We start from the raw sequence: 345084 nt of genomic DNA, 5'->3' as shown, positions 1-345084 counted from the left end.
TTCTTCATACACTCGGCATCGCTGCATCAGGCTTGCGCTCATTGTGCAATATTTCCCCCACTGCTGCCTCCCCGTAGGAGTTTGGGCTGTGTCTCAGTCACAGTGTGGCTGATCATCCTCTCAGACCAGCTAGAGATCATCGCCTAGATGAGCCCTTACCCCACCTACTAGCTAATCTTTATGGGTTCATCCGAAGGTGTGAAGCCGATAAGGTCCCCCACTTTGCTTCTTAGAGATTATGCGGTATTAACCTCCGTTTCCAGTGGTTATCCCCCGCCTTCGGCCAGATCCCCATACTTTACTCACCCGTCCGCCGCTCGCCGACAAAGAAGCAAACGCTTTTTCCTGTTGCCGCTCGACTTGCATGTGTTAGGCCTGCCGCCAGCGTTCAATCTGAGCCATGATCAAACTCTTCAATTAAAAACTTCATGCTCAAAGAATGTTTTACTGACCATAACGCCCTTTTGTTCAACTCGCTTTGCCGATGTTTGATTACCTTCGCTGCTGCCGACCAAAATAACGTTACTACATATTAGTTCATATATGAATTAACTGTTTTGTCACTCTTCAAGACTTTAAAATCAAATAATTTTTTGATGATGTCTTGCGAGTGCCCACACAGATTGTCTGATTAATTGTTAAAGAACGTACAAACTGGGCCGCGAGGTGGCGTATATTACGCTTTTCACCTTAATTTTCCTTTACGCTTTTATTTATTCATCAATTGATGAGTAAATTGCGTTAACGGGAGGGCATTATAGATTGATTTTAGCTTTGTACAAGTACTTTTTTGAAAAAAATAAATTTGCTTTATTTATGAACAATACCGTTACTTTTTTATTGCCGATTTTTTATTTCTTATTAGGTAAATCTGCCAGGCTATTTATAATCCAATCAACAGACTTCTTATCATCTTCAGTGATAAATTTTCCTGTAGTTACCAATACATTAGTGCCAATATGCGCTTCTTTACCGGCTTGCATATCAGAAAGCTTGTCGCCCACCATATAAGAGATCTTCATATTAATATTAAGTTGTTTTTGCGCTGCCAATAGCATACCGGCTTTCGGCTTACGGCAATCGCATATTTGTTTATATTTTTGTTCAATTGCATCAGGATGATGAGGACAATAATAAATACCATCAAGCTCAACGCCACGATCAATAAGAGACCAATCCATCCATTCAGTCAGTTCAAGAAATTGTGCTTCTGTGAAGGATCCTCTTGCAATACCTGATTGATTAGTAACAAGAATCAATGCATAGCCCATTTTTTTTTGATTCAAGCATTGCTTCAATTGCGCCTTCGATAAACTGAAAATTATCTATTTCATAAACATAACCATGATCGAGGTTAATAGTACCATCACGATCGAGGAAAATTGCCGGAATACTTTGACTCACCACATTACTCCATTAAATTTAACTTTCTTCATTATATGAAAAGCAGCTAAATAAGAACAAGAGTCGTATTTATATTTTTGTTGACTTAGACGTCTAAACACCTTAACATCCGTGTTAAATATAGTCGAATTTTCTTACCACTCTATTTCCATTATTTAGTAGATCACAATAATGATAAGACTTTCTAACATTAATAAAAATTTTCACCAAGGAGCACATGCAATTCACGCATTAACCAATATTAATCTGCATGTTCCTCAAGGCCAAATTTATGGAGTTATCGGTGCTTCCGGTGCCGGAAAAAGTACGCTAATTCGTTGCGTCAATATGCTTGAACGCCCAACGAAAGGTGAAGTATTTATTGATGGGCAAGCGTTGACAGATCTTTCTGAAAAAGAATTAATCTTAATGCGTCGTACTATCGGCATGATTTTCCAACATTTCAATCTACTTTCATCACGCAATGTTTTCGATAATATTGCCTTGCCTCTAGAACTAGATAACACGCCAAAAGCCGAAATCCATCAACGTGTAACAGAGTTATTAAAGCTAGTCGGTTTAGCAAATAAAAAAGATGCCTATCCAGCCAGTCTATCAGGAGGACAGAAGCAACGCGTTGCTATAGCTCGCGCTTTAGCCAATTCGCCTAAAATATTATTATGTGATGAAGCGACAAGTGCATTAGATCCAGCAACAACCCGTTCTATTCTTGAGCTATTAAAAGATATTAATCGACGTCTAGGTTTAACCATATTACTTATTACTCACGAAATGGATGTTGTAAAACGTATATGCGATCAAGTCGCGATTATCAGTGAAGGGCGTTTAATAGAACAAGATAGCGTTAGTGCGGTATTTTCTCATCCTAAGACACCAATTGCGCAAAATTTTATTAAATCAACATTCGTATTAGATATTCCTGAAGATTATCAAACACGTTTGCAGATGGTGCCAGCACCAGATTTATCGCCATTATTGAAATTGGAATTTACCGGTAAGTCAGTCGATGCACCATTAATTTCAATGGTTGTTAGAAAATTTAATACTGATATCAATATATTGAGCTCACAAATTGATTACGCCGGTGGTGTTAAATTTGGTTTTATGCTTGCTGAATTTCATGGTCTTGAAGAAGGTATTGAAAAATCAATTACTTTTTTAGAAGAGCACCATGTAAAAGTGGAGATCTTAGGTTATGTCTGAAAAAATGATCATTCTGCTACTAAATGGTACGTTAGATACACTTATCATGACTTTTGTATCGGGATTTTTGGGGTTTTTATTAGGGCTTCCTATTGGCATATTGCTTTATGTGACCCGCCCCGGGCAAGTTATGGAAAATCTTACCCTTTATCGAATAGTGTCTGCATTGGTTAATGTGTTTCGTTCTATTCCATTTATTATTTTATTGGTTTGGATTATTCCATTAACTAAATTAATTGTCGGCACATCTATCGGTATTCAGGCCGCGATTGTTCCGTTAACTATTGGTGCAGCACCTTTCATTGCCCGTATCGTTGAAAATACTCTATTAGAGATCCCCAATGGATTAATTGAAGCTGCACGCTCAATGGGCGCAACGCCACTACAAATCATTGGTAAAATTCTGTTGCCTGAATCTTTACCCGGTTTAGTCAACGCAGCGACCATTACTTTAATTATGTTAGTAGGTTACTCTGCAATGGGCGGTGCAGTGGGTTCTGGTGGACTGGGTCAGATTGCTATGCAATACGGCTATTATACCTATAACCCTACTGTTATGAATACGGTTCTTGCTTTACTGATTATTTTAGTTTTTATTATTCAATTTGTTGGTAATCACGTAATGAAAAAACACGTAAATAAAATTATTGTTTAAAAGCACTAAGATTTAGTCTTATAGAGGTAATTATGTCTATCAAAATAAAAATCAGCCCCGCTGTTGCAGCGCTATTAAGCATATTAGTTTTTAGTGGCTGTGGTGAAAAAACAGAAAAACCTAATCACATTAAAGTGGGTGTCATTATGGGGAAAGAGTTAGCAGTGGCTGAAGTCGCACAAAAAGTTGCCAAAGAAAAATATCAGCTAGATGTTGAATTAGTTACCTTTAATGATTTTGTACTGCCAAATGAATCACTGGACAAGAGCGATATTGATCTTAATGTATTTCAACATAAACCTTATTTAGAGCAACAAATTAAAGATCACAATTATAAATTAGTCGCTGTTGGAAACACCTTTATTTATCCTATTGCGGCTTATTCTAAAAAAATTAAATCTATTGAACAACTACCTGATGGCGACCAAATCGCGATCCCGAATGATCCTACCAATTTAGGACGTTCACTATTGTTGCTACAAAAACAAGGGCTAATCAAAGTAAATGCCAGTGCCGGTTTACAACCCACTATATTGGATATCACCGAAAATCCAAAAAAGCTGAACTTTATTGAACTTGAAGCACCACAATTACCCCGTAGTTTAGATGACCCGAAAATTGCACTAGCGATTATTAATTCAACTTGGGCTAGTAGCGCCGAACCTAAATTAACGCCCGCAAAAGATGGATTGTTCGTAGAGGACAAAAATTCACCTTATGTAAATCTCATTGTGAGTCGTGAAGATAATAAAGATAATGAAAATGTGAAAAAGTTTGTTAAAGCCTATCAATCCGAAGAAGTAGCTGAAACAGCCAATAAAATTTTTGGCGGTGGTGCTATCCCTGGCTGGTAATCGCTTTCTCAAAAAAAAATGACATTATAATAAAACCAGCGGATTAGGATTATATTCGCTGGTTTTATTATAAATTTTATACAGTCAATTGTTTCTATTATTATGGCTAAAACTGATTTGCAGTTCTATTTGATTTCTTTAATAAGGAATTTATATGCGCCTATTACTCTGTTGTTCTTACACCCTGTATCTCAGGCTGTAATGTACTTTCTTCAGCTGAATATAATAAACCAGATAACTCGCTAAAAAATCCCAAAAATGTTATCAAAAAAATCACCACAAAAGCGATCTGTGGTAAAAATTATTGATAAAACAGAAGCGTTGCTGGGTAAACCATTTAAAGATCTAGATATTGTTTCCGGTATTTCATGCCAACCTAATCGACAAGCTCCAGGTGTAAGTATTCCAATAGCGCGAAAAAAAACATGCTGAAAAAGGCCTCTTCTCTTGGTGCCAATGCCGTACTATTGTACCGTTGTGAAATAATTAGCACACCCGATTGTTATCAAACTGCTATTTGTGAAGGCTCTATGCTAAATATTATTAATGAATAATTTTCAATTTAACGTGATCGGGGTGATAAAGTCACCTTATAAAGAAAAATTTGCCATCCCGAGACAACCATGCTTAATTGATGATGGACAGGGTTATTTGTGCCTATTTCTGCCTTATAATCATCCTGATGTTGTTCGTGGATTAGAACAATTTAGCCATATTTGGCTTATTTTCATTTTTCATCAAACCATGAATGAAAGTTGGCGTCCATTAGTAAGGCCTCCCCGGTTAGGTGGTAATACCAAAATGGGTGTTTTCGCCACTCGTTCTCCATTTCGTCCTAACCCAATAGGTATGTCATTAATAGAATTCAAAAATTTAATTATCTGTGATAACGAAGTAAGTTTAGCTTTAGGTAGTATGGATTTAGTTGATGGCACCCCTGTTATTGATATAAAACCCTATCTGCCATTTCCGGAGTCTTTACCAAAAGCGGTGGCTGGATTTGCCCAAGCTGCACCGGCCAGTGAAATGAAAGTGGTTTTTTCAGCTACTGCCCAAAAACAGCTGATTGAGCAACAAACCCGCTATCCTTTTCTTGAGCGTTTTATTCGTCAAGTTTTAGCGCAAGATCCATGTCCAGCTTATAAAAAAACGAAGCTGACGAAAAAATTTACGCTGTCCATTTGCTTGATTTAATGTTAAATGGCAGGTTTCAGCAAATATCACTGCCGTTCTCGCTATAGATAGGCTAAAAAATTAAGTTATCTCTTTAGACATTAGCAACTCGCTGGTAGACTAAGGGATAATTTTGTTTTAATGGTTGTTAATACCAACTGGAAGTAATTCGTTGTTTATGGAAGCTAATAATGCGTACAAGCCAATATCTTCTCTCTACTTTAAAAGAGACTCCCGCCGACGCAGAAGTTGTCAGTCATAAGCTGATGCTTCGCGCAGGTATGATCCGTAAACTTGCTTCAGGACTATATGACTGGCTACCAACCGGTGTTCGTGTGCTGCGCAAAGTTGAGAACATTATTCGTGAAGAAATGAATCGTGCGGGTGCAATTGAGATTTCCATGCCGATAGTTCAGCCAGCAGATTTATGGCAAGAAAGTGGGCGTTGGGAGCAATATGGCCCAGAGTTACTTCGTTTTGTTGATCGTGGCGAACGACCTTTTGTGTTGGGTCCGACTCATGAAGAGGTAATTACCGATCTTATTCGTAATGAAGTGACTTCTTATAAGCAGCTGCCGTTAAACCTTTACCAAATCCAAACAAAATTTCGTGATGAAGTAAGGCCACGTTTTGGTGTGATGCGCTCCCGTGAGTTTATTATGAAAGACGCTTATTCTTTTCATACCGATCAAAACTCGCTGCAACAAACTTACGATGCAATGTACAAGGCATATAGTACAATCTTTACCCGTATTGGCTTCAATTTTAGGGCAGTGCAAGCAGATACTGGCTCTATTGGTGGCAATGCTTCGCATGAATTTCAGGTATTAGCTGATAGTGGTGAAGATAATATTGTTTTTTCTACTGCTTCAGATTATGCCGCTAATATTGAGCTGGCAGAGGCAATTTGTCTTACAGAAGAGCGTGCTGCTCCAGCTGAAGATATGCGTCTCATCGATACCCCTGACGCCAAAACTATTGCCGAGCTAATTAATCAACATAATTTACCTATTGAAAAAACAGTTAAAACCCTAATTGTCAATGCAGCAAAAGAGAGTGATCATCAGCTTGTTGCCTTATTGATCCGTGGTGATCATGAATTAAATGAGATCAAAGCAGAAAAACATCGTCTAGTTGCAAGTCCACTGAAATTCGCGACAGAAGAAGAAATACGTGCAATCCTGCATGCAGGTCCTGGTTCATTAGGCCCGGTTAATTTGCCAATACCAGCGATTATCGACCGCAGCGTTGCCGTGATGAGTGATTTTAGTGCCGGCGCCAATATTGATCATAAACACTATTTTGGTATCAATTGGCAACGGGATCTACCTTTACCCGACGTTTATGATCTACGCAATGTAGTCGAAGGCGATCCTAGTCCAGATGGTAAAGGAACTGTTCAAATTAAACGTGGAATTGAAGTTGGCCACATTTTTCAACTAGGAACCAAATATTCTGAAGCAATGAAGGCCAGCGTTCAAAATGAAGATGGCCATAATCAAACGGTAACGATGGGATGTTATGGTATCGGTTTCACGCGGATTGTAGCAGCAGCAATTGAACAGAGCCATGATGATAAAGGAATTATTTGGTCTGATGCGATCGCACCTTTCCAAGTTGCTATTTTACCAATGAATATGCATAAATCCTATCGCGTTAAAGAAGTTGCTGAAAAACTATACTGTGACTTGCAAGCCAATGGTATTGATGTCATTATTGATGATCGCAAAGAACGGCCTGGTGTAATGTTTGCTGATATGGAGCTTATTGGAATACCTCATACCATCGTGATCGGTGATCGTGATTTAAATGACAACAAGTTTGAATATAAACAACGGCGAGATAATGAGAAAGAATTTATTGATCTTGCTGAGATAGTTGATTTTCTAAAAACAAAACTTAACTAATCAGCCTTATTGATGCAAAATTCCCTGCCAAAAATAGCTGTGCATTTGATATATCTGATAATTAGTGAGAGTGACAAGTACGCAATTTATCAAATTTAGCCTCGCCGGTCCGGATCAAGGTTGCATCAAACAATCTATCTTCCATTGATGGGCGGATGGTGTAATAACCTCAACTTCGACATAAACAGGCTTACCCGCTTCAATACCGGTTGCCAGATATCCCTTTTCTAAATCGATATTACTCACACTGTAAGTACGTCCACTTTTACACTCTTTAAATAATGCCGCGTCAGCGATATAACTATATTCCCCGCTCTTTTTATTTGGCTTTACTTGCTCTAAGGTATAATTTAAATTACTTTCTATTCGATTTCCTTCCTGATCGAGATATTCTATTTTTTACCATCAATGCTAGGTTGAAAATAGGTTTTTTGCTCATCAGAATCAATCAAAAAGAATTTAGTACCTTTTTTAGTCCAATTTCCTGTAGTAAAAAAAGTATTTTTTTGTTCTTCCTTACCCAAATAGGTTAATTGCTCAATAAATTTACCATTCGGATTGAAAAGAACTGTTGTTTCAATACCTGAACAATCTGTACAAGGGAGTACGCCAGTATAAATTTTATCCATTGTTTGGCTATGTGATTGTGGCAATTTATGCTGGCAACCAGCAAGGATCATCGCACTCATTGTGAGCAATATATTCAATACTTTTCGCTTCATTATCCGCTCCAAAATCCATTCGATAAAATAGATCTATTACAATAACATTTGGTTATTTTCGCCAAATCATTTTACTTAGTTACACAATATTTAAAACCATTTATTGATTTTCATTAAGTACAATAAATATTAGCAAGCGTCATGCTAATTTTTCTCTCTTCGGTTGAAAAAAAAGTATGGTACTATTATGCGCTTTAAGCGGTAAATGCTTATAATTACAAATGGCTGCAAATAACCGCCACTTAACAATAGTGGTGAGGGATTATGTCTAAAGATACTGAATACAAACCAATTAACTGTGATGACTATGATTATTTAGAACTCGCTTGTCAGCATAGTCTTCAGTTAACCATAAAACTGGATAATGGAGAGATTATTGAAGGCAAAGCAATTGATTTGCTGTTAAAAAAAACAGGTTGAATATCTGGTTGTTGATGTTGCTAGTGAAAAAAAAAACAACTGCGATTAGATCATATTGTTAGTTTTAGTCATCCAGAAATTGGCGACATCGTTATTGATCATTCTGGTTAATGAAAGAAACTTTGATTATACTTGCACAATAATACCCCTTACTTGAAAAGTAAGGTTTTTTTATTCGTTATCCATTTTACTTTCAATTCAGACTGACCTTGAATAAATTGCCCTGATTGAGTAATAAATACACCAACGGCCGCAATAAGTTCATCATTATAATAAATTAAAGGCGTTCTCTCCCTTAACCAAGGCGCTACACCTAACTCCTGCCAAAGCTTTTTACTTCGTCTGGCGTGCTGACGACGACCAATAATTTTAATATTTCCTTTTAATCCAAATCGAATAGTAACCTGCTCATTTGGTAATGGCGCACGAAATCCGGTTCCCTTATCTGTGACTATTAGCGTACCTAAGTTATCAGGCAATTTAACCGCGGCAGGCAGCTGCCACGCTAAACAAATTTTAGTGAGATTGTTAAATTGTGGCAGCAACCAAAGCTGTTGTTTAAAACGCCGAATAACATTGTTGTTAGCTAATATAAATTGCGGCTCTGCATCTAGGCGCGCGCAGATGACGTCTTGCCAAATTTGTTTTAATTGAACACGAGAAGGCATCAAAATTCGATGTAAACTCAACCAACGACGTAATATTGCGTTACGTTTCATTTCAGAATAACTTGCTAAAGTATCAAGCTGCAAGGCTCCTTCTGCCGTTACTAGCTGAGATAAATAATCTTGTAGTAATTCATTGAGTAAAGCTTCTTGTTCTGCACACAAACTGGCGCTTCTGGCCACTACTTGTGAAAAATGCGGCCAACGCCGGTTAAAATGCGGCATTATAGTTAAACGTAAAAAATTACGGTCATAACGCTGATCTTGATTACTATCATCTTCTATCCAAGAAAGTGCTTTTTTTTCAGCATAAACAAACAATTGCTGACGGCTGAATGATAATAGGGGTCTAATTAAATAGCTATCAGCAAACGGAATAGAAATTGGCATCGCAGATAAACCTGCTGGCCCACTGCCCCGTTTTAATGCTAATAAAAAAGTTTCTGCTTGATCATCCAAATGTTGGGCAGTAACAATAATTTCCTCAGGTAATAGTATTTCACGAAACGCTTTATATCTTGCATCTCGCGCCGCTGCTTCTATCCCTTTTTTAGTTGGGTCGATATAAACATGCTGTGAAGAAAACTCTACTTGCCAGTCGAAACAAACTTTCTGGCAATAGATAGCCCAATCATCAGCTTTATCATTAAGTCCATGATGAATATAAACCGCACGGATATTAAGGTTTGACACTGTGGTTTGACGTAATGACACTAAGGCATGTAATAAAACTGTTGAATCTAGTCCACCACTGAAGCCTACCAATATTCGGCGTGTTGAGCCGATGGTTTTTATAATTTGGTTCAGTAATGCAGCCTCATCAATATTCATAATTATTCTAACTACCTCTGTCGTAATTATTTATTGCTCTATTTTCTACTTATTATATTACTAGTATTGATATAATTTATTGTATTAAGTAAAATTTATTTAAAAGACAAATTGAGGAATAAATTTTTTAATCATGATATCTGATGATGATCAACGATGAAAAAATTTTAAACATTAAAAAATGAAAATAACTATTAATGGTTATTTCCATTTTTATACCTTAGCTAGCGTAAAATTAGCAATAACCACATTCCATTAAACGTTGATAACGACGGTTTCTCAACTCTTCAGGACTAAATACATCGATATCACTCAAATCATTTAAAATACGCTGTTTAAGATTATACGCAATTTGTTCATAATTACGATGTGCGCCACCCAACGGCTCTTCAACAATATTATCAATCAGATTAAGTGATTTTAAACGTGAAGCAGTGATCCCCATCGCTTCTACAGCTAATGGGGCTTTATCTGCACTTTTCCAAAGAATAGAAGCACAACCCTCGGGTGAAATGACAGAATAAGTACTGTACTGCAGCATATTGACTTTATCACCAACGCCAATCGCTAATGCCCCTCCAGAGCCGCCCTCACCAATTACCGTACAGATAATAGGAACAGAGAGCCTGGACATTTCACGTAAATTACGGGCAATCGCTTCGGATTGACCGCGCTCTTCCGCTCCAATACCTGGATAAGCTCCTGGTGTATCGATAAAGGTAATAATCGGTAACTTAAAACGCTCAGCAATTTCCATTAATCGTAAAGCCTTGCGGTATCCTTCCGGTGCTGGCATGCCAAAATTACGCCGAATTTTTTCTTTTGTTTCACGTCCTTTCTGATGACCAATAATCATTACTGGACGCCCATCCAATCGAGCCAATCCACCAATAATGGCTTTATCATCAGCATAAGCACGATCACCCGCTAGCTCTTGGAAATGCGTGAATATACGTCCAGTATAATCCAGAGTGTAAGGTCGCATCGGGTGACGAGCAAGTTGTGCTATTTGCCAAGCACCTAAGTCAGAAAAAATTTTGCGTGTTAACTCTAAACTCTTTTCGCAAAGTCTAGCGACCTCTTCATCTAGGTCAATATCTAGCTTGGTATCCTGACGATTTACTGCCGTTAACGAGTTTATTTTTGCTTCCAACTCCGCAATCGGCTGTTCAAAATCCAGAAAATTAAGACTCATAATATTCCTATTTAGTCAAATTCTAATTCTACCTGCTGATTACCTAGCAGAGTTCGCAACTCAGTCAAAAGATTATCGGTCGGAGTAACCCGCCAAGTGACGCCTAATTTTAATTTAGCGCGAGCGTCTTTCTTCTGATAATAAAGATGAACAGGTATTGTTCCTGAACGATAAGGTTCCAATGTGCTACGAAGACGGTTTAATAATTGGTCATCAATTTGTCTATCTGTCAATGAAATAGCAATACCTCTGGCATATTTCTCACGAGCTTCACTAAGATCCATCAGTTCACGAACAGACATTTTATTACCACCATTGAAATCATCAAAGCTGACCTGACCTGTGGCAATTAATATTTTATTTTTTTCAAGTAGATGCTGATACTTTTCTAACGCATCTGAAAATAACATTATATCCAAGCGTCCAGAGCGATCATCCAAAGTACATATACCTATTCTGTTGCCACGTTTAGTGGTTACTACTTTAGCGGTCAGCGCTAAACCAACCACTGTTGACATCTGTCCCCCCCGAGGCGTTGGATTCACATCCTTTAATCTTAATCCACTAGTATAATGTTCAATTTCAGACAAATAAGCGGTAATAGGATGTCCCGTTAAATAGAGACCCAATGTTTCGCGTTCACCTTCTAATATAAGCTGTTCAGACCATTTAGCTACACTAGCATAAGATTGTTCAACCTGCTCAGGCGCTTCAGTTAATACACCAAACATATCAGTTTGTCCAATTATTTCAGCTTTAGCGTGTTGATCTGCCGCTTTTAAGGCATCTTCTAATGAAGACATTAATGCAGCACGGTGCGGACCTAAATGATCAAAAGCCCCGGACATAATCAATTTTTCCATCACGCGACGATTAAGCTTTTTAGTATCAACCCGTGCACAAAGATCAAAAATTTCTTTAAAATAACCGCCTTTTTGACGAGATTCAATAATAGCTTCGATTGGACCTTCACCAACACCTTTTATTGCGCCAATTCCATAAACAATTTCACCGCTATCATTGACATGAAAATGATATAATCCACTGTTGATATCCGGTGGTAGTACTTTCAACCCCATACGCCAGCATTCATCAACTAAACCAACCACTTTCTCGGTATTATCCATATCCGCTGTCATCACTGCTGCCATAAATTCAGCTGGATAATGTGTTTTTAACCAAAGGGTCTGGTATGAAACTAAAGCATAAGCAGCAGAATGTGATTTATTAAATCCGTAACCGGCAAATTTTTCTACCAGGTCAAAGATTTTCATACCTAACTCACCGTCAATACCATTTTTAACCGCTCCTGCCTCAAAAACTGAGCGCTGTTGTGCCATTTCTTCAGGCTTTTTCTTACCCATCGCCCGACGGAGCATATCTGCTCCCCCTAGCGTATAACCAGCAAGCACCTGAGCAATCTGCATAACTTGTTCTTGATAAAGAATGATACCGTAGGTAGGCTCTAAAACCGGTTGTAATGATTCATGCTGCCATTCAACATCAGGATAAGAGATGGCTTCTCGTCCATGCTTACGATCAATAAAATTATCCACCATCCCTGATTGTAATGGGCCGGGACGAAAAAGTGCAACCAGAGCAATCATATCTTCAAAGCAATCAGGGCGTAATCGCTTAATCAAGTCTTTCATACCCTGAGATTCTAATTGAAATACCGCTGTCGTTGTGGCCCGTTGCAATAGCTCAAAACATTTTTGATCATCGAGAGGGATGGTCGCGATATCGATGGGCGCTAAATTTTGTTTTGCCTGGCATTGATTAATCATATCTAACGCCCAACTAATAATTGTCAAAGTCCTTAGACCAAGAAAATCAAATTTTACCATCCCGGCGTATTCAACATCATTTTTATCAAATTGGGTAAGCGGATTTTGCCCTTCAGGATCACAATAAAGGGGGGCAAAATCTGTTATTTTGGTCGGCGCAATGACTACTCCACCCGCATGTTTACCTGCATTACGTGTCACACCTTCAAGTTTGCGCGCCATGTCTATTAATGGTTTAACTTCTTCATCAGCATCATAAATTTCTTGCAATTGTGGTTCTACAACGAATGCTTTTTCAAGCGTCATACCAGGATCTAGCGGAACTAATTTGGCGATACGATCAACAAATCCATACGGATACCCCAGTACCCGACCAACATCTCGAATAACCGCTTTTGCTGCCATCTGTACCAAAAGTAATAATTTGTGAGACAGCTTCACGACCATACATTTGCGCAACATGTTCAATGACCTGATCACGTTTTTCCATACAAAAATCAACATCAAAGTCAGGCATGGAAACACGCTCAGGATTAAGAAAACGCTCAAATAGCAGATCAAATTGAAGCGGATCCAAGTCCGTAATTTTTAATGCGTAAGCGACTAATGAGCCTGCGCCTGATCCTCGTCCCGGGCCAACTGGAATGGCGTTATCTTTTGACCATTGAATAAACTCCATTACGATCAGAAAATAACCAGGAAATCCCATCTGATTAATCACTCGTAACTCGATATTTAAACGTTGATCATATTCAACCCGTCGCTCAGCTCTCTCTTTCTCGTCGGGATAAAGAAATTGTAAACGCTCTTCCAGCCCTGCTTTTGCACATTTGATCAGGAAATCTTCCGTTGCCATATCGCCGGTCGGGAATTGCGGCAAAAAATATTCGCCTAAACGCATCATTACATTACAGCGCTTAGCAATTTCGACACTATTTTCCAATGCTTCAGGAATGTCGGCAAATAACTCAACCATTTCCTGTTCACTGCGTAGATATTGCTGAGGACTATAATTTTTTGGTCTTTTCGGATCAGCGAGTGTAAAACTATCATGGATCGCAACCCGTATTTCATGGGCAGCAAAATCATCGCTATTAATAAAGCGTACATTATTCGTGGCAACGACTGGCACACCTTTTTGTGCGGCCAATTTAACAGCGGCATGTAAATAACTCTCTTCATCAAGCCGTCCAGTTCTGACAATTTCTAAATAATAGTTATCTGGGAAATGGGTTTGATAAAAATCCAAACATTGTTCAACCAGTTGCTGATTTCCGCGCAACAGAAATTTACCTACATCTCCTACGCAGCCACCAGAGAGTAATAATAGTCCCTCTTTATGGGTTACTAGCCAGTCTCGTTTGATAGTTGGTCCGATCACGCCATAGCCTTTTTGATAGGCTGCGGAAATAAGCAGGGTTAGATTATGGTAACCTTTATTATCCTTGGCCAGGATAGTTAAATGGGCAACTTCATCGCCGAGTAATTCACTCTCTAGATAAAAATCTGCACCAATAATGGGCTTAACTCTGGCAGAATGTGCCGCACCATAAAATTTTATTAAACCATAAAGATTGGTAAAATCGGTTATTGCCAATGCAGGCATACCTAATTCTGCCACTCGATTAACGAGTGGATTAATTTTTGCTAATCCATCAATAATGGAATAGTCACTATGTACGCGTAAGTGTATGAAACGTGGTTCGGCCATTTTCTTAGCTATACTCTTTGCAACTCAGTACTCGGCGAACAGGAGCAAAACTTTTACGATGAAACTGTGTCGCACCATGCTGAGCTAGTTTTTCTAAATGAAATGCCGTTGGGTAGCCTTTATGTTGAGCAAAACCATATTCTGGATAAAGGATATCTAACTCGCGCATTTCGCTATCTCGGGTCACTTTCGCTAATATTGACGCGGCACTAATTTCCTGCACCAAACTATCACCTTTAATAATCGCCTTAGAAGGTACAGCAAAGCCTGGGCTCTTATTGCCATCGGCCAAAACAAAATCAGGCATAGTGGTAAGTGCCGCCACAGCCCTACGCATGGCTAAAAAAGTTGCCTGCAAAATGTTGATTTTATCAATCTCTTCAGGTTCTGTACGCCCAATGCTCCAACACAATGCTTTGTTTTGAATTTCAATATAAAGTGCATTACGCCGCTTTTCGGTTAATTTTTTTGAATCAGCCAATCCTATTATTGGCTGTTTGGGATCTAAAATTACGGCGGCTGTTACTACTGCTCCAACTAAAGGTCCTCGACCAACCTCATCAACACCCGCAATAAATTTTGCTTTAGGATAAATAAAATTATTCATTTTATACTTAGCTCCAAGACAGCCTCTGCCGCTTGTTGATCAGCGTGACAACGGATACTTTTATGTAGTTGCAAGAAGGTTTGTTTTAGCTGCTCAACCTTTTTTTCGTCGATTAGTAAAGACTTAAGTGAACCAGCTAATTGTTCAGGTTGACAATCTTGCTGAATATATTCTTTAACCAATTCTTTGCCCTCCAATAAATTAGGCAATGAAATAAAAGGGATTTTAACCAAACGTTTAGCTAGCCAATAAGTCACTAATTTCATTCGATATCCAACTACCATCGGACATTTTGCTAACATACATTCTAATGAAGCTGTTCCCGAAGCTAATAAAGTTACATCGGCTGCGATCATAGCTATCCGCGCTTGGCCATCTAAAATTTTCAGTGGTAAGGTTGGCGAAATCTCACGATAAATCGCTTCAAACTGCTGCCGGCGCTGTTGATTGACGATAAGAACTAAGATTTGCAAATGAGGAAAATCTTTTACCAAAATTTGGGCGGTGTGCAAAAAGTCTGCACTTAATATTTCAACTTCAGCCCGACGGCTACCCGGCAAAATGGCCAAACACTTAGCATCTTGGGTTATATTTAGTTGTGCTCTGGCAGCCTGTTTATCAGGCCGTAGCGGTATGATATCAGCCATCGTATGGCCAATAAAACGGCAGGGAATGTTGTAGCGGTCATAAAACCTTTTTTCAAAGGGTAACAAAGCAAGCACCAGGTCGGTCGCCTCCCCTATCTTGAAAACACGATCTTGTCTCCACGCCCAAACAGAAGGACTGACATAATGAATGGTTTTGACCCCTGTTTGCTTTAATTTTCGCTCAAGGGTAATATTAAAGTCAGGCGCATCTATGCCAACAAATACATCAGGCCGCAATTTAGCGAAACGTTTAGTTAGGTCAGCTCGAATTTTTAATAATCGCGCTAATCGCTCCAAAACTTCAACAATCCCCATTACAGCAAGTTCTTCCATTTCATACCAGGCTTCACAGCCCTCAGCTTGCATTAATGGACCTGCGACACCGACAAAATGCGCATTAGGGACTTGCTGTTTTAGCGCGCGAATAAGACTAGCACCAAGTATGTCGCCTGAGGTTTCTCCTGCAACGAGACCAATAGTCAAAGGTCGTTGTTGAATTGCAACTTGATGACTATTCACCAAAGATTTCTCCTATTCATGTTGCTTGTTAACGAATAATCCCGCGGTTAGATTGCGCTGAATTCTCTAAAAAATCACTCAGTATTTTTACCTGTTGATTCTTTTCACCTAGAACGACCAATTCTTGTCTGGCTTCATCTAGCGTTTTACCACATCGGTAAAGGATTTTATACGCATTCCTAATCGCATGTAGTGATTCTTTATCAAAGCCACGACGTTTTAAACCCTCAATATTCACACCATAAGGAGTCGCATGATTACCTTGCGCAATGACATAAGGCGGAACATCTTGGACAACACCAGAGCAGCCACCAACCATAACATGAGCACCAATTTGGCAAAATTGATGCACCGCACTCATACCACCAATGATGGCATAATCATCTAGTTTAACATGTCCACCAAGCGTACCGTTATTAGCAATTATACAATAATTGCCTAACAAACAATCATGGGCGATATGGGTATTTACCATCAATAGATTATCATGACCTATTTTGGTTAAACCTCCGCCTTGTAGGGTTCCACGGTGAATGGTACAACTCTCCCTAATGCGATTGCGATCACCAATCTCAACTCGAGTTGGCTCTCCTTGGTATTTTAGATCCTGATTAATTTCACCTATCGTGACAAACTGAAATATCTGATTATTACAACCAATTTTAGTACTGCAATTGACGACCACATGAGATTTCAGTGTGGTATCTGCACCAATTTCAACCTGAGAACTAATATAGCAAAACGGGCCTATGCGGACATTCGCACCGATAATCGCGCCCTCTTCAATAATAGAAGAGGGATGAATAATCACTGTTTTATTAATCATATCAGCCCTCATTTTTACGCTTCTTGGCTGCGAGCACACATCATTGTCGCTTCACAAACAACTTTTTCACCCACTTTTGCAATACCTTTAAAACGCGTCAAACCACGCTTAGTTTTAACAAACATTACCTCAAAAATCATCTGATCACCAGGTTGCACCGGATGTTTAAATCTTGCTTCGTCAATGCCAGCAAAATAATAAAGTTCGCCAGGCTCTAATTTTCCTACACTTTTGAAGGCTAAAATACCAGCCGCCTGAGCCATTGCCTCAAGAATTAATACCCCCGGAAATATTGATTTACCCGGGAAATGACCTTGAAAGAAAGGTTCATTAAAAGAAACATTTTTTACTGCTCGTAAAAATTTACCTTCTTCGAAATCCAATACACGATCAACTAACAAAAAAGGATAGCGATGGGGTAACAAACCTAAAATTTCTTCTATATCCAGAGTATGTTTATCACTCATAGAAAAGACTCTTCTTATTTAAATTTAAAAAATTATATATTAATAATGCGGCCTGCTTTAACCCTCAATAAGGTAATCTGCAGGCCGCAATTAACAAATCTACACAGCGGTATTAGTTATCTTTACTAAATGCCTTACGTTCTAGTGCCTTCATGCGCTTTGCCATTTCATTAATATTCATTACTAAAGCGGCTGTTTTTCGCCAAACCTTATTTGGCTGTAATGGGATGCCAGAAGAGTATATTCCCGGCTCACTAATTGGACGCATTACCATTCCCATTCCGGTTATAGTAACTTTATCACAAATTTCCATATGTCCATTAATCACGCTAGCACCACCAATCATACAATACTGCCCTATTTTCAGGCTACCGGCCATAATAACACCACCGGCAATAGCACTATGATCACCGATAATCACATTGTGAGCAATCTGACATTGGTTATCAATGATAACCCCATTACCAATTATTGTATTCTCCAGTGCACCGCGATCAATGGTGGTACAAGCGCCAATTTCGACATTATTTCGAATAATAACTGTACCTAATTGAGGTATTTTTATCCATTGGCCTTTCTCATTTGCATACCCAAAACCATCTGAACCAATAACTGTTCCAGATTGGATAAGGCACTGTTCACCTATCTCGACATTATGATAGATAGAAACATTTGCCCATAAACGCGTAGACTGACCGATCTTGACATTTTTACCAATAAAGCAACCTGCGCCAATAATAACCTGATTACCTAATGTCGCCCCTGACTCAATAACGGCATTAGCGCCAATGGCAACATGTTCGCCGAGCTTAACATCTTCCGCAATAACCGCTGAAGGATGGATATTTTGTGCAGGTTTTGGCGTGGTATCCAAAATTTGAGCTAATCGAGCATAGGCAAGATAAGGATCTTTAACCACTAATGCGGCTATTTTACTCTCGGGTAGATCCTCCTGCTTTAATACCACAGCAGCAGCTTTGCATTTTGCCAATTGCGTTAGGTAACGGCTATCCGATAAAAAAGTAATTTGCTCTTTCTTCGCTAAATGCATAGGCGCAATGGCGGTGATGGTAATATTACCATCACCATGTAGCTGCGCGTCCAATTGTTGGGCTAAATCAGCTAATCGAATAGAAACCATCTGTTATTTAACCTTCTTAATAACCAGAACGGTAATATTTTTCAGGCTAGAACTGTTTTCCGGATATAGAACCGCATTTACGTCAACAACCGCGTCGTAACGCTCTTTTTCTGCAACCGCTTTAGTTGCCGTCTTTATTGTTTGCAATATTTTATTACGCTCTTCTTGCTGACGACGTTGGTTATCTTGTTCAAATTGCTGTGCTTTTTGAAGAAAATCTTTCCGCTTAGCCTCAAACGCTTGAAGATCTTTTTCATTAGGCTTAGCGGCGCTTTTTTGCAATTTTTCTGCCCGAGCCTGTAAATCTTTTTCAATATTTTGCAACTCATTAGCGCGTTCTTTGAACTCTTTTTCAAGTTGCTTAGTTACCGCTTTACTGGTTGCTATGTTCTGAAAAACTTCACCGACGTTAATAACGGCAACTTTCTCTGCATAAGTACTGGCGGCAGATACAGATAAAATCAAACCTAAACCTGCTGCACACAACAATTTTTTCACACTAAACTCCTTATCTATTATAATCTGACCACAAGCGAATCGATGAATTGAATTGACGTTTTACCACGTCCTACCAATATTAAACTGAAACTCTTCAGATTTGTCACCTTCATAATCTTTTATTGGCTTGGCATAAGAGAAGACCAGCGGACCAAGTGGTGACATCCATTGTAATGCAATCCCTGTCGAAACTCGAATATTGGATGCCTTACCATAGTCAGGCATTCCTGCTCTCCAGTCTGCGCGGGTGTTACTCCAATTTGAATCCCAAACAGTACCCGCATCAATAAAGAAAGAAGTTCTGATCGAATTAGCATATTTTTCATCAATAAAAGGGGTTGGCGTAATTAACTCTAATGACGCTGTTGCCATTGCATTGCCGCCAACAGCATCCGTTGAGGGACTACCGGATTTTGGACTTACTACACCATTTTTTTCTTCAAGATAAATTGCTTTAGGCCCGATATTATTAGAACGAAAACCACGTACCGTACCGGCACCACCAGTATGAAAGTTTTCATAAAATGGTAATTCTTTACCACCAAAACCATTACCATAACCTAACTGTGCCCGGCCTAATAATACCCATTTGTTATCCTCATCAATGGGATAATATTGCGATGTATCAAACCGAATCTTATAGTATTGATTATTAGAACCTAGAATGGTGATTTTACTATTTAATAAAGTTTTATTGCCTGCTGTCGGGAAGAAACCACGATCCAGGTTATTATAAGTCCAGCCTAAATTAAGGGTAAAATCATTAGCATTATAGCGTGCTTTATCATCAATATTGGGATTTTGGCCCATACTTTGTAAATAACGCCACATTCCGACTTGAGCTTTCATATCAGACAGGGAATTATGAACAAAACCTGCCCCAATTCGAAACGCATTATTTTCATTAAAAGGGAAACTCAAGGTACTATCAACACCATAAGTTTTATTATTATAGCGTGAAAGATCGGCATCCTTGGCACTAAAATTATTATAGAATAATCGCCCACCCAAGCTGACACCATTAACGGTAAAGTAAGGATCGGTTAATGATAATTCCGCATAAGTCGAATAATCATTCTTGCTTGCACTAATACCAACAGCATTACCAGTACCAAGCCAGTTTTCTTGTTGAACACCGACTTGGAAACTGATACCACTTTCAGTACCAAAACCAATGCCGAAGTTCATCAAGCCAGTATTACGTTCTTTAACTTTATAGACCACATCAACTTGATCAGATGTACCAGGTACACGTTGTGTTTCAACGTCAACGGTTTCGAAAAAACCGGTCCGATTTAATCGTTCTTTGCCCAGATTAACCAAATCATTGCCTAACCAAGCGCCTTCCATCTGACGCATCTCACGACGTAAAACAGAATCTTTACTAACATCATTACCGACAAAACGAATTTGGCGAACATAGAAACGGCTACCTGCATCAACATTCACATGCAGTTTAACAGTTTTATCTTTATCATTGATTTCTGGTTGGGTAACAACACGGGGATAAGCATAACCATAACGACCCAGGCGATCCTTAATTTTGTTCTCCATGTTAGTAACTTCAGTACCATTATAAAGCGAAAAAGGTTTGATGGTGATTAATTGTTTGATTTCATCATAATGGTCAGCAGTTTCACCATTTAATTCAACGCCTGATATGGTATATTTATTGCCTTCTGTCACATTGATAGTGACATAAATACCTTTCTTATCAGGTGTCAGACTGACATTAGTTGAGTCGATATTAAATTTGGCATAACCTCGGTCGAGATAAAAACTGCGTAGAGTTTCTAAATCACCTTCCAGTTTTTGTTTCTGATATTTTTGATCAGCAATAAAATTCCACCAGGGCACATCATCACGTAATTGAAAACGATTTACCAATTCACCCGTGGTAAATGCTTTATTACCGACGATGTTAATCTGTTGGATCTTAGCTGAAACGCCTTCAGAAAAGATTAATTTCAAGTCAACACGATTACGCGGTAGCGGTGTGATTACTGCTTTAACTGTCGCATTATACTTACCAACATTGTAATAAAAATCTTCCAAACCCTTTTCGATATTCGCCAGTTTTGTGCGATCAAGAGCTTCACCAACGCGAATATTGAAAGCCTCAAGATTTTGCTTTAATAAATCGTCTTTAATCGACTTATTACCAGAGAATGTAATGCTTGCAATAGTTGGCCGCTCTTTTACTTGAACTATAAGCGTATTTCCATCACGCAAAACTCTAACATCTTCGAAATTACCCGTTGAAAATAGCGCTCGAATAATACGACCTATATCGTCATTATTAATCGTATCTCCTATCCGAACAGGCATATTCAATAGTGCTGCACCAACGGCGGCGCGTTGAAGACCTTCAAAATGAATATCTTGAACTACAAACCCATCTGAACTGTATGCAGTGGCGCTGCCAAATAGTAACGATGCTATGAGCAACTTTTTCATCGCCATTATTGTTATGAGTATTCCTAACTAGTCTCTCTCTTAAAGACGAGAGAAATCATTGAAAAGTGCAAGCCCCATTAATAATATCAATGCAATAGCACCAACACGATAGCTGAAGTCTTGTACACGCTCAGACACTGGCTTCCCTTTAATCTTTTCGATTAGCAAGAAAAGTAAGTGCCCACCATCTAATACAGGCAAAGGAAACAGGTTAATGATCCCTAAATTGACACTAATTAATGCAATAAACATCAGATAATACACTAACCCAGACTCAGCGGAAATGCCGGCTCCTTTTGCAATAGAAACAGGCCCACTAAGATTATTGAGTTTAATATCACCAGTGACCAATTTACCTATCATGCTAACTGTCAACTTCATCAATTGCCAAGTTTTATCCGTTGCCTGGTACAACGCATAAAACGGACCATATTGCTGAATGATTTTATACTCATCTGCAAGTGGTATTACTGATAATTCAAGCCCGGCAAATCCAATTTGCCACCCTTTAGCTATCGTTTTTACTTCTGGTGTTAACGTTAATTGCAATTGCTGCTGTTCACCTTGTCTTTCGATCGTCAATAACAATGGAATATTAGGACTTTGCCGAACAAAATAGGTGAATGGATGCCAAACATCTATTATCTGATCACCCACTTTTACAATTCTGTCTCCTACTTGTAAACCTGATAATGCCGCCGCTGAACCAGGTTGAATATTACGCACAATGGGATCTTGCCTGGCACTAACTGGCATAATTCCCAAAGATAAAACCGGATCCTGAGTTTCTGGATCAAAATGCCATTCCCGCAAATCAATCACTTTTTTTATTGGCGTTGAATATCCAATAGGTAAAACCTTCATGCTTAATTCTTTATCACCAATTTTACTAATTAAGGCGAGACGAACTGCGTTCCAGTCAGGGGTTTCGATGCCATCTATTGATTTAAGTTCCATACCTGGTGAAATATTTGCTTGCTCAGCAATCGAGTTTGACTGAATATCTTCAATGACTGGGCGCACGGAAGGGATACCAATAATGAAAACTAACCAATAAACAAATATTGCCAATAAAAAATTGGCTATTGGCCCCGCACTAATCACTGCAGCACGTTGTCTTACTATTTTATTATTAAAAGCAAAGTGGCGACGCTCTGGTGCTACAGCGGCTACTCGCTCATCTAGCATTTTAACATAGCCACCTAACGGGATCAGGGCGATAACAAATTCTGTACCATGACGATCGACTTTACGCCACAAGGCTTTACCAAACCCAATGGAGAAACGCTCAACATAAATACCACAGCGCCTAGCCACCCAGAAATGGCCAAATTCATGTACGATAATTAGCACACCTAATGCAATAATAAATGCCGCTAAACTCCAAACAAATCCCATGATATACCTTAAAAACTAAAAAAATAACAATGTCAATCCTGCAAAAACAGGTATAGCCACGGTCAAACTATCGATTCTATCTAATACGCCACCATGTCCTGGAATTAAATGACTACTATTTTTGATGCCAGCCTGACGTTTAAACATACTTTCCGTTAAATCACCAAAAACAGAAATAATTACAACAATAACAGAACAAAATAGTAAATTATTGGATATTAATAAAACAGGAACAAATAAACTAAATAGCCAGGCTATAATACCTGCTGTCAGCATTCCACCGAGCATGCCTTCCAAGGTTTTACCAGGAGAAACCTTCGCGGCCAATTTATGTTTACCAAATAAATGTCCAAAAAAATAAGCGCCGCTATCTGCACTCCAAACTAATAGCATGACATAAAACACCCACCAAGCACCGATAAAATTGCCAATATGATAATCGGCGCTTTTTAACACCAACATGCCACAGTAAAAAGGTAAAATGGTTAAAACACCAAAAAAAATTTTTAATATTACTGACTGAGACCAGAATCGAGCAGAAGTAGGAAAAGTGACAACCAATATTATCGCAACTAACCACCAAACTAACCCAGCCGATAAAATATAAATAATCAAAGGCTCCATTGTTAATTGACTGAGATCCTGAAATGACAATTGTAAACCCAATAAACAAATACCAAATAAAACAGCAGATATAATTCGTTTAATCTGCACTGTCCAGCCAATAAATTGGCTCCATTCCCAAGCAGCTAACGAGCAAATAACAATGATAACATAACCAAACAAGTTAGGAGGTAAGAAAAAAAGTGCCGCGATAACTAATGGAATAAGTATGATAGCTGTAATGATACGAGCATTTAAGTTTAGCAAAAGAGTCCCCTATTCTTCATTGATATCATCAGGCTCAGTGTTACCAAAACGTCGTTCACGCTGATTAAAAGCCACAATTGCACTTTTGAAAGCTTCCTCATCAAAATCCGGCCAGAGCACATCGGTAAAATAAAATTCAGCATAAGCAATCTGCCATAAAAGAAAATTACTGATTCGATATTCTCTCCCAGTTCTAATAACTAAATCAACGGTTGGTTGATCATGCAGACTAATAAATTCATTTACCGTTTCTTCGTTAATATTTTCTGGTAATAATGAACCCGCCTTAATTTTTTCTGCAATAAGTCCCATTGCATGGGCAATATCCCAACGACCACCATAATTAGCGGCAATATTGAGTTGTAATCCGGTATTATTTGCGGTTAAGTCAACCGCGTGTTTGATACGATTTTGTAATTTAGTTTTAAATCGGCTGATATCGCCAATAATCGTTAATTTAACATTATGAATATTTAAATTTTTAACTTCATCATCCAGAAACCAAGTAAAAAGTTCCATCAGAGCACTAACCTCAGTTTCTGGTCGATTCCAATTTTCACTACTAAACGCATAGAGAGTTAAAGACTGAATCTCATTTTCAACAGCAAATTTAACCGCTTTTTGTACCGCTTCTGTTCCTGCTCGATGCCCTTTAATTCTTAACTTTCCATGTTGCTTCGCCCAGCGTCCATTACCATCCATAATAATAGCAACATGCCTCGGAATTCGTTGCTGTGAGCTATCATTATCATACATAAGTTTCATGCCAAAAAAGTTCCTTTACTATAAGCTAACATAACTATTGCGCTTAATTATTTTGGATAATAAAAATAAAATTACTTAAGATGAATCAAAAAATTTCCATATTTACTAATAAGTTAATAGTTAGCTCTTTATTCATTTTTGATATCCTTAACCCATTATAATTTTATAAAAGTTTAATCTGAGATAAATATAGAAACATTTGAGCAGCTAAAATTTTTTATTAATAGTATATTGCTAATGTTTCAATATAATTAATTGCCATTTGACGCGCTTCGCTATCAATCGCTAACACTGCATCAATGCTATCAGGTTCGGCCAAACTTAACCTTTCTACTGTATCCAAATTAACTTGCGCAATATCAGTAAATCGAAGCTTTCCAGCCAAAAATGCAGCAACAGAAACTTCATTCGCAGCATTTAAAATTGTGGTTGATGCTTGCCCATGATGACAAGCATCAATCGCTAATTTCAAACAGGGGTAACGTTGGTAATCTGGAGCAATAAAAGTTAATGAAGATAATTGTTTAAAATCAAGTGCCGCTGCACCTGAAGGGATACGATCTGGATAAGCCATACTATAAGAAATCGGTGTTCTCATATCAGGCGTACCTAATTGAGCGATTACACTTCCATCCTGATAGCATACCATGGAATGAATAACAGATTGTGGATGAATGATAACTTCAATTTGTTCGGCTGAAGCATTAAAAAAATACCGCGCTTCAATATACTCAAGCCCTTTATTCATCATCGTTGCCGAATCAACCGAGATCTTACGCCCCATAGACCAATTAGGGTGATTGGAAGCCTCATTAGGCGTTATGTTCTTAAGAGAAGCGAGCGGAATTTCACGAAAAGGGCCACCCGAGCCAGTTAATACTATGCGCGTTATTCCGTGTTGTTCAAGATTAACAAAACCTAAATTACTCTGAATTTTAGTCGGTAAACTTTGAAATATCGCATTATGCTCACTATCAATAGGCAGCACCTGCGCATCATATTTTTTAATTGCGTCGAAAAACAGTTGCCCACTAGTAATTAATGACTCTTTATTGGCTAATAGAATACGCTTACCTTGACGAATCGCAGCTAATGTTGGCATTAATCCAGCAATTCCGATAATTGCGGACATCACTTGATCAACATTATCAAGCGCCGCTAGTTCACAAACTCCCTTTTGGCCTGCTAAAACTTCAGTTTTACATCCGTGTTTATTTAGTATGCTTCTTAGATTATTGGCTGATTTTTCGTCTGACATAGCAGCATATTGTGGCTGGAATTCTAAGCATTGCTGAACCATAGTAGCCACATTTTTATGTGAAACTAATGCGATAATTTCAAATTTCGCTGGATTTTTTTTGACTACTGATAGTGTCGTTTTACCAATTGAACCCGTCGAGCCTAAAATTGTCAGACGTATCATTGTGATATATATGCTCTACTATTTAATTAAAAAGAATTATTCTTAACTCAGCTATATAGCATAACATAAAATGGAGCAATAAATTTAAAGATATAATAAAGCCATACTTGCTTTTATATAGCTTATGGCTTTATTATAAAAATGTTTAAAATTCCATCAATTCTTTTTCTTTTTGTTCCAGAGCTTCATCAACTTTTTTGATAAAATTATCGGTCAACTTCTGGATTTCATCTTGTGCTCGACGTTCATCATCCTCACCAATTTCTTTATCTTTTAGTAATGCCTTGATTTTATCATTCGCATCACGTCGTGCATTACGAACAGATACACGCCCTTGCTCAGCATCATTACGGACAACTTTAATCAAATCCTTACGTCGTTCTTCCGTCAACGGTGGTAAAGGCACCCTTATTATGGTTCCTGCTGAAGAAGGATTAAGACCCAGATCTGATGCTATAATGGCCTTTTCCACTGCTCGTGCTAACGTACGATCAAAAACAGTAATGGCGAGTGTACGTGAATCCTCAGCGGTAATATTCGCTAACTGACGTAACGGCGTTGCAGCACCATAATATTCAACCATGATACCATCCAATAAACTTGGCGATGCACGGCCGGTACGAACTTTATTGATTTGACTTTTCAATGCTTCGACGCCTTTTTCCATACGCTCTTGAGCATTTTTTTTGATTTCATTAATCACATTTAAACCCTTAGCAACTGGTTATAAATATTTAGGCTATAACCGATAACCCAATTCAATTATTTTAACGATGCTGATAATATCATACCGCCAAAAATCATCCGTGTCTCTCAGGAGATTAATCACACGAGATTAACGTGCCTTCATTTTCACCCATCACAATTCGACGTAACGCACCGGGTTTATTTATGTTAAAAACGCGAATAGGTAAATTATGATCACGAGCCAGCGTAAATGCCGCCAAATCCATCACTTTTAATTCGCGTTCTAATACGTCCTGATACGTTAATTTATTATAAAAAACCACATCTGAACGCTTCGATGGATCAGCAGAATAGACGCCATCAACTTTGGTTGCTTTTAAAACAACATCCGCCTCAATTTCTATCCCTCGTAAACAAGCCGCTGAATCTGTGGTAAAGAAAGGATTTCCCGTTCCGGCCGAGAAAATAACAACTTTGCCATTACGAAGCAAACTAATCGCCTCAGCCCAACTATAATTGTCACACACACCATTTAATGGTATTGCAGACATGAGCCTGGCATTAATATATGCACGATGTAAAGCATCACGCATGGCTAATCCATTCATTACTGTCGCTAGCATTCCCATATGATCACCAACTACACGATTCATCCCAGCATCGGCCAGCCCGGCACGACTGAAAAATATTTGACCCACCAATAACGATACCAACTTGTATCGCTAACTCTACCAGTTCCTTAATTTCTTGTGCCATACGATCTAAAACGCTCGCATCAATACCAAAACCTCCTGAACCTTGTAGAGCTTCGCCACTAAGCTTAAGCAAGATACGTTGATATACTGGTTTTTCATTAGTTTCCATGGTGTTTCATCCTGAGCAGATAAATTATTGAAGGTTTAAAATTCTTAGTTCAAAGTCTGAATGTAAAATACTTGATTAATTACTTTTCTTCATTATTTTAGAAAAAGATAATTTAATCTAAATACTAACCCTAATCTGTTGAATTAAGCATATGCTGAATTAAATAATTTAGTGGCATATTTTACACATAAATTATCATTGATAATGTATTATCAGATAGATAAAAAATAAATTATCGATATTAGATAAAACAGAACCGCCTACTGGCGGCTCTATTTAACAATTGGTATCATTATTTACTCATTGCCGCAACTTCAGCAGCAAAATCAGTTTCTACTTTTTCGATACCTTCACCAACTTCAAAACGGATAAAGTTAGTCACCGTTGCATTTTTCTCTTTTAATAACGTACCAACTGTTTTACTTGGATCCATAACAAATTGTTGGCCAATTAAAGAGATCTCACCGGTAAATTTATTCATGCGGCCAGTTACTATTTTTTCCGCAATTTCACAAGGTTTACCCGATTGCATTGCTATATCTAATTGAATTTGGTGCTCATGAGCGACAACATCGGCTGGTACATCTGCCGGGGTAACATATTCGGGTTTGCTCGCCGCAATATGCATAGCAATATGTTTAATAAGCTCATCATCCGCACCGTTTGCAGACACAAGAACGCCAATACGAGCACCATGTAAATAATAGCCGATTTTTTCACCTTCTAGGATCTCGACTCGGCGAATATTAATATTTTCACCAATTTTAGCAACGATTGCTGTACGTTGTTCTTCAAATTTTGCCTTTAATTCTTCAATATTTGACAATTTATTTGCCACAACGAATTTCAGTACTTCATTACCAAATGCAACAAAACTAGCATCCTTAGCCACAAAATCCGTTTCACAATTCAACTCAAGCAATGCACCAAATTTACCATCGGCAGAAATTTCCGCCATTACTACACCTTCGGCAGCCACTCGACCGGCTTTCTTAGCCGCTTTTGCTTGACCTGATTTACGCATATTATCAATAGCTAATTCAATATTTTCATCAGCTTCAACCAATGCTTTTTTACATTCCATCATACCTGCACCAGTACGTTCGCGCAGTTCTTTTACCAAAGCAGCGGTAATTCCAGACATGTGATTTATTCCTCAATCTATCTGATGGGAAATCATCCCATGCAGACAATTCTCATTCTGATAAGTAAAAAATAGCCAATTAGGCCCCTATAACCAATATATTGTAATACCTGGTCCATAAGTACTCTTCTATACTAACGAAGCGCTGGCCTTATTATTCAATCTCTATCAAGTTTTCTTCTGGTTTAATCGCCTGATCTTGAGAACGACCTTCATGGACAGCTTTCGCAACAGCATCCAGATACAGTTTAACTGCGCGGATCGCATCATCATTACCAGGGATGATATAGTCAACACCATCTGGATCAGAGTTAGTATCAACAACCGCAAATACAGGGATACCTAAGTTGTTTGCTTCTTTTATAGCAATATGCTCATGTTCCGCATCAACAACAAATAAAGCGTCAGGCAAACCGCTCATCTCTTTAATGCCACCCAAACTATTTTCTAACTTGTTAAGTTCACGGGTACGTATCAACGCTTCTTTTTTGGTCAACTTATCAAAAGTACCATCCTGAGATTGTGCTTCTAAATCTTTCAGGCGCTTAATAGACTGACGAACGGTTTTCCAGTTAGTCAGCATACCACCTAACCAACGGTGGTTAACAAAATACTGATCACAACTATTAGCCGCTTCTTTTATTGATTCGCTTGCTGCGCGTTTAGTGCCAACAAACAGAATTTTGCCTTTTCGTGAAGCAATTTTAGTCAATTCAGCTAATGCTTTATTGAACATTGGAACAGTTTTTTCCAAATTAATGATATGCACTTTGTTGCGCGCACCAAAGATGTAAGTTTTCATCTTTGGATTCCAGTAACGAGTTTGGTGACCAAAGTGAACGCCCGCCTGAAGCATATCGCGCATGGAAACAGTTGCCATTTAAACCTCTATCAATTTAGTAAATTGGGGTTATGCCTCCACAGATCCCATTCCCCGACTCATTAGCTGTAGATTTTCCTACATAAGAGCACCCCGGAAAATGTGCCGATCTGTGTGTATTATAACACAGTTAAGTTTATGTTAGAGCTAACTCTATGTTTTTCTACTATTAAAATACACAGAATGCCGGCGCGCTTTATATCATAAAATAACCAAAAACACCAGATATAGTTATATTTTTCTACGCTTAAGTCATTTAGCTGAACTAAAAAAATAACACTGACAATTAGTATTGCTTACTTCAGAAATGAATAATATTCATTTCTGAATAAAATTTACTTTAACAATATTTTATTGCGTGTTATTGCTAACATTATAATTTTTATGTTTTTTTACAGTTCACTAGTGATAATTCAATTTAAAATAACCAAACATTTACTTTTTGGCTATTTTCATATTTTAAAAAAAATTGATATGTTAAGTCGTTAGTTGGCATAACTGCGCTTCGCGCTGCTAACATAACCGTCAACATACAGTATTTATATTTAATCAACATAATTGGCTGATAAGTGCATTTTTACTCATTCAAATCAGCATAAATAGGCAGAATTCATGGCTATCTCAATTAAAACGGAAGAAGATATTCAGAAAATGCGTATTGCCGGACATTTGGCGGCAGAAGTGTTAGAAATTATTGAACCTTACATAAAACCCGGCATTTCCACAGGTGAACTTGATCGCATCTGTCACTCACATATCGTCGAAAAACAGAAAGCTATCCCAGCCTGTTTAAATTATCATAGCTTTCCTAAATCTATCTGTACATCCGTTAATGATGTTATTTGTCATGGTATTCCGAGTAATGAAAAAATATTAAAAAAAGGTGATATCATTAATATCGATGTCACCGTTATTAAAAATGGCTTCCATGGCGACACTTCCAAAATGTTTATTGTAGGCAAACCAACCATTCAAGGCGAACGGTTGTGTAAGGTAACACAGGAAAGCCTTTATCTTGCTTTAAAAATGGTCAAACCTGGTATTCGTTTACGGACGATAGGTCAGGCAATTCAGCAATTTGTTCAACAGCATCATTTTTCTGTCGTGCGCGAATATTGTGGCCATGGTATTGGTCGAGTTTTTCATGAAGAACCTCAAGTATTACATTACGATGCTGATGACGGTGGTGTGATACTGCAAAAAGGCATGACCTTTACTATCGAACCAATGGTAAATACCGGCGATCATCGTATTAGAACAATGAAAGATGGCTGGACAGTAAAAACAAAAGATCGAGGTTGGTCGGCACAATATGAACATACTTTAGCTGTCACCAACGATGGATGTGAAATTTTTACCTTACGGAAAGAAGAAGAACCATTTATTTCGGCTATATTAGTGAATAGATACTTTTCAGATTGGCCTCCATAATTTTGGAGGCTTTTACCTTAATGCTATTGTTTTACTGCTTTTTATTGTCTATTCATACCATTTACTAGTGATCGCATAATCAGATCTCCTCCAGCAATTTCGCGGTTATAATACCATGATGAAAAGTAATCAGCCTGTCCCTCTCATCCTTGCGCTTGATAAATTATCTCAAGAGGATTTTACTTTACCTTTACTAAAACAACAGGTAGAGCGCTTGCAAAAATGGTTAGAACAATCTTTCAAAGAGGGAGTTACCGCCGCTGAACTTATTGCCGTCCGTAGCAATTATCTTGATAAGTTGCTCTAGCGTCTTTAGCAAATTAATCGTTTCGAACTAATTCCCCAATTATCATTAATTGCCGTGGGTGGTTATGGCCGACAAGAATTACATCCACTTTCAGATGTAGATTTATTAATTTTAAGTCAATATCCTTTAGCTACCGCTATCACCACTAAGATTGGTCAATTTATTACTCTACTATGGGACTTAGGTTTTCAAGTTGGCAATAGTGTGCACACATTAGAAGAGTGTTTACAGGCAGGACAAACAGATCTATCTACCGCAACCAATCTATTTGAATCAAGGTTAATTTGTGGTGATTAAGTTCTGTTTCTATCATTACAGTAAGCGATATATAGCGATAACTTTTGGCCGTCTGATAAATTTTTTGCTGCCAAACGTAGTGAACAACAGTTGCGCCACCAACGTTATCATAGTACTAGTTACAACCTTGAGCCAGATATCAAAAGTAGTCCCGGCGGTTTACGCAATATTCACATACTGTTATGGGTCGCACGCCGACATTTTAGTATAACCACCATTGAGCAGACAGTTCATTTCGACTTTCTAAGCCAAACAGAATATCGAGGAATTAAAAACATATTTAAATTTTTTGCTTCGTATTCGATTTGCGCTGTATTTAATGATAAAATGTTATAATAATCGCCTACTATTTGAACATCAATTAAATGTTGCCCGCTTACTTGGTTATCAAGGTAAAGACAATCAGCCCGTTGAGCAAATGATGACAGACTATTATCGTGTCACACGACGTGTACGAGAACTAAATAGCATGCTACTACAACTGTTTGATGAAGCCATCCTTAGCGAAAAAAAACCTAGCCGCGCCACATAAACTTGATAATCAATTTCAACTTAGAGGAGATCTCATCGATCTGATTGATAGCACTCTTTTCGATCGTCAACCCGCAGCCATATTGCAGCTATTTTATCAAATGGCCGAACAGGAAAATATTCTAGGGATATACTCAGCTACACTGCGTCAATTGCGTTTTGCTTGCCAAAAACTGACTAAACCTCTGTGTGAAATTCCAATTGCTCGTGAAATTTTTATTATTACTTTGCGCCACCCCAGAGCGGTAAAAGGTGCCATTGAGCCCATGCACTTACACGATGTACTTAGTGCTTATACGCCAGTTTGGCAAAATATTGTTGGCCAAATGCAATTTGATCTTTTTCATACTTACACCGTCGATGAATATACTATTGGCATATTACAAAAACTTGATCAATTTGCTGATCAAAATAATAGTCACCAACATCCTTTGTGCGTTACCATTTATACCAAGCTTGCTCAACCTGAAATTTTACGGCTGGCAGCTATGTTCCATGATATCGCTAAAGGTAGAAAGGGTGATCACTCTGAACTGGGTGCGAAAGATGCAAAGCAATTTGCCCTAGCACACAGCCTATCTGAACATGATTCATCCTTAATTGCCTGGCTTGTGCGTCAACATCTTTTGATGTCAGTGACCGCCCAACGGCGTGATATTCAAGATCCGATTGTTATTAAACAATTTGCCAGTGAAGTGAAATCAATAAACCGGCTGGATTATCTTTTTTGTCTGACTGTTGCAGATATATGTGCAACCAATAATAACTTATGGAATAGCTGGAAACAGAGTCTATTAAAAGAGCTGTATCTATTAACTAAAAATCAATTAAATCAAGATACGCAAACAATACTCACTTTACGTCAACGGATCCAATCTAATCGGTTGCAAGCGTTAACCTAGCTAGGCGAGAAAAATATTGATCAAGGTGAGCTGAAAAAATTATGGTCACGCTGCTATGCTGATTATTTTTTACGCCATACTCCCCAGCAACTTGCCTGGCACGCTAGTGCTTTATTAAAACACAAATTAAATGAACCATTAATACTAATCAGTACAGTATCTGTGCATGGTGGTACTGAAATTTTTATCTAGTGTCCAGATCGACCATCTCTATTTGCTGCGGTTGCTGGAGAACTTGATAGACGAAATCTTAATATCCATAGCGCCCAAATATTTACTAACAAAGATAATATGACGATGGATACTTTTGTGGTATTAGATCCTAAAGGACAACCGTTAGCCCATGATCGCTATGAAAATATTCACCAAGCCTTACTAAAAGTTATTAAGACCCCAAATAGCAAAACCTTGAAAACACGTAACGCCCATTATAGATTTCGCCATTTTAATGTACCAATTAAAGTGCATTTTTTACCCAATTTTAATGGTAGGCGGACTTATATGGAGCTTGTAGCCCTCGATCAACCCGGATTATTGGCACAGATCGGTAATATATTTACTGAAATGGCCGTGCTCTTACACGGAGCTAGGATCACAACGATTGGAGAAAGAGTTGAGGATTTGTTTGTACTTACTGATCAAAATAACTAGGTACTCGATCAAAATAGACAACATCAACTGGCAGAAAAATTGACCCAAGCCCTGACTGCAATAGATAAAGAAAATAGTAAATATGTTAAATAATTACAACCCAGAGGATGAGTAATTTTATGGAGCAACTTAAACCCATTATTGAAAATGCTTTTGAACAGCGCGCAAAAATCACACCCGCGACGACCAATATTCAACTAAGTGATGCAATCAATCAGGTGATCACTCAACTTGACAAAGGCCAGTTAAGAGTCGCTGAAAAGATAGATGGACAATGGACAAACACATCAATGGCTTAAAAAAGCGGTGCTACTCTCTTTTCGTATCAATGATAATCGATTAATCGAAGGTGCAGAAAGCCGCTATTTTGACAAAGTAGCCATGAAATTTGCTGAGTATGATCATGCTCGTTTTCAACAAGAAGGATTTAGAGTTGTTCCACCAGCAACGGTACGAAAAGGTGCGTTTATCGCCCGAAATACCGTTTTAATGCCATCTTATGTTAATATGGGTGCCTATATTGACGAAGGATCGATGATAGATACCTGGGCAACAGTTGGCTCTTGTGCTCAAATTGGTAAAAATGTTCACTTATCCGGTGGTGTTGGCATTGGTGGTGTGTTAGAACCCTTACAAGCTAATCCAACTATTATCGAAGATAACTGTTTTATTGGTGCTCGCTCTGAAATTGTTGAAGGGGTCATTGTTGAAGAAGGCTCGGTTATCTCAATGGGCGTCTATATTGGCCAAAGCACCAAAATTTATGATAGAGAAAGCGGTGAAATTCTCTATGGCCGAATTCCAGCCGGCTCTGTCGTCGGCGCGGGTAATTTACTGGCCAAAAATGGCAACTACAGCCTATATTGCGCGGTTATTGTCAAAAAAGTCAATGACAAGACTAGAAAGAAAGTTGGCATTAATGAGTTACTAAGAAAAATAGACTAAAATTTATCATAGCGGATTATCAATTGAATATCCGCTTAGCCTTATTATTATGCTAATCTGTAACAATTGTTAGATAACCTTATTCCGTTAGATATTAATATGTATGATAACTTAAAAATCTTAGGGATCACTCAACCTGAAGATATCGATCACTACACCCTTCGCCAAGAAGCACATCATGACATTCTAAAGATTTATTTTCGCAAAGATAAAGATGAACACTATGCTAAAAGTGTAAAATTCAAATATCCGCTGCAACGAAAGCTGGTTAACCTAGATAATAATCTCAAAGAAATCAATGAAATTAATCTCCACCTACGGGATGTTAAACCAAATTTGTCAACACGACCAAACCAACCGTGATTTAAAAAATAAAATATTAAATGATTTGTGCCATTTATAATCTGTCGTAATAAGCAAAATTGAGGAAATTAAATCAGATTTAAAAAAACTCTCCTGAATAACTCACTGCTGCGTATTTATGCTAATGCTAACTGGCGTTAGGCCAAATTTGTATTTTAAGCAGATAAACTCGTATAACCGTTTAACATTATAATTCATACTATCGATAAATGTTGACGCTCGAGTTCAGGCACAATACCTAACCAACTAAACTGTGATAGCAAATGCATCCAAGCATCATCCCACTTTGCAATCAGCTGCAATTTATCGCCTGTCATTGGATGCTTAAAAGATAAATAACTCACATGTAACATCAACCGACTGCTGGCAAAATGGTGTGAAATACCGCGATTCTGACGCAGATCACCATGGGTAGTATCACCAATTATGGGGTAACGGATATATGCCATATGACGTCTTACTTAATTGATGCTTGCCGCCGGTTATTGGTCTTAGAGCTAGCAAAGAAAAACGTGAAGTAGGATAACGACCTATCTCGATCGGAGATTCAACCTTAGCCAACGGTGAATAATGACTAATGCTCGGTTGAGGTTGACTTATTTTGCTGGCGTATTTATAAGCAATCTTATCTTTTTCCTCCGTTAGTGCATAATTAATAATATCAGCTTGATTAACATAGCCTCGCACAATCGCATGATACTTTTTTTATTGTATGGTGTTCAAATTGCTGCGCTAAAAGACAAGCAATTTCACTCGAAAGCGCCATCAATAACGCCCCTGAAGTCGGTTTATCTAAACGATGAACAGAAAATACATGCTGACCAATTTGGTCACGCACTGTTTGCATAACAAAACGAGTTTCATGACGATCTAGCCAACTACGATGTACAAGCCATCCAGCAGGCTTATTTATTGCAATCAAATGTTGATCCTGATAAAGCACTTCAAGCATTTGTTGAGTTACCTTGTAAAAAAATTTCATCTAACACACGTAAATATTCAAATAATTGGCAATAGCGAGACTTTCTCGTTCTTCTTGATAGATTTCTTCAAAATAGGGAGTAATAGCGAATGCATTTGGTAAATCAATATGTTGTTCAATAAACTTATATAATTTTGGCAATAGTACCCCATTGCAACCATTCGTGTGCCGCCATAGTGTCTACAGCAAAAGGCAAATCACTAGCAAAAGCTTCCTCTGGCGGTGGTGTATTACTCCAAAGATTAAGGTTTTTCATTTCAACTTCAATGAGACGAAGTTTTTCAACAACGATAAGATTAATATTCATTTCCTACACTAGTATCATAAGTAAAAACAAATGAATCATAACATTATTAGTTATCAAACAAAAAAAAACAGCGCGTGATACTAATTTCATTACTCATTAGTAAATCTATATAAAATATCCAATCTATCTAAATTATAATCATTTAAATAGACTTACTAATTATCCAAAATATCAATGACTTATATGGTTATATTACTATCCGCGACTGCAGCTAAAAACAATTTTTTGCAAAGCCATGTAGCCATAAAAAAAAACCAGTCTATAAAATCGACTGGTTATATAATATGTAACGCTATTAAATAGAATATTTATGCATCCTGCATTATCAGCTTCCTGCTAAATGTATCTTCCTACTATTTACGAGGTAGTAATTTGTAAGCACTAATACTTATCATTCGTTATCCCTAACACTACCTTTCTTATTCCTCTATATTATTAAACATTTAATAATTTCAAATTTAAAAAATAAACTAACATTCACCATTTATTATTAGTAACAATGACTGAATTTACTCTGCACAATAAATGCCCGTTAAATCATTTCCACTTCTTGTTTCGATTTATGGCACATTTGATAAATGCTAACTTATCGGCGGGCATAAGAATGTCGGCTTTATCTGAGGAACACAAGAATAGAAAAAATAGTTTTTAATCATTTTTCCGATAATAACAGAATATTTTTTTATCCTACTGAAATAAAAAATATTTCATCTCGCTTCATCGTTTAAAAAGCAATAAACGCATATATAACTTACATAATTTGTAAGTTATATCTCACAAAAAAATAAGTAAATATCTTAATCACATTGCTTTTTAATTATAGGAGTAAGTTGTTGTAAAAATTCAATCAGACTACCCGCTAAGACGCTACGTGTTGTTTGACCTAATGTTTCTAATATAACTTGGCCAGTAATATTATCTACGGAAATAATTTCAAATTCCGAATCTAAACTTGCAATAAAGAGAGTTGGTGTCAGTCTACGTCTTTTTTGCGTAATTAAATGCCCAATTAAGTTCTCTTGTAAACGAGTAAAATCGGTCATATTCCATACTTGAATTAAATCAAGTTGTTGTTCTTGAAATTTTACTCGCATATCAGCGGCTAATTGTGTTGTATAAAATTGGTGAATATTAGGATAAAAATGGATGTCTAACGCTTTTTCAACAGATTCTAACTTTTCATTTGGCATCGGAAACGGTTTAGGTAACCAATAAACGACATCATCTTTGCTATATTCAATGCAAGGCGAAGGAATACTGTAAAAAGTATCACTCGCCGGTAAATCACCCGTCTGCTGTTGCCAATAAGCAATATAAGGCCGTGTGAGTTCCGTTAATACCTGAGAAATCGTTACTTCCATGGTCAATTATTCTTATTGGTGACTAATTATAGGAATAAATCATTCTAATATATAAAAGTATCATTAGGTATTATTATCTATCTGCGCAATTTGTTGTTAAGCTATACATTAAATAACAAACTTACTCTAATATATTAATTATGCTAGCAACTATCTTACTGATTTTCTATTTTAGGAAGGAACTCCATGCCACTTGATCAAGATAATGGTGAGCTAACACCTAACGCTCGGAAAAAAAAACCGAATATTAAGATAACTATGCACCTCATCTACTACAAGCAGTTCTCGTCGTCTAAATCGACAACCTTTCGGGTTATCATCAGACAGATTACCCTTTCATGGTGCAGATATTTGAACACTCCATGAGCTTTCGTGGCTAAACAGTCGAGGAGTTCCTCAAGTGGCTATCGGCCATGTTACCATTAATGCTAATAGCATAAATCTGATTCAATCTAAAAGTTTTAAACTCTATCTAAACAGTTTCAATCAAACCCAATTTATTAGCTGGCAAGAAGTTGAAAAACAACTAACCCAAGATTTGACTGCATGCGCTGCAGGAGAAGTGACAGTAAAATTACAGCCACTCACCATGTTCGCTAATCAAACTATTCATAATCTGTCTAGTAAATGTATTGATGAGCAAGAGATAGAAATTACTGATTATGAATTTAATCCTGATTATCTTAACAATGCAACCGCCAATATAAAGGTAGAGGAAATATTAGTTAGCCATCTGCTAAAATCTCATTGCTTAATTACTAATCAACCTGACTGGGGTTCAATACAAATTCATTATTGTGGCGCTAAAATTGATATAGAAAAACTACTCCGTTATTTAGTCTCTTTCAGACACTATAACGAATTTCATGAACAATGTATCGAGCGTATTTTCAATGATATTCTTCAGCTATGTCGACCCGATAAGTTAAGTGTTTATGCCCGTTATACACGTCGGGGCCGGGTTGGATATCAATCCTTGGCGTAGTAATGAGAATTTTCAGCCAACAATGATGCGATTAGCACGGCAGTAAGGAGTTTAAATTGATAACACATGTCAGCACGTTAGGCTCAATGGATCTATTATCTCAAATTGAAATTAGTATCCTTAAACGTACTGCCAGTAGCGATCTATATCAGCTATTTAGAAACTGCTCCTTAGCTGTACTTAACTCAGGTAGCAAGACATATAATAGTAAAGAATTAATCGCTAAATATCCCAATTTTGATATCAATGTTCTACAACGTGAACACGGTGTCAAACTGGAATTAATTAACCCGCCTGAAAAAGCTTTTGTAGATGGCAGAATTATCCGTTCACTACAAACAAACTTATTTTCTGTGTTAAGAGATATTCTTTTTGTTCATACCCAGATTATTTCAGTAGAAAAACTACTGGCATTAAGTCTGCATGATAGCATTAGTATCACTAATATTATTTTTACCATTCTGCGTAATGCCCGAACACTACATCTCAATGAAGATCCGAATACTATTGTTTGCTGGGGAGGCCATTTAATAAATGAAATTGAATATCTTTATGTCCGCAAGGTTGGAAACGAATTAGGATTACGTGAATTAAATATTTGCACTGGCTGTGGCCCTGGCGTAATGGAAGCGCCGATGAAAGGTGCCGCAGTAGGCCATGCACAACAGCGTTATAAAAATGGCCGCTTTTCTTGGTTTAACTGAACCTTCCATTATTGCTACTGAGCCACCTAACTCTCTGGTTAATGAGCTTGTTATCATGCATGATATTGAAAAACGCCTTGAGGCATTTGTTCGGGTTGCTCATGGTATCATTATCTTTCCTGGCGGTGCTGGTACTACAGAGGAACTACTTTATTTATTGTGCATTTTAATGTATCCTGCCAATAATCATCAGGCATTACCATTAATTTTAACTGGCCCAAAAGAGAGCCAAGCTTATTTTGACACCCTCGACGATTTCATTAAGCATGCCTCTGGCGAATAGGCCTGTAATTATTATTGATGATCCAAAAGCTGTAGCGCGTGAAATAAAAAAACAGATGCCACAAGTCAAAGAAAATCTCCTCAATACTGGTGATGTCTATAGCTTTAATTGGTCAATAAAAGTTAATTCAGAATTACAAAAACCCTTTACACCAACCCATGATAATATGGCAAAACTTAATCTATTTTGTAATCCAAAGCAGCCGGAAAAATTGGCCGCTAACTTACGACGAGCCTTTTCGACTATTGTTGCCGGTAATGTGAAAGAAGTGGGTATGAAAGAAATTGAAAAGCATGGCCCCTATAAACTTCATGGTGATACCAAAATTATGGCTCATATGGATACATTATTACGAGGGTTTGTTAGTCAACATAGAATAAAACTACCTAGCAAGACAGCTTATATACCCTGCTATGAAATTATTAAATAACTGACAAGACTATGCACATAAAATTATGATCCACTTACTTATTGTTGATGCTTTAAATCTAATCAGACGAATTAATGCTGTTCAAGGAACCCCTTGCGAACAAGCTTGCGTTTCAACTCTCCGCCAGCTAATTAACCATACTTCGCCCACCCACGCTGCGGCAATATTCGATAGTAAAGAACATCAGACAAATAACTGGCGGCAACAACTTTTACCTCAATACAAAGCTGGCAGACAAGCAATGCTAGATGATCTTTATCACGAAATGAAAAACCTTGAAATTGCATTTAAGGCGCAAGGATTAGCTTGTTGGCATGCCATTAAAAATGAAGCTGACGATCTGGCGGCAACGTTAGCAATTAAAGTGGCTACCGCTGGCTATCGTGTTACCATCATTTCAACAGATAAAGGCTATTGGCAGCTACTTTCATCATCGATCTATATTCGTGATTATTTTCAAAAACGTTGACTTGATTTATCCTTTGTTAATAAAGAGTTTGGGGTTAAACCTGAACAGCTACAGGATTATTGGGGACTAACTGGCATAAATAGTAGTAAAATCCCTGGCATAACCGGCATTGGCCCTAAAACCGCAGCAACTTTACTTCAGCAATATTCTACCTTAGAGGCCATTTTTGCTAATATCCATTCCTTACCCGAAAAATGGCGTAAACGGATTGAACCGGCGCAAAAAATAGCCTTTATTAGCCGACAGGTTGCCTCTCTCAAAACCGATCTACAGTTAAATGGAAATTTACAACAACTCAGATTTACTCCATAACACAATAAAAATAAAAACTTTATTGTTAATCACTGCTCTTCTAATCCCGCTCTGGTATAGAGGCTGACTAAACTCGTCTTACATGCACCGCGATCTCTTCGTGATCATGGTAGAGTTGCTTCGCTTAGATTTGAGCATTAATACCATTTTCGTTTAGTGTCTGTGATATTTTGTTCAAAATTGATGAAACCTCTTGATAACGTTTTTTCATCGGTAGCTTTAAAATGAAATATCGCTTCTCCCGGCACCAGCCTTTTAACAACCAATCTGTTATCAAAGCAGTAACTTTTGCCGGTTTTTCAACCATATCACACACCAACCAACTAATATTCTTAGTATGTGGTGTAAATTTAAAACCATCAGTTCGATAATGCCGTACTTGACCTGTTTGCTTAAACTTTCGGCCATTGATTTATTATCAACCGCATCGACCATCATACTGCGCTTCACTAATTGATAGGTCCATCCGCCTGGACAAGCGCCCAGATCAACAGCCTTCATACCAGATGCTAAACGCTCTTCCTACTCATCATAGGGAATAAATAGATGAAATGCTTCTTCCAGTTTTAATGTTGAACGACTTGGCGCATCCGCTGGCAGTTTTAACCGCCGGATCCCCATAAAGAAAGGTGAATTGTTATTTGTATAAGAATAGCCAACATAACAACAGCCGGCAGCAATAAAAAATACATGTATAACCGGACGTTGATGGTTTTCTTTCAACAACAATGTTTTTTGTTGACGAAGCGCATGGCGTAAAGGCACAGTAAATTTACGGGAAAATTTCAGTAGCTCTTTACTCTCATTGGTATCCGGCACTTCAACTCGTAACTCACCAACTCTTTCAAGAACACCTTACAATAACGCAATAATCGGCGATACGCGATCGTTCGGGGATAAATCTTTCAATAACTGGCTAACAACCACTAGTTGACGAGCAAATATTAATGTACCAAAGGGTATATCTTTAGCTAGACGGTCTGCATCAGTAGACTGATAGCATTCAAATAAAACATAACCGCTATTATCTTTTACTTTGGCATAGCCATAAACGCCGATCTGGGTAGCCTTATCAGTAATTTCTGCCGCACACTCTTTTTCAAATCCTGAACGACAATATAAAATAATATTATTATTCATTACGTATTGTTGGGTTCCTAAGCCGAGTTGCACCAATAACAATTAATATCCAGCCAATTAAAAAGCAAAAGCCGCCTACTGGTGCCAAATGGGCAAAATATTTTACTTGTAAAAATGCCATACAGTAAAAACTGCCACTGAACAATAAAATGCCTATACTGAAGAAAATTCCCCCCAATAAAACCATAAAATAACTTTACGTAATAAAATAGCGCCTAATATCATAAGAACTAAAGTATGCATTGATTGATAACGTAAACCAATACGAATCCATTCTATTTGATCATGGTTTAGTAGAGGTGATAATAAATGTGAACCTATTGCGCCAAATGCGACACAAAAAAATCCACTAATTCCTGAAAATATCAACATTAAACGAGCATTCACGTTAATATCCTTTTCTTTTTAAATTAGTTATTTTACTTACCATATAGTTTACAACTCACTGGTAATAAATCCCCATTTTTGTTGCTCGCTAGCTGCTTTTACAAGGATCCATTGACGAAATGCAGCAATCTTACCTAACTCAGCTTGTGACAAACTAAATAGCAAGCTTTTTTACTGACTAAAACATCATTAAACGGACATACCCAAACGACCTGTATCAAGTTCATTTTTTGTCATAACGTTATTAATCAAGGCGATTCCTTGACCATGAATTGCGGCTTGAATAACCATAGCACTATGACTGAAAATGGGTCCTTGTTCTACGTTCTACATTAATAATGTCTTGTAATGATAATTGACGTGCATAAGTTTGCCAATCACGTCGAGAAGAATCATGTAGCAATATATGATGAATTAAATCTTGCGGTTTTTTCAATGGGTAACGCCCCGCTAATCAGTCTGGCGCACAGACTGGTATTAAGTATTCCGCATACAAACGATCTGTTCTTAAACCTGGCCAATTACTATAACCATAAAAGATTGCCACATCAACACCATCAGCCATTTTAGCTCCATCGTGATCAACAGCTTGAATACGCACATCGATATCAGGATAAGCACGATTAAAACTCGATAGGCGCGGCACTAACCATTGAATAGCAAAACTTGGTAATAAGCTGATGGTTAATGCTCCCTTTGCGCTGAGAGCCTGTAGTTTCCGAGTAGCTTCACGTAACGAAGAAAAAATTTCTTTAATATCTAAATAATAACTTTACCCTTCTTCAGTCAATAATAATGAACGATTATGCCGACGAAATAATTTCAAACCCAATAAATTTTCCAAACTTTTTATTTGATGACTTATTTGCAGCCTGAGTAACAAAAAGCTCCTCTGCTGCTTTAGTAAAACTTAAATGGCGGGCTGCCGCATCAAATACCCTTAACGCATTAAGAGGAGGCATACATTTTGACATGATCGCATCTTACTCATCCTTATATACCCATCAGTTTTTATAATCTGAAGCATTATAAATTATCTATTGTAGAGAAACTAGTATATGTCTATAATAAAGCTCCTTCCTCGGCCTGAATGAACCCCTAAGCAGTTAATTTATTTAAAGTTATTGGCTTTATGGTTGTGATGTTGTGTTTACAAATTATCTGGTTTTTCCAGGTTGAGTAGTTAATTCTACTATTTTCACTCCTATACATTTACCTTGTCTGTCCATAGTTATTTTAACGCGACGCATTTATTGCGGCGTTTTTTTATATTCGCTAAATAAATATCTTTCTCATCGCCGAATATAATCGGATGATATACATATGATACTGATAGAATAGATATTATTAATCAAGACTAATACTACTTTTCTAATTTAAATAAATATAACAAACTTTATGAAAAATATTATTTATAACAAGATAAAATTTTAATAATTACACAATATAGATCTTAAATATTCTGATAGCTGTGATTTTCATGATAACAACATTTTCTATAACACAATTTCGCCAATATTTTCCTGCTACCCAACAACAAAACAAAACTATTTTTCTAGACAGCGCGGCAACGGTTAATTACTATCAACATATTAATACCTCCGTTGATCGAGGCCAACATTCTACAGCACGAACAACAACAGATATTTATGAACAAACTCGCAAGAAAGTTGTGGAACTTATCAATGCCAATCAAGCCGAGGAAGTTATTTGGACAAAAGGGAGTATTGAATCGATTAATTTTATTACACAAGGCTATTTTCGCGCTCACCTGCAACCTAATGACGAAATAATCGTTAGCGAAATTGAACATCATACCAATTTGATCCCATGGTTGATAGTGGCTGAACAAACTGGTGCTAAAGTCGTTAAATGGCCCTTAGATGAATTAAAACAACTGTCAATTAAACACCTAACAACATTTATTAACACAAAAACTCGGATCATTGCGATTAGCCCAATGTCGAATGTTACCGTTAAACAACCCAATATTCAGGCTATCACTTGGCTAGCTCATCAACATAATATTTTAGTCGCGGTTGATGGTGCACAAGGCATTATCCATCGTGGTATTGATGTACAAGCTTTATAGACATTGATTTTTATGTCTTTTCAGCTCATAAACTGTATGGGCCAACAATCTGTACCGATTTGAAGCAGGTACGCCAAATATTGCCGGAGTGTTAGCGTTCAATGCTGTTATAGACTAGATGAAAACCATTAATTGGCGGCAGCAAGCTGAAAATTACGCTATTGCCTTAACAGATTATACTGAAAATCAACTCGCTAAATTGCCCAAAACGAGCTTTGATTGCTAATAATTAAAAAAATTATTTCATACTTTTTCGCTAGCTATCATTTTACGCTGCAATTTTTTTAATACATGATAAACAGCAATAAAACCAAAACTAGCAGTTACCATTGTTGCCGCACCAAAACCAGCGGCGCAATCCATACGCATTATTCCTCCGACATTACTTTTAGCCTTACAAACGGTTCTATCACTTTGGGGGTAAACTAACTGTTCGGTTGAAAAAACACAGTCAATACCCCCAATTTACCTTTACTATTTTTAACTATTTTAAAATCACTTTTTAATCTTTCACGTAATTTTGCTGCTAAGGGATCATGGATCGTTTTTGCTAAATCTTTGACTTGGATCTGTGTCGGATCAATTTACCCACCAGCCCCTCCCGTTGTGACGATAGGTATTTTATGACGGCGACAATAAGCTAATAAAGCAGCTTTAGGCCGCATGCTATCAATAGCGTCAATCACATAATCAAATTGAATAGATATCAACTCAGCTAGATTGGTGACCGAGACAAAATCATCAATAATATTAACTTGATATTCAGGGTTAATTTGCAAAATACGTGATTTCATCACTTCAACTTTTGATTGACCAATAGTGTCGCTTAATGCATGCAATTGTCGATTAATATTTGCTTCATACACACATCATCCAGATCAATCAGAGTAATAGTGCTGATCCCAGTTCTTGCTAATGCTTCCGCTGCCCGTGAGCCTACGCCGCCAATACCAATAACACAAATGTGAGAATAAGCAAAAAGCATTAATGCTTTTTGACCATAGAGGCGACCAATACCTGCGAAGCGCCGCAACCAAACGTCTGAAAGGAGTAATTGCATGTCTAACCTTATAGCTAACAAAAATAGCATGTTCACCAATATTAAAAAAGAAACTAATTTATTAATTCAAATTCTGATTAATCTATTATGATAACAAAAACTGATTCGTTATCTATTCATCTGCATGGCATACCCAATCATGTGATAACGACTAGAGCGTATTATCTGTATCATACTTACCAACTGAATTGCATCTTATTCTGTATATTTAAATTAGCAATAAATTATACCCTACCCCATTTGATAAGATAATTTTCGATAAAATATTTTACTGATTTAAGCTAATCATTAAATAACTATTTTTATATGACCATTAAAAAAATAATGGATGTATGTTTGTTGATTACATATTTCGCTATCAATTTTTTGCTGACAAAGTATATCAATATGCATGATGGCTAATTTGCATAAAAGAACAAAAAACAATCATTAAGCCTCTTTTATGTACAAGATATAAAAAAATATCGCAATATTTAATAAAAAAACTTGCATCGGATCTGATCCTGAGTATAGTGAGCCGCTATCGGACGCGGGATGGAGCAGCTTGGTAGCTCGTCGGGCTTATAACCCGAAGGTTGTCGGTTCAAATCCGGCCCCCGCAACCACCTTTCATTTAATATCAAATTAGTTTCCCAACAAGATATTATCTATCTGATTAACTCGCTTAACGCAAAGCCAGTTTTCCGCCGTTGTCGAAATAAGCTTTAATACCCCGAAAAATAGATTCTGCCATCTGCTGTTGGAATTTTGCTGTCTTTAGTTTTCGCTCTTCTTCAATATTACTAATAAAAGCAGTTTCAACTAGAATAGACGGGATGTCTGGTGCCTTTAATACCGCAAAACCCGCTTGATCAACAATGTTCTTATGCAATTTGTTAACGTTACCCATCCGTTTAAGTACTTCTGTACCAAATTTCAAACTATCATTAATAGTCGCCGTCTGAACTAAATCAAACATGGTGTGATCAAGATATTTATCACCACTTTTACTGACACCACCAATCAAATCGGCCTCATTCTGTGTGTGAGCTAAATAACGGGCGGTATTACTGGTTGCTTCTTTGGTCGATAATGTAAATACTGAGGAACCTCTCGCGTTAGGATTAATAAAAGCATCAGCGTGAATAGAAACAAATAAATCAGCTTGCATTTTCCGCGCTTTTGCAACTCGCACTTTTAAAGGAATAAAAACATCTTCATTACGAGTCATATAAACTTTCATCTTAGGTTCACGATTAATTAATATTTTTAATCTACGTGCAATTTGCAACACGATATCTTTTTCCCGCGTTTTATATTCTCCTATAGCACCAGGATCTTCTCCACCATGACCAGGATCAATCATGATGATAATTGGCCTATCTCTCCCTGCTTTACCAACTAGCTTTTTCGCTTTAACTGGCAATGTATTATCCAATTTACCTTTGTTATAATCTTCTAATAACGCTAACAACGGATCATCATCAGTGTAAACACCTGAAGCAGGATAAAAGTCAACCACTAAACGATGTTTAAAACTAGCAACCGGCGCAATAGTAAACATTTGTGGTTCAACATCAGTTTTTACCTCAAAAACTAAGCGAACCGTTTTTTGATCAAATTGGCCTACTCTGACTAATTTTAAATATGGATCACGTGAACTGATTTGCTGGCTAATGCCCTGCAACACACTATTTAACTGCATATTTTCTAAATCGACAACAATACGATCAGGCCTAGATAACGCAAATTGACGATATTTTAAAACAATATTTGATTCTAACGTTACTCGGGTATAACTAGAGGCTGGCCAGATACGAATAGCCACTATACTTGAAGATGAAGCTAGCCCGAATGGACTAATACTTAACAGCATAGTAGCCACTGCACCTTGCAGAAGAAGTCGTCTTGAAAAACCGTGATTTGAATGATCCATCGAAAAATCTACTTAAAGCATCAAATAATTATAAACCGCTCAATATTATCAACAACAACAAAATAACTATAGAAAACTTTAACCAATCATTAATGAACTGTCATTAATAAATTGCCCTTTAAAAATAATTAGCTACTAATATATTCTGAAGCAATAATGATGATTTTTCATGCATTTCTTCTTGCTATTTTGTGTCAAAAATCATAAAAATACTTTCACTAAGAACAGTCATTTATATGAGGAACATATGAAAGGACGTCGTCCTGATTTAGTTAATGGATTTCACCACTCTGTTCCCTATATTAATATACGTCGCGATAAAACCTTTGTTATCACATTAAACGGTAGCGCTATCGCAGATAAAAATTTCACTCACATCATTAGCGATATCGGTTTATTACGCAGTCTGGGTATTCGACTAGTTATTGTTTATGGCATACGTCCACAGATAGATAAAAAACTCATAAACCAACAATATCCGATAATCTACCATAAAAATGTTCGCGTCACTGATGCAAGTACCCTAGAGTTAGCTAAACAAATATCGGGGACTTTACAACTAGATATTACTGCTCTGTTATCAATGCGTCTCAACAATACCCCATTGCAAAGTGCCAATATAAATATAAATGTCGTCAGTGGTAATTTTATTATTGCTCAACCTTTAGGGATTGACGATGGTGTTGATTATTGTCACAGTGGAGGGTATACGAAGAATCAATGAAGTATCCATCAACCATCATTTAAAAAACGGCTCTATTGTATTAATTAGCCCAATTGCTGTTTCGGTCACCGGAGAAAATTTTAATTTGTCGACAGAAACTATCGCAACACAATTGGCAATAAAATTTAAAGCAGAAAAATTAATTGGATTTTGCTCTTCACAAGGAATTAGTGATAAAAATGGTAATATATTATCGGAACTCTCGCCGAATGCAGCTGAAAAGTATATTGATGAATTGGGAAAACAGCCAAATAATCATTCTGACATACTGCATTTTTTATATAGCACAATTAAAGGCATGCCGACAAGGTGTTCGTCGTAGCCATTTGATAAGCTATCAAGAGAATGGTGCATTATTACAAGAACTTTTCTCTCATGAGGGTATCGGTAGTCAAATTATCATGAAAAATTGTGAACAAATTCATCAAGCTAATATCAATGATATAGCAGTAATATTAGAGTTAATTCAACCGTTGGAACAGCAAGGAATATTAATTTGCCGTCCAACGTGAACAATTAGAAATAGAAATTGACAAATTTACTATTATCGAGCGAGAAAATATGATCATTGCTTGCGTAGCACTTTATGACTATATAGAAGAAAAGTCTGGAGAAATGGCTTGCCTGGCTGTACATCCTGACTATCGTAATTTATCAAGAGGTGAAAAACTACTTAAACACATTACTCTCCAAGCCAAAAATTTAAATTTAGAAAAACTTTTTATATTAACAACCCGAAGTACTCACTGGTTTCTAGAAAGAGGATTTTTCCCAGTAAAAGTTGATATGTTGACAATAAAAAAACAAGCGCTTTATAATTATCAACGATGCTCAAAAATTTTAATACTTAATATTAATTAAATACTATAAAATTAATTAAAAATTTAATTAATAAACCCAATTACAATAAAAAATGCACGATTTAAATAAATAACGTTTTCTATCACTCTTAAGCAAAAAACAAAAAATATCGGCTCCTCTCTATTTAACTAAGAGAAGAGCCGAAAATAAAATAACGGTTAATTAATTATTTTTTATATTACTGCAAGTGGTGCGGATGCTTTTGATGTAAACCATCACGCACATTCCACATAGTTGAAAAATGCTTAACCATTGTACTGTCGGTCGCTCCTCCATTTTCAGCCACACTACCAATATTTATTAATGCCTGAGCATAGACGGTCGAGTCCAAAGGAGTACTAGGAGAACTGAGAGAAGGCCCTTTACAAACCTATCCCTCTATATTTAATTGCCTCTTTTTGGTCATCACTTTGATTTTCTATAGAAAAATTTTCTACCAGGAAAAGCTCCGCAAATGTTATTAGTCTTAATTTTTGCCTGATCTATTTGTACCACTATATCACTCGTTGAAAAATCATTAACAATCCCGACAGCTAATCCAGCTCGATAAAACCTGTCAGTTTGCTCCGTAGATTGAGATGTATTGGCAACATTTAGAAGATTTTCATTACCTCAAATAAATCATTTTCCTTTTCTTTTACCGCAAGTAGATCAATACTAAAATTTCCTATGGTTTTTAATTGAGAGCTAAGTTTATTCTCTGTATTCGTAGTTGTATCCATTTGTGCAGAAGCAACCTGTTGATTAACTATTTGAGATGAATAATTGCCAATCTGAGATGCTGAATTTAACATTTTATTTGTATCCTCCCATTGAATAAAAATAAATCGCAAAGACATTTTGCAGCATCTCAAATATCAATCATTTATACTTCTAAAAAACAATCAATAGCAGAATTAAAATAATTGATAGCAATAACTTACTAATTAAAGCAAAAACTAAATTTATATATCACAATACTTCAATCCAGTTTGCTACAATTAAATATTTATTATTTTTTACTTTTATCACTATTGATATTCACTATTAATAATATCAAACAAGATAACGAGTAAAATGGGTTCTACTTTCATTAAAGTAAGCGCTCAGTTAAACCACTGTGCCGTTCCGTTGTGGTCATTAACGCTTTAGCGAAAATATGACGTTCAGCATAAATCGTCACCTGAATTTTTGCTCTGGTAATTGCAGTATAAATAAGCTCTTTACTGATAATAGGGGTAAAAATCGGCGGTAAAACCAATGCGGCATGTTCAAATTCTGACCCTTGAGATTTATGTACTGTCATAACAAATGCAGTTTCATGTTGAGGCAAACGACTGGGTTGTATTCTTTTTATCACCCCATTAGGCAACTGAAAATAAGCTTTTAAATCTTGTTGACCATCCCGTAACATAACACCAATATCACCATTAAATAAGCCAAGAGGACGATCATTTTTGGTGATTATTATTGGGCGGCCTTCATAGTTTTTATTCCAGCTATAGGCAGGCCGTCGAATACTTCCTTGACGATGTAAAAGCTGTTCTAATTTATCATTTAAACCTGTAATCCCGTATGGTCCTTCTCTCAAAGCAGCTAATAAACGATAACGATTAAAAGTAGTCAGGATTTCTTCGGGATCTCGACCCGTTTTTATCATATCCAGATAGCAACGGTAACATTCAGCTGCATCAAAAAGCAATTTGCCATATTTCTCAGACGAAGCAATTGAATGAAAAGCAATATCCGCATTTTGCTGAACTAATAGTTGCTCAACCTTTCTAATATCACTTTGGTTAATTGCAGTAGCAAGTCGCCCAATCCCTGATTGCGCATCAAAACGATAACTTTTTCGTAACAAACAAATCCTATCTTTAACCTCTGGCCCATCATTCGATATAAAATCCGATAAATTACAAGCTGTGATTTTAGTCAGTTGTGCCGCTCTTTCACGACTGTATCCCGATTCTGAAAAACGACAAAGATCGCCAAGGACTGCGCCCGCTTCAACAGAAGCTAATTGATCTTTATCACCTAACAAAATGACACGCGCATGATCTGGTAGCGCTTCAATTAATCTGGCCATCATAGGCAGATCAACCATCGATGCTTCATCAATAATTAAAACGTCTAGCAAAAGTGGATTGTCTTTGTTATAACGTAATAATTGGCTATTCGGTTGAGCGCCTAATAATCGATGCACAGTCTGCGCTTGTTCTGGCATAACCGCATACTCATCAGTAGATAAATTCAGTTTTAATAATGCATTATTTAATGATTTGGTTAATCGAGCAGCCGCTTTTCCTGTCGGCGCGGCTAGCTGAATGATTAACTTTTCATCACTTAATTGGACTAAAGTAGCTAGTAAACGTGCCACTGTCGTGGTTTTTCCTGTACCCGGCCCACCAGAAATAACTGCGATCCGACTGGTTGCTGCCACTGCAACAGCTATTTTTTGCCAATCTTGCGTTTTCGAAGACGCAAAAAAACCAGTTAAAATAGTCGCTAATCGCTGTTCATCAATGGTTTCTAACAAATGGCGAGAAAAAAAATCAGCCACTAATCCTTCATCAGCCCACATCCGCTGAAAATAAAGTTTGTTATCTGATAATACTAATGGTTTTACTGCTGATTGCAGTGCATCACAAACTGCATTACATTGTTTAAGCTCAGTATAAATCCTGCTACTATCAGGTGCTCCTGCCATTTCCCAGAGCATAAAAGCCATTTCCGCCTGTCTACCTTCAAATAAATAGGCGGGTTCGAGCTTATCAATAAATAAACAAACATGACCTGCTCGAGTTTCAGCACTTAATATTGCAAATATTAATAAAAATAATGGGTTTTCATCATCAGCTAACCGAATAGCAAGTTGTATGTCTAAACAACTAAACAAATTAAGCTCAGCAGCTCTCTTTAGTAAAGTTATCATCATTGCTCACCTCGATTAGTTGCATTAAATAACTCATCCAGGCTATTAATAAACGCATAAGTCGGAATAGTATGATAAATACCATAACCAGGGTCTTTCGCATCAAATCCACGCAAAAAAAGGTAGATAATACCACCAAAATGTTTTTGATAATCATAATTAGGTAAACGATTCCGTAAATAACGATGCATAGCTAATGTATAAAGCTGATACTGTAAATCATATCTATGGTCAATCATGGCATTCTGTATGGCCTCCTGGCTATATGCCAGACCATTTTCCCCTAACCAATTTGATTTATAATCAAGCAGATAAAATTTGTCTTGCCAGCAAAAAACTAAATCAATATAACCTTTTAAAACGCCCGTTACTGGCTCAAAACTAAGCGGTGGGCAACGTTGAGATAAAACATCATATTGATGGGTTAGACTATCTAATGCGGATGGCAATAACAATTTTTCTATCGGTAAATGAAATTGCATTTCATTTAATTGATTTTCAGGCGTGATCTTTGACAAGCTGAGGCTATCGCTAAGTAAAGGGGTGTCAAAAATATTTATTAGCCACAATTTAAGCACCGGTGCCCAATCAGCGGAAAAACCGGCTTGCTCTAATTTTTCAGCTAACCAAGACTCTTGTGGATGTTGATTAAATGGTAATAATTCCAACAGAGAATGCAAAAAAGTTCCTGCTGTGGCCCCCTTAGGAAAGGTATGAACACTCCACTCTGCTATTTCACCTTGAACCGATGAGCTGTCACCTTGCGCATCAACGTCCATTTTAAGTGCCAAATCTTGTATAGCAATCTCAATACTTATATCACTAGTAGTAAATTTATTAGAATACATATCATGATAGGTTAATCCTGAATAGCTCGTAACCCGCCAGGTATTTTGGATCTGTCCTGTAAAATTTCGAGCTAATAAATTCACGGGGGTATTTTCTTTCTGGTACCAAGGCGATAAGTTAATATCACCAACGGGTGTGATGCTAATATTTTCACTCGCTAATGCGCATAGAGCATCACGCAATAAAGTCGCATTACCTGGCTGTCCATTTTGCAATAAGTAACCTAATGCGCTTTGATGCAAATCCGTATTATCACTTTCCCCACTAGGACGACCTTTTATTAAAGGTGCAATACCAACACTACAATGATATTTTGAGCGTGTTAGTGCAACATACAACAGCCGCAAATCTTCGGCTAAACGCTCTTCATTAGCCAGCCTGATGCTCTCTTCTTGTTGGGTCAGATCAAGGCAAGTTTGAAAATTATCACGATTATGAAACGTGGCCAATTTTTGCTGCGAGAATTGACAGGCAAAAGGTAACCAAACAATCGGGTATTCTAAACCTTTAGATTTATGGATCGTACTAATACTCACCAAGTGACTATCACTTTCTAAACGTATTTGCTGATTTTCTACTAACGGATCGGGGTGATCGATCTGCTGAGCTAACCAGCGAACTAGAGCATGCTCACTTTCAAGCTGTAATTCAGCTTCCTGCAACAATTCACTCAGATGCATCACATCCATCAAGCGCCTTTCACCATCTATATTATCCATCAGTAGGTTTTCAGCAATGCGATGATTAACCATAATAGCTCGTAATGCAGGCAAAATACCATGTCGCTGCCAAATCAATAAATAATTGGCAAACTCTTCAACTCGTATCTCCCACTGACTTTCATCTTGATTTAATTGCTCAATATCTTGTGCACTTAGCCCGATTAAACGAGTAGCTAATGCACAACGCAGCGTGCGCTCCTTTTCAGGTGAGAGCACGGCTTGTAATAACCATAATAGATCGCGCGCTTCATCAGTAGCAAAAACGCTTTCTTGATTAGAAAGAAAAACTGACGAAATATTAAATTTACTTAATGCTTCTCGTATCATTACTGCTTCGCGACGACTTCTGACTAACACCATAATATCCGCAGCTGTTACCGGCTGTTTTACATCATTTCGATACAGCCAGGTTGCTTCATTCTCGCCTCCTTTAAGCCAATCACAAATCTGACTAGCACACTGATAGGCCATGGTTTGTTGATAGTCCAAGGTTGAAACCACTTCTTTATCTAAATAACAAAAATTTAAAGCTGATAATTTTGCTGTTTTATGAATAAATGCTAAATGCTGATTTGAAGAGGCTGAATCAACTGTGTTAAAAGGTATTTGCTCAAATAAAAACGGTTTTGTTGCCCGACTGAATAATTGATTAATAGCCGCTACCATACTTGGTGAAGAGCGCCAATTAGTATCAAGAGTATAGTGTGATTCAATCTGATCTTTAGCTTTAAGATAAGTAAAAATATCCGCCCCACGGAAAGCATAAATAGCTTGTTTAGGATCGCCAATAAATAACAAACCACAATGATTATGCCTCTGATAAATACGTTGAAAAATGTGATATTGTTGCGGATCAGTATCTTGAAACTCATCAACCATAACAACCGGGTAACGATTACGGATCGTGTTAGCTAATCGCTCACCACCTTCTGCATGTAGTGCCTGATCTAAATGACTTAATAAATCATCAAATCCAATCTCTCCACGTCGTCTTTTCTCTTTAACAATTGTTTGACGAACGTCAATAATCGCTTTTGAAATAATAATATCGCGTAATGTAAGTGATTGTTGCATCAAATTATCAATAGCAAGAAAAACCTTATGTTTAGGTACTTGAACTGTCGGTGTTTTATCTATTAGTTCAGATTGGCAAAAACGAGCTAGTTCTTTAGGTGTTTTATAATCGACTGTTGCTGATTGAGCCCAACTAGTGACCGCTGCTATCCAACCCGGTAAATTACGGCGACTATAACTACGTTTATTAATAGCGGAATCAGTAATTAAATCAATGAAACTTGCTGAATTTAAAAGCCACAACGCTTTTACTTTTTTTATCGTGTCAATTAGGGTCTGATGACGCTGTTTTATTGATTGGGCTTCAATGGATTGGTTAATAAAAGTCGGAATATCGCCCTGTAAATAAGGCTTTATTTCGGCTAAAAGTGCCTCTGGGTCACTCCATTCATCAACAATAACTTTTGATATAGAATAATTCAGTGGATAGCAGTTGCAGCGCCAAAAATCAGCACAAGCCTGTTTTTGTATGGTATGTTCATCTTTTATTATTGATTGCTCAAATAGCATGCCTGACTCAAAAGCATTATGCACCAGCATGCGTTGACAGAATCCATGGATAGTATAAATTGCCGCCTCATCCATTTGACGTTCAGCAGCAAGTAACCATTGAGCAGCTACGTTTTTATCTGCGATAGAAGATAGTAAGATTCGGAAGATTGAATTTTCATCAAAACCAATACCATCTCTAATACAGGCCATTCTCATCTGATGAATATTGTGGCGAATACGTGATCGTAGCTCATCGGTTGCCGTTTCAGTAAAAGTGACGACTAAAATCTCTTCAACACTTAATGGGCGAGAAAATGCATTTTTTTGCCCAACACCCAATAACAATCGCAAATAGAGTAAAGCTATCGTATAGGTTTTTCCTGTTCCTGCTGAAGCTTCTATCAATCGCTGGCCATAGAGAGGCAAACAATAAGGATCCAGTTGATAAGCCTGTATTCGCCGATTACTCACTTAGCATCTACCTCAATTGGCAAAATCTTTTGTAATTCAGATGCAGTCGGATAAGTTATCCAATCTTTCAATTGAGCATAGCCTTCTTTATTAACCTCTTTGGCAATAATTTGTGAAACAAAAGCTAAACCTGTTTGTTGCAAAATGGCATTGTTATAAAAAGTTAATAGATCTTGCTGTGTAACCGTTTTCAATACTTTGATTAATTTTTTTCTGCTATCAAAAGCAAAATTATTCCTCGCAAAATCTGGTAAAAAACGATCTATCTCTTCATAAAAAGTTTGCGGAGGCTGTTCCATTTCCGTCAATAATGCCTTTTTGTATTGCTCAAATTCTTTTTTTGGCATTGCATTTAATTTTTTAAAAGCTAATTGATAAAAGTTTTGATAGCGTGTATTCAAATACGCTGGGGTTTTATTATTACTTTGCAATAAAAAACCTAATCCCCATTGCTCACCAAGGCTAGTAGTAAAGGCAAAAACAGCATAGCCTAATTGTTTTTGCGTCCTAAGTTGCTCAAAAAACCAAGGGTGTAAAATATTGGCCAAAATATTTGATAAGACAAATCCACTATAACGATCATATCCTGTCGAAATAAATATTTCTGCTAGCGCATTATCTGTACTATTTGCCTGATGTTGGAAATTCACTTTATGCTGTTTATCAACAACAATATCCCCTCTCCACCAATTCTTGCCTTTATTATTCAATAAATGGGCAATAGACTTAACAATGTCAATGCCTTGCTTTTGTATTAGATTGCCGAATACAATCGCCTGTAAAGCAGCATTGTCAATAGTCTCTTGACGGTACTGGAGGATGTCATTTGCTGTGATCGTTTTCAGGGCCTTTAAGCGCTGTTCTTGCTCAAAATAAGGTACTTTTTCTAAACACTGTTTTGGCTGCATTGCCAACTCAAAGGCTTTAAGATTATTGCTAACTTCAAGCTGTTCCCTATACCATGATTTTGCTTGTGCAACTTCGTCGGCAGAAATTGTGAAGGTAAGAAATTCCTTAACCATTTTTGTCGTCAATTCCGCTAGATGTTAAGTATAACCACTAGTTTTCAATTGCAGGCCTAAATTTGAAGACACAACCAGTTCCATTCCGGCGACAGAAGCTTGGTAACTTAATTGAGACAATTTCAAAGAGGCCAGGTATTCTAATAACGAGCTCCTAACTTGAGATTTTGCCTTTTTACTACTCAGCTCATTACGTAAATCTATCGCGATCCCACCTTTAGGTTCATCAGCAAAATATTGACTTGGCATATAGACTACCCGCACATTTCCTTGCTCATATACCAATTCTGGATGCTGATAATGGCGGGAGCTTTTAATTAAAGAAAAATCATCAGCAAGATAAGGGTTCAATTCAGGTAACGAAAAATGCATTGCTTCTTTTAACTCAGCCCATCGCCGATATTGTTGGCTGTTAATTTTATCAACTTGATAAGAAGCATTGAGAAAATAGGCTTTTTTATTATGTGGTTCATTCGGTGCGATAAACCAAATTCTGGCATTATAGGGAGTCAATTCTGCTAAACGGCTGCTTATTGCTTTAGAATCAAAACGATCAGCAATGTAATTAGCATCAAGCACATGCGCAATTGGGATATTCAACATTTGATTAGATAATTGCTGAATATAATTCATATCATGAACAATAGAATTATGTTGAAATGAAAGCTTTAGAACATTTGCGATCTCGTTAAAATAACCACTCTTAATACCTTGTTCTTTTAATAAATCAATATAGGAAAATATTGCTGCAATAATCTTATCTCTATTTCCCAATCCCTTATCCGTTAATAAAACGTTTATTGAAAAAATACCATTATTACGATCAACATCTGGTACAACATCAACATTAATCTCTTCAGCAAGACCATTCTTTAGTAACCAATCAGCAAGGGTATTTTGACTTCGATTTCCTATCAAATAGCCAATATATTCATCTGACTTACTGCGAAATTCTGTTAAATTATTTGCAATACTAAATTCAAGTTGTAAAACTTTTTTAGGTTGTGCTAGCACATAATGAATTATTATTCCTTTTTCTTTATCGGTTATAGCGGGTACCGTTATTTCAGGAACAAGAGCCTTTCGATTTGGAATGCGACCAAAAGTTTCAGCTGCAATTTTAGCTAATTGACTCAATGAGTCATTGCCATACAAAATACTTTTCATTAAATTAGCTGAGTAATAGCGATAATAAAAATTCTTGAGCTCAGTTTGTAAATAGCTACCAGGTTTATCGCTTAAGGTTTCTAAATTTCCACTAGAAAAACGTGAATTAGGATGAGCCGGATTAAGTGTTTCAGAAAGCACTTGCCATAATCGTATTTCATCACGAGCACTTGCCATTGTTAATTCTGCATTGACTTCATTACGTTCTCGATCGGCATTTTTAGGATCAAGTAATGGCTCTGCTAATGCACTTGCTAAGCGATCTGTGGCTGCTTTTAAAGCACCATTTTCAGCTTCTAAATAGTAAGCAGTAAGATTAGAAGCCGTACTAGCATTGTGATTGCCACCATGTTTTTGCAAAAATTCTGATATTTCACCTGACTCAGTATAGCGTTTAGATCCCATCAATACCATGTATTCAAGGTAATGCGCCAAACCAAGTTGTTGATCAGAACTTTCCATTGTGCCAACTGGTAAGGTAACCGCAGCTAATGATTTACTGGCCTTAGGATCAGATATTAGCAATACAATCATATCATTAGAAATTTTTATCGCCTGATACCCTCGAGTATCTTTTTCACTTTTGTTTATCCTATCAGGCAAAACTTGCCAATTCTGCTTAGCAAAGCTTACCGTACCAAATAGTAATAAGAGCACGACTATCATGTTTTTCATAACAACCTCTGTTACTTTAAGCATCTTATTACATCCTCTTTTTATTTTTTCTATAGATTGCCATTGGCAATAAATAAGTACGTGCCTTTTTTTGTATTGTTTCAAGTAAATTACTATTTATTTTACTGAAAGCACGACCAATATAGCTATCTTCCATTTCACCTGGCTGATTATAGGTACCTTGTAAGGAGTGGATAAGCTGCATTTTTGCTTTTTGCAAAACAACCTCAGACTCAAAATCAAATTGTTCACTTTTTTTGTTATAGCATGACATTAACCAATTCCAACCACTTTTATTAAAAAGTGGTAATGGCGAATTCATACCCTCTTGATAACCATTAATAAGCTGCTGTAAATATACTTTCGCCTTATATTTGTCCACTGACTCAAAACACCATTCACTATTATCTCTTCCCCAGTAGTAACTTTCACCAGATCTAACGGTTAAACAAAAAATTAAATGTTCTATCCATAGAGATAAACCATCATTAATGGTTAAATTTGCAGGACGATAACGAATAATACCGTTTTGCTGAATATTTCGTAATTGTCCAGCCAAACGAATATTCTCAAAGGGTTCGACGAATAGTTTATTAAAATATTCATGACAATTTATCTTTACTTTATCAGCTAATGGCTGCATATCTTGGATCTGTTTTTCCCAATAAATTTGACCAAAATGTTCTGCCGGTAATCCACCCGTTGCGCGCAAAGTCGTTAACAGCTCCTCCAGTGACTCTTCATAAATCATCGCCTTAAGTAAGCGTTCATTATATTTATACCGTTGTAAATTATTTACAATAAAAGGCTCATTCTCCGGTAATTGTACTTCTTCATTAAAAAAATTAACTTTTAACCTTTGTTGAAAAAAAGCCCGGATTGGGTGTCGATAAAAAGAGAGTAACTGCTCTAATAATATTTCATTGTCATGTTCTATCATTGGCGCTAACGGAGTACAGAATTCAGGCCGTGTATTACCTTGTTTTCTGGCTGCTGATAACCATTCACTCGCATAACTCTGATGAATGCTATTGGGCAAATAATTCTCTATCGCAAAAGGTACTCGCGTATGTTTGGTCACTAAATGTTCTTTTACTCTATCAGCACTAAGGTCAATATTTAAATGTTCATCACCCTCTAAACAAAAACTTTGGCTAATATAATCAAGTAATTCATTTACTAGCACCGAGGGATTATGTACTTGATTGTCACGTATAGCGTGCCCAATATAGCTAACATAAAATAGTTGAGAAGCGGAATTTAAAGCTTCCAAAAAAAGATAGCGATCATCATCCCGACGCTTTCTGTCACCGCGTTGTGGCTGTTCAGCCATTAAATCAAAACCCAGTGGTGGTATTGAGCGTGGATATATCCTGTCGTTCATACCTAATAAACACACAACCTTAAAAGGAATAGAACACATAGGCATTAGAGTACAAAAATTAATTGCCCCTGCAAGAAAACGTTGACTGATCTTTTCATCATCAAAACAGGTTGCTAATTCATCACGAATAAGCGATAGAGGAACTATTTCTTCATATTTTGCCACTATTCCAGCCCCAATCGTTTTTTGCCATTGCTGGAGCATAAATATGAATATCGCTTCAATTTGTTCATCAGTCTCAAAAAAAGCATCTAACAGGCATTGACATAATGGCAACCATTCTGACAACTTCCTTTCCTGATTAAGTTTACTTCTCCAACTAGCCAACGAATCAATAAATGCGGCAAGCTGCCCGGCTAATTTCGCGGATAATCCTGTACATTCATCATAAGGTAAAATTTTATTCCAAGTCCCTACATGACTATCCATCGCATAACCGAGCAACATTCTATTTAAACCAAAAGCCCAGGTATTTTGCCCTGTTGCTGGTAATTCCAGCATTGCAATGTTTTCATCATCAAGTCCCCAACGGATACCTGATTCGTTAATCCATTGTCGCAATAAAAGTAATTCATCATCGTAAATAGAAAATCGACGAGCCAGTGCGGGCACTTCTAATAAAGCTAATACTTGTTCTGTGGTGAAACGACTTTGTGGTAAATCAAGTAACGAAATAAAAGCTTGCAAAATAGGATATACCTGCCTGGCTTTTCTATCTGAAATAGAAAAAGGTAACCGACGTTCAGGTGACACATGACTAAACACCGCTTGGACATAAGGTGCGTAACTATCGATATCTGCCACCATTACAATTATATCTTTGGGTGTCAGATTTGGCTCGTCTTCAAAGAGACGCAATAAATAATCTTGCAATACTTCAGTTTCACGTTGTGGGCTATGGCATGAATGAAATGTCAATGATTTATCTTGTTTGCTTAATTGTCTTTTTGAAAGACTATTATTATAACTCGCTTCGGTTAAACCAAGTTGCGCATGATCTTCTAAATCTAAAATATCTCGCTGAACTTGGTGTAACAAACAATCACGTGGTAAATCTACAAAGGCAGCAACTTCATTAGATAGCTCCAACTGAGACAGAAAATAGAGGTTGTCACGGCCTAATTTACCCCAAGAAGCTAATAGCGGATTAGTCAGAAATTGTTCACCTTGTTGATTAAATAACGTATCAGGTGAACTTTCTCCCTTGAACCACCCAATTTCATGGTTATTTCGATAATTTTTTAACTTGCGTCTTTCAAGTTTTGCCAAAGAAGCATAGCTCTGAATATCCCCCCAATAATAACGACATGGGTTAGTAAACATTAAATGAATATCTATATGCTGGCCAAGGGCATTTAATGCCTGCAAATAAATCGGAGGTAATGCGGTGATACCACAGATAAATACACGTTTTGGCAACCTAATATGTGAAGGCAGATTAGCATGCAAACTTTGTATAAATTGTTGATAGAGATTTGCCCGATGCCATTTAGATTGATTAAACTTTTCCGTATACTCTGTCAACGCTAACCAAAGACGTTTTTGCCATTGCTGATTATCACTTAATCCCTCAGTTAGTTGTTTTTTACGCCAGCTTTCTAACCATTGGGGACGGTAAACTAAATATTGGTCAAATAGATCCGCAATCCGAGCTGATAACTGATACAACTTACGTTTACCCATATCCTCATTAAGATATTGTCTAAGAGGCTTGAATTCAGGTTCTTGTAGCAAGGAAGGTAAAATTGTCATTAATTTCCAAGTCATTGCCTTTTTGGTAAAAGCACTCTCTGATGGGATATCAGATAAAACCCGAGTAAACATGTCCCAAATAAAAATTGCCGGTAGGGGAAAAGAAATGTTAGCAGCAATTCCCAAGCTTTGCGCAAGCTCTATTTGTAGCCATTGCGACATACCTGAAGTTTGAACCAAAATAATTTCTTGCTCAAACGGCTGGGTCAAGGGATTATTTTTGATCAAACTAGAAATAAGCTCTTTGTGAATATTTAATTGATTAGAATGATAAATTTGTAACATAAGCTCTTCCTGACGAACAGTACCACCTTGATGCAGCAGTCAATTGGTTATAAGGCATCTTAAATATAACTAATATCTGTTTACAATTATCTGTAATGTTCACGTAACGATATGATAAATCAATATTTTAGGTATATCATTTGTTATATCGGTACTAATAGAGTCAATGCCTAGCATCGCTTTTCCACTTTCAAAAAAAGTGGGCATTATGCTAAATTGCTATGTTTTTTGCCATGCGAGAGAAAATCCAGTCATTAGATTATGAATATATTTTATTAATGCGATAGCTGAAACAGCAAATAAGGCTATAGCTACCATAACTTCGGTTATTGCCATTCCAGATTGCCTGTTCGGTTTAGAATGTTTCATTGACAAAATTCCGCTCTTTTGACTCGACAAAAATCCAACCATCCCTGTTTTAGAGGAACAAAACCAGATATGGTATTTTTATCTTTCTTAAGCCATTGATAAAGTGTAAATATAGCTTTACCCTCAAAATAAGCATGGCCGGCTAATAGATAATAATCATTTTTATATAACGCAAACAACTTTTAAAATTAGCGCCTAACGGTTGCTGACAAGACCATGTGGCATTTTTTCCTTAGTCATAACCCAAGGTTGATATTTTCCCCAAGCCAATGCAGACTCAGCTTGCTCAAAAAAAAAGCCAATAACTTCGTTCACTTTCCAACATATACAATATATTATTCTGATAATGATGTAACGCTTTTAACATTAATAAACTCATAAAAATAAGCATTATTATTGCCATTAATAAAATGCTTCCTTACTATTCAAACTTGTGAGGAAAAAACTAATTCATCTGTTTCATATCAATTGATTTCTTAAATAAATTTTTAGTTAGTATTCCCTTAATAGATCTAGATATGCTCGCGGAGATAGACTTAAAAATACAACTAAAAAACGTTTTTCATCCATGATCACCTCTTTTAAAGCAAATTGTGAAACTATTATCTGTTTGGGATCAAATAGATTTATCTATCCTTACCCTTCACAATCTACTCCGCGACGGTGTATTTCCAGCTTACCTCGATGCATACGATAAATAAAGAAATCAGAAAATACAGAAATACTCGGCCTCTCCTCATTTTTCACTAATTTTCAATGCCACTCCAATACAATCACCAAAACAATAACCTGAACGTCGAACATCTTTTTCCAACATTAATAAGAATTGTCTCGCCACAATATCAAGATGATAAACTTGATATAATCAATTGATTTGCTGCGTCAGTAATGGATATAGCGTTATGATATCGATCAAAATAATACTACTTATTATTAAGCTGATTAGGACTTCTATCAGAGAAAAACCTTGTTGCTTATAATTAAAAGAAATGTGTTTATTTAGCATTTAGCTATTCCCCACCAGCCTTTGATTACTACATAAACGCACTCGTCACAAACCCGAAATAATGATCGAGATCTCTGCTGATTGATTGCTAAAACGTAAAGTTGTCGGTAATGCCGTTCCTCTTTTACCTAGCAACAAGGTCGATATTCGGCTGTAGTTTTGCAACACTATTTCATCATGCCTATTAATCCACTTCATCTCTGTGCTTTGCTGGGTATCTTTTTTACCTTTAATTGCAACTATCAGCATCCAATTTGAAGTTTTATCCGTTTGAATTATCAATGGCCTCTCTTGATTCAAATAAGCCGCCTGCATTTGATGACGGGCAATAAAAGCGGCAACTTTATTGCGTAACAATAATTAAATGTATTTTTTGTTGATAATTTCGCCATCCCTTAATACTAACAATAGCAATCAAGGCTGCTATGGCAATCGCAATCAGAATTTCAAGCAGAGTAAACCCTTGTTAGGGTATATATTTTTGCCATATGTAGCACAATTAATGCAAACTATTGTTATGTATTTAGGATAAAAAAATAAATGCTCAAATAAGATAGAAGGGGAACAGATCTATTAAAAAATTTGTATTACAAAAATTAGGAAGCTAAGATAGAAACGCCTCCCAGATTTTAATGTTTTTAGTAGCTATTTATTAATTAAACCATAATATTAATTAAAAACCGCAAATAAGATGGTAGTGACCTTGTTCATGTTAATGATCAAAGCCACCCATAAAAAAAGTCATACCGTAAATGGATATTTAATTGCATCATGATATTGGTAACCAATGACTTCAAAATCATCACTAGTCACCCAGGTTTCGATATCTTTTAATGTTTTAATATTAGGATTAATACGCAGTTGCGGCAAAGAATAAGGAGTGCGCTTCAACTGGATATCACGCATAATCGAAAGTTGATTTTCATAAATGTGAGCATTCACTATCTTATGGTAAGCCTTACCTGGTTTATGACCCGTGATCTGAGCAACCAGTGCCAGTAAAACAAAACATTGAATTTGATTAAAGTTTAGTCCCAAAGGAACATCACAACTACGTTGATATGAAGTTAAATAAAGCGTATCAGCTAGCAGAGAAAAAGTGTGCGTATGCATACAAGGGCGTAAACAACCTAATTCAACCTCACCCGGATTGTAAAAAGTGATTATCTCGGCACGATCATCTATTCCTACCGAAAGGTTGCTAATGACTTTTTGCAGCTGATCTAAATAAGTACCATCAGGCCGGTGCCATGAACGCCCCTGAACACCATAAACCCGCCCCATGTCATCTTCACCTTTACGGTTCGGATTATTGAGCCACGCCTGATTTTCATTCACATTGGCATTCCATGTATTACAGCCAATATCACGAAATTGTGCAGCGTTAGAATAACCTCTTAGATAACCTAATAATTCAGCAATAGCCACTTTATAAAAACTTTTGCGAGTCGTAATTAAAGGAAACTGGTTATTTGCGACATCATATTCAAGATCAGCATTAATAACCGTTAAACACCTAACTCCTGTGCGTTTATTTTCTACCCGCTGACCTTTATCAATAATACGCTGACATAAAACCAGATATTGTTTCATTATTATTACTCGCTTAGAATTTATTATTTAATATTATAAATAAAAACCCTGTATTAAAATTTTCTGCTACTTACTCTTTTCTGCGTTTGCTAGTAATGGAATAGTTCGTACAATGGCTATCTTTCTTATAAGCCCAGATCATCATTAAAATACCAATAATGATCATAGGGACTGACAAAATTTGTCCCATACTTACACCACCAAATAGCCCCAACTGCGCATCCGGCTGCCGGAAAAATTCAACAAAAATACGGAAAGCCCCATAACCAATCAAAAACAATCCTGAAACACTGCCCATTGGGCGTGGTTTACGAATAAACAGATTCAAAATAATAAATAAAATGATCCCTTCAAAAAACATCTCATATAGTTGGGAAGGGTGTCGTGGTAATATACCATACTGCTCTAAAATCGGTAATAAAGAAGGGTCTTGACTAACAATCTGAATGTCTTCTGCCCGTGAACCTGGGAATAACATTACCCATGGTGTGTCTAAAGTTACGCGTCCCCAAAGTTCACCATTAATAAAATTACCAATCCGTCCCATACCTAATCCAAATGGGATTAATGGGGCAACAAAATCAGCAACTTGAAAAAAATGGCGATGGGTTCTGCGTGCGTACCACCACATGGCGCATATCACACCAATTAACCCACCATGAAAAGACATTCCTCCGGCCCAAACTTTAAATAGATACAAAGGATTGCTCACGAAGGCCGGTAAATTATAAAATAAAACATAGCCTAAACGTCCACCGATAAAGACACCTAAGAAACCAATATAGAGCAGATTTTCAACTTCGTTTTTGCTCCAGCCACTATTTGCTTTTCCGGCTCTCCGTTTTGCCAACCATAGAGCGAAAACAAATCCCACCCAATACATTAAACCATACCAATGAAGGGCTACTGGACCAATCGAGAATATAATAGGATCAATATTAGGAAACACAATATAACTATTATTCATCGTCTCCACTCTTTAGTTTTATAGAGCTTGATAGAATTGCATGACTGCATGCGGTTTAAAATCTAATAGTATTTTATTGAGATTAAATTCATCAACAAATCTATCTAATGCATACTTTGGCTAGTAAATTTTCCAAAAAATAAACAAGAGTAGCTTTCACTACTCTCACTTCGCTTTCAAAACGTCAAAAAGTTGGCTATTAAAATAAACATAAACCTACTTTCTTTCGCTAAATTTATTTAACCACGTTTACGCCTATAGGTATGGCTTTTATTTGATGTCATTGCACTATTTTGTAGTGACATAACCATCGGAGCAAATTCTTTCATAACGCGCCGATAAACATCGCGTTTAAAAGAAACAACCTGACGCACAGGATACCAATAACTCACCCAACGCCAACTATCAAATTCAGGCGTTTTACTTGTTTGCACATTAATATTATTTTCATTACAAACCAATTGTAACAAAAACCAACGTTGCTTTTGCCCTATACAAACTGGCTTTGTGTCCCAACGCACCAAACGTTTAGGTAATTTGTAACGTAACCAGTTCCGGGTAGATGCTAATATCTTAACATCATTACGATCCAACCCAACCTCTTCGAATAATTCCCGATACATTGCCTGTTCTGGCGATTCTTCAGGATTAATGCCCCCTTGAGGGAACTGCCATGAATGTTGCCCATAGCGGCGAGCCCATAATACCTGGCCCTGCCGATTACAAATTACAATTCCTACATTCGGGCGGTAGCCATTATTGTCAACCATCTGACTACCTCGTTAAAAATTTAAAAGATAGTTTATTGTTTCATACTACTCTATATGGTAAGCCTTTATCAAATATAGTATTTGCAATTATAAGATAACATCTTACAATAAGGCCATCTCAACAGGGTGCTAGCTATGATTAATATTGTTAATAGCTGGCTGAGAAAAACTCGTCGAACCTGATCCGATTAACATCGGCGTAGGAATTTGAGCCACTCTAATGATTTATTCATCAATAAATAGCTTCATTACTGTCCATTCCTCAGATCCTAGAGCATCACTTTTATTTAATTATATAGGAGAACTCAGTATTGAAGAATGTACTGCTAAAAATAGTTAGTATTGGTTTAATTTGTTGTTCAGCTTTCGCTCTCCAGGCAAAACCTATATTAACCGTTTACACTTATGATTCCTTTATCGAAGATTCGGGGCCTGGGACACAATAAAGCCTGCCTTCGAACAAATCTGTCACTGTGAACTGAAGCTAATTGGCCTAAGTGATGGAGTTGCGTTATTAAATCGCCTTAGAATGGAAGGAAAAAATAGCCCAGCTGATATTGTACTCGGACTTGATAATAACTTAATTAATCTAGAAAAAAAACAGACTTATTTTACTGAAAGTAAAATTGACATCAGTGAATTGAAATTACCCATAAAATGGGATAACAATATTTTTATCCCTTACGATTATGGTTATTTTGCTTTTATTTATGATAAAACGCGAATCACTGGAGTGCCTAAAAGCCTTGATGAACTTATTAATAGCCCCCAGCCATGGAAAATTATTTACCAAGACCCTCGTACCAATACACCAGGTTTAGGGCTATTACTTTGGATACAAAAAATTTATGGGCAAAACAGTGCTCAGGCTTGGCAAAAAATAGCAACAAAAACCGTAACCGTTACTAAAGGTTGGAGCGAATCATATGGATTGTTCTTAAAAGGTGAAAGCGATTTTGTCCTCAGTTATAGCTCTTCACCAGGTTTTCATCTGTTAAATGATAAAGAAATAATTATGCTGCAGCGCTATTTAGTAAGGGGCACTATCTGCAAATTGAAGTCGCGGCCCAATTAGCAACCAGCAAGCAGCCTAAACTAGCTCAACAATTCATGCAATCCATGCTATCACCAACGTTCCAAAAAACGTTGCCGACAACCAATTGGATGTATCCAGTCATTGATATACCCTTACCCAGCGTTTATTAACAAATACCTGTGCTAAAAAAATCATTACAATTTAATGCAGAAGATATTACTCAACATCGCAATCAATGGATCAATTTATGGCAAAATGCCGTCAACCACCAATAGGGAGTTTACTTTGGCCTTGCATAGTTGTGTCCGGCCTATTAATCACTATTGCAGTAGTTACTTTCAGCACTTTATGGTTACATGCCCCGCAAATAAGTTGGCGAGAATTTATTGATGACAGCTATTTATGGCACGTCATTGGCTTTACATTTTGGCAAGCATTACTATCGACCGTCTTATCCGTTATCCCTGCAATATTTCTCGCCAAAGCCCTTTTTCGACGCCATTTTCCAGGTCGGATACTGTTTTTACGCTTATGTTCGATGATACTGGTATTGCCAGTATTAGTGGCCATTTTTGGCTTATTAACCGTCTATGGTCGGGTACGATGGATTGCTCAATTTTGTCAATGGTTAGGTATTAATTACCAATTTACCCCTTATGGTCTAAAAGGCATTTTATTAACACATGTCTTTTTTAATTTACAATTAGCTATGCGGATGCTGTTGCTCGCGCTAGAGAATATTGCAGTTGAGCAACGCCAGCTCGCCGCACAACTCGGCATGAACCAATGGCAACATTTTCGGATTGTTGAATGGCCTTATCTTAGACGACAGATTTTACCAACATAGGCTCTGATTTTTATGTTGTGCTTCGCCAGTTTTGCTACCGTACTGACGCTTGGCAGGGGGCCTGCTGCAACCACCATTGAACTCGCTATCTATCAATCATTAAGTTATGATTTTGATCTTAATAAAGCTGCTTTGCTGGCTCTGATCCAACTTTTTTGCTGTTTAGGGCTGGTATTATTAAGTCAAAAATTAAATGTCGTCTTTTCCGTCGGTGCTAGTCGACAATTGCGGTGGACAAATCCAGCTGATAGTCGATGGCAGAAATGGTGGGATATATTACTGATTAGTATAACCCTATTTTTCTTAATTCCGCCTTTCTTAGCTATTATCGTTGATGGTTTATTACACGTGTTACAGTAGCCAGGCTTATGACAAGCAGGCATTAATTCGATTTTTATCGCTATTAGTGTTGGCGTAGTTTGTATTATTCTTACTATGATGTTGCTTTGGAGTAGTCGTGAATTACGTCTGCGCCGCTCAATACTACTCTATCGAACTTTCGAATTAAGTGGATTATTAATACTTGCAATGCCAGGCATAATTTTAGCAACCGGCTTCTTTTTATTGCTAAATAATACTATTAATATAACCTACTCGCCTTATAGTTTAATCATCTTGACAAATGCTTTAATGGCTATTCCTTATGCCTTAAAAATATTAGAAAATCAGATGTATGACTTAGCTGAACGCTATAATTTATTATGCCTTTCATTACAGATCGAAGGCATAAATCGATTAGCTCTAATTGAATTAAAAGCTTTGAAACGTACAAGAGGACAAGCCTTCGCTTTTGCCTGTATACTCTCAATTGGTGATTTTGGTATTATTGCACTGTTTGGTAATGAGAACTTTCGTACCCTACCTTATTATCTCTATCAACAATTAGGCTCTTACCGTAATAATGATGCGGCAGTTACCGCGTTGTTAACGCTATTACTTTGTTTCAGTTTATTCGAATATTTATCAGGAAAAGAGCATGATTAAATTAGATCAACTTGTCTATTGTTATGAAAATCTAGCAATGCAGTTTAACTTTCAAGTAAATAGAGCTGAAAGGGTGGCTATATTAGGCCCTAGTGGCGTAGGGAAAAGTACTCTACTGGATTTCAATATCCCAAACAGGGGAAATTTGGCTAAATAAACAAAATCATACTACTACACCAACCGCCAACCAGCCAGTTTCTATCCTTTTTCAGGAAAATAACCTCTTTTCTCATTTAACTGTTTGGCAAAATATTGCGTTAGGCATTTCACTAAATTTAAAATTAGAAAGAGCTCAACATCGCGCAGTAAAACAGATCATAGAACAAGTTTCTCTTAATAATTGTATCACTCGTTTACCTGCACAAATATCAGGTGGGCAACGCCAACGTACTGCGTTAGCGCGTTGTTTGATCCGCCAAAAACCGATTTCATTGTTAGATGAACCTTTTTCTGCTCTCGATCCAGCTTTATGTAATGAAATGTTAACATTACTTAAATAGGTGTGTGAGGAACGCCAATTAACCTTACTGATGGTTTCCCATAATTTGGAAGATGCTAGCCAAATAGCAAATCGGTCTATCGTAATTGCAGAAGGAAAAATTGCCTATGATGGGGTCACCAGATTGTTTAATTAATGGATTAACACCCGCAAGTAAACTACTGGGTATATCTCATTTTTGACATTATTTATAATAATTCACTCTTTGGCAGATAATTGGATGGTATTTTTCGACTTTTATAATACTATTCGTTGTATTAATACTAAGACTATTTTTTCTAATACAAATATATGTCGTCACAATTTCATTAAAAATGTATTTATTTGTTATTTTTATTTAAAAAACCTTAAACATTAAAAATATTAATCAATAAAAAATTTGTTTTTTCAATAAATTAAGAATATAAAATAAATATTCAAAAAAATATAAGCATATAAAAAAATCATTTTAAAATGTTAATAATTATTTATTTTTAATAATATGAAATAATTAATAATTAGGTAAATAAAACTAAGCATAATTTTTTCATCATTTTTTATCTTAATATTAATTATTTCATTTCGCTTTTAGCAAGAATAACATAGATATAAGCAGTTATAGCACTCTATAAATTTAACGAAAATTAAATAATTCATTATATAATATCGATAAAAAAATTATTAAAAAGATCATTTAAAATAGCACAGAATTTCATTAAATAAATGTATATATTAAACTAAAAATTTCATTACATATAATATCATTATCAAAAGCTAAGATTGTTGCTCACTAATTACAAAAATCACTAACTTAAATAATTATTTTAGTGATTACAAAAATAAAAATGACGAATATGTGAAAGCAACTAACCAAAAACAATAAAGCTAATTTTAATTTATTAAAAAAATCAAAAATCATTAAAGAGTTATATTAAATTACTCTACTAAATTTATTATTAACTATAACCATGTTTATTTTATACTTTCAAAAATTAATAATTGAAGATTAAAAATATTATAATAGTTTCATTAATCATATAAAAATTTTTATCATGCTGTTATATTATTACTTTTATTTTTATATAAATAAAAAACAATAACAAAATTTAATAATGAAAATTTTGAATTTGATTTTATATATAACTTAAAGCATTGTAGCTCATGTGTTATATAAAATATAGATGCGCATCTAATTAGCCAAATTTTAATATACCAAATACTAGATGAGGTTATATATGTCAAATAACAAAGAATGATTAGCCATTCGTTTTTTAAACAAAACTGGTGATGGTTTTCCTTACCGGGCGTTTATCAGCGTGCATAGAATCGACGAACCAGCATATATCGATTCAGACAAAGATTTTGTAACAGTTGGTGATATTCTTGATGGTGGTATGTAACATGTTCCTCATCTTATCATTTATGATAGATATAATATAGTTAAATTTAACACTGCTACTTACTTTGAATATAATGCTGTAGAAAATTAAATTGAAGTCAATTCAGATACCTTACCATTTGAATTAGAATTCGAAAGAGTTGATGGCTTCCGCTTTGATTTAATCTTAAAAAATGATGATTAATGTTATTTTTTTAGAAATCATAGAGCAACGTTAATTAACTACCAATCTTAATCTAATATTGATGTATTTTTAATACTAATATATATTAGATTCAGTTGGGTTTTAGAAATTAAGCAGATAATTTTAATTCATATGATAAAAATATTTATCCCCCAGTAAAAAATTTCAAATAACATAGTATTTTTATTTCTATGCTTTATTTTTATCAATATTAAATTAGCCATAACATCTATATAATTTTCTTTATATATTAGTTATATTATAAATTAATGAGCAAAAACAGTGGGATGCAGAATAATAAAAAATGGTGATTTGTTCTTTTTTTCATCTGCTTAATACCTTAATATTCTCCGTTAAAACACAAATAAATAATAATATCTTATAAAAAAGCATTTTTATAGGTGACTATTGGCACCGCATTTATTAAGATACAGTCCTTTCAAAAAGAGAGTAAGATATTGTTTTATAATTAATATAATTACTCTCTTCAAAATGAACAACCCATAATTTATACGGATAAACTGAGTTAAAATTTATGCCACTTATTCTTGGTCAACGCTGAATAAGCGATACAGAAAGTGAACTTGGATTAGGTACCGTGGTAGCTATTGATAGCCGCATGGTTACAGTACTTTTCCCCGCAAGTGGAGAAAATCGCCTTTATTCAATAAATAATGCACCAATTACACTTATTATGTTTAATGAAGGCGATCTTATCACCAGCCATGAAGGCTGGCAGTTGGGAGTTGACAATGTACAACAAGACTAGGGAGTATTTGTCTATACAGGAACTCGTATTGGTTCCGATGAAAAAAACGTCAGCCTGCGCGAAGTGTTTCTTTATAGCAAGTTAACTTTTAATAAACCACAAGATCGTTTTTTTGCCGGTCAACTTGATCGAATGGATCGTTTTGCATTACGCTATCGCGCCTTGTGTTTCCAATACCAACAATTTAGTCACCAAACCGGTTGGCTAAGAGGTGCGTGCCAATTTGATCCCTCACCAACTTTATATTGCTCAAGAAGTAGGTAAACGCCACCATCCACATGTTTTATTAGCGGACGAAGCTGGATTAGGTAAAACTATTGAAGCAGGAATGATCATTCATCAACAGCTACTTACTGGACGTATTGAACGAGTACTGATTATCGTACCTGAAAGTTTGCAACAGCAATGTTTAGTCGAAATGCTGCGTCGTTTTAATTTGCGTTTTCGCTGTTTGATGACAGCCGTCATACCGAATCATTACACGATAGTTAGAATCCTTTTGAAACAGAGCAGCTGTTCATCTGTTCTCTTAATTTCGTTCGCCGCAATAAAAAACGTTTTAATTATCTGCTAGAAGCCAGTTGGGATATGATGGTTGTTGATGAAGCCCATCACCTGGTATGGAGTGAAGAGTCGCCTAGCCGTGAATACCAAGCTATCGACACGCTCGCTCAGCAAATTCCTTCAGTGCTGTTATTAACCGCTACCCCTGAACAGCCGGGTCAAGAGAGCCATTTTGCTCACCTACGTTTACTGGATCCTAATCGCTTTCATAGCTATCAACACTTCATTGAAGAACAACAAAATTATAGCCCTGTTGCCGCAGCCGTTAGTTTGCTCCTTTCTGGTGAAAAATTAAATAATAAGCAGCAAAATTTACTAATAGAATTAATTAAGGAGCAGGATATTGAGCCTCTTCTTAAAGCCAGTAACAATGATAATGAAGAAAGTGAAAAAGCGCGTCGCGAATTGATTACCATGTTGATGGATCGTCATGGCACGAGCAGTTTACTATTTCGCAATACCCGCAATGGAGTTAAAGGCTTTCCTCGGCGTGAATTACACGCTATTAAATTACCTTTACCTCCACAGTACCAAACAGCAATTAAAGTTGCTGGCATCATGAATGCTAAGAAATCCCTTAATATCAGTGCGCGGGAGATGCTCTATCCTGTATCCTGTATCCTGTATCCTGTATCCTGTATCCTGTATCCTGTATCCTGTATCCTGTATCCTGTATCCTGTATCCTGTATCCTGTATCCTGTATCCTGTATCCTGTATCCTGTATCCTGTATCCTGTATCCTGTATCCTGTATCCTGTATCCTGTATCCTGTATCCTGTATCCTGTATCCTGTATCCTGTATCCTGTATCCTGTATCCTGTATCCTGTATCCTGTATCCTGTATCCTGAACAAATCTATCAGACATTTGAAGGTGAAAATGCAACTTGGTGGAATTTTAATCCCCGCGTTGAATGGCTGAAGAATTTCTTAACAACTCATCGACAAGAAAAAGTTTTAGTTATCTGCTCTCAAACAACTACTGCCTTACAATTGGAACAGTTGCTAAGAGAAAAAGAAACGATCAGAGCGGCCGTTTTTCATGAAAATTTATCATTACTCGAACGGGATCGGGCGGCTGCTTATTTTGCCTCCCAAGAACAAGGCGCTCAGGTATTACTATGCTCTGAAATTGGCTCTGAAGGACGTAATTTCCAATTCGCCAACCAGTTAGTTATGTTTGATTTACCTTTTAATCCTGATTTACTTGAGCAAAGAATTGGGCGTCTGGATCGTATCGGTCAAACTCGGGATATCCAAATTAGCGTACCTTACCTTGAAAATACTGCCCAAGCTATTTTGCTACGTTGGTATCATGAGGGGCTTGATGCCTTTGAGTATACTTGTCCAACTGGTAGTGCTATTTATGATCAATATTATCAGCAACTGGTTGAGTATTTGGCTAAACCCACCGTCCTTGATAACTTTGACGATTTTATTAAGTCTTGCCGAGCTAAACATAACCAACTCAAAATCCAATTAGAGCAATGGCGCGATCGCTTATTAGAAATGAATTCTAATGGTGGTCAAGTTGGTCAAGATTTAGCCAACCAAATTGCAGAACAAGATAATAGTATTGATTTGATTAACTTTTCATTAAATTTGTTCGATATCATTGGTATTAACCAAGAAGATCGCAGTGATAATCTGATCGTTCTTACGCCTGCGGAACATATATTGATACCTGATTTTCCTGTCTTACCGCAAGATGGTTGTACTATTTACCTTCGATCGCACTCAAGCACTTTCTAGAGAAGATACCGAATTTATTAGCTGGGAACACCCGATTATTCGTAATGGTATGGATTTGATCCTTTCTGGCGAAATTGGCGGTTGTGCTGTGTCTCTATTGAAAAATAAAACCTTACCAGTCGGTACACTACTTACTGAATTGATTTATGTTGTTGAGACACAAGCACCTAAAAATCTACAAGTCACTCCCTTTTTACCGCCACAACGCCAATTCGTATTCTAATGGATTTAAAAGGTAATGATCTGGCTAAGCAAGTAGAATTTGAAAGTTTTAATCGTCAGATAAATACTGTGAACCACCATACTGGTAGTAAACTGGTAAATGCCTTACAAAAAGAGGTACATAACATACTGCAACTTTCTAAAGCCATGATAGAAAAAGAAGCAAGTATATTGATTGCCTAAGCAAAAACACAAGCGGATAAAATATTATCGTTAGAGTATTCGCGATTAGGGGCATTAAAATCTGTCAATCCGAATATTCGTCCTGATGAATTAAGCGCTATTGAATATGAACGCCAACAATTATTGCTCAATATTGAGCAAGCTAATTGGCGATTAGATTTTATGCGCCTGGTGATTGTTACCCATCAGTAATTATTTATCGCCAAAAACAATAAAGTTTTTGGCCACGTTGGAGCAACTGATATGTTTTACAATCCGCCTATCGATCCCTGGCTACACGTTTTCTTTATCAAGATCAGCATATTATTGTGGTGAACAAACCTTGTGGTTTGTTATCAGTACCTGGTAAAGCTGCCAAACATAAAGACAGTATTATGACACGGGTTCAGGCGGATTTTCCAACAGCTGAATCCGTTCACCGCCTTGATATGGCAACCAGCGGAATTATGGTCGCGGCATTGAATAAAAGCGCAGAAAAAGAGTTAAAACGTCAATTCCATGAAAGAGAGCCACAAAAAATTTATCAGGCAAGGGTTTGGGGCCATATTACCAATAAAAAAGGACTTATTGATCTGCCTCTGATCTGCGATTGGCCTAATCGGCCTAAACAAAAAGTGTGCTTTACAACCGGTAAACAAGCACAAACTAAATACGAAGTGTTAGCTTATGAAGAACAAACAACACGAATTAAACTTATTCCGATTACAGGCGCTCACACCAGCTACGTGTTCATTTGCTGTCACTGGGTCATCCTATTTAGTGATCGATTTTATGCTCATCAAGCGGCGCTAACACTCTCTTCACGCCTACAATTACATGCAGAAGTGCTTTACATTACTCACCCAATTTATGGGTCACCTATCCACTTCACGTGTAAAGCCAATTTTTAACAGCTGGAAAACTTATTCAATTAAAGTTTAATATTATATACTATTTAAAATGACGCTCTTTTTTAATTAAATCATAAGCTAATTGAATGGATTGTGCTTTTTGTTTGGCAATTTCCATCATTTCTGGTGGTAATCCTTTAGCAACCAATTTATCTGGATGATGTTCAGCCATTAATTTACGATAAGCGCGTTTAATCTTGGTTTGTTCATCATCAGGTTGCACACCTAATACCTTACAAGCATCCGCTAATGTTGGTCCTTGAGCAGTATGTCGATAGCGATTGGAACCATAAGAATAATTACTACTATGCTCAAACCGTCGACCGCCATCCATCATATGTAAGAATTGTTCAAACTGATTATGTGAAATGCCTAACTCTTCAGCAATAATAAATAGTACTTTTCGCTCATTTGGATGTAAAGCGCCATCGGCAAAAGCAGCTTGTATTTGAATTTCCAGAAACATCTGGATAAGATCAAATCGACCGAAACAAGCTCGGCGTAATTTTTTCAGTGTTTGTCTTAGAGGAAAATTTTGTTCCTTACCTTCTCTAAATGCATTTTGTGCTGAAATTCTGGCATTACCATGCAACTGCATTCTGTCAATCAGGTTTGTTGCTAGCTGAATATCAACTTCAGTGACTCGGCCTTTTGCTTTCGTTAAATGGCCTAAAATCTGAAATGTGCTGACGAAAAAAAGTGCCTGACGGCTCTGCTTAGTGCCTATTTTCTCTAAATTTTGCTGTTCTGATGCTTTATCATATGCATGACCGATAATGAAACCGATGATTACACCCCAAATATGAGTGCCAGACATGATCCCCAACATAACACCAATCATTTTTCCCCAATACAACATAAACTTCTCAATTCCCCAATGCCCTGAGTATAATTTTGCATTATCATACTACTCATTCTACTCTGTGCCTAATAACCTGAATATATAGCTGATGGTTTTATACAGACAAGAGCCGTTAAGTACATTAATTGTTGAACTTTTGCCTACACGATAATATCGATGAAGGAACTACATACAGAATGATGAAAAAAAGTCACCCGACACTACTTGCTACCATGATTTGGATAGCTATTCATAGCCAACAGGCCCATGCTGATCTAACAGAACAATGCATGCTAGGGGTACCGGTATATACTAAACCCATCGTGAAAGGCAATCCCAATGATCTACCCATCCATATCACCGCAAAAGATGTGGCTGGTGAGTATCCTCATTTCATCGAGTATAAAGGTAATGTAAATATTCAACAAGGTAACCAGACTCTCACCTCCGATCAAGTTAAATTGACCCAAACAGAGACGACAAGTAAAAACCCATTGCGTACGGTAGTAGCAACAGGAAATGTACATTATGATGATCCACAAATCATCCTAAAAGGGCCAAAGGCATGGTCAAATCTTAGTAATAAAGATACCAATGTCGAAAAAGGTGACTATTTGATGGTGGGGCGTCAAGGTCGCGGCTACGCAAATAAAATGAAATTGCGCGGTGAAAATCGCTACACCATTTTAGAAAAAGGCATGTTTACTGCCTGCCTTCCAGGTAATGATAGCTGGAGCGTTGTTGGCTCAGAAGTTATTTTAGATCGCCAAGAACAAGTTGCCGAAATATGGAATGCACGTTTTCGCATTGCTAATTTACCTGTTTTTTATAGCCCTTATTTACAATTACCGATTGGCAATAAACGTCGATCCGGCTTTCTACTACCGAATGGTAGTTATTCTAAAGGTTCAGGTTTAGACTTTGCTCTACCCTTTTACTGGAATATTGCACCTAACTACGATGCAACTATTACACCACAATTTATGACCTTCCGTGGCGTAAAACTGAATAACGAGTTTCGTTATCTGACGATTGCTGGAACCGGTACCGTTGCCGTTGATTGGCTAAAACACGACCGCAGTTATATTAAAGATAAAAATAGTGGCAAATATCCCGCTCGTGATAGCGATGATCGCTGGCTTCTATATTGGGGTCATTCGGGTGTACTCAATCAAGTATGGCGTTTTAATATCGATTATACCAAAGTCAGTGATCCAAAATATTTCACCGATTTTACCTCTAAATATGGTAATAGTACTAACGGCTATGCTACTCAAAAATTCAGTGTCGGTTATGCACAACCTAACTGGAATGCAACCTTAACACATAAACAGTTTCAGGTTTTTGTCGATTCACCGGATAGTAAAGCTTACAAAGCTGAACCGCAATTAGACCTAAATTTTTATAAATATGATCTGGGGCCATTTGATCTGAAAACTTATGCCCAAGCAGCGCGTATTACCAGTGTTGGGGCCAATAATCCTAATGCCACTCGGTTACATATCGAGCCAGAATTGAACCTACCATTAGCAAATGATTGGGCCAGTATTAACAATACTTTAAGGGTAATGGCAACTTATTATGATCAGGATATCCCTGACAAACTGGCTAATGGCACGCTAAAAAAATATGTTACTCGCGTCTTACCGTCAGTAACTTCAGATGCGAAACTGGTTTTCGAACGTGACCTGCTAACAAATAGCAATTATGTACAAACGTTAGAACCTCGGGTGCAATATCTTTATGTACCTTATCGCGACCAAAGTGATATTAATAATTATGATTCCTCCTTGCTACGGGCTGACTATAACGGTTTATTCCGTAACCGCATTTATAGCGGCTTAGATCGTATCGCTTCAGCTAACCAATTAACGACCGGTATCACTACGCGTATTTATGATGAAGAATTAACCGAACGATTTAATTTTTCTGTCGGACAAATATACTATTTTGAGCGGCCGAGAACTGAAGATTCCGATTTACCGATTAAAGATAAAAGTAATACCGGTTCATTATTATGGGCCGGTGATACTTATTTACGCTTAACAGATAACTGGGGACTGCGTGGTGGGCTCCAGTATGATAGACGGCTGGGGGATATTACGATGGGAAATGTTGTTACCGAATATCGCCTGGACTCAGATCGTTTAATTCAGCTAAGTTACCGCTTTGTCGATCGCGATTATATTCAAGCAACAGTTAGAAGCGCAGCACCAGCCTTTCAAAAAGGAATTTCTCAAATGGGGGTGGTAGTGAGTTGGCCTTTAGGTGATCGCTGGGGCTTTGTTGGCTCATACTATCATGATCTAAAAGAAAACCAACCCGCCTATCGATTAATCGGTTTACAATATAGTACGTGCTGCTGGTCAATTAATGTGGACTATGAGCATAAAATCGTCGGCTGGCAACAACAAAACTTCAATAGTGACTATGATAATCGCTGGTCAATCAATGTGGAACTAAGAGGCCTAAATAATAATCATAATTTAGGAAGTCAGGAGATGCTCGCTAGTGGTATTTTACCTTATCAACGAGCCTTCTAATAAAAAATTGATATTTTCATCTATCAAATAGAAGAGACCTGAAATAGGATCAAACCTTAATATAATCGAACAAAATGAGAACTTTATGAATTATTGGAGAAAACTGATTATTGGCTTGTTGTTCACAGTCAGCACTACCACACTAGCTGCGCCACAACCATTGGATAAAGTGACTGCTATCGTTAATGATGGCGTTGTGCTACAAAGTGACGTAGATAATATGCTAGATATAGTAAGAATAAACGCCAGAAATGCAGAACAACAAATTCCCGATGAAAATGCATTACGTCACCAAATATTAGAACGCTTGATCATTGACAAAATTATTATGCAAATAGCCGAAAAAATGCAGATCCAGATCCCTGATCAAGCAATAGGTGCTACTATTGCCAATATTGCAGCCCAAAATAGATTAACGGTTGGCCAATTACAGCAACGATTGTCAATGGATGGTATCAATTTACAAAATTACCACAGCGATGTTCGTAGAGAAATGATGATCACAGAAGTACGTAATAATGAGGTTCGTCGACGGATAACCGTCCTGCCGCAAGAAGTAGACTCACTGGCTGCCCAACTTAATTCACAAGCTGGCCAAGATGCTAATGTTAAGTTAAGCCATATTTTGATCCCATTACCAGAAAATCCAACTAATGAACAAAGTCAGTCAGCAATGGCCACGGTAAATAAAATTATCGCCCAATTAAAGAAAGGCGCTGATTTTGGTAAGCTGGCCATTACTTACTCTGCCAATCCTAATGCTTTAAAAGGCGGGCAAATGGGCTGGAGTAAAGTTGAAGAATTGCCAACCGTTTTTGCTCAACGAATTCAGCATGCTAAAAAAGGCGATATCATTGGACCTATACGTTCTAGTGTCGGCTTTCATATCTTAAAAGTTAATGATATACAAAGTGGCAATATGCCGATTTCGGTTACTGAAGTGAAAGCTCGCCATATACTTATTAAACTTTCACCTATTATGAATAGCGAACAGGCATATGCAAAAATACAACAAATTGCACAGCAAATTAAAGCAGGTCAAATAACCTTTGCCGAAGCAGCTAAAAAATACTCACAAGATCCTGGCTCTGCATTACGTGGTGGTGAACTTGGCTGGAATATGCCCAATGTTTATGATCCAGCATTTCGTGATGATTTAATGCGTTTAAATAAAGGTGAAACAAGTCAACCAATCCAGTCCTCTTTTGGCTGGCATCTTATTCAGCTGGAAGATACTCGCCAAATTGATAAAACCGATGTAGCCCAGAAAGATCATGCCTATCGTCTATTATTCAATCGTAAATTTAACGAAGAAGCGCAAATTTGGATGCAAGAACTACGCGCATCTGCCTATGTAAAAATTCTTAATGATAGCGATGCACAGTAATCTTTATGGAAAAAAAAACTAATACTATCGTTCTCACCCCCGGTGAACCGGCCGGGGTAGGTCCTGATCTTTTGATCCAACTCGCTCAACAAAATTGGCCGGTTAGATTAGTTGCTTGTGCTGATCCAGACCTGCTAATAAGCCGAGCAGATCAACTTGGCTTAGAATTAGGATTAACTATCTATTCTCCAGGAGCTTCGAATAACAACCAAGCTACCAAAACATTAACCGTGTTACCAATAAAATTACCTGCGCCGATGAAAGCAGGACAACTTAATAAACGAAATAGCACTTATGTAATAGAAACACTTAGCCGCGCCTGCGATGGCTGTATGACTGGTGAATTTTCAGCATTAGTTACCGGCCCTGTTCATAAAGGAATTATCAATGATGCAGGTATTCCCTTTACCGGGCATACTGAATTTTTTGCTGACAGAAGTAAAACAAAAAAAGTCGTCATGATGTTAGCGACAGAAACATTGCGTGTTGCGCTAGCAACAACCCATTTACCTCTCAGACAGGTTCCCGATGCAATTACTTTTCAAAGCCTACAAGAAATTATTTATATTTTAAATGAAGAGTTAAAAGATAAATTTGGCATTAAAACACCCGCCATTTATATCTGTGGATTAAATCCTCATGCTGGCGAAGGCGGACATATGGGACATGAGGAAATCGATACTATCATCCCAGTTATTGAGAAATTGCGTCATGAAGGATTGGAGCTTTATGGCCCTTTCCCAGCGGATACCCTATTCCAACCCAAATATCTGAAACGAGCTGATGTGATTTTAACTATGTATCACGATCAAGGTCTGCCTGTGCTAAAATATCAAGGTTTTGGCCACACGGTAAACATTACTTTAGGCTTACCCTTTATTCGTACATCGGTTGACCATGGTACAGCGATCGCGCTAGCAGGAAGTGGGCAAGCAGATGTTAACAGTTTTATAACCGCCTTAAAATTAGCTATTAGCATGATACAAAATAACAATGAATAAACGAATCCATCAAGTGCACTTTGCCCGTAAGCGCTTTGGGCAAAATTTTTTAACTGACCCATTTGTTATTGACAATATGGTCACTGCTTTTAACCCAAAGCCTGATCAAGCTATTGTTGAAATTGGCCCGGGTCTAGGCGCCCTAACATTACCTATTAGTGCACTTATAGAGAATATGACGGTAATCGAGTTAGATCGTGATCTTGCCGCCCGTTTAGTGACAAACCCTGCGCTGAGTGCCAAACTAACAATTATACCAAACGATGCAATGACGATTGATTTTAGCACAATAGCGAAAGAAAAAGGTCAACCCCTTAGAGTGTTCGGTAATCTTCCTTACAATATTTCAACTCCGCTAATGTTCCATCTTTTTACATATACTAATGCTATTGCTGACATGAATTTTATGCTACAAAAAGAGATTGTAAATCGCTTAATCGCAGGACCAAATACTAAAGCATATGGTCGCCTTAGCGTTATGGCGCAATATTATTGTCAGATAATCCCTCTCTTAGCAGTACCGCCTTCGGCTTTTACACCTGCGCCAAAAGTGGATTCAGCTGTCGTGGGTTTAATTCCTCATCAACCAAACCCTTACCCTATTTGTGATGTCAAATTATTAAGTCGTATTACTGCACAGGCATTTAATCAACGACGTAAAACTACTCGTAATAGTTTAAGTGATTTATTTAGCGTGCAAGATTTTGAGCAATTAGGTATTGATCCAAATTGTCGCGCTGAAAATATTTCAGTAGAAAATTATTGCAAGTTAGCCAGCAAATTGGCTAAAACCACTCGCTAATAGTGATAAACTTTGGGGGCACTATGCTAAATGAACCTAACATCTGTATACAAGTTCAAAGTGTCTATATTGAAAATCAATCTTTACCGGAAGAAGCCAGATTTGTTTTTGCCTATACGGTTTCTATTCGCAATCTCGGCCGCACACCGGTACAGCTAATAAGTCGCTATTGGTTAATTACCAATAGTGATGGTAAACGTACCGAAGTACAAGGACAGGGCGTGGTAGGAGAGCAACCTATCATTCAACCAAGCGCCGAATTTCGTTATACTAGTGGTGCTATTATAGAAACGCCCATGGGAACCATGGAGGGTCATTATGTGATGTTAGATAATGATGGTAAAAATTTTTATGTTGATATCCCAGTCTTTCGTCTTGCTATCCCAACAGTTATAAACTAATTATGGCTACTTATCTTATAGGAGATATTCACGGTTGCTATCGTGAACTTAAAACACTTCTCAAACAAGTGAAATTTGAACCACAAAAGGATGTTTTATGGCTCACCGGTGATCTCGTCTCCCGTGGCCCAGATTCACTCAAAGTTTTACGTTACATTAAAACATTAGGCTCATCCGTCAGAATGGTTCTAGGTAATCATGATCTCCACCTTATCGGTGTATATGCCAATATTAGCCATAATAAACCCAAAGACAAACTGAAAAAATTACTGACAGCGCCTGATGCTGATGAATTAGTTAATTGGTTACGACGTCAACCATTATTACAAGTTGACAATAAGAAAAAAATCATCATGGCACATGCTGGGATCACAACACAATGGGATTTAGCAACAGCACAGATGTGTGCCAAAGAAGTAGAGGCTATTCTTAGTAGTGATAGCTATCCTTTATTTATCGACTCCATGTATGGTGATATACCGAACAACTGGTCACCTAATCTAACAGGGTTATCCCGTTTACGCTTTAGTACCAACGTTCTAACTCGTATGCGTTATTGCTTTCCTGACGGTCAGTTAAACATGACCTGGAAAAATAAACCTGAAAACACACCTCTTCCTTTAAAGCCTTGGTTTGATCTGCCGCGAAAAATATCACCAGAATATGCCATTATTTTTGGTCATTGGGCTTCCCTTGAAGGAAAAGGAACACCTGAAGGTATTTATGGGCTTGATACCGGTTGTTGCTGGGGAGGAAAACTAACTTTATTACGCTGGAAAGATAAAAAGTATTTTCACCAGCCTGCATTTACCAAAAGATAACCAACACTATGCGTATTCTGCTATGCAACAGATAATAGAATATAAGTAATAAATTAATTAATTTTGTTTAATATGACTAAAATAATAGCTATAAAAGCTATTTGAATAGACCCTTATTTATAAATATTTGACTTAAATTATTTAATCAATAATACAAATTTAATTTTTATTTATATATTTAACATCCCCTAATTCAAATTAATAATAAAAACCCGAAGTATTAGCCTTCGATTTTTTATTACCAGCAAGAATATCTCTTAGCTTTGTGAGCGACGTTCTAATATTTCAAAACAATAATTATGAGAATTTTTATCGTCTGCTTCATGGTATTCAGTAAATATAGAGTCCCACTCATTAGGCTCATAAACAGGAAAATAGGTATCACCAATCACTTCCGCATCTACATGCGTTAAATAAAGACAATTCGCCAGAGGTAAGAATAATTCATAAATTTTTCCCCCGCCTATAATCATTATTTCTTCTACTTCTTCTGCTGCAGATAGTGCCTCATCAACTGAGTTAACCCAAACAACGCCATTATCATCACTCGAATCAGTATGACTAAAAATAATATTCAAACGTTGAGGTAAAGGTCTACCTATAGATTCATAAGTTATACGTCCCATTATAACAGGCTTATTTAACGTATTACGCTTAAACCAGGCTAAATCACCGGATAACACCCATGGCATGTTATTTTCCAAACCAATCACCTGATGCGCAGCCATTGCTGATATTAAACTAATATTCATTAAGTCACCATATTGGCATAATAGAAAATTGGATTTTACATTTAATAAATCCAATCACTCTTCGATAAATCTACATTTTTATAAAAACAATCAAATTATTAATTACTATTATATAGATAATTTTAAATAATAAATAACGCCGAAATAACAAAACATAAAATAATACAATTACTTTTTTTATAATCAGCCACAAAAATATTCTATATTATAGAAATAAATTAAGCTGATGGATTGATCACCATCTGCACAACTGAGCCTTTATCAGCTTTCTCTAAATTTTGACTAAAATACAAAAAAGGAAAATGATCATAAGACGGTTGTAGCATATTAACTAATAATTCACTGTATCCATTTATCCATACTGTATCTTTCCAGCCATAATCTTCCGGCCCTGGTACAACGCCATTATGATTAATAACTTTGAAACGAACACCTTCAATATGAAATGCTTGCGGCTCATGCGCTTTTATCGTCCAGCGTTCCCATGCTCCCTGTTGAGTGATTAAGTCAATACGATTTACATCCCGCATCATACCATTAATGCCAAAAGGTTTGCTAAGGATCACTTCACGATTACGGATCGTCGATGTGATTTGGCTCGTGTCATTAACCAGAGTCTCTGGTAAATTATCTGTTACTAAGGATAATAATCGTGAAGAACAAATGGTTAAAACTTTGGTTGAATTTAATAAAGTTGACGGTTAGAAAAGTCCTTTAATACGATCCATAACCCCTGCTGCTCTTCCAGCCGTTATCGTCAATAACTCTATTTTGGACATATCAATCAACACTTCTCGACACTCGCCAGGCGCCATAGGTAATCTTTCGATACTTACTGGAGCAGGTAGCAGCCCTTGATCACTACCTATCAAATTAAAATGGCCGCTTATCACTGATTTCCAATATATAAACCCCTTGAATTTGATGCATTAAGCAGCCGTAAGCGTAGCCAGCCGTGAGCAACTTTAATATACGGCTCCTGCACACCATTAACTAATAAAGTATCACCTAAAAAACCTTCAGCTGTTGCTTTATAGTGCGTGCGCCAAAACTATCTAGTCGTTTATCTTGCATAATAATAGGAAAATCATCAACACCGTAATGATTAGGAATATTTAAATTCTTACTGGTTTTATCTGACACAATCCACATACCAACCAAGCCATCATGAATTTATCTTGCCATCTTGCCTGGTGTATTAGCATGATACCAACAGGTCGCAGCCGGTTGACGGATCGGCAGTACCGGCGACCAATCAATATTGGGTGACATTAATCTTGCCGCCCCACCAATTTGAGTTCCTGTAACTTGCAACCCACTGACTGTCATAGCTACTTCTTCAGAAAGTCGATTGCTATATACCAATTTCAAATCACTACCATTTTCTACTCGAATGGTTGGCCCCAAATAATAACCATTGTAACAAATAGTATTAGTGCGGTGGCTACCATTAAAAGACCAATAAGATTTTTTCAAAGTAAGAAACAGCGGTTGACCAAAATGAGATTCCAATAAAGGTGGAATTGGCAATAATGGATACCCTTCATTTTTCTCTGCTCTAACCGTAGCAGGAAGCATAAAAACACTAATAGCTATACTTAATAGCTTAAGAAATCGACGCCGACTTAGTGACATATCTTCTCCACAAAATCATTAATAAGCTAGCGCCATTTATTGTTCATCCAGGAAAGATCCTTCTCTTACTATCTGCTAGTAATTGTATTATCACAATTGTTTGATAACTATATTCCATTTAAACGATAGATTGATACAACGCCAAATATTAATATATTATTAAATATGACGATTTAGAATCTAATTTGCTTGAAAAATGAACTTAAACTTTATTTCATTTTTTGTTCTATTTCTGCCGCTTCTTTATTTAATTCTGTAATCTTAGCTTTGAATAAATCATAGCAATATTCTGCTAATTCACGCACGTTTTCCCGATTATACTTTTTTGTATCAACAGGAGGTAGCATTTCGACAATCACTACTCCATTATTCCAACGATTCAGTTTAATGCGCCTTTCTGTTTCAGATAAACAGACTGGTATTATCGGAACCCCAGCTGCAATTGCTGCATAAAATGCACCTGTTTTAAATGGCAGTAAACCTCGACCACGACTACGGGTTCCCTCAGGAAACATCCAAACAGAAATTTTCCTTTTTTTAATCTGCTTAACAACCTGTGAAATTGTATTGTGCGCTTTAGTTCGATTAGCCCTATCAATGAGAGTATTACCGGCCAACCAATATAGTTGACCGAAAAAAGGGATAAATACTAAGCTTTTTTTTCCAATAGTAACGGTATTTGGCTGTACTGCATTTGACATAGTTACCATATCATAGTTATTTTGATGATTACCGATATAAATACTGGGACCGTAATCTTTCGCTTCAGAAGGCACCCGATTAATAATGGTAATACCAAAAACATAAGATAATTTGCCAAACAGTCGGCCAAAGCGCATAACATGGTGTGGATTTCTTGGACTAAATAAGCAATAAAAACAACCTAACACGCAAACCAATATCGTAAATAGGATCACAATAATAATACGAACAATAGCTAACATATTTACCTCAACTAATAAGTAACTTCACACATCTATAAAAAAATCAAAAATTATCCATTACTAGGAGGAGTTACTTCTATACGCTCAATACTCTGTAATCCACGAGGTAATGAAGAACCTTTACGACCTCGTTCAGCACGATATTTTTGCAAATCTTCTGGATTTAATTTCAGTTTTCGTTTGCCAAAATAGAGGGTAATTGAAGACTGAGGCTGCAAAAACATTAACCAAACTAGCAAATCCTCTCTACTGGCTGATTGAGCCGCTGCAATATTAATAATTTTATTACCTTTACCTTTAGAGAGCTGCGGGAGATCACTAACAGGAAATATTAACATTCTCCCTGCGTTAGTAATTGCCAATAATAAATCTTGCTGTTCATTATTGACTTCTAATGGCGCCAGTACCTTTGCATTATTAGGTAAGGTAATTAATGCCTTACCTGCTTTATTTTTTGCCACTAAATCGCTAAAAGTACAAATAAAACCATAACCTGCATCCGATGCTAACAAATATTTTTGTTCTTCGGGAGCAGTCAATACATGTTCAATCGTTGCGCCAGGTGGTAATGCCAATTTACCAGTAAGTGGCTTTCCTTGTCCGCGGGCAGAAGGAAGATCAAGTGGATCAAGGGAATAACTACGTCCAGTACTATCAAGGAAAACAACCGGTTGATTCGTTTTGCCCCTTGCTGCGCTACGGAAACCATCTCCGGCTTTATAGTTAAGATTAGTCGGATCAATATCATGGCCTTTTGCGCTTCTCACCCATCCCATAACAGAAAGAACAATAGTAACCGGCTCAGAAGGCAAAATATCATGTTCATTCATGGCTTTTGCTTCAATACGCTCCTTAAGTGGTGAGCGACGATTATCACCATAAGTTTGGGCATCGGTTTCAATTTCTTTTTTGATCAAGGTGTTTAAACGACGCTCAGAGCCTAAAATAGCTTGCAGTTGATCACGCTCTTTAGCTAATTCATCTTGCTCACCACGTAATTTAAATTCCTCTAGTTTAGCCAAATGACGCAATTTCAATTCCAGAATAGATTCAGCCTGAGTTTCTGAAAGCGCAAAACGGGACACTAGTACTGCTTTAGGCTCATCTTCATTACGGATAATATGGATAACCTCATCTATATTAAGATAAGCTATTAATAAGCCGTCAAGGATATGTAAGCGTTTTAATACTTTTTCTAAACGATGATTTAAGCGATTACGTACGGTTTCTCGTCTAAATAATAACCATTCATTTAAAATTTCTACCAGTCCTTTAACTGCAGGACGATTATCCAGGCCAATCATATTCAAATTGACCCGATAACTTCTTTCTAGATCGGTCGTGGCAAATAAATGTGTCATCACTTGTTCTAAATCAATCCGATTACTTTTAGGTAAAATCACTAAACGTGTTGGATTTTCATGATCTGATTCATCACGTAGATCTTCTACCATCGGTAATTTTTTGGCACGCATTTGTAAAGCTATCTGCTCCAACACCTTAGCACCTGAAACTTGATGAGGTAATGCAGTAATAACGGCATTGCCATCATCCATTTCCCATACAGCACTTAACCGAATAGAACCACGGCCTGTTTGGTAAATTTTTTGAATATCTTCTTTTGATGAAATAATTTCTGCTTCTGTTGGATAATCAGGCGCGGGAATAAAACCCATCAACATTTTAAGATCAGCTTTTGGATTTTCCAGTAAAGCAACTAACGCGCTTGCTACCTCACGAGCATTATGTGGCGGTATATCGGTCGCCATACCAACGGCAATTCCTGTCGTGCCATTTAGCAGAATATTGGGTAATCTTGCCGCTAGTGTTTTGGGTTCGGTTAATGTTCCATCAAAATTAGGTGTCCAGGATACCGTTCCCAATCCTAATTCACTGAGTAGCGTTTCAGCATATTTTGACAATCTTGACTCAGTGTAACGCATAGCAGCAAACGATTTAGGATCATCAGGGGCTCCCCAGTTTCCCTGACCATCAACTAATGGATAACGATAGGAAAATGGTTGTGCCATCAATACCATGGCTTCATAACAAGCGCTATCACCATGCGGATGATATTTTCCTAATACATCACCGACTGTACGAGCTGATTTTTTATACTTAGCGGCATTACTCAAACCAAGTTCAGACATGGCATAAACAATTCGGCGCTGAACATGTTTTAACCCATCACCAAGAAATGGCAATGCTCTGTCCATGATGACGTACATGGAATAATTGAGATAGGCATTTTCGGTAAAGGTATAAAGTGGTTGCTGCTCTACACCATCGTGAGTTATCTCACTCATTCATTTGATTCCTTAATCTCTGGTTAACAGTGTCGATTACACTTCAATTTCTATCTCATCGCCTTTATCTTGTAACCAATTTCGACGATCTTCTGCCCGTTTTTTCGCCAATAACATATCCATCATCGCTAGTGTTTCTTGATAATTCTCATCATTAATAATGAGCTGCACTAAACGTCGTGTATTGGGATCAAGTGTGGTTTCGCGTAATTGAGTCGGATTCATTTCGCCTAACCCTTTAAAGCGCTGGACATTCGGTTTGCCGCGCTTATAACTTAGTTTGTCGAGGACCGCCGCTTTTTCACCTTCATCGAGTGCATAATAGACTTCTTTACCTAGATCAATACGGTATAAGGGTGGCATAGCGATATAAATATGGCCTGCTTTTACTAAAGCGGGAAAGTGGCGAACAAAAAGGGCGCAGAGTAAGGTTGCAATATGCAATCCATCTGAATCTGCATCGGCAAGCACACAAATCTTACCATAACGGAGTTGGCTAAGATCATTACTATCTGGATCAATACCAATAGCTACTGAAATATCATGGACTTCCTGTGAAGCTAAAACCTCATCGGAAGAGACTTCCCAAGTATTCAATATTTTCCCTCTTAGCGGCATAATCGCCTGATATTCACGATCACGAGCCTGCTTAGCCGAGCCGCCAGCTGAATCTCCTTCAACTAAAAATAGCTCAGTAAAATTAAGATCTTGAGAAGTACAATCGGCTAACTTGCCGGGTAACGCAGGCCCGCTGGTCAGTTTTTTGCGCACAACTTTTTTCGCTGCTCGCAGACGCCTTTGTGCACTTGAAATGGTGAGTTCCGCTAATTGCTCAGCTTCTTGAACATTTTGGTTTAACCACAAACTAAAAGCATCTTTTACTACCCCGGAAACAAACGCAGCACTCTGGCGAGAAGAAAGACGTTCTTTGGTTTGGTCGGCAAATTGTGGATCTTGCATTTTGACTGATAAGACATAAGCACAGCGTTCCCAAATATCATCACCTGTCAATTTCACACCACGCGGAAGTAAATTACGGTATTCACAAAACTCCCTCATCGCATCCAGTAAGCCCTGGCGTAACCCATTAACATGGGTACCCCCCTGTGCGGTTGGAATAAGGTTAACATAACTTTCGGTTAATAGTTCTCCACCTTCTGGTAACCAAAGCAGGGCCCAATCGACCATTTCTATTTGGCTGGCAAAACTACCAACAAACGCTTTCTCAGGTAAAGTAACTAAACCGTTCACTGCTTCCATTAGGTAATCGGTCAAACCATCGTTATAACGCCATGTCTGCTTAGTATTATTTATTTTATTCTTAAAGACGATTTCAACACCAGGGCATAGCACAGCCTTGGCTTTTAATACGTGCACTAAACGCGAAATGGAAAAGCGTGGGTTGTCAAAAAAATGGCTATCAGGCCAAAAACGGACACCGGTACCAGTCGTGCGTTTAGCACAACTACCAATTACCTCAAGTTCCTGAACTTTTTCACCATTTTCAAAAGCAATTCGGTATATTTGGCTATCACGACTAACAGTTACTTCAATACGTTTTGACAATGCATTGACCACTGAAATACCAACACCATGTAGCCCGCCAGAAAATTGATAATTTTTATTAGAAAATTTTCCCCCGGTATGTAACTGCCCCAAAATCAGCTCTACAGCCGGTACCTTCTTTTCTGGATGAATATCAACCGGCATACCTCGGCCATCATCAATCACTTCCAGTGACTGATCTTCATACAAGATTACATCGATACGTTTAGCATAACCGGCAAGGGCCTCATCCACGCTATTATCAATTACTTCCTGTGCCAGGTGATTTGGTCGAGAAGTATCGGTGTACATGCCTGGGCGACGACGTACAGGTTCTAAACCACTGAGGACCTCGATTGCCTCTGCATTATAACTAGATTGAGTCATATTATTTTCTGCGGTAATTGACGATTAATTAGGCAAATAAATGCTGAGATACTGATGATAATAACAGTCATTTAGCTATTTTGGATAATTTTTTACTTATTTTGTCTTTGCCAAAGCTAAAAAACGCATAATTTGTGGAAAATAGTAATCAAATCCAACAAAAGCATGGTTACCTCCTGGCGCTATTATTTGCTTACACTCCATAAGATAGGTAACAGCTTGCCGATAGTCCAATATTTCATCACCTGTTTGTTGCAGTAACCAAATCAAATCAGGCGCGGTTAATGATGCATCAATTTGTATTGCTTGTAGTTCATTTAAATGGTGGTATTGTAAAATGTAGCGTTCCTTTGTATAAGGATTGACTTGCTCACCTAAATACTGCTCAAACAAATCAAAAAGGACGTACCGCTGGATTGACAACCACAGCGGGTAAATTAAATTTCTGCGATAACCAAATAGCAAAATAACCGCCCAATGAAGAACCTAGCAACCCAATCTGCTCTCCCGCATGGGCTGCTACGAGATTCTGTAACAACTCAATCGTTTCTGCTGGATAACAAGGAAGCTGGGGTATCAACATATTAACTGCTGGATGTTGTCGCTCTAGCCAAGTTTTTAAGCTATTTGCCTTCTGCGATAAAGGGGAACTATTAAAACCATGTATATAAATTAATGTTGACATTAATAACCACCTGAATCGAAATCTGGGCGAAATTTATCACTATCCAATCTGAAAACTTGTGTATCCAACACATTTTCACCGTTATCATTGATAGAAAGATCAAGATAACGCCACCCCGGTGCCATTGTATCTAATGTAAAATTAGTACAATGAGGTTTAAATTGTATACAGGTTGATGGTGTTGCCATCATGCGAACCCCTTGCCAATATTCATCTATTTCTTGATGAATATGTCCACATAAAATCGCTTTAATTTGTTGATATTGATTTAAATAGTCAGCTAAAATATGAGAATTACGCAAGCTATATTGATCAAGCCAGGTACAACCCGATGGCAAAGGATGATGATGTAACATTAGTAAATGACTACGTTCCGTATATGCATCAAAACAGCATTTCATCCATAACAGCTGTTGCTTAGATAATTTTCCATGTACAGCACCTTGAAGTTGGCTGTCCAACATAAGGATTTGCCAATTATCATTAATTAGCACCTGCTTAGAGGGTAAAATTCCTGCTTTTGCTAAAGTAGCAACCATTGCCGGTTGATAATCGTGATTGCCCGGCAACCAAACACAAGGAACGGATAACCGTTTGATCCCTTCAGCAAAATGCTGATAAGCTGATGCTGATTGATCTTGAACCAAATCACCGGTAGCAACAACCAAGTCAACATTTTCATTGCGCGCTAAAATTGCATCAATTACTGCATGAAAACTACCAAAAGTATTGACGCCAAGTAAAGTATCATCAACATTAGCAAAAAGGTGAGTATCGGTAATTTGCAAGATCCTCACCAGGCTTTTTTGCTTTGTTGTTAATTTAAACAGACTATCCAAGCAATTTCCTTAGTTTCTACCTACTTTATACGTTATTTTAACATTAATACTTTATTAATATCTGTAGGCTGATACACACTTCTTTTTCATGTTATGACAAACCGTTATTTTAAGTTCTTCAACCAGTTATTTTTCAACCTAAGATGATTTAATTGTAACCATTGTATTGCGATTACGGTAGCCGCATTATCAATTACCCCTAACTCCATCCATTGATAAGCTTGTTCACGACTAACAACATGGACACGAATATCTTCATTTTCACTGCTTAATCCATGTACACTTCCGGGTTTGATAGCAGATGCATCAATTTCACCGATATGAACATAAATACGCTCAGTTGTACCACCCGGGCTGGTAAGATAACTTAGAGCATAGTAACAACGCTGAATGGTAATACCCGCTTCTTCTTTTGCTTCACGACGAACTAGCTGTTCTAAATTTTCATTTTGTTCTAACATGCCAGCAATAACTTCTAACAACCACGGTGTTTCACTCGTATCCATCGCCGGGATCCTTACTTGTTCAACTAACACTACCTTATCAAGACAGGGATCATAGGGTAAAATAACGCCGGCATTACCCCGTTCCAAAACTTCTCGCCGAATTTCCTTGCTCCAACCACCATTAAACAACTTATGTCGAAAACGGTATTCAACAAAACGAAAAAAACCATTATAAAGATCGAATTTAGCGGTAATTTCCACATCATTTTGGCTAAACTTGAAGGGTAAATTTTTTTTATCGCTCATAGAAACTCTCTGAATTTATATGCATTAACTGATAAAAAGTGAGACTTGTATAACGTTTTTTAAGGAAATTAGCTTATAAATAATGTAGCATTGGCCAGATTTAACATGATAGATGGCACAAACAGCTACCATGGAATAATGACATATTCTGCTAAAATTAGCGGTGTTCATGTTTTCTGAGATAACTAAAGCAAAAAATTGTATAATCAAGGAATCAGAATGAAAAAATTTATCTCTCTTTTTATCACCATTAGCCTAGTTGGACTAAGTGCCACTGGGCAAGCTGAAAATTTATTGCAAGTCTATCAGAAAGCAAAAGAAAGTAATCCGGATTTACGTAAATCACTAGCAGAACGTAATCAAGCATTTGAAAAAATTAATGAATCTCGTAGTCCTTTGCTACCACAATTAGGTTTAGGCGCAAATTTCACCTATAACAGCGGTTATCGTGATAATCATGACACGGAAAACAATCAACTTGGTGCCAATCTTAAACTCACCCAAACCATCTTTGATATCTCAAAATGGCAACAGTTAGACATGCAGGAAAAAACCGCCGGGATTGCAGATGTCACTTATCAAACTAACCAACAAAAATTAATTCTTGATACCGCCATAGCTTATTTTGACGTATTACGTGCTATTGACTTATTAGACTATATTGAAGCACAGAAAAAAGCCGTATATCGCCAGTTAGATCAAACAACCCAACGTTTCAATGTAGGATTAGTTGCGATTACCGATGTACAAAACGCTCGTGCTAATTATGACAGCGTATTAGCTCAAGAAGTATCGAGCCGTAATCAATTAGAAAATTCGCTGGAAAAGTTACGTCAAGTTAGCGGCATCTATTACAGTCAATTAGCGGCTTTAAATATTGCTCATTTCAGTACCCAGACACCCGCACGGGTAGAGAAGCTATTAAGAGATGCTGAAACGCGTAACTTGAGTTTACTCAGCGCCCGTTTATCACAAGATCTGGTGCGAGAAAATATTCGCTATGAACAATCAGGACATTTACCTACCCTTGGATTAGAAGCGTCAACCGGTGTTAGTAACACCCAGTATCATGGTAGTGGTAATCAACAAATATGTAATAGAAATGGTCCTAGCTATACTGGCCAAAATAGCGTCGGGCTGACGTTGAGTGTACCGTTATATACTGGTGGACGAACTAACTCATGCGTTGAGCAAGCACAGTATGGTTATATTAGTGCCAGTGAACAGCTTGAAAGTACTTATCGCAATGTTATTCAGATAGTACGCTCTTCCTATAATAATGTGATTTCTTCTATTAGTAGCATCAAAGCCTACCAACAATTGGTTGTTTCAGCTCAAAGCTCGCTAGACGCGATGGAAGCAGGCTATCAGGTCGGCACTCGGACTATCGTCGATGTATTGAACGCAACAACAGCACTTTTTCAGGCAAAACAGAATTTAGCCAATGCACGTTATGATTATCTGATTAATGATCTGAAAATTCAGTATGCCCGTGGGACTTTAAATGAAGGCGATCTGCTCCGTTTAAATAGTAGCTTAGGAAAAACATCATCCACCTCACCGGATGCTATTATCAATCCGATGAGTGTTCCGAGTGTTCCGCAAATACACTAAATAAATAACCCACTATTAATACCCATATATTGTGGGTATTTTTTATTGTAACGAAATTTAATTAGAAAAGTCGTATTTTTACCACTTAAAATAAATAATCAGGTTGATAGCCATCTTTCTACCCGCTTTATGCTTTAATTTCCAGCGTAATTACCCTATTCTAGTTTCACGATTTTTATTTCGACCTTTAGGATAGGTAAATGATGATGAAAATAAAGCGCACGAAAAATATTAATCAAGGTGCTTTTCGTAAAAGCTGGCGCGTCTACCGCTTAGCACCTGTTGCCTTAGCTATTAGTACGGTATTTATGTTGTCCGCTTGTGAGCAAAGCGACGAAACCGTCTCTTTATATACTAACGCAGAGGATTGTGCCCAAAAAAACCTGGCTCAAAGTGAACAATGTTCGCTGGCTTATAAAAATGCATTGTAGGAAGCCGGCTAAAACTGCACCTAAATATGCGACACGTGAAGATTGTGTGGCCGAATTTGGGGAAGAAAAATGTACTCAGGCTTCCACTCAAACTACAACTACAACCCAAACTGTATCTCAAGCTCAAGCTGGTTTAGCGACAGAAAATCAAGCTAGTAAACAAAGTGGTAGTTTCTGGATGCTATTAATGGTAAGTTACATGATGGGACGTCTAATGGGTGGTGGCACAGCTGCGCCAGCCCCTGCAGCGCAACCTCTCTTTAGCTCAAGCAATCCTTCAAGTCCCGCTAATGGAAAATTTGTTGATACTAGCGGTAAAAAACTATGAGCCGGCTGTAGCGGGAGGTAGAACTATGGCCGTACCTCCATCAGCTCTTGCTCCTAAACCGGCAACGACCACCACCATCACTCGGGGCGGTTTCGGTGAATCAGTCGCTAAACAACAGACTCGCATGCAGCGTCAAAGTGCCGCAACACCTTCTCAGCGTTCTATGGGAGGTTGATAGCGATGATAAGGATGCCAATCACTGAACGCCCTGATTGGAAAGAAAAGGCAGCTGAATTTGGTTTTCATTTTCACACTTTATACGGTGAACCTTACTGGTGTGAAAATGCCTATTACCAATTTACTATGCAACAAATCGAAGATCTTGAAGCAACCACCGCTGAATTACATCAAATGTACCTGCAAGTGGTTGAAAAAGTAGTTAGTAACGAGGAATTATTGATAAAATTTCAGATCCCTAAACATTGTTGGGAATTTGTTAATCACTCATGGAAAACTAACCAACCTTCACTTTATTCTCGATTGGATTTAGCTTATGACGGTAAAAGAACAGCAAAATTATTAGAAAATAATGCAGGATACACCAACATCTTTATATGAAACCGCATTTTTTCAGTGAATTTGGTTAGAAGATCAAATCAATGATGGCAATTTGCCAGCAAATGCTGATCAATTTAATAGCATACAAGAACAACTTATTGAACGCTTTGTGCTTTTGCGTGAATCATTTGGTTTTAACTGGTTACATTTTAGCTGCTGCCAAGGTAGTGACGAAGATCCCGGCACCACACAATACCTACAAGACTGTGCTCACGAAGCCAATATTTCCACCGAATTTCTCTATATTGATCAAATCGGTTTAGGTGAAAAAGAACAATTTACCGATCCTAATAACCAGGTTATTAGCAATCTGTTTAAATTATATCCTTGGGAATTTATGTTTGAGAGATTTTTTCTACTAAGTTAGCAGATGCCGGCGTAAGGTGGTTAGAACCTGCTTGGAAAAGCATTATTTCTAACAAGGCATTACTACTACCTATGCTATGGGAAATGTTTCCTAATCACCCCAATTTGTTACCTGCCTATTTTGCAGAAGCTAATTCGCCAAAACTGGACAAGCTATGTGATCAAACCTATTTTTTACGAGAAGGAGCAAATATTCGTATCATCGATAATGAACGTGAAATTGCCTCAGTAGACGGTCCATATGGCGAAGAAGGGTATGATTATTCAACAATTTTATCCGCTACCACAATTTGAAAATAACTATACATTAATCAGTAGTTGGCTGGTAAATGATCAACCGGCAGGAATTGGCATTCGAGAAGACAAACAATTAATTACCCAAGATCTATCCCGTTTTTACCTGCATATTATTCTAAATTAATCCATACAACATAAGAACAAAATAATGATAAGGCAATCATTATCTTGCTGTTTTTACTATTATGACTAATGAGTTGAAAAAATGACAAGTAAAATTCCATTGCCAGCTAATTAATTACAAAATATTTTTTGTCTGATTGGCATTGCCAGATGAACAATACAAATCTTGATTTAACTTGGGAAAAACATGGGGACTTGAGTATTTCCATACCTGCTGCCAATATTCTGCAATTAATTCTTCCACCGCCTTTTTACCTTCTACCACATAATTAAACTCAGAAAGATGACCTGGATAAAGATTGCCAGAGCCGACAACATATAGTTCATCGTCAATAATCATTAACTTGGCATGATTTGCCGGAGCAGCCGGCACCTTACGATAAATAAACCCACTGCCTTCAATCGTTGACATAAGAGAACTGCCAATTATACCTCGTGATGGCGGTTTTTTTGCCAGAGGTTACTGCTTAAGCATGGCGGTATATACCGCCAAATCGAGATTCGGCCCTTGATAAGTTTTTCCCTCCGTATTTTGTTGTTCTGATAGTCTATCAGTGAAAAAAAAAGGCGCTATCAATACTCGCTTCAATGCATCAGCACGATCGCCATTTTCATCACTCAATAATTCATAGGTATGAAGATCATGAGTGATGTAATATTTTAACAATTCAAAGGTTCGTTCAGCACCGGAGCCAAAAGAGTATTGATCACCCGCTGCCCCAGCGGCGGCATCCAAAGGAGACACAACAACATGGAGTTGTAATGATTTATTAGCAAGTAATGCTTCAATAAGCCACCGGAAACAGTATGATCAACCCATCTTTTTTCCATGCACTAATTAAATCTCGCTGCAAGATCCTAATCATATAGCGGGCATTTTTAATCAAACGTTCTTTCATGATTTCTGAGCCGTGATGATAATCGGTATTTATATTAGGCCCACAGTCCAGTATTTGCCAACAGATAATATCCTATCAGCTCGCTTATATTCTTCAATTTTACTATAGTCGTCTCCCTTTGCTCTACATTGATTATCAATATCTTCATGCAGCTGAAGCAGATATTTGCCCGGTTACCGACATCATTACTGCTGGATCTTATAGTGGATCTTCCGGTTTTCCTTGTAATTCACTGCTAATCTGCCATGACATACTTTTTACATCAAAATATTCTTTCTTTAGTAGATCACTATTGCATAACCACATTTCATTTAAATAACACTGAGCATCAAGCGCTGCCGCACCATGAACAATAACGGATACATCATGCACCGGAGGATAATTCCTGAATAAATCCATATTCACATTATGCCCCCCTACCAGAGATTCAACCCCATCAACAGCAATGATCTTGGTATGATTCCAGGTCATTCTAGTATAATTAATTGGCAGAAAATCTGGAAAAAGATTTTTTATAAAAGAATTGACCATTCCTTCATCAAGACGGAAAAAGCGACCTATCCAAATTTCAGGCATTAGTTCCCAATCTTGTGCTCGTGATTGAATAAGTTTTAATAGCTCATCTTTAAAAGCAATGTAATCAAAGGAACCTGTTTCTACCGCCGACAATCTATCTAAAAATACCGTTGGCGACTGACCAAAAGGAAAACGAAATTGAGTTGGTCTGGTTCGCCCTATTTTTTTTGACAACCCATTATCAATCGCCTGCAATATAATCTTACGCCAATCAGCATCAGGGCTGTTAAGTGAAGAAATATCACAGCGATAACGTGCTTTTTTGATTATCTCAATGATAGCTACCGCAAACTCTTGCGGGCGCTTAAAAGAATGGGGCATAATTTGTTCATCGAATAGGCTTCCCCAGGCGTGCGGAGTATCCATTAGGCGAACATAATTTGGACCACTAAGACGATGAAAATATTTTTTAAGTTTTTCCAATAAATTATCTATCTGACTCATGTTTAAAATTCCTTTTAAAATATGATAATCATGATAGAATAATTGAAATAATATAGAGCTGCGAATTGAAATAATCCGGTTTTACCGGCAAAGCAAATTTACGCATCATTCTTCAATCGCCATAGTTTTCCATTATGGCGATATATTTCAATATGGCAGGAATTTGAAAGAAAACTTTCCAGTATTGAACATACTGGTTTAAGCATAAAACTCAGATAGGGTAAAATTCAATCACCAGAAATAGCTTATTCAAACTGCTAACCTGCTTTTTTGGTAAATTGCTTACGATAAGTTACCAAATCCTCAATAGTTATTACCGGCATATCATATTGCTTGGCAAAGATAAGTACTTCTGGCATACGGGCCATGGTACCATCGTCATTTGTCAACTCACATAAAACGCCTGCTGGCTTAAAACCGGCTAAAGTCACCAAATCAATGGTAGCTTCGGTATGACCACGACGCTGCAATACCCCTCCTTCTTGGGCTCTCAACGGAAAAACATGTCCAGGCCGATTAAGATCGGTCGGTTTTGCATCATCGGCAATTGCTTTACGGATAGTCATTAAACGATCACTGGCTGAAACGCCGGTTGTTACACCTTCGGAAGCTTCGATGGTAATAGTAAATGCGGTTTGGAATTGACTAGAATTTTCTTCAACCATCATCGGTAATGTTAGCTGCTTACGGCGTTCTTCCGTTATACAAAGACAAACAATTCCACTGCCATGGCGGATAGTTAATGCCATCTGTTCAACAGTCATAGTTTCAGCAGCAAAAATAATATCACCCTCGTTTTCACGACCTTCGTCGTCAAGTACCATAACACCTTTACCTTGACGTAATGCCTCAAGAGCACGTTCTATACGTTCGATCGGATTGCCATACGCGGAAAGTGACGTCTGATTCATGGTAAAACCTCATCAATAAATACCAAATTACCAGAACCAGGGCTAACGTGAGAGTATAAAAAATTAAATCAGTATCTTAAAAATCTGCACACAATTTTGGCAGGCCTCAAAACTACAGATATCGTTATTCTCTCCCATCCGGACTATAACCGTCGGTTCCAAAATCTCACTGGATCTGCTGACTTCCATCACAAAATGCTATAATGGAACGCTAGCGGACTTTATTATTCAATTAACAGAATAAATATCACCGCCGGTGGAGAATTTCACTTCGCCCTGAGATAAACAGCTAAACTATATCGTGAATATAATTCTGTAGCAATCAACAATAACAAAATATATCATGGATATAGTATTTTCATTTATATAGTCAGCCAACTTAGTATTAAATGGTTATTCCGCTAATTTAGACCCATTATTATCAGCAAATTTATTAAAAATAATTTTGTCAAAGTAAGCTGATTATTTTAAGATCTGCTAATAAATAACCTATAGATTATAATTTGTGACCTAAAAGGATAGCGTAATGCTTGACGCGAAAAAAATTGAACAAGTTGTTCGCCAGATCAAAGATACCTTACCGCAAGGAGTACGCGACTTAGGCGAAAATCTTGATAAAAAGCTATGGGCAATATTACAGTCTCAGTTAGGAAAACTCGATTTAGTCTCACGTGAAGAGTTTGATATTCAAACACAAGTTTTACTACGAACCCGTGAAAAAATGGTACAAATGGAAAAACGCATCGAACAATTAGAAAAAAATGGCTAGCCAGCCAGCGAAAACAAGAATGAATAACAAAATGCCACGATACTAATATCGTGGCATCGCTATTTTTTTATCTCAAAATATTAATCACTTTTCATAATAGTATTAATAATATTTGTCGTAGACAGCCCCGCTTCAAAATTAAGCACTTTAACTGCACCACCTGCCGCCCAGACCTCTTGACTACCGGCAATATCTTCCGGCTTATAATCACCACCTTTGACTAATACATCGGGTAAAATTTCACTGATCAGGCGTTGAGGAGTATCCTCTTCAAAAGAGACCACCCAATCTACTGAGCCTAGCGCCCCTAACACGGTCATACGTTGAGCTAATGGATTAATAGGACGATCATCACCTTTTAGCCGTTTAGTTGAAGCATCACTATTCACAACAACAATTAATCGATCGCCTAACTTACGTGCATTGGCTAAATAGATAACATGCCCAGCATGTAGGATATCAAAGCAACCATTGGTCATCACAATCTTTTCGCCACGGCTGCGAGCAGCTGCAACCGCATGCTTTAGTTGCTGCTCGTTCATCACACCAAAACCATCATCAGTTCGGCCATAAATGGCATTCTCCAGCTCAATGGGTGATACCGTTGAAGTACCCAGTTTTCCAACCACGACTCCAGCAGCCGTATTAGCTAATACACAAGCTTGATGAAAATCGAGTCGAGCTGCCAACGCCGTTGCCAAAACACCAATGACCGTATCACCAGCTCCGGTAACATCATAAACTTCCTGCGCTTGGGTCGGTAAATGTAAAGGCGGTTTTTTACGCTGCAACAGTGTCATCCCGCGTTCTGAACGAGTGATAAGTAATCCCTTAAGATCAAGGGAATCAATTAACTTCATTCCTTTCTGCTCAATTTCGCTATTGTTTGCGCATTTACCAACAATAGCTTCAAATTCAGACATATTGGGAGTCAATAAAGTCGCTCCACGATAACGTTCAAAATCACTGCCTTTCGGATCAATAAGAACTGGCACTTGAGCAGCATTTGCTAATGCAATAATCTGCGAAATTTGTGCTAACGCACCCTTGCCATAATCAGACAATACCAGTGCCCCGACGCGTGGCAAAGCTTGCCAAATCCGATCTAACAGCGGATTTATATCGATATCACCGAATCCTTCTTCAAAATCAAGTCGAATAAGTTGTTGATTATGCGATAAAATTCTCAGCTTAGTAATCGTAGGATGCGTTGATAATGTAACAAAATCACAACATACGTTAGCTTGATTAAGTTTCTCGGTTAATACTTCAGCAGCATCATCAATACCAGTCAGACCTACCAAACGAACATTAGCGCCCAATGCAGCAATATTCATGGCAACGTTAGCACCACCACCAGGACGTTCTTCTTTCATTTCCACTTTAACGACCGGAACCGGCGCTTCTGGTGAAATTCGGTTAGTTAATCCATACCAATAACGATCTAACATAACATCACCGATCACCAAAATACTAGCCTGTTTAAAATCAGGGAGAGTGATTTTCATCCATACTCTAATTACAAATAAATTACCGCAATCAAGATTGCTACCAATAGTAACATAGCCCAACTCTATCAATCATACTAAAAGTATGACCAGTCAATGCTATTTCAACTTAACTAGCATAAAACCATTTTTGCCAACTAAGCAGAACTTTTTTACGTTGCTATTCAAACTAAGAGACTAACACTTTACTGGGTAACGCCTGTAATGACAAATGATGCAAGGTATCTCGCATTTTAGTATAAATTTGAATTAACTGTTCAGCTTCCTCGGTAGGCATTACAGCACATTCAGCTAACATGATAAAAATACGTACATTATCTGACCAACAGAGTAATTCTACAATATCTGTGCAGTAAAGTAATACCAGATATTGAGTAATAAATTCAATGTCAGTGATACCACCAGGATCGGTTTTTAAATCAAAATATGCCTGCTGCCGCTTAGCTTGATGCTGATACATTTTTTGTCACATTTCAACGATCTGTTGACGTAATATCGTTTCTTCTCTTGGTATGAGCAGTGCTTCGCGTCGAATTCGATTAAACTCTTGTTCTAATGACGGTTCAGCGAAAATCGTTCGTGCTCGGATCAAAGCTTGATGCTCCCAGGTCCATGCTTGCGTTTTCTGATAATCCTCGAATGATTGGAAAATACCTACCAACATGCCAAATTCGCCAGATGGACGCAAACGAGCATCTACCTGATAAAGAATACCCGAAGAAGTTCGCGTACTAAAAAGATGAAGAATTTGCTGAGCTAATCGTAAATAAAACTGGCGAGCTTCAATTATGTGTCGCCCATCGGTAACAACACCCAATGGGCAATCAAACAAAAAAACTAAATCTAAATTAGATCCATAACCCAATTCAAAGCCACCTAGCTTACCATAACGCTTAATTAACTTATTCCACGCCCGCTTTAACACTGTATCAATAATGGCTTCCGCTAAATAGGTTAAATGATCACTCACTTTAATAACAGTAAGAACACCAGAAATATCTTCTGCGGCAATGCGTAAAAGCTATGCTTATTTAAATTGCCGCAATGCTTCAAGTTGCTGTTCATCATCATCTTCATCAATATGCAATAAATATTGTCTCAATTCATCGCGATAAGTGGTAACAGGTAAAGACTGGTATAGTGAGAAGGGATCGATTAATTCATCCAGTAACAACGGATGACGAGCTAATTACTCAGCGATCATTGGTGAAGCCGCATAAAGACGGATCACATGGGTTAATACCTGTTCAGACTCTAAAATTAATTCTAAATAAGTTGTTCGGCTAACTATACTAAGTAGCAAAGGAATAATTCGTTGCAAAATACTATTAATATTATCTCTATGAGAGATTTTAGCTATCAATTTTGGTATCAATTGATCAAGAACATCGCGACCACGGGGACCGATAGTTCGCTTAGCTAAATCTTGGCGAAATAGCCATAACTATTTAATAATATTTTGCTTTTTTTCGTCATTAAATTCAGAAAATAGTGGGGGCAAATTCACTTTCATTAGCAATTTGTTGCCAAAAATAGACAAAATATGTTAACTCCGTATTATCGCTTTTCTCATTATCTTGGCCAATAATTTACTTAAATATAGCGTGGACACTTTGCATTCTGGCAATGAGTTGCTGATAAAACGCCAACCAATCGTCAAACCCCATCGCCCATGCCAGTCGCGCACGATATAAAGTTTGCTCAGGTAACGTCTGGCTTTGTTGATCATTAATCGATTGCAATATATTTTCTGTTCGACGTAAAAACAGATAATTATCTGTTAATTGTGTGACCTGCTCCGTTGTCAGCAATGAAAGCTCACCAATTGCAATCAATTTAGGTAACAAAGCCTGTAAGCGCAATTTAGGCTCACGACCACCTCGAATTAACTAAAAAACCTGGCCAATAAACTCGATTTCACGGATACCACCTGCACCCAATTTAATATTATTCTGCCAACCATGACCATGTACTTCACACGCTATCATGTTTTTCATATTACGCAACGATTGAATAACACTAAAATCGATATAACGTCGAAAAACAAAGAGGCGCAACATATTTTTTAACCCATCGGTATAAATTGAGGGATCATTATCTATCATGCGCATTTTGATCATGGCATAACGTTCCCAGTCGCGCCACTGTTCCTGATAATGATCTTCTAAAGCAGAAAAACTAATGGCCCACTATCACCAAACGGACATAGAGGCATATCAACGCGATAGACAAAACCATCTATCGTTTTTTGCGTTAATAGGCTAATTAATTTTTGGCCTAATCGAGTAAAAAACTGGCCATTTTCCATCTGACGACGACCCCCTTGGGTAACTCCATTTTCAGGAAAGGCAAAAATCAAATCAACATCAGATGAAAAATTTAACTCTCCGCTACCTAACTTACCCATAGCAAGGATCAACAATGGTTGTGGTTGCCCTAGGTTATCACAAGGTGTTCCCCAATTTTGACAACACTGGGCATACAACTAATCTCTCGCAGCGATGATTAACGTTTCGGCAAGCACACTCAGATGCTGCAATATTTATGGCGTACTATCCGCATGTAATATTTGTAGCCATACTATTCTAATCAGTATTTGATGGCGAAACTGCCTTAAGATCCGCTGCAACCCTTCCTCGGCAGTTATATTGGCGAGCTGTTCGATTAATCATTGATGATAATGTTGCCATTCGCCTATTTGCGGTGGCTGTTGTCGTATAATCGTCCACCAGGCAGGATGATTTTTGATCTGCAAGTAGGCAAAATCACTTAAGGCAAAAAATATTTTTTCCTGTGACGATATAGGTAAAAGTTCAGGCGCGTAACGCTGAAAATCATCTACCACCCTTTGCGCCTGGCTGAACCAAGATTGATGACAGCAATTTCATAAAATGCCTTTCATTAGGATAGTGTTAAAGCCGTAAGCCATTGGGTAAAAGCAAGTTTGCAGTGCAATCAATCCGCACTATAACAGAGTTGCTGAGGTTGAATATCCTCAGTAGCCAATAATGCCGTTATTTTTTTAATGGCAATGCTTGAATAAAATAAGGAATAGAATGAGAATAATGGACTAAAAATGCCTGTATCAATACCAGCAAATGACTCAAATTTTGCTTTGCTTGTGGCCGATTATCTAACCAACACTCTTCATAATGCTGCCAATACGCTAATAACTAGTTTAAGCCCTGTTCAATCGGCATAGTATGCCAGTTACAGTGTGGCAAAAAGTATATAGTATCAATATAGTCATAGTCGCTATGTTGAACTAACGAATAGCCTCGCTCAGCCTTACTTTTATTTGCTAAACGCAACCCTTCAATGTTAACAAACTCTAATAGCTCGATCAATGTGCCCTTTTTTAGTTCCAGTTCAATTTCCATAATTGGTTTTTTTCTGGCACCGGCATAAATGCTACCTTGATACAATACAATTTTAATTTCACTCCCCTGATAAGTAACAATCCATTTTTCACGAGAGAAATCAGTATAGAACAAGGTTGTTAACTGTGATTGTAAACGAGCAATATTGGTATTTTTTAACCATATTTCGCGAGAAAATGCCAAAAGATTCAGCTCAAGTTTATTAATTTCCACATTGTATTCAGGCCGTTGATGTAAACCGCCAATAACCTTACCGGCGGTTTTTATCGTCATTTCATAACGACCATCACAACCGCGGATCCTTAACCCCATATCCCAGCGACGTAATTGATGATCAACTGTTTCAAAATAAATATTTGACAGTTTATGTAAGGAGAAGTGTGTATAGCGAAAACATATTATTTTTTCACGGATCCGCTTAATAGCTTCCGGACGAACAGACAATTTTAATTCAATTTCTAGCTGACGCATATTTAGTCCAGATTTTCTGATATTTTCCCCCAAAAAGGATAAACGTTTCTATTTTTATTTATACTGTCTAGTCGCATACTTAATGTAGATTATTATTTTTTCTATTTACTCTGTTGCTGATTAAAAACGGACAGTTTCATGATTAACGATAGAAAGGAGCTTTAAGTTTAACATAAATAAGCCAGAAAACAGCTGCCAAAGCGTGATTCATTTTTCTTTACCAACAGTAAAAAACTTTTTCTAAAAACAAACAATTCTAATATTAATTAAGTCTACATTAATAACTAAACACCAGAAAAATAACTAACAAAGAATTTTATTCTATGGTTTTTACCTAAAAATAATAAAAAATGAAATATTATTAATAATGGCAAATCAATTAAAAGAATTATTATTTTACCTTTTTAGATTTACATCAATACATTTAACGCATTAGTATCAGCTAATAGCACTTTTTTCACAGTTTGAAGATAGTTGAATACAATGAGAAAATTTCCTTTATTTATCTTATCGTTGATAGGATTTAACCTGCCAATGACGACTCAAGCAGAAGAAACGCTTTATGTTTCTGATGAACTCCCTACCTTTATCCATCGAGGGCCTGGAACCGATTATCGCATTATTGGTAGCCTAAAAAGCGGTGATCAAGTTCAATTATTAAACACAGATGCTGAAACTGGCTACGCCCAAGTTCTTGATTATAAAGGACGAGTTGCTTGGTTACCCAAAAATCAACTAAGCAAAACACCCAGTGTAAAAGCACGTACTCCCTTACTTGAAAAGGAAAATCAAGAATTACGTGAAAAATTGACCAGCATTGATAGTAACTGGAATAATCAAACCAGTGAAATGCAAAGCAAAGTGGCTGCCAGTGATCAAACTATTGCTAATCTAACCACAGAAAACGAAAAACTGAAAAATGAATTAATTATTCGCTCAGGAAAAAAATTAGAGATTGCACAAATCAATCTTGATAATAATCGCCGTGAACTCATTTTACAGTGGTTTATGTATGGCGGTGGCGTTGCCGGTGCAGGTTTAATTTTTGGTTTATTATTACCTCATCTCATCCCACGACGTAAAAAACGTAATGAACGCTGGATGAATTAAAAAAATTACCATGCAGATTTATCTTGTTGGTGGCGCGGTAAGAGATCAGCTATTAGGGTTGCCTGTTTCTGATCGTGACTGGGTAGTGGTCGGAGCTTCCCCAGATGATTTAATCAAATTAGGTTTCCAGCAAGTCGGTAAGGATTTTCCCGTTTTTCTCCATCCAAAAACACGTGAAGAGTATGCTCTGGCTCGTACAGAACGCAAAACGGGTGTAGGCTATACCGGTTTTTCTTGCTATGCCGGACCTGATGTCACGATAGAAGAGGATCTGTTACGTCGAGATTTGACCATCAATGCGATTGCGCAAACTGAAGATGGCCAGCTGATTGATTGCTACCATGGTGAACGGGATATAAAAAATCGCCTATTACGCCACGTTTCCGCTGCTTTTGCCGAAGATCCTTTACGAATACTCAGAGTGGCACGTTTTGCTGCTCGGCTAGCTAACCAAAAATTTACTATTGCCAATGAAACACAATCGTTGATAAAAAAAATGGTTTTTAATCATGAGTTTAGTACAATTAGCGCAGAAAGAGTGTGGGGAGAAACAGAAAAAGCACTACAATCATTATCGCCAGAAATCTATTTTCGTGTCTTATATGATTGTGGCGCGCTAGCTATTCTTTTTCCTGAAATTAATCAATTATTTGGCACACCAGCAGCGACAAAATCACATCCTGAAATAGATACCGGAATACATACGCTTTTAACCTTAAAGATAGCGGCCTCTTTAACTGACAATGTCGAAACTCGCTTCGCTGCTCTCTGCCATGACTTTGGTAAAGCGCTGACCACATCTGAACAATGTCCCGCTCATGACGATTATCTTAGCAAAGGTATTTCACTAATTGAGTCTATGTGCAATCGACTACGTATTCCTAATAGAATGAAAGAGTTAGCTAAATTAGTGGCTCGTTTTCATCAACAAATCCACCAAATTCATCAGTTAACACCGGAAACTGTTATTAATCTATTTAATCAATTAGATAGTTGGCGCAAGCCGGAGCGTATCAATCAATTGGTCATCGCCTGTGAAGCAGATGCCCGCGGCCGGATAGGGCGAAAGCATATCACTTATCCACAAGCTAAATTTGTTATTGAAGCATTTAAGACTGTACAACAAGTATCAAGTAAAGATCTTATTGAGCAGGGTATAAAGGGGAGCGCGATCAGGGATGAGCTTAACCGAAAACGTATCCAGACATTCACTGAATGGTGCCAGCAACAAACAATTTTACCGATTTAAGCTAACCTAAACAGATTTTGTTCGCTCTATAATCACACCAACCTGTTTAGCCTGCGCCACCGCACCTAGTTTACAAACTTTAACGCGGACCCAACAACTATTGAACTGATTTAAAATAATATCAGCAATCTCCTGCGCCACCCGCTCTATCAATGCAAATTTTTGTGTTTCTATATGTTTAATTACCACTTGGCTAACCTGCGCATAATTTAAACAATTTTCCACTTGATCACTTTTGGCTGCCTGCTGATTATCCCATCCCATCTCAATATCGAGCAACAATTTCTGCTGGATCGTTTGTTCCCAATCATAAGCACCAATGGTTGTGAATACTGATAACTGTTCAATAAATATAATGTCCATTTAACCTTCTCTCATTTTTTTAATTACGATAAATAATCGCTTTCCAGATACTTCTCTATTATCATTGACAAAAATAGCCTAATGATCACACATTTTAGTAAAATTTGCGGCAATAATAGGAGATTAAAGACTATCATGCTGACAGATTTTGCTAAAAAAACCAAAAAGTTGAAAAATAATTCACCATAACTAAAAAATAAATTTAGCAAAGATATTCCTTAGTTTTACTAACAACTATACTGTATATTTTATTAATGATCTGATATCCCTATGATCTTTAAAACACGGTATACAAATAATACTTCGATAAAGTACATGTATTATTAATACGTTAAGTTAAAAAAGTCTTGATTATTTGGAGTAATGATATGAGTGCAATCGCACTTGGCATGATTATCTTCGCTTACCTCTGTGGTTCAATCTCCAGCGCCGTCTTGATCTGCCGATTGATAGGTCTTCCTGATCCCAGACGCCATGGTTCCGAGAATCCTGGAGCAACCAACGTGTTACGCATTGGTGGAAAAGCGGCTGCTTTAGCCGTGCTCATTTGCGACATCCTAAAAGGGATGATCCCAGTATGGCTAGCCTATTATTTAAATATTCCTCCTTTTTACCTTGGAATTATTGCCATTGCCGCCTGTTTGGGCCATATTTACCCCATTTTCTTTCGTTTTAAAGGTGGAAAAGGCGTTGCTACTGCTTTTGGCTCAATTGTTGCCATTGGCTGGGGGTTATCTAGCGTTGTCGCGGGTACCTGGCTACTGACTGTGCTACTCAGTGGATATTCATCATTAGGAGCTATTGTCACTGCTCTATTAGCGCCCTTCTATGTTTGGTGGTTTAAACCGGAATTCACCTTCCCGGTTGCGATGCTTTCATGTCTCACACTCTTTCGCCATCATGATAACATTCAGCGTCTGTGGAGAGGCCAAGAAAGCCGTATATGGCAAAAAATGAAGAAAAAAAGCGAAAAAACAAATAAAAAACTGATTCAAGCCACTAAAAAGCAAGAAAAAAATGATTAATTACTGATTACTGTGTTAGTTTTTAGACTTTAAGTCGATTTATGCACAGTTGTTGTTGCTAACGGTGATAAATCTGCTAGTGGCCAACGTGCTTTCACGGTAATATCCAGGCTATTACTCACGCCATTTTTTAAACGGATCATGCCGGCCAGCGCTATCATTGCGCCATTATCAGTACAAAATTCTGATCGAGCATAAAAAACCTGGCCACCAATTTTTGTTATCGATTCTGCCATTTTTAGCCGTAAGGTACGATTTGCACTTACACCACCTGCCATAACCAAACGCTTAGAACCCGTTTGTTCTAAAGCGCGTTTACATTTGATCACTAATGTATCCACAACAGCATCTTCAAATGCCCGAGCAATATCAGCAGCGGTTTGTTGATCCATACTATTATTACGAATGGTATTGGCAGCAAAAGTTTTTAAACCTGAGAAACTAAAATCCAATCCCGGGCGGTCTGTCATCGGACGAGGAAATACAAAACGACCAGCCTGTCCCTGCCCCGCCATCAATGAAAGTGCCGGCCCACCCGGATAATCCAAACCTAATAATTTTGCTGTCTTATCAAAAGCTTCACCCGCAGCATCATCAATTGATTCGCCTAATAACTGATATTGACCAATCGCTATTACATTAATTAACTGAGTATGTCCACCAGAGACCAATAATGCTACAAAAGGGAATTCAGGACTATTTTCTTCCAGCATTGGCGCCAGTAGATGCCCTTCCATGTGATGAATAGGAATAGCCGGCACTCGCCAAGCAAATGCTAATGAACGCCCGATTATTGCTCCCACCAATAAAGCACCGATCAAACCAGGACCGGCGGTATAAGCAACCGCATCAATATCACCAGCAGTTGAATCCGCTTGTTGTAGTGCCGCTTTAATTAAAGGAATTGTTTTACGAATATGATCGCGAGAAGCTAATTCAGGCACCACTCCGCCATAATCGGCATGCAATTTTACCTGGCTATATAATTGATTGGCTAATAAACCTAATTGATCATCATAAATCGCGATACCCGTTTCATCACAAGATGTTTCTATACCTAAAACACGCATATATTACTCACCACCTTCGCTAGTAGCGCAAGTTTATCACTATTTATGTAAAAAAGGTGCAACTTCTCAGCAAATAAATAACTGTCTATCTGGATTAAGTCAGTTATAATTAATATAAATAATTTGTAGGGCTTTTATTCATTATCATCTAGACTATGCCAACTATTTTGTTATTAAAAATAAATAATTGAGTGATTTTGTGCGTTTCGTTTTTATACAGCACTTTACAAAGCCCTATACATTGAAGTAAAATTCCGTACCATTTTAAAGACAGCTGGCTATGATATTGCTAGCAAAAATCGATTTTTTTGAGGTGAAAGGCACATGCCGGTGATTAAGGTACGTGAAAACGAGCCATTTGACGTAGCGCTACGTCGTTTTAAGCGTTCTTGCGAAAAAGCAGGAATATTAGCTGAAGTGCGCCGTCGTGAGTTCTATGAGAAACCAACGACTATACGTAAACGTGAAAAAGCATCAGCAGTAAAGCGCTATGCTAAAAAATTGGCTCGCGAGAACGCACGTCGTACTCATTTGTACTAATTGCTACGGTTCAACAATCGTAACAATTCGACAGCAGTGATTACAAAAAAACCGTGTTTTCTAACAGGAAGTACGGCTTGTTATCTTTCATCAATGAAGAGTTTATGGCTGGACGAATCCCGCGTACATTTATCAATGATTTATTGGCCAGAACCGATATTGTTGATCTTATTGATACTAAAGTGCCGCTAAAAAAGCAAGGCAAAAACCATCATGCGTGTTGTCCATTTCATAATGAAAAAACGCCCTCATTTATAGTTAATGGCGATAAACAATTTTATCACTGTTTTGGCTGTGGCGCTCATGGTAATGCCATTGATTTTTTGATGAATTATGACAAGCTTGATTTTGTCGAAACGATTGAAGAACTGGCTACCATGCATGAACTAGAAATTCATTATGAAACCGGCAATAGTTCAAACCAAATAGAGCGACATCAGCGACAAAATCTTTATCAATTAATGGATGAAATTAATCAATTTTATCAACATTTATTGAATAAATCAGACTTACAGAGTGCAAAACAATATTTAATACAGCGCGGCTTAAGTGATGAAATTATTTATCGCTTTTCTATCGGTTTTGCCCCAAGCGGATGGGACAACCTACTGAAGCATTTCGCTAAACGCGCTGATAGCCATAAACAGCTAGATGCCGCTGGTATGTTAGTTACCAATAATAATGGCCGCACTTACGATCGCTTTCGTGAACGTATAATGTTTCCAATCCGAGATCGTAGAGGACGTGTCGTGGCATTTGGTGGCCGCGTTTTAGATGACACATTACCAAAATATCTCAATTCACCAGAAACTGAGATTTTTCATAAAGGCCGTCAATTATATGGCTTATATGAAGCAACACAAAATAATCTGGCACTTTCTAAACTATTAGTTGTCGAAGGTTATATGGATGTTGTCGCTCTGGCGCAATTTTGTATTAATTATGCCGTAGCGTCATTAGGTACATCAACCACGGCAGAGCATATTCAGTTACTTTTTCGGACAACAGATACGGTTATTTGTTGTTATGATGGGGATAAAGCAGGCCGCGAAGCCGCATGGCGAACGCTTGAAACGGCACTTCCCTATTTGAGTGATGGCCGCCAACTACAATTTATGTTTTTACCTGATGGTGAGGATCCTGATTCACTAATACGTAAAGAAGGTAAAACAAATTTTGAACAACGGATGGATAAATCCCACTCTTTGTCTACATTTTTGTTTGATACATTGGTTGCACAAGTTGATTTAAGCAGTCATGAAGGTAAAGCAAAACTCAATCGTCTTGCTATCCCTTTAATTAAAAAAGTGCCTGGTGATACTTTACAGTTATATTTGGCACAAGAATTAGGTAATTTTATTGGTATTCCTGATACTTCTCGTATTTTTGCCATGATCGAAAAAGGATCGGCTGAAAAAACAAATTATCAGACACCAAAAATTAAACCGACAACAATGCGAATATTGATCGCATTATTGGTACAAAATCCAAATTTTGTCAGCCTAATTCCCACTCTTGATGGAATTAACCGCTCACAATTACCAGGATTAGCGCTGTTTTTAGAGTTAGTTGAACTTTGTCAATCTCATCCTGGCATAAATACTGGTCAATTATTGGAATGCTACCGTAATAATAAATTTGTTAAACAACTTGAAAAACTGGCAACTTGGAACGATATAGAGATAGAAGAGATAGCGGAAAAAATGTTCAAGGATGCATTAGAGCATTTATTTATTACCGCGCTTGATGAAAGGTTCGCATTTCTGATGGCAAAAGAGCGAACAGAAGGCTTAACCACTGAAGAACGTCAAGAAGTTCGTTTAATTACTATTGCAAGAATAAAACAGTAATCTTGAAAAAGTAAAAAAACATCCGGCTTAAGTGCCGTATAACGTAGGACAAGCGCCTGTAAGTTGCCATGATGTAAAGAGCATGGCAAATAAAATAATTAAATTCTCTTTAATTTTATTGTTGGCTGACTTGTTTTCGCCGACCAATACCAACCCAAGTTATGAAGTGTGGATACCGTCTTATGGAGCAAAACCCGCAGTCACAGCTGAAGCTAGTAGTTACCAAAGGTAAAGAGCAAGGCTACCTGACCTATGCTGAGGTCAACGACCATCTGCCGGAAGATATCGTCGATTCAGATCAGATCGAAGATATCATCCAAATGATTAATGATATGGGCATTCAAGTGATGGAAGAAGCGCCTGATGCCGACGATCTTATTCTGGCAGAAACTGCCACTGATACTGACGATGATGCTGTTGAAGCTGCTGCCCAGGTATTATCCAGTGTTGAAAGTGAAATAGGCCGCACAACAGATCCTGTGCGGATGTATATGCGTGAAATGGGCACCGTAGAACTACTGACCCGTGAAGGTGAAATTGATATCGCTAAACGCATCGAAGATGGCATTAATCAGGTTCAGTGTTCTGTTGCTGAATATCCTGAAGCTATCGCTTATCTATTAGACCAATACGAACGTGTTGAAAAAGGTGAAACCCGCCTATCTGATATTATTACCGGCTTCGTTGATCCAAACGCTGAAGAGGATTTAGCACCGACAGCAACACATATCGGTTCAGTATTACCGGAAGAAGCCTTAAATGATGATGAAGATAAAGACGAAGATGACGATAGTGACGACAGTGATGAAAACAATGTCGATCCAGAACTCGCTCGACAGAAATTTTCAGAACTTCGTGAGCAATATGAACGTACGTCCATTGAAATCCAAAAAAGTGGCCGTAACCATGCTAATTCAGCAGCAGAAATCGAGCAGTTGTCCGAGATTTTCAAACAGTTCCGTTTAGTACCAAAACAGTTTGATTATTTAGTGAACAATATGCGTGATATGATGGAACGTATTCGTTCTCAAGATCGTCTCATCATGAAACTCTGTATTGAACAATTCAAAATGCCGAAAAAAAACTTCATTACCCTATTCTCAGGTAATGAAACCAATGGTAATTGGTTAGCTGCGGCAAAAGCAATGAATAAACCCTGGTCTGAAAAATTAGTTGAAGTCGAAGAAGAGATACAACGCTCGTTGCAAAAACTACAACAAATTGAAGAAGAGACTGGTTTAACCATTGAACAGGTTAAAGATATTAACCGCCGTATGTCTATTGGTGAAGCAAAAGCGCGTCGAGCGAAAAAAGAGATGGTTGAAGCTAACTTACGGTTAGTTATCTCTATTGCTAAAAAATATACCAATCGTGGCCTTCAATTCCTTGATCTGATCCAGGAAGGTAACATTGGTCTAATGAAAGCGGTTGATAAATTTGAATACCGTCGTGGCTATAAGTTTTCGACTTATGCAACCTGGTGGATCCGACAGGCGATCACCCGTTCAATTGCTGATCAGGCGCGCACAATCCGTATTCCAGTGCACATGATCGAAACGATCAACAAGCTGAACCGCATTTCTCGCCAAATGTTACAGGAAATGGGTCGTGAACCCTCACCTGAAGAATTGGCAGAACGCATGTTAATGCCTGAGGATAAAATCCGTAAAGTACTAAAAATTGCCAAAGAGCCTATTTCGATGGAAACACCTATTGGCGATGATGAAGATTCACATCTTGGTGATTTCATTGAAGATACTACCCTAGAGTTACCGTTAGACTCTGCTACCTCGGAAAGTCTAAGATCAGCTACCCACGAAGTTCTAGCTGGCTTAACGACTCGTGAAGCAAAAGTTCTGCGCATGCGCTTTGGTATTGATATGAATACGGATCACACGCTAGAGGAAGTGGGTAAACAGTTTGATGTTACTCGCGAGCGGATCCGACAAATAGAAGCAAAAGCGTTACGTAAACTGCGCCATCCAAGTCGTTCAGAAGTGTTGCGTAGTTTCCTGGATGAATAACTCTTATTTATCTTTAGCGTAATAAAAAGCACCTCTAGATACTAGATAGGTGCTTTTTTATTGATAGTTATGTTAACTCAGCAGATCATTAGTAAAGTTTTTAGCCACTGTAATTAGATAACATGTTGAAAATACTAACAAAATGTTACCTAAACACCCTCGATTCAATTTCCAATCTGATATTTAGTTATCCATTAATATTAATTATTGCCAGTTGTAGGGCAGAAATGGTTGTTTTGATTGCACTGATGTCGTCGATAATTTTCGACACCACTAACTGCTGGCCTTTAGTGATAAATCCGTTGCATACAAAGACAAGCTAAAATCTGTGGCTTTAGAATAGCAAAAACCACTCATAGTAGAGTGGTATCAATTAGCTGCTATTATAGCTAAAATCTGGTGGCCCCTGCTGGATTTGAACCAGCGACCAAGCGATTATGAGTCGCCTGCTCTAACCACTGAGCCAAGGGGCCTAAGTGGGATGCATTATACGTGCTGTTTTAGTGCGGGTCTAGTCTTTATAAATCATATGCTTGTTTTATAAACAAATCAGTAAAATTAATGATTTTGCTGTGTGTAATTTATTTATTAACTATTTCAGTTTAAATTCATGGCAAATAACTGAATAAAAATAACTTATTGATAAATTTGCATTCAAAAGTTAACAGCCAAGTTATGGATGAAATATAAACTAACTCATTAGTAAATCTGCAAAAGTCAATTGATAGAGTTTAAGTATTGATAATAGGTTATGAACATAATTGATGTTGAACAACATCAAGAAAATAAATATGAATATTAAAAATCTTATACGTATTATCTTATAAGAAATAACGATCTGGATAAAATAAATAATCTAATTAATATAAATTATTGCATGACATTATTATGTTTAATTTAAAAAAATATTAGAAATAATTATATAGTATAAATTCGATATATCTAATTATATATCAATACTAATAACATATTAAGTAATATTACTATATATATCTATTGTTGTAATACCATTAATAAAAAATAAGCCAATTGCGTTTATTTTTAAATTTAATACTATTATGGAAATAGGAACTATGGCATATATAAATATGGATACCAATCGTTGTTCAATGTTTACTAATTACGCAATAAATATTAATCCGATAGAAGGAAAAGAATTAGCGACGTCACCGAAAGGCTTACTTGAACATATTATAAACTTTTTTACCCTGGGCGGAGTGGAAAGAAAATTATCTAAACAATACGATAATTTCATGCAAACAATAACCACCGCACTAGAAGAAAAAATTGCCAATTCAAATTGTTATCATATTCCTAAAGAACTCAAATTTAATTTTGATGGTTGCTCGGTAGCTATTAAACCGTCTGAATATCATTCAGACAAACTATCTGTTACCGTTGAAAGACAGACAGGAGAGAATTGTACTTCAGATATTGATGTAAAAGGATTTAAAAATACCACAATTTTAATGTTATTAAACAATAGGATTGATCCAAACATATTTATAAAAGAAGGAAAGATTCATTTATTAAATACCGATCTATCCGCCAGAATTTTAGAAGGAATTGATTTAAGCGAAGCATATTTTTCAAATGTAAATCTAAACGGAACAGATTTATCCGGCGCCAATCTGCAAAACACAAATATTATAAATGCAACATTTTATAATGCAAAATTAATTGAAACAAATTTAAACGACGCAAAAATTGAAAAAACGACATTCAAATATGCAAAATTAAATTCAGCATTGTTAGAAAGAGCCTCTATAGCCGGCGCTAATTTTGATCACGTAACACTTATTTGTGCTAACCTGACCGACACAAAAATTATTACCCTAAAATTAGCCAACGGAGAAATTAAAACCAATACCTTCAATCATGCAACATTAGACTCAGCATTGTTAGTAAAAACTACCATCGCAGGCACTCGCAACATTGATTAAGGCTGACTTGAGTAATGCAAAATTGGCCAGATTAAGACTACCCAACGGAGAAATTAAAGCCACTAAAGAATACATGTCTAGATTCAGCATTGTTAAATAACGCGACTTTAGATTCAATTGATTCACAATGTGCATCATTTTGTAAAGCCTATTTAAATCAAGCGTATATTTTTAATTCTAAATTTAACAATGCAAATTTCGCTCATGCTTCATTGAAAGAAGTAAACGGTAAAACACAGTACTTTTCAAAAAGCAATATTTACTGAAGCGAATTTAGGCCAATCAAACATAAGACTGTCTAATTTATCTGATACAAATATGCAGGATGCAAAATTAAATGACACCAATTTTCTCGGTTCAGCTTTTACATTAGCCAATATGAGCAGCGCTGATCTAACAAAGGCAAAAATGTTTTTTGTAAATATGACCGGAGCGACGCTAAATAACGCAAATCTATATCAAGCAGATTTAAACAATACGACTTTAAAAAAAAACAGGCTAAAAGAGGCCATTCTAATTGAAGCAAAGCTGAATAATACAGATCTTGTAGGCGCTGTTCTAGAAAAAGCAAACCTATCAGAAGCAGTACTTGACAATGCCGATTTAAGTTTTGCTAGTTTATATCAAGCTACCTTAAAAAGTGTTAGTTTAAAAAATACATGTTTAACTAGATCTATATTAAAAGAAACAAATATCGCTGACGCTAATTTAATGCAAGCAGATTTTACTCCGGGCATTTCATTACAATGAATAGTTGTTCCTAAAGAAAAATTAACAGAAGCAAAATGAGCGGCAACTATTTTTTTACAAAAAATAAATATTAACGAGCTAAAGATCGCTGAAGAAAATATAACAGCTACCTTATCACAAAAAACAGATGCCGTGGCAGGATATTTGGCAGCGGCTATCTTATTACATAAAAGAAATAACATTCATTTAAATAACATAACGCTCACTAATGCAAGTCTCATTAAAGCAAAATCAGCAGCCACTGCTTTATTACAAACAATAAGTTCTACTGATATAAATTCAGCAGCAAGCTTATTACAACAAACAAATATCACTAAAAGCAGCCTAGAAAATGCAATCTCATTACAAAAAACAAATCTCCCTGCTGCAATTTTAATAAACGCTAACTTAAAGAAGGCCAACCTTACTGATGCAAGTTTAACTAATGCTAACTGTCAAAAAGCTAAATTCAGTAAAGCAAATTTAGCAGGAACAAATTTTGCTGAAGCAAATCTACAGGATACAAAGTTTTCTAAAAATGATACCAAAAGAGAATTTCTGGCAGACATTAATATAGCTACCAAAAAGATTGAAAAGAAAGCAAAAAAAATAAAAAACAAGTTCAATAAACTACTCCATTGAAAACAGGTAAATCTTATGGTTATAATATACAATATATTCGCAATCATTAAATAAAATATTACTAACTTTTTTATGGTAACTCAAAGTTGGCAGGCAACCGGCTACGCCCTATTATTACGCTTAGCGCTTAGTGGTGCCTATCTATAAACTAAAAAGCCCACACCAAGTGGGCTAAATGATTAATAGAAAATTTAACTCATCATAGATGGGCATTGATGTTGGTAATTATTTTAACTAGAATTAATTCTCGCCATCCAGTTTCATCGCATAACATTAGCTAATTTTGCCAAATAATCTATAGATATTTCTCAGCCAAATTAAATCATTGCGGCGCGCCTTAAACTGGCTAAACAGCTTCACAAACGGATAAAAAAGTATCATTAATATGATGGTCACTAACCAGATCATAGCAACATGATCAAAACCAAAATACTCACCTTGATTTGTTCCCCAAATAGCCACTGCGATCAAATAGAGAAATTTCAATACATAAAAGATGCAAAATATAAAAAAACATCGGTACTGAACCATAGGTTACTAAGGGTTTTAACCATGGTAAATTTTGTTTTAACTCAAGTAACCGAAGCAGTAGTAAGCCAATACCCAGCGTCAACATAATGAATAATAAAGAAGGCGGGTATTTAGTAATATTCAAAAAACTCATCATGGTATCCAGCCAAGAGCCCGCTAATATCCATGGTTTATCACCATAGATATTAATTGTTCTTAAACAAATAAAACCAACTAACAGGCCAACACCCCAGCAATTTAGTTTCTTCAATCGCTGTTGCTGATTATAACTTTCTGTAAACCATGAATCAGCCAAATAACCAAATATAATTAAACCAATCCATGGTAGTATTGGATAAGATGTACGCGCTTTGATACTGTCAGTAATCTCAATCCATCCTCTATCATTCAGTATTGCCCAAGGAATATGCATAAAATGATCGGTTGGGAAATGCAATGTATCTAATAGATTATGACCCGCAATCAATAAAACAGTCAAGTACTACCAACAGCCATCTCGGTAACCAAAGTAAAATTGCTAAGGCAATCATCGAAAACCCAATCGCCCATATAACCTGCAGAAAAACTTTTGCCGGCGGTAATTGAAAAGTCCAAGCAAAATTGATCAACGTGAGTTCAAGGATGATAAGAAATAAGCAACGTTTAAATAAAAATTGACTAGTGGCTAACTGAGAATATGTTTTTTTACTTCCATATAAATAAGCCAATAAACCGGTCAAAAGAATAAAAACCGACGCACAAAGATGAGCAGTAAATCGACTAAAAAACGATCAGCCAGTGTTTCACCCGCTATCATTGGATCAGGGACCTGCATATGAAGGAAAAATGTTTCTCGCACATGATCTAATAACATTAAAAGCATGACAATACCTCTCTTAATGCATCGATCGATAATAATCGATTACTAACGTTGGACGGGCAAGTTATAGCGCAATTCATAGTAATCAAAACTCCCTGTATGGTCTAGTTAAAATAAAAAATGCTTCATTAGTGATAAATAGCAAAATGCTTATGTTGTAATATAACATTATGCTATCGAATTAATTAATAAAAAATAATAACTATGCATCCCTGCACCAATAACAATTAATAATGCTGCCGCATCATTGTTTTTTATTTAACTAAAAATAAACATTTTTATTACTTTTCATTAAAATATAAAAATAATTAGCTAATAACATTAAGAAAAAAATATTTACCAATTTATTACCTAATTCAACATTATATTTTACATGTATTTAATTAATTATTAAAATTAGCCAAAATTATCTTACTATTTAGTCTTGAATAAAAAATAACTAAATGGCCAGATTACTATCTGATATTACACAGAAAAATATTGCTATATGCCGATTAAATTAAAATAAATACAAATAATTATCAACATTATTTTAATTTTAATTTTAATTTTAATTTTAATTTTAATTTTAATTTTATTTTTAATTTTAATTTTAATTTTATTTTTATTTTTAATTTTAATTTTAATTTTAATTTTAATTTTAATTTTAATTTTAATTTTAATTTTAATTTTAATTTTAATTTTAATTTTAATTTTAATTTTAATTTTAATTTTAATTTTAATTTTAATTAACAAAGTTGCATGATATTTCCAAAAATTAAAATATATATCACTAAAATTTAATTATTTTAATCTACTATTAAGATCACATTTTTATATCAATTAACTTAATTTCATTTTTTATTTTGCCAACCTAGGCTTATATTTTTTCGTTTAGTAAATCAAAAAAATTTTATTCGTGAACAAACTTATAAAAACAAAAATCACCATTAGATAAATATATCTATTTTTATCTAAAGTTACATGCAAATTGAAACGATTCAGCTTGCATAAAATAAAACCTAAAATAGCTTTTGTGGTTTGACTGTATAAAAACTGCAGCGTTTGACTCATTTATGTGAATAGGAGAAAACATGTTTGATGTGCCTAAAAAAGATACTCATTTAGCACAAATTGCCGATCATAAACAACATGCCATCGCACAAGTTGCCCAAGCATTGATCAATGCTGGTTACGTTACGGCAGATTATCTAATCGGTATGCAAAAAAGGGAAAATCAAGCGTCAACTTATTTAGGCAATGGTATTGCGATTCTTCATGGTACCGTAGAAACGCGCCATAATGTATTACAGACAGGTGTACAAGTATTTCAGTTTCCACACAAGGCACACAGGGGATAGGCATAGATTGGAATAATGGCCACAAAGCTTATATTGTCATCGTCATCGCCGCTAAATCAGAGGAACATTTAACCTTATTACGGCAACTGACACATATTCTAAGTGATGAAAATATTGCCAAACGATTGGCAACCAAGACATCAATAGAAACAATATATAATATATTGCTTGCCCAAGAGTCGATTGAAGACTTCATTTTCAACGCTTCCCTGATCTATTTAGATGTTGATACCGACCATATCATGACACTGCAAGCGTTAAATATTAATCACTTACAGGATGCAAATGCCATTAATAATGATTTTATTGTTGATGTGATCACTAATCCACCGCTTTATTTAGGCCAAGGTATCTGGCTGAGTGATAGTAAAAAAGGTAATCTAAAAACAGCAATGGCCATTGCGCCGCGCGCTCTAAAGAGCCTTGATCTTATCAAGGTCCTCAACTTTGCCTACTTATCACGCTATCATGCAAAGATAATCTAACTAATAATACTTTAAATCACCTGGCCAATTTATTGATCGATAAAAAAATAGCGAAATTGTTACAGGCACCAGATGCCGTACAAGTATTTAGCTTGCTAACGACTGAAACAAACGAAGAAAAAGAGACATTATCCGTGGAGTTTACGTTAAACAATAAACATGGATTACATGCACGCCCGAGTTCGCAATTAGTTAATACAATAAAAAAATTTAATAGTAAAGTCACTATTACTAATTTGGATGGGAGCGGAATTCCCGCCAATAGCCATAATATAACGAGTGTCATAGGGTTAATTGAACGTCAAAATCATCGTATCCAATTTAAGATCAGTGGCCCTGACGCCCAAGCAACCTTATATGCTATTGAACAGATCATTAACGCTAATATGGATGAGGAAATTGCATGAAAAGTAAGGTTGCTACCATTACATTAAATCCCGCCTATGATTTAATCGGTATGTTAGACAATATTGAAAAAGGTGCCGTCAACTTAGTTAAAACCCATGGATTATATCCAGCAGGTAAAGGCATTAATGTTGCTAATACATTAAAAAATCTAAACATTAATGTCACTGTTGGTGGCTTTTTAGGGAAAGAAAATTTAACCGGTGTTTCCAACAGGATTTTAAGGACCGCGGGATCAATAAACCGTTTTCATGTCATCGAAGGTATAATTCGAATTAACGTCAAATTGACAGAAAAAAATATTGTAGTTAGTGATTTTAATTTTTCCGGTTTTGAAATTAACAAACAGGATTGGCAGCATTTTGCTCAAGACTTACTGAGCTGGTTTAAGCCAATTTGATATGGTATGTGTAAGTGGTAGTTTACCCAGAGGTATCGATTTAGATGATTTTACTGACTGGATGAAACAGCTACGCAATCAATGTATGTGCATCATATTTGATAGTAGCCGAGAAGCATTGATTGCTGGTTTAAAAGCCAGTCCTTGGTTGGTGAAACCAAATCGACATGAATTAGAAAGCTGGATTGGCCACCCATTACCTACCTATCAAGAAATTGCCAAAGCAGCACAGCAATTACGCGCTCAAGGCATTGCTCACGTTGTCATTTCCTTAGGCGAAGAAGGGGTGCAATGTGGGTCAACTCTTCCGGTGCCTGGTTAGCTACGCCACCAAAATGCCAGGTTGTTAGTACAGTTGGCGCAGGCGATGCCATGGTGGGCGGTTTAATTATAGCTTAATGATGCAACAAACCAGTGAGCATACATTGCGTTTAGCAACCGCTATCAGTGCCATATCAGTCAGCCAAGGCAATGTTAGGGCATGGATCGGCAACAACTGACAAAAATGATAAACCGTGTTGAGCTGATCCCATTTCAAATATAAGGAATATCCTGATGAAAACAATTGCTATTGTCCATTCACCCGAAATGCAACCAAGAACCTATCTTGCTAAGCAAATATTATGTCAACAGATACAACAACAATCCTTAAAATTAACGGATAATATTGTAGAAGCGGAACTAATTATTGTTATTGGTGAAAATATATCTGATGAACGCTAATTAACTGGTAAAAAAGTTTTTTTTACTGATGAAGCACAGACAATATGTAAGTCAGAAAAAATTCTCTTTATAGCCAAAAAAGAAGCGATTATTGTGGACAAAGTCAATTTTCGCAAATTAGCGTGTTTTAGCCGTGACTGCTTGTCCTACTGGAGTAGCTCATACTTTTATGGCAGCAGAAGCCTTAGAAATTGAAGCTAAAAAGCACAGCTGGCAAATCAAAGTAGAAACACGAGGTTCGGTAGGAACAGGCAATGAAATTAGCTCAGCAGAGATCAATGACGCTGATTTTTTTATTGCTGCTACAGATATTGAAGTTGATTTAACGAAATTTGCCGGTAAACGTATTTATCACACCTCAATAAGTGCCGTCTTAAAAAGAACAGCTCAAGAAATGGATAATGCATTAACTAAAGCGGAATATTATCAACCTCACAAAGTAAAAAATAGCTTAGACAAGTTAACTGAGAAAACAGCAACTCAAGGCGTCTATCGTCATCTACTTACTTGTGTTTCTTACATGTTACCCATGGTAGTAACCGGTGGGCTTTGTATCGCTCTCTCTTTTATGTTTGGTTTCGATGCAGCCGAACAACCAGGCACATTAGCTGCTGCACTAATGCAAATTGGTAAACACGCTGCTTTAGCCCTCATGGTCCCGATTTTATCTGGTTATATAGCTTACTCGATTGCCGATAGAACAGGCTTAACGCCTGGATTAGTTGGTGGCATGCTAGCGGTTAGCACCAATGCCGGTTTTCTTGGTGCTATTATTGCCGGTTTTTTGGCTGGCTATGTCGCCAAATTGCTCAATCAACACTTTCCATTACCTAAAAGTATGGCGTCTCTAAAACCAATCTTAATCGTACCATTGTTCGCCACATTAATAACTGGCTTAGTCATGATCTATATTATCGGTAATCCCGTTTCCTGGGTAATGACAGCTCTTACCAAATGGCTAACCAACATAGGTACAACTAATGCCGTGATCTTAGGTATTTATTTTAGGTGCGATGATGTGTACAGATATAGGAGGACCAGTTAATAAGGCTTCTTATGCATTTTGTGTCACGTTATTAAGTGCCCAAACTTATGGACCTATGGCAGCAGGTATGGTGCCCCCTTTAGCCATGGGCCTTGCAACATTATTTGCTCGTCACAAATTTTCATCTAATGAACGTGAAGGCGGCAAAGCAGCGTTCATATTAGGTCTATGCTTTATTTCTGAAGGCGCCATTCCCTTTACTGCTCGTGATCCGATGCGCGTATTACCAATCTGTATGCTTGGCGGAGCAATTACCGGTGCATTATCGATGTATTTTCATGTAACACTAATGGCGCCGCATGGTGGGCTGTTTGTTATATTGATCCCTGGGGCGTTACAACCAATTATTGCTTATCTGTTAGCAATTATCAGTGGGACTTTAATCAGCGTAATATTATATGCGTACTTAAAAAGATCCGAAGTCGACGCTTTATTGAATAAAAAAATACTTAACTAATTATTTTGTCATTAACAAAAAATATATTGTTCATCACAAAGATAATGATTAATCGATATTCAAACTAAACAGAGAATATTGTAATATCAATCTTACTTATCGGTTCAGGCTTTGTACTAATTTTAATGCAAAATGTCTTAAAATAAATAGATGTCTGACTGCTAACTAAATAGAGATCTCATTTATTTGATATTGATTGTCACTAGCAACCAATTTACTATTCAACTAGACACTCACTAAAATATGTACATGAGTTAAATCTTTATTTACTCATAAATCACTAAATTTAGTAAAAATAATTCTATTCTATCAGCAATTAAATGAAATTGATTTACGCTAATATAGATAGATTATATTATTTCCTTATTGCTGCCGAAAATAGCTAATTAAAGAGAAAAAACACAATGAAAACAGAAGAATTTATGACATATCTAAATGCATTTTGGTCAGAGTTTAATTTACATCCAATATGGTTATTTACAATTTTATTTAGCATCGCCATGAGCAAATCTACCGTTGTTTTATCTTCTTTTCTTCCGCCTGCATCCGTTATGTTATTGACGGGTATTACTGCCAGTCTGCCAAAACTGAATATTAGTTTAGTTTGGTTGGCCATTACTTTAGGCGCAACCTCAGGTTCAATAATTTCCTACTATTTGGGTAATCAAACAACTACTAGAAAATTATTTAGTCGATTTTTTAATCGCTATCAGTCAACTATTGATAATGCCCATAACAAATTGCAAAACCAAGGAATGACAGTGTTATTTACCTCACGTTTTATTGCAGTATTAAGGTACATGATCCCATTAGTCGCCGGCATGTTATTAATGAATAGGACTAAAGTATACAGTATCTGCTTATTATCAGCGGCAATATGGGCAGCTGTATTTATTTTAATTGTTAAAGGCGCATTTACTATTATCGCACCAGAAACATTTATGTAATATAAATGGAGTTATTTAAGATAGTAAAAAAAAAAAGTTAAGAATCTTTATAATATTTTAATTAAAAACCAACTAATTTTTATCCATTCATATTTCAAACAATCATATCTTTTACTTTATAATCAGATAAAAACAATATTTCCTTATTTTTCACGGTTAAAATTTAATTTTGTTAAATCTTAACTAAACAACTTTAAGAAAAAATTGTAATCAAGATAAGTAAATTTATAATCGCTGGCGTTCAATACTGTTGACGTGAAATACAATAAACGATCTCGTTATGGCGAGGGCTACCTAACAAACAAAAGTTACTGCCGTACTTGCATGGAGACAGGCTTGTATTGGTAAAACAGGTATGATCGAATCAAGGTCTTATAAAAGTAACTTTCCGCTTGGAATACGTTGTTAGCAACTAAAACCTGAACGTTTAGGATCCATTTCCCACGTTAGTTAGCCTCGGTGAGAGATATTAACACCTATAGGGGACTGTTATATAGCTTTACCTATCAACAAAATACTTTTAAACCTCGCTATCATGTAGACCAGGCAAACGCGACTGCGGCTTCATATATGACACAGAATTATATGACTCTACCAGAATATATTTCTGTCACTGAAGCAAAAAAAGTTTTTCTGAAAAAACTTGAGGAAAATAGTATTACTAACCAAATTTTCATTACCACTAATGATAAATTAATGGGTATTTTATCAGTGAAATCACTATTAAAATACCCTAACGAAAGTGATAGTATCAACCAACTCATGCAACCTAATTTTTTCTTTGTTGCTCCTAGCGATAAACGCACTGAATTAGCAAAATCGTTGTGTGACTGTGATTTTGATCTAGTACCAGTGTTAGATAAAGGATTATTAGTTGGTACACTTAGCAAACGAGAAATTGATCGCATATTGGAAGATGATGCAACCGAAGATGCTCAACTGTAAGGTGGTAGTTTACCGTTAGATAAACCCTATCTTCAAATTACTCCTTTTGCTCTATGGAAAAAACGTAGTGTTTAGTTACTTTTACTGTTTATTGCGGAAGCTTATACCAGTAAAGTCATCAAATCATTTGAAGATCAATTAGAGGCTGTAATTGCTTTAGCCTTCTTTATTCCACTATTGACGGGAACAGCGGTACTCAGATCACATCAACAATTGTACGTTCAATGGCAATTGGAAAGCTCTCAATCAGTCACATATGGCAAATGTTACGTAAAGAAATATCAACTGCGGTGCTAATCGCCATCACATTGGGTGCAGCAGGGATCCTGCGTGCTAGCTTTATGAATATCGGTTGGGATATTTGTATTGTTGTCAGTCTGTCACTAGTCTGTATTACTCTCTGGTCAGCAATTGTCTCCTCTGTTATTCCATTATTACTGAAAAGATGTGGCATTGATCCGGCGGTAGTTTCTGTACCATTTATCACAACACTTGTTGATGGTACTGGTCTGATTATTTACTTCGAAATTGCCAAGGTTGTCCTCAATATATAATAAACAACAGGCTCGGTTAGTTACCGAGCCTTTACTATTATTAAAATCTAAATATTTACCGATAAAAATTAGCGTGAAAATAACATCCAGTTATTCCCAGGTTTATTTTAATTATTGTTATAGTTTTTTAAGATATCACTATTCCATAATAATTTAATGACATCGAAGTAAATTCCCATCTATTTTTTCATTAATATGCTACTAATTAAAAACGTTTATATTGCAATGTTTTTACATTTTAATTTGCCAAATTGGTATCACTTTAATAAAATACCATTTAAAAATGAGCAAACCAGATAAAACCTAAATTAATGCTCAACAGAAAATAAAAAAGTTTGCTACTTCTCATCAACTCCGTTTGAATATCTATCTGAATTTTCCTGCATGCATGAAATAAAATTTTCAATTAAGAAAAATATTGATGAATAAAATTAACAGGCAAAATCTAAGGTTCTTTACTTTTGGCTAAGCATTGCTTACCATGATGGGTATTTTAGGAGTTGATACTTATTTACCTTCTATTCCAGACATCGCTGCAGAATTTAATAAAAGTCCGTCATCAACCCAACTTTCAATTATGGTTTACAAATTGGCAATCGGCTTAGGACAATTAATCTTTGGTCGGCTTTCCGATGCCATCAGTCGCCGCAAAATTATGTTAACTGGTGCAGCTATCTATGCAACCGCCGCCTTTATGTTAAGACAAACAGATAATCTACCTGCTTTTCTTGTTATTCGTGTCATTCAAGGATTAAGTATTTCGATCATGTTAGTCACTTCAGTCAGTGCGGTGCGTGATGTTTCGCGAGGTACAGTTGCCGCTCTGCTATATAGTATTATCATTACCATTGAAGGCTTTGTGCCTATTGCATCACAGTTAATTGGTCATTTTATCAATGATTTATAGGGGTGGCATAGTATATTTGGCTTAATTTTTATCTACGCCCTGATCACGATTGTCTATGTTTTTTTGCTTTTCCTGAAACATTAAAAGTAAAAAAACGGACAACTTTTTCCTGGCAAAAAACCTGCAATATATATCAACATATCGCCTGCCAACCTAAATTCTATTTACCCTGTTTATCGCTCGGTTTATCTTTTTCATTAATTTATTGTTATGTTACTGCCGCGCCTTTTATTTTTATGCTCAAATTTGGTGCCAGCGTCTCAATATTCAATGTCTACTCTGCTATTATTGGCCTCTTCTTATTTGCCGGCGCATTTTTATCAAGTAAATTACTACGAAAATTTAGCGCCACAAAAATTTTATCCATTTGTCTAAGATCACTGCAAATATTGATAATTCTATTTATTCCAATATTTATCTACCAAAATAATACCATCACTTTTTTTTCATTCTTTGCCATCATTATGTTTACTGGTGGGTTATTTGAATCTCTATATACCTATTTAACAATGAGTAGCCAAAAAAATAGTTTGGGAGTAACCTCAGCGTTAATGATTTCAGCTTCTTTAGTGATTCCTTCTATAATCGGTGGAATAGGTAGTTTCTTAATTGAAATGAATTTATATCTATGGATGGTTTATATTTTAATTGTAGTGGCTAGCATGGCGTTAATGCTAACTAAATAATAAGAAATTATAAATTTATAGCTCAGTTGAGTTCATCTTAACTGAGCAATTTGATTTTAAAATTCACCATGTGTTAGCTCGCTCAATAACAAGATAAAAAAATTTTGCAAATAACACATTAATGTCAGCTAATTGTATTAACGGATAAAAACCACCATCATTGATCAACGATTAACATTATTTTATTTGCCAGTTTGCTGCTATATAGATTCGATTATAATAAAAATTTTTTATGAAAGTATTTAGCCTTTATTTACTATATTTTTATATTTTAATTAAATAAAGAATCGTCATAATGCCATCCATAAACTCATTTCCTTCATCACCTCACTGGCTATTAACTACATCAGATCCTACTCAGCGCCAAAAAGCAGAGAACGAAAATATAGCAAAGGAAGAGCTTGCGACGAGTAGCAAAAAAACACTAACAAGTCTGCTACTACAAAACCAAGAAACAGCTCAAATTTCATTGTCAAATAGCGCTCCCAAGCATTATAATGGTATTACTGCTATTGTTAATTAATCGCTTTATCAAACCAAACCTATTCTATCCCTTAATGCTAAAGATTTTAATAAACTCGTCTATGATGAGTAGAGTCAACAATTACATTATCTATTAATTGAAGAAGGCTATCCACTCCACCAAAATAATAACGCGACGCAGGCAGCTTTGCTGGTAAACCCTGTCACTGATTATCTGACCCGCTATAAAGATGATAAAGAGAAGATAGCCACCCTTACCAGATTACTATTACAACCATTAGGTGAATATGGCGCTAATCAAGGTGAAATAATTTCTTCTGCCCACCAACAAGCCATCATTACTAATTGGTTACAATACGCCGTATTCGATATGTCATTTGAAACATGGATGTTAAAATAGGTCAGTGATATCAAATCACGGGAAAATTCCCTCTTCTATCATGCCGCCTGCAACGTCGGTTATTCAATCAACTAAATAATTATCACCCGCCTAACAAATTATCACCGGAAGCACGTATTTATTATCAACAGCAGATTATCAATCACATCATGCCAACATTTATGCTGCAAACTGACGACCAGCAGCAACAGAAAACACTGTCCAATATGATGATAAATCAACCGGAATGGGGTTATCTGCATGCTGGTATAACATTGCTAAATGAAAGTGGGGCTGAAATTAACAACATAAGTCTGGAAGATATCAGCAATAACGGTATATGCTGGTATCCGCGCTTTTGCAGGAACAACTTGTCCAGGCTGAATATAATCGATATTTCAAATTACCGGCCATGATCCATCACCAGCTAAGCAGCGAAAATAGCTTACTATCAACACCGTTGGCAATGACGTCCGTATATGACAGTTATTTTGATTATTTAAAACAATCTGGCCAAAATAATCCTTTTATCAAACTGATTACTTTGCTACAGAAATGGCAATCCCGGCTAGAGCTTGCCCGCCAACAATTAAAAGAGCATGATATTGATGAAGGTTGGTTAAATAACTATTTGTATAAAAATCTAGAGGTTAAATATACCAATCGGCGAGGTGACACGCCATTATTACCCAATATCGATAGTCTCTATTTAAAGATCAGAATCAACAAATTGCTCAGCTGACCGAACAGATAGAAAAAATCCTGCTAACTCAGTCCTTTAACTCACTTAGCAACGAAGAACAAATTTTTATTCAACAGTCTGACATTCAACTGATGGAGGTCAAATTTGATGCTACTGATAGTTTCAATAGTGTTCCGCTACCACCATCTGCAAGACAAAGAATAAGAAATTCAGATGAATTTGTGGCCCGCGTACCGGAATCGATTGATATGCTAAAGTGTACATTTAACGGCAAACAACGGATGTATGCATTAACCACTAAACAAGGTATCGGCAATTATAAATTACATCGTGTCGACAATAATAAAAATGCCATTCTTGAGCTGTTTTATCATGATGGTAAGCACGCAATGATGATTATAAATTAAAAACCTCTTCCATTTTGTCCTTAAAAACCGCCAATGATAAGCCAGACATGTTGATCGATAAGATTATTAAAAGCGACGGGGTAAGAAATTATCCGAAAAACTGCAACAGGCAGGTTATGAAGAAACAACCCGGCAAAAAGTGGACGCTTTTATTTTAAGTCTGATTCCATTTTATACCATGATCACCGAGGCGAAAAAGGGCAATACCGACCAGGCTGTTATGGCAGGCGCATTTGATCTGTTGGATTTTTTACCCTTTATTGGTAAAGGCGCGTAAGCTGGGGGGGGGTCAGTATAGCGATTGGAGAAGCCGCTGTTAATGGTGCACGAACCTCATTAAAACAGGCGACATTAAAACAAGTATTACGTGAAGGGGGCACACAGTTTTTTAAATTTGGTATTCCACAGTTAGCAAACCGTTTACCGTCTAAAACTTACTTGAACTTAGGCGTGAATTTTTTACGTGGCGCGGATCTGGGTTTTGAATTATTAACATCATAGGGAAGAAATGGTATTAATGCCTTAAAAAACGCTGCGCAGCAAGCCCATCAGAAAGTTCGCGGATGAACCCCATTAATCAAAGCACTGAAAAAAACGTAAAATTTGCCACATGAGCCGATTAAGCCGTTTAAAATAGAGGTGGCTTACCGTCCTGATTTGGAAAAAGAGGTTCAGGTAGTTAAGATCAGTAAACAGCGGGGTAAAGACATTTGGGTGCAGATCAATCTGGAAACAAATACCCTTTTTGGCTGCAAATATCTGCGCAATTCGACAGGTGAGCTGAAATCAGCACCAGTATCAATCCGCGAGCGGTTTTATCAACTAAAAACTCAAGGAATGGGCGGCAAACGGGCGAATGAAGCCGATAAAAATTGGCCACTGCAATCTGAAGTTTCCTCTTTTTACTAATCACAACAGCAAAAACTGCAAGCATTAAGCTCACAATTGGCAAAACGCCGGATTGGAAGCAAACTTAATTTATCAAGTGAAGACTTAAGTTACATGGATCTTACCCGAGTTTTTGGTGTCTATCATAACCTTGCTCACGCTAATTTACAAGGTACTAATCTAAGCAGATCTAACCTGAAAGACATTATCATCGTCGAAGCTAACCTAACAAAAGCGATAATGAACCAAACTCAGCTGGCTAATGCTAATCTACTCATGGCTAATCTAAATGAAGCACAATTAGTAGGAGCTAACTTAACTAAGGCTAATTTATGTAACACTAATCTAGTCAACTCTGCAATGAACGGAACTATACTGCAAGAAGCTTACTTAAATAATAGTGATTTGACTGCCGCCAATTTGACGCAAGCTAAGATAGCGAACGCTAACTTGACTAAGGCCAATTTGACCAAGGCTAATCTAACTGGCGTGATATTAGTTAATACTAACCTCAATGGTGTAAATTTCACTAGTGCCAATTTAACGCAAGCCAAATTGAATGGACTTACACTACATGATGCGATTTTTGATCAAGCTGACCTAATCAGGGCTAACCTAGCTAACAGCGATGTTAGCAATGCTGATCTGAGTAATACTATTCTAAAAGAGTTAACAATTAATAACACTAATTTTGTGGGTGCTTCTTTGCACGATAGTTTTATCCTTCAACTGCCCAGTGAGTGGGATGAGGATAACCTAGATGCACTACTGAGTCATTTCAACAACCAAAACAGTCTGCTAACTAGCCTTAATACGATTGATAACCGGTATAGTGAACTAAAAAACAAATTGGCTCTACAGCTCATTCATTCCCTTGACCAGCCTGACATAAATCTTAGCCATGTCACTTTACCACTATTAGATATTTTTGGTAAACCGCCATTTATTAGCAATGAAGAAATTAGCAATTTTATCAATAAACTGATGGATAATTACCTGGCAAACCCCTCAACACAATTAATTAATACGTTGGAAGCGCGTCCCGCTATCATTAATATTTTTCTCGATTATTTTAACCATCAACCAGAACTCATGGTTTCCCCCCAATTTAATAGTAGCTTTATTCAAACTATATTGGCGGCTAAAACAAGAGGAAATATTGATAGCAAAATCGCCACAATGGCTAACCAATTGTATGAACAATACCTACAACTTCCTGAAATAAAACAACAACTAGCATATCAACAAATTAAGGAAACATTTGGCAATTGTGATGGAAAGGCAGATTGGGCAAAGAGCAATGCGCAAAACTATCTGTTACTTTCACCGAAAAAGACAGGTAGAACATTAGTGGTTGTGGAAAATATTCTGACAAAAATGCTACATCCTGATCTGGAAACCAAGTGGAATCACATTTTTATTTTTCACGATGGCGAAAATTTAGGCCCGTAACAATTCAGTCTAGATGAATGCTTCAACCAAGATTTCCCGTTGTTTTCTAGTCATTTTACCTATAGTCAACATCAAGCAACATTTAATAAACTGATTGAGACACTAAAAGAGATTTTACTCGCGTGCTTGATTTTGAGCATGGCCATAGCTTGAAAGATAAAAAATTATAGTAAAATCATATATATATAATTTAACTAACAGTAGCAATCGAAATAAAGCTGAACATCTGCTGGCTTTATCAGCTGTTTTTACCCGTTATTTATCCAGTGCTGTGTTTAGTACCGAATTGGATTCTCCTATAATGCTAAGATATTATGCTTACGGCTTAATCGAAAAATCCCATAAACTTGATCCCACGCTGATTACGCAAGATACCTTTAATAATTGGAAGAATCGATTACTTGGCTGCGAAAATGCTTTTTCTTGCACTGCCATTTTATATGACCTAATGATTGATTATGCAATAGAGCACTTGTCATGATGTTTTGAAAAAAATTCAACCATCCGCTTGGCGATAAATGCTGCAAAAAACTTTATAATAGCCTAAAAAATGATTATTAACGGTAGCGAAAGACATTAAATATAATGAAAAATTTAAATTTTTTATACAATCCGTTAATAATCATCTATGGTTAGGATCATATTAATGAAAGATAGATGTTTAAATAATATTGTCATCTAATCTAATAGGAGGTTATATGAAAAAATGCCTATCGCTGATTGTGTCATACTTATTGATGATAATCGCTTTTCTGTTAATATCATCGATTTCATTTTACTGCATGTTTTTATTCGACTGGCATGACAAAGCCAGCCACCGGCTATTTATACCTTATTGGCGCGGTAATCATATCGTTAATCCTGCTGTATTTATCTGCTTGCCATCCCAGTTCGAGCAGTTAATAACTCGCCCCAAGCAACGTGTTGTTCATTACGCAATAAACCGACTCGTGTCTCTAACATCATCTTATCAGTCAAATTTTCGCCGGCAATAAGGGTATAAAGTGGTGCTAATGGCAAATCAATGGTGGCAATCTGAGCTAAATAGGGTATTTGGTTAAATGTAACCGTGGGTCGGATTTCTTTTACCCATAATTGATTAACATCGGTTAATGTCAAGATAGCCAATGGTTCATGCCACCATAATAATGCTTCGCCTTGCCGGATATCTACATCACCAGCTAACCAATAACCATACTTATGACGAATATTTTTACAATAAGCAATAAAACCAGGCTGCGCTAATACAAGGAAATAAATCTTCAGTAACAAGCGTTGGATCAGCACTACCACTATAGGTTTGCAGCGCCTGCTCCCAATTAGAGTGGTCACACCAAATACCTGCCGAATCATTGGACAACCACGACCACCACTGACCATCCCCTTCAACATAAGCAAGCTGAATACAACAATTACCTTTTGCCAAACCGGTAGTTAACCACTGGTAAAGCATTCGCTGTTCATTGTGCTCCATCTTCTATCTCCAAAGAGAGTAAAAAACCCCGTTTTGCTAATGTTGTTGTTAGTTTTTTCGCTACCCGCGCTAATGTAAGATGTTGAACAGAATTAGCCGGTTTTAACTGTAAATGTACCGTCCCCGGTTTTTGCCAATGAGCAATGATCACCATGCCCATCATCTGCCCATTCAGTAATCGATAAGTTAAACTATTACCATGACGTAATAAATAAACATTATTTAATGTTGCTGAGCTATTGCTATAGGGCCAGTGTATCTAACACCGAAGACCAACCAGACGTTGTCGCAGCGCTATTAGGCTGGTCAACCATCAAAAAACGGTCAAAACGTCGTTTTAGTTCAGGATCAGCCTCCTGCCGGCGTTGAATATTAGGCACCAGGCTAGTAGTGACAATATTACGCTGGATCGTATTAGTCATTCATAACCTCTTTCAGTTTTTCTTGGTTTTTAATCACTACCAGACGCTGTTTCGCCAGTTGCGCCTTTTGGCTCTCTAGTCCAATGATCGTCTCATGTAATTGATCGATACACTCTTTTAGTGCCCGCTCTGCAAGATAAACTTCGCGCATGGATTGTTTAAATAACGCTTGTTGGTCACGGGAAATCGTCTCATTTGGTAATGAAGTCGTTGCTAAATCATGCCAAAATTTCATCCGTTGTTGTTCCAACTCAGTAATGGTTGCCTGCAGCGCTTGCTGTTAACGCTGAACTCGTTGCCTTTGAGACTGCAAGCTTATTTCTCGCTGCTGTCGTAATTGCAATAATTTTTTAATAATAACTTGCTAAGAGTCAGAAAATTGATTTTTCATATACACTAAACCAGTTGGCTAAGATCTTCTGTCGTCTGATCGAATGAGACTATTTCATCGTAACCTTGCCGAAGAAATTGATTAATTAATTGGTTAATTTTTTAATTGCTTCATCGGTATCTTTATCTTGTCCTGATTGATATTCGCCAACACGAATTAATAGCTGAACATCTTGAAAAAGCGCTTGCAATTCTCTTAAACGACGCGCATGTAGGCGATGTGCTTGACTAACAATATTATCCATAACTCGGCTAACACTGGCGTTCACGTCAATAGCGGGAAAATGTCCTGCGGCAGCTAATTGGCGAAATAAAACAATATGTCCATCTAAAATAGAACGAACCTTATCAGCGACAGATTCATTCATATTTTCACCTTCCACCAATACGGTATAAATAGCACTAATACTACCAACCTTGGCCAAACCTGCCCGCTCTAGTAAAGCGGCCATATGAACAAACACACTAGGCGGAAAGCCATTGGCAACCGGTGGTTCTCCGGCGGCTAAACCAATTTCCCATGCCGCACGCGCAAAACGGGTCAATGAATCAACCATCAAAAAAAACCGTTTACCTTGATCACGAAAATATTCAGCAATGGTGGTTGCTGTCAAAGAGGCTTTCATTCGCTCTAATGGCGGGCGATCGGAGGTGGCAACAACTAATATGGTTTTTTTTCGAGCTGAAGCCGGTAAATGGTTATCGAGAAATTCCCGCGCTTCACGTCCACGTTCGCCAACCAAAGCCAATACGACCACATCGGCTTCACAACCTCGCGCTAACATACAAAGTAGCGTACTTTTGCCACCACCAGCGGCGGCAAAAGTACCGATCCTTTGACCAACACCCAACGTTAAAATACCATCTATCGCTTTGATGCCGGTCGGCAAAACTTCACTAATTAATTGACGTGTTAAGGGATCAGGAGCCGAGTTATGATTACTACGCCATTCACCCGCATTCGACATTTTTTCTAACGGCCGCCCTAAGCCATCCAAAATGCCACCTAATAAATGCTGTCCTACCCGCACTCGATGACCATGGCCCAAACGTTCAACACAAGCGCCGGCCACTAACCCGATGGTAGCAACGGTGATAACTAAGCTTCTTGCGCTTTGATGGTAATAACCTCTGCTGCTAGCTGATTATCAATCAGGCATAATTCACCTTGCTTAGCGCCTGGCAGTGTCACTTTAACCAAATTAGTGAATACTTCCTGTACCTTGCCAAAACATCGATATGGGAGAATATCCGTCGATGGCTGAAATAGCGGGGTAGCCATCGCTTGAGTGATCTTTGCTTTATCCAGTGAGCGCATCCAATTTCTCCCCGGTAATATCAACTTGGGCCAAGATTTTAATATTGGCATCTTCACCAATTTTTTGGAATGAAAGTAAGGCGGTGGTTGTCAATGCTGGCTCGATAATTTTGCGTAGATAACGATGTACATCCAGTGAAGTAAGTACAACACAAGCGACCTGAGTGGGTAATTTTTGTTTTATGGCAGCAATGATCTGCTCCTCTTGCGCAGGTTCAAGAGCACAATAAGATCCTCTCGCTGATTAGCGAATAGATGCTCGAATACTATTTTCAATTCCATCACCAACTAACAAAATTGGGATCCAGACCTCTTCGCTAGTAAAGTGCGGGCGAATATGACGGCGAAGTGAAACCCGAACATACTCGTTCAACTTACTGTATCTTTTTCTTTTGAACCCCATTCAACCAGCGTTTCGAAAATGGTTCTTAAATCACGAATAAAAATCTGTTCTTCAACTAAACGTTGTAAAATGTCAGTCACTTTACTAATGGGCAGTAAGCGTTGTAATTCCTTCACTAATTCGGCATAGCGCATCGCCATCACATCCATCAAATAGCGCGTTTCCTGTATACCTAAAAACGCTTTGCCAAAGTGATACATGACTTTTTCTAGTAAATAGGTGACAATTTCTACTCCCCGATAACCGGCCGTTGGTGGCAATGATCGATTATCATCCGCTAACCAATAGATTGTTTGATGATTAAAAATTAATTTCTCCTGGAGTAATTGAGGTAAATCTATTGGTTGAGTTAATAAAATTGCTGCTGGATCTAGCTCTGTTTTTAAGACCGGTTCTTGATATAGAAGTACTTGTAATGTGTTTGTCTCTTTTGTATCGACCTGCAACTGTATTTCAGGTAAAGGCAAGTCTAATTTTTCAAATAATTGCTACCGTAAATTTTGTATTTTGTCAGCCATCGTCTCGGTCATTCGCTGTTGGCCAATAATGACTAACAGTGGTATTGTGCCTGGTGTCATCTCTCGTGATCCCTGTTCCGTTCCGTTGTCGGCAGAGGAATAAACCTGACCTGATCCTTTTTTCACTTTGGCGTTACGTTTCATCCAATAAGAACAGCCAAATAGCATCAAGGCTAATGAACCAAATACAACCCAAGGAAAACCAGGGATGATAGGAAAAACCAATAAAATACCAGCAGTCAGTTGCAATGACATAGGTTGACTGATTATCTGTTGTACTAAATCACCAGCCAGATTATTCTGTTTCTCTCCGGGTACTCGAGTAACAATTAATCCTGCAGTAATTGAAATAAGCAATGACGGTATCTGCGCAATTAATCCATCTCCTATTGATAAAATAGCATAAGTATTCAATGCTTCCGTTGCCGACATATTATGTTGCAACACACCAATGCCAATCCCAATGCTACCACAGATATTGGCCAAAATGACAATTACGCTGGCAATGGCATCGCCTTTGACAAATTTCATCGCGTCATCCATAGCACCATAAAGCTAGCTTTCCTTTTGTACCAATGCTCTTTGGCGTTTGGCTTCAGTGGCATCAATAATACCTGTCCGCATGTCACCATCAATACTCATCTGCCTGCCAGGCATACCATCAAGAGAAAATCAGGCACTCAATTCGGCCACACGTTGAGAGCCTTTAGTAATAACAATGAACTGTACGATAGTGATAATGGCAAAAATAATGATACCAACCCCAAGATTACCGCCAACCACAAAATTACCAAAGGTATACACTATCTCACCGGCATTATGTTGTAATAAGATCAGACGGCTAGTACTGATAGTCAATGCTAAACGATACAATGTGGTAATCAGCAACATGGATGGAAAGGCAGAGAAGTCAAGCGGATCACGAATATAGATTGCTATCATAAATAAAATGATCGACAACCCTAAATTGATCACGATTAATACGTCAATTAAGGGAGTTGGCAGCGGCAAAATCATCATGAATACTGATAACATTAGCATGGTGCTAAAGATAATATCTTGACATCCTGCAATTTTAAATAATCAACGAATGATTGACATTATCAGGCGGCTCCTTTAGGTAACTGAGAAAGAAATTGACGCTGTCTTTGACACAAACGAAATAAAAGAAGACCATCACTTTCTTTTAGGCACCATGTGCTCACATAAGGTCGGTGGCGAATAATAAATACTCGCTGCGGGATCCCCAAAAACCGCTCTGGTTGATTAAGTTTTAATGCTGACAAGAGATCAAAATCACCCTCTTTTAACAACCAACTGGTTATAAGAAAACGTTCTTCAATAATTTCAATACGTAAACCAAAAGGTTGCCAGTGGCACTCAATTGCCGTTGAAATTTCTACTATTCTGTGATTGAACAAAGAGAAAAAATGTTCAAGATTACGAGCCAGTTGCAATTTCATTATCTTCCCTCTTTACTATTCATTAAGAGCATACTAGAGGAAGCTCTGGCTTCGTATCCAGTAAATACCTGAAATAACCTCACGGCAAGGTAAAATGAATTTTTCGCCAACAAGATTAAAATTAACAAAAAAATATTTACAGCTACAATACAATGATCAATACAGCGCAACTGGTTTTAATTAAATCAATAAGTTATTCTAAATCACGTTAATCTATAATGACTTCAGGTAGTTAAATGACCTTTATATGCAGCTGATAAAATCAGTCGGCAACAAATTTAGATTGGACAAGTGCCTCATCAATTTCAGCCAAACAGTTTGTCAATTCCTGACCATCTAGCTTTTGCCAACCGTCTAATTGTTGTGCAACCGGGGCAAGTAATTCAGCTCGCGCTTTTTGCTGATTGCGGGCTAATTGTTGCTGTGTTTCATTTCCCCAGTTTTCCAGTTGGCGTACAAAAAATTGCGCCAGATCCTGCTCTGCTACCTGCTTAAGTGAAATATATTTTTTAATGTCGACTAACTGAATATCTAAATGTTTAGCAACAGTTTTACCCTGATATTGCTTGTCGACAAATCGCTGTAACGCTTCTTGGATACGCTGTTCGGTCATATTATCTTTCACAAATTCATATGCCTGACGAAAACCCATGAAGTTGCTATTTTTTAGTAAACTTAACCCACTATAGCCAAAATAACCACCTACTGTAGCGACTAACAATGCACCTAAGCCTAAAAACCAGCTAACCCTATTCCGCCTGTTCCTAGTGTGAATAACACCATAGCAGCTGCAACGGTAGCAGAAATAGCAGCTGTACCGGCAATTGCAGCGATACTAAATAATTTTGCTTTCACATTCATTTGCCGCCAAAAATTAGTGGTATCCTGCCACCAGCGGCGAAAAGTTCCGACTTTATTAGTTTCAAAACAATCACGAGCCAAGTTACCAATATCTTACAGTAACTGGCGTTTCATCATATAGCTGACTACCGAAGTAGCTCGATCTTGAAAACTACCCTGTTCACGAATGCCGAGCATCAAGGCGTTAACAATCACTTCAGTATTACGATGTGCTGATATTGTTGAGGCTATTTTCTGTTCAGCCCAAGTTTGAACAAAGCCGCCTATTATACTGGTTACCCAACCGGTAGAAAAAAAACGGTGCCAGTGAACTGACTAAACCACTTTGGACACCACCTTTGATGCTAACGGCAAGATAAGGTAATAAATGGGTAAAATGTAATAGCGCAATGATCTCAGGCGTCATTGAATATGATGGCTGTAAGGGGAGTAGCTCTAGGCTCGGGTACCCAGAAGAATATCTTTAACTTGATTTTCTACCGTCGCACTTTGCCAAACAAAACTCTAACAGCAGCCGCTAAATCGGCACCAAACAAACCACTATTGGCACTAATAATTTGATAAGCATGGGTAATATCCTTGGCTAGTGTTTGTGATTCCATCGGATGTGCCATTACCCAATGATGAAAGCCACTAAATGCTGCTGAAATTCCCTGATACTTATCTGTATCAAGTGCGTCGGCAAGTCAAGAGGGATTAAGTACTTGCAATAGCGCTTGATAAGCATCTGTCAATGTATGCATGCCATTTTTTGCTAGTTGGTGCTTAAAATCAAGGTTCGCAAATCAGGTCCAAATTCGCCTAACCATCCTCCCCAATCTCCGGTAATATTTTGTACCACCCAATGCTGCCATGCTTGCATATTATAGTAATCACCCTGCTCTGAACATCCGCCCATTTTATTTGCCTGTCTATCAAAACGAACCAGCAACAGCAAAGCAACCTGATACTCTTCATCTAATGCAACAATTCCTTGTTCAATTTCTTATAATTCACTCACTTTCGATAGATACTCTTTAACCTCCAAGTCAGTTTGTAATTCCTTATTCTTCTGCGAGCTCTTATCGTTAAAACGATCGTCTAAATATGATGCCCGCATCGACAATTCTTCAGTCAGCCTTTGTTCTTGTAGACTAAGATCATAAATAGTTAAATCAAGTTGCCTTAACTGAGGTAAAAAAGCCAGATAACCTTGTTTATTGAGCTCCCTTACTTGCTGAATGGTTATATCTTGCAATTTTTGCGACTGAGCAACATATTGGTCTTGCTGCTGATATTGCTGTTTAACATTTTGCCAAACCGTTCCGCTTGCTGTAATAAACGTAAATGCTGCAATTTGCTCGCTAATTTATTTTAATTCTTCTTCAAAGCGGCTGCGTACTTTGTCTACATTTAATTCTTCAGTCAAAGATTGTAATGCAGCATGATAATCAGTTAATGTCACCATTTTTTCAGTCAAAAAAGGCAAATATCGCTCAGGCGATGCCATTAATCGAGATGGCAATAAGCGTTGTTTCACATTACAATGGAAATTTATGCCAGGTTGACCACTTTCGCTATCATACAATTCTTCAAATCTATAGACTTTATCTTGTGCAATGAGCACTTTTCTGGCCAAAGCGACCCATTTTTCTTCATTTGCTAGTTGCTGAATATCAGTTTCACATCCCGGCTCTATTTCTAAATCATCGAGATCCACTGCTCCATCAGCAATAAGTGTTTTATCTTATAGGATCCAACGCTCGCCAGTAATGCCAATCAACATCGCTACCAGATACTGTTCATGTAAATAGATCTCTTCTCCAGCTCTATTTAACTAATTGGTTAAAAGCGCTGCTTAGCTACGAACATTTTTCTGTTTGTCACCAATTCCTAGGCGTTGCTCAAGATCTATTTTCCTATTTTTTACCTGATTCTGACTTAGTTTTAGCACCTGAATTAAATGTTGAAAACACCAAACTGAATTTTATCTTGTTCTTGTTTAAAAGGGATAGCAATTTGACCCGCTAATTGAGGCCGTTCAATCGCCAAAATGGCCACTAACGTTGTTAGTTCAGATGATGAAGGTAATGGTAATTCGGCCTTCGCCCAAAATTCAGTTAATTGTTCTTGTCATTTGTCTAGTGAAGGCGCCTGATCAAACATTTCAATTAACTGATGGCTGAGTAATAATACCGGTTCTGAGGCTAAACTCCTAAGTTCCTTAGGCAAATTCTCAAAGCGGGTATTAATAATCTGCCGCTCTATGATCGTCTGCTGCCAAAATTCAGGTAATTTTGCCAACTGTACAGCAACTGTGGCAATGTGCTTTTTCTGTGCTAAAACCTGCTGCAATAATGAGGTCAAATGAGCTTGTTGAGAAGCAAGAACCGTCAGACAACATTGTTCAATGTCATCTAGCGCTTGCCGATAAGAATCAAGATAACTTTTTAATTTGCTATAAAGATCAGAAAATTCATCAGTCTGGTAGCGTAGATCAGTTAAAGCTAACAAACGTGAAGAGGCGCTTTGATATTCATTTTTTTCAACTGGCTTATGATAACCAGCAATAGCCTACTGCACTTTTTGAATATTTTTATCTTCCAAATAAAACCAATTACCAAATCTAGCTATTGCAGTCGGAATAGGTAAATGATCCGATCCACCTTGATTGACCAGTCGTTTTATCGCATTGCTACACTGGTTCAGTAAAAAGACTTTATTATTTATACCTTCAGCTTAATTATCAGACATTGGATACGCTTGACTCATCGCTAACAATATAGATTGAGGAATAAATTCTATTTTATGGGCAGTCAGTGTTGTCTTTGGTGATAAATCAAGTCTAGGTAATGTTTGTTCAGCAGTAGCCAAACCATACCTTTCCGCTAACGAGCGTAAGAACACAGTTAATTTCTGTTGAGCTGTGATATTAAGGCGTGCAACATAGGTTCGAATCGCATTTTCATTTTTCAAAAAAGATAGTTTAGCTAATGTACTTAACACATGGTCATTAAAACTCATTTGAAAATGCACCAAACTTGAACAACCTTGATCTTGTTGACCCGAGATGAAGCAAAGGCCTGTCCACGAATTTTTTAAAATCTATCCAATTCAATCGTCATATAACAACCTATATTGTTAGCTCCAGGCATTGACTAAACTCACGGTAAAGCGCTTCATAGCAAATTGGCACGTTCAAACCAGACTAAGAGCTCTTCACCAGTGGCGAGGAACCGGCCAATTCACTGCATATAATAAAGTTTGTTGCACTGAATCATAGCCCACTGCACCATCATTATTTTCAACCAGTTGCATATTGTGGGGCATACAACTAGTGAATAGTAAATGTGCTTTTTGCGCATCAATCTATCCCAAAAAACCATACAACTGCCAATAAGTTACTTTGGCATGGATGGATATCATCAATTGATTATCGAGTAATAAAGTCCACTGATCACTCCCATCCCATACCAAGGGTAGACCTAATAGTTGACCAAAGCGGGCCAGTACACTATCTTCTTTACTCATTTCTCCTCTCCTTTAAACAGCATACTCATCATTCCACTGTTCAATCAGTTGTAACATGACTTCCAGGATATGCTCTTTTTGCTCTGGATCGCGATAACAAGCTTCACTCATGACCACCATAATTTCGCGCCATTTACATAAAAAAGTTAAACGTTGCAACGTTGTTAGTGGCAATTTTATTATCAACTGCGCTAATGCTTCAGAATAGATCCAAACCTGCTCCAATAATTCAATACTGATTTCTGCAACGGTATCGTTTGCTAAATTGAGTGTGCGCGATAAGTAAGCACAGTGTTCAGTAAAAGCTAAGAACAGCCATAAGCGACGTAAATCATCAATCGTGGTTACCAATTTAGTCATATCTAACTGTTCATGACTTACCAGGGGCTCTGATAATGCACGTATTAATAATTGAATAGTCCGCCGTCGATCTTTATGTTCTTGTAATAATTTAAACCCGTGACTTAGCGCTTTTTCTCCACGCACAGCATGTTGATAGAGTTGACGATAAGCTTTCAAACGTGAAGTATCTATAGTCATACCTTGGCTAGCGGCAATTAACGCTAACTCAATATCTTCTTCGGCTAACAATGACATTAAAAACTTTTTGATTTTCAAACGTTCAGATAAGGCTAAACTTGTCATACCCTGTAATGTCGCTAACAAAAAAATAAGCTCTCCCGTATCTAAACTAAGCTGAGGTATTTGCTGTAAAATTTTTTCGCCATCTTTAAAGGAGAGCAGTTGTTTAGCAATCTGCTCGATAAAACCTCGTTGCTTTTCATCTAATTGCTGTAAAAGTTTTTCTACACCATTAAATAATGCACTTTGCTTTTTATTTGAATCGGCAATTTTTTTCATTACCTGACTTAGCTCTAAGCTTAAGCCCTCTAACGTCTCTTCCAGTGCTTCAGCAAGTACTTCCGCTAATGCAATACTAGCTTGCATTGCGGTACTCTCTGCTAGTAAAAAACTAGCTGACTGCTTGCTATCTTGTAGAGATTGAAAATCGAGATAATCAGATTGATCAATTCGCATCACAAGTTCCTCTCAAGTGCGTTTTTTCCATTGCAGGAACACAGGTTTCTAGTAGCCTTTCAAGGTGTTCATATAAATCAAAGCGTAATGTCATACAACTTGAACTAAGTTCTACTTGCCATGGTGCAAAATCAGAACGGAGCCTAATTTACATCTGTTCTGCAAATATTTTACCCAACCCATCTACATGTTCCGGTGAAACACTCAATACCAAACTTTATTTAGTGGTTGCTTCACCAATCTGCTCAGTAATCTGGCTAATGAGATTTTCACTAATATTTTGTTTTTTACTCCAGGCTTTGATGACTAATTTTACTTGTTGGCAGATCCGTTCCTGTAAAACGACAACTAATTGTTTTTCTAACTCCGCCTGTTCAACCAGCCAATTAAGACTTTCTGCAACTATTTTTTGCCTCAATTGTGCTGGCCACGCTTTTTCTGCTGCTTAGCGCTCATCTCTGCTTTAGCAACAATCTGTTGAGCTTCCTGCAGAAGTGCGTCACACTCATGCCGCACTTTATCTACATATTGCTTAATACATTGCTTGGCTTTCTGTTCCCGTCTACATTCAGCTAAACCTTGCTGAATTTCATCAGGTGTGATTTCCAATGTTTGCTTTAAGAGCTCAAACTCTTTAACTAACACTAAAAATCCATTCATAAGAAACGCTCCAAACGAAATAACCAGCGAACAGCTTGTTCAATTTGTTGCTGTGAACAGACTATTTGCTGCTCTAATGGTGCAAAATACCAGGCCAAAAGCCGCGCAAAATCTTGTCCCTGCCAATAATGTGAGAAAATATTTAAGGCATAAAGATGTGCCTGCTCAAGAAATTCCTCAACTAGTCAAGGCACCGCAATAGTGTGTCTCTCTTGCGGCCATAAAGCTATTAATTGCTTAATTTGTTCCTGGCTCAATAAGGTCGCTAAACGTGATCTCTATAAGCACTATCCCACAAATAGTCAGGATAGGGATTACAAACTAATCCAACGACGGTGAATAAAAACGGCTTTTTTGTTAATAACAAAAGCCAGGTCTGCACATTTTCCAGTACTTGACGATATAAAGTAGGTTGAAATCCTAATCGATTAAGTATCAATTTATCTAAGCGTCGTTTTAATTCATTACTAATTGGCTAGCGAGACTACCATTTATTAAGTCCAAGCGATTGCCACCATTTAGTATGCATGATCTCGCTTGGATAGGATAATAAATAATTAAATCTCACTGCCAATTCAGTCATTAAGATTTATCCTTACGGCGTCCAAATATTAATGCGGCAAATACCACAATAAATATCCCGGTAAATAGTCAATAAGATTAACGTTTTATTAGCGACAATATAATTCTGTAAATATTGCCATTGCGGCTCAGTTTAAATTTTCTGTGGTTGATAGCGGAATTCAACAGGTTGCAAAAACAAACTAATTTTATCGGATTACAAACCTGATATCGCATTCTTAATTAAATTGTGAATTTGCGCTTCAACACCACTCATATTCACTTCTGGCGAATATTTAATGTAAACCGCTACCGACTCTACCGACTTTTCTGGCGCGCTATTATCAATATTACCCTCACTATTGTTCGCCTGAGCAATAGACACGCATGCACTAATAACGCCGTCCATGCTTGATAGCGTACGCTCTAATTGTTGTTCTTTAAGATAACGCATTTTTGCTTCTTCTTGAGCTGGAGAAGAAACTAATTGACCTGCAGGAAAAAGATCCTCAATACCAACATATTGCGTTTTGGGGTAACCATTTTGCCTAAGTATTTCCACTGCATCGATGAACTTATCTTTTTCAATTTACAATGTCACTTTGCCAGTTTTGCTATCGATTTCAGAATTAACATCAATAATGCCACCATCTGATTAGCTTCATCTTGCGGGAAATTGCGGTATAACTCGACCTTACAGCCGGTCAGGAATAACACCAATAATAAACATAAATACTTTAAGTATTTCATTGCATGGCCACTAATTTATTGATCGATTGAGCAAGACTTCCTGCCGTTTTAGCTGCCATGTCCACTTCAAGAACGGCTTTCACTATCATTGCTTGTCCTTGCACGGCTTGGGTAGGTGACAGCGCCTGAGCCATCGGCTCGACAGTTGATGGAAGAACTGACCCTAATGCAGCCGTTTGTCCTTGACCGTGTTGCATTAATTGATTGAATTTTTCAACTAATTGGCTATCAGGATTAACTGCTTCTACCGCCTGGGCCTTCATCATATTAATGGGGGCTACAGCTTTAATGTCCATTTTCATCTCCTGCTAATAAAACATAAATTTGCGCATGATCGATCATGTCAGCAGGCAAGGAAAATAAACATCGTAATCCTTCAGCTTGATTACTCTTCATGCCCATTAATGAACACAACGCGGCAATATTTTCACCTAACGCAAAGTAGACTAAACCGCTACATAGCGCACGCGCCTCTTCGTCAGCAATCAATCCTGGAAACACAGCTAAAATGGCATAAGCCTGTTTTATTAACACATGATTGGCAGCAGCAAGCGCAATCTCTACCAATAATTATTTATCTTCTTTTTTCATATTTTGGCAATAATTCCTTGTATCATGTTCTTTAACCACTTTGAGCAAAGCGCTTTCGTAACCGATAAAATTGGAATATTGCTGTACCGCAAACTGCATCTGTAGCATCTGATCCGGATTACTAGGATCAGCGTTGGCGATTTTACTTTTAATATCACCAGCAGCATTAGCAGACAGTTGCGATAATTGGTTGATGATAGCATTGAAGTCCATAATTTTACCCTAACGTCAAATTAAGCATTGTTTGCTAGACTTTATTCATATTATTTTTCAACTATCAATAAAAATGGATGTAAATACTTATTGCCAAACGAGATAAACAATGCTGTTTCACTTGATCAAAACATTTAACGATGCATCAGTATTTAAATCTTTTTTAAAACTAAAAAACCTATACAACTCTATCCATTATTAATATTTCTGTTAGTGTTTTATTGTTGTTTAATGACTTATTTCTATATTATTGCTTTACTGCATATAACATAGTTTCGTAGTTAATATTCAATTTCTATATCCGGTATTCACCTGAAATATCAATAAAAAATAGCCGAGTTATGATTAGCATTAAATTTAATAGGATAAATACGAATAAATATAACCAAATGGAATGTAATAGTTAAATTCGATATAACTAATTAGATTTATCGTTAGATGATAAGAAATAAATTGGTATTTAAAGATAGATAGAAAAAATTAATATATTTGTTAAACTAAAAAACAAGGATATTTTTAAAAAATTAACCGACTACAACAGAACCGGTTAATTTTTATTGTCAACATATTATCGACTTAATGAGCAACATGAAATCTAAATATTACAAAATAATATAGTAATTTTTAGCTATTACTCTTTAAATAACGATAACATTTATGCATATTTAATTTTACAAGATTGAACCTTCATTTTTTCCAATTCAAGTTCAAACTGCAATTGACGGTTTTTTTATTCTAAATTTGCCAAATCTAATTGATATTGTTGCTCGCTGTGCTGTTGGGTAAGCTCATTTTACATTTCCCTTAATTTGCTGATCCTTTGCTGCTGCATTTGTTGTTCCTGTATGCGATTTTTTTCTCAACCGCATTGTCCAAAGCCACAGACGCCGACCTTGAGGTAAATGCATCGACACTGTTACTCACCAATTTAGTCGCTGAGAAAGTGCGACTCAACACATCTAATGTTGCTGTCGTAACCGCACCGCCCGAACATAATGTACCAACAACCAGGCCAGAACGTAAAAAAGCAGAAGTATACTTAAACCGATTTTTCAGCGCCATCGCTTGACATGCCTGCTTTATTGAGTAGCCGATAGACAGCATTGGCTATGGTATCAGATCCTAACTTTAATCCTTCACCATCCTTAGCTTGACTATGCCAATTAGCATAAGCACACCCAGCATAAGCAACCGCCAAACCAAATGTAATACTTAAACCAATAAGTAATGGTATTGTCGCTCCGGCAGTAAATAAAGTAGTTGCTATGGAAAGCCCTAAACCAACACTTGCGATCCCTACATTTAATAGCTCTTTTAAAAAAGAACGTTTAGCGATTTCAACACTTTGTTGCTTAGCTTCATCATAGTATTGTTTAGACTGATTAATTTGCTGTTCAATTTCTGGTTTAAGATCCAGCGGCTTGCTTACCTTTGTATCTCCATTTGGTGTCGCCAGATCTAACCACTGTGTCACATTATTGGCGGCTTTTAGTGGTACCTGGTCAATATTAAATTGTCGTGCCGTGGTCGATGGTTTTATTGGTAATTGAGCAAGATCTAGGTAAGCTAATGTTGCTCTGCTAGGATCGATAGTGTTTTCATATGGCATAAAATACCCCTCTTATTAGTCATGAAGTTCACTGTATAACTTCATCTAATAGTGTCTGTGCAAATCTACGCATATCAGGTTGTATTGGTGCAATGAAACTCTGCTTAATTGATGTCTGTAACGCATCAATAGCTTCGCTAGTTTGCTCTATTGCCAGGATAGCATTGAGCGATACGAAAGGTTACGGTTACTCCTGCATCTCTAGCATCGAGTAAACTGGCATAGCCATAAAACACTAATGCATACCGATATTGTTCTAAAGCGTGTAATGTGGAGGCCAAGCCGATAAGATATTTTCGTTCACAAGGCTGGTACATTACCAAATCAGTAAAAGCAGTTAATGCTAGCGACAATAATAGCTGTTGATATACATCTACAGCTTGTTGGTAAGTCGCATTTAATACCTCACTGGAGATATTTTGTTGTTGTGTTTGCGGTTGTGTCAATGCCTATTCAATAATGGCTATTAATTGCTCTAACATAATCTCCTGATTAATATCTGTCATTGTCATCTTAGTCAAAGCCTCACTTAATTAAAACCGCTCAATAGCTTATCTTGAGCGGTACATTTCCCTTAATTTATTAATATGCTATTATTATTTAGATTTATTTATTTACTACTGCCGAGCTAATACGCGTGTATAAGTCAACTAAATCTTTGACGATAGAGCGCACTTGTTCGGATAGTTGACAGGCTTTATCCCATGAATCCTTAATGTTTTTTGCGTAATTCTGCGCATTCATCGCTTGGAAATCACCTTCAACTTTTTCCAATTCTGCCTTTTTAGTCATTTCAGCAGAACCCAGTTGGCCACTTCCTTCCAGACCTTTACTGGTCGCTTGTCCAAAATGGGTGGCGATTTCACCAAATTGTTTGGCAAAAGCACCATTTAGTACGCCAACCGAACCAGAGACAATTTGAAACGCACCAGTTAATTTGGCCGCATCATAGGCATCTTCTATCCCTTGGCGTTTTTTATCGAGTGATGAAGCTTGTATATTCCAGCCTAACTCTTGTTGCTTTTGATTAAATTCCTGCAAAATATTGCGCAGTTTTTTTAATCCTTCAGCTAACTTAATAATCAATTCATTGATCTGAGCAATGGCATCCATACTACTACCACCATAGAGTCCACTATTACCAACGTCATCATACTTATCGACTGAAACTGAATTAGCGGATATTGATTGAATATCATTCATAACTGCATCCTACTAAAATTATCTGAATAATGAGTAACTACCCATTTCTTGGCGTGTTTTACACCATGCTGTTTTAGGACGCTTTTATACCGTTGTTTTGTTGATCATTAAATTTCGTTATTAGCGATAAATAGAGCAACATCGATATCGATTATCATTTTATGATCAACTATCAATTAACCGCTGATAGCCGCTAAATTTTACTTTTCATCATTAATTTAAGGTTAATAATATCTAAATCTGAACAAAAATAACACTATCAATGCCTTACAATTATCAAAATCCAGCTGTTTAATTACCAACTGACGGTTAGTAATAGCTAATTGAAACAACAATAGTAAAAATATTTATTGCACCTAAACCGTGGCACTAGCAATGCGCGCTTGCAACATACCCGTTTCACTAATCGTCTTACTTACCCCTGCTAAGGTATCACTCTGTTTATCTAATAGATCTTTGATCGTTTTACCTTGCTGCTCTTTCACTTTGTCGTACCAATCAAAACAAAATTCCATAAAATTTTGTTGCAAGATCAATGCTTCGATCTGTTTTTGTAGCTTGGCTCTTTCCAGGCCAATAATACCGCTAGTTACCGTTTTACCAGCACTGGCCGTAACATAGACCAGATCGAGAGAAACAAAAGTACAGGCTTTAATAGCTTGTTTGATCACCTCATTACGGATTAACTTAGTGACTTGCTTAGTAAGTTCTTCTGCTGTGATTTGCACCCCTTTTTCTACTGCTTGGGTAGCTATCTTCTCAACAGATTGGGTTACCAGTGTTTGGATCGCTTCTTGACTGAAAGCCTCACTTAATGATTTAGCAATCTGCCCGCCACGTTCAGCCACTTTTTCTAAGCCTTTCTCCACACCTCCAACTAATTGTTTGCCAATCTGTTCAGCGATCTGTTCAGAGACCTGCTGACCAACTTACTTAGCAATAGTTGATATTTCTTGTGATGAATTTTTAACCACGGCTTCAGCTAATTTCGGCGCCACTTCTTTCACGGCTTCGCCCGTTGTTTTGGCTATCGCTCTGGTCGCCGATATCGCACGCCCAGCCTGGAAAATATCTAACGCCATCGCAACAACTTCAGCACCCAACTGAACTTTACCGGCTATATCCGCAACTTCCTAGCATTTGTCTTTATCTGCAACTAGCAATATTGCCGTTTCTGCTGCAGCTTTGACCATTCCTGCAATGCCCGCAGTTAAATTAAGATGCACCACTAGCAATTTCTAATGAACCACCAACCACATCACCAAACCGCAAACCGAGCGGCACCTTCAACCAGTTTGAGTGCGCCATAAACAGTCTCTACCGCACCAACAATCCAATCAAAAATAGCAGCAAAATACCGCCTCTTTGCGCTTTTTCCGATTGCTTAATTTGTTTGGCTAGTTGCTCTTGAAACTCTTTTACCCCTTTATCACGTAAAAATGCTTGGGTATCGGTCATCAATTGGCTAGCTTTCGCTGCCGAATCCGCCGTATCACCAAATATCTTTAAACTCAGGTTGGCGGCCAGTAAAATCATATCGTTAATGGATGCCTTTTCGATTTGATCTAGTGTGGCACCATCATTAGCTTGTAAAGCATGCAATATACGGACAAAAGCTTGTTGCGCTTGTTAATGACTAACAACGCCATTTTTTTCATCATGATCCACATTCAACGAAACATAGGTTGGCATAGACCATTCGGGTAAACTGATTTTTTCAACTGGATGGCTATTATGAAAATGAGGATTTTGTATATCCGCTGTATTAATGGATGAAGTAACACACATATTATTCACGGGATATTTCTCCCATTAAATAAGCTAACTGTTGGTTGGCATTTTTTCTGACTTCTGGCCATTGCTCAGTCGGCAAACAACGGCATATCCTTAGCGCTGCACGAAAAGACTTCTCTGTATATTGGCGATTGCTAAGTGTCAAATAACTGATGCCAGCAAAGTAAGGACTACGGGGATCTTGCAAACGATTCATACCCGCACGACCAAAACAAAAAATAGCCTCTTCATGTTCATGCAGTTGTTGGCAACAAGTTGCTAAAGCATAAACGTATTCAAAATTGCCTTGATTGAGTCGCATTAGTAAGAAAAAATTCGCTTGGCACCCTGATAATCGCCATAAGTCATCAGTTGCATCGCGTAGCGGTAAAGTAAATCAAGATCCTTTTGATCAACATTTGCCAAACAACTCAACGCTCCACCTTGCTGAACAAAGTCAAGTAAAGTGGCAAAATCTTTATTATCCATTGCTGCCTCCCTAACGAATGTTTTGGGCAATCGATTTATTCATTTCTGCCAACATCGTTTGCATACTATTGATTAAACTGACTGTCACATTGTAGCCTTGCATCACTTTTTGCAATTGCAGTTTAGATTGAGAAACAAAATCAGAAGCACGGTTTGATACTGTTTCTAGCGCCGCTTTAACCGAGCCTAGCTTCCCTTGAGGCTAAACCACCGGCCGACGCCAATACATCAGCAATATGCTGCATATGTTCACGACTGATCTTTTGATAGGAACGAGAACCTACTTCAGTCAATCCCCAGATATAATCACTACAACGTTGTCCATCAACTTTAATACCATGTTCATCCATATAGCGAACAAAATCCCGCCAACTGGCTGACTGCATCCCATCTGCACCTGATTCAGCGATTTTTTCACGTAATTTGGCCAATAGAGCCGCGGTAGGATCGTTTTATTGCAGGAAATCATCAATCGACATGCCATCTACAGTGACACCATGATTTCTCATATAGTCGATAACGTCAGGCGGCAATTTTGGCGATAATTTCATCGACTCGATTAGCCATATCTTGCGCATCACGTACCATTTGTGACTTAATTTGCATCTGGTTATATTTCAATTGTGCCATGTCAGAAAGTAAATTCATAAATAAATAGAGAACCGCGATCCCGCCGGATATAACATAATCTCCACTATTGGAATTATTGTTATTCACTTGTCCCCTATTAATAGACAAAGCCTCTCTAATGCCGCTTGTTAAATGGATCATAGCGACCCCCACTTTTTAATTTGTTAACGGTTAGAACTATCTATTAACGAATATTTTGGGCAATCGATTTATTCATTTCTGCCAACATCGTTTGCATACTATTAATTAAACTGACCGTCACATTATAACTTTGCATCACTTTTTACAGTTGCAGCTGAGATTGAGAAACAAAATCAGAAGCACGGTTTGATACTGTTTCTAACGCCGCCTTAACCGCCTGTAGTTGACCTTAATCTAATTTGTCACCATGTTTGCTTAATAATCATCGATTGACATACCATCAACGGTAATACCGTTTTTACGTATATAGTCGATAACAGCTTGAGGAAGCTCACCGGTTGCTTTATCACCTTTTTTAGATACCTCAGCAATGTTATTTCATCAACCTGATTAGCCATATCTTAGGCGCTACGTGATACATCTGATTTATGCTGCATTTGCGCATATTTTTGATTGGCAACATCAGATAACAAACTCATAAATATATACAGAACCGCAATACCACCGGATAAGACTGAATCACCATATATTGCGGAGGTATCTTTAATGCCATTTAAAGATCCAGAATTGACAGAATAATTACCTGATGTATTTAAGACTTTAGTAGACATAATTTAGCCCTCATAACTAAATATAAGATTTAAAAGTTTTCTTTTTTGTATTTACTGCAGTGTTTGAGTCTAACGATGTATTATTTCCTTCATCAGGCTCATGATTAATTGATTTAAAAATTTTCTCTATAACTTTAAAATTTTTTTCAAGGGAATTAATCTTAGCAAGAATATCCTTTTGGCATTTATCAATACCCTCTGGAAGTGCTTGAGCTAATTTCTTTAATTTATTTTGTGCGGTTGTATTATGGCTAGATTCTTCAGTTAATTGTTTAATTTCTTGTTGCAAAGATTCAAACTCTTTCATTTTCTCAAATAAAAATGAACGGCAAAAATCTAAATCTGATATTAATGCTTGAATGTCATTAAACATAATTATTTCCTCTGGTTAAAAAATTTTTATAAAAAATAGAAAAATAAATATTTATTTAGTTTTGCTTTTTATATCGTTGCGCTAAAATATTAATAACCTGTTTTGCTGCTTCTACCGCCTCCAATAATACCAACGAAGATTTCGCATAATTTTGGGTTAGGCTTTTTTGGCAGTCATTTAATTGCTGTAAATAAATTGCCTGATATTCTGATTGTTGCTTTAAATTCTCTTCCAATGTTGTGATACATGTCATATGACCCCCCTAAAAAGAAAATGGAATATGCACAGAATTACCATCACGATTTAAATCTAATCTAGTAAAATCAATGTAACTAACCACATAACCATTATCCAACTGGCTATTATATTTAAGTCGTATACCGTTACTTAACGCAACAAAAAGTGTTTTGCTATTACCTCCATAACTGACAACCTGGCCAGGTAGATAATCACTGAAATTTTCGCGAACAGGTATATTTTCAATTCTTACATCCATATACTGCCCCGTTACAGCGGAAAGTGAAGCAGCTTAGCTGATATATTTTTTGTTCTTTATTGGGTCGCTTAAACCAGTGATGCTGCTGCTGGATTGGCGAGATTCAACCATCAATCCACTTAATAACCCTTTACTCCGTAATGTATCGATTAATTGCTGACTAAAACCACCAATCGCATTGTTTGCCTGCCAATGACGTAAGCCATTTAATTATCCCAGCTGTTGGGTAACATTATCCTATTGCTTACCCGACTGGATGGCGCCTGAAATAAGAATATCGCCTGCTTCTTTACCAGTTGTCACTTTTGCATGCAAATAACCATTAGCGACCAAAACTGACTGCACATTTGTTTGCTACAAGTTGATCAATACAGACGGTTTTGTCACGAAAACGAATACCATGAAATTTCAATTCGCTTTCTAGTCGTGACAAAGCGATAAAATTTCCACAATAACCATTCAACGTTAACCCACCATTACTATCCCATTGTGACTGTATCTCTACCAATTCAGGTGCAAACAGCTGCTATTTTAACCAAATCTGAGGATCAAACAGAGTGGCTGATGATGGTGGTAATAACAGTACAAATAAACTTGCCAGCAAGATAAAGAGTGAAAATCGAGCCCACAGTAATAAGCTCCATTTAGTTTTACCGGCCAGTTTGGCTTAAGGTAACGGGCGCCATTGTAATGATTCATCTGCCAGTCCAATCATAAAATCGATACCTGCTAGCACAATGGCTTAGTTGAGCGGAAATGTCATGGGGCCAGTATGCATCGCATCCCACCTTCAACTAATACCGTCATCGGCTGATTCAGCGTAATACCTTGTGGCTGTACCGTCAGTGACAAAGAGGAATGACCTGCTAATAGTGCAATAATGTCACCATCGATGCCCATGGTCAGATCGCCTTCAGGCAGAAACAATTCTCGCCTTTGCATCGGACCATTTAACCATAGCAATTTATAATCGCTTGCCATGATTAACCTCCTTGATTGATAGGCTCTGCTTTAATTAAAAATAGACGTATCACACTCTGTTTGCTCCGATCTTCACTCCTGAATAAACCGCCAATCAATGGCAAATCGCCTAATAATGGAATTTTATTTTGCACCGTTTGGTCTTTATCTTGAACAAAGCCACCAAGTAATAAACTTTCACCAGTATTCAGTGTTGCTTGCGTTGCTATCTCTGAATTCTGTACTTGCGGTAATGGTTCACTATCATTAATCGCCTTCGCTTGCTGGCCATCTTCAATATTGAGCGATAACATCACTTTTTTGCGACCATTGCTATCAATTAGTCTGGGAGTGACACGAAGTAATGAGCCAGCAGTTACCGATTCCAGTTTTGCTACCTTATCACCCTGTAATTTAGTATAAAAAGTGATATTTTTTCTAACACGGCTTGAACATTATTAAGCGTTACAACTGATGGGCGAGAAAGTATTTTCGCCTTATAAGTTTTCTCTAATGCATTCAGCAACACCATAAAATTGCCGGTATTGCCAATGACAGTTGAAAAATTATCACTGCCTAATGTACCTTGGTTAAAAGAAATCGAACCACCATCAATTTTGGAATTTGCCGACCAGTCAATACCTAAATGATTAAAATCTGAGGCATCTACATTAATAATCGATACAGAGACTTCAATCATAGTTGGTGCAATATCAAACTGTTTAATTAACGTGCTATAAAGCCCCATATAGTGCTTATTACTGCTAACTACTACCGCATTCTGCCTTGGATCGGCGGCAAATGACGTTATATCTTGTTGTACATTTACGCCACTTGCATTAGTTTGATTCATCTGTTTTAGGACACTAACGATACCTGGTACAGTCACATTTTGTTTACGATATTGATAAATGGTATCGGTTGCTGATGCATATTTAAGCGGAAAAATGCGGATTAAGCACTGCGTTTGAATGTTTTGTTTTGCTTCTTGATCAAACTGATTAATAAATCAGGTTACTTTATTAATACAATCTGGGACACCATAAACTTGTAGCGCATTTAATCCATTAATCGATTTAACTTCACAACTATTTTTATCTAAAAAACCGGCTTTTCCCATATAGTTCAGTGCACGTTCACTTGATAAAGCACTAAGAGAAACGATTTGATTGTTCATTTTCTGTGCTTTATAAGCATGTAATACATCACCATCGTAATACCAAACTAAGCCATAATGGTGCGCTAAAAATGCCAGAATTTCCTGCGGTGTTTTATTTTCAATTCAGCCACTGAAGGTATCTTGGATCTGTGCACTAATATCCATAGGAATACCATAAGAATTACCAATATCTCTTATTACCGATGCAAGCGGTGTGGTGCCACGACTCACATAAACGAAGGGGTCACTGTCCTGCCAATGGATCGAAGAAATTGATGCCGCCTGGGCAACTGTTGTGGTTAATAAAAATAAGCAACAGAGTTTATTTTTTATCTTTTTATACTCCGATAGCGCAATGGTTGTGATGCCACAGGTTGACACAAACCTTCTTCCAAAAATTTAGCGAATGCCAGATGACTACAAATAGATTGAATAAGGAGATTATCATCAATATATTTATCCTAAGCTTGCCAGAGCACCCAATAAGAGTGTCGATAATCTAGCCCCATATTCCTTCCTTTTGGGCAGCAAACAAGCGCTAAACTTGCTTGTTGATACCAAATTTTGCTGTCGGGCGATATTATCTGAACACCAACTGTGGCACCAAAAGAAGATGATAACCAATTTGCATTTCTCCCGCACAAATTGCGTTCCGATCGCTTTCTTTTTTTTCAACAACTTCAAACAATCCAGTTGCTGTAAATCTTTTTATCATCGTCTTGTCACCTTTTTTATCTGTTAACAAGTATGAGTAATACAATATCTTTGGCGTATCGGGTAAATACCTTAATCTCATAGTTACCTAAGCAGATTAAAAATAAATAGAGAAATTAGAGTAGATTCTTAACCACAATTTGCGTTATTGTTAATAAATTGTATGTGTGTCTATGTGCATACGTTCTAGGATAAGAGAGTAATTATGAATACACGTTGGTGTTCATCCTTAGTGACTAAACTCACCTTTGCCTTTATTTTGGTACTCATTAGTTTATCGATACTTATTGAAATAAATTTTTATAACAATATTTATAGTGGTGCCATACAACATATTCTTATGACCTATCACCAAACGAGTGAAATTCGGGCTCATTTGAATCGCAAACTATTTCAACAGTCAATTACTGACATTCAGCAATTGGAACGCCGTATTAGTAAATCCCAGTTTGAATGCCTACATTTTACAGACAAACATGAACTAGTTGCCCGCCAAATTAATATTGGCAGTCATCCGATGGAAACAAATATGACTAATCTATGGGCGCTATAAACTTTTGGCACGTCAGGTCAACAAAGATATATTGATACATTTATTATTAAACCCGGTAAGAATATTGCTATTTATGCGCTATCCACTATAGAACGTAATAATTTAACCAAACGAATAGCTGAAATAACCGCATTAGCCAAGCAACCAACAACAGATGGTTTTCGTTGGAATGAGCCATTTTACAATACCATTAGCAAACGTGCATATTTGCTGATGAGTTACACGCCGCCATCGCAAAAATCTAATCATCAACAAGTCGGCTTTATGATTGATATCAATGATATGTTATATGTTTCTAATATTTATCATGCCAGTGATATCAACTTTTTCCTTACCCCCAAAGGCGTTCTATCATTCAACGATGAGTTAAATATTTCTAAAAATGAGATGGCCGATATTAAAATGTTAATACCAACTTATACTCATCTTTTAGGATCGCCTTTATGGGATCGATATTGGCAATTATTACGCTATTTCAGAACAAATCGATGGCCCTAATTGGCAGCAAATCACATTAATACCGGAGGATCGTATTAAGCAAATTACATATACTCTTTTTCTCCATGAATTGAAATGGTCATTGTTATCATTTGCTATTATGACTATTGTAATATTGTGAATTTTGTTGCAGTACCTGGCAAAACCGATTCGCAATTTTGTTAATATTATTAAACAAGATGTTCAGCCGACCTTTAATCGCCGTTTACCTGAGTCACATAAAAATGAACTTGGTTATATTGCTCGCGCTTATAATACGTTACTTGATACTATCAAACATAATTATGATGAATTAGAAAATAAAGTTGCAATTCGAACCATTGAACTGACTGAAGCCAAACAATTGGCCGAGCGAGCTACAGCGCGCAAAAGTGAGAATTTTACCATTATCAGCCATGAACTACGTACACCACTTAACGGCATCACAGGATCGTTAGAATTACTGCAAACTACGCCGTTTTCCGAAAAACAAGCTAACTTACGTAATACCGCCTATACCTGTGCTAAATCGTTGCTCAGTATTATTAACAATATCTTAGATTTTTCTCGTATTGAAGCCGATCAGGTTGAACTAACTCTTCGCCGCTACCCGATCCTAAAAATTGTCGACGATGCAATGGTCACCATTCAGCCCCATTTAATAGATAAACCGTTTAAATTACACTGCATAGTCAATAATGATGTGCCAGAATCTTCCAATTTAGATTCATTAAGAGTGCAGCAAGTTTTAGTTAATCTTCTGGGAAATGCGGCAAAATTTACTGAACAAAGGCATATCAAACTGACGATTAAAGTAGAATAAAATCAGCTCTGTTTATATATAAAAGATACCGGCCCGGGGATAAAAGAAGAGGATCAGGCCTGTATATTCCAACCTTTTGTGCAGTCATCACATTCTAAAGTTGATACAGGGCTTGGTCTTTCCTTTTCTGAAAAAATCGCCATTATTATGGGTGGCAATATTACCCTGAAGAGTGATTATGGCTATGGCTCTACATTCATATTTCGTATGCCTTTACTCGAACCAAGTTCACCCATGTGTTTACAACTAGAACCTATCGCGGCACCACATAAACTACATGCACAAATTGCTTTGTGGGATGGTAGAACTAAGGAAGGAAAAAATCCATTACTTGAAAATGAAGAGTTAACCTACTTGCCATGGCGATTATGGAAGCAGCTATATGAAATTCAGCATGGTATTTCTCTGCCCTCTTTATCAATGCTATTTAAAACAATAATACCCTAGAAGCTGAAAATATTTTTAGTCGATGATGTTGCCACTAACCGTGACATTATTAGCCAAATGCTAATTGAACTTGGCCAAATGGTTTATACTGCGGACAGTGGTAGAGCAGCGCTTAATCTAGGTAAAAAACATATTTTTGATTTGGTATTAATGGATATACGGATACCCGATATTTATGGCATAAAAGTAATGTCATTCTGGATACTGAATGCCCAATTGTTGCACTTACCGCTAACGCTAATCCAAGCGAAGATGAAAAAACCATATCATTAATGAACGGCTATTTGACTAAACGCGTGTCACTCGAGCAATTAGCTTAATGTATTGAGATGGCAGTCGAAATTCAGATCGATCGTGATATGCAACCTGAAGTTAACTGCGATAATGCTGAACCAATCATGAAATCTTCTGAAGACGGGTTTAATCAACGGCTAGCTCAGCACTTTTCTGATATGATCAAACGTACTCAACATTGCTTATAAACACATAATTGGGAAGTTCTACGAAACATTTTACATAACATAATAAAAGGTAGCGCAGCCCTTAACGGTTTTGAAAACATATCAAAAACTGTAGCAGAATTAGAAAAACGTCTCGAATCACAAGGACATTTTTCTAGCGATGAACTTGAGGTGTTATTAATCGCACTAGAATATAATCACTTACTAATTCATCACGGCCCGTAACAGGGCCAAGCTGTTAAAATCCCATTCTGTGCGCCCATTTCATCAAATCTGCTCTACATTATGCGCATCGAGTTTCCTCATAATATTCATTCGATGAGTTTCGACTGTTTTCAAGCCGATTACTAATGCTTCAGCAATATCACGATTACGCCCGCCGTCAAAAATAAGTTTAAGCACCTGTTTTTCCCTATGGGTTGTTAATACCGGAATATCTCCATTTTCAACCCCTTGTAACACAACAATTTTTGCTGCATCCAAATTAGGATCGATGAAAAACTTACCTCTACCGACACTTTTAATTGCTGCTATCAGTGTACTTTTAGAGCCATGTTTTAATACATAACCATTAGCGCCAGCATCAAGGACATCACGTGCTTTCCGTTTTTCTTCGGAAGCAGTCAATACAATTACCATTAATTTTGGCCAACGTTTTCTTAATTGGCGAATAGCTTCAACGCCACTCATGCCAGGGTAAACTAAGATCCATTATCACTAAGTCTGGCTGTAATTTTAAACATGCATCATACACACCAAGACTATCAGTAACAAATCCAACTAATTCCAGATCGGAGTAGGGGGTAAGACAGCTTTTTAAGCCATCAAAGATCAAGTCATGATTATCCACCAGAACGATCTTGATTCGTTTCAAATCCCCAGTAATCATTTAACTTCGCCATCTTGGTTTTTGTCACGCTTGATACTCTAAATTCATAACCTCAAGCGATGGAGGAAACTACTTTAACAAGTAAAAACAATACAACTTATTATTCATTATAGTGCTTATCATTTTTACAACTAAGAGATTGATAAGTTTCAATTTTTTATAAACAATTAATAAATCATTGCTATCGTAACGAAGATCCATTACTAAACGCAATAGCTCTGCAACCAGTTCAAACAAGCTCTCAGGGATTATTTGCTCTCTTTCTACTTGTTGAAATAGCGCACGAGCTAATGGTATATTCTCAACCATTGGAATACCTGCTTTTTCAGCGAGTTTCACAATATGCAAAGCAATATTATCTTAAAATTTTTCAACAACTTGAGGTAATGGAGTAATGCCAGATTGGTAATAAAGACAAACGACAATATGGGTTGGATTACTAACAATCACTGTCGATTTTTCTTACATTCGCAACCACTGAATTACTCGTTATTTCTCGTTGTATTTCACGACGCTTTTGCTTAATTTGAGGATTACCTTCTCTATCTTTAAACTCTCTCTTTGTATCCTCCTTCGACATTTTTAACTCTTTCATAACATGATAATATTGAAATCCGTAATCTGCTATGGCAAATACAATATAATAAACTAAGAATCCTCCCTATAACCATTGAATTAACGTAAACATTACCATTACACCACAGTCAGTACCACAAGTTGGCAAGTATTGAAATAGGTTTACATAATAATCTAATAAATAATAAAAAACTAATGTGAGCACAATAACCTTTAAAATATTCTTTCCAAACTCAAATAGATTTTTCATCGAAAAAATCTGTTTAGCATTTTTGATTATATTCATCTTATTAAAACTAAATGCCAAACTTTTATGCGCCCAAATTGGTCCAGTTTGAACTATACAGCTTAAGCAGGTTGTGACAATTAATACCACCACCAGACCAACCATAAAACGCAATAACAACATGATAAAGGAACCAATAATTGTTTTAGCAGCAATATCGATCGGTAAGGAAAGTGAGCGCACAGTTAAAATAACCAATTCGCCAATCGCATTAAATAAAGCATGCCCTTCAACAATTAAATAACCGAGAATGACTGCCATTTTTAATACTGTCACTATTTCATTACTTTTAATGACTTGTCCTTTTTTACGTACCTCATTCATCCGCTTTTGTGTAGGCTTTTCCGTTTTTTCAGCCATTAATATCATCCTCGCCAAAGTTGGAATAAAGTTGAAATTTGTTTTTCAAATAGTTGGATCTTCATAAAATAGTGATCAAAAGCAAAATACATACTCACCAAAAGAAGAAACACAGATAATACACTTTTAATTGGCATAGATAGAAAAAATACATTAAGTGCTCTACCGAACGATTAATCAATCCTAATGCAACATCAACTAAAATCATTACCACTATGGCTGGCATTGCAAAACTCATACAGAGTTGTAACATCATATGCCACTGTTGTTGAATGAATAGCAACATTGAAGCATTAAATGATAACGGTGCATTTGGCGGTAATACATTATAGGAATGGTAAAACGCGGTAAGTAATGCATTGAAACCACCGGAAACCAAAAACAAGACACTCAATATTTGGGTAAATAACATGCCAAAAATTGAAGATTGTAACCCTATTAAAGGATTTAAGATGGTTGACATCGAGGCACCCCCGCAACGTGTCAATAATAAATCCTGTCATATCAATAGCCCAAAAAGGAATAGCTGCATAAAAACCAAGCACTAATCCAATAAGCAATTCTTCACTGTATAGAAACACTATCTCTTTCACAGTCCGATGGGTGAAATCGATCAGCATAATCTTGATTATCGGAGCGATGGGCAAAGCAAACGCTAATACCAAGCTGTTACGAATCAAGCTACTACCCATTGCTCCCCCCTTTAAACAGTGCAATAATAGTAACATTCCTAGAGGTCGTCACATCATGCTCAATGCCAACCAAGGCACCATTTGCATTAGACTATTCATCTAACCCTCTTATTTACCTATTTGATCAAAAGATAAAATAGCGTAGTTAAGCAGCGCACTCCCCATCCAGTGATAACTCACCGCAAAGGTAATACACACAGCCACTAATTTAATCAGAAATTGCAATGTCTGGTCTTGGATTTGTGTGAGCGCTTGTAATATACTCACTAATAGCCCAGTGACTGATGCTACTATTACAATAGGTAATGAAAGCAGCAGCAAAATCCATAACAACTCCGAAGTAAAATGAATTATGGTGGACTCATTCATGAAAAAGACACCATCAATTGACCAATAAGTTTGTCCCAGCCGCTCATCAAAATAAAAATTAATAATTTAAAAGGAAGCGCTATCGCCATTGGCGAAACCATCATCATTCCCATTGCTAATGAAATATTAGAAACAATAAAATCGATCGCAACAAACGGGAGATAAATCAAAAAACCAATTTTAAAGGCTGCAATAAGTTGACTCATGGTAAATGCAGGAACCATGACTAATAAAGAGTCAGGAGATAATGAAGTTTGATATTGTTTAGGCCAAATTTTATAGCCTATTTGAGTAAAAAATTTAATTTATTCTTCGCTGGTATTTTTTTTCAAAAAATCTTTATATGGCGCAATAACTAATGAATTTATTTGTTCCAAAGAATCAACAGAATTCCAATCAATCGGCTGGGCTTTAATATTATTATGAATTGCAAAACCAACTGGTGCCATCGTAAATAAAGTCAATATTAATGCCAAACTATAAATAGCCATATTAGGCGGAATTTACTGTATGCCTAACGCATTGCGTAACATTGATAAAACAATCGAAATTTTTAAAAACGAAGTTCCCATTACCAAAAACAAAGGCATTATGGATAAACAAAAAAGCACTACAATTAATTACATCGGATTATTAAATAACGACATAGTACCTCCACTAACTCTATAGAAATAGAGTATCCATGGTACGATGAAGCGAAAATATCCGGTAAATACCTAATGACAGTTAAAGAAAAAATAACTGTTTTATAAAATTTTTGAAACTATTTTCCTCAATGAATGATAATTATTTACCATGATTTATTTAAAATGATATATATTTTTCATTAAGTTTTAAAAAAAATACTAGTTATGAACATTAAAGTCAAAATATATTTTATTAAATAACAAAAAAATATATTTTAAGTTTATTTTTAACATAAATATAAAATTTATTTTCTGTAACAAAATGAAATTGCAGCTTATTTTAAAATAAAGTTCCTTATAAGCTTGTAGTCAATTTTTATTATTTTCGCATTTCTAAACACAACCATTTAATTTTTTTTGATCAGAACGCTATTTTATATTGTTAATTTGTTATAAATAATAAAGTTGTTTTACTGAAAGCGCCTTTATCATTATAAAAATGATATTAAAAGCATTGATATTTGATGCAAATGCTTACTTAATCTATTTCAACAAAATTTTTCTCTATTTTTATCTTTGAAATGAAATTTCATAAAATATCAGTAGTTTACTAGATATAACTGTATAAATTCAGCTACTAACTTCACTTTACTATACCATGGAGTAAAGTTGTTTATTACAAAAAAAAAACAAATTATAACTAAGGAAATTATAATGTCATTTATTTTTTCAACACCAAATAATCCCTTAGCAATAAATTACTTCAGACTTAATACAGTTAAAGAAACTAAAGAAAAGTCATTAAAATACAAAGAGAAAATTAATATTTATAAAAAAAGCAATAAATCTATCAATAATATTAATCTAATCACGATTGATACAGATAATGCATTTAAGGGATTTTTAAAATTAGAACAATCTGTTTTAAAAAAAATAAATTAAAATTATCCGGACAAACTGAAACAGTTGTTATCAATAACATACTGACTGATCAAATAAATATTTCAGACAACAATCAAATCGAAGAAATAGCAAAACTGGATGCTGAAATCACGCTACAGTATGCTAACTTTTAAAGTTTGACCAACTTAGCTTCGTTATCAGAAGAACTGGCTAATATATATCATCAGATATATTTACAAAAGGCCAGAGAGATAAAAAAAGTAGAAGACATTAAATTAGAAGCAACAAGAGAAAAGCGAAATATTAATGAACTAAAAAACCATTTACAAAAACTACATAGTTATAATAGAAAATTACAAGGAATAATTATTCATAATTTGGAGCTATTACCGACCCCATTAGGGAAAACATTACCGTTATTAACTAATAAAAATGCAACTGCCATTATTAAAGATGGTATTATAGAGGCAAGTCGCCCACCTAAAAATATACTTACTCGATTAACTAAACTCATTTTTCCCAAGTGGTATGAGCAGCAGCAAAAAGAGATATTGAGCTATGAAATGAAAGTCAGGAAATTGCATAATTTAGTTTTACGTCTGCAAAAAATAAAAGGCTTCTAAGATGTTGCTGGCACTGCTTGGTTACACGAAATGGTGTGCCAACTATTTCTGCAAGCAACCTCAAAGCCTTATCCATTTGATCCGTTAAAATTGCTTTCACCTGAACATCGCTTGTGATGCCAAAAATTGAAAATATTGGGAATTACATCCTAATTATCGTGAACATGAACATCTAAATAAGTAGGACTACAAACATTCTGTGTTAATACAAAATTTATTGAAGATTTTTAAAATTGGCGGATATCCCAACTCAACCCAGAATGAGATATCTCATCGAAAATAATAGATCAGGCAAAAGTAACTCTAGTCTAATTATTCAATAGCAAAATCCAATATTGTGTTAATAGAACTGATGATGAGCAAAATAACTTAGCATTTAACAGTCTTGATAGTTAAAAATGCTAATTGAAATGGATGCAAAACATAATAGAACAGGGGAAATTTAATATTTTCCCTGTTGTTATTAATTGAATAATTAAGCAGCATGAATAAATAATTTAATACCGCCTATCTTCATACAATTACAGCTATTATTCCGTTAATATCATTTTATGATCAGATGACTCTTTGGCCAGATCATTATTATCATTTAAACGTCCATTAACTGCCGCCCGAAAAATATCGGTATAGTAGAATAGTGTTTCTAAGGTTTAGCTATCACCACAAAATCCGCCTTTTTCAATCCGCCAACAAGCACGTAAAGCGGGTTGATAGCATAATAAAGCAAATATACCTTTCATTCGATGCAACTGTAGCGAAAGCGCTTCCTTATCAATCGACGTTGATCTTATATTATCCAGCATGGCCAGATCTTGTTCTATTTCTTACAAAATTATTGCTTGTAATAATTGATATTCTTTCTGTTTATCACCACTAGCCAAGGCACTAATACCATCAAAACAGAGTTCATTTTGTGAATTAATCAACTGGATAATAGCGAGCAATTCCCGACAGTAAATGATCCTGTGTTAAAGGTTTAACTAATACACCATCCCATACCGGCAGCAAGACACAATGATAGCTCTGAACTAAATACATTTGCGTACAGCCCAAAATAACTTGGGGCGGTAAGTTACGTTGCGCTGACGAGGTTTTCAATACCCTTATCAATTCATAGTCATTCATAACTGGCATCTGACAATCCGTTAATACAATATCAAAATAATTTTCTTCCACCAGAGTTAATGCTTTCTCTGCACATTCAGCAATGGTTACCCGATGTTTGGAAGAAGCCAGTTATAGAGATAACACTTGCAAATTGGCTGGTAGGTTCATCCACTAATAAGATATTGAGTGGTTCCGGCTGGATAATATGAGTAGGAGATACTTCTTCTTGCAGCTCACTTCGCTTTAACGGTAAATACATATGTGCCAGCGTGCCACTACCAGGAGCCGCTTCTAACGTGAGGATTCCATCCATCAGCGCCATTAATTGTATAGATATTGGTAATCCTAATCTTGTTCCCCTTGAATCCGCTTCCGCTTGTATATAAGGCTGTAAAATTTCACTATACATATGTTTTGGAATACCACAGCCCATATCCTGCACATACAAAGAGAGCATTTGCGTTTCACTATTGATCGAGCGTTGGATAACTACCCTTAATGTAATGAAACCCTCATCAGTAAATTTAACCTCATTACTGAGTAAATTGTTGATCACTTGAGTAATACGCGTCGCATCAAGTAGATCATAATTTTGTTTTGGGATAGTTAATTCAAGGTTGAAACCTAACCCTTTATCCTGTGCAATTGCACAAAAAGGTTCTGCACATTGTTCCAATAAGGCATACAATCCAACCGACTGTAAATTCAATGTTACCTTACCAGATTCAATACGCGTGAAATCCAAAGCATCACCGATCACATCCAGTAAAGAGTTTGCTGCTCGACTGGCAGTATGCAAAGGAACATTTTCTGGTAGTTGTCTGACTTCTAATTCCAATATACCAATAATGACATATAATGCAGTGCAGATCTCATGGCTAATATACGCTAAAAAAGTCGATTTTTCATTACTCGCTCGTTTCGCCTTATCACGTTCTGTTCGTAATTCTCGCGACAATAATTTTCGCTCGGTAATATGAAACCAACCGCCAATGATACCCTGAACAATTCCTTCTGCATCACGGTAATGTTCTAGCCATAGGTAAACTTCTCACGTTTGGCCTTGAACAGAAATAGAACAATCAGAAAAATAGGCGGGAGCACCTGACAAGCAGCTGAGAAACTGGGTAAATATCTCTATTTCATCATCTGGTTGAAAAAAACCTTGTGAAAATAGAGAATGGCCAATGATCCTCTCGCGCGGCAAGTCACCCATCTCATGTAAAAACCATGGATTAGCAGCTGTAATATTCATGATTGGATCATAGACAAACATCGGTGCAGGGATCGTATTGAACAAAGTTTCCCACAAATACGCTAATGAGTTCTGTAACGCTGTTTTTGCCGCTTTACGCTGCCTGATTTGACGTGTTAACCAACTACCCAAAAATATTAAAGTAATCGAGATCACTGATAACACACTACTCCAAAGAATAATCCAAGAAGAAAGATGTAATACACTATATGAAGTAAAAAAAGTGACCGGCGATAACCATTTTTGATGAAAATAACGCAGATCTTTTGGCGACAACGCATCAATTCCTTTATTCAGAATATTAACTAATGGTACATAATCCTTAATTACTGCATACCTGGCAGGAAAGAAATCCCTATTAAGGGGATGTATTAAAATGCTATCACCATAACGGCTTGATTGTAGATAATTGGCACTGACAAAATCCATATTGTCAACTTCAATCAATTCAATATCTGGCTCATGTTTAAATTCTGACAATAAGATGTGACCACTTACTACCACAACTTTACGATATTATCTAACACTGCATCTGCCGTGCCCGCTAATACCATTTCAATGGCCTTGGCGTAATTGTTGGAAATTTTTTGATGCATTACGATAATTCCCTGTGATCATTCCCCATTCGAAAGAACTATAAGGATGAGAAAATAGTAACCATTTTTGACGTTGTTCATTACTCACTAATGACAGCGCCATCTGAGCCTTACCTTGCTGCAAATAATCAATAATGCCGGCCGTATTATCGACGGTCACAAGATTAAAATGGATACCGGTTTTTCCCCGACCAAGCGTAAAATATCGATATTCATGCCAATGATTTGACCATTAGCATTCTCAAAGGAATATGGCGGCGCATTGTATTTTACCACAACATTAACAACCGGGTGCTGCGACAGCCAATTCTTTTCCTCTAGTGAAAAATTAATATTTTCACTGCTCATTATGGGAACAACACCGGCAATCCAACGTTCATAAACAACATTTTTAATGGTTTTATATAATTCGTTTAGTGTACGATCAATATTCTCCATTCGCGGATCATGTACTCGAAATACAAAATTATTTTCCAACATGCTGGAACAATCAACATGATGCCAAACTAAGGAACTCGGCAACGAACGAAAAGTAAACTGATAAGCTATTTGCGCTTGCCCACTAATAAAACCATCGACCTTATCATCCAATATTAACCGTAACGCCTCTTATGCCGATTCCACAACAACAACTTAACGATATGATTGACGAATTTTAGCCAATAGTTCCGGCGGTTCACTATGAGCAACCAATACACCTAATTCTTCAGCATTATAATAGGCTTTCTCTTTCTTTACCAACATTACCAGCGGTTGAATTAATATTGGCTTACTTTAATTTTTTCTTTGTACTGTTGCTGTTAATGCTGCCGAGGTTTGGGCTAATAATTGAATATATCCTTCATTTAGTGCATTTCTCGCCTGCTGGTAATTATCGAATATACGTATCTTTATCGGTATTTTTAATAGTCTGGATAATACACTAAGATAATCTGCACAAATTCCTTCTATCTTGCCATCCCACCGATAAATGATTAAAGGTTCACTAGTACAACGGACAATACCTACTATAATAGCCGTTGATTTATCTGCAAAGTTATCGACAAAATTCACTTTAGGCAAGAATAATCGTTGCACTATATTAGAGTAATAACCAATCTCTATCCCTTCAGCGGGAATTGTCACTTGCGATGAATCATTACACAGTGACTGACCAAATGCAGGTAAAGCAAAAAACCAATACCATCCTCCAAATAAGAGAGCTATCCTTTTTCGTATGCTCACCCACTGAGCCCCACCTGTTGCAAATAATTATATAAAGCCACATCATTTGGAATATTAAGCTTCTTCATGACACTCTGTTTTTGTGAACTAATAGTTTGCTTAGTGCGAAACACCTTGGTCGCAATATCATTAACGGTTAATCCTTTTGCCAGTAAACGAATCACTTCTAACTCTTTAGGCGTTAATATACGAGCGAGTTGATCGATAGAGGAACTGAGAAAGTCAGAGCTAATATAAGGCTGTTCTTGGCCTGCAGTATTATAAAGTCCTTTTTCTAGTTCGCTCGCTAAACTGCTTTTATTCAGGATGGGTTTGACATTGTAACGCGACAGCATACTGATTATATTGGATTCATTAACCATCGTGATCAACACGATAAGTAAAGTTGGCCAATTTTTGCGGATATAACTTATCATACGTAAACCATCCATATCCTTGTGGCCCGGCATAATAAAATCAGTTATCAACATATCTAACGGTTTAGTTTGCAACAAAGATAACAACCCACTGACATGATGTGCCTCACCAACAATCTGATAATTTTCTGGCATACCGGAAAGAACCATACGTAATCCCAGTAAAAACACGGGATGATCATCAGCAATAATAATTTTTTTACTCATAGATCCCTCAGATTATTTTTAACGTGAAATTTCATACAACAAACCTTCCATTTCTTTGCCTTTATCTCTTTGTCACAAAATCAAAGCAAGATGAGCTTCATTAAATCCACCTTTACCATCTGACAGCCGAATTTTTAATACTTTAGGTTACCACAAGCTGATATTTTTAGGTGGTCAACCGCTTTTCTATCATCAAAATGGATCCAAGCGACGAATAACACCCATGAGGCTGGCATAGGATAACATTTACGCCATGTTTTCAAGTTATACCAGGTAATAAGTTCATCTTCTTTGCTTAATAAAAAACGCACTTTATAACGAAATAACACATGATATAAACTGCGCAAAAAACCAGCCAAAAATAAAGCAGGAAACGCTAACAAAACACTACACCATTGCGCTAAATCTATTATTGATTGACGCCTTATTTCATCGCCCTCATAAAAAATTGGCATATTCAGTAACGGTAGTAAGACAAAACCTATCGAACACAGCGATAAAAAAGCATTGAATAGTAATAAATTACAACTGAGAGAAAGCAAAATAGTAACACTGACACTGACTAACAATAATCCGGTAATCAGAGGCGATGAGATAATAGCAGTCACCGGATAATACATAAAACCTGTTATTATTACGACCGAAAATAGAGCCATTAGCCAAAATTTTGGTATATAGGTTAATTGAGGGCTACGACAAAAGCTATATATTACCAACAAACTTAACGGCAAATAATTTAATATATATAACGACTCTTGCAAATGGATCATATAAATCAAAAGACAGATTAGATAAATAAAATATTATATTCGTAATAAAACACCCTATACTGTCAATAACAACATTTATCAGGGCAAAATAGAGTATATGCCACGCATTACGTGGCATATAAGCGACACCATAGAAATATTGCCAAATAAATGTGCCGCAACCGCCAAATACAGGCTATCTGTCGTGGCAAAAATTAAAGAAACTGATCCGAACAATCAGATAATTGACTCGCGCAAAGCACCACCAAAAATCCCGTTACCAACCATAATGGCCAATAACGAGGTGGTGAGATACATAAAACACCGACTAAAATACCGGCAGGAAACCAAATTAATGGATAAAGGCTACCTATATTATATATTACGATTCTGTAAACTTAATAAGGCTAATCCCAGGTCAACAAAAATTAACTAATACAGCGATATTTCCAACGTCTTCATTATATTATTCTAATTATACTGCCTATTTTTCTTAGAAAGTACACAAACCAACAAATAATACCAATAAATTATTTATCCTCGGTTAGTTATATTTATTATTAGCTTTTTAGTCTGATGATATAGAGTTGAAACAAACCTTATTATCTTGCACATCCAGATAAATATTGGATCTATCGGCCATATCTCTAGACAAAAGGCTATCCGATAATAATGGTAATACCTGCTGCAATAGTAAATTATCAACTTCCCTGGCACCACTTTCGGCTATCAAACAATGAACGGCAAGGTATTCCAACAATCTATCAGAGTAAGTCAATCGCAACTGAGTTGCTTTCTCAAATCTTATAACAATTTTGGCCAATTTATGACGGATAATTATTTGTAAAATTTCACCTTCTACCGGTAAATAAGGGATCACTTGTAAACGTCCAAAAAACGCGGTAGGGAAAAAACGTTGCAACTCAGGATGTAAAAATTGTTGGATGTCATCCAGTTCTGCAGCTCGTACGGTATCCCCTTCTTTTACTCCTTGCCGAATCGCTCGCATGATTAATTCAGAAACCACATTTGAAGTTAAAATAATCAAGCTATTGCGGAAATCTATTCGTTGCCCTTCCGCATTTTCCATTATACCTTTGTCAAAAACTTGAAAAAATAGCTCCAGCACACATCCGGGTGTGCTTTCTCAACTTCATCCAATAAAATCACACTATAAGGGCGTCTTCGTACAGATTCAGTAAATACTCCACCCTGCCCATAACCGACATAACCTGGTGGTGCCCCCTTTAAACCTGCAACCGAATGCGCTTCTTGATATTCCGACATATTAACGGTAATCATACTTCGTTCACCACCATACATTTCATGCACTAATGCGATTGCAGTTTACGTCTTACCAACACCTGAAGGTCCCACTAACATAAAAACACCGCAAGGTTTCTGTGGATCCGCCAGTTGCGTTTTAGCAATTCTTATTTGACGGACAATTTGCGCTAAAGCATGATCTTGCCCCATCATTCTGCAAGCTAAACGTTGCTCAAGATTAATCAGTACATCTCGCTCATTTTCCACCATCCGGCCCAATGGAATACCTGTCCAACCAGAAACAATATCCGCCACACAGGCTGCATCGACACAATCAAATACATAAGCATGTTGTTGATGCCGTGCATGTAATTCACTTCGTAATGGAGTAATTGCTGTCTCATTATCACCCGCTACATTGATTGCCTGCACCAGACGTTATTGCTCGTGATATTCGGGTAATAGTAAATTTAGCAAAGTTTGTAATTGTTCAATTTGGCGACTGACATTTTCATGCTCAGAATTACCTTCCTGCAATAATGATTGACGCTCCACATTTCGCTGCGCCAACATTGCCCGCAGATCTTCTATCGGTCCAGGCTCACCACATTGAGAAATAGCGACCCGAGCGCAAGCACTATCCAGCAAGGTAATTGACTTATCCGGTAATTGGCGGCCAGTAATATACCGAGTAGCTAACTGGACTGCTTCAGTAACTGCGCCATCTAAAATCCGTACGCCATGATGTTGTTCCATCATAGGCACCATAGCACGCAGCATGGCGATGGCAACTTCCTAGCTAGGCTCATCTACTTTAATCAACTGGAAACGATGAGCCAGTGCCGCATTTTTTTCAAAATATTTTTTGTACTCTGCTTGTGTTGTCGCTGCGATTGTACGGAGCTCTCCTCTCGCTAACGCCGGCTTTAATAAATTTGCCGCATCATTTTGCCCTGCTTGACCGCCTGCGCCAATCAAGGTATGCGCTTCATCAATAAATAAAATAATGGGTAACGGATAATTTTTTACTTCATCTAATAATTGTTGTAAACGATTTTCAAATTCACCTTTTACACCGGCTCCGGCCTGTAATAAACCAAGATCTAGCGTAAATAGTTCTACTTTAGCTAACGCAGCCGGAATATTCCCAGCCACAATACGTTGTGCCAATCCCTCAACTAATGCGGTTTTTCCAACCCCAGCTTCTCCTGTTAGCAATGGATTGTTTTGCCGACGACGCAACAATATATCAATTAATTGGCGGATCTCTTTTTCTCGTCCAAGTACCGAATCCAATTTATTTTCACGCGCTGCCTGTGTAAAATAATGCGCATATTTCATCAAGGCAGACGCTTGGCCTTGGAGCTTAGAGGCAGCAACTGATTTCTGTTGCATCATTATTTCAACAGCTTTATCTAATAGTTCACCATTAATTTGCAGCGCCTGTTGTAGATATAGTGGTAATCCCTGATGCAATTTATGTTCTACCAGCAAAGCAGTCAATAATAATAAAGGTGATAGTTTATCCATCTGCCAGCGTATAGTGGCGTACATCCAGGTGCTTTCTAACCAGTCCGTCAACATGAGAGAAAATACTGGCGACCGATAACAGCCGCCACGCAATTGAGCTAAAGAAGCTTGGCAAACTTCTAATAATTTCAATGCATCACCATTAGCGTGATAACAGAGCTGCTCTACTAAATAGGTTTGCTTTTCTAATAACATTAGCAGTAAATGCTCATTTTCTATCTCATGATGCCGTATGGCTAACTGCTAAGCTGGCGGCACTATCCAAACACTCACGTGCCTGCAGCGAAAGGTTATTAATAATCTGTTTTAAATTACTGCTCACGAATTATTCCTTTTTTCATACCACAAAGTAGTAATTTCTAATGGTAACGATGACAAAGAGCCCTTTACCGGTATCGCTGGCGTATTTAAATTCAGTAATTGTTGATCTAACTGTTGCAGTTGTTGTTGCTTATCCCTTTGTTGTTTCTGCTGCTGTTACCAATGCTGATAAAGTGACAACGCCTCTGGCGCGCCATCTAGAAAATAACGTACCGTAATACGTTTAATGCCTAATGCGGTTAACACGCTATATTGTGCGGCAAAATTTTTAGTATTAAAGATCAATTCTCCTTAAGATAGTGCTCGAATTACCCGGACCATATTTTCTTTCCCACTATAAATTTGCGTTAACCGAAAACCGGGAAAATCTATATCAATTTTTATGCACTGGCGCCATTGCGGATGCCAACGCATAGTGGCGCTATCATTAAAATTGATACTGTTGATTTACTGAATTTGTTGCTGACAATCTAAGCTAATGCGACTGCCGATAGGTAAAAATTACGACTGCCGATTGGCACTTGCCGGCTGGCTAGTGAAGGTTAACATTCCCCATTGACTCTGCTTAGGATCTATTTCTCCCCCCTGCCGCGTATACAATAATTCACGTTTTTCCTGTAATCGCCTACGAATATCTGCACTGGCTGGTGCCAAATCATTAGGTCGCACAATCTGACGAATAAAATGCAAAAATGCATCATTAACAGGAAAATAGATACCTGCCAGAGAACGGCGTGAGATCCTTTCTCCATTGATATTTAATGCATAATTAGCATGTTCTTTGATAAAACGTTTACTATAATCAGACAAACGTACCATCTGTTCTGTTACACTCAATAACTGATGATCATTGGCATTACTCATCGGCCAAATAACCTGGCTGTCCCATTGCTATTGTAATTTCTCAGCCGCACTAAAAAAAGCAAATCGCACTAACAAACGTTTAATCACCCTGCCATAAATGCCGTAAAAGTGGTTCACGTTGCGCCATGTTTTTAACCTGCAATGGTTGCCGCCATAAATCAAATTGATTAACCAATAACCGTAAATTGTCGTTTTGCTGATCATGCTCTTCGCCAAGAGAAATTTTCACTAACTGTTCCGCTTCATTATCCCCTCATAAAACATATTGGACGGTTTTTTGTAGCATCTGCCACCAGGCTTGATAACGGAATAGAGCGTGTTGATCAACACGAATAGAAATTGGTGGTAAACGTCCAAATTTAGTTTAAATAAATCGACGCCAAACACTTTCTTGCATCGACAATTGCTGTAAAAAATTGCTCTCTGGTAAGTAGTTATATAATTGCCACAAAGACAACTGATCGCTTAGCCAAGGTTGTTGTTCTGATTGTGGGATAGATGTACTTTCTATTGCCAGGCGATTAAAAAAGAGCAGATAGGGACTGGCGTTTTGCGCCATATCCAATATTAATTGTTGCCAATTACTTTTACCCCGGGTGTAACTTTCTGCTTGTGGCAACCTTAACCAAGCGGATTGATATTGTTGATGATAGTTGTTAATAAACTGATTTCGTCGCTGGAAAAAAAAGTCGGCATCATTAATGGCTAAGGTTATTTCATCCAATAATGCATGTAATGCCTTTTCCCCGTTTTGAGTATAAATCGCCTTAACGTTGACGGATAATTTTTGTTCATCACCCCACCCTAGCGGCCAAAAATCAGCCAGGGTAACTTTATCATCATCATTAACAATATTATAATCCAGTAACCATGACCAATGGTTGTCTTTTTCTAATAACTGTTGTAACACTAACTGCCACTGAGATAATGTTTACTACACTTGACCGGTACGATATTGCGCTAAATGTATCACAATATACTCGTCTTGTGATATAGCTGACGTCACCCCAAAAAGCTCAGTTGCAGACCAAGCGGGAAGCTGGCGCAATTGCGCTAAGCTGGCACCTTGACTCATAGCCTGATCACTATTAATGAAACGGACCAAATTGAGAATAAGATGGTGCTTTTGTTGATTATTACTCATAACGAAACGGATCGTCAGATTATTAATAACTTGGTCAGGATAGTAGTTATTATCCGCTAACAAATATAAATATTGTTGCGCAAGATGTTGACGCAACAGATAACGCAGCGGTGAAAACAAATCCATCCTACGATCCTGCCACACCTCTGCCTTCTGATAACAATCATAACAACATGCAAGGCACTTTTTAAAGGATCACAAGCTAACTTAAGCATATCTTCATAAGCGACCCATAATGAGGGACCAACGCCAAATAATAAGATAAAAATGAATAAACTATACCAAACGCGACGCCGCCAAAAACATGCGCTAAAAAGAGACTATTTTTGTATTTTCTCAGCAGGTAATATTTTTTCTAACAGCTGCTGACTAAATAAACTTTTTGAGCCAGATTGATTATCGTTATCTTCTGTCGCAGTAAAAAATAAACCGCATAATAAACTATGCTGTTGGTAATGATCAGGTTCAAACAGAGCCAGAAAATATTCTTCCAACGCCGGCGGCGGCTGCCTTATCTGCTCGGGCAAGATCAGTAACTCCGCCGGTGGCGTCTTACGATAATCATTTAAATGACGCAAACCTGTGATCTTTAAAGTCTGAATAACTGAATGTAACGTACGATCTAACGCACCAATACAATTACCATCTAACCCTCGGTCAACCATTCCACCTAGCATCTGCTGCCGCTGCTGTTCCGACAATTGACGACTCCATATTTGGAGTCCAGGTAAGCACTCACTATGAGTAACTACCACCCATACTGATAAACGATAATTAAGAGGTTGCTGCAAAAGTGCTGTCTGAAAAAACACTTTACTGTTAGCATGCAATAATAAATCCATGGGTAGACAAAGTACGATACCGGCAGGTGGTCGCACCTTAGTAAACCAAGCGGTTAAACATTGCCAAGCCTGGCGATATAACGGTTGATCGGTTGAAAAATAACTGGACATAACCAGATACATCGCGCCGCGGAAAAACCACCAGCGACAACTAAATTGTCGTTCATTCACCGAACGACTTTGCATGCCTGCGAGTGATGGAATTTGACTATCAGCTAACAACCCTAGTTGATCGCCACCTTGCATACCTAATACAACATACCAGGGTGGAGCATACTGCCGCCAGGTTAATCGCCAGCGTTTTTATATGCCGGCACCTCGCTTCCAGTGACGCCATAACTGGCGCTCCAACCGATTTCGGCCGTAGTGCTTTTTCATCAACAACTGTTTTATCCATCTTTGTGTTTTAGATATGACTAACCATCTGACATATATTATTAGCAGCCCACATAAACAACCTAAAAATAACCATAGTGCCGTTAATGTTGGCCATGACCAACAAGGCAACCATCGCAAAACACAAGCATAAGAGACCTATTATCAGCAATAATATACCGACGACGCAAAAAATTTTTTCATTCCTACTCTCTTATTTTTTAAGTAGCAAGATTAAAAAGGCTGACCGAAGCGAGCAAATACAAAGCTAATATTATGCCGATAGCAAGACACTGTTCCCACCCTTTGCTCATAATAGGTTGAGCATGACTGTCTGTATGACTAAACATTGCCGGCATTAAACTCAAATTTTTATTGGTCATAAAATCGCGAAGATGATCGGGCAAATTATTAATCTCCTGATCAATAAGATGATTTAACGCCATTTCACCATCGGTAGCATAACAGCCGCGAAAACCACACAGCAAACATAAACCAGCCTGGCTTGAAAACGATCGATTGCCATTAACTTTAAACGCTCAAAAAAGATTAACGCGCATAATCTAGAGTCATAACTAAGCTATTGTAGCGATGAAAGACGCCATTGTTTGAGCTATTCAGATCCAGCATTCAAATATCACCTCATCAACCCAAACCAATACGGCAAAATGTGCATCATCAATATCTTGTTTGTCATAACCATGCATCAGTGCATTGTCTTGTGCCTTCACTAACATTGTTTTTACCGTTTCTCGTAATGTATCGCTATATTGTTCAGCTTGTTGCACAATCAACAGTACCCGGTGAAAAACCGGCATATAAAAATCAACTAAGTACATCAGTAACTCCTGGCAAAAATTAAATCTATCTGTAAATCTTCCGGTGCTTATGGCCAATGCAGTATGATACTGCCGTTGTTTTTTATTTCTTCCCATGCATGGCTATGCTCTTCTACCTTGAAATAACGGCTATTGATTTTTTGTGGTAAGCCCTGCGGTGGGTTAATTTGATAATGAAAACGTACTCCAGCTAAAGAGCGAGTGATAATGATATCAATCTGGCTTTTTGCCGCCATTTTTATTAATCTATCATCAGGTACTGCATATTCCTGCTCGATAAATCGTTCTGAACGCATGACTAAATAAATAGCGACATATTTTTGTTGTGGCTCCAATAACCAATCCGCAGAAAAATAGCCTTCACTCTGTTTAGCAAATGAGATAATGCTATCCTGCCTAATCATTAAATTATCCAGTAATGCCATGATATTACGTTCACATAACTTCAAATTTACCGCAATATCATGATGATCATAGCCAGCGGCTACGGTATCATCCCATTGGCATATGCCATTAAATGAGCAGAGATCAGTAAAACAAGTGAGTTCAGCAATCAACTCTCTTAATAAGCCGATTATTTGCCATAGATGGATGTCTTACGCTTATTTATAATGCTGCAACCTAATCACATAACGCGCCAATGTACATATTGTTAACAGTAAAATATCTTTTCTCTCGAAAAGCTTACTGGTTTTCATCATTTATGGTCGTTTAAATTTCTCAAATTGATGAAGTCGTACGGTTAGTTCTAAACATAAATTATTAATTCGCTGCCATAGCCAGGGAACCACTTAATTGCGCTATTTCGTCTTGCAAAAAAAAAGCGTACGTTATATAACATCTGCTGTATCTGAACTTCAGTACCATTGCCATAAAGATCTTTGACTGGTCGCTCCGTAGGCGAACTGACCCAGCGCGTTGTCTGTTCAGTGATCTCACTCGCTTTTGCTACATAAGTAACATTATTTTGATTATAACTGATCTGTCTTAAGCCAATATAAACCAGTACTGGTTTTTCTCTTACTAGCCAGCAATGTCGTAATGAATGAGGAGCAACAATAGCCTTGACATTACAATCAGCATAAATACCATTTGGCACAATAAACTGCCCTTCATAAATACGTAATTCTTCATCCTGTAATGCCGCTTGATGAAAAGTGATATTTATTACTCCCCAAGCCCAAGGTTGGGTCAATAATTGATAACGGGCACGCCAATATTCATCATGTAGTTGCTGTGTTTGTAAATGCTGCGGTTGTAAATACAAGCTGCTAAACCAATATATGGGTTTATAATCAAGCATAATTTTCCCCTAAAATATCGCTGACAACATCTCGACATCTCATCGTTGCACTTTATTTTGCACAATTTAAATTGGTTATCTGGTGGTAGATTTACTCACTTTTCCCGTTGTCGATTGGGAGGGAAAAACGACATCATCACTCGGCCGTCTAACCGATTTATTACTGCGAACAATAGACGCCTCATCTAGCGTAATTTCGATATTGATGGGAATAAAATTGGTCTGCCAACACTTATTCCACCAGTCCTGTGAGGTTAATTCGAGAGGAATAGAAAAAATCCGCGCATGCCTTTCATTCGGTAGCGGGTAATAACCCGCAATCAATGCCACATAACGTGTCTGCTCTATGTGATCTAGATATAATGTAACGCGTTGACCAGGCATCATGACATAACTATCCAATTTAAGTATATTTTCACTACCGCACGCACGAGCAAAAAGATTGCGTAACAGCGTAGGGTTATTTAATAAACCATCTAATTGGTCACGCCTTTCGGCTTGAATAATAAGTACCGTACAACTATTGGGCACTTGATTAAACGCATTCAATTGCAGATCTGCTATCAGATCAATATTAATCGCATCGCTAGCAAAGGTGGCTGACGCTTGCTCGATCGCTGATTGACGTTGTTGATCGGTAGAATAAGAAGAATTACAACCGGTAACATTTCCCATTAGAACCAGCATGACTATCAAACGAATGCAAATTTTGGTTCGATTCATGTCATCATCCCACTTATATTAATTTTCTGATCCTTTAATCACTCTCATTATTTCCCGTAGCGTCGAATCATTATCAACTAACATTTCCGCTAACCATTGTGCTGTTTCCATATTTGCCCAACTAGCCGCTTGCTCCAATAGATAAGGAACGGGACTGGTCGGTTCATTACAACGGAAATATTGGGCAATGGTTAACAGCCGCTCTATCGCCTGTTTTCTATTTTCAAGGTGTGAACAGGGCCGATTGAGTGACGGGCTATTCAATTGCTCATCCCTGTCTGTGTTAACCTGTTCATGCAGCTGTTCTTCCACTATCACTTGTGGCAGCCGATCTTGATAAAACCGGGACAATAAGCTTTGCACTTCCTCTATCTGCCGTAAGCTATCACTTATAACAATGACATTTTCACCGCAAAAATTTTTCAACTTCACCTGTAATGTCAGCAGAGAAGTTTGTAACGTCTGAATTTGCTCTAGTAAATGATTGAAATGTGATGATGACGTGTAACGAATACTTTCATCACAATCAGCGATACCAAAATAGCCATCATCTTGGAGCGGTTTTCTAAGTTCAGCATTAGCGGCAACACTATGCTCATAATGTTGTACTCGAGCCCATTGCCTGACATTCAACTTACCGTCATTTGTTAATGGCCAATCTTCCAATATATGGCTTAATTTATTATCTAACCAATTTAATTGCGCTAATCGGATATCCGCCCCGTAATCGCCTTCATCTTCATCTAATTTAGGCCACAGTGTCGGCCAAAATGTTTCACATAAACGGGTAATTAATGCGACACCAACCGCCATACCTGCTAAACTATGCAATTTAGCTTGTGCCTGAGTTAACCAGCAGGCTATCTGTAAATCTTTGCTATACTTTTCCAATATCTCAGCACAAAGTAGCGAAACTTGACGCCAATCGGTCTGTCGAACTTAACAAGACCACATATCCTCAAGCTGTAAGTCATCATCGCTTTGCCGAGCTTGATTTATCTGCTCAAATATTGGCTGGTATTCAATGTTTTCTCCGGCTGGTAAATCATCAGAATGCTTCAACATTAAGCGATCAAAGTCAAGTACTGTCAGCTCCATGTTTCTCTCCATCAAGCAATAATAACCAATGGGTAACCGGTGGTAATAACGCCACCATGAGCACACAAATCGCCTAATCGAGCAGCTGGGCGGCCACCAATTAATACTATTGGATACCCATCACCACCGTATCTGGTGGTCCAACACAGACCAACATAGACCCCATTGTGGCGGCAGGTAAACCACCGATTAAGGCCGTCGGTACCCCCGGCGGGATGATAGGGCCACCAACATGCGGGATCGGCGGTACAGCGGGTGAAACTATTGGGCAAACATACAAATCACCAGTGCGTGCAACAGGCATCATTGGCATCGATTATTCTCCTTATATAGCCGTTTCCTGATACAAGTAACTTTTCCGACCGACATCAGTATCAAGAGTCAATTGGATCAAATATCGTTGGGCTAGGGTAAAAAATTGCTCGACATATTTATCTTGCAATACTGGATTGTCGCTATAAAAATGTAAAATCAGACACAAAACACTGGCTAACGCTTGCATCGCCTGCCACGGAGAAGCAGCAACTGCTTCCAAGTCAGACGCAATGACAATCCCTTCGCTAAGAAAAATGGAAATACCAGCCCGGCAATCGGATTATCAAATCCAATCGCCTCTGCTTGTTCAAACAGTTGATGACGGAGTTGATCGCCGCCGCGTGAGCGCCAATCCTTGGCATGTTGTAATAATACTCTATATTCTTGCACCAACTCACGTTCATAAACGTGGCCAATAAATGCCAAAGCCAAATCGAGCGCCTGACGATATGGCAGCATAAACACGGTATAAAACACCATATCCGTCCATTCAGCATCATGACGTAAAGCCTGTAAATTTTTATTATGAAGAGCAAGTGGCTGCAATATTTGCTCCGCAACAAACGATAATTGACAGTGTTTTAGCTTTACCATGATGGCTCCTAAGATTAACCAACCCGTGCTATTAACCAATTTTGGTCAATAACCTTTTTAACATCGCAATGGTTGAGGCACTAATCTGTACCACCAGACCGCTGAGTTTTGTCATACCACTACTTTTCAGCGTTAATATTCCTGTCCCTTCCACCGTGGTGCTAGCGGCTGTCATTTTTAGCATTCCGTCACTTTTCACATTGATTACCGGCCCCTTAACAGTGATACCAGCAGGCGTGATTGACAATGAGCTGTTTCCCACTCGCAACTCAATCTTCTGTTTCGCGGTAATAGTGCAAACTTGTCCCGCCGAGATATCGATTTTGCCACCTTTGACATTCAAGCCGTAATTGCCACTATTGAGCAACATGACAAAGTTTCCTTTATTGAGCATATCGGTTTTATTACCTTTAGTTAACGTTAAGCTATTATTGCCTTTATCAATTAAAACATCCTGTTTCCCTTTAATCTCCCATCGCACATCCCGCTCGATAACCGCTGATAAATCGTCATTCGCCTGCCATTGCAAATCTTTTTGCGAATTGATTAAAATAAATTCTTCACCTTTTTTATCCTCAAAACATAATTGATGTCCCTGATTAACATTGCCTTTACGACTACTTCTTATTGTTAGCCCGCTTTGGGTTTTTTGTTCAGGTAATGAAAAAGGTGGTGGCATTTTGGCGCCATTCATCACTGTACCCACTACAATCGCATAATCAGGATCGCCATCCACAAAACTGACTAATACTTCACTACCAACACGAGGTAGAAATTGCGTACCAAAGCGAACACCATTACCCAATTGACTAACGTGGATCCAACATGAACTGTTATCATTTTTTTATGCTCTTTATCCCAATGAAATTGGAGCTTTATTCTGCCCATTTCATCGACATGGATCTCTTCCCGCGATGAGCCTACAACCTGAGTAGATAACACACCAGTAATACTAGGTCGTTTTACTGTCAGAGAAGGGCGCCAGGTTTTATCTGCCGGCAATAGAATGACTTGCGATGAAAATAGTTGTTCATTACTATCCAGATTACTTTCTGCCGCTAACTGTTGTTCGCTAACGGCATAGTTACCATTAACGGCAGGGATCACCTTGCAGAGTAAATCTCTGGCCAACCTGCAATGCCGGATAACTATTTATCGCTTCCAAATAACCCGTCTGCGACTCCAACTGCTCATTATATAAAGCGACACGAGCGTTTAATTGCTGCTGTTGTTCAAGTCCAGCAAAATCATAGATAAAGAGCTGATTATTGACAGCGTAATCACCACGGGCCTTAGCACTCGCAAACACCGATACGGCATTTTTGATATTATAACTACTCATTTCTACACTAGCCTGGATCACCTTACGGCTAGCACGCCAAGCGCGCAATCCCATCAATTGAGGTTGACCACTTAATGTTTGATATGGCAATGTTGATAAAGGCGCGCGCGAAAATGAGCTAGGATGATCTGCTAACACTAATAGATGCTTATCTTTTTCATAGCTGAAATAATAAAAGATACCGACCGAGGCTAATTGACGCATAATAAAATCAAAATCCGACTCGCGGTATTGCATACAAAATTCACGTTTTGGATAGGAATAACTCAAATTTAAACGGACATCACTAAAACCACGTTTTCTTAATATATCGCACACCATATCCGGTACATTAATGTCCTGATAAACGCGTGAATTGAGCGTACTCATTAGCAAAACTAACCAAGGCTCTAGCTGCGCTTTATAACAATAAAGCGTTTCACTGTAACCACTCTGCTGTAGTTTAGTTATAACGCCATGGATAAAACGGCTTTCCCGCCCATCACCAATCCTTAATCCATGCGAATGACCGACATAACTTTGCAAATCAGCAAATTTTTTGTCTGAATAAAGCTCCAGCGTGAATAAATAGGGACAAGACAAATACTCTGCTCCTTCAATTTTACTTAAGGCAACACTATTACCCATCGCGCCGAACAACTGTAAATATCGATTGTTTTGAGTTAATAACATAATATTCTGTTTTAATTAATTGGTGTTATATAAAGTCTTGGCGCTGCTGATAAAGTCCCATTTCACAGACAATCATGTTTTCATAAATAAAATTAACCATCTAATATTATGCCCGTTCCCTTATAACCCATTAATAATACTAAAGAAAAAGTTAATACACCGCCCGTGAATAAGCATACCCGCTGATTCAATTGACGATAAGCATCATTATTCGATAAAAATTTTTCGTATGGCTGAGATTTTGAACAGGTAAATTAGATCAAAAAATGAGATTGAATATCCCCAAAATATTGTCCCATGACAGGCGCTTCGCCTAAACGACAACTACCTAAAATGGCATGATATTCACTGGCTACCTTATGCCAACGTCCATAAAATGGCTGAATTTTAACCTCGAGTTGAAATTCACGTTGCAGCAACCGTTCCAAATTGACTAGCGAACGTACGGATGCCGATAATAAGCCACTCATATCAGCTGCCGGTAAGGCGGTGACTTCTTCGGGAAATAGACCTGTCACCGCAGTAATCACTGCAGGTAGCTGCCGCTGGGTATTTAATTAGGCATTGACATATAATCGATACTTCTGCCAGACGTTGAAAACGTAAACTCAGCAGACGGTGATTGAAAACATCGAGAAACGCTTTAGCTGAATCATCATTATAACGATAACGACGATCAATCAGCCATTCAGTATAACGTAATGGCAAAGCGCCATGGGTGCCCAATAAACCAAAATGGTTAACTGCCATACAATAAGTTGTCGCTTCTGCCGTCCGCTCATCAACCGTAAAACTTTCAACTTCCCGCTCTGGTGCATCTAAGGTCAATACCGATTCAAAACGTACCACATCATCAGGTACGCTCACCTGACGCCCTTTTCTAAAACCCTTTCTCAATAGGCGACGCGCATTTTGGTAAAAACTACCACCGAGCAGGGAAAAAGTCATAGCCATACTATTCTCCCATAACGCCTAGGCAAACGCTTGAGACTATGGGTAACACCGGATAAGCAAGTAACAATTTGGGTAAAACCATTTATTGGCGCATATAGCGCAATAAATCTTTCTAGCGCAAAGCAAAATAGATAAAAATCAACAAACTCTTCGGCTTGAGATCGGAATGTCAGCGTCACTTCCAGACCTTTGGCAAAAGAGTAAGGATCCGCTGGATCTAACCTGACAGATATTGGATTAATCGTGATACGGCTCAGTAACCCTATCAAGCGCGATACGGCCATATCATTCTGTAAATTATATAGTTCAAGCGTTTTTCGTAGCCGCTGCCCACTTTCATCCTGTGACAGAGTAACATATGATTAAGATTGAATTGTGCCACCATGCGCCAATTTTGCGCAGCATCAAGCTGTGGGCGTAACGGCGGTTGTGGCCGGATTAATGCGATAACCTTTACGCCGGGTAACGCAAACTCAGCATCAAAATCACCCTCTGAATTACCGTTACTTAATTTTTGTGGCATATCGCGATTAGTGCATATAATTTTTAACATCACGACATCTACCGCCGGAGTATGGCGCTTACCACGCAAATCCGCAACCAATGAAGGTATATTGATACCCTAATCATTTAGCAGCATCGAGGCTCTTTGTGTTGTCTGCCAATATAATGATGGTATTCCTCGCTCTTCATGATGCTCAATACCAAATAGCGCCTTTACTTTTATGCTGCTGTTGTATTCTTGTTCTTTACTACGCTGAAAAACCTCTACTGACCGAATATTATAAACTTCCATACTTAAAGGACGGCGCGCATCAGGCTGAATAAGATATTCACTTTCACTATCCGATAAGGTCATCGGCTCAGATTGATGGGGAAATAAATTGACTATCGGACTACAGTTCATGCGAAATGTTTCTACATTAACCTTGTCACAATTGCGCTCAAGGCGGCGCAAAGAAAGTATGACAATCTTTTAACCGGAAACGATAGTAGAACTCTCCAGACAATAGCTCCCATTTAGGTAACGGTAATTCAATAAATAAAAATTTTTCTAGCAAACTGAAATAGTCGCGTAATAAATGATGAACAGGACTGATAGCCATATCATCCGCGCAGAGGAAATCTGCTTCTTCAAATCCTATCGCTTGAATATTATTGGCTGTTGTTTCAACCGGTTGTTGATTAACATAACACTGCCATTCATCGAACTATGATAATAAAAGCTCATATAAACCATGAGTAATCGTTGGCACACCATGTAAATATAAACGGATAGATTGCACCTGAAACTGAGCCGCTGGCCAGGTGATAAAACGTAGCGTTAAGATAAAATTTCGATCATAGGGATCCTGTTTAAGTGATGCTTCAGATAAATCTATTGGCAAGATTTCTACCGGATAAACAGTACGGAAACGACAGGTAACATCATCGACTGGCTTAGAAGTTAAAAAACGGTGGCGAGGAATAGATAAAACCCCCCGTTATACCAGAAGTTGCTGGCTCAGGTTGGAATTATACCAATGAGACGGATGGCACTTGACGCATAAATTGGGGTGCTAGTATTTCCATCATGGCATTATTCAATTCAGGCATATCTTCATTAATCTTCTGATGAAATACGCGCTGTTAAAAAAGCAAAAAATTCCACCAAACGTTCAACATGTGGATCTTCAAAAATGCCTTCAGCTAGCCCTAATCGACGCGCAATTTTAGGAAAACGACGAGCAAAAGTAATCCTATATTTTCTTAGATAATTTAACTCTCGGTTATAATAGTCTAAGTTTTTTTGTGGTAGTAACATGAAATTGTTATTCTCCCCAAAAAATAGAGTAGCTATAGGCCACACTACTCCAGGTGACAGAAAAAACGATGCGCTGTCCCCAAAATAGTCCTTGCACCCCAAAAACAATATTTTCTGGCGAATTGTTTTGTAATTTTACGGTTATATCTTGTAAGCGCGGTTCAAATAGCACCAGAGATTGATAAATATTTTTTCTGAGTAACTCAATGCGATCATCATTCAAAATATCGACGTCAACCACATCAATCACACCATAATTTAATATTGAACGCTCAAGTTCATCATAAACCTCTAAACTGCCTGATAGCGGTCGAGATGAAAATAACATATTTAAATCAGAGACCAACGAGTCGATCGCCGCTTGTCGCTGATTATTTTTTATCTCAAATTCTTCCTCATGCGGGAAATCATCATGTAAACGATATAAGAACGATGGTATGGCTTGTGCCTGCATTTGTGTCCCCTCCCGATGATAAAAAATAAATTATTTGTCAGATAACAAGTTGCCGATCTATTGAGTCCGCAACTTGTTTAATTTAAGCGTCAGTAAATATTACTGTTTGGTATTTTGTATCAGATCCCAACCTTCTGGTCCTACCTTATTACCTTTCTTACCTTCAGGAGTAAGCGGTGTGAAAGTCCATTTGATTTTGGAGAACACAATAGTGAAACTTTCATGAGGACAGTCGCCATCTTTGTCCGCATTCTGAGAAATACTTTAGATCATACATTCATCCATTTCCAATTCAATATAAGGATGAAGCTCGTTCTCAAACATGGTACAAACACTGAGTTTTACATTTTTTAGGGAATTACCCTATGCAACGGCAGACAATAATTTTACTGAACTAATATCCATGACTTTGGTACAATGTATATAACTGAAACTCGCCGTTCCTTTGTTCAATTTTCTCTGACCACTAGAAGCGACTTGCGCATTGTTAGAAATACCAAAATTAACACTGCGCAATCCAATCTTTGTGATTCTTATCTGTACTCTCGCCCTTGATGTCACCTAGATTTAAGAAAATACCTGTACTCATAACAAATAACTCCCTTCACTTTATTATTAAAAAATACTTATGCGGCAGATGATGGTGACAAATTAGCGACCAAACGCAATGACATGCTTAAACCCTCCAATTGGAAATGCGGACGTAAATAAGCCACTGCTCGGTAACTTCCTGGTGAACCAGGTACTTCAAGAACTTCAATCCTGGCTTCACGTAATGGATGACTAGCTTTAATTTCAGCGCCAACAGTATCGGAGCCGACAATATACTGGTTGTTCCAGTTTTGTGGATAAATCTGACACTCATTGCGTGACATAAAACTACCCACTTTGTCACGTACAATCACTTTCAAATAATGAGCAAAACGCGATGTGGTCATGATTTACTGCAATTGTGTGGCTAACTTAGAATTGGCATTAGCTAATTTGGTTTTATACTTTCTTGGCTTATTCGGTGATTGAACCGAGAAAAAAGCAGCATAATCAGTACCTTTGTAATAACCAAAGGAATAAAACCCATTTCGGCTAACTCTTTCTCACGTCGATCGGAGATAGCAACCTCGGTCAGACACTGTAATTTTTTCTCACCGGTCACCGAAACGTAATGATGAGTTGGTAATGCCTCAACTAATCCGCAACCTTCAATACCCCGTATAGCTGCACACCAACCATATTGTTCAAATGCTTTTACCATGCATCCGGCTAGCGAATAAGCGGCATTGACCCATAAATAACTATTGTTATTATCTTCTTCAATTTGTTCTTCAAAACAGAATTGCTCAACCGGAACGGTCTTTGCACCATAAGGCAATCGACCAATTACATGGGGAATTGTTAATTCAATATAGCGAGAATCATCAGAATCGCGGAAACGTTTCCCGCGCAGGTAATCCGAGGTCTCCAACAGCTTTGACAGATCGCGGGGACGTGGTAATTCACTGAAATCATTTAAACCAATCATACCAGCGCTAGCTGCACTGAGGAATGGCGCATGAGCGGCAGCGGCAACATGAGATATCTGTTCTAATAGATACAAATCTTCCGGCGTGTTATCAAACTCAAAATCACCGACAAAAGCTGAAAAAAGTTCACCACCAAAAGTACCGTATTCATTTTCATAAACACTTTTAAACAGCATCGATTGATCAAAATCGGTGGCCGATTTAAAATCTTTGACTAACTCCGCATTGGTGGCATTAAGCATAAGAATACGGGTATTATCCGTTTCACTCTTATACAGCAAGCCTTTTAGCCCAGTCCAGGAAGATTCCAATCGTTGAAATTCAGCATGATGTAATATTTTACTCAATTGGGCAGATAAAATCTCATCAATTGCGGCAATTCAAAGTTCAATACTATCAATCAAATCACCGAAAACAACTAAAGAACCGGCAGTGACTTCAAACATAAAGTTCCCTAATTGCTCCTTTACTCGTGAACGATCTACATCTCTCCTTACCGCTTGAGTTGCATCAATAATTTGTTCAAGTAAATCACCACTAACTGCTGCTTGCGATTGCGTGCCTTGTCCTTGTGGTTGCTGTTCCATTGCGTTTATTTCTCCCATTGATCAGGTTGCGGTGCATCTGTCTTTGGCGCTACATCATCTGCCTTTGGCTCAACTTCAGATTAACCGGTTGAAGAAGCCTTTTGTTGATGCTCAACCATAATTTCTGCTAAGTGATCGCGTAGTTTTTTATTACTCAAAGCTCGCCCTTTTAGATCGCTTAATTTACTGCGAATTTCTAATAATTGGCGTAAGGGCTAAATTTTCTGGCGAAAAGTCTGCTATCGATTTAAATTGCAAGTCGACATTCAGATAACCTTCTGTTTCCGGTAAAACACTTTCCACTTACATGGCAAGTGATGGCGTTAAACCCTCCATAACCGCATTAAAGTTATCTTTATCAATATGCATAAAACTACGTTCACGCATTGGTAACGCTTGTTCGGAAAATTGACCAATCAAACCAATGACTAAAGGCAATTCTTTTTCTTCAACATCACCACCAATTTCAACATCATAAATAATTTGAACCCTAGGTGGTCTTACTCTATTAAGTTTATGTTGTGTATTCATTGTGCTATTACCATAAATATAAATATTGGGAGGTAGATAGATATGGATACACCACCCGATAAAACCAAAAAGAGATAAATTAATTATTTATTATTTATTATTTATTATTTATTATTTATTATTTATTATTTATTATTTATTATTTATTATTTATTATTTATTATTTATTATTTATTATTTATTATTTATTATTTATTATTTATTATTTATTATTTATTATTCCATAAATATTATTCTTAGCAAGAAAATTTCTCATTTAATTTTATTTATCAATTAATTCTTTAGTCCAGAAAATCGCATATTATATAATTACAAACAATAACTTTCATCGCTACAAAAAAAACAAACAACCTATTATTTTTTATATAAAAAATAAATAAATTATGGTTTTATTTTCGTACTAGTCACATGAACAAAAAAAACCATTTCTGACTAATCAAAAATAATTAAATAGAATTATCGTAGAAAATAAAAAGACTGTATTATTTTAAATTAATACCTTAAGGTTAAATACTACTAACAATAAAAACAAATTTCATCCATCTGTATAAAATAAAATTAGCTATTCATGAAAATAGTCAATAAATATAACAAAAAACATAATCAAAAATTAACAACAATTTCACGGTTGAATAATCACAAATATTATTTTAATTGTCAGTGTACAACAGTAATAGCTTTAATAGAGAAAACTTATCCTATTTTAACATTTTAAAATTATTTACTACAGAAAAAATATTTTTATTTAAATACAGAGTCTAAAAAATATAAATAAGGACTTACAATGAATGGTCTTAATCAATAATTTATAAATAACCCCATAGTTTTTATATCGCAAAATATAATTAGTTCTATTACTTGGTTTAATAGAGCAATGTCTGCTTACGGTCCTGTAGGACACAAAGATCAGATTCATAAATGCAACAAGGATAAGAAAGCATTATTTGATTTATAATTTTATAAAGGACAGAAAAATAACCTTGAATTAGCATTAGTCTCAGATAAACACTCGGATAAAGACGACGTTATTATTGAGGCTCATTGGTGTCCATATGTTAGCGGTACAAAACTTTCTGGCTATGTTGATGTACTCCGAATTAATCCAATACAAGTTTGTTTTTACTCCCGCAATGAACGGTTGTTCGCTAATTGTAGGAAATTCACCGCTCGGCAAAAATTATATTCGTATTTTTCATAATCAACATCCTACTAATAAAAAAATAAATGACCTTATTCGTAAAAATACCAGTGACGGTAATATCACCGATAGTTTAAATTTTGATGATATGGTACCATTGATGCCCACAATGCCTTTAATTTCATGTTTTATAGTGGTTCAGGTTGGTGTTTCGTCGGTCAACCACAAATACTCAATGTATTAACCAATGAAGTATCATTTCGACCTTGCTCAACGTTTGTTTTTCGACAAGTGATTTAATATAGCTTTATTTTTAATACATATTTAAATCTATTTTAGATAAATAAGAAATTAGCAAAAAATTTTCATTCTTGTTTAAGACTTATAGTAGAATAACGTTGTTAAACCATGGCGTCATATAGCCAATATATTTGTAATGTATTCGGATAGTTATTAAATAAAGCTAACAATCTCATAGTAAAAGCCATTCTTAGCATCATTAAGGGTAACAAAATACATTTGATGAAATATGGCTAGCGACGGCATCTTCAAACCCGAACTACGAATAGTCAACCAATCGAGGTAGTTAATTTAATCGGTTGGAGTCGTGGCGGCGTGACCTGCCATATGATGGCAAATGCCATGGCTGAAGATCCTAAATTACGTTATATTAAGGTTAATATATTTGCCATCGATCCGGTACCAGGTTTATTTCAGTTTGCTGAACATCGCACCAAGATTAAACCTAATGTCAATAACTATTATGCTGTCTATGCACGCCATGAAGCCTCAGTGGGTTTCACGCCAGTCATGCCCAATAATTTAGACGTTCGCAGTAAAATTGCCATCTATGTATGCCGGGACGTCATGCTACTGTTGTGGGTAATACATCAGAAACCGGTGACGGTGTGAAAAACCTGCCAACAGATTTTACCGATCCTGGCAAAGTCGTTCATTGTTTAGTTGAAAAACAATTAACATGTTGTGGGGTAAAACTAAACAATACCGTTTCTCTGACTGATGAAGCAATATTACAACATTACAATACTATGTTAGCTAATCTGCCCAAATATTTGCTCATGAGAAAAAATGTCTACACCGTAAGCGACTATTTCTCTACGGAAAGAAAAGTGGGCAATGAAAGACAAAATAAGAAATGGTCCGAATTAAGCATGTTAGCATCGCCTAGTTTTAATGGTAAGAATATTTTTATTAACCAACACCATATGAATTTATTTATTAACTACCAAAGTAGAATGGGTTTAAAAGAAACGGATATGGCTAAAAAATTCCCAATTACCTACCAACTGATAGCAGAAATTTAACTGCTAGCTGATTTACTAGATTGGTCATCACCAATAGAGCAATGATCAAAAGAGGAAAACCATGGCCAATTTAAATTGGCCATCGGTGATGATTAAAAATATAAATTAGTCGCTGCGTAATATTATTTATACTATTAACTAAAAACCAATAGTAAATATCACTACCACAAGCAGGTGATGAATATTAATAATATTCGAACACCCCATTAAAATCATTTTGTACGCTTTCCCGTACTGGCTTAGCGCATAAACTGTCAGCCAAAAATTTTGCCCATTGCTGCTTAGTATTCTTACTATTTAACCACATACCCTATTGGGAATTGCTCGGCATCTTTATCACGAACAATATAGGAGTTGACTGCTTTGCCTGCATTATAGATATGAGTGAAAAAAGCAACTACACCGTCAAGATCCGGTAACGCGCCAACGGTTTGTATTTGATCCATCTAGATAAATATAATTTTGCGTGGATTATCTATAATATCCAACAGGCTGTAATTACTCTTTTTATTTGCATTCAGTACAATTAAACCAGCTTGTTGTAGCATGGCTAACGCTCGATCCATATTTATTACATCATTCATAATGGCAATTTTAGCGCCGACAGGAAAATCCGCCAGCGAGTGGTATTTTTCTGAATATAATCCTATACCAGTCGTGAATGGGTATGGCTTAATCATTACCAAATTGGCATTATTTTTTTATTAAAATAGGCTAAAAACTTTTCGTGTACACCTAATGCGACATCTACACTACCATCATTAATGGCATGCAAAATATTGACGGCGTTATCCATATAAACACGTTCAGTTTTAATACCGTGCTCAGCTATCCAATGAGCACAAAATCGACAATATCACATAAAATTCCGCTACAAGCGATTTGCTTTTGTAATGGGTTATTGCTATCTGAACCTTTAACTATTGACCCAAGATAGTGATCTGATATAAATAAAACAACAACAATCGAAATAACCGTATAAATGAATTTCTTCATTGTAAATTCTCTTAGCAAGACTATTTCATAATTTGATTATTTTTGCGTCTATGGTATTCCAAAGTACCATATCCACCAGTGTAATAATTGTTACCTAGCTTTATATCTATCTGATTAGACAAACCCAACTTGGCGACTTTCGCCAATATCAACTTTTTTACTTTATTGCTAACCATTGGATTGGCGGTTTGACAAATGCCATCAATAATCTTATCGAGATAATGAAAAGGAATACCGATACTGATCTCTTCTTCGCGCCACTTTGCTACATAACGCGTTCCAGAGCATAGAAAAAAGAAATTCACCTGATCCCGTTCAAAGGGATAAGAGGTACATTCTTGGCATATTGCTTGATTACCGGTAACTTTAGTATTCTTTAATTGACCAAAATGATAAGCATAGCCTTGAACGACCCGCATCATATTTAAAGAATTAGCGATAATAATAACCACGTCAGGATGAGATTCTGTATATAAAGATAGTGTTTTAATTTCAATACCTTATACCTGATGCTGACAATATACCATATCCTTAGCAACTCGGGGACTAATGGCGTAATTAGCATAGAGTCCCATTTGGTAACTTTGATGGCCAGAAGCTATATCATTATGGTTAACAATATCTTGCTCAAATTTTAAAACACCCAACGCTCACGCGCCGGCCAGACAAGCCATTTTTTTGATATTAAGTTTACAAGCTGTACCAAATGACGCATTTTTTACTGCCAGACAGAGTAGGGTAAAGGCGCTGAGGCTTCTGCTGTTTCACAGTGGTTATATAGCTCATCTTATATAAAAACGAATACTAATCGGCTGGCGTGAAAAATCAAGCATCATTTCCAGCAACATACTTTGTGTATTCACAACACCTTCCTTAACTATAATTTTCAATAAAAAATATTATTTTAATTTTTTATAAAAATGATTACTGACACTTTGTATAATGAAGACCAAAATGGTTAAAACTAGCACTATCGAATACATCATAATTTCATCAAATCGTTGACAACCAAAAGTCAGTGCCATTGGCCGTAATCCATCGGCACCAACCGCGCCAGCCAGAGTTGTATTTGCCAATAATTGAATTGATGAAAAAATTAGGTTTGAAAAAATGGCTGGTAATGCCTCGATTAACATGACATTAAAGATAATTTACCGATTACTAGCGCCAAAAGATTTTGCCGCCAAAATGACTTTTTTATCCACTTCAAGTAATGAATTTTCAATTAACCTGGCAATAGCACAAAATGCCGATATGGTTAAAGCAACCACAGCCGCTTGCCAACCGACAGAAGTACCAATAATAAAACGGGTAAATGGAATAAGTGCAACAATTAAAATAATAATCGAAAAAGAACGGACAAAATTGACTAACCCATTAAGAAAATAATAGATACTTTTTTTGGTATTAAACCATCAGGTGAAAATAACACCAATAAAGAAACCGATAATTAAACCTAATATCATCGATAAAAATAACATTTTCAATATTACTAAAATTGCAGAAAAAATAATTAAAGGAAAATAATTAAAAGCTTGGGTTGTTACGATATTAAGAAACATATTTTCGACCTGCATGATAGTCAAATAATATAAAATTGTTAATTTATAGTATTAAAACAAATCCCGTTAATGGTAAAAAAATCTTTAGCTTTATGACAAAATTAATTTTTTATTGACAAATAATAAAAATGAATCAATTCATTTAATAAATATTCTGAGCGAAAAAATAGCATTTAAAAATTTTTACCAATAATATTGAATAAATCAATAATAATAGATCCGTCGTTATCATGACCCGTTATCATTAATTTAAAACCTGTTTCACCTGGCTTTATTTCAATATTTTCAATCCCTACAAGTCAGCTTAATGCAGGCGGTTCTGCCACAAAAATATCTTTTGTTATCCCTGAAAACGTAATTTTTCCATTTTCAATAATCGACATACTGTTACAAATGCGCTTCTCTATGTCTAATTGGTGAGTTACCATAATAATAGTCACATTTAAAACCCGATCAATACGTTTAATAAGTTCAAGTAAAGCATGGCTAGTAACAGGATCTAAAGCTGATGTTGCTTCATCGCATAATAACACCTTCGGCTGTAAGGCTAGTGCCCTAGCGATTGCGACTCGTTGCTGTTGTCCGCTAGATAATGCTCCTGGGCCGATATTGCTACCTATTTGCGGCGGCAATATTCCAACATTGTATTGGTAACATAACATTTTCAATAACTGTTTTTCTTTACATTAATGCAAAATCTTGAAAAATCATACCAATATTTTTCTATAACGACGTAAAGATAAACCGGATAAATTCATAACATTAATATTATTACATTCAAGTTTGCCATTACAGCCAGTAAGTTCTAAGCCATTTATACAATGTAATAAAGTCGATTTGTCCGCTCCACTGGCACATAATAATGCATGGATCTCACCTGGTCGGATATTTAGATTAATATCATTCAATAATATTTTTTTACTATCTGCTTATTAAATTCATTGATTTTAATCAAAAAATTCATCTTTAACATTTTAATTTTAGTTAATATAATAAAATTGTTGTTATTATATTAATTAATCTATTTCTAATAAAAATGACTTTTTTCTAAAAAAATTTCATCATAAATTATTATTTAATCAATTTTAATAAAAAAATATTTTCAGCGGCTAATATCGAACAATAAAATTTAATAAAATTTTAAATAATAACAAATTAATTACAAAATAATAATATAGAATAAAATTATTAAAATATCATTAAGCAATTTATTAATTGATAAATAAAATAATAAAACCTGAAAAAATTATCAAAATTTCGCAACGGCCGGACATGCCTGAACACTTGATACGAAAAAACGCGATATAGCCGATCGTTTATTGTTAACTCGCCATGTACGTCATTTTGGTGATGGCATCGCTATTGTTGTCGCTCGGGATGAGCCCACCGCAGAAAAAGCGGCAGCGGTAAAAATAACCTATGAACAACTGCCTGTTATTACCTGCCCTGAATCAGCTAAAGCGGCTGAGGCAATAAATATTCATAGTAATTGCAACCTACTTAAACATAGCCAAATTACCGCTAATGAACCGATATCCGCAATAGAAAAATCCCCACATCAATTTAGCAAACGTTTTACCACCCCGATTGTTCAACATTGTCATATGAAAAGTGTTACCAGCTTTGCCTGGATGGAACAATCAGATCGCATTATTATCGTCTCCAGTACCCAGATCTTGTGCGTCGTATCGTTGCGCGAGCACTGGATATGTCATTGTCTAAAATACGTGTTATCAATCCGCATGTTGGTGGTGGTTTTGGTAACAAACAGGACGTATTAGAAGAACCGATGGCGGCGTTTTTAACACTAAAACTTGGTGGTATACCAGTAAAAGTCATGCTTTCGCGAGAAGAGTGCTTTTATGCTTCGCGTACCCGACATGCCTTCCGAATTGATGCAAAATTAGGCATCACGACCGACGGAGTACTGAAAGGATATCAATTGGATGTCTTATCTAATACCGGCGCTTATGCCTCGCATGGTCACTCAATTGCTGGCGCCGCAGCCAATAAAATTGCTTACTTATATCCACGTAGTGCATTTTTGGCTACCAGGCGACCACCTGCTCTATACCAATCTACCTTCGGCAGGAGCTATGCGCGGTTATGGCGCTCCTCAAGTCACTTTTGCCTTAGAATCATTATTTGATGATGCTGCTGCTGAGTTAGATATCAATCCGGTAGAAATCCGACTTATCAGCGCTGCCCGCACCGGAGACACCCATCCAATCAATCACTCCATTATTCAAAACGCAGGTATAATTGAGTGTTTGACAAAAGGACGTGAACTATTTAATTGGCAAACACGTAAAACGGCCTGTCAACAAATGAGCGGTGATATTCGTAGCGGTGTCGGTGTTGCCTATTTTAGTTATACCTCTAATACCTGGCCGGCTAGTGTTGAAATTGCCAGTTCCCGCCTACTGTTAAATCAAGATGGCATAGTGAATGTACAAATAGGTGCCACCGAAATAGGTCAAGGCCCAGATAACGTATTTGCCCAGATGGTGGCAGAAACATTGGGCATGCCTGTTAATATGATCAATGTTATTTCGACTCAGGATACCGATATAACTCCCTTCGATCCTGGCGCATTTAGTTCTCGACAAAGTTATGTCACCGCACCCGCACTACAACAAGCAGCACAAAATTTACGGCAAAAAATTGTTCAACATGCCGCCATTATCCTCAGTCAATCAGAAACGGATCTAAGTATTATCAATGGCAGCATTGTATTACTCAGCCAGCCAGGAAAAATTCTCATCCCAGTCGCTAATGTCACCATGGATACTTTTTACAATCCTGAATTAGGGGGACAACTTTCTGCTGAATCTTCCTCTAAAACGACGAATAATCCGCCAGTATTTGGCTGTACTTTTGTCGATCTAACGATAGATATTCTGATATGTAAGGTGACTATCAATCGTATTCTTAACCTACATGATTCTGGCCGCATTCTTAATCCTAAGCTAGCTGAAGGGCAAGTCCATGGCGGCATGGGAATGGGAATTGATTGGGCTTTATATGAAGAACTGATCGTCGATGAAAAAAGCGGGATTGTCCGTAACCCTAATTTACTCGATTATAAGATGCCAACCATGATGGATCTGCCTGAACTGGAATGTATCTTTATCGACAACTATGAACCACAATCGGCATACGGTCATAAATCATTAAGTGAGCCGCCCATAATTTCTCCAGCCCCGGCAACTCGTAATGCATTGCGGATGGCAACGGGCATTGCGATTAATTCCCTGCCTCTCACACCAAAAAGATTATTTCGCGAATTTGTTCAAGTCAGGCTGATCAGAGGTTAGAAATATGTATGACATTAAAAATTATCATCGTGTTGACAATATTGCTCATGCGGTAGCATTGTTAGCGTAAAACCCTACGGCTCGATTGTTAGCCAGTGGAACGGATATGCTAATCCAATTACATCACCTAAATTCACACTTTGATCATATTATTGATATCCATGATTTGCCAGAATTACGCGGTATAGATTGTGATCAGGCGGGTAATATTCGTATCGCATCGGGTACGACCTTCAATGAATTAATCAACCATCCAATTGCCCAGCAACATCTTCCGGGCCTGGTAAAAGCTGCAAGCATGATCGTCGAACCATAAATACGAAACGTCGCTACCTTTAGTGGTAATATTTGCAATGGCGCACCCAGCGCTGATTCCGCTTGTCCATCCTTGATCTATGATGCAACACTAGAAATTTCTTCACCAGAAGGGAGTCGCTATACCTCAATTAACGGCTTTCATACCGGCCCAGGAAAAGTCGCATTTGCCGCAAATGAGATTTTAACGGCTTTTCATTTTAAAGCTGAAAATTATCACAACAAAGGTGCTGCCAGCTTCAAATATGCTATGCGCGATGCGATGGATATCGCCACTATTGGCTGTTCGGCCCTTTGCGACATTAAACAGGGTAAATTTCAGCAACTCAAACTGGCTTTTGGTGTCGCAGCACCTACGCCGATACGCTGCCTGCATGCAGAAGAAGCTGCTCGTAGCAAAACGCTTACTCGTCAAACGCTGTTCACTATTGGTCAAGCTGTTACGCACGATGTTTCACCAAGAACATCATGGCGCGCGAAAAAAGAATTTCGCTTACATCTTATTCACACTTTAACTGAGCGAGTAATAAATTTAGCTGTTATACGCGCAGGAGGAAAAATTATATGAATGCTAAAGCGTTAACCACGGTTAATTATCATATTAATGGCGTTCCTCGTCAACTGACCTTATCGCCAGCAATGTCGCTAGCAGAAGTGTTACGGGCAGAAGGTTTGCTTAGCGTCAAATTAGGCTGTCACGTCGGAAAATATGGTGCGTGTACGGTGTTAGTCGATGACGTCGCAATCGATAGTTTCCTCTATCTAGCTATCTGGGCACAAGGTAAAACAATCCGCACCGTAGAAGGCGAATTGACCAATGGTATCGCATCAAAAATACAACAAACCTATGTCAATAACGACGCAGTTCAATGTGGCTTCTACATACCTGGCCTTATTATGGCAACAACCGCTTTTTTAGCTAAACCGCGCACCGAGCCATTATCTATTAAGCAAATACGCCATCGGTTAGCCGGTAATCTATGTCGCTGTACGGGTTATCAAATGATCATTGACGCGATTCAACACTGCGAATAAGTTATCTCTGGGCATGGTATTTTTTAAGCCATTGCCCATTTTGATTAGCCCGATGTCAATTCATAGCGTTTTATCTTACGGTATAAAGTAACAATACCGATGCCAAGCATTTTTGCCGCTTGTTTTTACTGCCATAACGGCTTAGTGCTTCACGGATCAGCTGTTTTTCCATATCTTCAAGTACTACTGCACCATCAATCGCTTGTTCGTTTAGATCGATATTAGGGACAACCAGTGTCTCAACCTTAAAATCATTTTTACGATTACTGACCAAATTAGGAGGAATGAATGCAATATCTATAACATCGCCTGAAGAAGTGACATTAATCAAATATTCCATCAAATTACTTAGTTCACGTAAATTACCTGGCCAGTGGTAAGCTTTGAGACGCTCCAACACCTCTTGTGAAATCCCGGGATACACTAATCCAAGACGCTTAGTGTGGAGATTAAGAAAATAGTGAATAAATAGTAGTAAGTTTCCCTGTCACTCTCGTAATGGCGGCAAAGCTAAAGGAATAATATTCAAACGATAATAAAGATCTTCGCGGAATTTCCCCTCACGGACAAACTTTTCCAGATTTTGATTAGTTGCCGAAATAATCCGAATATCAACCGGAATAGCTTTACTAGCGCCTATCGGCTGAATTTCGCGCGCCTCGATCGCACGTAATAACTTTGCCTGAATAACTAGTGGCATATCACCAACTTTGTCCAAAAACATTGTCCCTTGGTTTGCCGCCTTAATTAATCCTTGTTTACCAGTAGTTGATGCACCGGTAAAAGCCCCTTTTACATAGCCAAATAACTCACTTTCCAGTAGCTGTTCTGGAATAGCAGCACAGTTAATTGCAACAAAAGCTTTATTACTACTATGGCTTAATTTATGAATAGCTCTGGCAACCACCTCTTTACCGGTACCACTTTCACCAATAATCAGTACACTTGAAGGGCCTGGCGCAATACGGCTAATCAATTTCTTCAACTTACGTATTGGTGGTGACTCCCCAACCAGATGCTCAATCTGCGGTTCAGTAGATTCAAATGTCGAATTGGCATAAAGCGGTAATTGATGAAAAGCCATCAGAAATATTTGATAATCTTGTATATTATGAAGTTGACCTGTCAATATTTCAGATATATCTCCGCAAGTGATAACATATTGCATATGACCACCGGTAAAACTTTCCTGATAAATTAACGGTCGAATGGTAAACGCCTTACCAATTATTTTTTCATAATTTAAATTGAGTATATTGAGTATATTAAGTGCAATAGCATTGACTAATCTTAATTTATTCCGACTATTTAATATCAAAACCCCTTGATCAATATTATCAACTAAAGTCATTAATGCAGAACTGGTATTATTAACACTACTTTGTTCATCTAACAATTTTGAAATAAAAATCGTCGAAATATGTTGCACATAATCAGAAAATTCATGTAAATTATGTTTAATTATTTCCTGCTGCTCATGAGTAAAAGTCACCAAACTTATTACACCAACACAAACATCCTGGAAAAATATTGGTATTCCTAAAAAAGCTTTTTCCTTACAATTTACTTTATTTTCACAATCTTCACACAGTGGATCCAAACGAGACTGGATGACTACCTTCTCTTTTCCAGTTTGAATGACGTAACGCAATAAACGCGAATTTCGTTCCAGCTTTTGCCCTAAATATTTTCCATAAGCCCCAGAACCTGCCACACGTCTTAATGCACCATCTACAATTTCAACTTGTAATACACGTGAAAGAACTTTCGTAAATCGCAGGATAGTTAGTTGGATCTGCATTAAAGCAGATTGAGAACTTATACCCAACATGATCATTTTCCTTACGTTCTAAATTATTACACAATAAATATCATAATTAATGAACTATAGGGCATGTGCAAATAATGTAACATCGCTCCATATAACCTAAATGATAGAAAAATGATTCTTCCTGGATTATAATCCATCGTAAAATATCAAAGCTCATTATTAAATGTGATAATTCTGTATCAAAATTATCATTATAAATTAATAAATATCGATAATTAAAATTTATATTTATAAATTGTAACTTAATTATGTTTTCATTATTCCAATGAGCATATTAATAAAGATAACTCTGTTATTTTATAATTAATTTTTTTATTTATTATATCGCCAAACAATGTCATTTTTAGCCTACAATCCTGATTAAGGATAGAATCATTTCTTAATGATAGAGTTATCACCCATACAGTACATGAAATATCAATCTAGAAATACTAGCCATAACACAAAAATTTATTGTTTGCTTTCATTCCCTTACCTTAATAATCATTTTCTGTGATTATTATCACGCTATTATCTATCAGCCATCATTTCTTATTTTGAGCAATAGAATTGGCATGCTTATTGATATTACTTCAATAGCTTATGCAGATCCTTGGCTTAGTTCTGCACAGCATATTCGCTATCTGACTAGCTATTTTGAATTAGGATTTTATGATGAAAACAATTAATAAATTACTCGAGGATATCAAAGCACTGCACTCCCGCCTTCACAAAAAAGATTTTTTGTTGACCTGGGAACAAAGTCAGGATGAACTAATTCAAGTGCTAAATATTGCCGCCGTACTCAAAACCATGGGGTCAGATAATATTGCTAATGTATTCCGTAATGGCTTAGGTATCTCTATCTTTCCCGACAACTCTACTCGTACCCGTTTTTCCTACGCTTCTGCATTAAATATGTTAGGACTAACCCAACAAGATTTAGATGAAGGTAAATCACAAATTGCCCATGGTGAAACAGTACGTGAAACTGCCAATATGCTCTCCTTCTGTGCCGATGCCATTGGTATTCTTGATGATATGTATCTTGGTGTAGGTAATGCCTATATGCGTGAAGTCGGTGATGCGTTGGATGAAGGCTATCAACAAGGTGTACTACCACAACGTCCGGCATTAGTTAATTTACAATGTCATATTGATCATCCAATCCAATCAATGGCCGATCTAGCCTGGTTACGTGAACATTTTGGCTCGCTGGAAAACCTAAAAGGCAAAAAAATTGCCATGACCTGGGCTTATTCATCGAGTTATAGCAAACCCCTGTCCGTTCCCCAGGGTATTATTGGATTAATGACACGATTTGGTATGGAAGTAACACTAGCCCATCCTGATGGTTATGAACTTATCCCTGAAGTCGTTGCTGGCGCAAAAAAAAAATGCCCAGGCGTCGGGAGGAACTTTCCGTCAAGTTAATACCATGGAACAAGCTTTTAAAGATGCGGATATTGTCTACCCTAAATCTTGGGCACCTTATAAAGTAATGGAGCAACGCACCACATTATTACGTAACAACGATCACGATGGCTTAAAATCATTAAAAAAACATTGTTTGGCGCAAAATGCTAATCATAAAAACTGGCATTGCACGGAAGAGATGATGGCACTTACCCATAACGGCAAAGCACTCTATATGCATTGCTTACCGGCAGATATCTCTGGTGTTCCCTGCCGAGAAGGTGAAGTCCCCGAAGGTGTATTCGAAAAATATCGTATTACGACTTATAAAGAAGCTAGCTGGAAACCCTATATTATCTCGGCCATGATCCTGGCGCGAAAATTCGCTCAACCTGATTTGATCCTCGAGCAACTCATAAAAGATGCGGATAAGCGCGTCAAATAACGCTGCTTCCCGCCATCTCTTGGCTGCTAACAATAAAAGTATTTCTATGAACAAATAAAGTTGGCTATGTCAATTTTCTCATTAAAGTTAGATATTGCGCAAAATCGCTTCTTTACTGATGAAAAATCCGACTTGTTCTCGCGTCAACAAGCACGTAAGGCGGGGGCTTTTCATCAAAAGATCAACAAATACTATCCAACCCCACTCTATTCCCTTGATGGACTGGCTGATCTGTTTCAAGTTGGCAAAATACTGGTCAAAGATGAATCACAACGCTTTGGACTAAATGCGTTCAAAATGCTGGGCAGTACCTATGCTATCCGCCCAGTTATTGTGTGAAAAATACCATATCAATATCGATGATTCTTCTTTCGAAAAGTTAAAAAACAGTCTGACCGAAAAAATAACCTTTACCACCACAACTGACGGTAATCATGGGCGTGATGTTACTTGGGTTGCCAAACAACTTGGTCAGCACAGTGTAATTTATATGCCAAAGGGTTCAGCCCAGGAGAGAGTTGAGCATATTCTAGCACTTGGTGCAGAGTGTATCATCACTGACATGAATTATGATGACACCGTCCGGCTGACGATGGAAACGGCCAAAACTCATGGTTGGCAAGTTATTCAAGACACAGCCTGGACAGGTTACACTCAAATTCCTACCTGGATCATGTAAGACTATACCACTTTAGCCGATGAAGCGGTCGAGCAAACGAACCAAATGGGGATCGCCCCACCGAGCCATGTTTTTCTTCAGGCCGGCGTCGGAGCCATGGCCGGTGGAGTACTCGGTTATTTGGCTGATATCTATGACGCTAATCAGTTGCATTCGGTAGTCACTGAACCTGAGTTAGCCAATTGCCTATATCGTTCCGGTATAAAGGGAGAGATAGTCAATGTTGATGGCGATATGCCAACGATTATAGCAGGGCTGGCCTGTGGTGAACCCAATCCACTTGGCTGGACGGTGCTACGTAACTGGGACCGCCAATTTATCTCTTGCCAAGATGCAGTCGCTGCCCTTGGTATGCGCGTACTTGGCAACCCATACCAAAAAGATCCACGCATAATCTCCGGCGAATCTGGCGCTGTCGGTTTAGGGGTATTGGCAGCGGTGCATTACTACCCACAACGCGATGCGTTAAGAGAAAAATTAGGACTCACCAAAGATGCCGTTGTATTGCTAATCAGTACCGAAGGAGATACTGATGTCAAACACTACCGCGAAGTTGTCTGGCAAGGTAAACACCCAACATTAGCATAAGGCACAAAATTTAAAACGCATTTTATCATTGCGAAAAAGTAAAAATTTATAACGGGAGTAAACAACATAGTTAAGCAAGTTCCATTCGATAACGTTCTAGCTAGCGCCAAAAAATATAAAGATGACATGAGCCGTTTTCTGCGTGACATGATAGCCATTTCTAGTGAAAGTTGTGACGAAAAAAAGGTTATCCACCGTATTAAACAAGAAATGGAAAAAGTCGGTTTTGATAAAATTGACATCGATCCAATGGGTAATTATTCTGGGTTATATTGGCCATGGATCTCATTTAATTGCCATGGATGCGCACATTGATACTGTCGGAATAGGTAACATCAAGCATTGATCTTTCGATCCCTATCAAGGTATGGAGACAGAGAATATTATCGGTGGTCGTGGTGCATCCGATCAAGAAGGTGGCATGGCAGCGATGGTATATGCCGGTAAAATTATCAAAGATTTTGGACTGGATGAACAATACACACTGCTAGTAACCGGTACAGTGCAAGAAGAGGATTATGACGGTCTCTGTTGGCAATATATCATTGAAGAATCAGGTATAAAACCCGAGTTTGTCGTCAGTACCGAGCCAACAGATTGCCAAATTTATCGTGGACAACGTGGACGCATGGAGATTCGCATTGATGTTCAAGGGATCAGCTGTCACGGCTCTGCCCCGGAACGTGGCGATAATGCCATCTTCAAAATGGGCCCGATATTGATGGAACTGCAATAACTTGCTCAGGGTTAGGCAATGATGAATTCTTGGGTAAAGGGACCCTCACCGTGTCGGAAATTTTCTATGCCTACCCGAGTCGTTGTGCGGTAGCCGATAGCTGTGCTATTTCAATCGATCGGCGATTAACCTGGGGTGAAACCTGGCAAGGCGCATTAGAAGAGATTCGCTCCTTATCATCCTTAAGGAGGCCAAGCCACTGCCTCCATGTATCGCTATGAGCGTCCTTCCTGGACGGGTTTAGTTTATCCAACCGAATGCTATTTCCCTACCTGGAAAGTGGAAGAAGATCATATTACCGTCAAAACCCTCAGTAAAGCCTGGCAAGGCTTATTCCATAGCTAACCCGTGGTTGACAAATGGACTTTCTCAACCAATGGTGTCTCCATTATGGGTCGTCATGGTATTCCCGTGATCGGATTTGGTCCTGGTAAAGAGGCTGAAGCCCATGCTCCTAACGAAAAAACCTTGAAAAATCATATTGTTACTTGCGCCGCGATGTATGCTTCAATTCCATTAACCTATTTATCTGAATTGAAAAAATAATCGTTTTATTCATTTAGCCCTAATGACACTACATTAGGACTGATTATGGAGCTTACACATGAAACTACTGATCAAAGATGGTATTGTGGTCAATGCTAATGAACAACGGCAAAGTAATATTTTAATCGAAAACGGTCTTATCAAGCAAATCAGCCCCAATATTATCCCATCAGAAGCTTGCGAAATTATTCAAGCCAAAGCGTGTTATGTGATGCCAGGTGGTGTCGATGTCCATACTCATTTCAATATTGATACAGGGCTGGCGCGTAGTTATGACGATTTTTTTACCGGCACCCGCGCAGCTGCCTGCGGTGACACCACCACCATTATTGATCATATGGGGTTTGGTCCAAAAGGATGTTGCTTACATCATCAACTAGAAACCTACCACCAGTATGCGAACGGAAAAGCGGTTATCGGCTATAGCTTTCATGGAGTTATCCAACATATTAATCAAGCGATTATCGATGAAATTCCTGCTATGGTTCAAGACGGAATTAGCAGTTTTAAACTTTATCTAACTTATCAATATAAGTTGAATGATAGCGATATCTTACAAGCATTAAAACAATTGAAAGCGGCTGGCGCATTGACCACCGTTCATCTAGAAAATGATGCCATTATTAACTATCTACGCAGCCAATTTATTGCTAGTGGTCAGACTGAACCACGTTATCACGCCCTTAGCCGGCCACCTGAATGCGAAGCTGCAGCTATTACCCGCATGATCAACCTGGCACAGCTAGCCGATAATGCTCCTTTATATATTGTGCATTTGTCTAATGGTCTCGGACTCAATTACTTACGTCTGGCTAAAGCCCATCAGTAGCTGGTATGGATAGAAACCTGTCCTCAATACTTGATGCTAGATGAACGACAATACCTGCGTGAAGATGCGATGAAATTTATTCTCACGCCACCGCTACGCAATATTCGTGAACAAGATGCATTATGGTGTGGTATTAGTGATGGAACCATTGATGTGGTTGCTACCGATCACTGTACTTTTTCCTATTGGCAGCGGCTTAAACTTGCGAAAGGAAATTTTAGCCGCTGCCCAAATGGGCTACCTGTGGTAGAAAATCGCTTGTTATTACTCTTTTCTGCCGGCGTAATGAGTGGGCACATTACGCCAGAACGCTTTGTCGCACTAACCAGCAGCAAACCCGCTCAGTTGTTTGGCCTCTGGCCACGTAAAGGTTGCCTAGCCCCCGGTTCAGATGCTGATTTAATTATCATTACCTCATAAACGGACTACTATTCGTCATGCTGAGCTGCATGATAACGCTGATTACAGCCCTTATGAAGAAATGGTTTGTCAAGGTGCAATCCTCCATACCCTATTACGAGGAAAACCGATTTTCAGTCTAGGAAAATTTATTGGCAGCACTGGTTGGGGACAATTTTTGCACCGCCAACCTTTCCTAATAAATTAACGCTTTTCTGTATGACCAACCCATCTTTGATAGTAAATAACAATAAATAATAGGAATAATGAATATCATGAAAAAAACAATCGTCATTGCATTGGGCGGTAATGCATTAGGTGATGGATGAGATGAACAAATGGCCCCGTAAAAACTACTGCACACGCTATTGCCGATTTGATCCAACAGGGTCATAAAATTGTCATTACTCACGGTAATGGACCACAAGTCGGCATGATCAATCGGGCATTTGAAGCAGCAGCTAAAACAGCCGCTCATACTCCCATGTTACCTATGTCAGTATGTGTGGCATTAAGCCAAGGTTATATCGGCTACGATCTGCAAAATACGCTAAGTGAAGAATTACTCAATCGGGGTTTATCGACTCCTGTTGCTTCCATTATTACCCAAGTTGAAGTTGCCACCGACGATCCGGCCCTTAATAACCCAACTAAACCAATCGGCTCTTTTTTCAGCCTGCAAGAAACTTAAAAATTGATAGCCAATGGCTATCAACTAAAAGAAGATGCTGGACGAGGCTTTCGTCGAGTGGTTGCTTCCCCCAAACCCATCGCTATCATTGAAAAAGAAACAGTCAAAGCCTTACTTAATGCTGGGCAAGTCGTTATTACCGTTGGTGGTGGTATACCGGTGGTGCGTGAAGGTAATCATTTACGCGGTGTGAGTGCCGTCATTGACAAAGACTGGGCTAGTGCCAAATTAGCCAAAATGATCGATGCAGATATATTGATTATTTTGACTGCAGTAGAAAAAGTAGCGATTAACTTTGGCAAACATAATGAAAAATGGCTGGAGCGACTTAATCTAGACCAAGCCCAGCGTTACATTAATGAAGGACATTTTGCAAAAGGATCAATGCTACCGAAGGTTGAAGCTGCTCTCTCTTTTTCCTGTAGTCGGCATGGTCGTGAAACGCTAATTACCGTGCTAAATAAAGCCAAACAAGAGATTGAAGTTAAAACGGGTACCATTGTTTACCTCTAACCGTCACGATTATCTTCTTATAGGGCGCTATGCGCCCTTAATAATTGAATAAGTCAGCTATTTTATCCATCACAACTAAACCTATTTTTCCATCAACGCCATCAATGCTTCTAACACCTCTCCCGCTAATGGCGCGTGCTTTATCCGAAACAGCAGTAAAATCTACTGCCGCGCCACGGGGATCTATATCGCCAATGTTAAACCCTACCGTCACCGATAAATTATCATTTAATAAACCACGTACCATGCCACTTAATGGCGCTTTAATCGGGGTATTGTCAATGTAAGCAATATTATCGCCAACATTAACGATATCACCGATATTAACACAACGACGCATGACAGCGGTAACTGGCGCTCTCACCACACGCTGTGTGGTATAGCCATTAATATTCCCTGGCACGCCAGTATTAGCTTGTGCCGATCCCTGATAAATTACTCTTCCTAAATTATGTCTACGATTAGTTTCTATGATAGCATTACAATCTTTACCTGCCTCAAAACCGGGCCCCAAAGCAATCGTCACTGGTGCCATTGCACGGTGGGTTCCTCTATTTTGTTTGGCTAAAATGGCATCGACCACACCGTCGGCTTGAAAAGCCGGCAATAAGCTAGCATCCTCATCAATTAAGAGCGGAATAATGCCTTGCTGTAAAAGCGGATCGGCTTCATCTAGTCTGTTAATATGTTTCGCAGTCACACCTTCAATTGTCATTTTTCCGGCATAGATAGCCTGAGCAAAAGCAACCGTACAGCGGATAACGGTAGGGTATTCAACCTCTAACATTATGACGTGAAAACCAACATGATAAAGACGTAATGCCACCCCGGTTGCAATATCGCCAGCACCCCGAATAACCGCCCGCTGGCGGTAGGGAAAAGTGCTGCACTTCATTGAGCCACCGGCAGCTTGATGTTTAATTTGCAGCATCTCAGCGATAATATTGATAGCAATTTTCGACGGCGTTTCTGCTCCGATATTAAGACCAACAGGCGCATGAAGATGAGCAAGCTGACATGCCTTCAGCCCTTAATCATATAATTGTCGAGTAAAAGTTTGTATCTTTCGACGACTGGCCAAAAGCCCAAGATATTTTACTGGCAAGTGGATCAACAAGGATAGCGCTTCCCAATCTTGGCTATTGGTAGCAATCACCACATAATCATCAGCTTTAATGGCTAACGTCTCAATCCCTTGGCTAAAAGACTTTACCTGCAATAGCTTGGTATTAGTTAGAAAATAAACGGCATTAAGGGGCTATCGGCATAAACATCCATCACCACGATTTAAAAATCTAAAGCAGTAGCTGTTTGGGCAATAGCACGATTAACATGTCCGGCACCAATGAGTATCAAACGGCAAGCTAAACCATGGACATCAATATAAACTGACATCGAGCCACCACAGTCACTGCCAACCGCATGCTGACCATTACGGCTCATTCGACCATGAAAAATACGATGCTTACGCTCTACCAGCGCTAACAAAGCTTCAGTAATCACTTTACGCTCTACCATCCACCACCAATCGTGCTGATCACACTGCCATCATAGAGTACTAATATTTGCACGGAGTGACGTGGTGTAGAGCAACGACTTTCAATAATTTGTGCCATGGCAAAAGGACGATTCTGCTGCTCAAGTTTTGCTACTTCCATAAAGATTTTCATAACTACCCAGTGAGTTATCCATTCAATTTCTCTGACGCTGCAAAACATTCCTGATAGGAGGAAACTCTCTGACAGCTCCCAACCGAATCGCATCTAACCCTGTGCTTATTAACAATGCTGATAGTTTGTTAGTGATAAAATTCTCAAATTGAGAAAAACGATTAATCAACCAAGTACGCTGTGCATCAAGAAGAACATTTTAAAACATTCCCTCCGAATGCCAAGTAAAATGCTACAATACCGCAATATATTTTTATATAATCTTTTAATTTTAGTTAGAGAAGCAAATATTTACTATCTGTGTACATTATCAGGCCCTAATGGCCTGGCTAAAACCTGTCCTCCAGTTACGGCAATTACACAGCGACTACTAACCGGTATGCAAGGTTCGTGCAAAGCAGTCGCTTTTAATGGCAGACCTTGTGAACCATCGGCTTCGACCAGTAAGATATCCGCGTAGTGTCGCTGAGCAAGTGCATCAACCTGCTGCGGTAAAAAACCACGTACTTTCCCGTTACTAGGTTGCCAAGCGGAATAACAAGCACAAATTGGTGAGGCAAATACCGCCGCAGGTAAATGAGCCGGATCGCAACACATCAATAGTGGGATATTTTCATCAGGTAAATACATCCTTGTGGTGGTGGTAATAATCACTTTTTTACCTAACAACGAAAACTATCGTGCCAACCAAAATAAAGTACTAGTTTTGCCACCTGCGCCAATCAAACTAATAACAACAGATGATGAGTTTAATGATCCATCACAAAACTGAGTGAGCGGTTCGGGTATATTTACCTGTGGCATAACTTAAGAGTCAATAAAATGAATAAATCTGCTATCCCGGTCCCCATAATGGCCAAAAAATCAGCACAAATAATCAAAAATATCGATTGCATTATTCCAGCTGCTGGTCTTTCTTCCCGTATGGGACAATGGAAAATGATGTTACCCTGGCAGGGTGGAACAATACTTGATGCAAGTATCAAAAATGCATTAACCTTCTGTTCTTGCATTATTTTAGTGATTGGTTATCGGGCGACAGAATTGAGCCCGCACTACCAGCAACATCCAGCAATCAACATTGTTTATAATGCTTATTATCAGCAGGGACTATTTAGGCTCTATGGCTGTAAATAGCGACTACTGCTTTATAACGCACGGTGATATGCATTGTCTGAATAACACAATATATTTCAGCAAATTTGGCACCAATGCGGTGCTTATGCGTTGATCCCTCGCTATCAAAAAACACCTGGTCATCCAGTTTTATTGCCTTATCACTGCCTTAATATGGCGACAAAACAAACCCATTGCCGCTCAATGCAGCAAGCTTTACGAAAAGGTCAATGGCAATATTTAGACTTAGATCAATCGGCAATCACCGCAGATATTGACACTCCTGAGATTTATTTGACGTTACTAGCAACAGAAAATCTGCTTGCCTCCACTTAAAGACAACAAAAAACATCCTCTGCCTGTTTGGTTTATCAAAGTGATAGTGAAATTATTTTTTTGAGAATTAAAAAATCAATAACTATCTGTCGAAGTTAGCCATTTTCTATTGATTATCATTCTTATTTGCCTGAGCGTAAGTTATTTCACAAATAAAAAGCAAGATTAAATATTAATCACATTTCTTATTCACCATTCCTCGGTTATTTGTTTCTGGCGTGATTGTTGCAAAGTTTATAACAACTGTTTGCCAATTTGCCCAATTAAATCGCAGCAAGGAGAGTCTCATGGGAGATATAATGCGCCCAATTCCATTCGATAAACTTTTGAAGCGCATCTTTGATGAATACCAACAAAATCAATCAATATTTGGTATTCCCAAACAACAATTTTATCGTCAGCAAAATCAACATCCATTAATTAATGTATTTGGTGAAACGTGTGCTACACCAATTGGCTCTGCTGCCGTACCGCATACCCAGTTAGCCCAAAATATTATCGTCTCCTGGTTAACTGGCGGCCGCTTTATCGAACTGAAAACAGTGCAGATCCTCGATCAATTAGAAATAGATAAACCCTGCATCGACGCTGAAGATGAATGCTTTAAGACTGAGTGGTCAACTGAATATGCACTAGTAAAAGCCTGGGATGAATATCTGAAAGCCTGGTTTATTTTGCATCTTCTCGAAGCCATTTTTGAGCCACGCCAAGCAGCTGAAGCGAAATCCTTTATATTTAACATGAGTGTCGGTTACGGATTTAGCTGGTATTCAGCAACTAGCTATGCGGCAATTTATTGATAACATGATGGATGCTTCTCATCATCCCGCTTTTAACCGCTACCGTCAGCTTTTACAGTCATGGATCGAAAACCCATACTTTATTAGTCAGTTAGGTATTGAAAGTCAACAAACTACACTGACAACATTAGTCGAAAGCATTCCCGCTCAAATGGTAAGCGGTGTAACCCTATCTACCATGCACGACTGCCCACCCGATGAAATAGAAGCTATCTGTCGTTATATATTGCAAGACAAAAAACTCAATACATTTGTCAAACTCAATCCTACCCTACTCGTTTATCAACGGGTAATAGCAATCCTCGATAACTGCGGTTTCGATTATATTGGCTTAAAAGAGGCTTCATTCCAGCATGATCTAAAGCTTGAGCAAGCCCTGGCGATGCTGCGACGCTTAATGACACTAGCCAGTGAGAAACAGATAGGGTTTTAACACATTCGGCGTTATCAATCATAAAGGTAAACTAGCCGGCGAGGAGATATACATGTCCAGCCGCGCACTATTTCCACTATCAATCAATGTAGCTACGGTTCTTTCCCGTGCCTTTGATGGCATGCTACCGATCTCTTATTCAGGTGGTGCTAGTCAAATTACTATCCGTGATATTTTCGCAACCGGCACTCGTCCCATCACCATGGCAACTGATCTATTAAAACCCGGTGGTTATCTACGTATGACTGAATACCTACGAGAATTAACGGATAGCGCAGCCTGGCAGGCAGAAAAATTGATGTAGAACGGTTAGAAAAATTGGCAAAACAAGCAATCAGTATGGATTATAGCCAAAAAGAGTAGAAGGCTGAGCATCAGATAAATATTGATGATTCACTGCCATTAACAGATTGCTATACGGCTCCCTGTGTTAATGCCTGTGCCATTAAACAGGATATCCCTGAATATATCCCCGTTTAATGGGTGAAAAGCGTTATACCGATGGGTTGGAACTTATCTACAAACGCAACGCGCTACCGGCCATTACCGGTCATATTTGCGATCATCAATGCTAATATAATTGTACTCGTTTGGACTATGATAGCCCGCTAAATATTCGTCAACTGAAGAAAATTGCATTAGAAAAAGGCTGGCAAGAGTATAAACAGCCTTGACATAAAGCCTGCCGGTACAGGTACTTGCGCCCCACCCGTTTGCCATAATCGGTGCCGGCCCTGCCGGTCTCAGTGCCGGCTACTTTTTAGCCCGCGCAGGCTATCCAGTAACAATTTTTGAGCGCGAAGCCAGCGCCAGTGGGGTAGTAAAAAATATTATCCCCCAATTTCGTATCCCATCAGAGCTTATCGAGCATGATATCAATTTTATTGCTGAACATGGCGTCAAATTTGAATTTAGATATCAGCCTGGGTTTAACCGTGGAAAAATTGAAAGCGGCCGGCTTTCATTATGTTTTGATTGGCGTTGGCACCGACAAAAACAGTGGCATCAAACTGGCCGGTGAAAATCATAATATCTACCAATTTCTACCTTTCCTGCGTGACTATAATCGTGGTTTTACACCGAATATGGGTAAACATGTAGCGATAATTGGTGCTGGTAATACCGCCATGGACTGCGTTCTTCGGGCAGCGCTACGTATACCTGATGTAGAACAAATCACTATCATCTATCGCCGCTCAAAAACTGAAATGCCCGCCTGGCCAGAAAAATATGAAGAAGCTTTAGCTAATGGCGTAAAATTTATGTTCCTCGCCAATCCTGAACATTTTGCGATTAACGGTAAACTGACAGTCAGGTTGATGAAATTAGGTAAAATTGATAGCTCCTGGCGTTCTAAAGCGGTGGCAACCGAACAAACCACCAGCTTAAAAATCGATAGTATAATCACAGCAATAGGTGAGCAACAAGATAGCCAAATGCTTGCCGCAATAGGAGTTCCACTCGATAAAAATGGTAAACCAGCTATTGATCTGGCTAGCGGAGAAACTATGCAATCAGGCATATTTTTAATCGGTGATGTTCAACAAGGGCCTTCTTCCATTGTTGCGGCAATCAGTACCGCACGTCGCGCTGTCGATACCATTTTGCGGCGGGAAAATATTTATAGCTATCATGGTAATAAATACTGGAGTAACGTTGATCCTCAGCATCTTTATCAACGTAAAGATCAAATTACCGTCAAGTTCGTTGACAAACAGCACAGTGAGGCTTTCCTTGAACAGGAAGCCGATCGCTGTCTGGAATGTAATTACATTTGTGTAAATGTGTTGATGTCTGCCCAAATCGCGCCAATGTCTCGATTGCCATCCCTGGTTTTCAAAATCGCTACCAAACACTGCATTTAGATGCCATGTGCAATGAATGTGGCAATTATTCGCAATTCTGTCAATGGCAAGGCAAACCCTATCGAGATAAAGTAACTATCTTTAACCTGGAAGAGGACTTCATTAACAGTACTAACCCTGGTTTTTGGGCCGAAGGTGATCGGATCTCTGTCCGACTCAATAGCCGAACCTGGCTATTACGCATCAATAACGACAGTCAATTTCAAAAAATACCACCAGAGCTGCATAACCTGTGCCAAATCATTAGCCACGTGCACAAACACCATCAATATCTATTAACCCGTATGGATACCTGATTATGCTAATTTTAAAAAATGCCACAGTAGTAGAATTTGAGCCTGCCCGGGTGAGAGAAAATATCGATATCGCTATCCAGGATACAGAGATCTTGGCTATCGGTCCAAATTTGACCGCCCGTTTTCCAACTATGATGGAAAACTGACGGCGATCGACATGAATTTCCGAGCCAATACCAGTCTTTATGGCAATCATGTGCTAACCGTTCCCAGTAATGGCCCAGCGCTGGCACTGCCTCTCTACCCCTACGATAATGTTAATTTTCAAGTCACCACTTATTACAGTAACATCTGTCCAGCCGGTGCCTATCAAGGCTATGGTGCGCCTAAAGGTAATTTTGCGCTAACGATGGCCATGGCTGAATTAGCGGAAAATTAGGTGTTGATCAGCTGGATCTGATTGAGCGTAATCGGGTTCAAGAAGGCCAAGAGTTAAGGATCCTTGGCGCTATCAGTGAAAGGAAAATGCCTACCAGCGCCCCCACCCCGCCGCCAGTTGCGCCTTAACACCGATCCTGGCGTAAAGGACGCCAATTGATTGACTGCAGGGACCAAAACCGGCTTCAGGCGACTGGCAAATCAGTAAAGGGGTTGCCATTATTATGCAAAAATCGGGTATTCCAGAAATTGATCAGGTAAACTGCATGATCAAGCTAGAATCTGATGGCACCTTTATTGTTCATTCTGGGAGCGCCTATATTGGTACCGGTTTAGATACCGTATTGGGAAAACTGCGCACCGAAGTATTATGCTGCCCGTTAAATGAAATCCATGTCATTTCTGGCGACACCGACCATGCCCTGTTTGATAAAGGGGCATATGCCTCATCCGGCACCTGCTTCTCGGGTAATGCCGCCAAAAAAGCGGCGGAAAACTTACGCCAAAAAATACTTTTTCATGGCGCGGCAAATACTCAACAAGCCCAAAGAAGATGTTTCGTTGGCACACCCTGGCATCGTCTGTGGAAAACAGGGTCAAATCAGTTATGCCGAAATTGCCCATCAAGCGGAACCGGCACCAGATTCGGTGTACTTGTAGCCACCGCCAGCTACGTCACCAATGATTTTGCCTTTTCATTTGGTGCCAATTTTGCTGAAGTCGCGGTTAATCTACGAACTGGCTAAATTCGGCTCAATAAATTTTACGCTCTACTTGATTGTGGTATCCCGATTAACCCAGATTTAGCTCTTGGTCAAATTTATGGTACTACACTACGCGCCATCAGCCACAGCCTAACCGAAGAGATCCAATATGATAGCCAAGGCAATCCCTTAACGCGTGATCTGCGTAGCTATGGAGAGCACCCAAGATCGGCGATATTCCGGCTGACTTTGGTGCTTTCCTGGTTCCCAGTGACGACCCGGTTGGGCCGTTTGGTGCCAAATCTATCTCTGAAATTAGCGTTAATGGTGCCGCACCAACTATTGCCTCTGCTATCCATGATGCTTGTAATATTTGGTTGCGAGATTGGCCTTTTACGCCAGAGAAAATATTAACTGCCTTTGGAAAACTGTAATTAATTGAGGCTGCGTTAGCAGCCTCCTACTCAGGCTGCAACCATCAATTAACTATTTTAATCCGCTTCACTTAACAGACTTAAATAAGCAATTTTTTAGCCGACAAATAACAGCAGAAGGCGAATATTGACGATTTTTTGGTCATCCGCCAGCAAAATAAAATTACCGACAGCTCTAATTGTCATTATAAAAAAATAGGTCGGATACTATGGATAAAAATAACCAAAATGACTCAACTACGCTCACCCATTATACGCTCAGATTAATAATAATTCCTATCTTCAGCCTATTTTATCATGTTGCCAACCGGCTTATTAAAACCCGCCTAAAACCACTAGTCGACAATTTGAATGATTCACTTGCAAACACATCGTCTTTCACATAATCACGCTAAGAGGTCAGCACTATGTCTGCTAATTTACCGGAGGTGCCAACCGAAACACAGACGGCAACAGCCCTCTAAACATTTTTCAAAATTACTGAACGTAACAGCAATGTTCAACAAGAAATTTTAGCAGGCATCACCACATTCCTAGCCATAGTTTATTCTGTGGTCGTTATTCCAAACATGTTGAGCCAGGCGGGTTTTCCGCCAAACACTACTTTCACGGTGGTATGTTTAGTTGCTGGCCTTGGTTCATTATTGATGGGGTTATGGGCAAACTTACCGATGACAATAGGCTGCACCACTTCAATGTGCGCCTTTACCGCTTTCAGTCTGGTATTAGGACAACAAATTAGTATCCCAATTGTACTGGGTATTGTTTTCTTAATGGGTATTATTCTTGCCATTATTTCAATTGCCGGCATCCGTACCTGGATATTACGCCATTTACCACAAAGTATTACCTATGGCACTGGTATCGGTATCGGACTCTTTATTCTGCTGATTGCGGCTAATGGTGTTGGTTTAATCACCAAAAACCCACTAGCCGGATTACCGGTTGCCCTTGGCTACTTTACCTCATTCCCAGCCATTATGTTACTATTGGGTCTGGCTATTATTTTTGGTCTAGAAAAACACCGTACCTGGCAGTATTTTATTGGTGATCATCGCTATCTCTATTGTGGGGCTGATATTTGATCCCAATATACAATTTTAAGTCTTATTCGCCTTGCCAAAACTAACTGATGATAGTGGCCAATCACTAACTTTTAGCTTGAACATTAGCGCCGCCTTACAACTACAAATGTTACTCTATGCGTTAGCACTAATTATCACCGCCATATTTGATGCGACCGGCACCCTATGCCGCAGTAGCTGGTCAGGCCAATTTACTAGATAAAGAGGATAAACTTATCGATGGCGGCAAAGCATTTACCATAGACTCAGTAAGCTATATTTTTGCTGTCTTAATGGGCGCATCACCTGCTGCAGTATACCTGGAATCAACAGCAGGTGGCAAAATCGGCTTAACCGCCGTAATGGTAGGCACTCTTTTCTTATTGATGTTATTTTAGCACCGCTATCACTGTTAATTCCCCACTGCGCCAGCGTTAATGTACATTCGCTTACTAATGTTACAGAATGCCTCAAAACTAAATTTCAATGATTTTGTTGACACCATGTCTGGCCTGGTGTGCGCTGTTTTTATTGTTTTCATTTGTAATATCGTAACCGGCCTAATGTTTGGTTTTGTTACCCTAGTTATCGGCCGTATTTTTGCCAAAGAATGGCATCGTCTTAATGCCAGCACACTGCTCCTAACACTACTGTTAGTCATTTTCTATTATGACGGCTTAACGATTTAGTTCTTTTTCCGACTAAATAATTTTTTATTACAACAATATTACAGATTATTATCCATGACAAAATCAAATTATTAGTCATTTGATGCGTCATTTTTATTCAATTTAATCAATCAGCTAGCCTGACATAAATAAATCAACACTATATAAGTGAATATTTCATTCGTAACTGATTGATTAGTAAATTTAAATTAGGTATGACCAGTAAGGTTTTTTGTTACTCAAAAGGGTAAAAAAGATATTTTTTTAATCTAAAAACCAAAAAAATTTAATGATAAGTTTTTATTTGCTAATGAATCGGTGAATAAGTTGATCATAAACAAGGTCATAATACCGCATTTAAATAACAATTATTAAACATTTAAACATCAATAAACTGAAAGCAAAAAGGTGCCAGATAACAACTTATCAATAGTAAATAACCATAAAATTAAAAAACCTAGCGAGTACAAAAGGGAGCAATCAAAATTAATAATTTTTTAATTTGTAAATTGGAGAAAGTGAAAATTATGGATAATTCCTTAAAAAAACAAAGAATCTTACACGATTGATCAAGCAGTTAAACAGCTGAACAAAGGATATGCAACTAAAGGTTGGCAAGAAGCCCATAAACAGACGGACGATAAAACCTTAAAAATCACCTACTCCTTTCCGGATTGTGCTAAATATTTGAGAGAAAGCTGCCAAAGTCTGACTTATCATAGCTATAATCCTAACCCAAGCGGCCTAACCGCATACCAACAACAGCAAGCCAGACTAATCTTATAAACCTGGCAAAATGTCGCTAATATAGAATTAATTGAAGTAGAATCTACGGAAGAAACCATGATCACCTTCGGTAATTATCATGGTTTTGATCATGCCTTTACAGAGACCAACTCACATATAAAAAAAGATTACTATGGCAATACTACCGATAGCCATATGGAAAACCACATTTGGTTCAACCTTGATAGTAATGATAACTCATAGTCAGCCTTGGGAAATTATGGTCGCAATACTTACACTCACGAAATAGGTCATGCATTAGGGCTTAGCCATCCTGGCAATTATGAATCATCAAACGGCGGTTACGCACTGAATGCTTCCTATAAACAAGATTCACGCCAATATAGCGTTATGAGCTATTGGGAAGAAACAAATACTGGCGCTAACCATCATTATGATGAGAGTCTCGGTTACTATATCTATAACAAGGCCTGTTACCCAACCGGGCCACTGATGCATGATATTGCCGCCATACAAAAAATTCATGGTGCCAATACCACTACTCGAACTGGCGATACCATTTACGGATTTCATTCCAATAGAGATAGAGATTTCTATACCATAAACAACAGTAACCAGAAAGTGGTTTTTTGTGTCTGGGATACCGGCGGTAACGATACACTAGATTTTTCTAGTTATTATCAAAACCAACGCATTAACTTAAATAAAGCCTCCTTCTCCGATATTGGCAGCTTAAAAGCCAATGTCTCAATTGCTCGGGGGGGGGCGCCATTATTGAAAATGCAATCGGTGGCTCAGGCAATAACGTTATTATCGGCAACAGTGCTGACAATATCATCGAGGGGGTAAAGGTAGAGATAGTATTTATGGGGGGATGGGGCGGCAATCGTCACTCTATAATGCCAGATAAAAAAACAGATAACCAACCTCCCAACAGTATTCATGCTCATCAATCAACACAAGATGTTAATAATAAACTACTAAAAGATGATTATGATGATGAATTACCGCAAAATGCCAAAGATAATGAGCTGCCACAAGAGGATTATGATAATGAAGTTACCAGCATCCCTAACAACTGCATAACCTCACCATGGCGGTGTAATAACACTAACACTTGTTATTGGGCAACACCGACATCATGCTATAGCAGTACTCCCATGTTTTATTACCCGATGATGAACAATTTTAATGGTGATAGTTATGATTATAGCTCTCCCTGGCAATATTCTATTACTTACAATGCCACATTGCCCAATCAACCCGCCGATTGCAACAATTATGGTTACTGTAACCAACAGCAAGCCACATTCTGACCAATACAAAATAGTAGCATGACGAGCAATAACTATATCAGCAATGATGTTAATAATTGGTATAGCGACAACAAAAAGCCACAGAAGCTATACAATGGTAGCGGCAAAGATACCTTTGTTTTTTCCAGTATCAAAGATTCACCTTACGACAATCCAGATAAAATTATGGATTTTGAAACCAGTATTAACAAAATTGATCTCGCTGCCATTAGGCTAAACAGTTATAGCACAAGCACCCCTGACCTCTATTTTGTTGACTCTTTTACTAAACTAGCAAGAGATGTGATGTTGACTTACAATGCAGAAAGTAACTTAATTCGATTACTTTTAGATGGAGACGGTGATGCCATCCCCGACTTTGGACTGCATATCCTTGGGGTTGTCGAACAAAGCGATCTTATTCTGTCGTAATAGTAAAACGGTGAGCTAAGCTCACCGTTTTTGAGTGGTGGGTATTATTGATTACCCACTTGGCAAAAAATAATGCTTTCATTACTGATCATATCAATCACAGTCATTACTAATTATTTTTGCTGAAATATAATGCGAAAAATTGATCTGTTTTACTAGTTACTTTACCTCTAGCAGAGTAAAAATAAATGGCGCAGTCTTATTTAATATCATTCTTACTTAACTAAAATATTAAGATTAAAAAAATAATAAATATTTCTGTAAATTTTTTACGGTCTAATGTCCCATGAAACAGACCCAACTCAAAATTATGACAAAAAACCAGCCCCTAAACACAGCTTAGTTACATACCATATAATGATTTTTTAGCACGCTATTTTTTGTGCTCAATATTCGTATTTACTGCCAAATTAATTTTGCCATATTATATTGACTGGTTTTTATTCAATTTTATGTAATACGAAAAAATAACCAGCCCCTAACTTCTTCACCAATAATGACATATTTAATTTACTCTCTTAGTCATTATTTTATTAATTAGCCATTCAAAGAATATTATTTCGCAGCACACCTGTAATGAATATTTTTTTCAATATTGGTTTTATAAGTTTCTAGTTAATATTTTATTTTCATTGTCATTGCAAATAAACAACTAAATTTTGCAGCAATTTATTCTTGCTATAAGCAGTAGATAGTGACTTTTTATTGGTGTTCTATTAGTGAACTGAAGCATTATTTTTTTATTCATTTTGCTGATTATATAGGTATTTATTCCGCTAATAATTGGCCAATATATTCTTTTAATAGTTCAGATATATTCATTAATCTGTCTGATATTAAATTATCCGACTTAACAAAAAATAAACTAATAAAAACAATTTGTTACATAATACTATTGAAATAACAGACAAATAATTTGCTAAAAAAATTTCCATTATGTCCAGAATTTATTTATATTAAGACGCTATTCTATAAGGAATAAACAGATTGTTTATAGGTAATTCATGAGTATTATTGAGTTCTATCGGCGGGAGGAAATAATGGATGTAAAAATATCACCGCAGCTTATTGCTATGTTTGAAAACAATAGCTATCCATGGAGAATAAAAATATTTGACGGCGACCAATCTATTCATTTTTATAGCAATCCACAAAACTACAGGTTATTTAATTTATCTACAAATTTTAACTTATACGGCAAAAATGATAGCGAAATACCTCATCCCACAGCTGAATTCTCAGAAAACTTTCAAGCACATGATTTTGAAACATTGAAACAAAAAAGAAATATCATTTCGATTGATATTTATCCTTATGGTGAGGATTCGCTATTACAACCTTACATTTGTGAAAAATTTCCGTTTATTGTCGACAGAGAATGTGTTGGCGTTATGTTTCATTCAAGAAAGATGGAACTGCTGCCTTTTAGGAAATTTAAAAATTTTGGTAAAATTCACGGAACATTAGATTGCCTGATTGAAACAAAATTTACCAAAAAAGAATTAGAAATAATGTTTCTGGTAGCACATTCATTTAACCCAAAATAAATTTCTAAAATGCTTTGTGTTAGTCATCATACCGTTAATAATAAATTACAATCTATCTACCAAAAATTGGAGATTAGCTTTCGGGAACAATTTATAGAATATTATATTCATAAAAATATTCATAATAAAATACCGATGCGATTTCTCAGACCGCGCAGCTATTTATTTAACTAAATAATATAGAGAAATATAAACATGGATAAAAGAACACTCCCTTGAAAGGATTCCACCTTCAGCAGGCTCTGATTTATTTTCTATTGTTTTAATTCGTATCGGCGCCAATACTGCACTATCGCAATTTATACTGGGTGCTACATTAGGCCATGCAATGACATTTTGGCAGGCAATGTTAGCAACAATTTTGGGTAGCTTAATTCTTGAATTTGTAGGTCTATGATTGGGCCTTATAGAATGTCGGGAGGGGCTACCTACCAGTATTCTGTCCAGATGGTGCGGCTTTGGACGAATAAGCTCTGCCATGATCGGATTTGCTATTGCGATAAGCTCGCTCGGCTGGTTCGGAGTACAAAATGGAGTTTGTGCCAAAGCTTTAGAATATGCATTAAGCGGCAAGCTTGACTTCGGCTGGTGTGGCACAATTTCAGGCATATTTATTACCGTATTAGTTACATACGGATTTAAAGGATTAAGTTTAACCGCCAAAATAGCGATATCTTTATTTTTTGCTGTTATGATTTGGGTGACATTTAATTCATTAACCACTATCGACATTAAAGAATTAATCAATATCATTCCAGCAGAGCAGGACACGATGACATTAAGCGCTGGGGCAACAATGGTCGCCGGTGGGTGTATTGTTGTAATGCTAATAACACCTGACATCAGTCGATATTGTCAGAATTCAAAAGATGTTTTTTGGATGTTAACAATTTCAATCATTGTTGGTGAATTTATTGTTAATGGCGTTTCTATATTGATCGCTAAAGCGATGGGTACCGATGATGTGGTTAATATCCTTATTCAAAATGCAGGCTAGATCGGCGTCAGTTGTACTATCTTAGCGGTGGTTAAAATAAATGATATAATCTTTATAGTGTCTCGCTTAGCATGAGCAATATTATTGAGTATATGATCGGCAAGAAAATCAATTATGTTACATTAACGCTAATCGCTGGCAGTATAGGAACTTTCTTCACCGTTATAGGTATCTTAGATAATTTTGTTGGATTTTTGATAATAGCGGGTGTTATTTTTCCACCAATAGCTGGGATTATGCTCACTGACTACTATATCCTTCGCACTAATAGAGATTTGCTTGATTCAACGCGTAAAAATGGCAAGTTGCCAAATAATGCTGCTACACCATGGATAAATTACCCATCTCTCATTGCTTGGGCTTTAGGCTCTATCGCTGGGATGACCATAACTATGGGTATTCCATTAGTTAACTCGATATTTATCTCTGCTGTGATATATTTCTGCTTGTCTATTTTAAAGAATTTTTTCAATAAAATACCCAAAGAGATAAAAAATGATCAAAGTTACAATAGCTCAGACGGACGCCATTTTAGATGACAAAGATGAAAATTTACGATGTTTAGAAAATTATTGCTATAAGGCTAAGGAAAACAATACGCAAATTATCTGTTTTCCTGAATTAACGACTACTGGATATTCACCATCAATAATACTAGGAGAAAAATATTATTCACTTAGTGAAACCCAAAATGAACAGACAGATAAGCTATTTAGCCAATTATCCAGCAAACTTAATTTAGTTATTATTTGTAGTTTTATAGAACGAAATGATACAACCGGTAAAATTTATAATTCTGCCGGTATTTGGATTCCAAATAGAAAAAACTGGTTAGCTGTATATCGGAAAATGCATCTATTTCATCATAAAAAACTATGGTTTACACCCGGTGATAGCTTGCCAGTTTTTGATATTAGTATTTGTCGTATTGGAATAATAATTTGTTACGATGCAGGATTTCCTGAAGTTGACAGAATTTTGGAAACTAAAAAAGCAGATATTTTATTTATGCCATCGGCTTGGTCACAACAAGATAAAGATCTTTGGTATATAAACACGCCTTGTAGTGCTTTAGAGAATACAACGCATTTGGTAGCAGTCAATCGATGGGGTAAAGAAGGTGATATAAACCTATTTGGCGGCAGCCGAATTATCGATCCCAGAGGACAAATTGTTGCCAACACCTGGAAAAAAGCAGAAGACATGCTCAGTTATGAAATAAATTTAACAACGCAAACAGAGATCAGAAAGTCATTAAACTACTTAAAGGATAAAAAATAAACTATACAACCTATTTTTTATAATAGTCTAAAAGATATTCTCTTTTATCGCTTTCATATTTTTACACTGTAGTATATGTAGAGCATAAAAACATAATAAAATTAATATAATTAGTTATAAATTAATAGCTAAAATGCATATTATTGATTTTAGCTATTTAAACTTTCTATTTATATTATGAAATACCCTACCTATTAAACTTATTATCACAAAAATAAAAATAATAAAGATTAATAACTAATCTTTATTATAACTTATATGTATTATTTATTTTATTTAATCAAATTAAATACAACTTATTTATTTTAATTTAATAAATTTTGTTAATAGCACGATATTTTTAATAAGTATTGCACAAAGAAATCGCTGGATATGATCCTTCACAACATATATCACTGTTTATCTATAAAATTGATTCGTTAATTAACAGTACTATATAATTTAAAATAAAATACCTCCGTTAATGAACTTATTTTTTATCTAGTTTAATTAAATAAAAGTTAGCTTATTGATTTCTAAAAAATAGTAATACTCAATCTACTTTAATGATTTGATCTCTTTTTGATCAAGCTTTTGGGTTAATTATGTTAGTTTTCAAAATTCCCCTTAGATTAAATATAATCCTCCAGTTGTAGCTAATTTATCCGTTTATTACTAGGCTTGATTGTCTTATCACTTTTAACTAACACACTAAGCTGATGTAGCTATGTTGACATAATTTACTGCTAAGCTTTCCATTAGCCAATTGGCCTAATAGATTGAAAATGATAATTGAATAGCAGTTAGTGGCAGGCCTGATTGTAAGCTAAGCCGGATACTTTAAATTGACTTGGATTATGGATGAGTATGTGTTTTTTGGTTGATAGAAAAGTTAAATAAATAATTTGCCGTTCAAGTATATACTTTATATACAAGATAAAAATTCAAATTGATATGAAAAATATCATATTAGCTTAAATATTTGATTCTTATAACGAAAAAAGGTAACATATTTCAATGAAATTGATGTTAGGGAAAACCCGATGAGCCGCTGCCAATTAGCTCGCTTAAAGGTTGAGCATAAAATATATATTTCAGATGTTATCCGCGAAATAGAGCTTAGCTGTAATACTACTACTCCAATTTATAAAAAGACGGTTAAGAAACTTGATGTTGATGCGCTTAATAAGTTTAGTTACCAATTAAACGAGTTACTGGAGAGGGTATCAGAGCAATGATAACCAATAAAAACATCACCAAATTTACCGAAGATACCCGAGTAAAAATCCCTACAATTCTTCACTTAATAAGACTAGGTTATACCTATCTTTCGCTCCAAGGACAGAACTGGGATAAAGAAACTAACATTTTTCCTGAAATCTTTAAAACTTCCATTGCAAAAATTAACGCCAATACAAACCCTGATGATATCACGCGTCTTCTTAAAGACGTTACCCTTCTGCTTGATAATGAAGATTTAGGACGTGCATTTTTCGAAAAACTTACTGATCGTTCTAATTTAAAATTCATTGACTTCGAAAACTTTAATAACAATAGCTTCCATGTTGTCACAGAACTAACTTATGAAAATGGAGATGAAGAGTTTCGTCCTGATATCACCCTGCTGATTAATGGCATGCCGTTGGTGTTTATTGAAGTTAAAAAGCCTAATAATCGAGAAGGTATTCTTGCAGAGCGTAATCGTATTAATGAACGTTTTCAAAATCCGAAATTTAAGCGTTTTGCTAACATTACTCAGTTTATGATTTTTTCCAATAACATGAAGTATGATGATAGCGATTCTGAGCTAATTCAAGGCGTATTTTATGCTAGTAGCGCATACCACAAACTAAAGTTCAATTACTTTCGGGAAGAGGAACTCTTTAACCTCACAACATTGTTAAAATCACTAACGGACAGTTATGAATTAGCGGTATTGAAAGATAATAACCTTGAGGTGATCCGTACTAGCCCGGAATTTCAAACAAAGATCATAACCGGCCAACAAATCGTATCTGTACCTCATTGCTGAACATTGGCATTTATCTTACGTTATGCACTGGCTTATGTCGTAGAGCCGGATGGAATACAGAAGCATATCATGCGTTACCCACAATTGCGACTAAAGCCATAGAATGCAAACTGAATGAGAAAGTTAAAAAAGGGATTATCTGGCACACTCAAGGCAGCGGAAAAACAGCACTTGCATACTATAGCGTGCGTTTCCTAAACGACTATTTTCAAAAAAAACAGGTGATCCCCAAATTTTATTTCATTGTCGATCGACTGGATTTACTACAGCAGGCACATCGGGAATTTACTGCTCACGGTTTAACAATTCACCTGATCAACTCACGTAGCGCCTTCTCCCGCGATATTAAAGCCACTCAAGTAATCCACAATCACCAAGGTAAACCAGAAATAACCGTTGTTAATATCCAAAAATTTCACAATGAATCGGACGTTGTTTTGACCAAAGATTATGATATCAATATTCAACGAGTCTACTTTCTAGATGAGGTTCATCGCAGTTATAACCCCGAAGGTAATTTTCTGGCTAACTTAAGTCCGTCAGATACCGATGCCATCAAAATCGGCCTAACAGGCACTCCATTGCTAGGAACTGACTACAACTCGCGCGATCTCTTCGGTAGTTACATCCACAAATATTACTACAATGCCTCTATCGCGGATGGTTATACACTACGTCTGATCCGTGAAGAGATCTCGCCTCCAATTACCGGATAGCCCTGCAACAAACATTAAAAGACGTTGAAATCCAGATGGGTGACGTGGATCGTAAACTTATTTATGCTCACTCCAGCTTCGTCGAACCCATGTTGGACTATATCATCACTGACTTTGCCAAAAGTCGTGGTGCACTCAATGATGACACTATTGGAAGCATGGTAATTTGCAACAGTTCAGAACAGGCAAAAAAGATGTTTGCTCTCTTTAATGCGCAATATGCTGAAACACCAATAAAAACAAACGAGGAATTCCCTATTGCTCACGCAGCTGAACCCGAAGCGCTCTACCTTTCCACAAACAAAAAAGTAGGAAAAAGCAAGACACCAAAAGTACCGCTCTGATCCTACATGATGTGGCAACAAAGCAGGAACGTAAAGAGTAGATGGAAAATTTTAAGGTCGGTAGTATCGATCTACTGTTTGTTTATAACATGCTATTAACTGGGTTCGATGCCAAAAGTCTGAAAAAACTCTATCTAGAACGCGTGATCCGTAGACATAACCTATTGCAGGCGTTGACCCGAGTTAACCTTACGTATAAAGATTTCCGCTACGGTTATGTAGTAGATTTCGCAGACATCCGTCAGGAATTTGACGCAACCAATAAAGCCTACTTTGAAGAGCTTCAGTCCGAGTTGGGCGATGAGATCGAGCATTAATCCCGACTGTTCAAGTCTCAAAAAGAGATCAAACAGGAAATTGAACAGATTAAAGACGTTCTATTCCAATTTGATATCCTGAACGCTGAAATTTTTGCCAATCAAATAAGTCAGATCGAAGATCGGCAAACGATGCTGACGTTAAAAAATGTGCTAGCTGATGCCAGGAGCCTATACAACTTAATCCGACTCCAAGGCGAAGTTAAGTTCCTGCAGGAACTAGATTTCAACAAATTAAATATCCTGTATCGCGAAGCCAGCCATCGCCTAGATTTGCTCAATCTGAAAGCGGATTTAGAACAGGGTATTGATATTTCGGGGCTTCCGAATTGAGCACTAGAAAAAGTTATTTTTGAATTTCATAAAATTGGCGAAGAAGAACTGGTGCTGGCCGACCAACTAAAAGATACTCTGCGCCGGATTCGTGAAGCATTAGCTAACAATTTTGATCAACAAGATCCACAGTTCATCACTTTAAAAGAAGAACTAGAGCGTTTATTCAAGAAAAAGAAACTCAGCGAAGTCACTCAAAACGAAATGATTGCGAATATTGGTATACTTAATAAAATTCATGACCGCGTCAAAGAACTGAACCAACAGAATAATCTGCTGCGCGACAAGTACCTAGGCGACGTCAAATATGCACGCACTCATAAACGGTTGTGGGAACATGCGCGTTTCAGCGAGTCCGAGCGTAAAATCTACGTGGCATTGCTAGTGTTAAACTGAATGCGGATAATAAAGTACTGAATAACAGTAATATTTTAAACAACGAAGGTTACTTTGAGCGACAAATAGTGTCATGCGTGATCGCCCACTTTGAAGATGAGCATCATATAAAGCTGTCGGCCAAGACAGCAAACGAAATCAATTGCCTGATTGTCACAGAGTACCTGAATGAATTTAATACCGGCGCATGTATGTGGTAGAATTGGAATTTAGAAACAAAACCAAAGATCTGATAGACAGCCTAAAAAGTATTTGCGCTAACTACGGCCTTGGAAATGATGGTAATGAATTCAAAATTATTACTCAGACATTTCTGTACAAATTTCTGAACGATAAATTCGCCTTTGAAGCCAAAAAGGTCGATAAATCTGTTGCCAGCGCAGAAAGCTGAGAAGCGGCACTTAGCCAAATAAGCGAGGAGCAACTAGACAAATTACAACAAAAGATGAGTCCGGATACAGCTCACTTGAAGCCTCACCATTTTATTCGCTCGCTGTTTAGCTAACAAAATGCCGCAGATTTTGCCAAAAACTTTGACCGATACCCTGATGGATATTGCCATCACCAACAACGAAATCTTCGCAGTCAAAACTGACGGCGGCGCGAAAGTGGTGCTATTTGATCGTCTCAGCCAGTTTATCGCTGACGAATCAAAACGTGATGACTTCTGCCTGGCAATCATCAACAAGTTAATAGAATTCAGTTTCGAACGTATATTTAGTCAGAGATTTGATTTTTACGCTACTATCTTTGAATATCTGATCAAAGACTATAACAGCAATTCTGGTGATAAATATACCGAGTACTACACGCCCCATGCTGTAGCGCGTATTATGGCTGAAATTCTAGTCCCGAAAGATCAAGAGGGTAAAGTGCGTAACGTCAGCTGCTACGACCTATCAGCCGGTTCCGGTACCCTATTAATGAACGTAGCACATGCCATCGGCGAAGATCGTTGCAGTATCTATACCCAAGATATCTCGCAAAAATCCTCTAGCCTGCCGCTCCTAAACCTGATCCTCAACAACTTGGTTCACTCCATTCCAAGCGTCATTCAAGGCAATACCATACTGCACCCCCTACCATAAAGAGGGTCGGCAACTGAAACGCTTTGACTATATTGTTTCCAACCTACCGTTTAAGATGGATTTCAGCGATTTTCGCAACGACCTGGATACGAAAGAAAATCAGTAGCGTTTCTTTGCTGGTATCCCAAAAGTGCCTAAAGCAGCCAAAGATAAGATGGCCATCTATCAACTATTCCTGCAACATATCATCTGGTCGCTAAAACCAGGCGGTAAAGCGGCCATCGTGGTACCAACAGGCTTTATTACTGCCCAGTCTGGCATTGACAAAGGCATTCGGGAACATCTGGTTAAAAACAAAATGCTGGCGGGCGTCGTTTCTATTCCATCGAATATTTTTGCCACCACCGACACCAACGTTTCCATTCTGTTTATTGATGCCAACAATAAACAGAAAGTAGTGCTGATCGACGCATTGAATTTAGGCCAGAAGGTTAAAGACGGCAAAAACCAAAAAACGGTGCTGACGGATGAAAAAGAAAAGCGCATCTGTCAAGTATTTAATAACAAGTGGAACGAAGACGATTTCTCCGTCGTGGTCTCTTATGATGATATCGCTGCCAAGAATTACTCATTCAGCGCGGGGCAATATTTTGATTTCAAAATTGAATATGTCGATATTACACCGGAGTTAGTTTGCAGAAAAAATGAAAGGGTTTATTGGCAATCTGGAGAGCTTGTTCAGCCAGTCCCATGAGCTGGAAGTGGAGATTAAGAAACAGTTGGCGGGGTTGAAGTATGAGTGATCAGATAAATGCAACTCTTGGCGATTTGGTTTAGGGGAGGGGGAGGATAATTCACACTGGACCCTTCGGAAGCCAGTTTCATGCTGCGGATTATGTTTCCGAAGGCATTCCATGTATTATGCCTGTTAATATGAAAGATAATCGAGTAGAACTCTCTAAGATCGCTTTTATCTCTGAAAGGGATGCACTGAGGCTGTCAAAATATCTCGTGAAAAAGGGGGACATAGTTTATAACCGACGAGGTGATGTTAGGTTTAAAGCATTAATTAGGTCGCGTGAAGCTGGGTATTTCTGCGGTACGGAGTGTTTATTATTACGTCCGGGCGATAAACTTGATCCTGATTATCTAACTTACTATCTTAGTACACCTAAAATCCAGTCATGGATTATTAATCAAGCGGTTGGCGCTACAATGCACAATCTTAATACGGAAATTTTGTCTCGAATCCCTTTTACTGGCCCTGAAAAGGCTACGCAAAAAAAATCTCAGCAATATTACGTACAATTGACGACAAAATCGATCTCAATAACCGCATCAACTCCGAACTAGAAGCAATGGCAAAAACACTGTACAACTACTGGTTTATGCAGTTTGACTTCCCGGATGCTAATGGAAAACCATATAAAACTTCTGGTGGAAAGATGGTTTATAACTCGATTTTGAAGAAAAATATTCCATTAGGTTGGGATGTTGATCATCTTTCGAGCTGGATAAAGTCAGATAAAACTGGCGATTGGGGCAAAGAATTCAAAGAAGGTAATTATACATTACAAGTTAGTTGTATTAGGGGAGCCGATATCAGTGGATTAAGAGAAAATGGTAAAAATTCACCTCTTAATAGATATATTTTGAATAAAAATAAACATAAAATTCTATCTACATTTGATTTTATTATTGAAATTTCAGGTGGTAGCCCTAATCAATCAACAGGACGTATAGCATTTATTACTAAGGAAGTACTCGAATGTTTTGAAAACCCTATTATTTGCTCTAACTTCTGCAAAGCTATTTCATTAAAAAATAAAGAATATTTCTATAATTATCAACTCTTATGGGATAATATTTATAAAAATGGAGTTTTCTTTGGATAGGAAGGAAAAACCAGTGGTATAAAAAATCTGCTATTTGATTCCTTTATAAATAAATACTACACGTGCATTCCCCCTAAAAATCTCGCTCAAATGTTTTATAATTTTGTAGAACCATTACAGCAAAAAAACATAAACTTTTGAACGAAAATAGTAAATTAGAAATATTGAGAGACTGGCTTCTCTGAATGCTAATGAATGGGCAAGTTACAATTAAATAATCACTTTATAATCTCGTTAATTAAAAAAGGTTAATTGCTCTAATTTCAATCCACCATAATAACGTAATTTAAGCCGTTAGTTGACGAAATAATCTTAGCTCTTCAATCGCCCCATATTCAACAGAAATACTCCAACTTACATTATCAAAATCGAATACTTCCCCGTGAGAATGGAACAAATAAATAATCATAAAGTGAGTATGACAACCCGTGAGGTTAGCACGCATGCTGATATCGCTATCAATTCGCTATAAAAATTTAGCTAAGCGTTTAAGTCCTGCTCTATCTCTTTGTTTAGCTGTTGAGATGAATCGACCATATTTTTGGGGTTATAATCGATTGAACGTTTGGTAAGACTGGGATTCCAAACATAAAAAAAACATCACCTGATGTCCAGAAATGTTTTATGGTGCCGAAGGCCGGACTCGAACCGGCACACCCGAAGGCGGTTGATTTTGAATCAACTGCGTTTACCGATTTCGCCACTTCGGCATTGAGGGAGAATCGCGGAAAACGGCGCTATTATACTCGCCATCTCGTCAGGCGCAACTGTTATTGTTCGTCAATGACGTTAAGTGCTTAAAAAACAATCATCTATCTGCTTCAAGCAAGCTTTGGTCGCTGGCTGTCAGATAGCGCTCAAACTGTTGTTGTAGCGTTTTAACGAAGTTTTCTTTCAGTTCAGTGATGCAGGCTATTTGTTGCTGGTTGCTGGCGGCGATCTGTTTATCTGCAATGATACTTTTCATCATCTCGGTAACACTTTTTTCGGGCGAGAAGTAAAGAATTTCATTACCCACTTCTAGCATTATGCAATTTTGTTGGTGGCTAGTGAGTTTGATATTACTAAATTTGTCTGACCAATGCTCAGATAATGTAGTTGCCAACTTTTCCGGTAGGTAAATTTTGCTTTGCTGCTGGAGGTCAATTTTGGCCACTAAATTACCCAGTAGCTGCTCAATCACCGGTTCTGTTAATAGAAATTGAATTAATGTTTGCTCTATTTGTTTAATTATATCGTTATAAAGGTTGTGGTTGATGGTTTGGTATACATGAATAAATCAGGCAAGCGCAGTAGATGTCTGGCTGATCCCCCTTGGCAATAACCGTGAATTTTAGCCTTGCTAAATATTTGTTCTTTTTCTGCTTGCGCAGCAATAATTATTTTCTTCGCCTGTTTTTTGGCCAGGCTTATCAGTTATTGATGATAATCATGGCTCTGTTTGGACTTAGCGCGAATCAAGACATTATCTATCGCTTGAGTCAATAATTTTTCAGGTCGTGTAGGTAACATAATTAAGCGTTGCTTTTAATAATGAGTAATTAATCGGTAATATGGTAGCAAGTTGCCACTGTGGATAATTTTTATTAAACAGTAGACTAAAACGATCAGCTAATACCAAAGAGTATTTTTCAATTAATGGTTTCATTGCCCACATGCCGAACTTTGTTAGTTCATCTTGTGAATAGGATGTGGCAGTTATCGGAATAATTTGTTGTTTTTGTGGCGGTAACAGCAACTTAGCCCAGGATAAAAATTGTCTGAATGGCGCTCTGGTAACTGTTGGAGTTGATTAGCGATCATTAGCTGTGGTGATTGATATAAACCACCTAAGTATAAAGCTGCTATTGGTAGCCTAGACCAATAATTAATATATAATTGTACGTGTAAGTTATCATCAAATTCAAAATCGACCGTGGTTGGCAATTGAAAGTGCATCATTACCTGTTAGTCATATATCCGTTTTTCAGCCATTGTTAGCTTATCATATGGTGGGTAACCAAATGAGTGATGAATATAACTGGCTGGTTGATACATTATTGTTTTTATCAAATTAAAAGTTTGCTGTTTCATTGCTGTTGAGATTTTATTATTGATTGCGCGAGTTTTTTACGTTTAATTACCCAATATATTAGCCCAGCACCGATAATTAAGATAAAAAGCTATAATATATAAAAATAATATCCCTCACCTGATGTATTTTTTTCGGCTGAGAAGAAATTGGTGGTGATATTTTATGAATTAAAAATACCGTAATATATTGAGGTTCCAATTCACTAATCGCGTTTTTAATAAATGCTTTTATACCCATTTTAAATTCATCAATATCTTGCTTTTCATCATGATAAAATACGATGACAGAGGCCTTTCATCGGTGTCTACAATACGCCCGCGCATCAGCGATGCTGTCCAGTGCCATTAAAGATTGTTCAAGCCGCTGCTTAATACCTGAAATTAATCTGGCTTTTTCAATTTTCGGCGAGTTAACTAAGGCATCAGCAGGAAATAATTGAGAGATCTCAAGCCATTCTGGTGAAGGTAATTGATATTCTTGTAATAACTGTACCGCAGCCGACAAGTCCTCTTTCGCCACATTAATTTTATAGAGCCCTTTTCCTTGTGCACTTTTACTGGCCGTAATTTGATGCTTTTGTAAAACTGCCAGTACTTCATTTGCCTGTCGTTGATTCAGCGAATTAAGTAACGCTTCATCATAACAACTTGATAAAAGAAAAGTAAAAACAGATATGGTGATAAAAAAGTATAGGTGGTGAAAGAGTATTGTCACTGTTATTGCGCCTTTATAACTGTTTCAACAGTTGTTAGTGCTTTACGTGCTAATGTACTTAACAATGACATTTCAACCTGAAAATCACTTGTAATTTGCTGGATAGCAAGCAGTGAAGAGAGATCGCCTGTTTGTAATGTATCACAGTAACTTGCTGTTCAACTTGATTATGCTGTCGATATAGCTGACTAATGGCTTACTGTAACGTCATCTCTCCAGCCTCTGCTGATTCAGTCAGAACAGTAATATTATTTTATGCTACTAATATTCATCATTTATCCTTAACACATATTACCTAATATAGTCTGTGCATTCTCTTTGTGTGCTTTAATGGTTGTTGACATGAAATTCAGTAAAACACTATGTGCCGCCATCGCTGCTTGAAATTCAGCCAAATCTGCCGAATTAGATGGATCTTTCTTCAATTTTTCAATAGTATCTTTAACACTTTTTTGATATTCATCAGATGTTACTTGAGTCTCTTTAAGTATCTCCCCGATAGTACTATCATTGACTACCATAAAGGTTCTCCTTTCCAATAATGTTAATAATTAACCAGCAGGAAAATATCGATGCTCCGGTTGAACAAAAATATATTCCTTGGTAGTTTTAAGTTGCGTTTTTTCTGATTCTATTTCCCGCTCTTCAGGTAATAGAAATTGAAAAAAACCTTTTCCCAGTTGAGCTTGATAAGGTTTTAATTTCAATTGATAAATCTCATCTTCCGTCAACATTTCACTCAACTGAATTATTAATCCTTTTTCTGATAACCATAATTTATAATTTTGTACTTTATTTAAAATTTTATTATTCAGATAAATCAGATAAATCAGATAAATCAGATAAATCAGATAAATCAGATAAATCAGATAAATCAGATAAATCAGATAAATCAGATAAATCAGATAAATCAGATAAATCAGATAAATCAGATAAATCAGATAAATCAGATAATAAAATAGTATTCATATTAAATTGGCATAATTGATATTTGCTAAATAACTCTTTAATTATTTTTTGTCTGTTTATTTTTATAAACAAAAGAAACACTGTTATAATTTATTATATGGAAATAAAAATATTCAGCATTAGGAATCAATCTATTAATTTCATCAATAATTTTTTATATTATCTTTTTTACTCAAAATTGTTCACAATCAAATGACAGTAAGTTATTAATAGCTTTATTAGGAAATAAATATTTCTTATTAAGATTGACTTCATAAAAGAACACATAATAACAGAATAACAGAATAAAAACAAAACAAGCAATAAAAAAATGTCTCCTATTTTTATCAAGTGATTTTTATTTGACTTATCGGATTTCTCAATTAAATAAGACAAATTCTCACACTCATCACACCATTCTTCATCGACTCGCTTTATCGCAAATAGTGGTATTTTTTGCCAGAAAGTCGGGTAATTAAATTTAGCTTCAAATGACTTAATAGATTCATTTTGTTCATTTAAAGTATAGCTAAAACTATCTCGTTGGTTATGCACTTCAAGCAAGATAGTGTCAATAATAATCAGCTTATTTTGCTGATTGATGGGTACATAGAGCTGTATAAAATCGTCATCGTTTTTATTATGTTGCTCAAACCATTGTTGAATACATTGTTCACTGCCAACAATAATTTGATAGTGACCGGGTATTAGTAAAAAGACCATACCACTGAGTTTTCCAGTAAAAAACGAATCATATAGTTATTATTTATATTCATGGAGTTTATCTATTTTAAAGTAATTAAATATACTTTTATGATTATTTAATTTGAGATTTTATAAATAAAGAAAATACTTTAAAGACTAAATTTTATTTTTTATTTATATACTTATTTATATTTTTTCTTATGAGGAGTAGTGTATCATTTTAGCAAAAAATTTAAAGCTAACAAGTTAAACATCATATTATACAAATCACTTATATTATAAAAGACAAACAGAATCAACATTATAATTTAACTGATAAACAAATATTTTTATCCTTGGAACAAGTATCAACAATAGAACCAATTCATAACTATTGGACAATAGAAAAATCAGATATTTTTTCTTATATAAAACTGGTTGCCTATATCGATTATGCATTAACTAACCACAATCTTCCTCATTATTCTAACCAATCAATAATAACTAAAAATCATATATTTATTTTCGATTCTAGTATTGGAAAGGATATTCAAACTTTATTTATCAATTCACTACTAACCCCTTATCAGACACCATTGCGGCCAGTAATTGAAGCGATGAGGAATCATGAATGCTACTGGATAACCCATCACTTACTTAATCAAATGAAACAAAACGTTAATAATATAACGGAAATTCGCCTGAAGTATGGCATTTCAGAGACTCACTTTCGGCGCCTTTGTCATCAATATTTAGGTCTATGTGGTAAAAAACAGCTACGTTCATGGCGGGCTACTTCAGCAATCTTATCAATTATTCTAAAAAAATAAACCGCTAACCAATATAGCACTGGATTACGGTTTTAGTTTCGCTTCACATCTATCAAAAGAGATAAAAGTTATTTTTGGCGCCACACCTAAGTCATTTAGATTGATGAGGAAGTCGTTTTATGAAGATTAACTCGTTATCTAAGGCCATCCTTTCATGTTGTTTTCTATTGATTGTTTTTCCTAATCAAGCAACGACATTTTCAAATTTAAAAGAAGACGTTTTAGTTAAAGATCATATTGAACCGGACAATGATCTTTTTATTGCCGTTGATAGTCGGGTTGAACAATTTTTTGACGTATTATCCGATAAATTAAATAAACCTTTTATTCTCAGTTCCGCAGTGAAAAAGAAGCGAATTTCAGGTCGATCTGATGTTTCGTCCCCCAAAACCGCTTTTGATACTTTCATACGTAGAATGGCATTTATCTATTTTAATGATGGTAACGTCATTTATGTTTACGATGGCAGTGAAATGAAACAACAGATGCTGAATCTAAAAAAGATCGATTTCCAGCGTGTAAAAGAGTATTTGCATGCTATCGGTCTTTACGATCCACGTTATCCCTTACGTGGTGGCAGCAATAACAAAATCTTTTATGTCTCTGGGCCACCAATTTATGTGAAGTTAGTTCAAGCTGCAGCAGAATATCTGGGCCAAGAAGCACGACAATTGAAGCAGGATATTATTGAAGAAAAACGCTTTGGTAATGATTATGTTCACATCTTTACTTTAAAAAATACCTTTGTCACCGATAGAAGCTACTCTATCCGGGGAGAAAAATTAGTCTTACCTGGCATCAGTACCGTTTTACAACAACTTTTTCAATCCAACAAACAAACGGCAAGTCAAACGGATATAAAAATTGCTAACATTGACGAATAATATCAACCGGAACCCTCCTTTGTTACCCTTGTTGGCAAAGAATCAATCGAGTTAATGCCATTACCCGGTTCTAACAGTCTGTTAGCCAAAGGCAGTATTCAAGGTATTCAATTGATCAATGAAATGATCCAACAGCTTGATCAACCGAAACGACAAATTGAGCTGCCATTGTGGATCATCGATATCACCAAACATGAAGCTGATCGCCTGGGTATTGATTGGCAAAGTAGTTACCACACTAAAAATGGTAACTTTTTACTTAATACCAGCGATATTAGTGCTACGGCCGGGGTACATTTTTTAGCCAAAATACGCGCAATGAGTCTGGAAGGAAGTGCTCAACTGGTTTCCCGTCTGATTATCCTAACGCAAGAAAATATGTCTGCTATCTTTGACAACAGCACCACATTCTATATTCAAGTACGTGGAGAGCGTATTGCCACCTTAGAGTCAACCACATTTGGTATTACGATCAGTGTCGTCTCCCGCCTTTCTCCCACCGACAATGAAATTGAGATGGTTATCAATTTAGAAGATGGTGCTGAAAAAAAACCAACAACGGTGAAACAGAAAAAATCGATGCACTGCCAGTAATTAATCGCGCCAATATCAGTACAGTGGCTCGTGTAGCCCAAGGCAATAGTTTGCTGATTCGCGGTTATACCAGAGAAGATATTGATGCCAGCGAGAGTAAAATCCCATTACTTGGCAATATTCCATAGATAGTTGGATTATCTCCCTATAGCAGTAAAACCAATAAAAAAATGGTACGTATTTTTATGCTGCAACCCAGTTTGGTTAAGGAAAAAAATCTATTGAATAATTCGCTAGGCAAAAATCCATTTAAACCGGTTGATCCGCAAACACAGGCTGCTATTGACCTGCTTTATACTTATATCAATGGAGAGAATAGGTAATAAAAATGTTAGATATCAATAAAATCAATTCATCAATTTTGTTACACCAGCAATCAAAAATCCAACATTTATCTGACATTGAAACAACTAAACCTACGCCAATTATGGTAAGTCATAATCACCAGCTGTTAGATATTATGGATGATATGTCAATGGTTATGAGTCAATTCAATCGCCGACAAGATCTACAAAAAAAACAGCAGGATAGTAACAAAATAAATAGCCGTATATTGGAAGATAATGCAGATAGAAAATTGGCCACAGTGATCAAATTATTAAACAACCAAAAGAATAAATTAGCCGATATTTTAGCCTTACTGCGCCAGTTTTTTCCTGATGATAGTGACTTTGTCTCAGTGCTAAAAGAGCTTTTACGCCGACGCTATTTTTCTGCCTCATTGGCCATTGAGGTTGAAGCCGAAATCAATTCACTTTGCCAGGATACCAATCAACGAGCAAAAGCAAACCGAGCGGGTATCAATATTGCACTAAAAGCTAAACAATTTAGCTATCAAACGGCATTAAGTGCCATGAAACTACGCCAGTTATACCGCGATTTCATTAGCCAAGACATTGAGCCGCTATAGTTTTATGAGGAGTGGGCTAATCAATATGGCTTGATAAACGTTTTTTAATTATTGATTTTGTTTTGCAGTCGTTACTCTGTGATATGTAAGCGTTGTCACCTAGTTGCTGTTTTATACCCGAATTTCTGTCTATCTATACTCTTTAGGCCGGATCAAACAACTCTCTTCTGCTGACAAAATCTTTTTCGCTTACTGCTCTAATCTACCCTTTTTAATACAGCTGAAGGTTCAAGTTAGTTGGTTAGCCATTTTTATTAAGGGATTAAGTGATCCAGAAGCGATGATGGTCATCATTCAAAATATTATCGCTAATAAATAGCTAACTATTGTTATCAATCATCATATTATATTTATTCAATAACTTATGCTAGCATTTAAATCCATAACCATAGAAATCTACTTAAGTACTGAAATTAGGGAAAAAACACTATCACAATTACTTTCATTACTTGACTTACTTTATCAAAAAAAACCTTACGTCGCCTTTAATTTTCAAAGCAGGGAAAGCAATATGTTGCAATCAGTTTTGTTGCAAATTAGAAACAAGCCTGAACTTATCGTTCTTGGCATCATGATCTTAGGGATTGCCATGCTAATACTGCCATTAACTACGTATATTGTTGATCTGTTGATAGGCTTAAACATTGTCATTTCACTATTAGTGTTAATGAGTTCTTTCTACATTACCAAAATCATTCATTTCACCAGTTTTCCAGCTCTGTTGTTGATTACTACCTTATTTCGATTGGCATTATCTATTAGCACTAGCCGTCTGATCTTACTCGATGCCGATGCCGGCGACATCATTACTTCCTTTGGTCAATTTGTGATTGGTCACAATCTAGTCGTGGGATTGGTGATCTTCGCTATCGTAACCGTAGTACAGTTTATCGTGATCACCAAAATCTCTGAACGGGTAGCCGAAGTTGCTGCCCGTTTTTATCTTGACGCCATGCCCGGTAAACAGATGAGCATCGACGCTGATTTAAAATCTGGCATTATTGATAATAAAGGTGTCAAACACCGCCGTATTGAACTTGAGCAGAAGAGTCAATTATATGGCGCCTTTGATGGTGCAATGAAATTTATTAAGGGAGATGCTATTGCTGGCATTGTGATTATTTTTGTCAACTTTTTAGGTGGCATATCTGTTGGTATAGTGCAGATGGGTTTTAGTTTCAGTGAGGCATTGACAACTTATACCATGCTAACCATCAGTGACGGTTTAGTCGCCCAGATCCCCGCTTTACTCATTTCGATTAGTGCCGGTTTTATCGTTACCAGAGTGGGAGGCACGCAGAAAAATTTGGGTCAAAATATTATCAAAGAACTGTTTTCTCATGATTTTTCTTTAATTATTACCGCGGTTTTAACGTTTATTATGGGTTTTTTACCTGGCTTTCCGACACTCATATTTATTTTACTATCAATATTAATCAGCGGTTCCTATTTAAGAAAAACCTTACTTAATAAAAAAGGCTAAAAATCAGAAAAAAACTAGTGGCTAGCATAGTAGTATTAGTAACAGAGAAAATAATATTCAATAGCAATCTAATGTAGATGTCTCTTATCATGAAGCGCTGCCATTGATTATTTCAATCTCAGAGCAGCATGAAGATTATATTGAAGATAATCGATTAACCCAGTGGTTAAAAAATCAGGTCCTAATTCAATATGGCTTGTTATTACCTGACTTTATTATCAATTATTCTGCCAAATTAGAACCCTGTAAAGTCATTATCTTAGTCAATGAAGTTAGAAGCGCAGAATTTCATATTATCTTTAAAAATTATCGAGTACTCAATAAAAGCAGTGAATTTGCTCAGTTGGGTCTTAACAGCCAAATAACCCTGAAACAAGGCAAAACTTGCTACTGGGTACAACAATAAGAAAAAAATAGATTAAAACCGCTAGGCTATCTGTTTGAAAGTGATCTTCAGTCAGGTAATAACCCGTAATATCGGTGAGTTTTTTGGTATTCAAGAAACAAAAGATTTATTGGACCAATTAGAAAAGAAATATCCTGAATTCTTCAAGAACAGATATCGATTCGTAATATTAAGATAATTTTAGGCGGGCTGGTGCATGCAATGGGGTCCGAAAGAGAAAGATCCGATTATGTTAGTTGAACAAATTTGAGCACTTTTAGCACGTTACATTACAGCTAGTTTTATCTTTCAACAAAAATTGCATGTACTAATCGTTTCAGCAGAACTAGAAGAGATTATTCGCCAAGGAATACGACAAACTTCATCAGGCTCTTTTTTAAATCTCGAACCTGCTCAATTAGATGTTGTACAAGATAGGTTATTAGTCGCACTTAAAGAAAATTATACTATTCCTAAGATAGTTTTACTCTACTCAGTTAATGTACGTCGTTTTAATAACAAAAATTTTAACCAGACATTACCCGGAATACCCGGAACTGAATGTCCTCTCTTTTTCCGAGATCACAGAAGGAACTGAGGTCAATATCATAAAAACAATTTAATAAATTCAAGGACTGAATTATGCAAATGGATCTTGCTTCACTTGTCATCGATGCAATAAAAATAATAGAAAAACCACATTTATTTCCCAAAGGGCATCAACTCAATAATCATTCTACTATCACGCTTGAATTAGAAGAATTACCTGATATTCATATCGCTATGATAAATGATTTACCGATGATATGGACTAATCTGGGATATGACCAAAATGTTATTCCACAATTAAGTCAACGCTTATTCGAAACGATGATTAGTAACCATTCGCCCTTTTTTATCCAGGACAACCCGCTTATTTTCTCAATGATAAAAATGTGCTTAAATTGCGTGCAACCTTCTCAATCACAGCGCTAGAAAATGCGACGCAATTTACCGAAGCCATCGACAATTTTTTCCAACATATGCTCACTATCAACACATTGTTTATTGGTTAACCGGCAATGAATAGTAACTTTACGCCTTTCTACCAAGCTGCCTATCCGGTACACATTCAGGGAAATATTATTGAGGCACCATTAAGAAAAGTTTTTATCGGTGAGATTTGCTTATTAAAACCCTATCCTGGCAGTCTTAAAACTATTGGACAAGCTCAAGTAATCGGTTTTCATCAATAACAAGCATTACTTAGCTTAATGGGTTCTTCGTATGGCCTTTCTTTAACGACAGTCATTGAGCCAACAGGCAATACGCTCTCCATTCAATTAAATGAAACACTATTAGGAACCATGTTAGATGTTGTGGGTCAACCAATCTTACGTTTTGCGCCACCAATTGCACCTACAACTACTAGCTGCTAACACTCAGTTAATACCAACACCCCTGATTTTTTAAGTAGAAAACCTATCACTAACTATTTTGCCACCGGTATTCGTGCGATTGATGGGCTATTAGCATGCGGTGTAGGGCAAAGATTAGGCATCTTTGCCGCCGTGGGTTGTGGCAAAACCATGTTAATGAATATACTAATCAATTATGCACAAGCAGATATCTTCATTATCGCGTTGATTGGTGAAAGAGGACGAGAAGTTACTGAATTTGTTGATGAATTAAAGCATTCAGCCCGTGGCAGCCAAACTATTCTTATTAGTTCAACCTCCGATCAGCCGGCCGTTGATCGCTGCAATGCCGCCTTAGTGGCTACCACCATGGCAGAATATTTTCGTGACCAAAATAAACATGTCGTTCTTTTTATCGATTCCATTAGCCGTTATTGCCGTGCCTTGCGTGATGTGGCCCTGGCTTCATGTGAACTACCTGCTCGTAAAAGTTTTCCAGCTTTGGTTTTTGAACACCTCCCCTCATTGCTTGAACGGCCCGGCAATACACAAAAAGGTGCATTAACCGCTTTTTATACCATTTTATTGGAAAATGAAGAAGAACCCGATGCGATCAGCGATGAAATACGCTCTATTCTAGATGGTCATATTTACCTTTCTCAACAGTTAGCCGCATAAGGGCATTACCCGGCCATCGACATTTTACGTAGTACTAATCGGTTGTTTCAACAGATCACTGAGCAACAACAGCAAACAGTGGCACGAAATTTTCGTCATTATCTTACCCAGTTAGAATCATTAAAACTTTTACGGGAGTTGGGCGAGTATCACGCTGGAGAAAATCGTGGGCATGACCAAATTATCAATAAGAAAAATGCCATCGAACAGTTTCTGCAATAATCATGGCGACAATCTTATTCGTTTTCTCAATCCGTTAAGGAGCTTTATGACATCGTGGCGTAAATTTGAAACTCCGATCAAACTGCTTCAACAAAAGCAAACCAGAGTAGCGTCAGCCATCGTCCAAATTAAAGGAGAAATAGCTAATCAACAGCAGCGACAACGACAATCTTATTTTTTATTTATCAATTAATCGAACAAGCGAAGACCTTAGAGCCTGCTGGACAATTAGCCTATAACGCCTTATTTGATGGAAAAAGGAAGCAGGCGATAGTTAAAGCACAAATCAATCAAGTGCAGGCAGAAATAGCTCTAATCGACCAGAAGATAGTCAATTGGAACAACAAAAAAGCTTGCTTCAACAACAGCAGTTCGAATTGATAAAAAAGAGAAAAATTAAAGCATTGCTATCAGCAGGCAAAAAAATGCCACCGTTTAAAAACCGCTTCGCGAGAAGAGATACAATTACAGGAATTAGTAATTTATGGTTAATATTGTTACTCATCAAAGCCAACGGATTATTAGTAGTTTTTCTTATTTACCAGATAATCCGTCCACCACCTGCTCTTTATCGGATAGCCATGATGAACAGATTAATAATGCTGATTTCTCAATAGCAATTGATGAAAAATTAACCTTATTACACTCTATTTTTGCCACAGCGCTACCAGCCGAAAATACGACTTATGAAAAACAGCGACCAAAAGAGCAGGAAGAGTTGGTTACCACCGACATAATAATTCCCCTCAATCCACCGTTCTCTACAACTAAAATAACCACTGATCCCCTTCAGTCACACTATCAATACTATTCCACAATAGTCGATACCGATAAAAACAATTATCCAATTAATCGACCATTGATGAAAAAAAATGACATCGCCCTCGATATTGAGGAAAACCATCAAATCGGCGAAAAAGTTAAATCAGCAATCGGACTCAAACAACAATATGATGACAAAGCTGCTGACACAAAAATAGCTACTTTAACCGCTAACAGTGCTCATTTGAAAAACACTAGCCATAAAACGATAAAAGAACACAATTTATCACTAACGATTGTAAATGAGTTAAATAGCATAGAACCAGCAGCGCAAGAAAATTACCGCTCTCCTATAGATAATAATAACTTAGCTAATAACGATAGTGCACTTCTTTTGGCTGGCTGGCCAACCTTCCAAGCCTCAGTCAGCTACCTAAGTGACATATCGGCAGAACCAGCTGCCAAAACGCCAACAATCATTGTACCATTTAGCCATTCATCACCTGAAGCAGAATTACGTTATACATTCACTCAATGGCAAGGTACTCATCACGTTGATATTTACCGAATTGTAGATCACCATCTTCAACTTATGGCATCAAATAACTATGTTATGTCGATACTTCAGCGCCATTTAAACGAGAAAGTATCTACACAGTCAGTATCTTTATCTGACACGCTTAATATCACACTCAATGAACTACTCGATAATAGCGAAGAAATCAGGTAAGCAATCATCATGAAAGGCAAATTATCACTTAGAACCAGCAGATATGTAGATAAAAGCGCGTTATTTATCGCATTTACAGCACATTACCCCAACGAACAAATTGTTACTGATAGCCACCACTTCATATTAATTTTACAACAACCGAAATTACAGTTAACTGTTTATTTACCGATTGAGGTCGCACTTAATCAATACTTAACGATGTTAACACCACTGCCCTAGCTTTCTATTCCTGTCAGCTATCTAATTGGATTGCTACAAGAACAACTAACCACTATTTCAATTCCACAATTAGGTGAATTTCAAATTCAAGTCACACAATTTGCCTGTCTGCAAGAGCCGATTGATGCCATTAGAATAACATGTTCGCTAGGCCTGATATTGATTGTTGACACCAATGGCATTGCATCGTTAAAAGAAAATGGCCATGCCAATTTACCTTTACAGGTCAGATTTTCTATTGGCTATAGCCGATTAAAACAGCAACTTTTTCGCACTTTACAAACGGGTGATATTTTATTACTGCAACAATCCCCCAAATATCTCTTAGCGTGGAAACGTTACCGCTATTTCATTACACCTGGTAACCTAAAGGAAATATTATGTTAGAAAAGCCTATTGTCTCTGATCAGAATGATCAAAATGCCAGCCCTGAATCCTCTGCGACTATTTTTAATTTAAATCAGTTAACGTTGAAAGTGGATTTTATCTTACAACGCCAGACCTTTAGTTTGAATACGATAAAATCCTGGCAAAGTGGCACACAACTGATACTTAATCGTGATGCACATTGTGCAATCGCTTTGGAAATTAACGGCTAACCTTTTGCTAAAGGCGAATTGATCCAAGTCGGCGAACAACTTGCGGTTGAATTACACACCCTATTATCTACCGAATGAGAAGATTAGCCACCATGACAGATAATCCTATTTCTATCATCATCCTGCTGTCAATTGCCCCGCTACTTCCATTTTTGATAGCAGCAGGAACTTGTTATTTAAAGTTTTCCATTGTGTTTGTCATGGTGAGGAATGCCTTAGTGGTACAGTAAGTACCGTCCAATATGGTATTAAATGCGATTGCTTTAATTTTGTCACTATTTATCATGGCCCCATTAGCCAAAAATTTTTATCTCTATAGTGTTAATTTTCAAACACAAAATCCGCATGATTTTGCTGATCCAGTGTTACTCGATCAGTTTTTAGATGAAAGTTTACAGGATTATCGCTACTATTTACGTAAATACGCCGATCCAGAACTGGTTAATTTTTTTGTCGCTGTGCAAAAACATACTCCCCAACCAGAAAGCCAAATCGATGATTCGATAGAAAATGGTGCTTTTATCCCTCTATTAGCCGCCTATGCGCTGTGTGAAATCAAAAGCGTATTTTATTATAGGCTTTTATCCTTTGTGGTCATTGACTTAGTTGTATCAAGTATTTTACTAGCTTTAGGCATGATGATGAGCACGATTACCCTATCTGTACCTATCAAGCTGATTTTATTTGTCGCGATGGATGGCTGGTCTTTATTATCAAAAGGGCTTATTTCGCAATACTTAGATTTAATGGCGGTCAAATAATATGTACATGAGCTATACAATGAGTAAAGGCCTCTATTTGATTCTGATCCTGTCATTATTACCTGTGCTGGTTGCTACTGCTATCGGCTTACTGATTGGACTATTACAGACAGTCATCCAGATCCAGGAGCAAATATTACCTTTTAGTTTAAAACTAGTGGCTGTTTTTATCTGCTTATTAATGCAACCCGGTTGGTTGGCGGAAAAAGTGATCGCTTATGCCACTGAAATGTTCAATTTAAGTCTCACCACTCTGGGATCTGACCGCAATAATAGAACTCTATCTGCAACTACAAAATTCATTGTTCAATTATTTATTAATTTTTGCCCGTTTGGCGCTACTATTTTTTATGTTGCCTTTTTTGAGTGATCGCATACTGACCAATTTATCCTTAAAAGGGATTATCATTTTATTACTTACCCTCTGTTTATCACCATTGATAGTAATCCCAACATGGCAATCAACCAGTCAATTCATTGCATTATCTGTTGTTGAACTATTTATCGGTTTAACTATGGGTATCTTGATGGCGACACCTTTTTGGCTAGCCTCAACAATAGGTGAATTCATTGATAATCAAAGGGGAGCCAGTATTGGCGATATGCTTGATCCAACGACAAGTTCTGAATCTTCTTCACTTGCGTCATTAATCAATATGTTCTGTGTTGCATGGTTTCTCAATCAAGACGGTATGCTCGAAGTCATCGCCACAATAACCGAAAGTTACCAACAATTACCTATCGGCCGCCCAATTGATCATGTTGATTTATTCACTTTAGGCAAATGGTTAAGCCGTTTCATTATGTTAGCAATAACCCTATCAGCGCCGATATTAATCGCTCTATTTATACTAGAAATCGGCTTGGGCGTTTATTCATTATTTTGCACGCAATTAAACGCATTCTCTTTAACGTTGACTCTTAAAAGCATCGTGGCTTTTAGCCTGCTATTTATTCTGTTCAATACGACGCTACCACAAACACTTATTTCAGTGCTCCCGCCGTCAATTTCATCAATAATTATAGTGGGTAACTAATGGCAGAAAAAACAGCAAAACCAACGGCCAAAAAATTACGTGATTCAACAAAAAAAGGCCAATCCTTTAAAAGCAAAGATTTAGTTTCCGCTTGTGCCTATTTTGCTGGCATCGGTGTATTAGGGTTTTATCTCGAGTTTGAGCAATTTATTTATTTTTATCAGTATATTTTGTTAAATCCATACAATATTAACCAGCAAAGTTTTATCAATGCATTAATATCATTATTTTTATCGCCTGTCCTACCAGTGATTTTTATCAGGGCATTAGCTGCCATCATCCCATCATTGATCCAAGCAAAATTTATCCTGGCAACCGAAGCTATTAAACTAGATTTTAAAAAACTGGATATCGCGCAAGGAATAAAAAGGCTAGTAGATAAACGAACGCTCAAAAACCTTTTCAAAGCATTACTATTTTTATCAGTAGTTGTTATTTTTTCATTCAATCATATCAATTAACACTATTATTCACCCAACGAAAAACGATTTGGCATATTATTTATGATTGACGTATTTTAACGCTGAAATTTGTTTTGTTTTTTTTTGCTATTTTCACTACCTATTTTGTTGTTAGATGCCCTGTGTGAATATTTTCTCCATCACAACGATATAAAAATGGAAAAGCATGAAGTAAAACGAGAATACAAAGAAAATGAAGGTAATCCAAAAATGAAATCGGCCGGTCGCGGAGCTCATCAAGAACCACTCAACGCTGAAACTAAACCAGCAATAGCAAAATCATCAATGATATTAGCCAATCCGACCCATATTGCCGTCGGTATTTATTTTGATCCTGACAATAGCATATTACCTCTGGTGGCAGTTCGCATGGCGAACCAATATGCACTGGCGGTACAAGCCTATGCCAAAGAGATCGGTATCCCAATTGTGCGTAACATTAAACTGGCACACCAAATTTATCACCGCTATCGATTGTACGAAACCGTGGTAAAACAAGATTTACTGGATGTGATTGATATTTTTATCTAGTTAAAGCAGGTAGAAATGGCTGCAGTACTTGAAAATTCACCTATAGAGATAGAAAACCGTGAGCAAAAACCTTAATATTTACGCTTTAACTTGGCGGATTTTTGCAAGTTAAACCGTTTAAATTCATTTACTCTGTCATAAATAAAGCGAGAAGATGCTATGGAACAGCAAAATACGACCAAAACAAATGATAATAACATGAATGCTCAACTGAATGAGTATACTGAACTGGTGACAGAAGCCCTTCAGCAAGGCGCCAGCCTAAAAGATTTAGAAGGCATACCTGATGAATGGTGTTTACCGCTTTGCTTATGATTTTTATCAACAAGGTAAACTGGAAGAAGCTGAGACTTTTTTTCGTTTTCTCTGCTTATATGATTTCAATAATAGCGATTACATTATGGGATTAGCAGCGGTTAAGTAGTTACAGAAACAGTATGAAACAGCGCTTGATCTCTACGCTATAGCTTATGTACATGGTGATAATGACTATCGCCCGATGTTCTACAGTGGTCAATGTAATCTTATCATCGGTGAAAAAGAGAAAACTAAATACTGTTTTCAGAAAATCTATCAACATGCCAACGATCAAGAATTAAAGCATAAAGCACAAGCCTACATTAAATTTTTAGCAGGCTCTTTAGCAAACGATGATAAGCAAGGATGACCTAAAGATGATAGAAATTAGCCGATTAACGGCCAACAAAACACACCCGTTTACTGCCGAAAAGCAAGATATAATTGCGGATAATAATCTAGTCAACCAGTTAACCACACTACAAAAAAAATTACTCAACAAGTCAATAGTGTGATTGAAAACGAACAAAAAAAGACCACCAGTCAAAATCAATCTAGTAAAGATATACCTATCCTTACTCCACCGGCAGATAATCTTTTATCTAACGTAGATAATAATGCCAAACTACTGTTATTGATGAAACAATATCAACAATTTATCGGTAAAAATGAGATTAAAAATCTACACGAAAATCTAACTCACTGGAAAATTCAAGCACAATTGAATAATTAGATTCAACAAGCTAAAAAAGTGGAACAAATCTATCTAAAAATTGAAAAAAATCTCAGCCAGTATCGAGATGATTTTATTGACAGCTGGCTACATGTCGCCCAAAAGTTACATGAACAAACCGAGGCTGATACTAATGCACTGGCCAATCTGTTTGAAAACCAAGGACTCAGTGAACAGTTTAGGCAAGCTATCGCAGGAAAAAATCGACTCACTGACTGGCAAGAGATGAGCAACCTGTTAGAGCAAGAGTTCCCATGGCTTAAGTTAGATTTAACTAATATCAAACTGTCAGTTGATGAACTCAAGCAAAAAAACTCGCCATCACTCAATTCCTACAAGGCATTGAACGTAATCGTCTGAAACCTATCTTTAGCGATAGCACCAGCCAAACCAATAAAAAATGGCGTGATAATATGGTATTATCCATACCGAATGGTATAACGCTGTTGGCTATTCGATGGATGAGGATAAACGGAAATTATATTCTATCTCAGTCGCCCAAAGGCGCTTACAAAAGCGTGGTGCGAGATACCGAAAATCAACGTGTTCGACTGGCTGATCTCAAAAATGACACTGACATCGTTAACCAGCTTGATGAAGCAGAAAAAAGCCTATTCAGTTTAAAACTAGCTAGCTTTAAAACCTTAACAGAGCTGGAATCGCAACATTTGACAAGTAGCTCCAAACTCACTTATCTAATGGCCAAAATGCGTGAATTGCTCGGTTCCCTCACCCTAGAAAGTATGAATAGTCAACGGGAAATTTTGCAAGAAATGCAACGAATGACTGAAATTCAGGCAGAAAAACGAGCGCAGGATATTGATGAAAAAATCCGTAAAGCAGAAGAGAAGCGCGCAAATGGTTGGCGATTGGCGGCCAAATTTTTTTTTGGCGAATTGCTGCGGTTGGGGTGGTCGCCGCCGTCTTTACCGGTGGTGCCAACCAGCCTAGTGCTAGCCGCAGTCGGCATCGCCCTACTCGCTGCTGATACCATCAGCCAGGCAGCAGGTGGCTCCTTTATGAATAAAGCATTAGCGCCAGTCGGTGAGTTGATAATGAAAATGGCGCAAGAGATCTCCAACTTTTTATGCAATATCGCAATTAGCGAAGCTAAATTACGGGGAGCATCAGAAAGTGAAATCGCCGAGCTGAAAAAACAGACCAAGGAAATAACAGACATTGTCGCTACCATTACCGTTACAGTAACAATGGTTGCCACCACCATTGACTCAGCGAAATTAGCCAGCGTAGCCGGTAAAATTATCGCTGACAAATTTAAACGTGCCCTAAATCACTTGCTGGACAAAATGATTAATAATCTATTAACTAACTTAGCACGTACGGTAAGCAACAACACCAGCAAAATGATTGCTATCGCTATCAAACAAGCATTCAATAATTTACTGGATAAAATCATTAATAATGCATTAATTCATACCATGAAAAATAAATTAGCCCAATATATTAGTGCCTCGGCGATGCAAAAAAGTCTGCTTGGCCTGTCCGTTACCAATGCCAGCACAAGTGCTGCCTTAAATCTCTACGCCACTGATCTGGAAGTAGATGTTATTAAACGATTAGGTGATTTAACCGTCATTAATCAAATAATGGCTCAACTGGATAAGCTGCTTAGCCAAGTAATGGACAACTTTGCCAAAGAGATGGAAACGATCGCTGAGTTAATGCGTAAAATAGGCGAAATGGGCAGCCAAAGCCTGCATACCGGTAAATATATTACTCATAATTTAAACACTATGGCATAAAAGGACTTAACCATGAAAACTACTACTCCTTCAGTAACTAAAAGTTTTATTCCATCAATAGCGGTAAAGGATGCTAAAAACACGACAGAATCTAATCAAATTTCTGACAAATTAGTCTCTCAGCATTTAGCTAACAAAACAGCGCTGCTGTAGATTGAACAGACAACCAAAGAGCAAATCAATCAAACCAATTTACCGCTACTTACACAACCAATAGTGGAAAAAGATGCGCAAGCGATAATCGAGCGTTTAACAAAATATCCACTACATTAAGAGAACTTAACGCCAAAAGCCGTAACAACGGAGACCTACTAAAAATCACCACCCTACAATCCAGCGAAAAAGTCAAAGATAGTAAATACACCGAAGCCGGTTCACTATTAATAAGTGCTATCGCCGGTAGCTCCTTAAGTCTGGAAATGACAAATCGCCGGCGCAGGGATCAATTATAACGGGTTGTCACAAACAAACACCAACAATATTGGCAATCTACAAAATAGCTCCCTGATAGCTGGAAATGCTATTAGCAGCTTATCAAACCCAATCAGCCAAATTGCGCAACAACCCCTAGCTTCTGGGCAAATCAAAGAACAGGGTAACCAACGTATTTTAGAAACTGAGTAACAAATTAATAATCCCACTGGAGAGACCCATCAGCGGAAGAAAATATCAACGACGAAGTAAAAACAAACTGATACAAATTCTTAATAAAATGATCGAATATAGTCAATAAGCTATATCCACTATCTAAGGCAATATTAGAGCTTAATATTAGCGCGTACTTAATAATCGATGATTGAAACGAGAATTTTTATGGTCACAGCAATAAATTATTCCACGTCACATTCTGCCGGGTTTTCGTCTAGTATAGAGCACAAAAACACTGTGTCTGCATTTGCATTTATCAAAACCAATACTCAACCTATTCTACCAGCAAGTTTGACTATTTTACCGCCTGAAATAATAAAAGATCATCTCATTTACCTTAAGCCAGATGATAAATTGCGAAACAAACAAAATTTCTATTTTTATGTCATAGAAGGATCGCTAAACGATATAACAAATGGTAATAGAGAGATAGACAGTGGGATTCAAAATATAATAAATGGAAAAATAAATAAAGATCAGACATTAATAAAAAACGGCCAAATTAACCTTAACCGGCTATTATCTGATGAAAATCCGGCGCCTGTTGTAAAAAGTTATCAACAGTCACATCAGGCATTATTAGCCGCTAGCCAACAAAAACTCGCGCAAGCGGCGCAACACACATTAGCCGAAAATAGCTATCACTCATTAATCGTGATGTTTAATGATATTCAGCAAACTATTAGAGATGCTAATAAAAATTATCTACATAGTTATCACGATGTATTTAAAAATAGTATGGAAAAATTCTAGGAAATTAGTGGTTTACTTTCTGAAGTCAGTAACTATGTTAACGAAAATTCAAAAGATAACTTTATCAATTTTAAACAACAAAAAATGGTGGATGATCTTCAACAATTAATAACTAAATTATCGCAAGAGACTTGCAGTATCATTTATCAACAAGAAATTAAATTTATTCAACAGGCAGATGGCAGTTATAAAATAGTTGGCGATGACAGCGATGTGTGTTACATTGAAGAACAAGCATTGGCTATGATGAAAAGTTATAGTCAAAACTTTGAGCAAAAAATTACCAGTACCTTTATTAAAGCGCCCGATTTAGATCAAATCGACAAAAATAGTTTAACTCAAGGTATTACAATTAAAATTGATACCAAGCCACTAGAACGTGTTATAGAATAGTGAAAAATCTGCAACAACTAACCAAAGATAATCTTGAGATCTCCCTGGCTCGTTTCAATCTGGTTAATACCGCCATCAATACCACTAAAAAAGATTATTAAGCCATGCTAGATGAAATGTCACAACGCTATAATGCCGCCAATGATAACTTCGTTAAAATTTTAAGCAGTACCATCAATGCTATGTTTTAGATAGCGCCAAAAGTTTTTTACGTTAACCCCTTACCAGCTTCTATTTAAATAATAAAGAGTAGTGTGTTATGGCTACTCTTTTATCGATTCAATATTAACCACTATAAGAATTAGATTTTTGTGCTGTCAATAAAACATTATAAAATAGTTTTATAGCTTATATTCACAATTTTTCTATAATTAGAGAATTATATTATATAATACTTTTAACATCAACAACATAATCTATTTTTTCCTGCTGCCTGATGAAGGCGTTAATGAAAAATTAAATATTTATCAGGCGATTGTTTATAAAAATTTATTGATACTGGTTTATTAAGAATGCAACTATTTTGCCTAAAATTCTTTTCAGCCTTGACACTATTTTTATCGCTCACTGGTTGCTCGTCATCGACAACAGAAACAAAGCTTCCTTCAGCCAAAACTTCATCAATTTCACCAACAGCACTAGAAATTCTCAATCGTCATCAACCCATTACAGAAAAAACCACCGATTTGGTTGATCGTTTTGCTAGCCAAATTTTTGCTGAAACAAATCCACAAGGGATGGCCAATCATTGTCATCGATAATGATCAGATAGTGAGCCGCTATTACGGTAAAACTGCGTCCGGAGCGCGACAAAAACCGGGCCCTAATTCACTGATCCGCATTGCTTCATTAACCAAACTAATGGCCAGTGAAGTCATGATCAAATTAGAAGCAGATAAAAAATTACGTATTACTGATCCCCTACAAAACTACAGCTATTTTGGTACTCATATTCCTATTTACAATGGAAAATAACCTATTCGATTATATCACCTGGCGAATCATACTAGTTGGTTTACCAAGAGAGCAACCTGGCGGTAAAACCGGCCGGCCAGTATTTGTTTGGCCAACCCAATCAAACCTTTGGACATGGCTCAAAAAGGCAAAAATTAAATGTTTACCCGGAAACCAAAGCTGCTTATTCTAATCTGGCTTATGATCTATTAGCTGATGCCTTGGCAAAAGCGGCAGGAAAATCTTATAAGCAACTATTTGCCAAAAAAATTACCTTACCAGCCGAAATGTATGATACCACCTTTACACCAACTACCAATCAATGTTCTCGCCTATAATGGCCGGTTATAAATCCAGTCCATGTATTAGTACCTTAGCTGCCGCCGGTAGTGGCGGGGTTTATTCAACACCAACTGATATGCAAAGATGGATGCAACAATTTCTGTCAACCCATACGCAAGTAAGTAAAAAACCACTCAACGCGAACAAGCGATCTATTTCGCTCGCGATATACTTACTGACATTAAAAGTATGGACGTCGCAGGACATGCCGATGGTATTGGTCTTGGATGGGTTTATATGAATCCGCGCGATGGCATTCCCGGAATCTATCAAAAAACGGGTGGTGGTGGTTTTAATACCTATATGACCATGATCCCACAACAACGTATTAGTATATTTGCCGTGATTTCACTCAAAAAAGGCAGTAAATTTAGTCTGTTATAATGATTTAACTGCCGCGTTAACTATAAATCACAATAGCAATCCTTTCCAAACAACCAACCCAACCAAACAAACAAACAAACAAACAAGATTTTGCGGCAAATCTGGTCAAAAAACTGCTAGAAAGCCCTGATCATGGTTAAGCCGAATAATAAGGAATAAATTTTTTATCAGCATGGTAGCGCATTGATAATATACCTAACCATGCTGTCAAAACTAATTATTGGCGTCGCATTAATAATAAAATGCTAAATCCCAGAAATAATACACTAGGTAACATTACTGCTATCAGAGGAGGAACACAATAGACTAAATTTAGGTTACCAAAGCACTCATTTAGCAGATAGAAAATAAATCCCCCTGAAATACCGATCAATACCCTTACCCCCATTGCGACACTTCGCAGCGGGCCAAAAATAAATGATAGTGCCATTAACATCATAACAGCGACAGAAAGTGGTGACAGGATTTTCTTCCACATACTTAGTTGATAGACTGATGCTTCTTGCCCATTTTCCTTAAGATATTTAACATATTTATACAGGCCCCTTATTGCTAACGAATCAGGTTCCAGAGAAACTACCCCTAATTTTTCTGGACTTAGATTGGTTTTCCAATCCATCAATAAACTTTGGGAGCCAGTAATTTTCTTTTCATTGTTAATCAATGATTTATCTACTTGCGACAATTGCCACTGGTGAGTATCAGAACTATAGCGACCTGAAGCAGCAAAAATGACCGCTTGCAGTTTTTTCTGCGCATCAAATTGGTAAATGGAAATTTCTTTTATGTCATTTTGATCGATAACGCGCTGAATATGAATAAAATTATTGCCATCTTTAGCCCATAACCCACGATCTGTCACCATTAACGATCGACCGACAATTTTTTCAGCCCGGTAGTTACGTGCCCACTGCTCCGCTGCAGGTGCAACCCATTCACCAATAACCATCGTCAAAATCACTAAAGGGATCGCGGTCTTCATCACTGACATCCCAACCTGTAAGCGAGAAAAACCAGCCGCCTGCATTACTACCAATTCACTACCGGTTGCCAGGGTTCCCAATCCAAGTAATGCACCTAACAGTGCTGCCATCGGAAAAAATACTTCAACATCTCTCGGAACGGTTAATAAAGTAAAAATTCCGGCACTCCAGGTGGTATAGTCACCATCACCAACTTTTCTTAATTGCTCAACAAATTTAATAATACCCGATAATGAAACCAACATAAAAAGGGTCATTAGGATCGAGGAGAGAATAGTACGCCCAATATATTTATCTAATACACCAAACATCAGGTGACTCCTTTAAAGAACTTAGCACGTAGTCGAGGCATCGAAACGGTATCCCAAATATTCAATACGATAGCTAATAGCAAAAAAGCCCCATTAACTAGCCACATTGTTATTCTGGGATCAATTTCACCTTTCTCAGCATTAGAGTGCAGGGTACTTTGTAATAAAAAGAAAATTAAATAAAGCAACATCGCAGGTAACATACTTAAGACTCGTCCCTGTCTGGGATTAACTTCACTTAATGGCACAACCATCAAAGCCATAATAAGTACCGAAACGACTAGTGTTAAGCGCCAGTGAAATTCTGATTTTGATTCAGTATCTGTAGCACGCCACAATTGCAACATATCCTTTTGCTCGCTTTTATCGCCTGTAACTGCGGTTTCTTTATGATCGATTACCGCCTGATAATCTTTAAAATCCGTTATACGAAAATCACGTAATAGTGCTGTACCTTCATAGAGGGTTCCCTTATCTAATACCACAATTTGATTACCGTTTTGATCCTCTTGGATACGTCCACTTTCTGCAATCACCACGGAAGGACGTTGGTTATTAACCGGGCGTAATTGCGCCATAAAAATATCAGTAAAATTTTTGCCTTTTACATCACTAATATAAAGAACAATATTTTGATCCTTAGTGGTTTTAAATTGTCCCTCAACCATACTAGCCAATCCAAGATTAGCTTTCGCATCGGCTAATACTTGCTCTTGATATTTTGCCGACCAGGGTAACATCCAGGCTACATTTATTGCCGCAACCAGCGCGGTAAACAATGCCAAAATTAAAGCCGCTGTCACTAATACCCATTTACCTAAGCCACAGGCATGCATGACAGTAATTTCACTATCGATATAGAGTTTGCTGTAGGTCATCAACAGGCCGAGAAACTGACTTAATGGCAAAATCAATTGTGCCATTTCAGGAATTCCAAGCCCCAGAAGAGGAAAAACTAAATCGGAAGGAATATTTCCCTGAACCGCTGAACTTAATATATTGATTGTTTTTTGACTAAAAAAAATTAAAATCAGGATAAAAAGTATTGCAACTTGACTTTTCAGTATTTCCTTAACTAAGTATCGAATTATAATCACACTAATTACACCTGTGAAAATTTGTTTTTTGCAGCAAAATAGCTAACTTCGTCGTATAGTTACAGTTACGTACAATATTTTGGTTTTCTTAATGGTTACAATGTATCATGATGATAAATGCAGCATTAACTATTCGATCACCAAACAGAATATGCTTAATCGTTACCTATTACTATCCTAAACCATTCGGTTAGTTTAACATAAAGCAGTTATTTCATAAGGTAAATTTATACTGTTCGTTAATTTTAGTGATAGTATTAATCTTTGTCTTTAAAATTCAGGAGAATGTATGGAGTTTAGTGTAAAAAGCGATAGCCCAGAGAAACAGCGTAGCGCCTGTATTATTGTTGGGGTATTTGAACCTCACCGCTTATCCCCTATAGCCGAACAACTAGATACGATCAGTGACGGCTATATCAGTGCCTTACTACGCCGCGGAGAACTGGAAGGTAAAGTTGGCCAAATGCTATTACTTCACCATGTTCCTAATATATTATCTGAACGTATTCTGTTAGTTGGATGCGGTAAAGAATGTGAACTCGATGAGCGTCAATATAAACAGATTATCCAAAAAACAATTAATACCTTGAATGAGACTGGCTCAATGGAAGCTGTCTGCTTTCTAACTGAATTGCATGTAAAAAGCCGTAATAATTATTGGAAAGTTCGCCAGGCAGTAGAAACTGCAAAAGAAACATTATATGTATTTAACCAACTTAAAAGCAATAAGAGCGACCCACGACGGCCATTACGTAAAATTGTCTTTAATGTCGCAACAAGCCGTGATTTACCTAATGGCGAGCGCGCTATTCAACACGGCCTTGCGGTCGCGCTGGGTATAAAATCAACCAAAGATCTGGCTAACATGCCGCCCAATATTTGCAATGCAGCTTATTTAGCCTCACAAGCAAGTCAATTAGCCGATGATTATGAAAATCTTACCACCAAAGTGATCGGCGAAGAACAGATGAAAGAACTGGCAATGAATGCCTATTTAGCCGTAGGCCAAGGCTCACAAAACGAATCGCTAATGTCGATCATGCAATATAAAGGAAATGACGATCCAACGGCTAAACCAATTGTGTTGGTCGGTAAAGGATTAACTTTTGACTCTGGTGGTATTTCTATTAAACCATCCGATGGCATGGATGAAATGAAATATGATATGTGTGGAGCCGCAACTGTTTATGGCGTTATGCGATTTGTTACTGAACTAAAACTGCCGATTAACGTCACCGCAGTGTTGGCCGGCTGTGAAAACATGCCGAGCGGTAAAGCTTATCGCCCTGGTGATATTTTAACCACCATGTCAGAGCAGACAGTAGAAGTCCTTAATACTGATGCGGAAGGAAGATTGGTTCTTTGTGACACACTAACTTATGTAGAACGTTTTGATCCTGATGTGGTAATTGATGTTGCAACTTTAACCGGAGCCTGTATTATTGCACTTGGTAATCACTATAGTGGATTAATGTCAAACCATAATCCCTTAGCACATGAATTACTGAATGCTGCTAAGCAAGCCGGCGATAAAGCATGGCGACTGCCTCTGGCTAAAGAGTTTTCTGAGCAATTAGAATCAAATTTTGCAGATTTTGCCAATATAGGAGGCCGTTCTGGTGGTGCAATTACCGCTGGCTGTTTCCTAGAACATTTTGCTACTAAGTATCACTGGGCACATTTAGATATTGCAGGAACAGCTTGGCAATCAGGAAAGGCAAAAGGAGCAACAGGCCGCCCGGTGGCTTTACTTGCCCAATTTTTGTTAAATCGTGCTTATATAAACTGTGACGAATAATCGCACCAGTGAATTTATAATAGGGTGTTGTAAGCAATGCCCTTTTTCTATAATAGTAATGTGATGAAAAAAGCAACTTTCTATTTAATAGCGCAGCTATCTTCACAAGCAGAACTTGAAAGTCATGAATGGTTAGCCTGTCAGCTAGCAGCAGAAAACTGGCGGATGGCTAAACGTGTTTTAATTGCCTGTGAGGATCAAATACAAGCCGAAAAATTGGATGAAATACTTTGGCAAAAAGAACCTTATCAATTTGTCCCACACAATTTAGCCGGTGAGGGCCCGCGCTATGGCGCGCCGGTTGAGCTTTGTTGGCCAACAAAACGTGGTAGCTCAGCAAGAGATATATTGATAAATCTGCAATCAACATTTGCAAACTTTGCCACAGCCTTCCATGAAGTGATAGACTTTGTACCGGTTGATGAAAATTTGAAACAGTTGGCACGTGAAAGATACAAAACTTATCGCAGTATGGATTTTAGTTTGATCATGGCACCACCTCCAACCACTTAATAAATAACGAAGCAAGATGGAAAAGAAACCCGCAAATCAAACTCAATCTGAGCCATCACTCGACAAAACTTATCAGCCAGCTGCAATTGAACAACCTTTATATGCACACTGGGAAAAAAACGGCTATTTTGCACCGCACGGTGATAACAGCAAAGAGAGTTTTTGTATCGTGATCCCGCCGCCTAATGTGACGGGTAACCTGCATATGGGGCATGCTTTTCAGCAAACGATCATGGATACCTTAATTCGTTACCAGCGCATGCAAGGGAAAAATACCCTATGGCAAAGTGGCACAGATCACGCGGGGATCGCCACTCAAATGGTTGTTGAGCGCAAAATTGCTGCAGAAGAGAATAAAACTCGTCATGACTATGGCAGAAAAAGGTTTATTGAAAAAATTTGGCAATGGAAAGCCGCGTCTGGCGGTAATATTTCTCAGCAAATGCGACGACTGGGTGACTCTGTTGATTGGCAACGTGAACGCTTTACCATGGATGAAGGCCTCTCGAAAGCAGTAAAAGAAGCATTTATTCGGCTCTATCAAAATGATCTTATTTATCGCGGTAAACGATTAGTGAACTGGGATCCTAAGCTACATACCGCTATTTCCGATTTAGAAGTTGAAAATCGAGAAATTAACGGTTTTATGTGGCATTTACGTTATCCCCTTGCTGATGGGGTAAAAACTGCCGAAGGCCAAGATTATCTGGTGGTTGCCACGACTCGACCAGAAACCATGCTTGGCGATACGGGTGTTGCAGTTAATCCGGCTGATCCGCGCTATGAGGATTTAATCGGCAAACAAATTATACTGCCATTGGTTAATCGTCGTATTCCTATCGTTGGTGATGAACACGCCGATATGGAAAAAGGCACCGGCTGTGTGAAGATCACACCAGCTCACGATTTTAACGACTATGAAGTGGGAAAACGTCACCAGTTGCCGATGATCAATATTTTCGATTTCAATTGCCATATACGCCAACAAGCTGAAGTATTCGACAACGCAGGCAACCCTAGCACTATTTATACCACAACAATCCCTGCAAACTATCAGGGAATAGAACGTTTTGCTGCCCGTAAAGCGATGGTCAGCGAATTAGAAAAATTAGGCTTATTAGTTGCCGTAAAACCGCATCAACTTACCATTCCTTATGGCGATCGTGGCGGCGTTGTTATTGAACCCATGCTGACAGATCAATGGTATGTTCGTACCCTGCCATTAGCAGAACAAGCCATTGCGGCGGTAAAAGATGGCCGTATTCAGTTTGTTCCTAAACAGTATGAGAATATGTATTTTTCCTGGATGCAGGATATTCAAGATTGGTGTATTTCACGCCAATTATGGTGGGGGCATAGAATACCCGCCTGGTATGATGAAGGTGGTAACGTCTATGTCGGACATGACGAAGAGGAAGTTCGTCGAAAGAACAATCTCAGCGCTGATATTAGCCTACATCAAGATGAAGATGTATTAGATACCTGGTTTTCTTCTGGTCTGTGGACCTTTTCAACATTAGGCTGGCCAGAAAATAGCAAGGCGTTAAAAACTTTCCATCCAACGGATGTGTTGGTTAGTGGCTTTGATATTATCTTTTTCTGGATAGCCCGCATGATCATGCTGACGATGTATTTCATCAAAGATGAAAATGGCCAAGGGCAAATTCCTTTTAAAACCGTCTATATGACAGGCTTGATCCGCGATGAAGAAGGGCAAAAAATGTCAAAATCCAAAGGCAATGTCATCGATCCATTGGATATGATCGATGGTATCTCGCTGGAAGATTTACTGACAAAACGTACTGGCAATATGATGCAACCCCAATTAGCCGAAAAAATTACTAAACGTACCCGTAAAGAATATCCACAAGGCATCGAAGCGCATGGTACTGACGCTTTACGCTTTACGCTTGCAGTATTATCATCGACCGGACGAGACATCAATTGGGATATGAAACGCCTTACTGGTTATCGCAATTTTTGTAATAAACTTTGGAATGCCAGTCGTTATGTCCTGATGAATACAGAAGGTCTAGATTGTGGTCAGCATCATGGGAAAATGATTTTTTCGCTGGCTGATCGCTGGATCATGGCAGAATTTAACCAAACAGTAAAATTGTATCGTGAAGCACTGGATACTTATCGCTTTGATATCGCTGCCAATATTTTGTATGAATTTACCTGGAACCAGTTCTGCGATTGGTACTTAGAACTGTCTAAGCCGGCTATCCATAAAGGAAATGCGGCAGAAATTCGTGCCACACGTTATACCTTGATTGAAATACTGGAAAGCTTATTACGACTAGCACATCCTATTATTCCATTTATAACCGAGACGATTTGGCAACGGGTGAAAGTGATTAAAGACATCCAACAAGACACTATCATGTTACAGCCTTTCCCAATCTTTGAACCAGCCAAAGTTGATGAAAAGGCGCGTTATGATCTGGAATGGGTCAAAGAACTGATTATTGCCATACGTAACATTCGGGCAGAAATGAATATCTCACCCGGTAGGCCATTAGATATGCTACTACGTGGTGCTAATCATGCAACCAAACGGCGTATTATAGAAAATCTGCATTTTATTCAAGCAATGGCCCGCCTTAGTTCTATTACTATTTTAGATGAACAGCAACCAATACCACTTGCTGTAACTAAACTGATAGATGGTGCAGAAGTGTTGATCCCAATGGCAGATTTAGTCGATAAAGATACCGAACTAGCGCGGCTAGATAAAGAGCTGGATAAATTAACCAAAGAGATAGCGGCGATTGAAAACAAATTAGCTAACGATAGTTTTGTCGGCCGAGCACCTGCTACTGCTGTTGAAAAAGAGCGAGAGCGCCTAGCGGGACATTTGGCAGCAAAACAAAAACTGACTAATCAAAAAGTAACTATTAGCTCACTTTAAATAAGAAACAATACTGCTACCTTATATAGCAGTGTTGTTAACTAACAAACTTACTCTAACCACCCTACTTACTCAACTCAATATGCATCATCAGCTGATTTATAATCTCTGTCCTTTCTATTCCAATAATTTGATTCTAGTGTAATGCCTTCGGTTCAACGTCCTTTTCTTCCGCATCATCATAATTATGATCTTCAAAGAAAGTACCCCAACCATCGTAGTTAATGCCAGTTTTTTCAGTTAACATCATCAATTGTACGACTTGTTTATCAATTAATTCTGCATTAAGCGCGCTATCTCGATAGACATCACAACACATCAGTACTGTACCATCTTCAATTTCTAGCTCTTCAGCATCATGCACTTCATAACCCAATTTAAATGCCACTATTGCCGCTTTTTCCAATAACTTAAAGTCTTTGGCCGAAAAGTGATGTTCTATTTCATACAAAGCGTTAGGATCACTACCATCTTCCAATAATTCTTCGATGATTGAATACGTTTCTGCTCGTTGCTCTGCAACTGCTTTTTGCTCCAGTAACAAATTTTCTGTCGAAATTTGCTGTTCTGATAATGCTTTTTTAAACGACATCAACTCTTCAGCTGAAAGGTACTGCTCTATTTTATAAAACACATTAGGATCGCTGCTATCCGTCGCTACATTTTCAACATCCAAACGGGTATCTGCGTGCTGCTCTCCTAGTACTTTTTTATTAACCATGTCGCGCTCCCTCTGTATTAATATGACAGTAACTTTTGCATTCTCCCATAGCCAACGAAGGAGAGCTACTATTACAACAAAGAAATTTATATTCAGATTGATTTGGATTTTTTATGATCATGATTTGAATATAAGTTCAATATAAAAAATAAGTAAAATTAACGCGTTCTGTTTAATAAAAGGAAACTCGGGGATGATTATTTAAGTGAATATTAACAAAAAAAAATTGATGTTCGATTAGCAGATAACGAAAAATAGACCATCCATCTGATTATTGGCAGCTAAGAATTTTATTAGGTTTAATGTTGCCAAAATATTCCTCAGTAGGTTCAGCAACGATTATTTTGTTACCGCGCAAAAATTTTTCCTGAATTCAATGCATTATATTTTTAAACATTTTTTTCAATTTTCTTTCTGTAATCACTTGCTATACTGACAGAGCGGCGTACAATGCGCAAAATTTTTGTGGAAGAAAAGATGCATAACCAATGCTTAAAAGAATCAATATATGCATTGCTGTCATTGGGCTATTTAGTTATTCCATTTCCTCTTCAATTAACCCTATTTATTCAAGCCCCTCAATGAGGGGCTTTTTTTGGCATAATAATACTTAGATATGGCACAAAAAAAGGAGGAACAACACGATGGTTAATCCGTTGTATCTTCGAGACATAATCTCGATTAATGATTTAAAGCGTGAAGATCTACTCACTGTACTTGAAGTTGCTAAATCACTAAAACAACATCCCCAACCGAATCTGCTAAAACATAAAGTGATTGCCAGTTTTTTCTTTGAAGCTTCCACACCCGTACATGTCTTTCATTCGAAACAGCCATTCACCGCTTAGGTGCTTCTGTGGTGGGTTTTTCCGATAGCAATAATACTTTCGTTAGGTAAAAAAGGCTAAACCTTGGCAGATACGATATCGGTTATTAGCCAATATGTTGATGCTATTGTTATGCGTCATCCATAAGAGGGCGCATCACGTTTAGCGGCTCAATTTTCAGGAAAAATTCCGGTGATCAATGCCGTGATCTCGTGCCAACCAACATCCTACCCAGACATTACTCGATCTATTCACCATTCAAGAGAGCTAAAGCAGCTTAAATAATTTGCATATTGCGATAGTTGGTGACCTAAAATATGGCCGAACCGTTCATTCATTAACCCAAGCATTATCGAAGTTTGATAATAATCATCTCTATTTTATTGCACCTGAAGCTTTATCGATGCCAGCTCATATCCTTCATCTGCTAGAAGAAAAAGGGGTAACTTATAGCTTACATAACAACATAGAGGCGGTCTTGCCAAAACTGGACATTCTCTATATAATTCGAGTGCAAAAAGAGCGTTTAGATCCTTCTGAATATGCCAATGTTAAAGCCCAATTCATTTTAAACAGCCATGAATTAGCCGTCGCTAAACCTGGCATGAAAGTTTTACATCCTCTACCACGTATCGACGAAATTACTACTGATGTTGATAAAACATCCCATACTTACTATTTTTAGCAAGCCGGTAATGGTATTTATGCACGACAAGCACTTCTAGCACTGATCTTAAATAAAACCATTAATTTCTGAGGCATTCAATTATGGCAAATAACCATGCGTTACAAGTAGAAGCAATGAATTGTGGCACCGTTATCGACCATATCGCTGCCATAATGGGTTTTAAATTACTTTCGTTGTTAAATTAACGCAAACTGATCAGCGTATTACCATAGGTTTAAATCTACCTTCTAACCACTTAGGTAAAAAAGATCTGATAAGATTGAAAATACCTTTCTCACCCCTGAACAAGCAAACGAACTGGCAATGTACGATCCCCATGCCACGGTTAACTGTATTAAAGACTGTAAAGTGGAAAAAAAGCTATAATTAGCTTACCTGAGCAAATTGATGCAGTTTTGATCTGTCCTAACAGTAACTGCATTAGCAATAATGAACCGGTCAGTAGCAATTTTACCATTAAGCAGCGACATAATGAAGTCACTCTGACATGCAAATATTGTGAAAAAACCTTTGATCGACATATGGTAATTAATAATATGTAATACAGTATTATATAACCCTCTTATTCATGTCGACCACTAGAATAGTGGTAGTAAATTTATAATTAACTTTTAAACTACAAGGTAAATAACAACTTATATCATACGAAATTAAAACTGAAAATGCACCAGCAGCTATCGGCCCATATGTGCAAGGTGTTGATCTTGGCCACATGATTATTACATCCGGCCAAATTCCGATTGATCCAAAAACCGGTGGAATAGCTGAAGACATAATTGGCCAAACAACACAGTCACTGAAAAATATTCAGACTATCGTAGAAAAAGCGGGGCTCAGTGTGGCTAATATTGTTAAAACTACCGTTTTCGTTAAAGATATGAATGATTTCGCGAGCGTAAATGCCACTTATGAAGCGTTTTTTAACCAACATAATGCGCCTTATCCTGCTCGTTCTTGCGTCGAAGTTGCTCGCTTACCAAAAGATGTTGGCATTGAAATTGAAGCGATAGCTATTCGTCAATAAAAACCCCTAACTTTGATATTATGCCTAATCAAACTTAGCTAACGCTTGTGATTTAACCGTTTACTTAACTAAATCTTTATAGAAAAAGTTTCTATAAAGATTTAGTTAAGTAATTAGCAACTTAAACCTCTCTGTTTTTATTAACATTTAGCTAAAAGGCAAACAACATCAAACTTCTTTGTTTTAGATCAATAAAAGCCCTGCTAAATAACCTCCATATACTATATATTGTGCTTTAATATACTTAAAAGCACTAAATATAGAATTTATAGACGAGTTATCCACAAATTAATGCCTACCTGATTAATTGTGTTTAAGTTGGTAGATAACAATTGGAGGAGCCTATTGTGAAAACAGTAGTTATTAAACGCGATGGTTGTCGGGTCGTTTTTGATAAAAATCGGATCAAAGAAGCCGTCATGCGTGCAGCCACTGGGATTTGCGATGATCAAATATTGTGCAGTTGAAAATCAACTGATAGCGGGTCTTTATAAAGATTTTACCAGAAATTACATTGAATATCGCCATGAACGGAACATTTCCAGAGAACAACGTAGCCGTCTTACTCACGAAATTCGCGGCCTAAATTGAGCAAAGTAATGTTTCGTTACTTAATGAGAATGCGAATAAAGACAGTAAGGTTATTCCAACTCAACGGGATTTATTAGCAGGTATTGTTGCTAAACATTATGCTAAACAACATATTTTACCGCGTGATGTCGTTATGGCTCATGAACGTGGTGAAATTCACTATCATGATCTAGATTACTCACCATTTTTTCCGACGTTTAACTGTATGCTGATCGATTTGCAAGGCATGTTAACCAAAGGTTTTAAAATGGATAATGCTGAAATTGAGCCGCTAAAATCAATTTCAACCGCCACCGCCGTCACAGCACAAATTATAGCCCAAGTGGCCAGCCATATTTATGGTGGTACTACCATTAATCGTATCGATGAAGTGCTGGCTCCATTTGTTCAGGCGAGCTATAAAAAACACTTAAAAATTGCCAAAGAATGGCAAATTGCCGACCAATTTGCCTACGCTGAGAGCAGAACAGAAAAAGAGTGTTATGACGCTTTTCAATCACTAGAATATGAAGTCAATACACTGCACACCGCAAATGGCCAAACACCTTTTGTTACCTTTGGGTTTGGCTTAAGAACCTTAAAAGAGTCACGATTAATCCAAAAATCTATCTTACAAAATCGTTTAGCTAGATTAGATAAAAATCGTAAAACCACGATATTTCCAAAATTAGTTTTTGCTATCCGTAAGGGGATAAATCACCAATATGGCGATCCCAACTACGACATTAAACAGCTTGCACTTGAATGTGCCAGTAAACGGATGTATCCAAATATTCTTAACTACGAGCAGATGGTAAATGTCACTGGCTCCTTCAAAACACCGATGGGTTGCCGCAGTTTCTTGGGCGTTTATAGAGAGCAAGGTCAAGCTATTTCATGAGGGACGTAATAATATCGGTGTGATCAGTATTAACTTTCCCCGGATAGCAATTGAGGCCAAAGGTGATGAACAACGATTTTACCAAATATTGAATAACAAATTGGCAATTACCAAAAAAGCACTAATGACGCGTATCGCCAGACTGGAAAATGTCAAAGCGCGTGTCGCACCAATTCTTTATATGGAAGGTGCTTGTGGCGTTCGTTTATAAGCAGAAGACAATATTGCTGAAATATTTAAACGCAGTCGTGCATCGATCTCTTTAGGTTATATCGGCCTGCATGAAACAATCAATACACTTTATGGTACATAACAAACATGTTTTTGATGATCAAACTCTGCGACAAAAATCCTATTAGATCATTAAGCAGCTACGTGCAGCGACAAATCACTCGAAAGCTGAAACCGGCGATGGATTTAGCTTATATAGTACCCCCAGTGAGAATTTATGTGACCGATTTTGTCACTTAGATGTGGCTGAATTCGGTTTAATCGAGGGGGTTACTGATAAAGGATACTATCCAATAATTTTCATCTGGATGTCGAAAAACAAGTCAATCCCTACGATAAAATTGACTTTGAAGCCCCTTACCCAGCTTTAGCCAAGGGCGGTTTTATCTGCTACGGTGAATATCCAAACTTACAGTATAACTTAAAAACATTAGAAGATGTCTGGGATTACAGTTACCACCATATCCCCTATTATGGCACCAATACTCCAATTGACCAGTGTTATGAATGTGGTTTTGCGGGTGAATTTGCCTGTACCAGTAAAGGATTCGTCTGCCTATCTTGCAACAATCATGATCCAACCGGCGTTTGTGGTTATCTTGGCAGTCCCGATGCTAGACCATTCAATAGCGGTAAACAAGAAGAAGTTAAACAACACGTTAAACATTTGAAAAATGGTCAACTTGGATAACAGTTATGAACTATCATCGATATTACCCAGTTGATGTGGTCAATGGCCCAGGAACACGTTGTACGGTATTTGTCGCTGGTTGTCTCCATTAATGTAAAGGTTGTTATAATAAAAGCACCTGGAAAATTGATTCAGGTAAACCATTTACCTAAGCAATAAAAAATCAAATCATCACTGATTTGCAAGACCAAAGGATCGTTCATCATGGGCTTTCCCTCTCTGGCGGCGACCCATTACATCCATAAAAGGTAGAGACGATTTTACAACTGGTTAAACGCATCAAACGCGAATGCCCAGATAAAGATATTGAGTTGTGGAAGGGTTATATCCTTGACCAATTAACCGATCATTAAAGAGCCGTCGTTAACTATCTTGATGTATTAGTTGATGGTAAATTTATTCAAGCGTGCTATGACCCCAATCTATTATGGCGAGGTAGTCATAATCAAGTGATCCATAGACTGGCTTAACTATCACGATACCAGACCAGTTTAGTGCCAAAACCTAACTTATTATTGACCATTTTGATCTGTTGTAAAGATAATTGCCAAATAGGGATACTGGTTGCCATAGCGACTGGAAATCGTCGATTATAGTCTTGCCTGGCTTGCTTCTCTTCTTTGCCGGTTAGAGAATCGACTTTACCGATAAATTGTATTCCTTGTATGTTGGCCACTGTTTTGTTTTGACAACAAATAGTGCCAGCCACAAGCGGGTTTTTAAGCATCAGTTGCCCATGGAAAGTACTGGTTTCAGTCAGAAAATATAACGACATCGTTTGGGAGTTAAAGGTATAAAAACAAGCGGCAGGCCAAACATCTGACTGGAAAGAGGTAAATAGCGAAAAAACATGCTGACGCGAAAGATATTGTTGCATAATAGCCAATGATGATTGATCAGCTAACATAGTCGATAATATATCTCCTTAAGTAAAAAATCTAAGTGATGTAAGCTTGTATTATAAAATTATTTATAAATCAAAGCCTATGCATGCACTTTATTTTGTGTGCTATCTGCGGCAACAATGCGGAAACTGGTTGCCCCAGCCAAGTCGCTTTGTGTGCTAATTTTGCTGTCATATCATCAAGTGTTTCCCCAATAACTGTAGAAACAATTCCCGCTGATGGTTGTGTTGCAACTTGTACTTCTTTTGCCTGATCAGCGATTGCACGAAATGACAACGCACCTAAAACCAAAATTAAAGCAGCTGGTAATTTTTTCATCATAAACTCCTTAATTGATTATTATCATTCAGAAATATTATTGGTTATTCCTGTGATATAGATCATAGTATAGGCACTAGTTAAAATTTTGGATTAGTTTTTTTTGCTATCTTTCAAAAAAAAATGAATAACATATAAAAAATAATTCTTTTAATTTTGTTAAAATAGCGTTTACACACCTTAATATGGCACATAATCACCACAAAATCAGTATAGAAAATTGACTAAAACCTAATTTAATCAAACCAATATGATGAAAAAGCATTGGTCAATTTACTTGATAAGAAACGGACAAAATGCGCTTTATACTGGTATCACCACAGATATCGCGCGCCGCCCGCAACAACATCTCTTAGGCAAAGGTGCTAAAGCTTTAAGAGGTAAGCCCCCTCCTTTTATTAGTCTACCAATGCCAACTAACAAGTCATTCAGAGGAATTGTCATTAGCTTAGAGTATCAAATAAAACACTTAACCAAAGCACAAAAAGAACAACTTATCGCAGATCAACCTTTAGATCTAGCTGATTATCTTGCCAAATTAGCAATCATCAAAATAAGACGAAAAATTAACCAACCCTGAATAATCGGCTAAATTACCATTATCTAACGCATAAACTTGAAGATAGGCCTCCATTCCAGGACATTTACATGTTAATTGATGCGGTAAAGCCTGAGTAAAACCAAAACGACGGTATAGTCTGGATCACCCAACACTACTACCGCTTTATAACCGAATTCGTTTAGACTATCTAATCTCTCACAAACCAATTTTGCTCGAATGCCTTGTCGATGATAAGCGCTATCAACAGCTAATGGCGCTAAACCCACCCACTGACACTCCTTATCACCGTTGATATCTACTAACGTAAAACCGATATAGCCAATAATTTTTCCTTTATCATCAGTCGCCACAATTCCCAATACCAATAAATCGTCCTGGCGCAATTTCTGCACCAAATCAACCTCAGCATCGGTGGGAAAAGTTTGACGTAATAATTGATCAATACCTGGCGCATCAATAGGAATTTCAACTCGAATTAGCATGATAATGCACGCTCTTTATAATCAATACTTTCATTTTGTACTAGTTTAATTAAATCGGCTAATTGCAATAAACCAAAACGTAAAATTGCTGGCATGCTCTCTAACTCAAATACATCTAACAGATTTTTTACATACAAACCAAGCTCTGTATCACCTTCGATATGCAATCGACGTTGGAAAAATAAGGTATCAGGATCTTCTTTACGCGCGGCAATTAAAATTAAATCATTCGCATCACTACAAAAACTGACATCTCCTTGTTGATCCTTACTAACTATGATTTTACCTGCCTGCAGGCTAATATACCAAACAAGTTGTACATCTTGCATCTCAACTTTTAGCCATTTATTCTGCAAAAAATCCAGTTCACCATCGTTTAATGCCTGCTGAAATTGCCAACTTAGTAATTGCTCCAGAATTTGACGCTCTAATATAAAAGGCGTAGCTTTTAATGGTAAACGCATCAATTTGGGCTCTTGTTGGACAATCTGCTGGTGAATTTTTTTTAACATGTTCCAAATTCCTCTTACACTTTTATGATATATTTTCTAAGCATTAATGATAATCATCCATTCTGCCAAATTATTAATTAATATCCTTGAATCCACATCAAAATTTAACCAACAATCGATTAAGTCAGTTCAATTTTATGCTCCATCTAGCAAAATCAATTCACAAAAGAAAGTAATCTAGTTTAAGTCAAAACAACCATATTACACCTTGACTACAATCAATAGATATCTAACTATACGCTAGGATCATCAATGGAATTGTTATGTCCGGCAGGCAATCTACCTGCCTTAAAAGTAGCTGTCGATAATGGCGCCGATGCGGTCTATATTGGTTTTAAAGATGACACTAATTCACGTCATTTTGCTGGTTTAAATTTTAGCGAAAAAAAATTGGTTGAAGCCGTCAAATATGCTCATGATCATAATTGCAAATTACATGTTGCTATCAATACCTTTGCTCATCCTAATGGTTTTAATCGCTGGCTATCCGCCGTTGATATGGCAGCAAAAATCGGTGTTGATGCGCTGATCCTGGCTGATCTGGCATATCTTAGAATATGCGGCCAATAAATATCCCCATATTGAACGTCATGTTTCCGTTCAAGCTTCAGTGACAAATATTGCAGCAATTCAATTTTATCACCGTAATTTCGCTGACCAACGAAATAGTGCTTCCTCCTGTTCTATCATTACATCAAGTTAAACAGTTAGCCAAAACCAGCCCGGTAGCATTGAAAATTTTTGCTTTCGGCAGCCTTTTCATCATGGCGGAGGGACGCTGTTATCTTTCTTCTTATCTGACAGGAGAATCACCCAATACCGTGGGTGCTTGTTCTCCAGCACGATTTGTACGCTGGCAACAAACCGACCAAGGGTATGGAGTCGCGCTTAAACAACATTTTAATCGATTGCTATTCAAATAATGAAAATGCTAGTTACCCAACTGTTTGTAAAGGAACATACTATCTCAATGGAAAAAAATATCATGTATTAGAAGAGCCTACTAGCCTAAATACGTTGGAATTGTTACCAGAATTGATGCTGGCAGATATTGCCGCTGTCAAAATCGAAGGCCGCCCGCAAAGCCCAACTTATATTGGCGACGTTACCCATATCTGGCGGCAAGATATTTATTATTGCAAAAATGATCCTAAAAAATTCATTACCAATCAAAACTGGAGCAACGTATTGGAAAATCTCTCTGAAGGTAAACAGACCACATTAGGTGCTTATCATCGTAAATGGCAATAGGATAAGGTGAAAAATGAAATATTCCTTAGGTTCAGTACTTTATTATTGGTCAAAAGAAACATTAATTCAGTTTTATCAACAAGCGATGAACAGTAGCGCCGATACGATATTATTTATCTTGGTAAAACGGTTTGTAGTAAGCGTCGAGAAATGCAAGCAGCAGACTGGCTTGAACTGGCAAAAGAAATAACTTTACACGGTAAACAAGTAGTAATCTCTAGTTTATCTTTATTACAAAACGCCGCCGAGCTTCAACAAATAACTAAATTGGTCGACAATGGTGAATTTTTAGTTGAAGCGAACGATTTCGGTGTCATTAATAAGCTTATTGATCAAAAAATACCCTTTATGGCAGGATATTGACTTAATTGCTACAATGCCTATACCTTACGCCTGCTTTATCACCAAGGAATAATACGTTGGTGCTCACCGATTGAACTTTCTCGTGATTGGTTACAAGATCTGCTTTATAAATGTGAACAGCTAGGATTTCGCCACAATTTTGAAGTCGAGGTATTTGGTTATGGACATCTACCATTAGCTCTGTCAGCCCGCTGTTTTACTGCCCGCTCAGAAAGTCGCCATAAAGATAACTGTGATACTTGTTGTGAAAAATATCCCCAGGGTAGAAAAGTCTTTTCGCAGGAAAACCAATGACTCTTTACCCTCAATGGTACCCAGACGCTAAGTGGCTACTGCTATAACCTAGGCAATGAACAAACATCAACGGCCGGATTAGTCGATATTGTGCGGATCTCCGCCGAAAATCTAGATTCACTCAGTATTTTGGAACAATTTAGCGCTAATCAGCAATGTTAGTATCCACTAATCTTAACTAACGATACAAACTGTAACGGCTTTTGGCGGCGCGCAGCCGGTTTATCGCTTATAGCATAAAAACTAATAACGTTTTTTTCTTTTCAATAAACAGCGCAAATGGTGGCTGAACTAGCGCAGTTCACCACTACGTAACATATTAATCAATATGCCCAGTAACGCATAAATTGTGCCTAACATTAGCATTATTAAGATATCAAGACCTACATCAGATAAACTTAAATCAAGTTGATTAATACCCTCTATCGCTTTTATTGCCGATGTTGAAGGTAAGGAATAAGTAACCATTCTTACCCAATACGGCATTGCTTGTAATGGCCGAATAGCGCCTGAAATATAAAATACTGGCGTGGTTAGAAAAGCCAAAGTCAGATAAATCATTTCAACACTACGTAAAAATTCGGTAACAAACTTACCTAATCCTAAAACCGCCAATAAGAATGGTAAGGTGACGATCACAAGCTGATACAGTGATGCTTCTTGTCGGTAACCCAATACCCAAGGCCAAAGTGCAAAAAAGATGGCCGACAGGAATAACCAAATGGGTAGCAACGCTGACCATGCCCCCAGATAAACAGCGAAGAGATTTTGCCGTTAGCCGTTTTGTGAACGTTAATATAGGCTTTTACACAAGCGACTAACAGTGAGTGTTGTAATAACATGACCAATAAACCTGGAAAAAAATCGTAGCGAAACTCGGGCACGGCTTGAATAAAGGTTCTGTTATTTCTTTAATCGATGTTAATAATGTACTGGCCTGTTGATCAGTAAACCCTGAATTTCTTAGCCGTTGAGTATTATATTCGTTTAATAACTGAATATAAGCAGAGGAAATTTCTTGCTGTATTTGGCCTGGCAAGTCGATTAGTACCATTACCATAAACGGGTACCGTAATATTTTTACTATTGAGTAAACTCTTTTCAAAATCGATAGGAATAAGAATAATGACAAACAATTTCCGTTCACGCATATCAGCCCTTGCTCTGGCCAAATCATCATAACTGTGTAATTTTATTTTTGGTATCGTATCCAATCGATTCATCAGTAGGCGGCTAGCAGAACTATGATCTTGATTAATAATCGCTACTCGTAAATCCCACAGTACTGGCCGAATATAAACCAGACTCATAATTGATAACGAAACTAACAATAATAACCACATAGGCTTTGCCAACATGCCAAGTAATACCCGATAAAAAGTCCGCAAATATAGCTTTATCAAAATACCTCCTGCATTCTTAACCTCGTTGACAGGCGATTAAGGATCAAAAAGGCACAAATGGCAGGATAAATTAGCAATATTAAACAGACTTGCGTGATGCGTAGCAAAGAAACCGAAACCTCTCGTAAAAAAATATAAAGCATCACATTTAATGCATGAGTAAGTGGTTGAATATTTTCCACAATCTGCGTTGGCCAAGCCATTGCCATTACTGGCATGGCAAAACCGGAAAAAGCTAATGCCAGGCTAACCAGCATTCCGATCAAACTATAAGTAGTAAAAATACTTTTGGTAAAAACGAATAACAACATACCGACACTCTGGGCGGCAATAACATAAAAAAAGCCCACCAACAAAAGGTAAAATGGGTTACCGGTAATTTTGGCGTCAAAGAAAAAAGAGAGAGCAGCAATTTCAATTAATAATAATGTGGTAAAAAAATAAGGTGTAAGGCGCCAATTTGCCTAATAATGCACTGGTAAATGTTTTGTTGGTTAATAATGCCGTGCCACGCCACATAATATAGATAGTACAAGTGATAACAAACAACTGTAACATATGGATAGTAGCAGCAAATTACTGATAATAGATATAGTTTCCACTAGGGTTAAACAGGCTGTCATAAGAGAGGGTAACTCTGGGCCAAAGGAGGTATACTACGCCCCATTGATGAAGCTAATATTGGGCGGAATTGTGCATTCAGTTGAGCAATTACCCCGCTAAAATTTTGGATGGCATAGCTGCCAGAAGCATAAAATAAGGCATTAATACATTCTGTCTGTCGGTTGCCGCCCCGTAAGAACATCCTTTTCAAAATGAGAGGGAATATAGAGCAAAGCATAATCTTTAGCACTGCCTAAACGTAATAACGAAGTATTGATTGTGCCATCAATCGCTTTAACATCAGCATGTGGCGCTACATTTAAATTACGAATTAACTTATTTGATAATAGACTATGGTCATGATCAACCACTGAAACAGGAAGATTTAACAAGGTTCCTTCAGAAAAGTTAGCGCTTACTAATATAAACAGAAGTAATGGAAATATCCAACTTAACCAATGTAAGATCGGGCTACGAACAGCAATCTATATTTCTTGATTAAACGCAAAACTAAAGTTAGCCCATATTGGTTTTATTATCATAAAAAACATTTACTTATCCCAAGACGACAGTGCGCTCATCCCCGAACGCAATCCATTAATAGGCTCTAGTGGATAAAGGCGTACTTCAAATGTTCTTAAATCAACGTCTCCAGTTGCACATGTCGCGCGTTTAGTTGCATAGTCTCCCATTGGTGCAATATAGCGTATTTCCGCTACAATAATTTTGTCCTGCAAAGCAGGAACACGTATCGATACCTTATCGCCTTTACGAGCATACGCCATAATATCTTCGCGTAAATTATAGATAAAGCAGGCCTACGGCAAACGAACAAGCGTCAGCAGTGGGCTATTGGCATTAAATAATTCACCAGCTTCGACCAGTATGGGGCCAACTTCACCATCAACCGGTGTTTTAACAAGTCAATCATCAACTTGCACCTACAACGCAATCATTTGTTGCTCGGTTTGTCGTAATGCAGCGGCATATTTATTCCGCAATTCAATGCGATCACCATTTTTAGCTTCATCTAATTGCGCCTGAGCGCTATTTACCTGATGGAAAGCGACATCTTTCGCCCGCCGTGCTTTATCTAACTCATTAGCCGAAATATAGCCTTTTCCCGATAAATTATTCAGTCGGATATATTCGTTATTTGCATTGGTATACTGGGATTGTGCCTATTTTAATACAGCTTGAACATTATGGATCGTCTCTTCGCGAGTACCATTTAAAGATAAATCAAGTTGCGCTTTAGCTTGATCATGTACTGCCTTCAATGCCGCTAGTTGCGCTTACAACTCCTGGCTTTCCAGGGTGATCAATAATTACCCTTTTTGTACCATGTCACCGCGTTCAATATGACGCTCAATTACACATCCTCTAGCTTTAGAGGTAACGATTACTTCAGGTGCATCTACTTCCCCTTGTAACAAAAGGTGCTTATTTTGTGTATAAAGTAACTCAGCAATCGCAACAACGATCAGCATCAGTAGCACTAAAAATAAGATTCTTCTTTTCATATTAACTATAACATACCTTAACTATTTCATATGCAACTATACTGTTTGCAATTAACAAACAATTCAGTATGCGCTTTTAAAATGTAAGTTGTTAATAAATTCGTGCTCTAAATCGCATAAAACAGACGATATACCTTTACTATTGTACAATCTAATATTTATCCTACGCATGTTTTGACTAGTAACCATTCAATTTTAGTCCTGCTCATTCAGTTATGCGATACCATGAAATGTATTTTTTACTGGATTCACTATGTATGCCTTTGATTTATTAATATTATTACTCCAACAAATGTGTGTTTATTTAATTATCGCCTGGATACTTAGTAAAACCCCGCTCATTATTCCATTATTAAAAGTCACGATTTTTATCCCTCATAAACTGATGTGTTATGTTATCTTTGCTGTTTTTTCAATTATCGGTAGCTATTTGGGGTTATATATTGGTGATGCAATTGCTAACACTCGTGCCATCAGTACCGTATTAAGCGGTTTCCTCGGCGGTCCCAGTATGGGAATATTGGTTGGTATTACCGGCGGAATATACCGTTATTCACTCGGTAGTGCAACAGCATCTAGTTGCATGCTGTCAACGATTATGGAAGGTTTAATTGGCGGACTGGTACATCGCTACTATCTAAAACAGATGTAAATCAACAAGCTGTTTAATCCCTATATTGCTGGTAGTGTGACTTTTTTAGCTGTAATTCTGCAAATGTTAATCATTTTATTACTAACAAAACCCTTTACTAACGCTATCGCCCTGTTTAAAAATATTGCCCTACCGATGATTATTAGCAATAACCTTGTTGGTGCAACGATATTTATTCGTTTTGTTAGATAGGCGAGCTATTATTGAAAAATATACCACTGCCTTTTCTACCCAAGCGTTAAAAATTGCAGCTCGTACCGAAGGAATATTGCGCCAAGGATTTAATACTCATGATAGTATGTATATTGCTAATATTATTTATCAACAGTTACAAATTGGTGCAGTTGTAATCACTGATACAGAAAAAATTATCGCTTTTGTTGGCATTGGTTCTGATCATCATATTGCCGGCGCTAAACTTACTTCTAAACCAACAATGCGTGCGATTAAAAATAATCAGGTGGTATACACAGATGGAAATGAAGAACCCTATCAATGTTCAATCAGTATCAACTGTAAAATTGGTTCAGTTTTAGTGATCCCGTTACGAGCAGAAAATCAACAAGTTATTGGTAACATTAAGCTTTATGAGGAGAAAAATCGATTATTTAGTTCAATTAATCTTACTTTAGGAGAGGCTATTGCTAGCCTCATATCTGGCCAATATGAACGAAATAAACAATCTTTGTTAAAGTCAGAAATAAAATTGCTTCATGCACAAGTTAATCCTCACTTTTTATTTAATGCACTCAATACCCTACAAGCAGTGATACTTGATACTTAAAGACCGCAAACAAGCTACTGAACTGATAAACTCCCGCTCTACCTTCTTGCATAAAAATTTAAAACGCCCTGAAACGATAACAATATTGTATGACGAAATTTAATATGTAAACACTTACTTACAAAATTAAAATCCAGATCCCGCCAAAACTGCAAGCCACTAAATTATACCAGTATTTTCACTACAACCCTTAGTTGAAAATGCGATCAAACATGGAACCATACGTTTATTAAATACTGGTCAAATTAGCCTTCTTGTTTTTCAACAACATGGGCATATTTATATTGAAATTAAAGATAATGATGGATTTAGGCATAAACCTGGTAGATAAGCGTCTGAAACTCCACTACGGTGAACAATATGGTATCAATATCTTCTCTGCCTACCAGAACGCTTTACTTGTGTCAGGCTTTGTATCCCCCGATATTAACGTAACAAACCAGGCGGCTTAACAATCAAGATTGTAATTGTTGATGACGAACCTCTTGCACGCGAGAATTTATGTTACCTTTTAGAGCAGGAAGCTAATATTGATATTATCAGCGAATGCTCTAATGCCATTGAAGCGCTCAGGGTTATTCATCATAAAAAACAGGATGTTGTTTTCCTTGATATTCAAATGCCTCGCATTACAGGACTTGAAATGATACAAATGCTCGGTCCGCAACATCGGCCTTATATTATATTTGTTACCGCTTTCGACGAATACGCTATTCAAGCTTTTGAAGCGCACGTTTTTGACTATTTGCTAAAACCGTTAGAAAAAAACCGTTTATCAAAAACCCTTCAGCGATTACATCACTATCGACAAAATAGAATATTGAACAATTGTCGAGTAATAGATCTCCCTTAAATACATTCCCTGTGTAGGCCACAATCGTATTTGGTTAATACCCCTTGGCGAAGTGCTCTACATTACATCTCGTATGAATGGTGTATATATTATGAATAACAAAAATCAAGAAGGATTTACCGAGCTGACACTACGCACTATTGAGATGCGTACCACATTGGTTCGTTGCCACCACCAATATTTAATCAATATGGCCCAACTAAAAGAAATTACTTTTACTGAAAATAGTCAGGCAAAACTGGTATTAAGTAATAGTCAACATATTCCGATCAGCCGTCGTTACCTAAAAGTCTTTAAAGAGGCGTTAGGATTATGCCAATTCGGTTAATAACTCTTTAATAAACAAAAAAGCTGAATTCAATTGAATTCAGCTTTTGACACTAAATAGGACAATAATCCGCTTACATTAGATATTGTGATTGCTACGACGGCGTAATCCAGCGTTATTATTCCCTTCGTTACGACCACGTAACTGTTCACGCTCACTACGACGTTCATTACCAAAGCGACGTCCTCGCTCACGTAATTCACCACCATTACGCTGCCCACCGTTACCACGACGTTCAAACGATTGTGCTTCACCTAACAATTGCATTTGCATTGGCTTATTCAAAATACTTGTACGTGTCAAATGATTAAGTAATTCATTCGGCATACCTTTTGGTAACTCTATTGTTGAGTGTGAAGCAAACAACTTAATATTACCAATATAACGACTACTAATATCTGCTTCGTTAGCAATTGCACCGACAATATGGCGAACTTCAACGCCATCATCACGACCAACTTCAATACGGTACAATTCCATATCACTGACATCACGACGCTCAAGACGCGAGCTACGTTCAAAAGTGCCTTTACTGCAACGACGCTCATCACGTGAATTAAATTCACGTTTTACACGACGAACAGGATCAGGTGGCAATATTAGCGGCCGATCACCTTGCGCCATTTTTAATAGTGCTAAAGCTAAGGTTTCCATATCCAGATCATCATCAACAACTAATTTAGCCAGTAGTGCACGATATTTCTCTAAATCACCACTTTCTAATTGCTTTTGAATATTTTCAGTAAATTTAGCTTGGCGACGTTCACTTAAAAGCGCAGAGCTTGGTAACTCAATTTCGGAAATTGGTTGCTTCATGGTACGTTCAATATTGCGTAGTAGTCGACGTTCACGGTTATCGACAAACAAAATAGCACGCCCAGCTCGACCTGCCCGACCGGTACGACCAATTCGATGCACATAAGATTCTGCATCCATCGGTATGTCATAATTAACAACTAAACTAATGCGTTCAACATCTAGACCACGTGCTGCGACATCGGTGGCAATTAATATATCAAGACGGCCATCTTTCAAACGCTCTAAGGTTTGCTCACGTAGAGCTTGATTCATATCGCCATTTAGAGCCGAGCTATTATAGCCATTACGTTCAAGCGCTTCAGCAACCTCTAATGTAGCATTTTTAGTGCGTACAAAAATAATTGCCGCATCAAAATCTTCAGCCTCCAAAAAACGAACTAATGCTTCATTTTTACGCATACCATAGACAGACCAATAACTTTGGGTAATATCTGGACGCGTCGTCACACTGGATTGAATGCTGATCTCTTTTAGTGATTTCATAAAACGACGGGTAATACGACGGATCGCTTCCGGCATTGTGGCAGAAAATAGTGCCGTTTGATGCTCGGTTGGGATCTGACTCATGATATTTTCAACGTCTTCAATGAACCCCATACGTAACATTTCGTCCGCTTCATCAAGAACCAAGCCACGTAAATGGGATAAATTTAGCGTCCCTCGTTTCAAGTGATCTAATAAGCGACCCGGAGTTCCTACTACAATTTGCGGGCCTTGCCTTAGTGCGCGTAGTTGCGAATCGTAACGCTGCCCACCATAAAGTGCAACTACATTTACTGAACGCATGTGTTTGGAGAATTCACCCATGGCTTCCGCAACTTGTACGGCTAACTCACGCGTTGGTGCCAACACTAAGATTTGAGGGGCTTTCAATGTGATATCTATATTATGTAATAACGGTAAACTAAAAGCGGCGGTTTTACCACTACCGGTTTGTGCCATACCTAATACGTCACACCCATCTAATAAATAGGGGATACATTGCTGCTGGATTGGCGATGGTTTTTCATAACCAAGGTCATTTAGTGCAGAAAGAATCGGTGTTGATAAACCTAAATCAGCAAAAGAGATTTTAGTCTCATTAATCATGCAAAAGTGCCTCATTTATTATGGCGGCCAGCTTACATAACTCTGCGAAAAGAAATTCGGTCATTTTCATTTAAAATGTGAACTGGCTCAAATTATGTTATTAAACTAACAACAAGCGCTCATCACAATCGATGAAGACTTAAAAAAACAGTGATGATATGTTCGTCGCTACTGTTAGCCTGATTCTGAAAGATCGTCTTGTGCCTGACCTAACAAAGCCAGTCCCAACAGAGCATAACGGTACTCAACAAAACTATGTGCATTGCTAGCTACCGTAAGCTTGAATAACGCCATAGCGTTATCATTATCCCCCAGACTTAGGTAATATTTACCTAAATAGAAATTAGTTTCACTAAGATGCTCAGCGAGCGAAGTGTTATCTGTTGAATTCTCTTTCAGGCAAACCATCAATGTTTTTTCACTGATTTTACCTAAATAGAATTCAACTATATTCCAGCCCCATTGCCCTTTTTCCGCTTGGTTATAACAAAATAACAAATTGGCTTGCGCCATTTTTGGTTTTATCTCTTTCTCCACTAAATAAAGCCATAAACTGCGGAAAGGATCATTTGGATCTTGTCGATAATACGCTAGCAGATCACCCTGCGCCAATCGATATCTCCCACCATAATACAGTGCAATACCCCGATTCATGCGCGCGAAATTGTAAGTTGGATCAAGCTCTAAAACAGAATCAAACGCTTCATAGGCAGCATCAAAATTGCTTGCCTGTGTAAAATATATTTCCAGAAAATTAAAAACTTCCGGAATATCAGGACGTATAGCTAGCGCCATGGTAAAATCATTGCACGCTAACGCTCTCAATCCGAGACTATCATACAACACACCGCGTTCATATAAAAGCTGTGCATATTCATCATCGGACAACGACCAGCTCGCAAGGATCTGTTCCATACGAGCCAATATTACTTCTTGTTGCAATGGGACAGCAAAGACTTCATTTTTACGCCAGTTTTCACTGCTGCAACCGACAATAAAAACAATAGCAGCAGTATAGAGCAGCCAGCGCAGAAAAGAATTCATTTCCTTCTCCCAAAGACAGAAACTAATCAATATATCCCGTCAATCCCCACAATTACCGGAGGCTCAGTTATTAAAAATAACTGAGCAGGTGCTCTTTTTACAGGACACCGAGCCTTACGTCAAATTATTCTGCAGAAATCTGTGTTTCTGTTTCAGCAGGTTTTTCAGTAGAAACCGCCTCTTTAATACTAAGGCGAATACGACCATGCCGATCAATTTCCAATACTTTGACTGGCACTTCCTGACCTAACTGTAAGTAATCAATAACTTTTTCAACGCGTTTTTCTGCTATCTGAGAGATGTGCACCAGCCCTTCTTTACCACCACCAATAGCAACAAAAGCACCAAAGTCAACTATACGTGTGACTTTGCCCTGATAGATACGACCAACTTCAACTTCTGCGGTAATATCTTCAATACGACGAATAGCAGATTCTGTTTTAGAACTATCGGTTGCAGCAATTTTTACGGTACCATCATCATCAATTTCAATCGTAGTACCGGTTTCTTCAGTCAACGCTCTAATGACAGAACCACCTTTACCTATTATATCTTTGATCTTATCAGGATTGATGTGGATAGTATGAATACGTGGCGCAAACTCAGAAATCTCTTCACGATGGCCATTAATAGCCTCTTCCATAACACTTAAAATGTGTAAACGAGCCCCTTTTGCCTGGTTTAACGCAACTTGCATAATTTCACGCGTAATGCCCTCAATTTTGATATCCATTTGCAGAGCACTAATACCTTCACGACTACCCGCGACTTTAAAATCCATATCGCCTAAATGATCTTCATCACCCAAGATATCGGAAAGCACAACAAAATCATCGTTTTCTTTCACTAATCCTATTGCAATACCGGCTACCGCTGCCTTAATTGGAACACCGGCATCCATTAATGCTAATGATGCCCCACAGACGGAAGCCATAGAAGAAGAGCCATTAGATTCAGTAATTTCAGACACTACACGTACAGTATAGGGAAACTCTGACTGGTTCGGCATCACCGCCAATACTCCACGCTTAGCCAAACGCCCATGGCCAATTTCACGCCTTTTTGGCGAACCGACCATGCCTGTTTCACCTACTGAATAAGGTGGAAAATTATAATGGAATAGAAAACGATCGGTATATTCACCCATCAGCTCGTCAATAACTTGCGCATCACGTTCAGTACCAAGAGTTGCCGTGACCAACGCCTGCGTTTCTCCGCGCGTAAATAATGCTGAACCATGGGTACGAGGTAATACACCCGTACGGACATCAAGTGCACGTACCATGTCTTTTTCTCGCCCATCAATCCGCCGTTCACCTTTTAATACCCGCGTACGGACAACTTTTTTCTCTAAACCAGAAAGAATATCGTTTATCTCAGCAACATCTAAAGATTCATTTTCTACCAAAAGCGCATTAGCGACATCTTCTTTAATTGCATCAACGTTAGTGTAACGTTCTTGTTTTTCATTAATACGATAAGCATCACCTAACCGCTGTTCAGCTAATTGAGCAATACGATTATGTAATTCTTCATTAATCGCTTCAGGCTGCCAATCCCATTTTTCTTTACCCGTTTCGGCTGCCAGGGCATTAATATTATCAATCACGATTTGCTGTTGCTCGTGACCAAAAACAACCGCACCAAGCATCTGCTCTTCCGTCAATAAATCAGCTTCAGACTCTACCATTAGTACCGTACTCGACGTACCTGCGACAACTAAATCTAAGCGACTGCTTTTCAACTCATAAACGGTGGGATTTAAAACATACTGGTCATCAATATAACCAACACGCGCTGCACCAATAGGGCCATTAAATGGAATACCCGATATAGATAATGCAGCAGAGGCGCCGATCATAGCAACAATATCTGGATTCACTTGCGGATTAATGGATACAACCGTAGCAATAATTTGTATTTCATTGACAAATCCCTCTGGAAACAAGGGACGAAGTGGACGATCAATCAGTCTGGCTATCAGTGTTTCACCTTCACCAGGACGACCTTCACGACGGAAAAAACTACCGGGGATTCGGCCGGCAGCATAAGATCGTTCCTGATAGTTAACTGTCAGCGGAAAGAAATCCTGCCCTTCTTTCACTTTTTTCTGCCCAACAACAGTGACAAATACGGCTGTATCATCCATATTAACCATAACTGCAGCAGTCGCTTGACGCGCCATCATACCCGTTTCGATAGTGACGGTATGCTGGCCATATTGAAATTTACGAACAATAGGATTAAGCAAAATAATACCCTTTTAATAACTGTTTATTTATATAACAACACCAATATTTCCTTTCTTGCTACATTCTCGCGACTAATGACAATACTGAATATTTTTACTTATTTTGTGAATATCAGTATTGTCATTAGCCGCGCGAACCGGTTGTAGCTAAAGAAGCTCACATTATTTAGAAATAAATTGACAAAAATCTATTTCCTAAAATCATTTTGTAAGTGTAAACCAATTCTAAAAATTTTTTCCGCTTTCTAGCAGAAAAGGGGCCAGTAGGCCCCTTTTCTTTTGAAACCAACTAATCAGCGACGTAATCCTAAGCGCTCAATAAGTGTGGTATAATGAGCAACATCTTTACCCTTAAGATAATTCAATAGCTTACGACGCTGAGCAACCATACGCAACAGCCCTCGACGGCTGTGGTGATCTTTCTTGTGCTTGACAAAGTGACCTTGCAAATGATTGATCTCCGCAGTTAATAGAGCAACCTGAACTTCACTAGAACCCGTATCATTTTTATCACGGCCATAGTCTGAGATAATTTGCGCTTTCGCTTCGGTACTTAGAGACATAAATAACTCCAAATTTTCCATTAAACATAAGGAAAGCCAATCTCTAATTCAGCCATTCCCGAACAAATGCTAACCTATTTTACGCTTCAATTAATCATAACGCAAGATTACATCTAAATCCTATCAAACACTTTCCACCACTAAACGACGAGGTGCTATCCTATTTTGTTCATCGATCTCAGCAATACCAATAAATTTATGCATATCACCTTTTGTTACGCGAACTTTATTACCTTCGGAAAGCCGATGGTTAGCAACAACAACCGCTTGCCCTTGTTTAAAATAGCTTGCAACAATCGATGAAATATTGATTTCAGGAAAACGATTAACTGCTGTATCCATTGGTAATAATAAAGGATCTAATTGTGCCTCCAGAGAAGTTGTCCCTAATTCCACTTGCTGCTTAAGGGTATATAATTGTTCTATTGTTACCATACGTTCAGTGGGATAACTAGCTACCTGTAAGCGCCTTAGATAAATAACATGAGCACCACAACCCAACAATTCACCTAAATCATCAATAATAGTTCGTATATAAGTTCCTTTAGAACAATGAATTGTTAATTCCAGTTCATTCTTTTGCCAACGCTCAAATTGTAAATCATAAACAGTAATCGGCCGGCCTTCACGTTCAATAGTAATCCCCTGACGGGCATATTCATAGAGTGACTTACCCTGATATTTAAGCGCAGAATACATAGACGGTATTTGGATTAAATTACCACGAAATTGATCTAATGCCTTATCAAGTTGCAGCTGTGTTATTTCGATAGGGCGTTGACAAATTATTTTACCATGCGCATCAGAAGTATCAGTACGCTGTCCTAAACGAGCAATAACCCGATAGCGTTTATCAGAATCAAGTAAAAATTGTGAAAATTTGGTTGCTTCACCCAAACAAATCGGCAACATGCCAGTTGCTAAAGGATCAAGTACTCCTGTATGACCGGCTTTTTTTGCATTAAATAAACGACATACTTTCTGCAAAGCGTCATTAGATGAAAGTTCTGCCGGTTTATCTAATAACAATACTCCGTGAACCTCACGACCACGACGAAGCCTCATTACTTGCTCTCTTTATCATCTTTTTTAGTATGAAGGCGCTTTTCATCATCACGGATCACGTTGCTAACTAAATTAGACATACACATACCTTCCACCAAAGAGCTATCATAAAAAAAAGTTAATTCAGGAACAATACGTAAACGCATCGCTTTACCCAACAAAGAACGAATATGTTTCGCCATATCGCCATTCAATACTTTAATACCATTTTTAACCATATCTGTTTCATGTTCTTTTGCTGATATGTTTAAAAAAGTCACGAATACTTTGGCATAAGCCAAATCGCGAGAAACTTCCACCCCTGAGACAGTAGCCATTTTAACACGTGGATCTTTAATTTCTCGATGAAGAATAATAGCGATCTCTTTTTGTATTTCCTGGGCAACACGCTGAGCACGACCAAACTCTTTTGCCATTATGATATCTCCTCACAAGGGTAAAACTAAAATATAATGACCATTAATTATTATGATATATATATTAAAATTCAATACTTATATCTATTTTATTCTTATATTAAATAAATATTAATTATTATTTATCATAATAGAATTAATCTCATCGCAACAATCAATAACCAATATACCCAATCTAAATGGTTATCTATAACTCTTTAACTAAAAGGCCATAACTGATGTTATGGCCTTTTAATAATCATCAATAAAGAAGGGCATTAATTATCAATAGAACGTTTCACTTCAATGATTTCAAATACTTCTATCATATCACCAACACGTACATCATTATAATTCTTCACACCAATACCACACTCCATACCATTGCGTACTTCGTTGACATCATCTTTAAAGCGACGTAATGATTCCAATTCACCTTCATAAATAACCACATTATCTCGCAATACACGGATAGGGTTATTACGCTTGATTATGCCTTCAACAACCATACAACCAGCAATGGCCCCAAATTTGGGTGATTTAAATACATGACGGACTTCAGCTAATCCAATAATTTGCTGTTTATATTCAGGCTCCAACATACCACTCATCGCCTGTTTGATCTCATCGATAAGACTATAAATAACCGAGTAATAGCGTAGATCCAAATTTTCACTTTCAACAATGCGTCTTGCTGCAGTATCGGCGCGCACATTGAAACCAATGATAATTGCATTAGAAGCAGCAGCCAATGTAACATCGGTTTCTGTAATACCACCCACACCTGAACCAATAATTTTTACTTTCACTTCATCAGTTGATAATTTTTGCAACGAATCAGTAATGGCTTCACAGCTACCTTGTACATCGGTTTTTAATACAATATTTAACTCAGAAATCTTACCATCTTCCATATTAGCAAACATGTTTTCTAGTTTTGACTTCTGCTGGCGTGCCAATTTTACTTCTCGGAATTTACCTTGACGATAAAGTGCAACCTCACGCGCTTTCTTTTCATCACGGACAACCGTTGCTTCATCACCTGCTGAAGGTACATTTGATAACCCCAGAATTTCAACCGGAATCGATGGCCCCGCAGACTGAATATCTTCACCTAATTCATTACGCATTGCACGAATACGGCCATACTCAAAACCACATAGTACAATGTCACCTTTATTAAGGGTGCCTTCCTGAACTAAAATCGTCGCAACCGATCCGCGACCTTTGTCCAAATAAGACTCGATAACAACACCACTTGCCATTCCAGTACGAACCGCTTTGAGTTCTAATACTTCAGCTTGTAATAAGATAGCTTCTAATAATTCATCAATGCCTGTCCCTTTTTTGGCAGATACATTGATAAATTGATTTTCGCCACCCCACTCTTCAGCTACAACACCATATTGCGACAGCTCATTTTTGACGCGATCAGGATCAGCTTCGTGTTTATCAATTTTATTAACTGCAACGACAACCGGCACATTAGCGGCCTTGGCATGCTGAATAGCTTCTATCGTCTGAGGCATCACACCATCATCCACCGCAACGACCAAAACAACAATATCCGTTGCTTTAGCACCGCGCGCGCGCATTGAAGTAAATGCAGCATGTCCTGGTGTATCTAAGAAGGTAATCATGCCTTTATCTGTTTCAACATGATAGGCACCTATGTGCTGGGTAATGCCGCCGGCTTCACCCGATGCAACTTTAGTTGAACGAATATAGTCAAGTAATGAAGTTTTACCATGGTCAACATGCCCCATGATCGTTACGACTGGCGCTCGAGGTTCTGCAACTGCTTCACCGGTATCACGATCATTTAAAATCGCTTCTTCCAGCTCGTTTTCACGTCGTAAAATAACTTTATGCCCCATTTCCTCTGCCACAAGTTGCGCTGTTTCTTGATCAACAACCTGATTGATGGTCACCATAGCGCCCATTTTCATCATGGTCTTGACAACTTGCGAGCCTTTAATTGCCATCTTATTCGCTAATTCAGCAACCGAGATAGTTTCGCCAATCACAACATCGCGGTTAATAACCGCAACCGGTTTTGTGAAACTTTGCTGTAATAAACTGGTTTTTTTCTGTTTACCTTTGGTTTTATTCGTACGACCAACCGCTCGCTCTTCTTCGCGATCAGCTTTTTCAGAATGTTTATTATTTTTTTTCTGCCGAGTAGCCTTTCCACCTCGATTTCGGGCGCGACGGCCTTCTTCTTGGGCATCATTTTCATCTTCTGCTTCACGAGCATGACGAGAAGTCGTAGTATGATAATCTACATTATCTTCTGTTTCGTCATCACTACTCCAACGATTGGAGTTTTCCTCTGCCATACGACGAGCTTCTTCGGCAACACGTTTAGCTTCCGCTTCAACCTTACGTCGCATCTCTTCTTCAGCTTTACGTTTAAGCTCTGCTACCTCAGCTTCGCGACGCTGTTTTTCAGTATAACCAGCTGAATCTTGACTGGATTTAGCTGTTTTTGGATTATTTTTACTTTGTTTCACTTTCTCTTTTTCCGCTGCTTCGCACTTTGCTTGCTCTTCCGCTTCATGCTTCACTTGTTCTTCAGCTTTCGCTTTTTCCAAGACATCGCGGTCAACATATGTGCGCTTTTTACGGACCTCAATGTTGACTGATTTACTTTTTCCGCCAGTACTCGGTACACTTAGTGTGCTGCGAGTTTTTCGCTGTAGTGTTAATTTGCCAGTCTGGTTACCTGTCGTCCCATCTTCACGATTTAAGTATGCAAGTAAAGTTTCTTTTTCATTTTGAGTAACAGCGTCATTTTCAGTTTTCTTTATCCCGGCATCAGCAAACTGCTGTACCAAGCGTTCAACTGAAGTTTGAATCTCTGCTGCCAATGATTTTACAGTTTCATCTGCCATTCTGTTCCTTCCTGCTACAAATTATTTTGGATCGTTGCCAAACCAGCAAATATTGCGCGCAGCCATAATAATTTCACCAGCCAGTTCATCATTCAGACCTTCTTCAATATCTCTCAGATCGTCGATCCCCTGCTCGGCAAGATCTTCGAATGTACAAATACCATGAGCAGCTAGGTTCATTGCTAAAGCATGATTCATACCTGGTAGATTTAACAGATCCTCAGTTGGCTGATTATCACCCATACTCTCTTTTTGAGCCAATTCTAATGTCGTCAGCGCTGCTTTCGCTCTTTCACGCAAAACTTCAATCGTTGTCTCATCAAGATTTTCAATTTCTAATAGTTCTTTGATTGGTACATAAGCTAATTCTTCTAATGTAGAAAAACCTTCTTCAACGAGAGCAGTAGCGAATTCTTCATCAATATCAAGGTGCTTAACAAAAGAATCAATAGATGCATGTGCCTCTGCTTGATGTTTAGCTTCAAGTTCTTCCGCGGTCATTACATTCAATTCCCATCTGTCATCTCCACGATGCTTTTTCAGTAACTGGGAAGCTAAGCGAACGTTTTGTCCATTGCGGCCAATTGCCTGAGCCAAATTACTACTTTCAACGGCAACATCCATCGTACATTTATCTTCATCAACGACAATAGAGGCAACGTCAGCTGGCGCCATCGCATTAATCACAAATTGTGCAGGATTATGATCCCACAAAACAATATCAATACGCTCTCCTCCAAGTTCGCTTGATACTGCTTGCACCCTTGCACCACGCATCCCAACACAAGCGCCTACTGGATCGATGCGTTTATCATTCGTTTTTACGGCAATTTTTGCCCGCGATCCTGGGTCACGAGCAGCGGCTTTAATTTCAATAATTTCTTCACCGATTTCCGGTACTTCTATGCGAAATAATTCTACTAACATTTCAGGACGAGAACGGCTAACAAACAGCTGCGCTCCACGCGCTTCTGGGCGTACATCATACAATACACCACGCACACGGTCACCTGGTCGAAAGTTTTCACGTGGTAACATATCTTCCCGTAAAATTACCGCTTCGGCATTATTACCTAAATCTAAGGTAATATTTTCACGATTAACTTTTTTTATCACCCCGGTAATGATTTCACCTTGCTGCTCACGAAATTGTTCGACAACCATCGCTCTCTCAGCTTCACGTACCTTTTGAACAATAACCTGTTTTGCCGTTTGAGTGGTAATGCGGTCAAAGGTAACAGACTCTATTTGATCCTCTACATAATCGCCTAAATTAATCTCTGAGTCTTCAAATTTTGCCGCATCTAAAGTAATTTCACGTGTCGGCTGTGTGACTTCTTCAACTACCAACCAACGACGAAATGTATCAAAATCTCCCGTTTTACGATCAATATTAACGCGAACATCAATCTCTTGTTCATATTTTTTCTTAGTAGCTGTTGCTAATGCGGTTTCAAGCGCTTCAAAGATTTTTTCGCGAGGAAGCGATTTTTCATTAGAAACCGCTTCCACAACAGCCAGAATTTCTTTATTCATCCTAGTTGCCTCATTGAACTTTATTAAAAATGGGGTACCAGGTTAGCTTTCTGGATGTTTTTCAGTGCAAACACTTCGTCCTTGCCATCCACAGTAACCGTAATCATTTCGTCATCAACAGCTTTAATTATACCTCGCCATTTACGACGGTTCTGCATTGCTATTCTTAATATTAAATTCACTTCTTTACCAATACAATGCTGATAGTGTGTAACAGTAAAGAGCGGACGCTCAAGTCCTGGTGAAGATATTTCTAGGTTATAGAGCTCTGAGATCGGATCTTCAACATCCAATACTGACCTGACCTGATGGCTAACTTCGGCACAATCATCAACGGTAATACCATTTTCATTATCAATATAAACGCGTAATGTCGAAACACGTGCTCGAATAAACTCCAGACCAACAAATTCAAAACCTAGAGCTTCTACCGGCACTGAAATCATAGATATTAATTTTTGCTCTAACGTGGACAAACCCCATCCCCAGACATAAAAAAAGGGCTAAAAGCCCAGTAATTCTGTTTTAAATAACAAAAAACCCCGAAAACCGGGGCTTTATGCAACTGGACCCTATACACTTCCAGTAGGTTTATAACCCCTTACTCAGGACTCTTCCAAACGAAAATAATCCAATAAGACGCCTGAAATAGATCATATGCTAAGAAGTGGTTGCGGGAGCCGGATTTGAACCAACGACCTTCGGGTTATGAGCCCGACGAGCTACCTGCCTGCTCCACCCCGCGTTCGGAAATTCCGCAGATTTTACGCTTATAATATGCGAAACGCAAGCTATCTTTTAAAATGGTGCCGAGAACGGGACTTGAACCCGTACGCCCGTTTTATAGGCACTACCACCTCAAGGTAGCGTGTATACCAATTTCACCAGCTCGGCACACCAGTAAGACAATTTTTTAATAACAGCCTCACTCACTACACAAACTGTTGCTTAATTAATGAGGGATATCACTTGTTGGTGCTACAGGCGCTGTAGGAACTCCCACTGGTTTCTCAACTTTAACAGGTTCACCAATGTTTTCCCATTTGCCTCCAGTCACACTTTTACTAGCAGTTAAATTCCCTAAAATTAAACTGATAACAAAGAATAATGTTGCAAAGATAGCCGTTATCCGCGTCATAAAATTACCTGATCCTGATGAACCAAATAATGTTGCAGAAGCACCTGCACCGAATGAAGCTCCCATATCAGCACCTTTCCCTTGTTGCAGCATGACCATACCAATCAGCGCAATTGAGACTAATAAAAAGATAACCAAAATGGTTATGTACATAGCTAACTACCTATTTGACAATAAAGCTCGGAAAAACCTATCTATTGCAACTTCCTCCTTAAGTCGTTACTTTAAGGAGCGGTTTTGAATACTAACCAAACCTTAGCTGACAAGCAAGATTATTTTTTATCTCATCGTACTGTTTGTAGAAAAAAACAACAAAAGTTGTTCTCCAAAGCCAGTTGGCGAAAAATGACATAATACTTATACAACCATATGATCTTTTGTAAAAATATTATGATTTATTTCACTTGCTTAACCACTTCAGCAATGCGATTAACCATTGAGGTAACCTGCTTTTCATTTTCACCTTCCACCATGATACGAATTAAAGGCTCGGTACCTGATTTACGCAATAAAACCCGTCCTCTACCTGCTAGTTCTTTTTCCACTTGGTTTACCACATTTAAAACATCTTCTGTGGCCAATGGATTATGGCTACCGGAAAAACGCACATTTATTAATACCTGAGGCATCAATTTAATCTCACAACAGAGATCATAAAGACTCATATTATTACGGATCATCGCACTTAGAACTTGTAAACCAGCAATAATCCCATCACCTGTTGTCGTTTTATCTAACAAAATAATATGGCCTGAATTTTCAGCACCAAGCCGCCATCCTTGCTCTTGTAATTTTTCGAGAACATAACGATCGCCAACTTTTGCCCTGATAAAAGGTATATCCAACTGTTGCAGGGCTAATTCTAATCCCATATTACTCATTAAAGTGCCAACAACTCCACCGTGCAATTGACCTTGTCGAAGTGCATCACACACAATAATATAAAGAATTTGATCACCATCTATTCTATTACCACGATGATCAACCATTATTACGCGATCACCATCACCATCAAAAGCAAGACCAATATCCGCTTTTTCTGTTGCCAGACGTTTTTGTAATAGCGTAACATCAGTCGCGCCACAACCCTCATTAATATTCAGTCCATTTGGTTCACAGCCGATTGCGATGACTTCCGCACCAAGCTCAGTTAAAACATTCGGGGCAATATGATATGTTGCGCCATTAGCACAATCTAAAACTATTTTTAATCCACTTAGACTTTGGTCACTGGGAAAAGTCCCTTTGCAATACTCTATATAACGCCCAGCAGCATCAACAATGCGACTCGCTCGTCCTAATTCGGCAGACTCAACACAAGTAAGTGGTTTCTCCATCTCAGCTTCTATTGCTTCTTCTACATCATCAGGTAACTTAGTGCCATCAATCGAAAAGAATTTAATACCATTATCATAATAGGGATTATGGGAAGCAGAAATGACAATACCTGCTTCAGCACGGTATGTGCGTGTTAAATAAGCAATCGCTGGTGTAGGCATAGGACCTGTAAATGCAGCTGATAACCCTGCTGCTGCAAGACCCGCTTCTAAAGATGACTCCAACATGTAACCTGAAATGCGTGTATCTTTACCTATGATTATTTTACGAGAACCATGCCGCGCTAAAACCTTTCCCGCTGCCCAACCCAATTTCAAAACAAAATCAGGGGTAATTGGGTTTTCTCCTACTTTGCCACGAATACCATCGGTGCCAAAATATTTGCGCTTACTCATAATCATCTGTTTCCTTTACTGAAAGGGTTGCTTGAACAATCTTCATAGCCTGTACAGTTTCTTTCACATCATGAGCACGAATAATCTGTGCTCCCTGCATAGCTGCGATAACTGCGCATGCGATACCGCCAATAAGCCGTTCCTCTAGTCGTACATCTAATAGTTCACCAATCATAGATTTACGTGACATACCAACTAGTAGTGGCACTTCTAAAGCATGAAATTCATTCAATTTCGCTAATAATTGATAATTATGCACCAAGTTTTTACCAAAACCGAAACCTGGATCAATAATCAAACGATTTTTTGCAATGCCAGCAGCTTCACAACGTTCAATTTCATCTGATAAATACTGTTTTACTTTTGCAACCACATTTTTATAATCGGGTGTTTGTTGCATTGTCTTAGGTTGACCTAACATATGCATAATACAGATCGGTAATCCTGTTTCAGCCGCAGCTTCTAATGCACCCGGTTCATGTAGCGACCGAACATCATTAATAATATGCGCACCTGCTCTAGTTGCCTCTGTAATGACAACAGCTTTAGATGTATCAACAGAAACCCAAACATCAAAACGGTCAGTTACTGCTTCGATTATTGGGATAACTCGATCAAGTTCTTGCTGTAGATTGACTTCACTAGCACCCGGACGGGTTGATTCACCACCAATATCGATAATTGCCGCACCATAGTTAACCATACTAGCTACATGCTTGAGCGCATAGTCATAACGATTGTATATACCACCATCAGAAAAAGAGTCTGGAGTAACATTTAATATTCCCATAACGATAGGACAATTAAGATCAAGCTTTATTTTTCGGGCAGTAATTTTCATAATCACCTTACTCAACCAAACAAAACCCCAGGTTGTCCTGGGGTTTCAATCATTTATTCATTTCACATAGAGAACCAATGATCATTAACGATTCTCTGTGTTACTTCCATTATCATTTTCTTGCACATTATCTTCACCCTGAGCGGCAGAAATATTCTTTTCTGGCTCTCTTTGTGATGAGGATGTTGCAGCAGGATTACTATCATTATCATCCCAGCCAGCTGGAGCTCTAACTGGACGGCGATTCATCAAATCATCAATTTGAGGTGCATCAATGGTTTCATATTTCATCAATGCATCCTTCATCGCATGCAAAATATCCATGTGTTCATTCAAAATCTGACGAGCTCGTTTATAATTACGATCAATAATTGCCTTGATCTCTTCATCAATTGCTCGCGCAGTTTCGTCTGACATATGATTAGCTTTAGCAACCGAACGGCCCAGGAAAACCTCACCTTCTTCTTCGGCATAGAGCAATGGCCCTAATTTCTCAGAAAAACCCCATTGCGTCACCATATTACGAGCAAGATTAGTTGCTACTTTAATGTCATTTGACGCGCCAGTAGATACCTTTTCTGAACCGTAAATAATTTCTTCAGCTAATCTGCCGCCGTAAAGCGTAGAAATTTGACTTTCTAGCTTTTGCCGACTCGCACTAATTTGATCACCTTCTGGCAAGAAGAATGTGACACCTAACGCACGACCACGTGGGATAATTGTCACTTTATGAACAGGATCATGTTCTGGAACAATACGTCCTATAATCGCATGGCCAGCCTCATGATAAGCCGTAGATTCTTTTTGTTCTTCTGTCATCACCATAGAGCGACGTTCAGCACCCATCATGATCTTGTCTTTTGCCTTTTCGAATTCCACCATCGTGACAACACGCTTATTTCCGCGTGCGGCAAAAAGGGCGGCTTCATTAACTAAATTAGCTAAATCAGCACCAGAAAAACCAGGTGTGCCTCGTGCCAATACTGAAGCATCAACACTAGGATCTAAAGGTACACGGCGCATATGAACTTTCAAAATCTGCTCACGACCACGTACATCAGGCAAACCCACAACAACCTGCCGATCAAAACGTCCAGGACGCAATAATGCCGGATCTAACACATCGGGACGGTTGGTAGCGGCAATAACAATAATACCTTCATTACCTTCAAATCCATCCATCTCTACCAACATTTGGTTAAGAGTTTGTTCACGTTCATCGTGCCCTCCTCCCAAACCTGCGCCACGTTGGCGGCCAACCGCATCGATTTCGTCAATAAATATAATACAAGGCGCGGCTTTCTTTGCTTGTTCAAACATATCACGAACTCGAGAAGCACCAACACCAACGAACATTTCTACGAAATCTGAACCGGAAATAGTAAAAAAAGGAACTTTTGCTTCACCAGCAATGGCTTTTGCCAATAAAGTTTTACCTGTTCCCGGTGGCCCTACCATCAAAATTCCCTTAGGAATCTTACCACCTAATTTTTGAAAACGCCCCGGTTCACGCAAATATTCAACTAGTTCACCAACTTCTTCTTTCGCTTCATCACAACCGGCAATATCAGCAAAAGTGGTTTTAATTTGATCTTCTGTCAGCATGCGCGCCTTACTCTTACCAAAGGACATAGCACCTTTGCCACCTCCTCCTTGCATCTGACGCATAAAAAAGATCCAAACCCCAATTAGTAAAAGCATTGGGAACCAGGAAATGAAAATAGTCGCTAAGAAACTTTGCTCTTGAGGTGGTTCACCAATGACGGTGACATGCCTTTCAAGCAAGGTATCCAACAATCTTGGATCCTCTCGCACTGGAATATAAGTCGTATAACGACTGTTATCCGTTTTCTTAACACTAATTTCACGATCAGAAATCCGCACTTCACGTATCTGATCCTGAGTTAACTCATTCATAAAGGTAGAATAATCCACCCTGCGACTATTCGAATCGCTAGGACCAAAACTCTGGAATAGAGACATCAGGACTACCGCAATGACTACCCAGAGAATCAGGTTTTTCGCCATGTCACTCAAGGGATGAACCTCTTCATTACAACTATGTTAAATAAATAACGTACAGGGTACTATATTTTGTGTCCTGTCGCTACAATGTACACTTCACGTGAACGTGAAGCATCTGGTTTACGAATTTTAACTTTCAAAAATCGAGAGCGAATTTCCCTCAGATATTCATCAAAGCCTTCTCCCTGAGATACTTTAACAATAAAACTTCCCCCAGTAGCCAGTACATCGCGACACATATCCAACGCTAGCTCAACCAGATACATGGATCGAGGAATATCGACAGCAGGTGCCCCACTCATATTGGGAGCCATATCAGACATAACAACCTGGACTTTTTTATCACCAACTCGTTCAAGTAATGCCTTTAATATCTGCTCATCCCGAAAATCTCCTTGTAAGAAATCAACACATCCGATGTGATCCATTAGTAATAAATCACATGCAATAACCCGCCCCGTCTGGCCAACTTTGCTTACTGCATATTGAGACCAACCACCAGGCGCTGCCCCTAAATCAACAACGGTCATACCAGGTTTAAATATTTTATCACTCTGCTGCTGCTGGATCTCATCCAATTTAAACCATGCACGCGAGCGAAACCCTTTTTTTTGTGCTTGAAGAACGTATTTATCACTAAAATGTTCCTGCAACCAACGACTAGAGCTTGCTGAACACTTTTTATTAGCCATTGTTTTTCCAACTATACTTATAAAATAACACTGATCTCTGCCATTTTCGATATACCAAAATTATAGAATTTATGGTGATAACTAAAAGGTGGCGGTAGAATGTACTGTTTTCAATCCCACTAAAGCAAAAAACAATGACTCTTAATAAAAAGCAAATACAATATCTAAAAAGCCTTGCTTATCATCTAAACCCTGTTGTAATGATAGGTAACAATGGTTTAACTGAAGGTATTTTAGCTGAAATCGAACAATCTTTGTCATATCATGAAATTATTAAAATCAAGATCGCGAAAGCAAAAATTTGATAGCTAACGCTATTGTTCGAGAAACCGATGCTATCAATGTGCAAATTATTGGTAAAATTTTTATACCCTATCGCCCTTCTGAAGCACGCAAGATCATTTTACCTAAATAAGTTTTCTACATTTATACAAAAATGCCATCCCACTTCAGGGTCAAAAAGGCCGCTTTGGCCTCTTTTACTTTTGAATTAACTCAAGAACATAACACTTTAAGATAAAATGAAAATCAAATATATTCCACTCGTAAAATTTCATATTCAACTTCACCTCCAGGGGTGTTGATAACTGCCACATCATCCATAGTCTTACCGATCAGGCCGCGAGCTATTGGCGAATTAACAGAAATGAGATTTTCTTTGATGTCGGCTTCATCATCACCCACAATACGATAAATCTGATCTTCATTTGTCGTTACATTAAATACGGTAACTGTCGCGCCGAATATTACACGACCCTCATTTTTCATTTTTGTTACATCAATAACTTGCGTATGAGACAATTTAGCCTCAATTTCTTGGATACGCCCTTCGCAAAACCCTTGCTGCTCACGCGCTGCATGATATTCTGCATTTTCTTTCAAATCACCATGTTCACGTGCTTCTGTAATAGCAGCAATAATTTCAGGACGGCGAATATTCTTTAAAAATTCTAACTCTTTACGCAGCTTGTCTACGCCACGTACCGTCATTGGAATCTGTTTCATTAATAAGTGCCTCTGATTCTTTCCTAAATAAAAATTAAATATCTTCCTGATTTTTCTGTCATTAAAGCAAATTAGCACTTCTGACAAAACAACATTCTGGGCAAACAAAAAAGGGGGCAAACCTTGTTAACTATTAATTTACAACTTTATTATTCTATCATTTAATTAACCATTCTAACGCACACTTAATGCTAGGTCACCGTTTACTTTTTTCTGCATTACACTTTAGTATGTCTATTATGTCTACTTTTATATATAGCACTTATGGCTTTTTTTTAAATTGGAAGATCATATTGGTTATTTAACCTACTTTTCATATTCAATCAGGCGCTATCAGCACCAATTGAAAACTATATTAATTATCTGCCTGCTGGTACAAATCTCTCTTTTATCGCGCAAAAAGTGGGGAGTGATACCCCATTGTTTGATTACCATAGCCAACAAATGGCACTACCTGCAAGTACTCAAAAAATTATTACCGCACTAGCCGCATTACTTCAATTAGGTCGCGATTATCAATTTGTCACCCATTTCGAAACTGAAGGAAAAATTATCGATCATCGTTTAAAAAGTGATTTGGTTGTACGCTTCACTGGCGATCCAACCTTAACGCGCCAACAAATTCGCAACATGGTAGCTGAATTAAAACAACTTGGTATTGAACAAGTTGAAGGCGATTTAATCATCGATATATCAGCCTTCGCTGGCCACGATAAGGCTCCAGGGTGGGTATGGAATGTATGTGACACAATGTTTTAGTGCTCCACCAAGCGCCGCTATTATCGATAAAAACTGTTTTTCAGCCACTTTACATAGTGGTTAGAAACCTGGCGATATCGCACATGTCCATACTGCCTCTTTTTACCCTATTAATATCTTCAGTCAAGTTATTACGCTAGCAAAAGGTTCAACTGATGCACGTTATTGCGCATTAGACGTTATACCAGGAGAACTAAACCGTTATATATTAAAGGGTTGCTTAACTCAACGCGCTGAACCGCTACCATTAGCATTTGCCGTTCAAAACGGCGCAAGTTATGCAGGAGCTATTATAAAAATTAACCTGATAGATGCCAAAATCACGATTACCGGGCACATTAAACAACGCCATTTGCCTACCATAGCAGGAAATATCCTGGCCACGACAAAATCTAAACCGTTACATCATTTGCTGACAATAATGTTAAAAAAAATCTGATAATATGATAGCTGATGCGATCTTTAGAACCATAGGCCGTGAATATTATGGTGTCCCAGGTACCTGGTCTTCTGGCTCCGATGCTATCAGCCAGATTTTAAAACAGAAAGCCAATATTAACTTAGCTAATACGATTATAGTAGATGGTTCAGGACTATCTCGTCACAATTTAATTACACCAACGGCTATGATGTCTATTTTGCAATATATTACTAAACATGATAACCAACTAAACTTCATTGCTATGTTACTATTAGCTGGTCATGATGGTACTTTACGTTATCGTGGTGGCTTAGACAACGAATGGTAAGGTCTCAGCTAAAACCGGTGCTTTACAAGGAGTATATAACCTCCGTCGGCTTCATTACCGCACAAAGTGGTCAGCGTATCGCTTTCATGCAGTTTATTTCAGCTTATAGCTTTCCACCAGCGCAATATAATAGTCGCCGTATTCCGCTTTTCCGTTTTGAAAGCCATCTCTATAAAGATCTTTATCGTAATTACTAATAGTAAAAAAAGGGTATCTACTCGATACCCGCTAAAAAATAATTCGCATTAATTAACGCTTATAAATGAAGACGATTCCCTGTTCATCGTCTTCATTCCAATCGTCGTCATCCAGATCCGTTTCATTATCAAGTAGCTGTTCTTTGTGATAATAATCCCACATAAATTCAGCTTTATCGGATCCTGTGCTATCTACCGATATATTTTGAGGATGGGCTTGGATAAACGTCATAATATCCCAACAAAGTGTTTTAACACCTAGCTGATTTATCGCAGAAATCTGATAATACTTGTCTTGCCATCCTAAAGCTTCAACAATAGTTTTTATACCGTCATTAGTCTCTTGGAGGGGTCAAAAGATCAATTTTGTTAAAAACTAACCACCGTGGTTTTTGTGCTAATTTCTCACTATATTTTTCCAGTTCCGCATCAATTATTTTGGCATTTTGAGCTGGATCAGAACCATCAATAGGACAAATATCAATAAGATGCAGAAGTATCGTGCAACGTTCCAAATGCTTTAAGAAACGAATGCCAAGACCTATTCCTTCTGCCGCTCCTTCAATTAAACCAGGGATATCAGCAATAACAAAGCTTTGCTCACTATCCATGCGTACTACGCCCAAACTCGGCACCAAAGTAGTAAATGGATAATCGGCAACTTTGGATTTCGCCGCCGAGACTGAACGAATGAAAGTCGATTTACCGGCATTCGGCATACCTAGCATGCCTACATCAGCCAATAAAATCAATTCAAGTAGCAATTCTCTTGTTTCACCTTTCGTTCCCATCGTTTTTTGACGGGGAGCACGGTTGACTGATGATTTAAATCGGGTATTACCTAAACCATGAAATCCACCTTTCGCAACCATTAAACGTTGCCCGTGACGCGTCATATCACCAACTATTTTTCTGGTTGAAAAATCACGTATTCGCGTGCCAACCGGGACTTTAATGGTCTTATCTTGACCACGTTTGCCAGTACAATCACGACTTTGACCATTCTGTCCCCGCTCAGCTTGGAAGATTGTTTCAAATCGATAATCGATCAACGTATTAAGATTTTCATCAGCCAACAGATAAATATCTCCACCATCTCCACCATCTCCACCATCAGGCCCACCCTTAGGGATATATTTTTCACGGCGGAAGCTAACGCAGCCATTGCCGCCATCGCCAGCTATAACTAATATTTTGGCTTCATCAACAAATTTCATTATCTTTTCTCCGCATACTAGACATTATACGCTAGATGGTAGTTTTACCCAGAGATGGTATCACATAAGCTAATATAAAAAGCCCCGCAAAATTGCAGGGCTTTTTTAAACGCTATTTAAAGATCAAAAAAAACTTATTCAGCTTTGATACTGACATATTTACGATTTTTTGGTCCTTTAATTTCAAATTTAACTTTTCCGTCAGCCAATGCAAATAGGGTATGATCGCGACCACAACCAACATTACTACCAGCATGGAATCTAGTGCCACGCTGACGAATAATAATGCTACCTGCCAATACAGATTCACCACCAAAACGTTTTACACCTAGACGCCTTGCTTCAGAATCGCGACCGTTACGCGTTGAGCCGCCAGCCTTTTTATGTGCCATTAATCTGCTCTCTTAATTCTTAAGCAATACCAGTGATCTTAACATCAGTAAACCACTGACGGTGGCCCTGTTGTTTACGGCTATGTTTACGGCGACGAAATTTAACAATTTTAATTTTCTCACCGCGACCATGCGCAATAACTTCAGCTTTAACTTTGATGCCTCCAACGACAGGAGCACCGATTTTAATATCATCACCGTCGGCGATCATCAATACTCGATCGAACTCAACAGTCTCACCTGTCGCAATATCTAGCTTTTCCAGGCGAACTGTTTGGCCTTTACTGACCCGGTGTTGTTTACCACCACTTTGGAAAACCGCGTACATATAAACTCCGCTTAAGACACTCCCTTAGCATATTTGATTTCAGAGTGCATTTTATAAATATGTCACAATAGGGCGAGCATTATACGCAAAAAAGCATCAGAAGACAAGCCTAGAATTCAATCTAATAATAAAAATCTACTTTCTGAAGTGTATTTATTCCGTAGCCGTTCATTTGTAATTAATTTTACAGTACAATTAGCGTTAGCGGCAGATTAACAGTACGAAATCTCTTGACTAAATATTATATTTAGGTAAAACCAAATTTATAAAATGAATTTAGAATCAATCATCAATCTAACCGCAAAAGACATGAAAGCGGTTAATAAAACAATCTTGAATCAATTAAATTCAGATGTCCATCTCATTAATCAGCTGGGTTACTATATCATTAGAGGGGGCGGGAAAAAAATTCGGCCCATGATTGCTATCCTGGTTGGAAAGGCTTTAGGATATCAAGGAGAAAAACACATTAATGTAGCGGCATTGGTTGAATTTATTCATACCGCAACACTACTACATGATGATGTTGTTGATGAGTCTACCTTGCGGCGCGGTAAAAAAACAGCAAATGCTGTTTTTGGTAATGCTGCCAGTGTATTAGTAGGAGACTTTATTTATACCCGATCATTTCAAATGATGACAGAGCTTGATTCTATGCCTGTTTTAAAGCTGATGTCTGATGCAACAAATATCATCGCAGAAGGTGAGGTTTCACAATTAATCAATTGTAATAATCCAGACATCACCGAAAGTACCTATATGCAAATAATATATAGCAAAACTGGACGCCTATTTGAAGCAGCGACTCACGCATCAGCGATCGTATCAGGTGCCAATGAAATCCAACAGCAAGCCTTACGAAATTATGGCCGTTATCTTGGTACTGCCTTCCAACTGATTGATGATCTTCTGGATTATGACGCGGATAGTACCACTATTGGCAAAAATATTGGCGATGATTTGGATGAAGGAAAACTAACACTACCTCTACTTCATGCAATGAAAAAAGGCACCGCAGAAGAATCTGCACTTATTCGTAACTCAATAGAAAAAGGTAATGGGCGCCATTTACTCAGTATCATATTAATTACCATGAAACGCTGTGGCTCTCTTGAATATACCCGCAGCCGAGCTAGAGAGGAGGCTGATAAAGCAATTAAAGCTCTCGATATCTTACCTGATACATCTTATAAAGATGCTCTAATCAGCTTGGCTTGCATTTCCGTTCAACGCCCCTCGTAATAAAGCTTCTCTGGAACAGCTCATCCTGTTCCAGAGTTATCTTCTTCTACCAATATCGCTTCATAACAATTGATATAACCAATTAACTTTTCTAATCCTTCCCATAAAATAAATTTAATAATCTTTTCACGCTCTTTTTTTGTTAATTGTTTATAAGCTTCAACCCAAATTAAAAAAGCATCTTGCCGTTTTCCTTTGCCGCGATAATCAATAGAGTTATCATTTAGCGATAATACATTAAATATATCTTCAGGTAGACTACTAAAATGATATTCAACAGCTTTGCCTTAAACCCCATGTTTTCGACGTTGCTCCCATCCTTCCCTGCGAGCCATTAGGTTGATACCATGTGGTGACGAAGGCAAACCAACCAATCCAGCGAGTTCTTTCGCGGTATCCCATTTTTTTTCATAATTTTCTCGCATCACTTTTGGTATTAATACATAACCTAATTCTGCAAATCTAATTGTTAAAAATGGTGGCCTTTTAGATTGTTTTTTTCTTTTAAAATCCTCCCAATTTTCTAATCATAGAAAAAGCATTGAATAAAATTGTAGGGTTATTTCTTTTTTTATCTCTTGCAAATATTGTTCTCCTTTTAACTATCATTATTAACTAATTTTTTCTATTAATATCAGACAAATTATTTTATAAATATTAACTCTAAGAAATTAATATAAATTAAAGATTTTTATTTTTGTCATTCTATTATACTGCATTAACATAACTAGAATTAATTATTTATACTCCTAATAAATTGAAGAGAGCCTCACTATATTTCTTAAAATATCTGTAAAATTTCTCTATTTTTTGTAATCAAATTCAAAAAAGAGATTTTTAAGAAAAAATAATAAACTATTAAAGAAAAAATGTTATTTTATTTCTAATAACAATTTCTAGTTCGAAGTACATGTCAGAACTATCTGTTATTTATACCACTAATACAGCAATATATTTAATAGAAAAAAGATTAAAAATGATTTCACAGAAATCTGATTGGCATCCTGCGGATATTATTGCAGCGCTAAGAAAACGCGGAACAACATTAGCAGCTATATCAAGACAAGCAGGTTTAAGCTCTTCAACACTAACCAATGCATTATCTCGGCCCTAGCCAAAAAGAGAATGGGTAATTGAAAACTTTTTAAATCTGCATCCTTCTAAAATATGGCCAAGCCGTTATTACGATTTCAATACAGGAGAATTATTAGAGCGAAATATTCGTCGGCCTACTAACAAAAATAACGAATAAATTATAAATAAACCGCAGACTCATATCTGCTGTTTATTATTTAATGAAGTTAATAATATTATTTATTAATAAAATCTTCGCCTAATTTAATATCTTTATTGAGTGTCTCTAACATATTTTCCAATTTATTTTTTTCAAATTTATTCATAATATTAATAGGTAATCTTTCTTCAATCCCATTTTTGCCTAAACGTATTGGCTGAGCAAAAAAACGAGCATATTCACCATCACTTTCCACATATGCACACTCGATTATATTTTCTTTACCATTTAAAGCGTCAATTAATGATAAACCAAAACGTGCAGCAGCTTGGCCCATAGAAAGTGTCGCTGATCCGCCACCAGCTTTTGCTTCAACAACTTCAGTGCCTGCATTTTGGATACGCTTAGTTAGCTCCTCAGCTTCCTGCTCGGTAAAGCTAACATTGGCAATTTGAGAGAGTAACGTTAGGATCGTTACGCCAGAATGACCGCCAATAACCTTCACTTCGATTTCTTGAGGTTTTTTACCTTTTAATTCAGCAATAAAAGTATTAGAACGAATAATATCTAAGGTTGTTACCCCAAATAATCGGTTTCTATCATACACGCCGGCCTTTTTTAATACTTCTGCTGCTATCGGAACAGTAGTATTAACCGGATTAGTAATAATACCAATTAACGCCTTAGGACAACTTTGAGCAACTTTTTCAATCAGATTACGAACGATACCGGCATTGATATTAAACAAATCTGAGCGATCCATACCGGGTTTCCTGGCAACACCTGCCGAAATTAATACTACATCAGCACCGTCAAGTGCGGGTGTCGGATCTTCACCAGCAAAACCAATTACCTTTACATCTGTTGGAATATGGCTTAAATCTTTAGCAACACCAGGGGTCACAGGAGCAATATCATAAAGAGAAAGCTCTGAGCCTGATGGAAGCTGGTTTTTAAGAAGAAGTGCAAGTGCTTGGCCGATACCACCTGCCGCTCCAAGAATAGCTAATTTCATGCTGATACTCCTTTATATGATGACATTTCGAAATGGCTTAAAAATTTTAAACCTATTACATACGTTATTCATAACACAGTCTATTAATTACGATTAATTCTTGTTAATAAATAAATCTTGTAAATTTTTTCTTTCATTTTAAATAAAATTCTTATCGACTAATACGATAAGGGGCGCTTTTTTAATATTGCTTAGGTAGCAGCATAATGTAGAGACACGACTGCCATTTTTTATAAATAACATTATTTTTTAAACAATAATTTATTGCTAATTTCCACAAAGTAGGCAAATAACTAACTAATAATTTTTATTATTACTATTTTTATTATTTTCATAGCAACAGGCTAGAACTGCTTGTTGCATAAAAATTCATCACCTTTATACATAATATCGCTCTACTTAACGTCTTGAAAAAGGTGATTTATGTATGTTTCTTCTAAACAAGAAGATCTCGTGAAAGCTTTTAAAGCTTTACTCAAGGAAGAAAAATTTAGCTACCAAAGTGAAATTGTTACTGCACTTCAAGAGCAAGGCTTTGAAAATATAAACCAGTCAAAAATTTCCAGAATGTTGACAAAGTTTGGTGCGGTGCGTAACCGTAATGCTAAAATGGAAATGGTTTATTGCCTACCTGCTGAACTGGTTGTTCCCACAATAACTAGCCCGCTAAAAAATTTAGTATTAGATGTTAGCTAGAATCAATCAATTGTGGTTATTTGTACTAGTCCTGGCGCTGCACAGCTCATTACTCATTTATTAGATTCGTTAGGAACTTCAGAAGGAATTTTAGGTAGTATCGCCGGCGATGATACCATTTTTTCTACCCCAACCTTGGGATTTTCCACCGAACAACTTTATGAAGCCATCTTGAATTTGTTTAAACAAGAGTTGTAAAAGCCAAAGTTATCGTGCTGATCAGCGCGATAATATGAAATGAATCGTTCTCTTGATCAGTAAAAATAATCCAACTATTAATCTTGACCTAATTTAGCTAAACTGCACGCACACAAGGAACACTATTCTTTACAAAATCTCTATAAAATTAGACTCAGAGCCTTGGTTATGAAAACATTAGACGAATTTATCGTTGAAAAACAACATGATTTTCCTCATGCTACAGGTGAACTTACTGCATTATTATCAGCAATTAAATTAGATGCAAAAATCATTCCCCGCGATATTAATAAAGCCGGTTTGGTGGATATTTTAGGCGCAAGTGGTGCCTCTAATGTTCAAGGCGAAGTTCAAATGAAACTTGACCTTATACGCTAATCAAAAATTAAAAGCCGCTTTAAAAGCGCGAGGAGAGGTTGCTGGTATTGTCTCCGAAGAAGAAGACGAAATCGTTATTTTTGCTGGTGATCAGGCAGAAAATGCCAAATATGTTGTGCTAATGGATCCATTGGACGGTTCATCAAATATTGATGTAAATGTTTCCGGTGGAACTATTTTCTCTATTTACCGCCGTATTACACCAATTGGCGAATCTGTTACTAAAGCAGATTTTTTACAACCGGGCCATCAACAAGTCGCTGCCGGCTACGTTGTCTATGATTCTCCAATCATGCTGGTTTACACAACCGGTTATGGTGTACATGCTTTACCTATGATCCTTCTCTAGGCGTCTTCTGTCTATCTCACGAAAAAGTGATGTTTCCACCACAAGGCAATATGTGTTCAATCAATGAAGGAAATTATAGTAAATTTCCATTAGTGGTAAAAAATATATAAAATATTGCAAGGAACAAGATCCCGCAACGCTTCTCCCTTATACCACCCGCTATATTGGCTCTTTGATGGCAGATTTTCATCGAAATTTACTAAAATGTGGGATTTATATTTATCCAAGTACGGCAAGTCACCCTAAAGGTAAATTACGCTTGCTATATGAATGCAATCCGATCGCCTTTTTAGCCGAACAGGCAGGAGGTAAAGCAAGTGATGGGACTAATCGAATTTTAGATATCGTCCCAGAACAACTACATCAACGTGTACCTTTCTTTGTTGGAACAAAATCTATGGTAGAAAAAGCCGAAAGCTTTATGCTTGAATTTTCAGTTAATGAATAACATCCTATCCTATGCAATAAAGGCAAACGATCCGGCCTTTATTGTTAAGCTTATTTTTATAGTGATAGTGAGTTTTTGTTTCGTTTACGCCTATAATAACGGCTACTCAATTTTTAGCTTTAAATAAAGGATATTTTTTATGAGCCTAAATAATGTACTGGCAGGGAAAGAACTGCCTGAAGATATCTATGTTATTATAGAAATTCCCGCGAATGCGGATCCGATAAAATATGAAGTAGATAAAAAATCTGGCGCTATTTTTGTCGATCGTTTTATGTCTACCGCTATGTTTTATCCCTGTAATTATGGTTATATCAATCATACTCTCTCCCTGGATGGCGATCCCGTTGATGTTTTAGTTCCAACACCTTATCCACTACAATCAGGAGCAGTAATTCGTTGTCGCCCAATCGGGGTATTAAAAATGACGGATGAATCGGGTGAAGATGCAAAATTAGTTGCGGTGCCTCATTCTAAATTAACTAAAAAATATGATCATATTAAAGATATTAACGATTTACCTGAATTATTGCGTGCTCAAATTAAACATTTCTTTGAACACTATAAAGATTTAGAACAAGGCAAATGGGTAAAAGTGGAAGGTTGGGAAAATGCTGATGCGGCAAAAGCTGAAATTCTTTCTTCTTTTGAACGCGCAGCTAAAAAATAACCATCATAGAGTTTTAATTAGATCCCCTTTATCAGCGATAAATGGGATTTGATTAGAAATATTTATTTGCTTTTTCCATCACGCTTTAATCAATCACCACTTTCAATTCGGCGTAAACCATCTACCGAAAGTTTATAAAGATAAATCCATGCATTACCATAAGGTGTAGGTATCAACTTTTTTTCATAATCCTGATAATTCCTTTTTAATTCATTAAGTTCAGTCAAAATGGATGGTGTAATACAATAAACCTCACACTCTATCGTCCCTTCACCACGTATTACTACAGGGTAATAACCTAAGTCATAAATCTCATAACCTTCCAACCTATACTCTCCTAACAGTTGAGCATAGGTCATCCAATGATGATTTCCCTGATTACGCCTTAAACTACCATAAACAATTATACGCATAATTAAAACTCAAACTGATAAAGCAGATCTAGTGCCTGGTCCACGCCAGACACAGCTTCTAGATACAATTTTGGCATCAAACGATAGCGTAGCGTTAATGTAGCAAGAGAATTAAATATCCCTACACCATATTTAACTTGCAAATCATTAGTTATATTACCACTCACGACAACTTGAGATTGGTCACCAACGCCCTGAGTATCTAATGCTAAGTCGGAAACACCAAATGTTTCACCAATACTTCCCAATAATTTTCCACTCTTGAAAACTCCTAAACTAACCAGCAAAGCAGCCATATGAGTACTATCTGCGCCACTACGATTTAACCCTTCACCTCTCAGTAAGTAAGACAGAGCTTCTTCCTGCGATTTAACTGGCTCAGAGAAAATCGTTGCTTTTGGCTTATCAGCCAAGCCTGTAACTCTTAGCCCCGCAATCACATTATCATTGGTACTATCCGAATTGCGGATTGCTTCTACATTTAAGAATGGCTGATCAACGGGGCCGGAAAATAAAATTTGTCCTTTGCGCACAATAAGATCTTGCCCATATGCATGAAATCGACCTTCAGGAATATCAATCTGGCCATTTAAACCCAGCCCTTGCTTATCTTGGATAACTTTCAATATTCCTATTAATCGCGCTTTTAAGCCAAATGCATCCAAACGAACATCATTTCCAATTTTAATCTGTAGATTAGTTAATATCGGAATTGATATACCTTTTTTCTCAATTGGATGTAAATTTGCATCTAACATCACCTCATCTGATGAAACGCCTACTGCTGATTCTGGTAATTCTTGTACCGTAATACGTGCCCAAGGAATATTTACATTGCCATTGAGACTTAATAAATTAGGCGTAGCTTCAAAAACAATATCCGGCTCCACGTCAATACGAACCATTGGCGATAATGTTATCCGCAATTTGTTACCTGTAGCAGAAATTCTCGCTTGGCAGGCTTTAATATTACGCCAATCGGCTTCTCCAACTAACTTCAAATAACCTTCAGGTGTGTTAATAAGTCCTGTCAATTGAGAGCGAGTTCCCATAAAATCTAGTTTGAGGAAACCCTGATTGATATCAAATGGAAACCAGTGTCCTTTTGCTGTTACATTAGAAAGCGCCAAATTACCATTTAATAACGGCTGCTTCATATTGCCAGATAACCTTAAATCGGCATTAAAATTGCCATCTAACCTTTCACCATTACTTAAAATAGGACGAATTAAGGCTAATGAAATATCGTTAATATTAATACTACCTGATAATCTACGACTTTGTTCCAGATCGTCAATCCGTATATTGCCTGAAAATTTACCATTATTGGTAATTTGTATTAACCACTGTAATACTGCCTTACCATTACTCATATCTGCATTTAAGCTTAGCGTTTGAAATTCAACGGGTAACAACGACCCTTCAATCAATTGCTTGATTTTCACGCTATTACCATACAAATTTACTTTTACCTGCGGTGAATATCCATCGGCATACCAACTCGCTTTTTCATCACCATCAAAACTGCCAGTTAGCTGAGTTTCCGCTGGCAAAAAAGGTTTGAGTAGTGCTAAATCAAACTGCTGTAGCAGAATATCTGCATTACCGGATTTACCAATTTTAGCCGTTTTAGACAAACACAAGCACCCTTTAGTATTTAACCAACAATGAGGAGAAACTATCACTTCCTGTTGCTGATTGGCATACTCAATCGATACCGCCCGACTTAACTGCCATTCACCGATCGGGGTGTTAAATAACGTATTATCTAACACACCTTGCCATAACGCTTTCTGTTGATCAAAACTGCCTTTCAAGGTTAAGTGACCTAAAATGGGTTTTCCATCGATATTGATGCTAACACTATGCTGCTGTTCATTACCTTTAGCATCCAAGGTGAAATTATGAACAACTAAATTTGCCTGTTTCAACTGCTGAACAGCAGCGGTTAGTTGACCACGGATCTGTTTATCAGAACGGATATCACCTTGAATAGTTGCTTTATCGATAGCTAAGCTATTTTGCAATTTAACGCTATGAGCTGCGATATCAATCAGTAATTGAGGTGACTTTAAATCACCTCGTAATTTTAATTGTCCTTTTATTACTCCGGCTAAACCAGGTAATACACCATCGAGAGCTGGCGCATCAATTATCCCATCTAATTGCCAGCTATCACTCAGATGTCCATTAATATCTAATTTGTTGCGTCCGAGTAAGATATTGAAAACAGGAATGTTCCATTGACCTGCGGCATTGCCACTTATCTGTCCGCGTGTGCGTAATGAATTACCTTTTACATTACCATCAAAGGTAATTTCAGGAATTTTTAATTGCCAGCTACCACTATGTAAACTGCCAGTCGTGACGATTTTACCCTGCAATTTAGCTGGCCATTGTGGCCACTGTTTTGCAGTATTAATATCGGATAAAGTTAATAACCCATTCCAACTTATCGCTTTACTCCAATCGATAATACCGGTTAATTCTGTTTTTCCCTGCAACGCATTCAATCGCAAACGCGTTAACCGAAACTGTTCTTCATTCCCTTTAGCATCAAGCGTTAACAACGTCGGTGGCAAATTCCGTCCATTAATATCAGTTCGGAATGAGAGATCATACCCTGTTACCATACCATTCAAACGTAAACGCAGATTTTTTAAACGATATTCTGGCTCGCCTTGTAGTGGCCAATTAAGCTGCTGACTCTCTAAGGTTAATTGAATTGGCAATCTTGCCTGTGATAAGGCTGCTTCAGCGACTAAATTAGCCTTGATGGGACCCGTTAAACTTAACATTAATTTAAGCTGTTGTAATAAAGCCCCCTCCAGTTTTAAATCAACTTGTTGCCCTTTAAGATCGTTAAGATAGGATTCAGCTTGAACAGCAATATTGACCGGCCACTGCTGAGCCAAATTAGCATCACCGGTGATAGTGATCTTACCTTCAGGTAACACAACAACAAATTGTTTTATACCTATCTGCTGATTTTGTACGCTGGCTATTAATGTCAAATTATCAATTGCTACTTTAGTATCACCACTTAAATGCCAGCTTACCCCTCGGATCTGCTCGATATTAATATCGATAGGTAAAACGACTTCAGGTAAGTTAGCCAATAAGGGTTCAGCAAACACTACTTTTAATGTTTCCATAAGTGATTTATCGGTTACCTCATCGCTGGTTTTTATTACTGCTTTTGCTGTCGCTTTATTTTCTTCCACTAAAGTTTTTGGCAAATTAACCACTAATCCATTAATTGTCGTTGGTTTAATTGTTAACAGGTTAGCTTGCCAATCAGCCGCCATGGTTAATTCAGCCAGCGAAATCTGGCTGTTATCGAGCTGAATATTGATATTTTTTAGTGTTAACTGATTTAACAAAATAGGATAGGGCGTTGACAATTTTGTCAATGGAGTTGAGTTAGCTGGCTCTTCGGCAGATGGAAAGGCTTTGCTATCAATCTTAACATCGACGCTGTCAGTTGAAATATTATTAACACACAATTGAAAACGTTTTAAACAGTTAACTTGGAGTGAAAGATTAAACTTATCAACATCAATATTAATACCCTTAGTTCGATAACGAACTCCCAGCAAATTTAAATCACTCCAGCCACCGGAAATGGTCGCAATTTCTAATCCTGGTAACCAACGCACTGCCGTATTAAGGGCAAAATGTAAGCCTGATTGGGTGGTAACTATCCAACCAATCATCGTTAATAATATTAGTAACAAAAACAATAAGACCAAGCTAATGCGTTTTACCCATTTCATAGCTCAGCACCTAACCCAATATAAAATTGTACTTTGCTATGATCAGGATTACCGACCGGCGCAGCAATATCCAGTTTAATAGACCCAACCGGTGAAACCCAGCGAATACCAACACCAGCGCCAACTTTAAAATCATATTTACTAAAATCATTTACCACCTCACCACCATCAACAAATATTGCGCCCCACCAGTTACCTGTCACATTATATTGATATTCCAGTGAGCCAACGGCTAATTTTGAAGCACCGGTTAATTTTCCTTGGCTATTGGTGGGTGAAATTTTTTGATAACCATAACCTCTAATACTGCTATCACCACCAGCAAAAAAACGCAGATCAGGTGGGACTTTGTCAAATCGATTAGTTTCTATCCAACCAAGATGGCTTCTTACCACAAAACGATGCCCTTTCCAGGGTGTTCTTATCCAAACATTTTGTGCTTGTAATACCATAAAATCGATATCTGAACCCCAAGTAGTATTAGAAATATCAATAGTATATCGCTGGCTATCCCCCCAATAGGGCATAGCACCACCTCGTTTTCGTATCCGGCTAAAGCTGGCTCCAGGATACAGAAGCATGGTAGTATTGGTTATATTTGCCTGGGTAAAATGGTTAAGACTCCAGCGCAAATTAACGCCATATTGCCAACCTTTATAATAATCCCAATTCCTTAATAAATTCAGGGTTGTGGTATCAGACTGAGTATCATTTAGATCAGTTCGTTTAAAGCCCGCCTGAACGGCATAATATTGTTCTAATGGACTCTTTTTTAGCGGAATCTTATAGCTGACATCAATAATTTGTTCCGGTTGCGAAAGACTAAGGCTGGAAGTGAAGCTCTGTCCTCTAGAGTTAATCCAGGGTTTATTCCAAGTAGCTTTGACTCGAGGACCTACATCGGTCGAATAACCACCACCTAATTCAACATGATTACGCTCACGTGGCGTTAATACTGCGTCCATTGGCAGAATATGCGTGCCTTTTTCACGAGCTTTAGTAATATCAGGGGTAACAATTGCAGAATTAAACCAACCGGTATTGACTAACCGTTGATTAAATTCAGCCAATTGTTCAGATGCATAATAGTCTCCTTGTTTAAAGGGAACAATATTATTTAAATAATCTTCACGAATTTGAGAGCCTTCATATTTGATGGCACCGAAGCGATAACGCTCGCCACTATTGAAATCAAATATCCAGTAAGAAGCCCTGTGAGCCAATGAAACGCCTAACTGACTTTTCTCCATTTCTGCATCAAAATAACCTTTACGCACCGCCAGTCGACTAAATCCCTGTTTCAAATCTTCATAATCGCCATGATTAAGAATAATTCCTTTTGGTGGCGTATTGCGAGCTATCATTTCCGCATAGTCTTTATCATATTTAGCCGCCCCATTTAACGTTATACTAACATTTTCAACATGAACAGGTTTTCCAGGATTAACTTTGGCTGTCAAAACGGGTCGAGAAGGAGGCTTAAATGCCTGATAAGAGAATTCAATGGTGGGTTCATAATAACCTAACGGCCTTAACCCTAAACGAATTGCTTTATCAACTCTAACCTGGAAACAGCCATCTGGGGCAATTTCATCCTGAGTGATATTTGAGAACTGAATACGAACGTTTTTTTCAAGTTTTCCTGTCAATCCTTCAACTTTTAAACGAAGATTGGCACCATTGGCAACTGACACTAACATCGACATACAAAGAAAACAAAGCAAAGAATATCTTGGCACGCCAACTCCTAATGGAAAATAGACTTTATAACGATAAAAAACTCACTTATTTTGGTTAAATTAAACAAGATATACAAGACATTAATAATAAATAATGCAATCTTCCTCTGTCCATTTAAGCCACAATAATGACTATTAAATAGCACGCTAAAACATTTTTAACTGATAAGACTATCGGTCTGTTTATTTTTATACCGTCAAGCCAAAATTTATACGCAAAATACCCCTTATTAAAAAATAGCAACTTTCTTGCAAAAAAACGAAATGCAAAAAATTTTCTTAACCATAAAAAAGTTTAGAAAGGCATATAAATAGAAGATAGACTGAAAAAATAATTACCGCCTAACCACAAATTTTAGTCGCTATCTCACTGTTAAAACAGATAACTACAGTCAAATGGATATATTAAAATTGATCACTACATTCGTTCAATTAACAGTCATAATATTCTAATTTACCTGAACTTACTCATTCCATGGCAATACAATCTGTTTTGTATCTATTAGTTCAATAAAAGAAGCGGATTTAATCGATAACGGGCGATTAGCCGCAGGATTAAATAATAAGCTAGTTACGTCTGGACGTAAATAATGCCAGACCGGAGTGGCGATCGCTTTGGCGAAGGTAATTGAAGCAGAGCCAAGCGTAGCTAACAGTAATCCTTCATCATTTTTTGCCAAGGGGGTTGTTAGCTCACTGCCATCTGGACGGAATATACGTGCATAGCCGCCACCTGCTTTTAACAAGTTCCGGTTTAGTTTCATCTGTACATAACTGTTCAATTATCTGCTCTGACACAATGGCACACGGTGCAATAACAAAACATTGCCCTTCTACTGCATAGGTCGTAAAAGCGCGATATTGACTTCAGGGCTCAAAGCAGCTGTTATATCGCGATAAAGGCTAAAACTAGGCCAAGACGCAATATGAATTTGCTCATGCTGAGCATACATAATATAACGCGTTAACGGTTGTATGTGTTCCCAACAACACAATGCACCAATCACACCTAATTCAGTGGTAAACGTTTTTAGCGATGAACCATCACTTTCACCAAATAGAGTGCGCTCAACATGACTTGGTTTAAGTTTTCGCCGCACACCGACCGTTTCCCCTGTATTACTGATGAGCCATTGAGCCATATAAAGCGTCCCATGATCTTCTTCACTCAAACCCAATAGCAACCAAATATTATTCTCTTTAGCGACCGAAGCGATACGCTTTGCCTGTTCACTGCCTAATACTAAAGAATTTTGATAATATTGATAAACCAATGGAGTTAATGCAGCAGATGAGTCCAACTAAAGAAACCAAGGATAACCAGGTAGCCAATTTTCCGGAAAAGTGATCAATTCCGCCCCTCTACTAGCCGCTTCTTTTATTAAATCGATAGTTTTATCAATAGTTCCTTCCAAATCCATAAATACAAGAACTGCCTGTACACAAGCAACGGTGATCGATTTATCCATTATTCATTCACCTCATAGTTGAATATCACATATCGTTTATGTTTGCGATTATACAAATGAAGTGTTTCTAACGTTATTACCCGAAAGCAGCAAGTTTATCAGGCTCTACGCTATAGAGCCTGATATTGAAAGTCTACCAGATACGGATTCGATCTTTAGGTGCCAGATAAAGCTTATGCTCTTTTTCTACATAAAATGCTGTATACCAATCATCCATATTGCGTACCACACCGTTGGCGCGATAGGGATTAGGACTATGGGGATCAGCCATAATCTTATTACGCTCTGATTCTTTATTAGCTAACTCGCGCCAAGTTCTGGACCAGGCTATAAAAAAGCGTTGTAGTCCCGTCATTCCATCGATAATCGGCGGTTCACCATTCAGATAATGCTCTTTAGAAAATTGCTTATAAGCATTGAGGGCAATATTTAATCCACCGAAATCACCAATATTTTCACCTAGGGTAAGTTTACCGTTAACAGCTAAACCATCAATTTTAAACCCATTATACTGCTTAATAAGTTTGGCGGTTTTTTCTTTAAAATGCTGCTGCGAAGCCGTTGACCACCAGTTTCTTAATTGCCCTGTTCCGTCATAAAGACGGCCTTGATCGTCAAAGCCATGTCCCATCTCATGCCCGATCACCGCACCAATGGCACCATAGTTATAAGCAGGATCAGCATTTTGATCAAAAAATGGCGCTTGCAAAATAGCCGCCGGGAAAACAATTTCATTCTGAACTGGATTATAGTAAGCGTTAATTGTTTGTGGCGTCATCCCCCATTCCCACTTTCTGACTTTATCTCCGACTCGTCTCATATTATCTTGATAGAGCCAGTTTTGTACTTGCAGATAATTGTCGAATAATGTATCTGGTTGCAAATACAGCGTACTAAAATCATGCCATTTTTCAGGGTAACCAATTTTAACCGTAAATTGGTTAAGCTTTTTGAGAGCTTCTTGGCAAGTCCGTTTATCCATCCAGTCATTATTTTGCAAACGTGCTTTAAACGTTCCTTTAACATAACTCACCAGATTTTGGATCTTATTCTTAGCATCAGGATCAAAATATGTTGCAACATAAAGTTGCCCCAACTGCTCCCCTTGTAATTTATTTACGACTTGTAATGCCCGTTCTTTACGTGAACGCTGCTGTTTAATACCATTTAATCGAGTTGAATAAAAATTAAATCGAGCATCATAAAACTCTTGATTCAAATAATTGGCTTTACTACTCAGATAATGGAAAACCAAGTAGTTTTGTAGGGTAGATAGCGGGGTATCAGCCAATATTTTTGCCAGCTGTTCAACTGCACTATCATTTTCTACAATAACTTTCGCTAACTGTTCATCTGAAAGTTTCCATTGTTGAATAAACCCCTGCCATTGATAATCTGACGTAAACTTTTTCAGTTGGCTAAGCGTCATCGGATGATAATTTTTCAACGTGTCACGTTCAACTTCTGGTGTCCAATGAACTTTTGCTAACGATTTTTCTAGCGCAAAAATCTGCTTAGCCTTTAACTGTGCTTCTTTTTCACCTGCTCCCGCTAAATGTAGAATAGTGGCAATATAAGCGACGTAATCGTGACGGATAGTTTCCATCTGTTTAGTGTTATCAAGATAGTAATTTCTATTTGGTAGGCCTAAACCACCTTGTCCCAGATAAAGAACATATGTATCAGGTACTTTTGCATCCAATCCAACCCAATAGGAAATAAATGGCATATAACCTGGTTTTGCCATCAAATTAGTAATATCAGCGTGCGTTTTCGCCTGCTTGATAGCATTCAGGGCATTTTTTACCGGCGTTAAACCTGTTTTTTCAACTGCCGTTTCATTTAAATAACTGCGATAAAGATTACGAATATTGCGTTGATTGTGATTAAGCTCACTTTCCGGTTGAACTTCAAGTTTATTTATCAGTGCTTGCAGCTGTTTTTCTGTTTTGAGATATAACTCAACAAAGGAATTAATACGTGACATTCCAGCTGGGATTTTTGTACTAGCTATCCAATCTTGATTAACATATTGATAAAAATCATTACCCGGAGAAATGAAATCAGACAGTATGATTTTTTGTTCACCGTAAGTAACGTCTTTGGCAACAGCAAAGGAGGAGACTGTCAGAGCAGACAGACTAATAAGTAGTGCTAAAACAGTTTTTTGCATAGGAGAAAACCTTTCTCTTCTTTGAGATTGATATGTTCCATCAACAAGTGTTGATAAGCTGATAAAGTATATATACTACTTCAATTTTTTAACAAAAATGCACACATAAATTTAATTTTGTTTAAAGTTATAATCTTTATGTTAATCAAAACATCGCTGTTGACAGATCCAAGACCAAATTATTAAACGCCAGCCACAAAATGAAATGTAGGTTGATAAGCATTAAATTTAACATGAAGCGAATAAAGCGAAGTATAGTAAAACACTTTTTGCTAATCCGATCTGTCGTAAAACTTATGGATTAAAATTATTAGGTCATGATTAGTTTATATTTTATTTGCGCCACTGAGGATGTGGCGCGCAACTTATCAGATGAGTTAACCTATTTCTGTCTGGGAGGATAAGGACTTCTTTATTGATTTCATTCATTATGTTGAAATGCCGCTTATTTTTAATTCTAGGGGGTAATATCTTTCCCCTTTGTTAAATTCAAATACTCCCATATCTTTAATATACAATCGACCACGAAATAATATCTTAACGTAACGCGCAATCTTCAGTGGGTTATAACGGTGAAAAATCTTCATTCAACTTTTTCCTCCCCTTTGTTGATCTTGAAGTCACAGAAATGTGATTCATGACACATTTTATAATCATAGACTCTGGTTACAAGCTTTAGTTCTCCTTTTCCAATAAGATTTAACGATTTTACATAACATGATAACGAGTTAAATAGTTTTGAATAATCATTACAATATTTTTCATTTGAAGCCTTAACAACTTTTGCTGTATGTGCTAAAGCAACTCTCTATAACAAAGACATTATATTTAAGATTAACTATGCTAATAAACAAGGATAATCATCAATAACCAGTTTAGAAAAGATTAACGAAGAGTACTATGTTAAAAAAGATCATACTAATAGTAATTTTATTAACTCACCCGTTTCCTGCATTAACTGCCACCTTACAAATTAATAAGCCGGTGCATGCCGTAACTGTCACCGATCGAGGTGAACTTTTGTTAAACGAAACGGGTAAACTTCTTTATCAAGATTGAAGCAGTAAGGAACTTGTTGGCAAAACAAGAACGATCCTGCATATTGCCGGGCGCCTTTCCGCTAAAGAGCTCAATGAGCCATTAATAGCGGCAATTAAACAAAAGAAATTTGATCAGAAAAAATGTCAGACAACAACAATAATAAATACTGATGATACAATTCTCTTGGAACCGGTTTTTTGTCCGCAGTAGTATTGAAGACAGTAAGCGAGAATTCCCGTTTTCTCAAATTATTGTGATAATAATGGTGTAGTTAAAAAAACCTGGCAGCTAAAACCCAAGAGTTCTACGATCATCGTATTAAATAAAAAGGGTGATGTATTATTTGCTAAAGATGGTGCTCTAACATCTGAATAGACAAATAACGTTATTAAATTGATTGAAACACAATTAAAAAAATAATTAATTAAACCATTAGAATATTGATACTCTAAATCCAGGATTAAGAAATGATTCTCTAGGGAATAGTCTAATGTTCTACCATACTAATCCGTCACTTTAGCACCTGCCGCTTGGGCGATCGCATGTCCCGCGGCAATATCCCAAATATGAGTGGGCCTACTAAATCGCGGATAAAGCTGTGCTTTGCCTTCAGCAATAAGGCAAAATTTTAGTGAAGAACCCACCACCATAACTTCATGCTGCCCCATTTGCGCTAAATAATCAGTCAATTCTTTATCCTGATAAGAACGGCTAATAACAATTAGCGGGGAATTGCCATTAGCAACATGAAGTGATTATTTTACTCCATCCACTATTTTCCATGCCGCCCCTTGCTCACTAGCATAAAGCATATCTTTTGCTGGCGCATAAATAATCCCCATAACAGGAGAACCCGACTGAATCAAAGCAATATTAACGGTAAATTCACCATTCCTATGAATAAACTCTTTAGTTCCATCGAGCGGATCCACTAACCAATAGCTTACCCAATGACAGCTCTCTTGCCAAGCCGGTAGATCTTCTTCAGAGAGTAGCGGAATATGTGGCGTTATACTTGTCAATCCAGTTTTAATAATTTGGTGAGCAATAAGATCGGCTTCAGTCAGCGGTGAGCTATCTTTTTTGTGCTTAACAGCAAGTTGTTGCGCACTTTCATAGATAGTTATAATTGCGCTACCTGCTTCTTTCGCCAAATCACATATTTGCTCAAGCATAACATATCTCGAAAAACGGCATAAATTATTTATCGAATTATCTTATTAATACACCAACTAACTCAATGACAAGTAAAACTTAATTATATAATTTCTAGTAATTCAACTTCGAATATTAACGTGCTAAAAGGTGGAATAGCGGCGCGCCAGCACCACGTTCACCATAGGTTAAATTATGCGGAATATAAAGTTGCCACTTTGATCCTGTAGGCATCAATGTTAACGCCTCAATCCAACCAGCAATAACACCATTAACAGGAAATTCTGCTGGTTGCCCTCGATCTTTTGAACTATCAAAAATCGTACCATCGATTAATCGACCAGTATAATGAACACGAACCCGATCTGCTTTAGCCGGGATCGGGCCTTCACCATGTTTTAATATACTAAATTGTAATCCTGATTCTGTAGTATTGACTTCCTCACATTGCTGATTGTTGTCCAAAAAAAAATTTATCCTTCCACCGCCGCAGTTTGCTGAAATTCACGCCGCTGAGCATACGCGCGTTCATGGATCTCTCGTAATGCTCTATGCAAAACTTCAACAGGGAACCACCGGCGTTTTACTATGTAATGCATCACATAAACCCGCAAGTAAAGCTTCTAGCTGAATGCCTTCCAAGCCTGATTCTAAAAGCTGTTGACCAACTTGAAGAACAATGCCATAACTTGCCTGAGTTTCAATTGAATCAAATGCCTGATCCGACATAACAGCTCCTATTTATTAAATTATAAATAATAATAAAGAATAACAGTCTCAAATAAGTGGGTAAATAACCATATAAAATAAATCTAATTAAAAATAATATTCTAATTTTATATCAATTCATTAATTTTATAATACTAAAAACCTAAAGTTAGGATTTCAATTTGAAAAATAAATTTTATTCCTAAATATAATTTCTATAAATGATAATATATGAACAGTAACAATTTCATGAATTAAAATTATCGACTACCAGCCCAAAATTCCTGTAACACTTGGCAGAGATAAAAAAGTAAAACAATTGACTTTGTATGATTGATAGCAACAATGATTTAGCTGATAGAAATCGGAACAAAAACACCAGCATCAGCTGGTGTTTTTGTTTGTGCCTAATAATCAGAAAGCAATTATTCAACAATAATATTTACATTCAGTTTTGCAAATACATCACTATGCACTTGGAAATGAACTTCGTGTTCACCAACAGTACGCAATACACCATTTGGTAAGCGAACCTCGCTTTTCATAACCTCAACACCGGCAGCAGTGACTGCCTGAGCAATATCACGAGTCCCGATCGAACCAAACAGTTTACCTTCATCACCGGCTTTAGAGGCGATGGTTACTGTAGCTAATGAATTAATTTTTTCAGCACGCCCTTCCGCAATAGCTAGAACATCGGCTAATTTAGCTTCTAATTTGGCACGGCGTGCTTCAAAAAATTCAACATTCTTTTTAGTTGCAGGAACAGCTTTTCCCTGCGGAACCAAATAGTTACGAGCATAACCCGCTTTAACATCAACTTTATCACCCAGGCTACCCAAGTTTGCTACTTTATCCAGTAGAATAATTTGCATTACCTTATCCTCTTTAAGTCGTTAATGGACCGTGCCAATTACTGATGACGATCAGTATATGGCAACAGAGACAGGTAACGCGCGCGCTTGATAGCACGAGCGAGCTGACGCTGGTATTTTGCACGAGTACCAGTGATACGACTTGGTACAATTTTACCACTTTCAGTGATATAGTTTTTTAGCGTTGCGATATCTTTATAATCAATCTCTTGAACGCCTTCCGCTGTAAAACGGCAGAACTTACGACGACGGAAATAACGTGCCATTTGGCTAGCCTCCAGAATCTATCAATTCAATCTGCTCGGCGTGAAGCACCAAGTTATTCAATCCATTAGCGCCCTGATGGCTACTAATAAAACCGATAATCGTGATCCAACTACCGACCGTTATACTGTGAGTAAACTGTTGTAATTTTTGTCCGCTGGCGATGATGGTTATTCTACACCATACTTGCCGATCAAAACCTGCTTCCTGCTGCTGTGAACGATGTTCGAGCAAAAACTGGCAGTGAGGGACCCCAGCTGGACTGACTTTTCTTATCGGCACATTACAGATTTTGCCTGACAGCACCAATCGATTAGTATTCACACCAAATTTACTCTTCAGAATCCTCAGCAACCTCAATTCCTTCCAGGTCTTCATCAACCAAATCACGACTGCGACGATCGTCTTTGGCTTTAACCATTGGAGAAGCTTCAGTAACCGCATACTTAACACGCATAATCATGCTGCGGACAACGGCATCATTGAAGCGGAAGTTTGTTTCTAACTCATCAATCTCTTCTTGCGGCGCTTCAACGTTCATCAGAACATAGTGTACTTTGTGCAATTTATTGATTGGATAAGCCAATTGACGGCGACCCCAGTCTTCCAAGCGATGGATTTGACCTTGCGCTTCGGTGATAGAACTACTATAACGCTCAATCATACCCGCAACTTGCTCGCTTTGGTCCGGGTGAACCATAAAAACGATTTCGTAATGACGCATGAGTTTTGCTCCTTACGGATTAATCAGCCTCCTGTTCAGGGTCAGCCGCATCCCATGGAGGCAAGGAACTTATTTAAGTGTGGCTGAAAAATCAACGCGTAACTATACCTATCTTTTAGTTAAAACTCAAGCAATAGATTAAATCATCACTTATCACCATTAAATTGGGTCAGGTAATCTTGTCAAGATTATCAATGATCTTACTTTTTTCTCAATGACTTTGCCGTTGACGCACTGCTTCGAATAAACAAACGCCGGTCGCAACAGAGACATTTAAAGACGAAACCATACCTGCCATTGGAATACTAATCAGTTCATCACAATGTTCCCTTGTTAAACGACGCATGCCTTCACCTTCAGCACCCATCACCAATGCAACCGCCCCGGTTAACTTACTCTCATATAATGTATGATTGGCGTCACCTGCAGTGCCAACAATCCAGATATGATGCTGCTGTAATTGGCGTAGTGTCCGTGCAAGATTGGTAACCCGAATTAATGGCATACTCTCAGCTGCGCCACAGGCAACTTTCTTAGAGATGGCATTAAGTTGAGCAGATTTATCCTTTGGTACAATAACCGCATCAATACCGGCAGCCTCTGCGCTGCGTAAACAAGCGCCTAAGTTATGTGGATCGGTAATACCATCTAATATAAGCAAAAAGGGTGATTTTGTCTGAGAAATAATAATATCTAAATCACTCTCTTGATATTGCCGCCCGGGTTTTACCTGGGCAATAATACCCTTATGAACAGCGTTCTCTGTCTGCTTATCCATCCATTGACGATTAGCTAACTGGATAATGATACCCAATTTTTCAAGCTGGTGAATAACCGGCAATAAACGTTTATCTTCACGCCCTTTGAGCACATAAACTTGTTTTAAGCGTGATGGATCCCACTCCAGCAGTGCTTGCACTGCATGAATACCATAAATAATTTCACTCATAAATTTATCAATTACTTAATAACTCTCAAAGATAGTCAATCATTGCCGATGAAGATCAGTAATAAAAATAACTAAGATTATTTTTGTGCTTTTTTGCTATCAATTTTGTGGCAATTTTTTTACTTTTATCAGAAACCTTTTTACCTTTCTTATTTACTTTTTTAGCGTTGCCGCTGCCTTTTTTATTCGCTTTAATAAATGCCGCTATTGGGCTCAAAATTTTTATCCTGGCTGTGATCTTGCTTGCTATGAGTTGAAATTGTTTTTTTAAATTGCTTTTTTGCTTTTTCTTTTGCTGTTTTACCTGGATTTTTCGCCTTACGTAAGGTTGATATCAATGCGAAATCGATCTTGCGTTCATCCATATGTACAGCTTCAACGCTAATTTCAACTTCATCACCAAGACGATACACCATCCCCGAAGACTCACCAATAAGTCTCTGTCCTACATTATCGTAGCGATAGTAATCATTATTAAGTGATGAGACATGCACCAGACCATCAATAAAAAGATCTTTTAAGCGGACAAAAAAGCCAAAACCCGTGACACTGGTGATAATGCCAGTAAATACATTGCCAACTTGATCTTGCATAAAATCACATTTCAACCAATCAGTAACATCTCTCGTTGCTTCATCAGCTCGCCGTTCTGTCATTGAACAATGCTCACCCAATTGTAGCATTTCATTAGTATCAGCATGCCAACCACCGGTTGGCATCGAGCTATATTGATTGTTTCCATGTTGGCCAGATAAAAGATATTTAATTGAACGATGTAACGCTAAATCAGGATATCGACGGATCGGTGAAGTGAAATGGGCATAAGATTTCAGTGCTAAGCCAAAATGCCCTCTATTTTCAGGATCATAAATAGCCTGTTTCATTGAACGCAAAATCATTGTTTGCAGCAATTCATGATCCGGACGTTCAGCCACTTCATCCATAACTTTAGCATAATCAGCCGACTGTGGTTTCATGCCACCTGGCAATGTCAAACCCAGCTCGCTAAATACCATCCGCAAATTTACAATACTCTCTTGTTTTGGCCTATCATGGACACGGTACAAGCTAGGTTCTTTATTACGCTCAACAAAATGTGCGGCAGCGATATTCGCTAAAATCATACACTCTTCAATTAATTTATGCGCATCATTACGTTCAACCGGCTCTATCCGCTCAATGCGTTTTTCTGCATTAAAAATAAATTTAGCTTCTTCAGATTCAAAGGAGATAGCCCCGCGTTTTATGCGCGCGCTATCTAACGCTTTATATAATCGATGAAGTTGTTCTAAATGCGGCACCAGGTCTTGATAATGTTGACGTAATTCTTCGTCACCCTGTAAAATTTTCCAGACTTTGGTATAAGTCAATCTGGCATGAGAACGCATCACGGCTTCATAAAATTTAGATGAACTAATTTTCCCTTCCGCCGATAGCTGCATTTCACATACTATGCAAAGCCTCTCAACCTCAGGGTTTAATGAACATAACCCATTAGAAAGAATTTCAGGCAACATAGGGATCACTCGTGATGGAAAATAGACTGAATTTCCCCGACTAACCGCTTCATTATCTAAAGCCGTTTGTGGCCGCACATAATAACTAACATCAGCAATCGCGACCCATAAGCACCAGCCACCGTCTTCTTTCAGCATACAATAAACCGCATCATCAAAATCTCGGGCATCTTCGCCATCAATGGTGACTAAAGGTAGATGACATAAGTCTACTCGCCCTTTTTTTGCTGACGCAGGGATCTGTTCGGACAAATCAGCAACTTGCTTCTCAACCTGTGGCGGCCAACTATACGGAATTTCATAGGTTCTTAATGCAATCTCTACCGCAATGTTAGTCCCCATGCTTTCGCCTAATACTTCGACAATATTTCCTACTGCCTGGGTATGGCGCGCTGGTCGGGTTGTCATCTCAACAACAACCACATTTCCTATCCTAGCACCGTTAACCTGCTCTTTAGGGATCAATATGTCAAAGGACAGTCGACTATCATCAGGGACTACATACCCCATCCCCGATTCTAAAAAATAACGTCCTACAATATGATGATTTCGTGGGACAAGCACTCGAACAATGCGAACTTCTGTACGTCCTCGCCGATCTTTACCCAATGGTTGGATAAGTACAACATCACCATGCAGCGCTTTTTTCATTTCTTCTAAAGAAAGGTAAAAATCGTCTTTCTGGTCTTCTACCCGTAAAAAACCAAAACCATCACGATGGCCAATAACTGTACCTTTAAGTAAATCAAGGCGTTCAGGTAAGGCATAACATTGACGACGAGTAAATACCAATTGCCCATCACGTTCCATAGCACGTAAGCGGCGCCGCAAAGCCTCTAATTCTTCTTCTTTAGTTAACTTTAATATTCTGGCGATTTCTTGTCGACTTACTGGCTTAGTAAATTCTGCTAATACCTCTAAAATATATTCACGACTTGCAATTGGTGAATGATATTTTTCAGCTTCCCGGTCTTTATAAGGATCTTTTGCCATCACTCACCTCCGCTACCACATCGATTAATATACCTACGAATACACCAGGCCTGTTATTTATTTTAATAGTAACTCATAAAGTGGCTTGTTGTTTTCTATTAGATCTGCCAGTGTATATCTATCTAATTCATTTAAAAAAAATTCAATTGCTTGATTTAATATTTTTTTTAATCGACAAGCAGAAGTAATATGGCAAAAATCGCTACAGCAATTAACTAATGCCAGAGGCTCTAATTGGCGAACAACATCACCTATCCGGATCTGCTCAGCTGGCTTGCCTAAGTAAATACCCCCATTTTTCCCTCTCACCGCAGTAACAAGTCCACATCGGCTTAATTGATTAATAATTTTTACCATATGGTCACGCGAGACACCGTATACATTAGCAACTTCAGTAATATTAGTTCTTTCATCCTTAGGTAATGAAGCCATATAAATTAATGCTCTTAAGCCATAATCAGTAAAACTTGTTAACTGCACATTAACCTCTGGTTATAAAACAAAAATGGAAAGACATCTTCTTGCCATTAATTCATTTAGTTATATCTATTATGTAAATTTTTATCATATTAAGCAAAATTGATCAGTAATCAGGTAATATGAATTACTAGATATAAAAATAACGCCTGAATGTTCAGGCGTCATTCTTTGAGCAATATTATTGAGTGGTAAAACTATATATCAAAAGGATCTCGTAATATCATTGTTTCAGCACGATCAGGTCCGGTCGAAATAATATCTATCGGTATCCCGGTTAATTCCTCAATCCGTTTAATATAATCAATGGCTGCTTTAGGTAATTGATTATATTCTTTAACCCCAAAAGTACTTTCACTCCAGCCTGGTAACGTTTCATATATCGGCACTAAATCTTCCCATTCCTCTACCACTAACGGCGTTATAGTCAATTCAGTCCCATCTGGTTTTCGATAAGCAACACAAAGTTTCACTTCATCCAAACCGTCTAATACATCTAATTTAGTTAAACAGAAACCAGAAAGAGAATTGATTTGAACTGCCCGGTTAATAGCAACAATATCTAACCAACCTGTACGACGGCAACGGCCTGTTGTTGCACCAAATTCTTGCCCTTTTTCATGCAGGTATTCGCCGGTCTCATCAGACAACTCCGTTGGAAAAGGACCGCCGCCTACACGGGTAGAATAAGCTTTCAATATTCCTAAAACATAATCAATATAACGCGGACCTAATCCTGAACCAGTGGCAACCCCGCCCGCCGTTGTGTTTGATGAAGTCACATAGGGATAAGTACCATGATCAATGTCCAGCAATGTTCCCTGAGCGCCTTCATACATCACTAATTCGCCTTTTTGATGCGCTTTGTATAATAAATCAACCACATCAACGGTCATCGCCGTCAAAATATCGGCAATAACCATAATATCATCTAATGTTTTTTGGTAATCGATTACAGGTGCTTTATAATAATTCACTAATTGAAAATTATGGTAATCAACAATTTCTTTAAGTTTGACTAGAAAGGTTTCTTTATTAAACAGATCTCCAACACGTAATCCACGCCGGGCAACTTTATCTTCATAAGCAGGTCCAATGCCCCGGCCGGTTGTTCCTATCGCTTTTGCGCCTCGCGCTTTTTCACGCTCATTATCTAAAGTAACATGATAGGGCAAGATTAATGGACAAGTTGCCGAAATTTTGAGGCGTTCGCGCACTGGCACGCCGCGCGCTTCCAATTTTTTCATTTCATCCATTAATGCATCAGGCGCTAATACCACACCATTGCCAATCATGCTTACAACATTTTCACGCAAAATACCTGATGGGATAAGATGGAGAACAGTTTTCTCACCATTAACCACTAGCGTATGACCAGCATTATGCCCACCTTGGTAACGAACAACATACTTAACGCGTTCAGTTAGTAAATCGACTATTTTACCTTTACCTTCATCACCCCACTGAGTACCTAATACGACAACGTTTTTACCCATTTCAAAATTCACTCGATTGCTTAAAAAAGAATTCTACCATTTCAATCATTAGCTGCCAGCAATTTTTATAACACCAATACCTCTTTTCATGACAATCTTAACAGATTAAAGCCTGCCGAATGCCGGCTTACCTAGAGTCAATTGGTAAAATCATTTCATTTATCTTTAAATGATCACTGTACCGCTCTTTGTTTAGTTGGTGCTCGCATATAGCGGAAAAAATCGGTATCTGGGCTTAATATCATCACATCATCACCATTTTTACTAAAGCTCTTTTCGTATGCCCGTAAACTACGAATAAAAGCATAGAAATTAGGATCTTGGTTAAATGCATCAGCAAATAGCTTAGTTGCCATCGCATCCCCTTCACCATGTAATTTCAGTGCCGTGCGCTCCGCTTCTGCCAATGTCTCGGTCACTGTTTTATCCGCTGCTGCACGGATCTTCACGGCCTCTTCTTGACCTTGTGAACGATGTTGACGTGCTACAGCCTCTCGTTCAGCGCGCATACGTTGATATATCGCTTCCGAAACTTCACTTGGCAATTCAATACGTTTGATGCGAACATCGACAACTTGGATCCCTAACGCTGCCATGCTGTTTGGATTAACAACTGACGAATTACCTTTGATCTCTTTATCAAAACGGGCTGCTGCCGAGGCAATAGCCTGATCTGCATCTTTTGTCGCTTCTGTATCTGAACCTGAACCTTTATTAAGTGTATCACGCACATCGACGGTCAAGCGCCCGCGAGAATCGGTAATAATATCTTTCACATTTAAACGGCCAAATTCTGAACGCAGACGATCACTAAATTTACGTTTCAGTAAAGTTTCAGCTTGATAAGGATTACCACCACCGGTCGCCACATAGTAACGACTAAAATCAGTAATTCGCCATTTTAAATAGGAATCAACCATTAAATCTTTATTTTCTCGAGTCAGATAGCGATCTGCCTGAACATCTAATGTCTGAATACGAGCATCCAACATTTTTACCGTTTCAATAAATGGTATTTTGAAGTGCAAACCTGGCTCATAAATAATAGGTTTATTGTCATTATCACGCACAACCTTACCAAACCGTAGAATAATACCTCTTTCTGTCTGTTGAACGGTGAAAATTGACATATACAACACAACTAATGCAGCAACAATAATAACAATCACTGACTTACGCATGATTATTGTCTCCCTATACGAGTTGAATTACTGCCCCGAGCATTATCCCGCGTACCATAGCTATATGAATAAGGCGATTCAGTAGAAATATCTGATTGCTGAATAACTTTTGGGGGTGTTATTTTTTGTATATCTGCTGCTTTATCTTTGCTTCCACTGAGTAAAATCTGCTCTAACGGCAACACTAACATACTATTGCTCTTGTCGTTAACAATAACCTTACGCGTATGACCTAGTACTCGTTCCATTGCCTCAATATATAAACGTTCACGAGTGATTTGAGGAGCAGCTCGATATTCTGGCAACATTTTGGCAAAGCTGGCTACTTCACCTTCCGCCTTGAAAACCACACTTGATTTATAAGCTGTTGCTTCTTCAATCAATTTCTGCGCATTACCTTTCGCTAATGGCAAAACCTCATTACGATAAGCTTGCGCTTCACGAATGGTCTTCTGTTCTTCTTCTCGTGCTGCAATAACATCATCAAATGCCGCTTTAACCGCTTCCGGTGGACGAGCAGCCTGGAAGTTAACATCTAATATCGTTATACCCATATTATAAGGTCTTATCGTATTTTCTAACTCTTTTTGTGTTTCATCACGGATAAAGGCACGTTTCGTCGTTAACACCTGTTCCATTGCTGATTGGCCAATAATTCCACGTACTGCACTATCTATTGCCTGACGTAAACTGTTATCCGGGTTAGTAACATTAAATAAATATTGAGCCGGATCTGTTACGCGATACTGGACGTTCATTTCTACTTGAATAACATTTTCATCCGAAGTTAACATCATACCATTAGTCGCTTGTTCGCGAATGGTTTCAACATTAACCGGAATCACTTTTTCAATAAAATTTGGTTTCCAATTTAAACCCGGTTCAACAGTATGGCTATATTTACCAAAACGGAAAACGACGCCACGATCACTCTCTTTTATCGTATAAAAACCACTTGCAGCCCAAATAATAACGATTGCTGCAATAATAAATACGATAAAACGGCCGTTTATATTGACGCCATTTTGATTACTCGAACCATTTTTACCTTTATTATTCCCACCTAAACCACCAAGTTTGCGACTCAACTTGCGGAGCAGATCGTCAAGATCAGTTGTTCCCTTTTTCCGATTACCTTTATTACCACTGGAGTTGCCGCTATTGCTGCTTCCCCACGGGTCGCGGTCCTGTCCGTTATTACCGGGCTGATTCCACGCCATGTTATAGCTCCATTCGTTATGATTGGTTTTTCAGGGCTAAGAGCAAAATATTTACTCTTAATTTGTTCAATTTATTGACCACATTTAGTGTGTTGACTTAACAATGTACTCAAGTAAAGGTTGTTCTTGCTTGCAAAGTCTTTGCCAGTCAACAATGGGCAGCTTCACTTCAAGCATGATACTGCCATCTTTATCCATTTCTTCATATTCGATTGCCTGAAGTTGATAGAATCGACTGCGCAAACGACCTGCTTCTGGCGGTAAACGCAATTCATAGTGTACAATTTCACTAGAAAGATGTTCTGTCAGCGCCTGTAATAATAATGGAATCCCTTCACCAGTTTGAGCAGAGAGCCAAACCCGAATAGGGACATTATTCTCATCGCGATCAACACGGGGAGTAAATCCATTCAACATGTCAATTTTATTCATGACTAACAGCGCCGGAATTTCATTAGCCTCAATTTCTTCTAGTACAGTCTCAACTGCGCGGATATTTTCTTCCATACGGTTATCCGCGGCATCGACAACATGTAATAATAGACTGGCTTCGCGTGTTTCCTGCAATGTTGCTTTAAATGCAGCGACCAGATCGTGAGGTAGATGGCGAATAAAACCTACAGTATCAGCCAACACTGTCACCCCAACATCATCAATATCAATACGCCGTAATGTAGGATCTAATGTCGCAAATAATTGATCTGCTGCATATACTTCAGACTTTGTCATTTGATTAAACAGACTAGACTTACCTGCATTAGTGTAACCTACCAATGATATGGTGGGAATACCCGCTTTACTTCTAACTTGTCTACCCTGCTCTCTCTGCTTTTCTACCTTAGCCAACCGAGAAAGAATTTGTCGAATTTTACCGCGGATCAATCGACGATCCGTTTCAAGTTGCGTTTCACCAGGTCCACGTAAGCCGATCCCTCCTTTTTGCCGTTCAAGGTGAGTCCAGCCAAGTACTAAACGAGTAGAAATACGCCTTAACTGAGCTAATTCAACTTGTAATTTACCTTCATGTGTACGTGCGCGCTGTGCAAATATATCTAAAATTAAACCCGTACGATCAATAACTCGACACTGACATAATCGCTCAAGATTTCTTTCCTGTGAAGGGCTTAACGTATGATCAAAAAGAACCACATTAGCATTACTGTCTTTAACAGCTGCTGCGATTTCTTCCGCTTTACCCTCACCAACAAAATATTTAGCCTGCGGTGATTTGCGATTTCCTGTGATTATCTGTACTGGCTTAATGCCCGCAGAGATGACTAATGATTCAAATTCAATTAGGTTTTCAGTATCTTTTTCATTAGAGAAAAAAACATGCACAAGAACAGCTAATTCCCCACCTTCATGTCTATCAAACAAAAGCACAACTCCTCTTAGACTTAAAAAATATCAAACAGGCAAAATACAGGTAAAAGGAACTTTACCTGTATTTTTTGTTCAGATAATTAACTAAATTATTCAGTCGCATCACTATCCTGTGGAACTGCCACATTACCTGTATTGTAATTACCTAAGCCTGTACTACCCCCTTGATTACTATGGTGAGATACAGGACGAGAAGGTACTACAGTAGAAATAGCATGCTTATATACCATTTGGCTTACTGTGTTTTTCAGTAAAATAACAAATTGATCAAATGATTCGATTTGACCTTGTAATTTGATACCATTGACCAAATAAATGGAAACCGGAACCCTTTCACGACGTAACGCGTTTAGGAACGGATCTTGCAAAGATTGCCCCTTAGCCATTCTCTATTTTCCTTATTTTGTTGTTTTTAACTAAAAACCTTTATGGTTCGAAAAAATTAACTACTCAAAAAAATTGTGCCTTTACCACCAATTGTACATAAATAGCAAACCTATGCACTAATAACATGCAATATTGTGTTAAGAATTCCCTTAATATCATCGCTATCGAGTCTATGCAGGTTTTTCCATCCTCTTAACCACGTAATTTGACGTTTAGCCAATTGACGTGTTGCACATATACCACGATAAACCATTTCATCATAGCTGATTTCACCAGACAAATATGACCACATCTGACGATAACCAACAGAACGTATAGCGGGTAGCTCCCCATGGAGATCGCCTCTAGCATAAAGAGCGCTAACTTCATCCTCAAAACCGGTCTTCAACATTTGTAGGAAGCGCATCTCAATACGTTGGTGGAGAATTTTACGATCTTGCGGTGAAACCGCAAACTGTAACACATTATAAGGTAATTCTGCCTCTACAATTTCAGTTAATTCTGTCAGACTCTTCCCGGAAACTAAGAAAACCTCCAAGGCACGAGACAATCGTTGAGGATCATTAGGATGGATTCTAGCTGCAGATATTGGATCAACCGCTTGCAAACGTTTATGAATTGCACCCCAACCAAATTGTTTCGCTTGCATTTCAATTTCTGCCCGAATTGTAACATCAGCAGAAGGTAAGGGTGACAACCCATCCAATAATGCTTTAAAATATAGCATAGTCCCCCCAACGATTAGGGGAATACGGCCCCATGCGACAATTTTTTCCATTTCTAATAAAGCATCACGGCGAAAATCTGCTGCCGAATAAGACTGTGCAGGATCCAATATGTCAATTAATCGGTGTGGAGCAATTTGTTGCTCTTCCCGTGTTGGTTTCGCTGTTCCTATATCCATACCGCGATAAATTAAAGCAGAATCTACACTAATTATTTCAACGGGTAATTGTTGACGCAATGCGATTGCCAATGCTGTCTTTCCTGACGCCGTTGGCCCCATGATAAAAACCGCTTGCGGTTTATGTTGAAAAATTTGTTTACTCATGAGTTAAAGCCGTTATCACCGATTCAAAATCAATTAGTTGTAGTAATGTTTTCGGTGGTTCTTTAACTAATTCAGGGTAAGCCCGCTCCAGATCCGCTAATAACTGTACCCCTTGTGCAATCGTCCACACTTGTTTTTCATTCACTAAATGATCTGCTAACCAAACAACTAATTCCATCAACTGACAAGAAGTATTTTGAGCAAGATATTTCAATAGTTTTGGAAATAGTTCAGCTAAATTTTGTAATCTCAAGGGACAAGATACACCACTAATTGTTGCTTTGTTATGAGAAATATTGATGTCAAAACCTAAGGTACTTAATAATACCTTTACTCTATAAAAAGTTTCAATTTCCTTTTCTGTTAATACGAGCTTTATTGGTATCAGTAAGGGCTGAGATTTTAATTCTTTATCAGTAGGAATTAATTGACTTCGTTTTAAATATCGCTCAGCTTCCGCTAATGATAACAAACCTATTCCAAATGATGATTCAATAAATGCGAAATTTTTAGAATAAATTGTTAGTATTTTACCAACTGTATAATTTTTATCATTTTTTTCTATATCAACCGACTTTACTGCTATTTTTTCAATTTTTATCGATTCTCGTTCTGGAAAAAGTGGGATTTTTTCTTGTTTAGATGTTTCATTTTGCATCAATTGCTGATAAAGCTCACCCTGTTTTTTGTTATAGATTTTTTTAGCTATTTTTCCATTATTGTAACAAGAAAATGGTGCTGTTTTAGACGGCGAAATTTGGCTACTGGCACTTAATTCTGTTATTACTTGTGCTTCTTGCTCTTTATTAACTAAATGCTGCTTTGAATCATCTGATGCAAAAAAATTTTCACCCGCAGCTAACCGATTTTGTAATCCTGAAGCAAGATGAGTTTCCTGGTTTGAACTAACAGAGACTTGATTAAATTGTTTTTGGTGTTGTTGGCTTAGTACCGTGTTCACACCCTGATAGATAAAATCATGAACCAATCTCGCTTGGTGAAAACGGACTTCCTGTTTGGCTGGATGAACATTAACATCAACCTGATGAGGATGAATGGTTAAATAAAGCACATAAGCCGCTTGCTGTTCTTCTTCCAGACGATCAGCATAGGCCTGACGAATTGCATGATTGATTAATCGATCGCGCATTATGCGCCCATTAACATAACAATATTGAATTTCAGCAGCCTTACCTAAATAGGGATTAGTTATCCAGCCTTTAATGGCTAAATCACCATGTTGCCAACATAATTTCAGCGCATTTTGTATAAAAGAAGTGCCACAAATAGCAGCTAAGCGTCGTTCATATAGCTCTTCACTATTTGTCGCTCGATACTGGCGAACTAATTTACCATTATGATGCAAATTGATTGCAACATCGAAACGCGCTAAAGCTATTCTGCGTACAATCTCATCAATATGGCTAAATTCGGTTTTTTCTGTACGTAAAAATTTACGTCGAGCCGGCGTATTATAATAACAGATCAAGAACTTCAACTGTTGTTCCTATTGGGTGAGCAGCAGGTTTTAGCGTAATATTCATCTCACGCCCTTCAGCATAAGCTTGCCAGGCTTCTGTCTGAGTCTCGACGCGTGATGTTAGTATTAAACGAGAAACCGAACTAATACTGGCCAGCGCTTCTCCTCTAAATCCCATACTCATAATAGCGGCCAGATCTTCTAGCGTGGCTATTTTACTGGTAGCGTGTCGCTCCAACGCTAGTGTTAAATCTTCTTTGGCGATACCACTACCATTGTCATGGATACGAATAAGTTTTACCCCACCACGCTCAATTTCAATATCAATACGGCTGGCGCCAGCATCAAGACTATTTTCGACTAACTCTTTCACAACCGATGATGGGCGTTCAACAACTTCACCCGCAGCAATTTGATTAGCTAACTGAAGAGAAAGAGTTTGTATCGCTGACATAATGACCTCTGCCATATTCCATCATTTTGGCGCTGCTTGTAAGGGGTGTTGGGTAAAATAATTGCGTAATCCTTGATGAATAGCTATTGCCAAACTTTCCTGATAATCATCAGAAACTAAAAGGCGCTCTTCAGAAATATTACTAATAAAACCTGTTTCGACCAGAATAGATGGAATGTCGGGAGAACGAAGTACACCAAGACCGGCATGTTCTGGGTCATATTTATGGATATTACCAATTTTACTTAATTCTCTCAGTACTTTTACCGCGACAGCATAACCTACACGTTGGCAATTGCCAAATTGTAAATCTAAAACAGCTTGGCTAAGATAAGGATCTGCACCATTTGCTAACGCATCACCGGCACCACCTAATAATTCAGATTGCTTTTCATGTTGTTCAAGCCAATTACCCAATTCACTATTCGCTCTTTTATTAGAAAGCACCCACACAGAAGCACCTCGGGCACGATTATTAGGTGCTGCATCAGCATGAATTGAAACGAGCATATCAGCCGCTTTTTGTCGTGCCACTTCTAAACGACTCGCTACAAAAATAAAATAATCGTCATTACTCGTCATCACTGGCTTAAACATTGGATCTGTCTTTAAATGATTCTCTAATTTACGCGCAATTATCATTGTTATATTCTTTTCACGATGACCATTTTGCCCAATTCCGCCTGGATCTTTACCCCCATGTCCAGCATCAATTGCCACGACAACTTGCCGAGTACCTTTAGGTAAATTTTTATATATTGAGGGAGTTGGTGAGTTATTGGCTAACTTTTTCTCAGTTTGTGAATCAATTGATAGCAATTTATTGGTTGCTTCAGTCGCGGACTGAGATGTCTTAGGCTGCGATGCCCCAGCACGATTATTCTTTAAGGTAAAAACTATTTGATAGCGATGATTTATTTGTTCAGCCACCGTACTTACTTTCACTCCATTTGCCAATTCGATAACAATACGTTGATACTGACTGTTCGGTGGATGACTAGTACGGATCCCTTTAAGCAAATTATTATTTATAAACTTCATTGGTAATCCAGATACCTGATCAGATTGACGAAAATCAACAACCAAACGCTCAAATTCATGAAGGGGAAAAAAGCGGTACTCTGGATTACCGCCAGCAAAGTGTAAAGTGACTTTTGCCTCGGATAAATTATCATTGACGTGAATGTTGGATAAAGTTGCAGCCTGTGCATTAGACAATAATAAGTTGCTAAGTAATATCATTGTCATTAATAAAAGAATACATGAGTTTGCCATCTTTTTATTATATTAATCATCGAAGTCTTCATCATGATTAGTATTCCTATTATGACAATTTTTCTAATAACATTTCCCCATATGTTGATAACGCGACAAATCGTGCTTGTCTTCCATTATTGTCATATGACAGGTAGAGTTCAAGATCAGCGCATGGTAGCATTACTTCACCTTTTTTTGGCCACTCCACCAAACATATAGCCTGCCAATCAAAATAGTCACGGATACCCATAAATTCAAGCTCTTCAGGATCAGTTAAACGATATAAATCAAAATGGTAAACAGGATTAGGAGCCAGCAAATACGATTCAACTAACGTGTAAGTTGGACTTTTTGCATGTCCTTGATAACCTAAACCTTGCAAAAAACCGCGACAAAAAGTCGTTTTCCCTGCACCTAAGTCTCCATATAAATAAAGAATAAAAACTTGCTTACAAAACTGAGCTAAACGCTGCCCTAAGGTTATTGTTGCCTTTTCATTAGCAAGCAATAATATAAGTTCTTTCATGAAAATATTGCCACTTTTTATTTAATAATTTAATTCATAAAATATATCACAAAATAATATTACTTACCGAATATTATAGCGATATTTAATGTCATATTTATCAATAAAACTTACATCATATGCTTATTATTCAACTAGTTAATCTTTCTCAGATACTTGCTTTTATCAATATTCTATCATTTTTATCTATACATATTTATATAAAAAAATTAACGTTTATTATGCAATATTTTTGTCTTAAACAATTAAAATTATTTGGTTGAGAGAAGCTTTTTTACATCACTAAGAAGGCGCTACAATATATTGAGACATAGGTAAATATCCGCTATTAAAAATGTTATATTACCTTAGGTAGTTACACCTTGAAATATATCGTTAAAATGATATTTTTATTATAAATAAAAATCTTATCAAAATAATAATAGCGCCTTGTACGCAATATCTGGTTATTAACATCAATATTTTCTAGAATAGATACTTTAATTTTACTTGTGCATAAAATAAAAATGCATTGATCATAAAAAAATAACCATATAATCAATCATCAGAAAATGTAAATATTTTTTTGAATATTTTCAATAAGTTAAATGATTTTCATAAAGAAAACCATCAATAGCGATAACGATAGAAAAACGCATTTGCCTGTGGATAACTCTGTGCAACAAAGCAAAATAAACACTGTGTACCATAACCCAAAATTGAATTGTAAATGAATAAGTTATTAAAACATTTTAACTAAGAAAATGTAGCAGTTTTAGCCATAAAATTTCTAAGATTAATGTAAATAACAACATCAATTCACCTACAATACATTTTAAAAACTAAAATAATTTTCCTGCCAAGAATGACACCACATTGTTCACTTCACTGATAAAGTATATGCTGCAACATCACATCTACTTCAAAATTGCGGGAGTGGAATTTTATGCCTAGCAGATACGATTTGCAAGTCCTATGTGCCAGATTTTTCAACTAAATTCGTCTCGATTGATTAGCTATATAATTGTTGACAATTAATCAAGACTGTGACTTCTGTTAGTAGCTAATCTCCTATTTAAAAATAGACGGTTTTCATCATAATGCAACAAAAAATTTTATTCTTATAATTAAATAAAATCCAAAACAGAAAAATAAAACTCATCAACAAAATAGGTATAAATTGGCCACTAAACTTTGAGTAATTAATAAGCTGAAAGAACAAAAAAATATAATAAAAAACAATAAATTATATCACAGGATTTTATGCTAATTATGATAAAAGGAGAATTTGGAGCGGGAAACAAGACTCGAACTCGCGATCCCGACCTTGGCAAGGTCGTGCTCTACTAACTGAGCTATTCTCGCATATTTATAACAACAATATTACCAATCACTATGGGTTGCGAACTATACGAAAAATTCTCAAACAGACAAATACTTTTAACCATAAAAAATCTATTTTCAAGCTAAATGCTGATTAAAACAGCCAAATCGCTTATAATCAGCATAAACATAACACGATTTAAAGGTTGATAAAGTGTTGACGATAATAAGCTAATTCTGCAATAGATTCCCTTATATCTTCTAAAGCCTGATGGGTATTTTTTTTCGTAAAACCAGCCAATATATCAGGCTTCCAACGGCGCACCAGCTCTTTTAAGCTACTCACATCTAAATAACGGTAATGAAAATATTTTTCTAACTCAGGCATATATTTGAATAAAAAACGACGGTCTTGAGCAACACTATTACCACAAATAGGTGAAACCCCCGTAGGTAACCACTTTTCTAAAAATGCAATTGTGGCTAATTCTGCTTTTTTTTCATCATATTGACTAGATTTAACTCTATCAATCAATCCACTTTCAGTATGGATTTTAACATTCCACTCATCCATAAGTGATAACTGTTGCTCTGGTTGGTGAATGGCAATCACTGGCCCTTCGGATAAAATAGTTAGATTGGAATCAGTGACGATTGTTGCGATCTCAATGATACGATTCTGTTCTGGATCCAATCCCGTCATTTCCAAATCTATCCATATCAAATTGTTCTCACTATTTACCATGTTATATCCTAGGTTCAATTCTAAACTGATAGCATGCAATACTTAGTGTATGATAGCTTCTTAAAAGCACAACTGCGATAATTCTTGATAATGAATTCAATCAACAATCAACAAACCAATAAAATTAGTGAGGTCAGGTGGCTAAAAAGAAATTTACCAAAGGCCAACAACACCGAATATATGCAAACCATCAAACTAAGCTAAAAAAACAATCTCAGCAAGATATTGATGATAATGATCTTGGTATTCCCCAAGATGGGTTAGTTATTAGCCGTTTTGGTCAGCATGCAGATATCGAGACAAATGAAGATGACATTCAACGCTGTAATATTCGCCGAACAATTCACTCATTAATCACAGGTGATCTTGTTATTTGGCGCCCTGCGCTACATCAGCAATCTAATATAAAAGTTAATGGTGTCATAGAAGCAGTCTATGAACGAACATCGGTTTTGACTCGCCCCGATTACTATAACGGGCTCAAGCCTATCGCGGCTAATATCAACCAAGCGATTATTATCTCAGCAATTTTACCCAAATTATCATTAAATATTATTGATCGTTATTTAGTTGCCTGCGAAACACTTAATATTACACCAATGATTATTTTAAATAAAATTGACCTACTCAATAAAGAGAACAGAAAAGAAATAAGTAAAGCAATAAAACTTTATCATAACATTGGCTATGTAGTTTTAGAGGTATCTAGTCATACTAATGAAGGAATAGATACGCTTATTGAAAACCTTATAGGAAAAATATCTATTTTTATCGGGCAATCTGGTGTTGGTAAGTCCAGTTTGATTAATAACTTATTACCAGATAATGAAGAAAAAATCTTAATCAACCAAATATCTGATAATTCAGGATTAGGTCAACATACAACAACAACGGCACGTCTTTACCACTTCGCCAAAGGAGGTGATCTTATCGATTCACCAGGTATCCGTGAATTTGGATTATGGCATCTAACAAAGGAACAAATAACTAAAGGATTTGTCGAATTCTGGCAATATTTGGGATACTGCAAATTTCGTGATTGCAAGCATTTAGACGATCCTGGATGTGCATTACAACAAGCGGTAATCGCTGGAAAAATAGCAAAATCACGTTTCGAAAATTACCATCGAATTTTAGCAAGTATGGAACAAATAAAACCACGTGTATCTTTTACAGATAATAAATAGTTATAAACATAATTCTGGAATTCATAAAAAGCATAGGTAAAATAACTATCTTTTTTTGATTACAACCCAATAACATTAGGATCAGATTAGAGGTTAATGTGCTGAAAAAAATAAAGATCAAATTACAATATCTATTACCAAAACAAGGGCTAACGCAATTAGCAGGTTGGCTTGCGGATCAAAAAGCTGCTGGGTTAACCCAATTAATGATCAAGCTTTTTGCCAAGTTTTATAAAGTTGATATGGCGGAAGCTAAAGAAAGTGAATTCTCCGCTTATTCTACCTTCAATGAATTTTTTACTCGCCCATTAAAACAAAATATTCGTCCTATTGTTGCAGCTACTAATCAACTCGCTCTACCAGCCGATGGTGTAATAAGCCAATTAGGATTAATTATCGATGATCAGATCCTACAAGCTAAAGGTCATTCTTACAGTTTAGAGGTATTATTAGCAGGTAATTATATACTGACCGAGCAGTTTCAAAATGGTTTGTTTGTAACTACTTACTTATCTCCACGTGACTATCATCGTGTCCATATGCCTTGTGATGGCTTACTAACTGAAATGATTTATGTTCCTGGTGATCTCTTTTCTGTTAATCAACTGACTGCAACAAACGTCCCTAATCTTTTCGCCCGTAATGAACGCCTCATCTGTATTTTTGAAACATCGTTTGGAAAAATGGCACAAATTCTAATAGGCGCAGCAATTGTTGGTAGCATAGATACTAGCTGGTGTGGCTGCGTCAATAATCAACGGGACAGAGTTATTAAACGTTGGACTTACCCAGAAAAAGATAAAACTGGTGCAGTTTATCTGAAAAAAGGTGAAGAAATGGGAAAATTCAAACTGGGTTCAACTGTTATCAATTTGTTTGAATCTAACCATATCAAACTTAATTCTGCTCTAGAGCAAGGATCCGTCACTCGAGTAGGAGAATTATTAGCAGAATCAATTTATCCAAATACTGAGGAACCAGACCCATCGACAAAATTTAATTGATGGATCTGAATAATTTTATCTGAGGAAATCATATTGTGCGCCTGATAGTCGGCATTCTGTTTAGTCTCTCTTTCATCACAATACCTGCATTTACAGCAATTAATCTTGATGAAATACAAATTAAAAAAGAGATTAAGCAACTTGAAGCAAATAAAAATTCGAAAAATGCAGAGATTATTCAGGCATTACAAGTTGCCCTAAATTGGTTATCAGAGGCACAAGAATCAGAGAAAAAACCCCCGCTTATCAAGAGGCAATTGATGATTTCCCCAAAATCATAAAAGAATTACAGCAACAATTTCTTATTGAAAGCAATAAAGCAGTTACTATACCAATCAATATAACTATCCTCGAACTTGAGCAACGTATTTGTTCAGGCTAGTAGTCAATTACTTGAGCAAGGCAGACAAATTCAGCAAGAACAAGATAGAAATCGTGAAATTAGCGACTCTCTTGTAAAATTGCCTCAATAATGATTAGAAGCTCGCCGGCTGCTTTCTGACCCTACCGTAAGACTACAGTCGCTGTATGTTCCGGTGTCCCCTTTAGCTGAAGCACAATATAACTTAGCACAAACCGAAGTAACGGCAAGAAAGTCAAAAACCAATGAACTAGAAATAGCACAACTTTAAGCCAATAATCGCCAAGAAATTACTCGCTTACGCATTGAGCTTTTTAAAAACCGTTATCAGCAAATCGACCAAGAGCTTCAACAACTACGAAATCATCTAAACTTTCAGCGCCAACAGAAAGCACAACTGGCACTTAAACCACACTGAAATGTTAGCTGCTCAAGGGGGAGAGCTACCCAAATTTTTAACAACTCAATTGCAACTAAATCGTAAATTATCACAACGACTTAATGAACAAGCATACAGAATAAATGATATTGAACAAAGGCAACGCCAGACTTCCAGTGATATACTAACCGTTCGTCAAGCGCTTGGGACAATTCGTGAACAGGCACAATGGTTAGGCAGTTCAACTACTTTAGGTGAAGCATTACGCGCGCAGTTATACCATTTGCCCGAAATACCCAAAAATCATCAACAAACGAGTTGATCGCCTTCAGTTCAAGATATGTTGGAAAATCTCGATTCCAACAATAAAGAGAACAAGGAAAAGCAAGCCGAAATAAAAAATTTAGCGCCATAACAAACGCAAATTTATGACTCACTGATCCAAACTCGGAAAGAATTATTAAGCTCAATAATTTCTGGTTATGACAGTGAAATATTGGAATTAACCAAACTTTATGTTGCGGCAACCCAGTTAACCGATGCATTAACAGATATCAAAGATGCGACCCATCGTTATATGTTCTGGATCGCGGATACCGACCCTATAAGTCTCAACTATCCAATTACCATAGTAAAAGATCTGACTCGCTTACTATTATTAGATACATTATCTCAACTCAGTGGCGCAAAGAGTTATCTTCGCCAGTCAGGATAGTTTGTTATACCTGCTGGCTGCTGTTGCTATCGTCATTTTTAGCATTAGTACCCATCAGCATTATAATAATTTTCTTCTTCGCGCTACTAGTACCCGTATTGGTAAAGTAACGCAGGATCGCTTTGCTCTAACCTTACGAACCGTATTGTGGTCTATTCTGATAGCACTCCCTTTACCTATTACCTATTTTATGGTCACGGCCTTCAAAGCGCCTGGCAATTCCCTACGGCCACTGCTATTGGCTCTGGATGAGAGTGACAACACCGGTTTTATGGGTTTTTATGATTAGTGCTACTTTTGCAATACCAAACGGATTGTTTATTTTTCATTTTGGCTGGTCAGAAGAAAACATAAAAAGGGCAATGCGTTACTTACCAATTATCAATTTTTGTCATAGTACCATTGATGATGGCCTTAATTACGTTTGAATATTATAACGACCGTGAATTTGCCCCAAGCTTAGGCAGACTATGCTTCTTATTACTGTGTATTGCGCTAAGTTTGATTACCTATAACCTCAAACGAGTAGGCGTAACACTTTATCTAGATCGCCACGGCTCGGGTGAGAATGCAATTAGCAAGATATTGTGGTTATTATTGATTATAGCGCCAATTTTTTCTACGGTTACCGCATTATTGGGTTACCTTTCAACATCTAAAGAACTTTTAGCCAGGCTGGAAACCTCTGTTGCAATCTGGTTTTTCTTATTGATCATTTATCACATTATTCGCCGCTGGATGTCTATCCAATGGCGTAAAATTACTTTTGAAAGAGCAAAACAGCGTCGCGCTAACATTCTCGCTCAACGAGCAAAAGATGAAGGTGAAAATAATAGTAGTGGCGAAGGCTTAGTCGATATCGAAGAAAGTGCGATTGACTTAGATACAATCAGTGCACAATCTCTGGGACTTGTGCGCTCTATTCTCACCATGATAGCGTTAGTCTCACTGATTTTAATTTAGTCTGAACTACACTCAGCATTCTCTTTTCTGGAAAATATCCGGCTTTGGAATGTCACTACTACGGTAAATGGTGTAGATACCATTCAACCGATCACCCTCAGCTCACTATTTATTATTATTCTTATTATTACAGCACAACTAATTAGAAATTTGCCGGCATTGTTGGAACTTGCCCTGTTACAACACCTTGATTTAACTCCAGGAACTGGCTATGCAATCACCACCTTGACTAAATATACTATTGCGCTTATAGGTAGCTTAGTCGGGTTTTCCATGCTTGGTATTAAGTGGTCAAAATTACAATGGTTAATTGCCACGATGGGTGTTGGACTTGGCTTTGACCTACAAGAAATCTTTACCAATATCATTTATGATTTAATGATCTTATTTGAGAAACCAATTCGGATAGGCGATACCATCACTATTCGTGATTTAACAGGCAGTATTACTAAAATCAATACTAGAGCAACAACCTTAACAGATTGGGATCGCAAAGAAATTATTGTTCCTAATAAAGCCTTTATTACCGAGCAATTTATTAACTGGTCGTTATCCGATACTATCACTCGTATTGTTTTAACTATTCCAGAACCCGCTGATGTAGATAGTACCGAGATAAGTCAGATATTATTAAATGCCCCCGAGAAAACGCCGATGATTTTAACTAACCCGGCACCTGAAGTATATCTAGTTGATTTACAAAAAGGTATTCAAATCTTTGAATTACGTATTTATGCGGCAGAAACGGGGCACAGAATACCTGCCCGCCATGAAGTTCATCAAAATATATTAATCGGTTTTGCACAACATCGGATCACGCTACCATTTCCGCGCTTTCAAGCCCGAGTTGATATTGCCAGTAATAATCTATTACGAAGTGCAACAAAAAATACATCTGGGCGAAAGCCGGCCGGCCAGAAAAGCCGGAGAATTATAAATTAACAATCAACTTTGGCCGTTTAAATAACAGGTAAAATTGTATAAAAATTAAACAAAGTATATCATATTTATTTTTAACATAAATATAATATTATTTTAATATATAACGGATTTAATCTAGTTATCAGTTAATTTATTTTTAATCAATTTGGGTGGGGTAGTTTTTTAATATAACTTCAGCTAACGCCTGAGCTGCCTTCATTTCTTTATCAGAAAACAATTTCCCGATCCTATCATGAAATTTTTGACTTTCTTTAATTACCATTACAAAATGCGGTAGCTAACCATGCATAGGCCATTTTATTATCTTTATAACACCATGTCCCTCTGCATACATAACACCTAAACGATCCTGAGCTTTAGCATCTCCCTGTTTTGCGGCGTGTTTGAACCGATAGACGGCTTTTTTATAATCTTTTATCACACCATTGCCAATACTATACATTAATCCCAAATTAAACTGTGTCAATGCATAATCCCCTTTTGATGCTTGCTCATACCAATATGCGGCTTCCGTTAAATTTTGTTTCACACCTAATCCATGAGTATACATGATAGCCATATTTGCTTTGCGCACGAACATGCTGCTGGATTGCTGCCCTTTGGTACCATTCTATTGCCCG

317 protein-coding genes, 6 tRNA genes, 1 rRNA gene, 99 pseudogenes and 3 riboswitches are annotated in these 345084 nt (G+C 37.6%); of the genes and pseudogenes, 169 read left to right on the top strand and 254 right to left on the bottom strand.

Going from position 1 to position 345084, the window contains the following annotated elements; genetic code table 11:
• Positions 1-420 (bottom strand): 16S ribosomal RNA (locus ARADI_RS12200); the annotation flags it as partial.
• 431 nt (positions 421-851) lie between these two features.
• Positions 852-1404, bottom strand: a pseudogene (gene gmhB / locus ARADI_RS12195) (D-glycero-beta-D-manno-heptose 1,7-bisphosphate 7-phosphatase).
• A 171-nt stretch (positions 1405-1575) separates the two neighbouring features.
• Here gmhB and metN point away from each other — a divergent pair.
• The 7 genes and pseudogenes from metN (at position 1576) to proS (ending at position 7196) form a co-directional block, all read left to right on the top strand.
• Complete coding sequence (gene metN / locus ARADI_RS12190) at positions 1576-2607, top strand: methionine ABC transporter ATP-binding protein MetN (RefSeq protein WP_119712210.1); 1032 nt, start codon at positions 1576-1578, stop codon at positions 2605-2607.
• The gene (gene metI / locus ARADI_RS12185; protein WP_119712209.1) at positions 2600-3262 is read left to right on the top strand and encodes a methionine ABC transporter permease MetI; all 663 of its coding nucleotides are present in this window, start codon (positions 2600-2602) and stop codon (positions 3260-3262) included. The genes metN and metI overlap by 8 nt, the downstream gene beginning before the upstream one ends.
• 32 nt (positions 3263-3294) lie before the next feature.
• On the top strand, positions 3295-4116 hold the full coding sequence (locus tag ARADI_RS12180; protein ID WP_119712208.1) for a MetQ/NlpA family lipoprotein: 822 nt from the start codon (positions 3295-3297) through the stop codon (positions 4114-4116).
• A gap of 258 nt (positions 4117-4374) precedes the next feature.
• On the top strand, positions 4375-4548 hold the full coding sequence (gene rcsF, locus ARADI_RS12175; RefSeq protein ID WP_119712207.1) for an Rcs stress response system protein RcsF: 174 nt from the start codon (positions 4375-4377) through the stop codon (positions 4546-4548).
• Positions 4542-4670: an Rcs stress response system protein RcsF gene (gene rcsF, locus ARADI_RS12170; RefSeq protein WP_119712206.1), complete on the top strand. Its 129-nt coding sequence runs from the start codon at positions 4542-4544 to the stop codon at positions 4668-4670. The genes rcsF (ARADI_RS12175) and rcsF (ARADI_RS12170) overlap by 7 nt, the downstream gene beginning before the upstream one ends.
• Positions 4663-5374 (top strand): annotated as a pseudogene (gene tsaA / locus ARADI_RS12165) (tRNA (N6-threonylcarbamoyladenosine(37)-N6)-methyltransferase TrmO). Before rcsF (ARADI_RS12170) ends, tsaA begins: the two are co-directional and overlap by 8 nt.
• Before the next feature lie 106 nt (positions 5375-5480).
• Positions 5481-7196, top strand: coding sequence for a proline--tRNA ligase (gene proS / locus ARADI_RS12160; protein WP_119712205.1), 1716 nt, complete (start codon positions 5481-5483; stop codon positions 7194-7196).
• A 61-nt stretch (positions 7197-7257) separates the two neighbouring features.
• Here the strand turns inward: proS and ARADI_RS18560 are convergent.
• Positions 7258-7493 (bottom strand): annotated as a pseudogene (locus ARADI_RS18560) (hypothetical protein).
• Positions 7494-7588: 95 nt separating this feature from the next.
• Positions 7589-7918 (bottom strand): copper resistance protein NlpE N-terminal domain-containing protein, encoded by a 330-nt coding sequence (locus ARADI_RS18555; protein ID WP_238149430.1) that lies wholly within the window; start codon positions 7916-7918, stop codon positions 7589-7591.
• A 264-nt stretch (positions 7919-8182) separates the two neighbouring features.
• Here ARADI_RS18555 and rof point away from each other — a divergent pair.
• A pseudogene (gene rof / locus ARADI_RS12150) lies at positions 8183-8449 on the top strand (Rho-binding antiterminator).
• Between the two features lie 38 nt (positions 8450-8487).
• On the opposite strand, the gene tilS reads toward rof, so the two are convergent.
• The 18 genes and pseudogenes from tilS to rpsB all read right to left on the bottom strand — a co-directional run bounded on the left by tilS (position 8488) and on the right by rpsB (position 29720).
• Entirely contained in the window at positions 8488-9834 is a 1347-nt protein-coding gene (gene tilS / locus ARADI_RS12145) for a tRNA lysidine(34) synthetase TilS (protein ID WP_119712204.1), read from the bottom strand.
• 235 nt (positions 9835-10069) lie between these two features.
• Positions 10070-11029: an acetyl-CoA carboxylase carboxyl transferase subunit alpha gene (accA, locus tag ARADI_RS12140; RefSeq protein ID WP_119712203.1), complete on the bottom strand. Its 960-nt coding sequence runs from the start codon at positions 11027-11029 to the stop codon at positions 10070-10072.
• A gap of 11 nt (positions 11030-11040) precedes the next feature.
• Positions 11041-14527 (bottom strand): annotated as a pseudogene (gene dnaE / locus ARADI_RS12135) (DNA polymerase III subunit alpha).
• Between the two features lie 4 nt (positions 14528-14531).
• Positions 14532-15134: a ribonuclease HII gene (gene rnhB / locus ARADI_RS12130; RefSeq protein WP_119712202.1), complete on the bottom strand. Its 603-nt coding sequence runs from the start codon at positions 15132-15134 to the stop codon at positions 14532-14534.
• On the bottom strand, positions 15131-16279 hold the full coding sequence (lpxB, locus tag ARADI_RS12125) for a lipid-A-disaccharide synthase (protein WP_119712231.1): 1149 nt from the start codon (positions 16277-16279) through the stop codon (positions 15131-15133). The genes rnhB and lpxB overlap by 4 nt, the downstream gene beginning before the upstream one ends.
• Before the next feature lie 49 nt (positions 16280-16328).
• Complete coding sequence (gene lpxA, locus ARADI_RS12120; RefSeq protein WP_119712230.1) at positions 16329-17126, bottom strand: acyl-ACP--UDP-N-acetylglucosamine O-acyltransferase; 798 nt, start codon at positions 17124-17126, stop codon at positions 16329-16331.
• A gap of 14 nt (positions 17127-17140) precedes the next feature.
• Positions 17141-17593, bottom strand: a complete 453-nt coding sequence (gene fabZ, locus ARADI_RS12115) for a 3-hydroxyacyl-ACP dehydratase FabZ (protein ID WP_119712201.1) — start codon at positions 17591-17593, stop codon at positions 17141-17143.
• A gap of 112 nt (positions 17594-17705) precedes the next feature.
• Entirely contained in the window at positions 17706-18734 is a 1029-nt protein-coding gene (gene lpxD / locus ARADI_RS12110; RefSeq protein WP_119712200.1) for a UDP-3-O-(3-hydroxymyristoyl)glucosamine N-acyltransferase, read from the bottom strand.
• Positions 18735-18737: 3 nt separating this feature from the next.
• Positions 18738-19232, bottom strand: coding sequence for an OmpH family outer membrane protein (locus tag ARADI_RS12105; RefSeq protein ID WP_119712199.1), 495 nt, complete (start codon positions 19230-19232; stop codon positions 18738-18740).
• A gap of 60 nt (positions 19233-19292) precedes the next feature.
• Positions 19293-21695 (bottom strand): outer membrane protein assembly factor BamA, encoded by a 2403-nt coding sequence (gene bamA / locus ARADI_RS12100; protein ID WP_119712198.1) that lies wholly within the window; start codon positions 21693-21695, stop codon positions 19293-19295.
• A 33-nt stretch (positions 21696-21728) separates the two neighbouring features.
• Positions 21729-23090, bottom strand: coding sequence for a sigma E protease regulator RseP (rseP, locus tag ARADI_RS12095; RefSeq protein WP_182853239.1), 1362 nt, complete (start codon positions 23088-23090; stop codon positions 21729-21731).
• 12 nt (positions 23091-23102) lie between these two features.
• On the bottom strand, positions 23103-23957 hold the full coding sequence (gene cdsA / locus ARADI_RS12090; protein ID WP_238149429.1) for a phosphatidate cytidylyltransferase: 855 nt from the start codon (positions 23955-23957) through the stop codon (positions 23103-23105).
• Positions 23958-23966: 9 nt separating this feature from the next.
• The gene (uppS, locus tag ARADI_RS12085; protein WP_119712196.1) at positions 23967-24722 is read right to left on the bottom strand and encodes a polyprenyl diphosphate synthase; all 756 of its coding nucleotides are present in this window, start codon (positions 24720-24722) and stop codon (positions 23967-23969) included.
• A gap of 220 nt (positions 24723-24942) precedes the next feature.
• Entirely contained in the window at positions 24943-26145 is a 1203-nt protein-coding gene (gene ispC, locus ARADI_RS12080; protein WP_119712195.1) for a 1-deoxy-D-xylulose-5-phosphate reductoisomerase, read from the bottom strand.
• A 145-nt stretch (positions 26146-26290) separates the two neighbouring features.
• Positions 26291-26848, bottom strand: a complete 558-nt coding sequence (frr, locus tag ARADI_RS12075) for a ribosome recycling factor (protein WP_119712194.1) — start codon at positions 26846-26848, stop codon at positions 26291-26293.
• Between the two features lie 118 nt (positions 26849-26966).
• Positions 26967-27696, bottom strand: a pseudogene (gene pyrH, locus ARADI_RS12070) (UMP kinase).
• Between the two features lie 292 nt (positions 27697-27988).
• The gene (gene tsf / locus ARADI_RS12065) at positions 27989-28840 is read right to left on the bottom strand and encodes a translation elongation factor Ts (protein WP_119712193.1); all 852 of its coding nucleotides are present in this window, start codon (positions 28838-28840) and stop codon (positions 27989-27991) included.
• 154 nt (positions 28841-28994) lie between these two features.
• Complete coding sequence (gene rpsB / locus ARADI_RS12060) at positions 28995-29720, bottom strand: 30S ribosomal protein S2 (RefSeq protein ID WP_119712192.1); 726 nt, start codon at positions 29718-29720, stop codon at positions 28995-28997.
• Between the two features lie 612 nt (positions 29721-30332).
• Here rpsB and map point away from each other — a divergent pair.
• The 4 genes and pseudogenes from map to ARADI_RS12040 all read left to right on the top strand — a co-directional run.
• The gene (gene map / locus ARADI_RS12055) at positions 30333-31151 is read left to right on the top strand and encodes a type I methionyl aminopeptidase (RefSeq protein ID WP_119712191.1); all 819 of its coding nucleotides are present in this window, start codon (positions 30333-30335) and stop codon (positions 31149-31151) included.
• A gap of 115 nt (positions 31152-31266) precedes the next feature.
• Positions 31267-33932: pseudogene (glnD, locus tag ARADI_RS12050) on the top strand (bifunctional uridylyltransferase/uridylyl-removing protein GlnD).
• Between the two features lie 26 nt (positions 33933-33958).
• A pseudogene (gene dapD / locus ARADI_RS12045) lies at positions 33959-34784 on the top strand (2,3,4,5-tetrahydropyridine-2,6-dicarboxylate N-succinyltransferase).
• Between the two features lie 99 nt (positions 34785-34883).
• Positions 34884-35184: pseudogene (locus ARADI_RS12040) on the top strand (DUF3461 family protein); the annotation flags it as partial.
• Positions 35185-35341: 157 nt separating this feature from the next.
• Here ARADI_RS12040 and truC read toward each other — a convergent pair.
• The 4 genes and pseudogenes from truC to syd form a co-directional block, all read right to left on the bottom strand.
• A pseudogene (truC, locus tag ARADI_RS12035) lies at positions 35342-36099 on the bottom strand (tRNA pseudouridine(65) synthase TruC).
• Between the two features lie 30 nt (positions 36100-36129).
• Positions 36130-36270 carry a YqcC family protein gene (locus ARADI_RS21145; protein ID WP_369407019.1) on the bottom strand — a complete coding sequence of 47 codons (141 nt, stop codon included), beginning with the start codon at positions 36268-36270 and terminating at the stop codon, positions 36130-36132.
• Entirely contained in the window at positions 36254-36436 is a 183-nt protein-coding gene (locus tag ARADI_RS21140) for a YqcC family protein (RefSeq protein WP_369407018.1), read from the bottom strand. Before ARADI_RS21140 ends, ARADI_RS21145 begins: the two co-directional genes overlap by 17 nt.
• Positions 36437-37233: 797 nt before the next feature.
• On the bottom strand, positions 37234-37797 hold the full coding sequence (gene syd, locus ARADI_RS12025) for a SecY-interacting protein (protein WP_119712190.1): 564 nt from the start codon (positions 37795-37797) through the stop codon (positions 37234-37236).
• Positions 37798-38048: 251 nt separating this feature from the next.
• Here syd and queF point away from each other — a divergent pair.
• From queF to xni, 3 pseudogenes are all read left to right on the top strand, one after another.
• Positions 38049-38828 (top strand): annotated as a pseudogene (queF, locus tag ARADI_RS12020) (NADPH-dependent 7-cyano-7-deazaguanine reductase QueF); the annotation flags it as partial.
• A 10-nt stretch (positions 38829-38838) separates the two neighbouring features.
• A pseudogene (gene ppnN, locus ARADI_RS12015) lies at positions 38839-40199 on the top strand (nucleotide 5'-monophosphate nucleosidase PpnN).
• Between the two features lie 22 nt (positions 40200-40221).
• Positions 40222-40980, top strand: a pseudogene (xni, locus tag ARADI_RS12010) (flap endonuclease Xni).
• Between the two features lie 127 nt (positions 40981-41107).
• Here xni and rlmM read toward each other — a convergent pair.
• From rlmM to ARADI_RS11995, 3 pseudogenes are all read right to left on the bottom strand, one after another.
• Positions 41108-42120: pseudogene (rlmM, locus tag ARADI_RS12005) on the bottom strand (23S rRNA (cytidine(2498)-2'-O)-methyltransferase RlmM); the annotation flags it as partial.
• Positions 42113-42507 (bottom strand): annotated as a pseudogene (locus ARADI_RS12000) (DUF423 domain-containing protein). The pseudogenes rlmM and ARADI_RS12000, both read right to left, overlap by 8 nt.
• 48 nt (positions 42508-42555) lie before the next feature.
• Positions 42556-43481 (bottom strand): annotated as a pseudogene (locus ARADI_RS11995) (transcriptional regulator GcvA).
• A 506-nt stretch (positions 43482-43987) separates the two neighbouring features.
• On the opposite strand from ARADI_RS11995, the gene ARADI_RS11990 reads away from it, so the two are divergent.
• Complete coding sequence (locus ARADI_RS11990) at positions 43988-44599, top strand: aminotransferase class V-fold PLP-dependent enzyme (protein WP_119712189.1); 612 nt, start codon at positions 43988-43990, stop codon at positions 44597-44599.
• Positions 44596-44717: pseudogene (locus ARADI_RS21135) on the top strand (aminotransferase class V-fold PLP-dependent enzyme). The gene ARADI_RS11990 and the pseudogene ARADI_RS21135 overlap by 4 nt, the downstream one beginning before the upstream one ends.
• A 125-nt stretch (positions 44718-44842) precedes the next feature.
• Here the strand turns inward: ARADI_RS21135 and tcdA are convergent.
• A pseudogene (gene tcdA / locus ARADI_RS11985) lies at positions 44843-45659 on the bottom strand (tRNA cyclic N6-threonylcarbamoyladenosine(37) synthase TcdA).
• A gap of 528 nt (positions 45660-46187) precedes the next feature.
• Between tcdA and ARADI_RS11980 the strand changes: the two are divergent.
• Positions 46188-46264 (top strand) — tRNA-Ile (locus tag ARADI_RS11980).
• A 59-nt stretch (positions 46265-46323) separates the two neighbouring features.
• Here the strand turns inward: ARADI_RS11980 and amiC are convergent.
• Positions 46324-47574 (bottom strand): N-acetylmuramoyl-L-alanine amidase AmiC, encoded by a 1251-nt coding sequence (gene amiC, locus ARADI_RS11975; RefSeq protein WP_119712188.1) that lies wholly within the window; start codon positions 47572-47574, stop codon positions 46324-46326.
• Between the two features lie 247 nt (positions 47575-47821).
• Here amiC and argA point away from each other — a divergent pair.
• A pseudogene (gene argA, locus ARADI_RS11970) lies at positions 47822-49159 on the top strand (amino-acid N-acetyltransferase).
• A gap of 178 nt (positions 49160-49337) precedes the next feature.
• Here the strand turns inward: argA and ARADI_RS11965 are convergent.
• The 15 genes and pseudogenes from ARADI_RS11965 to rppH all read right to left on the bottom strand — a co-directional run bounded on the left by ARADI_RS11965 (position 49338) and on the right by rppH (position 66668).
• Positions 49338-49490: a hypothetical protein gene (locus ARADI_RS11965; RefSeq protein WP_182853234.1), complete on the bottom strand. Its 153-nt coding sequence runs from the start codon at positions 49488-49490 to the stop codon at positions 49338-49340.
• Positions 49491-49752: 262 nt separating this feature from the next.
• Positions 49753-49998 carry a hypothetical protein gene (locus ARADI_RS11960; RefSeq protein ID WP_147392411.1) on the bottom strand — a complete coding sequence of 82 codons (246 nt, stop codon included), beginning with the start codon at positions 49996-49998 and terminating at the stop codon, positions 49753-49755.
• Positions 49999-50231: 233 nt separating this feature from the next.
• Entirely contained in the window at positions 50232-52070 is a 1839-nt protein-coding gene (recD, locus tag ARADI_RS11955) for an exodeoxyribonuclease V subunit alpha (RefSeq protein WP_182853238.1), read from the bottom strand.
• Positions 52070-55678 (bottom strand): exodeoxyribonuclease V subunit beta, encoded by a 3609-nt coding sequence (gene recB / locus ARADI_RS11950; protein WP_119712185.1) that lies wholly within the window; start codon positions 55676-55678, stop codon positions 52070-52072. Before recB ends, recD begins: the two co-directional genes overlap by 1 nt.
• A pseudogene (gene ptrA / locus ARADI_RS11945) lies at positions 55675-58566 on the bottom strand (pitrilysin). The gene recB and the pseudogene ptrA overlap by 4 nt, the downstream one beginning before the upstream one ends.
• A 4-nt stretch (positions 58567-58570) precedes the next feature.
• A complete protein-coding gene (gene recC / locus ARADI_RS11940) occupies positions 58571-61963 on the bottom strand; it encodes an exodeoxyribonuclease V subunit gamma (RefSeq protein WP_119712184.1) in 3393 nt (1130 codons plus the stop codon).
• Between the two features lie 219 nt (positions 61964-62182).
• Positions 62183-62332, bottom strand: coding sequence for a type IV pilus modification PilV family protein (locus tag ARADI_RS21130; protein WP_369407017.1), 150 nt, complete (start codon positions 62330-62332; stop codon positions 62183-62185).
• Complete coding sequence (locus ARADI_RS11930) at positions 62329-62511, bottom strand: DUF2509 family protein (protein WP_119712182.1); 183 nt, start codon at positions 62509-62511, stop codon at positions 62329-62331. The genes ARADI_RS21130 and ARADI_RS11930 overlap by 4 nt, the downstream gene beginning before the upstream one ends.
• A 16-nt stretch (positions 62512-62527) precedes the next feature.
• Entirely contained in the window at positions 62528-62647 is a 120-nt protein-coding gene (locus tag ARADI_RS18550; protein ID WP_238149428.1) for a YgdB family protein, read from the bottom strand.
• Between the two features lie 550 nt (positions 62648-63197).
• Positions 63198-63338, bottom strand: coding sequence for a prepilin-type N-terminal cleavage/methylation domain-containing protein (locus ARADI_RS21125; protein WP_119712181.1), 141 nt, complete (start codon positions 63336-63338; stop codon positions 63198-63200).
• Between the two features lie 45 nt (positions 63339-63383).
• Positions 63384-63695, bottom strand: a complete 312-nt coding sequence (locus tag ARADI_RS11920) for a hypothetical protein (protein ID WP_119712180.1) — start codon at positions 63693-63695, stop codon at positions 63384-63386.
• Positions 63682-63801 (bottom strand): annotated as a pseudogene (locus tag ARADI_RS21120) (prepilin-type N-terminal cleavage/methylation domain-containing protein); the annotation flags it as partial. The gene ARADI_RS11920 and the pseudogene ARADI_RS21120, both read right to left, overlap by 14 nt.
• Positions 63802-64079: 278 nt before the next feature.
• On the bottom strand, positions 64080-64931 hold the full coding sequence (locus tag ARADI_RS11910; RefSeq protein WP_119712179.1) for a thymidylate synthase: 852 nt from the start codon (positions 64929-64931) through the stop codon (positions 64080-64082).
• A gap of 70 nt (positions 64932-65001) precedes the next feature.
• Positions 65002-65898, bottom strand: coding sequence for a prolipoprotein diacylglyceryl transferase (gene lgt, locus ARADI_RS11905; RefSeq protein ID WP_119712178.1), 897 nt, complete (start codon positions 65896-65898; stop codon positions 65002-65004).
• Between the two features lie 239 nt (positions 65899-66137).
• Positions 66138-66668 carry an RNA pyrophosphohydrolase gene (rppH, locus tag ARADI_RS11900; protein ID WP_119712177.1) on the bottom strand — a complete coding sequence of 177 codons (531 nt, stop codon included), beginning with the start codon at positions 66666-66668 and terminating at the stop codon, positions 66138-66140.
• 112 nt (positions 66669-66780) lie between these two features.
• Positions 66781-66892, top strand: a riboswitch (TPP riboswitch).
• A gap of 99 nt (positions 66893-66991) precedes the next feature.
• On the opposite strand from rppH, the pseudogene thiB reads away from it, so the two are divergent.
• The 4 pseudogenes from thiB to rapA (ARADI_RS11880) all read left to right on the top strand — a co-directional run.
• A pseudogene (gene thiB, locus ARADI_RS11895) lies at positions 66992-67979 on the top strand (thiamine ABC transporter substrate binding subunit).
• A pseudogene (thiP, locus tag ARADI_RS11890) lies at positions 67952-69535 on the top strand (thiamine/thiamine pyrophosphate ABC transporter permease ThiP). Before thiB ends, thiP begins: the two co-directional pseudogenes overlap by 28 nt.
• Positions 69528-70216: pseudogene (thiQ, locus tag ARADI_RS11885) on the top strand (thiamine ABC transporter ATP-binding protein ThiQ). The pseudogenes thiP and thiQ overlap by 8 nt, the downstream one beginning before the upstream one ends.
• 1942 nt (positions 70217-72158) lie before the next feature.
• Positions 72159-73529, top strand: a pseudogene (rapA, locus tag ARADI_RS11880) (RNA polymerase-associated protein RapA); the annotation flags it as partial.
• Here the strand turns inward: rapA (ARADI_RS11880) and ARADI_RS22165 are convergent.
• Entirely contained in the window at positions 73513-73782 is a 270-nt protein-coding gene (locus ARADI_RS22165) for a DUF1720 domain-containing protein (RefSeq protein ID WP_500782599.1), read from the bottom strand. The pseudogene rapA (ARADI_RS11880) and the gene ARADI_RS22165 sit on opposite strands and share 17 nt — an antisense overlap.
• On the opposite strand from ARADI_RS22165, the pseudogene rapA (ARADI_RS11875) reads away from it, so the two are divergent.
• Together rapA (ARADI_RS11875) and ARADI_RS11870 are read left to right on the top strand one after the other, a co-directional pair.
• Positions 73768-75276: pseudogene (rapA, locus tag ARADI_RS11875) on the top strand (RNA polymerase-associated protein RapA); the annotation flags it as partial. The gene ARADI_RS22165 and the pseudogene rapA (ARADI_RS11875) sit on opposite strands and share 15 nt — an antisense overlap.
• Before the next feature lie 116 nt (positions 75277-75392).
• Positions 75393-75974, top strand: a complete 582-nt coding sequence (locus ARADI_RS11870) for a pseudouridine synthase (RefSeq protein WP_238149427.1) — start codon at positions 75393-75395, stop codon at positions 75972-75974.
• A 40-nt stretch (positions 75975-76014) separates the two neighbouring features.
• Here ARADI_RS11870 and djlA read toward each other — a convergent pair whose 3' ends face one another.
• Positions 76015-76833, bottom strand: coding sequence for a co-chaperone DjlA (djlA, locus tag ARADI_RS11865; protein ID WP_119712176.1), 819 nt, complete (start codon positions 76831-76833; stop codon positions 76015-76017).
• A gap of 182 nt (positions 76834-77015) precedes the next feature.
• On the opposite strand from djlA, the gene lptD reads away from it, so the two are divergent.
• From lptD to apaH, 6 genes are all read left to right on the top strand, one after another.
• Positions 77016-79358 (top strand): LPS assembly protein LptD, encoded by a 2343-nt coding sequence (lptD, locus tag ARADI_RS11860; protein WP_119712225.1) that lies wholly within the window; start codon positions 77016-77018, stop codon positions 79356-79358.
• Between the two features lie 85 nt (positions 79359-79443).
• Entirely contained in the window at positions 79444-80745 is a 1302-nt protein-coding gene (gene surA / locus ARADI_RS11855; RefSeq protein ID WP_119712175.1) for a peptidylprolyl isomerase SurA, read from the top strand.
• Positions 80746-80750: 5 nt separating this feature from the next.
• Positions 80751-81746 (top strand): 4-hydroxythreonine-4-phosphate dehydrogenase PdxA, encoded by a 996-nt coding sequence (pdxA, locus tag ARADI_RS11850; protein ID WP_119712174.1) that lies wholly within the window; start codon positions 80751-80753, stop codon positions 81744-81746.
• Positions 81739-82548, top strand: a complete 810-nt coding sequence (gene rsmA / locus ARADI_RS11845) for a 16S rRNA (adenine(1518)-N(6)/adenine(1519)-N(6))-dimethyltransferase RsmA (RefSeq protein WP_119712173.1) — start codon at positions 81739-81741, stop codon at positions 82546-82548. Before pdxA ends, rsmA begins: the two co-directional genes overlap by 8 nt.
• 23 nt (positions 82549-82571) lie before the next feature.
• Positions 82572-82949 carry a Co2+/Mg2+ efflux facilitator ApaG/CorD gene (gene apaG, locus ARADI_RS11840; RefSeq protein ID WP_032114535.1) on the top strand — a complete coding sequence of 126 codons (378 nt, stop codon included), beginning with the start codon at positions 82572-82574 and terminating at the stop codon, positions 82947-82949.
• Positions 82950-82951: 2 nt separating this feature from the next.
• Positions 82952-83770 carry a bis(5'-nucleosyl)-tetraphosphatase (symmetrical) ApaH gene (gene apaH / locus ARADI_RS11835; protein WP_119712172.1) on the top strand — a complete coding sequence of 273 codons (819 nt, stop codon included), beginning with the start codon at positions 82952-82954 and terminating at the stop codon, positions 83768-83770.
• A gap of 257 nt (positions 83771-84027) precedes the next feature.
• On the opposite strand, the gene folA is transcribed toward apaH, so the two are convergent.
• From folA to nudF, 8 genes and pseudogenes are all read right to left on the bottom strand, one after another.
• Positions 84028-84522 (bottom strand): type 3 dihydrofolate reductase, encoded by a 495-nt coding sequence (folA, locus tag ARADI_RS11830; RefSeq protein WP_119712171.1) that lies wholly within the window; start codon positions 84520-84522, stop codon positions 84028-84030.
• A 218-nt stretch (positions 84523-84740) separates the two neighbouring features.
• Positions 84741-86157, bottom strand: a pseudogene (gene ftsP / locus ARADI_RS11825) (cell division protein FtsP).
• A 209-nt stretch (positions 86158-86366) separates the two neighbouring features.
• On the bottom strand, positions 86367-87101 hold the full coding sequence (locus ARADI_RS11820; RefSeq protein ID WP_119712170.1) for a 1-acylglycerol-3-phosphate O-acyltransferase: 735 nt from the start codon (positions 87099-87101) through the stop codon (positions 86367-86369).
• Between the two features lie 50 nt (positions 87102-87151).
• The gene (gene parC, locus ARADI_RS11815; protein WP_119712169.1) at positions 87152-89407 is read right to left on the bottom strand and encodes a DNA topoisomerase IV subunit A; all 2256 of its coding nucleotides are present in this window, start codon (positions 89405-89407) and stop codon (positions 87152-87154) included.
• Positions 89408-89443: 36 nt separating this feature from the next.
• The gene (gene parE, locus ARADI_RS11810) at positions 89444-91339 is read right to left on the bottom strand and encodes a DNA topoisomerase IV subunit B (RefSeq protein ID WP_119712168.1); all 1896 of its coding nucleotides are present in this window, start codon (positions 91337-91339) and stop codon (positions 89444-89446) included.
• A gap of 96 nt (positions 91340-91435) precedes the next feature.
• Positions 91436-92024: pseudogene (yqiA, locus tag ARADI_RS11805) on the bottom strand (esterase YqiA).
• Positions 92024-92863: a 3',5'-cyclic-AMP phosphodiesterase gene (gene cpdA, locus ARADI_RS11800; RefSeq protein WP_119712167.1), complete on the bottom strand. Its 840-nt coding sequence runs from the start codon at positions 92861-92863 to the stop codon at positions 92024-92026. The pseudogene yqiA and the gene cpdA overlap by 1 nt, the downstream one beginning before the upstream one ends.
• A gap of 104 nt (positions 92864-92967) precedes the next feature.
• Positions 92968-93615, bottom strand: coding sequence for an ADP-ribose diphosphatase (gene nudF / locus ARADI_RS11795; protein ID WP_119712166.1), 648 nt, complete (start codon positions 93613-93615; stop codon positions 92968-92970).
• A gap of 219 nt (positions 93616-93834) precedes the next feature.
• On the opposite strand from nudF, the gene tolC reads away from it, so the two are divergent.
• The 3 genes and pseudogenes from tolC (at position 93835) to ARADI_RS11780 (ending at position 97333) form a co-directional block, all read left to right on the top strand.
• Entirely contained in the window at positions 93835-95229 is a 1395-nt protein-coding gene (tolC, locus tag ARADI_RS11790; RefSeq protein ID WP_119712165.1) for an outer membrane channel protein TolC, read from the top strand.
• A 212-nt stretch (positions 95230-95441) separates the two neighbouring features.
• Positions 95442-96163: pseudogene (locus ARADI_RS11785) on the top strand (DUF1190 family protein).
• A gap of 5 nt (positions 96164-96168) precedes the next feature.
• Positions 96169-97333 (top strand): annotated as a pseudogene (locus ARADI_RS11780) (glutathionylspermidine synthase family protein).
• Between the two features lie 114 nt (positions 97334-97447).
• Here the strand turns inward: ARADI_RS11780 and ARADI_RS18545 are convergent.
• From ARADI_RS18545 to ribB, 4 genes are all read right to left on the bottom strand, one after another.
• Complete coding sequence (locus tag ARADI_RS18545) at positions 97448-97744, bottom strand: phospholipase D-like domain-containing protein (RefSeq protein ID WP_238149426.1); 297 nt, start codon at positions 97742-97744, stop codon at positions 97448-97450.
• Between the two features lie 48 nt (positions 97745-97792).
• On the bottom strand, positions 97793-98068 hold the full coding sequence (locus ARADI_RS18540; protein ID WP_238149425.1) for a phospholipase D-like domain-containing protein: 276 nt from the start codon (positions 98066-98068) through the stop codon (positions 97793-97795).
• 361 nt (positions 98069-98429) lie between these two features.
• Positions 98430-99251 (bottom strand): phospholipase D-like domain-containing protein, encoded by an 822-nt coding sequence (locus ARADI_RS18535; RefSeq protein WP_238149424.1) that lies wholly within the window; start codon positions 99249-99251, stop codon positions 98430-98432.
• A 257-nt stretch (positions 99252-99508) separates the two neighbouring features.
• Positions 99509-100162 (bottom strand): 3,4-dihydroxy-2-butanone-4-phosphate synthase, encoded by a 654-nt coding sequence (ribB, locus tag ARADI_RS11770; protein WP_119712164.1) that lies wholly within the window; start codon positions 100160-100162, stop codon positions 99509-99511.
• A gap of 122 nt (positions 100163-100284) precedes the next feature.
• Positions 100285-100450, bottom strand: a riboswitch (FMN riboswitch).
• 238 nt (positions 100451-100688) lie between these two features.
• Here ribB and ubiK point away from each other — a divergent pair.
• The gene (gene ubiK, locus ARADI_RS11765) at positions 100689-100931 is read left to right on the top strand and encodes a ubiquinone biosynthesis accessory factor UbiK (protein ID WP_119712163.1); all 243 of its coding nucleotides are present in this window, start codon (positions 100689-100691) and stop codon (positions 100929-100931) included.
• Positions 100932-101011: 80 nt separating this feature from the next.
• Here ubiK and hldE read toward each other — a convergent pair whose 3' ends face one another.
• The 4 genes and pseudogenes from hldE to ARADI_RS11745 all read right to left on the bottom strand — a co-directional run bounded on the left by hldE (position 101012) and on the right by ARADI_RS11745 (position 106290).
• A complete protein-coding gene (gene hldE, locus ARADI_RS11760) occupies positions 101012-102439 on the bottom strand; it encodes a bifunctional D-glycero-beta-D-manno-heptose-7-phosphate kinase/D-glycero-beta-D-manno-heptose 1-phosphate adenylyltransferase HldE (RefSeq protein ID WP_119712162.1) in 1428 nt (475 codons plus the stop codon).
• Positions 102440-102608: 169 nt separating this feature from the next.
• A pseudogene (gene glnE, locus ARADI_RS11755) lies at positions 102609-104960 on the bottom strand (bifunctional [glutamate--ammonia ligase]-adenylyl-L-tyrosine phosphorylase/[glutamate--ammonia-ligase] adenylyltransferase); the annotation flags it as partial.
• 147 nt (positions 104961-105107) lie between these two features.
• Positions 105108-105284, bottom strand: a complete 177-nt coding sequence (locus ARADI_RS11750) for a hypothetical protein (RefSeq protein ID WP_182853232.1) — start codon at positions 105282-105284, stop codon at positions 105108-105110.
• 328 nt (positions 105285-105612) lie between these two features.
• Positions 105613-106290: a CYTH domain-containing protein gene (locus ARADI_RS11745; RefSeq protein WP_238149423.1), complete on the bottom strand. Its 678-nt coding sequence runs from the start codon at positions 106288-106290 to the stop codon at positions 105613-105615.
• A 483-nt stretch (positions 106291-106773) separates the two neighbouring features.
• Here ARADI_RS11745 and ARADI_RS11740 point away from each other — a divergent pair, with 483 nt between their 5' ends.
• Complete coding sequence (locus tag ARADI_RS11740) at positions 106774-107400, top strand: TIGR04211 family SH3 domain-containing protein (RefSeq protein WP_119712161.1); 627 nt, start codon at positions 106774-106776, stop codon at positions 107398-107400.
• Between the two features lie 10 nt (positions 107401-107410).
• On the top strand, positions 107411-108649 hold the full coding sequence (locus ARADI_RS11735; RefSeq protein WP_119712160.1) for a multifunctional CCA addition/repair protein: 1239 nt from the start codon (positions 107411-107413) through the stop codon (positions 108647-108649).
• Between the two features lie 6 nt (positions 108650-108655).
• Here ARADI_RS11735 and folB read toward each other — a convergent pair whose 3' ends face one another.
• Positions 108656-109012, bottom strand: coding sequence for a bifunctional dihydroneopterin aldolase/7,8-dihydroneopterin epimerase (gene folB, locus ARADI_RS11730; RefSeq protein ID WP_119712159.1), 357 nt, complete (start codon positions 109010-109012; stop codon positions 108656-108658).
• Positions 109013-109380: 368 nt separating this feature from the next.
• On the opposite strand from folB, the gene plsY reads away from it, so the two are divergent.
• A complete protein-coding gene (plsY, locus tag ARADI_RS11725) occupies positions 109381-110037 on the top strand; it encodes a glycerol-3-phosphate 1-O-acyltransferase PlsY (protein ID WP_119712158.1) in 657 nt (218 codons plus the stop codon).
• Positions 110038-110066: 29 nt separating this feature from the next.
• Here plsY and tsaD read toward each other — a convergent pair whose 3' ends face one another.
• Positions 110067-111107 (bottom strand): tRNA (adenosine(37)-N6)-threonylcarbamoyltransferase complex transferase subunit TsaD, encoded by a 1041-nt coding sequence (gene tsaD / locus ARADI_RS11720; RefSeq protein WP_119712157.1) that lies wholly within the window; start codon positions 111105-111107, stop codon positions 110067-110069.
• Between the two features lie 324 nt (positions 111108-111431).
• On the opposite strand from tsaD, the gene rpsU reads away from it, so the two are divergent.
• The 3 genes from rpsU to rpoD all read left to right on the top strand — a co-directional run bounded on the left by rpsU (position 111432) and on the right by rpoD (position 115521).
• Entirely contained in the window at positions 111432-111647 is a 216-nt protein-coding gene (gene rpsU / locus ARADI_RS11715) for a 30S ribosomal protein S21 (RefSeq protein WP_119712156.1), read from the top strand.
• 104 nt (positions 111648-111751) lie between these two features.
• Positions 111752-113497: a DNA primase gene (gene dnaG / locus ARADI_RS11710; protein ID WP_119712224.1), complete on the top strand. Its 1746-nt coding sequence runs from the start codon at positions 111752-111754 to the stop codon at positions 113495-113497.
• 182 nt (positions 113498-113679) lie between these two features.
• Positions 113680-115521 (top strand): RNA polymerase sigma factor RpoD, encoded by a 1842-nt coding sequence (gene rpoD, locus ARADI_RS11705; RefSeq protein WP_119712155.1) that lies wholly within the window; start codon positions 113680-113682, stop codon positions 115519-115521.
• Positions 115522-115918: 397 nt separating this feature from the next.
• Here the strand turns inward: rpoD and ARADI_RS11700 are convergent.
• Positions 115919-115994: transfer RNA gene (locus ARADI_RS11700), tRNA-Ile, on the bottom strand.
• A gap of 600 nt (positions 115995-116594) precedes the next feature.
• Between ARADI_RS11700 and ARADI_RS11695 the strand changes: the two genes are divergently transcribed.
• From ARADI_RS11695 to ARADI_RS11680, 4 genes are all read left to right on the top strand, one after another.
• Positions 116595-117464 carry a pentapeptide repeat-containing protein gene (locus tag ARADI_RS11695; protein WP_238149422.1) on the top strand — a complete coding sequence of 290 codons (870 nt, stop codon included), beginning with the start codon at positions 116595-116597 and terminating at the stop codon, positions 117462-117464.
• An 89-nt stretch (positions 117465-117553) separates the two neighbouring features.
• Entirely contained in the window at positions 117554-117730 is a 177-nt protein-coding gene (locus ARADI_RS21105) for a pentapeptide repeat-containing protein (protein WP_182853231.1), read from the top strand.
• Positions 117731-117782: 52 nt separating this feature from the next.
• Complete coding sequence (locus ARADI_RS11685; protein WP_182853230.1) at positions 117783-118214, top strand: pentapeptide repeat-containing protein; 432 nt, start codon at positions 117783-117785, stop codon at positions 118212-118214.
• A gap of 144 nt (positions 118215-118358) precedes the next feature.
• Positions 118359-118835, top strand: coding sequence for a pentapeptide repeat-containing protein (locus ARADI_RS11680; RefSeq protein ID WP_182853229.1), 477 nt, complete (start codon positions 118359-118361; stop codon positions 118833-118835).
• Between the two features lie 433 nt (positions 118836-119268).
• Here the strand turns inward: ARADI_RS11680 and ARADI_RS18530 are convergent, their stop codons facing one another.
• Positions 119269-119844, bottom strand: a complete 576-nt coding sequence (locus ARADI_RS18530; protein WP_238149421.1) for an acetyltransferase domain-containing protein — start codon at positions 119842-119844, stop codon at positions 119269-119271.
• A 237-nt stretch (positions 119845-120081) separates the two neighbouring features.
• Positions 120082-120228, bottom strand: a complete 147-nt coding sequence (locus ARADI_RS18525; protein ID WP_238149420.1) for a hypothetical protein — start codon at positions 120226-120228, stop codon at positions 120082-120084.
• Between the two features lie 1070 nt (positions 120229-121298).
• Here ARADI_RS18525 and fruB point away from each other — a divergent pair.
• The 15 genes and pseudogenes from fruB to ARADI_RS21085 all read left to right on the top strand — a co-directional run bounded on the left by fruB (position 121299) and on the right by ARADI_RS21085 (position 133912).
• Positions 121299-122457, top strand: a pseudogene (gene fruB, locus ARADI_RS11670) (fused PTS fructose transporter subunit IIA/HPr protein).
• Positions 122454-123399: pseudogene (gene fruK, locus ARADI_RS11665) on the top strand (1-phosphofructokinase). The pseudogenes fruB and fruK overlap by 4 nt, the downstream one beginning before the upstream one ends.
• 11 nt (positions 123400-123410) lie before the next feature.
• A pseudogene (fruA, locus tag ARADI_RS11655) lies at positions 123411-125080 on the top strand (PTS fructose transporter subunit IIBC).
• A gap of 404 nt (positions 125081-125484) precedes the next feature.
• Positions 125485-126027 (top strand): DedA family protein, encoded by a 543-nt coding sequence (locus tag ARADI_RS11650; protein ID WP_238149419.1) that lies wholly within the window; start codon positions 125485-125487, stop codon positions 126025-126027.
• Positions 126028-126294: 267 nt separating this feature from the next.
• Positions 126295-126466: riboswitch (M-box (ykoK) riboswitch) on the top strand.
• Positions 126467-126597: 131 nt separating this feature from the next.
• Positions 126598-127526 (top strand): annotated as a pseudogene (locus tag ARADI_RS21780) (magnesium transporter).
• Positions 127527-128007: 481 nt separating this feature from the next.
• On the top strand, positions 128008-128433 hold the full coding sequence (locus ARADI_RS18520; RefSeq protein ID WP_238149418.1) for an MFS transporter: 426 nt from the start codon (positions 128008-128010) through the stop codon (positions 128431-128433).
• Between the two features lie 236 nt (positions 128434-128669).
• Positions 128670-129119: a hypothetical protein gene (locus tag ARADI_RS18515; RefSeq protein WP_238149417.1), complete on the top strand. Its 450-nt coding sequence runs from the start codon at positions 128670-128672 to the stop codon at positions 129117-129119.
• Between the two features lie 295 nt (positions 129120-129414).
• Entirely contained in the window at positions 129415-129642 is a 228-nt protein-coding gene (locus tag ARADI_RS11635) for a hypothetical protein (protein WP_119712151.1), read from the top strand.
• A 147-nt stretch (positions 129643-129789) separates the two neighbouring features.
• A complete protein-coding gene (locus ARADI_RS11630; RefSeq protein WP_119712150.1) occupies positions 129790-130002 on the top strand; it encodes a hypothetical protein in 213 nt (70 codons plus the stop codon).
• A 319-nt stretch (positions 130003-130321) separates the two neighbouring features.
• Positions 130322-130723 (top strand): hypothetical protein, encoded by a 402-nt coding sequence (locus ARADI_RS11625; RefSeq protein WP_119712149.1) that lies wholly within the window; start codon positions 130322-130324, stop codon positions 130721-130723.
• A gap of 92 nt (positions 130724-130815) precedes the next feature.
• Positions 130816-131091 carry a hypothetical protein gene (locus ARADI_RS11620; RefSeq protein WP_119712148.1) on the top strand — a complete coding sequence of 92 codons (276 nt, stop codon included), beginning with the start codon at positions 130816-130818 and terminating at the stop codon, positions 131089-131091.
• 139 nt (positions 131092-131230) lie between these two features.
• Positions 131231-131368 carry a hypothetical protein gene (locus ARADI_RS11615; RefSeq protein ID WP_182853227.1) on the top strand — a complete coding sequence of 46 codons (138 nt, stop codon included), beginning with the start codon at positions 131231-131233 and terminating at the stop codon, positions 131366-131368.
• Positions 131369-131694: 326 nt separating this feature from the next.
• Entirely contained in the window at positions 131695-132000 is a 306-nt protein-coding gene (locus ARADI_RS11610) for a hypothetical protein (protein WP_147392410.1), read from the top strand.
• Positions 132001-132093: 93 nt separating this feature from the next.
• On the top strand, positions 132094-133431 hold the full coding sequence (locus ARADI_RS11605) for a pentapeptide repeat-containing protein (protein ID WP_119712146.1): 1338 nt from the start codon (positions 132094-132096) through the stop codon (positions 133429-133431).
• Positions 133432-133594: 163 nt separating this feature from the next.
• Entirely contained in the window at positions 133595-133912 is a 318-nt protein-coding gene (locus ARADI_RS21085; RefSeq protein WP_119712145.1) for a hypothetical protein, read from the top strand.
• A 389-nt stretch (positions 133913-134301) separates the two neighbouring features.
• Here the strand turns inward: ARADI_RS21085 and ARADI_RS11595 are convergent, their stop codons facing one another.
• From ARADI_RS11595 to ARADI_RS11495, 23 genes and pseudogenes are all read right to left on the bottom strand, one after another.
• Entirely contained in the window at positions 134302-134703 is a 402-nt protein-coding gene (locus ARADI_RS11595; RefSeq protein ID WP_119712144.1) for a hypothetical protein, read from the bottom strand.
• On the bottom strand, positions 134645-134905 hold the full coding sequence (locus tag ARADI_RS11590) for a hypothetical protein (RefSeq protein WP_119712143.1): 261 nt from the start codon (positions 134903-134905) through the stop codon (positions 134645-134647). The genes ARADI_RS11595 and ARADI_RS11590 overlap by 59 nt, the downstream gene beginning before the upstream one ends.
• Positions 134892-135068 carry a hypothetical protein gene (locus tag ARADI_RS11585; protein WP_182853226.1) on the bottom strand — a complete coding sequence of 59 codons (177 nt, stop codon included), beginning with the start codon at positions 135066-135068 and terminating at the stop codon, positions 134892-134894. Before ARADI_RS11585 ends, ARADI_RS11590 begins: the two co-directional genes overlap by 14 nt.
• Before the next feature lie 79 nt (positions 135069-135147).
• Positions 135148-135327: a hypothetical protein gene (locus tag ARADI_RS11580; protein ID WP_119712142.1), complete on the bottom strand. Its 180-nt coding sequence runs from the start codon at positions 135325-135327 to the stop codon at positions 135148-135150.
• Complete coding sequence (locus ARADI_RS11575; protein WP_147392409.1) at positions 135320-135562, bottom strand: hypothetical protein; 243 nt, start codon at positions 135560-135562, stop codon at positions 135320-135322. Before ARADI_RS11575 ends, ARADI_RS11580 begins: the two co-directional genes overlap by 8 nt.
• A gap of 161 nt (positions 135563-135723) precedes the next feature.
• Positions 135724-135804 carry a hypothetical protein gene (locus tag ARADI_RS21080; protein WP_369407023.1) on the bottom strand — a complete coding sequence of 27 codons (81 nt, stop codon included), beginning with the start codon at positions 135802-135804 and terminating at the stop codon, positions 135724-135726.
• Complete coding sequence (locus ARADI_RS11565) at positions 135804-136790, bottom strand: FliI/YscN family ATPase (RefSeq protein WP_255420700.1); 987 nt, start codon at positions 136788-136790, stop codon at positions 135804-135806. The genes ARADI_RS21080 and ARADI_RS11565 overlap by 1 nt, the downstream gene beginning before the upstream one ends.
• A 26-nt stretch (positions 136791-136816) precedes the next feature.
• Positions 136817-137035: a hypothetical protein gene (locus ARADI_RS18510; protein WP_238149416.1), complete on the bottom strand. Its 219-nt coding sequence runs from the start codon at positions 137033-137035 to the stop codon at positions 136817-136819.
• Positions 137019-138997 (bottom strand): annotated as a pseudogene (sctV, locus tag ARADI_RS11560) (type III secretion system export apparatus subunit SctV). Before sctV ends, ARADI_RS18510 begins: the two are co-directional and overlap by 17 nt.
• A 62-nt stretch (positions 138998-139059) precedes the next feature.
• On the bottom strand, positions 139060-139419 hold the full coding sequence (locus ARADI_RS11555) for a hypothetical protein (RefSeq protein ID WP_119712140.1): 360 nt from the start codon (positions 139417-139419) through the stop codon (positions 139060-139062).
• A gap of 262 nt (positions 139420-139681) precedes the next feature.
• On the bottom strand, positions 139682-140140 hold the full coding sequence (locus ARADI_RS11550; protein WP_119712139.1) for a hypothetical protein: 459 nt from the start codon (positions 140138-140140) through the stop codon (positions 139682-139684).
• 11 nt (positions 140141-140151) lie between these two features.
• Positions 140152-140361: a hypothetical protein gene (locus tag ARADI_RS11545; protein WP_119712138.1), complete on the bottom strand. Its 210-nt coding sequence runs from the start codon at positions 140359-140361 to the stop codon at positions 140152-140154.
• Positions 140362-140518: 157 nt separating this feature from the next.
• Positions 140519-140686, bottom strand: coding sequence for a hypothetical protein (locus tag ARADI_RS11540; protein WP_182853225.1), 168 nt, complete (start codon positions 140684-140686; stop codon positions 140519-140521).
• 70 nt (positions 140687-140756) lie between these two features.
• The gene (locus tag ARADI_RS19930) at positions 140757-140882 is read right to left on the bottom strand and encodes a hypothetical protein (protein WP_255420699.1); all 126 of its coding nucleotides are present in this window, start codon (positions 140880-140882) and stop codon (positions 140757-140759) included.
• A 152-nt stretch (positions 140883-141034) separates the two neighbouring features.
• Entirely contained in the window at positions 141035-141217 is a 183-nt protein-coding gene (locus ARADI_RS11535; RefSeq protein ID WP_119712137.1) for a hypothetical protein, read from the bottom strand.
• Positions 141218-141265: 48 nt separating this feature from the next.
• Positions 141266-141517 carry a hypothetical protein gene (locus tag ARADI_RS11530; RefSeq protein WP_119712136.1) on the bottom strand — a complete coding sequence of 84 codons (252 nt, stop codon included), beginning with the start codon at positions 141515-141517 and terminating at the stop codon, positions 141266-141268.
• Between the two features lie 111 nt (positions 141518-141628).
• Positions 141629-141979, bottom strand: a complete 351-nt coding sequence (locus tag ARADI_RS11525) for a hypothetical protein (RefSeq protein WP_119712135.1) — start codon at positions 141977-141979, stop codon at positions 141629-141631.
• Positions 141980-142392: 413 nt separating this feature from the next.
• Positions 142393-142773: a hypothetical protein gene (locus ARADI_RS11520; RefSeq protein WP_119712134.1), complete on the bottom strand. Its 381-nt coding sequence runs from the start codon at positions 142771-142773 to the stop codon at positions 142393-142395.
• Positions 142774-142998: 225 nt separating this feature from the next.
• Positions 142999-143283, bottom strand: a complete 285-nt coding sequence (locus tag ARADI_RS11515; RefSeq protein WP_119712133.1) for a type III secretion system effector BopA family protein — start codon at positions 143281-143283, stop codon at positions 142999-143001.
• 345 nt (positions 143284-143628) lie between these two features.
• Positions 143629-143790 (bottom strand): type III secretion system chaperone family protein, encoded by a 162-nt coding sequence (locus tag ARADI_RS11510; protein WP_182853224.1) that lies wholly within the window; start codon positions 143788-143790, stop codon positions 143629-143631.
• Positions 143791-143802: 12 nt separating this feature from the next.
• Positions 143803-144828, bottom strand: coding sequence for an HrpJ domain-containing protein (locus tag ARADI_RS11505; RefSeq protein WP_119712132.1), 1026 nt, complete (start codon positions 144826-144828; stop codon positions 143803-143805).
• A 217-nt stretch (positions 144829-145045) separates the two neighbouring features.
• A complete protein-coding gene (locus ARADI_RS11500; protein ID WP_119712131.1) occupies positions 145046-145246 on the bottom strand; it encodes a hypothetical protein in 201 nt (66 codons plus the stop codon).
• Entirely contained in the window at positions 145243-145488 is a 246-nt protein-coding gene (locus tag ARADI_RS11495) for a hypothetical protein (protein ID WP_119712130.1), read from the bottom strand. The genes ARADI_RS11500 and ARADI_RS11495 overlap by 4 nt, the downstream gene beginning before the upstream one ends.
• Positions 145489-145564: 76 nt before the next feature.
• On the opposite strand from ARADI_RS11495, the gene ARADI_RS19925 reads away from it, so the two are divergent.
• Positions 145565-145690, top strand: a complete 126-nt coding sequence (locus tag ARADI_RS19925) for a hypothetical protein (RefSeq protein WP_255420697.1) — start codon at positions 145565-145567, stop codon at positions 145688-145690.
• Between the two features lie 63 nt (positions 145691-145753).
• Here ARADI_RS19925 and ARADI_RS11490 read toward each other — a convergent pair whose 3' ends face one another.
• The 28 genes and pseudogenes from ARADI_RS11490 to ARADI_RS11345 form a co-directional block, all read right to left on the bottom strand.
• Entirely contained in the window at positions 145754-145927 is a 174-nt protein-coding gene (locus tag ARADI_RS11490; RefSeq protein WP_182853223.1) for a hypothetical protein, read from the bottom strand.
• A 339-nt stretch (positions 145928-146266) separates the two neighbouring features.
• Complete coding sequence (locus ARADI_RS11485) at positions 146267-146611, bottom strand: hypothetical protein (RefSeq protein WP_202864222.1); 345 nt, start codon at positions 146609-146611, stop codon at positions 146267-146269.
• Positions 146612-146795: 184 nt separating this feature from the next.
• Complete coding sequence (gene sctI, locus ARADI_RS11475) at positions 146796-147095, bottom strand: type III secretion system inner rod subunit SctI (RefSeq protein WP_202864220.1); 300 nt, start codon at positions 147093-147095, stop codon at positions 146796-146798.
• Positions 147085-147366, bottom strand: a complete 282-nt coding sequence (locus tag ARADI_RS11470; RefSeq protein ID WP_119712128.1) for a DUF1039 domain-containing protein — start codon at positions 147364-147366, stop codon at positions 147085-147087. The genes sctI (ARADI_RS11475) and ARADI_RS11470 overlap by 11 nt, the downstream gene beginning before the upstream one ends.
• 3 nt (positions 147367-147369) lie before the next feature.
• Entirely contained in the window at positions 147370-147603 is a 234-nt protein-coding gene (sctF, locus tag ARADI_RS11465; protein WP_238149415.1) for a type III secretion system needle filament subunit SctF, read from the bottom strand.
• Between the two features lie 804 nt (positions 147604-148407).
• On the bottom strand, positions 148408-148665 hold the full coding sequence (locus ARADI_RS11460) for a hypothetical protein (RefSeq protein ID WP_119712127.1): 258 nt from the start codon (positions 148663-148665) through the stop codon (positions 148408-148410).
• Positions 148643-149212: a hypothetical protein gene (locus tag ARADI_RS11455; RefSeq protein ID WP_119712126.1), complete on the bottom strand. Its 570-nt coding sequence runs from the start codon at positions 149210-149212 to the stop codon at positions 148643-148645. Before ARADI_RS11455 ends, ARADI_RS11460 begins: the two co-directional genes overlap by 23 nt.
• A 137-nt stretch (positions 149213-149349) precedes the next feature.
• Positions 149350-149658, bottom strand: a complete 309-nt coding sequence (locus ARADI_RS11450; RefSeq protein WP_119712125.1) for a hypothetical protein — start codon at positions 149656-149658, stop codon at positions 149350-149352.
• A gap of 160 nt (positions 149659-149818) precedes the next feature.
• The gene (gene sseD, locus ARADI_RS11445) at positions 149819-150415 is read right to left on the bottom strand and encodes a type III secretion system translocon protein SseD (RefSeq protein ID WP_119712124.1); all 597 of its coding nucleotides are present in this window, start codon (positions 150413-150415) and stop codon (positions 149819-149821) included.
• 356 nt (positions 150416-150771) lie between these two features.
• Positions 150772-151536, bottom strand: a pseudogene (gene sctE, locus ARADI_RS11440) (type III secretion system translocon subunit SseC family protein).
• A 196-nt stretch (positions 151537-151732) separates the two neighbouring features.
• Positions 151733-152017, bottom strand: a complete 285-nt coding sequence (locus tag ARADI_RS11430; RefSeq protein ID WP_202864217.1) for a type III secretion system translocon subunit SctE — start codon at positions 152015-152017, stop codon at positions 151733-151735.
• A 27-nt stretch (positions 152018-152044) separates the two neighbouring features.
• A complete protein-coding gene (locus tag ARADI_RS11425) occupies positions 152045-152212 on the bottom strand; it encodes a hypothetical protein (RefSeq protein WP_202864216.1) in 168 nt (55 codons plus the stop codon).
• Entirely contained in the window at positions 152205-152510 is a 306-nt protein-coding gene (locus ARADI_RS11420) for a hypothetical protein (RefSeq protein WP_202864215.1), read from the bottom strand. The genes ARADI_RS11425 and ARADI_RS11420 overlap by 8 nt, the downstream gene beginning before the upstream one ends.
• Positions 152510-152677, bottom strand: coding sequence for a hypothetical protein (locus tag ARADI_RS11415; protein ID WP_202864214.1), 168 nt, complete (start codon positions 152675-152677; stop codon positions 152510-152512). The genes ARADI_RS11420 and ARADI_RS11415 overlap by 1 nt, the downstream gene beginning before the upstream one ends.
• Before the next feature lie 10 nt (positions 152678-152687).
• A pseudogene (locus tag ARADI_RS11410) lies at positions 152688-152816 on the bottom strand (secretion protein EspA); the annotation flags it as partial.
• 37 nt (positions 152817-152853) lie between these two features.
• Positions 152854-153108, bottom strand: a complete 255-nt coding sequence (locus tag ARADI_RS11405; protein WP_202864213.1) for a hypothetical protein — start codon at positions 153106-153108, stop codon at positions 152854-152856.
• Between the two features lie 21 nt (positions 153109-153129).
• Positions 153130-153448: pseudogene (locus ARADI_RS11395) on the bottom strand (hypothetical protein).
• A gap of 43 nt (positions 153449-153491) precedes the next feature.
• A pseudogene (locus ARADI_RS20260) lies at positions 153492-153617 on the bottom strand (secretion protein EspA); the annotation flags it as partial.
• Positions 153618-153703: 86 nt separating this feature from the next.
• Entirely contained in the window at positions 153704-153820 is a 117-nt protein-coding gene (locus ARADI_RS21070) for a hypothetical protein (RefSeq protein ID WP_202864224.1), read from the bottom strand.
• A gap of 29 nt (positions 153821-153849) precedes the next feature.
• The gene (locus ARADI_RS19915; RefSeq protein WP_202864210.1) at positions 153850-154059 is read right to left on the bottom strand and encodes a hypothetical protein; all 210 of its coding nucleotides are present in this window, start codon (positions 154057-154059) and stop codon (positions 153850-153852) included.
• A 16-nt stretch (positions 154060-154075) separates the two neighbouring features.
• Positions 154076-154432 (bottom strand): hypothetical protein, encoded by a 357-nt coding sequence (locus tag ARADI_RS11375; protein WP_119712123.1) that lies wholly within the window; start codon positions 154430-154432, stop codon positions 154076-154078.
• 55 nt (positions 154433-154487) lie between these two features.
• Entirely contained in the window at positions 154488-154685 is a 198-nt protein-coding gene (locus ARADI_RS11370; RefSeq protein ID WP_119712122.1) for a hypothetical protein, read from the bottom strand.
• Positions 154686-154694: 9 nt separating this feature from the next.
• Positions 154695-154928 (bottom strand): hypothetical protein, encoded by a 234-nt coding sequence (locus ARADI_RS11365; protein ID WP_119712121.1) that lies wholly within the window; start codon positions 154926-154928, stop codon positions 154695-154697.
• 237 nt (positions 154929-155165) lie between these two features.
• The gene (locus ARADI_RS21775) at positions 155166-155273 is read right to left on the bottom strand and encodes an EscD/YscD/HrpQ family type III secretion system periplasmic domain-containing protein (protein WP_439647109.1); all 108 of its coding nucleotides are present in this window, start codon (positions 155271-155273) and stop codon (positions 155166-155168) included.
• Complete coding sequence (locus tag ARADI_RS11360; protein WP_147392408.1) at positions 155251-155436, bottom strand: hypothetical protein; 186 nt, start codon at positions 155434-155436, stop codon at positions 155251-155253. The genes ARADI_RS21775 and ARADI_RS11360 overlap by 23 nt, the downstream gene beginning before the upstream one ends.
• Positions 155437-155687: 251 nt before the next feature.
• A complete protein-coding gene (locus tag ARADI_RS11355) occupies positions 155688-155909 on the bottom strand; it encodes a hypothetical protein (protein ID WP_119712120.1) in 222 nt (73 codons plus the stop codon).
• Between the two features lie 2 nt (positions 155910-155911).
• Positions 155912-157380, bottom strand: a pseudogene (locus ARADI_RS21770) (EscC/YscC/HrcC family type III secretion system outer membrane ring protein).
• A 247-nt stretch (positions 157381-157627) separates the two neighbouring features.
• A complete protein-coding gene (locus ARADI_RS11345) occupies positions 157628-157792 on the bottom strand; it encodes a hypothetical protein (RefSeq protein WP_182853222.1) in 165 nt (54 codons plus the stop codon).
• Positions 157793-157966: 174 nt separating this feature from the next.
• Between ARADI_RS11345 and ARADI_RS11340 the strand changes: the two genes are divergently transcribed.
• The 6 genes and pseudogenes from ARADI_RS11340 to ARADI_RS11315 all read left to right on the top strand — a co-directional run bounded on the left by ARADI_RS11340 (position 157967) and on the right by ARADI_RS11315 (position 160543).
• A complete protein-coding gene (locus tag ARADI_RS11340) occupies positions 157967-158314 on the top strand; it encodes a hypothetical protein (RefSeq protein WP_119712118.1) in 348 nt (115 codons plus the stop codon).
• A 213-nt stretch (positions 158315-158527) separates the two neighbouring features.
• Entirely contained in the window at positions 158528-158812 is a 285-nt protein-coding gene (locus ARADI_RS11335) for a hypothetical protein (protein WP_119712117.1), read from the top strand.
• 127 nt (positions 158813-158939) lie between these two features.
• Positions 158940-159614, top strand: coding sequence for a histidine kinase dimerization/phospho-acceptor domain-containing protein (locus ARADI_RS11330; protein ID WP_238149412.1), 675 nt, complete (start codon positions 158940-158942; stop codon positions 159612-159614).
• 15 nt (positions 159615-159629) lie between these two features.
• Positions 159630-160061 (top strand): annotated as a pseudogene (locus ARADI_RS11325) (ATP-binding protein); the annotation flags it as partial.
• Between the two features lie 3 nt (positions 160062-160064).
• Positions 160065-160334, top strand: a complete 270-nt coding sequence (locus tag ARADI_RS11320) for a response regulator (protein WP_119712114.1) — start codon at positions 160065-160067, stop codon at positions 160332-160334.
• A gap of 56 nt (positions 160335-160390) precedes the next feature.
• Complete coding sequence (locus ARADI_RS11315; RefSeq protein WP_182853220.1) at positions 160391-160543, top strand: hypothetical protein; 153 nt, start codon at positions 160391-160393, stop codon at positions 160541-160543.
• A 246-nt stretch (positions 160544-160789) separates the two neighbouring features.
• On the opposite strand, the gene ARADI_RS11310 is transcribed toward ARADI_RS11315, so the two are convergent.
• From ARADI_RS11310 to sctR, 7 genes and pseudogenes are all read right to left on the bottom strand, one after another.
• Entirely contained in the window at positions 160790-161212 is a 423-nt protein-coding gene (locus ARADI_RS11310; protein ID WP_202864209.1) for a LuxR C-terminal-related transcriptional regulator, read from the bottom strand.
• Positions 161199-161396 carry a response regulator transcription factor gene (locus ARADI_RS11305; RefSeq protein WP_202864208.1) on the bottom strand — a complete coding sequence of 66 codons (198 nt, stop codon included), beginning with the start codon at positions 161394-161396 and terminating at the stop codon, positions 161199-161201. Before ARADI_RS11305 ends, ARADI_RS11310 begins: the two co-directional genes overlap by 14 nt.
• An 84-nt stretch (positions 161397-161480) precedes the next feature.
• Positions 161481-161861: pseudogene (locus ARADI_RS19910) on the bottom strand (EscU/YscU/HrcU family type III secretion system export apparatus switch protein).
• Positions 161851-162633 (bottom strand): annotated as a pseudogene (locus ARADI_RS19905) (EscU/YscU/HrcU family type III secretion system export apparatus switch protein). Before ARADI_RS19905 ends, ARADI_RS19910 begins: the two co-directional pseudogenes overlap by 11 nt.
• Positions 162634-162638: 5 nt before the next feature.
• Positions 162639-163361 (bottom strand): annotated as a pseudogene (gene sctT, locus ARADI_RS11280) (type III secretion system export apparatus subunit SctT).
• A gap of 72 nt (positions 163362-163433) precedes the next feature.
• Entirely contained in the window at positions 163434-163694 is a 261-nt protein-coding gene (locus ARADI_RS11275) for an EscS/YscS/HrcS family type III secretion system export apparatus protein (protein ID WP_119712113.1), read from the bottom strand.
• Positions 163691-164284, bottom strand: a pseudogene (gene sctR / locus ARADI_RS11270) (type III secretion system export apparatus subunit SctR). Before sctR ends, ARADI_RS11275 begins: the two are co-directional and overlap by 4 nt.
• Positions 164285-164989: 705 nt before the next feature.
• Between sctR and ARADI_RS11265 the strand changes: the two are divergent.
• Together ARADI_RS11265 and ARADI_RS11260 are read left to right on the top strand one after the other, a co-directional pair.
• On the top strand, positions 164990-165262 hold the full coding sequence (locus tag ARADI_RS11265) for a hypothetical protein (RefSeq protein ID WP_119712112.1): 273 nt from the start codon (positions 164990-164992) through the stop codon (positions 165260-165262).
• Positions 165263-165399: 137 nt separating this feature from the next.
• On the top strand, positions 165400-165846 hold the full coding sequence (locus ARADI_RS11260; protein WP_119712111.1) for a hypothetical protein: 447 nt from the start codon (positions 165400-165402) through the stop codon (positions 165844-165846).
• A 650-nt stretch (positions 165847-166496) separates the two neighbouring features.
• Here ARADI_RS11260 and ARADI_RS11255 read toward each other — a convergent pair.
• From ARADI_RS11255 to ARADI_RS18455, 14 genes are all read right to left on the bottom strand, one after another.
• The gene (locus ARADI_RS11255; protein ID WP_182853219.1) at positions 166497-166649 is read right to left on the bottom strand and encodes a hypothetical protein; all 153 of its coding nucleotides are present in this window, start codon (positions 166647-166649) and stop codon (positions 166497-166499) included.
• Positions 166650-166764: 115 nt separating this feature from the next.
• Positions 166765-167022 (bottom strand): response regulator, encoded by a 258-nt coding sequence (locus ARADI_RS11250; protein WP_238149410.1) that lies wholly within the window; start codon positions 167020-167022, stop codon positions 166765-166767.
• Between the two features lie 25 nt (positions 167023-167047).
• A complete protein-coding gene (locus ARADI_RS11245) occupies positions 167048-167911 on the bottom strand; it encodes a sensor histidine kinase (RefSeq protein ID WP_119712109.1) in 864 nt (287 codons plus the stop codon).
• Between the two features lie 93 nt (positions 167912-168004).
• A complete protein-coding gene (locus ARADI_RS11240) occupies positions 168005-168688 on the bottom strand; it encodes a PAS domain-containing protein (RefSeq protein WP_119712108.1) in 684 nt (227 codons plus the stop codon).
• 75 nt (positions 168689-168763) lie between these two features.
• Positions 168764-168964: a type 2 periplasmic-binding domain-containing protein gene (locus ARADI_RS11235; protein WP_182853218.1), complete on the bottom strand. Its 201-nt coding sequence runs from the start codon at positions 168962-168964 to the stop codon at positions 168764-168766.
• Entirely contained in the window at positions 168961-169395 is a 435-nt protein-coding gene (locus tag ARADI_RS11230) for a hypothetical protein (protein WP_119712106.1), read from the bottom strand. The genes ARADI_RS11235 and ARADI_RS11230 overlap by 4 nt, the downstream gene beginning before the upstream one ends.
• Before the next feature lie 183 nt (positions 169396-169578).
• Positions 169579-170028, bottom strand: a complete 450-nt coding sequence (locus ARADI_RS11225; protein WP_119712105.1) for a type 2 periplasmic-binding domain-containing protein — start codon at positions 170026-170028, stop codon at positions 169579-169581.
• Positions 170025-170651 carry a response regulator gene (locus tag ARADI_RS11220; RefSeq protein ID WP_119712104.1) on the bottom strand — a complete coding sequence of 209 codons (627 nt, stop codon included), beginning with the start codon at positions 170649-170651 and terminating at the stop codon, positions 170025-170027. The genes ARADI_RS11225 and ARADI_RS11220 overlap by 4 nt, the downstream gene beginning before the upstream one ends.
• 134 nt (positions 170652-170785) lie before the next feature.
• Positions 170786-171307, bottom strand: coding sequence for a hypothetical protein (locus ARADI_RS11215; protein ID WP_147392407.1), 522 nt, complete (start codon positions 171305-171307; stop codon positions 170786-170788).
• A gap of 661 nt (positions 171308-171968) precedes the next feature.
• Positions 171969-172490, bottom strand: coding sequence for a ClpB D2-like domain containing protein (locus tag ARADI_RS19900; protein ID WP_255420696.1), 522 nt, complete (start codon positions 172488-172490; stop codon positions 171969-171971).
• The gene (locus ARADI_RS19895) at positions 172490-172723 is read right to left on the bottom strand and encodes an AAA family ATPase (RefSeq protein WP_255420706.1); all 234 of its coding nucleotides are present in this window, start codon (positions 172721-172723) and stop codon (positions 172490-172492) included. Before ARADI_RS19895 ends, ARADI_RS19900 begins: the two co-directional genes overlap by 1 nt.
• A 24-nt stretch (positions 172724-172747) precedes the next feature.
• Positions 172748-173098, bottom strand: coding sequence for a hypothetical protein (locus ARADI_RS18465; protein ID WP_238149409.1), 351 nt, complete (start codon positions 173096-173098; stop codon positions 172748-172750).
• A gap of 6 nt (positions 173099-173104) precedes the next feature.
• Complete coding sequence (locus ARADI_RS18460) at positions 173105-173446, bottom strand: hypothetical protein (protein WP_238149408.1); 342 nt, start codon at positions 173444-173446, stop codon at positions 173105-173107.
• Positions 173447-173461: 15 nt separating this feature from the next.
• The gene (locus ARADI_RS18455) at positions 173462-174391 is read right to left on the bottom strand and encodes an AAA family ATPase (RefSeq protein ID WP_238149407.1); all 930 of its coding nucleotides are present in this window, start codon (positions 174389-174391) and stop codon (positions 173462-173464) included.
• Between the two features lie 176 nt (positions 174392-174567).
• Here ARADI_RS18455 and ARADI_RS11205 point away from each other — a divergent pair, with 176 nt between their 5' ends.
• Positions 174568-174735, top strand: a complete 168-nt coding sequence (locus ARADI_RS11205) for a hypothetical protein (RefSeq protein ID WP_182853217.1) — start codon at positions 174568-174570, stop codon at positions 174733-174735.
• A gap of 283 nt (positions 174736-175018) precedes the next feature.
• Here the strand turns inward: ARADI_RS11205 and ARADI_RS11200 are convergent, their stop codons facing one another.
• From ARADI_RS11200 to tssB, 29 genes and pseudogenes are all read right to left on the bottom strand, one after another.
• A complete protein-coding gene (locus tag ARADI_RS11200; protein ID WP_119712101.1) occupies positions 175019-175381 on the bottom strand; it encodes a hypothetical protein in 363 nt (120 codons plus the stop codon).
• Positions 175382-175460: 79 nt separating this feature from the next.
• Positions 175461-175610 (bottom strand): hypothetical protein, encoded by a 150-nt coding sequence (locus tag ARADI_RS11195; RefSeq protein ID WP_182853216.1) that lies wholly within the window; start codon positions 175608-175610, stop codon positions 175461-175463.
• Positions 175611-175745: 135 nt separating this feature from the next.
• On the bottom strand, positions 175746-176291 hold the full coding sequence (locus tag ARADI_RS11190; RefSeq protein ID WP_119712100.1) for a hypothetical protein: 546 nt from the start codon (positions 176289-176291) through the stop codon (positions 175746-175748).
• Positions 176292-176315: 24 nt separating this feature from the next.
• On the bottom strand, positions 176316-176651 hold the full coding sequence (locus tag ARADI_RS11185) for a hypothetical protein (protein WP_119712099.1): 336 nt from the start codon (positions 176649-176651) through the stop codon (positions 176316-176318).
• 194 nt (positions 176652-176845) lie between these two features.
• Complete coding sequence (locus tag ARADI_RS11180; protein ID WP_119712098.1) at positions 176846-177613, bottom strand: type VI secretion protein IcmF/TssM N-terminal domain-containing protein; 768 nt, start codon at positions 177611-177613, stop codon at positions 176846-176848.
• 350 nt (positions 177614-177963) lie between these two features.
• A complete protein-coding gene (locus ARADI_RS11175; protein ID WP_119712097.1) occupies positions 177964-178230 on the bottom strand; it encodes a hypothetical protein in 267 nt (88 codons plus the stop codon).
• 129 nt (positions 178231-178359) lie between these two features.
• Positions 178360-178581, bottom strand: coding sequence for a DotU family type IV/VI secretion system protein (locus ARADI_RS11170; RefSeq protein WP_182853215.1), 222 nt, complete (start codon positions 178579-178581; stop codon positions 178360-178362).
• Positions 178582-178628: 47 nt separating this feature from the next.
• On the bottom strand, positions 178629-179174 hold the full coding sequence (tssK, locus tag ARADI_RS11165; RefSeq protein ID WP_119712095.1) for a type VI secretion system baseplate subunit TssK: 546 nt from the start codon (positions 179172-179174) through the stop codon (positions 178629-178631).
• A gap of 155 nt (positions 179175-179329) precedes the next feature.
• Positions 179330-179884: a type VI secretion system baseplate subunit TssK gene (tssK, locus tag ARADI_RS11160; protein WP_119712094.1), complete on the bottom strand. Its 555-nt coding sequence runs from the start codon at positions 179882-179884 to the stop codon at positions 179330-179332.
• 75 nt (positions 179885-179959) lie between these two features.
• Positions 179960-180607 carry a type VI secretion lipoprotein TssJ gene (locus ARADI_RS11155; RefSeq protein ID WP_119712093.1) on the bottom strand — a complete coding sequence of 216 codons (648 nt, stop codon included), beginning with the start codon at positions 180605-180607 and terminating at the stop codon, positions 179960-179962.
• An 18-nt stretch (positions 180608-180625) separates the two neighbouring features.
• Positions 180626-181531 (bottom strand): annotated as a pseudogene (tssA, locus tag ARADI_RS11150) (type VI secretion system protein TssA); the annotation flags it as partial.
• Positions 181532-181546: 15 nt separating this feature from the next.
• On the bottom strand, positions 181547-181771 hold the full coding sequence (locus ARADI_RS11145; RefSeq protein ID WP_182853240.1) for a hypothetical protein: 225 nt from the start codon (positions 181769-181771) through the stop codon (positions 181547-181549).
• Positions 181717-182018, bottom strand: a pseudogene (locus ARADI_RS11140) (PAAR domain-containing protein). Before ARADI_RS11140 ends, ARADI_RS11145 begins: the two are co-directional and overlap by 55 nt.
• A gap of 12 nt (positions 182019-182030) precedes the next feature.
• Positions 182031-182207 (bottom strand): hypothetical protein, encoded by a 177-nt coding sequence (locus ARADI_RS18450; RefSeq protein WP_238149405.1) that lies wholly within the window; start codon positions 182205-182207, stop codon positions 182031-182033.
• Positions 182195-182614: a DUF6931 family protein gene (locus tag ARADI_RS11135; RefSeq protein ID WP_238149404.1), complete on the bottom strand. Its 420-nt coding sequence runs from the start codon at positions 182612-182614 to the stop codon at positions 182195-182197. The genes ARADI_RS18450 and ARADI_RS11135 overlap by 13 nt, the downstream gene beginning before the upstream one ends.
• A 31-nt stretch (positions 182615-182645) precedes the next feature.
• Positions 182646-183419 (bottom strand): phage baseplate assembly protein V, encoded by a 774-nt coding sequence (locus tag ARADI_RS18445; RefSeq protein WP_238149403.1) that lies wholly within the window; start codon positions 183417-183419, stop codon positions 182646-182648.
• Complete coding sequence (locus ARADI_RS18440) at positions 183359-183721, bottom strand: hypothetical protein (protein ID WP_238149402.1); 363 nt, start codon at positions 183719-183721, stop codon at positions 183359-183361. The genes ARADI_RS18445 and ARADI_RS18440 overlap by 61 nt, the downstream gene beginning before the upstream one ends.
• Positions 183705-184628 carry a type VI secretion system Vgr family protein gene (locus tag ARADI_RS18435; protein ID WP_238149401.1) on the bottom strand — a complete coding sequence of 308 codons (924 nt, stop codon included), beginning with the start codon at positions 184626-184628 and terminating at the stop codon, positions 183705-183707. Before ARADI_RS18435 ends, ARADI_RS18440 begins: the two co-directional genes overlap by 17 nt.
• Positions 184629-184882: 254 nt before the next feature.
• The gene (locus ARADI_RS19890) at positions 184883-185146 is read right to left on the bottom strand and encodes a type VI secretion system baseplate subunit TssG (protein WP_147392405.1); all 264 of its coding nucleotides are present in this window, start codon (positions 185144-185146) and stop codon (positions 184883-184885) included.
• A complete protein-coding gene (locus ARADI_RS19885) occupies positions 185100-185582 on the bottom strand; it encodes a type VI secretion system baseplate subunit TssG (RefSeq protein WP_119712090.1) in 483 nt (160 codons plus the stop codon). The genes ARADI_RS19890 and ARADI_RS19885 overlap by 47 nt, the downstream gene beginning before the upstream one ends.
• A complete protein-coding gene (locus tag ARADI_RS19880; protein ID WP_255420704.1) occupies positions 185573-185932 on the bottom strand; it encodes a type VI secretion system baseplate subunit TssF in 360 nt (119 codons plus the stop codon). Before ARADI_RS19880 ends, ARADI_RS19885 begins: the two co-directional genes overlap by 10 nt.
• Positions 185848-186540 (bottom strand): annotated as a pseudogene (locus ARADI_RS19875) (type VI secretion system baseplate subunit TssF). Before ARADI_RS19875 ends, ARADI_RS19880 begins: the two are co-directional and overlap by 85 nt.
• A pseudogene (locus ARADI_RS19870) lies at positions 186527-187051 on the bottom strand (type VI secretion system baseplate subunit TssF). The pseudogenes ARADI_RS19875 and ARADI_RS19870 overlap by 14 nt, the downstream one beginning before the upstream one ends.
• 46 nt (positions 187052-187097) lie before the next feature.
• Complete coding sequence (locus ARADI_RS19865) at positions 187098-187154, bottom strand: hypothetical protein (RefSeq protein WP_255420703.1); 57 nt, start codon at positions 187152-187154, stop codon at positions 187098-187100.
• 31 nt (positions 187155-187185) lie between these two features.
• Complete coding sequence (locus tag ARADI_RS19860; protein WP_255420695.1) at positions 187186-187386, bottom strand: type VI secretion system baseplate subunit TssF; 201 nt, start codon at positions 187384-187386, stop codon at positions 187186-187188.
• A 7-nt stretch (positions 187387-187393) separates the two neighbouring features.
• Positions 187394-187840, bottom strand: coding sequence for a type VI secretion system baseplate subunit TssE (locus tag ARADI_RS11110; protein ID WP_119712089.1), 447 nt, complete (start codon positions 187838-187840; stop codon positions 187394-187396).
• A 363-nt stretch (positions 187841-188203) separates the two neighbouring features.
• A complete protein-coding gene (locus ARADI_RS18425) occupies positions 188204-188401 on the bottom strand; it encodes a type VI secretion system tube protein Hcp (RefSeq protein WP_238149400.1) in 198 nt (65 codons plus the stop codon).
• Between the two features lie 65 nt (positions 188402-188466).
• A pseudogene (gene tssC / locus ARADI_RS11100) lies at positions 188467-189947 on the bottom strand (type VI secretion system contractile sheath large subunit).
• An 80-nt stretch (positions 189948-190027) separates the two neighbouring features.
• Positions 190028-190478: pseudogene (gene tssB / locus ARADI_RS11095) on the bottom strand (type VI secretion system contractile sheath small subunit).
• Positions 190479-191530: 1052 nt separating this feature from the next.
• Between tssB and ARADI_RS11090 the strand changes: the two are divergent.
• From ARADI_RS11090 to ARADI_RS11080, 3 genes are all read left to right on the top strand, one after another.
• The gene (locus ARADI_RS11090; RefSeq protein ID WP_119712088.1) at positions 191531-191860 is read left to right on the top strand and encodes a hypothetical protein; all 330 of its coding nucleotides are present in this window, start codon (positions 191531-191533) and stop codon (positions 191858-191860) included.
• A gap of 371 nt (positions 191861-192231) precedes the next feature.
• Positions 192232-192528, top strand: a complete 297-nt coding sequence (locus tag ARADI_RS11085) for a hypothetical protein (RefSeq protein ID WP_147392404.1) — start codon at positions 192232-192234, stop codon at positions 192526-192528.
• Positions 192495-192941 carry a hypothetical protein gene (locus ARADI_RS11080; RefSeq protein WP_147392403.1) on the top strand — a complete coding sequence of 149 codons (447 nt, stop codon included), beginning with the start codon at positions 192495-192497 and terminating at the stop codon, positions 192939-192941. The genes ARADI_RS11085 and ARADI_RS11080 overlap by 34 nt, the downstream gene beginning before the upstream one ends.
• Positions 192942-193234: 293 nt before the next feature.
• On the opposite strand, the gene ARADI_RS11075 is transcribed toward ARADI_RS11080, so the two are convergent.
• The 5 genes from ARADI_RS11075 to ARADI_RS11055 all read right to left on the bottom strand — a co-directional run bounded on the left by ARADI_RS11075 (position 193235) and on the right by ARADI_RS11055 (position 195013).
• Complete coding sequence (locus ARADI_RS11075; RefSeq protein ID WP_182853213.1) at positions 193235-193387, bottom strand: hypothetical protein; 153 nt, start codon at positions 193385-193387, stop codon at positions 193235-193237.
• The gene (locus tag ARADI_RS11070) at positions 193388-193621 is read right to left on the bottom strand and encodes a MetQ/NlpA family ABC transporter substrate-binding protein (RefSeq protein ID WP_119712085.1); all 234 of its coding nucleotides are present in this window, start codon (positions 193619-193621) and stop codon (positions 193388-193390) included.
• Between the two features lie 336 nt (positions 193622-193957).
• Complete coding sequence (locus tag ARADI_RS11065) at positions 193958-194428, bottom strand: DUF169 domain-containing protein (RefSeq protein WP_255420702.1); 471 nt, start codon at positions 194426-194428, stop codon at positions 193958-193960.
• Between the two features lie 9 nt (positions 194429-194437).
• The gene (locus ARADI_RS11060) at positions 194438-194584 is read right to left on the bottom strand and encodes a hypothetical protein (protein ID WP_182853211.1); all 147 of its coding nucleotides are present in this window, start codon (positions 194582-194584) and stop codon (positions 194438-194440) included.
• A gap of 252 nt (positions 194585-194836) precedes the next feature.
• Complete coding sequence (locus ARADI_RS11055; RefSeq protein WP_182853210.1) at positions 194837-195013, bottom strand: ABC transporter permease family protein; 177 nt, start codon at positions 195011-195013, stop codon at positions 194837-194839.
• 34 nt (positions 195014-195047) lie between these two features.
• Here ARADI_RS11055 and ARADI_RS11050 point away from each other — a divergent pair, with 34 nt between their 5' ends.
• A complete protein-coding gene (locus ARADI_RS11050) occupies positions 195048-195326 on the top strand; it encodes a hypothetical protein (protein ID WP_147392402.1) in 279 nt (92 codons plus the stop codon).
• Between the two features lie 472 nt (positions 195327-195798).
• Here the strand turns inward: ARADI_RS11050 and ARADI_RS20255 are convergent, their stop codons facing one another.
• Together ARADI_RS20255 and ARADI_RS11040 are read right to left on the bottom strand one after the other, a co-directional pair.
• Positions 195799-196161: an ATP-binding cassette domain-containing protein gene (locus ARADI_RS20255; RefSeq protein WP_182853209.1), complete on the bottom strand. Its 363-nt coding sequence runs from the start codon at positions 196159-196161 to the stop codon at positions 195799-195801.
• A gap of 45 nt (positions 196162-196206) precedes the next feature.
• The gene (locus ARADI_RS11040; protein ID WP_182853208.1) at positions 196207-196407 is read right to left on the bottom strand and encodes an ATP-binding cassette domain-containing protein; all 201 of its coding nucleotides are present in this window, start codon (positions 196405-196407) and stop codon (positions 196207-196209) included.
• Positions 196408-196755: 348 nt separating this feature from the next.
• On the opposite strand from ARADI_RS11040, the pseudogene xdhA reads away from it, so the two are divergent.
• The 3 genes and pseudogenes from xdhA to xdhC all read left to right on the top strand — a co-directional run.
• Positions 196756-198816 (top strand): annotated as a pseudogene (gene xdhA / locus ARADI_RS11035) (xanthine dehydrogenase molybdenum-binding subunit XdhA); the annotation flags it as partial.
• 4 nt (positions 198817-198820) lie between these two features.
• Positions 198821-199699: pseudogene (gene xdhB, locus ARADI_RS11030) on the top strand (xanthine dehydrogenase FAD-binding subunit XdhB).
• Complete coding sequence (gene xdhC, locus ARADI_RS11025) at positions 199696-200166, top strand: xanthine dehydrogenase iron sulfur-binding subunit XdhC (protein ID WP_119712079.1); 471 nt, start codon at positions 199696-199698, stop codon at positions 200164-200166. Before xdhB ends, xdhC begins: the two are co-directional and overlap by 4 nt.
• Positions 200167-200210: 44 nt before the next feature.
• On the opposite strand, the pseudogene ARADI_RS11020 reads toward xdhC, so the two are convergent.
• A pseudogene (locus ARADI_RS11020) lies at positions 200211-201997 on the bottom strand (sigma 54-interacting transcriptional regulator).
• A 536-nt stretch (positions 201998-202533) separates the two neighbouring features.
• On the opposite strand from ARADI_RS11020, the gene ARADI_RS19855 reads away from it, so the two are divergent.
• From ARADI_RS19855 to arcC, 6 genes and pseudogenes are all read left to right on the top strand, one after another.
• Entirely contained in the window at positions 202534-202665 is a 132-nt protein-coding gene (locus tag ARADI_RS19855; RefSeq protein WP_255420694.1) for a hypothetical protein, read from the top strand.
• Positions 202652-203837 (top strand): annotated as a pseudogene (ygeW, locus tag ARADI_RS11015) (knotted carbamoyltransferase YgeW). Before ARADI_RS19855 ends, ygeW begins: the two are co-directional and overlap by 14 nt.
• A 66-nt stretch (positions 203838-203903) precedes the next feature.
• A pseudogene (gene dpaL, locus ARADI_RS11010) lies at positions 203904-205104 on the top strand (diaminopropionate ammonia-lyase).
• Between the two features lie 126 nt (positions 205105-205230).
• Positions 205231-206386: pseudogene (locus ARADI_RS11005) on the top strand (YgeY family selenium metabolism-linked hydrolase).
• A 58-nt stretch (positions 206387-206444) separates the two neighbouring features.
• Positions 206445-207822, top strand: a pseudogene (hydA, locus tag ARADI_RS11000) (dihydropyrimidinase).
• A 67-nt stretch (positions 207823-207889) separates the two neighbouring features.
• Positions 207890-208818, top strand: a pseudogene (gene arcC, locus ARADI_RS10995) (carbamate kinase).
• A gap of 81 nt (positions 208819-208899) precedes the next feature.
• Here arcC and yqeB read toward each other — a convergent pair.
• Together yqeB and yqeC are read right to left on the bottom strand one after the other, a co-directional pair.
• Positions 208900-210488, bottom strand: a pseudogene (yqeB, locus tag ARADI_RS10990) (selenium-dependent molybdenum cofactor biosynthesis protein YqeB).
• Positions 210489-210782: 294 nt separating this feature from the next.
• A complete protein-coding gene (yqeC, locus tag ARADI_RS18415) occupies positions 210783-211157 on the bottom strand; it encodes a selenium cofactor biosynthesis protein YqeC (RefSeq protein ID WP_238149399.1) in 375 nt (124 codons plus the stop codon).
• A gap of 207 nt (positions 211158-211364) precedes the next feature.
• On the opposite strand from yqeC, the pseudogene ARADI_RS10980 reads away from it, so the two are divergent.
• From ARADI_RS10980 to ARADI_RS18410, 4 genes and pseudogenes are all read left to right on the top strand, one after another.
• A pseudogene (locus tag ARADI_RS10980) lies at positions 211365-211940 on the top strand (NTP transferase domain-containing protein).
• Positions 211941-212227: 287 nt separating this feature from the next.
• Positions 212228-215334 (top strand): annotated as a pseudogene (gene ygfK, locus ARADI_RS10975) (putative selenate reductase subunit YgfK).
• Positions 215335-215336: 2 nt separating this feature from the next.
• A complete protein-coding gene (locus ARADI_RS10970; protein WP_182853207.1) occupies positions 215337-215480 on the top strand; it encodes a hypothetical protein in 144 nt (47 codons plus the stop codon).
• Between the two features lie 11 nt (positions 215481-215491).
• Complete coding sequence (locus ARADI_RS18410) at positions 215492-215713, top strand: molybdopterin cofactor-binding domain-containing protein (protein WP_238149398.1); 222 nt, start codon at positions 215492-215494, stop codon at positions 215711-215713.
• A 90-nt stretch (positions 215714-215803) separates the two neighbouring features.
• Here the strand turns inward: ARADI_RS18410 and ARADI_RS19850 are convergent, their stop codons facing one another.
• On the bottom strand, positions 215804-215932 hold the full coding sequence (locus tag ARADI_RS19850; RefSeq protein WP_255420693.1) for a hypothetical protein: 129 nt from the start codon (positions 215930-215932) through the stop codon (positions 215804-215806).
• 4 nt (positions 215933-215936) lie between these two features.
• Here ARADI_RS19850 and ARADI_RS10965 point away from each other — a divergent pair.
• The 7 genes and pseudogenes from ARADI_RS10965 to ARADI_RS10940 all read left to right on the top strand — a co-directional run bounded on the left by ARADI_RS10965 (position 215937) and on the right by ARADI_RS10940 (position 222603).
• Positions 215937-216830, top strand: a pseudogene (locus tag ARADI_RS10965) (molybdopterin cofactor-binding domain-containing protein).
• A gap of 496 nt (positions 216831-217326) precedes the next feature.
• Positions 217327-218603, top strand: a pseudogene (locus ARADI_RS10960) (NCS2 family permease).
• 822 nt (positions 218604-219425) lie between these two features.
• Entirely contained in the window at positions 219426-219572 is a 147-nt protein-coding gene (locus ARADI_RS10955) for a hypothetical protein (RefSeq protein ID WP_182853206.1), read from the top strand.
• Between the two features lie 6 nt (positions 219573-219578).
• Entirely contained in the window at positions 219579-220178 is a 600-nt protein-coding gene (locus ARADI_RS18405; RefSeq protein WP_238149397.1) for a M10 family metallopeptidase C-terminal domain-containing protein, read from the top strand.
• Positions 220179-220195: 17 nt separating this feature from the next.
• Entirely contained in the window at positions 220196-220645 is a 450-nt protein-coding gene (locus ARADI_RS18400; protein WP_439647108.1) for a hypothetical protein, read from the top strand.
• A gap of 18 nt (positions 220646-220663) precedes the next feature.
• A complete protein-coding gene (locus tag ARADI_RS10945) occupies positions 220664-221056 on the top strand; it encodes a M10 family metallopeptidase C-terminal domain-containing protein (protein ID WP_119712078.1) in 393 nt (130 codons plus the stop codon).
• Between the two features lie 1040 nt (positions 221057-222096).
• On the top strand, positions 222097-222603 hold the full coding sequence (locus tag ARADI_RS10940; protein WP_119712077.1) for a hypothetical protein: 507 nt from the start codon (positions 222097-222099) through the stop codon (positions 222601-222603).
• 162 nt (positions 222604-222765) lie between these two features.
• Here ARADI_RS10940 and ARADI_RS18395 read toward each other — a convergent pair whose 3' ends face one another.
• Positions 222766-223326 (bottom strand): hypothetical protein, encoded by a 561-nt coding sequence (locus tag ARADI_RS18395; RefSeq protein ID WP_238149396.1) that lies wholly within the window; start codon positions 223324-223326, stop codon positions 222766-222768.
• On the opposite strand from ARADI_RS18395, the gene ARADI_RS18390 reads away from it, so the two are divergent.
• From ARADI_RS18390 to ARADI_RS18335, 13 genes and pseudogenes are all read left to right on the top strand, one after another.
• A complete protein-coding gene (locus ARADI_RS18390; protein ID WP_238149395.1) occupies positions 223304-223600 on the top strand; it encodes an SLC5/6 family protein in 297 nt (98 codons plus the stop codon). The genes ARADI_RS18395 and ARADI_RS18390 overlap by 23 nt on opposite strands.
• 71 nt (positions 223601-223671) lie before the next feature.
• Positions 223672-224139, top strand: a complete 468-nt coding sequence (locus ARADI_RS18385; RefSeq protein ID WP_238149394.1) for a cytosine permease — start codon at positions 223672-223674, stop codon at positions 224137-224139.
• Entirely contained in the window at positions 224096-224881 is a 786-nt protein-coding gene (locus tag ARADI_RS10930; protein ID WP_119712076.1) for a nitrilase-related carbon-nitrogen hydrolase, read from the top strand. Before ARADI_RS18385 ends, ARADI_RS10930 begins: the two co-directional genes overlap by 44 nt.
• 1022 nt (positions 224882-225903) lie before the next feature.
• Complete coding sequence (locus tag ARADI_RS10925; protein ID WP_119712075.1) at positions 225904-226098, top strand: XRE family transcriptional regulator; 195 nt, start codon at positions 225904-225906, stop codon at positions 226096-226098.
• On the top strand, positions 226095-226892 hold the full coding sequence (locus ARADI_RS18380; protein ID WP_238149393.1) for a type I restriction endonuclease: 798 nt from the start codon (positions 226095-226097) through the stop codon (positions 226890-226892). Before ARADI_RS10925 ends, ARADI_RS18380 begins: the two co-directional genes overlap by 4 nt.
• Positions 226886-227608, top strand: coding sequence for a DEAD/DEAH box helicase family protein (locus tag ARADI_RS18375; protein ID WP_238149392.1), 723 nt, complete (start codon positions 226886-226888; stop codon positions 227606-227608). The genes ARADI_RS18380 and ARADI_RS18375 overlap by 7 nt, the downstream gene beginning before the upstream one ends.
• Before the next feature lie 44 nt (positions 227609-227652).
• Positions 227653-227952, top strand: a complete 300-nt coding sequence (locus ARADI_RS18370) for a hypothetical protein (RefSeq protein ID WP_238149391.1) — start codon at positions 227653-227655, stop codon at positions 227950-227952.
• A gap of 41 nt (positions 227953-227993) precedes the next feature.
• On the top strand, positions 227994-228269 hold the full coding sequence (locus tag ARADI_RS18365; RefSeq protein WP_238149390.1) for a type I restriction enzyme subunit R domain-containing protein: 276 nt from the start codon (positions 227994-227996) through the stop codon (positions 228267-228269).
• 132 nt (positions 228270-228401) lie between these two features.
• Entirely contained in the window at positions 228402-228602 is a 201-nt protein-coding gene (locus ARADI_RS18360; protein WP_238149389.1) for a hypothetical protein, read from the top strand.
• A 51-nt stretch (positions 228603-228653) separates the two neighbouring features.
• On the top strand, positions 228654-228998 hold the full coding sequence (locus tag ARADI_RS18355) for a hypothetical protein (protein WP_238149388.1): 345 nt from the start codon (positions 228654-228656) through the stop codon (positions 228996-228998).
• A 193-nt stretch (positions 228999-229191) separates the two neighbouring features.
• Positions 229192-230829, top strand: a pseudogene (locus ARADI_RS21065) (HsdM family class I SAM-dependent methyltransferase).
• A gap of 118 nt (positions 230830-230947) precedes the next feature.
• Positions 230948-231379 (top strand): restriction endonuclease subunit S, encoded by a 432-nt coding sequence (locus ARADI_RS10910; RefSeq protein ID WP_202864204.1) that lies wholly within the window; start codon positions 230948-230950, stop codon positions 231377-231379.
• A gap of 5 nt (positions 231380-231384) precedes the next feature.
• Complete coding sequence (locus ARADI_RS18335) at positions 231385-231921, top strand: hypothetical protein (protein WP_238149384.1); 537 nt, start codon at positions 231385-231387, stop codon at positions 231919-231921.
• Positions 231922-232207: 286 nt separating this feature from the next.
• Here ARADI_RS18335 and ARADI_RS10900 read toward each other — a convergent pair whose 3' ends face one another.
• From ARADI_RS10900 to ARADI_RS10885, 4 genes are all read right to left on the bottom strand, one after another.
• Positions 232208-232366, bottom strand: coding sequence for a hypothetical protein (locus tag ARADI_RS10900; RefSeq protein ID WP_182853205.1), 159 nt, complete (start codon positions 232364-232366; stop codon positions 232208-232210).
• Between the two features lie 180 nt (positions 232367-232546).
• Positions 232547-232631 (bottom strand) — tRNA-Leu (locus ARADI_RS10895).
• A 98-nt stretch (positions 232632-232729) separates the two neighbouring features.
• Positions 232730-233104, bottom strand: coding sequence for a hypothetical protein (locus tag ARADI_RS10890; RefSeq protein WP_119712074.1), 375 nt, complete (start codon positions 233102-233104; stop codon positions 232730-232732).
• 309 nt (positions 233105-233413) lie between these two features.
• Positions 233414-233659: a hypothetical protein gene (locus ARADI_RS10885; RefSeq protein ID WP_119712073.1), complete on the bottom strand. Its 246-nt coding sequence runs from the start codon at positions 233657-233659 to the stop codon at positions 233414-233416.
• Positions 233660-233840: 181 nt separating this feature from the next.
• Between ARADI_RS10885 and ARADI_RS10880 the strand changes: the two genes are divergently transcribed.
• Positions 233841-233978: a hypothetical protein gene (locus ARADI_RS10880; RefSeq protein WP_182853204.1), complete on the top strand. Its 138-nt coding sequence runs from the start codon at positions 233841-233843 to the stop codon at positions 233976-233978.
• A gap of 311 nt (positions 233979-234289) precedes the next feature.
• Here the strand turns inward: ARADI_RS10880 and ARADI_RS10875 are convergent, their stop codons facing one another.
• The 6 genes and pseudogenes from ARADI_RS10875 to ARADI_RS10850 form a co-directional block, all read right to left on the bottom strand.
• Positions 234290-234709, bottom strand: coding sequence for a hypothetical protein (locus tag ARADI_RS10875; RefSeq protein WP_182853203.1), 420 nt, complete (start codon positions 234707-234709; stop codon positions 234290-234292).
• Between the two features lie 2 nt (positions 234710-234711).
• Positions 234712-234837 (bottom strand): annotated as a pseudogene (gene sctI, locus ARADI_RS21060) (type III secretion system inner rod subunit SctI); the annotation flags it as partial.
• Between the two features lie 153 nt (positions 234838-234990).
• Entirely contained in the window at positions 234991-235230 is a 240-nt protein-coding gene (locus ARADI_RS10865) for an EscF/YscF/HrpA family type III secretion system needle major subunit (RefSeq protein WP_119712071.1), read from the bottom strand.
• Between the two features lie 30 nt (positions 235231-235260).
• Entirely contained in the window at positions 235261-235452 is a 192-nt protein-coding gene (locus ARADI_RS10860) for a hypothetical protein (protein WP_119712070.1), read from the bottom strand.
• A 64-nt stretch (positions 235453-235516) separates the two neighbouring features.
• Complete coding sequence (locus tag ARADI_RS10855) at positions 235517-235750, bottom strand: hypothetical protein (protein WP_147392401.1); 234 nt, start codon at positions 235748-235750, stop codon at positions 235517-235519.
• A gap of 96 nt (positions 235751-235846) precedes the next feature.
• On the bottom strand, positions 235847-236380 hold the full coding sequence (locus ARADI_RS10850) for a hypothetical protein (protein ID WP_119712069.1): 534 nt from the start codon (positions 236378-236380) through the stop codon (positions 235847-235849).
• A gap of 317 nt (positions 236381-236697) precedes the next feature.
• Here ARADI_RS10850 and ARADI_RS10845 point away from each other — a divergent pair, with 317 nt between their 5' ends.
• From ARADI_RS10845 to ampH, 34 genes and pseudogenes are all read left to right on the top strand, one after another.
• The gene (locus tag ARADI_RS10845) at positions 236698-237171 is read left to right on the top strand and encodes a hypothetical protein (RefSeq protein WP_119712068.1); all 474 of its coding nucleotides are present in this window, start codon (positions 236698-236700) and stop codon (positions 237169-237171) included.
• 119 nt (positions 237172-237290) lie between these two features.
• Entirely contained in the window at positions 237291-238055 is a 765-nt protein-coding gene (locus ARADI_RS10840; protein ID WP_119712067.1) for a hypothetical protein, read from the top strand.
• 54 nt (positions 238056-238109) lie between these two features.
• Complete coding sequence (locus ARADI_RS10835) at positions 238110-238649, top strand: secretin GspD/PilQ domain-containing protein (protein ID WP_119712066.1); 540 nt, start codon at positions 238110-238112, stop codon at positions 238647-238649.
• Positions 238650-238672: 23 nt separating this feature from the next.
• Positions 238673-238777 (top strand): hypothetical protein, encoded by a 105-nt coding sequence (locus tag ARADI_RS10830; RefSeq protein WP_238149383.1) that lies wholly within the window; start codon positions 238673-238675, stop codon positions 238775-238777.
• A gap of 42 nt (positions 238778-238819) precedes the next feature.
• On the top strand, positions 238820-238972 hold the full coding sequence (locus ARADI_RS10825; RefSeq protein ID WP_182853202.1) for a hypothetical protein: 153 nt from the start codon (positions 238820-238822) through the stop codon (positions 238970-238972).
• 5 nt (positions 238973-238977) lie between these two features.
• The gene (locus ARADI_RS10820) at positions 238978-239559 is read left to right on the top strand and encodes an HrpJ domain-containing protein (protein WP_119712064.1); all 582 of its coding nucleotides are present in this window, start codon (positions 238978-238980) and stop codon (positions 239557-239559) included.
• A gap of 103 nt (positions 239560-239662) precedes the next feature.
• Entirely contained in the window at positions 239663-239878 is a 216-nt protein-coding gene (locus ARADI_RS10815; protein WP_119712063.1) for a hypothetical protein, read from the top strand.
• Between the two features lie 192 nt (positions 239879-240070).
• Positions 240071-242050, top strand: a pseudogene (locus tag ARADI_RS18330) (EscV/YscV/HrcV family type III secretion system export apparatus protein).
• A 19-nt stretch (positions 242051-242069) separates the two neighbouring features.
• Complete coding sequence (locus ARADI_RS10795) at positions 242070-242402, top strand: InvB/SpaK family type III secretion system chaperone (protein ID WP_119712059.1); 333 nt, start codon at positions 242070-242072, stop codon at positions 242400-242402.
• Positions 242403-242488: 86 nt separating this feature from the next.
• Positions 242489-242662 (top strand): hypothetical protein, encoded by a 174-nt coding sequence (locus ARADI_RS21765; RefSeq protein ID WP_439647107.1) that lies wholly within the window; start codon positions 242489-242491, stop codon positions 242660-242662.
• 18 nt (positions 242663-242680) lie between these two features.
• The gene (locus tag ARADI_RS21760; RefSeq protein WP_439647106.1) at positions 242681-242845 is read left to right on the top strand and encodes a hypothetical protein; all 165 of its coding nucleotides are present in this window, start codon (positions 242681-242683) and stop codon (positions 242843-242845) included.
• A 45-nt stretch (positions 242846-242890) separates the two neighbouring features.
• Entirely contained in the window at positions 242891-243502 is a 612-nt protein-coding gene (locus ARADI_RS21755) for a hypothetical protein (RefSeq protein ID WP_439647111.1), read from the top strand.
• Between the two features lie 42 nt (positions 243503-243544).
• Positions 243545-243724 carry a hypothetical protein gene (locus tag ARADI_RS21750; protein WP_439647105.1) on the top strand — a complete coding sequence of 60 codons (180 nt, stop codon included), beginning with the start codon at positions 243545-243547 and terminating at the stop codon, positions 243722-243724.
• On the top strand, positions 243699-243917 hold the full coding sequence (locus ARADI_RS10785; protein ID WP_182853201.1) for a hypothetical protein: 219 nt from the start codon (positions 243699-243701) through the stop codon (positions 243915-243917). Before ARADI_RS21750 ends, ARADI_RS10785 begins: the two co-directional genes overlap by 26 nt.
• 291 nt (positions 243918-244208) lie before the next feature.
• Positions 244209-245216, top strand: a complete 1008-nt coding sequence (locus tag ARADI_RS10780) for a SpaN/EivJ family type III secretion system needle length determinant (RefSeq protein ID WP_119712058.1) — start codon at positions 244209-244211, stop codon at positions 245214-245216.
• Between the two features lie 9 nt (positions 245217-245225).
• Entirely contained in the window at positions 245226-245438 is a 213-nt protein-coding gene (locus ARADI_RS10775) for a hypothetical protein (protein ID WP_119712057.1), read from the top strand.
• A gap of 30 nt (positions 245439-245468) precedes the next feature.
• On the top strand, positions 245469-245825 hold the full coding sequence (locus ARADI_RS10770) for a hypothetical protein (protein ID WP_119712056.1): 357 nt from the start codon (positions 245469-245471) through the stop codon (positions 245823-245825).
• Positions 245819-246037 (top strand): hypothetical protein, encoded by a 219-nt coding sequence (locus tag ARADI_RS10765; protein WP_119712055.1) that lies wholly within the window; start codon positions 245819-245821, stop codon positions 246035-246037. The genes ARADI_RS10770 and ARADI_RS10765 overlap by 7 nt, the downstream gene beginning before the upstream one ends.
• 92 nt (positions 246038-246129) lie before the next feature.
• A pseudogene (locus tag ARADI_RS10760) lies at positions 246130-246798 on the top strand (EscR/YscR/HrcR family type III secretion system export apparatus protein).
• A gap of 1 nt (position 246799) precedes the next feature.
• The gene (gene sctS / locus ARADI_RS21740) at positions 246800-247168 is read left to right on the top strand and encodes a type III secretion system export apparatus subunit SctS (RefSeq protein ID WP_182853200.1); all 369 of its coding nucleotides are present in this window, start codon (positions 246800-246802) and stop codon (positions 247166-247168) included.
• Entirely contained in the window at positions 247101-247835 is a 735-nt protein-coding gene (gene sctT, locus ARADI_RS10750; protein WP_182853199.1) for a type III secretion system export apparatus subunit SctT, read from the top strand. The genes sctS and sctT (ARADI_RS10750) overlap by 68 nt, the downstream gene beginning before the upstream one ends.
• Positions 247835-248827, top strand: a pseudogene (locus tag ARADI_RS18325) (EscU/YscU/HrcU family type III secretion system export apparatus switch protein). The gene sctT (ARADI_RS10750) and the pseudogene ARADI_RS18325 overlap by 1 nt, the downstream one beginning before the upstream one ends.
• 159 nt (positions 248828-248986) lie before the next feature.
• Positions 248987-249142, top strand: a complete 156-nt coding sequence (locus ARADI_RS21055; protein ID WP_369407014.1) for a hypothetical protein — start codon at positions 248987-248989, stop codon at positions 249140-249142.
• Complete coding sequence (locus ARADI_RS21050) at positions 249114-249251, top strand: tetratricopeptide repeat protein (protein ID WP_369407013.1); 138 nt, start codon at positions 249114-249116, stop codon at positions 249249-249251. The genes ARADI_RS21055 and ARADI_RS21050 overlap by 29 nt, the downstream gene beginning before the upstream one ends.
• A 75-nt stretch (positions 249252-249326) precedes the next feature.
• Positions 249327-249494, top strand: coding sequence for a hypothetical protein (locus ARADI_RS21045; RefSeq protein ID WP_369407012.1), 168 nt, complete (start codon positions 249327-249329; stop codon positions 249492-249494).
• Positions 249495-249501: 7 nt separating this feature from the next.
• Positions 249502-249639: a hypothetical protein gene (locus ARADI_RS10730; protein ID WP_182853197.1), complete on the top strand. Its 138-nt coding sequence runs from the start codon at positions 249502-249504 to the stop codon at positions 249637-249639.
• Positions 249636-249857 carry a hypothetical protein gene (locus ARADI_RS10725; RefSeq protein ID WP_119712051.1) on the top strand — a complete coding sequence of 74 codons (222 nt, stop codon included), beginning with the start codon at positions 249636-249638 and terminating at the stop codon, positions 249855-249857. The genes ARADI_RS10730 and ARADI_RS10725 overlap by 4 nt, the downstream gene beginning before the upstream one ends.
• A gap of 18 nt (positions 249858-249875) precedes the next feature.
• The gene (locus ARADI_RS10720; RefSeq protein WP_119712050.1) at positions 249876-250217 is read left to right on the top strand and encodes a hypothetical protein; all 342 of its coding nucleotides are present in this window, start codon (positions 249876-249878) and stop codon (positions 250215-250217) included.
• A gap of 53 nt (positions 250218-250270) precedes the next feature.
• A complete protein-coding gene (sctE, locus tag ARADI_RS10715; RefSeq protein WP_119712049.1) occupies positions 250271-251620 on the top strand; it encodes a type III secretion system translocon subunit SseC family protein in 1350 nt (449 codons plus the stop codon).
• 12 nt (positions 251621-251632) lie between these two features.
• On the top strand, positions 251633-251773 hold the full coding sequence (locus tag ARADI_RS10710) for a hypothetical protein (RefSeq protein ID WP_182853196.1): 141 nt from the start codon (positions 251633-251635) through the stop codon (positions 251771-251773).
• Between the two features lie 303 nt (positions 251774-252076).
• Entirely contained in the window at positions 252077-252244 is a 168-nt protein-coding gene (locus ARADI_RS10705; protein WP_182853195.1) for a hypothetical protein, read from the top strand.
• A gap of 261 nt (positions 252245-252505) precedes the next feature.
• Complete coding sequence (locus tag ARADI_RS10700) at positions 252506-253021, top strand: hypothetical protein (RefSeq protein ID WP_119712048.1); 516 nt, start codon at positions 252506-252508, stop codon at positions 253019-253021.
• Positions 253022-253105: 84 nt separating this feature from the next.
• Complete coding sequence (locus tag ARADI_RS10695; protein ID WP_119712047.1) at positions 253106-253414, top strand: hypothetical protein; 309 nt, start codon at positions 253106-253108, stop codon at positions 253412-253414.
• 512 nt (positions 253415-253926) lie between these two features.
• Positions 253927-255091, top strand: a pseudogene (gene ampH / locus ARADI_RS10690) (D-alanyl-D-alanine-carboxypeptidase/endopeptidase AmpH); the annotation flags it as partial.
• 220 nt (positions 255092-255311) lie between these two features.
• Here the strand turns inward: ampH and lptG are convergent.
• Positions 255312-256388, bottom strand: a complete 1077-nt coding sequence (lptG, locus tag ARADI_RS10685; RefSeq protein WP_119712046.1) for an LPS export ABC transporter permease LptG — start codon at positions 256386-256388, stop codon at positions 255312-255314.
• Positions 256388-257485: an LPS export ABC transporter permease LptF gene (gene lptF / locus ARADI_RS10680; RefSeq protein WP_119712045.1), complete on the bottom strand. Its 1098-nt coding sequence runs from the start codon at positions 257483-257485 to the stop codon at positions 256388-256390. The genes lptG and lptF overlap by 1 nt, the downstream gene beginning before the upstream one ends.
• A 289-nt stretch (positions 257486-257774) precedes the next feature.
• Here lptF and pepA point away from each other — a divergent pair, with 289 nt between their 5' ends.
• From pepA to ARADI_RS10665, 3 genes are all read left to right on the top strand, one after another.
• Complete coding sequence (gene pepA, locus ARADI_RS10675) at positions 257775-259283, top strand: leucyl aminopeptidase (protein ID WP_119712044.1); 1509 nt, start codon at positions 257775-257777, stop codon at positions 259281-259283.
• A 63-nt stretch (positions 259284-259346) separates the two neighbouring features.
• Positions 259347-259796, top strand: a complete 450-nt coding sequence (locus ARADI_RS10670) for a DNA polymerase III subunit chi (protein ID WP_119712043.1) — start codon at positions 259347-259349, stop codon at positions 259794-259796.
• Between the two features lie 16 nt (positions 259797-259812).
• Positions 259813-262710 carry a valine--tRNA ligase gene (locus ARADI_RS10665; RefSeq protein WP_119712042.1) on the top strand — a complete coding sequence of 966 codons (2898 nt, stop codon included), beginning with the start codon at positions 259813-259815 and terminating at the stop codon, positions 262708-262710.
• A 136-nt stretch (positions 262711-262846) separates the two neighbouring features.
• Here ARADI_RS10665 and rraB read toward each other — a convergent pair whose 3' ends face one another.
• On the bottom strand, positions 262847-263302 hold the full coding sequence (gene rraB / locus ARADI_RS10660; protein WP_119712219.1) for a ribonuclease E inhibitor RraB: 456 nt from the start codon (positions 263300-263302) through the stop codon (positions 262847-262849).
• A gap of 579 nt (positions 263303-263881) precedes the next feature.
• Between rraB and ARADI_RS19845 the strand changes: the two genes are divergently transcribed.
• The 6 genes and pseudogenes from ARADI_RS19845 (at position 263882) to nrdG (ending at position 268833) form a co-directional block, all read left to right on the top strand.
• The gene (locus tag ARADI_RS19845) at positions 263882-264016 is read left to right on the top strand and encodes a hypothetical protein (RefSeq protein WP_255420692.1); all 135 of its coding nucleotides are present in this window, start codon (positions 263882-263884) and stop codon (positions 264014-264016) included.
• Between the two features lie 59 nt (positions 264017-264075).
• Positions 264076-265015, top strand: a pseudogene (gene pyrB / locus ARADI_RS10655) (aspartate carbamoyltransferase).
• 11 nt (positions 265016-265026) lie between these two features.
• Positions 265027-265488: pseudogene (pyrI, locus tag ARADI_RS10650) on the top strand (aspartate carbamoyltransferase regulatory subunit).
• 95 nt (positions 265489-265583) lie between these two features.
• The gene (locus ARADI_RS10645) at positions 265584-265970 is read left to right on the top strand and encodes a RidA family protein (RefSeq protein WP_119712041.1); all 387 of its coding nucleotides are present in this window, start codon (positions 265584-265586) and stop codon (positions 265968-265970) included.
• A gap of 347 nt (positions 265971-266317) precedes the next feature.
• Positions 266318-268363 (top strand): annotated as a pseudogene (nrdD, locus tag ARADI_RS10640) (anaerobic ribonucleoside-triphosphate reductase).
• Positions 268364-268368: 5 nt separating this feature from the next.
• Positions 268369-268833, top strand: a pseudogene (nrdG, locus tag ARADI_RS10635) (anaerobic ribonucleoside-triphosphate reductase-activating protein).
• Here nrdG and ARADI_RS10630 read toward each other — a convergent pair.
• The gene (locus tag ARADI_RS10630) at positions 268830-269270 is read right to left on the bottom strand and encodes a YhbP family protein (protein ID WP_119712040.1); all 441 of its coding nucleotides are present in this window, start codon (positions 269268-269270) and stop codon (positions 268830-268832) included. The pseudogene nrdG and the gene ARADI_RS10630 overlap by 4 nt on opposite strands.
• A 70-nt stretch (positions 269271-269340) precedes the next feature.
• Positions 269341-269589, bottom strand: coding sequence for a hypothetical protein (locus ARADI_RS10625; protein ID WP_147392400.1), 249 nt, complete (start codon positions 269587-269589; stop codon positions 269341-269343).
• Between the two features lie 247 nt (positions 269590-269836).
• On the opposite strand from ARADI_RS10625, the gene ARADI_RS10620 reads away from it, so the two are divergent.
• Positions 269837-270166 carry a GIY-YIG nuclease family protein gene (locus ARADI_RS10620; protein WP_369407011.1) on the top strand — a complete coding sequence of 110 codons (330 nt, stop codon included), beginning with the start codon at positions 269837-269839 and terminating at the stop codon, positions 270164-270166.
• On the opposite strand, the pseudogene ARADI_RS10615 reads toward ARADI_RS10620, so the two are convergent.
• Both ARADI_RS10615 and ubiT read right to left on the bottom strand, forming a co-directional pair.
• Positions 270125-270630, bottom strand: a pseudogene (locus ARADI_RS10615) (GNAT family N-acetyltransferase). The gene ARADI_RS10620 and the pseudogene ARADI_RS10615 sit on opposite strands and share 42 nt — an antisense overlap.
• Positions 270624-271142 (bottom strand): ubiquinone anaerobic biosynthesis accessory factor UbiT, encoded by a 519-nt coding sequence (gene ubiT, locus ARADI_RS10610; RefSeq protein WP_119712037.1) that lies wholly within the window; start codon positions 271140-271142, stop codon positions 270624-270626. The pseudogene ARADI_RS10615 and the gene ubiT overlap by 7 nt, the downstream one beginning before the upstream one ends.
• Positions 271143-271394: 252 nt before the next feature.
• Here ubiT and ubiU point away from each other — a divergent pair.
• Both ubiU and ARADI_RS10600 read left to right on the top strand, forming a co-directional pair.
• Positions 271395-272393: pseudogene (ubiU, locus tag ARADI_RS10605) on the top strand (ubiquinone anaerobic biosynthesis protein UbiU).
• A 13-nt stretch (positions 272394-272406) separates the two neighbouring features.
• Positions 272407-273290: pseudogene (locus tag ARADI_RS10600) on the top strand (U32 family peptidase).
• Between the two features lie 51 nt (positions 273291-273341).
• Here the strand turns inward: ARADI_RS10600 and ARADI_RS10595 are convergent.
• The 3 pseudogenes from ARADI_RS10595 to ARADI_RS10585 form a co-directional block, all read right to left on the bottom strand.
• Positions 273342-274450 (bottom strand): annotated as a pseudogene (locus ARADI_RS10595) (ABC transporter permease).
• Positions 274450-275541, bottom strand: a pseudogene (locus tag ARADI_RS10590) (ABC transporter permease). The pseudogenes ARADI_RS10595 and ARADI_RS10590 overlap by 1 nt, the downstream one beginning before the upstream one ends.
• 66 nt (positions 275542-275607) lie before the next feature.
• Positions 275608-276579: pseudogene (locus tag ARADI_RS10585) on the bottom strand (HlyD family secretion protein).
• Between the two features lie 253 nt (positions 276580-276832).
• On the opposite strand from ARADI_RS10585, the pseudogene ARADI_RS10580 reads away from it, so the two are divergent.
• Positions 276833-278445 (top strand): annotated as a pseudogene (locus tag ARADI_RS10580) (LytS/YhcK type 5TM receptor domain-containing protein).
• Between the two features lie 24 nt (positions 278446-278469).
• Positions 278470-279196 (top strand): annotated as a pseudogene (gene btsR, locus ARADI_RS10575) (two-component system response regulator BtsR).
• A 78-nt stretch (positions 279197-279274) separates the two neighbouring features.
• Here the strand turns inward: btsR and ARADI_RS10570 are convergent.
• From ARADI_RS10570 to rlmE, 17 genes are all read right to left on the bottom strand, one after another.
• On the bottom strand, positions 279275-281104 hold the full coding sequence (locus ARADI_RS10570; protein ID WP_119712036.1) for a DEAD/DEAH family ATP-dependent RNA helicase: 1830 nt from the start codon (positions 281102-281104) through the stop codon (positions 279275-279277).
• Positions 281097-281168, bottom strand: a complete 72-nt coding sequence (locus ARADI_RS21040; protein WP_369407020.1) for a hypothetical protein — start codon at positions 281166-281168, stop codon at positions 281097-281099. Before ARADI_RS21040 ends, ARADI_RS10570 begins: the two co-directional genes overlap by 8 nt.
• A gap of 110 nt (positions 281169-281278) precedes the next feature.
• On the bottom strand, positions 281279-282148 hold the full coding sequence (nlpI, locus tag ARADI_RS10560; RefSeq protein ID WP_119712035.1) for a lipoprotein NlpI: 870 nt from the start codon (positions 282146-282148) through the stop codon (positions 281279-281281).
• A 124-nt stretch (positions 282149-282272) separates the two neighbouring features.
• Complete coding sequence (gene pnp, locus ARADI_RS10555; protein ID WP_119712034.1) at positions 282273-284399, bottom strand: polyribonucleotide nucleotidyltransferase; 2127 nt, start codon at positions 284397-284399, stop codon at positions 282273-282275.
• A gap of 293 nt (positions 284400-284692) precedes the next feature.
• Positions 284693-284962, bottom strand: coding sequence for a 30S ribosomal protein S15 (rpsO, locus tag ARADI_RS10550; protein WP_119712217.1), 270 nt, complete (start codon positions 284960-284962; stop codon positions 284693-284695).
• A 123-nt stretch (positions 284963-285085) separates the two neighbouring features.
• Positions 285086-286027: a tRNA pseudouridine(55) synthase TruB gene (gene truB / locus ARADI_RS10545; protein ID WP_119712033.1), complete on the bottom strand. Its 942-nt coding sequence runs from the start codon at positions 286025-286027 to the stop codon at positions 285086-285088.
• Complete coding sequence (gene rbfA / locus ARADI_RS10540) at positions 286027-286443, bottom strand: 30S ribosome-binding factor RbfA (RefSeq protein WP_119712032.1); 417 nt, start codon at positions 286441-286443, stop codon at positions 286027-286029. The genes truB and rbfA overlap by 1 nt, the downstream gene beginning before the upstream one ends.
• A 257-nt stretch (positions 286444-286700) precedes the next feature.
• On the bottom strand, positions 286701-289316 hold the full coding sequence (infB, locus tag ARADI_RS10535; RefSeq protein ID WP_119712031.1) for a translation initiation factor IF-2: 2616 nt from the start codon (positions 289314-289316) through the stop codon (positions 286701-286703).
• Positions 289317-289337: 21 nt separating this feature from the next.
• On the bottom strand, positions 289338-290852 hold the full coding sequence (gene nusA / locus ARADI_RS10530; RefSeq protein ID WP_119712030.1) for a transcription termination factor NusA: 1515 nt from the start codon (positions 290850-290852) through the stop codon (positions 289338-289340).
• Between the two features lie 23 nt (positions 290853-290875).
• Positions 290876-291328, bottom strand: coding sequence for a ribosome maturation factor RimP (gene rimP, locus ARADI_RS10525; RefSeq protein WP_119712029.1), 453 nt, complete (start codon positions 291326-291328; stop codon positions 290876-290878).
• Positions 291329-291520: 192 nt separating this feature from the next.
• Positions 291521-291597, bottom strand: a tRNA-Met gene (locus tag ARADI_RS10520).
• 59 nt (positions 291598-291656) lie between these two features.
• Positions 291657-291746: transfer RNA gene (locus tag ARADI_RS10515), tRNA-Leu, on the bottom strand.
• Positions 291747-291804: 58 nt separating this feature from the next.
• Positions 291805-292143: a preprotein translocase subunit SecG gene (gene secG / locus ARADI_RS10510; protein ID WP_119712028.1), complete on the bottom strand. Its 339-nt coding sequence runs from the start codon at positions 292141-292143 to the stop codon at positions 291805-291807.
• A 242-nt stretch (positions 292144-292385) separates the two neighbouring features.
• On the bottom strand, positions 292386-293723 hold the full coding sequence (gene glmM / locus ARADI_RS10505) for a phosphoglucosamine mutase (protein WP_119712216.1): 1338 nt from the start codon (positions 293721-293723) through the stop codon (positions 292386-292388).
• Positions 293716-294564: a dihydropteroate synthase gene (gene folP / locus ARADI_RS10500; RefSeq protein ID WP_119712027.1), complete on the bottom strand. Its 849-nt coding sequence runs from the start codon at positions 294562-294564 to the stop codon at positions 293716-293718. The genes glmM and folP overlap by 8 nt, the downstream gene beginning before the upstream one ends.
• An 84-nt stretch (positions 294565-294648) precedes the next feature.
• Positions 294649-296592 carry an ATP-dependent zinc metalloprotease FtsH gene (gene ftsH / locus ARADI_RS10495; protein WP_238149433.1) on the bottom strand — a complete coding sequence of 648 codons (1944 nt, stop codon included), beginning with the start codon at positions 296590-296592 and terminating at the stop codon, positions 294649-294651.
• A gap of 59 nt (positions 296593-296651) precedes the next feature.
• A complete protein-coding gene (rlmE, locus tag ARADI_RS10490) occupies positions 296652-297281 on the bottom strand; it encodes a 23S rRNA (uridine(2552)-2'-O)-methyltransferase RlmE (protein ID WP_119712025.1) in 630 nt (209 codons plus the stop codon).
• 134 nt (positions 297282-297415) lie between these two features.
• Here rlmE and yhbY point away from each other — a divergent pair.
• Positions 297416-297696, top strand: a pseudogene (yhbY, locus tag ARADI_RS10485) (ribosome assembly RNA-binding protein YhbY).
• Between the two features lie 113 nt (positions 297697-297809).
• Here yhbY and greA read toward each other — a convergent pair.
• Positions 297810-298286, bottom strand: a complete 477-nt coding sequence (gene greA / locus ARADI_RS10480; protein WP_119712024.1) for a transcription elongation factor GreA — start codon at positions 298284-298286, stop codon at positions 297810-297812.
• Between the two features lie 279 nt (positions 298287-298565).
• Between greA and dacB the strand changes: the two are divergent.
• Positions 298566-299991 (top strand): annotated as a pseudogene (dacB, locus tag ARADI_RS19840) (serine-type D-Ala-D-Ala carboxypeptidase).
• Between the two features lie 52 nt (positions 299992-300043).
• Here dacB and cgtA read toward each other — a convergent pair.
• The 3 genes and pseudogenes from cgtA to rplU form a co-directional block, all read right to left on the bottom strand.
• Positions 300044-301208 (bottom strand): annotated as a pseudogene (gene cgtA, locus ARADI_RS10470) (Obg family GTPase CgtA).
• 134 nt (positions 301209-301342) lie between these two features.
• Entirely contained in the window at positions 301343-301600 is a 258-nt protein-coding gene (rpmA, locus tag ARADI_RS10465) for a 50S ribosomal protein L27 (RefSeq protein WP_119712023.1), read from the bottom strand.
• A gap of 19 nt (positions 301601-301619) precedes the next feature.
• Positions 301620-301928 (bottom strand): 50S ribosomal protein L21, encoded by a 309-nt coding sequence (gene rplU / locus ARADI_RS10460; RefSeq protein ID WP_119712022.1) that lies wholly within the window; start codon positions 301926-301928, stop codon positions 301620-301622.
• Between the two features lie 270 nt (positions 301929-302198).
• Between rplU and ispB the strand changes: the two genes are divergently transcribed.
• Complete coding sequence (ispB, locus tag ARADI_RS10455) at positions 302199-303170, top strand: octaprenyl diphosphate synthase (RefSeq protein WP_119712021.1); 972 nt, start codon at positions 302199-302201, stop codon at positions 303168-303170.
• Positions 303171-303190: 20 nt separating this feature from the next.
• Here the strand turns inward: ispB and ARADI_RS10450 are convergent.
• Positions 303191-303595, bottom strand: a pseudogene (locus tag ARADI_RS10450) (DNA-binding protein).
• Positions 303596-304146: 551 nt separating this feature from the next.
• Here ARADI_RS10450 and ARADI_RS10445 point away from each other — a divergent pair.
• A pseudogene (locus ARADI_RS10445) lies at positions 304147-304422 on the top strand (helix-turn-helix domain-containing protein).
• Between the two features lie 58 nt (positions 304423-304480).
• Here the strand turns inward: ARADI_RS10445 and mdh are convergent.
• A complete protein-coding gene (gene mdh / locus ARADI_RS10440; RefSeq protein ID WP_119712020.1) occupies positions 304481-305419 on the bottom strand; it encodes a malate dehydrogenase in 939 nt (312 codons plus the stop codon).
• Positions 305420-305842: 423 nt separating this feature from the next.
• Between mdh and argR the strand changes: the two are divergent.
• The 3 genes and pseudogenes from argR (at position 305843) to ppa (ending at position 308158) form a co-directional block, all read left to right on the top strand.
• Positions 305843-306313 (top strand): annotated as a pseudogene (gene argR / locus ARADI_RS10435) (transcriptional regulator ArgR).
• A gap of 168 nt (positions 306314-306481) precedes the next feature.
• Positions 306482-307488: pseudogene (fbp, locus tag ARADI_RS10430) on the top strand (class 1 fructose-bisphosphatase).
• 139 nt (positions 307489-307627) lie between these two features.
• A complete protein-coding gene (gene ppa, locus ARADI_RS10425; protein ID WP_119712019.1) occupies positions 307628-308158 on the top strand; it encodes an inorganic diphosphatase in 531 nt (176 codons plus the stop codon).
• A gap of 89 nt (positions 308159-308247) precedes the next feature.
• Here ppa and ARADI_RS10420 read toward each other — a convergent pair whose 3' ends face one another.
• The 7 genes and pseudogenes from ARADI_RS10420 to ARADI_RS10395 all read right to left on the bottom strand — a co-directional run bounded on the left by ARADI_RS10420 (position 308248) and on the right by ARADI_RS10395 (position 318315).
• Positions 308248-308571: a gamma-glutamylcyclotransferase family protein gene (locus ARADI_RS10420; protein WP_119712018.1), complete on the bottom strand. Its 324-nt coding sequence runs from the start codon at positions 308569-308571 to the stop codon at positions 308248-308250.
• A gap of 2 nt (positions 308572-308573) precedes the next feature.
• Positions 308574-312347 carry an autotransporter assembly complex protein TamB gene (gene tamB, locus ARADI_RS10415; RefSeq protein ID WP_119712017.1) on the bottom strand — a complete coding sequence of 1258 codons (3774 nt, stop codon included), beginning with the start codon at positions 312345-312347 and terminating at the stop codon, positions 308574-308576.
• The gene (tamA, locus tag ARADI_RS10410; protein ID WP_119712016.1) at positions 312344-314086 is read right to left on the bottom strand and encodes an autotransporter assembly complex protein TamA; all 1743 of its coding nucleotides are present in this window, start codon (positions 314084-314086) and stop codon (positions 312344-312346) included. Before tamA ends, tamB begins: the two co-directional genes overlap by 4 nt.
• Before the next feature lie 464 nt (positions 314087-314550).
• Entirely contained in the window at positions 314551-314850 is a 300-nt protein-coding gene (locus ARADI_RS18305) for a carbon-nitrogen hydrolase family protein (RefSeq protein ID WP_238149380.1), read from the bottom strand.
• 69 nt (positions 314851-314919) lie between these two features.
• Positions 314920-315555, bottom strand: a pseudogene (locus ARADI_RS18300) (nitrilase-related carbon-nitrogen hydrolase).
• A 133-nt stretch (positions 315556-315688) separates the two neighbouring features.
• Positions 315689-317728 (bottom strand): M13 family metallopeptidase, encoded by a 2040-nt coding sequence (locus ARADI_RS10400; protein WP_119712015.1) that lies wholly within the window; start codon positions 317726-317728, stop codon positions 315689-315691.
• 333 nt (positions 317729-318061) lie between these two features.
• Positions 318062-318315, bottom strand: a pseudogene (locus ARADI_RS10395) (DUF1107 domain-containing protein).
• A gap of 313 nt (positions 318316-318628) precedes the next feature.
• Here ARADI_RS10395 and ARADI_RS21035 point away from each other — a divergent pair.
• The 3 genes and pseudogenes from ARADI_RS21035 (at position 318629) to ARADI_RS21025 (ending at position 319144) form a co-directional block, all read left to right on the top strand.
• Positions 318629-318787 carry a YtfJ family protein gene (locus ARADI_RS21035; RefSeq protein ID WP_369407010.1) on the top strand — a complete coding sequence of 53 codons (159 nt, stop codon included), beginning with the start codon at positions 318629-318631 and terminating at the stop codon, positions 318785-318787.
• 15 nt (positions 318788-318802) lie between these two features.
• Positions 318803-318979: pseudogene (locus tag ARADI_RS21030) on the top strand (YtfJ family protein); the annotation flags it as partial.
• Positions 318939-319144, top strand: a pseudogene (locus ARADI_RS21025) (YtfJ family protein). The pseudogenes ARADI_RS21030 and ARADI_RS21025, both read left to right, overlap by 41 nt.
• A 57-nt stretch (positions 319145-319201) precedes the next feature.
• Here the strand turns inward: ARADI_RS21025 and cysQ are convergent.
• From cysQ to orn, 20 genes and pseudogenes are all read right to left on the bottom strand, one after another.
• A pseudogene (gene cysQ / locus ARADI_RS10385) lies at positions 319202-319944 on the bottom strand (3'(2'),5'-bisphosphate nucleotidase CysQ).
• Positions 319945-320027: 83 nt separating this feature from the next.
• Positions 320028-320653, bottom strand: a pseudogene (bamJ, locus tag ARADI_RS10380) (BamJ family beta-barrel-assembly machinery protein).
• A 404-nt stretch (positions 320654-321057) separates the two neighbouring features.
• Positions 321058-321507: a 50S ribosomal protein L9 gene (rplI, locus tag ARADI_RS10375; protein ID WP_119712014.1), complete on the bottom strand. Its 450-nt coding sequence runs from the start codon at positions 321505-321507 to the stop codon at positions 321058-321060.
• Positions 321508-321545: 38 nt separating this feature from the next.
• Positions 321546-321773, bottom strand: coding sequence for a 30S ribosomal protein S18 (gene rpsR, locus ARADI_RS10370; RefSeq protein ID WP_000135199.1), 228 nt, complete (start codon positions 321771-321773; stop codon positions 321546-321548).
• A 4-nt stretch (positions 321774-321777) separates the two neighbouring features.
• Positions 321778-322095, bottom strand: coding sequence for a primosomal replication protein N (priB, locus tag ARADI_RS10365; RefSeq protein WP_119712013.1), 318 nt, complete (start codon positions 322093-322095; stop codon positions 321778-321780).
• A 7-nt stretch (positions 322096-322102) separates the two neighbouring features.
• Positions 322103-322495 (bottom strand): 30S ribosomal protein S6, encoded by a 393-nt coding sequence (gene rpsF / locus ARADI_RS10360; protein ID WP_119712012.1) that lies wholly within the window; start codon positions 322493-322495, stop codon positions 322103-322105.
• A 211-nt stretch (positions 322496-322706) separates the two neighbouring features.
• A complete protein-coding gene (gene rlmB / locus ARADI_RS10355; protein ID WP_119712011.1) occupies positions 322707-323444 on the bottom strand; it encodes a 23S rRNA (guanosine(2251)-2'-O)-methyltransferase RlmB in 738 nt (245 codons plus the stop codon).
• Positions 323445-323499: 55 nt separating this feature from the next.
• Positions 323500-325954, bottom strand: a pseudogene (gene rnr / locus ARADI_RS10350) (ribonuclease R).
• A gap of 57 nt (positions 325955-326011) precedes the next feature.
• A complete protein-coding gene (gene nsrR / locus ARADI_RS10345) occupies positions 326012-326434 on the bottom strand; it encodes a nitric oxide-sensing transcriptional repressor NsrR (RefSeq protein WP_119712010.1) in 423 nt (140 codons plus the stop codon).
• 194 nt (positions 326435-326628) lie between these two features.
• On the bottom strand, positions 326629-327927 hold the full coding sequence (locus ARADI_RS10340; protein WP_119712215.1) for an adenylosuccinate synthase: 1299 nt from the start codon (positions 327925-327927) through the stop codon (positions 326629-326631).
• A gap of 173 nt (positions 327928-328100) precedes the next feature.
• Positions 328101-329108 (bottom strand): protease modulator HflC, encoded by a 1008-nt coding sequence (gene hflC, locus ARADI_RS10335; protein WP_119712009.1) that lies wholly within the window; start codon positions 329106-329108, stop codon positions 328101-328103.
• Positions 329109-329110: 2 nt separating this feature from the next.
• Complete coding sequence (gene hflK, locus ARADI_RS10330) at positions 329111-330328, bottom strand: FtsH protease activity modulator HflK (protein WP_119712008.1); 1218 nt, start codon at positions 330326-330328, stop codon at positions 329111-329113.
• An 84-nt stretch (positions 330329-330412) separates the two neighbouring features.
• Positions 330413-331705 carry a ribosome rescue GTPase HflX gene (gene hflX, locus ARADI_RS10325; RefSeq protein WP_119712007.1) on the bottom strand — a complete coding sequence of 431 codons (1293 nt, stop codon included), beginning with the start codon at positions 331703-331705 and terminating at the stop codon, positions 330413-330415.
• 95 nt (positions 331706-331800) lie between these two features.
• The gene (hfq, locus tag ARADI_RS10320; RefSeq protein ID WP_119712006.1) at positions 331801-332097 is read right to left on the bottom strand and encodes an RNA chaperone Hfq; all 297 of its coding nucleotides are present in this window, start codon (positions 332095-332097) and stop codon (positions 331801-331803) included.
• Between the two features lie 110 nt (positions 332098-332207).
• Positions 332208-333149 carry a tRNA (adenosine(37)-N6)-dimethylallyltransferase MiaA gene (gene miaA / locus ARADI_RS10315; RefSeq protein WP_119712005.1) on the bottom strand — a complete coding sequence of 314 codons (942 nt, stop codon included), beginning with the start codon at positions 333147-333149 and terminating at the stop codon, positions 332208-332210.
• Positions 333142-335083 (bottom strand): annotated as a pseudogene (mutL, locus tag ARADI_RS10310) (DNA mismatch repair endonuclease MutL). Before mutL ends, miaA begins: the two are co-directional and overlap by 8 nt.
• A 21-nt stretch (positions 335084-335104) precedes the next feature.
• The gene (locus tag ARADI_RS10300) at positions 335105-336331 is read right to left on the bottom strand and encodes an N-acetylmuramoyl-L-alanine amidase (protein WP_439647104.1); all 1227 of its coding nucleotides are present in this window, start codon (positions 336329-336331) and stop codon (positions 335105-335107) included.
• Between the two features lie 76 nt (positions 336332-336407).
• Positions 336408-336866, bottom strand: a complete 459-nt coding sequence (tsaE, locus tag ARADI_RS10295; RefSeq protein ID WP_119712004.1) for a tRNA (adenosine(37)-N6)-threonylcarbamoyltransferase complex ATPase subunit type 1 TsaE — start codon at positions 336864-336866, stop codon at positions 336408-336410.
• A gap of 1268 nt (positions 336867-338134) precedes the next feature.
• Positions 338135-338210: transfer RNA gene (locus tag ARADI_RS10290), tRNA-Gly, on the bottom strand.
• Positions 338211-338367: 157 nt separating this feature from the next.
• Positions 338368-338913: an oligoribonuclease gene (orn, locus tag ARADI_RS10285; protein WP_119712003.1), complete on the bottom strand. Its 546-nt coding sequence runs from the start codon at positions 338911-338913 to the stop codon at positions 338368-338370.
• 137 nt (positions 338914-339050) lie between these two features.
• On the opposite strand from orn, the gene rsgA reads away from it, so the two are divergent.
• From rsgA to mscM, 3 genes and pseudogenes are all read left to right on the top strand, one after another.
• A complete protein-coding gene (gene rsgA, locus ARADI_RS10280; protein WP_119712002.1) occupies positions 339051-340100 on the top strand; it encodes a small ribosomal subunit biogenesis GTPase RsgA in 1050 nt (349 codons plus the stop codon).
• 98 nt (positions 340101-340198) lie between these two features.
• The gene (gene asd / locus ARADI_RS10275; RefSeq protein WP_119712001.1) at positions 340199-341104 is read left to right on the top strand and encodes an archaetidylserine decarboxylase; all 906 of its coding nucleotides are present in this window, start codon (positions 340199-340201) and stop codon (positions 341102-341104) included.
• A gap of 35 nt (positions 341105-341139) precedes the next feature.
• Positions 341140-344464: pseudogene (gene mscM / locus ARADI_RS10270) on the top strand (miniconductance mechanosensitive channel MscM).
• 136 nt (positions 344465-344600) lie between these two features.
• Here mscM and ARADI_RS19830 read toward each other — a convergent pair.
• Positions 344601-344726, bottom strand: a complete 126-nt coding sequence (locus ARADI_RS19830; RefSeq protein ID WP_255420691.1) for a hypothetical protein — start codon at positions 344724-344726, stop codon at positions 344601-344603.
• Between the two features lie 15 nt (positions 344727-344741).
• Complete coding sequence (locus ARADI_RS18295) at positions 344742-345038, bottom strand: tetratricopeptide repeat protein (protein WP_238149379.1); 297 nt, start codon at positions 345036-345038, stop codon at positions 344742-344744.
• Positions 345039-345084 lie beyond the last annotated feature (46 nt).

The organism is Arsenophonus endosymbiont of Aleurodicus floccissimus (genome assembly GCF_900343025.1).
In the GTDB taxonomy this organism is placed as follows: Bacteria; Pseudomonadota; Gammaproteobacteria; order Enterobacterales; family Enterobacteriaceae; genus Arsenophonus.
This window is presented reverse-complemented; position numbering and strand designations above follow the sequence as displayed.

Coding starts and splice junctions, on each gene's coding strand:
- ARADI_RS10670 (WP_119712043.1), top strand. CDS start 259,347: ATGAAAAAAGCAACTTTCTATTTAATAGCGCAGCTATCTTCACAAGCA.
- tsaD (WP_119712157.1), bottom strand. CDS start 111,107: ATGCGTGTTTTAGGTATAGAAACATCTTGTGATGAAACGGGTATCGCG.
- sctI (WP_202864220.1), bottom strand. CDS start 147,095: ATGGACATTAAAGCTGTAGCCCCCATTAATATGATGAAGGCCCAGGCG.
- sctE (WP_119712049.1), top strand. CDS start 250,271: ATGGTATTATCCATACCGAATGGTATAACGCTGTTGGCTATTCGATGG.
- ARADI_RS11505 (WP_119712132.1), bottom strand. CDS start 144,828: ATGCGAATTGATCAATCTGATTATCTCGATTTTCAATCTCTACAAGAT.
- tsaE (WP_119712004.1), bottom strand. CDS start 336,866: ATGAAAGAACTTATATTATTGCTTGCTAATGAAAAGGCAACAATAACC.
- ARADI_RS18365 (WP_238149390.1), top strand. CDS start 227,994: ATGGAAAATTTTAAGGTCGGTAGTATCGATCTACTGTTTGTTTATAAC.
- ARADI_RS11310 (WP_202864209.1), bottom strand. CDS start 161,212: ATGAGTGGCGTTGAAGCTATTCGCCAATTAAGAAAACGTTGGCCAAAA.
- ARADI_RS10765 (WP_119712055.1), top strand. CDS start 245,819: ATGTTAGAAAAGCCTATTGTCTCTGATCAGAATGATCAAAATGCCAGC.
- ARADI_RS10400 (WP_119712015.1), bottom strand. CDS start 317,728: ATGCAAAAAACTGTTTTAGCACTACTTATTAGTCTGTCTGCTCTGACA.
- nlpI (WP_119712035.1), bottom strand. CDS start 282,148: ATGAATTCTTTTCTGCGCTGGCTGCTCTATACTGCTGCTATTGTTTTT.
- ftsH (WP_238149433.1), bottom strand. CDS start 296,592: ATGGCGAAAAACCTGATTCTCTGGGTAGTCATTGCGGTAGTCCTGATG.
- rcsF (WP_119712207.1), top strand. CDS start 4,375: ATGTTATCAAAAAAATCACCACAAAAGCGATCTGTGGTAAAAATTATT.
- ARADI_RS11375 (WP_119712123.1), bottom strand. CDS start 154,432: ATGTTTAATGACATTCAAGCATTAATATCAGATTTAGATTTTTGCCGT.
- tsf (WP_119712193.1), bottom strand. CDS start 28,840: ATGTCTGGAATTACCGCTGCTTTGGTAAAAGAACTGCGCGAACGTACT.
- ARADI_RS11625 (WP_119712149.1), top strand. CDS start 130,322: ATGCTGGTATCCGCGCTTTTGCAGGAACAACTTGTCCAGGCTGAATAT.
- ARADI_RS10910 (WP_202864204.1), top strand. CDS start 230,948: ATGCCTGTTAATATGAAAGATAATCGAGTAGAACTCTCTAAGATCGCT.
- ARADI_RS11420 (WP_202864215.1), bottom strand. CDS start 152,510: ATGCGACTCAATCAAGGCAATTTTGAATACGTTTATGCTTTAGCAACT.
- rpmA (WP_119712023.1), bottom strand. CDS start 301,600: ATGGCACATAAAAAGGCTGGCGGCTCAACGCGTAACGGTCGCGATTCT.
- ARADI_RS12180 (WP_119712208.1), top strand. CDS start 3,295: ATGTCTATCAAAATAAAAATCAGCCCCGCTGTTGCAGCGCTATTAAGC.
- ARADI_RS11340 (WP_119712118.1), top strand. CDS start 157,967: ATGAATACACGTTGGTGTTCATCCTTAGTGACTAAACTCACCTTTGCC.
- rlmB (WP_119712011.1), bottom strand. CDS start 323,444: ATGAGTGAAATTATTTATGGTATTCATGCAGTGCAAGCACTGCTGGAG.
- ARADI_RS10930 (WP_119712076.1), top strand. CDS start 224,096: ATGATCAAAGTTACAATAGCTCAGACGGACGCCATTTTAGATGACAAA.
- ARADI_RS19830 (WP_255420691.1), bottom strand. CDS start 344,726: ATGGTAATTAAAGAAAGTCAAAAATTTCATGATAGGATCGGGAAATTG.
- metN (WP_119712210.1), top strand. CDS start 1,576: ATGATAAGACTTTCTAACATTAATAAAAATTTTCACCAAGGAGCACAT.
- ARADI_RS18515 (WP_238149417.1), top strand. CDS start 128,670: ATGCTCAAATTTGGTGCCAGCGTCTCAATATTCAATGTCTACTCTGCT.
- ARADI_RS11510 (WP_182853224.1), bottom strand. CDS start 143,790: ATGAGTAAAGAAGATAGTGTACTGGCCCGCTTTGGTCAACTATTAGGT.
- ARADI_RS11220 (WP_119712104.1), bottom strand. CDS start 170,651: ATGAGTAAAAAAATTATTATTGCTGATGATCATCCCGTGTTTTTACTG.
- secG (WP_119712028.1), bottom strand. CDS start 292,143: ATGTACATAACCATTTTGGTTATCTTTTTATTAGTCTCAATTGCGCTG.
- ARADI_RS21050 (WP_369407013.1), top strand. CDS start 249,114: ATGAATGGTGTTTACCGCTTTGCTTATGATTTTTATCAACAAGGTAAA.
- ARADI_RS18305 (WP_238149380.1), bottom strand. CDS start 314,850: ATGAAACTAAACCGGAACTTGTTAAAAGCAGGTGGCGGCTATGCACGT.
- ARADI_RS11070 (WP_119712085.1), bottom strand. CDS start 193,621: ATGATTAAGCCATACCCATTCACGACTGGTATAGGATTATATTCAGAA.
- folB (WP_119712159.1), bottom strand. CDS start 109,012: ATGGACATTATATTTATTGAACAGTTATCAGTATTCACAACCATTGGT.
- ARADI_RS11575 (WP_147392409.1), bottom strand. CDS start 135,562: ATGAAATTTTGGCATGATTTAGCAACGACTTCATTACCAAATGAGACG.
- glmM (WP_119712216.1), bottom strand. CDS start 293,723: ATGAGTAAGCGCAAATATTTTGGCACCGATGGTATTCGTGGCAAAGTA.
- ARADI_RS11590 (WP_119712143.1), bottom strand. CDS start 134,905: ATGGAGCACAATGAACAGCGAATGCTTTACCAGTGGTTAACTACCGGT.
- ARADI_RS21125 (WP_119712181.1), bottom strand. CDS start 63,338: ATGCTAAATAAACACATTTCTTTTAATTATAAGCAACAAGGTTTTTCT.
- ARADI_RS10835 (WP_119712066.1), top strand. CDS start 238,110: ATGCCATTACCCGGTTCTAACAGTCTGTTAGCCAAAGGCAGTATTCAA.
- mdh (WP_119712020.1), bottom strand. CDS start 305,419: ATGAAATTAGCTATTCTTGGAGCGGCAGGTGGTATCGGCCAAGCACTT.
- truB (WP_119712033.1), bottom strand. CDS start 286,027: ATGAGGCTTCGTCGTGGTCGTGAGGTTCACGGAGTATTGTTATTAGAT.
- ARADI_RS19915 (WP_202864210.1), bottom strand. CDS start 154,059: ATGTCTACTAAAGTCTTAAATACATCAGGTAATTATTCTGTCAATTCT.
- folA (WP_119712171.1), bottom strand. CDS start 84,522: ATGAATATTAGTTTAATATCAGCAATGGCTGCGCATCAGGTGATTGGT.
- ARADI_RS10825 (WP_182853202.1), top strand. CDS start 238,820: ATGGTACGTATTTTTATGCTGCAACCCAGTTTGGTTAAGGAAAAAAAT.
- dnaG (WP_119712224.1), top strand. CDS start 111,752: ATGGCTGGACGAATCCCGCGTACATTTATCAATGATTTATTGGCCAGA.
- ARADI_RS21035 (WP_369407010.1), top strand. CDS start 318,629: ATGTTAAAAAAGATCATACTAATAGTAATTTTATTAACTCACCCGTTT.
- ARADI_RS11185 (WP_119712099.1), bottom strand. CDS start 176,651: ATGGATTTGTTTTCACCGCTGCGTTATCTGTTGCGTCAACATCTTGCG.
- hflC (WP_119712009.1), bottom strand. CDS start 329,108: ATGCGTAAGTCAGTGATTGTTATTATTGTTGCTGCATTAGTTGTGTTG.
- rpoD (WP_119712155.1), top strand. CDS start 113,680: ATGGAGCAAAACCCGCAGTCACAGCTGAAGCTAGTAGTTACCAAAGGT.
- ARADI_RS18400 (WP_439647108.1), top strand. CDS start 220,196: ATGGGGGGATGGGGCGGCAATCGTCACTCTATAATGCCAGATAAAAAA.
- pepA (WP_119712044.1), top strand. CDS start 257,775: ATGGAGTTTAGTGTAAAAAGCGATAGCCCAGAGAAACAGCGTAGCGCC.
- ARADI_RS11075 (WP_182853213.1), bottom strand. CDS start 193,387: ATGGATCAAATACAAACCGTTGGCGCGTTACCGGATCTTGACGGTGTA.
- ARADI_RS11335 (WP_119712117.1), top strand. CDS start 158,528: ATGAGTTACACGCCGCCATCGCAAAAATCTAATCATCAACAAGTCGGC.
- ARADI_RS11215 (WP_147392407.1), bottom strand. CDS start 171,307: ATGGCTCTATTTTCGGTCGTAATAATAACAGGTTTTATGTATTATCCG.
- ARADI_RS10630 (WP_119712040.1), bottom strand. CDS start 269,270: ATGTTAGCTGATCAATCATCATTGGCTATTATGCAACAATATCTTTCG.
- ARADI_RS11110 (WP_119712089.1), bottom strand. CDS start 187,840: ATGCAGGCACAAGCCATACCATCGTTCTTATATCGTTTACATGATGAT.
- ARADI_RS10925 (WP_119712075.1), top strand. CDS start 225,904: ATGAGCCGCTGCCAATTAGCTCGCTTAAAGGTTGAGCATAAAATATAT.
- ubiK (WP_119712163.1), top strand. CDS start 100,689: ATGCTTGACGCGAAAAAAATTGAACAAGTTGTTCGCCAGATCAAAGAT.
- recD (WP_182853238.1), bottom strand. CDS start 52,070: ATGATAACTTTACTAAAGAGAGCTGCTGAGCTTAATTTGTTTAGTTGT.
- ARADI_RS10695 (WP_119712047.1), top strand. CDS start 253,106: ATGGTGGATGATCTTCAACAATTAATAACTAAATTATCGCAAGAGACT.
- apaH (WP_119712172.1), top strand. CDS start 82,952: ATGGCTACTTATCTTATAGGAGATATTCACGGTTGCTATCGTGAACTT.
- recC (WP_119712184.1), bottom strand. CDS start 61,963: ATGTTACAAATTTATCATTCTAATCAATTAAATATTCACAAAGAGCTT.
- ARADI_RS18335 (WP_238149384.1), top strand. CDS start 231,385: ATGGCAAAAACACTGTACAACTACTGGTTTATGCAGTTTGACTTCCCG.
- ARADI_RS18385 (WP_238149394.1), top strand. CDS start 223,672: ATGAGCAATATTATTGAGTATATGATCGGCAAGAAAATCAATTATGTT.
- lpxA (WP_119712230.1), bottom strand. CDS start 17,126: ATGATTAATAAAACAGTGATTATTCATCCCTCTTCTATTATTGAAGAG.
- tilS (WP_119712204.1), bottom strand. CDS start 9,834: ATGAATATTGATGAGGCTGCATTACTGAACCAAATTATAAAAACCATC.
- ARADI_RS10940 (WP_119712077.1), top strand. CDS start 222,097: ATGGATGTAAAAATATCACCGCAGCTTATTGCTATGTTTGAAAACAAT.
- ARADI_RS18435 (WP_238149401.1), bottom strand. CDS start 184,628: ATGTTATTAACTCAAAACAATCGATATTTACAGTTGTTCGGCGCGATG.
- tssK (WP_119712094.1), bottom strand. CDS start 179,884: ATGCTTGATTATAAACCCATATATTGGTTTAGCAGCTTGTATTTACAA.
- ARADI_RS11170 (WP_182853215.1), bottom strand. CDS start 178,581: ATGTACTTAGTTGATTTTTATATGCCGGTTTTTCACCGGGTACTGTTG.
- ARADI_RS11090 (WP_119712088.1), top strand. CDS start 191,531: ATGTTAGCGGTACAAAACTTTCTGGCTATGTTGATGTACTCCGAATTA.
- xdhC (WP_119712079.1), top strand. CDS start 199,696: ATGAATGCTAAAGCGTTAACCACGGTTAATTATCATATTAATGGCGTT.
- rpsB (WP_119712192.1), bottom strand. CDS start 29,720: ATGGCAACTGTTTCCATGCGCGATATGCTTCAGGCGGGCGTTCACTTT.
- ARADI_RS10780 (WP_119712058.1), top strand. CDS start 244,209: ATGGTTAATATTGTTACTCATCAAAGCCAACGGATTATTAGTAGTTTT.
- metI (WP_119712209.1), top strand. CDS start 2,600: ATGTCTGAAAAAATGATCATTCTGCTACTAAATGGTACGTTAGATACA.
- ARADI_RS10710 (WP_182853196.1), top strand. CDS start 251,633: ATGAAAACTACTACTCCTTCAGTAACTAAAAGTTTTATTCCATCAATA.
- ARADI_RS18525 (WP_238149420.1), bottom strand. CDS start 120,228: ATGCTTTTAATGTTATTAGATCATGTGCGAGAAACATTTTTCCTTCAT.
- ARADI_RS21130 (WP_369407017.1), bottom strand. CDS start 62,332: ATGAAACATTCTAAACCGAACAGGCAATCTGGAATGGCAATAACCGAA.
- ARADI_RS19845 (WP_255420692.1), top strand. CDS start 263,882: ATGCGCAAAATTTTTGTGGAAGAAAAGATGCATAACCAATGCTTAAAA.
- sctS (WP_182853200.1), top strand. CDS start 246,800: ATGTACATGAGCTATACAATGAGTAAAGGCCTCTATTTGATTCTGATC.
- ARADI_RS11455 (WP_119712126.1), bottom strand. CDS start 149,212: ATGCCATATGAAAACACTATCGATCCTAGCAGAGCAACATTAGCTTAC.
- infB (WP_119712031.1), bottom strand. CDS start 289,316: ATGGCAGATGAAACTGTAAAATCATTGGCAGCAGAGATTCAAACTTCA.
- ARADI_RS10970 (WP_182853207.1), top strand. CDS start 215,337: ATGCTAATTTTAAAAAATGCCACAGTAGTAGAATTTGAGCCTGCCCGG.
- ARADI_RS18545 (WP_238149426.1), bottom strand. CDS start 97,744: ATGTCAACGATTGAAGGCAGTGGGTTTATTTATCGTAAGGTGCCGGCT.
- ARADI_RS10420 (WP_119712018.1), bottom strand. CDS start 308,571: ATGCGTATAATTGTTTATGGTAGTTTAAGGCGTAATCAGGGAAATCAT.
- ARADI_RS11200 (WP_119712101.1), bottom strand. CDS start 175,381: ATGAGTAATGCCAATGATCATCAGTTATTGAGTGTAACAGAACAGATG.
- ARADI_RS10730 (WP_182853197.1), top strand. CDS start 249,502: ATGATAGAAATTAGCCGATTAACGGCCAACAAAACACACCCGTTTACT.
- ARADI_RS10820 (WP_119712064.1), top strand. CDS start 238,978: ATGTTAGATATCAATAAAATCAATTCATCAATTTTGTTACACCAGCAA.
- lpxD (WP_119712200.1), bottom strand. CDS start 18,734: ATGGTTTCTATTCGATTAGCTGATTTAGCCCAACAATTGGACGCGCAG.
- ARADI_RS11695 (WP_238149422.1), top strand. CDS start 116,595: ATGGCATATATAAATATGGATACCAATCGTTGTTCAATGTTTACTAAT.
- ARADI_RS21045 (WP_369407012.1), top strand. CDS start 249,327: ATGTTCTACAGTGGTCAATGTAATCTTATCATCGGTGAAAAAGAGAAA.
- ARADI_RS10785 (WP_182853201.1), top strand. CDS start 243,699: ATGCCATCGAACAGTTTCTGCAATAATCATGGCGACAATCTTATTCGT.
- ARADI_RS10665 (WP_119712042.1), top strand. CDS start 259,813: ATGGAAAAGAAACCCGCAAATCAAACTCAATCTGAGCCATCACTCGAC.
- rlmE (WP_119712025.1), bottom strand. CDS start 297,281: ATGGCTAATAAAAAGTGTTCAGCAAGCTCTAGTCGTTGGTTGCAGGAA.
- nudF (WP_119712166.1), bottom strand. CDS start 93,615: ATGAGCGATAAAAAAAATTTACCCTTCAAGTTTAGCCAAAATGATGTG.
- ARADI_RS11960 (WP_147392411.1), bottom strand. CDS start 49,998: ATGTCTTTGCGATTTATTTTTATTCAATGGGAGGATACAAATAAAATG.
- ARADI_RS10775 (WP_119712057.1), top strand. CDS start 245,226: ATGAAAGGCAAATTATCACTTAGAACCAGCAGATATGTAGATAAAAGC.
- accA (WP_119712203.1), bottom strand. CDS start 11,029: ATGAGTCTTAATTTTCTGGATTTTGAACAGCCGATTGCGGAGTTGGAA.
- rcsF (WP_119712206.1), top strand. CDS start 4,542: ATGCTGAAAAAGGCCTCTTCTCTTGGTGCCAATGCCGTACTATTGTAC.
- rpsF (WP_119712012.1), bottom strand. CDS start 322,495: ATGCGTCATTACGAAATCGTTTTTATGGTTCACCCGGACCAAAGCGAG.
- ARADI_RS21140 (WP_369407018.1), bottom strand. CDS start 36,436: ATGAATATTAATCTTATCGTTGTTGAAAAACTTCGTCTCATTGAAGTT.
- ARADI_RS11415 (WP_202864214.1), bottom strand. CDS start 152,677: ATGGATAATAAAGATTTTGCCACTTTACTTGACTTTGTTCAGCAAGGT.
- ARADI_RS18535 (WP_238149424.1), bottom strand. CDS start 99,251: ATGAGTCAGATAGATAATTTATTGGAAAAACTTAAAAAATATTTTCAT.
- ARADI_RS11355 (WP_119712120.1), bottom strand. CDS start 155,909: ATGGCAAGCGATTATAAATTGCTATGGTTAAATGGTCCGATGCAAAGG.
- ARADI_RS18410 (WP_238149398.1), top strand. CDS start 215,492: ATGAATTTCCGAGCCAATACCAGTCTTTATGGCAATCATGTGCTAACC.
- sseD (WP_119712124.1), bottom strand. CDS start 150,415: ATGAATGATATTCAATCAATATCCGCTAATTCAGTTTCAGTCGATAAG.
- ARADI_RS19850 (WP_255420693.1), bottom strand. CDS start 215,932: ATGGCAACCCCTTTACTGATTTGCCAGTCGCCTGAAGCCGGTTTTGGT.
- ARADI_RS11540 (WP_182853225.1), bottom strand. CDS start 140,686: ATGACGCCTGAGATCATTGCGCTATTACATTTTACCCATTTATTACCT.
- lgt (WP_119712178.1), bottom strand. CDS start 65,898: ATGAATAATAGTTATATTGTGTTTCCTAATATTGATCCTATTATATTC.
- ARADI_RS21055 (WP_369407014.1), top strand. CDS start 248,987: ATGGAACAGCAAAATACGACCAAAACAAATGATAATAACATGAATGCT.
- ARADI_RS11460 (WP_119712127.1), bottom strand. CDS start 148,665: ATGGCGCTGAAAAATCGGTTTAAGTATACTTCTGCTTTTTTACGTTCT.
- ARADI_RS11315 (WP_182853220.1), top strand. CDS start 160,391: ATGGCAGTCGAAATTCAGATCGATCGTGATATGCAACCTGAAGTTAAC.
- tamB (WP_119712017.1), bottom strand. CDS start 312,347: ATGAAATGGGTAAAACGCATTAGCTTGGTCTTATTGTTTTTGTTACTA.
- fabZ (WP_119712201.1), bottom strand. CDS start 17,593: ATGAGTGATAAACATACTCTGGATATAGAAGAAATTTTAGGTTTGTTA.
- ARADI_RS19895 (WP_255420706.1), bottom strand. CDS start 172,723: ATGTATGGTGGTGAACGAAGTATGATTACCGTTAATATGTCGGAATAT.
- ARADI_RS19885 (WP_119712090.1), bottom strand. CDS start 185,582: ATGGCTATGACTTTTTCCCTGCTCGGTGGTAGTTTTTACCAAAATGCG.
- ARADI_RS11495 (WP_119712130.1), bottom strand. CDS start 145,488: ATGAATGGATTTTTAGTGTTAGTTAAAGAGTTTGAGCTCTTAAAGCAA.
- ARADI_RS11605 (WP_119712146.1), top strand. CDS start 132,094: ATGGATCTTACCCGAGTTTTTGGTGTCTATCATAACCTTGCTCACGCT.
- greA (WP_119712024.1), bottom strand. CDS start 298,286: ATGAAACAGATTCCAATGACGGTACGTGGCGTAGACAAGCTGCGTAAA.
- ARADI_RS21765 (WP_439647107.1), top strand. CDS start 242,489: ATGAATAGTAACTTTACGCCTTTCTACCAAGCTGCCTATCCGGTACAC.
- rbfA (WP_119712032.1), bottom strand. CDS start 286,443: ATGGCAAAAGAGTTTGGTCGTGCTCAGCGTGTTGCCCAGGAAATACAA.
- ARADI_RS18510 (WP_238149416.1), bottom strand. CDS start 137,035: ATGCGCTCACTGGATAAAGCAAAGATCACTCAAGCGATGGCTACCCCG.
- ARADI_RS19860 (WP_255420695.1), bottom strand. CDS start 187,386: ATGTTACTACCACAAAAAAACTTAGACTATTATAACCGAGAGTTAAAT.
- ARADI_RS18520 (WP_238149418.1), top strand. CDS start 128,008: ATGATGGGTATTTTAGGAGTTGATACTTATTTACCTTCTATTCCAGAC.
- ARADI_RS11650 (WP_238149419.1), top strand. CDS start 125,485: ATGAAAACAGAAGAATTTATGACATATCTAAATGCATTTTGGTCAGAG.
- ispB (WP_119712021.1), top strand. CDS start 302,199: ATGAATTTAGAATCAATCATCAATCTAACCGCAAAAGACATGAAAGCG.
- ispC (WP_119712195.1), bottom strand. CDS start 26,145: ATGATACGTCTGACAATTTTAGGCTCGACGGGTTCAATTGGTAAAACG.
- pdxA (WP_119712174.1), top strand. CDS start 80,751: ATGGAAAAAAAAACTAATACTATCGTTCTCACCCCCGGTGAACCGGCC.
- ARADI_RS18450 (WP_238149405.1), bottom strand. CDS start 182,207: ATGCAAGCGTTAGCCAGTGTTTTGTGTCTGATTTTACATTTTTATAGC.
- ARADI_RS11515 (WP_119712133.1), bottom strand. CDS start 143,283: ATGAGTTTTAATGACCATGTGTTAAGTACATTAGCTAAACTATCTTTT.
- ARADI_RS10865 (WP_119712071.1), bottom strand. CDS start 235,230: ATGGTAGTCAATGATAGTACTATCGGGGAGATACTTAAAGAGACTCAA.
- ARADI_RS11180 (WP_119712098.1), bottom strand. CDS start 177,613: ATGCAAGGTGGCGATCAACTAGGGTTGTTAGCTGATAGTCAAATTCCA.
- ARADI_RS18360 (WP_238149389.1), top strand. CDS start 228,402: ATGCTGACGTTAAAAAATGTGCTAGCTGATGCCAGGAGCCTATACAAC.
- ARADI_RS10570 (WP_119712036.1), bottom strand. CDS start 281,104: ATGATTAATGAGACTAAAATCTCTTTTGCTGATTTAGGTTTATCAACA.
- ARADI_RS11685 (WP_182853230.1), top strand. CDS start 117,783: ATGCAGGATGCAAAATTAAATGACACCAATTTTCTCGGTTCAGCTTTT.
- sctF (WP_238149415.1), bottom strand. CDS start 147,603: ATGGACTTCAATGCTATCATCAACCAATTATCGCAACTGTCTGCTAAT.
- miaA (WP_119712005.1), bottom strand. CDS start 333,149: ATGAGTAAACAAATTTTTCAACATAAACCGCAAGCGGTTTTTATCATG.
- rppH (WP_119712177.1), bottom strand. CDS start 66,668: ATGGTTGACAATAATGGCTACCGCCCGAATGTAGGAATTGTAATTTGT.
- rpsU (WP_119712156.1), top strand. CDS start 111,432: ATGCCGGTGATTAAGGTACGTGAAAACGAGCCATTTGACGTAGCGCTA.
- amiC (WP_119712188.1), bottom strand. CDS start 47,574: ATGGATCATTCAAATCACGGTTTTTCAAGACGACTTCTTCTGCAAGGT.
- ARADI_RS10625 (WP_147392400.1), bottom strand. CDS start 269,589: ATGATGAAAAAATTACCAGCTGCTTTAATTTTGGTTTTAGGTGCGTTG.
- ARADI_RS11990 (WP_119712189.1), top strand. CDS start 43,988: ATGATAACAACATTTTCTATAACACAATTTCGCCAATATTTTCCTGCT.
- syd (WP_119712190.1), bottom strand. CDS start 37,797: ATGGAAGTAACGATTTCTCAGGTATTAACGGAACTCACACGGCCTTAT.
- ARADI_RS11555 (WP_119712140.1), bottom strand. CDS start 139,419: ATGAAATTGCAACTGGCTCGTAATCTTGAACATTTTTTCTCTTTGTTC.
- folP (WP_119712027.1), bottom strand. CDS start 294,564: ATGAAAATTACTGCCCGAAAAATAAAGCTTGATCTTAATTGTCCTATC.
- ARADI_RS11580 (WP_119712142.1), bottom strand. CDS start 135,327: ATGACTAATACGATCCAGCGTAATATTGTCACTACTAGCCTGGTGCCT.
- hldE (WP_119712162.1), bottom strand. CDS start 102,439: ATGAAAATCACTCTCCCTGATTTTAAACAGGCTAGTATTTTGGTGATC.
- orn (WP_119712003.1), bottom strand. CDS start 338,913: ATGGTAAATAGTGAGAACAATTTGATATGGATAGATTTGGAAATGACG.
- tolC (WP_119712165.1), top strand. CDS start 93,835: ATGAAAAAATTTATCTCTCTTTTTATCACCATTAGCCTAGTTGGACTA.
- ARADI_RS11910 (WP_119712179.1), bottom strand. CDS start 64,931: ATGAAACAATATCTGGTTTTATGTCAGCGTATTATTGATAAAGGTCAG.
- ARADI_RS10795 (WP_119712059.1), top strand. CDS start 242,070: ATGCAAATGGATCTTGCTTCACTTGTCATCGATGCAATAAAAATAATA.
- rnhB (WP_119712202.1), bottom strand. CDS start 15,134: ATGAATAATTTTATTTATCCTAAAGCAAAATTTATTGCGGGTGTTGAT.
- ARADI_RS11275 (WP_119712113.1), bottom strand. CDS start 163,694: ATGAATGAGTCCACCATAATTCATTTTACTTCGGAGTTGTTATGGATT.
- ARADI_RS10340 (WP_119712215.1), bottom strand. CDS start 327,927: ATGGGTAAAAACGTTGTCGTATTAGGTACTCAGTGGGGTGATGAAGGT.
- plsY (WP_119712158.1), top strand. CDS start 109,381: ATGAGTGCAATCGCACTTGGCATGATTATCTTCGCTTACCTCTGTGGT.
- ARADI_RS11135 (WP_238149404.1), bottom strand. CDS start 182,614: ATGGTAAAGCTAAAACACTGTCAATTATCGTTTGTTGCGGAGCAAATA.
- uppS (WP_119712196.1), bottom strand. CDS start 24,722: ATGAAACTTATGTATGATAATGATAGCTCACAGCAACGAATTCCGAGG.
- ARADI_RS20255 (WP_182853209.1), bottom strand. CDS start 196,161: ATGTTATGTTACCAATACAATGTTGGAATATTGCCGCCGCAAATAGGT.
- ARADI_RS11585 (WP_182853226.1), bottom strand. CDS start 135,068: ATGATGGGCATGGTGATCATTGCTCATTGGCAAAAACCGGGGACGGTA.
- rplI (WP_119712014.1), bottom strand. CDS start 321,507: ATGCAAATTATTCTACTGGATAAAGTAGCAAACTTGGGTAGCCTGGGT.
- rpsO (WP_119712217.1), bottom strand. CDS start 284,962: ATGTCTCTAAGTACCGAAGCGAAAGCGCAAATTATCTCAGACTATGGC.
- ARADI_RS11365 (WP_119712121.1), bottom strand. CDS start 154,928: ATGGATGTAAGAATTGAAAATATACCTGTTCGCGAAAATTTCAGTGAT.
- ARADI_RS18455 (WP_238149407.1), bottom strand. CDS start 174,391: ATGTTATTAGAAAAGCAAACCTATTTAGTAGAGCAGCTCTGTTATCAC.
- parC (WP_119712169.1), bottom strand. CDS start 89,407: ATGAGTGAGATAACTCACGATGGTGTAGAGCAGCAACCACTTTATACC.
- parE (WP_119712168.1), bottom strand. CDS start 91,339: ATGACTCAATCTAGTTATAATGCAGAGGCAATCGAGGTCCTCAGTGGT.
- lptG (WP_119712046.1), bottom strand. CDS start 256,388: ATGTTTGGTGTATTAGATAAATATATTGGGCGTACTATTCTCTCCTCG.
- hfq (WP_119712006.1), bottom strand. CDS start 332,097: ATGGCTAAGGGGCAATCTTTGCAAGATCCGTTCCTAAACGCGTTACGT.
- ARADI_RS10850 (WP_119712069.1), bottom strand. CDS start 236,380: ATGGTCTTTTTACTAATACCCGGTCACTATCAAATTATTGTTGGCAGT.
- ARADI_RS10900 (WP_182853205.1), bottom strand. CDS start 232,366: ATGCGTGCTAACCTCACGGGTTGTCATACTCACTTTATGATTATTTAT.
- ARADI_RS19900 (WP_255420696.1), bottom strand. CDS start 172,490: ATGGAAAATGCGGAAGGGCAACGAATAGATTTCCGCAATAGCTTGATT.
- map (WP_119712191.1), top strand. CDS start 30,333: ATGGCTATCTCAATTAAAACGGAAGAAGATATTCAGAAAATGCGTATT.
- bamA (WP_119712198.1), bottom strand. CDS start 21,695: ATGGCGATGAAAAAGTTGCTCATAGCATCGTTACTATTTGGCAGCGCC.
- ppa (WP_119712019.1), top strand. CDS start 307,628: ATGAGCCTAAATAATGTACTGGCAGGGAAAGAACTGCCTGAAGATATC.
- ARADI_RS18460 (WP_238149408.1), bottom strand. CDS start 173,446: ATGCTGCGTGCTATGGTGCCTATGATGGAACAACATCATGGCGTACGG.
- ribB (WP_119712164.1), bottom strand. CDS start 100,162: ATGAATCAGACGTCACTTTCCGCGTATGGCAATCCGATCGAACGTATA.
- proS (WP_119712205.1), top strand. CDS start 5,481: ATGCGTACAAGCCAATATCTTCTCTCTACTTTAAAAGAGACTCCCGCC.
- ARADI_RS11740 (WP_119712161.1), top strand. CDS start 106,774: ATGAGAAAATTTCCTTTATTTATCTTATCGTTGATAGGATTTAACCTG.
- djlA (WP_119712176.1), bottom strand. CDS start 76,833: ATGTTGTATTGGGGAAAAATGATTGGTGTTATGTTGGGGATCATGTCT.
- ARADI_RS11735 (WP_119712160.1), top strand. CDS start 107,411: ATGCAGATTTATCTTGTTGGTGGCGCGGTAAGAGATCAGCTATTAGGG.
- ARADI_RS10945 (WP_119712078.1), top strand. CDS start 220,664: ATGACGAGCAATAACTATATCAGCAATGATGTTAATAATTGGTATAGC.
- surA (WP_119712175.1), top strand. CDS start 79,444: ATGAATTATTGGAGAAAACTGATTATTGGCTTGTTGTTCACAGTCAGC.
- lptD (WP_119712225.1), top strand. CDS start 77,016: ATGAAAAAAAGTCACCCGACACTACTTGCTACCATGATTTGGATAGCT.
- ARADI_RS11370 (WP_119712122.1), bottom strand. CDS start 154,685: ATGACATGTATCACAACATTGGAAGAGAATTTAAAGCAACAATCAGAA.
- ARADI_RS18380 (WP_238149393.1), top strand. CDS start 226,095: ATGATAACCAATAAAAACATCACCAAATTTACCGAAGATACCCGAGTA.
- ARADI_RS19925 (WP_255420697.1), top strand. CDS start 145,565: ATGGTGCAAAATACCAGGCCAAAAGCCGCGCAAAATCTTGTCCCTGCC.
- ARADI_RS19930 (WP_255420699.1), bottom strand. CDS start 140,882: ATGGAATCACAAACACTAGCCAAGGATATTACCCATGCTTATCAAATT.
- ARADI_RS11745 (WP_238149423.1), bottom strand. CDS start 106,290: ATGCGTCAGCTAGAAATTGAATTAAAATTGTCTGTTCGTCCGGAAGCT.
- ARADI_RS11635 (WP_119712151.1), top strand. CDS start 129,415: ATGCCATCCATAAACTCATTTCCTTCATCACCTCACTGGCTATTAACT.
- ARADI_RS11050 (WP_147392402.1), top strand. CDS start 195,048: ATGGCTGGTAATGCCTCGATTAACATGACATTAAAGATAATTTACCGA.
- ARADI_RS10955 (WP_182853206.1), top strand. CDS start 219,426: ATGATCACCTTCGGTAATTATCATGGTTTTGATCATGCCTTTACAGAG.
- ARADI_RS10300 (WP_439647104.1), bottom strand. CDS start 336,331: ATGACAATGATATTACTTAGCAACTTATTATTGTCTAATGCACAGGCT.
- ARADI_RS18555 (WP_238149430.1), bottom strand. CDS start 7,918: ATGAAGCGAAAAGTATTGAATATATTGCTCACAATGAGTGCGATGATC.
- rsmA (WP_119712173.1), top strand. CDS start 81,739: ATGAATAAACGAATCCATCAAGTGCACTTTGCCCGTAAGCGCTTTGGG.
- rplU (WP_119712022.1), bottom strand. CDS start 301,928: ATGTACGCGGTTTTCCAAAGTGGTGGTAAACAACACCGGGTCAGTAAA.
- nusA (WP_119712030.1), bottom strand. CDS start 290,852: ATGAATAAAGAAATTCTGGCTGTTGTGGAAGCGGTTTCTAATGAAAAA.
- apaG (WP_032114535.1), top strand. CDS start 82,572: ATGCTAAATGAACCTAACATCTGTATACAAGTTCAAAGTGTCTATATT.
- ARADI_RS11255 (WP_182853219.1), bottom strand. CDS start 166,649: ATGCTGGATAATATAAGATCAACGTCGATTGATAAGGAAGCGCTTTCG.
- rpsR (WP_000135199.1), bottom strand. CDS start 321,773: ATGGCACGTTATTTCCGTCGTCGTAAGTTCTGCCGTTTTACAGCGGAA.
- ARADI_RS11620 (WP_119712148.1), top strand. CDS start 130,816: ATGGAGGTCAAATTTGATGCTACTGATAGTTTCAATAGTGTTCCGCTA.
- ubiT (WP_119712037.1), bottom strand. CDS start 271,142: ATGTTAAAAAAAATTCACCAGCAGATTGTCCAACAAGAGCCCAAATTG.
- ARADI_RS10620 (WP_369407011.1), top strand. CDS start 269,837: ATGATGAAAAAGCATTGGTCAATTTACTTGATAAGAAACGGACAAAAT.
- ARADI_RS21760 (WP_439647106.1), top strand. CDS start 242,681: ATGGGTTCTTCGTATGGCCTTTCTTTAACGACAGTCATTGAGCCAACA.
- ARADI_RS10840 (WP_119712067.1), top strand. CDS start 237,291: ATGAAGATTAACTCGTTATCTAAGGCCATCCTTTCATGTTGTTTTCTA.
- hflK (WP_119712008.1), bottom strand. CDS start 330,328: ATGGCGTGGAATCAGCCCGGTAATAACGGACAGGACCGCGACCCGTGG.
- ARADI_RS11155 (WP_119712093.1), bottom strand. CDS start 180,607: ATGAATCGAACCAAAATTTGCATTCGTTTGATAGTCATGCTGGTTCTA.
- ARADI_RS11205 (WP_182853217.1), top strand. CDS start 174,568: ATGACAAAGAGCCCTTTACCGGTATCGCTGGCGTATTTAAATTCAGTA.
- ARADI_RS11820 (WP_119712170.1), bottom strand. CDS start 87,101: ATGTTAGCTATTGTTCGTATTATTATTGTGATCCTATTTACGATATTG.
- rraB (WP_119712219.1), bottom strand. CDS start 263,302: ATGTCGTTTAAAAAAGCATTATCAGAACAGCAAATTTCGACAGAAAAT.